Origin of the sequence: Streptomyces lienomycini, assembly GCF_027947595.1 — a bacterium.
Lineage (GTDB): Bacteria > Actinomycetota > Actinomycetes > Streptomycetales > Streptomycetaceae > Streptomyces > Streptomyces lienomycini.
This window is the reverse complement of sequence record NZ_CP116257.1, coordinates 6,376,468-6,837,840: the sequence shown is the minus strand read 5'-3', so window position 1 is coordinate 6,837,840 and position 461,373 is coordinate 6,376,468. Positions and strand designations below refer to the sequence as shown.

396 protein-coding genes, 10 tRNA genes and 11 pseudogenes (2 of these 417 cut by a window edge) are annotated in these 461,373 nt (G+C 72.4%); 230 read left to right on the top strand and 187 right to left on the bottom strand.

From position 1 onward, the window contains the following. On the bottom strand, nt 1-2,437 hold the 5' portion of the coding sequence (locus BJ961_RS31200; RefSeq protein WP_271416117.1) for a sacsin N-terminal ATP-binding-like domain-containing protein. 2,363 nt of this gene lie to the left of the window's left edge; the window shows 2,437 of its 4,800 coding nt (coding positions 1-2,437); its start codon is at nt 2,435-2,437; its stop codon lies beyond the left edge, outside the window. 424 nt (nt 2,438-2,861) lie between these two features. Here BJ961_RS31200 and BJ961_RS31195 point away from each other — a divergent pair. The 7 genes from BJ961_RS31195 (at nt 2,862) to BJ961_RS36255 (ending at nt 9,681) form a co-directional block, all read left to right on the top strand. Beyond that, a protein-coding gene (locus BJ961_RS31195; protein WP_271413942.1) for an IS5 family transposase occupies nt 2,862-3,676 on the top strand; the annotation gives its coding sequence in 2 pieces (ribosomal slippage) (nt 2,862-3,188 and nt 3,191-3,676; 813 coding nt in all). A 100-nt stretch (nt 3,677-3,776) separates the two neighbouring features. Further along, complete coding sequence (locus BJ961_RS31190) at nt 3,777-4,193, top strand: hypothetical protein (RefSeq protein ID WP_271413932.1); 417 nt, start codon at nt 3,777-3,779, stop codon at nt 4,191-4,193. A gap of 186 nt (nt 4,194-4,379) precedes the next feature. Continuing rightward, nucleotides 4,380-6,509: a helix-turn-helix domain-containing protein gene (locus BJ961_RS31185; RefSeq protein ID WP_271417225.1), complete on the top strand. Its 2,130-nt coding sequence runs from the start codon at nt 4,380-4,382 to the stop codon at nt 6,507-6,509. After that, complete coding sequence (locus tag BJ961_RS31180) at nt 6,506-7,498, top strand: hypothetical protein (RefSeq protein WP_271416116.1); 993 nt, start codon at nt 6,506-6,508, stop codon at nt 7,496-7,498. Before BJ961_RS31185 ends, BJ961_RS31180 begins: the two co-directional genes overlap by 4 nt. After that, on the top strand, nt 7,495-8,367 hold the full coding sequence (locus tag BJ961_RS31175) for a DUF6339 family protein (protein ID WP_271416115.1): 873 nt from the start codon (nt 7,495-7,497) through the stop codon (nt 8,365-8,367). The genes BJ961_RS31180 and BJ961_RS31175 overlap by 4 nt, the downstream gene beginning before the upstream one ends. Before the next feature lie 165 nt (nt 8,368-8,532). Beyond that, entirely contained in the window at nt 8,533-9,042 is a 510-nt protein-coding gene (locus BJ961_RS31170) for a hypothetical protein (RefSeq protein WP_271416114.1), read from the top strand. A 102-nt stretch (nt 9,043-9,144) separates the two neighbouring features. Further along, entirely contained in the window at nt 9,145-9,681 is a 537-nt protein-coding gene (locus tag BJ961_RS36255; RefSeq protein ID WP_356623822.1) for a DUF6221 family protein, read from the top strand. A 100-nt stretch (nt 9,682-9,781) separates the two neighbouring features. Here the strand turns inward: BJ961_RS36255 and BJ961_RS31165 are convergent, their stop codons facing one another. The 4 genes from BJ961_RS31165 to BJ961_RS31150 form a co-directional block, all read right to left on the bottom strand. Continuing rightward, a complete protein-coding gene (locus BJ961_RS31165) occupies nt 9,782-10,990 on the bottom strand; it encodes a DNA cytosine methyltransferase (protein WP_271416113.1) in 1,209 nt (402 codons plus the stop codon). 97 nt (nt 10,991-11,087) lie between these two features. Beyond that, nucleotides 11,088-12,059: a DNA cytosine methyltransferase gene (locus BJ961_RS31160; RefSeq protein ID WP_271416112.1), complete on the bottom strand. Its 972-nt coding sequence runs from the start codon at nt 12,057-12,059 to the stop codon at nt 11,088-11,090. A 45-nt stretch (nt 12,060-12,104) separates the two neighbouring features. Continuing rightward, nucleotides 12,105-12,530: a very short patch repair endonuclease gene (locus tag BJ961_RS31155; RefSeq protein ID WP_271416111.1), complete on the bottom strand. Its 426-nt coding sequence runs from the start codon at nt 12,528-12,530 to the stop codon at nt 12,105-12,107. A 115-nt stretch (nt 12,531-12,645) separates the two neighbouring features. Continuing rightward, complete coding sequence (locus BJ961_RS31150) at nt 12,646-13,098, bottom strand: hypothetical protein (RefSeq protein WP_271416110.1); 453 nt, start codon at nt 13,096-13,098, stop codon at nt 12,646-12,648. A 1,161-nt stretch (nt 13,099-14,259) separates the two neighbouring features. On the opposite strand from BJ961_RS31150, the pseudogene BJ961_RS31145 reads away from it, so the two are divergent. Together BJ961_RS31145 and BJ961_RS36250 are read left to right on the top strand one after the other, a co-directional pair. Beyond that, a pseudogene (locus BJ961_RS31145) lies at nt 14,260-15,066 on the top strand (serine/threonine-protein kinase); the annotation flags it as partial. Between the two features lie 261 nt (nt 15,067-15,327). Beyond that, nucleotides 15,328-15,774, top strand: a complete 447-nt coding sequence (locus BJ961_RS36250; RefSeq protein ID WP_381332900.1) for an NADase-type glycan-binding domain-containing protein — start codon at nt 15,328-15,330, stop codon at nt 15,772-15,774. A 134-nt stretch (nt 15,775-15,908) separates the two neighbouring features. Here the strand turns inward: BJ961_RS36250 and BJ961_RS31140 are convergent, their stop codons facing one another. Continuing rightward, complete coding sequence (locus BJ961_RS31140; protein WP_271416109.1) at nt 15,909-16,586, bottom strand: hypothetical protein; 678 nt, start codon at nt 16,584-16,586, stop codon at nt 15,909-15,911. 425 nt (nt 16,587-17,011) lie between these two features. Here BJ961_RS31140 and BJ961_RS31135 point away from each other — a divergent pair, with 425 nt between their 5' ends. Continuing rightward, nucleotides 17,012-17,194, top strand: a complete 183-nt coding sequence (locus BJ961_RS31135; protein ID WP_271416108.1) for a hypothetical protein — start codon at nt 17,012-17,014, stop codon at nt 17,192-17,194. 114 nt (nt 17,195-17,308) lie between these two features. Here the strand turns inward: BJ961_RS31135 and BJ961_RS31130 are convergent, their stop codons facing one another. The 3 genes from BJ961_RS31130 to BJ961_RS31120 form a co-directional block, all read right to left on the bottom strand. Further along, complete coding sequence (locus tag BJ961_RS31130) at nt 17,309-17,764, bottom strand: SRPBCC family protein (protein WP_271416107.1); 456 nt, start codon at nt 17,762-17,764, stop codon at nt 17,309-17,311. Between the two features lie 88 nt (nt 17,765-17,852). Then, on the bottom strand, nt 17,853-18,890 hold the full coding sequence (locus tag BJ961_RS31125) for an SEC-C domain-containing protein (RefSeq protein WP_271416106.1): 1,038 nt from the start codon (nt 18,888-18,890) through the stop codon (nt 17,853-17,855). Nucleotides 18,891-18,978: 88 nt separating this feature from the next. After that, complete coding sequence (locus BJ961_RS31120; protein WP_271416105.1) at nt 18,979-20,421, bottom strand: MFS transporter; 1,443 nt, start codon at nt 20,419-20,421, stop codon at nt 18,979-18,981. Nucleotides 20,422-20,535: 114 nt separating this feature from the next. Here BJ961_RS31120 and BJ961_RS31115 point away from each other — a divergent pair, with 114 nt between their 5' ends. The 4 genes from BJ961_RS31115 (at nt 20,536) to BJ961_RS31100 (ending at nt 23,411) form a co-directional block, all read left to right on the top strand. Beyond that, nucleotides 20,536-21,084, top strand: coding sequence for a winged helix-turn-helix transcriptional regulator (locus tag BJ961_RS31115; RefSeq protein ID WP_271416104.1), 549 nt, complete (start codon nt 20,536-20,538; stop codon nt 21,082-21,084). Between the two features lie 36 nt (nt 21,085-21,120). Further along, complete coding sequence (locus BJ961_RS31110; protein WP_271416103.1) at nt 21,121-21,471, top strand: DUF6412 domain-containing protein; 351 nt, start codon at nt 21,121-21,123, stop codon at nt 21,469-21,471. Between the two features lie 102 nt (nt 21,472-21,573). Then, on the top strand, nt 21,574-22,296 hold the full coding sequence (locus BJ961_RS31105) for a YidC/Oxa1 family membrane protein insertase (protein ID WP_271416102.1): 723 nt from the start codon (nt 21,574-21,576) through the stop codon (nt 22,294-22,296). 257 nt (nt 22,297-22,553) lie between these two features. Next, a complete protein-coding gene (locus BJ961_RS31100) occupies nt 22,554-23,411 on the top strand; it encodes a fumarylacetoacetate hydrolase family protein (protein ID WP_271416101.1) in 858 nt (285 codons plus the stop codon). Between the two features lie 86 nt (nt 23,412-23,497). Here the strand turns inward: BJ961_RS31100 and BJ961_RS31095 are convergent, their stop codons facing one another. From BJ961_RS31095 to BJ961_RS31085, 3 genes are all read right to left on the bottom strand, one after another. Then, nucleotides 23,498-24,370, bottom strand: coding sequence for an LLM class F420-dependent oxidoreductase (locus BJ961_RS31095; RefSeq protein ID WP_271416100.1), 873 nt, complete (start codon nt 24,368-24,370; stop codon nt 23,498-23,500). A gap of 105 nt (nt 24,371-24,475) precedes the next feature. Beyond that, nucleotides 24,476-24,952 carry a heme-degrading domain-containing protein gene (locus BJ961_RS31090; protein ID WP_271416099.1) on the bottom strand — a complete coding sequence of 159 codons (477 nt, stop codon included), beginning with the start codon at nt 24,950-24,952 and terminating at the stop codon, nt 24,476-24,478. Further along, nucleotides 24,949-26,031 carry a Gfo/Idh/MocA family oxidoreductase gene (locus BJ961_RS31085; protein WP_271416098.1) on the bottom strand — a complete coding sequence of 361 codons (1,083 nt, stop codon included), beginning with the start codon at nt 26,029-26,031 and terminating at the stop codon, nt 24,949-24,951. The genes BJ961_RS31090 and BJ961_RS31085 overlap by 4 nt, the downstream gene beginning before the upstream one ends. Before the next feature lie 131 nt (nt 26,032-26,162). Between BJ961_RS31085 and BJ961_RS31080 the strand changes: the two are divergent. The 12 genes and pseudogenes from BJ961_RS31080 (at nt 26,163) to BJ961_RS31025 (ending at nt 38,377) form a co-directional block, all read left to right on the top strand. After that, nucleotides 26,163-27,565 (top strand): annotated as a pseudogene (locus BJ961_RS31080) (ROK family protein). A 699-nt stretch (nt 27,566-28,264) separates the two neighbouring features. Then, complete coding sequence (locus tag BJ961_RS31075; protein WP_271416097.1) at nt 28,265-29,020, top strand: GntR family transcriptional regulator; 756 nt, start codon at nt 28,265-28,267, stop codon at nt 29,018-29,020. Nucleotides 29,021-29,172: 152 nt separating this feature from the next. After that, nucleotides 29,173-30,318, top strand: a complete 1,146-nt coding sequence (locus BJ961_RS31070; RefSeq protein WP_271416096.1) for a TIGR03364 family FAD-dependent oxidoreductase — start codon at nt 29,173-29,175, stop codon at nt 30,316-30,318. Between the two features lie 5 nt (nt 30,319-30,323). Beyond that, the gene (locus tag BJ961_RS31065; RefSeq protein ID WP_271416095.1) at nt 30,324-31,145 is read left to right on the top strand and encodes an HAD family hydrolase; all 822 of its coding nucleotides are present in this window, start codon (nt 30,324-30,326) and stop codon (nt 31,143-31,145) included. Next, nucleotides 31,145-32,221: an ABC transporter ATP-binding protein gene (locus BJ961_RS31060; protein ID WP_271416094.1), complete on the top strand. Its 1,077-nt coding sequence runs from the start codon at nt 31,145-31,147 to the stop codon at nt 32,219-32,221. Before BJ961_RS31065 ends, BJ961_RS31060 begins: the two co-directional genes overlap by 1 nt. Then, nucleotides 32,211-33,035 (top strand): 2-aminoethylphosphonate ABC transporter permease subunit, encoded by an 825-nt coding sequence (locus tag BJ961_RS31055; protein ID WP_271416093.1) that lies wholly within the window; start codon nt 32,211-32,213, stop codon nt 33,033-33,035. Before BJ961_RS31060 ends, BJ961_RS31055 begins: the two co-directional genes overlap by 11 nt. Further along, nucleotides 33,022-33,819: an ABC transporter permease gene (locus BJ961_RS31050; RefSeq protein WP_271416092.1), complete on the top strand. Its 798-nt coding sequence runs from the start codon at nt 33,022-33,024 to the stop codon at nt 33,817-33,819. Before BJ961_RS31055 ends, BJ961_RS31050 begins: the two co-directional genes overlap by 14 nt. A 76-nt stretch (nt 33,820-33,895) precedes the next feature. Beyond that, nucleotides 33,896-34,948, top strand: coding sequence for a 2-aminoethylphosphonate ABC transporter substrate-binding protein (locus BJ961_RS31045; protein ID WP_271416091.1), 1,053 nt, complete (start codon nt 33,896-33,898; stop codon nt 34,946-34,948). 107 nt (nt 34,949-35,055) lie between these two features. After that, nucleotides 35,056-35,835: an HAD-IIA family hydrolase gene (locus BJ961_RS31040; protein WP_271416090.1), complete on the top strand. Its 780-nt coding sequence runs from the start codon at nt 35,056-35,058 to the stop codon at nt 35,833-35,835. A 103-nt stretch (nt 35,836-35,938) separates the two neighbouring features. Next, nucleotides 35,939-36,496, top strand: a complete 558-nt coding sequence (locus BJ961_RS31035) for a hypothetical protein (protein WP_271416089.1) — start codon at nt 35,939-35,941, stop codon at nt 36,494-36,496. Nucleotides 36,497-36,498: 2 nt separating this feature from the next. Further along, a complete protein-coding gene (locus BJ961_RS31030; RefSeq protein WP_271416088.1) occupies nt 36,499-37,260 on the top strand; it encodes a class F sortase in 762 nt (253 codons plus the stop codon). Nucleotides 37,261-37,351: 91 nt separating this feature from the next. Further along, nucleotides 37,352-38,377 carry a glycoside hydrolase family 6 protein gene (locus tag BJ961_RS31025; RefSeq protein WP_271416087.1) on the top strand — a complete coding sequence of 342 codons (1,026 nt, stop codon included), beginning with the start codon at nt 37,352-37,354 and terminating at the stop codon, nt 38,375-38,377. 73 nt (nt 38,378-38,450) lie between these two features. On the opposite strand, the gene glxA is transcribed toward BJ961_RS31025, so the two are convergent. The 3 genes from glxA to BJ961_RS31010 all read right to left on the bottom strand — a co-directional run bounded on the left by glxA (nt 38,451) and on the right by BJ961_RS31010 (nt 42,779). After that, nucleotides 38,451-40,388, bottom strand: a complete 1,938-nt coding sequence (gene glxA, locus BJ961_RS31020) for a radical copper oxidase GlxA (RefSeq protein WP_271416086.1) — start codon at nt 40,386-40,388, stop codon at nt 38,451-38,453. Next, a complete protein-coding gene (locus tag BJ961_RS31015; protein ID WP_271416085.1) occupies nt 40,385-42,412 on the bottom strand; it encodes a glycosyltransferase family 2 protein in 2,028 nt (675 codons plus the stop codon). Before BJ961_RS31015 ends, glxA begins: the two co-directional genes overlap by 4 nt. Before the next feature lie 293 nt (nt 42,413-42,705). Next, nucleotides 42,706-42,779 (bottom strand) — tRNA-Lys (locus BJ961_RS31010). Between the two features lie 209 nt (nt 42,780-42,988). On the opposite strand from BJ961_RS31010, the gene BJ961_RS31005 reads away from it, so the two are divergent. The 3 genes from BJ961_RS31005 to BJ961_RS30995 all read left to right on the top strand — a co-directional run bounded on the left by BJ961_RS31005 (nt 42,989) and on the right by BJ961_RS30995 (nt 46,051). Then, nucleotides 42,989-44,080, top strand: a complete 1,092-nt coding sequence (locus BJ961_RS31005; RefSeq protein ID WP_271416084.1) for a peptidoglycan-binding protein — start codon at nt 42,989-42,991, stop codon at nt 44,078-44,080. A 60-nt stretch (nt 44,081-44,140) separates the two neighbouring features. Further along, a complete protein-coding gene (locus BJ961_RS31000; RefSeq protein WP_271416083.1) occupies nt 44,141-45,292 on the top strand; it encodes an SPFH domain-containing protein in 1,152 nt (383 codons plus the stop codon). A gap of 153 nt (nt 45,293-45,445) precedes the next feature. Next, on the top strand, nt 45,446-46,051 hold the full coding sequence (locus BJ961_RS30995; RefSeq protein WP_271416082.1) for a lytic polysaccharide monooxygenase auxiliary activity family 9 protein: 606 nt from the start codon (nt 45,446-45,448) through the stop codon (nt 46,049-46,051). 44 nt (nt 46,052-46,095) lie between these two features. Here BJ961_RS30995 and BJ961_RS30990 read toward each other — a convergent pair. The 6 genes from BJ961_RS30990 to ehuB all read right to left on the bottom strand — a co-directional run bounded on the left by BJ961_RS30990 (nt 46,096) and on the right by ehuB (nt 50,300). Further along, nucleotides 46,096-46,169: transfer RNA gene (locus BJ961_RS30990), tRNA-Lys, on the bottom strand. A 96-nt stretch (nt 46,170-46,265) separates the two neighbouring features. Then, nucleotides 46,266-47,024: an IclR family transcriptional regulator gene (locus BJ961_RS30985; protein WP_271416081.1), complete on the bottom strand. Its 759-nt coding sequence runs from the start codon at nt 47,022-47,024 to the stop codon at nt 46,266-46,268. 235 nt (nt 47,025-47,259) lie between these two features. Further along, nucleotides 47,260-48,045 (bottom strand): ectoine/hydroxyectoine ABC transporter ATP-binding protein EhuA, encoded by a 786-nt coding sequence (gene ehuA / locus BJ961_RS30980; protein WP_271416080.1) that lies wholly within the window; start codon nt 48,043-48,045, stop codon nt 47,260-47,262. Further along, the gene (gene ehuD, locus BJ961_RS30975; RefSeq protein ID WP_271416079.1) at nt 48,035-48,685 is read right to left on the bottom strand and encodes an ectoine/hydroxyectoine ABC transporter permease subunit EhuD; all 651 of its coding nucleotides are present in this window, start codon (nt 48,683-48,685) and stop codon (nt 48,035-48,037) included. Before ehuD ends, ehuA begins: the two co-directional genes overlap by 11 nt. Further along, nucleotides 48,682-49,383, bottom strand: coding sequence for an ectoine/hydroxyectoine ABC transporter permease subunit EhuC (gene ehuC, locus BJ961_RS30970; protein WP_271416078.1), 702 nt, complete (start codon nt 49,381-49,383; stop codon nt 48,682-48,684). Before ehuC ends, ehuD begins: the two co-directional genes overlap by 4 nt. After that, nucleotides 49,380-50,300, bottom strand: coding sequence for an ectoine/hydroxyectoine ABC transporter substrate-binding protein EhuB (gene ehuB / locus BJ961_RS30965; RefSeq protein ID WP_271416077.1), 921 nt, complete (start codon nt 50,298-50,300; stop codon nt 49,380-49,382). The genes ehuC and ehuB overlap by 4 nt, the downstream gene beginning before the upstream one ends. A gap of 106 nt (nt 50,301-50,406) precedes the next feature. On the opposite strand from ehuB, the gene BJ961_RS30960 reads away from it, so the two are divergent. Beyond that, the gene (locus BJ961_RS30960; protein ID WP_271416076.1) at nt 50,407-50,901 is read left to right on the top strand and encodes a DUF3830 family protein; all 495 of its coding nucleotides are present in this window, start codon (nt 50,407-50,409) and stop codon (nt 50,899-50,901) included. 159 nt (nt 50,902-51,060) lie between these two features. Here the strand turns inward: BJ961_RS30960 and BJ961_RS30955 are convergent, their stop codons facing one another. Both BJ961_RS30955 and BJ961_RS30950 read right to left on the bottom strand, forming a co-directional pair. Beyond that, entirely contained in the window at nt 51,061-52,458 is a 1,398-nt protein-coding gene (locus tag BJ961_RS30955; RefSeq protein ID WP_271416075.1) for an amidase, read from the bottom strand. A gap of 63 nt (nt 52,459-52,521) precedes the next feature. Then, nucleotides 52,522-53,493, bottom strand: coding sequence for a D-2-hydroxyacid dehydrogenase (locus BJ961_RS30950; protein WP_271416074.1), 972 nt, complete (start codon nt 53,491-53,493; stop codon nt 52,522-52,524). Nucleotides 53,494-53,681: 188 nt separating this feature from the next. Between BJ961_RS30950 and BJ961_RS30945 the strand changes: the two genes are divergently transcribed. The 6 genes from BJ961_RS30945 (at nt 53,682) to BJ961_RS30920 (ending at nt 58,663) form a co-directional block, all read left to right on the top strand. Continuing rightward, nucleotides 53,682-54,581 carry a maleate cis-trans isomerase family protein gene (locus tag BJ961_RS30945; RefSeq protein WP_271416073.1) on the top strand — a complete coding sequence of 300 codons (900 nt, stop codon included), beginning with the start codon at nt 53,682-53,684 and terminating at the stop codon, nt 54,579-54,581. After that, the gene (locus BJ961_RS30940) at nt 54,578-55,309 is read left to right on the top strand and encodes a maleate cis-trans isomerase family protein (RefSeq protein WP_271416072.1); all 732 of its coding nucleotides are present in this window, start codon (nt 54,578-54,580) and stop codon (nt 55,307-55,309) included. Before BJ961_RS30945 ends, BJ961_RS30940 begins: the two co-directional genes overlap by 4 nt. A 464-nt stretch (nt 55,310-55,773) precedes the next feature. After that, nucleotides 55,774-57,342 carry a pectate lyase family protein gene (locus BJ961_RS30935; RefSeq protein WP_271416071.1) on the top strand — a complete coding sequence of 523 codons (1,569 nt, stop codon included), beginning with the start codon at nt 55,774-55,776 and terminating at the stop codon, nt 57,340-57,342. A 167-nt stretch (nt 57,343-57,509) separates the two neighbouring features. Then, nucleotides 57,510-57,857 carry a hypothetical protein gene (locus BJ961_RS30930; RefSeq protein WP_271416070.1) on the top strand — a complete coding sequence of 116 codons (348 nt, stop codon included), beginning with the start codon at nt 57,510-57,512 and terminating at the stop codon, nt 57,855-57,857. A 121-nt stretch (nt 57,858-57,978) separates the two neighbouring features. Next, entirely contained in the window at nt 57,979-58,599 is a 621-nt protein-coding gene (locus BJ961_RS30925; protein ID WP_271416069.1) for a bifunctional DNA primase/polymerase, read from the top strand. Further along, nucleotides 58,590-58,663: transfer RNA gene (locus BJ961_RS30920), tRNA-Lys, on the top strand. Before BJ961_RS30925 ends, BJ961_RS30920 begins: the two co-directional genes overlap by 10 nt. Nucleotides 58,664-58,934: 271 nt before the next feature. On the opposite strand, the gene BJ961_RS30915 is transcribed toward BJ961_RS30920, so the two are convergent. Beyond that, nucleotides 58,935-60,314, bottom strand: coding sequence for a M6 family metalloprotease domain-containing protein (locus BJ961_RS30915; RefSeq protein ID WP_271416068.1), 1,380 nt, complete (start codon nt 60,312-60,314; stop codon nt 58,935-58,937). Between the two features lie 284 nt (nt 60,315-60,598). Here BJ961_RS30915 and BJ961_RS30910 point away from each other — a divergent pair, with 284 nt between their 5' ends. Next, nucleotides 60,599-62,464, top strand: coding sequence for a putative bifunctional diguanylate cyclase/phosphodiesterase (locus BJ961_RS30910; RefSeq protein ID WP_271416067.1), 1,866 nt, complete (start codon nt 60,599-60,601; stop codon nt 62,462-62,464). Here BJ961_RS30910 and BJ961_RS30905 read toward each other — a convergent pair. Both BJ961_RS30905 and BJ961_RS30900 read right to left on the bottom strand, forming a co-directional pair. Continuing rightward, nucleotides 62,440-63,540: an LLM class flavin-dependent oxidoreductase gene (locus BJ961_RS30905; protein WP_271416066.1), complete on the bottom strand. Its 1,101-nt coding sequence runs from the start codon at nt 63,538-63,540 to the stop codon at nt 62,440-62,442. The genes BJ961_RS30910 and BJ961_RS30905 overlap by 25 nt on opposite strands. Nucleotides 63,541-63,606: 66 nt before the next feature. After that, on the bottom strand, nt 63,607-64,197 hold the full coding sequence (locus BJ961_RS30900) for a TetR/AcrR family transcriptional regulator (RefSeq protein WP_271416065.1): 591 nt from the start codon (nt 64,195-64,197) through the stop codon (nt 63,607-63,609). Nucleotides 64,198-64,337: 140 nt separating this feature from the next. Here BJ961_RS30900 and BJ961_RS30895 point away from each other — a divergent pair, with 140 nt between their 5' ends. After that, nucleotides 64,338-65,192, top strand: a complete 855-nt coding sequence (locus BJ961_RS30895) for a class I SAM-dependent methyltransferase (protein ID WP_271416064.1) — start codon at nt 64,338-64,340, stop codon at nt 65,190-65,192. A 35-nt stretch (nt 65,193-65,227) separates the two neighbouring features. On the opposite strand, the gene BJ961_RS30890 is transcribed toward BJ961_RS30895, so the two are convergent. The 6 genes from BJ961_RS30890 to BJ961_RS30865 form a co-directional block, all read right to left on the bottom strand. Then, complete coding sequence (locus BJ961_RS30890; protein ID WP_271416063.1) at nt 65,228-65,794, bottom strand: dihydrofolate reductase family protein; 567 nt, start codon at nt 65,792-65,794, stop codon at nt 65,228-65,230. A 59-nt stretch (nt 65,795-65,853) separates the two neighbouring features. Next, complete coding sequence (locus BJ961_RS30885) at nt 65,854-66,882, bottom strand: S66 family peptidase (protein ID WP_271416062.1); 1,029 nt, start codon at nt 66,880-66,882, stop codon at nt 65,854-65,856. A gap of 280 nt (nt 66,883-67,162) precedes the next feature. Continuing rightward, nucleotides 67,163-68,524 carry an AAA domain-containing protein gene (locus BJ961_RS30880; protein ID WP_271416061.1) on the bottom strand — a complete coding sequence of 454 codons (1,362 nt, stop codon included), beginning with the start codon at nt 68,522-68,524 and terminating at the stop codon, nt 67,163-67,165. Then, nucleotides 68,521-70,149 carry a hypothetical protein gene (locus BJ961_RS30875; RefSeq protein WP_271417224.1) on the bottom strand — a complete coding sequence of 543 codons (1,629 nt, stop codon included), beginning with the start codon at nt 70,147-70,149 and terminating at the stop codon, nt 68,521-68,523. The genes BJ961_RS30880 and BJ961_RS30875 overlap by 4 nt, the downstream gene beginning before the upstream one ends. Then, nucleotides 70,055-71,428, bottom strand: coding sequence for a hypothetical protein (locus tag BJ961_RS30870; RefSeq protein ID WP_408648716.1), 1,374 nt, complete (start codon nt 71,426-71,428; stop codon nt 70,055-70,057). Before BJ961_RS30870 ends, BJ961_RS30875 begins: the two co-directional genes overlap by 95 nt. Beyond that, a complete protein-coding gene (locus BJ961_RS30865; RefSeq protein WP_271416060.1) occupies nt 71,325-72,290 on the bottom strand; it encodes a phosphatase PAP2 family protein in 966 nt (321 codons plus the stop codon). The genes BJ961_RS30870 and BJ961_RS30865 overlap by 104 nt, the downstream gene beginning before the upstream one ends. A 216-nt stretch (nt 72,291-72,506) precedes the next feature. Between BJ961_RS30865 and BJ961_RS30860 the strand changes: the two genes are divergently transcribed. Further along, nucleotides 72,507-73,103 (top strand): histidine phosphatase family protein, encoded by a 597-nt coding sequence (locus BJ961_RS30860; protein WP_271416059.1) that lies wholly within the window; start codon nt 72,507-72,509, stop codon nt 73,101-73,103. Between the two features lie 54 nt (nt 73,104-73,157). Here the strand turns inward: BJ961_RS30860 and BJ961_RS30855 are convergent, their stop codons facing one another. Beyond that, a complete protein-coding gene (locus BJ961_RS30855; protein ID WP_271416058.1) occupies nt 73,158-74,561 on the bottom strand; it encodes a hypothetical protein in 1,404 nt (467 codons plus the stop codon). Between the two features lie 274 nt (nt 74,562-74,835). Here BJ961_RS30855 and BJ961_RS30850 point away from each other — a divergent pair, with 274 nt between their 5' ends. Beyond that, nucleotides 74,836-75,231, top strand: a complete 396-nt coding sequence (locus tag BJ961_RS30850; protein ID WP_381159266.1) for a hypothetical protein — start codon at nt 74,836-74,838, stop codon at nt 75,229-75,231. A 137-nt stretch (nt 75,232-75,368) separates the two neighbouring features. Then, nucleotides 75,369-76,238: a spermidine synthase gene (locus BJ961_RS30845; RefSeq protein ID WP_271416057.1), complete on the top strand. Its 870-nt coding sequence runs from the start codon at nt 75,369-75,371 to the stop codon at nt 76,236-76,238. A gap of 9 nt (nt 76,239-76,247) precedes the next feature. On the opposite strand, the gene BJ961_RS30840 is transcribed toward BJ961_RS30845, so the two are convergent. Beyond that, nucleotides 76,248-76,817, bottom strand: coding sequence for a hypothetical protein (locus BJ961_RS30840; RefSeq protein WP_271416056.1), 570 nt, complete (start codon nt 76,815-76,817; stop codon nt 76,248-76,250). Nucleotides 76,818-76,937: 120 nt separating this feature from the next. Here BJ961_RS30840 and BJ961_RS30835 point away from each other — a divergent pair, with 120 nt between their 5' ends. From BJ961_RS30835 to BJ961_RS30825, 3 genes are all read left to right on the top strand, one after another. After that, entirely contained in the window at nt 76,938-77,657 is a 720-nt protein-coding gene (locus BJ961_RS30835; protein WP_271416055.1) for a response regulator transcription factor, read from the top strand. Next, entirely contained in the window at nt 77,654-79,069 is a 1,416-nt protein-coding gene (locus BJ961_RS30830; RefSeq protein WP_271416054.1) for a sensor histidine kinase, read from the top strand. Before BJ961_RS30835 ends, BJ961_RS30830 begins: the two co-directional genes overlap by 4 nt. A gap of 137 nt (nt 79,070-79,206) precedes the next feature. Beyond that, nucleotides 79,207-80,676, top strand: a complete 1,470-nt coding sequence (locus BJ961_RS30825; protein ID WP_271416053.1) for a glycoside hydrolase family 18 protein — start codon at nt 79,207-79,209, stop codon at nt 80,674-80,676. Between the two features lie 118 nt (nt 80,677-80,794). Here BJ961_RS30825 and BJ961_RS30820 read toward each other — a convergent pair whose 3' ends face one another. Both BJ961_RS30820 and BJ961_RS30815 read right to left on the bottom strand, forming a co-directional pair. Next, nucleotides 80,795-82,222 carry a GH1 family beta-glucosidase gene (locus BJ961_RS30820; protein ID WP_271416052.1) on the bottom strand — a complete coding sequence of 476 codons (1,428 nt, stop codon included), beginning with the start codon at nt 82,220-82,222 and terminating at the stop codon, nt 80,795-80,797. Between the two features lie 139 nt (nt 82,223-82,361). Then, complete coding sequence (locus BJ961_RS30815; protein ID WP_271416051.1) at nt 82,362-83,405, bottom strand: LacI family DNA-binding transcriptional regulator; 1,044 nt, start codon at nt 83,403-83,405, stop codon at nt 82,362-82,364. A 494-nt stretch (nt 83,406-83,899) separates the two neighbouring features. On the opposite strand from BJ961_RS30815, the gene BJ961_RS30810 reads away from it, so the two are divergent. From BJ961_RS30810 to BJ961_RS30790, 5 genes are all read left to right on the top strand, one after another. Continuing rightward, entirely contained in the window at nt 83,900-85,225 is a 1,326-nt protein-coding gene (locus tag BJ961_RS30810) for an ABC transporter substrate-binding protein (protein ID WP_271416050.1), read from the top strand. Between the two features lie 458 nt (nt 85,226-85,683). Next, nucleotides 85,684-86,676 (top strand): carbohydrate ABC transporter permease, encoded by a 993-nt coding sequence (locus tag BJ961_RS30805; protein ID WP_271416049.1) that lies wholly within the window; start codon nt 85,684-85,686, stop codon nt 86,674-86,676. Between the two features lie 14 nt (nt 86,677-86,690). Then, the gene (locus BJ961_RS30800; RefSeq protein ID WP_271416048.1) at nt 86,691-87,608 is read left to right on the top strand and encodes a carbohydrate ABC transporter permease; all 918 of its coding nucleotides are present in this window, start codon (nt 86,691-86,693) and stop codon (nt 87,606-87,608) included. 189 nt (nt 87,609-87,797) lie between these two features. Further along, nucleotides 87,798-89,255, top strand: a complete 1,458-nt coding sequence (locus BJ961_RS30795) for a GH1 family beta-glucosidase (RefSeq protein WP_271416047.1) — start codon at nt 87,798-87,800, stop codon at nt 89,253-89,255. Between the two features lie 151 nt (nt 89,256-89,406). Further along, complete coding sequence (locus BJ961_RS30790; RefSeq protein ID WP_271416046.1) at nt 89,407-90,462, top strand: LacI family DNA-binding transcriptional regulator; 1,056 nt, start codon at nt 89,407-89,409, stop codon at nt 90,460-90,462. Between the two features lie 104 nt (nt 90,463-90,566). On the opposite strand, the gene BJ961_RS30785 is transcribed toward BJ961_RS30790, so the two are convergent. The 4 genes from BJ961_RS30785 to BJ961_RS30770 all read right to left on the bottom strand — a co-directional run bounded on the left by BJ961_RS30785 (nt 90,567) and on the right by BJ961_RS30770 (nt 93,585). Then, nucleotides 90,567-90,639, bottom strand: a tRNA-His gene (locus tag BJ961_RS30785). A gap of 122 nt (nt 90,640-90,761) precedes the next feature. After that, entirely contained in the window at nt 90,762-91,364 is a 603-nt protein-coding gene (gene orn / locus BJ961_RS30780) for an oligoribonuclease (RefSeq protein WP_271416045.1), read from the bottom strand. A 341-nt stretch (nt 91,365-91,705) separates the two neighbouring features. Beyond that, complete coding sequence (locus BJ961_RS30775) at nt 91,706-92,902, bottom strand: GlxA family transcriptional regulator (protein WP_271416044.1); 1,197 nt, start codon at nt 92,900-92,902, stop codon at nt 91,706-91,708. Nucleotides 92,903-93,288: 386 nt separating this feature from the next. Further along, complete coding sequence (locus BJ961_RS30770; RefSeq protein WP_271416043.1) at nt 93,289-93,585, bottom strand: hypothetical protein; 297 nt, start codon at nt 93,583-93,585, stop codon at nt 93,289-93,291. A gap of 293 nt (nt 93,586-93,878) precedes the next feature. On the opposite strand from BJ961_RS30770, the gene BJ961_RS30765 reads away from it, so the two are divergent. Next, nucleotides 93,879-94,406, top strand: a complete 528-nt coding sequence (locus tag BJ961_RS30765) for a universal stress protein (protein WP_271416042.1) — start codon at nt 93,879-93,881, stop codon at nt 94,404-94,406. 103 nt (nt 94,407-94,509) lie between these two features. Here BJ961_RS30765 and glmS read toward each other — a convergent pair whose 3' ends face one another. The 3 genes from glmS to BJ961_RS30750 all read right to left on the bottom strand — a co-directional run bounded on the left by glmS (nt 94,510) and on the right by BJ961_RS30750 (nt 97,606). Further along, complete coding sequence (gene glmS, locus BJ961_RS30760; RefSeq protein WP_271416041.1) at nt 94,510-96,327, bottom strand: glutamine--fructose-6-phosphate transaminase (isomerizing); 1,818 nt, start codon at nt 96,325-96,327, stop codon at nt 94,510-94,512. 33 nt (nt 96,328-96,360) lie between these two features. After that, complete coding sequence (locus BJ961_RS30755) at nt 96,361-96,618, bottom strand: hypothetical protein (protein WP_003976012.1); 258 nt, start codon at nt 96,616-96,618, stop codon at nt 96,361-96,363. An 88-nt stretch (nt 96,619-96,706) separates the two neighbouring features. Next, complete coding sequence (locus BJ961_RS30750) at nt 96,707-97,606, bottom strand: DUF4429 domain-containing protein (RefSeq protein WP_271416040.1); 900 nt, start codon at nt 97,604-97,606, stop codon at nt 96,707-96,709. Nucleotides 97,607-97,652: 46 nt separating this feature from the next. Here BJ961_RS30750 and BJ961_RS30745 point away from each other — a divergent pair, with 46 nt between their 5' ends. Further along, nucleotides 97,653-97,856, top strand: a complete 204-nt coding sequence (locus BJ961_RS30745; protein WP_271417290.1) for a hypothetical protein — start codon at nt 97,653-97,655, stop codon at nt 97,854-97,856. Here the strand turns inward: BJ961_RS30745 and BJ961_RS30740 are convergent. From BJ961_RS30740 to BJ961_RS30690, 11 genes are all read right to left on the bottom strand, one after another. After that, nucleotides 97,826-99,103, bottom strand: coding sequence for an MFS transporter (locus BJ961_RS30740; protein WP_381159284.1), 1,278 nt, complete (start codon nt 99,101-99,103; stop codon nt 97,826-97,828). The genes BJ961_RS30745 and BJ961_RS30740 overlap by 31 nt on opposite strands. A 196-nt stretch (nt 99,104-99,299) precedes the next feature. Then, nucleotides 99,300-101,081: an IucA/IucC family protein gene (locus tag BJ961_RS30735; protein WP_271416039.1), complete on the bottom strand. Its 1,782-nt coding sequence runs from the start codon at nt 101,079-101,081 to the stop codon at nt 99,300-99,302. Beyond that, nucleotides 101,078-101,623, bottom strand: coding sequence for a GNAT family N-acetyltransferase (locus BJ961_RS30730; protein ID WP_271416038.1), 546 nt, complete (start codon nt 101,621-101,623; stop codon nt 101,078-101,080). Before BJ961_RS30730 ends, BJ961_RS30735 begins: the two co-directional genes overlap by 4 nt. Beyond that, the gene (locus BJ961_RS30725) at nt 101,620-102,900 is read right to left on the bottom strand and encodes a lysine N(6)-hydroxylase/L-ornithine N(5)-oxygenase family protein (protein ID WP_271416037.1); all 1,281 of its coding nucleotides are present in this window, start codon (nt 102,898-102,900) and stop codon (nt 101,620-101,622) included. Before BJ961_RS30725 ends, BJ961_RS30730 begins: the two co-directional genes overlap by 4 nt. Continuing rightward, on the bottom strand, nt 102,884-104,326 hold the full coding sequence (desA, locus tag BJ961_RS30720; RefSeq protein ID WP_271416036.1) for a lysine decarboxylase DesA: 1,443 nt from the start codon (nt 104,324-104,326) through the stop codon (nt 102,884-102,886). Before desA ends, BJ961_RS30725 begins: the two co-directional genes overlap by 17 nt. Before the next feature lie 147 nt (nt 104,327-104,473). Next, nucleotides 104,474-105,337 (bottom strand): siderophore-interacting protein, encoded by an 864-nt coding sequence (locus BJ961_RS30715; RefSeq protein ID WP_271416035.1) that lies wholly within the window; start codon nt 105,335-105,337, stop codon nt 104,474-104,476. Nucleotides 105,338-105,375: 38 nt separating this feature from the next. Further along, entirely contained in the window at nt 105,376-106,425 is a 1,050-nt protein-coding gene (desE, locus tag BJ961_RS30710) for a siderophore-binding protein DesE (protein WP_271416034.1), read from the bottom strand. Nucleotides 106,426-106,552: 127 nt separating this feature from the next. Further along, on the bottom strand, nt 106,553-107,713 hold the full coding sequence (locus BJ961_RS30705) for an acyl-CoA dehydrogenase family protein (protein ID WP_271417220.1): 1,161 nt from the start codon (nt 107,711-107,713) through the stop codon (nt 106,553-106,555). A 5-nt stretch (nt 107,714-107,718) separates the two neighbouring features. Then, nucleotides 107,719-108,672, bottom strand: coding sequence for a hydroxymethylglutaryl-CoA lyase (locus BJ961_RS30700; protein ID WP_271416033.1), 954 nt, complete (start codon nt 108,670-108,672; stop codon nt 107,719-107,721). Next, nucleotides 108,669-110,693, bottom strand: a complete 2,025-nt coding sequence (locus BJ961_RS30695; RefSeq protein ID WP_271417219.1) for an acetyl/propionyl/methylcrotonyl-CoA carboxylase subunit alpha — start codon at nt 110,691-110,693, stop codon at nt 108,669-108,671. Before BJ961_RS30695 ends, BJ961_RS30700 begins: the two co-directional genes overlap by 4 nt. Before the next feature lie 53 nt (nt 110,694-110,746). Continuing rightward, nucleotides 110,747-112,363, bottom strand: a complete 1,617-nt coding sequence (locus BJ961_RS30690) for a carboxyl transferase domain-containing protein (RefSeq protein WP_271416032.1) — start codon at nt 112,361-112,363, stop codon at nt 110,747-110,749. Between the two features lie 97 nt (nt 112,364-112,460). On the opposite strand from BJ961_RS30690, the gene BJ961_RS30685 reads away from it, so the two are divergent. The 3 genes from BJ961_RS30685 to BJ961_RS30675 all read left to right on the top strand — a co-directional run bounded on the left by BJ961_RS30685 (nt 112,461) and on the right by BJ961_RS30675 (nt 115,267). Then, a complete protein-coding gene (locus tag BJ961_RS30685; protein WP_271416031.1) occupies nt 112,461-113,084 on the top strand; it encodes an SACE_7040 family transcriptional regulator in 624 nt (207 codons plus the stop codon). A 133-nt stretch (nt 113,085-113,217) separates the two neighbouring features. After that, nucleotides 113,218-114,375 carry an acyl-CoA dehydrogenase family protein gene (locus BJ961_RS30680; protein WP_271416030.1) on the top strand — a complete coding sequence of 386 codons (1,158 nt, stop codon included), beginning with the start codon at nt 113,218-113,220 and terminating at the stop codon, nt 114,373-114,375. 19 nt (nt 114,376-114,394) lie between these two features. Beyond that, on the top strand, nt 114,395-115,267 hold the full coding sequence (locus BJ961_RS30675; RefSeq protein ID WP_271416029.1) for an acyl-CoA thioesterase: 873 nt from the start codon (nt 114,395-114,397) through the stop codon (nt 115,265-115,267). Nucleotides 115,268-115,287: 20 nt separating this feature from the next. On the opposite strand, the gene BJ961_RS30670 is transcribed toward BJ961_RS30675, so the two are convergent. From BJ961_RS30670 to BJ961_RS30655, 4 genes are all read right to left on the bottom strand, one after another. Then, complete coding sequence (locus BJ961_RS30670; protein ID WP_271416028.1) at nt 115,288-116,487, bottom strand: lysophospholipid acyltransferase family protein; 1,200 nt, start codon at nt 116,485-116,487, stop codon at nt 115,288-115,290. Beyond that, nucleotides 116,484-117,347 (bottom strand): phosphatidate cytidylyltransferase, encoded by an 864-nt coding sequence (locus tag BJ961_RS30665; protein WP_271416027.1) that lies wholly within the window; start codon nt 117,345-117,347, stop codon nt 116,484-116,486. Before BJ961_RS30665 ends, BJ961_RS30670 begins: the two co-directional genes overlap by 4 nt. Then, a complete protein-coding gene (locus BJ961_RS30660; RefSeq protein ID WP_271416026.1) occupies nt 117,344-117,958 on the bottom strand; it encodes a CDP-alcohol phosphatidyltransferase family protein in 615 nt (204 codons plus the stop codon). The genes BJ961_RS30665 and BJ961_RS30660 overlap by 4 nt, the downstream gene beginning before the upstream one ends. An 89-nt stretch (nt 117,959-118,047) precedes the next feature. After that, on the bottom strand, nt 118,048-118,836 hold the full coding sequence (locus BJ961_RS30655; RefSeq protein ID WP_271416025.1) for a phosphatase: 789 nt from the start codon (nt 118,834-118,836) through the stop codon (nt 118,048-118,050). A gap of 250 nt (nt 118,837-119,086) precedes the next feature. Here BJ961_RS30655 and speB point away from each other — a divergent pair, with 250 nt between their 5' ends. The 4 genes from speB to BJ961_RS30635 all read left to right on the top strand — a co-directional run bounded on the left by speB (nt 119,087) and on the right by BJ961_RS30635 (nt 124,438). After that, nucleotides 119,087-120,055 carry an agmatinase gene (gene speB / locus BJ961_RS30650; RefSeq protein WP_271416024.1) on the top strand — a complete coding sequence of 323 codons (969 nt, stop codon included), beginning with the start codon at nt 119,087-119,089 and terminating at the stop codon, nt 120,053-120,055. Further along, complete coding sequence (locus BJ961_RS30645; protein WP_271416023.1) at nt 120,052-121,740, top strand: thiamine pyrophosphate-binding protein; 1,689 nt, start codon at nt 120,052-120,054, stop codon at nt 121,738-121,740. The genes speB and BJ961_RS30645 overlap by 4 nt, the downstream gene beginning before the upstream one ends. A 62-nt stretch (nt 121,741-121,802) precedes the next feature. Further along, nucleotides 121,803-122,222 (top strand): hypothetical protein, encoded by a 420-nt coding sequence (locus BJ961_RS30640; protein ID WP_271416022.1) that lies wholly within the window; start codon nt 121,803-121,805, stop codon nt 122,220-122,222. Beyond that, complete coding sequence (locus tag BJ961_RS30635) at nt 122,219-124,438, top strand: tetratricopeptide repeat protein (RefSeq protein ID WP_271416021.1); 2,220 nt, start codon at nt 122,219-122,221, stop codon at nt 124,436-124,438. Before BJ961_RS30640 ends, BJ961_RS30635 begins: the two co-directional genes overlap by 4 nt. 14 nt (nt 124,439-124,452) lie before the next feature. On the opposite strand, the gene BJ961_RS30630 is transcribed toward BJ961_RS30635, so the two are convergent. From BJ961_RS30630 to BJ961_RS30615, 4 genes and pseudogenes are all read right to left on the bottom strand, one after another. Further along, the gene (locus BJ961_RS30630) at nt 124,453-125,280 is read right to left on the bottom strand and encodes an endonuclease I family protein (RefSeq protein ID WP_271416020.1); all 828 of its coding nucleotides are present in this window, start codon (nt 125,278-125,280) and stop codon (nt 124,453-124,455) included. A 300-nt stretch (nt 125,281-125,580) separates the two neighbouring features. Then, on the bottom strand, nt 125,581-126,117 hold the full coding sequence (locus BJ961_RS30625; RefSeq protein WP_271416019.1) for a hypothetical protein: 537 nt from the start codon (nt 126,115-126,117) through the stop codon (nt 125,581-125,583). 164 nt (nt 126,118-126,281) lie between these two features. Next, nucleotides 126,282-126,506, bottom strand: a complete 225-nt coding sequence (locus tag BJ961_RS30620; RefSeq protein ID WP_271416018.1) for a DUF397 domain-containing protein — start codon at nt 126,504-126,506, stop codon at nt 126,282-126,284. Continuing rightward, a pseudogene (locus tag BJ961_RS30615) lies at nt 126,499-127,034 on the bottom strand (Scr1 family TA system antitoxin-like transcriptional regulator). Before BJ961_RS30615 ends, BJ961_RS30620 begins: the two are co-directional and overlap by 8 nt. A gap of 54 nt (nt 127,035-127,088) precedes the next feature. On the opposite strand from BJ961_RS30615, the gene BJ961_RS30610 reads away from it, so the two are divergent. Beyond that, nucleotides 127,089-127,256 carry a hypothetical protein gene (locus BJ961_RS30610; RefSeq protein WP_271416017.1) on the top strand — a complete coding sequence of 56 codons (168 nt, stop codon included), beginning with the start codon at nt 127,089-127,091 and terminating at the stop codon, nt 127,254-127,256. After that, a complete protein-coding gene (locus BJ961_RS30605; protein WP_271416016.1) occupies nt 127,253-127,534 on the top strand; it encodes a hypothetical protein in 282 nt (93 codons plus the stop codon). The genes BJ961_RS30610 and BJ961_RS30605 overlap by 4 nt, the downstream gene beginning before the upstream one ends. A 10-nt stretch (nt 127,535-127,544) precedes the next feature. Here BJ961_RS30605 and BJ961_RS30600 read toward each other — a convergent pair whose 3' ends face one another. Then, nucleotides 127,545-127,919, bottom strand: a complete 375-nt coding sequence (locus BJ961_RS30600; protein ID WP_271416015.1) for a hypothetical protein — start codon at nt 127,917-127,919, stop codon at nt 127,545-127,547. Nucleotides 127,920-128,009: 90 nt separating this feature from the next. On the opposite strand from BJ961_RS30600, the gene BJ961_RS30595 reads away from it, so the two are divergent. The 4 genes from BJ961_RS30595 to BJ961_RS30580 all read left to right on the top strand — a co-directional run bounded on the left by BJ961_RS30595 (nt 128,010) and on the right by BJ961_RS30580 (nt 134,807). After that, the gene (locus tag BJ961_RS30595; RefSeq protein ID WP_271416014.1) at nt 128,010-129,005 is read left to right on the top strand and encodes an esterase-like activity of phytase family protein; all 996 of its coding nucleotides are present in this window, start codon (nt 128,010-128,012) and stop codon (nt 129,003-129,005) included. 100 nt (nt 129,006-129,105) lie between these two features. Then, nucleotides 129,106-132,846: an ABC transporter ATP-binding protein gene (locus tag BJ961_RS30590; RefSeq protein WP_271416013.1), complete on the top strand. Its 3,741-nt coding sequence runs from the start codon at nt 129,106-129,108 to the stop codon at nt 132,844-132,846. 79 nt (nt 132,847-132,925) lie between these two features. Next, nucleotides 132,926-133,318: a hypothetical protein gene (locus tag BJ961_RS30585; RefSeq protein WP_271416012.1), complete on the top strand. Its 393-nt coding sequence runs from the start codon at nt 132,926-132,928 to the stop codon at nt 133,316-133,318. 64 nt (nt 133,319-133,382) lie between these two features. Further along, nucleotides 133,383-134,807: a S28 family serine protease gene (locus BJ961_RS30580; protein ID WP_271416011.1), complete on the top strand. Its 1,425-nt coding sequence runs from the start codon at nt 133,383-133,385 to the stop codon at nt 134,805-134,807. A gap of 37 nt (nt 134,808-134,844) precedes the next feature. On the opposite strand, the gene BJ961_RS30575 is transcribed toward BJ961_RS30580, so the two are convergent. Together BJ961_RS30575 and BJ961_RS30570 are read right to left on the bottom strand one after the other, a co-directional pair. Next, the gene (locus BJ961_RS30575) at nt 134,845-135,528 is read right to left on the bottom strand and encodes a hypothetical protein (protein WP_381159307.1); all 684 of its coding nucleotides are present in this window, start codon (nt 135,526-135,528) and stop codon (nt 134,845-134,847) included. Nucleotides 135,529-135,664: 136 nt separating this feature from the next. Continuing rightward, on the bottom strand, nt 135,665-137,512 hold the full coding sequence (locus tag BJ961_RS30570) for a glycoside hydrolase family 3 protein (protein WP_271416009.1): 1,848 nt from the start codon (nt 137,510-137,512) through the stop codon (nt 135,665-135,667). A gap of 217 nt (nt 137,513-137,729) precedes the next feature. Here BJ961_RS30570 and BJ961_RS30565 point away from each other — a divergent pair, with 217 nt between their 5' ends. Continuing rightward, on the top strand, nt 137,730-138,377 hold the full coding sequence (locus BJ961_RS30565; RefSeq protein ID WP_271416008.1) for a GNAT family N-acetyltransferase: 648 nt from the start codon (nt 137,730-137,732) through the stop codon (nt 138,375-138,377). On the opposite strand, the gene BJ961_RS30560 is transcribed toward BJ961_RS30565, so the two are convergent. Both BJ961_RS30560 and BJ961_RS30555 read right to left on the bottom strand, forming a co-directional pair. Continuing rightward, nucleotides 138,361-139,161, bottom strand: a complete 801-nt coding sequence (locus BJ961_RS30560) for a sugar phosphate isomerase/epimerase family protein (protein ID WP_271416007.1) — start codon at nt 139,159-139,161, stop codon at nt 138,361-138,363. The genes BJ961_RS30565 and BJ961_RS30560 overlap by 17 nt on opposite strands. A 155-nt stretch (nt 139,162-139,316) precedes the next feature. Beyond that, nucleotides 139,317-140,363: a LacI family DNA-binding transcriptional regulator gene (locus BJ961_RS30555; RefSeq protein WP_271416006.1), complete on the bottom strand. Its 1,047-nt coding sequence runs from the start codon at nt 140,361-140,363 to the stop codon at nt 139,317-139,319. Between the two features lie 217 nt (nt 140,364-140,580). Between BJ961_RS30555 and BJ961_RS30550 the strand changes: the two genes are divergently transcribed. From BJ961_RS30550 to BJ961_RS30540, 3 genes are read left to right on the top strand one after another with little or no spacing between them, the layout of a single operon-like run. Continuing rightward, nucleotides 140,581-141,732, top strand: coding sequence for a Gfo/Idh/MocA family protein (locus BJ961_RS30550; RefSeq protein ID WP_271416005.1), 1,152 nt, complete (start codon nt 140,581-140,583; stop codon nt 141,730-141,732). After that, nucleotides 141,729-142,898, top strand: a complete 1,170-nt coding sequence (locus BJ961_RS30545) for a dihydrodipicolinate synthase family protein (RefSeq protein WP_271416004.1) — start codon at nt 141,729-141,731, stop codon at nt 142,896-142,898. Before BJ961_RS30550 ends, BJ961_RS30545 begins: the two co-directional genes overlap by 4 nt. Next, on the top strand, nt 142,895-143,731 hold the full coding sequence (locus BJ961_RS30540; RefSeq protein ID WP_271416003.1) for a sugar phosphate isomerase/epimerase family protein: 837 nt from the start codon (nt 142,895-142,897) through the stop codon (nt 143,729-143,731). The genes BJ961_RS30545 and BJ961_RS30540 overlap by 4 nt, the downstream gene beginning before the upstream one ends. A gap of 238 nt (nt 143,732-143,969) precedes the next feature. On the opposite strand, the gene rbsD is transcribed toward BJ961_RS30540, so the two are convergent. The 6 genes from rbsD to BJ961_RS30510 form a co-directional block, all read right to left on the bottom strand. Continuing rightward, nucleotides 143,970-144,359 (bottom strand): D-ribose pyranase, encoded by a 390-nt coding sequence (gene rbsD, locus BJ961_RS30535; protein ID WP_271416002.1) that lies wholly within the window; start codon nt 144,357-144,359, stop codon nt 143,970-143,972. Then, on the bottom strand, nt 144,356-145,306 hold the full coding sequence (locus BJ961_RS30530) for a ribokinase (RefSeq protein WP_271416001.1): 951 nt from the start codon (nt 145,304-145,306) through the stop codon (nt 144,356-144,358). Before BJ961_RS30530 ends, rbsD begins: the two co-directional genes overlap by 4 nt. A gap of 65 nt (nt 145,307-145,371) precedes the next feature. Continuing rightward, a complete protein-coding gene (locus BJ961_RS30525; protein ID WP_271416000.1) occupies nt 145,372-147,327 on the bottom strand; it encodes an ABC transporter permease/substrate-binding protein in 1,956 nt (651 codons plus the stop codon). Then, nucleotides 147,317-148,888: a sugar ABC transporter ATP-binding protein gene (locus BJ961_RS30520; protein ID WP_271415999.1), complete on the bottom strand. Its 1,572-nt coding sequence runs from the start codon at nt 148,886-148,888 to the stop codon at nt 147,317-147,319. Before BJ961_RS30520 ends, BJ961_RS30525 begins: the two co-directional genes overlap by 11 nt. Next, entirely contained in the window at nt 148,885-149,925 is a 1,041-nt protein-coding gene (locus tag BJ961_RS30515; protein ID WP_271415998.1) for a LacI family DNA-binding transcriptional regulator, read from the bottom strand. The genes BJ961_RS30520 and BJ961_RS30515 overlap by 4 nt, the downstream gene beginning before the upstream one ends. Nucleotides 149,926-150,226: 301 nt before the next feature. Beyond that, nucleotides 150,227-151,093, bottom strand: a complete 867-nt coding sequence (locus BJ961_RS30510) for a helix-turn-helix transcriptional regulator (RefSeq protein WP_271415997.1) — start codon at nt 151,091-151,093, stop codon at nt 150,227-150,229. Nucleotides 151,094-151,241: 148 nt separating this feature from the next. Between BJ961_RS30510 and BJ961_RS30505 the strand changes: the two genes are divergently transcribed. Then, the gene (locus BJ961_RS30505) at nt 151,242-152,189 is read left to right on the top strand and encodes an SDR family NAD(P)-dependent oxidoreductase (RefSeq protein ID WP_271415996.1); all 948 of its coding nucleotides are present in this window, start codon (nt 151,242-151,244) and stop codon (nt 152,187-152,189) included. Nucleotides 152,190-152,367: 178 nt separating this feature from the next. On the opposite strand, the gene BJ961_RS30500 is transcribed toward BJ961_RS30505, so the two are convergent. Continuing rightward, nucleotides 152,368-152,853, bottom strand: a complete 486-nt coding sequence (locus BJ961_RS30500) for a carboxymuconolactone decarboxylase family protein (RefSeq protein WP_271415995.1) — start codon at nt 152,851-152,853, stop codon at nt 152,368-152,370. Between the two features lie 134 nt (nt 152,854-152,987). Between BJ961_RS30500 and BJ961_RS30495 the strand changes: the two genes are divergently transcribed. Beyond that, nucleotides 152,988-153,935: an RNA polymerase sigma-70 factor gene (locus tag BJ961_RS30495; protein WP_381159320.1), complete on the top strand. Its 948-nt coding sequence runs from the start codon at nt 152,988-152,990 to the stop codon at nt 153,933-153,935. Between the two features lie 65 nt (nt 153,936-154,000). Here the strand turns inward: BJ961_RS30495 and BJ961_RS30490 are convergent, their stop codons facing one another. After that, nucleotides 154,001-154,411, bottom strand: a complete 411-nt coding sequence (locus BJ961_RS30490; RefSeq protein ID WP_271415993.1) for an ATP-binding protein — start codon at nt 154,409-154,411, stop codon at nt 154,001-154,003. Nucleotides 154,412-154,631: 220 nt separating this feature from the next. On the opposite strand from BJ961_RS30490, the gene BJ961_RS30485 reads away from it, so the two are divergent. Together BJ961_RS30485 and BJ961_RS30480 are read left to right on the top strand one after the other, a co-directional pair. After that, nucleotides 154,632-155,483: a DUF5753 domain-containing protein gene (locus BJ961_RS30485; protein WP_271415992.1), complete on the top strand. Its 852-nt coding sequence runs from the start codon at nt 154,632-154,634 to the stop codon at nt 155,481-155,483. A gap of 6 nt (nt 155,484-155,489) precedes the next feature. Continuing rightward, nucleotides 155,490-155,696 (top strand): DUF397 domain-containing protein, encoded by a 207-nt coding sequence (locus BJ961_RS30480; protein ID WP_271415991.1) that lies wholly within the window; start codon nt 155,490-155,492, stop codon nt 155,694-155,696. Here BJ961_RS30480 and BJ961_RS30475 read toward each other — a convergent pair. Beyond that, nucleotides 155,693-156,265: a Uma2 family endonuclease gene (locus tag BJ961_RS30475; protein WP_271417218.1), complete on the bottom strand. Its 573-nt coding sequence runs from the start codon at nt 156,263-156,265 to the stop codon at nt 155,693-155,695. The genes BJ961_RS30480 and BJ961_RS30475 overlap by 4 nt on opposite strands. Before the next feature lie 120 nt (nt 156,266-156,385). Then, a complete protein-coding gene (locus BJ961_RS30470; RefSeq protein ID WP_381159325.1) occupies nt 156,386-157,213 on the bottom strand; it encodes a helix-turn-helix domain-containing protein in 828 nt (275 codons plus the stop codon). Between the two features lie 114 nt (nt 157,214-157,327). On the opposite strand from BJ961_RS30470, the gene BJ961_RS30465 reads away from it, so the two are divergent. The 4 genes from BJ961_RS30465 to BJ961_RS30450 all read left to right on the top strand — a co-directional run bounded on the left by BJ961_RS30465 (nt 157,328) and on the right by BJ961_RS30450 (nt 163,175). Next, complete coding sequence (locus BJ961_RS30465; RefSeq protein ID WP_271417217.1) at nt 157,328-158,104, top strand: alpha/beta fold hydrolase; 777 nt, start codon at nt 157,328-157,330, stop codon at nt 158,102-158,104. 479 nt (nt 158,105-158,583) lie between these two features. Next, a complete protein-coding gene (locus tag BJ961_RS30460) occupies nt 158,584-159,309 on the top strand; it encodes a transposase (RefSeq protein ID WP_271417216.1) in 726 nt (241 codons plus the stop codon). Between the two features lie 77 nt (nt 159,310-159,386). Continuing rightward, on the top strand, nt 159,387-161,648 hold the full coding sequence (recD2, locus tag BJ961_RS30455; protein ID WP_271415989.1) for an SF1B family DNA helicase RecD2: 2,262 nt from the start codon (nt 159,387-159,389) through the stop codon (nt 161,646-161,648). A gap of 237 nt (nt 161,649-161,885) precedes the next feature. Next, nucleotides 161,886-163,175: a citrate synthase gene (locus BJ961_RS30450; protein ID WP_271415988.1), complete on the top strand. Its 1,290-nt coding sequence runs from the start codon at nt 161,886-161,888 to the stop codon at nt 163,173-163,175. Nucleotides 163,176-163,830: 655 nt separating this feature from the next. Here BJ961_RS30450 and BJ961_RS30445 read toward each other — a convergent pair. Then, complete coding sequence (locus BJ961_RS30445; protein ID WP_271415987.1) at nt 163,831-164,871, bottom strand: LysR family transcriptional regulator; 1,041 nt, start codon at nt 164,869-164,871, stop codon at nt 163,831-163,833. 132 nt (nt 164,872-165,003) lie between these two features. Between BJ961_RS30445 and BJ961_RS30440 the strand changes: the two genes are divergently transcribed. Together BJ961_RS30440 and BJ961_RS30435 are read left to right on the top strand one after the other, a co-directional pair. Then, complete coding sequence (locus BJ961_RS30440) at nt 165,004-165,843, top strand: SDR family oxidoreductase (RefSeq protein WP_271415986.1); 840 nt, start codon at nt 165,004-165,006, stop codon at nt 165,841-165,843. Beyond that, on the top strand, nt 165,840-166,439 hold the full coding sequence (locus BJ961_RS30435) for an anthrone oxygenase family protein (RefSeq protein ID WP_271415985.1): 600 nt from the start codon (nt 165,840-165,842) through the stop codon (nt 166,437-166,439). The genes BJ961_RS30440 and BJ961_RS30435 overlap by 4 nt, the downstream gene beginning before the upstream one ends. 66 nt (nt 166,440-166,505) lie before the next feature. Here BJ961_RS30435 and BJ961_RS30430 read toward each other — a convergent pair whose 3' ends face one another. The 4 genes from BJ961_RS30430 to BJ961_RS30415 form a co-directional block, all read right to left on the bottom strand. Beyond that, nucleotides 166,506-168,800, bottom strand: coding sequence for a heavy metal translocating P-type ATPase (locus tag BJ961_RS30430; protein ID WP_271415984.1), 2,295 nt, complete (start codon nt 168,798-168,800; stop codon nt 166,506-166,508). Nucleotides 168,801-168,838: 38 nt separating this feature from the next. Next, on the bottom strand, nt 168,839-169,081 hold the full coding sequence (locus BJ961_RS30425; protein WP_271415983.1) for a heavy-metal-associated domain-containing protein: 243 nt from the start codon (nt 169,079-169,081) through the stop codon (nt 168,839-168,841). Nucleotides 169,082-169,156: 75 nt separating this feature from the next. Next, complete coding sequence (locus tag BJ961_RS30420) at nt 169,157-169,747, bottom strand: GNAT family N-acetyltransferase (protein ID WP_271415982.1); 591 nt, start codon at nt 169,745-169,747, stop codon at nt 169,157-169,159. A gap of 99 nt (nt 169,748-169,846) precedes the next feature. Next, the gene (locus BJ961_RS30415; RefSeq protein WP_271415981.1) at nt 169,847-170,038 is read right to left on the bottom strand and encodes a helix-turn-helix transcriptional regulator; all 192 of its coding nucleotides are present in this window, start codon (nt 170,036-170,038) and stop codon (nt 169,847-169,849) included. A gap of 693 nt (nt 170,039-170,731) precedes the next feature. Here BJ961_RS30415 and mmsA point away from each other — a divergent pair. Then, the gene (mmsA, locus tag BJ961_RS30410; protein ID WP_271415980.1) at nt 170,732-172,234 is read left to right on the top strand and encodes a CoA-acylating methylmalonate-semialdehyde dehydrogenase; all 1,503 of its coding nucleotides are present in this window, start codon (nt 170,732-170,734) and stop codon (nt 172,232-172,234) included. Between the two features lie 58 nt (nt 172,235-172,292). Here the strand turns inward: mmsA and BJ961_RS30405 are convergent, their stop codons facing one another. Beyond that, entirely contained in the window at nt 172,293-173,150 is an 858-nt protein-coding gene (locus BJ961_RS30405; protein WP_271415979.1) for a hypothetical protein, read from the bottom strand. Between the two features lie 218 nt (nt 173,151-173,368). Here BJ961_RS30405 and BJ961_RS30400 point away from each other — a divergent pair, with 218 nt between their 5' ends. The 3 genes from BJ961_RS30400 to BJ961_RS30390 all read left to right on the top strand — a co-directional run bounded on the left by BJ961_RS30400 (nt 173,369) and on the right by BJ961_RS30390 (nt 178,996). After that, entirely contained in the window at nt 173,369-176,017 is a 2,649-nt protein-coding gene (locus BJ961_RS30400; protein ID WP_271415978.1) for a CocE/NonD family hydrolase, read from the top strand. Beyond that, complete coding sequence (locus BJ961_RS30395) at nt 176,014-176,913, top strand: ABC transporter permease (RefSeq protein WP_271415977.1); 900 nt, start codon at nt 176,014-176,016, stop codon at nt 176,911-176,913. Before BJ961_RS30400 ends, BJ961_RS30395 begins: the two co-directional genes overlap by 4 nt. A gap of 151 nt (nt 176,914-177,064) precedes the next feature. Continuing rightward, nucleotides 177,065-178,996, top strand: a complete 1,932-nt coding sequence (locus BJ961_RS30390) for an AMP-dependent synthetase/ligase (protein WP_271415976.1) — start codon at nt 177,065-177,067, stop codon at nt 178,994-178,996. 62 nt (nt 178,997-179,058) lie between these two features. Here the strand turns inward: BJ961_RS30390 and rdlB are convergent, their stop codons facing one another. Further along, the gene (gene rdlB, locus BJ961_RS30385; RefSeq protein WP_271415975.1) at nt 179,059-179,460 is read right to left on the bottom strand and encodes a rodlin RdlB; all 402 of its coding nucleotides are present in this window, start codon (nt 179,458-179,460) and stop codon (nt 179,059-179,061) included. A 261-nt stretch (nt 179,461-179,721) separates the two neighbouring features. Between rdlB and rdlA the strand changes: the two genes are divergently transcribed. The 3 genes from rdlA (at nt 179,722) to chpA (ending at nt 181,527) form a co-directional block, all read left to right on the top strand. Beyond that, a complete protein-coding gene (gene rdlA / locus BJ961_RS30380; protein ID WP_271415974.1) occupies nt 179,722-180,117 on the top strand; it encodes a rodlin RdlA in 396 nt (131 codons plus the stop codon). A 286-nt stretch (nt 180,118-180,403) separates the two neighbouring features. Next, a complete protein-coding gene (chpD, locus tag BJ961_RS30375) occupies nt 180,404-180,631 on the top strand; it encodes a chaplin ChpD (RefSeq protein WP_271417215.1) in 228 nt (75 codons plus the stop codon). Nucleotides 180,632-180,750: 119 nt separating this feature from the next. Beyond that, on the top strand, nt 180,751-181,527 hold the full coding sequence (gene chpA / locus BJ961_RS30370) for an LAXTG-anchored chaplin ChpA (protein ID WP_271415973.1): 777 nt from the start codon (nt 180,751-180,753) through the stop codon (nt 181,525-181,527). 63 nt (nt 181,528-181,590) lie between these two features. Here chpA and BJ961_RS30365 read toward each other — a convergent pair whose 3' ends face one another. Continuing rightward, nucleotides 181,591-182,916: a carboxylate--amine ligase gene (locus BJ961_RS30365; protein ID WP_271415972.1), complete on the bottom strand. Its 1,326-nt coding sequence runs from the start codon at nt 182,914-182,916 to the stop codon at nt 181,591-181,593. A 222-nt stretch (nt 182,917-183,138) separates the two neighbouring features. Here BJ961_RS30365 and BJ961_RS30360 point away from each other — a divergent pair, with 222 nt between their 5' ends. Continuing rightward, entirely contained in the window at nt 183,139-184,326 is a 1,188-nt protein-coding gene (locus BJ961_RS30360) for a glycoside hydrolase family 26 protein (RefSeq protein ID WP_271415971.1), read from the top strand. Nucleotides 184,327-184,396: 70 nt separating this feature from the next. Here the strand turns inward: BJ961_RS30360 and BJ961_RS30355 are convergent, their stop codons facing one another. The 9 genes from BJ961_RS30355 to BJ961_RS30320 form a co-directional block, all read right to left on the bottom strand. Then, complete coding sequence (locus BJ961_RS30355; protein WP_271415970.1) at nt 184,397-185,545, bottom strand: GNAT family N-acetyltransferase; 1,149 nt, start codon at nt 185,543-185,545, stop codon at nt 184,397-184,399. Continuing rightward, nucleotides 185,542-186,171: a YveK family protein gene (locus BJ961_RS30350; protein ID WP_271417214.1), complete on the bottom strand. Its 630-nt coding sequence runs from the start codon at nt 186,169-186,171 to the stop codon at nt 185,542-185,544. The genes BJ961_RS30355 and BJ961_RS30350 overlap by 4 nt, the downstream gene beginning before the upstream one ends. 85 nt (nt 186,172-186,256) lie before the next feature. Next, nucleotides 186,257-187,423, bottom strand: a complete 1,167-nt coding sequence (locus BJ961_RS30345; RefSeq protein WP_271415969.1) for a glycosyltransferase — start codon at nt 187,421-187,423, stop codon at nt 186,257-186,259. A 33-nt stretch (nt 187,424-187,456) separates the two neighbouring features. Beyond that, a complete protein-coding gene (locus BJ961_RS30340) occupies nt 187,457-188,146 on the bottom strand; it encodes a polysaccharide deacetylase family protein (protein ID WP_333782108.1) in 690 nt (229 codons plus the stop codon). Between the two features lie 49 nt (nt 188,147-188,195). Continuing rightward, on the bottom strand, nt 188,196-190,127 hold the full coding sequence (murJ, locus tag BJ961_RS30335; protein WP_381159347.1) for a murein biosynthesis integral membrane protein MurJ: 1,932 nt from the start codon (nt 190,125-190,127) through the stop codon (nt 188,196-188,198). After that, a complete protein-coding gene (locus tag BJ961_RS30330) occupies nt 190,124-191,443 on the bottom strand; it encodes an O-antigen ligase family protein (protein ID WP_271415967.1) in 1,320 nt (439 codons plus the stop codon). Before BJ961_RS30330 ends, murJ begins: the two co-directional genes overlap by 4 nt. 5 nt (nt 191,444-191,448) lie before the next feature. Then, nucleotides 191,449-192,597, bottom strand: a complete 1,149-nt coding sequence (locus BJ961_RS30325; protein ID WP_408648711.1) for an exopolysaccharide biosynthesis polyprenyl glycosylphosphotransferase — start codon at nt 192,595-192,597, stop codon at nt 191,449-191,451. After that, entirely contained in the window at nt 192,585-192,926 is a 342-nt protein-coding gene (locus tag BJ961_RS36245; protein ID WP_408648710.1) for a hypothetical protein, read from the bottom strand. The genes BJ961_RS30325 and BJ961_RS36245 overlap by 13 nt, the downstream gene beginning before the upstream one ends. Beyond that, entirely contained in the window at nt 192,923-194,308 is a 1,386-nt protein-coding gene (locus tag BJ961_RS30320) for a glycosyltransferase (RefSeq protein WP_271415966.1), read from the bottom strand. The genes BJ961_RS36245 and BJ961_RS30320 overlap by 4 nt, the downstream gene beginning before the upstream one ends. Before the next feature lie 261 nt (nt 194,309-194,569). Here BJ961_RS30320 and chpG point away from each other — a divergent pair, with 261 nt between their 5' ends. The 6 genes from chpG to BJ961_RS30290 all read left to right on the top strand — a co-directional run bounded on the left by chpG (nt 194,570) and on the right by BJ961_RS30290 (nt 198,584). Next, the gene (gene chpG / locus BJ961_RS30315; RefSeq protein ID WP_271415965.1) at nt 194,570-194,809 is read left to right on the top strand and encodes a chaplin ChpG; all 240 of its coding nucleotides are present in this window, start codon (nt 194,570-194,572) and stop codon (nt 194,807-194,809) included. A 274-nt stretch (nt 194,810-195,083) separates the two neighbouring features. Further along, nucleotides 195,084-195,866, top strand: a complete 783-nt coding sequence (locus BJ961_RS30310) for a hypothetical protein (RefSeq protein ID WP_271415964.1) — start codon at nt 195,084-195,086, stop codon at nt 195,864-195,866. A 211-nt stretch (nt 195,867-196,077) separates the two neighbouring features. After that, a complete protein-coding gene (locus tag BJ961_RS30305; protein WP_271415963.1) occupies nt 196,078-196,368 on the top strand; it encodes a hypothetical protein in 291 nt (96 codons plus the stop codon). Nucleotides 196,369-196,452: 84 nt separating this feature from the next. Beyond that, the gene (locus tag BJ961_RS30300; protein ID WP_271415962.1) at nt 196,453-196,968 is read left to right on the top strand and encodes a hypothetical protein; all 516 of its coding nucleotides are present in this window, start codon (nt 196,453-196,455) and stop codon (nt 196,966-196,968) included. Between the two features lie 124 nt (nt 196,969-197,092). Then, nucleotides 197,093-197,734, top strand: a complete 642-nt coding sequence (locus BJ961_RS30295; RefSeq protein WP_271415961.1) for a tyrosinase family oxidase copper chaperone — start codon at nt 197,093-197,095, stop codon at nt 197,732-197,734. Then, a complete protein-coding gene (locus BJ961_RS30290; protein WP_271415960.1) occupies nt 197,718-198,584 on the top strand; it encodes a tyrosinase family protein in 867 nt (288 codons plus the stop codon). The genes BJ961_RS30295 and BJ961_RS30290 overlap by 17 nt, the downstream gene beginning before the upstream one ends. A 62-nt stretch (nt 198,585-198,646) precedes the next feature. On the opposite strand, the gene chpF is transcribed toward BJ961_RS30290, so the two are convergent. Further along, nucleotides 198,647-198,922, bottom strand: coding sequence for a chaplin ChpF (chpF, locus tag BJ961_RS30285; RefSeq protein ID WP_271415959.1), 276 nt, complete (start codon nt 198,920-198,922; stop codon nt 198,647-198,649). A gap of 280 nt (nt 198,923-199,202) precedes the next feature. On the opposite strand from chpF, the pseudogene BJ961_RS30280 reads away from it, so the two are divergent. Continuing rightward, a pseudogene (locus BJ961_RS30280) lies at nt 199,203-199,780 on the top strand (DUF2087 domain-containing protein). Nucleotides 199,781-199,786: 6 nt separating this feature from the next. On the opposite strand, the gene BJ961_RS30275 reads toward BJ961_RS30280, so the two are convergent. Together BJ961_RS30275 and BJ961_RS30270 are read right to left on the bottom strand one after the other, a co-directional pair. Continuing rightward, on the bottom strand, nt 199,787-200,812 hold the full coding sequence (locus BJ961_RS30275; RefSeq protein ID WP_271415958.1) for a D-2-hydroxyacid dehydrogenase family protein: 1,026 nt from the start codon (nt 200,810-200,812) through the stop codon (nt 199,787-199,789). A gap of 30 nt (nt 200,813-200,842) precedes the next feature. After that, nucleotides 200,843-200,918: transfer RNA gene (locus BJ961_RS30270), tRNA-Arg, on the bottom strand. Between the two features lie 330 nt (nt 200,919-201,248). On the opposite strand from BJ961_RS30270, the gene BJ961_RS30265 reads away from it, so the two are divergent. From BJ961_RS30265 to BJ961_RS30245, 5 genes are all read left to right on the top strand, one after another. Further along, nucleotides 201,249-202,856, top strand: a complete 1,608-nt coding sequence (locus tag BJ961_RS30265) for a dynamin family protein (protein WP_271415957.1) — start codon at nt 201,249-201,251, stop codon at nt 202,854-202,856. A 3-nt stretch (nt 202,857-202,859) separates the two neighbouring features. Continuing rightward, the gene (locus tag BJ961_RS30260) at nt 202,860-204,980 is read left to right on the top strand and encodes a GTPase (protein WP_271415956.1); all 2,121 of its coding nucleotides are present in this window, start codon (nt 202,860-202,862) and stop codon (nt 204,978-204,980) included. Nucleotides 204,981-205,183: 203 nt separating this feature from the next. Next, nucleotides 205,184-205,696 carry a single-stranded DNA-binding protein gene (locus tag BJ961_RS30255; protein ID WP_271417212.1) on the top strand — a complete coding sequence of 171 codons (513 nt, stop codon included), beginning with the start codon at nt 205,184-205,186 and terminating at the stop codon, nt 205,694-205,696. A gap of 262 nt (nt 205,697-205,958) precedes the next feature. Then, nucleotides 205,959-207,365, top strand: a complete 1,407-nt coding sequence (locus tag BJ961_RS30250) for a Cys-Gln thioester bond-forming surface protein (RefSeq protein WP_271415955.1) — start codon at nt 205,959-205,961, stop codon at nt 207,363-207,365. 57 nt (nt 207,366-207,422) lie between these two features. Beyond that, nucleotides 207,423-207,632 (top strand): PH domain-containing protein, encoded by a 210-nt coding sequence (locus tag BJ961_RS30245; RefSeq protein WP_271415954.1) that lies wholly within the window; start codon nt 207,423-207,425, stop codon nt 207,630-207,632. A 46-nt stretch (nt 207,633-207,678) separates the two neighbouring features. Here the strand turns inward: BJ961_RS30245 and BJ961_RS30240 are convergent, their stop codons facing one another. Next, entirely contained in the window at nt 207,679-208,194 is a 516-nt protein-coding gene (locus tag BJ961_RS30240; RefSeq protein ID WP_271415953.1) for an HAD domain-containing protein, read from the bottom strand. 238 nt (nt 208,195-208,432) lie between these two features. On the opposite strand from BJ961_RS30240, the gene ettA reads away from it, so the two are divergent. From ettA to BJ961_RS30225, 3 genes are read left to right on the top strand one after another with little or no spacing between them, the layout of a single operon-like run. After that, entirely contained in the window at nt 208,433-210,097 is a 1,665-nt protein-coding gene (ettA, locus tag BJ961_RS30235) for an energy-dependent translational throttle protein EttA (protein ID WP_271415952.1), read from the top strand. 2 nt (nt 210,098-210,099) lie between these two features. Next, a complete protein-coding gene (locus BJ961_RS30230) occupies nt 210,100-210,510 on the top strand; it encodes an acyl-CoA thioesterase (RefSeq protein WP_271415951.1) in 411 nt (136 codons plus the stop codon). Further along, nucleotides 210,507-211,196, top strand: coding sequence for a hypothetical protein (locus BJ961_RS30225; protein ID WP_271415950.1), 690 nt, complete (start codon nt 210,507-210,509; stop codon nt 211,194-211,196). The genes BJ961_RS30230 and BJ961_RS30225 overlap by 4 nt, the downstream gene beginning before the upstream one ends. A gap of 70 nt (nt 211,197-211,266) precedes the next feature. Here BJ961_RS30225 and BJ961_RS30220 read toward each other — a convergent pair whose 3' ends face one another. The 4 genes and pseudogenes from BJ961_RS30220 to BJ961_RS30205 all read right to left on the bottom strand — a co-directional run bounded on the left by BJ961_RS30220 (nt 211,267) and on the right by BJ961_RS30205 (nt 218,900). Continuing rightward, nucleotides 211,267-212,232: an ABC transporter ATP-binding protein gene (locus BJ961_RS30220; protein ID WP_271415949.1), complete on the bottom strand. Its 966-nt coding sequence runs from the start codon at nt 212,230-212,232 to the stop codon at nt 211,267-211,269. A 31-nt stretch (nt 212,233-212,263) separates the two neighbouring features. Next, nucleotides 212,264-214,996, bottom strand: a complete 2,733-nt coding sequence (locus BJ961_RS30215) for an FtsX-like permease family protein (protein WP_271415948.1) — start codon at nt 214,994-214,996, stop codon at nt 212,264-212,266. Next, a pseudogene (locus BJ961_RS30210) lies at nt 214,993-218,311 on the bottom strand (FtsX-like permease family protein). The gene BJ961_RS30215 and the pseudogene BJ961_RS30210 overlap by 4 nt, the downstream one beginning before the upstream one ends. Nucleotides 218,312-218,486: 175 nt before the next feature. Then, nucleotides 218,487-218,900, bottom strand: a complete 414-nt coding sequence (locus tag BJ961_RS30205; RefSeq protein ID WP_109032879.1) for a globin — start codon at nt 218,898-218,900, stop codon at nt 218,487-218,489. An 86-nt stretch (nt 218,901-218,986) separates the two neighbouring features. On the opposite strand from BJ961_RS30205, the gene BJ961_RS30200 reads away from it, so the two are divergent. Next, complete coding sequence (locus tag BJ961_RS30200; RefSeq protein WP_271415947.1) at nt 218,987-219,961, top strand: methyltransferase domain-containing protein; 975 nt, start codon at nt 218,987-218,989, stop codon at nt 219,959-219,961. An 18-nt stretch (nt 219,962-219,979) separates the two neighbouring features. On the opposite strand, the pseudogene BJ961_RS36240 reads toward BJ961_RS30200, so the two are convergent. The 13 genes and pseudogenes from BJ961_RS36240 to BJ961_RS30135 form a co-directional block, all read right to left on the bottom strand. After that, nucleotides 219,980-221,997, bottom strand: a pseudogene (locus BJ961_RS36240) (FHA domain-containing protein). A gap of 49 nt (nt 221,998-222,046) precedes the next feature. After that, nucleotides 222,047-223,393: a vWA domain-containing protein gene (locus BJ961_RS30190; RefSeq protein ID WP_271415946.1), complete on the bottom strand. Its 1,347-nt coding sequence runs from the start codon at nt 223,391-223,393 to the stop codon at nt 222,047-222,049. Between the two features lie 136 nt (nt 223,394-223,529). Then, on the bottom strand, nt 223,530-224,879 hold the full coding sequence (locus BJ961_RS30185; RefSeq protein ID WP_271415945.1) for a PP2C family serine/threonine-protein phosphatase: 1,350 nt from the start codon (nt 224,877-224,879) through the stop codon (nt 223,530-223,532). Between the two features lie 3 nt (nt 224,880-224,882). After that, nucleotides 224,883-227,621: a serine/threonine-protein kinase gene (locus BJ961_RS30180; RefSeq protein WP_271415944.1), complete on the bottom strand. Its 2,739-nt coding sequence runs from the start codon at nt 227,619-227,621 to the stop codon at nt 224,883-224,885. Between the two features lie 76 nt (nt 227,622-227,697). Continuing rightward, a complete protein-coding gene (locus tag BJ961_RS30175; protein ID WP_271415943.1) occupies nt 227,698-229,032 on the bottom strand; it encodes a coiled-coil domain-containing protein in 1,335 nt (444 codons plus the stop codon). 61 nt (nt 229,033-229,093) lie between these two features. Next, complete coding sequence (locus tag BJ961_RS30170; protein ID WP_271417211.1) at nt 229,094-230,143, bottom strand: glutamate ABC transporter substrate-binding protein; 1,050 nt, start codon at nt 230,141-230,143, stop codon at nt 229,094-229,096. 62 nt (nt 230,144-230,205) lie between these two features. Beyond that, a complete protein-coding gene (locus BJ961_RS30165; RefSeq protein ID WP_271415942.1) occupies nt 230,206-231,657 on the bottom strand; it encodes a hypothetical protein in 1,452 nt (483 codons plus the stop codon). Between the two features lie 181 nt (nt 231,658-231,838). Next, a complete protein-coding gene (locus BJ961_RS30160; RefSeq protein ID WP_271415941.1) occupies nt 231,839-232,810 on the bottom strand; it encodes an N-acetylglucosamine kinase in 972 nt (323 codons plus the stop codon). Next, nucleotides 232,801-234,066 carry a 6-phospho-beta-glucosidase gene (locus tag BJ961_RS30155; RefSeq protein ID WP_271415940.1) on the bottom strand — a complete coding sequence of 422 codons (1,266 nt, stop codon included), beginning with the start codon at nt 234,064-234,066 and terminating at the stop codon, nt 232,801-232,803. The genes BJ961_RS30160 and BJ961_RS30155 overlap by 10 nt, the downstream gene beginning before the upstream one ends. Nucleotides 234,067-234,073: 7 nt before the next feature. Then, on the bottom strand, nt 234,074-234,985 hold the full coding sequence (locus BJ961_RS30150) for a carbohydrate ABC transporter permease (protein ID WP_271415939.1): 912 nt from the start codon (nt 234,983-234,985) through the stop codon (nt 234,074-234,076). Continuing rightward, a complete protein-coding gene (locus BJ961_RS30145; RefSeq protein ID WP_271415938.1) occupies nt 234,982-235,926 on the bottom strand; it encodes a carbohydrate ABC transporter permease in 945 nt (314 codons plus the stop codon). Before BJ961_RS30145 ends, BJ961_RS30150 begins: the two co-directional genes overlap by 4 nt. A gap of 6 nt (nt 235,927-235,932) precedes the next feature. Further along, nucleotides 235,933-237,270 carry an ABC transporter substrate-binding protein gene (locus tag BJ961_RS30140; RefSeq protein ID WP_271415937.1) on the bottom strand — a complete coding sequence of 446 codons (1,338 nt, stop codon included), beginning with the start codon at nt 237,268-237,270 and terminating at the stop codon, nt 235,933-235,935. Between the two features lie 88 nt (nt 237,271-237,358). Next, nucleotides 237,359-238,012, bottom strand: a complete 654-nt coding sequence (locus tag BJ961_RS30135; protein WP_271415936.1) for an ROK family protein — start codon at nt 238,010-238,012, stop codon at nt 237,359-237,361. Between the two features lie 57 nt (nt 238,013-238,069). Between BJ961_RS30135 and BJ961_RS30130 the strand changes: the two genes are divergently transcribed. Beyond that, nucleotides 238,070-238,167 (top strand) — tRNA-Ser (locus BJ961_RS30130). 238 nt (nt 238,168-238,405) lie between these two features. Here BJ961_RS30130 and BJ961_RS36235 read toward each other — a convergent pair. Both BJ961_RS36235 and BJ961_RS30125 read right to left on the bottom strand, forming a co-directional pair. Further along, nucleotides 238,406-238,528: pseudogene (locus BJ961_RS36235) on the bottom strand (MarR family transcriptional regulator); the annotation flags it as partial. Between the two features lie 434 nt (nt 238,529-238,962). Then, nucleotides 238,963-240,111, bottom strand: a complete 1,149-nt coding sequence (locus tag BJ961_RS30125) for a mechanosensitive ion channel family protein (protein ID WP_271417210.1) — start codon at nt 240,109-240,111, stop codon at nt 238,963-238,965. Between the two features lie 256 nt (nt 240,112-240,367). On the opposite strand from BJ961_RS30125, the gene BJ961_RS30120 reads away from it, so the two are divergent. Further along, a complete protein-coding gene (locus tag BJ961_RS30120) occupies nt 240,368-240,904 on the top strand; it encodes an HNH endonuclease (protein WP_271415935.1) in 537 nt (178 codons plus the stop codon). A 50-nt stretch (nt 240,905-240,954) separates the two neighbouring features. Here the strand turns inward: BJ961_RS30120 and BJ961_RS30115 are convergent, their stop codons facing one another. Continuing rightward, the gene (locus tag BJ961_RS30115) at nt 240,955-241,611 is read right to left on the bottom strand and encodes a class I SAM-dependent methyltransferase (RefSeq protein WP_271415934.1); all 657 of its coding nucleotides are present in this window, start codon (nt 241,609-241,611) and stop codon (nt 240,955-240,957) included. 427 nt (nt 241,612-242,038) lie between these two features. On the opposite strand from BJ961_RS30115, the gene BJ961_RS30110 reads away from it, so the two are divergent. The 3 genes from BJ961_RS30110 (at nt 242,039) to BJ961_RS30100 (ending at nt 244,822) form a co-directional block, all read left to right on the top strand. Then, on the top strand, nt 242,039-242,344 hold the full coding sequence (locus BJ961_RS30110; RefSeq protein WP_271415933.1) for a hypothetical protein: 306 nt from the start codon (nt 242,039-242,041) through the stop codon (nt 242,342-242,344). A 9-nt stretch (nt 242,345-242,353) separates the two neighbouring features. Further along, on the top strand, nt 242,354-244,468 hold the full coding sequence (malQ, locus tag BJ961_RS30105; RefSeq protein WP_271415932.1) for a 4-alpha-glucanotransferase: 2,115 nt from the start codon (nt 242,354-242,356) through the stop codon (nt 244,466-244,468). A 72-nt stretch (nt 244,469-244,540) separates the two neighbouring features. After that, complete coding sequence (locus tag BJ961_RS30100) at nt 244,541-244,822, top strand: hypothetical protein (protein ID WP_271415931.1); 282 nt, start codon at nt 244,541-244,543, stop codon at nt 244,820-244,822. A gap of 122 nt (nt 244,823-244,944) precedes the next feature. Here BJ961_RS30100 and BJ961_RS30095 read toward each other — a convergent pair whose 3' ends face one another. Then, nucleotides 244,945-245,466: a MarR family winged helix-turn-helix transcriptional regulator gene (locus BJ961_RS30095; RefSeq protein ID WP_271415930.1), complete on the bottom strand. Its 522-nt coding sequence runs from the start codon at nt 245,464-245,466 to the stop codon at nt 244,945-244,947. Nucleotides 245,467-245,596: 130 nt separating this feature from the next. On the opposite strand from BJ961_RS30095, the gene BJ961_RS30090 reads away from it, so the two are divergent. Next, nucleotides 245,597-246,589, top strand: a complete 993-nt coding sequence (locus BJ961_RS30090) for an EamA family transporter (RefSeq protein ID WP_271417209.1) — start codon at nt 245,597-245,599, stop codon at nt 246,587-246,589. Here BJ961_RS30090 and pepN (BJ961_RS30085) read toward each other — a convergent pair whose 3' ends face one another. Next, nucleotides 246,590-249,163, bottom strand: coding sequence for an aminopeptidase N (gene pepN, locus BJ961_RS30085; protein WP_271415929.1), 2,574 nt, complete (start codon nt 249,161-249,163; stop codon nt 246,590-246,592). A gap of 112 nt (nt 249,164-249,275) precedes the next feature. Here pepN (BJ961_RS30085) and BJ961_RS30080 point away from each other — a divergent pair, with 112 nt between their 5' ends. Then, nucleotides 249,276-249,752 carry a DUF1203 domain-containing protein gene (locus BJ961_RS30080; RefSeq protein ID WP_271415928.1) on the top strand — a complete coding sequence of 159 codons (477 nt, stop codon included), beginning with the start codon at nt 249,276-249,278 and terminating at the stop codon, nt 249,750-249,752. 12 nt (nt 249,753-249,764) lie between these two features. On the opposite strand, the gene BJ961_RS30075 is transcribed toward BJ961_RS30080, so the two are convergent. After that, complete coding sequence (locus BJ961_RS30075) at nt 249,765-250,952, bottom strand: TerD family protein (protein ID WP_271415927.1); 1,188 nt, start codon at nt 250,950-250,952, stop codon at nt 249,765-249,767. Between the two features lie 133 nt (nt 250,953-251,085). Then, nucleotides 251,086-252,108, bottom strand: a complete 1,023-nt coding sequence (locus BJ961_RS30070; protein WP_271415926.1) for an aspartate-semialdehyde dehydrogenase — start codon at nt 252,106-252,108, stop codon at nt 251,086-251,088. 354 nt (nt 252,109-252,462) lie between these two features. Between BJ961_RS30070 and BJ961_RS30065 the strand changes: the two genes are divergently transcribed. From BJ961_RS30065 to BJ961_RS30055, 3 genes are read left to right on the top strand one after another with little or no spacing between them, the layout of a single operon-like run. Further along, entirely contained in the window at nt 252,463-252,993 is a 531-nt protein-coding gene (locus BJ961_RS30065) for a sigma-70 family RNA polymerase sigma factor (protein ID WP_271417208.1), read from the top strand. 1 nt (nt 252,994) lies between these two features. Next, entirely contained in the window at nt 252,995-253,453 is a 459-nt protein-coding gene (locus tag BJ961_RS30060) for a hypothetical protein (protein ID WP_271415925.1), read from the top strand. After that, nucleotides 253,450-253,731, top strand: coding sequence for a hypothetical protein (locus BJ961_RS30055; protein ID WP_271415924.1), 282 nt, complete (start codon nt 253,450-253,452; stop codon nt 253,729-253,731). Before BJ961_RS30060 ends, BJ961_RS30055 begins: the two co-directional genes overlap by 4 nt. A 73-nt stretch (nt 253,732-253,804) precedes the next feature. On the opposite strand, the gene BJ961_RS30050 is transcribed toward BJ961_RS30055, so the two are convergent. The 3 genes from BJ961_RS30050 to pepN (BJ961_RS30040) all read right to left on the bottom strand — a co-directional run bounded on the left by BJ961_RS30050 (nt 253,805) and on the right by pepN (BJ961_RS30040) (nt 261,291). Beyond that, nucleotides 253,805-257,098, bottom strand: coding sequence for a S8 family serine peptidase (locus BJ961_RS30050; protein ID WP_271415923.1), 3,294 nt, complete (start codon nt 257,096-257,098; stop codon nt 253,805-253,807). 226 nt (nt 257,099-257,324) lie between these two features. Then, nucleotides 257,325-258,395 carry a hypothetical protein gene (locus BJ961_RS30045; protein ID WP_271415922.1) on the bottom strand — a complete coding sequence of 357 codons (1,071 nt, stop codon included), beginning with the start codon at nt 258,393-258,395 and terminating at the stop codon, nt 257,325-257,327. Between the two features lie 322 nt (nt 258,396-258,717). Continuing rightward, nucleotides 258,718-261,291: an aminopeptidase N gene (gene pepN, locus BJ961_RS30040; RefSeq protein ID WP_271415921.1), complete on the bottom strand. Its 2,574-nt coding sequence runs from the start codon at nt 261,289-261,291 to the stop codon at nt 258,718-258,720. Nucleotides 261,292-261,436: 145 nt separating this feature from the next. On the opposite strand from pepN (BJ961_RS30040), the gene BJ961_RS30035 reads away from it, so the two are divergent. Next, complete coding sequence (locus tag BJ961_RS30035; protein ID WP_271415920.1) at nt 261,437-262,075, top strand: mycothiol-dependent nitroreductase Rv2466c family protein; 639 nt, start codon at nt 261,437-261,439, stop codon at nt 262,073-262,075. Nucleotides 262,076-262,205: 130 nt separating this feature from the next. Here the strand turns inward: BJ961_RS30035 and BJ961_RS30030 are convergent, their stop codons facing one another. Together BJ961_RS30030 and BJ961_RS30025 are read right to left on the bottom strand one after the other, a co-directional pair. Further along, the gene (locus BJ961_RS30030; protein WP_271415919.1) at nt 262,206-262,847 is read right to left on the bottom strand and encodes a superoxide dismutase; all 642 of its coding nucleotides are present in this window, start codon (nt 262,845-262,847) and stop codon (nt 262,206-262,208) included. A gap of 148 nt (nt 262,848-262,995) precedes the next feature. Further along, nucleotides 262,996-264,378 carry an amino acid permease gene (locus BJ961_RS30025; protein WP_271415918.1) on the bottom strand — a complete coding sequence of 461 codons (1,383 nt, stop codon included), beginning with the start codon at nt 264,376-264,378 and terminating at the stop codon, nt 262,996-262,998. Nucleotides 264,379-264,718: 340 nt separating this feature from the next. On the opposite strand from BJ961_RS30025, the gene BJ961_RS30020 reads away from it, so the two are divergent. From BJ961_RS30020 to BJ961_RS30010, 3 genes are all read left to right on the top strand, one after another. Next, a complete protein-coding gene (locus BJ961_RS30020) occupies nt 264,719-265,300 on the top strand; it encodes a biotin transporter BioY (RefSeq protein ID WP_271415917.1) in 582 nt (193 codons plus the stop codon). 115 nt (nt 265,301-265,415) lie between these two features. Beyond that, nucleotides 265,416-265,901, top strand: a complete 486-nt coding sequence (locus BJ961_RS30015) for a ribose-5-phosphate isomerase (RefSeq protein WP_271415916.1) — start codon at nt 265,416-265,418, stop codon at nt 265,899-265,901. Nucleotides 265,902-265,987: 86 nt separating this feature from the next. Continuing rightward, complete coding sequence (locus BJ961_RS30010; protein ID WP_271415915.1) at nt 265,988-266,830, top strand: Fpg/Nei family DNA glycosylase; 843 nt, start codon at nt 265,988-265,990, stop codon at nt 266,828-266,830. A gap of 16 nt (nt 266,831-266,846) precedes the next feature. On the opposite strand, the gene BJ961_RS30005 is transcribed toward BJ961_RS30010, so the two are convergent. Continuing rightward, nucleotides 266,847-268,109, bottom strand: a complete 1,263-nt coding sequence (locus BJ961_RS30005; protein ID WP_271415914.1) for a GNAT family N-acetyltransferase — start codon at nt 268,107-268,109, stop codon at nt 266,847-266,849. 163 nt (nt 268,110-268,272) lie between these two features. On the opposite strand from BJ961_RS30005, the gene BJ961_RS30000 reads away from it, so the two are divergent. Next, complete coding sequence (locus BJ961_RS30000; protein WP_271415913.1) at nt 268,273-269,460, top strand: PP2C family protein-serine/threonine phosphatase; 1,188 nt, start codon at nt 268,273-268,275, stop codon at nt 269,458-269,460. Nucleotides 269,461-269,485: 25 nt separating this feature from the next. Continuing rightward, nucleotides 269,486-270,010 carry an HD domain-containing protein gene (locus BJ961_RS29995; protein WP_271415912.1) on the top strand — a complete coding sequence of 175 codons (525 nt, stop codon included), beginning with the start codon at nt 269,486-269,488 and terminating at the stop codon, nt 270,008-270,010. Between the two features lie 52 nt (nt 270,011-270,062). On the opposite strand, the gene BJ961_RS29990 is transcribed toward BJ961_RS29995, so the two are convergent. Beyond that, on the bottom strand, nt 270,063-271,238 hold the full coding sequence (locus BJ961_RS29990; protein ID WP_271415911.1) for an acyltransferase family protein: 1,176 nt from the start codon (nt 271,236-271,238) through the stop codon (nt 270,063-270,065). Nucleotides 271,239-271,938: 700 nt separating this feature from the next. On the opposite strand from BJ961_RS29990, the gene BJ961_RS29985 reads away from it, so the two are divergent. Together BJ961_RS29985 and BJ961_RS29980 are read left to right on the top strand one after the other, a co-directional pair. Beyond that, on the top strand, nt 271,939-272,133 hold the full coding sequence (locus tag BJ961_RS29985; RefSeq protein WP_007449834.1) for a hypothetical protein: 195 nt from the start codon (nt 271,939-271,941) through the stop codon (nt 272,131-272,133). Nucleotides 272,134-273,310: 1,177 nt separating this feature from the next. Then, nucleotides 273,311-274,105 (top strand): NUDIX domain-containing protein, encoded by a 795-nt coding sequence (locus tag BJ961_RS29980; protein WP_271415910.1) that lies wholly within the window; start codon nt 273,311-273,313, stop codon nt 274,103-274,105. On the opposite strand, the gene BJ961_RS29975 is transcribed toward BJ961_RS29980, so the two are convergent. Then, complete coding sequence (locus BJ961_RS29975; RefSeq protein ID WP_271415909.1) at nt 274,089-275,132, bottom strand: helix-turn-helix domain-containing protein; 1,044 nt, start codon at nt 275,130-275,132, stop codon at nt 274,089-274,091. The genes BJ961_RS29980 and BJ961_RS29975 overlap by 17 nt on opposite strands. 425 nt (nt 275,133-275,557) lie before the next feature. On the opposite strand from BJ961_RS29975, the gene BJ961_RS29970 reads away from it, so the two are divergent. From BJ961_RS29970 to BJ961_RS29915, 12 genes are all read left to right on the top strand, one after another. Then, nucleotides 275,558-275,914 carry an SCO3933 family regulatory protein gene (locus BJ961_RS29970; RefSeq protein ID WP_136208184.1) on the top strand — a complete coding sequence of 119 codons (357 nt, stop codon included), beginning with the start codon at nt 275,558-275,560 and terminating at the stop codon, nt 275,912-275,914. Nucleotides 275,915-275,917: 3 nt separating this feature from the next. After that, nucleotides 275,918-277,273: an FtsK/SpoIIIE domain-containing protein gene (locus BJ961_RS29965; RefSeq protein ID WP_271415908.1), complete on the top strand. Its 1,356-nt coding sequence runs from the start codon at nt 275,918-275,920 to the stop codon at nt 277,271-277,273. Between the two features lie 21 nt (nt 277,274-277,294). After that, nucleotides 277,295-277,492 (top strand): hypothetical protein, encoded by a 198-nt coding sequence (locus BJ961_RS29960; RefSeq protein WP_271415907.1) that lies wholly within the window; start codon nt 277,295-277,297, stop codon nt 277,490-277,492. A 17-nt stretch (nt 277,493-277,509) separates the two neighbouring features. Then, nucleotides 277,510-278,199, top strand: a complete 690-nt coding sequence (locus BJ961_RS29955) for a DUF2637 domain-containing protein (RefSeq protein WP_271415906.1) — start codon at nt 277,510-277,512, stop codon at nt 278,197-278,199. Between the two features lie 13 nt (nt 278,200-278,212). Beyond that, nucleotides 278,213-278,404, top strand: a complete 192-nt coding sequence (locus BJ961_RS29950) for a mobile element transfer protein (RefSeq protein WP_007387681.1) — start codon at nt 278,213-278,215, stop codon at nt 278,402-278,404. 9 nt (nt 278,405-278,413) lie between these two features. Then, nucleotides 278,414-278,569 (top strand): hypothetical protein, encoded by a 156-nt coding sequence (locus BJ961_RS29945; RefSeq protein ID WP_037824408.1) that lies wholly within the window; start codon nt 278,414-278,416, stop codon nt 278,567-278,569. Nucleotides 278,570-278,590: 21 nt separating this feature from the next. Next, nucleotides 278,591-278,914, top strand: coding sequence for a SpdD-like protein (locus BJ961_RS29940; protein WP_271415905.1), 324 nt, complete (start codon nt 278,591-278,593; stop codon nt 278,912-278,914). Nucleotides 278,915-279,005: 91 nt separating this feature from the next. Then, a complete protein-coding gene (locus BJ961_RS29935) occupies nt 279,006-279,185 on the top strand; it encodes a hypothetical protein (protein WP_271417207.1) in 180 nt (59 codons plus the stop codon). Further along, on the top strand, nt 279,182-279,361 hold the full coding sequence (locus BJ961_RS29930; protein WP_271417289.1) for a hypothetical protein: 180 nt from the start codon (nt 279,182-279,184) through the stop codon (nt 279,359-279,361). Before BJ961_RS29935 ends, BJ961_RS29930 begins: the two co-directional genes overlap by 4 nt. Beyond that, a complete protein-coding gene (repSA, locus tag BJ961_RS29925) occupies nt 279,358-280,752 on the top strand; it encodes a replication initiator protein RepSA (protein WP_271415904.1) in 1,395 nt (464 codons plus the stop codon). The genes BJ961_RS29930 and repSA overlap by 4 nt, the downstream gene beginning before the upstream one ends. Continuing rightward, a complete protein-coding gene (locus BJ961_RS29920; protein WP_271415903.1) occupies nt 280,745-280,957 on the top strand; it encodes an excisionase family DNA-binding protein in 213 nt (70 codons plus the stop codon). Before repSA ends, BJ961_RS29920 begins: the two co-directional genes overlap by 8 nt. Continuing rightward, complete coding sequence (locus tag BJ961_RS29915; RefSeq protein ID WP_271415902.1) at nt 280,957-282,126, top strand: tyrosine-type recombinase/integrase; 1,170 nt, start codon at nt 280,957-280,959, stop codon at nt 282,124-282,126. The genes BJ961_RS29920 and BJ961_RS29915 overlap by 1 nt, the downstream gene beginning before the upstream one ends. 66 nt (nt 282,127-282,192) lie before the next feature. Here the strand turns inward: BJ961_RS29915 and BJ961_RS29910 are convergent. Then, nucleotides 282,193-282,266, bottom strand: a tRNA-Gly gene (locus BJ961_RS29910). A gap of 163 nt (nt 282,267-282,429) precedes the next feature. Between BJ961_RS29910 and BJ961_RS29905 the strand changes: the two genes are divergently transcribed. The 5 genes from BJ961_RS29905 (at nt 282,430) to clpX (ending at nt 287,304) form a co-directional block, all read left to right on the top strand. Then, a tRNA-Pro gene (locus BJ961_RS29905) sits at nt 282,430-282,506 on the top strand. A 196-nt stretch (nt 282,507-282,702) separates the two neighbouring features. Further along, nucleotides 282,703-284,103, top strand: coding sequence for a trigger factor (gene tig / locus BJ961_RS29900; RefSeq protein WP_271415901.1), 1,401 nt, complete (start codon nt 282,703-282,705; stop codon nt 284,101-284,103). Nucleotides 284,104-284,489: 386 nt separating this feature from the next. After that, nucleotides 284,490-285,095 (top strand): ATP-dependent Clp protease proteolytic subunit, encoded by a 606-nt coding sequence (locus BJ961_RS29895; protein ID WP_271417206.1) that lies wholly within the window; start codon nt 284,490-284,492, stop codon nt 285,093-285,095. 50 nt (nt 285,096-285,145) lie between these two features. Next, nucleotides 285,146-285,826 (top strand): ATP-dependent Clp protease proteolytic subunit, encoded by a 681-nt coding sequence (locus tag BJ961_RS29890; RefSeq protein WP_271415900.1) that lies wholly within the window; start codon nt 285,146-285,148, stop codon nt 285,824-285,826. A 191-nt stretch (nt 285,827-286,017) separates the two neighbouring features. Next, entirely contained in the window at nt 286,018-287,304 is a 1,287-nt protein-coding gene (clpX, locus tag BJ961_RS29885; RefSeq protein ID WP_271415899.1) for an ATP-dependent Clp protease ATP-binding subunit ClpX, read from the top strand. Between the two features lie 76 nt (nt 287,305-287,380). On the opposite strand, the gene BJ961_RS29880 is transcribed toward clpX, so the two are convergent. Next, on the bottom strand, nt 287,381-288,385 hold the full coding sequence (locus BJ961_RS29880; protein ID WP_271415898.1) for a hypothetical protein: 1,005 nt from the start codon (nt 288,383-288,385) through the stop codon (nt 287,381-287,383). 137 nt (nt 288,386-288,522) lie between these two features. On the opposite strand from BJ961_RS29880, the gene BJ961_RS29875 reads away from it, so the two are divergent. The 17 genes from BJ961_RS29875 to obgE all read left to right on the top strand — a co-directional run bounded on the left by BJ961_RS29875 (nt 288,523) and on the right by obgE (nt 313,928). Continuing rightward, entirely contained in the window at nt 288,523-291,147 is a 2,625-nt protein-coding gene (locus tag BJ961_RS29875) for a valine--tRNA ligase (protein ID WP_271415897.1), read from the top strand. A 293-nt stretch (nt 291,148-291,440) separates the two neighbouring features. Then, nucleotides 291,441-292,955, top strand: coding sequence for a bifunctional tetrahydrofolate synthase/dihydrofolate synthase (folC, locus tag BJ961_RS29870; protein ID WP_271415896.1), 1,515 nt, complete (start codon nt 291,441-291,443; stop codon nt 292,953-292,955). 6 nt (nt 292,956-292,961) lie between these two features. Then, the gene (locus BJ961_RS29865; RefSeq protein WP_271415895.1) at nt 292,962-293,297 is read left to right on the top strand and encodes a DUF4233 domain-containing protein; all 336 of its coding nucleotides are present in this window, start codon (nt 292,962-292,964) and stop codon (nt 293,295-293,297) included. A gap of 218 nt (nt 293,298-293,515) precedes the next feature. Next, complete coding sequence (ndk, locus tag BJ961_RS29860) at nt 293,516-293,929, top strand: nucleoside-diphosphate kinase (protein ID WP_271415894.1); 414 nt, start codon at nt 293,516-293,518, stop codon at nt 293,927-293,929. 318 nt (nt 293,930-294,247) lie between these two features. Continuing rightward, nucleotides 294,248-295,267, top strand: coding sequence for a rod shape-determining protein (locus BJ961_RS29855; RefSeq protein ID WP_007449816.1), 1,020 nt, complete (start codon nt 294,248-294,250; stop codon nt 295,265-295,267). 200 nt (nt 295,268-295,467) lie between these two features. Then, a complete protein-coding gene (gene mreC / locus BJ961_RS29850; RefSeq protein ID WP_271415893.1) occupies nt 295,468-296,493 on the top strand; it encodes a rod shape-determining protein MreC in 1,026 nt (341 codons plus the stop codon). Between the two features lie 13 nt (nt 296,494-296,506). Then, nucleotides 296,507-297,178 carry a rod shape-determining protein MreD gene (gene mreD, locus BJ961_RS29845; RefSeq protein ID WP_271415892.1) on the top strand — a complete coding sequence of 224 codons (672 nt, stop codon included), beginning with the start codon at nt 296,507-296,509 and terminating at the stop codon, nt 297,176-297,178. 107 nt (nt 297,179-297,285) lie between these two features. Next, entirely contained in the window at nt 297,286-299,595 is a 2,310-nt protein-coding gene (mrdA, locus tag BJ961_RS29840; RefSeq protein WP_271415891.1) for a penicillin-binding protein 2, read from the top strand. After that, nucleotides 299,592-300,788 carry a rod shape-determining protein RodA gene (gene rodA / locus BJ961_RS29835; protein ID WP_271415890.1) on the top strand — a complete coding sequence of 399 codons (1,197 nt, stop codon included), beginning with the start codon at nt 299,592-299,594 and terminating at the stop codon, nt 300,786-300,788. The genes mrdA and rodA overlap by 4 nt, the downstream gene beginning before the upstream one ends. 91 nt (nt 300,789-300,879) lie before the next feature. Beyond that, nucleotides 300,880-302,820: a TIGR03960 family B12-binding radical SAM protein gene (locus BJ961_RS29830; RefSeq protein WP_271415889.1), complete on the top strand. Its 1,941-nt coding sequence runs from the start codon at nt 300,880-300,882 to the stop codon at nt 302,818-302,820. 233 nt (nt 302,821-303,053) lie between these two features. Continuing rightward, nucleotides 303,054-305,006 (top strand): trypsin-like serine protease, encoded by a 1,953-nt coding sequence (locus tag BJ961_RS29825; protein ID WP_271415888.1) that lies wholly within the window; start codon nt 303,054-303,056, stop codon nt 305,004-305,006. A gap of 232 nt (nt 305,007-305,238) precedes the next feature. Beyond that, nucleotides 305,239-306,015 carry a TIGR03936 family radical SAM-associated protein gene (locus BJ961_RS29820; RefSeq protein ID WP_271415887.1) on the top strand — a complete coding sequence of 259 codons (777 nt, stop codon included), beginning with the start codon at nt 305,239-305,241 and terminating at the stop codon, nt 306,013-306,015. A 274-nt stretch (nt 306,016-306,289) separates the two neighbouring features. Continuing rightward, nucleotides 306,290-310,387 (top strand): ribonuclease E/G, encoded by a 4,098-nt coding sequence (locus tag BJ961_RS29815; protein WP_271415886.1) that lies wholly within the window; start codon nt 306,290-306,292, stop codon nt 310,385-310,387. 130 nt (nt 310,388-310,517) lie between these two features. Beyond that, nucleotides 310,518-311,579 carry an iron-containing alcohol dehydrogenase family protein gene (locus BJ961_RS29810; RefSeq protein ID WP_271415885.1) on the top strand — a complete coding sequence of 354 codons (1,062 nt, stop codon included), beginning with the start codon at nt 310,518-310,520 and terminating at the stop codon, nt 311,577-311,579. Between the two features lie 211 nt (nt 311,580-311,790). Beyond that, nucleotides 311,791-312,111: a 50S ribosomal protein L21 gene (gene rplU / locus BJ961_RS29805; protein ID WP_007449531.1), complete on the top strand. Its 321-nt coding sequence runs from the start codon at nt 311,791-311,793 to the stop codon at nt 312,109-312,111. 14 nt (nt 312,112-312,125) lie between these two features. Further along, complete coding sequence (gene rpmA, locus BJ961_RS29800; RefSeq protein WP_003976205.1) at nt 312,126-312,380, top strand: 50S ribosomal protein L27; 255 nt, start codon at nt 312,126-312,128, stop codon at nt 312,378-312,380. A gap of 111 nt (nt 312,381-312,491) precedes the next feature. Further along, entirely contained in the window at nt 312,492-313,928 is a 1,437-nt protein-coding gene (gene obgE, locus BJ961_RS29795) for a GTPase ObgE (RefSeq protein ID WP_271415884.1), read from the top strand. Nucleotides 313,929-313,970: 42 nt separating this feature from the next. Here obgE and BJ961_RS29790 read toward each other — a convergent pair whose 3' ends face one another. After that, entirely contained in the window at nt 313,971-316,301 is a 2,331-nt protein-coding gene (locus BJ961_RS29790; protein ID WP_271415883.1) for a bifunctional glycosyltransferase/CDP-glycerol:glycerophosphate glycerophosphotransferase, read from the bottom strand. Nucleotides 316,302-316,516: 215 nt separating this feature from the next. Then, the gene (locus BJ961_RS29785) at nt 316,517-318,559 is read right to left on the bottom strand and encodes a hypothetical protein (RefSeq protein WP_271415882.1); all 2,043 of its coding nucleotides are present in this window, start codon (nt 318,557-318,559) and stop codon (nt 316,517-316,519) included. A gap of 668 nt (nt 318,560-319,227) precedes the next feature. On the opposite strand from BJ961_RS29785, the gene proB reads away from it, so the two are divergent. The 5 genes from proB to BJ961_RS29760 all read left to right on the top strand — a co-directional run bounded on the left by proB (nt 319,228) and on the right by BJ961_RS29760 (nt 324,232). Continuing rightward, nucleotides 319,228-320,331 carry a glutamate 5-kinase gene (gene proB, locus BJ961_RS29780; protein ID WP_271415881.1) on the top strand — a complete coding sequence of 368 codons (1,104 nt, stop codon included), beginning with the start codon at nt 319,228-319,230 and terminating at the stop codon, nt 320,329-320,331. A 135-nt stretch (nt 320,332-320,466) separates the two neighbouring features. After that, on the top strand, nt 320,467-320,994 hold the full coding sequence (locus BJ961_RS29775) for a hypothetical protein (RefSeq protein WP_271415880.1): 528 nt from the start codon (nt 320,467-320,469) through the stop codon (nt 320,992-320,994). 128 nt (nt 320,995-321,122) lie between these two features. Continuing rightward, a complete protein-coding gene (locus BJ961_RS29770) occupies nt 321,123-322,409 on the top strand; it encodes a glutamate-5-semialdehyde dehydrogenase (RefSeq protein WP_271415879.1) in 1,287 nt (428 codons plus the stop codon). 96 nt (nt 322,410-322,505) lie between these two features. Then, a complete protein-coding gene (locus BJ961_RS29765) occupies nt 322,506-323,075 on the top strand; it encodes an SCO2584 family spore wall biosynthesis protein (RefSeq protein WP_271415878.1) in 570 nt (189 codons plus the stop codon). An 86-nt stretch (nt 323,076-323,161) separates the two neighbouring features. Then, the gene (locus BJ961_RS29760; protein WP_271415877.1) at nt 323,162-324,232 is read left to right on the top strand and encodes an SCO2583 family membrane protein; all 1,071 of its coding nucleotides are present in this window, start codon (nt 323,162-323,164) and stop codon (nt 324,230-324,232) included. 18 nt (nt 324,233-324,250) lie between these two features. Here BJ961_RS29760 and BJ961_RS29755 read toward each other — a convergent pair whose 3' ends face one another. Beyond that, nucleotides 324,251-325,420: a M48 family metallopeptidase gene (locus BJ961_RS29755; protein WP_271417205.1), complete on the bottom strand. Its 1,170-nt coding sequence runs from the start codon at nt 325,418-325,420 to the stop codon at nt 324,251-324,253. 141 nt (nt 325,421-325,561) lie between these two features. Between BJ961_RS29755 and BJ961_RS29750 the strand changes: the two genes are divergently transcribed. From BJ961_RS29750 to BJ961_RS29705, 10 genes are all read left to right on the top strand, one after another. Then, nucleotides 325,562-325,723 (top strand): hypothetical protein, encoded by a 162-nt coding sequence (locus tag BJ961_RS29750; RefSeq protein WP_271415876.1) that lies wholly within the window; start codon nt 325,562-325,564, stop codon nt 325,721-325,723. A gap of 142 nt (nt 325,724-325,865) precedes the next feature. Next, a complete protein-coding gene (locus BJ961_RS29745) occupies nt 325,866-326,033 on the top strand; it encodes a hypothetical protein (RefSeq protein WP_271415875.1) in 168 nt (55 codons plus the stop codon). A gap of 59 nt (nt 326,034-326,092) precedes the next feature. Then, nucleotides 326,093-326,782 carry a nicotinate-nucleotide adenylyltransferase gene (gene nadD, locus BJ961_RS29740; protein WP_271415874.1) on the top strand — a complete coding sequence of 230 codons (690 nt, stop codon included), beginning with the start codon at nt 326,093-326,095 and terminating at the stop codon, nt 326,780-326,782. A gap of 16 nt (nt 326,783-326,798) precedes the next feature. Beyond that, nucleotides 326,799-328,619, top strand: a complete 1,821-nt coding sequence (locus BJ961_RS29735) for an LCP family protein (RefSeq protein ID WP_271415873.1) — start codon at nt 326,799-326,801, stop codon at nt 328,617-328,619. Between the two features lie 97 nt (nt 328,620-328,716). Next, nucleotides 328,717-329,163 carry a ribosome silencing factor gene (gene rsfS, locus BJ961_RS29730; RefSeq protein ID WP_271415872.1) on the top strand — a complete coding sequence of 149 codons (447 nt, stop codon included), beginning with the start codon at nt 328,717-328,719 and terminating at the stop codon, nt 329,161-329,163. Next, nucleotides 329,160-329,831: a histidine phosphatase family protein gene (locus BJ961_RS29725; RefSeq protein WP_271415871.1), complete on the top strand. Its 672-nt coding sequence runs from the start codon at nt 329,160-329,162 to the stop codon at nt 329,829-329,831. Before rsfS ends, BJ961_RS29725 begins: the two co-directional genes overlap by 4 nt. Nucleotides 329,832-329,956: 125 nt before the next feature. Next, nucleotides 329,957-330,029 (top strand) — tRNA-Ala (locus BJ961_RS29720). A gap of 200 nt (nt 330,030-330,229) precedes the next feature. Beyond that, nucleotides 330,230-330,403: a hypothetical protein gene (locus BJ961_RS29715; RefSeq protein ID WP_271415870.1), complete on the top strand. Its 174-nt coding sequence runs from the start codon at nt 330,230-330,232 to the stop codon at nt 330,401-330,403. Between the two features lie 3 nt (nt 330,404-330,406). Beyond that, nucleotides 330,407-330,640, top strand: coding sequence for a hypothetical protein (locus tag BJ961_RS29710; RefSeq protein WP_019523121.1), 234 nt, complete (start codon nt 330,407-330,409; stop codon nt 330,638-330,640). A 125-nt stretch (nt 330,641-330,765) separates the two neighbouring features. Further along, nucleotides 330,766-330,838, top strand: a tRNA-Ala gene (locus BJ961_RS29705). Nucleotides 330,839-330,893: 55 nt separating this feature from the next. Here BJ961_RS29705 and BJ961_RS29700 read toward each other — a convergent pair. Both BJ961_RS29700 and BJ961_RS29695 read right to left on the bottom strand, forming a co-directional pair. After that, entirely contained in the window at nt 330,894-332,504 is a 1,611-nt protein-coding gene (locus BJ961_RS29700; protein WP_271415869.1) for an NADH-quinone oxidoreductase subunit NuoF family protein, read from the bottom strand. Beyond that, nucleotides 332,501-333,735: pseudogene (locus BJ961_RS29695) on the bottom strand (cytochrome b/b6 domain-containing protein). Before BJ961_RS29695 ends, BJ961_RS29700 begins: the two are co-directional and overlap by 4 nt. A 527-nt stretch (nt 333,736-334,262) precedes the next feature. Between BJ961_RS29695 and leuS the strand changes: the two are divergent. From leuS to BJ961_RS29670, 5 genes are all read left to right on the top strand, one after another. Beyond that, nucleotides 334,263-337,154, top strand: a complete 2,892-nt coding sequence (gene leuS / locus BJ961_RS29690; protein WP_271415868.1) for a leucine--tRNA ligase — start codon at nt 334,263-334,265, stop codon at nt 337,152-337,154. A 252-nt stretch (nt 337,155-337,406) separates the two neighbouring features. Next, a complete protein-coding gene (locus BJ961_RS29685) occupies nt 337,407-338,171 on the top strand; it encodes a hypothetical protein (RefSeq protein ID WP_271415867.1) in 765 nt (254 codons plus the stop codon). A 125-nt stretch (nt 338,172-338,296) separates the two neighbouring features. Then, nucleotides 338,297-339,142 (top strand): DegV family protein, encoded by an 846-nt coding sequence (locus tag BJ961_RS29680; RefSeq protein ID WP_271415866.1) that lies wholly within the window; start codon nt 338,297-338,299, stop codon nt 339,140-339,142. A 164-nt stretch (nt 339,143-339,306) separates the two neighbouring features. After that, complete coding sequence (locus BJ961_RS29675) at nt 339,307-340,416, top strand: helix-hairpin-helix domain-containing protein (RefSeq protein WP_271415865.1); 1,110 nt, start codon at nt 339,307-339,309, stop codon at nt 340,414-340,416. After that, on the top strand, nt 340,413-343,001 hold the full coding sequence (locus BJ961_RS29670) for a ComEC/Rec2 family competence protein (RefSeq protein ID WP_271415864.1): 2,589 nt from the start codon (nt 340,413-340,415) through the stop codon (nt 342,999-343,001). Before BJ961_RS29675 ends, BJ961_RS29670 begins: the two co-directional genes overlap by 4 nt. A gap of 121 nt (nt 343,002-343,122) precedes the next feature. On the opposite strand, the gene BJ961_RS29665 is transcribed toward BJ961_RS29670, so the two are convergent. Beyond that, a complete protein-coding gene (locus BJ961_RS29665; protein WP_271415863.1) occupies nt 343,123-343,737 on the bottom strand; it encodes a TetR/AcrR family transcriptional regulator in 615 nt (204 codons plus the stop codon). 106 nt (nt 343,738-343,843) lie between these two features. Between BJ961_RS29665 and BJ961_RS29660 the strand changes: the two genes are divergently transcribed. Beyond that, nucleotides 343,844-344,533, top strand: coding sequence for a nitroreductase (locus tag BJ961_RS29660; RefSeq protein ID WP_271415862.1), 690 nt, complete (start codon nt 343,844-343,846; stop codon nt 344,531-344,533). Nucleotides 344,534-344,649: 116 nt separating this feature from the next. Here the strand turns inward: BJ961_RS29660 and BJ961_RS29655 are convergent, their stop codons facing one another. Next, entirely contained in the window at nt 344,650-345,039 is a 390-nt protein-coding gene (locus BJ961_RS29655) for a TIR domain-containing protein (RefSeq protein ID WP_271415861.1), read from the bottom strand. Between the two features lie 394 nt (nt 345,040-345,433). Between BJ961_RS29655 and BJ961_RS29650 the strand changes: the two genes are divergently transcribed. From BJ961_RS29650 to holA, 3 genes are all read left to right on the top strand, one after another. Next, the gene (locus BJ961_RS29650) at nt 345,434-346,315 is read left to right on the top strand and encodes a YceI family protein (RefSeq protein ID WP_271415860.1); all 882 of its coding nucleotides are present in this window, start codon (nt 345,434-345,436) and stop codon (nt 346,313-346,315) included. A gap of 15 nt (nt 346,316-346,330) precedes the next feature. After that, nucleotides 346,331-346,576 carry a hypothetical protein gene (locus tag BJ961_RS29645; RefSeq protein WP_271415859.1) on the top strand — a complete coding sequence of 82 codons (246 nt, stop codon included), beginning with the start codon at nt 346,331-346,333 and terminating at the stop codon, nt 346,574-346,576. Between the two features lie 84 nt (nt 346,577-346,660). Next, nucleotides 346,661-347,650, top strand: a complete 990-nt coding sequence (gene holA / locus BJ961_RS29640) for a DNA polymerase III subunit delta (RefSeq protein ID WP_271415858.1) — start codon at nt 346,661-346,663, stop codon at nt 347,648-347,650. 446 nt (nt 347,651-348,096) lie between these two features. Here holA and rpsT read toward each other — a convergent pair whose 3' ends face one another. Then, entirely contained in the window at nt 348,097-348,363 is a 267-nt protein-coding gene (rpsT, locus tag BJ961_RS29635) for a 30S ribosomal protein S20 (protein WP_271415857.1), read from the bottom strand. Between the two features lie 237 nt (nt 348,364-348,600). On the opposite strand from rpsT, the gene lepA reads away from it, so the two are divergent. From lepA to hemW, 4 genes are all read left to right on the top strand, one after another. Next, nucleotides 348,601-350,469 carry a translation elongation factor 4 gene (lepA, locus tag BJ961_RS29630; protein WP_271415856.1) on the top strand — a complete coding sequence of 623 codons (1,869 nt, stop codon included), beginning with the start codon at nt 348,601-348,603 and terminating at the stop codon, nt 350,467-350,469. Nucleotides 350,470-350,765: 296 nt separating this feature from the next. After that, entirely contained in the window at nt 350,766-352,643 is a 1,878-nt protein-coding gene (locus BJ961_RS29625; protein WP_271415855.1) for an AMP-dependent synthetase/ligase, read from the top strand. Nucleotides 352,644-352,795: 152 nt separating this feature from the next. Continuing rightward, nucleotides 352,796-355,132: a SpoIIE family protein phosphatase gene (locus tag BJ961_RS29620; RefSeq protein WP_271415854.1), complete on the top strand. Its 2,337-nt coding sequence runs from the start codon at nt 352,796-352,798 to the stop codon at nt 355,130-355,132. A 175-nt stretch (nt 355,133-355,307) separates the two neighbouring features. Next, on the top strand, nt 355,308-356,540 hold the full coding sequence (gene hemW / locus BJ961_RS29615) for a radical SAM family heme chaperone HemW (RefSeq protein WP_271415853.1): 1,233 nt from the start codon (nt 355,308-355,310) through the stop codon (nt 356,538-356,540). Nucleotides 356,541-356,665: 125 nt separating this feature from the next. On the opposite strand, the gene BJ961_RS29610 is transcribed toward hemW, so the two are convergent. After that, the gene (locus BJ961_RS29610) at nt 356,666-357,478 is read right to left on the bottom strand and encodes a DUF3097 domain-containing protein (protein WP_271415852.1); all 813 of its coding nucleotides are present in this window, start codon (nt 357,476-357,478) and stop codon (nt 356,666-356,668) included. Between the two features lie 34 nt (nt 357,479-357,512). Continuing rightward, nucleotides 357,513-358,256, bottom strand: coding sequence for an MBL fold metallo-hydrolase (locus BJ961_RS29605; RefSeq protein ID WP_271415851.1), 744 nt, complete (start codon nt 358,254-358,256; stop codon nt 357,513-357,515). 171 nt (nt 358,257-358,427) lie between these two features. Here BJ961_RS29605 and hrcA point away from each other — a divergent pair, with 171 nt between their 5' ends. The 4 genes from hrcA to BJ961_RS29585 all read left to right on the top strand — a co-directional run bounded on the left by hrcA (nt 358,428) and on the right by BJ961_RS29585 (nt 362,687). Next, nucleotides 358,428-359,444 (top strand): heat-inducible transcriptional repressor HrcA, encoded by a 1,017-nt coding sequence (hrcA, locus tag BJ961_RS29600; protein WP_271415850.1) that lies wholly within the window; start codon nt 358,428-358,430, stop codon nt 359,442-359,444. Continuing rightward, the gene (gene dnaJ / locus BJ961_RS29595; RefSeq protein ID WP_271415849.1) at nt 359,445-360,581 is read left to right on the top strand and encodes a molecular chaperone DnaJ; all 1,137 of its coding nucleotides are present in this window, start codon (nt 359,445-359,447) and stop codon (nt 360,579-360,581) included. A 256-nt stretch (nt 360,582-360,837) separates the two neighbouring features. Next, nucleotides 360,838-361,941, top strand: coding sequence for a nitronate monooxygenase (locus tag BJ961_RS29590; protein WP_271415848.1), 1,104 nt, complete (start codon nt 360,838-360,840; stop codon nt 361,939-361,941). Continuing rightward, a complete protein-coding gene (locus BJ961_RS29585; protein WP_271415847.1) occupies nt 361,938-362,687 on the top strand; it encodes a 16S rRNA (uracil(1498)-N(3))-methyltransferase in 750 nt (249 codons plus the stop codon). The genes BJ961_RS29590 and BJ961_RS29585 overlap by 4 nt, the downstream gene beginning before the upstream one ends. A 9-nt stretch (nt 362,688-362,696) precedes the next feature. Here the strand turns inward: BJ961_RS29585 and BJ961_RS29580 are convergent, their stop codons facing one another. Next, the gene (locus tag BJ961_RS29580; protein ID WP_271415846.1) at nt 362,697-363,053 is read right to left on the bottom strand and encodes a hypothetical protein; all 357 of its coding nucleotides are present in this window, start codon (nt 363,051-363,053) and stop codon (nt 362,697-362,699) included. Between the two features lie 98 nt (nt 363,054-363,151). On the opposite strand from BJ961_RS29580, the gene BJ961_RS29575 reads away from it, so the two are divergent. From BJ961_RS29575 to BJ961_RS29555, 5 genes are all read left to right on the top strand, one after another. After that, nucleotides 363,152-363,673 (top strand): hypothetical protein, encoded by a 522-nt coding sequence (locus BJ961_RS29575; protein WP_271415845.1) that lies wholly within the window; start codon nt 363,152-363,154, stop codon nt 363,671-363,673. 89 nt (nt 363,674-363,762) lie between these two features. Beyond that, complete coding sequence (locus tag BJ961_RS29570; protein WP_271415844.1) at nt 363,763-366,960, top strand: S41 family peptidase; 3,198 nt, start codon at nt 363,763-363,765, stop codon at nt 366,958-366,960. 75 nt (nt 366,961-367,035) lie between these two features. Next, the gene (locus BJ961_RS29565; protein ID WP_271415843.1) at nt 367,036-367,389 is read left to right on the top strand and encodes a histidine triad nucleotide-binding protein; all 354 of its coding nucleotides are present in this window, start codon (nt 367,036-367,038) and stop codon (nt 367,387-367,389) included. Nucleotides 367,390-367,430: 41 nt separating this feature from the next. Continuing rightward, a complete protein-coding gene (locus BJ961_RS29560; RefSeq protein ID WP_271415842.1) occupies nt 367,431-368,336 on the top strand; it encodes a ribonuclease Z in 906 nt (301 codons plus the stop codon). 20 nt (nt 368,337-368,356) lie between these two features. Further along, nucleotides 368,357-369,355, top strand: coding sequence for an adenosine deaminase (locus BJ961_RS29555; protein WP_271415841.1), 999 nt, complete (start codon nt 368,357-368,359; stop codon nt 369,353-369,355). A gap of 88 nt (nt 369,356-369,443) precedes the next feature. Here the strand turns inward: BJ961_RS29555 and BJ961_RS29550 are convergent, their stop codons facing one another. Further along, nucleotides 369,444-370,814, bottom strand: a complete 1,371-nt coding sequence (locus BJ961_RS29550; RefSeq protein WP_271415840.1) for an MFS transporter — start codon at nt 370,812-370,814, stop codon at nt 369,444-369,446. Between the two features lie 321 nt (nt 370,815-371,135). Between BJ961_RS29550 and BJ961_RS29545 the strand changes: the two genes are divergently transcribed. Beyond that, nucleotides 371,136-372,431 (top strand): glucarate dehydratase family protein, encoded by a 1,296-nt coding sequence (locus BJ961_RS29545; protein ID WP_271415839.1) that lies wholly within the window; start codon nt 371,136-371,138, stop codon nt 372,429-372,431. A 186-nt stretch (nt 372,432-372,617) separates the two neighbouring features. Then, nucleotides 372,618-373,751 (top strand): carbohydrate kinase family protein, encoded by a 1,134-nt coding sequence (locus BJ961_RS29540; RefSeq protein WP_271417204.1) that lies wholly within the window; start codon nt 372,618-372,620, stop codon nt 373,749-373,751. 188 nt (nt 373,752-373,939) lie between these two features. Here BJ961_RS29540 and BJ961_RS29535 read toward each other — a convergent pair whose 3' ends face one another. Then, nucleotides 373,940-374,320: a hypothetical protein gene (locus BJ961_RS29535; RefSeq protein ID WP_271415838.1), complete on the bottom strand. Its 381-nt coding sequence runs from the start codon at nt 374,318-374,320 to the stop codon at nt 373,940-373,942. Nucleotides 374,321-374,667: 347 nt separating this feature from the next. Here BJ961_RS29535 and BJ961_RS29530 point away from each other — a divergent pair, with 347 nt between their 5' ends. Continuing rightward, entirely contained in the window at nt 374,668-375,885 is a 1,218-nt protein-coding gene (locus BJ961_RS29530) for a hypothetical protein (RefSeq protein ID WP_271415837.1), read from the top strand. A gap of 249 nt (nt 375,886-376,134) precedes the next feature. Here BJ961_RS29530 and era read toward each other — a convergent pair whose 3' ends face one another. The 3 genes from era to BJ961_RS29515 form a co-directional block, all read right to left on the bottom strand. Beyond that, nucleotides 376,135-377,088 (bottom strand): GTPase Era, encoded by a 954-nt coding sequence (gene era / locus BJ961_RS29525; RefSeq protein ID WP_271415836.1) that lies wholly within the window; start codon nt 377,086-377,088, stop codon nt 376,135-376,137. A 358-nt stretch (nt 377,089-377,446) separates the two neighbouring features. After that, nucleotides 377,447-377,692, bottom strand: a complete 246-nt coding sequence (locus BJ961_RS29520; RefSeq protein WP_271415835.1) for a DUF397 domain-containing protein — start codon at nt 377,690-377,692, stop codon at nt 377,447-377,449. Further along, nucleotides 377,689-378,534: a helix-turn-helix domain-containing protein gene (locus tag BJ961_RS29515; RefSeq protein WP_271415834.1), complete on the bottom strand. Its 846-nt coding sequence runs from the start codon at nt 378,532-378,534 to the stop codon at nt 377,689-377,691. The genes BJ961_RS29520 and BJ961_RS29515 overlap by 4 nt, the downstream gene beginning before the upstream one ends. A 112-nt stretch (nt 378,535-378,646) precedes the next feature. Here BJ961_RS29515 and BJ961_RS29510 point away from each other — a divergent pair, with 112 nt between their 5' ends. Next, nucleotides 378,647-379,072: an ATP-binding protein gene (locus BJ961_RS29510; RefSeq protein ID WP_271415833.1), complete on the top strand. Its 426-nt coding sequence runs from the start codon at nt 378,647-378,649 to the stop codon at nt 379,070-379,072. Nucleotides 379,073-379,088: 16 nt separating this feature from the next. On the opposite strand, the gene BJ961_RS29505 is transcribed toward BJ961_RS29510, so the two are convergent. The 8 genes from BJ961_RS29505 to BJ961_RS29470 all read right to left on the bottom strand — a co-directional run bounded on the left by BJ961_RS29505 (nt 379,089) and on the right by BJ961_RS29470 (nt 385,587). Beyond that, a complete protein-coding gene (locus BJ961_RS29505; protein WP_271415832.1) occupies nt 379,089-379,442 on the bottom strand; it encodes a cytidine/deoxycytidylate deaminase family protein in 354 nt (117 codons plus the stop codon). Nucleotides 379,443-379,478: 36 nt separating this feature from the next. Continuing rightward, on the bottom strand, nt 379,479-379,850 hold the full coding sequence (locus tag BJ961_RS29500; protein WP_271415831.1) for an MmcQ/YjbR family DNA-binding protein: 372 nt from the start codon (nt 379,848-379,850) through the stop codon (nt 379,479-379,481). Next, nucleotides 379,847-381,151: a hemolysin family protein gene (locus tag BJ961_RS29495; protein ID WP_271415830.1), complete on the bottom strand. Its 1,305-nt coding sequence runs from the start codon at nt 381,149-381,151 to the stop codon at nt 379,847-379,849. Before BJ961_RS29495 ends, BJ961_RS29500 begins: the two co-directional genes overlap by 4 nt. Continuing rightward, a complete protein-coding gene (gene ybeY, locus BJ961_RS29490) occupies nt 381,148-381,645 on the bottom strand; it encodes an rRNA maturation RNase YbeY (RefSeq protein ID WP_271415829.1) in 498 nt (165 codons plus the stop codon). Before ybeY ends, BJ961_RS29495 begins: the two co-directional genes overlap by 4 nt. A gap of 12 nt (nt 381,646-381,657) precedes the next feature. After that, the gene (locus BJ961_RS29485) at nt 381,658-382,737 is read right to left on the bottom strand and encodes a PhoH family protein (protein ID WP_271415828.1); all 1,080 of its coding nucleotides are present in this window, start codon (nt 382,735-382,737) and stop codon (nt 381,658-381,660) included. A gap of 106 nt (nt 382,738-382,843) precedes the next feature. Next, complete coding sequence (locus tag BJ961_RS29480) at nt 382,844-384,172, bottom strand: GH1 family beta-glucosidase (protein ID WP_271415827.1); 1,329 nt, start codon at nt 384,170-384,172, stop codon at nt 382,844-382,846. Between the two features lie 57 nt (nt 384,173-384,229). Next, nucleotides 384,230-384,496: a protealysin inhibitor emfourin gene (locus BJ961_RS29475; RefSeq protein ID WP_271415826.1), complete on the bottom strand. Its 267-nt coding sequence runs from the start codon at nt 384,494-384,496 to the stop codon at nt 384,230-384,232. Between the two features lie 20 nt (nt 384,497-384,516). Next, entirely contained in the window at nt 384,517-385,587 is a 1,071-nt protein-coding gene (locus BJ961_RS29470; RefSeq protein WP_271415825.1) for a M4 family metallopeptidase, read from the bottom strand. Between the two features lie 373 nt (nt 385,588-385,960). On the opposite strand from BJ961_RS29470, the gene leuA reads away from it, so the two are divergent. Both leuA and BJ961_RS29460 read left to right on the top strand, forming a co-directional pair. Continuing rightward, the gene (gene leuA / locus BJ961_RS29465) at nt 385,961-387,682 is read left to right on the top strand and encodes a 2-isopropylmalate synthase (RefSeq protein ID WP_271415824.1); all 1,722 of its coding nucleotides are present in this window, start codon (nt 385,961-385,963) and stop codon (nt 387,680-387,682) included. Nucleotides 387,683-387,866: 184 nt separating this feature from the next. Continuing rightward, complete coding sequence (locus tag BJ961_RS29460; protein WP_271415823.1) at nt 387,867-388,562, top strand: TerB family tellurite resistance protein; 696 nt, start codon at nt 387,867-387,869, stop codon at nt 388,560-388,562. A 27-nt stretch (nt 388,563-388,589) separates the two neighbouring features. On the opposite strand, the gene BJ961_RS29455 is transcribed toward BJ961_RS29460, so the two are convergent. Continuing rightward, the gene (locus BJ961_RS29455) at nt 388,590-389,141 is read right to left on the bottom strand and encodes a GNAT family N-acetyltransferase (RefSeq protein WP_271415822.1); all 552 of its coding nucleotides are present in this window, start codon (nt 389,139-389,141) and stop codon (nt 388,590-388,592) included. A gap of 253 nt (nt 389,142-389,394) precedes the next feature. On the opposite strand from BJ961_RS29455, the gene BJ961_RS29450 reads away from it, so the two are divergent. From BJ961_RS29450 to BJ961_RS29415, 8 genes are all read left to right on the top strand, one after another. Continuing rightward, nucleotides 389,395-390,168, top strand: coding sequence for an SCO2525 family SAM-dependent methyltransferase (locus BJ961_RS29450; protein ID WP_271415821.1), 774 nt, complete (start codon nt 389,395-389,397; stop codon nt 390,166-390,168). Between the two features lie 54 nt (nt 390,169-390,222). Then, nucleotides 390,223-392,067: an SCO2524 family protein gene (locus BJ961_RS29445; RefSeq protein WP_271415820.1), complete on the top strand. Its 1,845-nt coding sequence runs from the start codon at nt 390,223-390,225 to the stop codon at nt 392,065-392,067. 2 nt (nt 392,068-392,069) lie between these two features. Beyond that, complete coding sequence (locus BJ961_RS29440) at nt 392,070-392,987, top strand: SCO2523 family variant P-loop protein (protein WP_271417203.1); 918 nt, start codon at nt 392,070-392,072, stop codon at nt 392,985-392,987. Further along, the gene (locus tag BJ961_RS29435; protein WP_271415819.1) at nt 392,984-393,949 is read left to right on the top strand and encodes an SCO2522 family protein; all 966 of its coding nucleotides are present in this window, start codon (nt 392,984-392,986) and stop codon (nt 393,947-393,949) included. The genes BJ961_RS29440 and BJ961_RS29435 overlap by 4 nt, the downstream gene beginning before the upstream one ends. A gap of 1 nt (nt 393,950) precedes the next feature. After that, nucleotides 393,951-394,931 (top strand): SCO2521 family protein, encoded by a 981-nt coding sequence (locus BJ961_RS29430; protein WP_271415818.1) that lies wholly within the window; start codon nt 393,951-393,953, stop codon nt 394,929-394,931. A 94-nt stretch (nt 394,932-395,025) separates the two neighbouring features. After that, nucleotides 395,026-396,141 carry a hypothetical protein gene (locus BJ961_RS29425; protein WP_271415817.1) on the top strand — a complete coding sequence of 372 codons (1,116 nt, stop codon included), beginning with the start codon at nt 395,026-395,028 and terminating at the stop codon, nt 396,139-396,141. Nucleotides 396,142-396,224: 83 nt separating this feature from the next. Continuing rightward, on the top strand, nt 396,225-397,511 hold the full coding sequence (locus BJ961_RS29420; protein ID WP_271415816.1) for a sensor histidine kinase: 1,287 nt from the start codon (nt 396,225-396,227) through the stop codon (nt 397,509-397,511). After that, the gene (locus tag BJ961_RS29415; RefSeq protein ID WP_271415815.1) at nt 397,508-398,206 is read left to right on the top strand and encodes a response regulator; all 699 of its coding nucleotides are present in this window, start codon (nt 397,508-397,510) and stop codon (nt 398,204-398,206) included. The genes BJ961_RS29420 and BJ961_RS29415 overlap by 4 nt, the downstream gene beginning before the upstream one ends. A 9-nt stretch (nt 398,207-398,215) precedes the next feature. On the opposite strand, the gene BJ961_RS29410 is transcribed toward BJ961_RS29415, so the two are convergent. The 4 genes and pseudogenes from BJ961_RS29410 to BJ961_RS29395 form a co-directional block, all read right to left on the bottom strand. Beyond that, nucleotides 398,216-399,715, bottom strand: a complete 1,500-nt coding sequence (locus tag BJ961_RS29410) for an alpha/beta hydrolase (RefSeq protein WP_271415814.1) — start codon at nt 399,713-399,715, stop codon at nt 398,216-398,218. A gap of 153 nt (nt 399,716-399,868) precedes the next feature. Then, on the bottom strand, nt 399,869-400,507 hold the full coding sequence (locus BJ961_RS29405; RefSeq protein WP_271415813.1) for an HAD-IA family hydrolase: 639 nt from the start codon (nt 400,505-400,507) through the stop codon (nt 399,869-399,871). Nucleotides 400,508-400,659: 152 nt separating this feature from the next. After that, entirely contained in the window at nt 400,660-401,499 is an 840-nt protein-coding gene (locus BJ961_RS36060; protein WP_333782107.1) for a DUF397 domain-containing protein, read from the bottom strand. A gap of 153 nt (nt 401,500-401,652) precedes the next feature. Beyond that, a pseudogene (locus tag BJ961_RS29395) lies at nt 401,653-401,808 on the bottom strand (transcriptional regulator); the annotation flags it as partial. 365 nt (nt 401,809-402,173) lie between these two features. On the opposite strand from BJ961_RS29395, the gene BJ961_RS29385 reads away from it, so the two are divergent. From BJ961_RS29385 to BJ961_RS29375, 3 genes are read left to right on the top strand one after another with little or no spacing between them, the layout of a single operon-like run. Beyond that, a complete protein-coding gene (locus BJ961_RS29385) occupies nt 402,174-402,395 on the top strand; it encodes a hypothetical protein (RefSeq protein ID WP_271415811.1) in 222 nt (73 codons plus the stop codon). A gap of 22 nt (nt 402,396-402,417) precedes the next feature. Further along, complete coding sequence (gene recO / locus BJ961_RS29380) at nt 402,418-403,167, top strand: DNA repair protein RecO (RefSeq protein ID WP_271415810.1); 750 nt, start codon at nt 402,418-402,420, stop codon at nt 403,165-403,167. 29 nt (nt 403,168-403,196) lie between these two features. Beyond that, a complete protein-coding gene (locus BJ961_RS29375; protein WP_271415809.1) occupies nt 403,197-404,030 on the top strand; it encodes an isoprenyl transferase in 834 nt (277 codons plus the stop codon). A gap of 64 nt (nt 404,031-404,094) precedes the next feature. On the opposite strand, the gene BJ961_RS29370 is transcribed toward BJ961_RS29375, so the two are convergent. From BJ961_RS29370 to BJ961_RS29355, 4 genes are all read right to left on the bottom strand, one after another. Continuing rightward, nucleotides 404,095-404,514, bottom strand: a complete 420-nt coding sequence (locus BJ961_RS29370) for a Fur family transcriptional regulator (protein ID WP_271415808.1) — start codon at nt 404,512-404,514, stop codon at nt 404,095-404,097. Between the two features lie 62 nt (nt 404,515-404,576). After that, complete coding sequence (locus tag BJ961_RS29365) at nt 404,577-405,479, bottom strand: metal ABC transporter permease (RefSeq protein WP_271415807.1); 903 nt, start codon at nt 405,477-405,479, stop codon at nt 404,577-404,579. Beyond that, nucleotides 405,479-406,249, bottom strand: a complete 771-nt coding sequence (locus BJ961_RS29360) for a metal ABC transporter ATP-binding protein (protein ID WP_271415806.1) — start codon at nt 406,247-406,249, stop codon at nt 405,479-405,481. The genes BJ961_RS29365 and BJ961_RS29360 overlap by 1 nt, the downstream gene beginning before the upstream one ends. Nucleotides 406,250-406,291: 42 nt before the next feature. Continuing rightward, complete coding sequence (locus BJ961_RS29355; protein WP_271415805.1) at nt 406,292-407,269, bottom strand: zinc ABC transporter substrate-binding protein; 978 nt, start codon at nt 407,267-407,269, stop codon at nt 406,292-406,294. Nucleotides 407,270-407,429: 160 nt separating this feature from the next. On the opposite strand from BJ961_RS29355, the gene BJ961_RS29350 reads away from it, so the two are divergent. Beyond that, nucleotides 407,430-408,812, top strand: a complete 1,383-nt coding sequence (locus BJ961_RS29350) for a glycine--tRNA ligase (RefSeq protein ID WP_271415804.1) — start codon at nt 407,430-407,432, stop codon at nt 408,810-408,812. 103 nt (nt 408,813-408,915) lie between these two features. Here the strand turns inward: BJ961_RS29350 and BJ961_RS29345 are convergent, their stop codons facing one another. Then, nucleotides 408,916-409,989 (bottom strand): chitinase, encoded by a 1,074-nt coding sequence (locus tag BJ961_RS29345; protein ID WP_271415803.1) that lies wholly within the window; start codon nt 409,987-409,989, stop codon nt 408,916-408,918. Nucleotides 409,990-410,102: 113 nt separating this feature from the next. Further along, on the bottom strand, nt 410,103-411,554 hold the full coding sequence (locus BJ961_RS29340) for an MFS transporter (RefSeq protein WP_271415802.1): 1,452 nt from the start codon (nt 411,552-411,554) through the stop codon (nt 410,103-410,105). Between the two features lie 110 nt (nt 411,555-411,664). Here BJ961_RS29340 and BJ961_RS29335 point away from each other — a divergent pair, with 110 nt between their 5' ends. From BJ961_RS29335 to BJ961_RS29315, 4 genes are all read left to right on the top strand, one after another. Beyond that, entirely contained in the window at nt 411,665-412,561 is an 897-nt protein-coding gene (locus tag BJ961_RS29335; RefSeq protein WP_271417202.1) for an MmyB family transcriptional regulator, read from the top strand. Nucleotides 412,562-412,678: 117 nt separating this feature from the next. Then, nucleotides 412,679-413,704, top strand: coding sequence for a histone H1-like repetitive region-containing protein (locus BJ961_RS29325; RefSeq protein ID WP_328657336.1), 1,026 nt, complete (start codon nt 412,679-412,681; stop codon nt 413,702-413,704). 9 nt (nt 413,705-413,713) lie between these two features. After that, nucleotides 413,714-418,345, top strand: a complete 4,632-nt coding sequence (locus BJ961_RS29320; RefSeq protein ID WP_271415801.1) for a cation-translocating P-type ATPase — start codon at nt 413,714-413,716, stop codon at nt 418,343-418,345. 37 nt (nt 418,346-418,382) lie between these two features. Then, complete coding sequence (locus BJ961_RS29315) at nt 418,383-418,934, top strand: hypothetical protein (protein ID WP_271415800.1); 552 nt, start codon at nt 418,383-418,385, stop codon at nt 418,932-418,934. Between the two features lie 7 nt (nt 418,935-418,941). Here the strand turns inward: BJ961_RS29315 and BJ961_RS29310 are convergent, their stop codons facing one another. Continuing rightward, complete coding sequence (locus BJ961_RS29310) at nt 418,942-420,387, bottom strand: MFS transporter (protein ID WP_271415799.1); 1,446 nt, start codon at nt 420,385-420,387, stop codon at nt 418,942-418,944. Nucleotides 420,388-420,505: 118 nt separating this feature from the next. Here BJ961_RS29310 and dusB point away from each other — a divergent pair, with 118 nt between their 5' ends. Further along, nucleotides 420,506-421,672: a tRNA dihydrouridine synthase DusB gene (dusB, locus tag BJ961_RS29305; RefSeq protein ID WP_271415798.1), complete on the top strand. Its 1,167-nt coding sequence runs from the start codon at nt 420,506-420,508 to the stop codon at nt 421,670-421,672. 9 nt (nt 421,673-421,681) lie between these two features. Here dusB and BJ961_RS29300 read toward each other — a convergent pair whose 3' ends face one another. After that, entirely contained in the window at nt 421,682-423,481 is a 1,800-nt protein-coding gene (locus BJ961_RS29300; RefSeq protein ID WP_271415797.1) for an alkaline phosphatase family protein, read from the bottom strand. A gap of 516 nt (nt 423,482-423,997) precedes the next feature. Here BJ961_RS29300 and ppdK point away from each other — a divergent pair. Next, nucleotides 423,998-426,727: a pyruvate, phosphate dikinase gene (ppdK, locus tag BJ961_RS29295; RefSeq protein ID WP_271415796.1), complete on the top strand. Its 2,730-nt coding sequence runs from the start codon at nt 423,998-424,000 to the stop codon at nt 426,725-426,727. A 122-nt stretch (nt 426,728-426,849) separates the two neighbouring features. Here ppdK and BJ961_RS29290 read toward each other — a convergent pair whose 3' ends face one another. Next, on the bottom strand, nt 426,850-427,320 hold the full coding sequence (locus tag BJ961_RS29290) for an excalibur calcium-binding domain-containing protein (protein ID WP_271415795.1): 471 nt from the start codon (nt 427,318-427,320) through the stop codon (nt 426,850-426,852). Between the two features lie 182 nt (nt 427,321-427,502). Here BJ961_RS29290 and BJ961_RS29285 point away from each other — a divergent pair, with 182 nt between their 5' ends. Then, nucleotides 427,503-428,438 (top strand): oxidoreductase, encoded by a 936-nt coding sequence (locus BJ961_RS29285; RefSeq protein ID WP_271415794.1) that lies wholly within the window; start codon nt 427,503-427,505, stop codon nt 428,436-428,438. Between the two features lie 82 nt (nt 428,439-428,520). Here the strand turns inward: BJ961_RS29285 and BJ961_RS29280 are convergent, their stop codons facing one another. The 5 genes from BJ961_RS29280 to BJ961_RS29260 all read right to left on the bottom strand — a co-directional run bounded on the left by BJ961_RS29280 (nt 428,521) and on the right by BJ961_RS29260 (nt 434,256). Then, nucleotides 428,521-429,288, bottom strand: a complete 768-nt coding sequence (locus BJ961_RS29280; protein WP_271415793.1) for an SDR family NAD(P)-dependent oxidoreductase — start codon at nt 429,286-429,288, stop codon at nt 428,521-428,523. 82 nt (nt 429,289-429,370) lie between these two features. Next, on the bottom strand, nt 429,371-429,955 hold the full coding sequence (locus BJ961_RS29275) for a TetR/AcrR family transcriptional regulator (protein ID WP_271415792.1): 585 nt from the start codon (nt 429,953-429,955) through the stop codon (nt 429,371-429,373). Nucleotides 429,956-430,031: 76 nt separating this feature from the next. Continuing rightward, nucleotides 430,032-430,415, bottom strand: a complete 384-nt coding sequence (gene nirD / locus BJ961_RS29270) for a nitrite reductase small subunit NirD (protein ID WP_271415791.1) — start codon at nt 430,413-430,415, stop codon at nt 430,032-430,034. Next, complete coding sequence (gene nirB, locus BJ961_RS29265) at nt 430,412-433,024, bottom strand: nitrite reductase large subunit NirB (RefSeq protein ID WP_271415790.1); 2,613 nt, start codon at nt 433,022-433,024, stop codon at nt 430,412-430,414. Before nirB ends, nirD begins: the two co-directional genes overlap by 4 nt. After that, entirely contained in the window at nt 433,024-434,256 is a 1,233-nt protein-coding gene (locus tag BJ961_RS29260; protein WP_271415789.1) for an NAD(P)/FAD-dependent oxidoreductase, read from the bottom strand. The genes nirB and BJ961_RS29260 overlap by 1 nt, the downstream gene beginning before the upstream one ends. 176 nt (nt 434,257-434,432) lie before the next feature. Here BJ961_RS29260 and BJ961_RS29255 point away from each other — a divergent pair, with 176 nt between their 5' ends. Continuing rightward, nucleotides 434,433-435,215 (top strand): sulfite exporter TauE/SafE family protein, encoded by a 783-nt coding sequence (locus BJ961_RS29255; RefSeq protein ID WP_271415788.1) that lies wholly within the window; start codon nt 434,433-434,435, stop codon nt 435,213-435,215. Between the two features lie 27 nt (nt 435,216-435,242). On the opposite strand, the gene BJ961_RS29250 is transcribed toward BJ961_RS29255, so the two are convergent. The 3 genes and pseudogenes from BJ961_RS29250 to BJ961_RS29240 all read right to left on the bottom strand — a co-directional run bounded on the left by BJ961_RS29250 (nt 435,243) and on the right by BJ961_RS29240 (nt 436,746). After that, the gene (locus BJ961_RS29250; RefSeq protein ID WP_271415787.1) at nt 435,243-435,440 is read right to left on the bottom strand and encodes a DUF397 domain-containing protein; all 198 of its coding nucleotides are present in this window, start codon (nt 435,438-435,440) and stop codon (nt 435,243-435,245) included. Between the two features lie 7 nt (nt 435,441-435,447). Then, nucleotides 435,448-435,807: pseudogene (locus BJ961_RS29245) on the bottom strand (Scr1 family TA system antitoxin-like transcriptional regulator); the annotation flags it as partial. A gap of 9 nt (nt 435,808-435,816) precedes the next feature. Then, nucleotides 435,817-436,746, bottom strand: a complete 930-nt coding sequence (locus BJ961_RS29240) for an alpha/beta hydrolase (protein ID WP_190194904.1) — start codon at nt 436,744-436,746, stop codon at nt 435,817-435,819. Nucleotides 436,747-436,947: 201 nt separating this feature from the next. Here BJ961_RS29240 and BJ961_RS29235 point away from each other — a divergent pair, with 201 nt between their 5' ends. Both BJ961_RS29235 and BJ961_RS29230 read left to right on the top strand, forming a co-directional pair. Beyond that, nucleotides 436,948-437,358: a MerR family transcriptional regulator gene (locus tag BJ961_RS29235; RefSeq protein ID WP_271415786.1), complete on the top strand. Its 411-nt coding sequence runs from the start codon at nt 436,948-436,950 to the stop codon at nt 437,356-437,358. Between the two features lie 147 nt (nt 437,359-437,505). Continuing rightward, nucleotides 437,506-438,645 (top strand): serine hydrolase domain-containing protein, encoded by a 1,140-nt coding sequence (locus BJ961_RS29230; protein WP_271415785.1) that lies wholly within the window; start codon nt 437,506-437,508, stop codon nt 438,643-438,645. A gap of 260 nt (nt 438,646-438,905) precedes the next feature. Here the strand turns inward: BJ961_RS29230 and BJ961_RS29225 are convergent, their stop codons facing one another. Further along, nucleotides 438,906-439,781, bottom strand: a complete 876-nt coding sequence (locus BJ961_RS29225; RefSeq protein ID WP_271415784.1) for a glycosyltransferase family 2 protein — start codon at nt 439,779-439,781, stop codon at nt 438,906-438,908. A gap of 83 nt (nt 439,782-439,864) precedes the next feature. Between BJ961_RS29225 and BJ961_RS29220 the strand changes: the two genes are divergently transcribed. Continuing rightward, nucleotides 439,865-440,095: a hypothetical protein gene (locus BJ961_RS29220; RefSeq protein WP_271415783.1), complete on the top strand. Its 231-nt coding sequence runs from the start codon at nt 439,865-439,867 to the stop codon at nt 440,093-440,095. Nucleotides 440,096-440,139: 44 nt separating this feature from the next. After that, nucleotides 440,140-440,601 carry a hypothetical protein gene (locus BJ961_RS29215; protein WP_271415782.1) on the top strand — a complete coding sequence of 154 codons (462 nt, stop codon included), beginning with the start codon at nt 440,140-440,142 and terminating at the stop codon, nt 440,599-440,601. A 68-nt stretch (nt 440,602-440,669) separates the two neighbouring features. Here the strand turns inward: BJ961_RS29215 and BJ961_RS29210 are convergent, their stop codons facing one another. Next, complete coding sequence (locus BJ961_RS29210; RefSeq protein WP_271415781.1) at nt 440,670-442,226, bottom strand: alpha/beta hydrolase; 1,557 nt, start codon at nt 442,224-442,226, stop codon at nt 440,670-440,672. Between the two features lie 259 nt (nt 442,227-442,485). Between BJ961_RS29210 and BJ961_RS29205 the strand changes: the two genes are divergently transcribed. Beyond that, complete coding sequence (locus BJ961_RS29205; RefSeq protein ID WP_271415780.1) at nt 442,486-443,220, top strand: translation initiation factor IF-2; 735 nt, start codon at nt 442,486-442,488, stop codon at nt 443,218-443,220. 39 nt (nt 443,221-443,259) lie between these two features. Here BJ961_RS29205 and BJ961_RS29200 read toward each other — a convergent pair whose 3' ends face one another. Together BJ961_RS29200 and BJ961_RS29195 are read right to left on the bottom strand one after the other, a co-directional pair. Further along, nucleotides 443,260-443,889, bottom strand: coding sequence for a class F sortase (locus BJ961_RS29200; RefSeq protein WP_271415779.1), 630 nt, complete (start codon nt 443,887-443,889; stop codon nt 443,260-443,262). Nucleotides 443,890-444,009: 120 nt separating this feature from the next. Next, on the bottom strand, nt 444,010-444,558 hold the full coding sequence (locus tag BJ961_RS29195) for a hypothetical protein (RefSeq protein ID WP_271415778.1): 549 nt from the start codon (nt 444,556-444,558) through the stop codon (nt 444,010-444,012). Between the two features lie 165 nt (nt 444,559-444,723). Here BJ961_RS29195 and BJ961_RS29190 point away from each other — a divergent pair, with 165 nt between their 5' ends. From BJ961_RS29190 to BJ961_RS29180, 3 genes are all read left to right on the top strand, one after another. After that, nucleotides 444,724-445,311, top strand: coding sequence for an NADPH-dependent FMN reductase (locus BJ961_RS29190; protein WP_271415777.1), 588 nt, complete (start codon nt 444,724-444,726; stop codon nt 445,309-445,311). 131 nt (nt 445,312-445,442) lie between these two features. Next, nucleotides 445,443-446,210 (top strand): oxidoreductase, encoded by a 768-nt coding sequence (locus tag BJ961_RS29185; protein ID WP_271415776.1) that lies wholly within the window; start codon nt 445,443-445,445, stop codon nt 446,208-446,210. Between the two features lie 87 nt (nt 446,211-446,297). Continuing rightward, nucleotides 446,298-447,041: an SDR family oxidoreductase gene (locus tag BJ961_RS29180; protein WP_271417200.1), complete on the top strand. Its 744-nt coding sequence runs from the start codon at nt 446,298-446,300 to the stop codon at nt 447,039-447,041. Here the strand turns inward: BJ961_RS29180 and BJ961_RS29175 are convergent. From BJ961_RS29175 to BJ961_RS29165, 3 genes are all read right to left on the bottom strand, one after another. Then, entirely contained in the window at nt 446,990-447,919 is a 930-nt protein-coding gene (locus BJ961_RS29175; protein ID WP_271415775.1) for a LysR family transcriptional regulator, read from the bottom strand. The two genes, BJ961_RS29180 and BJ961_RS29175, sit on opposite strands and share 52 nt — an antisense overlap. 105 nt (nt 447,920-448,024) lie before the next feature. Continuing rightward, nucleotides 448,025-450,268 carry a molybdopterin oxidoreductase family protein gene (locus BJ961_RS29170; protein ID WP_271415774.1) on the bottom strand — a complete coding sequence of 748 codons (2,244 nt, stop codon included), beginning with the start codon at nt 450,266-450,268 and terminating at the stop codon, nt 448,025-448,027. A gap of 102 nt (nt 450,269-450,370) precedes the next feature. Beyond that, nucleotides 450,371-451,057, bottom strand: a complete 687-nt coding sequence (locus tag BJ961_RS29165; protein ID WP_271415773.1) for a SanA/YdcF family protein — start codon at nt 451,055-451,057, stop codon at nt 450,371-450,373. A 165-nt stretch (nt 451,058-451,222) separates the two neighbouring features. Here BJ961_RS29165 and BJ961_RS29160 point away from each other — a divergent pair, with 165 nt between their 5' ends. The 5 genes and pseudogenes from BJ961_RS29160 (at nt 451,223) to BJ961_RS29140 (ending at nt 458,118) form a co-directional block, all read left to right on the top strand. Then, nucleotides 451,223-452,098 carry a sirohydrochlorin chelatase gene (locus tag BJ961_RS29160; RefSeq protein WP_271415772.1) on the top strand — a complete coding sequence of 292 codons (876 nt, stop codon included), beginning with the start codon at nt 451,223-451,225 and terminating at the stop codon, nt 452,096-452,098. 1 nt (nt 452,099) lies between these two features. Then, nucleotides 452,100-453,374 carry a deoxyguanosinetriphosphate triphosphohydrolase gene (locus tag BJ961_RS29155; protein WP_271415771.1) on the top strand — a complete coding sequence of 425 codons (1,275 nt, stop codon included), beginning with the start codon at nt 452,100-452,102 and terminating at the stop codon, nt 453,372-453,374. 169 nt (nt 453,375-453,543) lie between these two features. Further along, nucleotides 453,544-454,809 (top strand): NAD(P)/FAD-dependent oxidoreductase, encoded by a 1,266-nt coding sequence (locus tag BJ961_RS29150; protein WP_271415770.1) that lies wholly within the window; start codon nt 453,544-453,546, stop codon nt 454,807-454,809. 70 nt (nt 454,810-454,879) lie between these two features. Continuing rightward, nucleotides 454,880-456,805, top strand: coding sequence for a DNA primase (gene dnaG / locus BJ961_RS29145; protein WP_271415769.1), 1,926 nt, complete (start codon nt 454,880-454,882; stop codon nt 456,803-456,805). A gap of 81 nt (nt 456,806-456,886) precedes the next feature. Beyond that, nucleotides 456,887-458,118 (top strand): annotated as a pseudogene (locus tag BJ961_RS29140) (RNA polymerase sigma factor). A 49-nt stretch (nt 458,119-458,167) separates the two neighbouring features. Here BJ961_RS29140 and BJ961_RS29135 read toward each other — a convergent pair. Beyond that, on the bottom strand, nt 458,168-460,099 hold the full coding sequence (locus BJ961_RS29135) for an ABC transporter ATP-binding protein (RefSeq protein ID WP_271415768.1): 1,932 nt from the start codon (nt 460,097-460,099) through the stop codon (nt 458,168-458,170). Further along, nucleotides 460,099-461,373, bottom strand: partial view of an ABC transporter ATP-binding protein gene (locus BJ961_RS29130; RefSeq protein ID WP_271415767.1) — the 3' portion only. It continues 459 nt past the right edge of the window; 1,275 of the gene's 1,734 nt are visible here — the last part of the coding sequence; the start codon falls outside the window, past its right edge; it ends in the stop codon at nt 460,099-460,101. The genes BJ961_RS29135 and BJ961_RS29130 overlap by 1 nt, the downstream gene beginning before the upstream one ends.

Here is a 461,373-nt window from a genome sequence, read left to right as displayed (position 1 = left end):
GCTTGAGCATCCAACGCATCGGGGAGGCCACCGCCCGACGGGTAGCGACCTGGGCGCCGACCTGGAGGGTCCAGTTGTCGACGAGAGCCTCCTCGGGCAGTGCTCCGAGGAACTTGGCCCGTGCCTCGTCCGACAGCTCGGGCAGCAGGTGCAGGGGGCCGCCCACCGCGGCACCCTCCAACTTGATGCGGGCGAGAGTGGGGCGGGACGCCTGGTTGGGCAGAGTCCCGCAGTAGGCCTTGTGCAGGGATTCGCGATACTCCTCGAACCACGGCTCGCCCTCGGGGCGGTGGCCTCCCGCGGGGCGGTCGCGCAGTCCTACCTCGCGGAAGAAGGCCATGTCGTCGGAGTGGAACCGGGTGTCCACGGTGATCGCGGGATCCGACTCCGGTGTCACGACGGCACCGGGCAGCATGCAGTCGCGGATCGCCCGGTAGCTGCCGGCAGCCGTGCGCACGTGCGGCGTCACCGACGGGTCGGCCACACGCCGGATCACCTCGTGCGAGAGCTGGCTGCTGCCGGCCTGGTGGAAGAGTTCCCAGAACCGGGTCCATTCCTGGGGGCCGTACGACGCGAAGCCCTGGTCCAGGACGCTGACGAAGCGCCCCCGCACGTCGGCGTCCCGGATGCCGAGAGCGGTGAGGGCACTCGTGAGCGACGGGTCCTCGGACAGAGCCGTGTCGACATACACGAGGGACTCACGCAGACCGTCCTGGTCGGTGCGTCGGAACACCTTGCCGACCACCGGCGCGACCATGCCGTGCTCCTCGGTCAGCACGATCCGTGCGGTCCGGGCCTCGACAGCGTACGGAGACGACGACTGAACCATGTCGGCGACGATGCGGACGGCCGTCGCCGACGCGCCGGCACTGCCATCGGCGACCAGGGCCTCCAACCACTCGCGCACCGAGGCGCGTTCACGCCTGGCCGCCTTGAGGACGTGCTCCATCTTGCCGGAGCGCAACGTGTTGGCCTCCGCGGAGGGGTGGATCCAGTCGGCGGGGCGGCCGGAGTACGAGTTCCACAGGTTCAGCCAACGGAGCAGCGACTGATTGTCCTTCCCGAGCGACGGGTGGATCCTCAGGTCACGAGGGACCCGCAGTATGCCGTCCTGGTCGGGCAGCGACGGACGGTGGGCCGTGGCTTCCCAGATCTGCTCGGTGAGGTAGCGGTCCGCCCAACTGACGGTCTCCGACTCACGCGGGCGCCCGGGGAGCAGAGCGAGGTACGCGGCCGGATCCTCCGTGGGGGCCAGCTTCGGCAGCGACTCGACCACCAGCCGGGCGGCGATCCGAATCATTTCCTGGTTGAAGGGTGAGGAGTCCAGCAGATTCTGCCGGTCCTCGTTGGTCTTCCAGGCCCCGTTGAGGACACCGCTCAACGTCATCTCGTACTTGGTCGGGAAGAACGACCAGAACCGGCCCCGCCCCCGGGGAGACGACAGGAGCCCGGCGGCATCCTTCTCGTACTCCTGCACGGCCCACGAGAGGTCGAGGGAGACGCGGTCGTGCAGCTCACCCGCGCTGGACCGGGCCTCGGCGGTCGGCTCGTGCGTGAGGGTGAACACGCGCCACCGGCCGGCCGAAGGGGTCCTGCCGGTGCGCTCCTCATGGACGACGTGCCGTTCACGCTCCCGCTCGACGGTGAGCGTGCGTCGTACGACGGGGCGCGGACGTCGATCCTCGAGGATCACCTTGGCCACGTGCGGCGAGAAGAGCTGGAACCCGACCGGGAACTCCTCTCGACCACCGGACGACTGTCCGCCGTGCATGTCCTGGCCGAGTCGGTCGGCGGCGCCGTCGAGCAACGGCAGGCGCACGACCGTGGTCGCCCAGTCCAGGAGTTCGTCGAGCACGCGGTCGACAGCTCGCTCCGCGGCCACGTCCAGCGGGCGTGCCATGCGCAGTACCGGGGCCTCGAACTCCTCCCCGAGACGGGCTCGGACCTCGGGAACGGAACGAATCTGGGTACGGGCCCACTCTCGGTCGAACCCGAAGGCTCCGGTCCGGCTGAAGAACTCCGGGGCGTCGGTCACCACGAGTACGGACTTCACGCCGACCCCGAAGCGCCCGATCTGGCCACCGCGTTTCCGCGACATGCTCATCCGGAGAATGGTCTCGGCCCCTTCCGGGGTGACCGGCGTTCCTTCGTTCGCGCAGTAGAGATGGGTGTCCGTCAGGACGACGTGAGTGCGACCACCGGGATCGGCAGCGATCTCGTCCGCGGCGTTCTGCACGAGCTCGAAGAGCTGCCGGTCACCGTATCCCCCCTGGGTGATCCGCCTTTCTCCGTTCGCGTGCTCCGGAATGAGACCGGGGTCGACCGCGTACGTCTGAAGGACGCGTGAGGACTGCTCGACCACAGTCTTGATCACGGGGGTCAGTTCGGGATGCACTGGACTCCGATCCGAGGTGATGTGCCTGGGGGTGAACGTCATGCGGGTGGCAACCCACGCGGTTGATCAAACGGACGCGGTTGCGGTGACGGCGGTTGCGGCGGTGCACACGCCACTTCCGGGGAAACTACTGACTAATTCGAACAGGATGTTCCGAGGCAGCGAGAATCACGAGAACGAGGGACGGGCGGGGAACGCAAGGAATCCTGCGCGCCGCTGCTTGTGATACCGCCGTCGAGCACAAAGGAGAATGGCGGCACACCTCTACCAAAAACGTCGAAGAATGGTTTCTTCCGAGACGGGTGGGGCCGCGGAAATGACGGTACCCGGCTGTTTCGAGGGGGCGCAAGAGGGTTCGACGATGAATTCGATAGTGATAAATCGGGCAGAGTGGACTTAGAACTCCTAACGAAATGATCTACAAGGTGGTTGGATCACTCCGGAGCTGAAAATCCGGGGGTGCGGGGTGGCTCGGGCGAAGCCGTGGGAAGTTGACGACGAGCTGTGGGCGGTGATCGAGCCGCTTGTGCCGAAGATTGAGCGTCGGGCCCAGCATCCGGGGCGCAAGCGGCATCCGGACCGGCTGGTGTTCCAGGGCATCCTGTTTGTGCTGCACACCGGAATCGCCTGGGAGCACCTGCCGCAGGAACTCGGCTTCGGCTCGGGCATGACCTGCTGGCGCCGCCTGGCCGAGTGGACCGAAGCCGGGGTATGGCCCCGGCTGCACGGGGTCCTCCTCGCCAAACTCCGTAGTGTGAACGTCCTGGACTTCTCCCGGGCGGCGGTCGACGGCTCCCACATCCGGGCGTTAAAGGGGGCATCAAGACCGGACGAAGCCCCGTCGACCGGGGCAAGACGGGCAGCAAACATCACCTGATCACCGACGCCACCGGCATCCCGCTTGCCGCCACCCTCACCGGCGGCAATCGCAACGACGTCACCCAGCTCGTCCCGTTGCTGCAGGCCGTGCCGCCGGTGCGGGGCAAGCGCGGCCGGCCCCGGCGCCGACCGGACGTGGTGCTGGGGGACCGCGGCTACGACCACGACAAGTACCGCCGCCTGGTCTGGGATCTCGGCGTGAAGCCGCAAATCGCCCGCCGCGGGACCGAGCACGGCTCCGGGCTCGGCGCTCAACGCTGGGTTGTTGAACGCGCGTTCGCCCACCTGCACTGGTTCCGTCGCCTGCGCATCCGCTGGGAGATCCGTGACGACATCCACGAGGCATTCCTGACCCTCGGATGTGCGCTTATCTGCTGGAGGCGCCTCAGGGCGGCCCGATGAGTCCTGAGTGTGCTCGTCAAATCGATCTAAAGCCATGGAACGCAAGGCGGCGTACCGTAAGAGATCGCGAAGACGGTCGATGAGTAGCGGGGGACGCGGCGTGGCCTATGCGATCGGACTCGTGTGGATGACAGGTGCTGCCTTCATGACGTGGAAGGCGGCCCAGCTCTGGCGCAACGCGCACTTGGTGGACTTCTTCTTGGCTTCCTACACTGTCCTGCCGTTCGGCCAGGAGGTCAGGAGAGGCGAGGTCCGCTCCTTGGGTGTCACCGCCACCTCGCTCTGGGCAATCACTCCTCTTGTCTTTTTGGGACTGCTGGACGCTGAGATGACCGGTGGTCAAGCAGCCGTCGTCCTGATTGCGGTGCTCATCGTGCTGGCATGCATGGCCTGCGAGATCAGCATCATCCTCTTCAACGTGCCCGCGCGTTTCGTGCCGCCACACATGCGCTCTGATCCTGGGACCGTGGTGCTATGGCGTGTGCGCCGGAAGCGCAAGAAGTCCGGTCACCGCTGACACACTCGGCTGTCGCGTACGGCATTTCGTTAGGAGTTCTTAGAGCATTCAATCGACCCGACGAGACCTGGGTTGACGGCGGGTCGTGTCAAAGGTTGTTTGACAGGGTGCCCGCTGTCAAACGGTAGCGGGTAGGGTGTTCCTGCTGTCCGTCGTAAGCGGACCAGGACCCGAGAGCAGGTGACCGTGGACGCAGGTGAGGACTTCGGTCCATGGCTGGCGCGGCAGTTGAAGCTCGCCGACATGACGCAGACCGAACTGGCTCAGGAGGTGGAGGTGACACGCGCGGCGGTCTCCGCGTGGATCACCGGGCGTGCCGCCCCCCGGCCCGAGACCATCGAGCGCATCGCGCGTGCGCTGAACACCGACCTGGCCACGGTGCACACCCGTACGACGGACACCCAGGCCGGCCTCCCCGTGGGTTGGTACCACCGCCCCGGTCACGCCGACGGCGGTCGCGAGCTGGGCAACGCCGCCGCGTTCGCCTTCGACGCCGATGTCGAAGTGCTGGCTCGGGAAACCTGCCAGAACAGCCTGGACGAGCGCATCACCGCGAACGGGCAGCCCGTCCGGGTGCGTTACACCCTGCATGAACTCACCGGTGAGAAGCTCGCGCGGTTCCGAGAGGCACTGCGGTGGGACGACCTCTTCCCGCACTACGAGGTGGCTGCCGCCCAGGACCAGAAGGTCGGCCGGGTCATCGACGCCGGACTGCGCGACATGTACGACCACGACCGTCTCGTGCTGCTGCGGGTGGACGACTACAACGCCGCGGGCCTTACCGGTGACGACTACGAGGACGGTCGCTTCGCGGCTGTGGTGCGACGGCAGCTCGACAGCCACAAGTCCGGTAAGTCGGCGGGTGGTTCGTACGGCTTGGGCAAGGCGACCCTCTGGGCCACCAGTCGACTCGGTCTGGTTCTCATCAACTCCACGTTGTCGGAACCTCACGAGGGCCGCACCGAGCGCCGTCTCGTCGGGCGGCTCGACCTGCCGTGGCGGCGGGTCGGCGGTCAGGTATGGGCGGGGCCGGCGTGGTTGGGGCGGCCCGATCCCGACTCTCCCGGGGCCGCGGTGGCCCGTTCCTGGTGGGCGGACGAGGAGACCGTCGAATCGCTCCACCTCACGCGGGAAAGCGGTGAACCCGGCACGTCGTTCCTCGTCGTGGGGGCGCACGACGTAGCTAGTCTCGTCGATGCGAGTCGGGCGTCCGATGACGACGAGGTCGACGACGCCTTCAGTATCCAGGGGATGCACCGCAGGTTGGTCCAGGCCCTGGGCCGGAACTTCTGGGCCGCGATGACCGGAGGTGGTGACCGGTTGCCCCTGCTGGAAGCCTCGGTGCGCACCCTGCGCAACGGTGAGGTGGTCGTAGCCGAGGAACGTGTGGACCCCACTGTGACCCAACCGTCCCGCACACGGGCGTTGAGGGCGTTCCTGGACGGTACGACAGTCGAGCAGCTCACGGAATCCGGCCAGGTCGCGGCCACCACCGTGCCTCTGAGTGTTCCGACCACCGGAGGCGGGCGGGGTTCTGCGGGAGAGCATCTCGCCGTGCTCCTGGTGACCGACGCCGAGGACATGGACGGGAAGCCCAACCGCGTCGTGGCGATGCGGGGCAACCGCATGACGGTGCGGGATGCCGCCGTTCCCGGGCTCTCGCTGTCCGTCAATCCCTTCCAGGCCGTCCTGCTGGCCGGTGAGGCCGCAGGTTCACGGGCTCCGTACGCGGCCGAGGCGGAAGTCTTCCTGCGGGCGGCCGAGCCTCCTGAGCACAACAAGTGGGGCCAGACGGAGGAACTGACCCTCACCTACTCGCCCTCGGCCTACCGGCGCGTCGCCTCTCTCACCCGAGAGACCAACGCGGCGATCAAACGGCTGGTGGCTCGCCCCAGGAAGAAGTCGCAGGCGGGCGGTGGACGGTTGGCCCCGAAGCTCACCGTCGGCACGAAGGCGCGACGGGCCCGGCTGTCGGCGGCGACGCTGCCGGTGCTGGAGGAGCTGGAGGCCCGGGTGCTGGACGGCGGTGCCTGGCAGGTGACCGGGGAGATCAGGATTCCTGCCGGCGGCCACGCATGGAGGCTCGCCCCGGTGGCCAAGTTCGAAGTGCGTTCGGGCCCTCGGCCCACCATCGCGTGGGCCGAGCTGTTGGGGGTGGAGAACTGCGAGGTCGTGGACGACGTGCTGCGCTTCGCCGAAAGGGCCCGCTCCGCGACGTTCCGTGGGGTGACCGACCCGACGACACATGCCGTGAGGACGAGTCTCAGCGGTCTCGTGGTCGAACTGCGTGCCGCCGAAGGAGAGGTGCCGTCGTGAAGGTCTTCCCGTATCCGCGTCTGCGGGGCACGGTCTCCCTGCGCGTGGACGCCGCCAGGGTCAAGGCGCCCGAACAGCCGCGTGAGCAACTCGACTCGCGCGCCCGGTCCGTGGTCGAGCGAGTCGTCGCCCTCGGCCTGGCGGAGACGGAGGACTGGGAGACCGCCACGCTGACGGTGTCGGCCACGGTCCCCTCCAAGGCAGTGGAACCGGACGGTCCATGGACGGAGGTGGTGGTGGTCGCCGTACTCACGGACAGGACCACCAACACCCGGGTGACCGCCAGGCTCGTCCCGGACGCGGAGGGTGGTCGCGAATGGCGCGGCGACCTGCGGTTGCTTCGTTCCGACGTCTTCGAGCGGGCCACCCTGACGGTCCAGGTGGTCGCGACGGTCGACGGTGTCCCCGGACGCATCATCGCGGAGGCGGCCGACGACTGGGTCGTCGACACGAGAGGCGACGTCCCGACCCGGGAGCAGAGCTTCGACATCAAGGAAGTCGGTTTCGCGAAGGGACCGCAATGGCTGCGGAACTTCGTCGATGCCCCGTGGATCGTGAACGCGTCCGGACGACTGCCCACTGTGCACATCAACACCGACTTCGAGGGCATCACCGACGTCCTGAGTGCCGAGGGACGCGGGCCCGAGGGCCTGGTCAACGAACTCATGGTGTCCCAGATGGCCGCCGACGTGTGGATCGCCGTGTTCCACTCGGCCATCGGCGACCTGGAGATCGAGGACGACGGCACCCCGCTGTTCCCGCACGGCTGGCAGGGCGAGGTACTGCGGGAGATGCTGCCCGACGTGGTTCCGGACCGGTCTCTCGAGGACGCCTTGCGTGAAGTGCATCGCCGGCGCGTGGGGGTGACGGGGTGGACCGAACTGCAGCCGCGCGTTCAGTACGCGGCCATGCGCAGAGCCGAGGTGCCCAGGGCGCTCTCGGAGACCGTACGCGGCCTGAACAAGCTCAAGCGTGAGGACGAGGCGTGACGGAGAGGCCCGACCACCTGCCCGAGTACCTGGCTCGACTCGCGGACGAGAACGCGGCGAGGTTCATCGCCGACGGGCTGCTGTCCGGCAAGGACAACGTCCCCGCGATCACTCTCAACCAGGCGACCGAACCGCTGCCGGAGAGCCCCCGCATGCGACTTGGCGCCGTACGGGACCTGATCGACGACGCGATGTACATCTACCGGGACGACAGGCCCACACAGGCCGACGCCTGGCTCGCCCCACGGTTGCACGCGATTCTTCGACTGACGCGTGAGGAGGCCGCGGATTCCGCGCTGTGGAACTACGTGGCTCTCGGTGTGGCACCCGACTTCGTGGTGTGGCGGCACTTCTCGGAGACGAAGAAGTCGGTCAACGGACGGTACTTCAAGGGCCCTCACCACAAGCAGGCCTTCGCCAGGCTCTGGTGGTCGGCCGAACTGTTCCGGAACGGTTCCGACTACGAACCTGTCGTCGTTGCCTGTGGTAATCAGGACATGCTGAACACGGTTCTACGGCTGGACGTGATCGACCACAGACCCACGGCGCAGGCGCTGGTGCGAATGTTGCGGCGGGATGTCGTTCGCACCGGGCGGGAGGCGAACGCCTTGGGAAAGGCTGTCAACGCGGCCGCCGCCACTTTGATGTACGACGTGATGGCGCCGGACGCGGAGCGGGACGCCGGGGCGGCCCGACGGTGGATCGACGAGGCAGAAGAGGGGCACTCCGTGCATCACCGCCCCCTTCCCTCCGGCCCCTCGGAGGAGCCTGCCCCCGAGGAGTCCGTGGAGCGCCTGACCGCCCTCTTCGTGGATCTCTTCGCCGACGCGCGAGTACGTGGAAGGGAGGAGGCCGCGGAGGCAGAGTGAGTCCGAAGGTCTACCGCGAGTGGGTTGCCCCTGGGCACAGGGCGTGGGCGTTCACGTCTGGGGTGGCAGTCTCCGTATGGGCTCGCAGGGTTTCTGAGACCCGACATGTCCATGTCCATGGTGGTTGGCTTCCCTCGAACCGTACAGCTCCGGTAGAAGTGGTGTATGAACCTGAGCTCCGCGGTGTCGGTCGCATTGATCGCCGCAGTCGTATCCATCCTGGGAACACTGCTGACGGTCCGCGCCACTACCCGGACCAACCGCAACTCGGTGGTTCAGACTCAAATCCAAGAGATCCTCAAGAAGAGGATCGAGTTGTACCCGCAAATTTGGACGATCTGCATCCGCTACGAAGTGAACTGGGATTTCGCCAACCAGGACAAGACTCGTGAGTGGGCCGAGCGGTACGCACAGGAACTTAACGAGTTCAATCTTGAGTGCGGCGTCTTCTTCTCGCAAGCTGTCTACATGAAGTTTTTCGATTTGCGTGAGCTACTCCACAGAGCCATCGATGAAACGCCTCCCGATATCACGGTCTCGCGCCGTCTCGTTGACCGCATACGGGGGTGCTTCTACGGTGACCACGTCGAGAGCCCAGGGTTGTCCACCCTCCTGAAAGATGACCTTGGGAGCTACCAGAACGCGCTCCTCGCACGTCGCAGTGAAGGGCGCTGAGGCTCTTCGAAGTGGTTGAGGCGTGGAGCGGTGGGTAGCGAGTAGCGGAACGCCTGGATCGCCTGTCCGGCTGAACTCCGGGCGGGGTATCGGACTCTGGAGGTGACACACTTGGTCCACCTCGTGGAGTTTCTCCACACACGACTCGACGAGCAAGAAGCACGCGTACGTGCAATGCCCAAGGGCCCGTGGAAGTGGCGGGAAAATGGCCTGGCCGGTGAGGAAGGCTGGGTGTTCCATTCCATCGGCAGTGATGCGCGGATTCACTGCTTGGCCGGTTGGGACGCATACCTTCAGGACATCCAGTGTGCCCGTGTCCTCGCTGACATCCGCTCCAAGCGGCGACTGCTGAAGCTGCACGCTCATAGGGTTGTGGATGCCCCCCGGGGGTCCGCAGACGCTGATAGGGATGTGGATGCCCCCCGAGGGTCCGCAGGCATGGGGCAGCACTACGGGCGACAGCGACGGCGGCGGCGCCGGCCCCTCAGCGCCAGGCGCTCGCAGTCGGGCGCATACGGTGTCCACTGTGCCGTCTGTGGCTGGGCCGGCGACGATCCGACATCTGGCTGCGAGACCCTACGAATCCTCGCGCTGCCGTACGCAACTCACGCCAACTACAGACACGAGTGGAGGCCGTAGCCCGCCACGCCGCCCCCGCGCGCCCCTTCTGCGGGCAGAGTAGCTGGGACACGGCACTGCAAGCGGCCCGCCGGCCGGCACGGTGAGTCGAACAACTGACTTAGTGTTGAGAAGGGCGCCAAGTCCTGAGGCTCTCGATGGCCTGTTCTTTGCGATCCTCGCTCAGTCCCAGTGCTGTGCACAGGATGTGTACGCCCAACAGGGGCGGGATCGCGTTACCGATTTGCTGTGCGACATCCGTGCCGCGCCAGGGGTACTCGGCCGGGAAGGTTTGCAGCAGACCGGCTTCGCGGAAACTGAAACGGTCCTGTTCCGGACCCAACTCCGGTTCGCCGTCCTGGTCGTACCCCTTGAGGTCGAAGACCGTGTTGCGGCGAACCTTGCCGGTGATCGTGGCCGCCGGCGCGTCGGAGACGCGAAGCCCTCGCTTCTTGGGGTCTCCACCCGAGCCGTAGTTGGAGCGTACGACGAAGTCCGAGGCGCGCGATTCCCTGAGCGCGTCTCCCATGGAGACCCATGGTCCGATCGAGGGCGGGGCCTGGGAACCAAAGAGCGAGTTCTGCTGGAGGGCGTTCGTGGAATCCGTGGGCCGCTGAGCGGGGAGGCGCGTCGCACCCTTTCGGTAGCGCTGATGTGTGAGAGGCGGGAACTCCAGGCTCCGACCTCTTCCGCTTCCTCGGTAACGGGCGATCAACACCGCACGGCGACGCGTCTGTGGTACCCCGTATTCCTCGGTGTGCAGCAGTTCGCACTCCGCGTCGTATCCGAGGCCTCGAAGGATCTCGCGGTACTTCTTCCACACCGGAAGAACGGTGGGAACCTGCTCCAACACCACCACTTCGTAGGGATCGGACTTGAGGCCCTTCTCGACGATCCACCGCAGAGGTTGGAGTACGAGGCCTGTACGCTCGTCGGCCCATTCCAGGTCGACGGCTCTCCGTTCCACCTCTGCCCATGACTTCTCCAGCGCTCCCACAGTCCTGCTGCTGCCCACCAGCTCGGCCAGGTCCACAACCTCGTCGAGAGCCTTGTGCCCTTCGCGGTTGCCCGCCACCGAATACGTCTGACAAGGCGGGCCGCCGGCCAGGACGCGAGCTGAGCGCACCTCGGGATCGAGTGGGTTCACCTTCGCCACGTCACCCACCGCGGTGGTGCGAAGGTGGGCGGCGTCCCGCGTCGCGCGGGTCGACTTCTCCCACTCCACGCCGATTGCGGGCACTCCGAGCACCTCGGCGGCGATGTCCAGGCCGCCCGGGCCTGCGAAGAGGTCGACGATCACCGGTGCGTCCGGATGTGGTGCTCGGGTCATGAGGTGGAAGTGTAGCCGGCCGACAGCCTTGTGCGCGGTTTGTACCAGGCACCCGCACGATGGCCAGTGGTTCCTGCCTGACCTGCGGGTTCGCCGGTCAGGAACGCAGCGTGCGGGCGATGGCCAGACCGAGTGCTTCCCCCACCGGCGGAGGAGAGGCGTGGCCGATCTGCCGGTACCGGACCGTTTTCCGGCCGGTGATCTCCCAGTCCTTGGGGAAGGACTGAAGAAGTGCGGCCTGGTCGACAGTGATCTTCTTCAAGGGGGACCCGGAATTGTCCGACTCCTGGGTGCCGTCCGGGCCGGGCACCTCGTCGCTCAGCGAGACGGCGTTGACGCCCATGCGGGCCCATGCCTTCTTGGTGCCGCTCGGGCCCAGGTCGGCGCCGCCGCGATTCTCCGAGCCGCCCACGAGGGTCGGTGCGACGCGGTTCGCTTGCTGTGCCCATGCATCCGCTCCGGTCCATCCGCGTTCTGACATCGACGAGCGCAGGGCTTCACCCACGGTGAGGTGTTTGACCACGGCGGACTCCGGCGGGCGGAATCGGTCGGCGTACGGTTCTTTGAGAGCCACCATCACTCCCTGCCGTCGGTCTTGCGGGACGCCGAAGTCAGTGGCGTTGAGGATGAACCAGTGGAATCCGTAGCCGAGGTGCAGAAGCTCGCCCCGGACGAAGTCGCGCACCTCGTCGAAGGCGGCGCCGTCCACCAGTTCCGGGACGTTCTCGATCAGAAGGGCGCGGGGTCGAACGGCGTGGGCCAGATAGATGGTCGCCTTGAGGAGTTTGAGTTCCTGCCCCGTTTCCACCCTTTTCGTCGTCGCAGACGACCTTACGCGTGGCAGGCCGGCCGAAAGAAGGTCCACGTCGTAGCTCACCTGGTGCTCGAGAGGGTCGAAGTCCAGGAGATCCATTTCGAGCACGTTCCACGACGGTCTGTTGTGCCGCAGGGTCTCGCATGCCTGCCTGTTGCTGTCCAAGAGGAGCACGGGGTCAAAGCCCGCCAGCTCCAGGCCCAGCGCGAGACCTCCCGCGCCGGAGCACACGTCGACCGACGACAGCCTCTTCAACGAGTCCCCTTCCCTCTGTCCCCGAGCCTCGGGACCACTTGGTGATCAATCACGACGTCGGGCCGCGAGAACGGTCGTCCGAACCGTGTTCGCCACGTCGTCCGGAGCTTCGTGCTCCCAGAACCGGAGGACCGTCCACCCCCGGCCCTGCAGGTGTTGTGTCGTCTCGGCGTCGCGGGCCATGTTCTTGGCGAGCTTGGTCCGCCACCACTCCGCGTTGGACTTCGGCTGGGTGGCGTGCTGAGGGCAGCCGTGCCAGAAGCAGCCGTCGAGGAAGATCGCGACCTTGACCGAGGGGAAGACGATGTCGGTCGTGCGGCGAGGCATGCCGGGCACTGGAACGTTGACGCGATAGCGCAAGCCCGATGCGTGGAGCAGCTGCCGCACCGCGATTTCCGGGGCCGTGTCGCGAGAGCCCTGGCGGCTCATGCGGGCGGAGACGGCGGCAGACGAGGGGGCAGGTTCGGGCACGACGTCATTGTGCCGGCGCACGACGTGCGGGGACCAAGTTCTGGCGACACGGCTGGCGCTGGACTCCACGGAATCTGTGGCAACCGAGGCCGATCTTCCAGCAGGCCGGAGTGACTCACTGCAGAGATTGCGGACTGCCTTGCTGCGTGACTGCCCCAAGAGTTCCGCCTGCTGCCTTCAAGTCGGACTTGTCCGCCTTGCGTGTTATGAACAGCTTCATGATGGCGAATACGGTCGGACCCAACATGATTCCAGCCATCCAATAGTCGTGACGTGCTCCGAAATAAATGGCGCTGCCGACTGACGCAACAGAGATCACGAAGGCAGCCATCATGCCCATGACGTCCAGGCGGTGCTGGTTCAGAACTTCCAGCCTCTGAATCTCCTGATCGCGCTCTGTCTTCGCGATCCGGTATTCATGATCTCGCTTCTCGCGCTCACCATAGAATCCGAGCGCGACTTTGAGGTGTGCCGGGGGAAGATCAATCCACGCATGCAGATTCGCAACCACGTGATCCTCCGTCCGCGAACGGGACGAGGGGAGGCTTTCTGCTTCTTGATCAGCCACGGCGCCCACCCCAACCAGCATCTAGTACGGGGTCCGAGACGCCACCTCCGCCTCCGTCGGGCATCTCGCCGGGAGGGAGTACCTGAATTCCAGGTGGGGGCGGTCCAAGCGTGCGAAACACTTCCAGTACACCGTGACTGGCGTAAGTCAGTGCCTTGCGCCTTTCTTCTGGCGTGTGTTCCGGTCCCGAAATGCCCAGCACCTCATTCAAAATCAGAGCTGCCGAGGACTCGCCCTCTCCTGTCCGGATCTCACGATCCGCTTCCTCTACGAGATCTCGATACTCTTCGGGTTGCGTGTCGATGAGTCGAACGTACTCGCGAGCAATATTGCTGACGGATTGTTGCCGTAATCCGTTCAGAGAGCTTGTGGACTCGTTCGTAGCGGGATGGTCACTCTTTGTGTGTTCACTGTTCGGGAGTCTTGATGACGAGTTCGCAGTCGCCGTATCAAATCCCTCCTTCGGAGGGGTGGGCCGCGACCGCGTCAATCGAGCGCTGTTCTGTCTTGAGTGAATGAGTAGCGCCAGCAACAGGAGTAGTGCAGTCCCCGCAGGTAACGAGATGGCATAAATGGGGTATCCATCCCTCACCCCAATCACGACGACGAGTCCTACGTTGGCGGCGACAAAGAGTAGGCACACGGTTGTGTGCACCCTGCCTTCGTCCCGGGCCCACGCTGTGATGAAGGGGAAGCGCCACCCTTTCGTGTCACTCCTCAAAGTTCCCCCTCCGAGTCGATCCCTCCCCGCACCCCCCGCAACAGAGAGTGTTTCCTCTGAGGTTATCTACCATCTCCCCGCTCAGAGCGCGTTTGAGACTGTTCGCGCCGGCGGTGCAAGTCGCTCCGTGAGTGGAGTGCTGACGGGAGCCCTCCGTTGGATCCGACGGGCGAACAGTGTGGGTTGGAGGAGCAGCTGCCGCTCCGCGATCTGCGGGGCCGTGTCGCGGGAGCCCTGGCGGCTCGTGCGGGCGGAGACGGCCGCGGGGGAGGGAGACGGGCGCAGGGCGATTGTGGCGGCCAACGGCTCTTCCGAGGTGTGTCGCGCGTCCGGCGTCCATGCGTGGGTCCTTGCCCGTGCAACTGCAACCACACACCCCCGCGCGATAGCGTGAGGTCATTCTGGGGCCCGTCCTGGAGCACTGCTTGGGGGATCAGAGAATGCCGCTCAGCACGGAGGACCCGGAGTCGATCGGTGGCTACCGGTTGGAGGGGCGGCTTGGGTCAGGGGGCATGGGCGTCGTCTACCACGCCCGGTCGGGCTCGGGGCGCAGGATCGCGGTGAAGGTCGTGTACCAGCAGTTCGCTGACGACGCAGAGTTCCGCGCCCGGTTCCGCAGGGAGGTGACCGCTGCGCGCCGGGTGAGTGGCGCCTTCACAGCGGCGGTTGTCGACGCCGACCCGGACGCCGTACGTCCGTGGATGGCGACCTCGTACATTCCGGGGCCCACGCTGGCTCAACAGGTGGCCGAGAAAGGTCCGCTGGGCAGTCCGGAGTTGCGAAAGCTGGCGGTCGGGTTGGCCGAAGCTCTGCGGGACATCCATCGCGTGGGGGTGGTGCATCGCGATCTGAAGCCGTCGAACGTCATCCTGTCCGAAGACGGTCCCCGCGTCATCGACTTCGGCATCTCCCGCGCGTCCGACCAGCAGCACATGACGACGACGGGACGAGTCATGGGAACTCCGCCGTTCATGTCACCGGAGCAGTTTCGTGCGCCGAAGGACGTCGGGCCCGAAACGGATGTCTTCTCCCTGGCCTCGGTCCTGGTCCACGCGGCATCCGGGCACAGCCCGTTCGAAGCCGAGAACGCTTACATGACGGCGTACCACGTGGTCCATGATCCACCCAGGCTGGATGGCCTGCCGGAGGTGCTGCAAGGCGTCGTCGGGGACTGTCTGGAGAAGGATCCGTCGAAGCGGCCGTCTACGGATGAGCTGCTGGAACGGGTACGGGAGTTCTCCGCCGACGGGCTCTCGCAGTCGACGGTGACGCCGGTCGTGTCCGATCCTGTCCCTCATCGGGTGCGTCGACGGCGACGCATCGTCGTGGGCGCGCTCGCGGTAGGGGTGGCCACGTGTGCCGCGGTGGCCCTGGCCGTGGGGTTGCCGGACGGAGCGCGCGGCAATGCGGAAGGGGAGTCGTCAAAGACCCCGTCGGTGGAGCAGTTGTCGCCGACGGATGACTCGGACAGTTGGCGGGACCTTGTCCGCGCGGTCCGCCCGAATGAAATGAAGGCGTCCCATTCGTATGAGGGGCATGGGCCGGATCTCGCCTTCGACAGGGAAGATGCGACCTGGTGGGGGCCTGGCGTGGCTCACTCCGGTGCTGGTGAGTGGATCGAGGGCCGTTTCGACGTGCCGACTCGGCTGACCGATCTAGTCTTCACATCCGGAGTGAGCACTCGGGTCGGTGCCCTCTCGGAGTCGGCCCTGCCGAACCGGGTGACCGTCACCGTCACCACGGCTGCGGGCAAGACTGTCGAGCGGGACCTCATGCTTGCCCCGGTGGTGGGCGGTCAGCACTTCGCACTCGACGTGGGCAAGGTGTTGGTGGTGCGTTTCACCATCAAGTCGTCCTACTACGCCTCCGAGAACAAGCAGGTCGCCATCAGCGATATCGAGCTTCTCGGCGGCGATGAGGCACGTCCGGTCCCGCAGCCGGAGGCGGGATCCTGACCGACCTCGAAGAATCTCACGCGCCGAGCAGACGCTGGCCGGCGGTTGCCGTGTCGACGATGTCGATCGTGCTGCGGGCCAGGAACCATACCGGAACGTTCACGAGGTGGCGCAGGCCCGACGCGTAAGGATCGTCACCTGGTCAGCGTGCCGTCGGGGGTTTCCCGTACGGAGACCTTCTTCTTCTGTCGGCCCAGGATGCTGGACACGACGTCGCGGATGCCCTCCGGGTCGTTCTTCTGCGGGGGGACCGGGTCGGACTTCTCGATGGCGGTTCTCAGATACGCGGGGTTCCATGCCGAGACGGCGCCGCTGACGTCGATCTTCTCCACCCTGCCCTCACCCACCTGTGACCTGATCGCGGGCAGGATCTGGTCCGAGTACATGCCGCCGGACATCTGGAGCAGGCTGGCATGACCGCCGACCTTGCTGCCGTCCCGGAGGTAGACGGTGATGGTCAGGCAGCTTGTCACCGAGGGGTAGGTGATCGTGCCGCCCGGGCCGACGCTCTTGACCTCGCCCTCGGCGACGGTCTGCGACTGCGCCGTGCCGGCTGGAGCACCTCCGCCGGTGTTGTCGTTCTCCGCGCGTTGGACGGCCAGGTTCGCGCCGCGTGGCGTGTGACGGGGGTCGGCCGCCACCGCGTGCGTCGTCGCCGTGTTGCCCGCCGCGCGCTGCAGGGCCGTCACCGCCGAGGGGCTCAGGGGCCCGGCCGTGGCCCGCAGTTGTTCACCGGCGGGGACGGCCGGGACAACCGGGGCGGCCGACCGCGGTAGCCGGGCGGGTGCCCCGCCGGTCGTTTCCCTGTCCATGCGCTCGTGCTGGTGCAAGGCGCCCCCTCCGGTAGCTCGGCATGATCCGTCTCACCATGTCGCCCCGCCGACGTGGGGCCAGGTGTGCGGGGGCAGACAACGGGGCACTCCGCCGTGCTCTTCTGATCTGCCCCCTCCTCCCCGCCCCTGCTCTCTGCTCCCTGCCGCGGCCGCGGGACTTATGGCGATGGTCGGTGCATATCGGCCATTCTTCTGTGAACTCTCATGCTCGGAGCAAAGGGTGGGCATCGTAGCTTTTGTCGAGAAAGCAACACTCTTCGGTCCTAGGGGGACACATGTCTTCTCGCAGGAAACTCTCCATGGTCGTCGCCACGGCGGCAGCAATCGGCGGAAGCCTCGCTGTCTCCGCGCCGGCCGCTCATGCTGTGGCCGCCGGCACCGCGCCCGCGTGTATCGGTCGGTACGTGACCGGCACGCCCAACGGCTTCGACGTGGACCTCTCCAACAACTGCGGCAAAACGATGCGGGTGAAGGTGGTCGTGAACAACGCCGGCGACAGCCCGTGCTACACGATCGCCAACGGTGCGAGCAAGCTGTACATCTACGAGGGCGTCTTCGGTACGTACGACCGCACAGTCACCTGCTGAGGCGGGCGGGCGGGCGGGCGGGCGGCGGCGGCGGTCTCGCCTGCTCCTGACCGCGCCCGCCCCCGCCCCCGCCCCCGCCCCTGACGCAGGGACGGCGCTCGTGCCGGGCGGAGTTCAGTCCTGTGGCCCGCCCGCCAGGAACCCCGCCAGCCCGTCCAGCAGCATCCCGCTGCCCTGCTCCGCGCCGTCCCGCTCCTCCGCCGTGTCGCAGGTCTGGCTGAGGGTGATCACGGTGTTGCGCGGGCCCTGTTCCGTGAGTTCCAGGGTCATCAGCGCCGGGTCGGGGCGGCCCGGGACGTCCATGCCGATGGTCAGCCGGCGGGGCTCGGCGACCTCGGTGTAGGAGCCCGTCAGGGGGAACTCCGCGCCGTCCGGGGTGCGCATCGTGGCCTTCCAGGTGCCGCCGGGGCGGACGTCCATCTCCACGGAGCCGGGGACGGCGTAGGCCCACCGGGCGTACTGGTCGGGGGTGGTCCACGCCTGCCAGACCCGGGCCGCGGGGGCGTCCAGGGTGCGGGTCAGGGTGTAGGAGAAGCCGTCGGCCGCGGCGGGGGTCTGCTCGGTGCTCATGTCGTCCTGTCTCCTCGGGGAGATCCGGCTGACGCCTCGCGTCGTGCGTCAGGGTGTCGCACTGGTAGACACCTGCCCGCGCCGAATCTCATCGGTCCCCGGCGGCGTCCTCGCCGTGGCACTGCCCGTACGGCCGCTGCGACCCGCACCAGCACGCCGCCCCGCGCTGCGGCGGCCACGCCACCGCCAGTCCCCGGGCGGCCAGCGTCGTCGCGTACTGCGGGAGCAGCGTCGGGTCGGCCGGGGACGCGCCCTCCGACGCGGCGAAGGCCTCGTAGGACGGGACCGTGCCCGGGACCACGCCCAGGTTCGGGGTGCCCGAGGAGGCCAGTTCGCGCAGGGCCGCCTCTATCGACGCCAGGTGGTCGTCGTAGGACGGGTACTCGGAGGCGAGGGACGGGTACGCCTCGACCAGCTCCGCCAGTTCGCCGGCCGGCCAGTGGAGCATGGCCACCGGGAAGGGGCGGGACAGGGCCTCGCGGTAGGCGCCCAGTTCGGCACGGAGGCGGGAGATCTCCGCCTCCAGGTCCGCCGGGTTCTCCGAGCCCAGGGACCAGACGCGCTTCGGGTCGTGCAGCTCGTCCAGGGAGACCGGCATCGAGTGCAGGGTGTCGGCCAGGGTGTCCCAGTCGTCGTGGGCCAGGCCCAGCATCCGGCGGACGCGGTGGCGGCCGTAGAGGACGGGATGCGTCGCGTACGGGGGTTCCGGTACGTCGGTGAGGAGCAGGCGGGCGGCCTCCGTGAACGTCTCGTGCGCCGCCTCCAGTTCGTCGTGGGTCTCCAGGGCCTCGGCCACGATCACCCAGGGGGCGGGGTCGCGCGGCGCCGCCGCACGGACGCCGTCGATGATCGCCCGGGCCTCCGCCTCGTGGTCGTACTCCCAGAGGTTCGACGCCTTCAGGGCGCGGACCAGGGACGGGTTCTCCAGCGACCCGGAGGAGGCGACGGAGGACAGCAGGCGGTCGTAGAGCGCGGTCGCGGCGGGGCGGGCGCCGGACAGCTCCAGGTGGGCCGCGGCGCGCAGCAGCAGGGCCTCGGCGTCCTCGGGGTAGAGGCCTGCGGTGCGTTCCAGGCGGGCTGCTTCGGCGGCGTGGTCGACGTTCTCGGCGGGCGTGTCGGGGCGCATGGGGGACACCGTACTGCGGCGAGGTGACGAGGGTCAGCCATCCGCGGGCCGCGGACCGGGGATCGGGGGCGCCGACGCCCGCCGGGGCTCAGGTCCGTTCCCGCAGCGCTCCCACCAGCACGGCCGCCGCCACCGCCAGCCCCGCCGACACCCACAGCGCCACGTCCGTGCCCGCCCCCGGGCTCCCCGCCGACGTCGCGATCGCGATCGTCAGCGCGACCCCGGCGCACGAGCCGATGTAGCGGAACGTCTGCTGCGCGCCCGAGCCCATCGCCGCGCGGGCCGCCGGTACCGACTCCACCGCGAGCAGGGGCAGCGCGGCGTTCAGCAGGCCGCTGCCGACGCCCGCCAGGACGAGGCCGGGCAGCAGGCGGGCCCAGGAGCCCGCGCCGACCGCGCCGAGCATGGTCAGGACGCCGGCCGCGTGCAGGACGAAACCGACGACCAGTTGGTGGCGGGGCGGGACGCGGTGGACGATGCGGCGGACCTGGAGGGCCACCGCGAAGGCGAGACCGGCCCAGAGCAGGGAGAGCAGGGCCGTGTCCATGGGGGACAGGCCGAGCGCCCGCTGGAGCACCGTCGGCAGGAAGCTGAACAGGCCGAGCACCGACAGGCCCGTGAACAGTCCGCCCGCGGAGGACGCCAGGAAGAGCGGGCGGCGCAGCAGCGACAGGTCGATCATGGGGGTGGCCGCGCGGCGCTCCAGTACGACGAACAGGGCGCCGAGGAGCACGGTCGCCGCCAGCAGCAGCCCCACCGGCGCCCGCAGCCACCCGTCGCGGCCCAGCGTCAGCGCCGCCACCAGCGCGACCAGCGCCGGTCCGAACGTCAGCGCCCCGGCGAAGTCCGGCCGGCCCTCCCGCGGTGAGCGCGACTCCGACAGGGCCCGCGCGCCGAGTCCCCCCACCACCAGTGCGGCGGCGCCGAGGATGCCGTGCGCCACCCGCCAGTCGGGGAACGCCCCGACGAGTACCGGGCCCACGGCTATGCCGCCGCTCACGAAGGCGCCCCACACCCCGGTCGCGCGCAGCCGTCCGGCCGGCGTCGGGAAGGCGTGGACGAGCAGGCCGAGGCTGCTGGCCAGCAACGCCGCGCTCGCCGCGCCCTGGGCGATGCGGGCCAGCGTGAACAGCCAGGTCGTGGACGCGAAGGCGCCGAGGACGGTGGTGACGCCGAGGGCCAGCGTGCCGGAGACGAAGAGGCGGCGGCGCCCGTAGTCGTCGGCCAGGCTGCCGGCCACCAGGAGCAGGGCGGCGAGGCCCAGCGGGGTGCCGTTCAGCAGCCAGGCCTGGGCGGACAGCGGGGTGTGCAGGTCGGCGGCCGTCTCGGGGAGCGTGACCATCGGCGCGGTGAACGCCATCAGGGCGACGGCGGTCGCGGCGCTGGTCAGCGCGAGGGTGCGACCCGGGTGCGGGGGCGGCGAGGCCCGTTCCGGCGGGGCAGCGGCGGCGGCCGTGGACGCCGGGGTCGCGGTGGTCGGGGCGGTCGAAGTCGTCGGGGTCGTCGGGGAGTCCGTGCCGGTCTCGGTCATGGCTGGCCGTCCGCTCTGGGTTGGTTCGGTCAATGAACTGAGTCGGGCGGCCCAACCTAGCACTGCTGGTTCGGTGAATGAACCTAGTGGGAGAAAGTGGCTACAGTGGACGGCATGGCACTGGGCAAGGACTACGCGACGCAGGAGTGCTCGATCGCCCGCGCACTGGAGGTCGTCGGCGAACGGTGGACGCTGCTGGTGATCCGCGACGCGCTCTACGGCGTCCGGCGCTACAACGACTTCCTCGTCCACCTCGGCATCCCGCGCGCCGTCCTGGCCAACCGCCTCCAGGCGCTCACCGCCGAGGGAATCCTGGAGAAGCGCAGGTACCAGGAGTCGCCGCCCCGGGACGAGTACGTCCTCACCGACCGCGGCATCGCCCTGTGGCCCGCCCTGCGCGCGCTCGGCGTCTGGGGGCGCGAGCAGCTCGGCGGCGAGCCGATGCGCACCTTCTGGCACGCCGACTGCGGCACCGAACTCAGTCCCCACGGCGCCTGCCCCACCTGCGGAACCCTCGTCGCCGTGCGCGACATCGACATGCGGCCGGGACCCGGACTCGCCCCCGACCCGGCGGACCCGGTCAGCCGGGCGCTGCTCGGCCCCCGGCGGCTGCTCCAGCCGGTCGAGACCGAGCAGGGGCCCGCGCCCCGGCGTCCTGTATAACTGGGGCAAACACGCGCGCGGGAGGAGGAGTTGCCGATGCCGCCGACGAACCGGAACCGCCGGGCCCTCGCCCCCGTGCTCCGCCCGGTGCTCCGCCCCCGCCCCCTCTTCGTCCTGCTGCTGGTCCTCCTGCCCGTCGCGCTCGTCGACGTCGGCAGCCTCTCCGCCACCGTCGCGCTCGCCGCGACCGCCGCGGCCGGGGCCGCGCTCGCCGTCTGCGCCGTCATCGCCGCACGCTGCGCGCCCGCCGTGCCGCGCACCCGGGTGCGTACGGCCATCAGGGACCGGGACCTGCGTACGGCCTTCCTGCCGCAACGCGACCCCGACGCCCCCGGCCGCCGCCGGCCCCGAGCACCCGGTCACGCCCTCCCGGCGACCACCGCGTAGGGCCCAGCGAACTTCTTCCACACCTGGCCCCGCGCCGGTCGTGTCGTCATGCCGCCCCATCTCCACCCGGCACGACGAGACCCCCGGAGGGCTCACCCACCCATGTCCGTTTTCGCCAGCCTGGTCGAGCGCCTCGCCGACCTGCTCCAGCCCCTGTTCGGCGCCTCGGCCGCGGCCGCCGCCATCGTCCTGTTCACCGCCCTCGTACGGCTGCTGGTGCACCCGCTGTCCCGGGCCGCCGCCCGCGGGCAGAAGGCACGCACCGCGCTCCAGCCGCGGATCGCCGAACTGCGCCGCAAGCACGCGAAGAACCCCGAGAGACTCCAGCGGGCCGTCCTCGAACTGCACGCCGAGGAGAAGGTGTCCCCGCTGTCCGGCTGCCTGCCCAGCCTGTTCCAGCTCCCCGCCTTCTTCCTCCTCTACCACCTCTTCTCCAGCTCCTCCATCGGCGGCGAGGCCAACGCCCTCCTCTCGCACCGGCTCCTCGACGCCCCGCTCGGCGGGCGCTGGGCCGACGCGCTCGGCGGGGCGGGGCCGTTCGGAGGCGCGGGGCTGGTCTACGCCGTGCTGTTCGTGTTCGTCGCCGGGGTGGCCCTCTTCAGCTACCGGCTCACCCGGCGGACGATGGCCGCGAACCCGGTGCCGCCGGGCGCCGGCGGGACGGACGGACAGCAGGCGCCGGGGCTGGGCGCGATCACCAGGGTCATGCCGTTCATGTCCTTCTTCACGCTCGTCACCGTGGCCGTGGTGCCGTTGGCCGCCGCGCTGTACGTCGTCACCAGTACGACGTGGAGCGCCGTCGAGCGGGCCGTGCTCCACCGCTGAACGCGGGCCGCCCCGAGACGAGGCCCACACACGCCGACGCACGACCCACGCACGGCCCACGCGCGTGCCCACGCACGGCTGACGCGCGTGTCCCCGCACGGCCGACGCGCGCGGCTACGGTCCAGTACGTGAACGGGGGATTGCGGAGTGGACCCCGACCTTGGAGGATCGAACAGTCCTCCGATGCTTGTCGCGTCGCTGCCGCACTCAGGTCGCGCTCGTCGGGCGGGCTGCCCGCGATCGAGGAGTTGGGGATCATGAAGCTGTTGCGAGTCGGTACGGCGGGTTCCGAGCGGCCCGCGCTGCTCGACGCCGACGGGACCCTGCGAGACCTGTCCGGCGTCGTGCCGGACATCGACGGAGCACTGCTCGCCGACGACAGCGCGCTCGACCGGGTACGGTCCGCCGCCGATGCCGGTGGGCTGCCCGTCCTCGACGCCACCGGGCTGCGCGTCGGACCGCCGGTGGGACGCATCGGCAAGATCGTGTGCATCGGGCTGAACTACCACGACCACGCCCGCGAGACCGGGGCCGAGCCGCCCGCCGAGCCCGTCGTCTTCTTCAAGGCGCCGGACACGGTGGTCGGGCCGCACGACACGGTGCTCGTGCCGCGCGGGTCCGTCAAGACCGACTGGGAGGTGGAGCTGGCGGTCGTCATCGGGCGCACGGCCCGCTACCTGGAGTCGGCGCAGGAGGGCCTCGCGTGCGTCGCCGGGTACGCCGTCGCGCACGACGTGTCCGAGCGGGAGTTCCAGATCGAGCGGGGCGGGACCTGGGACAAGGGCAAGAACTGCGAGACGTTCAACCCGCTGGGCCCGTGGCTGGTCACCGCGGACGAGGTGCCCGACCCGCAGCGGCTGTCCCTGCGGCTGTGGGTGAACGGCGAGCTGAAGCAGGACGGCACGACCGCGGAGCAGATCTTCCCCGTGGGAGAGGTCGTGCGGTACGTCAGCCGGTTCATGGTGCTGCGCCCCGGTGACGTCATCAACACCGGGACACCGGCGGGGGTGGCCATGGGGCAGCCCGAGCCGAAGCCGTACCTGCGGGCGGGGGACGTGGTCGAGCTGGAGGTCGAGGGGCTGGGGCGGCAGCGGCAGGAGCTGAAGGACGCCTGACGGGGCGGGGGCGGGGGGTGATCGGCGGCTGCGCGTGCGTCGTGGTTGATCGCGCAGTTCCCCGCGCCCCTTCGGGGCGCCTCGACTCAGCCCAGTAGCGAAGCGAGGCGGCGCCAGCCCTCCCTCGGGAGGCGGGTCATGTCGTCCTCCACCAGCTGGAGGGCGACATGGTCGGCGCCCGCGGCGTGGAAGGCGTCGATGCGGGCGCGGATCGTGGCGTCGTCGCCCCAGGCGAACACGGCGTCGATGAGGCGGTCGCTGCCGCCGCCGGTGACGTCCGCGTCGGTGAAGCCGAGGTTCAGGAAGTTCCTGGTGTAGTTCGGCAGCTTCAGGTACATGGCCAGATAGGCGCGGGCCGTCGCGCGGGCGCGGGACGGGTCGGAGTCGAGGACGACCTTGAACTCCGGGGCCAGCAGCGGGCCGTCGCCGAGGCGCTCGCGGGCCTGCGCGGTGTGCTCGGGCGTGACCAGGTACGGGATGGCACCCGCCGCCCGGTCCCGGGACAGGTCCAGCATCTTCGGGCCGAGCGCGGCCAGCACCCGGTGCTCGGACCGCATCCCCGCCCGGTCCAGCTCGTCCAGGTAGCCGACCATCGTCGAGTACGGGCGGCTGTACCCCTTCACACTCGGGCCGTGGCTCACGCCGAGCCCGAGCAGGAAGCGGCCCGGGTGGGACACCTCCAGCTCGGCGAAGCCCGCCGCCGCCTCGGACGCCTTGTGCTCCCAGATGCTCTGGATGCTGGTGCCGACCACGATCCGCGAGGTCGCCCCGATCAGCGGGGCGGCGTGCCGGGCGGCGCTGTTGCCGCCCAGCCACAGGGCACCGAACCCGAGCCGCTCCAACTCGGCCGCCGCCTCGGCGCGTTCACCGGCACCTTCTGGGGCCTCCGCGCGCAGGGCGGCGTTCCAGACGCCGTACCGTCCGATCGAGTCCTTCAGGGAAGCCGTCGTCTCGTTCATCGTCGCGAATCCTCCGGTGAGCACGGTGATCAACCTCGGTAACTGCCTGCCAACCACGGGTACCCACTGCTGATTCCTCGAGTACGCCGGACAGGGCCGTACGGGCTACTCGCCGAGGAACCGCTCCAGCGCCGCCACCACGAGCCGGTGGTCCTCCACCTGCGGCAGGCCCGACACCGTCACCGCGCCGACCACACCGACGTCGGCGACGGTGACCGGGAAGGATCCGCCGTGCGCCGCGTACGTGTCGAGGTCGAGCCGGGAGGACTCCTCGAAGGTCGTGCCCTTGGCCCGGAAACGCGAGCCGACCAGGTACGACGCCGAGCCGTACCGCTCCACGACCCGGCGCTTGCGGGCGATCCAGGCGTCGTTGTCCGGCGTGGCACCCGGCAGGGCGGCGTGGAAGAGCTGCTGGCCGGCCCGGTGGATGTCGATCGCGACCGGCGCCCCGCGCTCACGGGCCAGCTCCACCAGGAGGGAACCCAGCGCCCACGCGTCGTCGTTCGTGAACCGGCGGAAGACCAGGCGGCGCTCCTGCTCCTCCAGCTCCGCCACGGTCGGTGTCGTCCGCGCGCCGCTCACAGGGTCACCACCACGGAGTCGCGGGCGGAGCGGCGGGCCGCCTCCAGCACGTCCAGGGCGGCGGCCGCGTCCCGGGCGTCCACCGGGTTCGGGCCGCCCTCGCGCAGCGCCTTCGCCACCGCCGCGTAGTACGCGGGGTAGTCGCCCGCGACCGTCGCCTCCACCTGCCCGCCGCCGGTCAGCGGGGACTCGCCGGAACCGACGCGGCCCCACAGCGACTCGTCCTCCTCGCCCCAGCCCGGGCCCGGCCGCTTGCCCTCGCGCAGCGCCGCCTCCTGCGGGTCGAGGCCGTGCTTGACGTACCCCGCCTTCGAGCCGAGCACCCGGAAACGCGGGCCGAGCTGCGCGGCGGTGGAGGAGACGTGCAGGTGGGAGCGGACGCCGTTCGCGTGCGTGAGCGCGAGGAACGTGTCGTCGTCCGCCTCCGCGCCCGCCCGCCGGACCACGGACTCGGCGTACACCTGGGTGACCGGGCCGAAGAGGACCAGCGCCTGGTCGACGACGTGGCTGCCGAGGTCGTACAGGAGTCCCCCGATCTCCGCCGGGTCGCCGGACTCGCGCCAGCCGCCCTTCGGCTTCGGCCGCCAGCGCTCGAAGCGGGACTCGAAGCGCCACACGTCGCCCAGCGCGCCCTCGGCGAGCAGGTGGCGCAGGGTGAGGAAGTCGTTGTCCCAGCGGCGGTTCTGGAAGACGGAGAGCAGCAGACCGCGCGCCTCGGCCAGCGCCGCCAGCTCGCGCGCCTCGGCCGCCGTGCCCGCCACCGGCTTGTCCACCACGACCGGCAGACCGGCCTCCAGGGCGCGCGTCGCGAGCGGTACGTGCGTCTTGTTCGGGGACGCGACGACGACCAGGTCCAGCTCGGCGGCCCGGTCGAACAGCTCGTCCGGCGTGGCGACGGTCCGCACGTCCGGGAACTCGGCGCGGGCCTGGCGCTGCCGCTCCTCGTTCGACGTGACGACCGTGTCCAGGGCCAGGCCCTCGGTGGCGGCGATCAGCGGGGCGTGGAAGACGGAACCCGCGAGCCCGTAGCCGACGAGGCCGACGCGCAGCGGGGGAGTGCCGGAAGGAGTACCAGTCATGCGTCCTACTTTCGCAACGGTGTTGCCAAAGTGCAAGCGCCGGGGACAATGGGGGCGTGGACAGGACGAACGGCGGAGGTACGGGGACCGGCGCGGGCGGTGCCGGGGGTGGCGTCGGCGCCGGTGGCGGCATGCGGGGAGCGGCGGGGGGCGCCAACCTCCTCGCCCTGCGCAGCCACAACACCGCCCTCGTGCTCGACCTGCTGCGCACCGCCGGCGCGGAGGGCATCAGCCGGCTGGAACTCGCCGAGCGCACCGGGCTCACCCCGCAGGCCGTCAGCAAGATCACCGCCCGGCTCCGCGGCGAGGGCCTGGCCGCCGAGGCCGGACGCCGCGCGTCCACCGGCGGCAAGCCGCGCACGGTACTGCGCCTGGTCCCCGAGGCGGGCCACGCCCTCGGCGTCCACCTGGACCGGGACGAACTGCGGGCGGTGCTGGTCGACCTCGACGGCACCGTGGTGGCGGAGCGGCGCGCTCCGCTGGACCTGGGCGCGGGCGCGGAGACCGTGCTGGACGAGGTGGCGCGGGCGGCGGAGGAAACCGTGGCGGAGGCGCTGGGACCGCCCGCCCCCGCCGGGTCGCGGCCTGCTGCCGGGGCGCGGTCCGTTGACGGGTTGCGGTCCTCCGCCGGGTCGTGGCCCCCGCCGGGTCGTGGCCTGCGGCCGGGGCGCGGTCCGCTGCCGGGTTGCGGTCCTCCGCCGGGTCGTGGCCCTCCGCCGGGTTGCGGCCCCCTGCCGGGTCGCGGTCCGCTGACGGGTCGCGGCCCCCCGCCGGGTCGCGGCCCCCTGGGGCGGAGGGCGTAGGGCCGCCGGGCGGTGCCCTCGTCGTCGCGCCCACCCTCCTCGGGCTCGGTGTGGCCCTCCCGGGGCCCCTCGACCACGTCCGGGGTGTCCTGCACCGGGTCACCGGCTTCCCGGAGTGGGACGGCTACCCGCTGCGGGACGCGCTGGCGCGGCGGCTGGGCGTGCCGGTCGTCGTCGACAAGGACACCAACGCGGCGGCGCTCGGCCTCGCGGTCGGCGGCGCGGGCGGCGAGCGGGGCGGCGAGCGGGGCGGCGACGGCGGCTCCTTCGCCTACCTGCACCTCGGCACCGGGCTCGGCGCGGGCCTCGTCTTCGGCGGCGGCGTGCACCGCGGCGCCCGGACCGGTGCCGGCGAGTTCGGGCACCAGGTCGTCCAGCTGGACGGGCCGCCCTGCACCTGCGGTGCCCGCGGTTGCATAGAGGCCCTGTGCCTGGCCGCCGTCGCCCGCGGGGACCTCGCGGAGGCGGCGAGGGTGCTCGGCACGGGCGCCGCGAACCTCGCCGGGCTGCTGGACATCGACCTGGTGCTGCTGGGCGGCCGTACCGTCGCCGCCGCCCCCGGGGCCTTCGTGCACGGCGTCGGCGCGGTCCTCGACGCCCGTGCCCGGCGCGAGGGCGGTCAGGACGACGCCGTACCGGTGCGGCTCGCGCCGGGCGGGACCCGCGGGGTGGCGGAGGGCGCGGCCCAACTGCTGCTCGCGCCGCTGTTCGGCCGGGGGGACGGCGGCTGAGCCGACCAGGGCGTCCGGGTGCCGCCCCGGGGCGAGCGGGTCTGACCTGGGCGCTCGGGTGCGGCCCCGGGCCGAGTAGGTCTGCCCCGACCGACCGGGTGCGGCCCCGGGCCGCCGGGGGATCGAGCAGGTCTGTTCCGGGTGACCGGGTGCGGTCCCGGGCTGCCGGGGGATCGAGCAGGTCTGTTCCGGGTGGCCGGGTGCGGTCCCGGGCTGCCGGGGGATCGAGTAGGTCTGTTCCGGGTGGCCGGGTGCGGTCCCGGGCTGCCGGGGGATCGAGCAGGTCTGTTCCGGGTGGCCGGGTGCGGTCCCGGGCTGCCGGGGGATCGAGTAGGTCTGTTCCGGGTGGCCGGGTGCGGTCCCGGGCTGCCGGGGGATCGAGCAGGTTTGCCCCGGATGACCAGGCGCCGCCCCGGGCCTCCCGGGATCGAGCAGGGCCGACCCGGGCGGGCCTGGCCGCCGGGCGGAGCCGGGTGCACCGGTGTCCCGTCCGTCGACGACCTGCCCGCGTGACCCGGCTCGCCCCATGTGGCCCGGCACCGGGACCCTGCGGACGCCACCGCGCCGTCGCCCCCGGGTGAGACCTGACCGAGCCCGGGTCCGCTCCGTCGGCCCGGGTCGGCTCGTCGGCCCGAGTTGGCCGGGTCGGCCGGGTCGGCCCGGTCAGCTCCCGTCTGCCGTGTCTGCGACCATCCCTGCGTGGACTATCCGAACGACCAGGCCCCCGGCGCCCCCGTCCGCTCCGGGATCCCCGAGCACGGCCGCGTGCCGAAGTACTACGCCGTCAAGGCACGGATCGACCGCCTCGTCGGCGCACTCGGGGAGGGCCGCGCCATCCCCACCGAGCGGGACCTGGCCGAGCGCTACGAGGTTGCCCGCGAGACCGTGCGGCAGGCCCTGCGCGAACTCGTGCTGGAGGGCAAACTGCGCCGGCAGGGACGCGGCACCGTGGTCGCGGGCCCCAAGCTGGCGCAGCCGCTGTCCCTGGCCAGCTACACGGAGGGCGTCCGGCGCCAGGGGCGCACCCCCGGTCGTGCGCTCGTCACCCTCGACCGCTTCCCCTGCCCCGACGTGCTCGCCGCCGAGACCGGCCTCACGCGCGGGGAGCCCGTCTGGCACCTGGAGCGCGTACTGCTCGCCGACGACGAGCGGGTCGGGCTCGAGAGCACCTACGTAGCCGTGGCCCGCATCCCCGACCTGGACACCGCCTTCGACCCCGACTCCTCCTTCTACGCCCACCTCGCCGAGCAGGGCATCGCCTTCGGGGACGCCGACGAACGCATCGAGACCGTGCTCGCCACCCCGCGCGAGGCCCTGCTCATCGGCACCCCGCCGGCCCTCCCGATGCTGCTCATCCACCGTGTCTCCCGCGACACCGGGGGACGCCCGCTGGAGCGGGTGCGCACGCTCTACCGGGGCGACCGCTTCTCCTTCACCACCCATCTGCGCGGCTGAAAACCGCCCCTCATCCGCCTCTCGTACGCACTCATTCCGCCTCACATCCCCTCATCCGTCCTCCATATTGATAACGAGTGGATAACGGGTCTAGCCCAAACGTGATGGCCAGTTCACGCTCTCGTCGTCGGCCGGATTCCTCCGGTTCCCCGATGCAAAGGAGCGTGGCGGTCGTGAAAGTCATAGTCGTCGGAGCCGGCGTGGTGGGCACCATGCACGCCTGGCACGCAGTGAACCGCGGCCACGAGGTCGTACAGATCGAGCGCGAGACCGAGGCCCGTGGTGCCTCGCTGCGCAATTTCGGCCAGATCTGGGTCAGTGGCCGAGCAGGCGGGGAGGAGCTGGAGACCGCGCTGCGGGCCCGGGAGCTGTGGGAGGAGCTCGGCGGCCGGATCCCGGCGCTGGGCTTCCGCCCGAACGGCTCCCTGACCCCGCTCCGCGGCGATCTGGAGCGCGCCGTCGCCGAGGCGGCGCTCGCCCGCCCGGACGCCGCCGCCCGCGGCCACAAGCTCCTCACCCCCGGCGAGGCTCGCGCCCTGAACCCGGCCCTGCGCGGCGCGTTCGACGCCGCGCTGTACTGCGAGCGCGACGCCGCCGTCGAACCGCGCACCGCACAGCTCGCCCTGCGCGCGGAACTGGGCAGGTCCCCGCGCTACACCTTCCTGCCCGGCCGCGAGGTCCGCGACGTCGTCGGCGAACACGCCGTCCGCGACGACCACGGCGACACGCACACCGGCGACGCCGTCGTCCTGTGCACCGGCGCCTGGCTCGGCGGCCTCGTCCGCGAGCTGGCCGGCCCCGACCTGCCGGTGCGCCGCGTCCGCCTCCAGATGATGCAGACCGACCCCCTCGGCGAACCGCTCACCACCTCGGTCGCCGACGCCGACAGCTTCCGCTACTACCCCGCCTACGGCTCGCCCGCCCTGGACGAGCTGAACGCCCGGCAGCCGCAGCCCGCCACCGCCGCCGAGCACCGCATGCAGTTGCTGATGGTCCAGCGCGCCGACGGCGGCCTGACCATCGGCGACACCCACGCGTACGACCACCCCTTCGACTTCGACACCGTCGAGGACCCCTACGAGCACCTCACCGGCGTCGTCGAGTCCCTCCTCGGCCGCCCGCTGCCCACGATCCGCCGCCGCTGGGCCGGGGTGTACGCGCAGTGCACCGACAAGAGCCGGGTCGTGCACCGGCAGCGGGTGCGCGACGGCGTGTGGCTGGTCACCGGGCCCGGCGGGCGCGGCATGACCTGCTCGCCCGCGATAGCCGAGACCACCGCGAACGAACTGGGCTGGTGACACCCATGACACCCACGACCGACACGACACCCACGACCGACACGACACCCACGACCGACACGACACCCACGACCGACACGACACCCACGACCGACACGACACCCACGACCGACACGACACCCACGACCGACACGACGCCCGCCCCCGACATCCGCCTCGTCGTCCTCGACATGGCCGGCACCACCGTCGCCGACGGCGGCCTCGTCGAGCGTGCCTTCGACACCGCCGCCCGCGCCCTGGGCGTCGAACCCGGCACCCCGGACCACGCCGAGAAGCTCGCCCACGTCCGCGCCACCATGGGCGAGTCCAAGATCTCCGTCTTCCGGCACCTGTTCGGCGACGAGGACCGCGCCCGGCATGCCAACGCCGCCTTCGAGCAGGCGTACGGCGCCCTCGTCGGCGGCGGCCTGATCGCCCCCGTACCCGGCGCCCGCGAGGCCGTCGAGGAACTGGCCGCCGACGGCCGCACCGTCGTCCTCACCACCGGATTCGCCCGCGTCACCCAGGACGCCATCCTCGACGCGCTCGGCTGGCGCGGCCTGGTGCCGCTCACCCTGTGCCCCGCCGACGCCGGCGGACGCGGACGCCCCCACCCGGACATGGTGCTGACGGCGTTCCTGCGCACCGGCGCCGCCGATGCCGTACGGCAGGTCGCCGTCGTCGGCGACACCTCGTACGACGTGCTCAGCGGGGTACGGGCCGGTGCCGGACTGGTCGCCGGGGTGCGGACCGGGGCCCACGGCGACGACGCCCTCCGTGAGGCGGGCGCGACCCACGTCCTCGACTCCGTCGCCGACCTGCCCGCCCTGCTGCGCGGAGCCGGCTGATGGCCGCCCGCCCCGCCTGCGGCATCCGCTTCGACCGGGTCACCGTCGCCTACGACGGCAACGTCGTCCTCGACGCCCTGGACCTCACCGTGGAACCCGGCGAGGTCATGGCGCTGCTCGGGCCGTCCGGATCCGGCAAGACCACCGCGCTGCGGGCGGTCGCCGGGTTCGTACGGCCCGCCTCGGGGCGGGTGTTCCTCGGCGACCGCGACGTCACCGGCCTGCCCCCGCACCGGCGCGGCATCGGCATGGTCGTCCAGCAGTACGCCCTGTTCCCGCACATGCGGGTCGAGGAGAACGTCGCCTTCGGACTCCGCGCCCGCAAGGTCCCCCGGGCCGAGGTCCGGGCACGGGTCGCCGAAGCGCTGGACATGACCGGCATGGGCGCCTACGCCCGACGCCACCCCCGCGAGCTGTCCGGCGGCCAGCAGCAGCGCGTCGCCATCGCCCGCGCGCTGGCCATCCGGCCCGGCGTCCTGCTCCTGGACGAACCACTGTCCGCGCTCGACGCCCAACTGCGCTCCGGGATGCTCGCCGAACTGGCCCGGCTCCACCGCGAGCTGCCCGACGTGTCGATCCTCTACGTCACCCACGACCAGGTGGAGGCCCTCACCCTCGCCGACCGGATCGCGGTGATGGACAGGGCCCGCCTCCAGGCCTGCGGCACCCCGCGCGAGCTGTACCGGGCGCCGGCCAACGCCTTCACGGCGTCCTTCGTCGGCAACGCGAACCTCCTGCCGGTGACGGTGCGGCCCGGCGGGGCGCTGCTGGGGCGGGCGAAGCTGGAACTCGACAGCCGGGGCGTCGCGCCGGGCGCCTCGGCGACCCTGTGCGTACGCCCGCACCTCGTCGGGATCGGTGAGGGTCCCGGGCCCAACCGGTTCACCGGGACGGTGGGGGAGATCCAGTGGCGGGGCGCGACGCACCGGCTGTACGTCGACGTCGCGGGCCACCGCGTCATGGCCGACGTGCGGGAACTGCGGGACCCGCCCGCCCACGGCGACGAGGTCACCCTGCACTTCGCCCCCGACGACGCGGTGCTGCTGCCCGCGGGGGTGAGCGCCGATGAGGAGTAAAGCGGCGTACCTGTGGGCCCTGCCGCCCGTGGCCCTCCTCGCGCTCTTCTTCCTCTACCCCCTCGCCCTCGTCGTCCAGCAGTCCTTCCAGCCGGACACCGGCGGCACCTCCCTGGAGCCGTACGCCGACGTCCTCGCCTCCACCGCCTTCCGGGAGGCGCTGTGGACCACCGTGTGGCTGGCCCTCGCCGCCACCGCCGGGTGCCTGCTCCTCGGGTTCGTGCTCGCGCTGGTCATCGCGTTCGTGCCGTTCCCGGGGGCGCGGGCGGTGGCCCGGTTCGTCGACGTCTTCCTCTCCTTCCCGTCCTTCCTGATCACCCTCGCCCTGCTCTTCGTCTACGGCACGGTCGGCATGGCCAACGGCGTGTGGACCGACGTGACGGGAGCGGCGGAGGGGCCGTTCCGGTTCCTCACCACGCCGTGGGGCGTACTGCTCGCCGAGATCACGTACTTCACCCCGTTCGTGATGCGTCCGCTGCTCGCCGCCTTCTCCCAGCTGGACACCGCCCAGCTGGAGGCCGCCGGTTCGCTGGGCGCCCGCGCTCCGCGCGTCGTCCGGCGGATCATCCTGCCGGAGGCGCTGCCCGCGCTCGCGGCCGGCGGCAGCCTGGTCCTCGTCCTGTGCCTCAACGAGTTCGGCATCGTCCTGTTCACCGGCGCCAAGGGCGTCACGACCCTGCCGACCCTCGTCTACGGCAAGGCGATCCTGGAGTCCGACTACCCGGGTGCCTGCGTGGTCGCCGTCGTCAACGTCCTGATCTCCGTGGGCCTCTACGGCCTCTACCGGGTGGTGAGCCGCCGTGCTCGTGCATAGCCGCGGGGCGAGGTGGGCCGTGTGGGCCCTCTTCCTCCTCCTCTTCCTGCCCCTGTTCGCCCTGCCCCTGCTGGTCGTCCTCGGTGCCTCCTTCGCCACCCACTGGTCCGGCGTGCTGCCCTCGGGACCGACCACCGCCCACTACGCGGCCGCCACCCGCGGCGAGGCCCTCCAGGCGCTCACCACCAGCCTGGTCACCGCCGTCACCGCCAGCCTGGTCGCGCTGGCGGCCGGCACCTGGGCCGCCCTCGCCGCGGCGGCGCTGGAACAGCGGTACCGCAAGGCGGTCGACGCCCTGTTCGTGCTGCCCCTCGCCGTGCCCTCCGTCGTCGTGGGACTCGCCACCCTGGTCGCCTTCTCCCAGCCGCCGATGCTGCTCAACGGCACCCGCTGGATCGTGATCATCGCCCACACCGTGCTGGTGACCGCCTTCGCCCACCAGTCCGTCTCCGCCGCGCTCACCCGCCTCGACCCGGCCTACGAACAGGCCGCCGCGTCGCTGGGCGCCTCACCGGCACACGTCCTGTGGCGGGTGCGGCTGCCGCTGCTGCTGCCGTCCCTGACCGCGGCCGCCGGTCTCTGCTTCGCCCTGTCCATGGGCGAGCTGAGCGCCACGATGATGCTCTACCCGCCCGACTGGACCCCGCTGCCCGTCCTGATCTACGCGGCCACCGACCGCGGCGCCCTGTTCACCGGCTCCGCCGTCGCCGTGGTCCTCATGACGGCCACCCTGCTGGTGCTGCTCGCGGTCTCCCGGATCCGCACCAGAGCCTCGTACCGCTGAACCAGCCCTCGCCACCGCCACCGCCACCGCCACCGCCCCCACGCCCCGACCCGACCCGCAAGGAGTTCGCCCCGCCATGCCCAGGAACGCCGCCACACCGCTCGCCGCCCTCTGCGTCCTCGCCCTCCCCCTGACCGCCTGCGGCGGCACCTCCGCCGCCTCCGACGAGAACGTCGTCACCGTCTACAGCGCCGACGGCCTCAAGGGTGAGAACGGCGACGGCTGGTACGACCGGGTCTTCGCCGACTTCGAGAAGGAGACCGGTATCGAGGTCGAGTACGTCGAGGGCGGCTCCGGCGAGATGGTGCAGCGAACCGTCCGGGAGAAGCGCAACCCGCAGGCCGACGTCCTCGTCACGCTCCCGCCCTTCATCCAGCAGGCCGACACCAAGGGGCTGCTCCAGAAGTACGCCCCCCAGGGACTCGATCACGTCAACGGCGCCGACAAGGCGGCGAACGGCACCTGGACCGCCGTCGTCAACAACTACTTCGGCTTCGTCCACAACACGAAGGAGCTGAAGCAGGCCCCCACCACCTGGGAGGACCTGCTCGACGCCAGGTACAAGAACAAGCTCCAGTACTCCACCCCCGGCGTCGCCGGCGACGGCACCGCCGTCCTCATCAAGGCGATGCACGACTTCGGCGGCGAGAAGCCCGCCATGGAGTACCTGAAGAAGCTCCAGGCCAACAACGTCGGCCCGTCCGCCTCCACCGGCAAGCTCGCCCCCAAGGTCGACAAGGGTGAACTCCTCGTCGCCAACGGGGACGTCCAGATGAATTACGCCCAGTCCACGTCCCTGCCGAACCTCGGCATCTGGTTCCCGGCCCGCGAGGGCGGCAGGCCCACGACCTTCGCCCTGCCTTACGCGGCCGGTCTGGTCACCGACGCCCCGCACACCGAGAACGGCAGGAAACTCCTCGACTACCTGCTGAGCCGGAAGGCGCAGCAGCAGGTCAGCGAGATCGGCGGCGGCTTCGCGGCCCGCCAGGACGTCAAGGCCACCGACGCCAACGCCGTCGCCCTCACCCGGCTGATGGACGGGGTGGAGGTCTTCGAGCCGGACTGGAGCGACATCGAGGAGAACCTCACCGCCTACATCGACGCCTGGAAGGAGGCGACGGGCGGCTGAGGCGAGGGGCGGCCGGGGCGACCGGGAGCTGAGACGGCCGTTCCCTCAAGATCCTGCTCTGTCTAGGCTGGGGCGCACGCAGGACCGCGCAGGCAGGAGACCCGCACATGGCAGACCGCAAGCCCATCGAGTCGTGGCTCACCGACATGGACGGGGTCCTCATCCACGAAGGCGTGCCGATCCCCGGTGCCGACGCCTTCCTCAAGAGGCTCCGCGAGTCCGGCAAGCCCTTCCTGGTCCTCACCAACAACTCGATCTACACCCCGCGCGACCTGCACGCCCGGCTGCGGCGCATGGGCCTGGAAGTGCCGATCGACTCCATCTGGACCTCGGCGCTGGCCACCGCCCAGTTCCTGGAGGACCAGCGGCCCGGCGGCTCGGCCTACGTCATCGGCGAGGCGGGCCTCACCACGGCCCTGCACGACATCGGCTACATCCTCACCGACCACGACCCCGACTACGTCGTCCTCGGCGAGACCCGCACGTACTCCTTCGAGGCCATGACGAAGGCGGTACGGCTGATCAACGCGGGCGCCCGCTTCATCTGCACCAACCCCGACGAGACCGGCCCCTCCGCCGAGGGGCCGCTCCCGGCGACCGGCGCGGTGGCCGCCCTGATCACCAAGGCGACCGGCAAGCAGCCGTACTTCGCGGGCAAGCCCAACCCGCTGATGATGCGCACCGGGCTCAACGCGATCGGCGCCCACTCCGAGACCAGCGCGATGATCGGCGACCGCATGGACACCGACGTGCTGGCCGGCATGGAGGCCGGGATGCAGACCTTCCTGGTGCTCACCGGCCTCACCCGGCCGGAGCAGGTCGAGGACTTCCCGTACCGCCCGTCCCAGGTGGTCGACTCGATCGCGGACCTCGTCGCGCGGGTCTGAAACCCGGACGTCCCCCGCGTGACCCGATCGGAGCAGCCCGACCCCCGCGCGGGATGCGGGAACCGGGCGCGCGGGGGAGCCTCCAGACAACTGGAGGTACACGATGGGCTCACTGAAGGTCACCCTCTGTGCCGGAGGCGCGCTGGCCGCCGCGTTGTGCGCGCCGGCGGCCACCGCCCACGCGGCGGACGGCGGCGGTGTCTCCGTGACACCGTCCGCGCCCGCCCCCGGCACGGACGTCACACTCCGCGTGCCCGACTGCGCCGAGAAGACGGCCGTCGCCGTGTCCGCGGCCTTCGAGTCGGACGTCCGGCTCGGCCTCACCGCGGAGAACGGCGCCCTGGTCGGCTCCAGCCGGGTCCGCACCAGCGTGCGGGCCGGCGTGTACGCCGTGCAGGTCACGTGCGGCGGGCAGGCGCGCAAGGGCACCATCACCGTCCACGACGAGGGGCGCCCGACCGCCCACGCCTCGCCCGTCGCCCCCGTCGACGCGGGAGGCGGCGGCACCGCCCGGCTGACGGCCGCCTCCGACGGCACGCGGCAGGCCCGTTCCGAGCCGCCCGGCACGGCGCACACCGTGACCGGCCTGGTCCTCGCGGGCATCGCCGCCGTCGCCGTCGCGCTGCGCAGCGTCCGCAGCCGGAGTCGCGGGACGGACTGACCATGTCGGAACAGGACGAGCAGGACGGGCAGGAGGAGCGGGGCAAGCAGGACGAGCGGGGCAAGCGGGATGAGCAGTGCGGACAGGGCGCCGCGCAGAAGACCGGGTCGGAGACCGCTGTCCCCGGCGGGCGCCTGGTCACCGGCATCGCGTGGGTGGTGCTCCTCCTCGGCCTGTGGCTGTGGGGCCGCGAGGCCACCGACGTGCGCGAGGGCGTGTCCCGGCCCGCCATCGGGGACATGGCGGCGGCCGGCCGGCCCCGCGACGTACCCCTGCCGCCCGCCCACGCACCCCTCGACGACGCCCGGCCGCAGCGGCTGGAGATCCCCGGACTCGACATCGACGCGTCCGTCGTGGCCCGCGGCCTCGATGCCAAGGGCGCCATCGAACCACCGCCCTTCGACCGGCCCGGCACCGTCGGCTGGTACGCGGCCGGGGTCGCCCCCGGAGCCGCCGGGACCGCCCTGATGGTCGGCCACGTCGACACCGAGACCCAACCCGCCGTGTTCTACCAGCTCAGCACCCTCGAACCCGGCCAGACGATCCGGGTGGTCCGCGACGACGCGGAGGTCGCCGAGTTCACCGTCGACGACGTCCAGGTCCTCGCCCGCGACGGCTTCGACGCCCAGCAGGCCTACGGACCCCGCGACACGGGCCGCTCCGAGCTCCGCCTCATCACCTGCGGCGGCACCTTCGACCGCACCACCGGCGGCTACACGGCCAACGTCGTCGTCTCCGCCTACCTGACCGGAACCGGCACATAGCACAGCGCTCCTCCGTCTGCCGGGGAACCGGCCGGGCGCAGAAGGCGTATGTCAGGATTGAGCCTCGCAACAGTGCACCCAGGGGGGTTGGATGTACGGCAGCAAGCCGGCCGGAAACATGTCCAGGAGGCGGGCTGCGTCGGCGGCGGCACTCGGGGCGGCGGCCCTGCTCCTCGCGGGCTGCTCCTCGTCCGGTGACGGGGACGGCAAGGGCACGGGCGCCGGGATCACGCAGCAGCCCCGGGAGGCCGACCCGTTCTGGGTCAACCCCGACGGCACCGCGGCCGAGCAGGTGGCCTCCCTCACCGAGGCGGGCGAGAAGGACCAGGCCGCACAGCTCCGCAAGATCGCCCAGCAGCCGACCGGCGAGTGGATCAGCCCGGAGAACCCCGAGGAGCAGGCCCGCGGTTTCACCGAGGCCGCCGACGAGACCGACCGCACCGCGCTGCTCGTCCTCTACAACATCCCGCACCGCGACTGCGGCCAGTACTCGCAGGGCGGTGCCGCCGACGGCGACGCCTACCGCTCCTTCGTCGACGGCGTGGCCAAGGGCATCGGCGACCGCGCCGCCACCGTCGTCCTGGAACCGGACGCCGTGCTCCACCTGGTGGACGGCTGCACCCCGCAGGAGTTCCACGAGGAGCGCTACGACCTGCTCAACGGTGCCGTCGACAAGCTCACCGCCCTGAAGAACACCAAGGTGTACCTGGACGCGGGCAACGCCGGCTGGGGCCACCCCGACCAGATCTTCGACCCCCTGAAGCGGGCCGGCATCGACCGGGCCGACGGCTTCGCCGTCAACGTCTCGAACTTCTACACGACCGAGGAGTCCGTCGCGTACGGCAAGCAGCTCTCCGCCAAGGTGGGCGGCAAGCCGTTCGTCGTCGACACCAGCCGCAACGGCAACGGCCCCTACACCGAGGGCGCCCCCGACGAACGCTGGTGCAACCCGCCCGGCCGGGCCCTCGGCGAGACCCCGACGACGAAGACCGCCGACCCGCTGGTCGACGCCTATCTGTGGGTCAAGCGCCCGGGAGAGTCGGACGGCGAGTGCAAGGGCGGCCCGAAGGCGGGGGAGTGGTATCCCGAGTACGCCTTGGAACTGGCGCGGGGGTAGACCCCCCTGGGGCGCGGGGACTGCGCCATCGACCACCACGCGCCCCGCGCCCGACCACGCACCCGGGGGACCGCTATGGCACCCGCACCCACTCGGCCTTGGACGGCGTCCCCTCTCCGTCCGTCACGAACATCATGTACCACCCCGACTGGACCAGGTTCTCGTTCTCCGGCACCGTCACCGTCAGCTTGTCCCCGGCCGCCTTGAAGTCCAGCGCGATCGAGCGCTGATCGACGTCGGTGACGTGCGTGGACGCGCTCGGCCGGATCAGCCGCACCTTCTTGACCGTCGACGCCACCCGGGACGTGAACGTCCCCGACTCGCCGCGCGCGATGGTCTGCGGGCCGCCCGACAGGTCCGGCCGCGAGTCCCGGTACAGGTACGGCGGCGTGTAGATCTCGATGCGCTGCTCGAACTTGCCCGGCTTGGTGTTGGCCTTGTCGGCGTAGAGCGAGTCCGAGCCGAAGAACATCAGGCGACCGTCGGGCAGCAGGATCGAACCGGAGTGGTAGTTGCGGCCGACCAGCGGATCGGCGACCTGCTCGAAGTCGTTGGTGTCCGGGTGGTACAGCCGCGCCTGGAGGATGTTGGAGTCGCCGCGGCCCCGGTAGTCCTCCGAGCCGCCGGAGACCAGCACGCTGTCGTCGGGCAGCACCGAGGCCTGCGGATAGCGCGTGCCCTTCTCCAGTGACGGCCCGTCGACGAACTTCGGGTCGTCCGCCCTGAGGTCGACGATCCGGGTCTTCTCGCTGGCCAGCTTGGACTCACCGACCCCGCCGCCGCCGATCACCATGAACTTCTCGTCCTGCGCCGGCGGCAGCAGCACCGTGTTCGCCGTCTCCAGCATCTTGTCGTCGCTCATGCCGGGGACCTTGGTGAACTTGTTGGTCTCCACGTCCCAGATGCCCGGGTCGCGGCCCACGTCGTCGGGCCCGTAACCGGCGTTCGCGCCCGAGTAGAAGATCTTGCCGTTCTGCATCAGGAACAGCGCCGGGTACGTCGGGAACTGACGGACCTTGTCGGTGTAGGTCCACTCCTTGGTCTCCGGGTCGTAGATCTCGTTCTTGCCCGGGACCAGCTGGCCGATGTCGTCGAGACCGGAGACGCTGAGGATCTTGCCGTCGCCCAGGGTGGTGAGCGTCGGGTACCAGCGGGCCTCGTGCATCGGGTCGACCTTGATGTACTTCTCGGCGACCGGGTCGAACTCGAAGGCGTCCCGGATGCCCTGGAAGTCCTTCTTGTCGAGGGCGAGCTTCTGCGCGATGCCGTAGGTGTTGCGCGCGTCCGTGCCCGACAGCCCCTGGATCCGGTAGTTGTCCTCCGTACCCGTCTCGTACTCGGCGCCGGTCTTCTGCGCCTCGACGTAGATGCGCCCGAGCCCCGGGTCGTTGCGCAGGAACTCCCCGGTCGCCGGGTCGAAGACCTTCTCGGCGCGGGGTACCAGGACCGGATCCTTGGAGACGAACGTCTTGCCGTTCTCCTTGCCGGTGAACTTGGTGCCCGCCGGCAGGGTGATCGGCTTGTCCGGGTTCTCGTTGTGCACCACCATCAGGCCGCCGGCCTTGGTGACGTCGCCCTTGAGCTTCTCGTACCGCTTGGTGCCGCCCGCGATCAGCAGGTTGCCGTTGGCGAGCTGCGTGTGCCCGGTGCAGAACAGGTCGGTGGGCGTCGGCACCTTCTTGATGGTCCCCTTGACGGGGTCCCAGATCCGGGTGTCGTACTGCTTGGCGTCGGAGTTGTCCTGGTTGTTGCCGGACCCGGCGACCATCAGCACCTTGCCGGTGCGCAGCAGCGCCGCGTGGATGGTGTTCTGCCGGTACTTCTCGGGAAACTCGATGATCTCCCACTTGCCGTTGGCGGCCTTGTACTCCGGCTGGTTGATCTTGTACTGGTGGTATTTCTCGGTGCTGAAGCGGTAGAGCCACGGCCCGTTCATCCCGGCCAGCGCGACTACCACCGCCGTACCTATCGCGAAGCGACGGGCGCGGCGGCGGCCGGCACGGTCTTTCATTCCTTACGTCCCCCAAGTCCACCAAGGGCGATCTGCATGGTCTGGTCGTCGCCCCCGTCGGCGGGGGCGGCCCAGCTGGGTTTCTGCTGCGGCGCGTGCGGCGCGTACGGCGCCTGCTGCTGGTGTGCCGCGTGCGGCGCGTACGGTGCGTACGCCTGCTCGGGCGTCGGCTGCTGGGGCTGCTGCGACGGGACCCGCGGGGCGGGCTCCGCCGCCGCGGCCGGCGGTTGCTTCTTCGCTTTCCGCAGCTCGTGGCGCCAGGCGAACATCGGCGACGCGGTGATCAGCAGGGCGAAGGTCGCCCAGATGATCATCGCGGGGTGCGAGTGGCCGAAGGCGAGACCGGCGGCGATCGAGCCACCGAAGATCACGATGAAGTACCAGTGGTACCGGAAGGTGCCGAACAGCGTGTCGGGGCTGGCCGAGTCGCCCTTCGGAGTCACCACGAACTTGCTCTTGCGCCGCAGCACGGAGTCGATCAGCGCCTTCGCGTACAGCGGCGCCGACAGCGCGGACATGATCATACCGGCCACACCGCCGGAGCCCTCCGGCTCGTGCGGGGAGACGTTGTGGCGGCGGTTCCAGACGTACAGGCCGATCTGGAGCGCGGAGGCGTTGCCGTAGAGCATCAGCCAGACCGCCGGGTCGATGTTGACGCCGGACGCACCCAGGCCCAGGAACAGGCAGCAGCTCAGCGCCGCCAGGATCCAGTTCAGGGCCGACATCGGATAGAAGATGATCATCATCGTGTAGTTGAAGAGCTTGCTCGGCGGGAGCGAGTACCAGCCCTTCCAGTACTGCTTGAGGATCGTCTCGTACGTCCCCCGGGACCAGCGCATCTGCTGGGTGAAGAAGTCCGTCCAGGCGTTCGGGCCCTCGCCGACCGCGAGCACGTCCGGGGTGTAGACCGAGCGCCACTTGCGGCCGGTGACCGGGTTCTTGTGGCGGTGCATCTCGAAGCCGGTCGCCATGTCCTCGGTGATCGAGTCGTACAGACCGCCGATCTGCTTGAGCGCCCGGATGCGCACCGCGTTGGAGGTGCCCACGAACATCGGCCCGCCGTAGCGGTTGCCGGCGCGCTGGATCAGCGCGTGGAAGAGGAACTGCTGCGACTCGGCGGCCTTGGTGATCGGGTTGTCGTAGTTGCCGTAGACCTGCGGGCCGATGACGAAGCCGACGTCCGGGTCGCGGAAGAAGCCGAGCATCCGCTCCAGGTAGTTGGGCAGCGGCACGTGGTCGGTGTCGACGGAGGCGAAGAAGTCGTAGTCGTCGCCGTGCGCCTCCAGCCAGGCGTTGTAGTTGCCGTGCTTGGTCTTGGCGCGGTGCGGGCCCTTCTTCCGGTTCCACTTCGCGACGCCCTTGCGGGAGAAGTGGTGCACGCCCAGGCGCGCGCACACCTCCTTCACCTCCGGGTCGTCGCCCTCGTCGAGGAGCCAGACGTGCATCAGACCGCGGTGGCGGATCTTCACGGCCGCCTCCAGGGTCTTCGTCACCATCTCCAGCGGCTCCTTGCCGGGCACGAAGGAGGTGAGGAAGGCGACCTTGGTGCCGGTCTCGGGCACCACCGGGACCGGGTCGCGGGCGACCAGGGTGGCGTGCGCGTTCGACAGCACGTTCAGGCAGCGGAACAGCTCGATCAGGCCGATCGCGACGAGCATCACGATGTCGAGCGCGGGCAGCCAGTCGAAGGCCACGTAGTCGCGCTCGGTCCAGTGCTCGGGCTGGAGCAGCCACACCAGCAGCACCACCGAGAGCAGCGGCGCGGCGGCCAGCATCAGCGCGACCCGGAAGCGGTGCGGTTCCTGCGAGATCAGCGAGCGGTACTGGACCCGGTACGGCTTGTTCGGGTCCGGCTGGGTGAGGGGGCCCGCGAGGCGGCTGTAGTGCTCGTAGTCGTACTTGGGCAGCGTCTTGCGTATCCGGCGGAACGAACCGGTGTTCCAGTTCCGGTGCCCGGGCACCCTGAGCTGGGTGGTCCGGGACGGGTCGTGGTCCTGCCCGGCGCCCGTCGGCGTCGACGTCATGAGTCATCCCCCCACACGCGGGTCATGCGTGTTTCGTCGCTTCCTTCGCCTGCTCCGGTCCCCCTCGACCTTCACAGACGTCACCGTCGTGGGTCGCTGTCACCACGGCATCCACACCTTATATAGACATGGAACGGCGACCCCCGGTTGCATGATGCCCCCCTCGGCATCCCGTCGGCACCCGGCCCCCCGACCGGACCAGGGTTCTACGGCGTTCGTCATGATCGCAAGACGTCCCGGGACCGGACACGCCGAAGGCCCCCCGTGTGATACGGAGGGCCTTCGACCGTCGGTGCGCCGCCAGGGACTCGAACCCCGGACCCGCTGATTAAGAGTCAGCTGCTCTAACCAACTGAGCTAGCGGCGCCTGCTGACCTGCACAACTCTACCCGATGCCGACCCGTGCTCCGGACCACTCCCGCCGGGGTCCCGCCGGGCTTCCCTCGGGACCTTCCGGGGCCGGTTACATCATTCGGACCGTCAACATGCGTGCCGGAGGGACAGTTGAGAAACTGACCGACATCTACCGAAGTGGACCGACTCGGGCATTTCCGCCGGGAGTGTGAGGGGAATCGCATGGAGGCTCCCGTATTCGAGGAGATCGACCCCGCGGGCGACTGCGGGTGCCCGGGTTGCCGGCACTGGCGGCGCGTCCTGCCGCATGCCCCGGCCGGCCGCGCGCTCGCCCATCCGGCGGCCTGCCGCGCCCTGGTGGTGGCCACCGCCGCCGCTTCCGCGACCGTCGTGTCCGCGCTCGGCGCCGGGCAGGCGGCGGCGGTCCCCGCCGCCGTCCACGCGCCCCACCGGCCGGGCGTTCCCGCCGAGGACGAGCCCGGCACGCCGCAGGGTGCCAGGGGTCCGCTGCACGGTCCGGCCGGCCGGCCCGTGGGGCCCCCGGCCCGCGCGGAACTGGCCGCCCTCACCCGTGCGGAGATCATCGACCGGGCCAGGACGTGGGTCGCCGCGAAGGTCCCGTACAGCCTGACCGCCTACTGGTCCGACGGTTACCGGCAGGACTGCTCGGGCTTCGTGTCCATGGCGTGGAAGCTGCCCGCCAACGAGTGGACCGGGAGCCTCGGCAGCTTCGCCGACCGCATCACCAAGGAGGAACTCCAGCCCGGCGACATGCTGCTGTTCCACAACGCGTCCGACCCCACGAAGGGCTCCCACGTGGTGATCTTCGGCGGCTGGACGGACACGGCGCACACCACGTACACGGCGTACGAGCAGACCCCGCCGCACACCCGCAGGCTGGACACGCCCTACGCCTACTGGAGCGACTCCGCCAAGTACCTGCCGTACCGCTACAAGGGGGTCGCGGCGAGCGAGCAGGCCGAGTCGGGCAAGGCGGCCGCCGAGGGCGCCCCGCCCGCCACCGCCGACCCCGCGGCCGCGTCCCCCGGGGTGGCGGGCCCCGCCTCGCACGGGGTGGCCGGCTACCCGGGACGGGCGATGTTCGGGCCGGGCGCGGACAACCCGTACGTCACCCGGCTCGGCAGGCAGCTGGTGCGCAAGGGGTTCGGCACGCACTACACGAAGGGGCCGGGTCCGCGCTGGGGCGAGGCGGACCGGCGGGGCGTCCAGGCCTTCCAGCGCGCCCAGGGCTGGCGCGGCGGTGCGGCGGACGGCCATCCGGGCCCCGAGACCTGGCGACGGCTCTTCTCGTGACCGTCCGCCCCGAGGTGATCACCCGTTCATGAGGCGTCTGGCGCGGAGGCTGGAGCACGCATGAGTACGAACACGACATCGTCGACGGACCCCCGGGCCGCGGCGCCGGACACCACCGAGAGCGCGGCCGGGGCCGAGGCCGGACCCCGGCCCGCCCGGCTCATCCACAACGAGGCCACCACCGAGATCCCCGTCCACCTGCTGTTCCGCGACGATCCCGATCCGGCGCCGGTCCCCCTGCGCCCCGCGGTCGTCGCCCGCCGGCAGGTCCCCGGGGAGCGGCCCCGCGCACGGCGCCCCGTCGCGGCACGACCGCGCCCGGTGCCGTCGGTCGACCCGGAGCTGACGGAACGTCCGGCCCGGGTGCTGCCCGGCGCCGCGGGCGTGGCCGCCGGTCTCTGCGGCGCGGCCGGCTGCGCCCTCACCTCCTGGTGGGCCGGTCTCGTACCGCCGCTCGCCGCCCAGGCCCTGGGACTGCCGGCGTTCGCGGGCGTCGGGCTCGGGCCCGCGCAGTGGGCGGCGTACGCGGGGGCCGGGGCGCTCGGGATGTTCGGGTTCGGCGGGCTGGCCCGGGGGCGAACCGGGCGGGCCTGGGTGCTCGGCCTGTTCGGCCGCTACCGGGGGACGGTGCGCCGCACCGGTCTGATGTGGGTGAACCCGCTGCTGCTGCGCCGCCGGGTCGACGTGCGGCTGCGGCACTGGCGCAGCGAACCGATGCCCGCGGCCGACGGCAACGGGGTCGCGCTGCGCGCGGTGACGCTGGTGGTGTGGCGGGTGCGGGACACCGCGCGGGCCACGCTGGGCGTCGAGGACCACGAGACGTATCTGCGCGAGTGCGTCGAGGCCGCGCTGGCCCGGGTCCCGGTGGAGCCGCTCGGCACGGTGCGCAGCTCGGCGGACGTGGCCGGGGACACGCTGACCCGGCTGGTGGCGGCGGACGCGGCGCCGGTCGGTCTGGAGGTGTTCTCGGTGCGGCCGGTCCGGGTGGAGTACGCCCCCGAGGTGGCCGCCGCGATGCACCGGCGCCGGATCGCCGCCCTGGACGCGGCGCAGCGCGCGAGCGTGCTCACCTCGGTCGTGGACTCGGTGGAGGACACGGTGACCCGGCTGACCATGCGCGGCCTGGTCGAACTGGACGACTACGAGCGCAAGGTGCTGGTGAAGGACCTGACGGTCGCCTTCTGCGCGGGTCGGGGCGACACGGGGGCCTGACCCGCCGACGGGGACCGGCGTCCGGGGCCGCCGCCCGGCGGACAGCGCGTTCCGCTATTGGTATGGACATGTTCAACTACCGGCCATAATCTGAACTTGGTCTAGACCTGCACGGCTCACTGAACTTCCCCACACGTCACAGGGAGCAGCAGTATGCGCACAAGGACCAAGCTGTACGCGGCCGCGCTGGGCATGGCGACCACCGGAGCCCTCGTGCTCTCGTCCGGCGGTGCCAGCGGGCACGGCTACACCGACCTGCCCGTCAGCCGGCAGAAGGTGTGCCAGAACGGCACGGTGAGCGGGTGCGGCTCCATCCAGTGGGAGCCGCAGAGCGTCGAGGGACCCAAGGGCTTCCCGGCCTCCGGTCCGGCCGACGGAAAGATCTGTTCCGCGGGCCACGGGACGTTCGCCGCGCTCGACAGCCCCAAGCAGCCGAACGGCCAGGCGTGGCCGACCACCCGGGTGAACGGCGGGCAGAGCTACACCTTCCGCTGGCAGTTCACCGCCCGGCACGCCACGACCGACTTCAAGTACTACGTCACCAAGCCGGGCTGGAACCAGAACCACAACCTCGCCCGGTCCGACCTCAACCTCACCCCGTTCTTCACGGTGCCCTACGGCGGCAAGCAGCCCCCGGCCACGCTCTCCCACAGCGGCACGCTGCCCTCCGGGCTGAGCGGACACCACGTGATCGTGGCGGTCTGGACGGTCGCCGACACGGCCAACGCGTTCTACGCGTGCTCGGACGTGACCTTCTGAACGAGTGAAGGGCCCCCTCGCCGAGCGAGGGGGCCCTTCCGTTGTGCGCCGCCAGGGACTCGAACCCCGGACCCGCTGATTAAGAGTCAGCTGCTCTAACCAACTGAGCTAGCGGCGCATGACTCCCGCCGTCCGCTTCCGCGGTCGGCGACGGAGAAAATACTACCCGGTCCCGAGCAGTGCTCCCGACCGGCCCGGCCCGCACGCGTACGTCCTAGATCGCCATCGACAGCAGCACCGGTGCCGCGCCGCGGTTCAGCTCGTCGGCGGCCCGGCGCAGCCGGTGCGCGTGCTCGACCGGGAGCGACAGCGCCAGGCAGCCCACGGCGGAACCGGCGGTGATCGGAACGGCCGCGCAGACCGTGCCCACCGCGTACTCCTGGAGGTCCAGGACGGGCACCGTGGGCGGCTGGGACTCCAGCCGGGACAGCAGCAGCTTGTCGCTGGTGATGGTGCGCGAGGTCAGCCGGGCCATCCGGTGCCGGGCCAGGTGGTCGCGGCGGCCCGCGTGGTCCAGCTGCGTCAGCAGGGACTTGCCCACCGCGGTCGCGTGCGCCGAGACGCGGAAGTCCACCCACTCGTTCACCCTGGGCGTGCCCGGACCGTCCGCGTACTGGGTGACGCTGACCTCGCCGTCGACGTACCGGCTGATGTAGACGGCCGCGCCCACCGAGTCGCGCAGCCGGTCCAGGGTGTGCTGGAGCTTCTCGCGCAGGGCCACCTCGCGGCCCTCGGCCGAGCCGAGGCGGGCCAGCGCCTCCCCGGTGACGTACGCGCCGTCGGCGGTCTGCTCGACGTAGCCCTCGCGGCGCAGCATGCGCAGGAGCGGGGCCAGACGGTCCCGGTCGAGGCCGCTTTGGCGAGCTATCTCGGTGTCGGTGACACCGGAGGTGTGCCGCGTCACCGTCTCCAGGACGCGCAGGGCGTCCTGGGCCGAGTGGTACGGCGCGGTCGGCCTGTGCTGCAGCGCCACTGTGGTCTCCCCCTGCGGGTCGGTACAGCCAGCTCCTCGGCCCCTGCCCCTGCATGCGCCCCCGGTCCGGACAGCGGACGCCCTCCACGATAGCCGCCAAAGCGCCCGGTGTGAGGGGGTGTTGGCACAATCCCGGCGCCCCCAACTGGGACGCTGATCCTCTGGCATATGCCAAGGGAATGCCCCAACGTCCCGACCTCGGACGTTGGGGCAGTCACGCCGTGTGCCTGTGCGTTCACAGCACCGCGCTGAGGAACTCCCTCGTCCGGTCGTGCTCCGGCTCGCTGAAGATCTTCTCCGGCGGACCGGCCTCGATGACCCGGCCCGAGTCGAACATCAGGACCTGGTCCGAGATGTCCCGGGCGAAGTTCATCTCGTGGGTCACGCAGAGCATGGTGATGTCCGTGGTGCGGGCGATGTCCCGCAGCAGGTCCAGGACGCCCGCGACCAGCTCCGGGTCGAGCGCCGACGTCACCTCGTCCAGGAGCAGCACCTTCGGCCGCATCGCCAGCGCCCGGGCTATCGCCACCCGCTGCTGCTGCCCGCCGGACAGCTGGGCGGGGTGGGCGTCGCACTTGTCGGCCAGGCCCACCAGGTCCAGCAGCCCCTTGGCCCGCTCCACCGCCTCGTCCTTGGACATGCCGAGCACGGTGACCGGCGCCTCGGTGATGTTGCGCAGCACCGTCATGTTCGGGAACAGGTTGAACTGCTGGAACACCATCCCGATCTGCTTGCGCACCTCCCGCCGCTCCTTCTCGGTCGCCGGGAACAGCTTCTGCCCGTCCACGGTGATCGTGCCCTCGTCGGGCTTGAGCAGCGTCATCAGCAGGCGCAGGATCGTCGTCTTGCCCGAGCCGGACGGCCCGATCAGGGTGACGTGCTTGCCCGCGTCCACGGCGAAGTCCAGGTGGTCGAGGACGGTGTTGTCCCCGAACCGCTTGGTGACCTGCTCCAGTCGGATCAGCTCACCGCCACCGCGCTCGGGGCTTTTCTCGGGGTTGGGAAGAGTGTCAGTGGACAAGGCGTCGCTCCAGGGCTCGCAGGGCAAGGGAGGCCAGGTAGGAGATGATGATGAAGGCCACACCGATCACCGTGAGGGGCTCGGTGAACTGGAAGTTCTGCTGCGAGAACAGCCGCGCCTCGCCGAGCATCTCCAGCACCGTGATCGCCATCAGCAGCGGCGTGTCCTTCAGCATGGAGATCACGTAGTTGCCGAGGGCGGGCACCACGCGGCGGATGGCCTGCGGCAGGATGACCGCCGTCCAGGTCTTGCCGAGCGGCAGGTTCAGCGCCGTCGCGGCCTCCCACTGGCCGACCGGCACCGCCTCGATGCCGGCCCGGTAGACCTGCATCGTGTACGTCGAGTAGTGCAGGCCGATGGCGACCACACCGGTGGTGAGCGCCGAGAACGTGATGTTCCACTCGGGCAGCACGTAGAAGAGGAAGAACAGCTGCACCAGCAGCGGCGTGTTCCGGACGAACTCGGTGACCACGCCGACCGGCCAGGTCACCCAGCGGCTCGGCACCCGCATCAGCAGCGCCCACACCAGGCCGAGGCCGAAGGAGACCAGCGAGCCGAGGACCAGGATCTGCAGGGTGACCAGCAGACCGTCCCAGAAGTGCGGCATGAAGTCGGAGACCGCGCTCCAGTCCCATTTCACGACACACCACTTCCCTCAGGCACGCGCACGGCCGCCGTCTTCTTCTTCGGCGCCTTCCCGACGCCCGCCTTCAGCTTCTTCTCCAGGCCGCGCATCACCCGCGTGAGCAGGAACGCGATCACGAAGTAGATCAGCAGGATGTACGTGTAGATCTCCGCGCTCTCCTGGAGCGCCAGGCGCACCAGGTTGCCGCTGAAGGCCAGGTCGCCCATGCCCATGACCGACACCAGGGCGGTGCCCTTGAGCAGCTCGATCAGCAGGTTGGAGAAGGGCGGGATCATCTCCGGCACCGCCTGCGGCAGCAGGATCAGCTTCATCCGCTGCCAGGGCGTGAAGCTGAGGGCGATGCCGCCCTCCTTCTGCGCCGGGTCGACCGCGCCGAGCGCGCCGCGCACGATCTCGGAGCCGTACGCCCCGTAGGTCAGGCCGAGCGCGAGCGTGCCCGCCCACATCGGCACCAGCTGCCAGCCGAAGGCCGGGGGCAGCACGAAGAACACCCAGAAGATCATCACCAGCGCGGAGGTCCCGCGGAACACCTCGGTGTAGAAGCCCGCGAGGAAGCGGACGATCCACAGCCGGTGGGTGCGCGCGACGCCGACCACGAAGGAGACGGCCGTCGCCAGCAGCGAGCTGAAGAAGAGCAGCTGGACGGTGACCCAGACGCCCTGGAGTACGAGTTCCCACAGTCCCGAGGTCATCCGCCGCAGAGCTCCTTCGCGGTCAGATCGGTCATCTCGTTCTGGGTGAAACCGAAGGGCTTGAGGATGCGCAGCAGTTCGCCGCTCTTCTTGAGCTTCTGCAGCTCGACGTTGAAGGCGTCCCGCAGGTTGGTCTCGTCCGGACGGAAGGCGAAACCGCCGCCGTCGACGTGGGGCTTGCCGTCCACGAGCGGCGCGAACGCCTCGGTCGCCTCGGCCTTGCTGGACTTCTTCACCACTTCACGGACGGTCAGCGCGGTCCCCGCGAAGACGTCCACGCGCCCGGCCTCGACGGCGTTGAGGCCGGCCACCTGGTCGGGGACGATCAGGATGTCGTCCTCCTTGTACCCGTGCTCCACCGCGTAGGCGATCTCCGCGTACCCGGTGCCGGTGGCGAACTTCGCCTTCTTCTCGACGACGTCGCGGTAGTTGTGCAGCCCGAGCGGGTTGCCCTTGCGCACGATGTACGCGTCGAGCATCTGGTAGTCGGGGTCGGAGAAGATGACCTGCTGACAGCGGTCGGCGTTGATGTACATCCCGGCCGCCACGACGTCGAACTGCTGCGACGCGAGACCCGGGATGAGGGAGCCGAACTCCGTCGGCACCGGCTGCACCCGGTCCACTCCGAGCCGCTTGAAGACGACCTTCGCCAGCTCCGGCGCCTCGCCGGTCAGCTCGCCGTTCTTGTCGATGTACCCGAAGGGGATCTCGCCGGCGATGCCGAGCCGGGCGACGCCCTGTGCCCGGAGCCGCCCGAGCAGATCTCCCCCCTTGACGTCGGACGCGGTGGCCACCCGCGAGCAGCCGGCCGCCCCCAACGCGCCGAGCGCCGCGACCCCCGCGAGCAGCGTCCGGCGTGTGGGCCCGGATGTGTGGACGGATATACCCCTTGTCGGGGTTCTGTGTGGTGGAGCCATGGGCGCGCAGCTACCCGAAGGCGCGGAGGTTATGCCGATCTTTTTCAGTCCGATACATCGGCCCGGCGCCCTTGACCGCGGGGCCGCGGGGCACTGCCATGGAGGCATGGCTGATCGCTACATCGAAGTCTCGCTGGTCAAGCGCGGAATCACCTGCACGGCCCAACTGCTGGACGAACGGGCCCCGATCACCTGCGCGGCCGTCTGGGACGCGCTCCCCCTCGGCGGCGACGTCTACCACGCCAAATACGCCCGAAACGAGATCTACGCCCTCTTCCCGCCCTTCGCGACATCCGAACCCCCGCTGGAGAACCCGACGGTAACGCCGATTCCGGGCGATCTGTGCTATTTCGCCTTCGCGGGTGCCGAGTTGGGCACCAAGGCGTACGGCTACGACCGCGAGGTCCGCCCGGGCACCACCCTCGTCGACCTCGCCCTCTTCTACGAGCGCAACAACCTGCTCCTCAACGGCGACGTCGGCTGGGTCCCCGGCACCGTCTGGGGCCGGATCACCGAGGGCCTGGACGCCATGGCCGAGGCCTGCAACGACCTGTGGCGCACGGGGGCGGCGGGGGAGACGCTCAGCTTCCGCCGGGCGTAGCCGGCACACCACCGCTGCGAGGGGTCGTGCCGCTCCCGCTCGCCCCGGCTGCGGGCAGTCTTGCCGCCGGGGCGGCACGGGCGGGCCGTTCGGGCACCGGGGGAGGCACCCCGCCGGCGCCGGGCCGCGCGACCCGCCCCCGGCCCTCACCGACGCCGGTCACGCCCAAGCCGACGTACCCGCCGCCCCCGCCTCGTACAGCGCGTGCGCCGCGCGCAGCACCAGGTCGTCCCGGTGCCGCGCCGCGACGACCTGCACCCCGATGGGCAGCCCGTCCCCGTCCGCCCCCACCGGCACGGTGCACGCCGGCTGCTGCGTCAGGTTGAACGGGTACGTGAACGGCGTCCACCCCGTCCACCGCCGGTACCGTGACCCCTTCGGCACCTCCACCCCCGCCTCGAACGCCGTGACCGGCAGCGTCGGCGTCACCAGCAGGTCGTACTCCTGGTGGAAGACGCCCATCCGCCGGCCCAGCTCCATCCGGACGTCCACCGCCGCCAGGTACTCCAGCGCCGAGTACCGCGCCCCCGCCCCGACGATCTCCCGCAGCCCCGGGTCCAGCAGCTCCCGCTGCCCCGCCCGCAGGTGCTGCACCACGCGCGCCGCCCCGCTGAACCACAGGGTGTGGAAGGCGTCCACCGGGTCCGTGAAGTCGGGGTCGGCCTCCGTCACGTACGCGCCCAGCTCCGCCAGCCGCTCCACCGCCCGCCGCACCGCCCCCGCCACCGCCGGACGCACCGCCACCTGCCCGCCCAGCGAGGGCGAGTACGCCACCCGCAGCCCGCGCACCCCGCCCGACAGCGCCTCGGTGTACGACCCCGGCGCCGGACCCAGCGCCGACCAGTCCCGGGCGTCCGGGGTGCCGACGACGTCCAGCATCAGCGCCGCGTCCGCCGCGTCCCGGGTGATCGGACCCACGTGCGCGAGGGTGCCGAACGCGCTCGCCGGGTACAGCGGCACCCGGCCGTACGTCGGTTTCAGGCCGAAGACGCCGCAGAAGGACGCCGGGATGCGCACACTGCCGCCGCCGTCGGTGCCCAGCGCCAGCGGCCCCGCCCCGAGCGCCACGGCCGCCGCCGCGCCCCCGCTGGAACCGCCCGCGGTACGGGACGGGTCGTGCGGGTTGCGGGTGACGCCGGACAGCGGAGAGTCGGTCACGCCCTTCCAGCCGTACTCGGGCGTCGTGGTCTTGCCGACGAACACCGCGCCGTGCTCGCGCAGCCGGGCGACGGACGGCGCGTCCTCGTCCCAGGGGCCGTCGGGGGAGACGGCCCGGGAGCCGCGCAGGGTGGGCCGACCGCGGGTCAGCAGGATGTCCTTCACCGTGACCGGCACCCCGTCGAGACGCCCGCACGGCTCCCCGCGGCGCCACCGCTCCTCGGCCCGCGCGGCCTCGCCGAGCGCGTCCTCGCCGGTCAGCCGGACGAAGGCGTTCACCTCCGGCTGGATCCGCTCGGCCCGCTCCAGGACCGCCCGCGTCACCTCCACGGGGCTGAACGCGCCCTTGCGATACCCGTCGACGAGCTGTACCGCGGTCAGCTCCGTGAGGTCGGTCATGCAGCACCCTCCCGCGTTGGTGTGACGCCGGTGTCGGCGGTGTCGGTGTCGGTGTCGGTGTCGTCAGTGTCCGGGCACGTATCCGCGCTTCTTGTCGACCACGTTGGCCAGCGGGCCGCCCGCCGCCCAGCTCTCGAACAACTCCACGAACTGCGCCCCCAGTTCGTCCCGCCAGCCGATCGTGTCCCCGCTCATGTGCGGCGAGAGGATCAGCTCCGGGACCGTCCACAGCGCACTGTCCGACGCGAGCGGCTCGTGGTTCAGGACGTCCAGGGCGGCGCCCGCGATCCGGCGCCCGGTCAGCGCCTCGACGAGGTCCTCCTCGACGACCAGCTGTCCCCGCCCCACGTTCACGAACCGGGCGGAGGGCCGCATCAGCCCGAACCGCCGGGCGTCGAACATGCCGCGCGTGGCGTCGGTGAGCGGTGCCGCCGCGACCACCCAGTCGGCCCCCGCCAGCAGCCGGTCCAGCTCCTCGGGCCCGTGGACACCGGGGCGCGCGGTGCGGCCGACGAGCGCGGTGGTGATGCCGAGCGCCGTCAGCGTCCGCTCGATCGCCCGGCCGATCGGCCCGGACCCCACCACGCAGGCGCGTGTTCCGGCCACCCGCGTCGACTCGCGGTGGCGCCAGGTCCGCTCGCCCTGCAACCGCAGCGTCGCGGGCAGGTCCTTGGCCATCGCCAGCACGAGCGCGGCGACGTACTCGGCGATCGGCTGGTCGAAGACGCCGCGGGCGTTGGTCACCACCGTGTCCGACGCGGCCAGCTCGGGACACATCAGGTGGTCCACGCCGGCGCTGGCCGTGTGCACCCAGCGCGGCCGGGGCCCGCCGCCGGGCCACGCCTCGCGCACCGCGCGGGAGGCGAAGTCCCACACGAGCAGGACGTCGGCGCCCGGCAGCCGCTCGGCCAGCGTCGACGCGTCGGCGTGCTCGACCCGGGCCCGGCCGGTGAGCCGGCCCAGGCGGGGGAGCGGCTCGGTGTCCAGGACGAGGAGCGTGGGCAGGGGCGTGGGGGTGCGCGCGGGGGCGGACATCGGCTGGCCTGTCTCCGGTCGGTGGAAGCGGGGGCGGTTCAGGAGTTGACGGGGGCCTCGGCCGGCTGCTGACCTGGGAGTGAAGCGGGTGGATTGACCACGCTCGCACCGGAACCTACCTTCGTCAACACGGCCGTGCGTAACGGTGCGTTGTCCTCCCCTTTCTCAGTGTGAGGCCGGTGCGTGCCATGGACATCTCCTTTCTCGGCGGACCAGCTCCGCAACGCGGGGTCGGCGTGGTCGCCCCGTTCGACTTCGCACTCGATCGCGAGCTGTGGCGATGGGTGCCCGACGACGTGTCACTCCACATGACCCGGACACCGTTCGTGCCCGTCGAGGTCAGTCTGGACCTCGCCCGGCTGGTCAGTGAGCACGAAACCCTCGGCGAGGCGGTGCGCACCCTCAACGCCATCGCACCCGAGGTCGTCGCCTACGCCTGCACCTCCGGCAGCTTCGTCGGCGGCATCGCCGGGGAGCGCGCCATGTGCGAGGCGATGACCTGGGCGGGCGCGGTCCCGTCCGTCACCACCTCGGGCGCCCTGCTGGACGCGCTGGCCGAGCTGGGCGTACGCCGGGTCGCGCTGGTGACGCCGTACACCGTGTCCGTGACCCGGGCGCTGGAGGCGTACGTCGCCGAAGCCGGCGTCACGATCACCGGCTGCGCCTTCATGGGGCTGACCCGGCACATCTGGCGGGTCCCGTACCGCGACGTGGCCGACATGGCACGCCAGGCCGTGCCGGTCCAGGGGGCCGCGGACGCCCTCTTCATCTCCTGCACCAACCTCCCCACCTACGACGTCATCCCGCAGCTGGAGGCCGAGCTGCGGATCCCGGTGATCTCGGCCAACCAAGTGACGATGTGGGCGGCGCTGCGCCGACTGGGTACTCCTGCGGTGGGGCCGTACCAGGCGCTGACCGATCCGGCCGCGCGCCTGGGCCCCGCGGCCACGGGTCCGGGCGGTCCCGCGGTGGTGGGCCCCGTCGGCCCGGTCGGCCCCGCGGTGGCGGGCCCGGTCGGACCCGCGGTGGCGGACATGCCGGGCGTCGGTGACGGCCCGGACACGGAACAGCAGGAAGGGTGGACATGACAGCACTGGGATTCCTGTACCCGGGCCACTCCGGCGAGGACGACTATCCACGCATCGAGCAGCTCCTGGGCAGCGACATCCGGGTGGACCTGGTGCACACGGACATCGGCGAGGACGCGCACCGCGTGGACGCCCTGCGCGAGATGGGCTCGCCGCGGCGGCTGGAGTCGGGCGTGGCGCAACTGCGGCTCTCCGGTGCCGACGCCGTGGTCTGGGCCTGCACCAGCGGCAGCTTCGTGCACGGCTGGGAGGGCGCGCAGGAGCAGGTGCGCGCCCTGGCCCAGTCGGCGGGCCTGCCCGCCTCCTCCACCTCCTTCGCCTTCGTGCGGGCGGCGGAGGAGCTCGGGGTGCGGCGGGTCTCGATCGGGGCCACCTATCCGGACGACGTGGCGGGGCTCTTCGCGGAGTTCCTCGGCGCCGCCGGCATCGAGGTCGTCGACGTGGTCGGCTCGGGCGTCATCACGGCGGCGGAGGTCGGCACCTGGACCGAGTCGCAGGTGCTGGCGCTGGCCCGCGCGGCCGACCGCCCGGACGCCCAGGCGGTGCTCCTGCCGGACACGGCCCTGCACACGGCGGCCCACATCCCCACCCTGGAGAAGGAACTGGGCAAACCGGTCCTCACCGCCAACCAGGTCACCGTCTGGGAGGGCCTGCGCCTGGCGGACCGCAGGGTCAACGCCCCCGACCTGGGCGCGCTGTTCACCCGGGAGCCGCTGGTGCAGGCCTGAGGAAGGGGTACGACACAAGAGAACCCCGGTCCCGCGTGAGCGGGGCCGGGGTTCTCGTCGAGCGCTGGGCAGGCCTTGCACCTGCATTTCCCCACGGGAAGTGGGGCGTCTTTCCTTGGACCACCAACGCACTGCCTGCTGCTGGGGGTTGGGCCCCCGTGATCAGGCAAGATGATCGTACCGCAGCTCGGCCCGGGGTGCACATCGGCCGCGCGGCGCGTCGGCCCTCTCTCGGGCTCTCCCCGCGTCGTCCCCGCATCGTCCTCGCATCGTCCTCGCGCTCTCCCCGCACGGTCGTTCATGTAGAGAGACACTGATTCGCATTCTGAACTTGTCTGGAGTCTTGTCAGCTCCGGGGATGGACCCTATTCTCACGGCGAGAAAGCGCTTTCCCGTCGTGTCGTCTTGACATGATCACGACATGACGATCGTTCCGGCATGTGAAGGCGAAGGGGAGACCGAGGATGAGACGACCAGTCGCGCTGCGACTCCAAGCGGCGCTGGGCACGCTGGCCCTCGCGGCCGCGGCCGGTGTGGTGCTGACGATGCCCGAGGCGGCGGCGGCGGCCGGCGGCGCCACCGGGTACGCGACCCAGAACGGCGGCACGACCGGCGGCGCGGGCGGGCAGACCGTCCGGGCCACCACCGGCACCGCCATCCACCAGGCCCTGTGCGGCCGGGCCAGCAGCAGCACCCCGATCACCATCGAGGTCGAGGGCACCATCAACCACGGCAACACCAGCAAGGTGTCGGGCGACAGCTGCAACACCGCCGCCGACAAGATCGAGCTGAAGCAGGTCAGCAACATCACGATCGTCGGGGTCGGCAGCGGCGCCGTCTTCGACCAACTGGGCATCCACATCCGGGATTCCAGCAACATCGTCATCCAGAACGTGACCGTCCGGAACGTCAAGAAGTCCGGCTCGCCCACCTCCAACGGCGGCGACGCCATCGGCATGGAGAGCGACGTCCGCAACGTCTGGGTCGACCACTCCACCCTGGAGGCCTCGGGCGGCGAGTCGGAGGGCTACGACGGCCTCTTCGACATGAAGGACAACACCCAGTACGTGACCCTGTCCTACAGCGTCCTGCGCAACTCCGGCCGCGGCGGACTCATCGGCTCCAGCGAGAGCGACCGCTCCAACGGCTACGTCACCTTCCACCACAACCTGTACGAGAACATCGACTCCCGCGCGCCCCTGCTGCGCGGCGGCATCGCGCACATGTACAACAACCACTACGTCGGCCTGAACAAGTCCGGGATCAACTCCCGGGCGGGCGCCAAGGCCAAGGTCGACAACAACTACTTCGAGGACTCCAAGGACGTCCTCGGCACCTTCTACACCGACGAGGCCGGCTCCTGGCAGGTCGGCGGCAACATCTTCGACAACGTGACCTGGTCCGAGCGCAGCGGGGACAACAACCCGGCCGGCCCCGACCCGCAGTCCAACACCACGGTGTCCATCCCGTACTCCTACACCCTCGACGACGCCTCCTGCGTGCCCTCCGTGGTGAGCGGCACGGCGGGCGCCAACAAGGGCCTGAGGGTGTCGGACGGCAGCTGCACGCCGCAGAACCCGGACCCGACCGACCCCACCGACCCGGACCCGACCGATCCGACCGACCCCACGGACCCGACCGACCCGGACCCGACCGACCCGCCGAGCGGGACCAACCTCAGCCTCGGGGCGGGCTCCGACGGCTCGTCCAAGGCGAGCGGCACCAGCTACGGCAACGTGCGCGACGGTGACCCGGGCACGTTCTGGTCCCCGGCCGGGGCGACCGGCTCCATCTCCGTCAAGTGGTCCTCCGCCACCACCGTGTCCAAGATCAACATCAGGGAGGCGGCGGGCTCCGGCGGCACCATCGGCTCCTACCGGGTCGTGAACCACGACACCGGCGCCGTCCTGGCCTCCGGCAGCGGAGCGGGCGTGATCGGCTTCTCCCCGGTCTCGCTGGAGAAGATCACCTTCGAGATCACCGGTGCCTCGGGCACCCCGAAGGTCGCCGAGTTCGAGACGTACGCCGGCTGACACGGCCGGGAGGGCGGGGCGGGTCCGGGCGGCGGCACCGGACGCGCCCCGCCCTCTTGCGCGGGCGCGGGACAATGGACGGTGGCCCACTCCACCGGGGTGCCCCCGCACGCGGTGCTCCCGCACCCGGGGAGGGCCGTTGTCGTGACGTACGAGGAGGAGAAGACATGGCGGAGCCCACGCCGCGTCGGAACGAACCGCGGCTACGCCCCGCGCCCCTGCTCTTCGAGCCGGCGGAGGCGGCCGCCGATCCCGAGCACTTCTTCGATCTCGAGTCGATCGACGACCCCGGGGCGCTGCTGGAGCGGGCCACCGAGCTGGCGCACGCGTTCCGTGCGGCGGCGGACCGGGCGATGGAGTTCCAGGCGATCGCGGCGGCGCAGCTGGCCGACCCGCGGCGGTTCGACCGGCTCACCACCGCCGACATCGCGCGGCGGGCCGAGTGGACGGAGGACTACGCCAAGAAGATGGTGGAGTTCGGCCGGGACCTGATGAGCGGCGAGCCGGCCGAGTAGCCCGAACGTCCCGAACGCATATGCCAGGAGGGTGGGCAAGATACTCCCTCCCCGGCGGCCCTGTCCCGGCTTCCCGCAACTCGGCGGAGCGGCTTCCTCACGACCGGTAGATGTATGCGGTATGAGCAGCACACGCAACGCCGCGCCCGACGCCCCGCTCGATGCCTCGCCCCACGTCTCGGACGTCACCTCGGACGGCGCCGCCTGGCTGGCCTCGGCGGGCGCGTATCCGCGCAGCACGCTCGCACACTGGGAGGAGCGGCCCGAGGCCCCCGTCGTGCTGCCCTGCGGCTCCGCCTTCGACGTGGTGAGCGCACCCGCGATCTTCGGACGCCGGATGCTGGACCGGATGTGGGACGACGGACCCGGCTCCGGCCCCGTGGCGGAGTACCGCGGCCGGATGCTGCTGTTCGCCGCCCCGGGCACCGCCCAGCGGCTGCCGTCGCTGCTCGCCTGGGAGGAGTGGGGCGCCCGCGGCCGCGCGGGCGGTCGTACGGGCGCGGTGCCGCCGCTGCTGTGCCACGGCGCCGGGGACGCGGTGACCGTCCCGGCCCCCGCGGGCGCGGCCCGGCGTTCCGCGTCCCGCTGGCTGGTGGCCCCGGACACCCGCCTGCCGTGGCTGCCCGGCCCGGAAATCATGCTCTGGGCAGCCGTCCGCGCGGCCCGTGCGGCGGTGCGGATTTCGATTTTTCCTCCCGCCGACCAGGATGCTAAGGTCTACGACGTCAGCAGGCGCCGCTAGCTCAGTTGGTTAGAGCAGCTGACTCTTAATCAGCGGGTCCGGGGTTCGAGTCCCTGGCGGCGCACGTTGGCGATGGCGAGGCATGTTCGCGGAAGGCGCGAACCGGTCTCGCCATCGTTGTTTTTGCGCGGCTTCGCCGCGCGTTGTGGGGGCTTCGCCACCCACACCCCCCATGGCTGGGCCGGGGATGCGTGGCTCGGCTCGGTGGCTGGTGGGCCGGGGACGCGTGGCTCGGCGGGGTGTCCGGTGGGCCGGGGATGCGTAGGTCGGCCGGGTGTCCGGTGGGCCGGGGATGCGAGGGCCGGCCCGGTGTTCGGTGGGTCGGGGTGTATGGGTCACCCGGGGGTGATGCGTACCGTCCACGCCCCCGAGTCCGTGCGGCCCTCCACCTCCACCCGGACGCCGTCGCCCGGCACCGTGAAGCTCTCGCCCAGGCCGACCGGGGCGTCGGCGAGCGGCGGATAGACCGAGTCGGCCCAGCATGCCTCGGTGCCCGGATGGGCGTCGACCACCTCGATCGGCCCGCCCCCCGACCGCGTCCCACTGCGCACCCGGTACACCAGCACCCCCGCCCGGCAGGCGGTGGCGTCGTTGCCGACCGGCGTGCGCACCTCGAAGGCCAGCACACTGTCCGCCCCCGTGCGCAGCACCGCCAGCTTCGTGCCCTGCCCGAGGCCGAAGGCCGGCGCCCCGGCGGCGTCGGCCACCTCCACCCCCGGCCCCGCCGCCAGCGGCTCCAGCGTCAGCCGGCTCGGCCCGCCGCCCCGCACGCAGGCCACCTGCCGGGGCTGCAGCCAGCCCAGCTTCCACTTGTGCCAGGCGAAGAGGTCGGGAGCGAGTCCGAACTGGCTGCCCATCAGGTCCCAGTCGCCGACATGCGTGTCCCAGTCGCCCTTGCCGTCGACCGGCCGGTGGTACAGGTCGGGCAGATCGAAGACGTGCCCCGTCTCGTGGGCCAGGACCAGCCGGTCCGGCGGATGGTTCTCGAAGACCGTGACGACCCGCCGGATGTCCGTGCCGTCCGCCCGCAGCGGGGTGTCCAGGTTGACGACCTTCGTCGCGTCGGAGTCCACTCCGGGCGCGTCCGGGTCCGCGACGAAGTAGACGACGTCGTACGCGGAGAAGTCGACGTACCGGTCCGCGGCGGCCAGCGCGTCGTGCAGGTAGGCCGCCCGGTGCTCGGGGCTCCAGTCGCGCCGTATGGCGTACGACGTCGACGGGCTCGGCATCGGGATCCAGTTCCGCAGCGGATGCGGGCGGATCGTGAACGCGCCGTACGAGGCACGCCGGAAGAAGCGCGCGGTGGCCGGGAAGTGGTCGGCGGCGAGTTCGGACGGTCGCGTCAGCGGCTGGGAGTCGGGGAAGGACAGGAACACCATCACCGCGTCCAGGGTGCGGGCGGGCCTCGGGTAGGCGGCGTTCCAGGTGTCCAGGCCCTCGGAGTGGTGCGCCGCGGTGCGCTCCAGCGCGCAGGGCTCCGGGGAGAAGGGCTCGGCGACGGAGGGCGCGGTGATCAGGGACGTCGCGGCGAGCGCCGACATCGTGGTGCACACGGCCGCGGTGCTGCGCAGCCTGGGCCGGGCGGCCCTCCCCGCCGTCCGGCGGCCCCCGCCCAGCGCCTCGAAGTCCTCCCGGGAAAGTCGCCTCAGGGGGAGCTGGCGCGGCACATGGACCTCCGGGCGCGGTTGACGGGACACCGCACCCAGCTTGTGCATGATTGTCGTATTACGCCTTGTTCGCCTGCACCGGATGGGTGAGCCGGGCGGGATTCCCCCGGAGTTCTCCGGGTCGACTCTTCGGAGACACTCACAGAACGTCACAACTGGTCGGAGGCGTGCCGGACCCGGCCAGGTGTGAGCGGAAACGATCTGTCGGAGGGGTTGTTCGGTCCTGAACACGGGACGGCGGCTGGAAGGGCCCCGTGTCAGCCTCTATGATCGGCACACTTTCCTGCACGAACAGAGCACGAACAGAGATCGAGGCACTGCGGGAGCGAGCGGTGAACGGAACCTCCGAAGGGCCGGCGCCCGCGGCAGACCTCGGCCGGTCGGTCATCACAGAGAGTGACAGCGGTCTGGCTCCTCGTACCGTGCGTACGGGACCCCCGGCCTACCGGTCGGTGTTCACCGCGGCCCCTCTCGCCATGGCCGTCGTCGACGCCGAGGGCCTGGTCGTCAGCGCCAACGACACACTGGGCACCCTGCTCGGCACCGACCCGAAAGCGCTGGCCGGCTGTGTGGCGGCCGACCTCGTCGACCTCGCCTCCGACGCCGGCACCTGGCACGCGTACCGCGAGGTGCTGCGCGGCCACCGGCCCCGGCTGCGCTGCACCCGGCGGCTGAAGCGGGGCGACGGGCACTCCCTGTGGGCGCAGGTGACGGTCGAGCCGCTGGCCGACTCCGGGGACACCCCGGGCCTGCTGCTCTCCGTCGCGGACGTCAGCGCCCGGCGCGAACTCCAGTCCCGGCTGCGCCACCTCCAGATGCACGACCCGGTGACCCGGCTGCCCAACCGCGCCCTGTTCTTCGAACGGCTGACGGGAGCGCTGGAGGCGGAGTCCTACGAGAACGGCGGCACCGGCCGGATCGGCGTGTGCTACCTGGACCTGGACGGCTTCAAGGCCGTCAACGACACCCACGGCCACCGCGTCGGCGACCGGCTGCTCGCCGCCGTGGCCGAACGGCTGACCCGGTGCGCGGAGGAGGCCGCCCACGCCCGGTCCGGCGCCCCGCTGGTGGCCCGGCTCGGCGGCGACGAGTTCGCCCTCCTGGTGGAGGACTCCACCGGCACCGACCAGCTCGCCGAGCTGGCCGCGGCCGTCCTGACGGCCCTCCAGCCGCCCTTCGAACTCTGCGACCGCCGACTGTCGGTCACCGCCTCCGTCGGTGTCGTCGAACGCCACACCGCCGGCACCACCCCCACCGCCCTGATGCAGGCCGCCGACACCACCCTGTACTGGGCCAAGGCCGACGGACGCGCCCGCTGGACGCTCTTCGACCCCGAACGCAACGCCAACCGCATGACCCGCCAGGCCCTCGCCGCCACGCTCCGTCCCGCCATCGAACGCGGCGAGTTCGCCCTGGAGTACCAGCCGCTGGTCGGTATGGAGGACGGCCGGGTGCGGGGCGTCGAGGCGCTCATCCGCTGGAATCATCCTCAGTTCGGCGTACTGGCGCCGAATCGGTTCATCGCACTGGCGGAGGAGGATGGCTCGATCGTTCCCCTCGGCCGCTGGATCCTGCGCACCGCCTGCCACCAGGCCCGCCGCTGGCAGCTGGCCCACCCGGACGAGCCGCCGATCTTCGTCAGCGTCAACGTCGCCGTCCGCCAGGTCTGGGACTCCGACCTGGTCGCGGACGTGGCCCGCACCCTGGAGGAGACGGGCCTCGCCCCGCACCTGCTCCAGCTGGAGCTGACGGAGTCGGCGGTGATGGGCTCGGCGGGCCGCCCGCTCCAGGTCCTCAAGGCGCTCAGCGACATGGGTGTCCACATCGCCATCGACGACTTCGGCACCGGCTACTCGAACCTCGCCTACCTCAGCCGCCTGCCGGTCTCCGTCCTCAAACTCGACGGCGCGTTCGTCCGGGGCTTCCAGTACGACGCCGCCGCCGGGGCGCCCGCGGCCAACCCGGCGGACGAGGTCATCGTCGAGGCGATGGTCCAGCTCGCCCACCGGCTCGGCCTGACCGTCACCGCCGAGTGCGTGGAGACCTCGGACCAGGCGACCCGCCTGCGCCGCATCGGCTGCGACACCGGTCAGGGCTGGCTCTACTCCCGACCGGTGGCGCCGGACCGCATCTCCGCGCTGCTGGGCCCCGCCGGGCCCGGACCGGCCGGGGTTCAGGCCGGCGTCGGCAACCCGTAGGCGTCGGCGATCAGCTCGTAGGAACGCAGCCGCACGTCGCCGCCGTGGGCGTTGGCGGTGATCATCAGCTCGTCGGCGCCGGTGCGCTTGCGCAGGTCGTCCAGGCCGGTCCGCACCTCGTCGGCGGTCCCGTGGATGACGTTGGCGTTCCAGGACTGCACGAACTCCGACTCCATCGGGCTGAAGTCGTACGCCTCCGCCTCCTCCGGCGTCGGCACGAGCCCCGGGCGCCCGGTGCGCAGCCGGACCATGTTCAGCGCCGCCGCCAGCACCTGCCGGCGGGCCTCCTTCTCGTCGTCGGTCGCGAGCGCGGAGACGCCGATGAGGGCGTACGGGGCGTCCAGGACGGCGGACGGGCGGAAGGAGTCGCGGTACAGCTCCAGCGCCGGGACCGTGTTCTGCGCCGAGAAGTGGTGCGCGAAGGCGAAGGGCAGCCCGAGGGTGCCGGCCAGCCGCGCGCTGAAACCGGACGAGCCCAGCAGCCACACCGGCGGCCGGTGGGCCGACTGCACACCTCCGGGCGAGGTGGCCTGCACGGGGCCGGGCACGGCGTGGATACGGCCGTAGGGGTGCCCGTCCGGGAAGTCGTCGTCCAGGAACCGGATCAGCTCGGCGAGCTGCTGGGGGAAGTCGTCGGCGCCCTCGTTGAGGCGTTCGCTGCGGCGCAGGGCGGCGGCGGTGGCCCCGTCCGTGCCGGGCGCCCGGCCGAGGCCGAGGTCCACCCGCCCCGGCGCCATGGCCTCCAGCGTCCCGAACTGCTCCGCGATGACGAGCGGCGCGTGGTTGGGCAGCATGACGCCGCCCGACCCGAGCCGGATGCGGTCGGTGTAGGCGGCCAGGTGGGCCAGGATCACCGCGGGGGAGGAGGAGGCGACGCCGGGCATCGAGTGGTGCTCGGCTACCCAGTACCGGTGGAATCCGCGGGCCTCGGCGAGCCGCGCGATGTCCACGCTGGTCCGCAGGGCGTCGGTGGCGCTCCGGCCCGCCCCGACGGTCACCAGGTCCAGTACGGAGAGGGGGACGGGAGCGGTGCCGTGGGCGGTGCCCCGGATCTCCTCTGCGGCGTCTGCGGCCATGGTGGGATGCCTCCTGTGTCGTGACGTGCGGGGTCGCTCCGCGACGTAACAGGAGGGAGTCTCCGGTTATTCCCCGGCGGGGACCAGCGCGGCGATCAGACGCAGCATGCCGGGGCGCGGGTCGGTGTCGCCCGGCCGGCTCGTCATCAGGAGGTGGTGGGTGGTGCCCACGACGGCGAGGGCGACCGTGGGCGGGTCGACGGTCCGCGCGACGCGGTGGAGCTTCCGCTCGGCCTCCAGGTAGTCGGCTATGGCCTCCTGGATCGCGGTGAAGCCGGGCGCCCCGCCCTCCAGGGCCTCGCGGATGCTCAGTGCGGCGGCCGGGCGGGTCATGGCGAGGCCGGACAGGGCGAGGCCGCCCGAGTCGAACAGGGCGAGAGCGACGTCGTTCAGGTTCCGCTCCACCGTGCCCTGCCCGGCGATCCGGGACAGGGCCCGCGCCTTCACCGCCGTCTTCGCGAACCGGTCGAGGCAGAGTTCGGCCACGAACGCGTCGAACCCCGCGAAGTGGGCGTGCAGCAGCCCTTTGGCGCAGCCCGCCTCGGTGGTGACGGCCCGGCTGGTGAGGGCACCGGGGCCGTCCCGCTCCACGATGCGCTCGGCGGCCCCGAACAGCCGCTCGCGTACGTCGGGCGTCGCCACTCCACGCGGTGACATGGGCCTCCCATCCGTTCGAAGTCCGCCGCCCTCCAGGGGCTCGTGTCCTGTGAAGGGTAACGGGGATTGCGGGTTTGGGCGTGCGCCCATACTGTTTGGGCACACGCCCAGACCCAGATGCTTCACCACAGGAGGCCCCCGTGCCGGACATCGTCAACACCGAGCAGGCCCAGGCGTGGAACGGCCCCGAAGGAGCCCACTGGGCACGCAACCAGGACCGCTGGAACGCCGTGAACGAGGGCTTCGACGAGCCGCTCCTCGACGCCGCCGCGATCACCGGGACCCACCGGACCCTCGACCTCGGTTGCGGCTCGGGGCAGACCACGCGCCTGGCCGCGCTCCGGGCACCGCGCGGACACGCACTCGGTCTCGACCTGTCCGGCCCGATGCTGACCGAGGCGCGGGCCCGCGCCGAGCGGGAAGGCGTCGCCAACGCCTCCTTCATGCGGGGCGACGCGCAGGCGCACCCCTTCGAGGCGGGCGCGTTCGACGTGGCGATCAGTCGCTACGGGGTGATGTTCTTCGCCGACCCCGTGGCCGCCTTCGGCAACGTCGGCCGTGCGCTGCGACCCGGCGGGCGCCTGGCATTCGTCTGCCCCGCCGACGCGACGCTCAACGACTGGGTGACGGCGATGGCGTCGCTTCGCGACTTCCTGCCGGTCGGCGGCTTCGGACAGCCGGGGCTGCCCGGCATGTTCTCCCTCGCCGACCCGGACCGCATCAGCGACGTCCTCACCGCCGCGGGATTCGCCGGCGTCACCGTCAACCGCGCCCAGGCCTACGGGACCTGGGGCCACGGAGCCGAGGACGCGGCGGACTTCGTCCTGGGCACCGGGCCCGGCCGCCACCTGATGGAACAGGCCGATCCGCCCGCACGGGCCCGCGCCCGCCGCGCCCTGGCGGACCACCTGCGCGCGTACGAGGCGGCGGACGGTGCCGTCCGGCTCCGCAGCACGTCATGGCTGGTCACGGCGGACCGGCCGACCGGCGGGTGAACGGGTGACGGCGTCACACGGTGCGACTGGGCAGGTCAGCGGGTCACGCGGTGGCGGAGGTAGGCGACGCGTGAGGTGAAGGTGCGGGTCTCGACGAGTTCGAGGTGCACCCGGCGTCCGTGCCGCGGGAAGAACGGGGTGCCACCGCCGACCAGCACCGGGTGGACCGTGGCCCGGTACTCGTCGATCAGGTCCGCCGCGGCGGCCTCGGCGGCGAGCGTCGCGCCGCCGATCGCGATGTCGCTGTCGCCGGGCTCGGCCCGCAGGCGCTCGATCTCTTCCGCCGGGGTGCCGGAGGCCAGGCGGGTGTTGCTGCCCCGCACCGACGTCAGCGTCCTGGAGAACACCACCTTCGGCAGCGCCTTCCACAGCGCGGCCCACTCCAACTCCGCGGCGCCGAGCGACTCGTCACGATCGGCGGTGTCCCAGTACAGCATCGTCTCGTACAGCCGCCGCCCCAGCAGGTGCGTGCTGGTCTGCCGCAGCTCGTCGATGAAGTGGCGGAAGACCTCCTCGTCCGGGACCGACCAGTCGAAGGCTCCGTCCGCGTCGACGACATAGCCGTCGAGGGACACGTTCATCGAATAGGTCACCCTGCGCATCAGCAGACCTCCTCGCCGGTATCGGTACGACCGTACGACGCGGGCGGCGCGTCCGCGTGTCAGATCAGGGACTGGGTCAGTTCGCTCCGCGTCGAGGTGTGGACCAGACGGCCGTGCGCGCCGTTGACGATCGGCATGTACGGCGGGACGTGGCCGCACTCCACGTCGGCGACGATCGGTACGTTCAACGGGCCGAGCGCGTCCAGTACGGCCTGGTGCTGGGTCAGTGACGGGGTGTCCGGGGCCGAGGTCCGGCCGACCAGCACCGCGTTCGCGGCGTCGAAGAACCCGGCCAGCCGCATGCCGTGCAGGTTCCGGCAGATGGCGAAGGCGTCGTCGCCGCACGCCTCCACGTACACCAGCAGCCCCTCCGGAGCCTCGGCCCGCGCGAAGGCGGACGTGTCGAGGAAGCCGCTCCCGGTGAGGCTGCACAGTGTCTCGACGCAGCCGCCGATCAGACGGCCCCCGACCTCCAGGTCGCCGCTCGCGTCCAGCCGGGTCCACGTGCCGGGAGCGTCGAGCGTGCACTCCCGCACCTCCGGGTGGAGCGCGTAGTCGTCCCAGCCGGTGGACCTGTGGCGGCCCGGCGGGACCTGGGTGAACCGGTGCCCGCGCGGGGCGCTCACGATGTCGAGCCAGGAGACCAGCCCGGCCGGGGTCCGGTACGGGGTGTCCATGAGGTTGTTGCCGTGGAGCGTCGCCGTCCCGGTGAGCAGGGTCAGCGGGGTCATGAGGGTCGACATGTCGGAGAAGCCCACGAGCCACGTCGGTTCGGCGTCGCGCAGCCGGTCCCAGTCGAGCAGCGGGACGAGGTCGACGGCCAACTCGCCGCCCCACGGCGGCACCACCGCCGCGATGCCGGGATCGGTCAGCATCCGCGTCAGTTCCTCGGCACGCGCGGCGGCGGGAGCGCTGATGTGGCCCGAGCCGTCCATGCACTCCCCGAGCACCACCTCGTAGCCGAGCGCCTCGACGTCGCGCACGGCCACGTGCAGGCGTTCACGGAGCCGGTCCGGCACCCCGCTGGACGGCGAGGTGACGGCGACGCGGTCTCCTGGGCGCAAGGGGCGCGGGTATCGAACAGACATGCGTCGGATTCTGGCACGTCGGCCCGCCGGCGGGCAGCGGATTTGTCGGCGAGGTGTGCCAGTACCGCGTGGTTGGCCTCCCAGCCGTCCGGGCTGTATCCATCGGCCGCCTGCGGCGGCGTGCCGGACTCCGTCCGGTGGAGGGGGCGGTCAGGGGCGCCAGGCCACCCGGTGCTCGGCGAGGTGTGCCAGTACCGCGTGGTTGGCCTCCCAGCCGTCCGGGCTGTATCCATCGGCCGCCTGCGGCGGCGTGCCGGACTCCGTCCGGTGGAGGGGGCGGTCAGGGGCGCCAGGCCACCCGGTGCTCGGCGAGGTGCGCCAGTACCGCGTGATTGGCCTCCCAACCGTCCGGGAACTTCACCAGCGTGCCCAACTGGACGGGTTCCGTGGACGGGTAGTCGTCCAGCAGATCACCGACGCCCTCCCGGCAGACCACGATGCAGGCGTGCCGGTGCCGGGAGGCCAGGACGCACAGGCGGCCGGTCTCCAGGTGGAAGGCGGTGGCGTCGGGGCGGCCGGAGAGCGGGTGCAGGACGACCGTGACGTCGTACTCGCGGCCCTGGAGGCGGTTGGCCGTGTCCACGGTCACGTCGTGCACCCCGAGGTCGGCGAGCGCGGAACGGACCGCCGCCGCCTGGTCGCGGTGCGCGGTGCCGACGGCGATACGGGCCGCGGTCAGGGGCGCGGGCACGGGGGAGCGCTCCGAAGTGGCGCTGCCCTCGCGGTCCAGCAGGCGCCGGACCACCGCCGCCACCGCCCGCACCGCCTCCGGGTCGGTGCGCGGGGTGTGCCGGGCCGGAAGCTCCAGCAGGCCCCAGCCCGAGGCGGCGGCCTCGTCGATCACCCGGTCGGGGCCCGAACCGTCCGACGGCACCGCGAAGGCCAGGCTCCGGTCGCCGTGGTCCGTGCCGCTGCGGAACGGCGTGTACGGGTAGAACGCGTCGGAGACCAGACGGGCCGCCGACGCCGGCAGGCGCCAGGAGACCGGGAGACGGTGCTGGGGAAGGGTCGGGTTGTGGGCGAGGAGCGTCGTCACGGCGGACGTCGACGGGTCGTAGGCCAGCCCCGCCCACTGCTCGCTGCCCACCGTCGCGAACGGGTCCAGCTGGCCCGGATCGCCCACGAACAGCGCCCGCTCGAAGAGCCCGGCGACGGCCAGGAGGGAGTCGGAGCGCATCTGGTACGCCTCGTCGACGATCGCGTGCCGCCACTGCTCGTCCACCGTGACGTGCGCCCACTTCGCGGCCGTCGACAGGACCACGGCCTGCCCCGCCAGGTCGGCGGCCTTCGCCGACTTGCGTACGCCCGCCAGCGCGTCGAGCGCCTTGTCGTACGGGTCGGCGTCGCTGCTGTGCAGGCGGCCCACCGGGAGGTCCGGGTTCTTCTCGGCCAGGCGCAGGACCAGGTCGTCCACCTGCGCGTTGGTCTGCGCGACCACCATCAGGGGCCGGCCGGCCTCGGCCAGCTCCAGCGCCGCGCGCACCACCAGCGTGGACTTCCCCGCACCGGGCGGGGAGTCGACGACGACACCGCGCTCCGTGCCGTGCAGGGTGTCGTCCAGGATCGCCGCGGTGGCACGCGCGGCCTCCGCGCCCGGGTCGAAGGCGGGGGCGGCGGGCGCGGCGGGGGCTTCGGCGGTCACAGCACGTCCTCCTCGGTCTGGGCGTCGGCGGCCTCCGGTACGGCGGCCCCCTCACCGGGCGGGCCGCCGTGCGTCCACGGGGTCTGCTCCGGGTCGGGGAGCTTCGCGCCGCCCCGCTGCTCGTGCTCGAAGAGGGTGAAGCAGACGAGGTCGCCCTTCTCCGGCACCGACCCCGGTTCGGGCTCCTTGCCGCGGCCCATCTTGTCCACGATCCGCAGGACCAGCGTCCCGTCGTCGCCCCCGTCGCCGTCGCCCCCGTCGCCGCGGGCGTCGTGGCGCTTGCCGTCGGGCTCGTCCGTGGGCGCCGGGCCGACGTACTCCGCCGCCTGGGGCTTGCCGCCCAGCGAGCGGTAGACCTTCACCCGCTCGCCCAGGTGCGGGCGGTCGTCCGTGCGGACCGTGACCAGCGGGCGCGGACTGGGCCGCCTGCTCTCGCTGTACGCCATCACCACGTCGACGACCTCGCCCGCGAACGCCTCCCCGGACAGTCGCCGCCCGGCCATCACCAGCGGGTCGTCCAGCGCCTCCTGCGCCTCCAGCCGGGCCTGTTCGCGCTCGCGCGTGGCCAGCTTGTTCGCCGCCGTCACCGCGTCGTCGCGACGCGGCTGCGGGGGCTCGCCGGCCAGGATGCGGTCGCGGTGGGAGGTGAACGACCAGCGGTCGCGGGTCCAGCGCTCCTCGGCGTGCGCCCCCTCGGGCAGCGCCCGCAGCAAATCCAGGCCCCGCCACACCGCGTCCCAGGTCGGCCGCGTACGGCTCTCGACCAGGGTCCGGATCTCCCGCTCGGCGGCCGTGAGCGCGCCGAGCCGTTCGTCGGCCTCCAGACCGTCCTCGGCGGCGGCCAGCGCGGTGCGGGCGCGGTCGTAGCGCTCGATGGCGGGGGCGAGCAGCTTGTTGTCGAAGGCCGGGTCGGTCGCCGGGCCCGCGGGCGGGCACAGCAACTGGCCGTCGTCGCCCCGGGCCAGTTCGGCGCGGCGCGCGGCCCGCGCTCCGGACGACTCCCCGTCGCCCGGAGCGATCCACGCGAGCAGGGCCCCGAGGTGCTGGTCCTCCAGCGTGGACTGCCCGGTGGCCCAGTGCCGGCCCAGCAGGTCGGTCATCGCCAGGAGGAGCGAGGAGCCGGGGACACGGGCCCGCTCGCCGTAGTGGGTCAGCCACCGGCCGAGCAGCGGCACCCGCGGCGGCGCGGGGTGCGGGGTCTCCGGGTCCTGCTCCGCCGTACGCCGAAAGCGCATGGAGCGGCCCAGCAGCCGTACGAAGTCGATGCCCGCGCGGCTCGGCACGACCAGCTGCGCGGCGTCCGCGCACAGGTCGACCTCGACCTTGACCCGCTTGCCCGTCTCCGGGTCGGTCTCGGTGCGCTCGGCGGCCTCGACGCTCTCCGCGTACGCCTCGACGTGCGGCAGCACGATGCCGGCCAGCTCGGCCAGGAAGGCGAAGCGCAGGTCGCGGTCGCGGGGCTGCGGCACCACCAGCAGATGCGGCGCGTCCCGGTCGGTGCCGACCAGCGCGCCGAGCGGGGCGCCCGCCTCACCGGCGGTGATCAGCGGTACGAAGACCAGCGGCCGGTCGGACAGGTGCCGGTGGCGGACGGTGGCGGCGGGCTGGGCGCGGCCGGAGCGCACGGCCTCCAGCCGGGCGAGCGTGGTGATCAGCGACACCCGGACACCTCACCGGTGACGGCGGTCGCGGACCCGGTCGCCCCGCCGGACCCGCCGGACCCGGCGGCCCCGCGGCCGCGAGGGCCTCGGAACGCAGGTGGGCCGCCCTGCGCAGCGCGGCCACCGCCGGATCGTCCGGGTCGCCCGCCTCCCCGCGGGCCGCGGCCAGCACGTCCCGCACCGTCGAGAGACCGCCCAGCTCGGCCCGCACCGGGCGGCCCAGGCTGGTCACCGCACCGGCCTCGCGGGACCGGGCACGGCAGTGGAAGGCCAGTTCGCAGGCGGACAGGCACTCGGGCGCGTACGTCGCCGGGACGGACTCGACCGCCGCCGCCAGCTCCTCGGCCGGCAGCTCGGGGGAGAAGCAGACGCCCTCGGGGAGCGCGTCGGCGATGTCCTCGATGCGGGTCAGACGGGCCAGCTGGCGGTCGGTGACGGCGCGCTGCTTGCGCACGTCGACGGCGGAGGCGGTGGGCAGGTTGGAGAAGTCCCTGGGGCAGACCAGCAGCACACGGTGGCGTACGCGCGGCGCCGGGTCGAGGCGGGCGGCGACCCGCTCCAGGGCCAGCACGTACACCGCGGCCTGCCGGGCGGCGGCGCCGACCTTCGCCGGGTCGGCGGAGCCGTCCAGCAGGGGGAAGGACTTGATCTCGACGACCGTCCAGCTGCCGTCCGGATGCACCACCACGGCGTCCGGCTCCAGGAAGGCGGGGGAACCGGCGACGTCCAGGGCGAGCATCGGATGGTCGAGCAGCGTCCACGCACCGGGCGTCCCGGTGGCCTCGCGCAGGGCCAGTGACGTCCGCGCCGCGCGTCCCTCGGGGCCGGTCGCGGACAGGTCGGGCGTCTCCACCCGGGCCTCGGCGGGCGGCTCGGCGCCCCGGTCGAGCCGCTCGTGCACGAGCCGCAGCAACTCGGCGCCGCCGTCCGCCTTGACCCTTGCCTCGAAGGCATTGCCCCGGGTGAAGGCGAACTGCGACTGACCGAAGACCGACGGCGAGCCCAGGGCGCTCGCCAGCGACGCCTTGTCCACCCCGGCGCCGTCGAGGATCGCCCGTCGGCGGCACCCCGGGTTGGCGGCGAGGGCGGCCAGGGCACGCGCGTCCAGCGCCTTGGCCGGTACGTCGGGACCGCGCAGCTCAGCGAGCCGGTGCCGGAGTCTCGTCCCCCGCGTCCGAGGGGGCGGGGTCCGGCTCGGCTCCTGGTCCGAACCGCTGCTCGCGCTGCCGTGGAAATCGCTCACCCGCGGAAGTCTGGCATCCACCACTGACAATCGGGGAACCCGCGCCGTCCGGGGCGGGCGTGGAGGCCGTGGCGGCCGTGGCGAAACGGGCCACGAGCCGGGTCCGCACCCGGTCCGCGGTCCGCAGCACGAACGGCGTCAGCAGCAGCCCCGCGCCCATCACGGCCGCGCCCGCGACCGCGTCGAGGAAGTAGTGGTTCGCGGTGCCCATCACCACGATCGTGGTCACCAGCGGGTAGACGACGGCGGCGACCTTCGTGACGCGCGTGCCGCCGTAGCGCCACAGCATGACCCCGCACCACAGCGCCCAGCCGACGTGCAGACTCGGCATCGCCGCGTACTGGTTGGTCATCCCGCCCATGCCGCGCGGCGCGCTCGCCTCGCCGCCCCACCAGCCGTACGAGCTGTACTGGGCCATCGTGTCGACGAAGCCGTGACTCGCGTCCAGCAGCCGGGGCGGGCAGGTCGGCAGGAGGGTGAAGCCGATGAGGCCGATGAACGTGGACGTCATCAGCCAGGTCCGGGCGGCCCGGTAACGCACCGCGCGGGAGCGGAAGATCCAGATCAGGACCGCCGGGGTGACCAGGTAGTGCAGCGACGCGTACCAGAAGTCGGCCGGTACGCCGATCCAGGGCTCACTGGTGAAGAGGCGGTTGAGCGGGTGCTCCGCGTTGAGGTGGAGCGCCTTCTCGATGTCCAGGAGGGCCAGGCCGTGGTCGACGGCGTCGGAGACGTCCCCGCGCACGAGCAGGCGCCCTGCGCTGTAACAGGCGTACACGAGGACGATGAGCGGCAGCTCGGTCCACCAGCGCAGCCGAGTCTTCGGGGCCGCCTCGGTGCCCGGTGCCTCGGTGTGCGGCAATCCGATCGCCCTCCCCCTTCTCACTTCTGCTACTCGTCTCTGCTATGCGCGCGCCTGAACGGACACGGGCGAGCCACTCTACGGCCTTCCCGCCTCCGCCACTCGAGGCGCCCTCGGACCCGGATAGACGCCGGTAACGCCCCCCGGGTTGCCCGCACGGACCGTACGGGATGATGGAGACGCCCCCTCAGACATATCTCCCGGAAAGGCCCCTTCATGGCACCGCGCATCCTGCTGGCCCGGCACGGACAGACGGAGTGGTCGCTGTCCGGCAGACACACCGGCAGGACCGACGTGCCGCTCCTGGAGGAGGGCCGGCGCGGCGCGAAGCTGCTCGGCGAGCGGCTGCACCGGGCGCCGCTGGACGGGCTGCCCGGCGTCGAGGTGCGCACCAGTCCGCTGGTCCGCGCGCGCGAGACCTGCGAACTCGCGGGCTTCGGCGAGCGCGCCCGCACGTGGGACACGCTGATGGAGTGGGACTACGGGACGTACGAGGGCATGACGCCGGAGCAGATCCAGGCCGTCCGGCCGGGGTGGCTGGTCTGGCGGGACGGGGTCCCGGAGGGGGAGAGCCCGGCGGACGTCACCGCGCGCGCCGACGAGGTGGTGGCGTGGGCGCGGGAGGCGGACCGGGACGTGCTGGTCTTCGCCCACGGACACGTCCTGCGGGCGATCGGGGCACGGTGGCTGGGGCTGCCGCTGTCGTTCGGGGCGCGGATACGGCTGAACCCGACGTCGCTGTCGGTGCTGGGCTGGGCCTACGGGGAGCCGGCGGTGGAGAGCTGGAACGACGTGGGCCACCTCGCCGGCTGACCGGGCACCCGCCGGACGCGGAGGACGCCTCCCCGGGCCGCGGGGTGACGCATGTCATGCCGGTCGCGGCAGCGCCCCGTGGCGGTCCAGGAAGGCCGAGACGCCCGACGCGCGACGGTGCGGGAGAAGCACGCGGGCCGTTCCGGCGAGCATCGTGTGGATGCGGGAGGACTGGACCTCGACCAGCAGGTCCAGGACGCGCATGCCCGCGTCCGCCGCTTCGTCGGGGCGGCCGCCGCGGGCCAGGTCGTCGGCCAGCTCCGCCGAGTACAGCGCGAGGTTCCGGGTGAAGTGCGGATCCTGGAGGTCCGCCGCCCGCCGCGCGTGCCGGGCGGCCCGGGGCCAGTCGCCCAGCGTGGACCAGCACTGCGCCTCCAGACCCTCCAGTTCGGCCTCGCCGTAGAAGCTCATCCACGCGGGGTCGGCGTCCGAGGGGCCCCGCTCGAAGAAGGTCTGCGCGCGGACCAGCGCCTGCTCGCACCCGACGCGGTCGGCGAGCCCCGCCCAGCCGCCCGCCTCGCGCAGCGCGAGCAGGGACATCAGCCGGGCCGAGCCCAGCGGCCCGGCGGCACGCAGCGCGGCCTGCGCCGCCCGCACCGCCTCGCGCGGACGCCCGGCGTCGCGGGCCAGGAACGCCGTGTTGCAGAAGGCGTGCGCCTCCAGGCCCGCGTCCCCGTTCATCCGGGCGGTGGCGAGGGCCTCGGCGTAGTGGGAGCGCGCGTCGTCGAAGCGCCCCGAGTCGTGGGCCAGCCAGCCCACGGAGATCGCCAGTTCACCGGCGCCCGAGTAGATCCGGTCCGCGGTCGCCTGCCGGGACGCGCCCGCGTCCAGGAGGGCGTAGGCGGTGCGCAGCGGGGCCGCCGCGCGCCGGTACAGGCCGTCCGCGCCGTGCCGGTCGTCGAGCAGCCGGATCCGGCGGACGGCTTCTTCGAGGGCGCCCGCCTCACCCGCCCCGGACCGGCGCGCGGGGCGGCCGGCCGCCGCGGCGTCGAGGGCGAGCCCCAGGGGCCCCAGCGAGGCGGCGGCCACCGTGGCGCCGCTCGTCATGAATGCGCGACGCAGCACGTCGCTCTCCTCGTTGTCGTCGTGCGTCTCGTACAGGTCCTGCGTGTCATACGTCTCATACGGCTCACCCGCCCCTCGCGACTCACCCGTGGTGCGCGTCGGGCGTCCGCGTACCGACGAGCGGGACGCGAACCCCAGGTCGGTCAGCGTGCGACCGGGGAACATGTGCAGGAACACCCGCTCGTAGGCGTAGTTGGGGCAGCGGATCTCGCCCGCCTCGACCCGGCCGACGTAGCGCGCGTCGCAGCTGACCCGCTCGCCGATCTCGAGGGCGGCCCGGCGGACCGCCGCCGCGAACTCCGCCGGGGAGCGCTTGCCGCGCAACCGCCGGAAGGCGAGGTTCGGCCGCGGGGGCCGTTCGGGCTGGGCGGAGGTCACCGTTGACGACGCCATGGCCGGGTCCTCTCGTGCGAACCGTCGAACCATGCCGGGAAGGGACACGCGGACACGCCCTGCGCGCCCCTGTCTCCGGCGAGCAAGAACGTACCGGCTGTGACGGAGCCACCACGCGCCGTTTGGCTACAAACCGGATATCTCCTCCGCGATCTGCCATGAAGTGCCATCCTTTGCGGTCGGCTCCGGCCGTAGCCGTTGACGTCCCGCCGCGTTGAACCGGGTGGACCGGGAGGCCCCCGACTCCCGATCCGCTCGTCCAAGGAGGAGTTCCGTGGTGGAGGCCGGGATGGACACCAGCGTCAGTGATCCCCCCTGCGACGCCTGTGACGTCGTGACCGTGCCGACCCGGCAGGGTCTGGAGGCGGTCGACATCCTCAGGCGGGGAGTCGGTGAGGGGGTCGGTTCCGTGATGCACGACGACGGCCGCCGCACCCTCGGATTCCTGGTGCCGCCGGGCACCGCCGCCGCCTGGGACGTGCCGGGCAGCACCTGCACGGAGACGGACGGCCGCGGAATGAGCCTCGACCTGGAGTCCGAGCCGCCCGTGGAGGGCTCCGACTGGCTCCTGCCGCCCGGCGAGACGGACCTGGCGACCGACCCCGCCGTACTGCGCGCCGCGCTCGGCGAGGCCGCCCGGCTGATCAGGGCCGCGGACAGCTGCCGCTGAGGGGCCGGTCCCGATCCGGTCCGGAGCCGGTCCGGAGCCGGTCCGAGGCCGGTCCGAGGCCGGTCCCGGGCCGTTCCGGTCGCTGTCAGCCCGGAGGCCCGACCGTCGCCGTCCCGACGTGGTCCGATAATGGGCCGATGGGAAAGTCCAGGAACGCCCGCCGCGGGCGCGCTGCCGCCGAAGCCGTCGTCGAGGACGTCGACCAAGGACGCGCCGAACTGGTCCCCGACCGGGACCGGCCCCGCGCCTGGACCCTGCTCGTCGACGGCGCCCCGCAGTCGCACGTCGACCTCGACGACCCGGCGTACCTGTCCTTCGAGTACCAGCGCCGCATCGGCCACGTCATCGACCTGGCCGCCCCGCCGGGCAGACCGCTCCGGGCCGTGCACCTGGGCGGTGGCGCCCTCACCCTCGCCCGCTACGTCGCCGCCACCCGCCCCCGCTCCACCCAGCAGGTCGTCGAGCGCGACGCCGCCCTCGTCCAGCTGGTCCGCCGGGAGCTTCCCCTGGACCCCGGCGCGCGGATCCGGGTGCGATCCACCGACGCCCGCGCGGGGCTGGCCAAGGTGCCCGACGGCTGGGCGGATGTCGTCGTCGCGGACGTCTTCGGCGGGGCCCGCACCCCGGCCCACCTGACCTCCACCGAGTTCCTCGACGAGGTACGGCGCGCGCTCGCGCCCGGCGGGGTCTACGCCGCCAACCTCGCCGACGGCCCGCCGCTCGCCCATCTGCGCGGCCAGATCGCCACCGCCGCCGCCCGCTTCGCCGAACTCGCCCTCGTCGCCGACCCGGCGGTGCTGCGCGGCAAACGCTTCGGCAACGCGATCCTCGTCGCCCGCGACCACCCGCTGCCGCTCGCCGAACTCACCCGCCGCGCCGCCTCCGACCCGCACCCGGCGCGGGTGGAACACGGGCGCGCGCTCACCGACTTCACCGGCGGCGCCGTCCCCGTGACGGACGCGGCGGCGGTGGACTCGCCCGCGCCGCCGGAATCCGTCTTCAAGTGACGCGGCGGCTCAGTAGCTGCCGATCTCCACCCTCGGCGGTCCGTCGTGCCAGGTGCAGAACACCGACACCCGGTCCGCGCCCGAGGTGAACTCCACCCGGATCCACGACTCCGTCTTCCACACCTGCATCGACCAGCCCGCGCCCGGTGTCGCCGACACCAGCGACGCCGACGACGTACCGAGGTCGAAGACCGCGCGGCCCCCGTCGGTGTCGTAACTCCTGACCCGGCCGGACGACGCGGGCGAAGGGCTCGACGGGCCCTCGGACGGCGTGGTGGACGGCGCGGTCCGCGACGGGGCGGGCGCGGGCGCGCGGGTCGTCCCGCTCGGCGTCGGCGACGGACTGCCCGGCGGGGACGGAGACGGAGAGGGACGGCTGGTGGACGACGCCAGGGACTCCCCGCCGTCGGCCCCGTCCTCGCCGCCGCGCACGTTCGCGTCGACCGCCGTGATGGGCAGGGCGCGGGGCGCGTCGTAGGCGGTGCCCGCCATCACCGTGTGGACGCCCCACCACGACAGCGTGACCGCCGCGCCGGTGGCGAGCAGCCAGGCGATCAGGTGGACGAGTCCTCTGCGCATCGCCGCCATACTGCCCCACCCGCCCCACCCGTGTCGCCCGAACGCGGTGCGGCGGTGGCCCGGGACGGAGTTGTCCACAGGCTCGGACCGGGTCGGTCCGCATGGCGTACGGTGCCGCCCATGGCAAGTGTGCTCGTGGTCGAGGACGACCAGTTCGTCCGCTCGGCGCTCATCCGGCATCTGACCGACGCCTCGCACACCGTGCGCAGCGTCGGCACCGCCCTGGAGGCGCTGCGCGAGGTCGCCCACCTCCGGTTCGACGTGGTAATCCTCGACCTCGGGCTGCCCGACCTGGACGGCTCCGAGGCGCTGAAGATGCTGCGCGGCATCACCGACGTACCGGTGATCGTCGCCACCGCCCGGGACGACGAGGCGGAGGTCGTACGGCTGTTGAACGCGGGCGCGGACGACTACCTCACCAAACCCTTCTCCGTCGAGCACCTGTCGGCCCGGATGGCGGCCGTGCTGCGCCGCGCGCGCGGCGGCCCCGCGGAGGCGGCACCGTCCAGTGTCGTCCGGGTCGGCGGCCTCACCGTCGACCCCCTGCGCCGCCAGGCCGAGTTGGACGGCGCGGCCCTCGACCTGACCCGCCGCGAGTTCGACCTGCTCGCCTTCCTGGCCGGCCGGCCAGGCGTCGTCGTCGCCCGCAAGGAGCTGCTCGCCGAGGTCTGGCAGCAGTCGTACGGCGACGACCAGACCATCGACGTCCACCTGTCCTGGCTGCGGCGCAAGCTGGGCGAGACCGCGGCCCGGCCCCGCTACCTGCACACCCTGCGCGGCGTCGGCGTGAAGCTGGAGCCGCCGGCCGCCGCACCTCCCGGAGCGGAGCCGCCACGATGAGATGGGCCCTGGTCAAGGTGTCGCTGGCGGTCACCGCGATGGTCGTGGTCGCCTTCGCCGTGCCCCTCGGACTCGTCATCCGCGAGATGGCCCGCGACCGCGCCTTCTCCAACGCCGAACGGGAGGCCGCCGCCGTCGCCCCGGCCCTGTCCATCACCACCGACCGCGAGCAACTGGAACGCGTCGTGGCCTCCGCCGGTTCGGACACCGGGATGGCCGTGCACATCCCGGCGCCCGCCGACGGGGGCGGCGACGCCACCGACATCGGGCGGCAGCGCGCCACCGACGAGGACATCGCCGCCGTACGGGAGATGGGGCGGGCCTCCACCACCGAGGTGGGCGGCGGTTCCACCCTGCTCCAGCCGGTCGCGCTCAGCTCCGGCGAGATCGCAGTCGTCGAGGTGTACGTGCCCGAGTCCGCGGTGACCAACGGCGTCGGCACGGCCTGGGCGGTCCTCGCCGGGGTCGGCGCCGCGCTGATCGTCGGGTCGGTCGCGGTCGCCGACCGGCTGGGCGTGCGGATGGTGCAGCCCGCGCGGCGCCTGGTCGAGGGGGCGCACGAGCTGGGGGAGGGCAGGCTCGGCGCCCGGGTGCCGGTGGAGGGCCCGAGCGAACTGCGGCGCGCGGCCGTCGCGTTCAACTCCATGGCCGACCAGGTCGTCCAGCTCCTCGCCAACGAGCGGGAGCTGGCCGCCGACCTGTCGCACCGGCTGCGTACCCCGCTGACCGTGCTGCGGCTCAACGCCGCCTCGCTCGGCGACGGACCGGTCGCCGAGCAGACCCGGTCCGCCGTCGAGCAGTTGGAGCGCGAGGTCGACACGATCATCCGCACCGCCCGGGACGCCAAGCCGCAGACGGCCGCCGCCGGTCCCGGCGCCGGGTGCGACGCGGCCGAGGTGGTGCGGGAGCGGATGGGCTTCTGGTCGGCGCTCGCCGAGGACGAGGGCCGCAAGTGGCGGGTGGCAGGCGCCGACCGGCCGGTGCGCATCCCCGTGGCCCGCACCGACCTGGCCGCCTGTCTCGACGCCCTGCTCGGCAACGTCTTCCGGCACACCCCCGAGGGCACCGCCTTCGCGGTCGACCTGCACAACGGCGAGGACGCGGTGATCGTGCTCGTCTCCGACGCGGGCACCGGCATACCCGACCCCGAGGCGGCGATGGCCCGCGGCCGGGGCTCGGGCACCGACGGGTCGACCGGCCTCGGCCTGGACATCGTGCGCAGGATGGCGGAGTCGACCGGCGGCGACGTCCGCATCGGCTCCTCCGTACTGGGCGGCACCGAGGTGCGGATCTGGATCCAGCTGGACGGGCGGGCGGCACCGGTGCGGCAGCGCGGGCACCGGGGCGCCGTACGCCGCCGCAGGCACCCCCGCACGGCCGCCACCATCAATCGGCCCCGATCCCTTCCTTAAGCCCACCCTAAGATCGTCAACCCCCGCCCGGATCAGGGTCTTTGCCCGTTTGCGGATCGCTAGCGTGCTGCCGCACCCCCACCCCGCCCCCGCACGTCTCCCGCGGGGGCACCGTGAACAGCGAAGGCAGGCACGTCATGCGCACGCACCGACGCAAGGTCAGTGGCAGGAACAAGGCGATCGGCGCCCTCGTCGCGGCGGCCGTGGCCGGCGGCGGCGCGCTGCTGTTCACCAGCACCGCCCAGGCGGCCCCGGTCGGCGCCGCCTACACGAAGACCAGCGAGTGGTCCACGGGCTACACCGCGCAGTACGTCGTCACCAACAACAGCGGACAGGCGAAGGCGGACTGGACGCTGGAGTTCGACCTGCCCTCCGGCGCGAAGCTGGGCTCCCTGTGGAACGCCGAGTCGACGACCGACGGGCAGCACGTCACCGTGACCGGGCCGAAGTGGGACACGGACGGGCTGAAGGCGGGCGAGTCCGTCACGGTCGGCTTCGTCGTCGACGGCACCGCCGACCCGACCGGTTGCCTCGTCGACGGCGCCGCCTGCTCGGCGGACGACGGCGCCACCCCCGAGCCCAGCGGCCGCCCCACCGAACCCCCGGTGCCCACCCCGACCCCCAGCCCCACGGCCACCGACACCACCGGGCCGGCCCCGACCGGCACCCCCAACACCCCGGCCCCCACCGGCACTCCCGGAAACGGCACCGCGGCCGGTTCCGGCTTCGCCCCGTACGTCGACACGTCCCTCTACCCGGCCTTCGACCTGCTCGCGCACGCCGAGGCGACCGGCGTGCGGGAGTACACCCTCGCCTTCGTCACCGACGGCGGCGGCTGCACCCCCAAGTGGGGCGGCGTCACCGACCTCGCGAGCGACGCCGTGGCCGCCCAGATCGGCGCCCTGCGCGCGAAGGGCGGCGACGTCCGCGTCTCCTTCGGCGGCGCCTCCGGCTCCGAACTGGGCACGACCTGCACGTCGGCCGACGCGCTCGCCGCGGCGTACGGCAAGGTCGTCGACGCCTACCGGCTCACCAAGGTCGACTTCGACGTCGAGGGCGGCGCGCTGCCCGACACGGCCGCCAACACCCGCCGCGCCCAGGCGATCACCGCCCTCCAGAAGCAGCACCCCGGCCTGGACGTCTCCTTCACCCTCCCGGTGATGCCCGAGGGACTCACCCAGGCGGGCGTCGACCTCCTCGCCGACGCGAAGAGGAACGGCGTGGCCGTCGACACCGTCAACATCATGGCGATGGACTACGGCCCCGCGTACAGCGCCGACATGGGCACCTACGCCGAGCAGGCCGCCACCGCCACCCAGGCCCAGCTCAAGGGCGTCCTCGGCCGGTCCGACGCCGACGCCTGGAAGACGGTCGCCGTCACCCCGATGATCGGCGTCAACGACGTCGCCTCCGAGGTCTTCCGGGTCGAGGACGCCGCCCAGCTGGTGGAGTTCGCGAAGACCAAGGGCCTCGGCGGACTGTCGATGTGGTCCGCGACCCGCGACAAGGCGTGCCCCGGCGGCCCGAAGCCCTCGGCCGACGCCACCTGCAGCTCCGTGGACCAGGAGGCGAACGCCTTCGCCAAGGCGTTCGCCGCCTACCGGTAGGGCCGGGCTCTCCCCCCACACCGGCCCTACGAGCGGGGCGCGGCATCCCCCCGTGGAATGCCGCGCCCCGCTTCAGCCGTCCTCCCGGCCCCCTCGCCCCCGGGCTCCCGCGAGGGGCCTACCCGGCGAGGTCCACCGGCGGCAGCGTCCCGGTGCGGGCCGCCCGCCCGTACCAGAGGGCACTCGACTTCGGGGTGCGCTCCTGGGAGGCGTAGTCGACGTACACCGCGCCGAAGCGCTTCTCGTAGCCGTACGCCCACTCGAAGTTGTCCAGCAGGGACCACAGGTAGTAGCCGCGGACGTCGGCGCCGTCGGCGATGGCCTGCCGGACCGCCGCGAGGTGGCCGTTCAGGTAGGCGACCCGCTCGGGGTCGTGCACCGTGCCGTCCGCGCCGGGCTTGTCGTCGTAGGCCGCGCCGTTCTCGCTGATGTACAGCGCGGTGCCGGGGGCCTCGCGGTGGTAGCGCATGATCAGCTCGTGCAGGCCGGACGGGTCGACGCTCCAGCCCATCTCCGTGCGCTCGCCCGGCGGCTGGTGGAACGCCACGTCGTCCGCGGCGGGCCACGGCGAGTGGTCGCTCGTGCCGTGCCCGTCGGCGCGCGGGACACGCGAGTCGGCGTCGGCCGCCGACACCACGGTCGGCGTGTAGTAGTTGAGGCAGATCGCGTCGATCGGCTGGCGGACCCGCCCCAGGTCGCCGTCCTGGACGTACGACCAGTCCGTCACCGGGGCGGTCGCCTCCAGCAGGGACTGCGGGTAGGCGCCGTGCAGGATCGGGCCGTGGAAGACGCCGCCGGACAGGTCGTCGATCCGCCGGGCCGCCGCCAGGTCCGCCGGGGTCTGCGACAGCGGCCGCACGACGGAGGTGTTGAGGCTGATCGCCACCGAGTTGCGGGCCGGCATCACCGAACGCAGCGCCACCGTGCCCAGGCCGTGCGCCAGGTTCAGGTGGTGCGCGGCCCGCAGCGCCGCCGCCGGGTCGGTACGGCCGGGCGCGTGCACACCGGAGGCGTAGCCCAGGAAGGCGGCGCACCACGGCTCGTTCAGCGTGATCCACTGCTCCACCCGGTCGCCGAGCGCCTCGCCGACCATCTGCGCGTACTCGGCGAACCGGTACGCCGTGTCCCGCTCGGGCCAGCCGCCCGCGTCCTCCAGCTCCTGCGGCAGGTCCCAGTGGTAGAGGGTGACGGCCGGCTTGATCCCGGCGGCCAGCAGCTCGTCCACCAGGCGGCGGTAGAAGTCCAGGCCGCGCTGGACGGCGGGACCGCGTCCGGTCGGCTGCACCCGGGGCCAGGAGACCGAGAAGCGGTAGGCGCCGAGGCCCAGGTCCTTCATCAGCGCCACGTCGTCGCGGTAGCGGTGGTAGTGGTCGACAGCGATGTCACCGGTTTCCCCGCCGGCCGTCTTCCCGGGCGTGTGGCTGAAGGTGTCCCAGATCGAGGGTGTACGGCCGTCCTCCCGCACCGCGCCCTCGATCTGGTACGCCGAGGTGGCGGCGCCCCACAGGAAGGCAGGGGGGAAGGACACGGGGTTCGGTGATGTCATGGAATCGCTCCCACGGGGTCGGGGTGCACCATTATGCATGGGAGCGCTCCCATGAGGAAGCGGAAACCCGGGCCGCGTCCGAGTCCGGTCAGGCGGTCGGGCACCGCGGCAGGGCGGGGCGCCTCGGGTCCGGTCGGACTCACGCCGACCCGCGCACCACGAGTTCCGTCGGCAGGACCACCGCCCGGCGTCCGCTGCCCGGGTCCGCGATCTCGTCCAGCAGCAGTCGGGCCATGGTGCGGCCCATCTCCTCCAGCGGCTGGCGGACACTGGTCAGCGGGGGATCGGTGTGCCGGGCCACGATCGAGTCGTCGAACCCGACGACGGCCACGTCGTCCGGCACCCGCCGGCCCGAGGCGCGCAGTTCCAGCACCGCACCGGAGGCCATCACGTCCGAGGCGGCGAAGACCGCGTCCAGGCCGGGGCGGCGGCGCAGCAGTTCGCGCATGGCCGCGCGTCCGCCCTCCTCGGTGAAGTCGCCGTCCGTGATCAGCTCCTCGTCGACGGCGACACCGGCGTCCCGGAGCGCCTCGCGGTAGCCGTCGACGCGGTCCTGGGCGGCGTCCATGTCCAGCGACCCGGTGATGGTGCCGACGGTCCGGCGGCCGGTCGCCAGCAGATGCCCGACCGCGCTCCTGGCGCCGCCGACGTTGTCCGCGCGGACGTATCCGAGGGGCTCCCGGTCGCCGCGCCGGCCCGCCAGCACGGTGGGGACGGCGAGTTCGTCCAGCCGGTCGGGCAGCGTGTCGTCGCGGTGGACGGCGATCATCAGCACCCCGTCGACCCGCTGCGCGGACAGGTAGCCGGCGAGCCGGTCGTACTCCTGCTGGTCGCGCACCAGGACGAGCAGCAACTGCATCCCGGCGCTGGCCAGTCCGGCGGACACGCCCCGGATGATCCCCGAGAAGTACGGCTCGGAGAACAGCCGCGTCTGGGCGTCCGGGACGACCAGCGCCACGGACTCGGTGCGCCGGGTGACCAGGGAGCGGGCGGCCCGGTTGGGGACGTAGCCGAGTTCGGCGATCGCCTGTTCCACGGCCGCGCGGGAGCGGTCGCTCACCTTGGGCGAACCGTTGATGACCCGGGAGACCGTGCCGCGGCCCACGCCGGCGCGGGCGGCCACGGCGTTCAGGGTCGGGCGCCGGACGACCGCGGTCGTGGACGGTTGGTCGGCAGGGCTCATCGTTCACCTTCCGGCATGGGTGGGGGGACGCGCTTCATTCTGGCCCAGAAATCCCCGACCCGGCCCAGGAGGACCCCCTCGGCGTCCCCCTCCACCGGCCGAACCGTGGTGACCTGCGGATATCCGGCCCAAGTCCGGCTGATGTCCGGGGGGTTACGGGTCACGACGCGACACATTCCTGTGACGCACAGAACACGCTTGGGCAACAACGCCGTTTTCAAGTCTTGACACCGGGGACCGGCACCAACCAGTCTTCGGGGCAAGCCGCGTGGGAGCGGTCCCACGGAGTGTGGGGGCCGCCTCCCGTGCGGACCGCAGCACCATCGGCCCTTCCCTCCACCTCGCATGGCACACCGTTGACCAGCATCTTCGCATCGCACGTCGCGTTGCCCTGGGTTGGCCGCTGCTCGAACCGAGAGGGCAGGTCCGGACCGTCGAACCCGGCGGTCTGATTCCTGAGGTCCCCGTTCCCCCCTGGAACAAGGAGTAGTGGAATGCGCATCACCCGTACCGGCGGCGGTCGTGGCCGCAGAGCAGCGGCCCTGACCACCTCGGTCCTGACGGCCTCGGCTCTGCTGCTCACCGGCTGCAGCAGCGACAGCGACGGCGACTCGGACGCGTCGGACTCCGACGGGAAGATCACCCTCAAGGTGGCCGACTACGGACAGTTCGGCTACAAGGAAGCGGGCCTGTTCGAGAAGTACCAGCAGCTTCACCCGAACATCGAGGTGAAGGAGGAGACGACCGCCAACGAGCAGGACTACTACCCGAAGCTCCTTCAGCAGCTGAACACGGGCAGTGGTCTCGGGGACGTCGTCGGTGTCGAGGTCGCCCGCATCAAGGAGGTCGTCGACACCCAGGCGGACAAGTTCACCGACCTCAAGGACTCGATCGACGTCAGCCAGTGGCTGGACTGGAAGGCCAAGCAGGCCACCACGAAGGACGGCGCGGTCATAGGCGCCGGTACCGACATCGGTCCGATGTCGCTCTGCTACCGCAGGGACCTCTTCGAGAAGGCCGGTCTGCCGACCGACCGCACCGAGGTCGCCAAGAAGGTCGCGGGCGGCTGGGAGGACTACATCAAGCTCGGTGAGCAGTACAAGGCGAAGGCGCCCGACGGCACCTTCTTCATGGACTCCGCCAGCGCCATGTTCAACGGTGTCGTCAGCTCCTCCGAGAAGCAGTACTACGACGCCGACGGCAAGCCGATCTACAAGGACAGCCCCGCGGTGCAGAAGGGCTGGGACCTGGCCGCCGACGCCGCGGAGAAGAAGCTGAGCCAGGGCCTGCCCCAGTTCCAGGACCCCTGGAAGGCGGCGCTGCGCAAGGGCAGCGTGGCCACCGTGGTGTGCCCGGCCTGGATGTCCCTGCAGATCGAGAACTACTCCGGCGAGGAGTTCAAGGGCAAGTGGGACATCACCAGCGCGCCCGGTGACACCGCGGCCAACTGGGGCGGTTCCTTCCTGACCGTGCCCAAGAGCGGCAAGCACGTCAAGGAGGCCACCGAGCTGGTCAAGTGGCTGACCGCGCCCGAGCAGCAGGCGGCCGTCTTCAAGGCCGTCGGTGTCTTCCCGTCCAACCAGGGCGCCTACGAGCTTCCCGACGTGAAGAACGGGAAGCTCCCGTACTTCAACGACGCCCCGGTCGGCCAGCTCTACGCCGAAGAGGCCAAGTCCATCCCGGTGGCCGTGCTCGGCCCGAAGGACGGCGTGATCAAGGACTCGATCTCCACGCAGATCAACAACATGGAGCAGCGCGGCACCGACCCGGACAAGGCCTGGGACGCCGCCAGCGAGGCGATCGACAAGGCCATCGGCTGACCTCCGGCGGTGCGGGCGGCCCCGTCGGCCGCCCGCACCGCGCGCCCGCGGGCAGGCCGCCGCACGCCGGTGGCCGCCCGCGGGCGCGGGGCGTCCGCCACCGGGCCCGGCCGTAGCGGCGGGCCTGCTCCGCGGTGTCCGGCGGCACTCTCGCCAGACGGACACCGGGCCTCGTACCTTGCTGTCCGACGAGGGCCGGTGCCCGGCGGGTCCGCGGGACCGGTCGACGCAGCGGCCCGACCGCACTGATCCACCCGACCGCACTGATCCGCCCCCGCCCGATCCCGACCGACGGCACCCGGCGCGGGGGTCCCGCGCCACACGCACCTCGGGCCGCCGCGCGGGCCACTCGACATCGTGCCGATCCGCGCAGGGAGGGAACGGCGGGACGGGCGTCCGGCCCGGCCGCCCGCCTCCCGCCCCTACCCGGCCAGACCTCCCAGGGAAGGACTCCCTCCGTGGCAACGACAACCCCCGTACGGGGTGCCCACAAGCCGCCCGCCGGCGGCTCGGGCGCCGCGTCCAAGACACCCAGTCCGTGGCGAACGCGGCTGTGGCGCCTCGACGACAAGGCGTCGCCGTACGCGTACATCGCCCCCTTCTTCCTCATCTTCGGTGCGTTCGGGCTCTACCCGCTCCTCTACACCGGCTGGATCGCCCTGCACCGGGTGGAGATGACGAGCCTCGACCAGTCCGAGTGGGTCGGCTGGGAGAACTTCGCCAAGATCCTCCAGGACTCCGAGTTCTGGACGGCCGTCTCCAACACCTTCATCATCGGTGTCATCTCGACCGTGCCGCAGCTGCTGGTCGCGCTGGGACTGGCCCACCTGCTCAACTACAAGCTGCGCGCCAGCACCTTCTGGCGCACGGTGATCCTCACCCCGTACGCCACCTCGGTGGCGACCGCGGCGCTCGTCTTCGCCCTGGTCTTCCGGGCCGACGGCGGCATCCTCAACTGGGTGCTGAGCTTCGTCGGCATCGAGAACGTCGACTGGGGCAGCGGCGAGTGGACGTCCAAGATCGCGATCTCGGTCATGGTGATCTGGCGCTGGACCGGCTACAACGCCCTGATCTACCTGGCGGCCATGCAGGCGGTGCCGAGCGACCTGTACGAGGCGGCCTCGATCGACGGCGCCTCGCGCTGGCAGCAGTTCCGCAAGGTGACCATCCCCTCGCTCCGGCCGACGATCCTGTTCACCATCGTCATCTCGACGATCGGTTCCATGCAGCTGTTCGGTGAGCCGCTGCTGCTGGAGGGCGGCACGCTCGGCTCCGTCGGCGGCAGCGAGCACCAGTACGAGACGCTCAGCATCTACCTCTACAACTACGGCTGGAAGCTCGGGCACCTCGGTCCGGCCGCGGCCGTGGCCTGGGCCATGCTCGTCCTGCTGCTGCTCATCGCCCTGATCAACTGGATCGTCAGCCGGTTCGTGCGCAAGAGCGCGGCCTGACGGGAGCGACTTAGATGACCACGACAAGTCCCACCAAGACAGTGCCGGACATGACTCCGACCGTGCTCAGCTCCCCCGAGCGCAGGGGCCCCCGCCTCAAGCTCGGTGCCGGCCAGCAGCTCAAGGGCGGCCCGTTCACCTACGTCGCCCTGATCGTCGTCGGCCTGGGGTCCCTCTTCCCCCTGTACTGGACGCTGGTGGCCGCCTCGCACGACCAGCAGCGGGTGCTCGACACCCCGCCGCCGTTCATTCCGGGCGGCAGGCTGTGGACCAACCTGGAGGCGGCCTGGGAACAGGCCAACCTCGGCAAGGCCATCGTCAACAGCCTCATCGTGTCCAGCTGCATCACCCTCGCCACGCTGTTCTTCTGCACCCTGGCGGGCTACGCCTTCGCCAAGATGCGCTTCCGCGGCCGCGGCGTGCTGATGACCGCGGTCATCGCCACGCTGACGATCCCGCCGCAGCTCAGCGTCGTGCCGCTGTTCATGATGATGTCCGACATCGGCTGGGGCGGACAGCTGGAGTCGGTGATCTTCCCGACCCTGGTCGGCGCCTTCGGCGTGTTCTTCATGCGCCAGTACCTGATCGAGGCCCTGCCCTACGAACTCATCGAGGCGGGCCGGGTCGACGGGGCGAGCAACTTCCGCATCGTGTGGAGCATCGTCCTGCCCGTGGCGCGGCCCGCGATGATGGTGCTCGGCATGCTCACCTTCGTCCAGGCCTGGAACGACTTCTTCTGGCCCTTCCTCGCCCTGACCCAGGAGAACCCGACCCTCCAGGTCGCACTCGGCCAGCTCAGCGCCTCCTACACCCCCGACCAGAGCATCGTCATGGCCGGAGCGCTGATCAGCACCCTGCCGCTGCTGCTGGTCTTCGTGATCTTCGGCAAGCAGATCGTCGGAGGCATCATGGCGGGCGCCGTCAAGGGCTGACCCGGCCGCCAGGTCCGGCTCCGGCCGTCACGTCCGGCTCCGGCCGTCACCGGCAGGGCCCGCCTCGCGCGCGGGCCCTGCCGGTGACGGTGCCCGGGGTGCGCCGTCCGCCGCCCCGGGCCACCGCCGTCCCACCCCGCCGGACCCTCCGTCCGGCCCTTCCCCACGTCCTTTGGGAGCGTTCTCACCATGACCGCCGTACGACCCGAGACCACTGCCCGCCCGGCCTTCGACACCTCGTTCCCGACGGGCTTCGTCTGGGGCACCGCCACCGCCGCCTACCAGGTGGAGGGCGCCGCCGCCGAGGACGGCCGCACGCCGTCCATCTGGGACACCTTCAGCCACACCCCCGGCAAGGTGCGCAACGGCGACACCGGTGACATCGCCGCCGACCACTACCACCGGTACCGCGACGACGTGGCCCTGATGAAGGACCTCGGCCTCAAGGCGTACCGTTTCTCCGTCTCCTGGTCCCGCGTCCAGCCGACCGGTCGGGGGCCCGCCGTGGAGCGCGGTCTGGACTTCTACCGCCGGCTGGTCGACGAGCTCCTCGAAGCCGGCATCACCCCGGTCGCCACCCTCTACCACTGGGACCTGCCCCAGGAGTTGGAGGACGCCGGCGGCTGGCCGCACCGCGACACCGCCGACCGGTTCGCCGAGTACGCCGACATCATGGGCCGCGCCCTCGGCGACCGGGTCGGCGTGTGGACCACCCTCAACGAGCCGTGGTGCAGCGCCTTCCTGGGCTACGGCTCCGGTGTCCACGCCCCCGGCCGCACCGACCCGGCCGCCACGCTGCGCGCCGCCCACCACCTCAACCTGGCCCACGGCAAGGGGATCGGCGCGCTCCGCGCGGTGCTGCCGGCGACCGCGCAGACCTCCATCACCCTCAACCTCCACCAGGTGCGCCCCCGCACCGACAGCCCCGAGGACGCCGACGCGGCCCGCCGGATCGACGCGGTCGGCAACCGGATCTTCACCGGTCCGATCCTGGACGGCGCCTACCCCGAGGACCTGCTCGCCGACACCGGGCACCTCGTGGACTGGAACACGCTGGTGCGCGACGGCGACCTGGCGGAGATCTCCCGCCCCGTCGACGTGCTCGGCGTCAACTACTACGCGCCGACCGTGGTCTCGCTGCCCGCCGACGGTTCCGGCAGCACCGGCGACGACGGCCACGGAGCGAGCGACCACTCCCCGTGGACGGGCTCCGACGACGTCGCCTTCCACCTCGCCAACGACAACCTCACGGCGATGAACTGGGCCATCGACGCCGACGGGCTGCACACCCTGCTCACCGACCTGGCGAAGTCCCACCCGGGCCTGCCGCTGATGGTCACCGAGAACGGTGCCGCCTTCGACGACTACGTCTCCCCGGAGGGCCTGGTGAACGACCCGCAGCGGATCGCCTACCTGCACTCCCACCTGGACGCCGTGCGCCGGGCGATCGCCGACGGCGCGGACGTGCGCGGCTACTTCCTGTGGTCGCTGCTGGACAACTTCGAGTGGTCGTACGGCTATTCGAAGCGGTTCGGCGCCGTCTACGTCGACTACTCCACCCAGCGCCGCATCCCCAAGGCCAGCGCCCACTGGTACGCCGACGTGGTCCGGCACAACGCGCTGCCGGCCGCCGACGGCACGCGGTAGGACCTCCCCGGGGTCCGTCCGCCCCGCCCGCCGCACCGCCGTTCTCCTTCCGCCGCCGTGCCGCCTGGCTCCTGCGGGCGGCGGCGCGGGGCGGACCCGCCCGTGGCTGTTACATTCCTGACCAGACAGCTGCGAGGGGAAGGCGGCGACCATGGTGGTCAGCGGTGGGCGGGGCCGAGGCGCCGGGCGTCCGACCCTGGAGGAGGTCGCCGCCCGCGCGGGGGTCGGCCGCGGTACGGTCTCCCGCGTGATCAACGGCTCCCCCCGGGTGAGCGACGCGACCCGGGCGGCCGTCGAGGCGGCGGTCGCGGAACTCGGCTACGTCCCGAACACGGCGGCCCGCGCGCTGGCGGCCAACCGCACGGACGCGATCGCGCTGGTGGTGCCCGAGCCGGAGACCCGGTTCTTCGCCGAGCCGTACTTCTCGGACATGCTGAAGGGCGTCGGCGCCGAGCTGTCCGACACCGAGATGCAGCTCCTGTTGATATTCGCGGGCAGTGACCGGGAGCGGGAGCGGCTCGCCCAGTACCTGGCGGCGCACCGGGTGGACGGCGTCCTGCTGGTCTCCGTGCACGCCGACGATCCGCTGCCCGACCTGCTGAGCGAGCTGGAGATCCCCGCGGTGATCAGCGGCCCGCGTTCGGCGGCGGAGCCGCTCGCCTCGGTGGACTCCGACAACTACGGCGGTGCCCGCTCGGCCGTCGAGCACCTGCTGGGCCGGGGGCGCCGCCGGGTGGCCCACATCACCGGCCACCTCGACGTCTACGGCGCCCAGCGACGCGTCGACGGCTACCGCGAGGCGCTGCGCGACGCCGGTCAGGAACCGGACGAGGGCCTGATCGAGGCGGGCGACTTCACCGAGGAGGGCGGGCACCGGGCGATGACGGAGCTGCTGCGCCGCCGCCCCGACCTGGACGCGGTCTTCGCCGCCTCGGACGTCACCGCGGCGGGTGCCCGCCAGGCCCTGCGCGAGGCGGGCCTGCGCATCCCGGACGACGTGGCGCTGGTCGGCTACGACGACTCGGCGATCGCCCGCCACCTCGATCCGCCGCTGACCAGTGTGCGGCAGCCCATCGAGGAGATGGGCCGCGCGATGATCGACCTCCTGCTGACCGAGATCGCCGAGCGCCGCCCGGCGTCCGCGCGGCGGCCGGTGCGGTACCAGGTGGTGCTGGCCACGGAGCTGGTGGAGCGCGCGTCGTCGTGAGGCCGGGGCCGGCGGCGCCGCGCACCCGGGGTCGCGGCCCCACCGGCGCATCCAACGCAATCAGCCGGTGACTCTCTCGCGAGAGTCACCGGCTGATTCCTCAGGGTGAGTGACGGGACTTGAACCCGCGGCATCCTGGACCACAACCAGGTGCTCTACCAGCTGAGCTACACCCACCAAGGCCGGTGCTCGAATCCCGCGTGGCGGGGTTTCCCGACCGGCTGAGAAAAAGTGTACAGGGTCCGAAGGGGTGCTCGCGCCCGGCTTTCCGGAGGCCGCAGCCCGGCGGGCCCGCGCCGCTAACCGGCGGATACGACGTGCTTGGCGGCGATCGCCTTGGCCGTGTCGGAGTCGGGGCCGGGCTGCGGGACGAAGACCGCCTCGCGGTAGTAGCGCAGTTCGGCGATGGACTCGCGGATGTCGGCGAGCGCGCGGTGGTTGCCGTTCTTCTCCGGGCTGTTGAAGTAGGCCCGCGGATACCAGCGGCGGGCCAGCTCCTTGATCGAGGAGACGTCGACGATCCGGTAGTGGAGGTAGTCCTCCAGCGTCGGCATGTCCCGCAGCAGGAAGCCGCGGTCGGTGCCGACGGAGTTGCCGCACAGGGGGGCCTTGCCGGGCTCCTTCACGTGCTCCCGCACGTACGCCAGGACCTGGGCCTCGGCGTCGGCGAGGGTCGTGCCGCCGTCCAGCTCGGCGAGCAGGCCGGACTTGGTGTGCATCTCGCGCACCACCTCCGGCATCGTCTCCAGGGCCCGGTCCGGCGGGCGGACGACGATGTCGACGCCCTCGCCGAGGATGTTCAGCTCGGAGTCGGTGACGAGGGCGGCAACCTCGATGAGCGCGTCGTCGGACAGCGAGAGGCCGGTCATCTCGCAGTCGATCCACACCATGCGATCGTTCATGCGGGCCACTTTACGGTGGGCGCGTGTTCCTCGGGCCCCCGGTGTCGGTGCGGGCGTCACGGGGGCTGCCGCCCCCGAACCCCCGCTTCGGCCCTGAACGGGCCTCGTTCTCAAGCGCCGGACGGGCTGGGATGCCCTTGCGCGGCGTCGGGCGTGAACGCCGGACGGGCTGGGATGCTCTTGCGCGGCGTCGGGCGTGAACGTCGGACGGGCTGGGATGCTCTTGCGCGGCGTCGGGCGTGAACGTCGGACGGGCTGGGATGCCCTTGCGCGGCGTCGGGCGTGAACGTCGGACGGGCTGGGATGCCCGTCCGACGTTTCGAGGCTCACGTCGCCTCACCTCACGGTGCGCTGCGCTGGCCCGGGACGCTGGCCGCGCCCGCCGGCATCGGGGGTGCCGTGCGGCGGGTCTGGAACGGGACCGCGTTCTCCGGGGGGAGAGCGGTCGGCGGGTCGGACGGGTGCAGGGGCCGGACGGCACCCGCGGTGGCGGCGTCCGGGTCCGGCTGTCGGTCGCCCTGGGGGCGGCGGGCCCGGTAGGCCCCCCGGTAGGCGGCCGGGGACGAACCCAGCTGACGGCGGAAGTGCCCGCGCAGCGCCACCGGTGAGCGGAAGCCGCAGCGGCCCGCGACCTCGTCCACCGAGTAGTCCGACGTCTCCAGCAGCCGCTGCGCCTGAAGGACCCGCTGGGTGATCAGCCACTGGAGCGGGGCGCTGCCCGTCAGCGAGCGGAAGCGGCGGTCGAAGGTGCGGCGGCTCATGTAGGCGCGCGCGGCCAGCGTCTCCACGTCGAACTGCTCGTGGAGGTGCTCCAGCGCCCAGGCGACGACCTCGGCCAGCGGGTCGGCGCCGATCTCCTCGGGTAAAGACCTGTCCAGGTAGCGCTCCTGGCCGCCGGTCCGGCGCGGGGGCACGACCAGGCGGCGGGCCAGCGCACCGGCCGCCTCGTTGCCGTGGTCCGTGCGCACGATGTGCAGGCACAGGTCGATCCCGGCGGCGGTGCCCGCGGACGTCAGCACGTCGCCGTCGTCCACGAACAGCTCGCGCGGGTCCACGTGCACCGACGGATAGCGCTTGGCCAGCGTCGGCGCGTACATCCAGTGCGTGGTGGCGGGGCGGCCGTCCAGCAGGCCCGCCGCCGCCAGTACGAAGGCGCCGGTGCACAGGCCGACGATGCGGGCACCCTCCTCGTGCGCCCGGCGCAGTGCGTCGAGCGCTTCCTCCGGCGGCGGCGAGGTGATCGACCGCCAGGCCGGCACGACGACCGTGCCGGCGCGCGAGATCGCCTCCAGGCCCTGCGGCGCGGTGAGTTCCAGGCCGCCCGTGGTGCGCAGCGGGCCCTCCTCGCCGGCGCACACCAGCAGCCGGTAGCGCGGCACCCCGGCGTCCTGGCGGTCGATCCCGAACACCGACAGCGGTATGGAACTCTCGAAGATGGGGCCGCCGCTGAACAGCAGCACCGCGACGATCTCCTTGCGGCGGCGCCCGGAGAGCTTCCGGGTCGCGGCTTCAGGCGCGGCAGCGGAGTCGTGGCTCATCCTGCTAAGCCCCCCTCGGTGGTCGCGGCACCCTCTACCCTTCGGGTCTGTCGCTCCAACACGTTTCCCCTCGGTCCTGCACGAGTCCCCCGCCGTAGACGGTCAAGATCGAATCTACTGTGTCCCGCCGTACCGGGGTGGCCGGTTCGGCATCCGGGACATTGTCGACATGGCAACTTGGCGTGAAGCAGTCGATCACGAAGCGTTGCACTCCGGGGCGCCGCAGGGAAGTGCGCCTTGTGTCAGTGGCCAATCCCCGTAGGGTGCGGAGGGTCCCCGAGACCCTTTTCGTGCAGGTGGAACGGGGGTTGGGGGGTGGCGGGGGGTGGTGTTGCGCCACCTGCGGAAGTTGGCTGAAAAGAAACGGAACGGTGCGCGGAAACCGGTCAGTCGACCGGTGTGTTTTCCCCACTGCGCCGTCCGCCTCCGCGCGTCCGCGGCCGGGCCGCGCTTCGCTCGGAACGCCGCAGCAGCAGACGGCACACGGCGGTGACGGCGGCCAGGCCGAGCGCCGTTCCGGCGGTGCCGGCGAACGAGGCGCCGTACCAGAGGAGCGCGACCGGGACGAGGAAGCAACTGAACGCCGCCCAGCGGACGAGGTCGCCGACGCCGGCCCGGGCGGGCGCGGCCGGACGGTCGGGTGGGCCGGACGTCGGCTCGGCGGGACGGTGCGGTCCGGACACGGGGGCTCCCTGGGGCTGGTGGCACGGGGATCAACGTCCGGGCGGCGCGTCGGTCACGACCGGTCACGGACAGTTGAATCCCGTGCAAAGCGCCTGTACAGAGCAGCAACCATTGCGTTACGGGCACCCTCTCGGGCATGCTCCGGGGAATCCCGCGGCGGACGTTCGCGGGATCTCAGCGAAGGAGGCGTGCCGCCGTACCCTTGGGGGTATGGGGTTGGGAAGACCATTCCTGGACACAGCTCTGCCGCTCACTGTTGGCCCCCATAGAGGATTAAAACGCCGAGACAGCCATGGCCGGTCACGAATTCTTCGAACCCGCGGACCGCAAGCGGCCCGTCGCCGAACCTACGGCGGCCGAGCCCCTGGCGGCCGAAGAGCCACGCCAGTCGTGCGACCCAGCCTTCAAGCACGGTGTCGTCGTCGGCTTCGACGGCTCCACCTCCAGCGAGCGCGCCCTCGCCTACGCCATCGGCATGGCCTCCCGGCTGGGTTCCGGCCTGGTCATCGTGCATGTCGCCAACCGGCTGCCCACCACCGTGTGGGCCGGCTGCGAACCCCCGGTCTTCGTCGACGTGCCCGACCACCGCACCGAGGTGCTCGGTCTGGAACTGGCGTGCGCGGACTACCTCGCGGAGGTGCCCTGGATCCTGGTCGAGCGCGGCGGCGACATCTGCCACGAACTGGAAGAGGTGGGGCGGGAGTACGAGGCGGACGCCATCGTCGTCGGTTCCACCCACGGCCTGGTGGGCCGCCTCTTCGGCTCGGTCGCCGGCCGGCTCGCCAAGCGGGCGAAGCGGCCCGTGGTGGTCATCCCCTGACGGGCCGACGGCCCCCCGCCCGTGCGACGACACGGGCGGGGGGCCGTTCCGGTCCTGAGGTGCCGCGGTCTCGCGGCCTCGCGGTCCTGCGGTCCGGTGGGGGCTACTCCACCGTGACCGACTTGGCGAGGTTGCGGGGCTTGTCGATGTCCCGGCCCAGGGCCAGCGCCGTGTGGTAGGCGAGGAGCTGGAGCGGGATGCCCATGAGGATCGGGTCCAGCTCGTCCTCGTTCTTCGGCACGACGATGGTGTGGTCGGCCTTCTCCTGCTCCCGGTGCGCGACGGCGAGGATCTGGCCGCTGCGGGCCTTGATCTCCTCCATGGCCGCGCGGTTCTTCTCCAGCAGGTCGTCGTCGGGCACGATCGCGACCGTCGGCAGGGCGGGCTCGATCAGGGCGAGCGGACCGTGCTTCAGCTCGGAGGCCGGGTAGGCCTCGGCGTGGATGTAGGAGACCTCCTTGAGCTTCAGGGAGGCCTCGCGGGCGACCGGGTAACCGCGGACACGGCCGATGAAGAGCATCGAGCGGGCGTCGGCGTACTGCGCGGCCAGCTTCTTGACGTCCTCCTCCTGCTCCAGCATCTCGGCGATCTGCGCGGGCAGCCTGCGCAGACCCTCGATGATCCGCTTGCCGTCGCGGACGGACAGGTCGCGGGTGCGGCCCAGGTGCAGGGCGAGCAGCGCGAAGGCGACGCAGGTGTTGGTGAAGCACTTGGTGGAGACGACGCAGACCTCGGGACCGGCGTGCACGTACATGCCGCCGTCGGCCTCGCGGGCGATCGCCGAGCCGACCACGTTGACGACGCCGAGGACGCGGGCGCCCTTGCGCTTCAGCTCCTGGACGGCGGCGAGGACGTCGTACGTCTCACCGGACTGGGAGACGGCGATGTACAGGGTGTCGGGGTCGACGACCGCGTTGCGGTAGCGGAACTCGGAGGCGGGCTCGGCGTCGGCGGGGATGCGGGCCAGCTCCTCGATCATCTGGGCGCCGATCTGGCCCGCGTGGTACGAGGTGCCGCAGCCGAGGATCTTCACGCGGCGCACGGCGCGCGCGTCGCGGGCGTCCAGGTTGAGGCCGCCGAGGTGCACGGTGGAGAAGCGGTCGTCGATCCGGCCGCGCAGCACGCGGTCCACGGCCTCGGCCTGCTCGTGGATCTCCTTGTGCATGTAGGTGTCGTGGCCGCCCATGTCGTAGGAGGCGGCCTCCCACTCGACGGTGGTGGGCTCGGACGTGGTGCGGGTGCCCTCGGTGGTGTAGGTGCGGAAGTCGTCGGCCTTGAGGGTGGCCATCTCGCCGTCGTCGAGCGTGACTATCTGCCGGGTGTGGGCGACCAGCGCGGCGATGTCCGAGGCGACGAACATCTCCTTCTCGCCGATGCCGAGGACGACCGGCGAGCCGTTGCGGGCGACGACGATGCGCTCGGGGAAGTCGGCGTGCATCACGGCGATGCCGTACGTGCCCTCGATGACCCGGAGGGTCTCGCGGACCTTGTCCTCCAGCTTGACGGCCTCGGAGCGGGCGATGAGGTGGACGAGGACCTCGGTGTCGGTCTCGGAGAGGAACTCGACGCCGTCCGCCTCCAGTTTGCGGCGCAGGTCGGCGGCGTTGTCGATGATGCCGTTGTGGACGACGGCGACCTTGTGGTCGGCCGACATGTGCGGGTGGGCGTTCACGTCGGAGGGGGCGCCGTGGGTGGCCCAGCGGGTGTGGGCGATGCCGGTGGTGCCCTTGAAGCGCGCCGGGACCTTGGCCTCCAGGTCGCGCACCCGGCCCTTGGCCTTGACCATCCTGAGGCCGGCCGCCTTCGGGGAGGTGACGACGATGCCCGCCGAGTCGTAGCCGCGGTACTCCAGGCGCTGGAGCCCTTCCAGGAGCAGGGGCGCGACGTCACGCTTGCCGATGTATCCGACGATTCCGCACATGTATACGTATCCCTCGTGTCCCTCTCGGCCTGCTCAGCCGTAGACGATGCGGCGCAGCTGGCGGAGCGACAGCTCCGGCGGCGCGACCGCCCGGTATTTCAGTTCCGCCTCGATCCGCTCGAAGATCGTCGCGTTCACCAGGCCCTGCGCCTGGAGCTCGCGGTGGCGGCGACGGACGTACTCCTCGGTCGTCTCGTCGAAGTAGGCGAGCACGTCCTGGACCACGCGCAGCGCCTCGCCCCGGCTCAGCGGGGTGGACCGCGTCAGATGATCAACGAGTTCGTCGTGCACCCGGTAGATCCTGGGGTAAGGGAGACGCTTGTGCAAGAATCCTGCCCGATATCGGGCAGGCGTGGCGGTTCCTGTGCTGCTCCCGGGTCTACATCCGCTTCAGTACGGCCTGCTTCGCCAGGGTGAACTCCTCGTCCGTCAGCACTCCGGACCGGTGCAGCTCACCCAGTTCCCGCAGCCGGCGCAGCAGCGCGTCGTGGTCGTCCTCGGCGGCGGGCGCGGGCGCCGGGGCAGGGGCCGGGGCAGGGATCTCCTCGGCGGGGCCGGCGTCCTCCAGGGCCGCACGGGCTGCCGGGTGCGGGAGCCTGGCCTGCACGGCCGCGGCCACCAGGGCCATCAGCGGGTCCCGCTTGAAACCCCACAGCTCCACGGCGTTGGGGTCGTACTTCGGCGGCACCTTGCTCGGCGCCGCCCGCACGGTGAAGCGGAGGTGGCCGTTCTCCAGGCCGACCGTCGGCTGCCACTCCACGGCGACGATGTCGGCCAGGGGCAGGGTGCGCGGACCGGCGGCCGACTTGGCGTCCTCCGCCTGCCACTTCCACTCCAGCCGCACCCGCTCCCCGTCGAAGCTCGCGACCCCGTCCCCGGCCGACACCGACAGCGGCACCGAGGGCCCCGGCAGCAGGTACGCGTCCACCGGGCCGGAGGGGACCTGGTCGAGGAGCAGCGCGTTGCGCACCTCGTCCACGAAGTACTCGGCGACCCCGTACCGGTCGGACTCCACCAGGAGCTGGTACGGGTCGTGCGGCTCGGTCAGCCGGCCGCCCGACGCGTGCAGCAGGGGATCGGCCCCGTCGCGCAGGCGCAGCCGCAGCCGGCCCGACTTCTTGCCCTGCTCGAACGATATGCCCGCCAACGCGGCCAGCGGCACGAGCAGTTCACCCAGTTCCCTGCGGAGCAGACCGACGTTCTTGTCCCGTCCTGGTGTCAGCCGCAGGGCGTCGCCGTCGAAGACCCACGTTCCGTCCTTCTGGATGATTTCCGCCATGCGGCGATTGTTCCACCGCTTCCGTGGGCGGTGATGGTGCGGGAGAGTGGTCCGAGCCCGTCCTCAACGCCCAAGCCCGACCCCTCGATCGCACGCCTTCCCCAGGCTGCCGGGCGTCGCCGAGCTGGGCTGGTCCCCGGCGTCGACGCACGACTGGGACACCTACAAGGTGCGGCTCGCCGCGCAGGCCCCGTACGGGGAGGCGGCGGGCATCGACTACTACCGCTCGCCGCAGGTGCCGTGGTCGTGAGACGCCGGCGCCGGTGACACGACGCTAGCCGGTGCCGCCGTTCCCGCCGGCTCGGTCCGGCGGGACGCGGCACCTACTGCCAAGACCATGAGCGCTGCGGTGCAACCGCCCAGCAGCATGACCACGGACGGAGAGGTGCGGTCCAGGACCACTCCCCCTACGAGGGCACCAACCGAGATCGTTGCCTGAAAGGAGGCGGTGAACAGGACGGATGCCGCTTCCGGCGTATGCGGTGCCGCCTTGGAGAACCACGTCTGCGACGCGACTGGTACGGCACCGTACGCCAGGCCCCACACGACCAGCAGCACTACCGCGCCGGTCTCCCAGCGGCCCAGCGCCGGGAGCAGGAAGGTCACCGCGGCGATCAGGGCGGCCGCGAGTCCGAACACGGTCCGCGGACGCCGGGCCGCCCAGGCACCGCCCAGAAGGTTGCCGAGGATGCCGGCGGCTCCGTAGAGCAGCAGGAACGCAGTGATCACACCATCGCCGGCGTGGGTGACCTGTTCCAAAAACGGTGTCACATAGGTGTAGGTGCCGAAGTGAGCCAGCACGACAAGAAACGTCAACAGGAGTGCGAAGCGGGTATTGACGCTGCGGAGCATGCCGTTGAGCACGCTCAGCCGGGTGGCCCGGACCGGAGGAAGCGGCGGCACGAACAAGAGCAGCATGACCAGGACGCCGAACGTCAGGACTCCCATGACGGTGAAGGCCGTTCTCCATCCGAAGAGATCTCCGACGAGGGTGCCCGTCGGTACGCCGAGGACGGATCCCAGCGGGATGGCGGAGAAGATCACAGCAGTTGCCCTGCCGACCGAGGCCGGCGGCACCAGCCGTTCCGCCAACCCCGCTCCGATCGACCAGAAGCCGCCAATCGTGATCCCGACCATGATGCGGGAGCTCAGTACGAGCCAGTAGACGGGTGCCGCGGCGGCAAGGAAGTTCGCCAGTGCCAGCAGGAGCATGAGGAGGCACAGCATCAGTCGGCGGTCGAAGCGTGCCGTGGCCACGGTGACCATGGGTGCGGCGATCGCCGCCACGAGGCCCGGCATGGTCATCATCAGACCGGCCATGCCGTCCGAGACGACGAAACTGGTTCCGATCGAGGTCAGCAGACCGATGGGAAGGATTTCGGTGGTGACGATGACGAAGATTCCCAGCATCACCGAGACCACGGCCGGCCACCCCGTCAGAGGGGACCGAGGGGGTAAGGGTTCGCCGCCGGCTGAAGCGGTAGTGGTTGCCTGCATGACCTTCCGTCCCGTGGGCGTCAGCGCGTTTCGGGAGCAGTCCAGCAGGTCTCATCGGGAGGTGGCTGGCAGATCCGCGACGGCACCCTTGCCCTCACGGGTGACGTCGTATTCCGGCCAGCCACGGTCAGGGCGGTACGGTCAGCGCCGACGGGCCTCCCCGAGCCGTGCTCGGTCAGGCCCGTCCGTTCGTGGGTCAGAGTCCCGCGATGGGGTTCTTCAGGGTCCCGATCAGCTGGAGTGCGCCGGACGGGTCGGACAGGTCCACCATCTGCCGGTTGTCGCGCAGCTGGAGCCGGTTGAGGCAGGACAGGGCGAACTCGGGCGCGAACATGTCGTACCGCTCGAACTTGTCGGCCAGCTCCGGCACCGACTTCTGGTACTCCCGGGTGACCTCCGCGACCGTCCGCCAGAAGGCGTCCTCCGTGACGATGCCCTCGCCCGCGAGGTTCGCGGCGAGGAAGCGGAAGAAGCAGTCGAAGACGTCCGTGAAGATCGACAGGAGCTTCTTGTCGTCCGGCACGTCCACCGCGATGCGGGAGACCTCCGGCGGCAGCACGGCGTCCGGGTCCATCACCGCGATCTCCTCGGCGATGTCCTTGTAGATTGCCCGCCGCACCACCCCGTCCTCCAGGACCAGGATGACGTTCTCGCCGTGCGGCATGTACACCAGGTCGTAGGCGTAGAAGCTGTGCAGCAGCGGGACGTAGTAGGCGCGCAGGTAGTGCCGCAGCCACTCGGTGGGCGCGAGCCCGGACCGCTCGATCAGCGCGCCCGCGAAGGAGGCGCCCTCGTGGTCGACGTGGACGAGGGAGGCCATGGTGGCGAGGGTCTCCCCGCCCCGGAGGGACGGCACGGGGCTCTCCCGCCACAGCGCCGCCAGCATCTTGCGGTACGGCGAGTAGCGGTCGGTGGCCTGCTCGTACTCCAGGTGCCGGTAGCCGACGGCCGCCCGCTCCCGGATGATGCTCAGCCCGGTCCCCTTCAGCACCGGGTCGCCCTCGATCAGCCGGGCGAGCCAGTCGTTGATGGCCGGGGTCGCCTCCATGTAGGCGGCCGACAGACCGCGCATGAAGCCCATGTTGAGGACGGACAGGGCCGTCTTCACGTAGTGCTTCTCGGGGTGCGAGGCGTTGAAGAAGGTGCGGATGGACTGCTGGGCCAGGTACTCGTCGTCGCCCTCGCCCAGGCACACCAGGTGGCCGCGGGCGACCTCGGCGGCGAAGGTGACGGTGAGCTTGTTCCACCACTGCCAGGGGTGCACCGGGATGAGCAGGTACTCGGCCGGGTCCAGGCCGCGTTCGCGCAGCACGCCGTGGAAGCGGTCGACGGTCCCCTCGCCCAGCTCGTCCCGGACGAAGGACTCGTACTCGATGCCCACGCCCGCCGTGAACGCCGCCCGCGAGCGGTGCGCGGCCAGCCACACCAGGCGCACCGGGCTCGCGGTCTCCGGGGCGTACGACAGGTACTCGTGGACGCCGAAGCCGAGCCGGCCGTTGTTGGCGACGAAGCAGGGGTGGCCCTCGGTCATGCCGGTCTCGACGGCCTGGAAGCCGCTCCGCGCCAGCTCGGCGGAGGTGACCTGCGGCTTGGTCAGCTTGTAGCAGGTGCCGGAGAGGGTGGAGGAGATCTCCTCCAGGTAGACGGGCAGGATCTCCGCGCTCAGGCCCAGCGACTCCTTCAGCTCGACGAAGAAGTCCAGTGCGGCGAGCGGGAGGTCGGTGCCGTCGCGGTGGCGGGTGATCGAGGCGGCGTCGACCTGCCAGTGGTCCAGGGCGCGGACGGTGGCGGTGAAGCGGTAGGCGGTCTTGCCGTCGTCGCTGCGGACGGCGTACGTGTCCGGGTCCCCGTCCGGAACCGGTTCGGGGGTCAGCAGCCGCTCGTGCGTGAACTCGGCCAGCGCCTTGCGGATCAGCAGGCGGTTGGCCTGCTCCCAGCGTTCGGGGGAGAGGTGGGCGACGGCGTCGGCGAGGCTCATGCGGACACCGCCCGCTCGAACTGCTCACGGGTGCAGAAGCTCAGCAGGGCCTTCTTCTCCGGCTTCTGGATCTCGCGCTCGGGCACGAATCCGACGGCTGCGTTCAGGGCGTGGACGGCGGTGTTGGCGACGTCCGGCTCGACGACGACGCGCCGGGTCGCCGGGTCGGCGAACAGCTCGGCCATCACCGCGGTGATCACGGCGCGGGTGAAGCCGTGCACGGGCCGGTCGGTCGGCGCGACCAGGAAGTGCATGCCGACGTCGCCCGGCTCGGGCTCGTACAGCCCGACCAGCTCGCGGTGGGCCGGGTCGTAGCGCTCCATCAGGAAGGCGGGCGCCCCGTCGTGCAGGCCGAGGTGGGCCTGCTGGTGCTCGTCGGCGGCCACTTCCATGTACGCCCGCTCGACGTCCACCAGCCTGGCGTCCTGCATCATCCAGAACGCGGACTTGGGGTGCGTGAGCCAGCCGTGCAGCAGTACGGCGTCGGTCAGCGGGTCGACGGGGCGCAGGGTCAGCGCCCCGACCGCGGTGGCGGTGCTCATACGGTGAACTCCTGGAACGCGATCGACTTCTCGACCGGGTAGTACTCGCGTCCGAGCAGCTCCCGGACGATGACGCTGTTGCGGTAGGCGCCCATGCCCAGGTCGGGACTGGTGACGCTGTGCGCGTGGACCCCCGCGTTCTGCAGGAACACACCGCCTCCCGTGACGTCGACGGCGTAGTTGCGGCCGATGTCGAAGTTGCCCCGGGAGTCGTGGCGCAGCCGGTCGCGGACGGGCTTGAGGAACTCCGGCTCGGTGTACCGGTAGCCGGTGGCGAGCACCAGGCCCTCGGTCTCGATCTCGAAATCGCTGCCCTGCTCCTCCTGCCGGAAGCCGAGCGTGTACGTGCCGTCCGCGTACCGGGCGCCGGTCAGCGCCGAGTTGGTGAGCAGCCGGGTGGCGACGGGACCGCCGAGCCTCTTCTGGTAGAGCAGGTCGAAGATCTCGTTGATCAGGTCGCCGTCGATCCCCTTGAACAGGCCCTTCTGCTCGTCCGCGAGGCGGTAGCGGGTGTCCTCGGGCAGCGCGTGGTAGTAGTCCACGTACTCCGGGGAGGTCATCTCCAGCGTCAGCTTGGTGTATTCGAGGGGGAAGAAGCGCGGGGAGCGGGTCACCCAGTTGAGCTGGTAGCCGTGGACGTCGATCTCGCCCAGCAGGTCCTGGTAGATCTCGGCGGCGGACTGGCCGCTGCCGACCAGCGTGATCGACCTCTTCTTCACCAGCTCCGCCCGGTGCTGGACGTAGCGGGAGTTGTGCAGGAAGTCGCCGGCCAGGCCGCGGCAGGCGTCCGGGATGTGCGGCGGGGTGCCGGTGCCGAGGACGAGGCGCCGGGCGCGGTAGGTGTCGCCGGAGGTGGTGGCGACGGCGTACAGCTCCTCCCGCTCGTCGTACGTCACCTCGGTGACCGTGGTGGAGAAGCGGACGCTGCCCAGCTTGTGCGCGGCCCAGCGGCAGTAGTCGTCGTACTCGACGCGCAGCGGGTAGAAGTTCTCCCGGATGTAGAACGAGTAGAGCCTGCCCTTCTCCTTCAGGTAGTTGAGGAAGGAGTACGGGGAGGTCGGGTCGGCGAGCGTGACCAGGTCCGACATGAACGGGGTCTGGAGGTGCGCGCCGTCCAGGAACATGCCGGCGTGCCACTCGAAGTCCGGCTTGGACTCCAGGAAGACGCCGTTCAGCCCGGCGATCGGCTCGGTGAGGCAGGCGAGGCCGAGGTTGAAGGGGCCGAGGCCGATCCCCACGAAGTCGTACGCGGTGGAGGCTTCAGGAAGCGCGGTCAAGGGAGTCTCCCAGGTACTGCTCGGCGTGGCCGGCGATCAGGTCGAGGACGGCGGCGATGTCGGCCGTCGTCGTCTCGGGGTTGAGCAGGGTGAACTTCAGGTAGTGGTGTCCGGCGACCTTGGTGCCCGCGACCACGGCGTCACCGGAGGCGAACAGGGCCTTGCGGGCGTAGAGGTTGGCGCGGTCGGTCTCGGCGGGGTCGGTGACGGCCGCCGGGACGTAGCGGAAGACCAGGGTGGACAGCGACGGCTCGACCACCACGTCGAAGCGGGGATCGGCGGCGAGCAGTTTCCAGCCCTCGACGGCCAGGTCGCACACCTCGTCGAAGAGCTGCCCGATGCCGTCGGCGCCCATCACGCGCAGCGTCATCCACAGCTTGAGCGCGTCGAAGCGGCGGGTGGTCTGCAGGGACTTGTCCACCTGGTTGGGGATACGTTCCTGCACCATGCGGCGCGGGTTGAGGTACTCCGCGTGGTAGGTGGCGTGGCGCAGCGTGGCCACGTCCCGCACCAGCACGGCCGACGAACTCACCGGCTGGAAGAAGGACTTGTGGTAGTCCACGGTGACCGAGTCGGCCCGCTCGATGCCGGTCAGCCGGTCCCGGTACTTCAGGGAGGCGAGCAGTCCGCAGCCGTAGGCGGCGTCCACGTGCATCCACACGCCGTACTGCTCGCACAGCCCGGCGATCTCGGGCAGCGGGTCGATGGAGCCGAAGTCGGTGGTGCCGCCGGTGGCGACGACGGCCATGGGGACGAGCCCCTCGCCCACGCAGCGCTCCAGCTCGCGGGCGAGGGCGACGGTCTGCAGGCGCTTGTCGTGGTCGACGGGGATCGGGACGACGGCTTCGGGGCCGAGGCCGAGCAGCTTCGCCGACTTCTTCACGCTGAAGTGGCTGACCTCGGAGGCGAAGATCCGCAGATCGGCGAGGGATTCGGCCTTGGCCTCCTCGCGGGCCAGCAGCAGCGCCTGGAGGTTGGACTGCGTGCCGCCGGAGGTGAACACGCCGTCGGCCGCCGGGCCGAGGCCGATCCGGGCGGTGGTCCAGTCGATGAGTTTGCGCTCGATGAGGGTGCCGCCGGCCGACTGGTCCCAGGTGTCCAGGGAGGAGTTGACGGCGGACAGGACCGCTTCGCCGACCAACGCCGGTATGACGACCGGGCAGTTGAGGTGGGCGAGGTAGCGGGGGTGGTGGAAGTAGACGGCGTCGCGGAGGTAGACGTCCGCCAGCTCGTCGAGGACCGCGGCCGTGTCGTGCAGCGGCCGGTCGAGGTCGATCTCGTCGATGCGGGGGGAGAGGGCGTCGACCGTGACACCGGTGAACGGGCGGTCGGTGGTGGCGACGGTGGCGGCCACCCGCTCGACTCCCTCGGTCACGGAGCGGCGGTACTGCTCCGCGGTGGCGTCGTTGAGCAGGTGCGAACGCATGTGGGGGTCCTCCGGTGGGGACGGTCCGAGAGGGATGGGGAGGGCGCGGCCCTCATTTCAACTTAGGTGAGCCTAACCTAATCAGTCTGGATCACACCCGCATCGGTGCGTGACTGCCGTCACTGCGGCCTCCACGGGGCGCGAACGTCAGCCCTGTGCGCGGAGTTGTTCCTCCGTCAGGCCCCGGCGCCAGTAGCCGACGAAGGTCACGCGGCGACGGTCGACGCCGCGCTCGCCCACGAAGTGCCGCCGCAACCGCTTGACGCGGCCGGACTCGCCCGCGAGCCAGACGTAGGGGTGCTCGGCGGGCGGAAGCCGCGCGTCGCGGAGAGTGGCGAGGGTCGCCTCGGGGCCGCCACCGGTGTCCCGGACGAGCCAGGTGACCTCGGCGTCGGCCGCGGTCACGAGGTCGCGCTGCACGTCCTCGGCGTGCGGCACCTCCAGCCAGACCCGGGCGCGGGTGCCGGGCGGAAGTGCCTCCAGGGCGGCGCAGGCGGCCGGCACGGCGGTCTCGTCGCCCCAGATCACCACCAGGTCGGTGTCCCCGGGCGGCCGGAAGCGGATCGCCCGGTTGTCGGCGACCGCCGGGCCGAGCACCAGCACACGGTCGCCGGGGGCGGCGTCGGCGGCCCAGCGGGCGGCGGGCCCCGGCCGGATCCCCGACTCCGGGTCGACGCCGTGCAGGACGAAGTCGACGACGATTTCGGCGGTGTGCCCGTCGTCGTCCCGGCGCAGCGCCCGCAGCGTGTACGAGCGCATCACCGCCCGTACGTCCTCCGGCAGTTCGCGCCAGCCCTGCCACCAGCCCTCGCCCAGCTCGACGGGGACCGCGGGCTCCGCCTGCCCCGGGTGCGGCAGGAACAGCGACAGCGACTGGTCGAGGCCGTCGGAGTGGAAGGCGCGCAGGTCGGGTCCCGCGAAGGTGACGCGGGCCAGGGACGGGCCGAGCCGCCTCGTCCGTACGACCTGGAGGGAGAAGAAGCGGAACGGGGCGGCCACGGCCGTCGTCATGGAGTGCTCCGGAGGGAGAGGGGGCACGGGGCGGAAGGTCAGCCGACCTTCTTGGCGTTCTCGATCGCCTCGGCCAGGTTGTCGAGGAGCGGCGTGCACTTGTCGTAGGACAGGATCGGCTCGGGGGAACGGGCGATGACCTGGCCCGCCTTGACCGCGGGGAGCTTCTTCCAGGTGCCCTCGGTGATGTCCGCGGGCTGGATGGTCGAGGCGCGGTCGTCCATGATGATCACGTCGGCCGGGTACTTGTCGACGTTCTCCCAGCTCAGGGACTCGAACCAGCCGCCGGTCGCCTTCTTGGCCTCCTCCGGGGGCTCCACGAAGTTCACGCCGAGGGCCTTGAAGTACTCCAGGTCCACCGAGAGGTTGGTGCCGGAGACGTAGAACAGGTCGGGGCTCGCGGAGCCGGCCAGCACCCGGATCTCCGGCCTGGCCTTGGCGGCCGCGCGCAGCCGGGCGGCGGCCTTGTCGAAGGCGGCCTTGGCGTCGGTGGCCTTCTTGGCCTTCATGTCGGCGCCGAGCGACTCGGCCAGCTCCCACATGCGCTGGAGCGGCTGGGTGAGCTGGCGGTCGAAGACCGAGATCGCGACGCTCGGGGCGAGCTTGGCGATCTTGTCCTTGGACTCCTCCGGGACGGACCACAGGGTGCCCGCGGTGTCGAACGTCGTGGTGATGAGCACCTCGGGGGCGAGGGAGGCGTACTTCTCGACGTTGAGCTTGCCCCACTCGTTGCCGAGGACGGTGACCTTGTCGACGTCGAGGTCGCCGGCCTGGACGTCGGGCTTGCCGTCCTTGGTGGTGGTCGGGCCGAAGACGCCCTTGACCTGGACGCCGTAGTCGAAGAGCGCGGCGGCGACACCGGTGAAGGCGACGATGTCCGTCGGCACCTTGTCCAGCTTCACCGTGGTGCCGCGGTCGTCCTTGAAGGACCAGGGGCCCGACTTGGCGGCGCCGCCCGTCCCGTCGCCCGAGCCACCGCTCTTCGCGTCGTCGTCCCCGCAGGCCGCGAGCACGGCACCGAGGCCGAGGGCGCCGCCTGCGGCGAGGATTCCGCGGCGGGTCGGGTGGGTAGCGCTGGCGTTGGACATGGTGGTGGCTGCCTTCGAACGGTGCGGAGCGTCGCGCCCGCGGGGACAATTCGAAGGTAGGTTAGCCTAACCTCAGATCTTGTCCAGGGGTGGGGCCCGTGAGACCCCGCCCCCGGCCGTCCGGATCTCAGTCCGTGAGCCCCAACTCCCGCGCGATCAGCATCCGCTGGACCTCGCTGGTGCCCTCGCCGATCTCCAGGATCTTCGAGTCCCGCCACATGCGGGCCACCGGGTACTCGTTCATGAAGCCGTAGCCGCCGTGGACCTGGGTGGCATCCCGGGCGTTGTCCACCGCGACCGTCGACGAGTACAGCTTCGCCAGCGCCGCCTCCTTCTTGAACGGCTCGCCCGCCACCAGCCGCGAGGCCGCGTCCCGCCAGGCGAGGCGGGCCGTGTGGGCCTTCATCTCCATGTCGGCGATCTTGAACTGGATGGCCTGGTTGGCGCCGATCGGCCGGCCGAAGGCGTGACGTTCCTTCGCGTAGGCGACCGACTCGTCCACGCAACCCTGCGCGAGCCCCGTGCCCAGCGCGGCGATCGCCACCCGGCCCTCGTCCAGGATGCGCAGGAACTGCGCGTAGCCGCGCCCCAGCTCGCCCAGCAGGTTCGCCGCCGGGACCCGGACGTCGGCGAAGGACAGCTCACGGGTGTCCGACGCGTTCCAGCCGACCTTCGAGTACGGGGCGGCCACCGTGAAGCCCGGGGTGCCCGACGGCACGATGATCGACGAGATCAGGGGCCGTCCGTCCGGCTTGCGGCCGGTCACCGCGGTGACCGTGACCAGGCCCGTGATGTCGGTGCCGGAATTGGTGATGAAGCACTTGGTGCCGTTGATCACCCACTCGTTCGTCGCCTCGTCCAGGCGGGCCGTCGTACGGGTCGCGCCCGCGTCGCTGCCGCCGTCCGGCTCGGTGAGGCCGAACGCGCCCAGGATCTCGCCCGAGCAGAGCCGGGGCAGCCACGCGCGCTTCTGCTCCTCGGTGCCGAACAGGTGGAGCGGCATCGCGCCCAGCGAGACGCCCGCTTCCAGCGTGATCGCCACCGACGAGTCGACCCGGGCCAGCTCCTCCAGGGCGATGCCGAGCGCGAAGTAGTCGCCGCCCATGCCGCCGTACTCCTCCGGGAACGGCAGCCCGAACAGACCCATGCGCCCCATCTCGCGGACGATCTCGTACGGGAACTCGTGCCGCTCGTAGAAGTCGCCGATCTTCGGCGCCACCACGTCGTGGGCGAACTCCTCGACCGTGCGGCGCAGTTCTTCCAGTTCGGGGGAGAGCTTGTGGTCCATGGTGTTCACGACTCCTGGTGGGAGAGGGCTCGAACGGTGCGGGACGGGCTGGGCCGCCCCAGGTGGGCGGCCATCCAGACGCTTGTGGCGACGAGACGGCCGAGGTCGACCCCGGTGTCGATGCCGAGGCCCCGCAGCATCCACACGAGGTCTTCGGTGGCGAGGTTGCCGGTGGCGGACTTCGCGAAGGGGCAGCCTCCCAGGCCGCCGGCGGAGGCGTCGACCGTGGTGACGCCCCGCTGGAGCGCTGCCAGCGTGTTGGCCAGGGCCTGGCCGTAGGTGTCGTGGAAGTGGACGCCCAGCGCGGACACGGGCACGTCCGCCTCGGCCAGCGCGGTGAGCAGGGCCGTCACATGGCCCGGGGTGGCCACGCCGATGGTGTCGCCGAGGCTCAGCTCGTCGCATCCCATGTCCAGCAGGGCCTTGCAGACCCGCACCACCTGGGGGACCGGGACCGGACCCTCCCACGGGTCGCCGAAGCACATCGAGAGGTAGCCCCGCACGTGGACGTCGGCGCCCTGCGCCTTCGCCCGGGTCACCACCGGCTCGAACATGGCCAGCGCCTCGTCCACCGTGCGGTTGAGGTTGGCCCGGGCGAAGGACTCCGTGGCGCTGGCGAACACCGCGACGCGGCGTGCGCCGAGCGCCAGGGCCCGGTCCAGGCCGCGTTCGTTGGGCACCAGCACCGGCAGCGACACCGGCAGGTCCAGGACCTGCGGGTACAGGTCCTCGGCGTCGGCCAGCTGGGGGACCCACTTGGGGTGGACGAAGCTCGTCGCCTCGATCGTGGTCAGGCCCGTGCCGGCCAGGCGGCGGATGAACTCCGCCTTGACGACCGTCGGCACGGTCGCCTTCTCGTTCTGCAGCCCGTCGCGCGCGCCGACCTCGTGGACGCGGACGCGGGCGGGCAGGCCTTCGGCCGGTACGGCCATGGGGAGGCCCAGCTCCGGGGCGTTCACGCCGTCTCCTCTGCCTCGTCGGTGGGGGCGATGACCGCCAGCACCTGGTCCATGGCGACCGTCGTGCCCGGTGCCACGTCCAGCTCGGCGACGGTGCCCGCGTGCGGGGCGGAGATGACGTGCTCCATCTTCATCGCCTCCACCACCAGCAGGCTCTGCCCGGCGCTCACCTCGTCGCCGACGGCGACCTTCACCACCGTCACCGTGCCCGGCATCGGCGCGGTCAGCGAGTCGGCGCCCGCGTGGGCGGCCCGGTCGAGCAAGGCGGCGACCGGGTCGTGGTCGCGCACATGCCAGGCGTCGCCGTCGCGGCCCAGCCAGGTGCCGTCCGGCAGAGCGGTGAAGGTGTGGGCGACGCCGTCGAGGAGGAAGGCGAACCGGTGCCCGTCCTCGGGCCGCGGGGGCGTGCCCCCGGACCCCCGCAGGGGCGTGGCGGATCCCGGCAGCAGCAGCTCCACTCCTCCGGCCGGTGTGCGGCGCACGCGCACGGTCACCGGGTCGTGGCCCGCCGCCCGCAGGTGGTGCGCCGTCCAGGCGTGCTCCCCGCCCATGCGCCAGCCGTCCGCGGCGGCGAACGGGTCGGCCCAGCCGGCGGTGCCGACGGGCGTGAGGGAGGCCTGGCGCAGCAGTGCGGCCGCCGCGTACGTCGCCGCCGGCACCTCGTCCGGTACGAGCCCGTCGACCTCGCGCTCCACCAGCCCCGTGTCCAGCTCGCCCGCCACCACCGCCGGGTGCGCGAGCAGCCGCCGCAGGAACCCGGCGTTGGTCTGCACGCCCAGGGTGACCGTCCCGGCCAGCGCCGCCCGGAGCCTGCGCAGCGCGGTCTCCCGGTCGGGGCCGTAGGCGATCACCTTGGACAGCATCGGGTCGTACAGGCTGCCGACCTCGGTGCCCTCGCTGAGCCCCGAGTCGGTGCGCACGCCGTCGCCCTCGGGCTCGCGCAGCCGCAGCACCGTGCCGCCGGAGGGCAGGAAGCCGCGCGCCGGGTCCTCGGCGCACAGCCGGGCCTCGATCGCGTGCCCGGTCAGCCGTACGTCCTCCTGCCCGAACCCGAGCGGCTCGCCCGCAGCCACCCGCAGCTGCCACTCCACCAGGTCCAGGCCGGTCACCAGCTCGGTCACCGGGTGCTCGACCTGGAGACGGGTGTTCATCTCCATGAAGTAGTACTGGGAGGGGTCGCTCCCGGGCACGATGAACTCCACTGTGCCCGCGCCCCGGTAGCCGCAGGAGCGGGCCGCCTGCACGGCCGCCTCGCCCATCGCCGCCCGCGTCGCCTCGTCGAGGAGGACGCTGGGCGCCTCCTCGATCACCTTCTGGTGGCGGCGCTGGAGCGAGCACTCGCGCTCGCCCAGGTGCACGACGTTCCCGTGGCCGTCGGCGAGCACCTGGATCTCGATGTGCCGGGGACGGTCGACCCACCGCTCCACCAGCAGCGTGTCGTCGCCGAAGGAGGCGCGGGCCTCGCGGCGGGCGGCGGCGATCTCGTCGGCCAGCACCGCCTCGTCGCGCACCAGCCGCATGCCCTTGCCGCCGCCGCCCGCGGAGGGCTTCAGCAGCACCGGGGTGCCGATCTCGCGGGCCGCGTCGGCGAGCTGCTCGTCGGTGAGCCCGCTGCCGCTGGAGCCGGGGACGACCGGCACCCCGGCCGCCCGCACCGTCTCCTTGGCGCGGATCTTGTCGCCCATCAGGGCGATCGCGTCGGCGGACGGTCCGATGAAGACCAGCCCCGCCTCCTCGCAGGCCCGCGCGAAACCCGCGTTCTCGGCGAGGAAGCCGTACCCGGGGTGGACGGCCTGCGCGCCCGTCCGGGCCGCCGCCTCCAGCAGCCGCTCGACGGACAGATAGCTCTCCGTCGAGGGCGCCGGGCCGATCCGCACCGCCTCGTCGGCCTCCCGCACGTGCCGCGCGTCCGCGTCGGCGTCGGAGAAGACCGCCACCGAGCGCACGCCCATCGAGCGCAGCGTCCGGATGACGCGGACGGCGATCTCACCGCGGTTGGCGACGAGCACGGTGTCGAACATGCGTGGCATCTCGTCGCGCGGCGTCTCGTTCGTGTTCTGCATGGGTCCCCTCCTCACATCCGGAAGACGCCGAACTGGGGCTCGCCCAGCGGCGCGTTGGCACACGCGGTCAGGGCCAGGCCCAGCACCTGCCGGGTGTCGGCCGGCTCGATCACGCCGTCGTCCCACAGGCGGGCGGTCGCGTAGTAGGCGCTGCCCTGGTGCTCGTACTGCGCCCGGATCGGCGCCTTGAAGGACTCCTCCTCCTGGGCCGGCCACTCCTCCCCGCGCCCCTCCATCTGGTCCCGCTTGACCGTGGCCAGCACGGACGCGGCCTGCTCGCCGCCCATCACGGAGATCTTGGCGTTGGGCCACATCCACAGGAAGCGCGGCGAGTACGCCCGTCCGCACATCGAGTAGTTCCCCGCGCCGTACGACCCGCCGACGACCACCGTCAGCTTCGGCACGCGGGTGCACGCCACCGCCGTCACCATCTTGGCGCCGTGCTTGGCGATGCCACCGGCCTCGTAGTCCCGGCCCACCATGAACCCGGAGATGTTCTGCAGGAACACCAGTGGGATGCCGCGCTGGTCGCACAGCTCGATGAAGTGGGCGCCCTTCTGGGCCGACTCGGAGAACAGGATGCCGTTGTTGGCGACGATGCCGACCGGATGGCCGTGGATCCGGGCGAAGCCGGTGACCAGGGTCTGCCCGTACTCGGACTTGAACTCGGCGAAGCGGGAGCCGTCCACGACGCGCGCGATGACCTCGCGGACGTCGTAGGGGGTGCGCGAGTCGACCGGCACCGTCCCGTACAGCTGCTGCGGGTCCGCCTTCGGCTCGACGGCCGCCTCCACGCCCCAGGGGAGGGTGGAGCGCTCCGGCAGGGTGGAGACGATCTGCCGGACGATGCGCAGGGCGTGCGGGTCGTCCTCGGCGAGATGGTCGGTCACGCCGGACACGCGGGAGTGGACCTCGCCGCCGCCCAGCTCCTCCGCCGTGACCACCTCGCCCGTGGCCGCCTTCACCAGCGGCGGGCCGCCCAGGAAGATCGTGCCCTGATTGCGGACGATCACCGCCTCGTCGCTCATCGCCGGGACGTACGCCCCGCCCGCCGTGCAGGAGCCGAGGACGGCGGCGATCTGCGGGATGCCCGCGCCGGACATCCGGGCCTGGTTGTAGAAGATCCGGCCGAAGTGCTCGCGGTCCGGGAAGACCTCGTCCTGCATGGGCAGGAAGGCACCCCCCGAGTCGACGAGGTACAGGCACGGCAGCCGGTTCTCCAGCGCCACCTCCTGCGCCCGCAGGTGCTTCTTCACGGTCATCGGGTAGTACGTGCCGCCCTTGACGGTGGCGTCGTTCGCCACGATCACGCACTCCCGGCCGCTCACCCGGCCGATCCCGGCGATGACGCCGGCCGCCGGGGCCGCGCCGTCGTAGAGCCCGTCGGCCGCGAGCGGCGCCAGCTCCAGGAACGGCGAGCCGGGATCGAGCAGCGTGTCCACGCGGTCGCGCGGCAGCAGCTTGCCGCGCGCGGTGTGCCGGGCCCGCGCCCGCTCGCCGCCGCCCAGCCGGGCCGCCGCGAGCTTGGCGCGCAGTTCCTGAACGAGGGCGGCGTGCGCCTCCTCGTTGGCCCGAAAGGCCTCCGACGCGGGATCTGCCGCCGTCGTCAGCTCCGGTGCCTCGTGCATCCTGCGGTCCCCTCACCCAGTGGTCGACCAGTTAATGAGCGTTAACGCGTTTCCTTCAGGTTAACGACCGCTAACCTCCCTGTCTAGAATCGACTCCATGGCCACCAGAACCGACGCCCCCACCCGCCGCGAGCAGATCCTCAAGGAGGCCGCCCGGCTCTTCGCCGAGCGCGGCTTCCACGGGGTCGGCGTCGACGAGATAGGCGCCGCCGTCGGCATCAGCGGCCCCGGCCTCTACCGGCACTTCCCCGGCAAGGACGCGATGCTCGCCGAGCTGCTGGTCGGCATCAGCGACTCGCTGCTGACCGGCGCGAAGCGGCGGCTGGCGGAGGCGGACGGGGCGTCCGGCTCCCGGGCGGGCGCTGCGACGGGACCCGAGGCGGTCCTCGACTCGCTCATCGAGGGGCACATCGACTTCGCGCTCGACGACCGCCCGCTCATCACCCTGCACGACCGCGAGCTGGACCGCCTGCGGGACGCCGACCGCAAGATGGTGCGGCAGTTGCAGCGGCAGTACGTCGAGCTGTGGGTCGGCGTGCTCCGGGAGGTCTACCCGGCCCTCGCCGAGCCCGCCGCCCGCTCCGCGGTCCACTCGGTCTTCGGCCTCCTGAACTCCACCCCGCACCTGGGCCGCCCCGGCTCCCTGCCCGGCCGCGCGGTGACGGCGTCGCTGCTGCACCGGATGGCGCGGGGGGCGTTCGCGGCGGTGGGGGAGGGGTAGGGGCGCCCCCGGGGCCGCGGAGGGCGCGGGGAGTGACGAGGGTTACCCGCGTCCCGGTCTGGACGCGTCTCGCTACCCGCCGGTACGGTTGGGTCTGAGCAAGCGCTTAGATACGTACCCTGGAGGTGGCGCGGTGCGCCGTACGGTGTTCAACGAGGACCACGAGGCGTTCCGGGAGACCCTCCGCGCCTTCATCGAGGCCGAGGTCGTCCCCGTCTACGACGACTGGTTCGCCGCGGGCCAGGCGCCGCGCGAGTTCTACTACAAGCTCGGCGAGCTGGGCATCTTCGGCATCAACGTGCCCGAGGAGTTCGGCGGCGCCGGCATGGACAGCCACAAGTTCGAGGCCGTCCTCTACGAGGAGACCGCCCGCGCCGGCGTCCAGTTCGGCGGTTCCGGCGTCCACGTGCTGCTCGCCCTGCCCTACATCAACATGCTGGCCACCGACGAGCAGAAGAAGCGCTACCTGCCGAAGTTCGTCACCGGCGAGGAGATGTGGGCCATCGCGATGACGGAGCCCGGCACCGGCTCCGACCTCGCGGGCATGAAGTCCACCGCCAAGCTCTCCGAGGACGGCACCCACTACGTCCTCAACGGCGCCAAGACCTTCATCACCGGCGGCGTCCACGCCGACAAGGTCATCGTCTGCGCCCGCACCGCCGCGCCCACGGCCGAGGACCGCCGCCACGGCATCTCCCTGTTCGCCGTGGACACCAAGTCCGAGGGCTACTCGGTCGGCCGCAAGCTCGACAAGCTGGGCCTGCGCACCTCCGACACCGCCGAGCTGGCCTTCGTCGACGTCAAGGTCCCCGTCGAGGACCTGCTCGGCGAGGAGAACAAGGGCTTCTCCTACCTCGGCCACAACCTGGCCTCCGAGCGCTGGGGCATCGCCTACGGCGCCTACGCGCAGGCCGCCGCCGCCGTCCGCTTCGCCACCCAGTACGTGCGGGAGCGCACCGTCTTCGGCAAGCCGGTCGCCCACTTCCAGAACACCAAGTTCGAGCTGGCCGCCTGCCAGGCCGAGGTGGACGCCGCCGAGGCCGTCGCCGACCGCGCCACCGAGGCCCTGGACGCCGGTGAACTCACCCCCGCCGAGGCCGCCAGCGCCAAGCTGTTCTGCACCGAGGTCGCCCACCGCGTCATCGACCGCTGCCTCCAGCTGCACGGCGGCTACGGCTACATGAACGAGTACCCCATCGCCCGCCTGTACGCGGACAACCGCGTCAACCGCATCTACGGCGGCACCAGCGAGGTCATGAAGATGATCATCGCGAAGAACATGGGCCTGTAGACCGCGGAATCACCCGGCCATGAGCGAAGCACTCCAGTCCCTCCTCGATCTGCTCGACCTCGAGCGGATCGAGGAGGACATCTACCGCGGCCACTCCCGGTCCGCCGTCGTCCCCCGCGTCTTCGGCGGGCAGGTCGCGGCGCAGGCCATGGTCGCCGCGGGCCGCACCGTCCCCGAGGACCGGCACGCGCACTCCCTGCACGCCTACTTCCTGCGCCCCGGCGACCCGGGCGCCCCCATCGTCTACAACGTCGACCGGCTGCGCGACGGCCGCTCCTTCACGACCCGCCGCGTCGTCGCCGTCCAGCACGGCAAGCCGATCTTCACGCTGTCGGCGTCGTTCCAGACGTACGAGGAGGGCCTCGACCACCAGGCGCCGATGCCGCCCGCACCGGACCCGGCGACCCTCCCCACCGGCGAGGAGCGGCTGCGGAGCTACCCGCACCTGCCCGCCGACACCGTCGAACGCTTCCTGGAGACCCGGGCCGCCGTCGACCTGCGCTACGTCGAGGACCCGCCCTTCGGCGACTTCGGCAGCCCGCGCGATCCGCACTCCCAGGTGTGGTTCCGCACCAACGGCAAGCTCGCGGACGACCCCCTGCTGCACGTCGTCCTCGCCACGTACGTCTCCGACATGACGCTGCTCGACTCGGTTCTGCTCGCGCACGGCCGGGGCGGCTGGGCCGTCGGCGACGTCGTCGGGGCCTCGCTGGACCACGCCATGTGGTTCCACCGGCCCTTCCGCGCCGACGAGTGGCTGCTGTACGACCAGCAGTCCCCGTCCGCGTCCGGCGGCCGGGGACTCGGCCAGGCCCGCATCCACACCCAGGACGGGCACCTCGCCGTGTCGGTCGTCCAGGAAGGCGTGGTGCGCGTCCCCCGGGAACACTGAGGGGGCGGCGGCTCCGTGGATCAGCTCCAGGTCCTGATCACCCCCGCCAGGGACCACGCGAACACGCCGGCGAACACCACGAGATACCCGACGTACCAGCGGCGGAAGCGCTGCAGCAGCAGCCCGAGGACGGCGAAGAGCGCCGTGAGCATCGCCGTGCGCGAACCGCGGGCCTTCGCGGACTCGACGACCCAGTCCACCGGGGGGACGTCGGCCTTGCCCGCCTCGGCGACGTACACCTTGTAGGGCAGGCCCTTCCACGGCTGGTGACGCACGGCGTCCGCGCCTTCGACCGCGATCTCGTGCCGTGCCTGGGCACGCATCCGGTCGGTGGTGAGCGGTGCGGGCAACTGCGCGCCGGCCGCGGCGAGCTGGAGGCCGAGCAGCCCGCCGGCGAGCGTTCCCGCGACGATGGACAGCGACACCTTCACGGCCGAGCGAGGCACCGCGATGACGATCGTGGCCACCAGCAGCTCGGGGATCAGGGGCCAGCTGAGCGCCTCGGCGACGGCCCACAGGAAGACGAGGACCGCCCCCCACCGCGAGTTGATCACGGACGAGACCCGGCGCCTGAGACCCGAGTCCCGCTTCCGCTCCGCCTCGGCACGGGCGTGCAGCGCGGCGACCGAGGCACGGGCGTCCTCGGGCGTCGCGGCCGCGGGCAACGGCGCCCCGATCCGCACCCGGACCACGCCGGAGCGCAGCCGTCCGTGCTTGGGCAGCACCTTGTCCGTGCCGGCGATGCCGACCGGGACGAGGGGGACGCCCGCCTCCTCGGCGAGGACCAGGGCGCCCCGGTGGAAGGTGCCGAACTCGCCGTCCGCCCGGCGGGTGCCCTCGGGGAAGAGGACCACGGTGCGTCCGGCGCGCAACTCGTCGGCCATGGCGAGGAGATCGTCGACTCCGCCGCCGTCCCGGCGCACGGGGAACCCGCCCGCGAGCCGGCTGCAGATCCGGCGGCGCCACGGAGAGGCGAACCAGTAGTCGGCGGCGGCGCCGATCACCGGCGCGTGGCGGGCGTCGAGCGCGGCGAGCAGCGCGGCGGTGTCGGCGTGCGAGGAGTGGTTGGCGATGACGACGCAGCCGCCGCGGGGCAGTCGGCCACGGCGCTGGAAACCGCCGGTGAGGGTGAGGGTGACCCACCACAGGAGGCGGCGCAGGGCCGAGGCGAGCCAGTGACGCGGGGGCGCGGAGGCGCGTGCGGGAGCGAGGGTCGTCACGAGGCCACCACCATGGTGAGGAGAAGAGCGAGGACGAGGGAGTCGATACGGTCGAGGAGCCCGCCGAAGCCGGGCAGCCAGGTGCCCGCGTCCTTCACCCCGGCCTCGCGCTTGACCATGGACTCGAGCAGGTCGCCGAGCACGCAGCCGGCCAGGATCGCGAGCCAGAGCAGCACCGAGAACGCGCCGATCACGGCCAGCACGGCCGCGGTCACGGCGGCGGTGCCGAGCACCCCCGCCCAGGTCTTGCTGGGGGAGAGCGGGGACAGCGGCCGGGCGAGCGGGCCGCGCCGCCCCAACGCCATGCCTCCGCACCACGCCCCGACGTCGCCGAAGGCCACGCCGAGGCCGACGGCGACAGCGGTGTCGCCGAGCACCACGAGTCCCGTCAGGGAGACGGGAATCCACACCAGCGCCACGAGTGTGCGCGCGGTGCGGGTGAATCCGGACGCGTGGTCGCCGGTGAGCAGCGAGGGCAGCGCGGCGCCGACGAGCAGCAGCGCGGCGGACCGTACGTCGAGCAGCTCGGGCGCCCGCCAGGCGAGGCCCGGCAGCACCACCGACGCGGCGACCAGGACCAGGTGCTCGGCCCGGGGCAGCCCGGCGATCCGCACGTACTCGCTCACCGCGATCACGCCGAGCGCCGCCGCGAGGGCGAAGGCGCCGCCCGCGCCGAAGAACAGCGCCCCCTGGAAGACCGGGGCGGCGACGGCCCAACTGCGCCAGCGTTTGCGCAGTTCGGTGCGCATCCGCACCTTCGACGGCAGTACGGCGACCGCCGCACCGCTGACTCCGAGGGCGCCCGCGACGAGCGGCAGGGCCCGGCCGACGGCCTCCTCGGTGATGAGTACGGCGCTCATCGGTGGCCCCCCGAGGTTCTCGCGCCGACGGTGGTGGCGCCGCCGAGGGCCTGCCAGAGCCGGCCGAGCCGCAGCACGGCGGTGAGCGCGGACCCGGCAGCGATCACCGCCAGCACGGGCACCGCCCAGCCCGTGGCCGCCGCGACGACGGTCAGCAGGCAGCGCTCGGTCTTGCCGACGGGACCGCCGTTGAGGCGCTCCGCCCCGGCGGCCGACCCCGCGAGCGAGACCCAGGAGGGGAGGGTGGCGGCCAGGCCGGTGAGCGCCACCAGCCACAGCGGGGCCAGCGCCAGGAACCCGGCGAGCACCACCAGATCGGCGCACCGGTCGCCGAGTTCGTTGAGGACGGAGCCGCGCCGTGTGGTCCGCCCGGTGTCGCGGGCGAGCGCGCCGTCGAGATTGGCGAACGCGAGACGGGCGGCGAGCAGCAGGGCGACGGGCAGACAGGCCCAGGGTGCGGGCAGCGTGGCGAGCGCCCCCGCGGCGCCCGCAGCGCAGACCACACCCGCCGCCGTGAGCGTGTCGGGTGACACCTCACGGCGTACGAGCGCGGCACGAACACCGGACAACTGCTCCGTGTACCAGGGTTTAAATGCGTAGAGACCGTTCATGGGCCAGAACTTTGTTCGGCCCGGGAGGGGCTGGACACCCCTCGGACACCCCTAAGACACCCCGGTGCCGGCCCGCCGGGCGCGGGTGATCACCGCAGTCCCGCCTCCGTCAGCAGATACGCCGTCATCGGGTCGTAGTGGCGCGGGCTGACCACGTGGTCGTCCAGCGGCACCGCCACCTGGAGGGTGCCCTCGGACTCGGCGAGGAAGAGGGCCGGGTCGTTGCAGTCCGCGTAGCCGACGGAGTCCACGCCGTGCTGGGCGGCGTAACCGGCCCAGCCGTGGTCGGCGACCACCAGGTCGGGCAGCGGACGGCCCTCGCGCTCCAGACCGGTCAGGATCGCCTTCATCGGCTCGCCCGAGTGGGTGTGCCACAGCGACGCCCCGTGCTCGAGGACCGAGACGTCCGCGAACTGCTGGACGTACCCCTCCTCCGTGGTCAGGCCCTCCGGGATCACGACGATCTCGCAGCCCGCGGCGCGCAGCGCGGCGGCCGTGGCGCGGTGCACGTCGAGCAGCCCGCCCGGGTGGCCGGTCGCGAACAGCACCCGCTGCCCGCCGTCCGCCGCCTTGCGCAGCCGTCCCGCCATCCGCTCCAGCGCGGAGACGGTCAGCTCGGGATCGATGGTGTCCTGGCCGTACCGGTGCTCGGGGTCGTCGTTGACACCGACGCGCTCCGCCATCACCGCGAGCACGTCCTGCTCGTCGCTCCAGCGGTCGCCCAGCTCCAGACCGAGCCAGAAGCCCCGGTCGCCGTTGGCCAGCTTCCGGTAGTGGGAGAGGTTGTTCTCGCGGGGCGTGGCGACGTCGCCCGCGATACGCGTGGTGACGAGGTGCTCGGCGAGTTCGGCGCGGCTGGGTGTCCCGGGTATCGGCATGGCTCCATTGTGTAGCAGCCGCCTGTGTCCGTCTCCGGCATGCCGCCCGCTGGGACGCGGGTCACGACCGGGAGCGGCCGGCCCCGGCCCGATGGCCGTTTCCTCCAGCCCCGAGGGCCCTTATGGACGGAACGTACATGTCGCAGGCTCATTTCGGCCCTCTAGTCTGCGGCGACCGGCTGCCCCGCCCGCCAGTACAGTCGGACAGCAGCAGCACATACGCGACGAAGCGTAAGAAGGAAGGCAGTGCATGAGCAGCAACGAGACGCCCCGAGGTCCCGTCGACTCCTCCCGGATCCCGCGCTACGCCGGACCCGCGACCTTCGCCCGGCTGCCCCGGCTCGACGAGGTCGGCACCGCCGACGTCGCCGTCGTGGGGGTGCCGTTCGACTCCGGCGTCTCGTACCGGCCCGGCGCCCGCTTCGGCGGCAACGCCATCCGGGAGGCCTCCCGCCTCCTGCGCCCCTACAACCCGGCGCAGGACGCCTCGCCCTTCGCCCTCGCCCAGGTCGCGGACGGCGGCGACATCGCCGTGAACCCCTTCAACATCCACGAGGCCGTCGAGACGATCGAGGCCGCCGCCGACGACCTCCTCGGTACCGGCGCCCGCCTGATGACGCTGGGCGGCGACCACACCATCGCCCTGCCGCTGCTGCGCTCGGTCGCCCGGAAGCACGGCCCGGTCGCCCTGCTCCACTTCGACGCCCACCTGGACACCTGGGACACCTACTTCGGCGCCGAGTACACGCACGGCACCCCGTTCCGCCGCGCCGTCGAGGAGGGCGTCCTCGACACCTCCGCCCTCTCCCACGTCGGCACCCGCGGCCCCCTGTACGGCAAGAAGGACCTCACCGACGACGAGCGGATGGGCTTCGGCATCGTGACGTCGGCGGACGTCTACCGCCGCGGCGCCGACGAGGTCGCCGACCAGCTGAGGCAGCGCATCGGGGACCGCCCCCTGTACGTCTCCATCGACATCGACTGCCTCGACCCCGCCCACGCCCCCGGCACCGGCACCCCCGAGGCGGGCGGCATGACCTCCCGCGAACTGCTGGAGATCCTGCGCGGCCTGGCATCCTGCAACCTGGTGTCGGCGGACGTCGTCGAGGTGGCGCCCGCGTACGACCACGCGGAGATCACCTCGGTCGCGGCCTCCCACACCGCGTACGAACTGACCACCCTCATGTCCCGCCAGATCGCCGAGGCCCGTTCACAGTGACCCACGACCACGACCTCGTGCTCCGTCCGACCGCCTCCCAGACGGAGGCCGCGCTGCACCCTCCCGGCGGCCGCACCGGCTCGGACCTGGTCGTGGAGACCCTGGCCGGGCTCGGCGCGACCACCGTCTTCGGCCTGCCCGGCCAGCACACCCTCGGCCTGTTCGACGCGCTGCGCCGCTCCGACCTGCGCTACATCGGCCTGCGGGTGGAGAACAACGCCGGTTTCGCGGCGGACGCCTACGGCCGCGTCACCGGCGAGGCGGCCCCGCTGCTGCTGTCGACCGGCCCCGGCGCGCTCACCGCCCTGCCCGCACTCCAGGAGGCGCGGGCCGCCTCCGCCCCCGTCCTGGCGATCGCCGGCCAGGTCCCCGCGGCGGGCCTCGGCGGCGGCCGCCACGGCTACCTGCACGAACTCCCCGACCAGGCCGCCTCCTTCCGGGGCGTGGTCAAGTCCGTCCACACCGCCCGCACCCAGTCCCAGATCCCGTCCGCGATCGCCGAGGCGTGGACGTCGGCGCTGACCGTCCCGCACGGCCCGGTGTGGGTGGAGATCCCCCAGGACGTCCTCCGGGCCGAGACGCTGATCCCCGTCGTGACGGGCGGCGACACCCTCCCCGAGGAGCTGCCCCCGCGCCCCGAACTGACGGCGGTGGCGGCCGACCTGCTCGCACACGCCGAACGCCCGGTGGTCGTCGCGGGCGGCGGGGTGGTCCGCGCGGACGCGTCGAAGAAGCTGCGGCAGCTGGCCGAGCGGCTCCAGGCCCCCGTCGTCACCACCTTCGGCGGCAAGGGCGCCTTCCCCTGGACGCACCCCCTCTCCCTCCAGTCCTGGCTGGAGGACCGCCACACGACGGACTTCCTGGAGGACGCCGACGTCCTCCTCGTGGTCGGCTCCGGACTCGGCGAACTCTCCTCGAACTACCACACGTTCGAGCCCCGCGGCCGGGTGATCCAGATCGAGGCCGACCTCGGCAAGCTGGAGTCCAACCACCCGGCCCTCGGTATCCACGCCGACGCCCGCCTCGCCCTCCAGGCCCTGCTGGAGACGGTGGAGGAGCGGCGCACCGACCCGACCGCCCCGGAACGCGTACGCGAGGTCCTGGACAAGGTCCGCGCACGCGTCGCCGCCCAGGAACTCACCCTGGAACAGGACGTCCTGGCCGCAGTCCGCAAGGCCCTTCCGCCCCGCGCCCCCTCCTTCTGGGACATGACCATCCTGGCCTACTGGGCGTGGTCGGCCTTCGACCCCAAGGCCCCGAACACCATGCACTCCGCCCAGGGCGCCGGCGGCCTCGGCTACGCCCTCCCGGCGGCCCTCGGCGCCGCGGCGGCCGACCCCACCCACCCGGTGCTGGCGGTCTCGGGCGACGGCGGCGCGCTGTACTCCGTCGCCGAACTCGCCACCGCCCGCCAGTACGACCTGAACGTCACCTGGCTCATCGTCGACGACGGCGGCTACGGCATCCTGCGCGAGTACATGACCGACGCCTTCGGGCAGCCCACGGCGACGGACCTGCCCGGCCCCGACTTCGTCGCCCTGGCCGAGTCCTTCGGCGTGCCCGGCGTCCGCACCGGCCCCGACACCCTGGAACAGGACCTCGCGAAGGCCCTGACGACACCGGGCCCGGCCGTCGTCGTACTCCCCGCCGTGCTGCGGATGTTCGCGCCGACGCACACGGAATGAAACCCTGTGCCGCGAGCCGCCCGGAGCCCTAGGATCGGGAGCCGGCCGTAGGGGGGGGAACCGTGGATCCGGAGATCGCAGCACTCGCGGGGACGGCAGGCACGACCGTCGTCACGCTGATGGTCACGAACGCCTGGGAATCGGCGAGGGACGGTGTGGTCGCCCTGTGGCGCCGCTTCCAGCCCGCCCGGGCCGAGGGCGTCGGCGAGGAACTGGAGGCGGGCCGCGAGGAGCTGCTCCTCGCCCGCCGGGCGGGTGACGCCGACGCCGAGGCCGAGCTGACCGCCGAATGGCAGGGACGCGTACGACGCCTGCTCCTCGCCCGACCGGACGTCGCCGACGAACTGCGCGCACTGCTGGACGGGTTGGCCCCGTCGCTGCCGGAGCAGCCGGACGCGCCCCGCGTCGAGCTGCGGGCCCACGCGTCGGGCAGCGCTCGGATCTACCAGGCCGGGCGCGACCAGCACATCACCGAACGATGAGCACCCCGGCGCCCATGGAGGGCCGCGCCTCGGGCAGCGCCCGGATCTACCAGACCGGTGGCGACCAGTACATCGAGGAACACGTCCACCACTACGCCCCGGGCTCGGCCCCTCTGTTCGGGCCCCCGGGGGCGGGCCCCGCCGAACCCCGGGCCACCGCTCCCGACTCCGTCCGCATGCCCCTGGTCGGCCGCGCGCCCGGCGTCCTGCGCGACCGCACCGACCTCATGCGCAGCCTCCGGGCCGCCGTGGCCGGACCGGGCGGCGACATCCAGGTCCTGCACGGAATGGGCGGCTGCGGCAAGACGGCCGTCGCCCAGTCCCTGTTCAACGAGGCCGTACGGGACCACGGCCGCGTCGGCCTGTGGGTCAACGCCTCCGAACGGGTGTCGCTGCGGGCCGGCATGCTCGCCGTCGCCGGCGACCGCGGTGCCACCGACAGCGAACTCGTCGCCGCGGCCGGCGGCCAGCGCGCCGCGGCCGACCTGGTCTGGCACCATCTGAACCACTCGGCGCAGCCCTGGCTGCTGGTCCTCGACAACGCCGACGACCCCGGCATCCTGGAGGAAGGCGCCTGGCTGCGCCCGAGCCCCGCGGGGACGGTGCTGGTGACCACCCGCCACGCGACCTCCCCGCTGTGGCGCGTCCCGGGGGCGAGCAGCCACCGGCTCGGTGTGCTCCCGCTGGAGGACGCGACCCTGGTGCTGCGGGACCTGGCCCCGGACGCGGGCACGCGGGAGTCCGCGCGGAAGGTCGCCCGGCGCCTGGGCTGCCTCCCCCTGGCTCTGACCCTGGCCGGGGCGCATCTGGCCCACCAACTGCTGGAATCGTGGTCGATGGACGAGTACGACCGCAAGCTGACCGAGGAGTCGACGGCCCTGGTCGACCGGGGGGCGTCGGCGACCGGCGGCGGACAGTCCCGCCACCTCGTGGGCCGTACGTGGCAGCTGTCGCTGGACAGCCTGGCGCAGGGCGGCCTGCCGGAGGCGACGACCCTGCTGCGGCTGCTGTCCTGCTGGGCGGCGGACCCCGTACCGCTGGCGCTGCTGATGCCGGCGGCACAGGGCGGGGCCGGCCTCGAACACCTCGACCCGCCGCTGACCGCCGCCCGCGTCGAACCGGCCCTGCGGGCGCTTCTCGACCACTCGCTGATCGACATGGTCGAGACGGACGGGCACCGCTGCGTGAAGGCCCACGGGGTCCTGCTGGACAGCGTCGCCGCGGGCGTGCCCGACACGGAGCGCGAACTCCTGGCGGACGCGGCGGGCCGACTGCTGCGGGCGGCACTGCCGCAGGAGGGCGCCGCGTCGGCACGGGCCCGTTCCCAGGTGCGGCTCCTGGCCCCGCACGCGACCGGCCTGCTGCACCGGGTCCACCGCCACGGCCCGGTGACGCAGGAGACGGCGCGGATCGCGGTCCGGCTCGCGCGGCTGGTGTACGAGGCGGGGGACTGGACCGCCGCGCTGGCCCTGGCCGCCACCGCCGCGCGGACGGCCGCCGAGCACCTGGGGGACGAGCACCCGGCGACCATCGAGGCCCGCTCCGGCCAGGGCCCCGTCCTGTTCCGCCTCGGCCGGTACGCCGAAGCCGCCGAACTGCTGCGGCCGGTCCACCGGGACGCGCTGCGCACCCTCGGCCCCCATGACGCGCGCACCCTGGACGCCGCCTACGAACTGCAACGGGTGCTGCACCGCCTCGGCGACCTGACGCAAGCCCGTACGCTGCTGGAAACCGTCCTGGACGGCCGCCGCCACGTGCTCGGCGAGGACCACGTCGCCACCCTCAAGACCCGCTGCGAGATGCTGGAACTGCGCCTCGCGCTGGACGAGTTCGACGGCTACACGGCGGCGGCCGAGGAGCTGGCGGGGGACTGCGAACGCCGCCTCGGCCCCGACCACCTGGTGACCGTGTGGGCGCGCGACGCGCTGGCGCGGGGGCTGCTGCGCTCCGGCCGGGGCGCGGAGGCCGAGGAGCTCTTCGGCCGGGTGCTCGCCGGGCAGCGGGCCGGGTACGGGGACGGCCATCCGCTGGTCCTCGGGGTGCTGATCCAGCTCAGCCGGGCCCAGTACGCCCAGGGCAAGCGGGAGCAGGCCGCCGAGAGCGCGCGCGAGGTGGCCGAGGGGCGGGCCGAGGTCCTGGGCGAGGACCACCCCGAGACCGTCGCGGCCCGCGCCTGGTACACCGAGGTCCGCACGGCGCCGCCCGCGACCGGGTGACGCCGTGGGCCCGTCTACCAGATCGACTCCACCCACTCCGGGTGGTCGACGAACGGGTTGCGGTTGTGCTGGTAGTCGTCGTAGATGACCTGGTTGCGGTGCTCCTCGAAGGCGTCCGGCGGGTCCTCGTCGCTCCACGCCTTCAGCACGGAGAGCTTGCCGATGTACGGGTTGCTGCCGTTGCCGACCTGGCCGTTGACCTCCAGGTCGGCGAATCCGTCGCCGCCCTCGTAGCGGACCGCCATGTAGAAGATCATGCGGGCCACGTCGCCCTTGACGGCGTCGCGGGGTTCGAAGGAGTCGGAGTCGGTGAGGCTGCCGCCGCCGTCGTCGACGGCGCTGCCCCCGTTGTCGAAGTCCTTGTTGCCGCGCACGCTGTTGACCCGGACGTCCGACGGACGCAGGTGGTGCAGGTCCGTGCCGGGGCCGGTCGCGGTGCCGAAGTCGCCGTGGGACTTGGCCCATGTGTGCTCGCGGTTCCAGTCGCCGGTGTCGCCGCCGTTGAGTGACTTGCTGCGGGAGACGCCCGAGTAGAGCAGGATCACGTTGCCGCTGTCGGCCGGGTCCTCGTCGGTGGACTTGAGCGCGTCCCAGACCGCCGAGTACGAGAGCTTCGTCTGGTCGCTGATGATCGTGTGCAGCGAGGACTTGAGGCTCGTGCCCGTCTTGCCGATCGCGTCCTTGTAGTACGTCGCGTCGTAGTCCGTGTTCGTCGTGTTCGTCGTGGTCGCCGTCGTCGCCGTTGCCGGGGTCGCCGTCAGTGAGGGGGCGGCGAGGCCGGCGAGTACGGCGGCCGTGGCGAGGGCCGCCGCCTTCCGGCGCCGGGTGCGTATCGCGAGCATGTGGGGTGTCCGATCTACGCGTGTGGAATGGAGTTGTAGGACGAGCGTGACATGGACATGTGGGAGGTGGGGTGTACGGAGAGTGTCGATTGCGTGACGGTGGCCCCCGGCCGTGGGAGGCGGGGGGCCACGGGGGCGGATGTGCCGTGAGTCAGCCCGCGTCCGCGGGATTTGGCCGGTGGACGGCCGTCGTGCCGGCGGAGGGGGCGCAGCCGTCGTCGCTCTCCGTCACGGCGGTGCCGTGCTCCGTCGGCACCGGCTGTGCTCGGTCCGGGCGCGGGCTGTGCATCCCGCGCGGGCTCACTCGTGGGCGGCCCACGGGGCGAGCAGGTCGTGCAGCAGGTGAGTGAAGCCCCCGTCCAGTTGGGCCTCCCAGTCGTGGTCGCCGACGGCCTCGGGGCACAGGGCCGCGGGACGGGCGATCCACAGGATCTTCCACGGCCGGGAGTACAGCACCGGGTTGCCGTGGATCCCGCCGCACGGCGAGAGCGGGTGCAGCAGATCGCCGACGTGCTCCGTCGCGACGCGCACCAGAGGTCCTTCGGTCACGGTGTGCGCCGTGGCCATCGCCGCGCGCGAGCTACGGGCGACGGCCGCCGTGGTCGGGTGGCGCCGGACGAGACGTACGACCTGCGTCAAGTGCTCGGTGATGCCTTGGACCGTGCCGTCGCTCGGGTGGGTGCGGTTCGCGGCGACGAAGGTCTGCGCGAGTTCGACGGTCAGCGCGCGCAGATGCAGTGCGGAGACGGTCTTCCAGTTCGCGTAGAGGAAGTTGCGTGAGGTTCCGCAGGCGCGGGCGATGGCGGCCACGGAGACGTCCAGGCCGTCGGCGCGCATGAGAGTGCGGACTGTGCCGATCACATGGCCGGTGCTGAGGGGGTCGGGGTCGTGCCAGGGGGCGGGGGCATGGACCCTATGGTCGAAAAAGCGTGAGCACTTGGGGGGATTTTGTCATCGGGTCACTCGGATGAGCGGGGGGAGGACAAGGGTGGGGGGAGTGTTCACGGGTTTTGAGGGGGGTGGGGGGTCTTGAGGGCGGTGATGAACGACGTCCACCCGCCCACCGAGAACACCACCACCGCCCCACCCGGCACCTTCGAGTCCCGGACCGGTATCCCCCCGGGATGCCCGTCCACGACCTCCACGCAGCTACCGGCCTCATTGCCGCTGTACGTAGACCTGCGCCAGCCCACGAGGTCGGTCTCGGTCGCGATGTGGTCAGGCATCGTCTTCGTAGTCCTTCGCCGTCGACTTGAGCAGGGCGAGCGATTCACGTAGGGACAGTGCGTCGCTCAACGCGTGATAGTAGGCGCCCTGCAACCGTTCGACGACGGTCGGACTGTCGTGGATCTTGGCGACGTTGATGCCCTCCGAGTACGCCACCGGGGGCTGGTCCTCGAACCACAGCAGGCTCAGCATGCTCTGCATGACCGGGTACGCGCCTTGGTGGCGAGGCATGACATGCACCCGGACCCGACCGTTCTCCACGCCACCGCCTGTTGCTCCAGCAGCCGCGCCGCCTCGAAGTAGTCCGCGACCGCCGCCTCCTCCGGAGGAAGGAAGCTGGTCAGCACTTCCCCCGTGTTCAGCGCCCGGTCCAGTCGCCGCGCGTCCTCCTTCGACGGCACCCGCCGTCCCGCCTCGACGTGCGCGATGTGCGACCGCGTCATGATGGCCATGTCGGCGAGCCGCTGCTGCGTCAGGCCGGCCGCTTCCCGCTGCTGCTTGAGCCAGTCGCCGTAGATGGTGCTCATCCGTTCGACTCCCCTGTGACAGAGGCGCTGTCACCTGCGCACGGAGTCGACGACATGCGTCACCGTATCGCCCGCCTCGCCGGGCCGCCCCTGCTTCCGCTGCTCGAACTCCTGCTGCCCGCCTCGGGGCGACGGCGCCGACGACGCCGTCCGGCGACGAAACCGGCGCACGGCGTCGACCGGGGACCGCGGGTGGTCCACGGCATGGAGACGGCACGGTGAACGACGGCAACCGCCCCGCCCGGTTGCTGCCGTGGACGGGCGAGGAGGGCAAGCCCTGCTACCTCCTGTCCGACGGCGACGGACCGCTGTCCCGGATGGCCGACGTCGTGGAGCGCACCCAACTCGACATGGCCCAGGATCTGCTGGGCCACGCGGCCGACCTGCTCGCCGACGCGCGGGCGACGCCCGAGCAGCTCCGCTTCCTGCTCGGCCGGATGCGGGAGGCGCTGACGGACGTGCACCGCGTCGCGGAGAGCCGGGGCGCGCGCTCGCGCTGAACGCGGAAGGTCAGCCGAGCAGTTCCGGCAGGGCCTCCTTGAGGGTCCCGAGCTGGGCCCGGTACCCGGCGTTGAACTCGGCGAGTTCGCGCTCGCCGAGGTTGTCCTGGAGGGCGCTGTGCCGCAGCGGAACCACGGAGGGCATCGCGCGGAACACCTCGGCCATCGCCTCCGCGTGCCGGCCCTTCTGCACGGCGGTCACCAGGTCCTCGAAGAGGTCGAGCTTCAGGGCCTGGATCCGCCTGCGCGGACTGTCCTTGTCCTTGAACCGGTCCTCCGCCGTCGGCCTGGTGCCGCTGCGGGGGTTCGCGACGAACTTCAGCACCCGCAGCGTCGCGTACAGCCGCCCGGCCAGCTTCTCGCCGCTTTCCTTCTGCTCTGGCATGCAGCATTACTTGCCGCCCCGGCGCCCCCGCATCCCAGCTTTCGTAAAACAGCCAACTTCCGTCCATTTCCCCGCCCTAGGGTGACCGGCATGCGCCCGAGAACCCTCCGTACCGCCCTCGCCTCCCTCACCGCGGGACTCGCGGCGGCCGGCTGCCTGACCGCGGCCGGGCCTGCCGTCGCACACGCGGGCCACCAGGCGAACGCGTGCTCGCCCTCCGTCTCCCTCGCCGGCTTCTCCGACGCCCTCGACAAGACGACGTACGACGGCGCGTACGTCGGCAACCTCTCCGCCCTCGCCCCCGACCGGCGCGGCTCCGTGGCCGCCCTCTCCGACCGCTCGTCCCTCTTCCGGCTGGACGCGCGCACCCTGCAACCGCGCGCCGTGATCACGCTCGCCGACGAGAAGGGCGCCGCGCTCGACTCGGAGGGACTGGTCGCGGATCCGGACGGCACCTACCTCGTCTCCTCCGAGACCGAGCCGTCCATCCGCCGCTACTCCCGCACCGGCGAGCTGCTCGGCCGTCTGCCGGTGCCGGACGACCTGCGGACCGCCCCCGAGGGCCGCGCGCGGGCCAACGGCAGCTTCGAGGGGCTGACGCTCCTGCCGGGCGGCCGGACCCTGGTCGCCTCGATGGAGTACCCGCTCGACGGCGACCCCGCCGATCTGGTCCGCTTCCAGACCTGGCAGCGGACGCGGCACGGCGACTTCCGGCTCGGGGACCGGTACGGCTACCGGACCGACCCCGGTCTCGGCGTCTCCGAGGTCACCGCGACCCCCGACGGGCGCCTTCTCGTCCTGGAGCGCGGCTTCGTCTCCGGTGTCGGCAACACCGTCCGCCTCCACCTGGCCGACCGGCCCGGCCGCGGCACCACGCCGCACAAGCGGCTCCTCGCCGACCTCGCCGACTGCCCCTCCCTCGGCGCCCTCGCCAAGCAGCCCCAGCCCAGCCCGCTGCTCGACAACTTCGAGGGGATGACCGTGACGGGCCGGAGCAAGGGCCGTCTCGACGTCCTGGTCGTGAGCGACGACAACCAGAACGACGTGCAGACCACCCGCTTCCTCAGGCTCCGCGTACGCGCCTGAGACAGCCCCCGATTGTTGCGGCGGGATGAAATCCCCGCTCGCCCGTGTTGGTGCCTTCCGGTAGATCAGGTGAGCAGGACGACCGACCGGAGGGCACGGCGTGGACGCGCAACGGGGATGGGTGCGACGACTGGCGGGGTACGCCTGGCGCAACCCCAAGGACGTCGTCCTCGCCCTGGGGGCCTCGCTGGGCGGCATGGCCGTCATGGCCTTCGTCCCGTTGATCACCAAGGTGATCATCGACGACGTGATCGGCGACAAGACCAGGGACATGGCCGTGTGGGCCGGTCTCCTGATCGCCGCCGCGGTCGTCGTGTACGTCCTCACCTACATCCGCCGCTACTACGGCGGCCGGCTCGCCCTCGACGTCCAGCACGACCTGCGGACCGACATGTACGGGACGATCACCCGGCTCGACGGGCGGCGCCAGGACGAGCTGTCCACGGGGCAGGTCGTCGGGCGGGCGACCAGCGACCTCCAGCTGATCCAGGGCCTGCTGTTCATGCTCCCGATGACCATCGGGAACGTCCTGCTCTTCCTGATCTCCCTGGTGATCATGGCGTGGCTGTCGCTGCCGCTCACCCTGGTCGCGCTGGCCGTCGCGCCCGCCCTGTGGTTCATCGCCCGCCGCAGCCGCACCCGGCTGCACCCCGCCACCTGGTACGCGCAGGCGCAGGCCGCCGCCGTCGCCGGAGTGGTCGACGGCTCGGTGAGCGGCGTACGCGTGGTGAAGGGCTTCGGGCAGGAGGAGCAGGAGACCGGGAAGCTCCGGGAGGTCGGACGCAAGCTGTTCGCCGGGCGGCTGCGCACGATCAGGCTGAACGCCGCCTACACCCCGGCCCTCCAGGCGGTGCCCGCGCTCGGGCAGGTCGCCATGCTCGCCCTCGGCGGCTGGCTGGCCGTACGCGGGCACATCACCCTCGGCACCTTCGTCGCCTTCTCCACCTACCTCGCCCAGCTGGTCGGCCCGGTCCGGATGCTCGCCATGGTGCTCACCGTCGGCCAGCAGGCCCGGGCCGGCACCGAACGCGTCCTGGAGCTGATCGACACCGAGCCGGCCATCGAGGACGGCACCAGGACGCTGCCCGCCGACGCGCCCGCGACCGTCGAGTTCGACGACGTCGCCTTCGGCTACGACACGGGCGACGGGGAGCCGCGGCCCGTCCTGGACGGGCTCTCCTTCGAGATCCGCGCCGGTGAGACCCTCGCCGTCGTCGGTTCCTCCGGTTCCGGCAAGTCCACCGTCTCGCTGCTCCTGCCGCGCTTCTACGACGTGACGCGCGGCGCCGTCCTCGTCGGCGGGCACGACGTGCGCGAGCTGACCCTCGACTCGCTGCGGGCCGCCGTCGGACTGGTGCCCGAGGACTCCTTCCTCTTCTCCGACACCGTGCGCGCCAACATCGCGTACGGCCGCCCGGACGCCACCGACGAGGAGATCGAGGCCGCCGCGCGGGCCGCGCAGGCCCACGGGTTCATCACGGAGCTGCCCGACGGGTACGGCACGACCGTCGGCGAGCACGGGCTGACCCTCTCCGGCGGCCAGCGCCAGCGCGTCGCGCTCGCCCGGGCGATCCTCACCGACCCCAGGCTGCTGGTCCTGGACGACGCCACGTCCGCCGTGGACGCCCGCGTGGAGCACGAGATCCACGAGGCGCTCAGGGAGGTCATGCGAGGCCGCACCACGCTCCTCATCGCCCACCGCCGCTCCACCCTCGGCCTCGCCGACCGCATCGCCGTCCTCGACCGGGGCCGCCTCGCCGACCTCGGTACGCACGAGGAGCTCCAGAAGCGCTCCGCCCTCTACCGGCGCCTGCTGACCGACCCCGACGAGCTGGGCGGCGTCTCGCCCGGCCACACCCGCCCCGCCGAGAAGGCGCAGGACACCTCCGACACCTCCGTCCGCGACGAGGTGGACGCCGAGTTCGACGCCGAGCGCGGGGTCACGCCCCGGCTGTGGACCGGCGACCGCGCGCCCAAGGACGCCGCGCTCGCCGGCACCCCGGCCACCCCGGAGCTGCTCGCCCAGGTCGACGCGCTGCCCCCGGCGAACGGCACTCCGGACATCGACGAGGAGCAGGCGGTGCGGCCCGAGGCGTCGTACGGTCTGCGCCGCCTGCTGCGCGGTTTCCGCGCGCCGCTGCTGATCAGCCTCGCCCTGGTGGCCGTGGACGCGGGCATGGGCCTGCTGCTGCCGGTGCTGATCCGGCACGGCATCGACGACGGCGTCACCCGGGCCGCCCTCGGCGCGGTCTGGGCGTCCGCGCTGCTCGGCCTGGTCGCCGTACTCGCCCAGTGGACGGCGCAGACCGGCGAGATCCGCATGACCGGCCGGACCGGGGAGCGGATCCTGTACTCGCTCCGGCTGAAGATCTTCGCCCAGCTCCAGCGGCTCGGCCTCGACTACTACGAGCGCGAGCTGACCGGCCGGATCATGACCCGGATGACGACGGACGTGGACGCGCTGTCGACGTTCCTGCAGACCGGACTCGTCACCGCGTTCGTCTCGGTCGTCACCTTCTTCGGCATCATGGTCGCCCTGCTGGTGATCGACGTGCAGCTCGCGCTGATCGTCTTCGCGACGCTGCCGCCGCTGATCATCGCCACGTACTTCTTCCGCAAGGCCAGCGTCAAGGCGTACGAACTGGCCCGCGAGCGGGTGTCCACGGTCAACGCCGACCTCCAGGAGTCGGTGGCGGGCCTCAGGATCGTGCAGGCCTTCCGGCGCGAGCGGGACGGCGGGCGGCGCTTCGCCGAGCGCAGCGACAGCTACCGGCAGGCCCGCATCCGCGGACAGTGGCTGATCTCGGTCTACTTCCCGTTCGTGCAGCTGCTGTCGTCGGCCGCCGCCGTGGCGGTGCTGGTCGTGGGCGGCGCGCGGATCGACGACGCGACGCTGACGACCGGCGCGCTGGTGGCGTACCTGCTCTACATCGACCTGTTCTTCGCACCGGTCCAGCAGCTCTCCCAGGTCTTCGACGGCTACCAGCAGGCGTCCGTGTCGCTGGGCCGCATCCAGGAACTGCTGCGCGAGCCGACCTCGACCAAGGCCCCCGAGAAGCCGCGCGACGTGGCGTCCCTGCGCGGCGAGATCGCGTTCGAGGACGTGCACTTCAAGTACGGGGACGATGAGGAAGCCCTCACCGGCATCGACCTGCGCGTCCCGGCCGGGCAGACCGTCGCGTTCGTCGGCGAGACCGGCGCGGGCAAGTCGACCCTGGTGAAGCTGGTGGCCCGGTTCTACGACCCGACCGGCGGCCGGGTCACCGTCGACGGGCAGGACCTGCGCGCCCTCGACCTCACCTCCTACCGGCACCGGCTGGGCGTCGTCCCGCAGGAGGCGTACCTCTTCCCCGGCACCGTCCGCGACGCCATCGCCTACGGCCGTCCGGACGCCACCGACGCCCAGGTGGAGGCGGCGGCACGGGCGGTCGGCGCGCACGAGATGATCGCCACGCTCACCGGCGGCTACCTCCACGAGGTCGCCGAGCGGGGCCGCAACCTCTCCGCCGGGCAGCGGCAGCTGATCGCGCTGGCCCGCGCCGAACTGGTCGACCCCGACGTCCTGCTCCTCGACGAGGCCACGGCGGCCCTGGACCTGGCCACCGAGGCCCAGGTCAACCAGGCCACCGACCGCATAGCCGGACGCCGTACGACGCTCGTCGTCGCCCACCGGCTGACCACGGCCGCCCGCGCGGACCGGGTCGTCGTCATGGACGGCGGGCGGGTCGCCGAGGACGGCACGCACGACGAACTGCTGGCCCTCGACGGGCGGTACGCGCGGCTGTGGCGGACCTTCGTCGGCGCGGCCGAACCGGAGGAGCCGGTCGGCGCACTGCACTGACGCGCTCGCGCAACCGTGCGACACCTGTCGTGCGTCCGTACACCTGTACGTCAGTGATCGTCCGACGGAGGGGACCGCAGTGGGCCTGGCCGGTGCCGCAACTCGCCGTCGGCTGGCGCTCGGCACGGCCGTGCTGAGCGCCGCCGCGCTGCTCGCCGTCGCGCCGCCGCAGGAGGCGCGGGCCGCCACGGGGTGCCCCGGCAGCAAGGTCCGCACCCTCCACTTCGCCACCGGTTCCGTCCTCGTCCACCGGCGCGGCGGCTCCGTCTGCGCCGTCACCGTCCCCAAGAAGCCGGGCACCAAGCGGCAGATGTCCGTCAGCGTGCAGGCCCGGGGCGGCCGGGCGGTCGTGGACTCGGGCCGGTTCGCCTACCGGGCCGGACCGGTGACCGTGCACGCCGGGAAACGCTGCGTGCGGGTGACCGGCAAGGTGTCCGGGAGTTCCGTCGGCTCCGGGTGGATCCTCTGCTGACCCTGGTGTTCCCGGGACTTGCTCCGATAGCTTCCGGCGGACATCCGTTTCACTGGGAGGGTGCATGCGCAAGGCGCTCAGATGGCTGCTGGCGCTCGTGGTGCTCATCGGCACCGTCAGCACGGCGGGCGCGGCCACCGCCGCCGAGCCGAAGGCCGTCGACATCAAGGACCGGCTGCTGTCCATACCGGGCATGAGCCTGATCGAGGAGAAGCCGTACACCGGCTACCGCTTCTTCGTCCTCAACTACACCCAGCCGGTGGACCACCGGCACCCGTCCAAGGGCACGTTCCAGCAGCGGATCACCGTGCTGCACAAGGACGTGAACCGGCCGACGGTGTTCTACACCGGCGGCTACAACGTCTCCACGAACCCCAGCCGGCGCGAGCCGACCCAGATCGTGGACGGCAACCAGATCTCCATGGAGTACCGCTACTTCACGCCGTCCCGGCCCGCTCCGGCCGACTGGTCCAAGCTGGACATCTGGCAGGCCGCCAGCGACCAGCACCGCATCTTCAAGGCGCTGAAGCCGCTCTACGAGAAGAACTGGATCTCCACCGGCGGCTCCAAGGGCGGCATGACCGCCACCTACTACGAGCGCTTCTACCCGCGGGACATGGACGGCGTCGTCGCCTACGTCGCCCCCAACGACGTGGTGAACAAGGAGGACTCGGCCTACGACCGCTTCTTCGCCCGCGTCGGCACCGAGGAGTGCCGCGACAAGCTGAACGGCGTGCAGCGCGAGGCGCTGGTGCGCCGGGCGCCGCTGGAGAAGAAGTACGCGGCGTACGCGGCCGAGAACGGCTACACCTTCGACACCATCGGCAACCTCGACCGCGCCTACGAGGCCGTCGTCCTCGACTACGTCTGGGGCTTCTGGCAGTACAGCACCCTCGCCGACTGCGCGGACATCCCCGCCGACGCGAAGAACGCCACCGACGAGGCGATCTGGGACTCCGTCGACACGATCTCCGGCTTCTCCGCCTACACCGACCAGGGCCTGGAGACCTACACGCCGTACTACTACCAGGCGGGCACCCAGATGGGCGCCCCCACCATCCACTTCCCGCACATCGAGAAGAAGTACATCCGCTACGGCTACCAGCCGCCGCGCAACTTCGTGCCCCGCTCGATCCCGATGAAGTTCGAGCCGTGGGCGATGCGGGACGTCGACACGTGGGTGAAGCACCACGCCCGTCAGATGCTGTTCGTCTACGGCGAGAACGACCCGTGGGGCGCCGAGCGCTTCCGCCTCGGTCACGGCGCACGCGACTCCTACGTCATGACCGCGCCCGGCATGAACCACGGCGCGAACGTGGCCGGTCTGGTGCCCGACCAGAAGGCCTACGCCACCGCCCGCATCCTGGACTGGGCGGGCGTCGCCTCCGCCAAGGTCCAGGAGAACCCGTCGGCGGCCAGGCCGCTGGCGACGTTCGACGCCCGGCTGGACAAGCGGGACGTCGAACGCGAGCCGGCGCTGCGCCCGTAGGGGATCCCCGTCCGGCACGGTGACTGTGCCCGGTCGCTCACAGCGGCCGGGCGCAGCCCACCGGGAGTTCACCGCCGAGCCGGACGTACAGGCCGGTCGAGGCGGGGCAGTCCGCCCGGACGGCGACCGCCTCGACCACCTCGAACTGCGGGGTGCGCTCGCCCCCGCCGTCGCAGGCGGTCTCGCGCACCCGGCCGCCGCCGACGTCGTGGACGCAGTCGCCGACGATGGTGCGTGGTCCGCCCCCGCCGCCCGGGTCGCCGGGATGCGGCGGCCGGAGCTTACGCATACAGGCGTACCCCCGGGGCACGGTCCCGTCGCCGTCCTCGTCCGCGGAGGGCCGCCGCTCGCTGATGTGCAGGACGAAGTCGGTGGTGGCGGGGCACGGAGGTCCGCTGCTCGCCCGGCCGTCCTCCCGGGCCACCACACGGGCCGCCGCCCGCTGGCCGCCGCAGGGCACCTCGGTGAAGCCGACCGTGCCGAACGAACTGCACTCGTCGACCGCCAGGAACACCGCCCCGTACCCGGTCGCCCGGTCCCCGGCCGCCGAGCCCGCCGCGGATTTCGCCGCCGGGCCCCGGCCCCCCGGCCCCCGGCAGCCGGTCATCAGCACGCCGCACAGCAGCCCGCACAGCACGGCGCCCAGGAGGGCGTACAGCAGGGCCTGCGACGTTGGCGCCGCAGGCATCCGCCGCACCCCCGCAGCCCGTCGCTCACGCATCGCAGCCCCCCGGATTCCCCGGTCCAGCGTGACCCGCCGGGGCGGGCGCACGCCAGACGCGCGTGGGGCTTCGGGCCCGGGCGCCGGGGCGCCCCCGGCGCGTGTCGCGGGCCGCGCTACGACCGGCCGAGACGGGCTACGACCGGTACGACAGCCCGTGCCCGAGCGGCAGGAGCACCGTGTCCGGGTCGTCCGCGCGCACCACCGACACCGGCAGCTTCCCGCGCGGCCGCACCCGCCCGGCGATCACCCGGGCCGCCGCCCGTACCTCCACGTCGGTCCAGGAGTAGGCGGCGAGGAAGGCGGGGACGCCGGGGAGTTGGGCGACGTCGTACGGGTTGCGGACGGCGACCGCGACGACCGGCTTCCCGGTCTCCAGCAGCCGCGTGACCAGGGTGCGCTGGCTGCTGCCCGCGCTCACGTTGTACGTGGCGACGACCACAGCGTCGGCGTCCCGGGCCGCCGCGACGGCGCTGTCGACGACGGCGGCGGAGGGCGCGGTGCCGGTGGACAGGGCGGTGGCCGTGAAGCCCAGTTCCGTCAGCGCGCCCGCGAGCACACCGGTGGGCGGCCCGGTCGTGCCCGACGGCGAGGCCGGGTCGGCGCCCACCACCAGCAGCCTGCGGTGCTCGCGGCGCGACAGCGGCAGCAGCCGCCCCTCGTTGACGAGCAGCGTGGTGCTCCGCTCGGCGATCCGGTCGGCCGCGGCCAGGTGCGCCCGGGTGCCGACGGTCCGGTCGACGTCCCGGCGGCTGGTGTACGCGTCCCGGAACAGCCCCAGCTTCGCCTTCAGCCGCAGCACGCGCAGGATCGATTCGTCGAGCCGCGCCTCGGTGAGTTCGCCGTCCTGCACGGCCGTCAGGACGGCGTTCCAGGCGAGCGGCAGGTCCGGCGGGTTGAGCAGCTGGTCGACGCCCGCCTTCAGCGCCAGCACCGGCACCCGCGCGTCGCCGTACTTCGTCCGTACGCCCTGCATGCCGAGGGAGTCAGTGACCACGACCCCGTCGAAGCCCAGCTCCTCGCGCAGGATGCCGGTGAGGATGGGGCGGGAGAGGGTGGCCGGGTCGCCGGAGTCGTCGAGCGCCGGGACCATCAGGTGGGCGGTCATGATGGCGTCGATACCGGCCGCGATCGCCGCGCGGAAGGGCGGCGCGTCCAGCTCCTCCCACTGCTCGCGGCTGTGCGTGATGACCGGGAAGCCGGTGTGGCTGTCGGTGGCGGTGTCGCCGTGCCCGGGGAAGTGCTTGGCGCACGCGGCGACGCCGGACCGCTGGTACCCCGTCACCTCGGCGGCCACCAGCCCCGCCACCGCGTCCGGGTCGGCCCCGAAGGACCGTACGCCGATCACGGGGTTGGCCGGGTTGACGTTGACGTCGGCGACGGGGGAGTAGTCCTGGCGGATGCCCAGCGCGTTCAGCTCGGCGCCCGCGATCCGGCCCAGGGTGCGGGCGTCGGACCGCGAACCGCCCGCCCCGACGGCCATCGCGCCCGGGAAGAGGGTGGCGGGCTCGCCCACGCGGGCCACTATGCCGTGCTCCTGGTCGGTGGAGATGAGCACGGGCAGACCGCGAGGCTGCTCCAGGGACGCCTTCTGGATGCCGTTGGACAGGTCGGCGATCTGGTGGGGGTCGCGGGTGTTGTGCGCCCAGGCGAAGTAGATGATGCCGCCGACCCGGTACTCGGAGACCAGCTCGGCCGCCGTGCGGACGCCGATCTCCTTCAGGTTGGCGTCGATGTCGGCCTGGTCGGGGTCGGTGGCGGAGTGTCCGTAGACCCGCATCACGAAGAGCTGCCCGACCTTCTCCTCCAGCGTCATGCGGGAGATGAGGGCGCGGAGCTTGGCGTCGTCGGGCTTGCGGGCGTCGGCGTACGCCGTGCCGCCCCCGGCCGCGAGGGCCGCGGTGACGACGGCGGTGGCGGTGAGGACGGTGCGTCTGGAGGGCTGTGCGGTGCTTCCCGTGCCGGCCGTGCTGCTGTGGTGCACGTGCGCTCCTTCCGGAGAGCTGGTGAAGGAAACTGCCAAGGAGTCACCAATATCCGGGAAGTTTCTGCCAGTCAAGGGACCGCACGCGAGTCGTCCGAAGCGGTGAACGGGGTCCGGTGGGGCTGACGCGGGCGCGCGGGAGGGCTGCGCCGCCGACGGGCGCGGCCCGCCCGGAATTCGCTGGACGGCCTCCCGCCCCGGCTGAAGAATCCGTCGGGTGACATTCACACTGAAGGGCCCGGTCCTCGAAGGCACGCTGGTACGACTGGAGCCGCTGGACCACCGGCACGCGGCCGACCTGGCGGTGGCGGCGGAGGAGGACCGCGGCACCTACGGCTTCACGACGGTGCCGAGGACCGACGAGGTCGGCGCCTACATCGACGCCCAGCTGGCCAGGGCGGCCACCGGACGGCTCGCGCCCTACGCGCAGGTCTCCCGTGCCACCGGCCGGGCGGTCGGCACCACCGCCTACTGGGAACCCCGCTCCTGGCTCACCGACGACGCGCTCGACGCCGTCGAGGTCGGCTTCACCTGGCTGGCCCGTTCCACCCAGGGCACGGGCGTGAACGCCGAGGCCAAGCTGCTCCTGTTCCGGCACGCCTTCGAGGGGTGGGGCGTCTCCCGCGTCGACCTCAAGACCGACGCCCGCAACCGGCGTTCCCGCGCCGCGATCGAGCGGACCGGCGCCCGCTTCGAGGGCGTCCTGCGCAACTGGTCCCGCTCCTGGGCGCCGGGCGAGGAAGGACGGCTGCGGGACTCCGCGATCTACTCGATTACGGCGGCGGAGTGGCCGGGGTGCCGGGAGCGGCTGGAGGAGAGGGTCCGGTCGGCGGTGGAGCCTTCCGCGCTCACGCCGCGTCCGTGAGCAGCCGGGCGAGGTGTTCGCGGCCCCGCTCCAGCAGTTCGGGCAGCGGGGCGGCCGACTCGTACCACCGCTTCTCGTACTCCCAGCACAGCCAGCCGTCCCAGCCGTGCCGAGACAGCACGTCCACCACCTCGGTGAGCGGGAGCACCCCGGCGCCCAGCGCCAGCGGGGTGGTGTCCTCGGCGGAGGCGATGTCCTTGACCTGCACGTAGCCCAGGTGCGGGGAGAGCGCCGCGTAGGTGTCCGAGGGCTGCTCCCCGCCCAGCCAGGTGTGCATCACGTCCCACAGGGCGCCCGCCTGCCGGTGCCCGACCAGCCCGAGGACGCGCATCGCGTCGGCGCCGGTGCGGTGCGAGTCGTGGGTCTCCAGCAGGATGCGTACGCCGACCTCGGCGGCGTACTCGGCGGCCGTGCCCAGCCGCCGCGCGGCCACCGCGTCGGCCTCCTGCGGGCTCTGCTCGGTGCCGCCGCCGGGGAAGACCCGGATGGAGGGGGCGCCCAGGTCGCGGGCGAGGTCGAGCAGGTCGCGCATCTCTGCGATCACGGCGTCGTCGTCACCGGGCGCGGCGACGCGCGCGTACCCCGCCACCCCCAGCGGTTCGATCCCCGCCGCCCTGAACTCCTCGGCCACCGCGGCCCGTTCCCCGGCGGACAGGCCCGGGTGGACCGGTTCCTCCGGGTGGGCGCGCAACTCGACCCCGTGATAACCGTGCGAGGTCGCGAGCCCCAGCACGTCGTTCAGGGGCAGTCCGGGAACACCGAGAGTGGAGAACGCCAGCTTCATGCCCACGGAGCGTACCCGCGATCACACCCTTTACCTCGCGACGCAGGCCGCGAATTCAGCCCGTCCGGCGTTTGAGGACGAGGCCGTCCAGGCCGAAAGGGGGGTCTGGGGGCGCAGCCCCCAGGGCGGCCCAACCGCGTCACCAACGGTCCGTTTCAACCCCGCGGCCGTCCGGAGGACCCCCGTACCATCAACTCCCCCCGCACCGTCGCCACCCCGCCCACCGGCGCGTCCTCCCGCCCCATCGCGACCCGCCCGGCCCGTGCCCCCGCCTCCGCCAGCGGCAGCCGGACCGTCGTCAGCGCGGGCACCGCGTCGATGCTGAACGGCAGGTCGTCGAAGCCCGCCACGGACACGTCGTCCGGGATCCGCAGCCCCGAGTCCCGCAGCGCCGCGCACGCGCCCAGCGCGACGGTGTCGTTCGCGGCGACGACCGCGGTCAGCGTCGGGTCCCTGCGCAGCAGCTCCAGCGTCGCCTCGTACCCGGCCTGCCGGTCGTAGCGGCCGTGGACCGTCCAGCGCGGGTCCTCCTCGATGCCGTGCGCGGCGAGCGCGGTGCGGTGCCCCTCCAGCCGGTGCCGCGTCGTGGTGCGTTCCTCCGGGCCCGCGATGTAGCCCAGCCGTCGGTGCCCGAGCCCGATGAGGTGCTCGGTCAACAGCCGCCCGCCGCCCCGGTTGTCGAAGGTGAGCGCGATCGCCCCGGTGTCCGGCGCAGGCGGCCGCCCGCACAGCACCACGCGCGTCCCGGCCTCCGTGAGCTTGCGCAGCTTCGCCGCCACGGCCGCCTGATGCGGACCGTCCTCCATCGCGCCGCCGGTCAGCACGACCGCCGCCGCCCGCTGCCGCTGGAGCAGCGTGAGGTAGGTCAGCTCCCGTTCCGGGGCGCCCCCGGTGTTGCAGACCACGGCGAGTCTCTCGCCGCCCGCTCTGCCGCCGGGCCCGCCGATCTCGGACTGGACGGCGCCGGCCATGACGCCGAAGAAGGGGTCGGCGATGTCGTTGACGAGGATGCCCACCAGGTCGGAGGTGGCCGCGGCCAGCGCGCTCGCGGGACCGTTGAGCACGTAGTCCAGCTCGTCGACGGCCTTGAGCACCCGCTCCCGGGTGGAGGCGGCCACGGGGTAGTTCCCGTTCAGCACGCGCGACACCGTCGCGGGGGAGACCTGGGCGCGGGCCGCCACGTCCGCCAGTGTCACCGTCATGTCCTCGTCCTCCGCATCGCGCGTGTGAGCCGAACGCCGTACCGGCTGACCTTACGGCCCCCGCCCGCCGTCGTTCGCCCCCTCGAACAACTCACCCGAACCGCGGTCTTGTCCAGACCACCGTTCACAGGCTAGCTTCGTTCTACATAGAAAGCGCTTGCTGTACGGCTCGGGGTCGAACCGGGGCTCGCGGCACGGCTCGTACGAAGGGAATGACGTGACACGCAAGACGGTGCGTATCGCCATGAACGGTGTGACCGGGCGCATGGGCTACCGCCAGCACCTGGTCCGCTCCATCCTGGCGCTGCGCGAACAGGGCGGCCTCGACCTCGGCGACGGCACCGTGCTGTGGCCGGAGCCGGTCCTGGTCGGCCGCCGCGAGCACGCGCTGAGGGCGCTGGCCGAACGGCACGGACTCGACCACGTCTCCACCGACCTGGACGCGGTGCTGGCCGACGACTCCATCGACATCTACTTCGACGCCCAGGTGACGTCGGCCCGCGAGGAGGCGATCAGGAAGGCGATCGCCGCGGGCAAGCACGTCTACACCGAGAAGCCCACGGCCACCGGCCTCGACGGCGCCCTCGAACTCGCCCGCCTGGCGAACGCGGCCGGCATCAAGCACGGCGTCGTGCAGGACAAGCTCTTCCTCCCGGGCCTGCTCAAGCTCAAGCGCCTCATCGACGGCGGCTTCTTCGGCCGGATCCTGTCCGTGCGCGGCGAGTTCGGCTACTGGGTCTTCGAGGGCGACTGGCAGGAGGCGCAGCGCCCGTCCTGGAACTACCGCGCGCAGGATGGCGGCGGCATCGTCGTCGACATGTTCCCGCACTGGGAGTACGTCCTGCACGAGCTGTTCGGCCGGGTGAGGTCCGTCCAGGCCCTCACCGCCACCCACATCCCCGAGCGCTGGGACGAGAAGGGCAAGCCCTACGACGCCACCGCCGACGACGCCGCGTACGGCGTCTTCGAGCTGGACGGCGGCGCGATCGCGCAGATCAACTCCTCCTGGGCGGTCCGCGTCCACCGCGACGAGCTGGTCGAGTTCCAGGTCGACGGCACCGAGGGCTCCGCCGTCGCGGGCCTGCGGGGCTGCCGCGTCCAGCACCGCTCCGCCACCCCCAAGCCGGTCTGGAACCCGGACATCCCCGCCACCGAGGACTTCCGCGACCAGTGGCAGGAGGTCCCCGACAACGGCGACTTCGACAACGGCTTCAAGGCCCAGTGGGAACTGTTCCTGCGCCACGTCTACGCCGACGCCCCCTACCACTGGGACCTGCTGGCCGGCGCCCGCGGCGTCCAGCTCGCCGAACTGGGCCTGAGGTCCTCCGCGGAGGGCCGCCGCCTCGACGTACCGGAGATCGGCCTGTGACCCTCCACCTGCCGAACCCCGACGGCACCCTGCGCGCCCACGAACCCCGTACCGCGCCCCCGGCCGCTTCGGGAGGCGGCCGGGGAAGCGCTTTCACCTCCCGTACGGTCTTCTCCGCCGCGCACGTCGTCGCCGACCCGTACGCCGACACCACCCCCGACGGGCCCGCCGCCGTCGACTGGGACGCCACCCTCGCCTTCCGCCGCCACCTGTGGTCCCACGGTCTCGGCGTCGCCGAGGCGATGGACACCGCGCAGCGCGGCATGGGCCTGGACTGGCCCACGGCGGCCGAACTGATCCGCCGCTCCGCCGCCGAGGCGAGGTCGGCCGGCGGCCGCATCGCCTGCGGCGTGGGCACGGACCAGCTGACCGCGACGGCCACCACCACCCTCGCGGAGGTCCGGACGGCGTACGAGGAGCAACTGGCCGTCGCGGAGGAGTCGGGCGCCCAGGCCATCCTGATGGCCTCACGCGCCCTCGCCGCGACCGCGAAGACCCCGGACGACTACCTGGAGGTCTACGGCCACCTCCTGCGCCAGGCCGCCGAACCGGTGATCCTGCACTGGCTGGGCCCGATGTTCGACCCGGCCCTGGACGGCTACTGGGGCTCGTCCGACCTCGACGCGGCGACGGACACCTTCCTGGAGGTCATCGCCGCCCACCCCGACAAGGTCGACGGCATCAAGGTCTCCCTGCTGGACGCCCGGCGCGAGATCGACCTGCGCCGCCGCCTGCCCCAGGGCGTGCGCTGCTACACCGGCGACGACTTCAACTACCCCGAGCTGATCGCGGGCGACGACCAGGGCTTCAGCCACGCCCTGCTCGGCATCTTCGACCCGCTGGGCCCGCTGGCCGCGGAGGCGGTGCGGGTGCTGGACACGGGGGACACGGACGGCTTCCGGGCCCTGCTCGACCCCACCGTCGAACTCTCCCGCCACCTCTTCCGGGCCCCCACCCGCTTCTACAAGACGGGTGTGGTCTTCCTGGCCTGGCTGTCCGGCCACCAGAGCCACTTCACGATGGTCGGCGGCCTCCAGTCGGCCCGCTCCCTGCCGCACCTCGTCCGCGCCTACGAACTCGCCGACGGCCTCGGCCTGTTCCCGGACCCGCGGCTCGCGCAGGAGCGCATGCGCAACCTGCTGAGCCTGTACGGAGTGAACCAGTGAGCGATCCCGACCTGACCCGCTTCAGCATCAACCAGATGACGGTCAAGCAGCTCTCGCTGCCCGAACTGACCGCCGCCTGCCGCGAGACGGGCATCGGCAACGTCGGCCTGTGGCGCGAGCCGGTCCAGGCGTACGGCGTCGAGGCGGCGGCGAAGCTGGTCCGCGAGGCGGGCCTGCGGGTCACCACCCTGTGCCGGGGCGGCTTCCTCACCGCCGTCGACCCCGGCGAACGCGCCCGCGCCCTCGCCGACAACCGCCGCGCCGTCGACGAGGCCGCCACCCTCGGCACCGACACCCTGGTCCTCGTCTCCGGCGGCCTGCCGCCCGGCGACAAGGACCTGCGCGCCGCCCGCGAACGCATCGCCGACGCGCTGGCGGAGCTGGGCCCCTACGCCGAACGGCACGGCGTACGCCTCGCCATCGAACCGCTGCACCCCATGTACGCCTCCGACCGCTGCGTGGTCTCCACCCTCACCCAGGCCCTGGACCTCGCCGAACGCTTCCCGGCCCACCAGGTCGGCGTCACCGTCGACACGTACCACATCTGGTGGGACGACCAGGCGCCGGCGCAGATCGCCCGGGCCGGCGCGGGCGGCCGCATCCACACCTTCCAGCTCGCCGACTGGACCACCCCCCTGCCCGAGGGCGTCCTCAACGGCCGCGGCCAGATCGGCGACGGCGCGATCGACATGCGCGAGTGGACGGCGTACGTCGAGACGGCCGGATACACCGGCCCGATCGAGGTCGAACTCTTCAACGAGGGGCTGTGGGCGCGCGACGGCCGCGAGGTACTGGCGGAAACGGCGGCCCGGTTCGCGGAGCACGCGGCGTAGAGCGCCCCCCTCCGACTTCGGTCACGTGGACGGTCCTGCCGGTGCCGCCCCTGCCCCCAGGCGCTCGAAAGATCTTGGGTGACCCGTACAACCCCTGCGCGGTGTCCCGGGTCGTACCTGGCATCGGAACTCCCGTGGGGGTACCCGGGGGGGGGAGATCCACGGAGTTCTGAAGGGGAGGGGAACCCGAGAGGGCCCGGTCGACGGACCGGGCCCTCTCGAAGTACGTCCGGGGCTGTCAGAAGAAGACCCCGCACCGCAGCAGGACGTTCGCGTACGGCCGGGCCTCCCCGGTGCGGACGATCAGGCGGGCGTCCGCCGACAGTTCCTTCAGCCGCTCGTGCGGGACGAGTTCGAGCGCGGGGAAGTGCCCGTCGAGCAGCGCCGTGGCCTGCGGGTTGGCGGTGCGGACCTCCGTCGCCGCCGTCGCGCCCTCGACGACCAGCTCGGCGAGCAGGCCGTCCACCACCTCCGCGAAGGTCGGCACCCCCGCGCGGAAGGCCAGGTCGACGACGCGCGGGCCGTCCGGGATGGGCATGCCCGCGTCGCAGACCAGGACGCCGTCGCCGTGGCCCAGTTCGGCGAGGGCACCGGCGAGGTGGCGGTTGAGTATTCCGGCCTTCTTCACAGCGCCCCGCCCTCCAGTGCCCCGCCCTCCGGCGCCTTGGCCTCCAGTGCCCCGGCCTCCGCAGCCGTCGGGTACGACGCCTGCGCTCCCGCCTTCGTGACCGCCGCCGCGCCGACCCGGGCGGCGTACGCCGCGGCCCCGGCGAGCGACTCGCCCGTGCCGAGCCGCCAGGCCAGCGCCGCGGTGAACGCGTCTCCCGCGCCCGTCGTGTCCACGGCGTCGACCTTCACGGACGGCACCCGGGTCACACCCGTGGCCGCCGACGCCACCAGCGCGCCCTCCGCGCCCAGCGTCACGACCACCGAGCGGGGCCCCTTGGCCAGCAGCAGCGCGGCCCAGTCCTCGGGGCGCTCGCTCACGCACGCGTCGCCGAGGATCACCTTCGCCTCGTGCTCGTTGACGATCAGCGGGTCGCAGGCGGCCAGCACCTCCCGCGGGAGGGGCCGCGGCGGTGACGGGTTGAGCACGAAGCGGCTGTCCGGCGCCAGGCTCCGGACCACCTCCACGACCGTCTCCAGCGGGATCTCCAACTGCGTGGAGACGACCCGGGAGGCGTGGAAGAGGCTGGCCGCCGCGCGCACGTCCCCCGGGGCCAGACGACCGTTGGCGCCCGGCGAGACCACGATGCTGTTGTCCCCCGACGGGTCGACGGTGATCAGCGCGACGCCCGTCGGGGCGCCGCCCACCAGGACACCGACCGTGTCGACGCCGGCCGTCCGCTGCGAGTGGAGCAGCAGCCGCCCGTAGTCGTCGTCGCCGACCCGGGCCAGCAGGGCCGTACGGGCGCCGAGCCGGGCGGCGGCCACCGCCTGGTTCGCGCCCTTGCCGCCCGGGTGGACGGCCAGGTCGGAGCCGAGCACCGTCTCGCCCGCCCCCGGCCGCCGTTCGACGCCGATCACCAGGTCGGCGTTGGCCGACCCCACGACCAGGAGGTTGTAGTCGTACATCAGTCGTTCTCCGATCGAGTCAATCCAGCGAGCGCGCACTGTCCGTGCGCTCCCGCGGTCCGGTCTCAGCCCTCGAAGCCGGCCACGTTCTCCTTGGTGACGACCTTCACCGGCACCTTCACCGTCTGCTCCACCTTCTTGTCCTCGGCCGCCCGCAGCGCGTTCTGTACGGCGATCCTGCCCAGTTCCTTCGGCTGCTGCGCCACCGACGCGAACAACGTGCCGTCCTGGACCGCCTTCAGCCCGTCCGGCGTGCCGTCGAAGCCGACGACCTGGACCGACGTGCCGGCCTTGGAACCCAGCGCCTTGATCGCGCCCAGCGCCATCTCGTCGTTCTCCGCGAAGACGCCGTCGACGTCCGGGTGCGCCTGGAGCAGGTTGGTCATCACGTCCAGGCCCTTGGTGCGGTCGAAGTCCGCGGGCTGCTTGGCGACGACCTTGATGCCCGGGTACTGCTTGAGCCCGGCCGCGAAGCCCGCCCCGCGCTCCCGGCTGGCGGAGGTGCCGGCCTGGCCCTGGAGGATGACGATGGTGCCCTTGCCGCCGAGCTTCTCGGCGAGCGCCTTGGCGCCCAACTGCCCGCCCTCGACGTTGTCGGAGGCGACCAGCGCGGACGTCTCCGCCTTGTTGACGCCGCGGTCCACGGCGACGACGGGGATGTCGTCCTTGTTCGCCGAGCGCACCGAGGGACCGGCCGCGTCGGAGTCCACCGGGTTGACGACGATCGCGGACAGGCCGCCGCTGACGAAGTTCTGCAACTGGTTGGCCTGCTGGGAGGCGTCGTTCTGGGCGTCCGTGACCGTCAGGTCCACACCCAGCTTCTTCGCCTCCTCCTCCGCGCCGTTCCTGATCTGCACGAAGAACGGGTTGTTCAGCGTGGACAGCGACAGCCCTATCTTCTGGCTCTTGCCGTCCGAGGAGCCGCTGTGCAGCAGCGAGGTCGCGCCGACCACGGCGACGGCCACGACCGCCGCGATCACGTACGTCAACGCCTGCTTGCCCTTGCCGCCCCCGCCGGCCCCGGCGGCCGGGGTGACGGCGCCCGCCTTGCGGCGCAGCGTGTCGAAGAGCACCGCCAGCGCGATGACGACACCGATGACGACCTGCTGCCAGAACGCGGAGACGGACAGCAGGTTCAGGCCGTTGCGCAGCACCGCGAGGATCAGCGCGCCGATCAGCGTGCCCGACGCCTTGCCGGTGCCGCCCGCCAGCGAGGCACCGCCGATGACGACGGCGGCGATGGCGTCCAGCTCGTAGCCCTGCGCGGCCTGCGGCTGCGCGGAGGAGAGCCGGGAGGCGAGCACGATGCCCGCGGCGGCGGCGAACAGGCCGGAGAAGGCGTAGATGGCGAGCTTCTGGCGCTTCACCCGCAGCCCGGACAGCCGCGCGGCCTCCTCGTTGCCGCCGATGGCGTACATGGAGCGGCCGATGTAGGTCCGTCCGAGGACGAACGCCGTGATCAGACCCATCACGATCATCACGAGCACCGGCACCGGCAGCCATCCGCCGAGCGTGTCGCCGAGGTGGGAGACCGAGTCCGGGAAGGCGATCGGCGAACCCTGCGAGATGACCAGCGACAGACCGCGCCCCACCGACAGCATGGCCAGCGTCGCGATGAACGGCGGCAGCTTCCCGTACGAGATCAGGAAGCCGTTGACCAGGCCGCAGGCGATGCCCGTCGCGATGGACAGCAGGACCGCCAGCACGACCGGAATCCCGGCCTCGGTGGCGCTCCACGCCAGCACGGTGGCCGACAGCGCGGCGACCGAACCGACCGAGAGGTCGATGCCCGCCGAGACGATGACGAAGGTGACGCCGAACGCGAGGATCGCGGTGACGGCGGCCTGGACGCCGACGTTGAGGAGGTTGTCCGCGGTCAGGAAGTCCCCGGACAGCGCCGACATGGCGATGACGAGGACGATCAGCGCGGTCAGCGCGCCGTTGTCGAGCAGCAGGCGGCGCAGACCGCCCGTGGCGCCGCCCCGCGCGCCCGGCTTGCCCTTGAGCGTGTCAGTGGCCACGGGAGGCCTCCGTTCCGTCCGTTCCGTTGGTGTGCGAGGTGTCGCTGGGGTGTGAGGAGTCGCTGGGGTGCGTGCTGACGGCGAGCGCCATCACGGCGTCCTGGGTGGCCTCGTCGGCGGGGAGTTCACCCGCGACGCGCCCCTGCGCCATGACGACGACGCGGTCGCTCATGCCGAGGACCTCCGGCAGATCGCTGGAGATCATGAGCACGGCGGCGCCCGCGGCGGTCAGTTCGTTGATGAGCTGGTAGATCTCGACCTTGGCGCCGACGTCGATGCCGCGCGTCGGCTCGTCGAGGATCAGCACCTTGGTGTTCGCCAGCAGCCACTTGCCGATGACGACCTTCTGCTGGTTGCCGCCGGACAGGGTGCGCACGTGCTGCCCGAGCCCGGCCATCCGCACGCCGAGCTGCCCGGCGATCCGCTCGGCCGCCGTGTGCTGCCCCTTGAGGTCGACGAGCCCGGCGCGGGCACTGGACCGGAGCGTGACGAGCCCGAGGTTCTCCTCCACGGAGGCGTCGAGGACGAGCCCCTGCCCCTTGCGGTCCTCGGGCACGAGCCCGATCCCGGCCGCCATGGCGGCGTTCACGTCGTGCCGCCGCAGCGGGGCTCCCGCGACGTGCACGGTCCCGGCGTCGTACGGATCGGCGCCGAACACCGCCCGCACCACCTCCGTACGCCCGGCCCCGACCAGCCCCGCGATGCCGACGACCTCACCGGCCCGCACCTCGAAGCCGACGTCGTGGAAGACCCCGTCCCTGGTCAGCCCCTCCACCTTGAGCAGGGGCTCACCGGCGTCGGTGCGCTCGCGCGGGTACTGCTGCTCGATCGACCGTCCGACCATGAGCCGGACCAGCTCGTCCTCCGGCGTGGCGGCGGGCACCTGCCCGACGCTCCTGCCGTCCCGGATCACGGTGACCCGGTCGCCGAGCGCGGCGATCTCCTCCAGGTGGTGGGTGATGAAGACGATTCCGACGCCGTCCTCGCGCAGCCGCCGCACGATGGCGAACAGCTTCTCGACCTCCTCGGAGGTCAGCACGGCGGTCGGCTCGTCCATGATGAGCACGCGCGCGTTCAGGCTGAGGGCCTTGGCGATCTCGACCATCTGGAGCCGGGCGATGCCGAGTTCACGCACCCGCGCGCGGGGGGACACGTGGACCCCGACCCGCTTCAGCAGCACCTCGGCGTCGGCTTCCATCCTCTTCCGGTCGATCATGCCGAGCCGGCGCGGCTGGCGGCCCAGGAAGATGTTCTCGGCCACCGTCAGATCGGGGACGAGGTTGAACTCCTGGTAGATCGTGGCGATCCCGAGGCGCTCGGAGTCCTGCGCACCGTGGATGCGCACCTCCTCGCCGCCGGCCAGGATCCGCCCGGCGTCGGGCGTGTAGGCGCCGGAGAGCATCTTGATGAGGGTGCTCTTGCCCGCGCCGTTCTCACCGAGGAGCACGTGGACCTCGCCCCGGCGCAGGTCGAAGTCGACGCTGTCGAGCGCGACCACGCCGGGGAAGGTCTTGCGGATGCCCTCGATGCGCAGCAACTCGTCCGGACTGCGGCTGCTCACGGCGTACTCCTTTGTACGGGGGAGGGGGACTGTGCGAAGTCGGCGGGGGCCTCGCCGCACGAGCGGCGTACGACGAGTCGCGCCGGAAGGGTGACGGACTCGCCGGTCCGCCCGGCGATCCGCTCGACCAGGGCGCGCACGGCGGCCCGCCCGAGGTCCCGGGTGGGCTGGGCGATCGCGGTGACCGGCGGATCGGTGTGGACGAACCAGGGGATGTCGTCGAACGCGGCGAGCGCGATGTCCTCGGGGACCCGCAGCCCGCGTGCCCGTACGGCGTCCAGCGCGCCGAGCGCCATCAGGTTGTCGGCGGCGAAGACCACCTCGGGCGGCTCGGGCAGGTCGAGGAAGCCCTCGGTGACCCGGCGTCCGCTGTCGGCCTGGAAGTCGCCCTGGCCGATGTAGGCGTCGGGGAGGGGGAGCCCGTACGCGCCCAGCGCCTCGCGGAAGGCGTCGACGCGCTCGCGTCCGGTGGTCGTGGCGGCGGGCCCGGCGATGATCGCGAGCCTGCGGTGCCCGAGCCCGTGCAGGTGCGCGACGAGATCCCGTACGGCCGCCCGCCCGTCCGACCTGACGACGGGCACGTCCACGCCGGGGATCCACCGGTCGACGAAGACCATCGGCGTCCCGGCCCGCGCGGCGTCCAGCATGCGCGGGGAACCGCCGTCGGTGGGGGAGACGAGGAGCCCGTCGATCCGCCGGTCGAGCAGCGTGGTGACGTGGTGGTCCTGGAGATCGGGGCGTTCGTCGGCGTTGCCGATGATGACGCTGTAGCCGAGCGCGCGGGCCTCCTCCTCCACGGAGCGGGCCAGCTCGGTGAAGTACGGGTTCATGACGTCGCTGATGACCAGGCCGAGGGTGCGGGTCTGGTCGGTGCGCAGTGACCGGGCGACGGCGTTCGGGCGGTAGCCCAGCGTCTCCACCGCGGCCAGCACACGGGTGCGTGCGGCGGGGCTGACCGACGGGTGGCCGTTGAGCGCCCGCGAGACCGTCGCGACGGACACGCCCGCCTCGGCGGCAACGTCCTTGATGCTCGCCATCGCCGTTCCACCTCCTCGTGGAATCGATTACACGGAGGATTGGAAACGATTACACGGGTGGGAATCAAGGGGTGGGGCGACGCCGAGACCCAATCGTGACTGTTGGGGCGGAGGCCGGGGTCGGGGGTCGGAGCCGGGACGCTTCTCCGACTCGCCGGGGCCGTCTCGCAGGTCCGGAGGCACGCGAGGGTTCGGCCGGCCGCCACGACGGCGGGCGTCCGCCACCACGGCGGGCGTCCGCCACCACGGCGGGCGTCCCCCACCACGGCGGGCGGCCGCCTCGGCCCGCGACCTCCGCCGGTCAGGGGAGCGCGGTGGCGGTACGGCCACCTGTGACGCGGAGGAGTTCCAGCTTCCCCGCGTCGCTGCTCCCGCTTGCCGCCGTGTAGGTGACCATGCGCAGGTCCGCGCCGGGGACGACGAGTACGTCGCAGTCGAGCAGGATGTCGCCGATCTCCGGATGCCGGATCGTCTTGCGGTCCGTCGCGTGCTGGGTGGCGGCCGTCCGTGTGGACCAGAGACGGGCGAAGGCATCGGACACGTCCCGCAGTTCCCGCACGAGGCGATCGAGCCGGGCGTCCCCGGGATAGCGGGACAGGGCGTCCTTGAGGTCGGCGACGATCGACTCCGCGAAGGCGTCCTGTCCGCGCTCGGACCGGACGGGACGCATCGAGGCATGGGCGGGGCCGTCACCGAAGAGCGCGCGGGCGAGGTTCCGTTCGGCGGCAGGGAGGACGGCGGGGTCGCCGTGCAGGGCGCTCCACATGGTGTTCCACCACACCAGGCTCCAGTCGGCGGTGAACACTCCGATCGGCAGGTCGCCCAGGCGCGCGGCGAGCCGTTGGACGCCCGGGGGCACATGGGTGCTGACCGTCCCGTCCTGAGGCGGAAGGAGCCCGGCGCTCCGGTACAACTGGTCGCGCTCGGCGCGGGAGACCTGGAGGGCCCGGGCGAGGGAGCCGACGACCTGGGCCGAGGGGTTCCTCGCACGTCCCTGTTCCAGGCGCAGGACGTAGTCGACGGAGAGCCCGGCCAGCTGTGCGAGTTCCTCGCGGCGCAGTCCGGGGGCGCGACGGCCGCCCGTCGTCGTGAAGCCGGCGTCGGCCGGGGACAGCCGGTCGCGCCAGGCGCGCAGGAGTGCGGCGAAACCGGAGCGGGAGGAAGCCATGGGTCCATTCTCGCCGCCCGGCACCGGATCAGCCTGGGTACTGCCAGTCCTGGGGCCGGGGACGGCACTGGCCGGCGACGGCGCCACCGGCGACGGTGGAACCGCGCCCGAGCCGGGCGCCGTCGTTCGACCAGTCGGGGAGCCTTCCATGAAGCACACCATCGTGATGACGGGCGCGAGCCGCGGGATCGGCCGCGTCGCCGCGGAGAGCATCCTGCGCAGGTCGCCGGACACGCACCTCCTGGTCGTGGCCCGTGGCTCCTCCGGCGCACAGCTCGCCGCGGAGCTCGGCGCGGGCGGGCACACGGTCTCGCCCGTCTCGGCGGACCTCGCCTCCCTGGCCACCGTCCGCTCGGCCGCCGACGAGATCCGCGACCGGCTGGAGCGCGGTGATGTGCCGCCACTGCGCGGCTTCGTGGGCAACGCGGGCATTCAGTACGTGAACGCGTTGACCGAGGCACCCGACGGGTTCGAGGCCACCTTCGCCGTCAACGTGCTCGCCAACCACCTGTTCGTCCGCCTGCTCCAGGACCGGTTCGTCGCTCCCGCCCGGATCGTCATCACCGCCAGCGACACCCACTTCGGCGACTTCAAGCACAACATGGGCATGGTGCCCGGCCCGGCCTGGAAGTCCCCGGACGTCCTCGTCCGCACGGGCGCCTTCCCGAAGCCGGACACCCAAGCCGCCGGCCGCACCGCGTACTCGACGAGCAAGCTGGCCGCGATCTACCTGGTGCACGAGTACGCGCGCCGGCTGCCCGCCGGGATCGACGCCGTCGCCTACAACCCGGGGTTCGTCCCCGGCACCGGTCTCACCCGCGACGCGGGACCCGTCTCCCGGTTCGCGATGCGCCGCGTCATGCCGGCGCTGGCCCTCACCCCGTTTGCCACCGGCCGCGGCGTGGCGGGCCGCTGCCTCGCTGACGTCGTCCTCGGCACGACCGAGGCGCCGACCGGCTCGTACGTCGACCGCGGCCGTGTGGACCGCTCGTCGCAGGAGTCCTACGATCCGCGGCGCGAAGGCGAACTGTGGGAGGCCGTCGAGCGGTTCACCTCGGTGTACGCGGCCGGGGCGGCCCCTGCCTCCCGGAACTGATCGGGACCGGCGGCGGGGCGGACGGGGAACCCATGTCGAGAACCGAGGACAGATCGGCGATTCTGTCCTCGGTTTCGAGGGGGTTCCCATGGGGGGGGCGCCCCGCACCATCACGCCGGCGCACCAACGCCCGCCGTCCCCCCGCGACGTCCGCCTCCTTCGACGTCCGCCCCCGGTGTCAGCCGGACACCGCCGCGAACCTCCCCACCTCGTACGAGCCGCCCTTCTGGTGCGTGATCACGGCGAGCCGATTCGCCGCGTTGATCAGCGCGACCAGGCAGACCAGCGCGGCGACCTGGTCGTCGTCGTAGTGCTTGCGCACCAGCGCCCACGTCTCGTCGGACACGCCCTCGTGCGCGTCGGCGAGCCGGGTGCCCTCCTCGGCGAGGGCCAGCGCCGCCTGCTCGGCCTCGGTGAAGACCGTGGACTCGCGCCAGGCGGCGAGCAGGTGCAGCCGGACCGCGCTCTCCCCGGCGGCCGCGGCCTCCTTGGTGTGCATGTCGATGCAGTGGCCGCAGCCGTTGATCTGGCTGGCCCGCAGCGACACCAGCTCCTGCGTGGCCTTCGGCAGCGCCGACTGGTTCACCAGCATCCCGGCGCCCGCGAACCGCTTCGCGAACCTGGCGGCGAACTCGTTCTCGAACAGATTGAATCGGGTGTCCATGGTCTCGTCCTCGCTTGCTCTCGGTGCCTCGGTGACGAACACAAGACGCCGCCGCCCCGCACCCTGTGACAGGACGCGGACGTGACCCGGGCCACCGTGGAGGGGCGTCACAGAATCGGGGCGAGCGGTGTCCCTTGCGCGAGACACCGTCTGAACCGAACGAACGGGAGAAGCTGGTGACCAGCGAGAACAACGGCCGCGAACAGGACGGTGCCACGGAAGCCTTCGTCGCCCACCGCAACCTGCTCTTCACCGTCGCCTACGAGATGCTCGGCTCGGCCGCCGACGCGGAGGACGTGCTCCAGGAGACCTGGCTGAAGTGGGCGGGGGTCGACGTCGGCACGGTGCGGGACCGACGCGCCTACCTCGTCCGCATCACCACCCGCCAGTCCCTGAACCGACTGCGCACGCTCGGCCGCCGCAGGGAGTCCTACGTGGGCTCCTGGCTGCCCGAGCCGCTGCTGACCACACCCGACGTGGCCGAGGACGTCGAGCTGGCCGACAGTGTGTCGATGGCGATGATGCTGGTCCTGGAGACGCTGACGCCGGTCGAGCGGGCGGTGTTCGTCCTGCGCGAGGTGTTCGACCTCGCCTACGACGAGATCGCCGAGGCGGTCGAGAAGAGCCCGGCCGCCGTTCGGCAGATCGCGCACCGCGCCCGCGCACACGTCGCGGCCCGCCGCCCGCGCGGGGAGGTCACGGCGACCGAGTCCCGCAAGGCGCTCGCCGCGTTCCAGCGGGCCGTGGAGACGGGCGACCTCCAGGGCCTGCTGGACATCCTCTCCCCGGACGTCGTCCTGCTCGGCGACGGCGGCGGCATCAAGCAGGCCGTGCTGCGGCCCGTCACCGGGGCCGACAAGGTGGCCCGCCTGATGCTGGGCGGCCTGAGCAAGCTGCCCGTCGTGATGACGATGGACCGGGCCCAGGTCAACGGACACCCGGCCCTGGTCGTCCGGCTCGACGGCGAACTCGACACCGTGGTGGCGGTGCGCTTCGACGAGGGCCGCATCACCGGGCTCTACGCGGTGCGCAACCCGGAGAAGCTGTCGCACATGCGTGAGGAGGCGACCCTGAGCCGGTGATTGCCCGGCTCACCGGGGTTCCGGGAGCGCCTCTTGAGGCTGGACGCCAGGGCCGGCCAGCGTGCTCAGGACGCCGCCAGCTCGCACCACACGTACTTCCCCCGGTTGCCGTGCCTGGCCAGCGGATGCCACCCCCACACGTCCGCGCAGGCCCGCACCAGCGCCAGCCCCCGCCCCTGCTCCAGCTCCGTCACCCCCTCGAACCGGGCGGGCGGCTCGGGCGGTTCGGGGTCCGCGTCCCACGCCCCGATCCGCAGCGTGCCCGGCGGCGACCGGCGGACGCGGAGGGCGGCGGGGCCCTTGGTGTGCCGTACGGCGTTGGAGACCAGCTCGGTGGCCAGTAGTTCGGCGACGTCGACGAGGCGGATCAGCCCGTGCATGGTGAGGATCAGACGGAGGGTGCGGCGGCTGATGGTGACGGCGCGCAGGTCGTTGGGGATGTAGAGGGAGTACTCCCACGGTTCGTTTTCAGGCATGCGGAGCTCCTCGCGGAGGGTGGTGGGGTGAGGGTGGGCCCGGTGTCATTGCCGCAGCCGTCGTGGCAGGACGGGGCGGTGCGCTTCCGGTGGCCCGGTGTCGCATGGTGTGCGTCGCGTCACCGACGGTAGGGCTAACATGTCATACGGGGCAAGTGGATCGCCCAATCTGAATCCGAACGAGTCGCCCCAACGGGTGCGTTGAGCCGAGGAGCCGTCGATGGTCTTGAGGCGTGAACCCACTGCACGCCAGATGCGGTTGGCGACTGAACTGCGCAGGCTTCGCGATGCGGCGGGACTCGCGGCGACCGAGGCGGCGGCGCTCCTCGGGACGAATCGAGTACAGATCAGCCACATCGAATCCGGGCTCGCGGGTGTCAGTGAAGAGAGGTTGCGCCGTCTCGCGGCTCACTACTCGTGCACGGACGAGGACTTCGTCGATGCCCTCGTTGTCATGGCGACCGACCGGGCGCGCGGGTGGTGGGAGGAGTACCGGGGCTTCCTGCCCACGCCGTTTCTAGATCTCGCGGAGTTGGAGCACTACTCCACATACCGGTGCGACCTCGAGTTTCTGTTCGTACCCGGCCTGCTGCAGACCGAGGACTACTCCCGCGCTGCCTTCTCCTCCAGAGTCCCCGAATTGCCTCACGAGGAACTGGACCTGCGAGTCCGGCACCGGATGCAGCGCAAGACAGTCCTCAACGGCCCAACGCCTGCACCGTACGTAGCCGTTGTCCATGAAGCGGCGTTGCGTATCAGGGTGGGGAATCGTGCCACTGCGCGGGCACAGTTGGCCCGGCTGCTGGAACTCTCCGAGGCCGACCACGTCACAGTGCGCGTCATCCCTTTCGACCTGGACGGCTTCGGTGGGACCTGGAGCCCCATGATGCTGGCCGGCGGGGGCGTGCCGAAACTGGACACAGCCGTTCGCGACGCGCCGCACGGCACCGGTTTCATCGATTCCGAGGCCCAACTCGGTGTTCTTAGAACGGTCTTCCGTACAGTGAAGGACGTGTCGCTCGACCGCAGCCGGTCGCGTGACTTCATCCAGAGACTGGCCAAGGAACTGTGATTCTCTGTGACCACCCCTGACAACTGGTTCAAGTCGTCCTACTCCGGTGGTGGCGACGGCAACAACTGCGTGGAGATAGCGACGTCGACGTCCCACGTCGCCGTCCGCGACTCCAAGGCCCCCGCCCGGGCCACCCTCGCCTTCCCCCGCGCCGCCTTCACCCGCCTCCTCACGGTGCTGAAGGAGCAGGAGCCGGAGGACAACTGGCCCTAGCCGTCCCTGCCGTACCTGCGGAACTCCGACGTCTCCACCGTCCACGGCCCGAACGGCACCTCGTCGCCGAAGATGTACGGCTCCTTGCTGCCGTAGCGACCCTTGCACGGCTCGGAGTGCACCTCGATGGTTCCGGTGCGCGGGTCCACGATCATGTAGTGCGGGATGCCCATGGCCGGATAGTCGGCCAACTTCTCGTCGTAGTCGTTGCTCGGATTGGGCGGCGAGACGATCTCGACGGCGGCCAGTACCCGGGTCGCGTCGACGGCCAGGCCCTCTTCGCCGAGGGTGGCCTCGGGGATCACGACGGCGTCGGGGCGGCGCATGCGGCCGATGGCCGGATGCTCGATCTCGGGGCCGTTCGCGCAGATGTAGCCGGGGTGGGTGCGGGGCAGTTGCGCGTCCAACTGCTTGCAGACGCGGCGGACCGCGCCCTCGTGCCGCTTCGGCGGGCACATCATCGCCAGTATCGGACCGGACGGCCCGATCTCGACGCTCCACGACCCCTCGAGCTGCTCCGAGTAGGCCCCGAGCTCCGCGGCGATGGCGCGCATCTTGGCGTAGTCCATGAGCCCGGAGTACTGAGAGGTCTCGCAGATGGGCACGGTGGTACCCAAGCACCCGAGGCAGGGACAGGGACCTCGCGATCACGGAGTTGCGACGCTCCGTGATCATGGATGAGTACCCCCTCACTCGACGGCCGCCCTCGCCTGCCACGCGCCCGGGCGCACGCCTGTCGCCTTCCGGAAGAACACCGAGAAGTTGGACGCGTCGGGGAAGCCGAGCGTGTTGGCGCAGGCGGTCGCGGTGAGGCGGTCGTGTGCGAGGAGCCGTTTGGCTTCCAGGACGATCCGATCGACGATGTACGCCTTCGCGCTGCGGCCGGTGACCTGCTGCACCGCTCTTGAGAGGGTGCGGGGAGCGTATCCCAGCGTCCGGGCGTAATAGCCGGCGTCATGATGTTCCCGGAAGTGCGCCTCGACGCTGGACCGGAACAGTCGGAACACCGGATTGATCGACCGTGCATCGGCGTGCGGGGGCCGGAGCCGGGCGATAAGCGCGGACAGCAGGATCTCGGGCAGCTCCGTCGAGATATCCCCGGGTGGGGCGGATGCTTCGAGCAGGAGATGGTTGCGCGCGGTGTCGACGAACGGCCAGTCGGCGTCGGGAATGCTCCAGTGAGCGACCAGGTCCGGGGAAGCGACGAGCTCCCGGGTGGCGTGGGTGACCGGCGCGGTCGGCACGAACAGCACGACGTGCCCAGCCACGCCAGTGATGTCGTCCCATCGGTGCACAGCTCCAGGAGCGACCCACACCGCGGACCGCTCCTGGAGCGGGTGTCGGAGGAAGTCCACGGTGACGGATCCGTGCCCGGCATCGACGACGGCGAGGACGTGGAAGTCGGCGCGCTGTGTCCCGCCGTCGTTCAGCTCGCGAAGGCGGTCGAACGTCATGGTTTCGACAGTGGCGGCACGGCGCCCGACGGGCTGGTAGGTCATCTGCCGGATCACGGTCATCTGTCCAGTTTCTACCATCAGGCGACCAGTCATGCCGATGCCCCGACACAGCGGAAGGAATTCAATGAACACACAGAGAACAACTGCCCCAGAACACTGATCGAGAGGGTCACGATGAACACGACGCAGCAGCCGCTACTGCCCGCTTATGACCACCGGCCGGGGAGCGGACCGACCCTGGTGTTTCTGCACTACTGGGGTGGATCCGCCCGCGCCTGGGACCTCGTCGTCGACCGCCTCGCGGGACGCGACATGCTCACTGTCGACTTCCGCGGGTGGAGCCGCTCGAGCAACCTGGCCGGCCCTTACACCCTCCGGCAACTCGCCGACGACACGCTCGCCGTGATCGCCGACGCGGGCGTCACCGACTACGTCCTCGTCGGACATTCCATGGGTGGCAAGGTCGCGCAGCTCATAGCGGCGACCCGGCCCACCGGCCTCCGCGGGATCATCCTCGTCGGTTCCGCTCCGGCGAAGCCCGCCGCAGGGATCACTCCCGAGTACCGGGAACGCCTTTCCCACGCCTACGACTCCAACGAGTCCGTCGCTGGCGCACGGGATCACATCCTCACCGCGACGGAGCTGCCCGAATCGATCAAGTCGCAGATCGCGACCGACTCGCGGGCCAGTACCGAGGCCGCCCGCACGGAGTGGCCGCTGCGCGGCATCGCGGAGGACGTCAGCGAGTACACCCGCATGATCAGCGTCCCTGCCCTCGTCGTCGCCGGAGAGAACGACCATGTCGAGCCCGTCGACGTGCTCGTCAACAACCTGATGCCCTACCTCTCCGGAGCTGACTTCACGGTGATTCCGAACACGGGTCACCTGATCCCACTGGAAGCTCCGGCCGACCTCATCGACGCAATCACGGCCTTCGCGCAAGCAGCCTGACCATCTGCGCGGCCTGACAATCCACAGTGATGACGGCTGTGTGATCGCTTCGAGCCTGACCCAAATACGCACCGACGCTGTTGAGTTGTCCTGGCGAGGATGCGTCGGTCCGGGGCGATCATGCGCGTGGCCACATCCCCGTCAGATCTGCTTGCCGCGGCCGACCGGGGCGACAAGTATGTCGGCCTCACCGCCCGACGCCGCGCCGTCAGGCGGGGCCCTTGTTCATGGACTACCTGTAGGCCGGTGACGTCGAGGGTCTGCCTACCGCCCGGGGCCCAGAGGGATGTGGTGAGCGGCGCCGCCACGAACCAGAGCGAGCCCGCGGCATGGCCACGAGACCTCTGACCCGATCGTCGTGGGCACCAGCCGACGACCAGCGCGAGTAGTTCTCCTGCCCCTCACACCAGAGCCGTGACCAGCAACTTCACCACGCACACTACTCATTGGGGAGACCTGTGCCTGTGCTGCCGTCATGACTGACCGAACCCCTCTGGGGCCGATTCGCGGCCCTGCCGCCCGAACGGCCGGAGTACCACCCGGACCATCCGCTGGGCTGCCATCGACGGCGCATCAGCGATCGGATCGTCTTCGACAAGATGCTGCAACTCCTGCGTTCCGGCTGCTCCTACCAGGCGATCGCAGACACGACCTGCTCGGCCACCACTATCCGCAACCGCCGCGACGAGTGGATCGCCCTGGGCGTCTTCGCGCGGCTCAGGCGGATCGCGCTGGAGTCCTACGACCGGATCGTCGGGCTGGAGCTCGACCAGATCGCCGTCGACGGCTCGATCACCAAGGCCCCCGGAGGCGGCGAGGTAGCCGGGCGTTCCCCAGTCGACCGCGGCAAACAGGGCCTGAAACGCTCGGGCATGACGGGCGGTTACGGACTTCCGCTGGGCCGCGTCCTGGCCGGGCCCAACCGACACGACTCCCCGCTGCTCGCCTCGACCCTGGACCGCCTGGACGACCTCGGACCGCTGCCCGACGACATCACCGTCCACCTGGACGCCGGCTACGACTCCGACAAGACTCGCGCCCTGCTCGACAACGCCTTCCACCGCCTCGCCCGCTGCCACGAGCGCCGGGCCATGGTCGTCAACGCCTTCTTCGATCTCGCCGACACGATCATCACCGTCCGTAACCTGATCCGCCAGGCATGGAAGACCCACCGCTGGGACGAACGCCCGCACCGCCGACCATGAGTACACGCCTATCTGCGCGACCTCTGAGAAGGCGACTCCCCGACCGTCCTGTCACACCTCACCGGTACCGTCGCACCATGCCCAACCAGCCCCCCGCGGCCCCCGGCGAACGCCGGCTCGCCACCCTCGAAGGCGTTCTGGAGAGGATCACGTACGCCAATGAGGAGAACGGCTACACGGTCGCCCGCGTCGACATCGGCAGAGGCGCCGGCGACCTGCTGACCGTCGTCGGCGCGCTGCTGGGGGCGCAGGCGGGGGAGTCGCTGCGGATGGAGGGACGCTGGGGGTCGCATCCCCAGTACGGCAAGCAGTTCCACGTGGAGAACTACACGACGCTGCTGCCCGCCACCGTGCAGGGCATCCGGCGTTACCTCGGGTCCGGGCTGGTCAAGGGCATCGGGCCGGTCTTCGCGGACCGGATCACGCGGCACTTCGGGCTCGACACCCTCACGATCATCGAGGAGGAGCCCAAGCGGCTCATCGAGGTACCCGGCCTCGGGCCCAAGCGGACCAAGAAGATCGCCGACGCCTGGGAGGAGCAGAAGGCGATCAAGGAGGTCATGCTCTTCCTCCAGACCGTCGAGGTGTCCACCTCCATCGCGGTGCGGATCTACAAGAAGTACGGGGACGCCTCCATCTCCGTGGTGAAGAACCAGCCCTACCGCCTCGCCGCCGACGTCTGGGGCATCGGCTTCCTCACCGCCGACAAGATCGCCCAGTCGGTCGGGATCCCGCACGACAGCCCCGAGCGGGTGAAGGCCGGGCTGCAGTACGCCCTGTCGCAGGCCACCGACCAGGGCCACTGCTACCTCCCGGAGGAGAGGCTGATCGCCGACGCGGTGAAGCTGCTCCAGGTGGACACCGGGCTCGTCATCGAGTGTCTCGCCGAGCTGGCCGCCGAGCCGGAGGACCCGGACGGCGACCCCGGTGTCGTACGGGAGAAGGTGCCCCACTCCGAGGGCGGCGAGCCCGTCACCGCCGTCTACCTCGTCCCCTTCCACCGCGCCGAGCAGGCCCTCGCCGGACAGCTGCGCCGCCTCCTGCACACCGGCGAGGACCGGATGCCCGGCTTCCAGGACGTGGCCTGGGACAAGGCGCTCGGCTGGCTGAAGCAGCGCACCCGCGCCGACCTCGCCCCCGAGCAGGAGGCGGCGGTCAGGCTCGCGCTCACCGAGAAGGTCGCCGTCCTCACCGGCGGTCCCGGCTGCGGCAAGTCCTTCACCGTTCGCTCGATCGTGGAGCTGGCGCGGGCCAGGAAGGCGAAGGTCGTGCTCGCCGCGCCGACCGGCCGGGCCGCCAAGCGCCTCGCCGAGCTGACCGGCGCCGAGGCGTCCACCGTGCACCGGCTGCTGGAGCTGAAGCCCGGCGGCGACGCGGCGTACGACCGGGAGCGGCCGCTCGACGCCGACCTGGTCGTGGTGGACGAGGCGTCCATGCTGGACCTCCTCCTCGCCAACAAGCTCGCCAAGGCCGTACCACCGGGGGCCCACCTGCTGCTCGTCGGCGACGTCGACCAGTTGCCCAGCGTGGGGGCCGGGGAGGTGCTCCGGGACGTGCTGGCGCCCGGCAGCCCCGTGCCCGCCGTCCGCCTCACCCGCGTCTTCCGCCAGGCCCAGCAGTCGGGCGTCGTCACCAACGCGCACCGGATCAACGCCGGGCAGCACCCCGTCACCGACGGCATGAAGGACTTCTTCCTCTTCGTCGAGGACGACACCGAGGAGGCGGGGCGGCTCACCGTCGACGTCGCCGCGCGACGCATCCCCGCGAAGTTCGGGCTCGACCCGCGCCGGGACGTGCAGGTGCTGGCCCCCATGCACCGGGGACCGGCCGGCGCCGGGACGCTGAACGGGCTGCTCCAGCAGGCCGTCACCCCGGGCCGCCCGGACGTACCGGAGAAGCGCTTCGGCGGCCGGGTCTTCCGGGTCGGCGACAAGGTCACCCAGATCCGCAACAACTACGACAAGGGCGAGAACGGCGTCTTCAACGGCACCGTCGGCGTCGTCACCTCGCTCGACCCCGTGGACCAGCGCCTCACCGTGCTGACCGACGAGGACGAGGAGGTGCCGTACGACTTCGACGAGCTGGACGAACTGGCGCACGCCTACGCGGTGACCATCCACCGCTCGCAGGGGAGCGAGTACCCGGCGGTGGTGATCCCCGTGACGACCGGCGCCTGGATGATGCTCCAGCGGAACCTGCTGTACACGGCGGTCACCCGGGCGAAGCGGCTGGTCGTGCTCGTCGGGTCGCGCAGGGCGATCGGGCAGGCGGTGCGGACGGTGTCGGCCGGGCGGCGGTGCACGGCGCTCGACTTCCGGTTGGCGGGCCCTCGCCCTTGAAACCTTGCGGTAAACCCTCTGACCTGTGTGAAATAAATGATCGATCAAACGAGTCGGAAACGTCACACAGCACTTCCGGATGGGCGCGGAAGCGGGCAGGATGAGCAAGTTGGCGGCACTGAGTGCCGCCAATAGGCCCGATGGTCGACCCCGAGTGCACTCTCCTGAGCCAAGTGGGGGATGGTAGAGACAGTCAGGGCACCTCGAAGATGAGGCACTACGTCGGTGAGGGAAGACGTGAGCGACAACTCTGTAGTACTGCGGTTCGGCGATGGCGAGTACACCTACCCGGTGATCGACAGCACCGTCGGCGACAAGGGCTTCGACATCGGGAAGCTCCGCGCCCAGACCGGTCTGGTGACGCTGGACAGCGGTTACGGCAACACCGCCGCCTACAAATCCGCCATTACCTATCTGGACGGCGAAGCCGGCATCCTCCGGTACCGCGGCTACCCGATCGAGCAGCTGGCCGAGCGCTCCTCCTTCGTGGAGGTCGCCTACCTGCTGATCAACGGCGAGCTGCCGACCGTCGACGAGCTGTCCTCGTTCAAGGACGAGATCACGCAGCACACCCTGCTGCACGAGGACGTCAAGAACTTCTACAAGGGCTTCCCGCGCGACGCCCACCCGATGGCCATGCTGTCGTCGGTGGTCTCGGCGCTGTCCACCTTCTACCAGGACAGCCACAACCCGTTCGACGAGCGTCAGCGCAACCTCTCGACGATCCGGCTGCTCGCGAAGCTTCCGACGATCGCGGCCTACGCGTACAAGAAGTCGATCGGCCACCCGTTCGTCTACCCGGCGAACAACCTCGGCTACGTCGAGAACTTCCTGCGCATGACCTTCTCGGTGCCGGCGCAGGAGTACGAGCTGGACCCGACGGTCGTCGCGGCGCTCGACAAGCTGCTGATCCTGCACGCGGACCACGAGCAGAACTGCTCGACGTCCACGGTCCGCCTGGTCGGCTCCTCGCAGGCGAACATGTTCGCCTCGATCTCCGCCGGCATCAACGCCCTCTGGGGCCCGCTGCACGGCGGCGCCAACCAGTCGGTGCTGGAGATGCTGGAGGGCATCCGCGACGCGGGCGGCGACGTCGACTCCTTCATCCGCAAGGTGAAGAACAAGGAGGACGGCGTCCGCCTGATGGGCTTCGGCCACCGGGTCTACAAGAACTTCGACCCGCGCGCCAAGATCATCAAGGCCGCCGCGCACGACGTCCTCTCCGCCCTGGGCAAGTCCGACGAGCTGCTGGACATCGCCCTGAAGCTGGAGGAGCACGCGCTCTCCGACGACTACTTCGTCTCGCGCAGCCTCTACCCGAACGTCGACTTCTACACCGGCCTGATCTACCGGGCCATGGGCTTCCCGACCGAGATGTTCACGGTCCTGTTCGCCCTCGGCCGGCTGCCGGGCTGGATCGCCCAGTGGCACGAGATGATCAAGGAGCCGGGTTCCCGCATCGGCCGCCCGCGCCAGATCTACACGGGCGTCGTCGAGCGCGACTTCGTCCCGGTCGAGGAGCGCTGAGCCGACAGGCACCCCCGCAGCGCACCCGGTCGCCGCGCACCTGGTGAGTCCCGTACCGCCCCGAGTGGTACGGGACTTCTCCGTGCCCGGAATCGTTCGGAACGGGTCGGGAACAGCAGAAGGCGCCCTGGCGCCGGTCCCCCCACGGGCCGACGATCCAGGGCGCCTTCCCATGCCCCGGTGCGGATTCCCCCCACGGGATCCGGCCGGGCGTCTGTGAGGACAGCGCCTGAATTCGCTGTGTCGTGCTGGTGATGCTCGCCGCGGTCTGCCGGGACAGCGCACGCCCGGGAGGGCCGCTCAAAGCTTCCCGGTGTACGTGTCCCGGCAACGCAGCTCTGGGAAAGTCCCCCAAGACATCCCCAGATGCCAGGTGGCGCCCCCCAAGACGCTGCCTGACATCGCCAACTTAGACCTTCGAACCCCTTCGATGGTTACGTTCGCATCACTGTGATCTGCGTCTCTTGCATATGTCCGTTAGGTGCGCAAGAGCCCCGTACGTCGCACGGGACTCAAGCGTAAGGAAGATGCGCGAGCCTTGTGAAGAGCTTATGTGAGGCGAGTGCCGGACTCCAGAGGCGCAGCCCCACGACCTGCGTGAAATGCGGACCAGTCGTCGCGGCTCGTCCGCCCCCCTGTCACGGCGCGGCGGCGCCTACGCGGTCGCGGTCAGTGGCTCGGGGTGCGCCGCCACGTAGTCGCAGGCCGCTTCGGAGAAGGCGCGTATGCGGTTGTTGTCCGCGGCGGAGAGCCAGACCAGGCGCCACTCGTATGCCGGGGCGCCCTCGACCGGGACGAACGCCACGTCGGGGCGGGCGTCGTACACACGCGCGTGGGTCGGGACGGGGAAGACCCCGTGGCCCGCGCCGACCAGCGCCCACATCTCCTGGACACTGCCGAATTCCGTGCTCCTGCCGGCGGCCCGGCCCCCCGGCGCTCCGGCCAGGGGGAACGACGGCGCATCCGCCTGTCGCCCGGCGAACAACTGCTCCGCGCCCTCGGGAGCGCGCCACCGGGCCGTCTGCCCGGGGGCGGTCCTCCCGGCCGTCTGCCCGGGAGCGGAGGCCCCCACCGCCCCTTCCGGAGACGCCCGCGGCCGCAGCACCTCGTACCGCGCGAGCTCCGCCACGTCCACCGCCTCCCGCCGCGCCAGTGGATGCCGTGCCGAGACGGCGAGCATCGGCGCCTCCCGGAACAGCACCGGGCCCGCGCTGTGCTCCGGTGCGAGCGCCGACACCGGAGCCGCGAAGTTGTCGATGAGCAGGACGTCGATCACGTCGTCGCGCAGTGGCGCCGTCCCGTCCGTGAAACGGCTCTCGCGCAGCCGTACCTCGCATCCCGGATGCCGGGTCCGCAGCAGCTCCGCCGCGCGCACCACGAACTCCGCGGTGGCCGTCCCCAGGAACCCGACCCGCAGCACTCCGTCCACGCCCCGGCCCGAGGCCATGGCGCGCGCGAAGGCGTCCAGGACGGCCTGGTGCGCGGGCTTCAGATCCTCGAAGAGGCGCCGCCCGATCGCGGTGAAGGCCACCCGCCGGCTGGTCCGCTCGAAGAGGGCCGCGCCGACCGACCGCTCCAGCTTCTGGACCGTCTTGCTGACCATGGCCACCGAGACGTGCAGCCGCTCGGCACTGCGCCCGAAGTGGAGTTCCTCGCCGACCGTCAGAAAGATCTCGATCTCACGCCGCTCCACCACGCCCCCAACCGTCAACCCACGGGTCAACGATCCTTGCACGATTGCCCATTGATGGTGATCCCCGGGCGGCCGAAGCTGGGAGCACACCGCAGGAAAGCGGTCCCGAAGCGCCACCCACGAAAGGCGATCACCATGACGTCCCCCGCACTCACCCTGGTCCTGGGCGGAACCGGAAAGACCGGACGCCGTGTCGTGCGTCGGCTGACCGGTGGCGGCCACGTGGTCCGGATCGGCTCACGGACCGGCGGAATCCCCTTCGACTGGAACGACTCCACGACCTGGCAGCCCGCCCTGACCGGCGTGGACGCCGTCTACGTCTCCTACCAGCCGGACCTCGCCGTGCCCGGCGCCCCCGAGGCGATCGGCGCCTTCGCCGAGCTGGCCGTACGGACCGGAGCACGCCGCCTCGTGCTGCTCTCCGGGCGCGGCGAGCCGGAGGCCGAGGCGTGCGAGAAGGCGCTGGCGGCTTCGGGTGCGGAATGGACGGTCCTGCGTGCCTCGTTCTTCGCCCAGAACTTCAGCGAGGGCGACTTCCTCGGTCCGGTCCTCGACGGGGAACTCGCGCTGCCGGTCGGGGACGTCGAGGAGCCGTTCGTCGATGCCGACGACATCGCCGAGGTCGCCGCCACCGTCCTGGCCGAAGGCGGCCACACCGGCCGCACCTACGACCTGACCGGGCCCAGGCTGCTCACCTTCGCGCAGGCCACAGCCGCGATCGGCGCGGCGACCGGCCGCGAGATCGGCTACGTCACCGTCCCCGCGGAGGCCTACGCGGCCGAACTCGCCGCGCACGGAGTCCCGGCCGCCGTCACCGACCTGCTGACCTACCTGTTCACGAGCGTCCTCGACGGCCGCAACGCCTGTCTCGGAGACGGCGTCCGGCAGGTCCTCGGCCGGCCGGCCCGCGACTTCACCGACCACGTCGCCGAGGCCGCGGCCACCGGCGTCTGGACCCCGGGGGCCGCCTCGTGAAGACCACGCAGACCGGTACCCTGCTCGCCGCCGTCATCTCCTCCGGCCTGATGGCGGGACTCTTCGCAGCCTTCGCCTACTCCGTGATGCCGGGGCTGCGCGGTACCTCCGACCACACGTTCGTCGCGGCGATGCAGGGCATCAACAAGGCGATCCTCAACCCCGTGTTCATGCTTCCGTTCATGGGGACGATCCCGCTGATCGCGCTGGCGGTGTTCCTCGCCCGGCGCGGCCACGGGCGGCCCGCGCTGCCCTGGCTCGTCGCCGCGCTCGTGCTGTACCTGGTCGCGTTCGCGGTGACCGTCGCGGCCAACGTCCCGCTCAACGACCAGCTGGAGCGGGACGGCACGCCGGGCTCCATCGGCGACCTGGCCGCCGTCCGCGAACGGTTCGAGGCGGCCTGGGTCACCTGGAACATCGTGCGCGCGCTGCTGCACACGGCGGCCTTCGCCTGCCTGGCCTGGGCCCTGGTCCTGTACGGCGCGGACCGGTTCCGCACCGACCGGGCAGCGGCGCCCACCTCCGGCATCTCGCCGGCGTACGGGTACGGCGCCGGTCACGAGCGGCCCTTCACGACCGGCGCGAGCAGCATGTGAACGCGAGCAGCATGTGAACAGGAGTGCGACGGCCCGGCCGCGGCCGGTTCGGGGACCGGTGCGGGGCTATCGGAAAGCGCGCAGCCGGAGGCTGTTGGTGACCACGAAGACCGAGGAGAAGGCCATCGCCGCGCCCGCGATCATCGGATTCAGGAGCCCGGCGGCGGCCAGCGGCAGCGCGGCCACGTTGTAGCCGAAGGCCCACACGAGATTGCCCTTGATCGTGGCCAGGGTGCGCCGTGACAGCCTGATCGCGTCCGCCGCGACCCTGAGGTCCCCGCGCACCAGCGTCAGGTCGCCCGCCTCGATCGCCGCGTCCGTCCCCGTGCCCATCGCCAGACCCAGGTCCGCGGTGGCGAGCGCCGCCGCGTCGTTGACGCCGTCCCCGACCATGGCGACCGTACGGCCCTCGCCGCGCAGCCGCTCCACCACCGCGACCTTGTCCTCGGGCAGCACCTCGGCGATCACCTCGTCGATGCCGACGGCCGCCGCGACCGACTCGGCCACCCGGCGGTTGTCGCCGGTCAGCAGGACGGGGGTCAGGCCCAGCCGGCGCAGCTCGGCCACCGCCTCGGCGCTGGTCTCCTTCACCGCGTCGGCCACGGCCACGACCCCGCGCGCCTCCCCGTCCCAGCCGACGACGACGGCCGTACGGCCCCGCTGCTCGGCCTCGTCGCGGGCGGCGGACACCGCGGGCGGGAGGACGTCGTACAGGCGCCCCACGGCCACCTCGCGGCCCTCCACGCGGGCGCGTACGCCGCGCCCGGGGACGTTCTCGAAGTCCTCGACGTCCGGCAGCGTGCCGAGCCGCTCCTCCGCGCCGGCGGCGACCGCGCGGGCCACGGGGTGCTCGGAGGCGTGCTCCACGGCGCCCGCGAGCCGCAGCAGTTCGTCCGCGTCGGCGCCCTCGGCGGCGTACACCTCGTGCAGGGTCATGCGGCCCGTGGTGACGGTGCCGGTCTTGTCCAGGACGACCGTGTCGACGCGCCGCGTGGACTCCAGCACCTCCGGGCCCTTGATGAGGATGCCGAGCTGGGCGCCGCGGCCGGTGCCGACCAGCAGCGCGGTCGGCGTCGCGAGGCCCAGCGCACACGGGCAGGCGATGATCAGGACGGCGACGGCCGCGGTGAACGCGGCGACCGTGTCACCGGTGGTACCGAGCCAGCCGCCGAAGGTGGCGAACGCGATCAGCAGCACGACGGGGACGAAGATCCCCGAGATGCGGTCGGCGAGCCGCTGCACCCGCGCCTTGCCGCTCTGCGCGTCCTCCACCAGCTTCGCCATCCGCGCCAGCTGCGTGTCCGCGCCCACCCGGGTCGCCTCGACCACCAGCCGGCCCCCGGCGTTGACCGTGGCGCCGGTGACGGTGTCGCCGACGGCGACGTCCACCGGCACGGACTCGCCGGTCAGCAGCGAGGCGTCCACGGCCGAGGCGCCCTCGGCCACCGTGCCGTCGGTGGCGATCTTCTCGCCGGGGCGTACGACGAACCGGTCGCCCACCGCCAGCCGGGCCACGGGTATCCGCACCTCGCGCCCCTCCCGCAGGACGGCCACGTCCTTGGCGCCCAGCTCCAGCAGGGCCCGCAGCGCGGCGCCGGCGCGGCGCTTGGAGCGGGCCTCCAGCCAGCGGCCGAGGAGGAGGAACGCGGTGACCCCGGCGGCCGCCTCCAGGTAGATCGAGGAGGCGCCGTCGGCGCGGGAGACGGTGAGGTCGAAGCCGTGCCGCATGCCCGGCATGCCCGCGTCGCCGAGGAACAGCGCCCACAGGGACCAGCCGAACGCCGCCAGCGTGCCGAGCGAGACCAGCGTGTCCATGGTGGCCGCGCCGTGCCGCACGCCCGTCCAGGCGGCGCGGTGGAAGGGCAGCCCGCCCCAGACCACGACGGGCGCGGCCAGGGTGAGCGAGAGCCACTGCCAGTTGTCGAACTGCAGCGCCGGGACCATCGCCAGCAGGACCACGGGGGCGGCGAGGAGGGCCGAGACGACCAGACGCCGGCGCAGGGCCGACATCTCGGGGTCGTCGTCGCCGGACGCCTCGGGGCCGGGACCGTCGGCGGGCTCCGGCGGCGGCGCGGGCTCCTCGGCGGTGTACCCGGTCTTCACGACGGTCGCGATCAGGTCGGCGACCTCGGTGGTCGCCGGGTAGGCGACCCGGGCCTTCTCCGTCGCGTAGTTCACCGTGGCGGTGACGCCGTCCATGCGGTTGAGCTTCTTCTCGACGCGGGCCGCGCAGGAGGCGCAGGTCATGCCGCCGATGAGCAGCTCGACCTCGGCGAGGCCGGGATCGGGGCCCGGGTCTGGGCCGGGGCCGGGAGCGTCGGTCGTCGCGGCGGTAGGGGTGTCCGCGGTGGTGCTGGTCATGGTCCGGACTCCAGGACGGGGGCGGGGTGCGCCGGGGCTCAGACCCGGCCGACGAGCTCGAAGCCCGCCTCGTCCACGGCGGCACGCACGGCCGCGTCGTCGAGAGGGGTCTCGGAGACGACGGTGACCTCGCCGGTGGAGGCGACGGCCCGCACCGAGCCCACGCCCGCGATCTCGGAGATCTCGCCGGAGACGGCGCCCTCGCAGTGGCCGCAGCTCATTCCGCTCACCTTGTAGACGGTGGTGACGGAGCCCTGGGTGGTGTCGGTCTGGGCGGTCATGTGGTTGCTCCTCGTCGGTAGGTGCAGGGGCGGGTACGAGTGGTCCGGCCCGGACCACTCACTGCCACCTTACCCCTAGGGGGTATGAAGGCGGGGCTCACCCGTCCCCTGCGTCGCCTCCGTACGCCGCCACTCGTGATCGAGGACCGCCATCAGCACCTCGTCCACCCACACGCCGTCGCGCAGGGCCGCCTCCCGCCGTACCCCCTCCACCACGAAACCGGCCTTCTCGTACACCCGCCGGGCCCGGGGGTTGTCCGCGTAGACCTCCAACTCGACGCGATGCAGGCCCACCTGCTCGAAGGCGTGCCCGACGACGAGCCGGGTCGCCTCGCTGCCCAGCCCGCGGCCGCGGCCCCGGGGCCCGAGCAGGGTGCGGAAGGTGCAGCTGCGGGCCGACGGGTCCCACGCGTACAGGACGACCTCGCCGACGAGTTCGCCGGTGGCGCGGTCGGTGACGGCGAGGTCGAGCCGGTCGGGATCGGCGGTGCGCACGCCGTACCAGGAACGCAGCCGGTCGAGGGAGAGTTCGGTGGTCGGCTCGAAGGTGAAGCGGACGACCTCCGGATCGTTGACGATCTCCCACATCACGTCGGCGTCCTCGACGGTGAACGGCCGCAGGACGGTCTTGTCGCCGGTGAGCACGGGTTTCTCGGAGAAGTCCATGCACGGCACTGTGCCCCACCCGGCGGCGGGGCACAGAACGGTTTTCCCTCCGTCCCTCAGTCCCCCCCCCGTGCGCTCCGTTGTCCCTCTGTCCCGTCGCTACCGGTCCCGGTTGCGGGGGCGGGACGCCACCCAGGCCCGGACCGTGTCCGCGTACCAGTAGGGCTTGCCGCCCTCCACATGGTCGGGCGGAGGCAGCAGCCCGTGCTTGCGGTACGACCGCACGGTGTCCGGCCGGACCCGGATGTGGGCCGCGATGTCCTTGTAGGACCAGAGCCTTCGGTCGGTCACTAGTCGCACCTCCCCGCGCGCACCACGGCGGCGACCGGGGACGGCCGCGGGGGGAGCCGGGTGCTGCGCTGGCGATCACCAAGCCTGTTCCGGGTGAACGACGCGGAGTGACGGGCGGTCAGGGGCCGTTCCTGGATGTGACGGAAGACCCGCGCAGGCGTGACATGTGTGACCCGGACGGGGCATTCGTGACAGGAGTGACACAAAGGCGTACGCCGTCGACGGGCGTGGCGCGGCGGTCGCGGTGGTCGGCCGCTCCGCCGACCGGACCATGTCGTCCGAATGTCCGGACAAAACATTGACAGGCCGCACGCGCGGGGCTAGAAACCGGGGAGACGCAAGGGCGGGCAAGAAGGGAACGCGATGGCGCACGACCCGATGGCACACGGTCCGGTCGCCGGTTCCCCCACCGAACGCCTCCGGCGCGGGAAGGCCGCCTCGCCCTGGCAGGAGCGAGGCACGAGCGCCAACTCCCCGCTCGCAGCTCCTCCGCGCCGGAGGTTCCCGCGTCCCGCCCCGACCCGCCCCGCCGTGGCGCGGGCCGCCCACACTGCCCCACGTGTCTACGTGGACGCCCGAACCGCAGACACAGTGTCGGGCGCGTCCGGCGTGCCCGGCTGCTGGGATGGAGTCACGGCAGCACCCACGGCACGTCTCGACCCGTCGCCGCCCTCTGTGAAGGAGTTCTCGGTCATGACGAACATCGTCAACCACTGGATCGGCGGCAAGACCGCCGAAGGCGTCTCGGGCAGCTACGGGCCGGTGACGGACCCGGCGACCGGCGAGGTCACCACCAAGGTCGCCTTCGCCTCCGTCGACGAGGTGGACGCCGCGGTAGCCGCCGCCAAGGAGGCCTACCTGACCTGGGGGCAGTCCTCCCTGGCCCAGCGGACCTCGATCCTCTTCCGCTTCCGGGCGCTGCTGGACGCGCACCGCGACGAGATCGCCGAGCTGATCACCGCCGAGCACGGCAAGGTGCACTCCGACGCCCTCGGCGAGGTCGCGCGCGGCCTGGAGATCGTCGACCTGGCCTGCGGCATCACCGTGCAGCTCAAGGGCGAGCTGTCGACGCAGGTCGCCACCCGCGTCGACGTGTCCTCCATCCGGCAGCCGCTCGGCGTGGTCGCGGGCATCACGCCGTTCAACTTCCCGGCGATGGTGCCGCTGTGGATGTTCCCCATCGCCATCGCCTGCGGCAACACCTTCGTGCTCAAGCCCAGCGAGAAGGACCCCTCGGCCGCCGTGAAGGTCGCCGAGCTGCTCTCCGAGGCCGGTCTGCCGGACGGCGTCTTCAACGTCGTGCACGGCGACAAGGTGGCCGTGGACCGCCTCCTGGAGCACCCGGACGTCAAGGCCGTCTCCTTCGTCGGCTCGACCCCGATCGCCCGCTACATCCACACCACCGCCTCCGCCCACGGCAAGCGCGTGCAGGCGCTCGGCGGCGCCAAGAACCACATGCTGGTGCTGCCCGACGCCGACCTCGACGCGGCGGCCGACGCGGCGGTCAGCGCGGCCTACGGCTCGGCCGGCGAGCGCTGCATGGCGATCTCCGCGGTCGTCGCGGTCGGTGCCGTCGGCGACGAGCTGGTGGAGAAGATCCGCGAGCGCGCCGAGAAGATCAAGATCGGCCCCGGCACCGACCCGTCCTCCGAGATGGGCCCGCTCATCACCAAGGCGCACCGCGACAAGGTCGCGTCCTACGTCGAGGGCGCGGCGGCCGAGGGCTGCGAGGTCGTCCTGGACGGCACCGGCTACACGGTCGACGGCCACGAGGACGGCCACTGGATCGGCATCTCCCTGCTGGACCGGGTACCGACCACGGCGAAGGCGTACCGGGACGAGATCTTCGGCCCCGTCCTGTGCGTGCTGCGTGCCGAGACGTACGAGGAGGGCGTGGCCCTCATCAACGCCTCGCCGTTCGGCAACGGCACCGCGATCTTCACCCGGGACGGCGGCGCGGCCCGCCGCTTCCAACTGGAGATCGAGGCCGGCATGGTCGGCGTCAACGTGCCGATCCCGGTCCCCGTCGGCTACCACTCCTTCGGCGGCTGGAAGGACTCCCTCTTCGGCGACCACCACATCTACGGCAACGACGGCACGCACTTCTACACCCGCGGCAAGGTCGTCACCACCCGCTGGCCCGACCCGGCCGACGCCCCGGCGGGCGTGGACCTGGGCTTCCCGCGCAACCACTGAGACGGCGCGGACGCCCCCGGCCCGCCGAGCGACACGGGCGGACCGGGGGCGTCGGCGGTCACTGGCCGATCGCCGCGTCCCGCTGCTCCCTGACCTGTTCGGTGAGGTCGCCGGTCTGGGCGGCGGGCGGAGCCGTGATCTTCTCGGTGGCGCCGAACTTCACGAAGTCCATGCGCACGGTCATCCCGGCGCCGGACTGCGAGATCCGCACCGGCAGGTCCTTGCCGTCGACCCAGATGTCGCAGGTCAGCTTCCCGCCGCTCGCCTCCAGGGCGGCGATGGCGGCCTTCTTCTCGGCGCCGGTGAGCTTGGACTTCTCGACATGCTCCGCGCCGACGCTGCCCCGGTAGTGCGTGGCCTTCTTGCCGAGGACGGTCTCCTCGCCGAGGTCCTTCACCTCCGTGGAGGCCGTCATGTAGCGCAGCGCCGCCGTCGGGTCGGCGTTGGCCGCCATGTTGTCGGCGCCCGCCTCGCCGGTCACGGCGGCGACGTCCACGCGCATCCACTCCTTGCCCGCGAGCGGGCCGCTCGGCTGGGGATCGACGTCGTAGAAGTAGGCGCCGTCGACCATGACGACCCGCGTCGTCGGATCGTCCTGGACGGCGCTCATCTGCGCGGCGGCGGTGTCCATCTCGACGTCCATGGCCGCCCCGTCCCCCCAGGAGTACGTGCCGTCCATGGAGACCGGCTCGCCGCCGGCGGCGTCCAGCGTGGTCGTCGTCCTGACCTCGGCGGAGCCCAGCTCCTCGGTCCGGTCGGAGGCCCGGGTGAGGGCCGCCACGACCGTGTTCCCCTTGTCCACGGCCCGGTCGGCGGTCTCCGCCGCCGACTTCGCGCCGTCCGAGCCGCACGCGGTGGCCGTGACCAGCGCGACCGCCGTGAGCCCCACCCAGGCCGCGGTGTAATTCAGCTTCATGAGTCCCCACCCGTTGCCGTGTCCCTGTGATTCACCTGTGCGAAAGACACTACCGGGGCCCACCGACAGCGTCCGGACGACGGACGGCGGCGGCCGCCGGCCCCGACCGGTCTACCGCGCCCGTGGTACGCGCGAGCGGCACCGTACGTCCGTGGGAGGGCCCCCGGTTCACCCCCGGGAGGGCCTCCGTTGTCGGCGGCGGCCCGTACCGTTGACGCATGGATCTTCGACTGCCCCGCGTGCGAGGGCTGCTACGGGGGCCGCGGCGGATGCTCTCCGCCGCGGCCGCCGTCGTCGTGCTCGCCGGCGCCGGGACGTGGACGGCCGCCGCCGGTGACGACCCGGCCCCGGTGCGCCGCGCCGACCGGGTCGCGGCGGTGGGCGACGGAGTGCGCCTGGACACCTCGTACTTCACGTCCGGATCCGGCGGCCGCCGCCCGGCCGTCCTGCTCGCCCACGGCTTCGGCGGCAGCAAGGACGACGTACGCGAGCAGGCCGAGGACCTCGCCCGGGACGGGTACGCGGTCCTCACCTGGTCGGCGCGCGGCTTCGGGAAGTCCACGGGGAAGATCGGGCTGAACGCGCCGGACGGCGAGGTCGCCGACGTGTCCCGGCTGATCGACTGGCTCGCGGAGCAGCCCCAGGTCGAGCTGGACAAGGACGGCGACCCCCGCGTGGGCATCGCGGGCGGCTCCTACGGCGGCGCGGTCGCGCTGCTCGCCGCCGGGCACGACACCCGCGTGGACGCCGTCGCCCCGGCGATCACCTACTGGAACCTGGCGGACGCGCTGTTCCCGAACGGCGTCTTCAAGAAGCTGTGGGCCGGCATCTTCGTCAACTCCGGCGGCGGCTGCGACCGGTTCGAGGCCGACCTGTGCCGCATGTACCAGCGGGTCGCCGAGTCCGGCACGCCCGACGCCGCGGCCGTGAAGCTCCTGGAGCAGCGCAGCCCGCAGGCGGTGGGCGAGCGGATCAAGGTGCCCACCCTGCTCGTGCAGGGGCAGACCGACTCCCTCTTCCCGCTCGGCCAGGCCGACGCCGCGGCGAAGACGATCCGGGCGAACGGCGCCCCCGTGGACGTCGACTGGATCGCGGGCGGACACGACGGCGGCGACCTGGAGAACGACCGCGTCCAGGCACGCATCGACGGCTGGTTCGACCGCTACCTGAAGGACGACAAGGGCGCCGACACCGGCCCCGGCTTCCGCGTCACCCGCACCGGAGGCGTCGACTCCACCGACGGACAGGCCCAGTTGCGCGGCGCGAGCGCCGACCACTACCCGGGTCTGGCGAACGGACAGCGGTCCGTGCCCCTGGGCGGCCGCGAGCAGAGCGTCGACAACCCGGCCGGCGCCAACCCGCCCGCCGTCTCCGCCCTCCCCGGCATCGGCGGCGGAGGGCTCTCCCAGCTCTCCTCGCTCGGCGTCGGGATCTCCCTGGACTTCCCCGGCCAGTACGCCGCCTTCCAGTCCGCCCCCATGACCGACGACCTGCGGATCACCGGCTCGCCGACCGCCACCGTCCACGTCCGCTCCACCGCCGAGGACGCCGTCCTGTTCGCCAAGGTGTACGACGTCGGCCCCGGCGGCACCTCGCCCGTGCTCCCCTCCCAGCTGGTCGCCCCCGTCCGCGTGGAGGACGCCGAGGCGGGCAAGGACGTCACGGTCACCCTCCCGGCGATCGACCACGAGGTGGAGAAGGGCCACCGACTCCGCCTGGTCCTCGCCTCCACCGACCTCGGCTACGCCTCCCCGGCCGCCCCGGCCACGTACACCGTCTCCCTGAAGGGCGACCTGTCGGTACCCACCGCGCCCGGCGTGACGACCGCAGCCGCCCCGCTGCCCGCCTGGGTGTGGTGGCTGCCCCTGGCCGGTGCCGCCGTCGCGGTGATCCTGCTGTGGACGGGCCGCCGCCGCACCACCGCGCCCGCGCCCGCCCCCGCGCTCGCCGACGTGCCCCTGCAGATCACCGGTCTGAGCAAGCGCTACGCCGGGTCCGCCGAGCGGTACGCGGTGCGGGAGCTGTCGTTCCGGGTCGAGAAGGGGCAGGTGCTCGGCCTGCTCGGACCCAACGGCGCGGGCAAGACCACCACCCTGCGGATGCTGATGGGCCTGATCAAGCCGGACGACGGCGAGATCCGGGTCTTCGGCCACGCCATCCGGCCCGGCGCCCCGGTGCTGTCCCGGGTCGGCGCCTTCGTCGAGGGCGCCGGTTTCCTGCCGCACCTGTCGGGGCGGGAGAACCTGGAGCTGTACTGGCGGGCCACCGGCCGTCCGCCCGAGGACGCCCATCTGGACGAGGCCCTGGAGATCGCCGGGCTCGGCGACGCGCTCGCCCGCGCCGTGCGCACCTACTCGCAGGGCATGCGCCAGCGGCTCGCCATCGCCCAGGCGATGCTCGGCCTGCCCGACCTGCTCATCCTCGACGAACCGACCAACGGCCTGGACCCGCCCCAGATCCGCGAGATGCGCGAGGTGATGATCCGCTACGCGGCGGCCGGCCGCACCGTCATCGTCTCCAGCCACCTGCTGGCCGAGGTCGAGCAGTCCTGCACGCACCTCGTGGTCATGGACCGGGGCCGGCTGGTCCAGGCGGGCCCGGTCGCCGAGATCATCGGCTCCGGCGACACCCTCCTCGTCGGCACCGACCTGCCCGTGGACGAACCGCTCGTGGACAAGGTCGCCGCCCTGCCCGGCGTCGCCTCGGTCGTCCACACCGACGACGGGCTCCTGGTCCGCCTCGACACCACCGGCACCGCACCCGCCCTGGTCGCCGAACTCGTCCGGCTGGAGGTGCCCGTGGCGTCGGTCGGCCCGCACCGCCGCCTGGAGGACGCCTTCCTCACCCTGATCGGAGGTTCCGCATGAGCACGCCCACCAGGCCGGCCACGACCGGGCCCGCGCCCGACCCGGCGTCCGTGTCCGAGTCCGCGTACGGCTACCGGGCGGGCCGCACCCTCCCCCTGCGGGTGGAGCTGGTGCGCCAGCTCAAGCGGCGCCGCACCCTGGCCATGGGCGCGATCCTCGCCGCGCTGCCGTTCGTCCTCGTCGCCGCCTTCGCGATCGGCGGCGAGCCGGACGGCCCCGGCGACCGCATCACCCTCATGGACACCGCGACCGCCTCCGGCGCCAACTTCGCCGCCGTCAACCTCTTCGTCTCGGCCGGCTTCCTGCTGGTCGTCCCGGTCGCCCTGTTCTGCGGGGACACCGTGGCCTCCGAGGCGAGCTGGTCCTCCCTGCGCTACCTGCTCGCCGCGCCCGTGCCGCGCGCCCGGCTGCTCGCGTCCAAGCTGGCGGTCGGGCTCGGGCTGAGCCTGGCCGCGATGGTGCTGCTGCCCCTGGTGGCGCTGGCCGTGGGCACCGTCGCCTACGGCTGGGGGCCGCTGGCCATCCCCACGGGCGGTTCGCTCGCCCCGGGCACGGCCGCCACGCGCCTGGTGGTGGTCGTGGCGTACATCTTCGTCTCCCAACTGGTCACCGCGGGGCTCGCGTTCTGGCTGTCCACCCGGACCGACGCCCCGCTCGGCGCGGTCGGCGGCGCCGTCGGCCTCACCATCGTCGGCAACGTCCTGGACGCCGTGACCGCGCTCGGCCACTGGCGCGACTTCCTGCCCGCGCACTGGCAGTTCGCCTGGGCGGACGCCGTCCAGCCGAACCCGGAGTGGTCCGGCATGATCCAGGGCGCCGCCGTCTCGGTCACCTACGCGCTCGTGCTGTTCGCCCTGGCCTTCAGGGGGTTTGCCCGCAAGGACGTGGTGTCCTAGCCGACGCGGGACCAGGCCGACCGGCCGGCCCGGCACCGTGTCCGGTCCGCCCATTGACGTTTCCTTACGCGTGAGTAAGTTTACTCCCAAGTAAGTTCATGGGTCAGTTGCACGCGACACCGCAGCAGTCCAACCGCGACCGGGAGCCGTCATGGGCGTACGCAGGGACCTGAAACGGGCGAAACGGCGCGGCGGCCCGGCCTCCCGCGCCAGGACCGAGACCGTCAGGGACGCTCGCGGCACCGTCCGCGAGGCCCGCACCGCCCCCCTCGCACCCCGGCCCACCACGGGCAGCACCGCCGACATCCCGTTCACCAACGCGGCCGAGGCCCCCGACGCGGTGGTCCTGCGCCGCGAGGTGAACGGCGTCTGGCGGCCCGTCACCGCCGCCGGGTTCGCCGACGAGGTGACCGCCGTGGCCAAGGGCCTGATCGCCGCCGGTCTGGAACCCGGCGGCCGGGTCGCCGTCATGTCCCGCACCCGCTACGAGTGGACGGTCCTGGACTTCGCGATCTGGGCGGCCGGCGGCCAGTCCGTCCCCGTCTACGCCACCTCCTCCGCCGAGCAGGTCGAGTGGATCGTCCGCGACTCCGGCGCCCGGTACGCCGTCACCGAGACCGCCGCCCACACCGCCACCGTCCGGGCCGGCACGGCCGACCACTCCGAGCGCCCGCGCGTCTGGGAACTCGACGCCGGCGCGCTCGCCGACCTCACGGCCCTGGGCCTCGGCGTGAGCGACGAGGAGGTCACCAAGCGCCGCGGCGCCCTCGCCCCGGACTCGGTCGCCACCGTCTGCTACACCTCCGGCACCACCGGCCGCCCCAAGGGCTGCGTCCTCACCCACGCCAACCTGCACGCCGAGGCCGCCAACACGGTCGAGCTGCTGCACCCGATCTTCAAGGAGGTCACCGGCCAGACCGCCTCGACCCTCCTCTTCCTGCCACTGGCCCACATCCTGGGCCGCACCATCCAGATCTCCTGCCTGCTGGCCCGCATCGAGATCGGCCACTTCCCGAGCATCAGGCCCGACGAACTGCGCCCCGCGCTCAAGTCGTTCCGCCCGACCTTCCTGGTCGGCGTCCCCTACCTGTTCGAGAAGATCCACGACACCGGACGGGCGACCGCCGAGAGGATCGGCCGCGGCGCCTCCTTCGAACGCGCCCACCGCCTCGCCGTCCGCTTCGGCGGAGCACACCTGGCACGCTTCCTCGGCCGCGGCAAGGGCCCCACCCCCGGCCTGTGGGCGGGCTGGGCCCTGTACGACCTGCTGGTCTACCGCCGGGTCCGGGGCGAGCTGGGCGGCCGGCTGCGCTACGCCATCAGCGGCGGCTCCCCGCTGGAGAGCGACCTCAACCTGTTCTTCTACGCCGCCGGAATCATGGTCTACGAGGGCTACGGCCTGACCGAGACCACCGCCGCCGCCACCATCGTCCCGCCGCTCGGCCCCCGTCCCGGCACCGTCGGTCCGCCGGTCCCCGGCACCGCCGTGCGCATCGCGGACGACGGCGAGGTCCTCGTCAGGGGCGGCATCGTCTTCGGCGCCTACCGCGGCAACCCCGAGGCCACCGAGGAGGCCCTCACCGACGGCTGGTTCGCCACCGGTGACCTCGGCTCCCTCGACTCCGACGGCTACCTCACCATCACCGGCCGCAAGAAGGACCTCCTGGTCACCTCCGGCGGCAAGAACGTCTCCCCGGCCGTCCTGGAGGACCGTCTGCGCAGCCGCCCGCCCGTCGCCCAGTGCCTCGTCGTCGGCGACAACCGGCCCTTCGTCGCCGCCCTGATCACCCTCGACCCGGACGCCGTCGCCCACTGGCTGGCGGTGCGCGGGCTGCCCGCCGACACCCCCCTGTCCGCGATCGTGCGCGACGAGCGGATGCGCGCCGACGTCCAGAAGGCCGTGGACCACGCCAACGCGGCCGTCTCCCGGGCGGAGTCGATCCGCGCCTTCCGCCTGGTCGAGGGCGAGTTCACCGAGGAGAACGGACTGCTGACCCCGTCCCTGAAGGTCAAGCGGCACGCGGCCGTCGCCGCGTACGCGGACGACATCGAGGCGCTGTACACGGCCCCGAAGCGCGACTGACGGCACGCGAAAGGGGCGGGCCGCCGATGTGCTCGGCGACCCGCCCCCGGTCGGGGCCGTTGTCAGCGCCCGCCGCCCTCCCCGTTGGCGGACAGGATCGAGACGTCCTCCAGGAGGTGGGCCAGCGCACCGTCGCGCTTGGCCTGCGTCGAGTTCTCGGCGCACTGCTGGTTCATGTCGTCGCCCAGGACGTTCAGGTCCTGGATCGGCACGAGACCGATGACGCTGACCGGGACGTCGCTGACCGCGATGCAGGGCTTGTTGAACGAACCCTGGATGAGCGCCATCTGCGGGCTCATGTTGCCCGTGGTCATCGAGTTGCCGAAGTACTGCGAGGCGCCGTTCCCGTTGGCCGAGACGGGCCCGCTGTCGTCGCCGATCGCCATCGCCTGCGGGGCAGCGGCAGCGGAGGCGCCCATGACGGAGGCGGCGATCGCCGCGTAGGCAACTACCTTCTTGATCACTGGCAAGTCCTTTCTGAGGAAACCCCGTCCACCGGAGCGCACTGGTCAACTCCGCGACTCCGGTCGGGTTTCTCCCGTTCACTCCGTCGGCGGACAACGGGAAATGTGTACGGGTCCGCCGTCCCTCCGGGGTTCCGGCGGTTTTTGCGGCGTTTTTGAGATCCCGTGCGGGCCAACCGGGTGAACGCCCGCAACCAATCATCGCGCATCGGGTTGATGAGGCCGTAGGACAGTGCGTCGCTACGACGAAAGGAACGCGAAGTGCTCAAGAAGGCAATGGTCGCCGCGGCGGCTGCCGCTTCTGTGATCGGCATGTCGGCTGCCGCCGCTCCCCAGGCCCTGGCCATCGGGGACGACAACGGGCCGGCCGTGGCCAACGGCAACGGCGCCGAGTCGGCGTTCGGCAACTCGGCGACCAAGGGCGACATGAGCCCCCAGCTGTCGCTGGTCGAGGGCACGCTGAACAAGCCGTGCGTCGGCCTCGAGGACATCAACGTCGCCGTCATCAACCTCGTGCCGATCCAGGACGTCAACGTCCTGGCGGACGACCTGAACCAGCAGTGCGCGGACAACTCCACGCAGGCCAAGCGGGACGGCGCCCTGTCGCACGTCCTCGAGGACCTGTCGGTGCTGTCGGCCAACGGCGAGGGCCGCTGAACCCTGCCCCGCCCGGCGCGGGCGGCCCGCTGACTTCCGCGTGGGCCGCCCGGCCGTGAACGGTCGGGAACTCGTCGGGGAGCGGATGGACGTCGTCGCTCTCCTGGGGGAACGGCCGGACCGAGTTGTGGGGCATCCGAGTGAATTCCGGGGTGTCCCACGTTCGGTAGTTTCTCCGGCCGTCAATTCCTCGTTTGCAGGCTGCAGGTCATGGTGCGAGCCGTCAATGCTGTGCTCGCGCGGTTTCGGCCGTCATTCAGGCATGACCGCAGAGAAGGGAAAGTTCATGAAGAAGAGCGCTGCTGTTGTCGCGGGCGCGATCATGGCCCTCGGCATGGCCGCCCCGGCCTTCGCCGACGCCGGTGCCGAGGGTGCCGCCATCGGCTCCCCGGGCGTCCTGTCCGGCAACGTCATCCAGGTTCCCGTGCACGTTCCCGTCAACGTGTGCGGCAACAGCATCAACGTGGTTGGTCTGCTGAACCCGGCGTTCGGCAACGAGTGCGAGAACGACTGACGTCGTACCGCACCGACCGGCTGCGTCATGGCCGGCCTTGGCCAACTCGTTTGGTTCGGGGCCGGCTTTTCCCCTTTCTGCAGCCATCTCTCATCTCTACAAGCAGGAAGACAACCAGAGTGCGACAGACCCTGAGCAGGGGGATGGTCGCGGCTGCCGCCGCGACGGGCATCCTTTCCCTGTGCGGCAGCCCCGCCCTTGCCGACTCGCATGCGGACGGGGCCGCCACGAACTCGCCGGGCGCCGTGTCCGGCAACGCCGTCCAGGTCCCCGTGCACGTGCCGGTGAACCTGTGCGGCAACAGCATCGACATCGTCGGTGCGCTCAACCCGGCCTTCGGCAACGAGTGCGAGAACAGCTCGGACGAGGAGACCGGCGGCTACGGCGGCGGGTACGGCGGCGGGTACGGCGAGGACACCTCCTCCTCGGCCTCGTCCTCGTCCGGCGCCGACGCGGAGGGTGTGGCCGAGGGCTCGCCCGGCGTCGGTTCGGGCAACAACGCGCAGGTCCCGGTCGACGTGCCGGTGAACCTGTGCGGCAACACGGTCGACGTGATCGCCGCGCTGAACCCGGTCTTCGGCAACGAGTGCGAGAACGCCTCGGAGGAGCCCCCCGGCTACGGCGAGGAGGAGCCGCCGCCCCCGACCACGCCCCCCGGCGAGGAGGAGAAGCCCCCGCCGCCCACCCACGAGGAGCCGCCGCCGCCCACCGGCGAGGAGGAGCCCCCGCCGCCCTCCGAGGAGGAGCACACCCCGCCGGCTCCCCGGACGGAGCAGCCGCCCGTCCTGGCCGAGACCGGCAGTGAGGGCACGCTCGGTGCCGCTGCCGCCGGTGCCGTGCTGATCGCGGGCGGAGCGATCCTCTACCGCCGGGGCAGGGCCGCCGCCGGCCGCTGACCCGCCCGCCCGCCCCGACGCCCCCGGCCGGCCCACACGGGCCGCCGGGGGCGTCGGGGTGCGTCAGCGGCTGCCCGCCCGGTCCTCGTCCGGACGGTCGGAGCGGGCGGTGCCGCCCCGGTGGTCCGGGCGGCCGGTGCGGTCCGCCGTCGGCGCGGAGGCCTGGCGTACGACGCGGGCGCGGGCCGGGGTTCCGGCGCCCGGGCGGGCGTCGCTCCGGCGGGCGCGCTCCCGCAGGCGGGCGCCGACGTGGCGTCCCCACAGCGCCCACAGGGCCCGCCCCGGCGCCCGGTCGTCCCGGGCGTGCCACGCCAGCTCGCGCCCCTCGCGCGCCGGGCGCAAAGCGCTCAGCGGCGCGTGGTTCTCCACCACGAACGCACGCCCCGGCCGCGGCACCCCCTCGGGCAGCGGACGATGGGTCAGGTCCAGGTGCAGGGCCCGTACGACGTCCAGGCCCGCACTGTCGGTGAAGAGCCGGAACTGGGCGCCCGGACGCGGATTGAAGTCGAGCAGGTGATAGCGGCCGGTCGCGCCGCAGCGGCGGAAGTCGAGGTCGAAGACGCCGCGGTAGCCCAGCTCCGCCGTGACCCGCTCGGCGAGCGCCCGCACCCGCGGGTTCGGCGTCCAGCGGCCCACCGCCGTCGAACCGGCGCCGCGCGGCCTGGCCCGCGTCTTGCGGCCGGGGCCGCCCGCCCGGATCACGCCCGAGCGGTCGGCGTACCCGTGGAAGAACCAGTCCCGGTCGGGTCCCGGCGGCAGGAACGCCTGGAGCAGCAGCCGGCTGCCCGCCTCCTCGGCCCGCCGGTACAGTTCCCCGGCCTCCCGCGCCGAGCGCACCACCGCGGTGCTGCGCAGTCCGCTGCCCGGCGGCACCAGCCAGGGCCGGCTCCACTTCGCCACCACCGGCAGGCCCAGCCGCCACGCCGCACGCGCCGCCTCGGCCGCGCCCTCCGGGACCAGGGTCTCGGGGTGCGGGACGTCCAGGGACGCGCACACGGCGGCCAGTTCCGCCTTGTCGGCCACACGTTCGGCGAGCGCGCCCGGCTGGTCGGGCAGCAGGAACGCGGGCGCCAGTTCCGCCCGTGCCCGGCCCACCGCAATGGCACACGCGTCGTCCATCGGGATCAGTACGGCGGGCCGGGCGAGCCGGGCGGCCACTTGACGCAGGACCGCCGCGATCTCGGCGGGGGAGGCACCGGGCGGCGGCGGGGTGTGCAGCCGGCTCAGGTAGCGGGAGGCGCGGACCGGGCTCCGCTCGCAGTCGGCGACCACGTGCACGTCCACCCCCGCGCGGCCGAGCGAACGCACGGCGCCCAGCGTTCCGTGGTGGAAGGGGTTCCGGTCGATCCGCAGCAGAACGGCGGGGACACGGGTGTCGAGCAGCGACACGTGACACTTCTTTCGTATTCGAGCCCGACCGAGCCCGACCGAGCCGGTCCGAACTGGTCCGAGCCGGTCCGATCTTGTTCGAGAGGTCTGCCGATTCGGTTCACCGATGTGGGCGATCAACGCACTCGAAAGCCGTAGCGGCGGTGGCGTGATGGCATTTCATATGACTGGGTGTCAGTCAGGGGGATCCATTCACGGAGATGAAGGACGAAAGGGGCCGGCATGGTCGTACGGCAGTCACGGACCCGGACCGGGCGGCGACCGGCGTACGCCGCGGCGGCGGCGATCGCGGCGGCGGCGTTCCTGGCCGCGGGCCCCGGTGTCGCCGTCGGCGAACCGGCCGCACCCGAACCCACCCCGGCGTTCGGCGCGTACCTCGACTACGGCCCGCGCGGCGTGGCCCGGATGGCCGCGCTCAGCCACTGGCTGGGCGACGCCGAACTGCGCGTCGGCCACACCTACCTGCCCGGTGACCGCTGGAGCAACATCGAGGGCGCCCCCGGCTTCCTCGACGTGTGGGCCGACTGGCGCACCCGCGAGGCCGACCGGATGCTCGTCCTCAACGTGCCCATGATGGAGCGCAACGAGGAGCACGTGGGCGACGACGAGGTGCGCGAACTGCTGCGCCAGGGCGCCGCCGGACGCTTCGACCACCACTTCCGCGCCCTCGCCGAACGCCTCGTCGCCCTCAAGGTGCCGGACACCGTCCTGGTGCTGGGCTGGGAGATGAACGGCACCACCTACACGCACCGCTGCGGACCCGACCCCGAGGCGTGGAAGACGTACTGGAACAGGATCGTCACCACCATGCGCGCGGTGCCCGGTCAGAAGTTCCGGTTCGACTTCGCGCCGAGCCGGGGCCGGGACGCGGTGCCGTGGACGCAGTGCTACCCGGGGGACGACACCGTCGACATCGTCGGCATGGACTCCTACGACCAGCCGCGCGGCATGTCCTTCGACGAACAGGTGAAGGAACCCTACGGACTCCAGGCGCACGTGGACTTCGCGAAGGCGCACGGCAAGCCCGTCTCCTACCCGGAGTGGGGGCTGTTCCGCAACGGCGACAACGCCGCGTACATGCGGCGCATGCTCGCCTGGATGGACGAGCACAAACCCGTGTACAACACGGTCACCGACTACTGCCCGCACGGTGTGTGGCAGTGCGACGACAACCCGCGGTCCACCGCCGTCTACCGGTCCGTGCTCTTCGGACGCACCGAGGAACCCGTCCCGACGGCCCCGGAGACCGGCGCACCCGTCACCCCGACCGCGCCGCCCGTGCCGTCGGTGCCCTCCACCGCGCCCGAGCCCGGCGCCGACTGCTCGCCGCTGGAACTGGGCGACTGGGTGGAGCACTGGCTCGGCGGGAAGCTGTGCATGCGGCTCGACTGGTACTCGCGCGCCGAGTAGCCGTGCACGGCGGACGCTGACCCGGCGGCGATCGCCGTGGTGGCGGCGGACGCGGCGGAGGCGGGGCCGGTCAGGTGCCTGCGCCGCCACCGCGCTCCCTCCGCTCCGCGCGCCGCCGCAGCAGCTCCTTGCCGCTCCGGCGCGCGGCGGCGTCGCACAGGGCCGCCGCGAGCAGCGGGGCCGTGCGACGCCGGGCAAGGAGCAGCCGCTGGTTCGGCACCCGCTCCGGACGCCAGTGGTGCTTGTACGGCTCGTCGCCCCGCAGCAGGCTCAGCGTGCCGCGCCCCGGGGCGCGGGCGTGCTCGGCGCACGCCTCCAGCAGCATCACCGCCACGTCGGCCCTCCGCTCCCGCAGCCGGGGATGGGCGCCGTACAGGTAGCCGCCGGCCAGCCCGCGGGACAGCAGGGTCACGTCCACGGCCACCACCTCGTCGTCCATCCGGAACTCGGTGACCACCGCGTCCCCGGCCCGCACCATCGGTGCCACCGCCCGCACCAGGTGCTCGCGGAACCGGGGGCGCAGGTGCTCGCCGGTCACCCTCCGGCCCTGCCACTGCAGACGGTGCAGGTCGAGGAGGCGCCGCAGTGCCGCGTCCGCCTCGTCGGGGAGGACGGGGCGGCTCTTGACGCCGAGCGCGTCCAGCCGGCGCAGCTGGGCGCGGATCCGCTGCCTGGCCTTGGCCGAGGGCAGCCGGGCGACCAGCTCGTCCATCGGGAGGGCGGGAAGTTCCAGGCAGGGCGAGTCGGGCAGGCGTCGGCGGGGCCCGCGCCAGCGTTCCCAGACCCGTTCGGCGGCGGCGCCCGGCCGTACCTCGCGCAGGTCGACCAGCGCCGTGCGGGCCGCCGCGGCGAGCGCCCCGGTGAGCGCGGTCGCCGCGTCCGGGCCGCGCTCGTCGTCCAGCAGGACGTCCCCGTAGTCCGAGATCGCACCGCCCAGCGGCACCAGCGCGGGCACCGGGCGCGGTACGAGCGTCAGCGGCGCGGCGGCGGCCAGTTCGCGGCCGTCGTGGACCAGCACCAGCCGCAGCCGGCCGGCCGAGCCGTACGAACGCCACCAGGAGAGCAGCCAGGCATGGCTCTGGAACGGGGTGGCGGCGGCGCACCGCTCGTGCAGCCGCCGCCACCGCGGGGCCAGCGCCGCGAAGACGCGTTCGTCGGTGACCAGTTCGGTCGTGTATCCGGGCGGGAGCGCCCCGGGGCGCGGTCCGGCGTACGTCACAGCCGGCCGTGGACGTCGGCCGCCGGGGCGGGTCCGGGTACGGCGGCCGACGTGCGGCCGGGCTCCGGCGCCGTGCGGCGCGGCCGGACCAGCAGGGCCAGCCCGCCCAGCAGGCCCCCGGCGCTCGCGCCGACGAGCCCCGTCACCGCGGCGGACGCCGAGGACGCCCCGGTGGGCTCGGTGGCGCGGGCGAACTGCCGCAGCTCCACGTGGGTGTCGTCGGCGGAGGCCTCGGCGTGCCGGGTCAGGGCGCGGGCGACCGCGTTGGCCATGTCGGCGGCCTGCTCCGGGTCGGCTGAGGTGGCCGTCACCGAGACCATCGGCGCGTCCGGCGAGGTCGCGGTGCGGACGCTCTCCTCCAGGGTCGCCACCGGCACGTGGGCCCACATCTGCGCGTCGCCGAGGACCGCGAGCTGGGTGGCGACCCGGCCGTAGGCCTGAGCGAAGCCCAGCGCGGACGCCGGGTCGGACCGGTCGGTGGGCACGGCGACGACGTAACTGGTCGCCGTGTACTGGGCGGTGGCGGCCAGGCCGTACCCGGCGCCGACCAGCCCGCCCGCGAAGACGCCCGCCGCGAGGGCGGACCAGCGCGGGAGGGGACGCGGGCGGCGCAGGGCCCGGCGCAGGACGGCCCGGACGCGGCGCGGGCGGGCGGGGGCTCGGGCCCGGGCTCCGTCGCGGGCTCGGACGGGGACTGGGTGAGGGGCTCGGTCATGCGGAACTGACTCCCTGGGATGCCGGGGGCGGGGACAACGGATGCGTGAGGGTGCTCGCGTACACGTCCATCAGCCGGGCGGCGCTGCGGGTGACGCAGTAGTGGCGGGCCGCCCCGGGCACGGTGCGCGGGCCGGGGACGGTGCCGCCGGACGCGCGGACCTCGGCGACGGCTCGGGCGAACTCCGCGGCGCCGCCGCCGACCCGCCGTGCGGTGGGCGCGGACCCGGGGGGCAGGTCATCGATCGCCGGGCAGGACGCGTAGAGCACCGGCAGCCCGGACGCGAGCCCCTCCACGGCGGCCAGGCCGAAGGCCTCCTCCGGCGACGGCGACGCGAGGACGTCCATCGCGGCGGCGAGGGCGGGCAGGTCGGGGCCCGGGGAGCCGTCGGGCAGGTAGGGGCGTTCACCGGTGAGCAGGACGCGGTCGGCGACCCCGGCCTCGCGGGCGGTGCGGCGCAGCAGGTGCTCCTCGGGGCCGCCGCCGACCAGCAGCAGCCAGCAGTCGGCGGGGAGCAGGGCCAGGGCGCGGACCAGGACGTCGAAGCGTTTGCCCGCCGCCAGCCGGCCGACGCCGCCGACGACGTACGCGCCCTCGGGCAGGCCCAGGCGGCGCCGGGTGCGCAGGCGCCGGACCGGGTCGAAGCGGAAGCGGGCCACGTCGATGCCGTTGGGGACGACCTCGATGCGGGGCGCGGGCACGCCCCAGCGCCGCAGCCGCTCGGCGACGGTGGGGGAGACGGCGACCGTGGCGCTGCCGAGGCGCTCCCCGGCCAGGTACAGGGCGCGCACGCCCGGGGTGAGCGGGCGGCCCTCCATCTGGGAGTCGCCGAGGGAGTGCTCGGTGGCGACGACCGCGCGTACTCCGGCGAGGCGGGCGGCGACACGCCCGTAGAGGCAGGCGCGGTAGAGGTGGGTGTGGACGAGGTCGTAGCCGCCGGTGCGGATGAGGCGGGCGAGGCGGGGCAGCGCGGCCAGGTCGCGGTTGCCGGTCATACCGAGGTGGACGACGTTCACGCCGTCGGCGAGCAGCCCCTCGGCGACCGGGCCGGGGTTGGTGAGCGTCACGACGTCGCAGTCGACGGGGAGATGCCGCAGGAGCAGCCGCAGCTGCTGCTCGGCGCCGCCGACGCCGAGACCGGTGATGATGTGCAGTGCCTTCACGTCGGTCGCCTCCGGCGGATCGGATCCGTCATGTCAGACCCCCGCCGCGGCTCGGCGGCGCAGGCGGTGCAGCCGCGTCTTGAGCAGCAGCCGTACGGGAGTGTCGTTCTGCCCGACATGCACGCGGGGCAGGGCGTACGGGCCGGTCAGCGGGCCGGGGTCGATGGCGCAGGCGTAGCCGTACCCGGCGGCGCGCACGGCGTCGGCGGCGCGGGCGTCGACCGTGCCGTACGGGTAGCAGAACCCGGTGACCGCGCCGCCGGTCAACTCCGCGAGCAGGGTCCTGCTTCCGGTGGTCTCGGCGGTCAGCGTGGCGTCGTCCGCCGTGGTGAGGTCGACGTGGGTGAGACCGTGCGAGCCGATCTCGACGCCCTCGGCGGCGGCGCGGCGGATGCCGTCCGCGCTCAGCAGCGGCTTGCGCGGGCCCAGCGGGTCCCAGGCGTTCTCGCCGCCGAGCCGGCCCGGCAGGACGAAGAGGGTCGCCCCGCAGCCCCAGCGGCGCAGGCACGGCAGTGCGTGCTCGACGAAGTCGGCGTACCCGTCGTCGAAGGTCAGACCCACCAGGTCCCGGCCGCCGCCCCGGGCGCGGGCCGCCAGCAGCTCGGCGACCCCCACGCCGCGCAGTCCGCGCCGCCGCAGCCAGCCCAGCTGCGCGTCCAGCCGGTCGGGCGCGACCGTGACGCGGTAGGGGTCGTCCGCGCAGTCGCCGACGGAGTGGTACATCGCCACCCAGGGGACGGCGCCGGTGCCCGGGCGGCGCGGGCGGCGGGTGTCAGCGGTCGCGGCGGAAGGGGGACCGGAAGCGGAAACGGCCATGCGGATGCCTTCGTGTGACGGGGCGGACGGAGTCGGGGCGGGGGGAGTCGCGGCGGAGGAAGCGGACGGCGGACCGGGTGGGGCGGACCGGGGCGGGACCGGGGACCGGGACGCCCAGGGCCAGGCCGAGGAGGACGAAGACACCGCCGACGGTGGCGGCGCCGACGGCCAGCGAGACGCCGGGGCCGGCGACCCGGTCCGCGGCCAGCGCGCCCGCGCCGGTCGCCACCGCGGCCGCCAGCACCGGCCGGCCCAGGCTGCCCAGGACACGCCGGACCCGTACCGGCACGCTGCGCGGCCCCATCCCGGCGAGCAGCAGCGCGGCGGCGACGGTGATGCCGGCGGCGTTGGCGGCGGCGATGCCGCTCACGCCCCACGGGCCGACGGCCCCGGCACCGACGGCGGCGGTGACGGCGACGCCCGCGGCCATCGCGGCGAACGGGTACCAGGAGGCGCGGCCCGCCGAGAAGTAGGAGCGGGCCAGCGCGCCGACGACGGTCTGGCCGAGCAGCCCGAGGGCATACACCCGCATGACGCCCGCGGTCGCCGCCGTGTCCGCCGCCGTGAACGCGCCGCGCTGGAAGAGCAGGTGGACGATCAGCGGCGCACAGGCGACGACGACGGCCGCGCCCAGCAGCACCAGGCAGGCGGCCAGCGCCACGTCTCGCTCGACCCGGTCGCGCGCCCGTTCGGTGTCGCCGTCGGCCAGCGCGCGGGCGACCACCGGGAAGGTGACCGTGCACAGCATCAGGGACAGCGTCATCGGGATCTGGGCGACCTTCTGCGCGTAGTTCAGGTGCGAGATCGCCCCGGAGGGCAGCCCGGAGGCCAGGAAGCGCTCGATGAGGACCTGGGACTGGCGGCACAGGGCGAACAGCAGGACGGTGGCGAACAGGGCCGGCGCGAGGGACTGCTCGCGGCTCCTCGCGCTCGCCCGGTCGTCCGCGTTCGTCCGGTCGTCCGTGACCGTCTGGTTCTGCGGGTTCGTCCGGTCGTCCGTGAGCGTCTGGTTCCGCGTGTATCTCCGGTCGCCCGTGTGCGTCAGGTCGGCCACGGCCGTCCCGGCCTCAGCGGTCGCCCGGTCCTCGGCGGCCGTCCGGTCCTCGGGGCCCGGGGACCGCTCGCCGTCCGGCGTCGGGCGCCGCAACCGCCCGAGCAGCGAGGGCAACTGGGCCGCCACCATCAGGACCCCGCCCACCGCCACCCCGACCGCCGCCGAGCGCACCCCCCAGCGTCCGCCGAGCACGAACATCGCCGTGATGATGCCGGTGTTGTACGCCACGTAGATCGCCGCCGGTGCCAGGAACCGCCGGTGCGCGCGCAGTGCGGCGCTGCAGTACCCGGCGAGCCCGAAGCTGACGACGCAGGTGGCGGTGAGCCGGGTGCAGTCCACGGCGAGGGCGTGGTCGGGCAGCCCCGGCGCCAGGGCCCGCACCAGCACCGGCGCGGCGACGGCGACCAGCGCACCGGTCGCCGCGAAGGCCAGGGCCAGCCGGGGCAGGGTCGAGGCGACCAGCGCGCGGACCGGGTCTCGCGGGGCGCCCCGGGCGCGGCGGGCCAGGGCCAGGCTGAACATCGGGACCAGCGCGAAGGCCAGCCCGTCCTCGATCAGCAACGTCGCCGCGAACTCCGGCACCGTCCACGCCACCAGGAAGGCGTCCGTCTCGCTGCCCGCGCCGAACAGCGTGGCCAGCGCCTGGTCCCGGGCCAGCCCGAGCACCGACCCGGCCACCGACAGCACGGCCGTCACGAAGGCGGCGCGGGCCAGGAAACCCCGCGACGAACGACCCTCGGACGCCGGGACGACCGCGTCCGGCGCGGCCTCCCGGGCCGGGGGCACGGTCGTACCGCCCGCCCCTGGCGCCGTGCGCGGCTCGGCCGTCGTCACCGCTCCGCCACCCCCCGCGCGCCGGACCCCAGCGCCCACCAGGCCGCCAGCCCGAAGCAGACCGCCGTCAGCACGGTCGAGGGCCCGCCGATGTCCGCGTACGCGAAGTCGGTCAGCTGCCACACCAGCAGCCCGCAGGCGACCAGCGCGCAGTCCGGCACCGCTCCCCGCGCCCGGCGCACGCCACGGAGCCGGCGCAGGGCCAGTACCAGCAGCGCCAGCCAGCTCCCGGCGAGCGCGAGCAGCCCGATCAGCCCCTGCTCGGCCAGCACCAGCAGGTACATGTTGTGCGGGGACAGCAGCGGCTGCCTGCGGTACCCGGCACCTGCGCCGTCGGTCTCGCTGCCCGAGGACAGTGCCAGCGAGGCGTGCGCGTCGCGGTGCTCGGGGAACCCCTTCAGGCCCACGCCGGTCAACGGCCGCTCCCGCCACATGTCGCAGGCCGCCGCCCACATCGTGTACCGGTCGGTCACCGACTGGTCGGGGGCGGCGGTGACCTCGGTGATGCTGGCGACCCGTTCCTGGAGCATCGCCGTACCGACCCCGAACCCGCCCACCAGCACCACCGCGGCCGCGACCACGGCCGCCCCGACCGCCAGCGCCCGGCGCACCCCGGCCAGGAGCAACTGCACCGCGCACGTCACCGCCGTCGCGATCCACGCCCCGCGGCTGAACGACAGGGCGAGCGGCAGCAGCAGACCGAGCGCGCACCCGGCGGCGACCAGCCGGTGCCGCACCGGTGTCCGGCCCAGCGCCAGCCCGACCGCGCAGACCAGCCCCAAGGAGACCACGGTCGCCATGCCCATCACGTCCTGCGCCCCGAAGGTCCCCACCGCCCGGATCCGCTCGCCCTGGTAGGAGGCGCCGGTCCCGGTGACGTACTGGTGCACGCCGACCGCCCCCTGCCACACCGCGAGCCCCACCGTCGACCAGGTGAGCAGCCGCACGTCGGCCCGGTCGCGGACCAGGAGCAGCACGGCGGCCGGGACCAGGACGAAGACCTGGAGGTAGCGGCCCAGGCCGGTCAGCGCGGCCCCCGGCGAGACGGCGCCCACCGCGGCGACGGCCAGCCCGAGGACGGGCAGCCCGAGGACCACGGCGGCCGTACGGGTCAGGGGGCGCCGCCGGTCCCGCACCAGCCGCAGGGCGCAGTACAGCACCATCAGCGCGGAGACCGCGTCGGCCGGATGCGCGCCGCCCCCGGCGTCCGGGCCCAGCGGCAGGGCGAGCAGGGCGACGACCGCGACCACGGCCAGCACGGGCGGCAGCCGCCGCGGGTGCCCGGCGGTCCCCAGGGTCAGGGCGTGGCCGCTCACCGCGCTCAGCTCCCCGTGGGACGCACGAGCGCGACGGCCGTGCGCAGCAGGATGCAGACGTCCTGCCACAGCGACCAGTCGTCGATGTACGCGTTGTCGAAGCGGGCCCGGTCCTCGATCGAGGTGTCGCCCCGCAGCCCGTTGATCTGCGCCAGGCCCGTGATCCCGGCCGGCATCCGGTGGCGGGCCGCGTAACCGGGGTGGGAGCGGCTGAACTGGGCCACGAAGTACGGGCGTTCGGGGCGGGGGCCGACCAGGCTCATGTCGCCCCGGAAGACGTTCCACAGCTGGAGCAGTTCGTCCAGCGAGGTGCGCCGCAGGAAGCGGCAGAACCACGGCATCCGGCGTTCGTCCGCCACGCTCCACCGGGTCGCCGACTCGTGCTCGTCGGCCGGGCGGTGGGTGCGGAACTTCAGCAGCGTGAACGGCACGCCGTCCTTGCCGACGCGCTCCTGCCGGAACAGCACACCCGGACCGCCCACCACCCTCAGCACCGTCGCGCAGGCCAGCAGCAGGGGGCTCAGCAGCAGCAACAGCACCCCGGACAGCGTCAGGTCCAGCACCCGCTTGCCCGCGCCGCCCGGCCGCCGGGGGCCCGGGCCCAGACGCCGGCAGGGGAACCCGGCGACGCGGTGCCGTCCTCCCGCGGGGGAGGGGGTCTCCGCGTCCACCTCCCACACCGCGCAGCCCGCCCCGGCCAGCGCCCGCAGCAGCGCCGCCTGCCGGGTCCGAACGGCGGGGTCCACGGAGGGAGGCACGGAGGGGGCAGCGGACGGGGCGGCAGAGGGGGCGACGATCAGGACGTCCCGTACGCCGTTCTGCACGACCGCCCGCCGCGCCTCCTCGCCCGTGGAGAGCACGGGCAGGCCCGCGGCGCCGCCCGGTTCGTCGGTGACGACCCCGACCGGGCGGAGTCCGCAGCGCGGGTGGCGCAGCAGCGCCGAGGCCACGCGCTGCGCCGTCGCCGCCGGACCGACGACGAGGGCCGCGCGGGGGCGGCTCAGCAGCGCCGTACGGTGCCTGCGGTGCACGGCGGCCCGGCCGGCGCAGCCCGCCGCCGTGTGCAGCAGGAAGCCGAGGACCAGGGTGCGCACGGACAGCGCCTGCGGCGGGGAGTACGCCGCGACGAGCGCCGCCAGCGTCAGCCAGACCACCGCGACCCGGCCGCACAGGGCGGGCAGGTCGTCCAGCGCGCCGCACGGCCGCCGGGCCGGGTGCGGCCGGGGCGCAGCAGCAGCGAGGCCGCGACCAGCAGGGCCGCGAGCAGCGGCTGGTGGGGGCGCCGGTGAGGGCCAGTGAGCCCGGCAGGGCCGCCGTGCCGTCCGCGACGAGCAGCGGCAGCGGGGAGTCCGGCCGCGGCGCGGACGCCCGGCGGGCAGCCGGGGGTGCCGGTGCCGTCGCGCTGCGGCAGCACGGAGACGGGGGACGGGCCGAGTTCGCGCGACTGGCCGGCGGGGGAGGGGACGGTGCTTTCCGCGCTCACGGCTGGATGGACTCCCTGCACTCGATGGGCACGACGGCCGGCCGCCCCACACCTGCGGGCCTGTCGCCGGGGGAGGGACGAGGCGCGGCGGGCGCCTCGGTGGACGGAGCGCCGTGCGCGAGGGGCGTGGCCCCGGGGGCGGGACCGGCGGCCGGTGCGCGGTGTACGCCGCCGAGGAGGTCGCCGTACAGGGCCGTGACCGCCGCGGACGTGTGCCGCACGTCGTGTCCGGACCGGACGTGTGCGCGCCCCCGGCGGCCGAGCGACGCGCGCAGCGGCGTGTCGAGCAGCAGCGCGCTCACGGCGTCGGCCAGTGCCGCGGGATCCTCGGGCGGTACCAGGCAGTGCGGCACGAGAGCGGGCGGCAGGCCCTCGCGGGCACCGTCCACGTCGGTCACCACCACGGGCCGCCCGCACGCCATCGCCTCCAACGGGGCCAGCGCCATGCCCTCCCAGCGCGACGGCAGGACGACCAGGTCGGCGGCCCGGTACCAGACGGCGGCGTCCGCGACGGCGCCCGCGAACAGCACGGACGCCGGGGCCCGCGCGGCCAGCCGGGCACGGTCGGGGCCGTCGCCGACCAGGACCAGCCGGGCGCCGGGCACCCGCGCGAGGACCGGCTCCCACGCGTCCAGCAGGACGTCCTGCCCCTTCTGCCGGCACAGCCGCCCCACGCACACCACCAACGGGGCGTGCGGGGCGACGCCGTGGCGCTGCCGTACGCGGGCCGGGCCGGGGGAGGCACCGGGGCCTTCGGGGACGTCGGGCGCGTCGGGGAGGCCGGGGGCGTCCGGGGTGTTCGGGGCGTTGGGGACGTCCGGTGTGCCGGGGGCGTCGGTGTGGAAGCGGTCCAGGTCGACGCCGTTCGGGATGACCGTCGCGGGCCCGCGGATGCCGGCCCGCACGCCCCGCAGCCGCTCCGCCTCGCTCACGCACACCGTCCGCGCCGCCCACCGCGCCGCCCACCGCTCCCAGCCGAGGGCGAGGACCGCGGCGGGCCCGCCGACCGCCTCGAACGACCAGGCGTGCGGCTGGAACACGGTCGGGATCCGGCCCCGTACGGCGAGCCGCCCCGCGAGACCGGCCTTAGCGCTGTGGGCGTGCACCAGGTCGGGCCGTACGTCCTCGACCACGCGGGCGAGCCGGCGGACCTCCGGCACCAGGGCCGGGCCCGGCGAGCGCGTCGCGGACCAGTGCCGCACGTCGGCGCCCAGCGCACGCAGCCGCTCGGCCAGGCTCCCGTCCGGACAGGCGACCACGACGCCCAGCCCCGCGGTGAGCTGAGCCCGCGTCAGCTCCGTCACCACCCGGGCGACCCCGCCGTCCGCCGGCTGGGTGATGTGCAGAACCCGCGGCCGTAATCCGGTCGGTGGCAGGTGCATGCGCGTTTCCTCGCTCACGGAGAAGGCTCGGGACGGGAAATGCTGGTGCGAAGCGGCCCAAAAGGGATGTCTTGACCGGTGTGGGACTCTAACCGCTATCCCTACTGGTGCGGTGAAACCGGGTAAGTGTGTTGACTTTGTGAATGCCGGTTTCCGGGGAGATCACCCCTTTGGCGGCACAACTCGCGCGGGCGCCACGCGTTGACACTGCGCCGGGCAGCCGCCCGGATGTGTGTGACAACCCCCAAGGAGCACTTCTCCATGTCGCGTATCGCGAAGGGCCTGGCCCTGACCTCCGTCGCCGCCGCCGCGGTGGCGGGCACCGCCGGTGTCGCCGCCGCCGACGCCGGCGCGCAGGCCGCCGCCGCCCACTCCCCGGGCGTCCTGTCCGGCAACGTGGTGCAGGTCCCGGTCCACATCCCGGTCAACGTCTGCGGTAACACCATCGACATCATCGGCCTGCTGAACCCGGCGTTCGGCAACGAGTGCGAGAACGACTGACGTCGACCGGCAACTCCCCGCACCGGCCGTCCGTACCGCGGTTTCCTCCGCGAGCGGGCGGCCGGTTCGCGTTGCCGCACGGACGGCGGTGTGCTGCCCCGAATGGGGGGACCTGGCGCCGACACGGCGGACGCGTCTTGACAGGGTGTCCCACCAGGCAGGACGCGGGCCGGGTGAGAGGCGGGCGAGCATGCCGGGTCACCGCTCGGTTGCAGAGCGTCGGGGGCGCTTCCACGGTGGGCGAAAGATCCACGCACCACCGAAAGGAACCCCCATGCGTCTGCCCGCACGGCGAATCGCCACCACCGCACTCTGCGCCGGCCTCCTGACCGGCCTCTCCGGTCCGGCGGTGATGGCGGCCGACGGCGGCCCGGCCCGGGAACGCACCCACGCGGCGTCCCGCGCGCCGCTGCCCGACGCGGAGGAACTGCAGAGCCAGGTCGCCGACCTGGCCGGCCTGGGCGGGATGCTCACGCCGGTCACCGACATGCTCACCGCCGTCCTCAAGGCCGACAACGGCCAGCTCTCCGCCACGGACGCGGACAAGCTCTCCGCCGCCGTCAAGGACGCCCTCGCCAAGGCGGACGCGGCGAACCCGGCGGACACCGCGGACCCGGACGCCGACGACGCGGCGACCGCCCCGGGCACGACCACCCCGGCCCAGCCGCCGGCCGTGACCGCGCCGGAGGCCGGGACCGGCACCCCCGTCACCCTGCCGGCGCCCGTCACGGCGCAGGAGACCGACGGGACGGCGGCGGCGTCCGACCTGTCCGCGACCGCCCAGACCGCGCTGCAGAAGCAGATCGACGCCCTGGTCAAGGCCACCACCTCCGGCTCCGCCGAGCAGGTGAGCCCGGCCGTCGAGGACGTCATGACCGGCATCGTCAACGTCGTCGCCGCCACGCTCGTCGGCAACGGCCTGCCCGCCGCGGACCTGGCCGGCCTGCCCGGCGTACCGACCGCGCCGGAGGCCACCACCCCGGAGGCCACCGCGCCCGAGGCGGCCGCGCCGGAAGCCGCCGTACCGGCGAACCCGCTGCCGGCCGATCCCTCCTGACGCCCCGGGGCGTTCCGGGCCGTCGTACCTCCCCTCCCGGAGGCGCGGCGGCCCGTTCCTCGTTCTCGCGAGGCACCCTTCCGGCGGACAGGCTGCGCGGCCGGAGATCTCATATGTCTTCCGGACGGCGGAGTTTCCGGGTCCGGCGCAGGTCGTTAGGGAGGGCGTCAGCAATTCCTCCGGTGACACGCTCGCCGAAGAAAGGAACACGATGAAGTCCCTCAAGGCCGCCGCCGTCGTCGCCGGTTCCCTGGTAGCCGCCGGCTCCGCCGTGCCCGCGTTCGCCTACGACGCCGCCGACACCGCCGCTCTCACGCCCACCAGCCTCAACGGTGCCGTGAACGCGCTGACCGCGGAGCCCATCGACATCATGCCGCTCAAGCACCAGTCGGACGCGCTGGACACCGAGAACAAGGATTCCGTGCTGCACACGGTGAAGGGCGCGACCACCGAACTGAATTCCGCGAGCGGCCTGCTGGGCGGACTTCCGCTGGGCGGCTGAACAACCCCGCACCTCGTCGTCGTTCTCGTCGTTCTCGTCGTTCTCGTCGTTCTTCCAGCATTCTCGAAAGGGACCGTGCCTGTCATGAAGCCGACCACCAGACGAACCCTGGCCGCCGTCGTCACCGGTGTGGCCGCCGCTGTGGGCGGGTCCGCGACCCCGGCCGCCGCGGCCGGCGCGATCCCCGTGCCGGTGCCGCTGGGCGGCGCGGAGACGGCCCTCGGCATGGAGCTGCCCGAGGTGGCGGGCGAGCTGCCCGTGCCGACGGCCGGCGCCCCCGAGGGACCGCGGTACGTCGAGGGCCGGCTGCTGCCGGAGCGGACCCTGCCGCAGTTGCCGGTGCACGGCGGGCTGCCCGGCGCCGACCTGCGCCAGCCGCTGCCGCACCTGCTCGGCGACGACTTCGACCACGCCGGTGTCGACGCCCCCGCCGCCGGGCTGCGGACCCTGACGCCCGGCCTTTCCCTGGACGCCCCGCTCACCGCGCCGGACCCCGCGGCCCTCGGCCTGCCGGCACCCAAGCTCCCACAGGCCGGGGTACTGGCGCCGGTGGTCCGGACGGTTCCGGTGGCCGACCTGGGCGTCGGACCGGGGCTGTAGTCCGGCGCGACGACCCCGCCCGGCGAGACGGCCGTGCTCCGACTGGCCCTGCGAGCGGTGACCGTGGGGCCCGTCGTGCGGTTAGCGGTGCGGACCACCACCGGAACCGGACAAGGAGCGAGCCATGGTCGTCGACGCGGACAGGAACGCGGGCGCGCACGCGGCAACGAGAGACGCGGAGCACGAGCGCGGACGCGAGGTGGAGCGGGAGGGCGCGGCGGCGGGCGGGCCGGTGCCCGGTACCCGGCGGCAGCTGATGCGGGGGCTGCTCGCCCCGGCCCTCGCCGTCGGCCTGGCGCCCCTGGTCGCCGCCTCCGGGCCCACCCGGGCCGCGGAGGCCGCCGCCGGCAGGCCGGGGGCGGGGCGCGCACACCCCGGACCGCACACCGCCGAATCCATCGAATCCAGCGATTCCGCCGCAGCCGTCGATTCTCCTGGTTCCGCCGGGAGCGCCGCCGGCACTCGCGAGAGCACCACCTTCGACGAGACCTACCGCGGCCGGCGCATCCGCGGCATCCGTTCCGCCGCGGGACGGGCCGTCGGCGCCGGTACCTGGCACGTCACCGTGGACGGCCGACCGCTGCACCTGATGCGCCGGGCCGACGGCAGCTGGCTGAGCATGGTCGACCACTACCGCTCGTACGCCACCCCGCTGGACGCGGCCCGCGGCGCCGTCGACGAACTCGGCCCCGGCGAGCACCTGCGCGACACGCCGTCCACCGGCCACGACCAGCACTCCGGGGGGCGGCATGGCGTACACGCGTAAGGACGTCAGCACGCTGACCCGTACCGAGAAGCGACGGTTCGTGGGCGCGCTGCTGGAGATCAAACGGCGCGGCGAGTACGACGAGTTCGTGCGCACCCACATCGAGTACTACGTCTCCGACGGCGAGGACGGCCTGCGTACGGCGCACATGGCGCCGTCCTTCCTGCCCTGGCACCGCAGGTTCCTGCTGGACCTGGAGGAGGCGCTGCGCCGGGTCGACTCGTCGGTGACCGTGCCGTACTGGGACTGGACGAAGGACCGCACCGCCAGGTCGGTGCCCTGGACCGCCGACCTCCTCGGCGGCACCGGGCGGCGCTCCGACCACCGGGTCACCACCGGCCCCTTCGCCCACGCCGAGGGCAACTGGACCATCAAGGAGAACGTCACCGACACCGAGTACCTCACCCGGGACCTCGGACGCGCCGGCGACCCCGTCGACCTGCCCTCCAGGAGCGACCTGGAAGGGGCGCTGGACGACCCGGAGTACGACACGTCGCCCTACGACTCCACGGTCCGCAAGGGATTCCGCAACAAGCTGGAGGGGTGGGGCGCCGGCCGCGGCAGCGTCTCCTGGCGCAACCACAACCGCGTGCACCGCTGGGTCGGCGGGGCCATGGTCGGCGGCGCCTCCGTCAACGACCCGGTGTTCTGGCTGCACCACGCCTTCATCGACCTCCAGTGGTCCCGCTGGCAGGCCCGCCACCGCGGCGCCCGCTACCTGCCCGCCGAGCCGCCCGGCCGGGGCAGCGCGCAGCGCGGGCGGATCGTGGCACGGCACGAGAAGCTGCCGCCGTGGGACGTGACGCCGGACGAACTGGAGGACGTCGGCCGGATCTACCGGTACGCCTGAGCGGGGCGGGTACGGGAGGAGCCCCGGCCTGGAAGGCCGGGGCTCCTCGGGCGCCTGGGGGCTCAGCCGCCGTAGCCACCGCTCTTGTCGTCGTGGTCGTCGCCGTTTTCGCAGGCGTTGCCGAAGGCCGGGTTCAGCAGGCCGATCACGTCGATGGTGTTGCCGCAGACGTTGACCGGCACGTTCACCGGGACCTGGACGACGTTGCCGGACAGGACACCGGGCGAGCCGACGGCCGCACCCTGCGCGCCCGCGTCCGCCATGGCCAGGCCGGCGCCGCTGAGCGCCACGGCACCGGCGCCGAGGGCGACTCCGGCGGCCTTCGCGATGCGAGACATCACGTTCTCCTTCTGACTCGGGGAGCACGGTGGCAGGACGCGCCACCGCACTGCCGGTTCAACGCACTCGGTCGCGGCGGGACACGGGGGGAATGTGTGGATCACCCGTTTTGAACGGGGAGGGCCGGCAGCGGAAAACCATTCCCGTGCGCACCGGTGCGTCCACTAGCCTCCCGGCATGCCGAATGACCGATCCGACTCGTCCGCCGAGGCTCCCGAGCCGTCGTCCGAGCCGTCCGAGCCGTCCGAGCCGTCGTCCGAGCCGTCGTCCGGGCCCGCCGTGCCGTCCGCGCTGGCCGCGCTGCCCGCTCTCTTCGCCGAGGAGAGCCGCGTGCGGGCCTTCGCGGCCGTGGCCCTGGGCGCGGGCGACGCCGCGGGGTGGCCCTGGCGGCCGGCCTCTCCGCGAAGGAGACGGCCGGTGCGCTGCGCCGGCTGCGGGAGCAGGGCGTGGTGTCGTCCGGGGACGACGGCGGACTCGTCGTCGCACACGACCGTTTCCGGGAGCTGGCCCGCACCGGCCGGTCGGTGCGCGGGGCGGCCCCGGAACCCGCCGGGGGGAGCGGGGACGGCCCGGCCGACATGATCGTGCGGACCTTCGTCAGGGACGGGCGGCTGGTGCGCCTGCCCGCGCGCTGGACGCGCAAGAAGGTGGTGCTGCGGCACATCGCCGAACAGACCTTCGCGCCCGGCGTGGAGTATCCGGAGCGCACCGTCGACGAGAAGCTGCGGGCGTGGTGCGAGGACGGCGAGGTCGACCATGTGACGCTCCGGCGCCACCTGGTGGACTTCGGTCACCTGCGTCGGAGCGACGGCATCTACGCGCGCCCCGCGGACACCGCCCGCACGGGCACCGCCTGAGCGTCCCTACGACATGGTCGGTGCCGGTGACCCGGCCGGTCCCGGCACCGGGCCCTGGGAAGGGGCCGCCGGCACGGGCAGGCGCCGTACGGGGGAGCCCGCCAGGTAGGCCGCGATCGCCTCGACGGCCTGGCCGTAGTACGTGGCGTAGTTGGCGCGCGAGACATAGCCGAGGTGGGGCGTCGCGAGCAGCCGCGGGGCGCTGCGCATCGGATGACCGGCGGGCAGCGGCTCGATGTCGAAGACGTCCACGCCCGCGCCGGCGATACGGCCCTCGTGCAGCGCGGCGAGCAGCGCCCCCTGGTCGACGATCGCCGCGCGCGAGGTGTTGACCAGGTAGGCGGTCGGCTTGAGCAGGGCCAGTTCGGCGGGGCCCAGCAGCCCACGGGTGCGCTCGCCCAGTGCCAGGTGGACGGAGACGAAGTCGGCGGTCCTCAGCAGCTCTTCCTTGGACGGGGCCCGTTCGACACCGACCTCCTCGGCACGCTCCCGGGTGAGGTTCTGGCTCCAGGCGCTCACCCGCATGCCGAAGGCGAGGCCGACCCGCGCCACCCGGCCGCCGATCCTGCCCAGCCCCAGCAGTCCGAGTGTGCGGCCGTGCAGATCGGCGCCCACCGTCTGCTGCCAGGGCCCCGACCCGCGCAGTCCGTTGCCCTCCTGGACGATGCCGCGCGCCAGGCCGAGCAGCAGGGCCCAGGTCAGTTCGACGGGCGGGGTCGAGGAGGAGGCCGTACCGCAGACGGTGACGCCGTGCGCCTCGGCGGCGGCGTAGTCGATCACGCCGTTGCGCATGCCCGAGGCGACGATCAGCCGCAGCCGCGGCAACCGGGCGATCAGCGAGCCGGGGAAGGACACGCGCTCGCGCAGGGTGACCACGATGTCGACGTCGGCGAGCGCCGCGGCGAGGGTGTCCTCGTCGGCGAAATGCGTGTCGAAGGACACGACGTCCACCTCGCCCGCGACCGGGGACCAGTCGGCGATCTCGGTCGCCACCCGCTGGAAGTCGTCGAGCACCGCGCAGCGCAGTCGCACGTCGTCCGTTCCCTCCCACCAAACGGGCAGTGGCGCCCCCGGCAGGACTCGAACCTGCGGCCAAGCGCTTAGAAGGCGCCTGCTCTATCCACTGAGCTACGGGGGCCTGGTGTGGTGGCCTCGGTCGTACGGCCCGGGTGCGGGCCGGTCCGTGACGTCGCCGGGGACAAGGATAGGGCTCCCGGCTCCATGTCCCTGATGCTTCCCCTCCGTGGCTCGATGTGGAGGTTCGGTGAAGCGGTCCTGATAATCGCAGGCAGGTACGAATCGTGCATCGCTTTTGGCCTCCAGCGCATCGGGTGTTGTCCACTCGTTATGCCTGGCCCGTCCTCGCGCCCCAGTAGTCCCTTCCGTCCGGAGTGTCCGGTCGGCGCGCAGACATGCTCATCATGCTCATATGCTTCAGAATTCCCCTAAAATTGGGCATTCTTCCCATGTGGTGACCTTGGACGTACGGCCTCAGCTGCTCGACGCACTCTCCGCCCTGCGCGACCGTGTCGCGGCCGCACGCTTCCCGCTGCCCCTGGCGGGGGCGCCACGCGCGCGTGCCAACCGCGACGAACTGCTCGCACAGCTCGACGACTACCTGGTGCCCCGCCTGAAAGAGCCCGAAGCGCCGTTGCTTGCCGTGGTGGGCGGATCCACCGGCGCCGGGAAGTCGACCCTGGTGAACTCCCTCGTGGGCCGCCGGGTCAGCGAGGCGGGTGTGCTGCGGCCCACGACCCGTACGCCGGTCCTGGTCTGCCATCCGGAGGACCACCACTGGTTCAGCGGCATGCGGGTGCTGCCCGACCTCACGCGCGTGTGGGTGCCCCACCGGGACCCGGACGACGACCTGCTGCTGCCCGGCGAGAACCCCGCGCGCGTGCTGCGGGTCGAGACCGCCGACACCCTGCCGCCCGGCATCGCCCTGCTGGACGCACCCGACATCGACTCCCTCGTCGCCGACAACCGCGTCCTGGCCGCCGAACTGCTCTGCGCCGCCGACATCTGGGTGATGGTCACCACGGCCGCCCGGTACGCCGACGCGGTGCCCTGGCACCTGCTGCGCACCGCCAAGGAGTACGACGCCACCCTGGTCACCGTGCTCGACCGGGTGCCCCACCAGGTGGTGTCCGAGGTGTCGCGGCAGTACGGGGCACTGCTCACCAAGGCCGGGCTCGGCGACGTCCCCCGCTTCACGGTCCCCGAACTGCCCGAGTCGGCCTGGGGCGGTGGTCTGCTGCCGGCCAGCGCCGTGGCGCCGCTGCGGTCCTGGCTCGTCCACCGGGCCCAGGAACTCGAGGCCCGGCACCACGCCATGGCCCGCACCGCGCACGGCATCCTCGACTCGCTCAAGTCCCGGATGCCCGAGCTGGCCGGTGCCACCGCCGCGCAGTACGCCGCCGCGCTGCGGCTCACCGCCGCCGTCGAGGGCGCCTACGACGGCGAGCACGCGCGCGTGCGGGGGCGGTTGCAGGCGGGCGCCGTACTCGCCGGGGACGCGCTGAAGCGCTGGCGGGCCTTCCCCCTCGACTGCTCCCCGGAGGAACTGCTCGACTCGCTGGTGGAGAGCCTGAGCGCGCTGCTGCTGTGCGCCGTCACCGCCGCCGACGAACACGTCGACGAGGCCTGGCGGCGCGAACCGGCGGCGGCCGCCCCCGAACTCGCGGAGCGCGCTCCCGCGCCGGAGAGCGCCGAGCACCGCATCGGGATGGCCGTACGGCGGTGGCGGCGCGAGTTGGAGGAGTACGCCGAGGAGGAGGTGCGCGAGCTGGACCGCAACCTCGCGCCGGACCCCGGGGTGGTGGCCGGCCTGGTCGCCACCGTGCTCCTGGGCGGCCGGCGTGCCCGCGTCGCCGGGGAGCGGCTCGCCGAGCGGCTCGGCGCCCACGGCGCGCTGCGGCTGCGCGACCGGGGCGGGCGGCTGCTCGACGAGCACGTCGACCGGGTCCTGCACGTCGAGCGCGAGCGCAGACTCGCCCCGCTCGACGGGCTTGAGGTCCACCCCGAACCGCAGGCCGAGCTGATCGCCGCGCTGTCCGTACTGCAGAAGGAGAGGTGACCGGTGACCGCCGTCACTGACCAGGACCCCACCGAGCACACCGACCGCACGACGAAGGAGGCGGAACGCGCGGGCCGGGCCGACGAGTCGGCCCCACGGGACGAGCGGGGCGGCCCCGACGACCGGGAGGGGCGGGACGGCAGGGGGCCGGAGCGCTCCGCCGGGAAGGAGACCGACCGCGAGGACGCCGCGCACGCGCGCGTGCGGCGCTCGAAGCGGGCGGCGGACGGGGAGGCGCCGCCCCGCCGCGGCGACCGCGGGGGCAGGCGTGAGGGCCGGGCCGAGGACCAGCGGGAAGGCGGGCGGGAGGACAGGCGGGAAGGCGCGCGTGAGGGTCGGCGTATGCACCGTACCGAGGGCACGGCCGGTGGTTCGTCCGGTGCCGGTGCCGGTGCCGGAGCTGAGGCCGGGGGCGGCGAGGGTGCCTGGGGCGACGGGCTGATCGCGCGGCGGGTGGACGAGAACGGCGGGCCCGAGCAGTACGCCGTCCTGCCGAGCAGGCCCCCCGCCTCCTCGGCCGCCCTGATGCCGCTCGCCTACGACGGGAACCTCAGGTCCCGGCTGGACGCCCTGCGCGAACTGGTCGGGCTCTCCAGGACCCGGCTCGACAGCGGGACCCTCGCCGAGGCGGGCCGGGTCCTCGACGAGGCCGCCGCGCGCCGCAGACTCTCCGGGCAGCACACCGTCGTCGCCATCGCGGGCGCGACCGGCAGCGGCAAGTCGCAGCTGTTCAACACCCTCGCCGGGGTCACGATCTCCGAGACCGGCGTCCGCCGGCCGACCACCGCCGCCCCCATCGCGTGCAGTTGGAGCGACGGCGCGGCCAGCCTCCTCGACCGGCTCGGCATCCCGGGCCGGCTGCGCCGCCGTCCGCTCCAGCACCCGGACTCCGAGTCGCCGCTGCGCGGGCTGGTCCTGATCGACCTGCCCGACCACGACTCGGCTGCCGTGCAGCACCGCGAGCAGGTGGACCGCATCCTCGCGCTGGTCGATGCCGTCGTCTGGGTCGTCGACCCGGAGAAGTACGCCGACGCCGTACTCCACGAGCGCTACCTGCGGCCGATGGCGGGCCACGCCGAGATCACCTTCGTCGTCCTCAACCAGGTCGACCGGCTGCCCGGGGAAGCCGCCGAGCAGGTCCTCGACGACCTGCGGCGCCTGCTCGACGAGGACGGCATCGCGCTCGGCGAGCACGGCGAACCCGGCGCCACCGTGCTCGCCCTGTCCGCCCTCACCGGCGAAGGCGTCGGCGAACTGCGCGAGACACTCGGCCAGTTCGTCGCCGAGCGGCAGGCCCCGGCCCGCCGCATCGCCGCCGACGTGGACGCCGCCGCCCAGCGCCTGCGGCCGGTGTACGTCACCGGGCGGCGCACCGGGCTCAGCGAGGAGGCGCGGGAGGAGTTCGCGGACCGGCTCGCCGACGCGGTGGGCGCCACCGCGGCGGGCGAGGCCGCCGAAAGGGCCTGGCTGCGCAACGCCAACCGGGCCTGCGGCACCCCCTGGTTGCGGCTGTGGCGCTGGTACCACGACCGGCGTGACCCCGTCACCGGACGGCTGTCGTCGCGCGCCCAGGCGGACGAGGAGGCCACGGCCCGCCAGCGCGTGGAACAGGCGGTCCGTACGGTCTCGGACCGGGCGTCGGCCGGACTGCCCGCGCCGTGGGCGCAGGCGATGCGCGAGGCGGCCGTCCGCGGCGCGCACGGGCTGCCCGAGGCCCTCGACGAACTGACGGTGCGCACGGGGCTGCCGCCGGGCCGCCCGCCGCGCCCCGGCTGGTGGCCGGTGGCCGTCCTCGCCCAGGCGACCATGACGCTGCTCCAGGTGGTGGGCGGGCTGTGGCTGCTGGGCCAGATCATCGGCATCGTGCCGCCGAACCTGGGCGTGCCGGTGCTGCTGATGGTGGCGGGTATCGTCGGCGGCCCCCTCATCGAGTGGGGCTGCCGCCTGGCGGCGCGCGGACCCGCCAGACGCTACGGCCACGAGGCGGAACGCCTGCTGCGGGAGGCGGCCGCGGGGTGCGGCCGGGCCAGGGTGCTGGATCCGCTGGCGGCGGAGCTGCTGCGCTACCGGGAAGTGCGGGAGCAGTACGGGCGGGTCACGGGAACGGTGGTCACCGCGAGGTAGGGGGCGTCGGACGGCGACGCGGGCGCTCCGCGCGACGGCGGCCGCCCGTGCGGGTGACGCGGTTCTCCACAGGCGACGGGCCGGTCTACAGCCCCCGGCAGGCCGGCCCGAAGGCGGGCAGTCTGGCCTTCGCGGCGATCGCGAGCAACGCGGGCGCCGCGGACGCCGTACGGGAGGTGCCCGTACGGGAGGGAGGACTCGCGATGAACGAGACGATGATCTGCACCGTGGGCAACGTGGCCACCCAGCCGGTGTTCCGGGACCTGGCGAACGGGCCGTCGGCGCGCTTCCGGCTCGCCGTCACCGCGCGCTACTGGGACCGCGAGAAGAGCGCCTGGACCGACGGCCACACCAACTTCTTCACGGTGTGGGCCAACCGGCAGCTCGCCACCAACGCCTCGGCGTCGCTCGCGGTGGGCGACCCCGTCGTCGTCCAGGGCCGGCTGAAGGTGCGCACCGACGTGCGCGAGGGGCAGAGCAGGACGTCGGCCGACATCGACGCGGTGGCGATCGGCCACGATCTCGCGCGCGGCACGGCGGCGTTCCGGCGCACCGGCAGGGCGGAGACGTCGGCGTCCCCGCCCCAGCCGGAACCCAACTGGGAGACCCCGGCCGGGGAAGCGACGACCGGGGAGTCGGAGGCTGCGGAGTCGGAGGCCGGGGAGTCGCGGGCCCCGGCTCAGGAGCATCGGCCGGAGGTCGTCGCGGTGGCCTGACGTCGCTGATCCGCCGGAACCGGCCGAAGCGCGGCTTATCGCCGCATCCGCCCGGACGAACCCGGGTGGATTTGTCGATAAGCCCTGCTCAATGGCCCTCTCGGCGATAACGATTCCGATTCGGATCACCGTGCGGGCGACGATCACCGGCAAGCCCGGACCCGTACGTCCTTAGGATGCCGAACGAGCCCTGTGGGGCTGCTGATTTCGCTGGTGGGACCGTGCCCCCCACGCCAACGGGTCCTGCTCGAAGGGGAATTTGGTGTTTTCTTCGCTCGCTGAGCCGTCTCTGCCCGGTCGAGGGGCGGCGCGTCTCGCCGCCGCGGCGCTGGCGTCCGCGCTCGCCGTCGCCGGTGTGATGACCGGCGCGGCCCCGGCCGCCGCCCAGGACGGGGCACGCGGTCAGGGCGGGGCGACGGCCACCATAGGCGGCCTGAAGACACACGGCACCGCCGTCATCCACGGGGAGGACGGCGACCAGCAGGTCCCGGCCGGCCTGTTCGAGATGTCCGTCGAGGGCGGCGGCATGCTGCAGACGTACTGCGTCGACATCCAGAACCCGACGCAGAAGGACGCCAAGTACCAGGAGACGCCCTGGAGCGGGACGTCCCTGGGCACCAACAAGGACGCCGGACGCGTCCGCTGGATCCTGGCGAACAGCTACCCGCAGGTCAACGACCTCGCCGCGCTCGCCAAGAAGGCGGGAGTCCGCGGCGGGCTCACCGAGGAGGAGGCGGCGGCCGGCACGCAGGTCGCCATCTGGCGCTACTCGGACGACACGGACGTCGAGGCGGTCGACCCGCAGGCCGAGCGGCTCGCCGACTACCTGGAGAAGAACGCGCGCGGCCTTCTCGAGCCCGCGCCGTCCCTGGCCCTGGACCCGCCCGCCGTCTCGGGCCACCCCGGTGAGCGGATCGGCCCGGTGACGGTCCACACCAACGCCGGTGGCGCGACGGTCACGCCCCCGGTGGACGCCACCACCAACGGCGCCATACGGATCGTCGACAAGAAGGGTGAACCCGTCGCCCGGGTCACCGACGGCGCCCAGATCTTCTTCGACGTGCCCGAGGACGCGGAGGCCGGTACCGCCGAGCTGTCCGTCCAGGCGTCGACGACCGTGCCGGTCGGCCGCGCCTTCGCCTCCGAGAGCCGCAGCCAGACCCAGATCCTGGCCGGCTCCAGCGAGTCGACGGTCGCGGCGACGGCCACCGCCACCTGGGCCGCCGAGGGCGCGATACCCGCCCTGTCCGCGCAGAAGAACTGCGCCGAGGGCACCCTGGACATCACCGCGCTCAACAACGGCGACGAGCCCTTCACCTTCGAACTCCTGGACACCGAGTACACCATCGCGCCGGGCGAGACCCGGACGGTGCCGGTCCCGCTGCCGGAGGACCGGCCCTACGACTTCACCATCCGCGGCCCGGCCGGCTTCGAACAGCGCTTCACCGGCGTCCTCGACTGCCGCACCCAGAGCGCCGCCCTGGCGGACACCACCCACCCCCTCAGCGAACCGGCACCCACCCCGCCCGTCACCGCCCCCACCCACAACCCCGACCTCGCCGAAACCGGCAGCTCCGACGCCACCCCCCTGATCGGCGGCACGGCCATCGGCCTGGTGGTGATCGGCGGCGCGGTGCTGCTGTTCGTCCGCAGGAGGAACGAGTCGTAGCGGGACGACGGGACGACGAGACCCCGGTCAACCGACGGCACGCCCAGGGTTCGCCGTATGGCCGACGACGCCGACGACGCCCCGCTCTGTCCCGAGTGCGGGCAGCTACTGAAGTCGGGCGGTCTCGTGCTGGTCAAGAAGGACGACGACAGCCGGAGGGCTTGCCGATCCCTGTGGCGGTGCGCTGAGCGGCACACCTGGTGGCGGTGGGCGGACCGGCCGGAGGAGCCACTGGAAGTCTGCCCGGTTCCGGAGGCGTTCCGTTGACATCGACGGCGCCGAAGGCGGGCGTGGATCGCACTCTGAGGTGTGCTCAACTCGGCGCGACGGCATCGAGCCATCCGGCGAGCGCGCGGAAGTCGGCGCCACTGAGCCCCTTCGCAGGGTCGACCTGGTACAGCAGTGCAGGCCCAGGGTGGCCGGCCTCGACCCAGAGGCGGTCCATGGCGCTGATCTCGTCGTCGACCCAGATGAAGGGGCGGCCCGCGGCCCACTCGACCATGGGGGGAGTCTTCCAGTGGAGACCCCGCGCGGTTCCTTCCGCACCGGCGTCCGGCCACTCCAGCACCGGCAGCCTCGGCAGGCCGATGCGCGGGGCGACTACTTCGTTCGCCTCCTCCATCCAGGTCGTCGCCCACACGAGCTGGCAACCCAGAGCAATGAGGCGTGCTCCGATCCCGGGGTCGAGCCGGGCCAGCAACGGGTTCCCCCGAGCGACGGGCATCGAGGCGGCGGCATCGGCATCCGGCTGACCGGCCGACGACCCGAAAGGGATCAGGGGGCCGTCCACGTCGAGGAAGAGGAGGGGGCGCTCCGATGTGCTGGTCACGGCCGCACCGTAGCCCGGCGTGGTGGGGGCGCCGCACCAGCGGGCTGGGCGCCCCTGGGCCGCACGAGGGGGCCCGCGGCCGGCCCGCGGCGGCCGACGGTGGCGGGCGGGGTTGCGGGGACCCCCGGAAAGGCCAGGTCAGAGCCCCCGCAGGGAACGCGTTTCCGCCCAGGGCTGGCCGTGCGGCAAGATGGGGTGTATCTGCCCACTGCCTGATCAAGCTGCCGGACGGTTTCTCTTGGCTGAGTACATTTACACCATGCGCAAGGCGCGCAAGGCGCACGGCGACAAGGTGATCCTTGACGACGTCACCCTGAGCTTCCTGCCCGGCGCGAAGATCGGTGTGGTCGGTCCGAACGGTGCCGGTAAGTCGACCGTTCTGAAGATCATGGCGGGGCTCGAGCAGCCCTCGAACGGGGACGCCTTCCTGTCCCCGGGCTACACCGTGGGCATCCTGCTGCAGGAGCCCCCGCTGAACGAGGAGAAGACCGTCCTGGAGAACGTCCAGGAGGGTGTCGCCGAGGTCAAGGGCAAGCTCGACCGGTTCAACGAGATCGCCGAGCAGATGGCGACCGACTACTCGGACGCGCTGCTCGAGGAGATGGGCAAGCTCCAGGAGGAGCTGGACCACGCCAACGCGTGGGACCTCGACGCCCAGCTCGAGCAGGCCATGGACGCGCTGGGCTGCCCGCCCGGCGACTGGGCCGTGGTGAACCTCTCCGGTGGTGAGAAGCGGCGCGTGGCGCTGTGCAAGCTGCTGCTCGAGGCCCCGGACCTGCTGCTCCTCGACGAGCCGACCAACCACCTCGACGCCGAGTCCGTCAACTGGCTGGAGCAGCACCTCGCCAAGTACGAGGGCACCGTCGTGGCCGTGACCCACGACCGGTACTTCCTGGACAACGTCGCGGGCTGGATCTGCGAGGTCGACCGCGGCCGCCTGCACGGCTACGAGGGCAACTACTCCAAGTACCTGGAGACCAAGGCCACCCGCCTCAAGGTCGAGGGCCAGAAGGACGCCAAGCGGCAGAAGCGCCTCAAGGACGAGCTGGACTGGGTGCGCTCCAACGCCAAGGGCCGCCAGGCCAAGTCCAAGGCCCGCCTCGCGCGCTACGAGGAGATGGCGGCCGAGGCCGACAAGATGCGCAAGCTGGACTTCGAGGAGATCCAGATCCCGCCGGGCCCGCGCCTGGGCAACGTCGTCGTCGAGGTGAACAACCTCAGCAAGGCGTTCGGGGACAAGGTCCTCATCGACGACCTCTCCTTCACGCTGCCGCGCAACGGGATCGTCGGGGTCATCGGCCCCAACGGTGCGGGCAAGACCACCCTGTTCAAGATGATCCAGGGCTTCGAGGAGCCGGACTCCGGCACCATCAAGGTCGGCGACACCGTCAAGATCTCCTACGTCGACCAGAGCCGCGAGAACATCGACCCCAAGAAGTCGCTGTGGGCCGTGGTGAGCGACGAGCTGGACTACATCAACGTCGGGCAGGTCGAGATGCCCTCCCGCGCCTACGTCTCCGCCTTCGGGTTCAAGGGGCCGGACCAGCAGAAGGCCGCCGGCGTCCTCTCCGGCGGCGAGCGCAACCGGCTGAACCTGGCGCTCACCCTCAAGCAGGGCGGCAACCTGCTGCTCCTCGACGAGCCGACCAACGACCTCGACGTCGAGACCCTCTCCAGCCTGGAGAACGCGCTGCTCGAGTTCCCCGGGTGCGCCGTGGTCGTCTCCCACGACCGGTGGTTCCTGGACCGGGTCGCCACCCACATCCTCGCCTACGAGGGCGAGTCCAAGTGGTTCTGGTTCGAGGGCAACTTCGAGTCCTACGAGAAGAACAAGGTCGAGCGGCTCGGCGCGGACGCCGCCCGTCCGCACCGCGCCACCTACAAGAAGCTGACCCGGGGCTGATCTTGCGGCACATCTACCGCTGCCCACTGCGCTGGGCGGACATGGACGCGTACGGCCACGTCAACAACGTGGTCTTCCTCCGCTACCTGGAGGAGGCCCGTATCGACTTCCTGTTCCGCCCGGAGAAGGACTTCAAGCAGGGGTCCGTGGTGGCACGCCATGAGATCGACTACAAGCGGCAGCTCGTCCACCGGCACCACCCGGTCGACGTCGAGCTGTGGGTCACGGAGATCAGGGCCGCCTCCTTCACCCTCACCTACGAGGTCAGGGACGGGGACGTCGTCTACGTCCGGGCCTCCACGGTGATCGTGCCGTTCGACTTCGAGGCGCAGCGGCCCCGGCGGCTCACCGCCGAGGAGCGGGAGTTCCTCCAGGAGTACACGGACGCCAAGGAGGGGGCCGTCGCCGCATGACGGTGCTCCATCTCGCCGACGAGGGGGAGGCCGCGGACCTCGCGGCCTTCCTCTCCCGGCTGCTGCACTACGACCGCTCGGCCGCGGTGCGCCTCCAGGCGGCCGGCACCGCCCTCGCCGTGTTCGGACGGCCGCCCTCCTTCGAGGTGCTGGCCGTGCGCGCGGTGCGGCTGGCCAAGCCGTACGAGAACGGGCTCGACGTCACCCTGGACGTGACCGTCTCCGCCGGTGAGCTGCTCGAGGCCGTGGACGAGCGGGCGGTGACCGCCGGGGTCCCGGGCGCCGTCACCGGGCCGCCGTGGGCCGGGGTGCTGCCGCCGCGCGGCGGCTGGCGGGCCGAGCCGGGGCTGCCCGCCCCGGACGCCCTGGGCGCGCTGGTCGCCGCCGCGGTCGCGGAGTTCCGTACCCGCACGGAGGAGTTGGCGCCCGACGCCCGTACGCGGGCCGAACTGGACCGGATCGGCCGGGACATCTGGTCCCGGACGGTCGGGGGCACCGGGCTGCCGGTGCGTGCCGTGCACGCGGCCCAGTCGCTCGGCTTCCTGCGGCCGCCCGGCGCTTCGGGCACCCGCGAGGACGCGGCGAAGCTGTTCTCCTCCGGTGCGTGGCTGCGGCTGCGCACGCCCTTCGGGTCCGTCGCCCTGCGGCGGGCGGGGACCGGAGCCCTGGGCCTCAGCATGCGCTGAGCCCGACCGGCCTGGGCCCGACCGGCCTGGGTCCGTTCGGCCTGGGCCCGACCGGCCTGGGGCCGGCCGGTCAGTCGCGGGTGTGGGTGTCGCTGTCGTCCGGGCGTACGGCGATGTGGTCCGACTCCAGTTCCAGGGCGACGCGGTCGCGCATGCCCAGGGCCGCGGTGTAGTCGGCGGGCAGCTGGAGCCGGCCGGCCCGGTCGAGCATGGCGTACTCGCGGGCCACCACCGTCTCGTGGCCGGTCTCGGCGTCCACCTCGCTGCGCCGCAGCACCTCCGTGGAGGTGCGGCCGTCGCGGATGGCGACGGTGCGGCGGACCTCACCGGCCACCGCCTGGTCGTGGGTGACGATGACGATGGTGGTGCCCAACTGCTCGTTCGCCGTGCGGAAGGCGGCGAAGATCTGTTCCGCGGTGTGGGAGTCCAGTTCGCCCGTCGGCTCGTCGGCGAGCAGCACCGAGGGGCCGCCCGCCAGGGCCACGGCGATGGCGACCCGCTGCTGCTGCCCGCCGGACAACTGCTGCGGGCGCCGGTCGCGGCAGTCGGCGACGTCCATCAGGTCCAGCAGCTCCAGCGCGCGTTCGGCGCGTGCCGCCCGGCGCCCACCGGTCCCGGCCAACTGCATGGGCAGGGCCACGTTCTGGGCGGCCGTCAGATACGGCATGAGGTTGCGGGACGTCTGCTGCCACACGAAGCCAACCACCGTGCGGCGGTAGGCCAGGCGGTCCTTCGCCGTCATCGCCAGCAGGTCGCGCCCCGCGACCCGGGCCGCTCCGGCGGTCGGGGTGTCCAGGCCGGCCAGGATGTTCATCAGCGTCGACTTGCCGCTGCCCGAGGCGCCGACCAGAGCCATCAGCTCGCCCTCGCGGACCAGCAGGTCGAGCCCCTGGAGGGCCTGCACCTCCACGCCGTCCGCGCTGAAGATCCGGACCAGGCGGTCGCAGGTGATCAGGGCGTCGTGGCCGTAGGCGGGCCGGTCCCGGGACGCGGTGGCGCGGTCGGCCAGTTCGGCGAGGGTGGGGTCGGTCGTCATCGGGATCTCCTCCGTGTCTCCGGTCGGGCCTTCACCGCGCGTCGCCCGCCCGGAGCTCCGCGACCGCCCCGCGCCGGCCCGACCACCACGCCTGGAGCGCCGCCACCCCCACCGCCAGCACCAGCACCGCCACCGCCGGAACGGCCAGCGACCACGGGTCGGCGCGCAGTTCGGCACGCCCCACCGGGGACGCCGTCGTCGACAGCGCGATGGTCGTCAGGTCGACGCCGGGGGCGAGGAGCCGTACGGCCGCCCAGCCGGTCAGGATGCCGCCCAGCGCGGCGGGCAGCGCCTGCGGGAGGGACTCCAGGACGAGCAGACGGCGGCCCTGGGCGCGGGTGAGGCCCATGGTGCGCAGCCGGGCGAGGAGCGCGGCGCGTTCCGCGGCGGTGCCCGCCAGCGACAGCAGCAGGGCCAGGGCGGCGTAACCGGCGCCGGCGGCCACGGCGGCCGTGTAGATCCGCTCGGCGCCGGTCTGCAGCGGCGAGTCCACGTACGTGCCGCGTTCCTCGGCCCGCAGGTGGACGGTGCCGGCGTCGTCCACCGCCCGGCGCAGCGCGCCCCCGTCCAGGTCGTCGCCGCTCAGCAGCAGCACGTTGGGCGGCGCGGCCCCGGCGGACAGCCCGGCCCGGTCCACGACGAGGAAGTCGTCGCCGTACACGGCCGGGGTGTCCTCGCGGACCAGCACGATCCGCAGCGTGGCGACGCTGCCGTCGGCCAGGCGCATCCCGAACGGCTCGTCGCCGAACCGTTCGGCGACCGCGGGGGAGGCCAGCGCCGGCAGTACGGCGTCCTCGGAGCCGCCCTCGGCGCCGTCCGGCCGGGTCAGCCGCCCACCGGGGAACGCGCCGAGACCCGTCCGCGCGGCCAGCGCCGCGTAGGCGTCCGGGTCCACGCCCGCGACCGGCAGCGACTGGCGGCCGTTCGGTGTCCCGGCCTGGTAGTCGATGCCGACCTCGGTGACCTCCCGCGCCCCGGACGCCCCGCGGAGCCGGTCGGACAGGCCGGAGGGCAGCGCGTCGTCCGCCTCCACCCGGGCGTCGGCGCCGACGGCGAGCAGCGCGGCACGGTCGCGGGCGTCGGCCACGCCGCTGAGGACCGACCCGCCGAACGCCGCCACGGTGAACGCGGTCAGCAGCGCGAGCAGGGGCAGTACGGCGGAGGCGGAGGTACGGCCGGCCCGGGCCAGCGCGAGATGCCCGACGGCGCCCCGCAGCCGCCGGGCCGGACGGGCCAGCGCGCGCAGCGGCAGCGGGTACAGGCGCACCAGCACCAGCGCGGCGATCACCCCCACCAGGACCGGGGCCAGCGCCACCAGGTCGCCGGCGCCCTCCGTCGCCCCGCGCCGGCGCAGCGTCTCCACGGCGCCCAGCGCGAGGACCACGACCGTCAGCTCGGCGACCGTACGGCGCCGGGAGGCCCGCGCCGACGCCACGTCCCGCCGTCCGCCGTGGACGCGTACGGTGCGGTGCGCGGCGGCCGCGCGCAGCGGCAGCGCGAGGCAGGCGACGGCGGTGACCGCGGCGGCGGCCCAGAGCGCGGGCCACAGCCGGGCGCCGGGCAGCGCGAGCAGGGCCGCGCCGAACCCGAGCGCGCCCGCGGGCACGGCCACCACCGCCGTCTCGGCCAGCAGCCGTCCCGTCAGACCCCGTACGGAGGCGCCGCGGGCCCGCAGCAGGGCCAGTTCGGTGCGGCGCCGGCCGGCGGCCAGGCCGCCCGCCATCAGCAGGACCACCGCGGCGACGGTGCCCGCCCCGGACGCGGCGACGACGACCAGCGGGCCGATGTCGCCGCGCAGTCGCCCGTACGCGGTGAAGACGTCGTCGAGACCGGTCGTGACCTCCGCCATGGGGTCGATCGCCGTGCGCAGCCGCTCCAGGCCGGGCCCGGACTCCAGGGAGGCCACGGCGGAACCGAGTCCGTCGAGGTCGCGGCTGCGCACCGAGCCGGTGTCGGTCGCCAGGTGCCAGTAGCGGCCCACCTGGGCGGTGCCGAGCAGTGCGGGGCCCGCCTCGGGCGCGAGCAGCAGGCCGCCGACCCAGTAGGTGGGGCTCGGGGCGCCGGGCGGGGCGGGCGTGCGCCGCAAGGAGGGGGTGCGCAGCACGGAGTCGACGGACCAGTAGGCGCTGTCGGGCCGCTCGGGCGTGACGATGCCGGTGACGTGGACGGTCAGGGCGCGCTGGGCCGGCAGGTGGAGGACCGAACCCACCTCGATGTGCAGCGCGCGGGCCGTCTCCTCGGTCACCGCGGCCTCCACGTCGGCGGTCGTGAAGTCCGTCCGCCCGCCCGCGACCCGGGGCAGCCGGCCGGACGTCGGCCGGGCATGGTCGGCGAGCCCCTCCTGGGCCGCGAGGACCATCTCCGCGGGCAGCCCGTCGGGCCGCGGCAGCCACTTCTCCGGCGCGGGCAGGCTGTCGGTGACGCGGACGCCGTACGACGACTGCCTCTCGTCGACGACGAGGGGGCGTTCGACGCTGCCGAGGACGGACCGGTAGGCGTCGGCGAGGCTCTCGGGTCGGACGCTGTCCTCGGCCTCGGCGACGCTCCCCCCGAGGACGGGGTCGGCGTCCACCCGCACGCTGCGTTCGCCGGTCGACGCCCGCTCGACGGCCCGGCGCAGACCGGCGTCCGTGTACCGGTCCAGTGCCCGGGGGAACGCGGCGGCCAGACACGCGGTCAGCGCCACCAGTACCGCCAGCGCGACGGCGGCGCTGGGTGCGGCGCGCAGCCGGGTGCGTACCCAGGGGGCGGTCACGCGGTTCACCGTCCGGCACCTCCGTGCTCCTTGAGGGTCACCGTCGTGTCCGTGCGGCGCAGCGCCAGCGCCGCCGTGACCAGCAGCGGAACGATGGCCATACCGGCCACCAGCAGGGCGGTCCGGTCGACCGGCAGCACCACGTGGACGTCCGGGACGGGCCGGGCGGCCTGCGGGGTCAGGACGGTCAGCGGGATCACCGCCCGGGTCAGGACCGCCCCCAGGGCGGCGCCGGTCAGCAGCGCCAGGCAGGTCAGCACGCCCTGCTCGACGGCGACCGTGCGGGCCAGCCGGCGGCGCGAGGCGCCCAGCGCGCGCAGGACGGAGAACTCGGCGCCGCGCTCGCGCAGCGACCCCGCCGCGCTCACCGTGAAGCCGACCGCCGCCAGCGCCGCCGCCACCAGCGTCGCCGCCGCGAACGCCGCCCCGGGACCAGCGCCGAACGGGTCGTCACGCAGCCGCTCGGCGACCTCGTCGCGGACCAGGACCTGGGCGGGCGCGGTGTCCGGGAACGCCCGCAGACCCGCCGCGGCCTCGTCGGTCCTCCCCGGCCCGGGCCGCAGCCACCACTCGGTGGGCGCCAGGGCGGTGCCGTACTCGCTCTGCAACATCCCGTTCACCGCCCGCAGGTCCACCAGCAGCGCCCCGCCGGACCGCGCGGGGGCGCTCTCGGGCGCGGTGCCCGGCAGTTCGCGCACGGCGCGCACGATCCGCACCGGCACGTCGTGGGCGCCGATCGCCACCGTGACGCGCTGCCCGGCGCGGGCGCCCACGGAGTCCAGGAACCGGTCGGTGGCGACGGCGGTCACCTCGGCCGGCGCGGGCCGCGCGACCCGCAGCCGCACGGTCAGCGTGGTGATCTGCGGGTTGAGCGAGACGCCCGTGCGGTACTGGACGGCGAGCGGCCGCGAGCCCAGCACACGCGGAGCGGACGGGGCACCGTCCGCCTCCGGCGCGGTCGACGCGGGCGACAGTTCCGTCGCGGCGGCCCAGGCGTCGGGCAGCGGCACCCGCCGCGCGGTCCCGTCGGCGGACGTCGCCGTCACCTGCCGTACGGTCAGGCGCTGTTCCTCGCTGCGGCCCGTGGGCTGGATCACCGTGAACTCGACGCCGGTCAGGGTGAACGGGCCGCCGGAGACGTCCGCGCCGAGGGTGTGCTCCCGGCCGTCGGCGGCCAGTGAACCGGCCCGCAGCCGGTAGGGCGTGCCCCAGCGGTCCTCGACGGTGACCGTCACGTCCGCCGACCGGTAGTCGGCGGAGGCGGAGGCCGAGGTGGCGTCGCGGTTCGCGGAGTCGCGGTCCGCGGAGCCCGGGTCGGTGTCCGGGACGGTGAGGGTGGCCGTCAGCGCGAGCCCGACCGTGCCGGCCGGGATCTGCGTGCCCTTCGACGCCTGCTCGGGCGCCATGCCGGCCAGCAGCTCCCGCGGGGACGCGTCGGCCAGGTCCGGCCGCATCAGCATCATGCCCGCCGCCCGCGAGGTGTCCAGCGCGAGCACCGTCGCCGTCCGGTCCCCGGACAACGACACCTCGGACCGGGCCGCGGGTGCGACCTCCCGCACGCCCTCGACGCCCGCGATCCGGTCGGTACGGCCCGCCTCCACCGTGCCGGACGCCTGCACCCGGATCGGCGCTCCCGTACGGAAGTCGGCCTGGTCGTCCTGCGAACGGGACCAGGACGCGCCCTGCCCGACCGCCATCGTGCCGAGCGCCACCGCGAGCACCAGCAGCAGCACGGGGCCCGCCCCGCGCATCGGACGCCGGCTCAGCTGCCAGCCCGCCAGCGCCGCGCCAGCCCGCGTCCGCTCGCCGCCCGGCGCTCCGCGAGCCGCGCCACCAGCGGCAGCAACCGCAGCGCCAGGACCGTACCGGCCAGCAGGGCCAGCGTGGGTGTCGCCACGAACAGCGGATCGATCCCCAGGGTGCCCGCGTCCCGGGCCCCGCCCGTCGCGTCGGCGGAGGTCTGCCGGTCCAGCTGCCAGTAGGCGATGCCCGCGACCACCAGCAGGCCCACGTCCGCACCGGCGCGCAACCAGCCGGGCAGTGCCCGGGTCCGGCCGCGGGCCTCGGACGCCGGGGCCAGCGCGGGCAGTGCCACGGCCAGCGTGCAGCCGAGGGCCGCCAGTGCCGTCACCAGCCACACCGTGCCGCTGCCGCCGGCCGACGGCTCCCAGCCGAGCCCGATCCGGGCAGGCGCCCCCGCCCGGCCAGCAGCCGGATCAGCGGCCCCGCGAGGAGCGGCGCGCAGACCACCGCGGGCACCGCCAGCAGCAGCGCCTCCAGCGCGGACCCCGCCGCCAGCCGGGCCCGGGAGGCACCGCGCGCCCGCAGCAGCCGCAGCTCGCCCGCGCGCTCCACGCTCAGCAGCCGTGCCACCAGCAGCAGCGCGCCGCCCGCGAGCAGGGCGAGTTGCAGCGCGATGACCAGAAGGGTGGAGCGGGAGACCACCAGCGAGCGGTCGAGGCGGTCCAGGATCGCCGGCAGCTCGGTCGTCGCCGCCGTGGAACCGCTGAGGACCCGCTGCTCGCGCAGCCAGGCCAGGCCGTCCCGCGCCGCCTCGGCCAGGGCGTCCGTCCGCCCGGTCGTCAGCGACGCGTAGTCCGCCGTCACCAGCCACCCGGACGACCCCGCGCTGACCCGGCCCCCGGACAGCGCGCCGGGCGGGGCGAGCAGCGGCCCGTACGTCGTGAAGCCGCCCTCCTCGAGGCCGCGCCCGTCCAGGTCGTCGAGGCGCCAGTACGGTGCCCCGGCGTCGGCCGGCCGGTACAGGCCGCTCACCACGACGCGGACGGCCGGGCCGTCGAGCCGGTCGGTGAGCGTGAGGCGGTCGCCCGGCCGGACGCCGACGCGCTCGGCGGCGGCCACCGGCACCGCCACCTCCACCGTCCCGCCCGCCGAGCCGTCGCCCCCGGTCGGCAAGCGTCCCTCGTCGACGCGGACCTGCGAGGGGTCGAGCGCCGCGAAGTACGTCAGATCGGGGTCGTCGGACCGCTCGGTCGCGGAACGCAGCGAGCCGGGCAGCGCGTACGGGCCCGACCGCATCAGGGTCCGCACCGTGCGCGGCAGCCCGTCGAAGGTCTTCGCGGCGCCCTCGCGCACGGTGGCGTCGGCGGCCGACCGCTGTTCGGCCGGCACGTCCGCCTTCACGATCAGCGCGGCGTCCGCCCCGGTGCGCGAGTCGGCGAGGGCGTGGCGCAGGGCCGCGTCGCCGACGGCGCCCGAGTAGGCGGTCAGCGTGGCCAGGACCGTCGTGGTCAGCAGGACGGTGAGCAGGGCCGCGGCCAGCAGCAGGCGGTGCGCCCGCGCACGCAGCAGCACGAACCCCATGAGCCCCCCGTACCCCGCCACCCGGCCCCCCGCCGCTGTTGTCCAGACCTCTCCGGGATGTTGTCAGAGGAGGAGGTACGGAAGTAACCGCCCGGGGCTCGGGCTTGACCGGATTGTGACCGGAATCCGGCGTCGGCTGACCGGAATCCGTGCGTCGGCGGGGGTTATGTCCGGGTCAGCCAGGCGTGTTGATCATCGAGGCCGCCGCGTACGTGAGGTACTTCCACAGCGTCTGCTCGTGCTCCTCGGACAGCCCCAGCTCGTCGAGCGCGACCCGCATGTGCTTCAGCCAGGCGTCGTGCGCGGCCCGGTCGACGACGAAGGGGGCGTGCCGCATCCGCAGCCGCGGGTGGCCCCGGTTGTCGCTGTACGTCGTCGGGCCGCCCCAGTACTGCATGAGGAACAGCGCGAACCGGTCCTCGGCCGGGCCCAGGTCCTCCTCCGGGTACATCGGCCGCAGGATCGGATCCTCGGCGACCCCCTCGTAGAAGCGGTGGACGAGCCGGCGGAAGGTCTCCTCCCCGCCGACCTGCTCGTAGAAGGTCTGCTCCTGAAGCGTGCCGCGCCGAATCTCGTTCACGCCGTCCATGGTCTCAGACACGGGGGCATAGGACTCAAGACCTAGGACCGCCCCGGAAGCCTGCCCGTCCGCCGCCCGGACCGTACTGTGGAGACATGGGCGGGCACCAGGACCTGGACGGCCTCGCCGCCTCCGCTCGGGCGGAGCTGGTGCGGGAGATCGAGCTGAGCGGCGCCTGGACGGCCGACCCGGTGTGGCGGGAGGCGTTCCGGGCGGTCCCGCGCCACCTCTTCGTGCCGTACTACTACGTCGGCGTCCGGGGCGGCTACGAACGCCGCTGGGGCGAGGACCCCGACCGGGGCGCCCGCGAGCGCTGGGTGCGCGGCGCGTACGCCGACGCCCCGCTGGCGACCAGGATCCGCGACGGCGAACTGCTCTCCTCCAGCAGCCAGCCCTCGCTGATGGCGATGATGCTGGTGGAGCTGGACGTGCGGGAGGGCGACCGGGTCCTGGAGATCGGCGCCGGCACCGGCTACAACGCCGCCCTGCTCGCCCACCGGCTCGGCGACGACGCCCTGGTCACCACCGTCGACCTGGACCCCGAGATCACCGAGTCGGCGCGGAGGCACCTGGACACCGCCGGGTACCACCCGGCCGTCGTCACCGGCGACGGCGCCCGCGGCGTGCCCGAGCGCGCCCCCTACGACCGGATCCTCGCCACCTGCGCGCTGCCCTCGGTGCCGCGCGCCTGGCTGACGCAGTGCCGCCCCGGCGGGCGGATCCTCACCCCGCTCGCCACCGGCCTCGCCGTCCTCACCGTCCGCGACGCCACGCACGCCGAGGGGCGCTTCCTGCCCACGCCCGCCTACTTCGTGCCGCTGCGCGGCGCGGACGGCCCGGAGCCCGAGACCCCGGGCCTGGGCGGGGTGCCGCGCCGGGCCCGGCAGGACGACCTGTTCCGTTTCCTGCTCGCGCTGAGCCGGGGCGGCCTCGATCCGCAGGAGGCGTACGCGCTGTGGGAGCGCGAGGAGGCCCCGCGCCGCGAGCGCTACGGCATCACCGTCAGCGGCGAACGGGCCTGGGCGTGGCTGGACGACCCCGAGGGCCCGTACGCCTGGCCGCTCGCCTGACGGAGACCGCCTCCCGCGCTATCCGCGGCGGATCGTGATCGTCGTCCAGGCGCCCACGTGCACCCGGTCGCCGTCCTGGAGCGGCACCGGCACGAAGGGCTGGATCGGCTCCTCGCCGCCGTTGACGGTCGTGCCGTTCGTCGAGTTCTGGTCGACGACCGCCCAGCCGCCGTCCGGCTGCTGCACCAGCATCGCGTGCTGGTGCGAGACGCCGGGATCCTCCGGCGGGACGGCCAGATCGATGTCCGGGGTGTCACCGGTGGAGTGCCGGCGCCGGCCGATGGTGATCTGGTTGCCGGTGAGCGTGCGCTGCTGCTCGGGCGAGTACGCGGGCAGGTTCAGGCCCGCGGCCTCGGGACCGGAGCGGTGCATCATCGCCATGAAGTACTCGCGGTCCGGACCGATCGTCGCCGACCAGGTCGCGGGCTGCGCCGACTGGTGCGGGAAGCCCTGGCCGGGCGGGGCCTGGGTGGCGCCGGGCTGCGGGTAGCCGTAACCGCCGCCGCCCTGGGCCTGGCCCGGGCGGTTCGGGCCGCCGGGGCCGCCCTGTCCACCCGGTCCGGTGGACGACGGCGGGGAGATCATCCAGTCGTCGTCACCGCCGCCGAAGGCCGGGCCGCCCTGCTGCGGGCGGTTGGTCTCCTGCGGGAAGGCGGGCGGGGCCGACGGACCGGCCTGGTACCCCTGCGGAGCGCCACCGGGCGCACCGGGCGGGGGCGGAACGGGCCCGGGCGGAGGCGGAACCGGACGCGACGGATCGCCGCCGAACGCGGGCGGGGCCGGGGGCCGGACGGACCGCCCGGACCACCCGGGCCCTGGGGTCCGCCTGGGCCACCGGGGCCGCCCGGACCACCCGGGCCCTGGGGTCCACCCGGGCCACCGAAGCCGCCGGGACCGCCAGGGGCGGCGGGGTTGCCGGGTCCGCTGGGGCCACCGGGGCCACCGAAGCCGCCGGGGCCGCCAGGGCCGTTGGGCCCGTCCTGGCCACCGAAGCCGCCGGGGCGGCCGGGCCCACCAGGCCCGTCAGGGCCCCCGAAACCACTGGGTCCCTCGGGGCCGCCGGGTCGGCCGGGTCCGTTGGGACCACCAGGACCGCCGAAGCCACCGGGTCCGTTGGGACCCCCAGCACTACCGGGACCCCCGGGACCGCCGAATCCACCGGGGCCGCCAGGGCTGTCGGGTCCGTCCTGGCCGCCGAAGCCGCCGGGACCGCCCGGGCCACCGCGTCCGTCAGGCCCCCCGGGGCCGCCCGGGCCGCCGGGTCGGCCGGGTCCGTTGGGACCACCAGGATTGCCGAAACCACCGGGTCCGTTGGGGCCCCCGGGACCGCCGAATCCACCGGGGCCGCCAGGGCTGTCGGGTCCGTCCTGGCCGCCGAAGCCGCCGGGACCGCCCGGGCCGCGGGAGCCGCCGGGACCCTCGGGGCCGCCCGGGCCGCCGGGGCCGCCAGGTCCGCCGAAACCGCCAGGTCCGCCGGGTCCGTCAGGACCTCCGGGGCTACCGAAGCCACCGGGGCCGTTGGGCCCGCCGGGACCGTCCTGGCCGCCGAAGCCGCCGCCCGGTCCGCCCCGGCCCGACGGGTCGCCGCCGAAGGGCGGGCCCGGGGGGATCGGTTCGGCGGGGCGGTTCATCTGGGACGGGCGCGAGCCCTGGTAGTCGTACGAGTCGCCGCCGCCGTACGACGGACCGCCCGGCGGCTGCTGGAAGTGCGGTGCCGGACCCCCGGACGCCGGTGGGCGCGGGGCGGCCGGGGTGTACGAGGTGGCCGTGTTGGTCAGGAAGTTCCACCGGCACTCCTCGCAGAACGGCGCACCGCCCTCACGCGGCGTGCGGCACTGCGGGCACAACTGCGGCTCGGCGCCCGGACCACCGGGACCGCCGCCGGGGCCACCCGGGCCGGCGGGCGGCGGGAAACCGTAGCCGCCGCCGGGGGGCGGGGGCGGCGGAGGGGGCGGCACGGCACCGGCCATGCGGTGACCACAGACCTCGCACCAGTCGTCGGAACCCGACTGGTGTCCGTTCGGGCAGGTCGGCATGTCGGGGCTTCCCTCTCTTGCGGGCGTGTCGCGCGGTTGGCGTGCTGCGTCACTTCTTCACACGAACGGTCTTCGTCGACCGGGTCTCGAGAGTCATCTCGTCGGCCTCCTCGACCTTCGCTTTCAGTCGCACAGTACCTGCCGCCGCGTCCACCACGTCCACCACCTTGGCGAGCAGTTTCGCGGTATCGGCGTTTCCGGAGACTCCGGCGAGCTGAACCGCACGACCCAGTTTGGCCGTTGCTCCGTCGATGTCCCCCGCTTTGCGAAGATCCATACCCTGTTGGATGACTTGTGCCAGTTCGGCCTGCCCGGTGTAGTGGGCCACTTGCGGGTTGATGGACGTGGACGCGGTCATGTCGTCGGTCCACACGGCCCGTACGAGACCCTGCGCGCCGAGGTTGCGGACGCCGTCCCCGGGTTCCGGCACGACCAGGGAGACGCGGGCGGCCAGCATCTCCTGGCCGAGGCCGGCCGCCGGTACCTCCACGCACACGTGGTAGTCGCGGGACTCGTCGCCCCAGGAACCGAGGGGGTAGTCACCGGCCCGCGGCCCCGCCTCCGTGCGGCGGCCGGTCAACTCCTCGACCGTCGGGGCGACCTGCTTGACGAACCTCACCGTCGTGCCGACCGGGGTCCACAGGCGCAGCGCGACGTCCGCGACCTCCTTGCCCATGGCCTCCTCCATCATCCGCGTGAAGTCGTCGGCCAGGCCCGCCGGATCGGCGACGATGTCCGCGGTGCCGAGCAGGGCGGAGGCGATCCCTGTGACTTCTTTCACTTCCCAGTCGGTGCCCACGCCGCGGGCGTCGCAGGTGAAACGCCCGGCGCAGGCGTCGAGTGCGGCCCCGAGGTCCTCGGGCGACTCGTGCTCGTTGCGGCCGTCGGTGAGCAGGATGCCGTGCCGGATGGCGACGTCCGCGGTGGCCAGCAGCCGGTCGGCCAGCCGCAGCCAGGTGCCGATGGCGGTGCCGCCACCCGCGCTCAGCCGGCGCAGTGCCTGCTTGGCCTGCTCGCGGGTGGCGGGGTCGGCGATCGCCAGCCCGCCGCCGCCCGGGTAGACCTCCTTGGCCACATGGGTGCCCGCCACGACCGTGAAGTGCACGCCGTCGCGCAGGGTGTCGATCGCCGCGGCCGTGGCGTCGCGGGCGTTGCGCATCTTGGTCGGCGGGTAGTCCATCGAGCCCGAGCAGTCGACCAGCAGCGCGACGGCCGCGGACGGACCCCGGCCGGGCGCGTACAGGTGGGGCGCGGCGACCGCGCTCCCGATCGTGCCGCCGCCGGTCGCGGTGACCGTGACGACGGCGTTGACCTCACGGCCGCCCTCGGGCAGGTACTCGTTCTGGTAGACGTCCACCGCGAACTGCGGCACGTTCGACTTCGAGAAATTGGCCATGCCGGATCGCATCCCCCTCTACGTCCCCACAGCGGTGGGGTGTCGGCTGTGCTGGCGCGCACCGCCCCCTGCGGTCCGCGAGGCCGCCCCTCGCCCGTACCCGTGTTCGTGCCGTGCCCGTACCCGTGCGGGGCCCTCAGGCCGATCCTGCCCCCTGCGGAGGGGCCGGGAACGGCAGGAGGGCCACTGTTACGTTGTCGTGGCCCCCGCCGTCCAGGGCGTGGCCGACCAGAACACGGGCACCGTGCAACGGCCGTTCGGCGGCGTCCAGGGGGACGGCCTCGGCCATCTCGTGGGCGGACTCGGCGTAGTTCCACAGGCCGTCCGTGCAGACCACGACCACGCCGGGGCGGTCCGGCTTGAACGACGCGGTGTGCGGCTCCAGTTCGTAGGCGTCGGCGCCGAGCCACCCGGTGATGGCGTGGGCGCGCTCGTCGGCGTAGGCCTCGGCCTCGTTCATCAGGCCCGCTGCGACCATCTGCGCGGCCCACGAGTCGTCCTCGGTGAGCCGGGCGGGCGGGGTGGCGCGGTCGGACGGCACCCAGTAGACGCGGCTGTCGCCGACCCAGCCGACGACCAGCAGCCCGGCGGTGACCACCGCGCCGACCAGGGTGCAGGCGGGCGCGTTCTGGTGCGGGGCCTGCTCGCGGACGGTCGCGGGTTCGTCGGCCAGCGCGTTGACCGCGTGCGAGGCGGCGAGGATGGCGTCGTGCATGGCCTGCTGGGGGTGCGTGCCGCGCGGCAGGGCACCGAGCAGCGACTGGCCGGCCGCCCGGGACGCGGCGAGGGACGCGTCGTCGGGGCGCGTCGCGGAGGACACACCGTCGCAGACGATCGCCACGCTCGCGGGCACGCCGTCGGGCAGCGCCGTGCAGGCGACGGAGAACGCGTCCTCGTTGCGGTGGTGGCGCAGACCCCGGTCGCTGACGGCGGCCACCGGCCCCGACTCCTGCTCCATGTGGTCGCGTTCGCGGGGCTGGGCGTGCCCGCAGTTCTCGCAGTAGCCGTCGTCGTCGACGCGGCCCGCGCGGCAGGCCACGCACACCTTCTCGACCGCGGCCGTCGCGTCCTGCTCGGCGGCCGGTCGCGGGTCGGGCGCCTGCAACGGGTACTCCTCGGGTTCGCCGGGCCGGTCGAACCGCACACCGGGAGCGGGCTCCCCGGATGCGGCGGGCTCCCCGGGCGCGGCAGCGGGGGGCGGCGGCAGCGGGGAGCCGCCCGAGTCGGTGCCCGGCAGTTCGGCCGCCGCGTGTACCGGGGCGGGATGGCCGCGGCCGTCCGAGTCCCGGGCCGCGGGCCAGTCCGCGCCGTCCGGCGGGGGCGCCGGCGCCACGCCGTTCAAGGCGATGGTCGGGCTGTCCTCGGGCCGCGCGGGCACGACGGACAGGTCGTATCCGCACGCACCGCAGTACCGGTCTCCCGGCTCGAGGGGCTCCTCGCAGCTCGGGCACCTCGACACAGCGGCCTGCTGGGGCTTTTGCGACATCAACTACACCCACGTCCGGGGGCGGTAACGATTGGCACGTTCCACCAGGTCGATCCTCTCCTCGCCGTCCCGCGCCAGCCGGGCCAGCGTGCGGTACGAACGCTCCAGGCCGAAGCGCAGGCCGCGTTCGTCCAGGTCCCTGCCGAGCAGCGTCCGTCCTCCGGCGGCGGGAGGGACGGAACCCCGGCCTCCGGAGAGTACCCAGTCCAGCGCGCAACCGAGGACCTCGGCCGACAGTCGCTCACGCCGTGCCGGATCCAGACCGTACACGTCCAGCGCCTCGACCTGCCCCGCGGCGGCGACCAGATCGTCCAGGAACGCCAGATCGCCCGCGGCCGCGCTGCGCCGCCGCAACCGCGCCCGCACCGCCGCCACGCGCGCGGCCGTGCAGTGCACCGACGACTCCGGCACCGACTCCAGCGTCCGAACGGCACCGGCCCGGTCCCCGCCCGCCAGCTGGACCCTGGCCAGCCCGAACGCGGCGCTCACATGGCTCGGGTCCGACGACCACACCAGCCCGTAGTACTCGGCGGCGTTGTCGAGCTGCCCCAGGACCTCCGCGCACAGGCCGAGCGCCAGCTTGGCCGCGATCTCGCCCGGGAAGGCGTCGTAGATCGCGTCGAAGGCCAGCGCGGCGTCCTCGTGGGAGCCGGTCACCAGCGCCGCCAGCCCGCGGTACCAGACCACCCGCCAGTCGTCGGGCCGTTCCTCCTCCAGCGTCGCCAGGGCCCCCAGAGCGCCGGACGCGTCGCCGTTCTCCAGCCGGGCCCTGATCTGCCGCAGCCGCGTCTCGGCCGACGGCGCGGGCGCGGCGGCCAGCGCGGTCAGCAGCTCGCCCGGCGCGGACGCCACGAGACCCGCCAGGAAGCCCGCGTTGGGGTCGCCTGCGTCCACCCGGGGGACCGGCAGCGCCAGCGCGGCGGTCGGCGCGTCGGCGGACTTGACCAGGCCCGAGGTCCCGGCGCCGAGAGCACCGACCGTGCTCACCGCCCCGGGCAGCGAGACGCTCGCACCCCCGACCGCTCCGCCGGGAGTCCCCGCCGCACCGGCGCCTCCGTCCGGCCCGCCGCCCGCGACGGTCCCGCCCGGCGCCCCCACGGCCGGCCCCGCCCCACCCGGCGGGCCCGCGCCCGCGGGCAGCGCGCCCGCGCCCCGACCCGTGCCGCGCCCCGCGCCGCCTCCGCCCCTCCGGGCCGCTCTGGCGCCCAGCGGGGACACCTCGCCGTCGAGGCGCGGGAACAACTCCGTGTCCGTCACCCGGACCTCGGGCCCGAACAGCGTGGAGACGGCGGGCCGGGCGCGGCCCGTCTGGAGCGAGACCACCTCGCGCAGCACACCCGTCAGCTGCTCCGCCATCTCCTGCGCGGAGCCGAACCTGCGGGCCGGATCGGGGTCGGTGGCCCGCACCAGCAGCCGGTAGTACGACTCGTACCGCCGGAAGACGTCGATGTGGTCGGGATCGGGCAGCGAGTCCGCGTAGACGGTGGTGTAGCCCTGGAAGTCGAACGACAGCACGGCGAGGGTGCGCCCGACGGTGTACAGGTCGGACGCCACCGACGGGCCGACGTCGGCGACCTCCGGGGCCTGGTAGCCCACCGTGCCGTAGATGGCCGACTCGTCGTCGTCCATGCGGCGGACCGCGCCCATGTCGATGAGCTTGAGCTGGTCCTCGGTCTGGATGGCGTTGTCGACCTTGAAGTCGCAGTACAGCAGCTTGCGGCTGTGCAGATGGGCGAGCGCCTCCAGCGCCTCGATGCCGTAGGCGCAGGCCTGTTCGACCGGCAGCGGGTCGCGCCGTCCCTCCGGGGAACGCCGGGCGTTGGCGATCTCCTTGAGCGACTTGCCGCCGACGTACTCCATCACTATGTAGCCGTCGAGGGAGCCGGTGCGCTGGTCGAGGTGCTCGACGAAGTTGTAGATCCGCACGATGTTGGCGTGCTCGATCTCGGCGAGGAACCGCCGCTCGGAGATCGCCGCCGCCATCGCGTCCTGGTCGCCCGTGTCCAGCAGACCCTTGAGGACCACCCAGCGGTCGGAGACCGCCCTGTCGACGGCGAGGTAGATCCAGCCGAGCCCGCCGTGCGCGAGACAGCCCACCACCTCGTACTGGCCGTGCACGACGTCCCCGGCCTTCAGCTTGGGCACGAACGAGTACGGGTGGCCGCACTTGGTGCAGAAACCCTCCGTGCGGCCCGGCCGCTCCCCGCGCGCCCGCCCGACCGGCGCCGAGCAGTCCGAGCGCGAGCAGAACCGCTTGCGCTCCGGCACCTCGGGGCGGTCCATGACCATCTCGTGCGGGTCCGGCCGCGGCACCGCCGGCACCTCGACGAGACCGACGCCGAGACGCCCGCGCCCCGTGGAACCGGCACCCGAACCGGAGCTGCGCACCGACACCGAACGCCCCGTGGCGCGGCCCGACACGGCCCGGGAGAGCCGGCCCGACACCGAGCGCCGGGACCTCGACGAACGCGACGAACGCGACGACTGCGAGGACGCACGCGAGCCGCGGGCACTGGAACGGGAACCGCCGCCGCCCGAACCGCCGCCGCCCGAACCGCCGCGTGAACCGCGGGAGCCCCGGCCGCCGCTCCCGGTGACGCCGGTCGGCGTCGAGCCCAGCGCGCCGCCGGCCGCGACGACCGGCGCGAGACCGCAGGTGTCGCAGTACAGTTCGCCGCCGCCCATGTCCTCGTAGGCCCCGCCGCAGCCGGGACGCTGACACGTCCGTCCTGCCTCACTCATGACGCTGCCTCCCCCTCCTCGCTCCCGCGCCGGTCCTCGCTCCCGCGCTGGTCCTCGCTCCCGCGCCGGTGGGTGCTCATGTGCCGGGCCCCGTCCGGTCCACCGGCCCGCCCTGGCCGGGCACGCGCGGTGCGGCGCCCAGCAGTTCGGCGGCCGCCCGCTGGTAGCGCAGGACGGCCTGCTCGGCGACGCGCAGGTCGCAGGGCGCGCTCCACAGCATGCGGCGTGCCTTCTCGTACTTCTCGGCCAGCTCCGGGTCCTCGGCGTGGCCCAGCCGGGCCATCTTCGCCTTGTACGCGTCGAGCCGGCCACGCAGCTCGGCCCGGACCGCGAGCGGCGCGGTGACCGCCGTCAACGACTCGCGGGCACGCAGCAGTTCGTCCTCCGCCTTCTCCTCCAGGGACTCCAGGAGCGGCGACAGCCGGTGCCACTGCGCGTGCCTGCGGTACTCGGCGGCCGCCGCGAGCTGCTCCTGGAGCACGATCGGCGGTCCGCCGACGACCGGCACCTCCGTCGCGGCGATCTTCGCCAGCACCTCGCCGCGCGCGGTGCGTGCCTCGGCGAGCGTGCGGTCCGCGCGCGAGAGCACGTCCCGCAGCCGGACGATCCGCTGCTCGGCGTCCTGGCGCACGGCCAGCACCGCGTCGATCTCGCGGCGCACCTCCTCCAGGGCGCGCGCCTCCCGGTCGTACACCGTGGTGTCGGGACGGCCGCCGCCCGGAGCCGAACTGCCCCGGGCCGGCGACCAGAACGCCAGCGGGTCGGACACCACGCGCTCGCGCAGCCTCGTCAGGGTGCGCGTGATCCGCTCCAGGTCGTCCCCGGACGGGTGCTCGCCGGGGCGCACGCCCACGGAGTGCGCGAGCCTGCGGGTGCGCTGGAGCTCGGCGGCGAGTAAATCGATGCGGGCGGGCAGCGCCGACCACACCGCGTCGGCGGCGACCACCATGTCCAGGGAGGTCGCGTAGAGCTGGTTCATCCGCTCCACCAGCGTCGCCAGCGTGTACCGCTCGCTGAGCCGGCCCGGACCGCCGTGCGCCGTCGGGGCGTTGGCCGTGGCGACGGTGCTCCCGGCCAGCGTGACGGCGTCGCCGCGCAGCAGCTCCGTCAGCTCGGCCAGGTCCTCGCGGCTGGACCAGCGGCGCCGGGAGCGGATCTCCCGGGCGGTGCGCAGGGCGCCCGTGTACGCGTCGAAGCAGGTCCACAGCAGCGTGATGGACGCCTCGGCGGCGGCCCAGCGTTCGACGGTGACGCCGGTCAGCTCGGCGCCCTCGAGGAGTCTGCGGCCCGCGTGGTCCTGGAGGGCGAGGAGCGAGGTCTCGATCGCCTCGTGCTCCGCGCCGAGCCGCGCCAGCGCACGGTCCACCTCGTCCCGGTCCATCACCGGCCCGGTGGGTCCCGTGTCGCCCATCGATCACCTCTCGCTGTCGCGGACTTGCGTGTGTGCTCTTCGCCTGCGGTGCGGCCGTCGGTCAGCTCTCGCGCAGATACCGCGCCGGTGTCGGCGGCTGCGACCTCCCCGCGTCGCCGCCCATGGTCTGCGACAGCCACTCGTCGTACGAGTGCTGCCACCCCCCGGCCCGGTCCGCGCGCCACTCCTCGATGATCCGGTTGACCCGGCGTACCAGATCGTCGGCGTCCTTCTTCATCGCCACGCCGTAGTACTCGGTCGTGAAGTCGTCGCCCTTCAGCTCGACCGTCGGGTCCTGCGCGGCCTGGCTCGCGGCGAGGGCGCCGTCGGTGACGACCGCGTCGACCTCGCCGAGCTGGAGCCGCACCAGGCAGTCCAGTTGGTTGGGCACGGTGGTGCCGAGGTCCGCGTCGGCGGCGAGCCTGCCGTCCTTCTGGTCCCGCTCCAGCGTGCTCAGCGCCGTGGAGCCCGCCGCCGTGCAGATCCTCCGGCCCGCCAGCGAGCCGTCGTACCCGGTGATGTCCGAGGACTTGGGGGCCAGCAGTTGCTGGCCGGTCCTGAAGTACGGGGCGGAGAACGCCACGTCCTCCACCCGCTCGCAGGTGATGGTCATCGTGCGCACCACCATGTCGACCCGGCCGTCCCGGATCGCGGGGATGCGCTGGTCGGTGGGGATCGCCTTGAACTGCACGGCCTTCTCGTCGCCGAGTATGTCCTTGGCGATCCGGCGCACCAGGTCGATGTCGAAGCCCTCCAGTTGGGCGCCCCCGCCGCTGTTCGGGTCGCGGTAGCCCCAGTGGTAGCTGTTCTGGTCGACGCCGACGATCAGTTTGCGCTTCTCGCCCGCGCGGGCCCGGATCGCGTCGATGGTGGGGCCGTCGGCCCCGGACGGGGTCAGCGTCTGCGCCTCGGGCGCGGTGCACTCCCGCGCGGCCCGTGTCTGGCTGCCGTGGGCGACGCCTGGGCCGCCGCCGTCCGTGCCGCCGCCCTCGCCGTGCGAGCGGACCACGGGCAGGAGCAGGGCGGACAGCACCGCGAGGACGCAGGCGAAGGCCATCGCCCCCACCCCGCCCCAGCCCTTCAGGCCGGTCCGCAGCCCTCGCGCCCGCATCCTCGCGCCCTCTTCCACGGGTACCCCTTCCCACCTGCGGCCCGCCGGGCCCGCGCCCCGTCTCACCGGTACTCCGAGAGCCTGCGGCCGATGCCCAGCAGCGCGCCGGCCACGCCCAGCCCGGCGAGCACTCCGGCACCCTGCGGCAGGTACCCCATGGCGTCCAGGCCGTCGCCCGCCGCCTGCTCGAACTCGCCCCGCTCGTGTTCGAGGGCGGTGGCGAGAGCGGCGTCGACGCCGTCGAAGCACTCGACCGTGGCGCCGTCACCGCCGATCACCAGGTCCAGCGCCTGCTGGTAGTTGCCGTTCTCGTCCTGCTCACGGGCTGAGGTGTGACGCTTCTTCCACTCCTCCATGTCGCCGTTCGCCGTGTCGACGGGCCGTGCGCCGGTCCGGTCGTCGGCGAGCCGCTCCGCCTCGGCCAGGGCCTTGCCGAGGACGTCCATGTTCTTCCCGTACGCCACGTCGTAGGCGTCGTACGTCCTGCCGTCGACCTCGGTGGTCTCCGCGCCGCGGGAGACCAGGGTCAGGTTCTCGTTGCCCCGGGCCTTGAGGGAGGCGATGCGGGCCTCGTTCAGCGTGTTGAGGGAGCGCACGCCGTGCTCGTAGGAGTCGGCGAGGTTCGACCGGGCGACGCCGTGGCCGACGACCAGCCACAGCAGCACGATCGCGGCGGCGGCCGTGGTGGCGACCAGGCCGCGGTTCAGGACCCGGTTGGTGCGCCGGTAGTCGCGGTGCTGGGCCCAGGCCAGCGCGGCGAGCAGGACGACGCCCAGGGCGATCGCCGCCCACGGGTAGGGCTTGGCGTCGCCGTAGTCGGCGCTCAGCCGCTGGTTCTCCTTCTTGTACAGGTCCTCCGCCGCCGGGAGCATCTCCTGCTGCATCTTCTCGTTGGCGTAGCGCAGATAGGCGCCGCCGACCGGGAAGCCCTGCCGGTTGTAGGTGCGGGCGCGCTCGACGAGGCCCTTGTACTCGGGCAGCAGGCGGTTGAGGTGGGCGATGGTCGTCGCGGCCGGGGACTTCGGGTCGGAGTTGGCGGCGGCCGTCACGAGCCCCTCGGCGGCGGCGCCCATCCCGTTCTCGTACCGCTCACGGGAGTCCTTCGTCTCCTGGCCGCCGGCGAGGAAGCCGCTGGAGGCAGCGGTGTTGGCCTCGGCGAGGGAGCGGTAGATACCGGCCGCGGCCGAGCTGAGGGGCTGGCTCCGGTTCAGTACGTCGTCGGCCGCCGCGGACCGCTCGTTCATCTGCCAGGCGGTGACGGTGCCGAAGGCGACGACGAGGACGGCGAGCAGCGCGCCGATGATGCGCAGCCGCCCCGGTTCGGTGACCGCCGCCGCGCGCAGCCGGTCCACGCCCTCGGCGAAGGCGGTGCGGCGGGGCTCCGCCGGTGCGGGAGGCGGGGACTGCGGCGGCACGGCGAGCGCGCCGCCCGGCCGCTGCGGCGGCACGGCGGGCGGGGCGGGCACGCGGGTGCCGGGCGGCTTCGCCGCGCCGCCCCTGTGCGGTTGAGTCACTGCCGACCTCCCCCATGGTCATCCGTCGCCGCAAGTATCGCTGCCCGCACCGACATCCGCACCGGCCTTCACCCGATCTTGATGCGCTCCCGGTGCAACGCACCACCCCTGCCCATGAATACGCCACGGGAACCGGTTCGGTTCCCCGGACCGGGTCCGGGGAACCGGCATCCCTTGCGGTTCAGGCGGTGAAGTGCGCCCGTACCCGCGCGTCGGCCCCGGGGGCCGCGTCCACGTGGTCGAGACCCAGCAGCACCGCGCCCAGCACCGGCCGGGCGGTCACCACCCGGGGTACGGCCTTGGGCGCGCGGGCGGCCAGCAGCTCCCGTATCCGGTCGTCGAGTCGCGGATGCCGTGCCGCCAGCACACTGCCGCCCAGCAGGACCGGCGCGGGTTCGGCCAGCAGGTCGAGGCGGGTCAGCGCGACCGTGGCCATGGCCACCACCTCGTCGGCCTGCCGGTCCACGATCGACCGGGCCAGCGGGTCGCCGCCGGCCGCCGTGGCGAACAGCACCGGGGCCAGCTCGTGGCGCCGGACGGGCTCGATGTGCCGCAGGTGCAGGGCCTCGATCAGGGCGTACATCGTGCCGAGTCCGAAGTGCGCCGGCAGCGTGCGGGCCAGTTCCGTCGGCCCGCCGCGGCCGTCCTCCGCGCGCGCGGCGTGCCACAGCGCCTCCTCGGCCAGCCCCCAGCCGCCGCCCCAGTCGCCGGAGATGCGGCCGATGGCGGGGAAGCGGGCGGTGCGGCCGTCCGGGCGCATGCCCACGCAGTTGACGCCGGCCCCGCACACGACGGCGACGCCGAGGGGCTCGGAGACACCGGCCCGCAGGATCGCGAAGGTGTCGTTGCGCACGTCGACCCGCGCGCCCCACGCGCGCGCGTGCAGCGCGGCGGCCAACTGCTCCTCCTCCACGGGCAGGTCGGCGTTGGCCAGGCACGCCGACACGTGGTCGACGGAGGTGACCCCGGCCGCGTCGAAGGCCCGCGTCACCGCCTCCGCGAGGGCGTCCACGGCCCGCTCGACCCCCACGGCGGGCGGCCGGAAGGCCCCGCCGCGCGCCGTGGCGAGGACCTCCCCGTCGGCCGCCACCACGGCCACGTCGGTCTTGCTGTTGCCCGCGTCGACGGCGAGGACGCTTGCGCTCAGGCCCACGCCAGGTGCTCCCGGTTGTGCGCGATCAGCCGGTCGGTGAGCTGCTCGGCGTAGGCGTACTGGCCGACGAGCGGGTGGGCGAGCAGTGCCCGGAAGACCCGGTCCCGCCCGCCGCGCAGGGCCGCGTCCAGCGCGAGGTCCTCGTACGCGGTGACGTTCGCCATCAGCCCCGCGTACAGCGGGTCGACGTCCGCCACCGGCAGCGGGGAGGCGCCCTTGGCGCCCACCGCCGCCGGGACCTCGATCACCGCGTCGTCGGGGAGGAAGGGCAGCGTGCCCCGGTTGTGGGTGTTCACCACCTGGTACGGGGAGCCCGTGCCGCCGAGCAGGGCGGACGCGAGGTCCACGGCAGCCTCGGAGTAGTAGGCGCCGCCGCGCTTGGCGAGCAGCGCGGGCTTCTCGTCCAGGGCCGGGTCGCCGTACATCTCGAGGAGCTGCCGTTCCATCTCCGCGACCTCGGCGGCCCGGGACGGCTTGGTGCGCAGCTCGTCGACGACCTCGTCGTGGGCGTAGTAGTAGCGCAGGTAGTAGGAGGGGACGACGCCCAGGCGGTCCAGCAGCGGCCGGGGCAGGCGCAGGTCGGCGGCGACCGCGTCCCCGTGCTCGGCCAGCAGCCGGGGCAGCACGTCCTCGCCCTCGGGGCCGCCGAGCCGTACGGCGGTCTCCCAGGTGAGGTGGTTGAGGCCGACGTGGTCCAGGTGGACGTCGGCGGGGGCCACCCGCAGCAGCGCGGCGAACTTGCGCTGCAGCCCGATCGCCACGTTGCACAGCCCGATCGCCCGGTGCCCGGCCTGGAGCAGGGCGCGGGTGACGATGCCGACCGGGTTGGTGAAGTCGATGATCCAGGCGTCCGGGTTGGCCCGGCGCACCCGCTCGGCGATGTCCAGGACCACCGGCACGGTGCGCAGCGCCTTGGCGAGCCCGCCCGCGCCGGTCGTCTCCTGGCCGACGCAGCCGCACTCCAGCGGCCAGGTCTCGTCCTGCTGCCTGGCGGCCTGGCCGCCGACCCGCAGCTGGAGCAGGACGGCGTCGGCGCCGTCGACGGCCGCGTCCAGGTCGGAGGTGGTGACCACGCGGCCACCGTGCCCCTGCCGGGCGAAGATGCGGCGGGCGAGGCCGCCCACCAGCTCCAGCCGGTCCGCCGCCGGGTCGACCAGGATCAGCTCCTCGACGGGCAGCGTGTCCCGCAACCGGGCGAAGCCGTCGATCAGTTCGGGTGTGTAGGTCGAACCGCCGCCGACCACGGTGAGTTTCATGAAGTCATCAACCCTTTACTCCGGTCAGTGTGACGCCCTCGACGAACGCCTTCTGCGCGAAGAAGAACACGAGGATCACGGGGGCCATGACCAGCACGGTCGCGGCCATGGTGAGGTTCCAGTCGGTGTGGTGGGCGCCCTTGAAGGACTCCAGGCCGTAGGAGAGCGTCCAGGCGCCGGGGTTCTCGGAGGCGTAGATCTGGGGGCCGAAGTAGTCGTTCCAGGCGTAGAAGAACTGGAAGAGGGCCACGGCGGCGATCCCCGGCTTGGCCATCGGCAGGACGACTTTCAGCAGGGTGCGCAGCTCCCCGCAGCCGTCGACCTTCGCCGCGTCGAGGTACTCGTCCGGGATGGTCAGCAGGAACTGGCGCAGCAGGAAGATGGAGAAGGCGTCGCCGAAGGCCATCGGGATGATCAGCGGCCACAGGGTGCCGGACAGGTCGAGCTGCTTCGCCCAGAACAGGTACATCGGGATGATGATCACCTGCGGGGGCAGCATCATCGTCGAGATCACCAGCATCAGCGACAGGTGCCGGCCCCGGAAGCGGAACTTGGCGAGCGCGTACGCCACCGGGACCGACGACGCCACCGTCAGGACGGTGCCGAGACCCGCGTACAGCAGCGTGTTCTTCCACCAGGTGAGGAAGCCGGGCGTGTCCAGGACGGCGCGGTAGTTGCCCCACTCCCAGGTGTGCGGCCACAGATCCCGGGTGAGGGCCTGCTGGTCGCTCATCAGCGAGGTGAGGACCACGAAGACGAACGGCAGGGTGAAGAAGAGGGCGGCGGCCACGCCGAGGGAGTGGACGGCGATCCAGTGCAGCAGGACGCGCCGGCGGGCGGTGCGCTCCTCGGCGGGCGGCGGACTGCCGGCCGCGACGGGCCGGGCCGGCACCTGGGCCGTCGGTACCTGGGTGGTCATCGGTCACCTGCCTGGAGAAGTCCGCCCCGGCGGCGCATCAGCAGCGCCGTGAACGCCATGGCCAGCGCGAACAGCACGAGCGCGACCACACAGGCGGAGCCGTAGTCGAAGCGCTGGAAGCCGAGGTTGTAGACGAGCTGGGGGAGGGTGAGGGTCGACTTGTCGGGATAGCCGGGTTCGAAGGACTGGCCGGAGCCGCCGATGATCCCGGAGGCGACCTTCCCGGCGACCAGCGGCTGCGTGTAGTACTGCATGGTCTGGATGACGCCCGTGACCACGGCGAACAGCACGATCGGCGAGATGTTCGGCAGCGTCACGAACCGGAACCGCTGCCATGCGGACGCCCCGTCCAGCTCGGCCGCCTCGTACTGCTCCTTCGGCACGTCGAGCAGCGCCGCCATGAAGATCACCATGAGGTCGCCCACGCCCCACACGGCGAGCGCGGTCAGCGCCGGCTTGGACCAGGCGGAGTCCGTGAACCAGCCGGGCGCCGGTACCCCGAGCCCCTCCAGGACCGAGTTGACCGGTCCCGTACCGGGGTTGAGGAGGAAGACGAAGGCCAGCGTCGCGGCGACGGGCGGGGCGAGGTAGGGCAGGTAGAAGAGGGTCCGGAAGACCCCGGCCCCCGTCCTGATCCTCGTGATGAGCAGCCCGACCCCGAGCCCGAACACCACCCGGCAGGTCACCATCACCAGGACCAGCCAGAGGGTGTTGCGCAGGGCCGGCCAGAACAGCGGGTAGTCCTGGAAGACGTACGCCCAGTTCTCCAGGCCCCGGAACTCCGGGACGCCGAAGCCGTCGTACTTCATCAGCGAGAAGTACACGGTGGACACCAGGGGGTAGGCGAAGAAGACGCCGAAACCGACGAGCCAGGGCGACATGAAGGCCGCCGTCCGAAGCGCCGAGGAACGTCGCTTCGCGCGGAGCGTGTTGGTGGCCATGGACCGCTACTTCGTCTGCTCGATGTCGCGGTCGATCTGCGCGGCGGCCTTCTCCAGTCCCGCCTTGAGGTCCGTCACCTTGCCGGACTCGTACTGGTAGCCGAAGTCCTGGAGCGTCAGCTGGTAGGTGGCGCCGTTGACGGAGGCCGGCGGGGAGTTCGACCCGGGGTGCTGGGCGATGTCCAGGAAGGTCTTGAACTCCGGGTCGGTCTCGAGGTCGGGCGACTTCAGGGCCGGGAAGGTGGAGGGCACGTTGCGGATGGCGTTGGCGAAGGCGACGACGGCCCCGGTGTCGGTCGTCATGTACTTCACCAGCTCCCACGCGGCGTTCTGCTTCTCGCTGTGCGGGGCGATGCCCATGACGGTCCCGGAGAGGAAGCCCTTGCCGTACTCGGCCACCTCGTCGTCGGCGACGGGCATCGGCGCGGTGCCGATCCGGAAGTCGACCCCGGCGTCCTTCGCCATGCCGAGCCGCCACTCGCCGTCGAGCTGCATGGCGACCTGGCCGGTCTGGAAGGGGTGCTTGGCGCCCCACTCGTCGCCGAAGGTGTTGCGGTACTTCTCCAGCTTCCCGAAGCCGCCGAGGTCGTCGACGAGCTTCTTCTGGTAGGTGAACATCTCGGCGAACGCCGGGTCCTCGGCGACGCTGGACGTGCCGTCCTCACCGAAGTAGGCGTGGTCCCACTGGGACATGTAGTGGTCGACGACGGTCTCGTAGCCGTGGTAGTTCGGCATGAAGCCGAGTTGCTCGTACGAGTCGCCCTTGGACTTCGTCAGCTTCTTCGCCACCTCGGCGAACTCGGACCAGGTCTTCGGCGGAGCCTTGATCCCGGCCGCCTCGAAGGCGTCCTTGTTGTAGTAGAGGCCGTAGGCGTCGCCGAGCAGGGGCAGGGCGCAGCGCGTCCCCTCGAACTGCGTGTACTCCAGCATCGGCTTCGGGATGAGCGCTTCCAGGTCGAGCTTCGACTTCTCGACGAACGGCTTCAGGTCGAGGAAGGCGCCCGACGAGCAGAACTTGCCGATGTTGGAGGTGGTGAACGAGGACACCACGTCCGGTCCGTTCGAACCGCCCGCGCGCAGCGCCTGGTTGAGCTTGTCGTCATTGATGTTGCCGACGACCTTCACCTTGATGTTGGGGTGCGCCTTCTCGAAGCGGTCCACGTTCGCCTGTACGGCCTTCACCTCGGCGGGCGCGCTCCAGCCGTGCCAGAAGGTGATGGTCGTCTCGGCGTTCGGGTCGTCGGAGGCGCCGGTGTCGGACTGGCCCGTGCAGGCGGTGGCGAGCAGGGCGAGGGACGCGGAGGCGGCGACCGCGAAGGTCGCTTTTCTGGGTATTCCGGGCATGGCGAAGCTCCCAGGGGCAGGACGGGGCAGGGCAGGGGCAGGACGGGGCAGGGCAGGGACAGGACGGGGTGGGGCCGGGGGCGCGGGGTCAGCGCGAGGTGTCGAAGACCTCGTCGCGGGTGGTGGCGAGCGCGCTCTCCAGCGCGCCGCGCAGGACGGGGTGTTCGGTCACGTCACCGACGACGAGCCGGGGCCGGGAGGCGGCCAGCTCCTCCAGCTCGTCGCGGACCAGGTCGCGCAGCGCCTCGCCGCCGGCGGTGAGCGAGGTGCCGCTGAGGACCACCAGTTCGGGGTCGAGCACGGAGACGAGGGAGGCGAGGCCGGTGGCCAGGCGGGTGGCGTAGGTCCGGAGCAGCCGGCGGTGCGGGTCGTCCTCGGCGTCGGCCCGCGCGGCGCGGGCCACCAGGGCGGCGGCGATCTCGGGATACGGCCCCGAGGGCACTTCGGCGACGCCCGACTCCCGGGCCAGTCCCGGCAGCGCCTGGGATCCGGCCAGTTCCTGGAAGCCGCCGCTGCCGGTGCGGCTGACCTTGCGGACCAGCGGGGCGCCCGGCACGGGCAGGAACCCGACCTCACCGGCACCGCCGGTCCAGCCGCGGTGCAGCCGGCCGCCGAGGACCAGGGCGGCGCCCAGGCCCTCCTGGTTCCACAGCAGCACGAAGTCCTCGTGGCCCCGGGCCGCACCGAGGCGCTGCTCGGCCACGGCGGCGAGGTTCACGTCGTTCTCGTACTCCACCGGCATCGGCAGGGCGGCGGCGAGTTCGTCGAGGAGGGTCGGGGCGTGCCAGCCGGGCAGGTGGGAGGCGTAGCGCAGCCGCCCGGTGCCCGGGTCGAAGGCGCCCGGCGTGCCGATGACGAGGCGGTGGACGTCGGTCCGGTCGAGTCCGGCCGCCTTCACCGCCCCGTCGAGGGCGTCGGTGACCTGCTGGACGACGGGGGTGGCGGGACGCCTGCCCGGCGTGGGCAGCTCGTACCGGCCGACGGTGCGTCCGGTCACGTCGGCGACCGCGGCCAGGACCCGGTCCGGGGTGACGTCCAGTCCGGCGGCGTACGCGGCGGCCGGGTTCACCTCGTAGAGCTGGGCGCCGGGCCCGGGCCGCCCCTCGGTCGTCCCCCCGGCCAGTACCAGCCCCGCCGCCTCCAGTCGGGCCAGCAACTGGGAGGCGGTCGGTTTCGACAGTCCCGTCAGCTTGCCGATCCGGGTCCGGGACAGCGGCCCGTGCTCCAGGAGGAGGTCGAGTGCGGCCCGGTCGTTCATGGCGCGCAGGACGCGCGGCGTGCCCGGCGTACCGGCGGTTCCTGCCATGCGTGTCCACACCTGCCTCTCGACCGCTCAGCTTTTCAGGGCGCGGCGGGGGAAGTCCACCGCGACGACCATGGAAAGCGTTTGTTAGGAAAGTTTCCTGTTGGCCGAGAAACGTAGGCCCGCCCGGAGGAGCCGTCAAGAGACCGTTCCGGAGCGGCGCGGCCTGACCTCGCACCGTGGCCGCCTCACGGTCGTCCAGGGGGCGCGATCCGCACATGGTAGGAATGTTCGAGGTGTTCGAGGACGGAGAAGGGGCCTGCCGGGCCCACACAACGTGGCGTACGACCTGCTCGCGGGTGTCGACGAACGGCGACCTCGCGCGGGGCCGAGTACCTTCACAAGACCGTGGTGGGACGACCACTGTGGGCGGGCCGCCCGAGGCCTCGCTACTTGGCCGTGCTCGGGGGTGGGATCGGGGACGCCGCGACGGACTGCGGGGACACCGTGCTGGCGTAGGCCGAGGGGGCCGCGACGCCCGCCGTCGGGTCGGTGGTCTGGGCGTGCTCCAGCGGGACCGTGGCGCCGCCGACGATCGCGATGCCGGCCGCGTCGAAGGCGCGCTTGATGCGCCAGCGCAGCTCGCGTTCCACGGTGAGGGCCTTGCCGGGCATGGTCTTCGCGGAGACCCGGACCACCATGGAGTCGAGCAGTACGGAGTCCAGGCCGAGGGTCTCGATGGGGCCCCAGAGCATCTCGTTCCAGGGCTCCTCCTTGCTCATCCGCTCGCCGACCGCGGCGAGGGTCTCCTTCACCTTGTCCAGGTTCTCGTCCGAGCGGACGGTGACGTCCACGCCGGCCGTGGACCAGCCCTGGGAGAGGTTGCCGATGCGCTTGACCTCGCCGTTGCGGACGTACCAGATCTCGCCGTCGGCGCCGCGCAGCTTGGTGACCCGCAGCCCGACCTCGATGACCTCGCCGGAGGCCACGCCGGCGTCGATGCTGTCGCCGACGCCGTACTGGTCCTCCAGGATCATGAAGACACCGGACAGGAAGTCGGTGACCAGGTTGCGGGCGCCGAAGCCGATCGCCACACCGGCGACACCGGCGGAGGCCAGCAGTGGGGCCAGGTTGATCTGGAAGGTGCCCAGCACCATCAGGGCCGCGGTGCCGAGGATGAGGAAGCTGGCCACCGAGCGCAGTACGGATCCGATGGCCTCCGACCGCTGCCGGCGCCGCTCGGCGTTGACCAGCAGCCCGCTCAGCGCGGTGCCGCCGGACGTACCCGTCCTGCGGTTCATCCGCTCTATCAGCTTGGTGATCGCCCGCCGCACCACCGCGCGCAGCACCACCGCTATCACCACGATCAGCAGCACCCGCAGCCCGATCGCCAGCCATGTCGACCAGTTCTCCTCGACCCAGCCGGCGGCGTTCGTCGCGCTCTCGTGGGCGTCCCGGAGCGAGGGCACCGTGGGCGCCGTCGGTGACGGCGACGGAGACGGATCGGCGGCCCGTAGGACGGCGGCGGACAGGGACACGGCGGATACCTCCAGGTGCGGCGACCCGTCCTGCGCGGTCCGGTCCGAGGTCCGGTCCAAGGTCACGGAAAGGTCACCGGACGGGCAGATGCACCACACTAACGGGGCACCGGACGCGGTTCGGCCCGAAAAGGGCGGGAGAGACGGTGCTCACCCGCGCTTGAACTGGTCACGCCCGCGGCCCCGCGCCCCGTGTGTTCGAAAACACTCCCAGCCCGTTACCGGGACATGGTGGCGCTACGACCAGGCAGGAGGGGAGACTGAACCAGATCGTCCCGGCGCGAGCCACGCGCCGCCGACGCCCAAGGAGGCACCCGTGCCGCATGTCCTGGTCCTCAACGCGTCGTACGAGCCACTCGGCGTCGTACCGCTCCGCCGCGCGCTCGTCCTCGTCCTGGAGAACAAGGCCGTGTGCCTCGAGGAGTCCGGCGCCCATCTGCACAGCGCGACCGTCACCGTGCCCGCACCCAGCGTGGTCCGGCTCAAGCGATTCGTGCGGGTGCCCTACCGGGGCCCCGTCCCGCTGACTCGGCGGGCGCTGTTCGCCCGCGACGGAGGCCGCTGCATGTACTGCGGCGCCGTCGCCACCAGCGTCGACCACGTCGTCCCGCGCAGCCGCGGGGGCCTGCACGCGTGGGACAACGTGGTGGCGTCCTGCCGCCGCTGCAACCACGTCAAGGCCGACCGCCACCTGGTCGAGCTGGGCTGGCGCCTGCGCCACAAACCGGCCCCGCCCACCGGACTGGCCTGGCGCATCATCGGCACGGGCCACCGGGACCCGCGCTGGATGCCGTACCTGCAGCCGTACGGCGCGGAGGACGCCATGGCCCGGATCGACGGCATCTCCGCCTGACGCCCCGGCCCCCTGCGGCGCCGGTCCCGGAGAAGCCGGGCGGTCGCCGATCAGGGGCGGCGCCACGTGAGGGTGTAGCGCCAGAAGAGGCGGCGGCGCAGCCGGGCGCCCGGCAGGATCGTGCGGGCCGCTGCGACGATGTCGCAGAAGGGCATGTCGGCCGGTCGCGTGAGGGCGGTCATCGAGGCGGGGCGGCGTGCTTCGCGGCCCCTGTTCCTGAGCCACCCGGTCGCGGCGTTCAGGGGGACGGCGGCCGCGCCGAGCAGGTGGTCCGTGGCGGTCAGCGGCCGGTAGAGGCCGACGACGACCAGGGTGCCGCCGGGCGCCAGATGCCCGCGGAAGGCGTCGAGGGCCTCGGTGAACGGCAGATGGTGGAGGGTGGCGACACAGGTGATGACGTCGTGGGGCCCGGCGGGGAGTCCCGTCGGCGCGTCCGCGACCGTGAAGGACGCCGTCGTCGCCCCGGGGGTCAGCGCCCGCGCCCGCGAGGTGATCGCGGGGTCGGAGTCGACGCCGTGGACCTCGGCGGCGCGGGCGGCGAGGAGGCGGGCCAGGTCGCCGGTGCCGGAACCGACGTCGAGTGCGCTGCCGAACCGGTGGGGGAGTTGCCGCAGGATCCAGCGGTGGTAGTGGGCGTTGTGGTCCCAGGGGTGAGCGGCGTTGAACCGGTCGAGCGCCTGGAGGAGCCGATGCGGCGGTGACGTCATGTGATTCCTTTGCCCATGCGCGTCGGATCGGAAGTCCGTGGACGGCCTACGGCCTCCACAGTCCGCACACCTTTCCAAAAGCGCGAGCACTCGGGCCCTTCTTGTCCTCAGGCCGCTCATCTGAGCGGCCTGAGGACAATTGCCCGCCGACTGCTCACGCTTTTCAGGACACCCCCCGATGCGCGAGGCCACCTCGGTGGGACCGGTTTGGGCGTTCCTTGAGCGGGTTAGGTGAATTTTTGTTCCTGTATGGACCTGTTCGGAAGCGGGCGGGTGTGACCAGGGCCACGTTGTCGGCATGAGGGCGTCTGTCCTCGCGCGGACTGGGTAGGGGCTGCCACAACTCGCCAAAAGCGTGCGCGACACAACGCCCGAACCCGAGCCCGATCCAGAGTCCTACCCAGAGCCTGACCCAAAGGAGACCCCCGTGGCTGCACTGGCGCCCCTTCTGCTGCCGGCCCCCTCCAAACCCGTGGCGGAGCCGTCCACCCCCTGGGCGGAGCCCTCCGCCGCCTCCGAGACCCCGCACTACTGCGTCTTCGGCGCCACCGGCAGCTGCGCCGAGACGCCGCTGACCAGCGAACCGCCGCTGCCCGACGCCGAACCCCTCACCAGCGAGTCGCCGTTCGCCGACGCCGTACCGCTGACCAGCGAGTCCTCGCCCGAGCTGACGGCCGACGTGCCGGACCAGGGCGGCCCCTCCTTCGCCGTCCCGGAACCCACGAGGTCGTAGAGGAAGCAGATGCCCGCAGCGCAGTCGGCCGAGCCCCCCACCGAGGACCTTCCCGAGGATCTGACCAGGCTCGCCGCCCTGCACGGCGTCGCCACCTCCTACCGGCCGTCCCCCGACCGCACCGTCCCGGCCTCGGCCACCGCCGTCACCCTCGCGCTGGCCGCCCTCGGCGTGGACGCGGATGCTCCCGGTGCCGTACGGGCGGCCCTCACCGCCCGCCAGAGCGCGCTGCGCGAACGGCTGCTGCCGCCCACCGTCGTCCGCTGGGCCGGCGGCGGCACACCGGCCGCCCTGGACGCCCTGCCGCCGGGCACCCGGCTGCGCGTCGACACCGAGCAGGGCGAGCGCCGCGACGGGGCCGGGCCGCTCCCGTCCGGCGTCCACCGGCTGACCGCCACCGCGCCCGACGGCCGGACCGCCGTCGCCCACCTGATCGTCGCGCCCGACCGGCTGCCCGCCCCCGCCGCGCGCTCCCACGGACTCCTCGTCCAGCTCTACTCCCTCCTCTCCCGCCGCTCCTGGGGCATGGGCGACCTCGGCGACCTCGGCGAACTCGCCGCGTGGGCCGCACGCGTCCACGGCGCCGGATTCGTCCAGGTCAACCCACTGCACGCGGCCGTGCCCGGTGCCCCCACCGACCCGTCCCCCTACCGCCCCTCCTCCCGGCGCTTCCCCGACCCGGTCCACCTGCGGATCGAGGAGGTGCCGGAGTTCGCGTACGTCGCCGACCCCGAGCACGCCCGCGCCCTGCGGGAACGCGCCGGGCGGCTGCGCGAGGGCGTGCTGGAGAAGGGGGCGCTCATCGACCGGGACGCCGTGTGGGAGCTGAAGCGCGAAGCCCTCGAACTGCTCCACCAGGTCCCCCTCGGCCCCGGCCGCCGCGCCGCCTACCGCGACTACCTCGCCGAACAGGGCACCGCCCTGGCGGACCACGCGACATGGTGCGCGCTCGCCGAGGTCCACGGCTCCGACTGGCACCGCTGGCCCGAGGGCCTGCGCGACCCCCGCTCCGCCGAGACCGACCGCGCCCGCACCGAGCTGCGGGACCGCGTCGACTTCCACTCCCGGCTCGCCTGGCTCACCGACACCCAGCTCACCGCGGCCCAGCGCACCGCCCGCGAGGCGGGCATGCCGGTCGGGATCGTCCACGACCTCGCCGTCGGCGTGCACCCGCGCGGTGCCGACTCCTGGGCCCAGCGGCAGTACTTCGCCGCCGGCATGTCGGTGGGTGCGCCGCCGGACGCCTTCAACTCCCGGGGCCAGGACTGGGGGCTGCCGCCCTGGCGCCCCGACCGCCTGGCCGAGTGCGGGTACGCGCCCTTCCGGGAGCTGCTGCGCGGCCTGTTCCGGCACGCCGGGGCCCTGCGCATCGACCACGTCATGGGCCTGTTCCGGCTCTGGTGGGTGCCCGAGGGCCGTCCGCCCACCGAGGGCACCTACGTCCACTACGACGCCGAGGCCATGCTCGCCGTCCTCGTCCTGGAGGCCGCCCGGGCCGGGGCCGTGGTCATCGGCGAGGACCTGGGCACCGTGGAACCCGGCGTGCGCGAGACGCTGCGCGCACGCGGGGTGCTGGGGACCTCGGTGCTGTGGTTCGAGCGGGACTGGACCGGCGACGGCCGTCCGCTGCCGCCCGAACGCTGGCGTGCCGACTGCCTGGCGACCGCCACCACGCACGACCTGCCGTCCACCGCCGCCCGCCTCACCGGCGAACACGTCGAACTCCGCGACCGGCTCGGCCTGCTCACCCGCCCCCTGGAGGAGGAACGCGCGGAGGCGGCCGCGGACATCTCGGAGTGGCTCGGCGTACTGTCCCGGCTCGGCCTGCTGCGCGGCACGGGCGGCGACCCCGGGACACCGCCCGCCGAGGAGGCGGAGATCCAGGCCGTGCACCGGTTCCTGCTGCGCACCCCCGCCCGCATGGTCGGCATCTGGCTCCCGGACGCCGTCGGCGACCGCCGCCCGCAGAACCTCCCCGGCACCTGGGACCAGTACCCGAACTGGCGGCTGCCCCTGGCCGACGCGGAGGGCCGCCCCGTGACCCTGGAGGACCTGGCCGCCGCACCCCGGACGCACGCCCTGATCGACGTCGTACGGGAGCGCGGCGGCGAGCGGGACGGCTGAGCGGGGAGCCCGCGGGCCCCGTACGGGCACCCCGGGCGCGCGGGCGCCGGGACCGTTCGCTAACTTTGCACCGTGGACAAGAAGAACGCCCTGCGCGCCGGCGCCCTGGCAGCCGGTACGACGCTGATGATGCTGCTCATGTCGTCCCCCGCGCTCGCGCTGACCCGCGACGACGGCGACGACCCCGGCACCGGCCTGAGCGTGATCGAGACGGTCGGCCTCTACGTCCTGATCCCGATCGCGCTGTTCGTGGTCATCGCGGGCCTGGTCCTGGTCCTCGACCGCTCCAAGGAGGAGCACCGGGTGACCTCCCGCAACATCAGGACCCGGTCCAAGGCCGACGCCAAGGCCTGACGGTCCGACCCGGCAGTCCCAAGGGCGCCGGTTCCCCCGCGCACACCCGCGTCAGCGGTGAGCGGTGAGCGGGGGAACCGGCGCCCTTCGCCGTCCGGACCGCCGCGGGACGACCTCCTCGCCTACTTCTCGGTGCCGGCGAGGAGGTCCCGCAGCAGTCCCGCCAGCTGGCCGGCCCGCTCCGGGTCGAGGGCGGCCAGGGCCTGGGTCTGGACGTCGAGGCCCGCGCCGACCGCCTCGTCGATGAGTTCGAGACCCCGGTCGGTGAGCGTGACCTGCAGGGCCCGGCGGTCGTGCGGGTCGGGGGAGCGGCGCAGCAGCCCCGCCCGTTCCAGTTTGTCCAGCCGGCCGGTCATCCCGCCGGTGGTGAGCATCAGCGTGGCCGAGAGCTGCCGCGGCGAGAGCGTGTAGGGCTCGCCCGAGCGGCGCAGGGTGGCCAGGGCGTCGAACTCCCCGCGCGAGATGCCGAAGCGCGTGTACGCCTTCTCCATCCGGTCGCCCATCGCGCGCGACAGCCGGAAGACCCGGCCGAACACCTCCATGGCGGCCGTGTCCAGGTCGGGCCGTACCGCCGCCCACTGGTCGATGATCACGTCGACGGGGTCCTCGCGCGGCTCGGACCGCTGCTGGGGGCGTTCAGTCATGGCACGAGTATCGGGTCCGTTCCGTTCGCCCGCAAGAAAGTAGCTTGACGGCAACTAGCTCAGTAGTAAGCTACTTATGTCCGAGCTTCCCGGGTTCGCGTCTCCCTGGTCCGAGTCGAAGGGCGTCCTCATGGCCGTCACCCGCCCCGCCCTCATCGCCCTCACGGCCCTCGCCCCCGTCTCCTGGGGCACCACCTACGCCGTGACCACCGAGTTCCTGCCGGCCGACCGGCCCCTGTTCACCGGGCTGCTGCGCGCCCTGCCCGCCGGTCTGCTGCTGCTGGCCCTCGCCCGGGTACTGCCGCGCGGCGCCTGGTGGTGGAGGTCGGCGGTGCTCGGCGCGCTGAACATCGGGGCCTTCTTCCCGCTGCTGTTCCTCTCCGCCTACCGGATGCCCGGCGGCATGGCCGCCGTCGTCGGCTCGCTCGGCCCGCTGCTCGTCGTCGGACTCTCGGCGCCGCTGCTCGGCCGGCGGCCCACCGCGCGGTCCGTGCTCACCGGCGTCGTCGCCGCGTCCGGCGTCAGCCTGGTGGTGCTGGAGGCGGCCGGGGGACTGGACGCACTCGGGGTGCTCGCGGCCGTCGCCGCCACCGTGTCCATGTCCACCGGCACCGTGCTCACCCAACGCTGGGGCCGCCCCGACGGTGTCGGTCCGCTCGCTCTCACCGGCTGGCAGCTCACCGCCGGGGGCCTGCTGATCGCGCCGCTCGCCCTTCTGGCCGAGGGCGCCCCGCCCGCCCTGGACGGCCCCGCGCTCGGCGGCTACCTCTACCTGGCGCTGGCCAACACGGCGCTGGCGTACTGGCTCTGGTTCCGCGGCATCGGCCGGCTCTCCGCCACCCAGGTCACCTTCCTGGGCCCGCTCTCGCCGCTGACCGCGGCCGTGATCGGCTGGGCGGCGCTCGACGAGACGCTCGGACCGGTGCAACTGGCGGGCATGGCGCTGGCGCTCGGCGCCACGCTCGTGGGGCAGCGGGCGCCGCGCACGCGGACCGTCACCGCGACCCCCGCACCGGTGGTCCCGCGCCGCACCCCGGCCGAAGCGGCCACCGCCCGGCCCGCGGGGACGGAGAAGGGCGCCCGGCGCGACACGCGACCGGGCGCCCCCTCGGGCGTGCGGTGACTACTCGGCCGCCGCCGCGTCCGCGGCCTGGGCCCTCAGTGCGCGCTCGATGCCCGAGCGGGACTCCGAGACCAGCCGGCGCAGGGCCGAGCTCGGCTCGGCGGAGGCCAGCCACGCGTCCGTGCGGTCCAGGGTCTCCTGGGAGACCTGCACCGCCGGGTACAGGCCGACCGCGATCTGCTGGGCCATCTCGTGCGAACGGGACCCCCAGACGTCCTTCAGCGCCTCGAAGTACCGCTCCGTGTACGCCGCCAGCAGCTCGCGCTGGTCGGTCTGGACGAAGCCGGCGATGACCGCCTCCTGCACGGCGTTCGGCAGCTTGTCGGACTCCACGACCGACTCCCAGGCCTCCGCCTTGGCCGCCTCGGTCGGACGGGCCGCCCGCGCGGTGGCCGCGTGGCGCTCACCCGCGGCGGTCTTGTCCCGTTCGTACTCGGCCGCGATCTCCGACCCGCCGAACCGGCCCACGGCCGCGAGGCGCTGCACGAACGCCCAGCGCAGCTCGGTGTCGACGGCCAGGCCCTCGATCGTCTGCGTGCCGTCCAGCAGCGCGTCGAGCAGGTCCAGCTGCTCCGGCGTCCTGGCCGTCGCCGCGAACGCCCGCGCCCACGCCAGCTGGTGGTCGCTGCCCGCCTCCGCGGCCCGCAGATGGGCCAGCGTCGCCTCGGTCCAGCGGGTCAGCAGCGCCTCGCGGGCGGTCGGGGCGGCGTACTGGTCGACGGCCAGCTTCACCTGGCGGTGCAGCGACTGCACGACACCGATGTCGGACTCCTTGCCGATGCCCGACAGGACCAGGGAGAGGTAGTCGCGGGTCGCCAGCTCCGCGTCCCGGGTCATGTCCCACGCCGACGCCCAGCACAGGGCGCGGGGGAGGGACTCCGTGAAGTCGCCCAGGTGCTCGGTGACCACGGCGAGCGACTGCTCGTCCAGGCGGACCTTCGCGTACGAGAGGTCGTCGTCGTTCAGGAGCAGCACCGCCGGGCGGGGCTTGCCGACCAGCTGCGGCACGGCCGTCAGCTCGCCGTCCACGTCCAGCTCCACCCGGTCGCCGCGCACCAGCTTGCCGGCGCCGTCGAGGTCGTAGGCGCCGATCGCGATGCGGTGGGGGCGCAGGGTGGGCTCGCCCTTGGCACCCGTCGGGAGCGCCGGGGCCGCCTGGCGGACGGCGAAGGAGGTGATGACACCGTCGGCGTCGGTCTCGATCTCCGGGCGCAGCACGTTGATGCCGGCCGTCTCCAGCCACGCCTTCGACCACGTCTTCAGGTCGCGGCCGGAGGTCTCCTCCAGCGCGCCCAGCAGGTCGGACAGGCGCGTGTTGCCGAACGCGTGCCGCTTGAAGTACGCCTGCACGCCCTTGAAGAAGGCCTCTTCACCGACGTACGCGACGAGCTGCTTGAGGACGCTCGCGCCCTTGGCGTACGTGATGCCGTCGAAGTTGACGAGCACGTCGTCCAGGTCGCTGATGTCCGCCATGATCGGGTGCGTGGAGGGCAGCTGGTCCTGCCGGTACGCCCAGGTCTTCATCTGGTTGGCGAACGTCGTCCACGAGTGCGGCCACTTCGAGCCCGGCGCGGCGGCCTGGCAGGCGGCCTCGGCGTAGGTGGCGAACGACTCGTTCAGCCACAGGTCGTTCCACCACTCCATGGTGACCAGGTCGCCGAACCACATGTGCGCCAGCTCGTGCAGGATCGTCGCCGCCCGCACCTCGTACGCGGCGTCCGTCACCTTGGAGCGGAACACGTACTGGTCGCGGATGGTCACCGCGCCCGCGTTCTCCATCGCGCCCGCGTTGAACTCCGGCACGAAGAGCTGGTCGTACTTCTTGAACGGGTACGGGTAGTCGAACTTCTCCTGGAACCAGTCGAAGCCCTGCCGGGTGACCTCGAAGATCGCGTCCGCGTCGAGGTGCTCGGCCAGCGAGGGACGGCAGTAGATGCCGAGCGGCACGGACTGGCCGTCCTTCTCGTACACGCTGTGCACCGCGTGGTACGGGCCGACGATCAGCGCCGTGATGTACGACGAGATGCGCGGGGTCGGCTCGAACTCCCAGACGTTGTCCTTCGGCTCGGGCGTCGGCGAGTTGGAGATGACCGTCCAGCCCTCCGGGGCCTTCACGGTGAACTGGAACGTCGCCTTCAGGTCCGGCTGCTCGAAGCTCGCGAAGACGCGGCGCGCGTCCGGCACCTCGAACTGCGTGTACAGGTAGGCCTGGTCGTCCACCGGGTCGACGAACCGGTGCAGGCCCTCACCGGTGTTGGTGTACGCGCAGTCGGCGGCCACGCGCAGGATGTTGCGCCCCGGCAGCAGCCCCGGCAGGGCGATGCGGGAGTCCTGGAACACCTCGGCCGCGTCGAGGGCGTCGCCGTTCAGCGTCACCTCGTGGACCGTCGGCGCGACCAGGTCGATGAAGGACTCGCCGCCGCCCTCGGCGACGTCGAAGCGCACCGTGGTCACGGACCGGTAGGTGCCGCCCTCCTGCGCGCCGCTGAGGTCGAGATCGATCTCGTACGAGTCAACGCTCAGCAGTGTCGCCCGCTGCCGCGCCTCTTCGCGAGTCAGGTTTGTGCCAGGCACGCGGTCATCTCCTCGTTATGTGTGGGTTGCGCCATCCTTCCACGTGGCCCGCACCGAACGCGATGTCCGTTTACCGCCGGTGCGCGGACCCCGCGCGCGTGAGTCTGGACGCATGAACACCCACACGGCACGACCCATCCCCGCGGCCACCCTCGAGGAACTGCGCGCCGCCGACGACGCGGGCCGCGTCCCCGCGCCCGTGACCGACGACAAGGGCGGCGCACCCCTGCGCTGCTGCCTGCGCCGCAGCCGTGCGGGGGAGCGCATCGCCCTCGTCTCCTACGCCCCGCTGCGCCGCTGGGCGGCGGAGACGGGCGCCGACCCGGGCGCCTACGACGAGCAGGGCCCCGTCTTCATCCACGCCGAGGCGTGCGCGGGACCGGACGGCGACGGCCTCGCGTTCACCAACGCGCACCGCACCGTCCGCCGCTACTCCGCCGAGGGACGCATCCTGGGCGGACGCCTGGTCGGTTCCGGCGACGGCTTCGCGCCCGCCCTCCGGGAAGCGCTCGACGACCCGGCCGTGGCGTTCGTCCACGTCCGGGCCGTCGAGTACGGCTGCTTCCTGTACGAGGTGCGCCGCGGCTGAGCCCCGCCCGGCTCAGCCGCCCACCCCGAGCCGCCAGGGGCCGTCGGCCTCGATGCGCAGGAGGCCGGGCGCCCGGACGGGGGCCAGGACGTCGAGGCGGCCGACCTCGTTGACGAGGAGGTCCTCCTCGTCCTCCTGCCACTCGGGGTCCTCCGAGGCGAAGTAGTGCCAGACGACGAAGTTGCTCTGGCCCTGGTGGACGAAGGACAGCACGCCCGGGGGACCCTCGTACACCAGCAGGTCCGGACCCCTCCCGTTGAGGCTGTGCACCAGGCGCCGGGCCTGGGCGAGCGGCAGCACCCGCAGCGTCCAGGGCGTGTCGGCGCGCACCACCAGGGACAGCGGGCGGTCCCGGGGGACGGTGGCGAACGTACGGGCGTGCACCTCGTCCTCGTACGTGGACAGCAGGTCCTGGTCGGCGCGGCCGTACGCGTCGCAGGAGTCGATGTTCACCGAGATGCTGTCCCTGCACTCGATCTCGACGACCACGCGGGCGCCGGGCGGCAGGTTCGGCGGGCAGGTGACGCGCTCCTTGCCCGTGGCGTGGTGCGTGAACGGCGGGAAGGAGAGCGCCAGTTCCGACGCCAGGCGGTCGGCGGGCGGGGCCACCGGGGCGAGCGGCGGGGGAGGAGGGGGCGGAGGGGCCGGGGCCGCGGGCACCGGCTGCGGGTCCTCGGCGACCGAGATGCCGAAGTCCGTGGCGAGCCCGGCCAGACCCGAGGCGTACCCCTGCCCCACCGCGCGGAACTTCCAGCCGCCGTCGCGGCGGTAGAACTCGCCGAAGACGAAGGCGGTCTCCGTCGAGGCGTCCCCGATCGTGAAGGACGCGACCTGCTGCCCGTCCGGCAGCGCGACCCGGACGTCCAGGGAGGGCACCTGCCCGAACGTTCCCCCGTCGGCGGACGCGGCCACCACGACCCGGTCCGTGCCGGGCTCGACGGCCGCGAGGTCCAGCCACAGCCAGTCGGCGCCCGTGCCGTCGCCCCCCTGGCCCTTGCCCAGGTGGCGCACGGCGCCCGACGGATGGGCCGGCTGGTTGTAGAAGACGAGGTCGGCGTCCGAACGGACCCGGCCCGTCGCGTCGAGCAGCAGGGCCGAAACGTCCACGTCCGGTACGTGGACGCCCTGCCGCCAGGTCACCGCCACCTGGAGGGCGGCCGCGGGAACGGGCAGGTTGCCGCCCTTCGTCATCTGCGTCATGGCGTGATCTTCACACGATCGGCACGACCGGTGGGGCGGATTGTCATACTCCGCATCGAGCGGGCGGGACACGGCGAGGGGCGGCCACCCCGTACCGGGTGACCGCCCCTGGAAAGCGGTGGAAAGCGGTGGACTACTTGGCGGCGGACAGCTCCGCCGCCACCAGCTCCGCGATCTGCACCGCGTTCAGGGCCGCGCCCTTGCGCAGGTTGTCGTTGGAGACGAACAGGGCGAGGCCGTTGTCCACGGTCTCGTCCCGGCGGATGCGGCCCACGTACGACGGGTCCTGACCGGCCGCCTCCAGCGGCGTCGGCACCTCGGTGAGCGCGACGCCGGGGGCGCCGGCGAGCAGCTCCTTGGCGCGCTCCACGCTGACCGGGCGGGCGAAACGGGCGTTGATCTGGAGGGAGTGGCCGCTGAAGACGGGCACGCGCACACAGGTGCCGGAGACCTTCAGCTCCGGGATCTCCAGGATCTTGCGGGACTCGTGGCGCAGCTTCTGCTCCTCGTCCGTCTCGTGCAGACCGTCGTCGACGAGGGAGCCGGCCAGCGGCAGCACGTTGTACGCGATGGGCGCCACGTACTTGTCCGGCTTCGGGAACTCGACCGCCGAGCCGTCGTGGGTGAGCTTGGGGGCGTCCGCGCCGACCTTCTGGACCTGCTCGAACAGCTCGTCCACACCGGCCAGGCCGGAGCCGGACACCGCCTGGTAGGTGGCGACGACGACGGCCTCCAGGCCCGCCTCCGCGTGCAGCGGACGCAGGACCGGCATGGCGGCCATCGTGGTGCAGTTCGGGTTGGCGATGATGCCCTTGGGGCGGTCGGTGATCGCGTGCGGGTTCACCTCGGACACCACCAGCGGGACCTCGGGGTCGCGGCGCCAGGCGGAGGAGTTGTCGATCACGACGGGGCCCTGCGCGGCGACCTTCTCGGCCAGCGCCTTGGAGGTGGCGCCGCCCGCCGAGAACAGCACGATGTCCAGCCCGGAGTAGTCGGCGGTGGCCGCGTCCTCCACCGTCACGCCGTCCAGCTCCTTGCCGGCGCTGCGCGCAGAGGCGAACAGGCGCAGCTCGGTGACGGGGAAGTCGCGCTCCGTGAGGATCCTGCGCATGACCGTGCCCACCTGACCGGTGGCTCCGACGATTCCGACCCTCACGCTGACTCCTTCTCCGTTTGTGCGCGTGTCTTCACGCGCGCTTTGCTCGGCCGAGACTTTTCCATCATGGGGCGAAGTCCGGCCCGCCTGTCCAATCCTTTGCGCGGTGTGCCCGCACACTGGGACGCGGCGCCGCGGACAGTGGGTGTGGTCCTTGCGCACGAACCCCGGCCGAACTGCAGGAATTCCGTCGCCCGGCCCCCGCGCCGCAAGCTGTGCTGTTCCGCCCCTGCCCATCCCTTCCCACCCCACACGACGATGTGACGTACGCCTCGCGCACCGGGACGACCGCGGGGCGAACGTTCCGGGCGCCTCGCGCGTCGTAGGGGAGACCCGGCCGGGGGAGGGGTGGCTTTGCTGCGCGGGAGGACCCGCCGCGGCCAGGAGGACGCCGTACGCGACGACCCCCTGGACGCGGCACAGGAACGCCGGGTGCGGGCGGTGCTCGCGCTCGGCGGGGTGCCGCAGGCGGACCTGCCGGACGGGGTGCAGCAGGTCCGCCTGCGGCTGCTGGAGCGGACGGCCGGCGGCCGCGAGGCGCCGCGCGACGTGTCGGCCTGGGCGGCGGTCGTCGCCTCCCATCTGGCCATGGACTGGCACCGGGCCAGGCGCCGCCAGGACCGGCTCGGCGAACGCCTGGCCGCGTTGCGCCAGGCGGAGCACCCCGGCGACGAGGACGCCAGCGTCCTGTCCCTGGCCGTCGCGCAGGGCCTGGACGAACTGCCCGACGCCCAGCGCCAGGTCCTCGTCCTGCGCTTCTACGCCGACCTGCCGGTGCGCGGCATCGCGGAGGAGCTGGGCATCCCCGAGGGCACGGTCAAGAGCCGGCTGCACACGGCGGTACGGGCCCTGCGCGCCCGTCTGCACGAGGACGAGGTGGTGTGAGATGGCCGCCGGACAGCACCCGGAGGGGTACGACGCGCTGATGGCCGCGATCACGGGCGAGGCGCTGCCGTCCGACGCGGGTGCCGACGCCCGCGGTGCGTACCGGTCGGCGACGGCCGACGTGGCGCTGCTGCGGGAGCAGCTGAACCTGCTCGGCGACGCCCTGGGCGACGCCGCCCCGACGGAGCGCCCGGCTCCGGTCCCGGTACCGCGCCGCCGTCGTCCCTTCCGCCTCGCCCTCGGTGTCCTCGCGGCGGCCTGCGCGGGGGTGGTGGTCACGGGCCTGGGCTGGCTGGTCGTGCAGAGCGGCAGCGGTGCCTCCGAGGACGCGGCGAGCGGCAGCGCGGCCGAGGGCCCGCGGTGCGGCCGGAGAGCCCGACCGCGGGCCGGGAGGCGGCCCTCGTCTTCGGCACCCCCCGCTACCTGGCCTGCGCCCGGCTGGTCGCCGAGGGCACGGTGACCGCCGCCGAACCCGTGCCGGGCATCGGCGCCGCACGGCACCGGATCACGCTCCGGGTGACCCGCGCCTACGCGCCCGGGGCCGGCACCGGCCCGACGACGACGTTCGTCCTGGACGACGGCCTCGCCCGCCTCGCCCCCGGCGACCGGGCGCTGGTCGGCGCCGCGCGGGGCCGGCCCACCGCGGACACGGTGATCACCGGCGACCGGAACATCGACACCGCCCGCACCCGGATCACCGCCTCCCTCCCCGGATCCCGCACCCTCACCTGCGACTGACCCACCCCGGAACAGGCGAGAGGGGCGGGCGCCCGACACGGCACGCGCCCGCCCCTGCCCGTACCGCACCGGACTACGGCACGACCGTCCCGATCCGCACGCTGCCGAGGCCCGCGACCGTGCCGTGGGCGTTGACCAGCTGGACCCGGCCGAAGAACTCACGGCCCTCCGGGGCGGCGGCCAGGGCGGTGACGCTGCCGGTGACCGTCGCCGAGGCGCCGGTGCCGAGCTTCACCGCGGCCGAGCCGTCCACGGTGACGGAACCGAGGGTGCTCGCGAAGTACACGTCCCGGTAGTCGTACTCCGTGCTGCCCGACGGCACCGAGTAGCCCGCGACCCGGACGGTGTACGTACCGGCGGCCGGCTTCGGCACGGAGACCGACTCCTCCGAGTCGCCGTCGGCGGACTGGGCGACGAGGACGCCGTCCTTGTAGACCGTCAGGTCCAGGTCCGCGGCCGCGTCGGAGACGCCCCCGATGGCGACGTCCAGCGACTCGGCGCCCTCGGGCACCTCGACCGTGGAGGTGGCCGTCTCACCCTGCTCGATCGTCGGGCGGGACGTCTCGGACGAGCCGAGCGGGCCGCCGACCAGCTTGCCCTCCAGCGCGGCGTACTCGTTGGTCACCGTCCAGGAGGCCTCGGCCGGGGTGCCGGCCTTCGCCTCGGGCACGGTGACGACCTCCGGGTCGAAGACCGCGCCGAGCACGGTGACGTCCAGCTCGTACGGGTTGTCCAGCAGCGGCGAGGTGCGCCGTGCCTCGACCTCGACCTCCCAGACGCCGGGCTGCGGGTCGGCGTACGCCCGCACGTCGGGGCGGCAGCCGTTGCCGTCGAGGTAGTTGTTGTAGCAGTACGGCGTCGAGGTGTTGTCGGACGGGACGCCGTACGGGTGGAGGGAGATGAACCGGGTCTGGCTCTTGCCCTTGAGCCCGCCGATCGCCACCTCCAGCGACTTCGCGCCCTCGGGGACGGTCACGAAGTACGACATGGTGCTGTTGCGCTGCACCGAGCCCTTCGCGGAGAAGTCGTACTTCAGCGGGGCGGAGACCACGACCGTGGTCAGGACCTGCTGGTCGACGCCCTCGGTGCGCGGGTCGTCGACCTCGAGGATCGCGCTCTTGAGACCGGCGGAGCCGGGCCGCGCCTCGACCTTGACGGTCACCGGCTCGTTCAGCGGCAGCCGCACCTCGTCCCGGCCCACGATCCGGAAGGTGCGGCCCGCGTTGTTCTCGAAGTGCAGCTCGTGCCGGATCGCCTTGTCGGCGCCGGAGGTACGGGTCAGCGTGATCTCGTACGTCTTCTTCTGCCCGGCCTTCAGACCGCCCTCGCGGTCGTAGAGGCCGGTGCCGTAGCCCGGGGTCTGGAGGAACTGGTCGATCGCGGTGTCGACCGGTGCCTTCACCGTGTACTCGTGCGCGGTGGCCCCGCGCCGGATCGACTTCCAGGCGTCGGGGATGTTGATCAGACCCGCGCCCTCCTCGTACGCCTGCACGCCCTTGATGTGGTCGGCGGTGGAGGTCAGCGCGGTGCGCAGCTTCGCCGGGGTGAGGTCGATGCGGGCCTGCTTGGCCGCCGACAGGAGCAGCGCGGAGGCGCCGGCGGCCTGCGGGGACGCCATCGAGGTGCCCTGGAGCATGCCGTAGCCGGCGGGCAGGTCGTAGCCCGCCTCGGGGACCGGGGCGCCGGGCATCCAGGTCTGGATGGAGTTGACCGCCGCGCCGGGCGCGGTCAGCGTCGGCGTGAAGCCGCCATCCTCACGCGGGCCGCGCGAGGAGAACGGCATCATCTGGTACTTGGTCCTCACCGCGGAGCCGTAGTTCGATGCCCAGGTCTCGCGGGAGATGGACGCGCCGACCGAGATCACCTTGTCGGCGAGGCCGGGGTCGCCGATGGTGTTGGCGCCGGGACCGGAGTTGCCCGCGGAGATGACGAGCTGGACGCCGTAGGTGTCGATGAGCCGCGTGTACAGCAGGGCGCGCGCGTTGGCGCCGTCGTTGAGGGCGGGCAGTCCGCCGATCGACATGTTGACGATGTCGACGCCCCGGTTGACGACGAGGTCGATCATGCCCTCGGTGAGCGCGACGTTGGTGCAGCCGCCGCTCCAGGTGCACGCCCGGGAGGAGACGATCTTCGCGCCGGGCGCGGCGCCGTCCATCCGGCCGCCGAACAGGCCGTTGGCGGCGGCGAGTCCGGCGACGTGCGTGCCGTGCTCGGACTCGATGACGCCGATGTTGACGAAGTCCGCCTTGGCGCCGGCCGCGTCGACGACGACGTCCTTGCGGATCTCGACCACGAAGGGCTGGCGCTCGGCCACGTCCGTCTTCGGGTCGTCGGTGCCGAAGTACCCGACCTGGAAGCCGTCCTTGTACGGCTTCATCGGGGTGTCGTCGGAGAAGTCGTGGTTGTTGTTCAGGTCGACGCGGACCGTGCCGGCCTTCGCGTCGTACAGGACGCCCCAGGAGTCGGTGGTGTCGCCGTCCCGGTTGGCGTCGCCCGCCGCGTCACCGCCGGTGGTGTACGACTCCAGGAAGGTGCTGACCCGGTACGAGCCCGCGGGCGCGGTCCAGGTCCTGCCGCCGTAGGTGAAGGTGGGGCCGGAGACCGAGGTGGTCATCGGGCGCCAGGTGCGGTCGCCGTCGACGACCGGGTCGGTGGCGGTGACCCAGTCGACGATCTTGCGTTCGCCGGTGGTGGTCCGCTGCAGCGCCGGGTGGCCGAGGTCGACGCCGGAGTCGAGGATGCCGATGGTGACGCCGCGGCCGTCCGACTTCGGGTTCTTCTTCACGAAGTCGACGGCGCCCGTCTCGAAGGACGGGTTGTACGGGTTCTCGGCCGGGGTCCAGCGGTTCGGCGCCGGATAGGAGCGGCCCTTGTGCGAGGCGCCCTCGGCCATGTCCGCGCCGGGCGTCGGGTCGTCCAGCTCGATCTCGGCGCGCAGGTCGATGCCGTCCACGGAGGAGAGCTTCGCGGCGGCGGCGATGACCGCGTCCGCCTTGGCGGTCGGGACGGTGGCGCGGACGTAGCCCAGCTCGTCGTAGGTGCGGCCGACGGTGCCGCCGGCGACCGCGTCCAGCTCCTTCGCCACCTGCTCGGTGCGGCCCGGCGTCGTGGCGACCATCATCGTGACGTTCTTCTCGCCGCCGGCCTTCGCCTCGGCGAGCAGGTCCGCGTCGTCGGAACCCAGCTTGTCGTGCGCGGACCTGGGGGAGGCGTCGACGGGAGGCGCGGTCGCGGCCGGGCCGTCGGCGGCGAGGGCCGCGGGTATCGGTCCGACCGCGGCGAGCGCGGCGGCGAGGCCCGTGGCGACGGCGATGCGGGCCGCGCGTCTCGCGCCCGGTACGGGTGCACCCTGGGGGCTGTGGGTCATCGGCATCCCTTGGAGGTGAAGGAACGTGCGGAACGACCAAGGCCGATCGACCCTGGCCGAAGAAGTCCGGAATCCGATCCCGGACGACCGCTCAGCCTTACTCAAGGGATCACTGTTTGGGGAGAGTTGTCCGGGACGGGATGGAGCCATGGCGTACTTCCGCCATACGCCACCGCGGACACAAGGGGCGGGCCATGACAATCCCGGTCCCGGGTCCTCCCTCCCGCTAACGGGGCAGCACCACGACGTACGCGGCGGGCTCCCGGTCCCCGGCCGCCATCAGCGCCGTGCGCACGACGGCCGCCTGGTGCTCCAGGCCGTCCCGCAGCTTGCGCGGGGTGAGGTGGACGACCGTGATCCCCAGCCGCTCCAGGTGTTCGCGCTTGCGGGCGTGCTCCGCCCACCGGGCGTCGTCCTCCTGCTGCCGGTGGGCCCGGGTGTCCAGCTCCAGCGCCACCGCCTGGTCGGGCCAGAAGGCGTCCACCCCGCCCAGGTGGGGGCCGCCGGGCAGGCGCAGGTCGACGTTCCAGACCGGCTCCGGCAGGGCGTGCTCGCGCACCATCCGGTACAGCCGCTGCTCGGCCAGCGCCCGTCCCTCGGCGACCAGCGAGTCCACGGCGTCCACCACGTGCGGGCGGCTGAGCAGCCGGGCCCGGTTCAGCTCCCGCACCACCGCGGCCGGCTCGCAGTGCCCGCCGCGCACCGCCTCCGTCAGCAGCCTGCCGACGAGGCCCGGGTCGGCCGACTGGGCCACCGCGTCCGCCAGGGCCCGCGCCACCGGGGCCACCGGGACCCCGGTCCGTTCCACGGGCGTGGGCAGCGCCGTGGTGCGGACGATGCGCGCGCAGCCCGTCGTACGCAGCCTGCGCAGCCGCGGCACCAGGACGTCGATGGCGTCCAGCGACGGCAGCGGGGGAGCGGCGGAGAAGCCGTGCAGCGTCAGCGCGGCCAGGCCCGTGATCATCGCCTCCGCGTAGGCGGGGACCGGCGGATGCTCCCCGCCCGGCTGTACCGGCACCGAGGCGCTCACGCCGGGCACCGTGCCCGGGGTGCGCTCCCGTGCCGCGTAGAGCAGCACCGCGTGCAGGCGCTCCTCGCTGGTCGGCGGACCGGCGTGCAGCAGGACGACGTTCGGGAGGAGCTGCTGCCAGGGACCACCGGGCCGGCACTGCTCGTTGGTCTCCGCGGCGGAGACCCCGTGCGCCCGCAGCTGGGCGGCCGTCATCAGTCGTCGCCGTCCCCCGGCCAGTGGGCGGAGCGGGCGGGGGCGGGGGGAGAGCGGGGCGTTGTGCGTCATGACCAGCAATTTCCCGCGCCCGATCCGCCCCTTAACCGCTGTTACACGCCCATCGCCGAACCGGGACAGACCTGCCCTAAAGGACGGGTGTTCGGATGCCGAAAACCCCTGGTCCGCCGCAGTGCGGCCCAGGGGTTACGGCTGCCATTGACCAAATTCCGTAACGACGACGGAACGTCAGATCAATGGCCAGGGCTTATCGGCGCGGGGCGGGGCAACGCCCAAGGGGCGCGGGATGTGTCGATTTGCGGCTCCGCCGCGTGGGCGCGACAAGCCACAACGCGCCCGCGCCCGCACCCGCCCCGGCGAAACGACAGATCCTCTACGCACCCCCGTCGCAGGCCTGCGCCCGCAGCGCCCGCGCCAGATCGTCCCGCGCCTCCAGCACCAGCCTCCGCAGCGCCGGCGCCGCCTCCTCGTGCGCGGACAGCCACGCGTCGGTCGCGTCCAGCGTCTCCCCTGAGTCCCGCAGCGACGGGAACAGGCCCCGGACCACGTCCATCCCGATCTGGATGGACCGCTCGGCCCACACCCGCTCGATCGCCGCGAAGTACTTCTCGGTGTACGGCGCGAGCAGCTCCCGCTGCGAGTCCTGCGCGAATCCCGCGATGGTCGCCTCCACCAGGGCGTTGGACAGCGCGTCGGACTCCACGACCTGCGCCCAGGCCTGCGCCTTCACCGCGGCCGAGGGACGCGAGGCGAGGCAGCGCACCTGGTGGCGCTTGCCGGAGGCCGTGTCGTCCCGGGCCAGCTCGGCGGCCAGGGCGCCCTCGTCGGCGGCGCCGTGGGCCGCGAGCGGGGAGAGGAACGCCCAGCGCAGCTCCTGGTCCACGTCCAGCCCGTCGATCTTCTCGGTGCCCTCCAGCAGCCCCCGCAGCAGCAGCAGTTCCGGCTCGTCGGACGCCACCGCCGCGAAGAACCGCGCCCACGCCAGCTGCTGCTCGCTGCCCGGCGCGGCGTCCCGCAGCTCGCGCAGCGCACCCTCGGCGAGCAGCCGGCCGCCGGTCTCCCGCCAGTCGGGGGACGCGTAGTGCACCAGCGCCGAGTTGGTCCAGGCGTGCAGCATCTGCAGGACGCCGATGTCCGACTCGCGCCCCGCGAACCGCAGCACCAGCGCCGCGAAGTCCCGGGCCGGCAGCAGCGCGTCCCGCGTCATGTTCCACAGCGCCGACCAGCACAGGGCGCGGGCCAGCGGGTCGGTCAGCGCGCCCAGGTGCTCGCGCAGCGTCGCCAGCGAGGCGTCGTCGAAGCGCGTCTTGCAGTACGTCAGGTCGTCGTCGTTGACCAGGACCAGCTCGGGCGCCTCGGCACCGGCCAGCTCCGCCACCACGGTCCGCGGCCCCTCCACGTCCACCTCGGCACGCGCGTACCGCTCCAGGGCGCCCTCGGCCGTACGCCGGTACAGGCCCACCGCGACCCGGTGCGGGCGCAGTTCGGGGTGGGACTCCGCGGCCTCCTGGACCACGGCCAGCTCGTCGACCGTGCCCGCCGCGCTCAGCAGCACCTGCGGGGTCAGCGAGTTGACGCCGGCCGTCTGGAGCCACGAGCGGGCCCAGGCCGCCATGTCCCGTCCACTGGTCTCCTCGAGGACCGACAGCAGGTCGCCGAGCCGGGTGTTGCCGTACGCGTGGCGCTTGAAGTAGCGGCGCGCGCCCTCCAGGAACGCGTCCTGCCCGGCGTACGCCACCAGCTGCTTCAGCACGGAGGCGCCCTTGGCGTAGGTGATGCCGTCGAAGTTGAGCTTGGCGTCCTCCAGGTCACGGATGTCGGCCGTGATCGGGTGCGTGGAGGGCAGCTGGTCGGCGCGGTAGGCCCACGCCTTGCGACGGTTGGCGAAGGTGATCCAGGCGTCCTTGAAGCGGGTCGCGCCGACGTTGGCGAACGCGCCCATGAAGTCGGCGAAGGACTCCTTCAGCCACAGGTCGTCCCACCACTCCATGGTGACCAGGTCGCCGAACCACATGTGCGCCATCTCGTGCAGGATCGTGTTGGCGCGGCCCTCGTACGACGCCCGCGTCACATTCCCGCGGAAGATGTACTCCTCCCGGAAGGTCACCATCCCCGGGTTCTCCATCGCGCCGAGGTTGTACTCGGGCACGAACGCCTGGTCGTACTTCCCGAACGGGTACGGGTAGTCGAAGTGGTCGTGGAAGAAGTCCAGGCCCTGCTTGGTGATCAGGAAGACGTCGTCGGCGTCGAAGTGCGGGGCGAGGCCCTTGCGGCACAGGGCGCCGAGCGGGATCTCCAGCCGCGTGCCGTCCTCCAGCACGCGCTCGTAGGAGTCCGTCACGTAGTGGTACGGCCCCGCGACCACGCACGTGATGTACGTCGAGATCGGCTTCGTCTCCGCGAACCGCCACACCCCGTCGGCGCGTTCACCCGCGCCGTTGGACCACACCGTCCACTCCTCGGGCGCCCGTACCTCGAAGCGGAAGGGCGCCTTGAGGTCCGGCTGCTCGAAGTTGGCGAAGACCCGGCGCGAGTCGGCCGGCTCGTACTGCGTGTACAGGTACACCTCGCCGTCCTGGGGGTCGACGAAGCGGTGCAGACCCTCGCCGGTGCGCGAGTAGGCGCACTGGGCGTCGACCACCAGCTCGTTGTCGGCGGCCAGGTCCTCCAGGGCGATCCGGGAGCCGTCGAAGACCTCGCTCGGGTCGAGGTCGCGGCCGTTGAGGGAGACGGCGGTGACGCCCGGTGCGACGAGGTCGGCGAAGCTGCTCGCGCCGGGCTCGTTGCAGCGGAAGCGGATCGTGGTGACGGACCGGAACGTGCGCGGACCCTCGCCCTGCGCGTCGCCCACGGCCGAGCGCACGTCGAGGGACACCTCGTACCCGTCGACGGACAGCAGTGCGGCCCGCTCCCGGGCCTCGTCGCGGGACAGATTCTCACCGGGCACGGGCGGCACTCCCTCGGATGGTGTTCAGTATGCGGACAGCACCGATCCTGCCATGCGCCCCTGACGCGCGGCAGCCGGGAATGGCCGCAGCGGCCGGTGGGTTGCCCGGTATGACGCTCGGCCCCGTTGCCTCATGAGGAGAGACATGTCGGAGAAGACGCCCGTCGACTTCTGGTTCGACCCGCTGTGCCCCTGGGCCTGGATGACCTCCCGCTGGGTCCTGGAGGTGGAGAAGGTCCGGGACATCGAGGTCCGCTGGCACGTGATGAGCCTCGCCGTCCTCAACGAGGACAAGCTCGACGAGCTGCCCGAGGAGTACCGCGAGATGCTCTCGACCAAGGCGTGGGGGCCGGTCCGGGTCGTCGCCGCCGCCCAGGAGGAGCACGGCGCCGAGGTGCTCGGCCGCCTCTACACGGCGCTCGGCACCCGCATCCACAACCAGGAGGAGGGCCCGGGCAGGGAGACGGTCGCCGCAGCCCTGAAGGACGCCGGGCTGCCCGAGTCCCTCATGGACCACTGGGACGGCACCCCGTACGAGCCCCAGCTGCGCGCCTCCCACAAGGAGGGCATCGACAAGGTCGGCCAGGAGGTCGGCACCCCGGTCATCGCCGTGCCCGGCGCCGACGGCGGGCAGCTCGCCTTCTTCGGCCCGGTCGTCACCCCCGCACCCAAGGGCGAGGACGCCGCCAGGCTCTGGGACGGCACCCTCGCCGTGGCGTCCGTGCCGGGCTTCTACGAGATCAAGCGGACCCGCACCAAGGGCCCGGACTTCAGCAACCTCTAGGCGACCGGCCCGGCGGCCGCCCGGACGCACAGGAAGCCCCCGCGAGTCACGTCCTCGCGGGGGCTTCCCTCATTCCGCCCGCCCGGTGAAGGTTGAGAAGACGATCACGAGGCAGGACGACTCGAAGGGCTCAGGGCGCCAGCAGCAGCGCGTCGGTGCGGGACTTGGCGGCCTCGTAGCGCCGGGCCACGTCCTGCCAGTTGACGACGGCCCACATGGCGTCGATGAAGTCGACCTTCTGGTTCTTGTACTGCAGGTAGAAGGCGTGCTCCCAGGCGTCGAAGACCAGGATCGGCACCGACCCCTGGCCGACGTTGCCCTGGTGGTCGTAGACCTGCTCGACGATCAGCCGGCCGCTCAGCGGCTCGTACGCCAGCACGCCCCAGCCCGAGCCCTGGGTGGTCGCGGCGGCCTTGGTGAGCTGCCCCTTGAAACCGGCGAAGGAGCCGAACGACTCGGCGATCGCGTCGGCCAGGTCGCCCACGCCGTCCGCCGACAGGGGCTCGCCGCCGCCGTCACCGGTCATGTTGTGCCAGTAGATCGAGTGCAGGATGTGGCCGGAGAGGTGGAAGGCCAGGTTCTTCTCCAGCCCGTTGATCGAGCCCCACTGCTCCTTGTCCCGCGCCTCCGCGAGCTGCTCCAGCGTGTCGTTGGCGCCCTTGACGTACGCCGCGTGGTGCTTGTCGTGGTGCAGCTCGACGATCTGCGGGTTGATGACCGGCTCGAGCTCCGAGTAGTCGTACGGCAGTTCAGGAAGCGTGTAGACGGACATGGCGGATCCCCTCCGGCCTTATTGCAAAGTACTTGCAAGTGCACGCTAGCAGCAAGTGTCCTCGCGGGCGCGGAGGGACGCCCCGCGGCGCGCGAAAGGGCCCCCGCACCGATGCGCGGGGGCCCTCTCGTGAGGTGCGGGGCGGCGGCTAGCCGAGGGAGCGCCGCCGCTGCCGGGCGTAGCCGACGGCCGCCAGGGCCAGCGTCATCCCGCCCGTCGAGTACAGCTGCACGCGCGTGTCCGGCTCGCGGGCCATCAGGACGAACACCGCGGCCATGCCCGCCAGCGCCACCCAGGTCAGCCACGGGAAGCCCCACATGCGCACGACCAGCTGCCCGGGCGCCTCCCGCTCCAGCCGGCGGCGCAGCCGCAACTGCGAGACGGCGATGAAGATCCAGACGACCAGGATGACCGCGCCGATCATGTTCAGCAGCCAGGAGAAGACGTCGTCCGGCCGCCAGTAGCTGAGCAGCACGCAGCCGAAGCCGAACAGGGAGGAGACCAGCACCGCGACCCGCGGCACCCCGCCCGACACCCGGCCCAGCGCCTTCGGGCCCTGGCCGCGCTCGACCAGCGAGTAGCCGATGCGCGAGGCGCCGTAGATGTTGGCGTTCATCGCGCTGAGCAGCGCGACCAGGACCACGATGTTCATGAGCTGACCCGCGCCCGGGATGCCCAGCTCGTCGAGGGCGGCGACGTACGGGCCCTTCTCGACGACCTCGGGGGAGTCCCAGGGGACCAGGGTCACGATGACCGCCATCGAGCCGATGTAGAACAGCGCGATCCGCCACATCGCCGTCCGCACGGCGCTCGCCACGCCCTTGACCGGGTTCTCCGACTCGGCCGCCGCGATGGTCACCGTCTCCAGGCCGCCGTAGGCGAACACCGAGGCGAGCAGGCCGATGATCAGGCCGTTGCCGCCGTTCGGCAGGAAGTCGCCCAGGTGGGAGGAGCCGGGCGAGTCGGTGCCCGGCAGGACCCCGCAGATCGCCAGGACGCCCAGCACCAGGAACAGCGAGATCGCGCCGACCTTGAGCGCGGCGAACCAGAACTCGAACTCGCCGAAGTTCTTCACCGCGGCCAGGTTCGTCCCGCAGAACACCACCATGAACAGCGCCACCCACGCCCACTCGGGCGTGCCCGGCAGCCAGCCGTGCACGATCTGCGCCGCGCCGATGCCCTCCAGGCCGACGGCCGTGCACAGCAGCACCCAGAACGCCCAGCCCGCGGTGAAACCGGCCCACGGGCCGATCGCCCGCTCGGCGTGCGCGGAGAAGGAACCAGACGAGGGGTACGCGGCGGACATCTCGCCCAGCATCCGCATCACCAGCATCACGAGGAGACCGGAGAGCGTGTAGGCGACGACGATCGAGGGCCCGGCGGCGGCGATACCGGCCCCGGAACCGACGAACAGCCCGGCGCCGATCACCCCGCCGAGGGCGATCATCGACAGGTGGCGCTGCTTGAGGCCGTGGGAGAGGGAGGCGTCCGCCGGCTGCTGCGGCGCCTTGGCGGTGGTGCTGTGGGACATGGAGCGGCTCGACCAATGCGTGGGGGGAGCGGGCGGGCTGGGGCGGAGCAAAAACGCCCACAGTCTCCGGGGTCGCGCCGGTCGGCGACACCGCTTGCCCACGATACGGACGGCACCGATGCGGAACGTGACCGTCCGAATGCAGCCTTCCGCTTACGGGTGACGCGCGCCTCCCCCGCCCGGTGACCGGTGTCACGCGAGAACACGTGTAGCCCGCGTCTTTGTCGGGAGCCCACCAACTTGCCGATCGAGCCTTTGTCGACCGCTGCTCGTGATCGACCCCGAGCGGCTGGGATAGCGTCGCGGTGTCCCGACATGTCCACACCACCGCGGAGTCCCCATGAGCACCGCTGCCGTCCCCGCCCGATCCGGGCAGGTCCTCGCCGACCTCCTCCCCTCCTCCCGTGTCCGGGACGCCGCCCTCGTCGCCGGCGGTGCCGTGCTCACCGGCGTCGCCGCCCAGATCGCGGTGCCCGTACCCGGCTCCCCGGTGCCGGTGACCGGCCAGACCTTCGCGGCGCTCCTCGTCGGCACCTCGCTCGGCGCCCGCCGCGGCCTCCTCTCCCTCGCGCTGTACGCCCTGGTCGGCATGGCGGGCGTGCCCTGGTTCGCGGAGGGCGGCTCCGGTACCGGCGCCCCGTCCCTCGGCTACGTCTTCGGCATGCTGCTCGCCGTCACGGTGGTGGGCGCCCTGGCCCGCCGCGGCGCCGACCGCTCGATGCTCCGCACGGCCGGCACCATGCTGCTCGGCGAGGCGATCATCTACGCCGTCGGCGTGCCGTACCTGGCCCTCGCCGCCGACATGTCCCTCACCGCCGCGATCGCGGCCGGTCTCACCCCGTTCCTGATCGGCGACGCGCTGAAGGCCGCGCTGGCGATGGGCGTGCTGCCCACCGCGTGGAAGCTGGTCGACAAGCGGTAGCAGGTCACGGGCCCGCGAAGAGGCCCGCCGGAGCGCGGACAGCGCCCCGGCGGGCCTCTTCCCATGGCGGTCACCCGAAGCGCCCGCCTCCCGGCCCCCGTGTCACACTCGACGCATGCGCGTGTATCTCGGCTCGGACCATGCGGGCTTCGAACTCAAGAACCACCTCGTCGAGTGGCTCAAGGAAGCGGGCCACGAGCCCGTCGACTGCGGCCCGCACCTCTACGACGCCCAGGACGACTACCCGCCCTTCTGCCTGCGCGCCGCCGAGCGCACGGCCGCGGACCAGGGCGCCCTCGGCATCGTGATCGGCGGCTCCGGCAACGGCGAGCAGATCGCGGCGAACAAGGTCAAGGGCGTGCGCGCGGCGCTGGCCTGGAGCGAGGAGACGGCGTCGCTGGGCCGTCGGCACAACGACGCCAACGTCGTGGCGGTCGGCGCCCGCATGCACACGCGGGACGAGGCGACGAAGTTCGTCGAGACCTTCCTCGCCACCCCGTTCTCCGGCGACGAACGCCACATCCGCCGCATCGACATGCTCACGTCCTACGAGACCACGGGCGACCTCCCCCCGGTCCCGGCCCACCACCCGCAGCAGTAGCGGACCCGGTACGCCCTGCCGCCCCCGTCGCCCGAGCGCCGGGGGCGAAGCCGCGGAACGGGCCGGGGCGAGGAAAGGACACCACCGTGCCAGAGGGGCACACGATCCACCGGCTGGCCCAGGACCACACCGCCGCCTTCGCCCGGACGGCGGTCCACGTCACCAGCCCCCAGGGCAAGTTCACCGACTCCGCCGCCCTCCTCGACGGCACCGTCCTGACCACCGCCGACGCCCACGGCAAACACCTCTTCCTCGGCTTCGGCACGGCAGGGGACACGGACCAGGACGCCGCCGAGAACGCCGGCTGGGTCCACATCCACCTCGGCCTCTTCGGCAAGGTCACGCTCGGCCCCGCCCCCGCGCCCCCGCCCACGGACACCGTCCGCCTGCGCCTCGTGAACGACACGGCGTACGTCGACCTCCGCGGCCCCACCACCTGCGCCCTGATCACGGCCCCGGAGAAGCAGGCGATACACGACCGCCTCGGCCCCGACCCGCTGCGCCCCGACGCCGACCCCGAGGCCGCCCGGCGCCGGATCTCCCGCAGCCGCACCACCATCGCCGCCCTGCTCATGGACCAGAAGGTCATCGCCGGCGTCGGCAACGTCTACCGCGCCGAGGTCCTCTTCCGCCACGGCATCGACCCGTACCGCCCCGGCAAGGACATCACCCGCGCCGAGTGGGACGCGATCTGGCAGGACCTCACCGGCCTCATGCGCGAGGGCGTACGGAACAACCGCATCGACACCGTCCGCCCCGAACACACCCCCGAGGCCATGGGCCGCCCGCCCCGCGTCGACGACCACGGCGGCGAGGTCTACGTCTACCGCCGGGCGAACCAGCCCTGCCACCTCTGCGGCGGCCCGGTCCGCACCGCCGACCTCGCCGCCCGCAACCTCTTCTGGTGCCCCGCCTGCCAGCGGCGCTAGCGGCCCGCGCCCGCGGTCAGAAGCCGTGCGGCAGCCACGGCGCGATGTCCGACCCGAAACCCACCGACGCCTCCGCCAGCGCCCCGGCCCGCACCTCACGCACCCGCCCGGCCGCACCGAGCGCACCGAGGCTCACACCTCCGAGGTACGCCGCCCCCAACTCCCGTACGGACAGGGCGAGGTCGGCCGCATCGGACGTACGCTCGCAGGACGCGCCCTTCGCGTCGCCGCTCAGCCGCCAACGCCCCGCGTTCCAGGGGCAGAAGGCGTCCTCGACCTCGAACACCACGTCCACCGGCGCCTGGTAGGTCCGCGCCGCGAGCGCGGCCCCCACGTCCACCAGCCGTACGTACAACGCGTCCCGCAGCCCCGGCCGGCACCGCCGGACGTCCGAGACCCGGTACTGCCACGCCTCGTCGACCGGCCGCCCCCGCACCGCCAGCGTGGAGGTCAGGTCGATGTCGAAGAGGAAGCGCCACAGCGCGGCCCCGGTCGCCGGATCGAGCCCGGCCAGGTCGTCCAGGACCACCGTGCCCCCGGCCCCCTCGGGCCCCCAGGCCGGCCGCACCCGGAACCGCGCGTACCCGGTGACCTCGCCGTCGCGCCGGGCGACCACGCACTGCAGGGGAGAGGCGCCCTCCCGCCCGCTCTCCGGGTCCAGCAGCGCCACCCGCTCCCAGCCGGGCCGCCGGGCCAGCATCCCGGGCCGCCCCGGCACCAGCCGCGCGTACACCGCCTCGCACGCGTCGAGGACGTCGGCGGGCGCCGCGTACCGCAGCCGTACGTCATCCGTGCCCGGCGGCACCGACAGCCGGACCCGGCTCGTGTCGATCTCCGCGCCGAGCTCGAACGTCGCGGCGCCGTACCCGAACCGGCCGTAGATCGCCGGCTCGGAGGCCGTCAGTACCGCCAGCGGCTCGCCCCAGGACCGTACGTCGTCCAGTTGCCGCCGCATCATCGACGTCAGTACGCCCCGGCGGCGGTGGGTGGCGGCGACGCTCACCATCGTCACGCCCGCCGCGGGCACCGCCGCCCCGCCGGGCACGGTCATCCGGAAGGCGAACGCGCCCGCCGTCCCGACGCACGCGTCGCCCTCCCACACCCCGAGGGACCGGTCGACCTGCGTCAGCTCCCGGAACAGCTCCAGTTCCTCGGCCGGTTCCGGCACCCCGCCGAAGGCACGGACCAGCGTCCCGTACCAGATGTCCCACTCGTCGCGCCGCAGTACCCGCGGCTCCGTCGTCGGTACGCCGCCGTCATCACCCGTGGACCGTTCCATGCACCATGCGTACCAGGGCGGGCCGAAGACGGGCGAGGGAATTTCCGCAGGGGTGCGGCGCGAGCGCCGTTCGTGAAGTTCACTGTGAAGTCCGGCCCCGGACGGGGGACAAGTGGGACCTCCCGTGCCAAGCGACCGGTCCGATGGATAGGGTCCCGAACTAATGGCAGCAGGACGAGAGCGGCGCGCGGAAGCCGAGACGTTCACGGCCCGGTGGAAGAAGCAGTGGCACCGGGTCCGCGTCGGCGTGCGCAGATCCGCCGTGGACTACTTCCGCGGCGACGGTTCGGACTGGATCGCGCTCGCCGGACTGCTGCTGACGATCCCCGTCATCGCCGCCACCACGATGGCCAACTCCGTGTGGTGCTCGCCCTCCGCACTGGTCATCCCGATCGTCGCGGGCGGCCTGCTGCTGCGCCCGGCGAGCCTGCTCGGGCTGTACGCGGCGGCGGCCACCGCGCTGATCGTGGAGTCCGTGCAACTGGGCCCGTACACCGAGGGACCCTCCCGGGTCACCCCCGGCGTGGTCCTCGTCGTCGCGGCCTGCGGCTTCTTCGGGCTCCTCGTCGCCCAGTTCCGCAGCAGGGTCGGCGTGCCCTGGCGACGCGGCGGCACCATGCTCTTCGACCTGCGCGAACGCATCCGCGTCCAGAGCAAGCTGCCCCAACTGCCCCCGGGCTGGCACCGGGAGATGGCGCTGCGCCCGGCCGGCGGCCAGTCCTTCTCCGGCGACTTCGTCGTCGCGGCACGCACCAACGGCGGCCGGACGCTGGAGGTCGTCCTCACCGACGTCTCCGGCAAGGGCATGGACGCGGCCTCGCGCGCGCTGCTGCTGTCGGGCGCCTTCGGCGGACTGCTGGGCAGCCTGCCCCCGCACGCCTTCCTGCCGGCCGCCAACGGCTATCTGCTCCGCCAGGACTGGGACGAGGGCTTCGCCACCTCCATCCACCTCGTCCTGGACCTCGACTCCGGCGACTACGAGCTGTACTCCGCTGGACACCCCCCGGGCCTCCAGCTCAGCGCGGGCACCGGCCGCTGGGAGGAGAAGTCGGCCGACGGGCCGCTCCTCGGCGTGTACGACGGCGCGCAGTTCGACCAGGTGAAGGGATCACTGCGCCCCGGCGACGTGTTGATGCTGTTCACGGACGGACTGGTGGAGACCTCCGAACGGGACATCGCCGAGGGCATCGACCGTCTCACCGGCGAGGCCGACCGCTACGTCGCCGGCGGTTTCCACGGTGCCGCCTGGCACCTGATCGAGGCGGTGGCCAAGGACGTCAACGACGACCGGGCGCTGCTGCTGATCTGCCGGGAGGGGCCCACGGCCCACTCCGCGACGCTGGCGGACTGAACCCCTCCGCCGACACACTGGGGCCATGCCCCACGACCCCGGCCCCCACGACTCCGGCGCCCCCGCACCGTCCCCCTCCCCCTCCCACTCCTTCTCCCTCTCCCTCTCCCTCTCCCTCTCCCTCGCCGAGGTCGAGGCCGTCGCCCGCGCCGCGCACGCCGGACAGACCGACAAGGCGGGCCGGCCGTACGCCGAACACCTGCGGGCCGTCGCCGAGGGTGTGCGGCGGCGCGGCGGGGACGACGAGCAGATCGCGGCGGCCTGGCTGCACGACGCCGTCGAGGACGAGGCCCTGACCGAGCGGTGGCTGCGCGAGGCGGCGCTGACCCGCCGTACCAGGGACATCGTCCTCGCCCTCACCAAGCGGCCGGGGGAGCCGCCCGAGGCGTACGCGGCGCGGATCCTCGCCACCCCCGGCGCTCCGCTGGTCAAACAGGCGGACCTGGCCCACAACGCGGACCCCGCACGGCTCGCCGTCCTCGACGAGGCCACCCGCACACGACTGGCCGAGAAGTACACGCGGATGCGCGCACTTCTCGGCCAGTCGTGACGGCGGTACGGCCGGACGCCCGAGGGGTCCGCCGGGAGGCGGTCGGCGGGACCTAGACGGAGACCTTCTCGCCACTGTCCCGAGTGGCAGCGGCGGGGTCGCGGGCCGCGTCCCGGCCCCCTTCCCGTGTCTCACGGCCGCGGGCCGCCGCGCCCGGATCGCGCTTGAACGCCCAGTCCATCCTCGGCTCCACCACGTACCGCATGACGCGCCGGACCGGGCTGGTGCACAGCAGGGTGATGACGGTGGCCGCGGCGACGGTCAGTCCCAGACCGGCGAGCGGCGTGTCCCACACGGGGTCGTGGAACCAGCCCGAGAAGGTGCCCTGCTTCACCACGAAGCCGTGCAGCAGATAGCCGTAGATCGTGCCCGCGCCGAGCGCCGTGAACCACATGCGCCGGCCCGGCACCCAGGCGAAGAAGCAGGCGGTCAGCACCAGCGAGCAGCCGAAGAGGGCGAGCGTCACGACGGGGCCCGACCACCAGGGGGCGCCGGTGGCCTGCACGGCGGCGTTGCGGTAGAACCAGCCGGTCTCCATGCGCGGGACCGACCACCAGCCGATCACCAGCGCCGCCGCGACCACGGGCACGGACAGGATCCGCACCGAGCGGCGGCGCACCAGCTGGAAGTGCTCCGGGCGCAGCAGCAGGCCCAGCACGAAGCACGGCAGGAACTGCAGCACGCGCTGCATGTTCAGGTCGTTGCCGATCGAGGGCGTCACGGACGCCAGGGCGGCGATGGCCAGGGAGATCGGGAGCGGCCAGCGCACCGTCTGCCAGATGGGGGTGGTCAGCCGCCAGACGAACAGCGCGCACAGGAACCACAGCAGGTAGGTGGGGTCCAGCAGGCTGATGTCGTTAGACGGGTCCTCGCTGAGGCGGCGGTGCAGCGCGTAGCCGATCTCGAAGACGACGTACGGGACGACGACACCGGTGACCAGCCGTTTGACGCGCTTGGGGCTCAGGTCGAAACTGCGCGAGAAGTAGCCGGAGATGATGATGAACGCCGGCATGTGGAACGTGTACAGGACCCGGTAGAGGGTCTCCACGGTCCGGTTCCCGTCCAGGATCTGGCCCCAGGCGTGGCCCACGCCGACCAGCACGATCGCCAGGTACTTGGCGTTGTCGAAGAACGCGTCGCGCTGCCGGCTCGGCGGACTCGGCCGGGTCTGCTGGTCCGGTGGGGACGGCGACTTCCGGTCGCCGTGCGGTCGCAGCGAGCTAGTCATGCAACCCCCCGCCGAAAACTCGGCGAGTGGTCACAGGACCTCGCTGCTCTGGTGGGGGACGAGGCAGCGTAGAACATCTGAGGCACCCTAGCGTTCTCCGTGTGTTTCCGTAAAACCCTCGACGTCATTCCTGTATTCGGGTCCCGGGTACCTTGCGAGTACCCGGTATTTCGGGAACTCGGCCTCTTCGGTCGCGTGACGGGACCCACACCCCGGATGCGACAGGTCCCCGAAACCCCGTGCTGAGCACCCCACTTGTCACGACTCATCACGACTAAACAGCGCATAAGACCGGCGGGCGACTCCACTCGAATGTCCCCTTCAATGCGCTTGCGCGGTACGCGAGCGCGCCTGTGATCTCCCTGTGATGGACCTGTGGGCAAACCTCGCGGGGTAAGCGCGGATGCGGCTGCCGATGTGGTCGCCGCGACAATTCGAAATGGCTGCGAACGCGTTGTGTGGGCATGGAAACGAAGTGGCCGGAATTCCCCGTACGGGTGATCTGTCGAATTTCTGTACGGGGTGAGATGGTGGGGTACGCCCGCGTGCGCGGGGGAGCGTGCCGTCCAGGAAACCGGCCGGACGATGTGTCACCTGCCGCATGACGAGGGCCGGTTGGTGGCACGATGGTTCTGGCGGAGGTGTGCGCAGTCGCACCTCCGGGCCGGGAGAGCGGGACCGACCAAGGGTGTGATCAGTTGTGGCCATTTCACTGTCAGTGGTGCTGCTGTTGGCGATCATCCTGGTGGTGCTGCTGCGGGGAGGCTCCATCAAGGCGGGGCCGGCGATCGTCGCGGTCCTCTTCGGCTTCTTCCTGGCCTCCACCGGCATGGCCGACGACATCCAGCGCTTCCTGGACTCGATAGCCGACATGGTCAACTCGATCCAGTTCTAGGGCCCTGTCCCGGTCCCCCCAGGGGGCGGACCGCACAAAGGCCTCCGGCCCGATCCCCTGGGGGGACCGGGCCGGAGGCCTCTCGGAGCGGGCGACGGGAATCGAACCCGCGTAGCTAGTTTGGAAGATCGCGTACGCGGATGCGGTCTGACCTGCGCCCCTCCTGACCTGCTGCTACGCCGGGAGTTCCCCGGGGCTCCCCGCTCGGTGCCGTGACGTGCTGTCCAGTCGGGCACGCGGGGGGCACATCACAGCACCTTGATCAACAGCACAGAGACGATGGCGCTGATCACGGTAGCCGCCGCGCTGATGAGTGCAGCCTGGATGCTGGGATGACGCCAACCTCCTGGATGGTTGGGTGTCGGCTCCTGGCTTCCAACCCTCCTATACACATTGCATTGCCATGCCTGCGGGGGTACGGTGGGCGCATCTCGGGATGCCCTAGGGTGGGGTTGTTCGCTACTCATCCTTGGTTCCTAGGTTGATAGGCGACATTAAATGTTGTCCCGGGACGCCGTAGCTGTGCGACGCGTACCGCCAAGTTCGACGCGCACGGCCCTTCGGTGTGCCCAAAAGCAACTGACGGGCAGACTACAGGACTTGCGCATGCTCCGCCGTCCCAGCACCTTGAAGCGCGGTTGGCGGAGCGGCTTTGGGCTGGAGCTGCTTTGGGGCGAGTGATCTTGGCCCCGTAAGCTTCCGGCGAGTCGGGCAGTCTGTTGACCTGCCCGTTAAAGCACGACGTTGGGGCCAAGATCTTAGAGGCTCGCCCCAAAGTGGCTGCCTAAAGCCGTGGAGCCGACCGCCCCAGCCACGACGGGTTCTGACCCTGGCATCGCCCTCTCACCCTCGCCCCGGCCTGGTCTTCGCCCCCTTGTGGGCGCGGGCGGGCGACGGCGCGCTGCCCCGGTGACGAAGGCAAGGAGGGGCGGCGCGGCGGCGACCGACCGGCGCCGCCGCGCTGTGCGCGGCACCTCCGATCTTCCGATCGGACTGCTTGCAGTTCCAGGAGGCCGGGAGCGACGCGAGCGAAGCGAGCCTTGATGAAGTAGGGAAAGTTCTACCGCGCTCCCTCTGGCTGCTGGTGATCCCCGGTTGATCTGCCTACTCACGTGAGTAGGTCCCGGCTACAGTTGTGTGGTCGACATAACCGGACTACAGGGAGTGTGCTCACCGGATGGGACCGAAGTCGGAGCGGGTCTACCGCGCGATTCGCGAGTGGATCACGACGGGCGAGTATCCGCCCGGGGCCAAGCTTCCGTCCGAGCGAACCCTGTCCGAAGATCTGAGCATCGGCCGCACCGCGCTGCGACAGGTCTTGGCCAAGCTGGTCTCTGAGGGCGTCGTCGAGGTGCATGGTCGCAGCTCGTACCGCGTGCCTGACCGGTCTGCAATTACTGAGGCTCCGACTGATGTTGAGCCGTGGAAGATCCATGGTGAGCGGACTCTGTACGACAACCGTTGGGTGAAGCTCGCCCTCGTGGATGTCGAGCCGCCCGGCGTGAAGCGATTCGAGCACCACGTCGTGCATCTGCACCACGTGGCCATCGCCGCCGTCATTGATGATCAGGACAGGGTCTTGATGATGTGGCGGTACCGCTTCGTCCCGCAGTCCTTCGGCTGGGAGCTCCCCGGCGGGATCGTCGACGAGGGGGAAGACCCCTTGCAGACGGCCATGCGTGAGTTCGAGGAAGAGACCGGCTGGCGCCCCGACTCCTTGGAACATGTGGTCACCTATCAGCCCATGGTCGGCATGGTCGACTCACCGCACGAGATCTACGTGGGCAAGGGCGCGAAGCTGGTCGGCGAACCGACCGACCTCGAAGAAGCCGGACACATCGCCTGGGTGCCCCTTGCGGACATTCCCGGTTTGATGGCGCGCGGTGAACTCATGGGGTCGGGCACCCTGGTCGCTCTGCTGCACGTGCTTGCCTCTCGGGGCACTGGCGCTTCGCCTACAGCTGCTGCGTGATCTGCTCGATCCGCCGCCGATGACGCACAGACCCTGTCCGGCTCGCCACAAGGCGGGCCTGCCGCAGGTGCTCCTGCGCCTGGTCGTACTCGCCCCGTGCGACATGGGCCTGGGCGAGATCGCAGCGCAGCCCGGCTGACGCTCGAATGAACGTCGGGTCGGCTGTCTCCAGCGCGTCATACAGGTTGCTCACTGCATCGTCGTTGCCGATCAGCGCCAGGGCGTTGCCGTGCCACCTGGCAAGGTGCCCCGCGTTCAGGAAGATGCTCAGCATGTCCGGGTCTCGGACTTCTTCCCCTGGTGGCAGGTGTCGCGCTGCCTTCTCCAGTGCTTGCCGGCACTCGTCATGGAGCCCAGCTCGGGCACAGATCTCGGCTTCGGCCGCGTACAACCAGGCGGTGAGACGAGGTGACATGGCCTTGCCTCCGAGCCGCTGAGCGTCCCGTATCAGCTCGACCGCCATGGAAGGGCGCCCGGCGTCGCAGAGTACGTACGCCTGCTCTGCCGTGGCGTGCGCCAGGTACATCGGCTCCTCGGCTTCCTGGGCTGCCCTCTTGCCCAGCTCGTAGTTCCGCCACGCACGTTCCACGGCGCCAACGTCGAGTGCCTGCCACGCCGCCAGAGTCGCCGCCCCGGCCAGCGCTCGGGCGACTGGTCGTCGAGTCTCGGGGAGTACCGCGAACGTGAGGGCATCCTCAAGGGTCGATAAGTGCGCGGACATCTGATCGACGAGACTCGCAGCGCCGAGCTGCCGATCCATGGTTCGCAGAAGTTCCGTTTGATCCATGAAGGTATCGACCATGGTCAGGCTGACGCTGCGGGCCGCATCGATGCGCCCCATGAGCTCGTCGTATCCGTCGGCCGTGGGAACGACGGATGACTCCTCTGTCCTGCCGGTGAGCTCGTCGTCCGTGACGCCGAGCAGAGCACGAAGGATCTTCGCGTACCGCGCTGAGATGGGACGGCGGCCGTTCTCCCACTCCGAGACGTACACCCGCAGGCTGGCGGTCGACGCAACGGTGAGCATGTGTCGGTATGCGTGGCGCTCGATTTCGTGAACAAGGCGCTCTTGTGACCACTCCCGCGCGCTTCTTGCTGCCCTGAGTCCGTTCATCACCTAGTGCCGTCCTGCGTATGGGTGTTGAGCCGTAACAGCAGGATGCCTCACATCAATGCAGGTCGGCAGGGGTTAACCAGCCCCGTGTTAACCCCTGTTGGCTACCGGGGCATTGGCGCGAGCGCTTCCCTAGAACTGTCGCAGTGAAGGGGAGTTGGGATACCGGATCGGCGACGGTGCTTGACATCTGGTGCGCACCAGATGCAACCTACTGGTGCGCACCAGTTGGAAGCGCAAGGCCCGCGGTTGAGCTGCGGGCTTCCGCCAACACGCAGGAGCGGCGACCCACCGCCAAGCAAGTACGCCGCTCCCGTCCCCGGAAAGGGAGTTCCATCATGCGTCAGATTCCCGTCGACACGTCCACCGCCACCGTGATGGTGGCCCAGTCCCCGCAGCCGAAGGTGAAGGACCGCCGTACCGGCGAGCGGGCGATGGACGCCGAGACCGGCGCCGCGCTGTCGACCGTGGACGTGATGTTCGCGGCCAACGGTGACGTCGAGATCCTGTCCGTGACCGTCCCGGAGACCGGCATCTCCGGTGACCTGATGATGGGCACCCCGGTCGCGCTCACCGGTCTGATCGCCCGGCCGTGGGAGAACGAGTTCAACGGCCAGAAGCGCCACGGCATCGCCTTCCGCGCGGTCGCCGTGACCTCCCTCGCCGCGGGTGCCTCGTCCTCGAAGGCGGCCTGAGCCATGACGTGGCTGACCGTCGCCCTGGTGCTGATCGCTGCTGCTGCGGGGCTCCTGCGGTGGCGGCGCCCCGCCTGGTACTGGATGACCTTCGGGGTCACCCTCGCCGCGCTGCGGGTCCTGGTCCGCTACGGCTCGGTCATGGACGCCTGCGGGCTCACGGTCCCGGCCCCGCGCTGGCGCCTGACCCTGGCCCGGATGACCAACCGGCCGATCCCCGGCCCCCGCGCCCCGCGCATCCTGCGGCTACGGGTCACCCGTACCGGCCTGGTCCTGCGGCTCAAGCTCCGGCCCGGTCAGGACGCCTTCGACGTGGCGGCCTCGTGTGACCGGCTGCGGCACTCCTTCGCCCTCTACGGCGTCACCTCGCGTGAGGTGCGCTCGGGTGTGGTCGAGCTGCGGATGACCGGTTACGACGTGCTCAAACGGGTGCAGATGCCCGCCCGTGTCGACACCCGGCCGATGCGGGTCCCGGTCGCCCTGCGCGAGGACGGAGCCGTGCACTACCGCGACTACCGCACGGTCCCGCACGGGCTCACCCTCGGCGCCACGGAGTCCGGCAAGTCGGTCTATCAGCGCACCCTCGTCGCCGCGCTCGCGCCGCAACGGGTCGCCCTGGTCGGCATCGACTGCAAGCAAGGTGTCGAGCTGTTCCCGCTGGCCCGCCGGTTCTCCGCGCTCGCAGACAACCCCGACACCGCCGCCGAACTCCTCGCCGCCCTCGTGTCCCACATGCAGGACGTGTATCAGCTCATCCGCGCTGAGCAGCGGATCACCGCGGACGTGCCGGATGCCGACATCGCCGCTGACATCTGGGACCTGCCTGAAGACCTGCGCCCGGTGCCGATCGTGGTCATGGTCGATGAGGTCGCCGAACTTGCCCTCTTCGCAACGAAGGAGGACGAGAAGCGCCGGGACCGGATCATCACCGCGCTGGCCCGGCTGGCTCAGCTCGGCCGCGCTGCCGGCATCTATCTGGAGATCTGTGGGCAGCGCTTCGGCTCGGAACTCGGCAAGGGCATCACGATGCTTCGTGCCCAGCTCACCGGCCGGACCGCACACCGGGTCAACGACGAATCGTCGGCGAACATGGCCTTCGGCGACATCGCCCCGGATGCTGTGCTGGCCGCGATCCAGATCCCCACCGACACGCCCGGCGTCGCCGTCACCGGCGATTCGTCCGGCGGCTGGGCCCGCATCCGCGCCCCGCACACCTCGCTGCGGCAGGCCGTGAACGTGTGCAACCGGCACGCCGACCTGACCCCGGACCTTCCCGCGCTCGCCCCGTTCCGGCCCGCCCTCGGCAACCTCGCCCCGGTCCCGGCCCCGGCTGTCGAGTCGGCCCCGGCCGCCGCCTGACCCCGCCCTGGAGGCCCCGTCATGGCTACCGCGAAGAAGCCCGCCGCCCGCCGCAAGACCCGGGCCGCCACGCCCGAACCGGCGAGCTGCCCCGACTGCAACGGCACCGGCGAGCACACCGAAACCGTCCGCGTCGGCGCCCGCAAAGGCCGTGTGACCGCCGACCGTCAGACCGTCCTCTGCCTCACCTGCTGGGGCACCGGCCACGCCACCGACTGACCAGGAAGGAGGACACCATGGCACGCACTGCCCTTCGCGTCGATGCCGTCCTGGTCCAAGCCGTCATCGCAGGCGTCCTGTCCTTCGCCCACCTCCACGACCTCGCCGCCGCTGCCGGACAGGACGGGTGGAAAGCCTGGGCCTACCCCGTCTCCGTCGACCTCCTCTTGGTCGCCGCCTGGCGCCGACTGCGCTCCGACGGACCGTCCCGGCTGGCCTGGTGCTGGTTCCTGATCGCCCTGGTGGCCTCGCTCGGCGCGAATGTGGCCACCGCCGGGTTCCTCGACCTGGAACACCCGCCCGCCCTGCTCCGCCTCGGCGTCGCCGGATGGCCCGCCCTCGCCTTCCTCGGCGGCACCCTCCTCGCCCACTCACCCACCGCCCGCACCTCGATCCCGGACACGCCCCCCGCTCCGGACCCGGCCCCGGCCCCCGTGCCCGAGGTGGAGCCCGAACCGGTCCCCGCCGTCGCGCCGGACCCGGCCCCGGTCGACACGGCCGACGACGCCCCGGCTCTCCCGCCCGCCGACACGGCCCCGGCAGCGCCGCCCGCGGTTGCGGTTCCGGCCGCGCTGGTCGACCACGCCCGCAAGGTCGCCGCCGACCACGAGCACCGCACCGGCGCCCGGATCGACACCGACACCCTTCGTGCACGTCTCGGCGTCCCGCCGCACATGGCCGACGCCATCGCCGCCCAACTCGCCTGAGGAGATCACCGTCATGCCTGCCCGCGACTTCTTCCACTCCGTGATGCGGATCGGACCGGTGCAGATCGGCACCCACCGCGACCGCCACGGCCAGACCAAGCACGCCGCCGTGTGCAGCTCGGACGGCTGCGGCTGGTCCGCCGACTACACCAGCCAGTCCGCCGCCCAGCTCGCCGCCCGCACCCACCGCTGCAAGGTCCGCTAGGAGGCCGTGATGGACGTCCCGCTCTGGTTCGCCCTGCTCTGCGTCGGAGTCCTCGGCGTCAAGCTCATCCGCCCGCCCTGGTGGCTGATCGGCGTGCTCCTGCTCGGCGGGTTCCTCCTCGCTGACAGCGTCCTCGCCCCGGTCATCGACACCGCGATCAAGTAACCCACGGAAGGAGGAACGTTCATGTTCCGGCCCAAGCTCCCGACCATGCCCCAGCCCACCGGCATCGTCACCCCGCCCGCCGTCATCGAACCGACCACGATCACTCCCAGCACCCCGACCACGCCCACGGCACCGACCGTCCCGGCTCCGGTCCCGGCTCGGTCCACGATCCAGCTCACCCCGGGGACCGCGATCGCCCTCGTCGGAGGCGGCACCGCCGTCGTCCTGGTCGTCGGCGCGGTCCTGGTCTCCATGCTCCTGGCAGTCGCCATCACCGGCGCCTCGGTCGCCGTCTGTGCCGTCGTCCTGCGCTCCCTGCTCGCCTCCGGCAACCGACGCCGCTAACGGCCCCCGGGGCGGCTCTCTCGCCAAAGAACCGCCGCCCCGGGCGCCTTCCCACCTTCCAGACCCAACGGACCCGAAAGGCACGCCCATGATGCCCCAGCACGCCTCGACCGCGCGCATCTGCCGCGACTGCGACGGCTTCCCGATGGTCGCCATCACCACCGGCACCCGCCACACCGACGGCACCCGCGCCACCCTCCGGATCACCTGCCCGACCTGCAAGGGCACCGGCCACACCGCCCCCGCCAGCCTCGCCCGGACGGGGCGGTGATCGCAGTGGCTCTCCTCGACTGGCGCTCTCCCGAGCACTTCGACCATTCCGGCGACAAGCCGTGCGTGATCTGCACCAAGCCCACCCCGCTGCGCTCCGACCGCGGCAAGCCCGTGCACAAGGTCTGCGCGGAGGACTGGATCGACCGCCACACCGTCAAGGAGGACGACGCGTGACCAACGCCGTCACCCCGGCGGGCCTGGACCCGGTCACCCTCGGCGATCTGCTGCGGGTGGCCGGGTCCCCCGGCTTCGACCGCTGGCAAGACCAGATCAAGCGCACCGGCGGCTGCTCCGACCCGATCCACCTCACCGGCTGGACCCTCCACAAGGACAAGACCACCGGCGCCACCCTGCACCACTACTCGACCGCCGATGAGCCGGGCGGACGGCTGCGCGTCGCCTGCGGCAACCGCCGCGCCTCCCGCTGCCCGGCCTGCGCCTGGACCTACGCGGGCGACACGTACCACCTGATCCGTGCCGGGCTCGCCGGTGACGACCGCCGCGACATCCCCGCCACCGTCCGGGACCACCCGCGGGTCTTCGCCACCCTCACCGCCCCCTCCTTCGGCCCGGTCCACAACCGGCCCGACCGCGGCGCCTGCCGCTGCGGCACCCACCACTCCCCGGACGCCCCGGAACTGGGCACCGCCCTCGACCCGGCGACGTACGACTACGCGGCCGCGGTGCTGTTCAACAACCACGCCGGGCAGCTCTGGCAACGCTTCACCAACCGGCTCCGCCGGGAGATCGCCGCCCGTGCCGGCATCACCCAACGTGAACTGAAGGAGTGCGCCCGGCTGTCGTACGGCAAGGTCGCCGAGTTCCAAAAGCGCGGTGCCGTGCACTTTCACGCCGTGATCCGCATCGACGGACCCGACGGCCCGGACGCCCCGCCGCCGTCCTGGGCCACGGTCGATCTCCTCACCGATGCGATCCGCGCCGCCGCCGCCCACTCGTACACGTCGGTCTCGGTCCCGGCCGCCGCGGACCAACCGGCCCGTACCTTCCGGTGGGGCACCCAGCTCGACGTCCGGCCCGTGAAGGCGTTCGGGGACGGCTCCGACATCACCGAACAGGCCGTTGCCTCCTACGTCGCCAAGTACGCGACCAAGGCGGCCGAGAACACGGGCACGCTTGACCGCCGGGTGGGGGAGCTGTCCGAACTCGACCGCCACGGCGTCCCCGACCACGCCCGCCGACTCATCGCCGCGTGCAAGACGCTCGATCCGCTCTACCCCGACCGGCGCTTGTGGGCGTGGGCTCACATGCTTGGCTTCCGCGGCCACTTCTCCAGCAAGAGCCGCCGCTACTCGATCACCCTCGGCGCCCTCCGCCAGGCACGCGCCGACTACCGCGCCGCCCAAGAGGCCGCCGCACTCGGCATCGACGACCGCGAGCCGGACACCGTGCTCGTCCTCACTGACTGGCAGTACGCCGGACACGGCCACACCCCCGGGGAATCCGTCCTCGCCGCCACCATCGCCCGGGACCTCCAGCTCAACCGCGAAACCGCCCGCGAGGAACTCGCAGCCCTGCGTCAGGAAGGACAGCAAACCCATGAATGAGCGATACCTCAACGTGGATCAGGTCGCCGAACTGCTCGGCACGACCGTGCGCTTCCCGCGCCGCCTGATCGAGGAGCGCCGCATCACGTACGTGAAGGTCGGTCGGCACGTGCGCATCCCCGAGAGCGCTGTCCGGGAATTTATAGCCGCCAACACGGTGCGGCCTCGCCGCCGTGGTGTTGCTCTGCGGGGGGTGGCTGCCTGATGGCAGGGAAGCGCCGACAGTTCGGTCGGGTCCGCAAGCTTCCGTCCGGCCGCTATCAGGCCCGGTACGTTGGCCCTGACGGCATGCTCCGCCCGGCCCCGGAAACGTTCCGCACGAAGAAGGACGCGGACGCCTGGCTCGCCGACAAACAGACTGAAATGCGGCGTGGCGACTGGCACGACCCTGACGCCGGGAAAGTGGCGTTCGGCCCATACGCCGTTGCCTGGATCGAGGAGCGGGAGCTGACCGCCACCACGCGACAGCTCTACGGCTCGCTGCTGCGGCACCACCTTGAACCCACGTTCGGTGTGGTCAACGTCGCGGATATCTCGCCCCCGCTCGTGCGCCGTTGGCGTGCCGACAAACTCGCCGCTGGTGCTGGCCCGACGACCGTCGCGAAGGCATACGCCCTGCTGCGCGCCATCCTGCACACCGCTGTTGCCGACCAGATGATTCGGCGCAACCCGTGCACGATCAAGGGCGCGAGCGTGGTCCACACCCCGGAGCGGCCGACCGCGACCGTGCAGGAGGTGTACGACATCGCCGACGCCATCCAGCCCCGCTACCGGGCACTCGTCCTCATGGCGGGCTTCCTCGGACTTCGCTGGGGCGAACTGATTGGCTTGCACTGCCGGGATGTCGACCTGGACCACGGCGCCGTGCGCGTCCGCCGATCCGTCGCCGAACTCAACAATGGTCAGCGAGAGATCAAGGCGCCTAAGAGTGCGGCGGGAAAGCGCACGGTGTCCATCCCCGCCGCGATCATCCCGGACGTCCGCGAGCACCTGAAGCAGTACGCCGAGCCGGGCGCCGACGGTCGAGTGTTCATCGGTGCAAAGGGCGCGACTCCTCGGAGGAACCACTTCAATCGGCTGTGGCGCAGCGCGTGCACCCTTGCCGGCATCAAGGGCCTGCACTTTCATGATCTCCGGCACACCGGCAACACCCTCGCCGCCTCGACCGGGGCGAGCACGCGGGAGCTGATGGCGCGCATGGGCCACAGCACCGCCCGGGCCGCGCTGATCTATCAGCACGCCAGTGCCGAGCGTGACCGGCTGATCGCTAATGCCGTGTCCGGGCTCGTCGACAAGGGCCGGAAGAAGCCCCGGAAGGTCAAGAAGAAGAAAGACCGAAAGGCCAAGGGGCACGCCGGGGACACGACCGACTGATCGAGACCCCGGAAAGCGATCAGGGCCAGGCGGAGGAATGATCCTCTGACCTGGCCCTGAGTCGTCTGGAGCGGGCGACGGGAATCGAACCCGCGTAGCTAGTTTGGAAGACTAGGGCTCTACCATTGAGCTACGCCCGCACAGCGTGCGCCGCAGGTCGCTGACCGCGGCACTGGAGGCATCCTAGCGGGTCACCACCCCTCGCCGCACACCCCTTCCGGTCCGCGCCGGACCTCCGCGGACGCTCGGGAAATCCTGCGGTCCCCGGTGGCCGGGGGCATGTACCCTACGTGTCGCACCAGACGGGGTGTGGCGCAGCTTGGTAGCGCGTCCGCTTTGGGAGCGGAAGGCCGTGGGTTCAAATCCCGCCACCCCGACCACCGTCCGACCCTCATCGGCCGATCTCCTCGACGAGCACGAGTGATCGCCTTTTGGGCCGTGTAGTCGCTGCCGTTACTATGCAAGCTGCACGCCCGTGTGTCTCAGCGTATGAAGTCTCCGGGCGGCGAAGTTTGCCGGACATCCTCTCTGGCGTCCGGCAGAACCCAAGAAGTCAGCCACCAAGGAGACCGAACCGTGAAGAGCGCCGTGGAGACCCTGAACCCGACCCGGGTTCGGCTCACTGTCGAGGTGCCCTTCGAGGAGCTCAAGGACAGCCTCGACGCGGCGTACAAGAAGATCAACCAGCAGGTCACGGTGAAGGGCTTCCGCAAGGGCAAGATCCCGGCCCGGGTCATCGACCAGCGGTTCGGCCGCGGTGCGGTTCTGGAGGAGGCGGTCAACGACGCGCTTCCCAAGTTCTACACCGACGCGGTCAACGAGGCCGAGCTGAACCCGCTCGGCCAGCCCGAGGTCGACATCACGGAGCTGAAGGACGGCGAGACGCTGAACTTCACCGCCGAGGTCGACATCCGCCCCTCCATCGAGATCCCGGACTACTCCGGCATCGAGGTCGAGGTCGACGCCGTCGAGATCAGCGACGAGGACGTCGAGAAGTCGGTGGAGCAGCTGCGCGAGCGCTTCGCCTCCACCACGCCGGTCGAGCGGGCCGCCGAGGACGGCGACGTCCTCACCCTGGACCTGCAGGCCAAGGTCGACGGCGAGGTCCTCGAGGACGGCGTCGCCGACGGTGTGTCCTACACCATCGGCTCCGGCGAGCTGCTCGACGGCATCGACGACGCCGTCAAGGGCCTTCAGGCCGGTGGCGAGGCCACCTTCGCCTCCGAGCTCAAGGGCGGCTCGGCGGCCGGCAAGGAGGCCGAGGTCACCGTCAAGGTCACCCAGGTCGCCGCGCGCGAGCTGCCCGAGCTGGACGACGAGTTCGCCCAGCTCGCGTCGGAGTTCGACACGCTGGAGGAGCTGCAGGCCGACAGCCGCAAGCGCCTCGCCAACATGAAGCAGTACGACCAGGCCACGCAGGCCCAGGAGCGCGTCCTGGACAAGCTGCTCGAGCTGGTCGAGGTCCCGGTCCCCGAGAAGCTCCTCGAGGACGAGGTCAACACCCGCAAGCACAACCTCGAGCACCACCAGCTCGGCCAGATGGGCCTCGACCTCGAGAAGTACCTCGAGCTCCAGGGCAAGACCGCCGAGGAGTTCGAGACCGAGACCCGCGAGGCCGCGGTCAAGGGCATCAAGACCCAGTTCGTCCTCGACGAGCTGGTCAAGCAGGAGAAGCTCAACGTCAGCCAGGAAGAGCTGACCGAGCACCTCATGCGCCGCGCCGCCTCCTCCGGCATGTCCCCCGACCAGTTCGCCCAGGCCGTCGTCGAGCAGGGCCAGGTCCCGCTCCTCGTCGGCGAGGTCGCCCGCGGCAAGGCCCTGGCCGCCGTGGTCGAGAAGGCCACGGTCAAGGACACCAACGGCGAGGTCGTCGACCTGGACGACGAGGAGGACGAGGAGACGGAGGCCACCGAGGCCGCCACCACCGAGTCCGACGCCCCCGAGGCCGACAAGGCCGAGGAGAAGACCGAGGGCTGACCCCCCTCGCGTCTCCCCAGACGGACGCGGAACGGGCCCCGGACGACCAACGCCGGGGCCCGTTCCGCATACGGCAGGACGGCCCCGCCAGGGGCGCGGGGCTGTATCACTGTGCGGCTCCGCCGCGTGGGCGCGACCAGTCACAGACGGCCCGCACCCGGCGACGCACACACACCGCAACGGTGAGACGCCGCCAAGCGCACCGCCGCGTACCGCTACGCCCGAGGCGAACACCCGCAGAACCGGGATGGCACCGGAGGGTCACCGCGTTAGGGTCCATGAATACGAGGGCAGGGGAGTCCCCGAAAGCGGCTCCAGCCCCGCAGGGAAACGTGAGACGGCCCGGCGCCGTCGTAAGACGAGCAGGTGGATACGTGACGAATCTGATGCCCTCAGCCGCCGGCGAGCCCTCCATCGGTGGCGGCCTCGGCGACCAGGTCTACAACCGACTGCTCGGCGAGCGGATCATCTTCCTCGGCCAGCCGGTCGACGACGACATCGCCAACAAGATCACCGCACAGCTGCTGCTCCTTGCCTCCGACCCGGAGAAGGACATCTTCCTGTACATCAACAGCCCGGGCGGTTCGATCACGGCCGGCATGGCGATCTACGACACCATGCAGTACATCAAGAACGACGTGGTGACGATCGCCATGGGCCTCGCGGCCTCCATGGGGCAGTTCCTGCTCAGCGCGGGCACCCCCGGCAAGCGCTTCGCGCTGCCGAACGCCGAGATCCTGATCCACCAGCCCTCCGCCGGCCTCGCCGGCTCGGCCTCGGACATCAAGATCCACGCCGAGCGGCTGCTGCACACCAAGAAGCGCATGGCCGAGCTCACCTCGCAGCACACCGGCCAGACGATCGAGCAGATCACCCGCGACTCGGACCGCGACCGCTGGTTCGACGCCTTCGAGGCCAAGGAGTACGGCCTCATCGACGACGTCATCGCCACGGCCGCCGGTATGCCGGGCGGCGGCGGTACGGGCGCCTGAGCCATCCCCCGCCCCGGACCGACCGCCTCAGCCCCTTTACAGGAGACACTGTGAACGACTTCCCCGGCAGCGGCCTGTACGACCGCACGCGTGCCGAGTACACCGGCCCGTCCGCCGAGTCCCGCTACGTGATCCCGCGCTTCGTCGAGCGCACCTCGCAGGGCGTGCGCGAGTACGACCCGTACGCGAAGCTCTTCGAGGAGCGCGTGATCTTCCTCGGCGTCCAGATCGACGACGCCTCCGCCAACGACGTCATGGCGCAGCTGCTGTGCCTGGAGTCGATGGACCCCGACCGGGACATCTCGGTCTACATCAACAGCCCCGGCGGCTCCTTCACCGCGCTCACGGCCATCTACGACACGATGCAGTACGTGAAGCCGGACATCCAGACCGTCTGCATGGGCCAGGCCGCCTCCGCCGCCGCCGTCCTGCTGGCCGCCGGTACGCCGGGCAAGCGCATGGCGCTGCCGAACGCCCGCGTGCTGATCCACCAGCCGTACAGCGAGACCGGCCGCGGCCAGGTCTCCGACCTGGAGATCGCCGCCAACGAGATCCTCCGGATGCGCTCGCAGCTGGAGGAGATGCTGGCCAAGCACTCCACCACGCCGGTCGAGAAGATCCGCGAGGACATCGAGCGCGACAAGATCCTCACGGCCGAGGACGCGCTGGCCTACGGCCTGATCGACCAGATCATCACCACCCGGAAGATGGACAACTCCTCTCTCCGCTAGGCGGGAGGCTGTATCGTCTGCCGCTCCTTGGCACGGTTTGACGCGGTTCACGTCAAAGGGAACCGTGCCAAGGGGGGCCCGGACGAGGGGCCCGGCAAGGTACCGTCGGACATAAGGCAGCACCAGGAGTCCGCCCGCCGTCGACGTGACGTCGACGTCGGGGAGTCTCCCAGGCGAAGGGGAAGCACACCGTGGCACGCATCGGTGACGGCGGCGATCTGCTCAAGTGCTCGTTCTGCGGCAAGAGCCAGAAGCAGGTCAAGAAGCTCATCGCAGGGCCCGGTGTGTACATCTGCGACGAGTGCATCGACCTCTGCAACGAGATCATCGAGGAAGAGCTGGCCGAGACCAGCGAGGTGCGCTGGGAGGAGCTCCCGAAGCCCCGCGAGATCTACGAGTTCCTCGAGGGCTACGTGGTCGGCCAGGAGGCGGCCAAGAAGGCCCTCTCCGTCGCGGTGTACAACCACTACAAGCGGGTCCAGGCCGGTGAGAACGGCGGCGCCCAAGGCCGCGAGGACGCCATCGAGTTGGCGAAGTCCAACATCCTCCTGCTGGGCCCCACGGGCTCCGGCAAGACCCTCCTCGCCCAGACCCTGGCCCGCATGCTGAACGTCCCGTTCGCGATCGCCGACGCCACGGCGCTCACCGAGGCGGGGTACGTCGGCGAGGACGTCGAGAACATCCTGCTGAAGCTGATCCAGGCGGCGGACTACGACGTCAAGAAGGCCGAGACCGGGATCATCTACATCGACGAGATCGACAAGGTCGCGCGGAAGAGCGAGAACCCCTCCATCACGCGTGACGTGTCGGGCGAGGGCGTCCAGCAGGCCCTGCTGAAGATCCTGGAGGGCACCACCGCCTCCGTCCCGCCGCAGGGCGGCCGCAAGCACCCGCACCAGGAGTTCATCCAGATCGACACGACGAACGTCCTGTTCATCGTGGGCGGTGCCTTCGCGGGCCTGGAGAAGATCATCGAGGGCCGGGCCGGCGCCAAGGGCATCGGTTTCGGCGCGACGATCCGCTCCAAGCGGGAGATCGAGTCCAAGGACCAGTTCGAGCAGGTCATGCCGGAGGACCTGGTCAAGTTCGGCATGATCCCCGAGTTCATCGGCCGGCTCCCGGTCATCACCTCGGTGCACAACCTCGACCGCGAGGCGCTCCTCCAGATCCTGGTCGAGCCGCGCAACGCGCTCGTCAAGCAGTACGAGCGCCTCTTCGAACTCGACGGTGTGGAGCTGGACTTCGAGCGCGAGGCCCTGGAGGCCATCGCCGACCAGGCCATCCTCCGCCAGACCGGCGCCCGCGGCCTGCGCGCCATCATGGAGGAAGTCCTCCAGGGCGTCATGTACGAGGTCCCCTCCCGCAAGGACGTCGCCCGCGTCGTCATCACCGCCGACGTGGTCCTCTCCAACGTCAACCCGACGCTGATCCCCCGGGATTCGCGCGGGCGCGGCCCGGGCGAGCAGAAGACGGCGTAGCCGGTCACGCGCCACCGACGAGGGAGGGGCCCGGTCGAATCGACCGGGCCCCTCCCTCGTTCGCGTCGCACGCGCGTCAGGACTTGACGCGGACCTCGTCCCGCAGCTTCGTCGTGATGTCGATCGCGGTCTTCTTGTCCACCCCGGTACCGGAGTTGTCACCCGGGGAGACCATGGCGACCGTGCTGTAGTCGGCCCAGGCGCAGAACCAGTCGGTCGACACCTTCTTGGTCAGCGCGTTGGTGGCCTTGGTCGACTGGCACTTGGCGACGGTGCCGTCGATCTCGACCTCCTCGGGCTCGCCGACCAGCTCGGCGTTCTGCATGCCGCCGGTGTCGCTGGTGGAGCTCTCCCTGACTTCCTTCTGGATGTTGGCGAAGAACTTGTCCAGGACTGCCTCGGGTTCGGCGATCGTGCCGTACGCGCCCAGCAACGTGAAGCCCTTGGCGGTCAGCAGCTCCGACTTGTCGGGGATGGTGGAGGGGTCCTGGGGGTCGTAGCCGCTGAAGTCGGCGGTCGACCACTGCCCGACGACGGCGGTGCCGTCCTTGACGCCGCTCTTCTCCATGTCCTTGGCGGTGTCCGAGTCACCGCTCTCCTGGCCCTGGACCTTGGTGTACTCGCCGAGCGCCTTCGCGGGCGTCGTCAGCTTGTGCGCGCCGTCGTCCTCCAGGCCGCCGGCGCCACCGCCCCCGCCGATCACGAAGTACGCACCCACGCCGATCGCCGCCACGACCGCCACCGCGCCGATGATCAGACCGGCCTTCTTCTTGCCACCGCCCGACGCCGGGGGCTGCGGCATGCCGTAGGGCTGCTGCCCGTACGGCGGCTGCTGACCGTACGGGGGCTGCTGGCCGTAGCCGGGCTGCTGCTGGCCGTACGGGGGAGTCTGCGGCGGGACGCCGCCCTGCTGGGGCTGGGACGGGTAGCCGTAGCCCGGCTGCGGGGGAGGCGCCTGCTGGGGGTAGCCGTAGCCGGGCTGGGGGGCCTGCGGCGGCTGCTGGCCGTACGGTCCCGGCTGGCCGTACGGCCCGGGCTGCTGGGGCTGCCCGCCGTACGGGCCCGGCTGGTTGTGGCTCATTCCTGGGTTCCCCTCCAGATGTTTACGTGGCTCCGACATCCTCACCCAGACCTGGCGTGCGCAGGTCACCGGGGGCCGCACCGTTACAAACGAAACGCGTTTCGGGACAGGGCCGTGACGCCCGTAAACTGACCCCCGTGACCGAGAACTCTCAGCAGCCGCAGCCCGCGCCCACCACCGATCTGCCGACCCAGTACACGCCGGCCGACGTAGAGGCGCAGCTGTACGAGCGCTGGGTGGAACGGGGTTACTTCGAGGCCGACGCGAAGAGCGACAAGCCGCCGTACACCGTCGTCATCCCGCCGCCGAACGTCACCGGAAGCCTGCACCTCGGGCACGCCTTCGAGCACACGCTCATCGACGCCCTGACCCGCCGCAAGCGCATGCAGGGCTTCGAGACGCTGTGGCAGCCCGGCATGGACCACGCCGGCATCGCCACGCAGAACGTCGTCGAACGCGAACTGGCCAAGGAGGGCAAGTCCCGGCACGACCTCGGCCGGGAGGCGTTCGTCGAGCGCGTCTGGCAGTGGAAGTCGGAGTCCGGCGGGCAGATCAGCGGCCAGATGCGCCGCCTCGGCGACGCCGTTGCCTGGTCCCGTGAGCGCTTCACGATGGACGAGGGCCTCTCGCAGGCCGTCCAGACCATCTTCAAGCGGCTCTACGACGACGAGCTGATCTACCGCGCCGAGCGCATCATCAACTGGTGCCCGCGCTGTCTGACCGCGATCTCCGACATCGAGGTCGAGTACCAGGACGACGACGGCGAGCTGGTCTCCATGAAGTACGGGGAGGGCGACGAGACCATCGTCGTCGCCACCACCCGCGCGGAGACGATGCTCGGCGACACCGCCGTCGCCGTCCACCCCGACGACGAGCGCTACCGGCACCTGGTCGGCAAGCTCATCAAGCTCCCGCTGACCGACCGCTCCATCCCGGTCGTCGCCGACGAGCACGTCGACCCCGAGTTCGGCACCGGCGCCGTCAAGGTGACGCCCGCCCACGACCCGAACGACTTCGAGATCGGCCAGCGGCACGGCCTGCCCTCCATCGCCGTGATGGACGAGCACGCCGTCATCACCGCCCACGGCCCCTTCCAGGGCCAGGACCGCCTCGAGGCCCGCTCCGCCATCGTCGCCGCGCTGCGCGCCGAGGGCCGGATCGTCGCCGAGAAGCGGCCCTACGTCCACTCCGTCGGCCACTGCTCGCGCTGCAAGACCACCATCGAGCCGCGCCTGTCCATGCAGTGGTGGGTCAAGGTCGGCCCGCTGGCCAAGGCCGCCGGTGACGCCGTCCGCGACGGCAAGGTCAAGATCCACCCGCAGGAGATGGAGAAGCGGTACTTCGACTGGGTCGACAACCTCCACGACTGGTGCATCTCGCGCCAGCTGTGGTGGGGCCACCGCATCCCCGTCTGGTACGGCCCCGAGGGCGAGGTCGTCTGCGTCGGCCCCGGCGAGGAGCCGCCGAGCGGCGAGGGCTGGTACCAGGACTCCGACGTCCTGGACACCTGGTTCTCCTCCGGCCTGTGGCCGTTCTCCACCCTCGGCTGGCCCGAGCAGACCGAGTCGCTCGCGAAGTTCTACCCGAACTCCGTCCTGGTCACCGGCTACGACATCCTCTTCTTCTGGGTCGCCCGGATGATGATGTTCGGCCTCTACGCCATGGACGGCACCCCGCCGTTCCACACCATCGCCCTGCACGGCATGGTCCGTGACCAGAACGGCAAGAAGATGTCCAAGTCCTTCGGGAACGTGGTCAACCCGCTGGACTGGATGGACAAGTACGGCTCCGACGCCCTGCGCTTCACCCTCGCGCGCGGCGCCAACCCGGGCGTCGACGTCCCGATCGGCGAGGACTGGGTCCAGGGCTCCCGGAACTTCGCCAACAAGATCTGGAACGCCACCCGCTTCGCGCTGATGAACGGCGCGACGGTCGAGGGCCCGCTGCCCGACGCCTCGCGGATGTCGTCCACGGACCGCTGGATCCTCTCCCGCCTGAACTCGGTGGTCGCCGAGGTCGACGCGTACTACGAGGACTACCAGTTCGCGAAGCTCTCCGACGCCCTGTTCCACTTCGCCTGGGACGAGGTCTTCGACTGGTACGTCGAGCTGTCCAAGACCACCTTCCAGGCGGGCGGCGAGGCCGCCGAGGTCTCCCAGCGCGTCCTCGGCGAGGTCCTGGACGTCACGCTGCGCCTCCTGCACCCGATCGTCCCCTTCGTCACCGAGACGCTGTGGACGACGCTCACGGGCGGCGAGTCGGTCGTCATCGCCGCGTGGCCCACCGACTCGGGCTTCCGGGACGCGGCCGCCGAGCGGGAGATCGAGACCGTCCAGTCCGTCATCACCGAGGTGCGCCGCTTCCGCGCCGACCAGGGGCTCCAGCCCGGCCAGCGGGTCCCGGCCCGGCTGACCCTCGCGGGCAGCGCGCTCGCGGCCCACGAGGCGGCCGTCCGGCAGCTGCTGCGGCTCCAGCCGGAGGGCGACGGATTCGCCGCGACGGCCACGCTGCCGGTCGCGGGTGTCGAGGTGGCCCTCGACCTCTCCGGGGTCATCGACTTCGCCGCCGAGCGCAAGCGGCTGGCCAAGGACCTCGCCGCCGCCGAGAAGGAGAAGGCCCAGGCGGGCGCCAAGCTCGGCAACGAGGCGTTCCTGGCGAAGGCCCCGGACCACGTCGTGGACAAGATCCGCGGCCGCCTGACCAAGGCGGACGAGGACATCGCCCGCATCGCCGCCCAGCTGGAGAAGCTGCCGGAGGCGTGACGCCCCTACGTCAGTGAAGGCTCCCGGTGCCATGGTGGCGCCGGGGGCCTTCGTTACTCAGGGGCGCGGGGAACTGCGCGACCAGCCACGACGGCGCCGCACTCGCCGCGAGACCCAAGCCACCCCACTCCGTTCTGCGCGCCGCAGGGCACCGCGCAGCCCGGCGCTCACGGGGTGCTGCCCGCGCCCACCCTCCCCCCGCTCTCGGCTACGCTCAAGCGGGGGGATCCCCATCGCCCCCAGCGGCACGACTGCCCGCGGATACGGGGCACGGGGTACGTAGACTGGTCCCCGTGAGCGACATCCCCGGCGAGAACGACCAGCCCGACCCCCTCGACCCCTTCGACGAGATCATCGACGCGGAGACCACCCGCGACCCCGACCTCGCCGTCATCGAGGCCGGCAGCCGCACCCTGCGCACCCAGGGCGGCCCTCCGCAGGCCGACGTCCCCGGGCGCCCCGAGGACCCCGAGGTGGACGCGGCCCTGCGCGCCGTCGAGACGGAGCTGGCGACCCGCTGGGGCGAGACCAAGCTGGAGCCGTCCGTCACCCGGATCGCCGCGCTGATGGACGTACTGGGCGAGCCGCAGCGCTCGTACCCCTCCATCCACATCACCGGCACCAACGGCAAGACCTCCACCGCCCGCATGATCGAGGCCCTGCTCGGCGCCTTCGAGCTGCGCACCGGGCGGTACACCTCGCCGCACGTGCAGTCGATCACCGAGCGCATCAGCCTGGACGGCGCGGCGATCCCCGCCGAGCGGTTCATCGAGACGTACGAGGACGTCAAGCCGTACGTCGAGATGGTCGACGCGCGGCAGGAGTACCGGCTGTCGTTCTTCGAGGTGCTCACCGGCATGGCGTACGCGGCCTTCGCCGACGCGCCCGTGGACGTGGCCGTCGTCGAGGTCGGCATGGGCGGCTCCTGGGACGCCACCAACGTCATCGACGGGGACGTCGCCGTCGTCACCCCCATCGACCTGGACCACACCGACCGGCTCGGCGAGACGCCCGGCGAGATCGCGGTCGAGAAGTCCGGCATCGTGAAGCAGGACGCCACCGTCATCCTGGCCCAGCAGCCGGTGGACGCGGCGCAGGTCATGCTGAAGAAGGCCGTGGACGTCAACGCCACCGTGGCCCGCGAGGGGCTGGAGTTCGGCGTCGTCGCCCGCGAGGTCGCCGTCGGCGGGCAGCTGATGACCCTGCGCGGACTCGGTGGCGAGTACACCGAGGTCTACCTGCCGCTGCACGGCGCCCACCAGGCACACAACGCGGCGGTCGCGCTGGCCGCCGTCGAGGCGTTCTTCGGCGTCGGTGCGCAGCGCCCCGAGCCACTGGACGTCGACACCGTCCGCAAGGCCTTCGCCTCCGTCGCCTCGCCGGGCCGGATGGAGGTGGTGCGGCGCTCGCCGACCGTGGTCCTTGACGCCGCGCACAACCCGGCGGGCGCCCGGGTCACCGCCGAGGCGGTCGGGGAGGCCTTCCAGTTCAGCCGGCTCGTCGGAGTGGTCGGCGTCAGCGGCGACAAGGACGCGCGGGGACTGCTCGAGGCGTTCGAGCCGGTCTTCGCCGAGATCGTCGTCACCCAGAACACCGGCCCGCGGGCGATGGACGCCGACGCGCTCGCCGCGGTCGCCGTCGAGGTCTTCGGCGAGGACCGCGTCCAGGTCGAGCCGCGGCTGCCGGACGCCCTGGAGGCCGCGATCACGCTGGCCGAGGAAGAGGGCGAGTTCGCGGGCGGCGGTGTCCTCGTCACCGGTTCCGTCTTCACCGTCGGCGAGGCCCGACTGCTCCTCGGGAAGGGCTGAGTAACCGTGCGTACGCTCTGTGCTTCGACTCTGATCGGCGAGGTCTTCGTGATCGGCTTCGCCGGACTGGTCGCCATGAAGGACCCCGACCTGTCCATGGGGACCGTGTGGACGGTCAGCGGCATCGCGATGTTCCTGTGCGTCGCACTGTGCGGCTTCGTGACCCGTCCCGGCGGGGTCGCCTTCGGGTGGGCCCTGCAGATCGCCCTGATCGCCTCCGGCTTCGTCGTGCCGACCATGTTCTTCCTGGGCGCGATCTTCGGCGCCCTGTGGTGGGCGTCCGTGCACTACGGGCGGAAGATCGACGAGGCGAAGGCGAGGTTCGCCGCGCAGCAGGCGTAGCAGGGTTTTGTCGGTGCCGGGTGCTTTACTGCTTGTGGCACCCGGGCCCTCTCCGCACACGCGGAGATGTTCCCGGCTTACCCTTGTGCTCGGCGTACTGCTGATCCTGCTCCCCGCACATAGCGGGGCCTACTGGGAGCGGTCCGGGTGCCAGTCGCAGAGCCCGACCCGGTAGCCTCAGGCCATTCGTCTTTCTGGCCTGCAAGGAGCCGCACATCATGACCCAGCGCACTCTCGTCCTCCTGAAGCCGGATGCCGTCCGCCGCTCACTGGTCGGCGAGATCATCAGCCGTATCGAGCGCAAGGCCGGCTGGCAGATCACCGCGTTGGAACAGCGGACGCTGGACCGTGCCCTCCTGGAGCAACACTACGCCGAGCACGTCGGCCGGCCTTTCTACGAGCCGCTGGTCGAGTTCATGGCGTCCGGCCCGGTCGTCGCCCTGGTCGTCGAGGGCGAGCGGGTCATCGAGGGCGTACGCGCGCTGGCCGGCCCGACCGACCCGATCGCCGCCGCGCCCGGCTCCATCCGCGGCGACTACGGCGTGATCGTCCGGGAGAACCTGATCCACGCCTCCGACTCCGAGGAGTCCGCCGAGCGCGAGCTGAAGATCTTCTTCCCGGGCCGGGTCTGAGCCCCCTTCGCAACACGCCGGAGAGGCTTTTTTCTGACGTCACGTCAGCCGAATGGCTCAGGCGGAGCCGGGGCGGTCGCGCAAAAGCGACCGCCCTGTGGCATATGCGCGCCTGATCGGGGGAACGGATCCCACCGTTGGCCCGTCTCCAGGAGCGAGGCGGCCCGCCATCTGCTGACAATGGCGAAGACCCTCGCGCAGTGTTCGCGAAAGCGCGTCTACGATAGAAGCCTCCACGCGTCACTGCACCCACTTCGCCTACCTGAAAAGCCCTCAAAAGCTCCTGGGAAGGCCAGTCGAATCCTGATGGGGAACTCAATGTCGTTCATCGGCCGTGACATGGCTGTCGACCTCGGGACCGCCAACACGCTGGTGTACGTCAGGGGTCGCGGGATCGTACTCAACGAGCCGTCCGTCGTCGCGATCAACACCAACACCGGTGGCATCCTCGCGGTCGGCGCCGAAGCGAAGAAGATGATCGGGCGCACGCCCGGCAACATCGTTGCCGTGCGCCCGCTGAAGGACGGCGTCATCGCCGACTTCGAGATCACCGAGCGGATGCTCCGCTACTTCATCCTGAAGATCCACAAGCGGCGGTATCTGGCTCGTCCGCGGGTCGTCGTCTGTGTGCCCTCGGGCATCACCGGCGTCGAGCGCCGTGCCGTCATCGAGGCGTCGTCCCAGGCCGGCGCCCGGCAGGTGCACATCATCGAGGAGCCCATGGCCGCGGCCATCGGCTCCGGCCTGCCGGTCCACGAGGCCACGGGCAACATGGTGGTGGACATCGGCGGCGGCACCACGGAGGTCGCGGTCATCTCGCTCGGCGGCATCGTCACCGCCCAGTCCATCCGCGTCGCGGGTGACGAGCTGGACAACGCGATCATCCAGCACGTGAAGAAGGAGTACAGCCTTCTGCTGGGTGAGCGCACGGCCGAACAGATCAAGATCACGATCGGTTCCGCGTACGACCTCGACTCCGACGAGCACACCGAAATCCGCGGCCGGGACCTCGTCTCCGGGCTGCCCAAGACCGTCGTCATCTCCGCCGCCGAAGTGCGCAAGGCGATCGAGGAGCCGGTCAACGCCATCGTCGACGCCGTGAAGACGACCCTCGACAAGTGCCCGCCGGAGCTGTCCGGCGACATCATGGACCGGGGCATCGTCCTGACCGGTGGCGGTGCGCTGCTGCGCGGGCTCGACGAACGGCTGCGCCGGGAGACCGGAATGCCGATCCACATCGCCGAGGACCCGCTCGACAGCGTCGCGCTCGGCAGCGGCAAGTGCGTCGAGGAGTTCGAGGCGCTCCAGCAGGTGCTGGACGCCTCGCCGCGCAGATGACGTAACACTTCGGTTCCGCCGTACGAGACGATCTCCTCTCGTGCGGCGGATCGTTGATATAGAGGGTTCCAGTACCGGATGCGTGCGAAGTGCCCGATGCGTCGCACGCGCCCGACGTACCGAATCAGCTGAATTCCTGAACACCGCCACGTACATTCCGAGATTCCCGAATTTCGACGAGGAAGGCACGGCCGCCGCACGTGAGGGACACGAAAGAGAGCCGGCTGCTCCTGGTGCTGCTGATCGCCATCGCGTTCGCGCTGATCACGGTGGACATCCGCGGTGGGGAGGACTCACCGGTCGACGGTGCCCGGCAGGCCGCGGCCACCGTCTTCGGTCCGATCGAGAACGGGGTGTCCTCCGCGGTCGACCCGGTCGGCAACGCGGTCTCCGCGGTCCGCGACTCCGGCGACCGGCACGACCGGCTCGCCGAACTGGAAACGCAGAACGCGACCCTGAAGGCGAAGCTCGGCAGCGACGAGCGCGGCCGCAGCCGGCTCAAGCAGTTCGACAAGATGCTCGGGCTCGCCGGAGCCGGCCAGTACGGCATCAAGGGCGCCCAGGTCATCGCCATAGGAGCCGCACAGGGCTTCTCCTGGACGATCACGATCGACGTCGGCGCCGACGACGGCATCAAGCGCGACATGACCGTCCTCAACGGCGACGGCCTCGTCGGACGCGTGACCACTGTCGGCCCGAACACCGCCACCGTGCTGCTCGCCAACGACCCGGACTTCACCGTCGGCACCCGGATGGAGGCCGGTGACGAACTCGGCTTCGCCGCCGGACAGGGCGGCCGCCCCCTGCGCGTCGAACTCCTCAACGGCAAGGCCGACGTGAAGAAGGGCGACCGCCTCGTCACCTTCGGCTCCCAGGCCGACAGGCCGTTCGTGCCCGGCGTGCCCGTCGGCACCGTCACCCGCGTCGACCCCAACGGCGGCGACCTGACCCGCATCCTCGAGGTCACCCCGTTCGTCAGCTTCACCAAGCTCGACATCGTCGGCGTCGTCGTCCAGGCCCCGCAGAAGGACCCGCGCGACACGGTGCTCCCGGAGAAGGACAAGCCGAAGCCCACGCCGACCGTGACGGTCACCGTCACCCCGGGCGCCGACCCCGAGGGCCAGGACCGCAACGACGAGGCCGGGCAGAACGACGCGACCGGTCAGAACGACGCGACCGGCCAGAACGACCAGACCGACCAGCAGAACGAGCAGACCGAGCCGTAGGAGCCTTCACCCCATGCGCGTCAACCGGATCCTGCTGTCCGTCGCCCTGGTCGTCGTCGCCCTGGTGGTCCAGGTGAGCGTCCTCGCCCGCCTCCACCTGCCCGGCGCCGTCCCCGACCTGCTGCTGCTCACCGTCCTCGGCCTCGCCCTGGTCTACGGCCACGTCGGCGGCGCCCTCGTCGGCTTCGGCGCCGGACTCCTCGCCGACCTCGCCCCACCCGCCGACCACGCCGCCGGCCGCTACGCCCTGGTGCTCTGCGTCATCGGCTACCTCGCCGGCCTCGCCAAACCGGAGAACGGACGGCTCCGGTCGGCCACCGGCCCCATGGTCGTGGTCGTCGGCGCCGCCATCGGCACCACCCTGCTCTACGCCGGTGTCGGCGCCCTCGTCGGCGACACCGCCGCCCGCCATGTCGGCCTGCCCAGCCTGCTGTTCACGGCCTCCCTGTACGACCTGCTGCTCGCGCCCTTCGTCGTCCCCGGCGTCATGGCCCTCGCCCGCCGCGCCGACAACGACCCGCTGGCCGACACCAACTCCGCGGCCCAGAGCCCCGACATCTCCTCCGGCTGGCTCTCCTCAGGCACCGGCCTGCGCATCGGCAGACAGCGCAACGCGCTGCGGATGAAGACGGCCCGCGCCCGGGTGGCCCGCGCCGGACGCATCAAGGGGGTCAAGCGGCTGTGACCGGGCGGCACCACTCCAACAGCACATACTTCGTGAGGGGGAGCCAGAACCAGTGACCGATCCCCACCCGTCGCCCACCACCACCCTCAACCGGATGGGCTGCGCCCATGACTAACATTCCGGAGACCGGCCGCAGTACCCGCGTCCAGACCCGGCTCGTCGTCATCCAGATCCTCGTCCTCTCCCTCCTCGCCACCCTCGGCGGCCGCCTCTGGTACCTCCAGATCCGCCAGGGCGACGAGTACGCCGAGAAGGCCTCCGGCAACCACGTCCAGCAGGTCGTCCAGCCCGCCACCCGCGGCTCGATCCTGGACGCCCGCGGCGTGGCCCTCGCCGACAACGAGACCCGGCTCGTGGTCTCCGCCTCCCGCACCGACCTGCTGAAGATGAGGGACGACGGCAAGGCGGTCCTCACCAAGCTCGCCGGCGTCCTCGGCATGAAGCCCCAGGACGTCATCGACAAGGTCCGCCTCTGCGACGCCGAGACCCCGCAGCCCTGCTGGAACGGTTCGCCCTACCAGCCGATCCCCGTCACCGACGAGGCCACGGTCAAGCAGGCCCTGCAGATCCGCGAACGCGCCGAGGACTTCCCCGGCATCACCGCCGAACCCATGGCCGTACGCCGCTACGCCGCCCCCGGCGAGTCCAACACCGCCCAGGTCCTCGGCTACCTCTCGCCGGTCACCGACGAGGAGCTGCAGAAGGCCCAGGACACCGACTCGCCCTTCCTGCGCTCCGACCAGGTCGGCCGCTCCGGCCTGGAGCGCCAGTACGACAAGGCGCTGCGCGGCAAGGCCGGTGTCACCCGCTACGAGGTCGACAACCTCGGCCGCGTCATCGGCGAGGCCGAGTCCGACCCCGGCACCCCCGGCTCCAACCTCGTCACCAGCATCGACGCCCGCGTCCAGCGGGTCGCCGAGTACGAGCTGAACGAGGCGATGAAGGCCGCCCGCAAGGAGATGGACCGCAACACCAACCGGCTCTACGAGGCCGACGCGGGCGCGGTCGTGGTGATGGAGGCCAAGACCGGCCGCGTCGTCGCCATGGCCTCCAACCCGGACTACGACCCCAACGCCTGGGTCGGCGGCATCTCCGCCAAGGACTACAAGAAGCTCACCGGCAAGGACTCCAACTACCCGCTGCTCAACCGCGCCACCCAGGGCCAGGCCGCCCCCGGCTCCATCTTCAAGGTCGTCTCCTCGGCCGGCGCGGTCGAGGCCGGCTACGACTTCGACGGCAACTACGACTGCTCCAGCGCCTACGACGTCGGCGGTCAGATCTTCAAGAACTTCGAGTCGGCCAACGAGGGCATGATCACCATCGGCCGCGCCCTGGAACTCTCCTGCGACACCGTCTTCTACCGCCTGGCCCACCAGGAGTGGAAGAAGGACGGCGGGATGAACCCCAAGGACCCCAACGACTACTTCTACAAGGCCGCCCACCAGTTCGGCCTCGGCGCCAAGACCGGCATCGACCTCCCCAACGAGGTCAGCGGCCGCGTCCCCGACCGCGAGTGGAAGCAGGAGTACTGGGAGGCCAACAAGGACGCCTGGTGCAAGTCCGGCAAGAAGGACGGCTCCTACGTCGAGAAGATCGCGTACGAGAACTGCCACAGCGGCAACAAGATGCGCGCCGGTGACTCCATCAACTACTCCATCGGCCAGGGCGACACCCTCGTCACCCCCATCCAGATGGCCACCATCTACGCCGCCATCTCCAACGGCGGCACCCTCTACGACCCGAGCATCGGCAAGGCCGTCGTCAGCCCCGACGGCAAGTCGGTCCGCGAGATCGCGCCCACGGCGCACGGCAAGCTGCCGATAAGCAAGACCACGCTCGCCAAGATGGACGAGGCCCTCGCCGGCGTCGCCAGCCGCGGCACCGCCGCCTGGCGGTTCGCCCAGGTCGGCTGGCCGCAGGACAAGATCCCGATGCACGCCAAGACCGGCACGGCCGAGGTGTACGGCAAGCAGACCACGTCCTGGTTCGCGACGTACACCAAGGACTACTCGATCGTCATGACGATCTCCCAGGGCGGCACCGGCTCCGGCGCCTCGGGACCCGCCGTCCGCAACATCTACGACGCGCTGTACGGCGTCTCCGACGACGGCGACATCGACCCGAAGAAGGCCCTGCTGCCCAAGCCGCAGGCCCAGCTCCCGAAGATCAGGTCCGACGGCACGATCCTCTCGCCGAAGATGCCCGAGGACGTCGTCAAGGAACTTCAGCCCGACGAGAAGGCCTCCCCGGACGAGGAGTACGCCCCCGTCGAGGAGGGCGACCAGCCGGCGACCACCCCCAACCAGAACGGGGGCAACCGCGACACCCGCCGCCGGCGGCGGCGCGGCGGCGCACGCGGCGCCGGGCGCGGCGCCCGGCCGGGCGCCAGGGGAAGAAGCCGGAGGGCACGCACATGACCGGCAACAGCTTCCACGTCTCCGGATACGGCCCCGACAAGGGAGGCTGGACCCGCCTCTTCGCCCGGGACTCCATGGCCCGGCGGCTCGACTGGCCGATACTGCTGGCCGCCGTCGCGCTGTCCCTGATGGGTTCGCTGCTCGTCTACTCCGCGACGCGCAACCGCACCGAACTCAACCAGGGCGACCAGTACTACTTCCTCACCCGCCACCTGCTGAACACCGGCATCGGGCTCGCCCTGATGGTCGCCACCGTCTGGCTCGGCCACCGCGCCCTGCGCACCGCCGTGCCCGTCCTCTACGGCGCGTCCGTGGCCCTGATCCTGCTGGTGCTCACCCCGCTCGGCTCGACGATCAACGGCGCCCACTCCTGGATCAAGCTCCCCGGCGGCTTCTCGCTGCAGCCCTCGGAGTTCGTGAAGATCACGATCATCCTGGGCATGGCGATGCTGCTGGCCGCACGCGTCGACGCGGGGGACCGGCCCCACCCCGACCACCGCACCGTGCTCCAGGCCCTGGGCCTGGCCACCGTGCCGATGCTGATCGTGATGCTCATGCCCGACCTCGGGTCGGTCATGGTCATGGTCATCATCGTGCTCGGCGTCCTGCTCGCCTCCGGCGCCAGCAACCGCTGGATCTTCGGGCTGCTCGGCGCGGGCACCGCCGGGGCGCTCGCCGTGTGGCAGCTCGGCATCCTGGACGACTACCAGATCGCCCGCTTCGCCGCCTTCGCCAACCCGGCCCTCGACCCCGCGGGCGTCGGCTACAACACCAACCAGGCCCGCATCGCCATCGGTTCCGGCGGACTCACCGGCTCCGGCCTCTTCCACGGCTCGCAGACCACCGGCCGGTTCGTGCCCGAGCAGCAGACCGACTTCGTCTTCACCGTCGCCGGCGAGGAACTGGGCTTCCTCGGCGCGGGCCTCATCATCGCCCTGCTCGGCGTGGTCCTCTGGCGCGCGTGCCGGATCGCCCGCGGCACCCCGGACCTGTACGGGACGGTCGTCGCCGCCGGGATCGCCGCGTGGTTCGCCTTCCAGGCGTTCGAGAACGTCGGCATGACCCTCGGCATCATGCCGGTCACCGGTCTGCCCCTGCCCTTCGTCTCCTACGGCGGCTCCTCCATGTTCGCCGTGTGGATAGCGGTGGGGCTGCTCCAGTCGATCACCGTGCAGAGACCGATGTCGGCGTAGCCCGGCACCCGCGGGGTGAGCGGTAAGGGGGACCTGTCCGGTCGGGTTAGGCTGGATGGTCCCCCTTGTCAGCACACGAAGGTCCCGTGAGATGCCTGCCGAAGCCTCCCCGGCCGCCGAGTCCGTGTTTCCGCAGCTCGAAGCGCTGCTCCCGCATGTGCAGAAGCCGATCCAGTACGTCGGCGGAGAGCTCAACTCCACGGTCAAGGACTGGGAATCCTGCGACGTCCGCTGGGCCCTGATGTACCCCGACGCCTACGAGGTCGGCCTGCCCAACCAGGGCGTCATGATCCTCTACGAGGTGCTCAACGAGCAGCAGGGCGTCCTCGCCGAGCGCACCTACAGCGTGTGGCCGGACCTCGAGGAGCTGATGCGGGAGCACTCCGTCCCGCAGTTCACGGTCGACAGCCACCGCCCGGTCGGCGCCTTCGACGTGTTCGGCCTCTCCTTCTCCACGGAGCTGGGCTACACCAACATGCTCACCGCCCTCGACCTGGCGGGCATCCCGCTGGAGGCGGCGGACCGCGGCATCGACGACCCGATCGTCCTGGCCGGCGGCCACGCGGCGTTCAATCCCGAGCCGATCGCGGACTTCATCGACTGCGCGGTCATCGGCGACGGCGAACAGGCCGTCCTGGAGGTCACCGCGATCATCCGCGCCTGGAAGGCCGAGGGCCGTCCGGGAGGCCGCGAGGAGCTCCTGCTCCGCCTGTCCAGGACCGGCGGCGTCTACGTCCCCGCCTTCTACGACGTCGAGTACCTCCCCGACGGCCGCATCGCCCGCGTCGTGCCCAACCGCTCCGGCGTCCCGTGGCGCGTCTCCAAGCACACCGTCATGGACCTCGACGAGTGGCCCTACCCCAAGCAGCCCCTCGTCCCGCTCGCCGAGACCGTCCACGAGCGCATGTCGGTGGAGATCTTCCGCGGCTGCACCCGCGGCTGCCGCTTCTGCCAGGCCGGCATGATCACCCGCCCGGTGCGCGAGCGCTCCATCACCGGCATCGGCGAGATGGTCGACAAGGGCCTCAAGGCGACCGGCTTCGAGGAGGTCGGCCTGCTCTCCCTCTCCTCCGCCGACCACACGGAGATCGCCGACGTGGCCAAGGGCCTCGCCGACCGGTACGAGGAGGACAAGATCGGCCTGTCCCTCCCGTCCACCCGCGTCGACGCCTTCAACATCGACCTGGCCAACGAGCTGACCCGCAACGGCCGCCGCTCCGGCCTCACCTTCGCCCCCGAGGGCGGCTCCGAGCGGATCCGCAAGGTCATCAACAAGATGGTCTCGGAGGACGACCTCATCCGGACCGTCGCGACGGCCTACGGCAACGGCTGGCGCCAGGTGAAGCTGTACTTCATGTGCGGCCTGCCCACCGAGACCGACGACGACGTCCTCCAGATCGCCGACATGGCCACCCGCGTCATCGCCAAGGGCCGCGAGGTCTCCGGCTCCGGCGACATCCGCTGCACGGTCTCCATCGGCGGCTTCGTCCCCAAGCCCCACACCCCCTTCCAGTGGGCGCCGCAGCTGTCGGCCGAGGAGACGGACGCCCGCCTCCAGAAGCTCCGCGACAAGATCCGCGGCGACAAGAAGTACGGCCGCTCCATCGGCTTCCGCTACCACGACGGCAAGCCCGGCATCGTCGAGGGCCTCCTCTCCCGCGGCGACCGCCGCCTCGGCGCCGTCATCCGCGCCGTCTACGACGACGGCGGCCGCTTCGACGGCTGGCGCGAGCACTTCTCCTACGACCGCTGGATGGCCTGCGCCGACAAGGCCCTGGAGCCGACCGGCGTGGACGTCGACTGGTACACCACCCGCGAGCGCGGCTACGAGGAGGTCCTGCCCTGGGACCACCTCGACTCCGGACTCGACAAGGAGTGGCTGTGGGAGGACTGGCAGGACGCCCTCGACGAGACCGAGGTCGACGACTGCCGCTGGACGCCGTGCTTCGACTGCGGCGTGTGCCCCGCCATGGACACGTCCATTCAGGTCGGCCCGACCGGCAAGAAGCTGCTGCCGCTGACCGTCAAGTGACGTACGTCACGGCCTGTTCGTGACGTACGGTCAGTTTGCCTCGTTTCGAACCGTGGACGGGATCACGAAGCGTCGTCTTGGATGACCGAGGGGTGCGGGTACGGGGTTCTTCTTGTGAACCAGGGGTGGAGGGGCCGTGTGCGTGGGCGGGTCCCGGTGCTCTTCGACCGGTGGGAAACAGTCGGCGGACCGCAGCCCTCAGCCAGCACGGCCGGACGATCCCTAGGACTGCGATGAACGCACGTGTCAAGACCGTTTCACCTCCGAGACGGCTCCGGCGGGGCGGCGCCCTGCGGGCCGCCGGAGTCAGGGCCGCGGCGCTGCTCGGCGCGGCACCGCTGCTGTTCCTGGCCGCCGCTCCGACGCACGCGGTGGTCGGCCAACCCGCGGGTGAGGCCGACTACGGCTTCACCGCCCGGCTGCTCGTCGGCGATCACCAGCGGGGCTGCTCGGGCTCGCTGATCTCCCCCGAGTGGCTGCTGACGGCGGCCAGTTGCTTCGTCGACGACCCCGCCGCCGATTCCTCGGTCCCGGCCGGGCCGCCCCCGCTGAAGACCGTCGCGACCGTGGGCGGCGACCAGGTCCGCAACGTCGTGGAGCTCCGCCCGCACGGCGAGCGCGACCTCGTGCTGGCCCGTCTCGCGCAGCCCGTGCCGGGCGTGACGCCCGTCCCCGTCGCCGCCGCGGCTCCCGCCGCCGGGCAGGAGCTGACGGTCGTCGGACACGGCCGTACGGCGAGCGCATGGGTGCCGCTCGACCGGCACACCGGGACGTTCTCCGTCACCGCGGTCGGCGGCGGCGACGTCACCCTCGGCGGGCAGGACGGCGCCTCGGTCTGCCAGGGCGACGCCGGCGGCCCCGCGGTGCGCACCGTCGACGGCAGGCCGGCACTCGTCGCGGTCAGCAGCCGCTCCAACCAGGTCGGCTGCCTCGGCAACGAGGCCCCCGCGGGCACCGCCCCCGCCGCGATCAGCACCCGCGTCGACGACGTCCGGGACTGGATCACCGCCAACGCCCGGCCCACCCCCAGGGCCGACTTCGACGGCGACGGCCGCAGCGACGTCGGTGTGCTCTACGACAACGGCGCCCTCGAGGGAGGCGGCTTCCACACCACGCTCTGGTCGCTGACCAGCGGGGCGTCCGGCTTCGCCGCGCCGCGGCGCACGTGGGACAGCGAGGACTTCGGGAGCTGGAACGCCGCCCGCTCGAAGACGTTCGCCGGTGACTTCGACGGCGACGGCCGCAGCGACGTCGGCGTGCTCTACGACGGCGGGACCCGGACTGACGGCGGCGGCAACCGCACCGCGCTGTGGACCTTCACCAACACCGGCTCCGGGTTCGGCGAGCCGGTGAAGGTCTGGGACAGCGAGGACGGCGGCAGCTGGACCTGGAGCCGCTCCGCGGTGGTCGCCGGTGACTTCGACGGCGACGGCCGCGACGACGTCGGCGTGCTGTACGACAACGGTGTCCGGACGGACGGCGGCGGCAACCGCACCACGCTGTGGACGCTCACGAGTACCGGTTCCGGGTTCGGCAAGCCGGTCATGGTGTGGGACAGCGCGGTCAGCGGCAGCTGGACGTGGGGCAACTCCAAGCCGGTCGCGGGTGACTTCAACGGTGACGGCCGCGGTGACGTCGGTGTGCTGTACGACTACGGCACGCGGGCGGACGGCAGCGGCAACCGGATGGGCCTGTGGACGCTGACCAGCACGGGTTCCGGCTTCGCCCGGCCGGCGAAGGTCTGGGACAGCGGGGACGGCGCGAGCAGCTGGACCTGGAGCCGCTCCGCGCCGATCGCGGGCGACTTCGACGGCGACGGCCGCGGTGACGTCGGCGTGCTGTACGACAACGGTGTCCGGACGGACGGCGGCGGCAACCGCACCACGCTGTGGACCCTGACGAGCACGGGCGCCGGATTCGGCAAGCCGGTGAGCGTGTGGGACAGCGCGGTCAGCGGCAGCTGGACCTGGGGCAACTCCAAGCCGGTCACGGGTGACTTCGACGGCGACGGCCGCAGTGACGTCGGCATGCTCTACGACTACGGCACGCGGGCGGACGGCAGCGGCAACCGCACCGGTCTGTGGACGCTGACCAGCACGGGTTCCGGCTTCACCCGGCCCGTGAAGGTATGGGACAGCGGGGACGGCGCCGGAAGCTGGACCTGGGCGCGGAGCGACCTCACCTGACCCGCGCACGCCCCGGACGAACCGCCACGCCGGTCACGCCGCAAGGCGTCCCGTCGTGGCGGTTCGCGTACCGGCGGGAACCCGCGGCGGCGGGAACGCGTACCCTGGGGGAGAGGACCGGGGCGCGACTGCCCCCGCCGCGGCGAGGACGGTGCCCCGTCCCGACCGCCGTACACAAGGAGAAGTTCCCCTGGGCAAGCGACAGCCCGAAGGCCCGCCGCCCGTACCCGCGGTGCAGCGCATCCGACTGCGCTACACCAAGCGCGGCCGCCTCCGGTTCACCAGCCACCGTGACTTCCAGCGCGCCTTCGAGCGCGCGCTGCGCCGCGCCGAGGTGCCGATGGCGTACTCGGCGGGGTTCACCCCGCACCCGAAGGTGTCCTACGCCAATGCCGCACCCACCGGCACGGGCAGCGAGGCGGAGTACCTGGAGATCGCGCTCACCCAGCCCCGGGACCCGGAGCGGCTGCGGCTGCTCCTCGACGCGTCGCTGCCCGCCGGGCTCGACGTCGTCGACGCGGTCGAGGCCCGTACCTCCGGGCTCGCCGACCGGCTGACGGCCTCCGTCTGGGAGCTGCGGCTGGACGGGGTGGAGCCCGCGGTGGCCGAGGCCGCCGTCGCGGCCTTCGACGCGGCCCCCGTGGTGGAGGTGCAGCGCCGCACCAAGAACGGTGTCCGCACCTTCGACACCCGCTCCGCCGTCGCGCACCTGGAGACCCTCACCACGCACGGTGCACCGGCTGATAGGCCGACCGACCGGCCCTGTGCGATACTGCGGCTGGTTGTTCGGCACGTGACGCCTGCCGTACGACCCGACGACGTCCTGTCCGGTCTTCGCGCCGTGGCCGACCTGGCGCCGCCGGTCCCCGCAGCGGTGACCAGGCTGGCGCAGGGGCTGTTCGATGAAGAGACCGGTGCGGTGACCGACCCGCTCGCGCCCGACCGCGAGGCAGAAGCGCCCGAGCCGCAACCGGCCGCCGCTCCCGCCGCCGCGAAGGCGCCGGCGTAAGGAAGGTTCCGCGTAGGGACGGACGTCGTAGCGCCGCCCTCGAACTCGGGAGCCACCTGGGTCGGGCAGCGCACCGACCACAAGACTTTCGCCAGGCCGTGCACGACAAGGGGTACGGAACCGGCGAGACAAGACACGGATGAGCTTCCGAGCGGCGCCCGCGCCCCGGACGGCGGCGACCGCGCATCGCGCGAGCCGCGGACGTCACCGGCGGTCGACATGTCGATGCCGGACCAGGCGCGGCGCCCGGGAGCCTGACGGGAGAAACCCCCGCATGCTCGAACCGACCGAACCCACCGAGTCGTCGACCACCTCGACGAACTCCGGATCGAACACCCCCAGCGACACCCTGCCGCCGCGCCGTCGGCGCAGGGCCGCGTCCCGCCCGGCGGGCCCGCCGTCCGGTGCGCCGCAGGCGGCGGCGGAGACCGTCGCGCCCGTGACCGACGAGGCGGACGAGGCGGAGGCCGAAGAGACCACCGCCCAGGTGGCCGAGGCCCCCGAGGCGGCTCCGGAGCCCGCCCCCGCCGCCCGGCCGCGCCGCCGTGCGGTACGCCGCGCCTCCGCGCCCGCCGGAGCCCCGACGTCGGCGGAGACGGCCGAGACCGTCGTCCCCGCGTCGCCCGTCGCCGAGACCCCGGCACCGTCGCGGGCCGTCGCGCCCGAGCCGGCCTCCGCGGCCGGTGAGACCACCGAGGACGCCGCGCCCAAGGGCCGTACCCGCCGTCGCGCCACCCGCAGCGTGACCACGGCCACCGAGCCGTCCGCCGCCTCCGCCACCGCGGCGGCGTCGGACGCCGAGCCCGCCGCCGTGGCCCAGGAGCCCGCCGCCGCGCCCGCCGAGGCCGAGACCGAGGACGCCGCGCCCAAGGGCCGCGGCCGCCGTCGCGCCACGCGCCGGGTGACCGCCCCGAGCGAGCCCGCGCCCGCCACCGAGCCCGAGGCCGCCGAAGCCCCCGAGGCCGCGAAGAGCACCGAGGCCGCGAAGAGCACCGAGGCCGCGAAGACGACCGAGGAAGCCGCGAAGACCGCCGAGCCGGCCGAGGACGCCGCTCCGCGTCGTGCGCGCCGCCGGTCCACCCGGAAGGCCGCCTCCGGGTTCGCCGCCCCGCCGCAGACCGCCGCGGGGTCCGACGAGGGGGATTCCCCCAAGCGCCCCTCGCGCCCCTCCGTCGCCGTGTTCCAGGCGCCCGTGTTCGCCGAGCCCCAGTTCCAGACGCCCGAGCGTGCCGCCGCCGAGGCCGCCGCCGAGGCGGCCGGTACCGAGTCCGCGAAGCCGGCCAAGCAGGCCGAGCCCGCCGGGGAGAGCGCGGAGTCCCCGGAGGAGCAGTCCGCCGGTTCGCGCCGACGCCGCAAGCGCCGGGGCGCGGCGGCCGAGGAGGCCGCCGAGGAACGGGCTACGGCCGCGGTCACCCGGGACGAGCCGGAGACCGACACCGACACCGACTCCGAGGCCGACACCGACGGGTCCGGCGAGGACCACGACGACGCCGACGGCTTCGAGGAGTCCGGCTCGCGCCGCCGCCGTCGCCGGGGCGGCCGTCGCCGCCGCCGGGGCGACTCCGCCGACGGCGACCTGGCGGACGGCGAGGCCGAGCACACCGACGAGCCGGCCGACCGGGCCGATCAGGACACCGCGGACTCCGCCGAGCAGGCGGAGGAGGACGACGACGAGGAGAGCGAGGCGGCCTCCGGCGAGGGCGGGGGCTCCAGCAGCAGCCGTCGCCGCCGTCGCCGTCGCCGCCGGGCCGGGGACGGTTCGGGCGACCCCGACGCCTCCGCCGACGACCCCGAGCGCACCGTCGTCAAGGTGCGCGAGCCGCGACCCGCGCGGGAGAAGGGCGAGCCGTCCGACGAGGTGCAGTCCATCAAGGGCTCGACCCGTCTGGAGGCCAAGAAGCAGCGCCGCCGCGAGGGCCGCGAGCAGGGCCGCCGGCGTGTGCCGATCATCACCGAGGCCGAGTTCCTGGCCCGCCGCGAGGCCGTCGAGCGCGTCATGGTCGTCCGCCAGTACGGCGAGCGCACCCAGATCGGAGTCCTGGAGGACGGGGTGCTCGTCGAGCACTACGTCAACAAGGAGCAGGCCACCTCGTACGTCGGCAACGTCTACCTCGGCAAGGTGCAGAACGTGCTGCCGTCGATGGAGGCCGCCTTCATCGACATCGGCAAGGGCCGCAACGCCGTCCTGTACGCCGGTGAGGTCAACTTCGAGGCGCTGGGCATGGCGGGCGGCCCGCGTCGCATCGAGGCCGCCCTCAAGTCCGGCCAGTCGGTCCTCGTGCAGGTCACCAAGGACCCGATCGGCCACAAGGGCGCCCGCCTGACCAGCCAGGTCTCGCTGCCCGGCCGCTACCTGGTCTACGTGCCCGAGGGCTCGATGACCGGCATCAGCCGCAAGCTGCCCGACACCGAGCGGTCCCGGCTGAAGAGCATCCTCAAGAAGATCGTCCCCGAGGACGCGGGCGTCATCGTGCGCACCGCCGCCGAGGGCGCCAGCGAGGACGAGCTGCGCCGCGACGTCGAGCGGCTCCAGGCGCAGTGGGAGGACATCCAGAAGAAGGCCAAGGGCGGCAGCTCCAGCGCGCCCACGCTGCTGTACGGCGAGCCGGACATGACCGTCCGGGTCGTGCGCGACATCTTCAACGAGGACTTCTCCAAGGTCGTCGTCAGCGGCGACGACGCCTGGCAGACCATCCACGGCTACGTGTCCCACGTGGCGCCGGACCTCGCCGAGCGGCTGTCCAAGTGGACCAGCGAGGTCGACGTCTTCGCCACGTACCGGATCGACGAGCAGCTCGCCAAGGCGCTGGACCGCAAGGTGTGGCTGCCCAGCGGCGGTTCGCTGGTGATCGACCGGACCGAGGCGATGATCGTCGTCGACGTCAACACCGGCAAGTTCACCGGTCAGGGCGGCAACCTCGAGGAGACGGTCACCAGGAACAACCTGGAGGCGGCCGAGGAGATCGTGCGCCAGCTGAGGCTGCGCGACCTCGGCGGCATCATCGTCATCGACTTCATCGACATGGTGCTCGAGTCCAACCGGGACCTGGTGCTGCGGCGCCTGCTGGAGTGCCTGGGCCGGGACCGGACCAAGCACCAGGTCGCCGAGGTGACCTCGCTGGGGCTGGTCCAGATGACCCGCAAGCGGGTCGGCCAGGGCCTGCTGGAGTCGTTCTCGGAGACCTGCGTCCACTGCAACGGCCGCGGTGTCATCGTCCACCTCGACCAGCCGTCCGCGGCCGGTGGCGGTGGCGGGGGCAAGCGCCGCAAGCGGGCGCGGGCCGGTGCCGAGCAGCCGCACGAGCACGAGACCGCCGGGGTCGAGACCGGGCCGACGGCGGAGCAGGAGGCGGACACCGAGTCCGAGGCCGAGGTGGCCGCCGAGGCGGCCGAGCCGGTCGCCCTGCCCGCCCCCGACTTCAGCGCGGACGAGGAGCTGTACAGCAGCGCCGCCGAGGCCGAGGCCGCCGCCACCCGCGGTCGCGGCCGGCGTCGGGCGAGCCGCCGGGCGTCGGCACCGCGCGGGGCGCCCAAGGGCGCCAAGGGCGAGGCCGCGCGCGGCGGGGCCCCGACCGCGCAGGACGTCACCGTGTCGGACGAGGTCGAGCGTCCCGTGCGGCGCGAGCCCGCCGCCGAGGTGCTGGCCGAGCCCGCCGCCGTCGAGGACGCGGTCTCCGGCGCCCCGGCCCCGGCCGCCGGTGAGGCGGCCGCGCCCGTGACCGACGAGGCCGCGCCCAAGGGCCGTACCCGCCGTCGGGCCACTCGCAAGGTGTCCGCACCGGCCGGTTCGCCCACCGGAGCCGAGGCCGCCGTACTGACGGTCCCCGAGACCACGGCGGCCGAGCAGCCCGAGCAGGCGCCCGAGGCCCCGGCCGTCGCCGAGCCGGCCGAGAGCGCGGTCCCGGCGGCCGAGAGCGCGGCCCCGGCCCGTCCGCGGCGCCGTGCGGTGCGCAAGCCCACCACGTCCACCGCGTCCGAGGAGGCGGCCGTCACGGTCGTCCCGTCGGCCGCCGCGGAGGACACGGCCGGGCAGGCCGCGACGGTGGACGCCCCGGACGCGGTGGACACGCCGGCCGACGCCGAGGAGGCCACCCCGGCCAAGAAGGCGGCGGCCCGCAAGACCGCCAAGAAGGCGACGGCGAAGAAGGCCGCCACCAAGAAGACCGCGGCCACGAAGACGACGGCCGCCAAGAAGGCCACGGCCAAGAAGGCGGCCAAGACGACGACCGCCAAGAAGGCCGCCGCCAAGTCGACGACCGCCAAGTCGACGGCCGCCAAGAAGGCCACGGCCAAGAAGACGGCGTCGAAGAAGACCGCGGCGGCCGCCCAGCAGGGCCCGTTCTCGGTCACGGCCGCCACCGACGAGGGCTGATCCGGCACCTGTCGCAAAACGTGTGGTCCCGTCCGGACGGAATCCGTTCGCACGGGACCACACGTTTCCCCGGACCTCCCCGGGCGCATCATCAACGACAGCGCCCCGCCCCGCGAGGAGAGAAGATCACGTGCCGGTACTGACGAGGCTCATCCCCTCGCCGCTCGTCGTGGACGTCCGGCCGGGCGCCCTGGACGACCTGGCGAGCGTCCTTGCGGACCAGCGGATCTCGGACTCCGGGAAACTGGCCGTGGCGATCAGCGACGGCTCGGGGGCACGGCTGCGCAGGCGGCTGGAGCCGTCCCTGCCCGGCGCCGACTGGTTCGAGGTCGGCGGCGGCACCATCGACGACGCGGTGCGTCTCGCCGACGGCATGAAGTCCGGCCGCTACGACGCGGTCGTCGGCCTCGGCGGCGGCAAGGTCATCGACTGCGCCAAGTTCGCCGCGGCCCGAGTGGGCCTGCCCATGGTCGCGGTGGCCACCAACCTCTCCCACGACGGCATCTGCTCGCCGGTCTCGATACTCGACAACGACGCGGGCCGCGGCTCGTACGGCGTGCCGACGCCCATCGCGCTCGTCGTCGACCTCGCGGTGATCCGCGAGGCGCCGATCCGCTACGTGCGCTCCGGGGTCGGTGACGCCGTCTCCAACATCTCCGCGGTGGCCGACTGGGAGCTGTCCCACCGGGTCAACGGCGAGAAGGTCGACGGCCTCGCCGCCGCGCTGGCCCGGCAGGCAGGCGAGGCCGTGCTGCGCCACCCCGGCGGCTGCGGCGACGACGGGTTCCTGACCGTGCTCACCGAGGGCCTGGTGCTGTCCGGCATCGCCATGACGATCGCCGGGCACACCCGTCCCTCGTCCGGCGCCTGCCACGAGATCAGCCACGCGCTCGACCTGCTGTACCCCGGGCGCGCGGCCAGCCACGGCGAGCAGGTGGGCATCGGCGCCGCCTTCGCGACGTACCTGCGGGGCGACCGGGAGGGCTCCCTGCTGATGGCGGACACGCTGCGCAGGCACGGGCTGCCCGTGGTGGCGCGGGAGATCGGCTTCGGCGACGACGAGTTCGCGCGGGCCGTGGAGTTCGCGCCGCAGACCCGGCCCGGCCGGTACACGATCCTGGAGCACCTCGACCTGCCGCCCGCCCGGGTGAAGGAGGCGTACGCCGAGTACGTCGCGGCGGTCGGCGGCTGAGGCGCCGTACGGGGCACGGGCCCGGTTTGACCCCTGTCGTGCGGCCCCGTAATCTTGAGCGTCGGCGTGTCGACTGACGCGTCACATCCCCGTAAACCTCTTTCCTTCCGGGTGCGTGCCCTCGCGGGCTCCCGCCGGGAGAGGCCGTCCGTGTGTCACCGGGTGGCTGGACTGCGGGGGTGCCGTTCCATAGCGAGAGAGTGAGATCCGCGTGTACGCCATCGTGCGCAGCGGTGGTCGCCAGCACAAGGTTGCTGTCGGCGACATCGTTGAGGTTGACAAGATTTCCACCGCCCAGGTCGGCGACACGGTCGAGCTCTCGACCCTGCTCGTCGTCGACGGCGACGCTGTGACCAGCGACCCGTGGGTGCTGGCCGGCATCAAGGTCCAGGCCGAGGTCGTGGACCACCACAAGGGCCAGAAGATCGACATTCTGCGCTACAAGAACAAGACCGGCTACCGCCGTCGTCAGGGCCACCGCCAGCAGTACACGGCGATCAAGGTCACTGAGATCCCCGCGGCTGCGAAGTAAGGGACTGAGGAGACATGGCACACAAGAAGGGCGCATCGTCCACCCGGAACGGTCGCGACTCGAATGCCCAGCGGCTCGGCGTGAAGCGCTTCGGCGGTCAGGCCGTCAACGCGGGTGAGATCCTGGTCCGCCAGCGTGGCACCCACTTCCACCCGGGCGCCGGTGTCGGCCGCGGTGGCGACGACACGCTGTTCGCCCTGCAGGCCGGCGCGGTGCAGTTCGGCACCCACCGCGGCCGCAAGGTCGTGAACATCGTCCCGGTCGCCTGATCGGACACTTTCGCGAGGCGGGCCTCACTTCCCCGAGGGGAAGCGGGTCCGCCTTTCGCGTGTTGACCCAAGAGACATTCGCGCAGTAGGCAGTAACTGGAGGCACATCCCATGACCACCTTCGTGGACCGCGTCGAGCTGCACGTCGCCGCGGGTAACGGAGGCCACGGCTGTGCCTCCGTCCACCGTGAGAAGTTCAAGCCGCTCGGCGGCCCGGACGGCGGCAACGGCGGCCGGGGCGGCGACGTGATCCTCACCGTGGACCAGTCGGTGACCACGCTCCTCGACTACCACCACTCCCCGCACCGCAAGGCCACGGGCGGCAAGCCCGGCGAGGGCGGCAACCGCTCCGGCAAGGACGGCCAGGACCTGGTGCTGCCCGTGCCCGACGGCACCGTCGTCCTGGACGGTGCGGGCAACGTGCTCGCCGACCTCGTCGGCCACGGCACCTCCTACGTCGCCGCGCAGGGCGGCCGGGGCGGCCTCGGCAACGCGGCGCTGGCCTCCGCGCGGCGCAAGGCACCCGGCTTCGCGCTGCTCGGCGTCCCCGGCGACCTCCAGGACATCCACCTGGAGCTGAAGACCGTCGCCGACGTCGCGCTGGTCGGCTACCCGAGCGCCGGCAAGTCCTCGCTGATCTCCGTGCTCAGCGCGGCCAAGCCGAAGATCGCCGACTACCCCTTCACGACGCTCGTCCCCAACCTGGGCGTGGTGACGGCGGGCGAGACCGTGTACACGGTCGCGGACGTCCCCGGTCTCATCCCCGGCGCCAGCCAGGGCAAGGGCCTGGGCCTGGAGTTCCTGCGGCACGTGGAGCGGTGCAGCGTGCTGGTGCACGTCCTGGACACGGCGACGCTGGAGTCCGAGCGCGACCCGCTCTCCGACCTCGACGTCATCGAGGCCGAGCTGAGCGAGTACGGCGGCCTGGGTAACCGGCCCCGGATCGTCGTCCTCAACAAGATCGACGTACCCGACGGCAAGGACCTCGCCGAGATGGTCCGGCCCGACCTGGAGGCGCGCGGCTACCAGGTCTTCGAGGTGTCGGCCGTGGCCCACATGGGCCTCAGGGAGCTGTCCTTCGCGCTGGCCGAACTGGTCGCCGCGGCCCGTGCCGCCCGCCCGAAGGAGGAGGCCACGCGTATCGTCATCCGGCCCAAGGCCGTGGACGACGCGGGCTTCACCGTCACCCGCGAGGAGGACGGCCTCTTCCGGGTGCGCGGCGAGAAGCCCGAACGCTGGGTGCGCCAGACCGACTTCAACAACGACGAGGCCGTCGGCTACCTCTCCGACCGGCTCAACCGCCTCGGCGTCGAGGAGAAGCTGATGAAGGCGGGCGCCCGCAACGGCGACGGCGTCGCCATCGGCCCCGAGGACAACGCCGTCGTCTTCGACTGGGAGCCCACGGTCACGGCCGGTGCCGAGATGCTCGGCCGCCGCGGCGAGGACCACCGCTTCGAGGCGCCCCGCCCGGCCGCCCAGCGGCGCCGCGACCGGGACGCCGAACGCGACGAGGCCCAGCAGGAGTTCGACGGCTTCGAGCCGTTCTGACGCCACCGCGACCCCGACACCCCGCCGCCCCGCCGGCCTCCGTCACGGAGGCCGGCGGGGCGGCGTCGTCAGCGGTGCCTCACGACGTGGCGGCCGGTTCCTCCGCCTCCCGCACCGCGCGCGCCCGGGGGCGGGCTCGCCCGCCCCGTCCAGCGCGCGCACCTCGGCGGGCGTCGGGACGTGCCCGCGCTCGTCGAGCGGGATCACGGGCGGCAGCGACTCCTCACCGAGGAAGACCCGGCGAACGACGCGCTCGGCGGCGTGGCCGTCGTCGAAGTCACAGAACCGCCGGCGGAAGCGCTGCCGTGCCTCGGCCGCCGGCTCCGCCCGCCACGCACCGGAGCCGAGGATCCGGGTCAGCTCCTCCTGCGTCGTGGCGACGGCACCGGGCGGTTCCCGCAGCACGTCGAAGTACGTGCCGCGGACGGCGGAGTACGTGTCCCAGTCGTCGGCGAAGATCACGACGGGGCGGTCGAGATTGACGTAGTCGAACATGGCCGACGAGTAGTCCGTGATCAGACCGTCCGAGGCGAGGTAGAGGCGTTCGACCACGGGGTGCTCCGACACGTCCACGATCCGCCCGGCGGACTGCAGCCGCGCCAGCCGGGACGGGTCGGACCCGTAGAAGTAGTGGCCGCGCACCAGGAGCGTGACGTCCGGCCCCAGCCGCTCGGCGAGCCGCTCCAGGTCGAGGCGCGGCACGAACCCGCGCTGGTACTCCCGGTGCGTCGGCATGTAGAGGAAGACCGTCGAACCCTCGGCCAGGCCCAGTTCCTCGCGTGCCGCGCGCACCTCGTCGGCCGTCGCGTTGACCAGGGCGTCGTTGCGGGGGTAACCGGTCTCCAGGGCCGTGAACGAGGCCGGGTACACCCGCTCCCACACGGCGGTGGAGAACCTGTTGGAGGAGACGCTGAAGTCCCAGCGGTCACAGCGCCTCAGCAGCGCGCCGAATTTCATGCTGGTGGAGGCCGGGTAGTTCTGCTGGTCCAGGCCCATGGTCTTCAGGGGAGTGCCGTGGTGGGTCTGCAGATGCACCTGCCCCTTCCGCTTCACCACTCCGTCCGGGAAGTTCACGTTGTTGACCAGGTACTTCGCGCGGGCCACGGCGGTCCAGTACTCCTTCGAGCCCAGACGTACGTACTCCACCCCGGCCGGCACCTGGTCCACCGCGTCCGCACGGATCGCCCACACCCGGCGGATGTGCGGCGCCAGGGAGGCCAGGGCGCCGTCGATGGCCGCCGGGTTGCAGGCGACGCTGCGGCTCCAGTAGGCCGAGAACACCGCCAGGTTCGCGTCCAGCGGCCGCCGCAACTGCGAACGGTAGAGGAGACCCATCGCACGCCGCTTGGACTGGTTGACGCCCCGGCGGGCGCTCTTCACGGCCTTCTGCCGGAGTCTCAGCACACGCGTCGCGCCCGTCATGGTCGTGTACGCGTCGCGCTCCAGCAACCGGTACTTGTGGCCCCGGCCGCCGCCCGGCCGCTGGAAGCCCTGCGGCAGGCGGGCGCGGTAGTCGGCGGAGGCACGGTGGAAGAACTCCGCCCTGGCGTTCTGCGGCAGGCGCTCGGGACGCTCCAGCACGGTCAGGTAGTGGTCGGTCATCTTGCGGAACAGCGGGCCGCGCCACCGGGACAGCTCCTCGTGCGCGTCGAGGTAGTCGAAGACGCGCCGGTACTGGTCGAAGACGTCGAAGTGCTTGCGGCTGACCGTCTTGAGGATGTTCCCGCCCTCGCGGCGCTGCCGGTAGAGCACGCAGACGCGGTCCAGCACGGCGATCCGTTCGGCACTGATCATGGAGCAGAACGTCCAGGGGGCGTCCTCGTAGTACCCGGGCGGGAAGGTCAGCCCCGCCCGCTCGACGAAGTCCCGCCGGTAGGCCTTGTTCCACACGATCTGCAGCAGGTCGAGCAGTTCCGGCCGGTCGGCCAGGGGGAACGCGGCGGGCCCGGCGTCCTGCGCGAGAAGGTGGGCGCGCTGATTGCGTTTGATCGCGCCGTTCCAATAGGTGCGGGCGTAGTCGTAGACCAGTATCTCGGGATTTCCCGTGGTCTCGATGCGATCGCATATCGCCGTCAACGCGCCCTCGGACAACGTGTCGTCACTGTCCAGGAACAACACGTAGTCGCCCCGGGCGCTTTCCAGTCCGGCGTTCCGCGCGCGGCCCAGCCCCACGTTTTCCGTGAGGTGAATCACTCGAATTCGCGCGTCGCGTTCCGCGTACTCGTCGAGAATGGCCCCCGAGCCGTCCGGTGAGCAGTCGTCGACCGCGATCACCTCGAAGTCCGTGCAGTCCTGTCCCAGTACGGAGTCGAGACACTCGTGCAGATACCCCTGCACGTTGTACACGGGAACGACGAGAGAGAGCTTGGGCATCCTTACAACCTGTTCCGAGTCTGACCATGAGACCGCGTTCTGGGGGTTTTCGGGGTGCGCTACGGGCGTCGTCGGCCCGAAGGGCGCCGCCGGATCAGCGTAAAGGATTTACATGAAGTTTCCGTGTGGAGGTGGAACCTGTCGTGTTCCCTGAGCATCCCCACTCGGCGCCTTTTCTGTGCTTCACCCGACATTCCGGACTCGGTTCTTCCGGTTCAGGCATGATCCCGCTGTTCCGGCGCCGCGGTCGCGGCCCGGGGCGCCGGACGGCGCCGCGGACCCGGGAGCGGGTGCTCCGCTGCGAGCCGCTCGGCCATCCGGGCCCGGTGCGCGCCCGCCGTAGCGCACAGGTCCCGCACGGCACCGGCGAAGCGCTCCAGGGACGTCGGCTCGACCGGACCCAGCAGACGCAGGGCCAGCGCGGCGCGCTCCCCGGCCCACTCGTCCCGCTCCGGGTGCCGCACCGCGTCCAGCAGCCCGGGCACCCCGGCCGCGTCCGGCGTCAGCACGGTCGCCGCCGCCACCGTCGGGAAGGACTTGCGGAACCCGTCCTCGGCCAGCCCGCCGGTGTTCACCACCGCGTACGGCTTGCCGCTCGCCAGGAAGTCGCTGATCACACTCGACACGTCGCTGATCAGCAGGTCGGTGCGGTTGAAGCAGGCGTAGAGCGGCGGCCGGGCGTCCGTGACGACCTGGTGCTCCCACGCGGGCAGTGAGGCCCAGTACGCCTCCTCCCACGCGGCCGTCGCCCGCCGTACCGCCCCGGCCCGCCCCGGTTCCGGCGCCGGCTGCCGCAGCATCCGCTCCAGCTGGTCCGCCGCCGACCGGAAACCGGCCGCGGTGAGCCGGTCCAGCTCCGCCGTCCGCCGGGCCAGGCACGTGGCCGCGGACGCGTCCGGGCGGGGCCCGCTCCGTCGCCGGTTCGCCGCCCGCACCAGTTCGCGGACGCGCAGATCGGCGGCCCGCGCCCGCGGGTCCACCGACCCGGTCAGCGGATGCGGCTTGTACAGCAGCCGTACCCCCGGGTCCGCGAGCAGCGCCCGCACCAGGTTCTCGCCCGCCTCGACCACCGACGTGTTGCCGGGATTGCCGTCCCACCCCTCCCAGGTCGGCGCGTACAGGACGGTCGTGAAGCCGCCGGGCGCGGGCGGCCCCGCGTACGGCCGTACGGCGTCCAGCTGCGGGCGGCCGACCTCCACCACGTCCTTGTCCTCGACGCCGACCTCCGCCAGCGCGTACCGCTCGCGCGCCGCAGGGCCCGCCACCCACACCTCGTCGTAGGCCTTCGCGTACGGGTTGCACGAGGACAGCTTGTCGCTCTCCCCGTGGTTGACGAAGGCGTGCTTGATCGTGGGGATGCGCAGCACCTGCGAGGTCTTGCCCGAGTTGGACGGATGCAGGAGGACACGGAGCGTCGAGTGCTCCAGGCGCATCAGCGTGGACACCTTCGGCAGGCACACCACCGGGATGTCCGTCGCCGCGATCCGCTGCACCATGTGCCGCTCCCGCAGCACGATCACCGGCCGCTCCTCCAGCCGCGCCAGCGGCTCCAGCCACATGTTCGCCTGGTACGCCGAGGACGCCCCGCCCGAGAAGTACAGGCCCACCGTCGGCCGGTACCGGGCCAGCCACGCCTCGAACCAGGCCAGCACCTCCTGCTCACCGGCGGGCCGTCGCCCCGGCAGCAGCCGCACCAGCAGCGCGCCCAGACCCGCCAGCGCCGCCGTCAGGGACAGTGCGAGCCCGGCCGCCCCGTACCCCGGCGCGTCCGTCGCCGCCGTCGCTAGCAGCCCGGCCGTCGCCGGCAGCCCGAACGCCGCCAGCCGATGCCCGGGGCGGCGCAGCAGCACCGGGGGAGCGGGGGTCGGCCGCAGCGCGGAGACGTCGATGTTCCGGGTCAGCACGGGCGGCGTCCGGGTGCGCCGGACCAGGACGGACACCGCCTGGATCGCCCAGTGCAGCGCGTAGAAGACGAGGAGACCGGCGACGAGCGGGGCGTACACCCCCTCGCGGTGCTGCTCGCCGAGCCGCAGCAGGCCCACCACGAGCAGCAGGTCCCGCAGCACGTGCCGCACCGCGACATCGACGTGCGACTTGGCGAACAGTGACACCATGCCCCGCTGCCAGCGGTGCAGCACCCCCTCGGCTGCCAGCGAACCGACGGTCCCCGCGAGCAGCAGCGGCACGTGCGGCAGCAGCGCGCCCACCGCCTGCGCGGCGAACGCGGTCGCCAGCACGCCCAGGACCAGCAACCGCACGACGGTCCGCCGCCCGGGCAGGCCCAATCGGGGGGACCGGGTCAGGTGGGGCGGACGGGGCGGACGGGGAGACCCGGGCAGCCGGGGGAGACGGCGGCGGGGCGGGGTAAGGGGCACTGCGGTCGCTCCAGGCTCGTCGCGCTTCGGACGAACGGGTTAACGCCCGGTGACCGTCCGACGACACGCGGGTGCCGAGACGGCTCCTTGACGCGGTGGGAACGCGGCGGAGAGCACGGCGGCGACGGGAGGGCGAGTACGGCTTCGAAGGGGCGGGAGAACATGGCGGGCGAAGCGGCGGCGGAGGAGTGGCGAATCCGCGTTCCAAGGGGCGACGGAGCGGCAGCGAGCGCGGCTTCCACGTGGCGGTGAAGGGGGGAGAGCCACGGCGGCGAAGCGGGTCGCGAAGGGGGCGGAGTGCACGGCGGCGAAGCAGCGGAGCAGGAGCAGGAGCAGAGAAGCAACGGAGCAGGAGCGGAGAAGGAGCGGAGAAGGCGCGGCGAAGCGGCCGGGGCCCGCCGGATTTCGCGCCCCCTGTCCGCCGCTTGAACTCTGGTGCGGCGCGCGGTCCCCGTCGCGTAGATTGCCGGGCGAGCGCAGGGATCGGCGCGTGTCGAACGGGAGAGGCGGACGGAGCCGTGGCAGGGGCAACGCCAGGGGCAAGGCGGGCCGTGGGCGAGGCCCGCAGGATCGTCGTCAAGGTCGGTTCGTCCTCGCTGACCACCGCGGCGGGCGGCCTGGACGCCGACCGGGTCGACGCGCTCGTCGATGTGCTGGCCAAGGTCCGCGGCGCGGACAAGGAGATCGTCCTCGTCTCCTCGGGCGCCATCGCCGCCGGACTGTCCCCGCTGGGCCTGCGCCGCCGTCCGAGGGACCTGGCCCGCCAGCAGGCCGCCGCCAGCGTCGGCCAGGGGCTGCTGGTCGCCCGCTACACCGCCTCCTTCGCCCGCTACGGCGTCCGCGTCGGCCAGGTGCTGCTGACCAGCGACGACATGAGCCGCCGCGCCCACCACCGCAACGCCTCCCGCACCCTGGACAAGCTGCTGGCGATGGGCGCCTTCCCGATCGTCAACGAGAACGACACCGTCGCCACCGACGAGATCCGCTTCGGCGACAACGACCGCCTCGCCGCCCTCGTCGCCCACCTGGTCCGCGCCGACCTGCTCGTGCTGCTGTCCGACGTGGACGGCGTGTACGACGGCGACCCGAGCAGGCCCGGCACCTCCCGGCTGGCCGAGGTGCGGGACATGACCGACCTCGCGGGCGTCGACATCGGCAGCGCGGGCAAGGCCGGGGTCGGCACCGGCGGTATGGCCACCAAGGTCGAGGCGGCCCGGATCGCCGCCGCCGCGGGCATCCCCGTGGTGCTGACCAGCGCCGTCCACGCGGCCGACGCCCTGGCCGGCGGCGACACCGGCACGTACTTCCACGCCACCGGCAGGCGCTTCGCCGACCGGCTGCTCTGGCTCCAGCACGCCTCCGCCCCGCAGGGGGCGATCGTCCTCGACGACGGCGCCGTACGCGCGGTCGTCGACGGCCGCAAGTCGCTGCTGCCGGCCGGGATCGCCGGCGTCGAGGGCGAGTTCGCCGCGGGGGACCCCGTCGAACTGCGGGACGGCACCGGCCGGGCGGTGGCCCGGGGACTGGTCAACTTCGACGCCAAGGAGATGCCCCGGCTGATCGGCCGCTCCACGCGGGAACTGGCGCGCGAACTCGGACCCGCGTACGAACGCGAGGTCGTACACAGGGACGATCTGGTGATCCTGCACCCGTAATCGGTCGAAACGTCCCCGAATCGGTGGTGGACGTTCCGCAAAACCGCCCCGCGATCCCGCGCGGCCTGCTCAACTTTCCTCAGGGACAAGCCCGGCCGACCACCGGGCCGAGCCGTGTGCGTGAAGGAGGCCGTCGTGAGCGGAGTACGCCCTGGGCCCCCGGCGTCCCGCGGTGGCACCGCGTCCCGCGGCTCCGGGACCCGCGGCGGCACCGGCGCGCGCCCCGGCGGCGCCCGGGGCGCGAACCGCGCGCCGGGCGAGGAGCGCGCCCTCACCAGCGTCGCGGCCGGCGACCGCTTCCGGGGCGAGGAGCCCGAGCACACCCCGCGCCTGTGGCACGTCACCCTCAGCGTCTCCGGCGCACGCGCCCCGCTCACCGAGGTGCGCCGGGCGCTCGAACAACTCGCGCACGACCACCCCTTCCTGCTGACCAGCAGATACGCCGACGACCACGCGGAGATCCGGTACTGGGAGGAGGCGCGCGACCTCCACGACGCCGCCGCCGTCGCCCTGCGCCTGTGGGGCGAGCACCGCCAGACCGCGGGGCTCCCACCCTGGGAGATCGTCGGCCTGGAGGTCATCGACCGGGCCACCTACCACCAGCGCATCGCCGCCGGATACGGCCCGGCACCCGCGACCCCGGTCGGCGTCCACCCGTTCTAGTCCCGGGGCAGGCCCCACCGGCCGCCGGCGCCGAGCCCGGCCCCCAGAACCGGCGCGCGCGGAAGGCGTGTGTCTCGGGCTTCGGAACACCCCCCGGGCGGCCCCGCCCGGCCCATTACGCTTCCCCCATGACCACGCTCTCGCCGTACGACTCGATGTCACCCGTCACCCGGGCCGCCTACCGGGCCAAGTCCGCCGCGGCCGACCTCGCGCCGCTGCCGCGGGCGGCGAAGGACGACGCGCTGCTCGCCGTCGCCGACGCGCTGGAGGTCCGTACGAGCGAGATCGTCGAGGCCAACGCCCAGGACGTGGCCAAGGTCCGCGCCGCCGGGACCAGCGAGGCCATCGTCGACCGGCTCACCTTGACCCCGGAGCGGGTCCGCGCCATCGCGTCCGACGTGCGCGACGTCGTCGCGCTGCCCGACCCGGTCGGGGAGGTCGTGCGCGGCTCCACCCTCCCCAACGGCATCGACCTGCGCCAGGTCCGCGTGCCGCTCGGCGTGGTCGGCATCATCTACGAGGGCCGGCCCAACGTCACCGTCGACGCCGCCGCCCTGTGCCTGAAGTCCGGCAACGCGGTCCTGCTGCGCGGCTCCTCCTCCGCCTACCAGTCCAACACCGCCCTGGTCCGGGTGGTCCGCGACGCCGTGGGCGGGGCCGGGCTGCCCGCCGACGCCGTGCAGCTGGTGCCCGGCGAGAGCCGCGAGAGCGTGCGCGAGCTGATGCGGGCCCGCGGCCTGGTCGACGTGCTCATCCCGCGCGGCGGCGCCTCGCTGATCAACACGGTCGTCCAGGAGTCCACCGTCCCCGTCATCGAGACCGGCACCGGCAACTGCCACGTCTACGTCGACGCGCAGGCCGACCTCGACATGGCCGTCGACATCCTGGTCAACTCCAAGGCCCAGCGCGTCAGCGTCTGCAACGCCGCCGAGACCCTCCTGGTCCACCAGGACATCGCCGCCGACTTCCTGCCCCGCGCGCTGGACGCCCTCGCCGAGGCCGGGGTCACCGTGCACGCCGACGAGCGCGTGATGGCGTACGCCAAGGACTCCCGGGCGACCGTCGTCGAGGCGACCCCCGAGGACTGGGAGACCGAGTACCTGTCGTACGACATCGCCGCGGCCGTCGTCGACTCCCTGGACCGGGCCGTCGAGCACATCCGGCTGTGGACCTCCGGCCACACCGAGGCCATCGTCACCACCTCGCAGCAGGCCGCCCGCCGCTTCACCCAACTGGTCGACTCCACCACCGTCGCGGTGAACACCTCCACCCGCTTCACCGACGGCGGCCAGTTCGGCTTCGGCGCCGAGATCGGCATCTCCACACAGAAGCTGCACGCCAGGGGCCCCATGGGGCTGCCGGAGCTGACCAGCACCAAGTACATCGTCACCGGCGACGGACACGTACGCCGCTGACCGCGGACGGCAGACGCACCGAACGGGGCATCTCACCCACCGGATGAATTTCCCCGCCGTCTGCCCAAAACGACCCCCCAGGTCTACTCTGGAGCCGTGCCGGAGGACGTGGGGGGTAGGCCGTTCCCTGATGGCTGGGAGCCCGACGACGAACACGACCGCGGGGTGTCGGACGAAGAGTTCGCCTCCGTGGTCTTCGACGAGGCCTTCGTACGGGCGGCCGCGGTGCACGAGCCGACCGCCGTCGAACGCCTCCTGGCCGCCGCGGAGGCCCGAGCCGAGGCCACCGAGGCGGAAGCGGCCCGTCGAGGCCGCAGGAGAGCCGACCGCTACGACGACGGGTACGGTGATTTCGGCCATGATCCCGACCTCGACGACCCGGACGACGACCGCGACCCCCTCGACCGCCCGTACGGCGCTCCCGCGGCCTACGGCCGGCAGGTCCGCTGGCACCGGCCCGTGGCCTGGATACTCGCCCTCGCCATGGGCATCGGCATGGTCGCGCTGGCCTTCGTGGCCGTCTACCGGGGCGCCTCCTCGGGCAGCGGCCCGCAGCAGGTGCCCCCACCCGCCTCCACCGGCCCCGAACAGAGCGGCGCCGTGACGCCCTCGGCCTCCGCCGACTACTCCCAGCCCGCCGTCTCGGTGCTGCCGCGCAGCCCCTGACCTGCCCGTCCAACGCACGGCAAGCTGTCCCAACTTGACCTGTAGCGGCGCGTTTACCCGACCTTCCGCAGACCCACTCTGAAGGTATGGCAGGGCTTGGCGGTCCGCCCGGAGGAACGCCCGACGGCGCCCCCGGAGGCGGCGAGGACGAGTACCGATCCGTCGTCTTCGACGAGTCGTTCGTCCGCGCTGCCCGCCTCCAGGAGTTCTCCGCCCAGGAGCGCATCACCGACCACGCCCCGGCCGTACGCCGACGCCCGCCCCTGCGCCGGGCCGGACTGTCCCGGCAGGCGCTGATCCTCGTCGTACTGATCGCCGTGGCCTTCGGCACCGCCATCTTCATGGGCGTACGGCACCCCTACCAGAGCTCCGCCGGGCAGCGGGCGGCGGAACCGGTGCGGATGACCGTCGTCCCGCTCGCACCCCGGGACCGGGTGCCCGGCGCCGACGACACCGCGTTCCTGTACGCGCACAGTCCCGCCGCGCACTTCAGAACGGCGGCCCAGGGCATCCCCCTGCCCGGGGCCCGGCGCACGGAGCACTTCTCCGAGGACCAGGTGATGAGCGCCCTCACCATCGCCAAGGACTACATCCGCCGCTCGGCGCTCGACCCGGACGTCCTCGGCGGCGGGGAGGTCCGGTCGGTGCGGGTGCTGCTGGACCCGGACCAGCTCCACCAGTTCGACGACAGCTTCGCGAGACCCGCGCCGGACGGCCGGCACGAGCCCACCGGGTGGCTGATCCGCTTCGACCCGGCCCGCACCGAGCTGGCCGACCCCGGGATCCGGGTGGACGGCAGCATGCGGGCCGTGGAGGGCGACGCCTCCTCGCTGGAGATCACCACCGACCACACCATGGTGTACGCGCTGCGACCGGCCGGCGACGCCCGGGCCCGGACGTCGCTGTTCACCGTCCGGCGCGAGCTGCACTTCCGCTTCGACCGGGACAACCTGCGGCTGCGCCAGACGCAGCTCATCGCCTCCTACGTCCAGGCCGGGCCGCTCTCCTGCACCGGGGACTCGGCCAACCACCTCCGCCCGCTGCTGGCCGGGCAGACGGCCGGGTCCGGGACACCCGCCGGCACCGACCCGTACACCTCCGGCCACCCCTCCGCCCTGTGCGGCAGCCTCGCGGCGAGCGCCCAGCCGAAGGTGTGAGCGGGCGGCGGGCCGGGATCAGGCGCCGTCGCGCGGTGAGCCGTCCCGCGGAGACTCCGGACCGCCGCCGGGACCCTCAGGTCCCTCGGAGCCCCTGGAGCCCTCGGGGCCGTCCGCCGGCCCGCCCCCGTCCTTGGGCGGCCTCGGCTGGGAGGACGTGAAGCCGCCGAAGCCCCGCCGCATCCGGTCGCCGAGGTCGCCGGCGCCGCCCGCGATGTCGTTGACCAGCTTCATCAGCGGGTCCTTGGAGCCGCGCACATGCGTGGCGTAGCTGGACGCCGACTCCCGGAAGGAGTCGCGGACCGAGGTGTCCCCGTCCTCGTCACGGCGCGGGTAGTGGCCGTCCATGATCCGCTGGTACTCCCGGGAGGCCGCCCACTTCTTCAGCTCGGCGGCCCGCACCGTGGTGAACGGATGGGTGCGCGGCAGCACGTTCAGGATCTTCAGCACGGAGTCGCGCAGGTCGCCCCCCGCCTCGTACTCCTCGGCCTGCTCCAGGAACGCGTCCACGTTCATCTCGTGCAGGTGGTTGCCGCCCGCGATCTTCATCAGGCCCCGCATGGAGGCCTGGATGTCCTGGCCCACCAGCAGGCCCGCACGGTCGGCGGACAGCTCGGACTTGCGGAACCACTCGCGCAGCGCGGTCACGATCGCCATGATCGCCACGTTGCCCAGCGGAATCCAGGCGACCCGGACCGCGAGGGAGGTCAGGAAGAGCAGGATCGTCCGGTAGACCGCGTGCCCGGACAGCGCGTGCCCGACCTCGTGCCCGACGACCGCGCGCATCTCCTCCTCGTCGAGCAGCTCGACCAGACCCGTGGTCACGACGATGATCGGCTCGTCCAGGCCGATGCACATCGCGTTCGGCTTCGGGTCCTGGTTGACGTACATCGCCGGGACCTTCTCCAGGTCCAGGATGTAGCAGGCGTCGCGCAGCATGACGTTCAGATGGGCGAACTGCCGGTCCGAGACGCGCACCGAGTCGGACAGGAACAGCAGCCGAAGGCTCCGCTCGGGCAGCAGGCCGCTGAGCGCCTTGAAGACCGTGTCGAAGCCGCTCAGCTTGCGCAGCGCCACCAGGGCACTGCGGTCGGCCGGATGCTCGTACGCACGCGAGGAGATTCCGGGGAAGCGCCTGCGCTGCCTGCTCGGCACGTTCTCGTGCCCGTTGTGGTGGCCGTCGGACATGTCTTCCCCCATGTGCGTGTGTGTGGCCTGTGCGTATGTCTGGCCTTTGCGAACCCTTGTGCGGCCCTTTGCGCCCCCGGAGCCGCGCTCAGCCTAGGCGGAGATACCGTGGACGGGCAGTACGTCGAAGGAGTCCACGCCATGCAGCACACCCCCCACGCCGACTGGCTCGCCGGGGCCGCGACCGCCGCCGAGCAGCAGGGGGCGGGAAATCTGCTCCGGATCGTCCTGATCGTCATGGTGGTGGGCTGCGTGCTGACCGCGTGGTTCCTGCTGCGGGGGTACAAGCAGAAGGACGACTGAGGCGATCCGAAGGTTCCCCGGCACCGCGTACCGGGGGCCGCGATCCGTCCCCAACGGCGGAGTCGGCGTGATCGCCCGCGAGACGCCCGCATACGATGAGCGGACGTCTTGTCCCGCCCACACCGGATAGGTCCTGTCGAAGATGAGCCTTCCCCTCAGCGCCGCCCAGTTCGTCACCCTCGCCGCCGAGGGCGGCGAGGAGCACGGCGGCAACCACGAGAGCCTCAGCCCCTACGTCACCGGCTTCGGTGCGTTCATCATCCTGCTGCTCCTGCTGTGGATCACCACCCGGTTCAACCGCGACCGCTGAGCACCCGGCGCCGTGGGCGCGGCCGGGCCGACCCGGCGGGGCCGGTAGGGTCTGCTCGCATGGGAGAGCAGGACACGCCTGTCGGCCCGGCGCACGCGCCGGCGCGTGGCACGCAGAACGCGGTGCCCGCCCGCGCCACCGGTCCGGGCAACGGCCCGTCGGGCAAGCGCCGACTGGGCGTCATGGGCGGCACCTTCGACCCGATCCACCACGGACACCTGGTGGCGGCCAGTGAGGTCGCCGCGCAGTTCCAGCTCGACGAGGTGGTGTTCGTGCCGACCGGGCAGCCGTGGCAGAAGAGCCACCGCGCGGTGTCCGCGGCCGAGGACCGCTACCTGATGACGGTCGTCGCGACCGTCGAGAACCCGCAGTTCTCGGTCAGCCGCATCGACATCGACCGCGGCGGCCCCACCTACACCGCCGACACCCTGCGCGACCTGCGGGCACTCAACCCGGACGCCGACCTCTTCTTCATCACCGGCGCCGACGCCCTCGCCCAGATCCTCACCTGGCGCGACAGCGAGGAGCTCTTCTCCCTCGCCCACTTCATCGGCGTCACCCGGCCCGGCCACACCCTCACGGACGCCGGACTCCCCAAGGGCGGTGTCTCGCTCGTCGAGGTCCCCGCCCTCGCCATCTCCTCCACGGACTGCCGTGCGAGAGTCGCCAAGGGCGATCCCGTCTGGTACCTGGTGCCCGACGGAGTCGTGCGCTATATCGACAAACGCCAGCTGTACCGCGGCGAGTGAGCCGAGAGGGGCACCGGTGAACGACGGATACGACGCGGGATACGGCGACGACCAGTACGAGCTCGTCGGCTACGACGAGTACGGGCGGCCCGTCTACCGCCAGGCCCAGGGGCAGGGGCAGGGGCAGGTCCCGGCCCAGCCCGGCGGGCAGCAGTACGACCCGTACGGGCAGCAGCAGGGGCACCAGGGGCAGCAGTACGGGCAGCAGGGCTACGGCTACGACCCGTACACCGCGGGCGGACAGCAGCCCGCCGCCCAGCAGCCCTACGACCCCTACGGCTCCCAGGGCGGCTACGACACCGGTCAGCAGCAGCCCGTCCCCGGCGGCTACGACACCGGTCAGCAGCAGCCCGTCCCCGACTACGGCGTCTACGACGCCCACGCCCCCGGCGGGCACGGCGGCGGAACCGCGGCGGAGCAGCCGTACGACCCGTACGGCCGGGCCGCGACGAGCGGCCCGCAGCCCCGGGTCGCCGAGCAGAGCGCCCACATCCCGCAGCAGGCGGGCCCGCCCGAGGAACGGGAGGCGACCGGTCCCGCCGACGCCGCCGAACCCGGCGGGGACTACCGGACCGAGCAGTTCGCCTTCGTCGAGGAGCCGGCCGGCGACTCCGAGGACGTCATCGACTGGATGAAGTTCACGGAGAACCGCACCGAACGCCGCGAGGAGGCCCGACGCCGGGCACGCACGCGTGTCGTCGCCCTGGTCGTCGTCCTGGCGCTGGTCGCGGTCGGCGGCGTCGGCTACCTCTGGTACGCCGGGAAGCTGCCGGGGCTGTCCTCCTCCGACGACAAGAGCGGCGGTACCGAGGCGGCCGGCGCCCAGAAGCGCGACGTGATCGCCGTCCACCTGCACGACACCAACGGCGGCGGCACCTCCACCGCGCTGCTCGTGAACAACACCACCACCAAGCGGGGCACCGCCGTGCTGGTGCCCAACGCGCTCGCGCTGACCGGCGACGACGGCAGCACCACCACGCTCGCCAAGTCCGTCGACGACGGGGGCCCCGACGCGACCCGCACCGCCCTCGACTCCGCCCTCGGCACCGACATCGAGGGCACCTGGCGCCTGGACACGCCCTACCTCCAGATCCTCGTCGACCTCGTCGGCAACATCGACGTCGACACCGACGCCGACGTGCCCGACCCGGAGTCCAAGGACAAGGACGCCGCGCCCCTCGTGCACAAGGGTGAGGGCCAGACCCTCAGCGGCAAGATGGCCGTCGCCTACGCCACCTACAGCGCCAAGGGCGAGGACGCGAACGCGCAACTGCAGCGGTTCGGGCAGGTCGTGCAGGGGGTGCTGCGCAAGCTGTCCTCCGATCCGCAGGCCGCGACGACCACCGTCCAGACCCTGGGCATGATCCTCGACCCGCCGCTGACCGAGAAGGACCTCGGCACCTTCCTCGCCGGGCTCTCCGACCGCGCCAAGGGCGGCGACTTCAAGACCGCGCTGCTGCCGGTCCAGGACGACGGCGGGCTCAGCGCCGAGGCCAGTGACAGCGTCGTCAAGGACGTCCTCGGCGGCACCGCCAAGAGCCCCGACAAGGACGCCGCCGTCAGCGTCTGGGTCCGCAACGCCACCGGCGAGGAGGACCGCACCGGCAAGGCCCGCGTCGTCCTCCTCAACGGCGGCTTCACCTTCGTGTCGGGCGGCACCGCCTCCGGCACCGAGGCCACCTCGGAGGTCGTCTACGCGGAGGCCGCCGACAAGGAGAACGCCGTCCAGGTCGCCAAGACCCTCGGCCTGTCCGCCGACTCCGTCTCCCAGGGGAAGGTCTCCTCGAACGCGCGGGTCTCGGTGGTCCTCGGCCAGGACTACAAGCCGGCGTCGTAGCGGCGGGCGATCGTCGCCTGGGCGATCGTCGCGTGGGCCGCCGTCGGCGGTCGTGAGACCCTTGAGGTCAACCGACCGCCGACCCGAAAGCCAGGCAGTGACCGCGACCGACCGCTCCATCGAACTCATCAACGCCGCCGCCCAGGCGGCGGCCGACAAGCTCGCGCACGACATCATCGCCTACGACGTCAGCGACGTGCTGTCGATCACGGACGCCTTCCTGCTGGCCTCCGCGCCCAACGACCGCCAGGTCAAGTCGATCGTCGACGAGATCGAGGAGCGGCTGAACAAGGAGCTGGGCGCCAAGCCGGTGCGCCGCGAGGGCGACCGCGAGGCCCGCTGGGTCCTGCTCGACTACGTCGACATCGTCGTCCACGTCCAGCACAGCGAGGAGCGCGTCTTCTACGCCCTGGAGCGGCTGTGGAAGGACTGCCCCGAGCTGGAGCTGCCCACCGACGCCAAGGAGACCCGCGGCAAGGCGGAGGAGCACGCCAAGCTCCAGGCCGCCGAGGAGGCGACGCGGACCGACGAGGACTGGCGATGAGCGCCACCGGTGAGGTGACGGCCCAGAAGCCGGGTCGCGGCCGGCGGATCATCCTCTGGCGGCACGGCCAGACCGCGTGGAACGTGGAGCGCCGCTTCCAGGGCAGCACGGACGTCGAGCTGACCGGGACCGGCGTCGCCCAGGCCCGCCGCGCGGCCCAGCTGCTGGTGCACCTGGGGCCCGACGCGATCGTGGCCTCCGACCTCGCACGCGCCGCGAACACGGCCGCCGAGCTGGCCGTGCTCACCGGCCTCCAGGTCACCCTGGAGGAGGGCCTGCGGGAGACCTACGCGGGCGCCTGGCAGGGCCTGACCCACGAGGAGATCATCGCCCGGTACGGCGACGAGTACGCGGCCTGGAAGCGCGGCGAGCCCGTGCGTCGCGGCGGCGGCGAGCTGGAGACCGAGGTCGCCGACCGTGCCGCCCCGGTGGTCCTCCGGCACGCCGAGAAGCTCGCCGAGGACGGCACCCTCGTCGTGGTCAGCCACGGTGGCACGATCCGCACCACCATCGGCCGCCTGCTCGGCCTGGAGCCGCACAGCTGGGAGAGCCTCGGCGGCCTCACCAACTGCTGCTGGTCCGTCCTCGGCGAGGGCGCCCGCGGCTGGCGGCTGCTCGAGCACAACGCCGGCACGCTGCCGGAACCGGTGCTCGGCGACGACGACTGAGCCGCCCCGGCGGGCCCGGGACCCGGATTTCACTTTCCGGCAGGTCGCAGGCTAAAGTTCTTCTTGTTCGCCCCGCCGAGCGGAACGAACGAAGAGGACCATGCGGCCCGGGTCGCGTGGCACCAGGGGCTATAGCTCAGTTGGTAGAGCGCCTGCATGGCATGCAGGAGGTCAGGAGTTCAATTCTCCTTAGCTCCACAGCCCACGGACGAATCCCGTCCCCTTCGGGGGGCGGGATTTTTCGTCTGCGTCCACTTGAGCAACAGGCGTTCCACAGGCGTATAGACCGGTGGAACTCCGTGTCCGGAACGGTACTGAGGCGTCGCTGACCGTATTGGCCCGGTCGTGGCAGAATCAAACGGCCGGAAGGGACCGCGACCCGACGGGAGGGAGTGGCGATGCCTGGGAGCATCCTCGAGGAGGTCGGCCACCTCCTCGGCGGAGCGGTGGCGAGGAACACGGCCACCCGTCTCAGCTGCCCCTCCTGCGGTTCCGGGCACGTGGCCCAGGTCCTCGGCGACAACGGCGGAATCTCTTACGTGTGCACGGCCTGCGGCCACAGCTGGAGCTGATCGATGGGTGCACACAGGCGAAAGTGCGACTGGTGCGGCAGCGGCACGCCCATCGTGCGCGACATGGAACCCCTGAACCCCGACTACCAGTACTGGTGCGAGGAGTGCGCGCGGGCGCTGATCATAAAGGGCGACCCCATCGAGACGTACCGCGAACTCGAGGGCGAGCCGATCTACGGCCGGCTCCTGGAGGAGCACTGCACGCTCAAGCGGTTCTACTCCTTCGTGACGGCGTGACGGCGTGACGGCGTGACGAGCCCGCAAGAGGGCGAAGCGGGCGAAGCGGAAACGATTTGGTGTTGTGCCCGGTCGACCGTGTAATGTTGGCGTCGCCGCCGGGGAGACCGGGCGGCGGACAACAAGGGGCTATAGCTCAGTTGGTAGAGCGCCTGCATGGCATGCAGGAGGTCAGGAGTTCAATTCTCCTTAGCTCCACAGTTCAATGAAACCCCCCGGATCCCTGATCCGGGGGGTTTCGGCGTCCGTGGCCTCAGCGGCCGAGCGCCCGGCGTCCGCGGCCCTGGGACAGCACCGGCAGGTGGGCGCGCGAGGACGGCGCCTGCGCGCGGGTGTCCTCCTCGATGCGCAGCGCCAGCGCCGGGCAGCGGCGCACCGCCCGCACCGCCTTGGCCTCCGCGAAACGCGGCACCTCGGCCTGCGCGACGGTCGGGAAGCCGTCGGCGCCGAGCTGGAAGACCTCCGGCAGGATGTCCGCGCACAGCCCGTGGCCCCGGCACAGCGTCCAGTCGACGAAGATCTTCTGGCGGCTGGGGCCGTTCTCCTCTCCGCCTCCCGGGATGCCGGTGGGGCCCCCGCCCCCCTCGAAGAGCGGCAGGACGCCCTCCACGGGCCGTCCGCAGCCGTTGCCGAGGACATGTGCGGCCAGGTCGTCCGTGAACGCCTCGACGGTCGACTCCAGGAACATCGCCGAGCCGTCCGGGTGCGAGCAGGCGCCGCGCCGCTTCACGTTCCTCGCGACCTGCCTGACCGCCTCCAGGGCGGCCGGACCACCGCCGTTCAGGATGTCCTCCAGGCCCCGCGCGGCGGCCGGCAGTCCCAGGTAGCAGGGGCCGCACTGGCCCGCGCTCTCCTCGGCCAGCCACTGCGCCACCCGCAGCGACTCGCCCAGCGGGCAGGTGTCCTGACCGATCGGCAGGATCGCGCCCGCGCCGAGCGAGCCGCCCACCTGCTGCAGGGAGTTGCGGGAGACGATCGCCTCGTCGACGGTCGCCGCGTCGATCCACTTGCCGTGGTAGCCGCCCGTCAGCACGCCCTGCGGCACCGGCGGGGCGCCCGCCAACTGGAGGACGTAGCGCAGCGGCACACCCGTCGGGACCTCGATCACCATCGGGCGGGCCACCGCGCCGGAGACCGTGAGCATCACGGTGCCCGGCTCGTCGTACAGCCCGGTGTGGCCGTAGCGCTCCGGGCCGATGCGGGCGGCGATCGCCAGCTGGGCGAAGGTCTCGGCGTTGGACAGCAGGGTCGGTGCGCCGCCGACGCCGCTGCGGGAGGCGCTGACCTTGCGGCCGGGCGGGATCGCCGGGCCGCCGTCGATGGAGCGGACCAGCGACGCCGCCGCGCCGGTGACCATGCGCACCGGGTTGCGCTGCACGCGCGCGCGGAGGGCGGACCGGCGCCCGTTGCTCAGACCGCGCTCGGCGAGGGCCGCCTCCATGGAGCGCTGCGTGGACTCGCGGGTGACCCCGATGACCAGCGTGCGGGCGCCCATCGCCTCGGCGCACAGCAGCGCGCCGTCCAGGATCAGGTGCGGGGCACGGTTGATCAGCACCGTGTCCTTGCGGCAGGCCGGCTCGTCCTCGCTGCCGTTGACGACCACGACCGGCCGCACACCGCGCTTGATCGCCGCCTCGGCGACCGAGCGCAGCTTCTTGTGGAAGGGGAAGCCCGCGCCGCCGCGGCCCTTCAGGTTGATGCGTTCGGAGAGCTGCGCGAGCTGCTCCCCGCCCAGCGGTTCGAGCGGACCGTGCACCTTGAGGTGCATCGGCAGATCCAGCCGCTCGACAAGGTCGAAGCCCGACGTGAGCTGGGGAAGCCCGACCACGCGGACCTCCGGGACGTCGGGCAGGGCCTCGTTCAATTAAAGCCTCCGGAAGGCGTGTTCCAGGGTTCACCGGAACCCGGTGCGTCGAAGTCGTGGGACGACGACGGCGCACCGGGGGTTGGTTCGGGGGTGGGACCGCTGTTGTACCTGTCGTCGGGGTAATACGCGTCGTACACCGCGTTCGTCTCACGTGTGTCGTACACGTCACTCGAGCCGTAGCCCGAGGAGTGCGCCGAGGTGTCCGGGGCGCCGTGGACGGGGATGGTGTGCCCCGTGTCGCCCAGCGGGTCGTAGACCGACCGGGGGGCCTCTCCGACCGGCGGCGGCGAGGGTATGGGCCAGCTGCCCGAGGTGCTGCCGCCGCCGTCCACGAGGGGCATCGCCTCGGTGGGCCACCTGTCCGGGGACGGCGGGGCCGACGCGGCCGGGTCGGCCGTCAGCGGCGGCCGGGGGCGCCCGAGGGGCCGGACACCGCACGGTAGGCCGCCGCGAAGCCGCCCGCGGGCTCCGGGGAGGTGAGGCGCTCCGCCGGTTCGTACAGCGGGGCGGACGGGGACGCGCCGCGCGAGCGCGGGGCCCCGGCCCGCTCGTGGCCCGGCAGGGCGGAGGTGTCTCTCCTCTCCGCCCACTCCTCGCGAACCGGCCGCTCCCCGGTTCCGAGGAGCCCCGTGATCCGGTCGGCGACCTTGCGCTTGACCGGGCGGGGCGCCGCGCGCAGCGCCAGAGCCCCCATGACGCCGAGCACCGACAGGGCGTACAGGACGGTGAAGAGCGGCTTCGCCGCGCGACCCGCGTAGAGCCCGTGCAGCAGGGCCAGGCACCACGCCGGGTAGGCCAGCATGTGCATGGCCCGCCAGCGGGCGGCCACGGGAGCCGGGGAGGCGAAGCGGTTACGCAGGGCGCCGGTGACGCCCACGAAGATCATGAGCATGCTGGCCAGGGTGCCGAAGCCGATGAGGACGGCCCGGCCGCCGAACTCCTCGTCGTCCGTGGCCAGGAGCCCGAACGGGAGGATCGCGGCGACCCAGGTGGTGTGGTCGAGCACCAGCTTCACCACGATGTGGACCAGCAGGAACACGACCGAGGCGACCGCGGTGGTCCGGTGCACCGCCTGGGCCAGGATCCGCTGCCGGGTGTCGAGGACGATCCGGTCCTGGGCGAGCAGACCCCAGATCACCGAGCAGCTGAGGAGGACGAGGGAGAGGACGCCGGCGCCGAAGTCCAGGAACTGGGCGAACGTGTCGTCCACCGTGCTGTCGTTCGTCATGCCGACAGACCTCCCCGCGTCAGGGACGTGAGGGACGGCGGTGAGCTGTCGTCGCGGGGGTGGATCGGGGGAGGGTTCATGGGGGCGACTCCGGAGCGGTTCGGGAAAGCGGTCCCGCTGCCGCACTCTAAGTGGCGCCATACCCGCGAGTACGAGGTTTGAGTTATTGCGTTGTTATCAAACGACAGTCTGCTCGTGATGATGTCCTTTAGCAGTCGTTACGCGAAGTAACCTTTGACCTTCGTTCAGACGTGGCTCCGGGTTCCGGGTTCCGCGCCCCGCATTCCGGTGGGCGGAAGCCCGTCGCGGCCCGATCGACGACTGCGGTACCCTGACGCCATGCGTGCCGTACGCCTTCTGCTTAGCGAGCCGCGCTGATCAGTCCCGACCCCGGTCGTAGTCCGGTGGCCGGAATCGGCGCGGCGTCCCCTCCTGTGCGAGGGGATTTTTCATTTCCCGGCAATCGCAGCCGCTGGTCATGAATGTCGCAGCCGCTGGCAGAGACGATCGATGGAGCTTTGAGGATCATGAGCGAGACGAACCCCGCGGCGACCGCCCCCGTGACGGCGGACGCCGCGCCGCACCGCTACACGGCCGCCGTGGCCGCCGAGATCGAGGCACGCTGGCAGGACTTCTGGGACGCCGAGGGGACGTACGCCGCACCGAACCCCAAGGGTGACCTGGCGGGCGACCCGGAGCTGGTCGCCAAGCCCAAGAAGTTCATCATGGACATGTTCCCGTACCCCTCCGGTGCGGGCCTGCACGTCGGCCACCCGCTGGGCTACATCGCCACCGACGTCTCCGCCCGCTTCCAGCGGATGACCGGCCACAACGTCCTGCACACCCTGGGCTTCGACGCCTTCGGCCTGCCCGCCGAGCAGTACGCCGTGCAGACCGGCACGCACCCGCGCGCGTCCACCGAGGCCAACATGGAGAACATGAAGGCCCAGCTGCGCCGGCTGGGCCTGGGCCACGACAAGCGCAGGTCGTTCGCCACGATCGACCCCGAGTACTACAAGTGGACCCAGTGGATCTTCCTGCAGATCTTCAACTCCTGGTACGACGACGAGGCGGGGAAGGCCCGCCCGATCACCGAGCTGGTCGCGCAGTTCGAATCCGGTGAGCGGGAGGTCCCGGGCCACGCCGGGCGCGCGTGGAGCACCCTGAGCGAGGCCGAGCGCGCCGACGCCCTGGGAGAGTTCCGCCTGGCCTACGCCTCCGACGCGCCCGTCAACTGGTGCCCCGGACTGGGCACCGTGCTGGCCAACGAGGAGGTCACCGCCGACGGCCGCTCCGAGCGCGGCAACTTCCCCGTCTTCAAGTCCAAGCTGCGCCAGTGGAACATGCGCATCACCGCCTACGCCGACCGGCTGCTGGACGACCTGGACGCGCTGGACTGGCCCGAGGCGATCAAGCTGCAGCAGCGCAACTGGATCGGCCGCTCCGAGGGCGCCCGCGTCGACTTCCCCGTCGACGGCGAGCGCATCACCGTCTTCACCACCCGCCCCGACACCCTGTTCGGCGCCACCTACATGGTGCTGGCGCCCGAGCACCCGCTGGTTGAGAAGTTCACCCCGGACGCCTGGCCCGAGGGCACGCACGACGCCTGGACCGGCGGCAGCGCCACCCCGACCGAGGCCGTCGCCGCGTACCGCGCGCAGGCCGCCTCGAAGTCCGACGTCGAGCGGCAGGCCGAGGCCAAGGACAAGACCGGTGTCTTCATCGGCGCGTACGCGACCAACCCGGTCAACGGCGAGCAGGTCCCGGTCTTCATCGCCGACTACGTGCTGATGGGCTACGGCACCGGCGCGATCATGGCCGTCCCGGCGCACGACACCCGCGACTTCGCGTTCGCGCGCGCCTTCGAACTGCCGATCCGCTGCGTCGTCGAGCCGACCGACGGCCGCTCCACCGACACGTCGACGTGGGACGAGGCGTTCGCCTCCTACGACGCGAAGATCGTGAACTCCGCCGGCGCCGACGTCTCCCTGGACGGCCTGGGCGTCATCGAGGCCAAGGAGCGCGTCACCGAGTGGCTGGAGCGCACCGGCGCCGGCGAGGGCACCGTCAACTTCCGCCTGCGGGACTGGCTGTTCAGCCGGCAGCGCTACTGGGGCGAGCCCTTCCCGATCGTCTACGACGAGGACGGCATCGCCCACCCCCTGCCCGCCTCGATGCTGCCGCTGGAGCTGCCCGAGGTCGAGGACTACTCCCCGCGCACCTTCGACCCGGACGACGCCGACACCCGGCCCGAGACCCCGCTGTCCCGCAACGAGGACTGGGTCCACGTCACCCTGGACCTGGGCGACGGCCGCGGCCCGCGCAAGTACCGCCGCGAGACCAACACCATGCCCAACTGGGCCGGCTCCTGCTGGTACGAGCTGCGCTACCTGGACCCGCACAACAGCGAGCGACTGGTCGACCCCGAGATCGAGCGGTACTGGATGGGCCCGCGCGAGGGCCTGCCGCACGGCGGCGTCGACCTGTACGTCGGCGGCGCCGAGCACGCCGTGCTGCACCTGCTGTACGCGCGCTTCTGGTCCAAGGTCCTGTTCGACCTGGGGCACGTCTCCTCGGCCGAGCCGTTCCACAAGCTGTTCAACCAGGGCATGATCCAGGCCTACGTCTACCGCGACAGCCGCGGCATCGCGGTGCCCGCCGCCGAGGTCGAGGAGCGCGACGGCGCGTACTTCTACCAGGGCGAGAAGGTCTCCCGGCTGCTGGGCAAGATGGGCAAGTCCCTGAAGAACGCGGTCACCCCCGACGAGATCTGCGCCGAGTACGGAGCCGACACCCTGCGCCTGTACGAGATGGCGATGGGCCCGCTGGACGTGTCCCGGCCGTGGGACACGCGCGCGGTGGTGGGCCAGTTCCGGCTGCTGCAGCGGCTGTGGCGCAACGTCGTCGACGAGGCGACGGGCGAGGTGACCGTCGTCGACACCGAGGCCGACGAGGACACCCTGCGCGCCCTGCACAAGGCCGTCGACGGCGTACGGCAGGACCTGGAGGGCATGCGGTTCAACACCGCCATCGCCAAGGTCACCGAGTTGAACAACCACCTGACCAAGGTTGGGGGCCCGGTCCCGCGGTCCGTCGCCGAGCGCCTGGTGCTGCTGGTCGCTCCGCTGGCCCCGCACGTCGCCGAGGAGCTGTGGCGCAAGCTGGGGCACACCGACTCGGTGGTCCACCAGGACTTCCCGGTCGCCGACCCGGCCTACGTCGTCGACGAGACCGTGACCTGCGTCGTGCAGATCAAGGGCAAGGTCAAGGCGCGGCTGGAGGTCGCACCGTCCATCTCCGAGGACGACCTGGAGAAGGCGGCGCTGGCCGACGAGAAGGTCGTGGCCGCACTGGGCGGCGCCGGGGTCCGCAAGGTGATCGTGCGGGCGCCGAAGCTGGTGAACATCGTCCCGGCGTAGGCGGTTGAGGGCGGGGCCGAGCGGGGTGCCCAGGGCGTTCGGCTCGCTCGGCGTGCTGTCCTCAGGGTGTTCGGCTCACTGAGCGTGCTCGGGGGCGTCCCCTACGGGTCGGTTCAGGGTCCGGTACGGGCAGGTTCGGGGTTCTTGCGGAACCCTGGGCCTGCCCGTTGCGTTTACCGTGGAAGAGCGGCACGACGGGTGCCGCGCCGTGGCCTGCCGGCCCGCGGGCCGGACGCTCGGAGGAGGAGCCCCGTGGAAGCAGCGCTCACCGTCTTCGCCCTGCTTTTCCTGCTCGCCGTAGTGCTGGGCGTCTATGCCACGGTGAAGGCGGTCGGCGCCGCCAAGCGCAGCGTGGACCGCGGCATCACCCAGGCCCGCCGGACCGTCGAGGACCACACCCTCCGCGCCAAGTCCCTGGTCCAGGTGGGTCCGGCGGCGGAGCTGGCCCAACTGCGGCTGACGCTGCGCACGTCCATGCGGGCCACGCAGGACGCGCTCCACGCGCGCGTGGCCGAGGACGAGTCCCTCAAGGAGTCCCTCGCCCTCTTCGAGCGGCTCAGCGCCCACGGCTTCGAACTGGACGGCGAGCTGCGGCGGCTGGAGTCCGAGCCGGACCGTGCCACGCTCGCCGAGCGCCTCCCCGGGCTGCGGGAGCGCACCGAGCGCATCGCCCGGTCGGCGGAGGCGCTGCGCTGGGCGGCCCGCGACCGTGCCCGCCGCTTCGCGGACGACGACCTGGACTCGCTGAGCGCGCAGATCGACGTGGAAGCCGGTGCCCTGCGGCACTGGATGACGACGGAGGCGGAGCCCGGGACCGGAGCGGGGGAGGGTCCGGCCGCCGCGCCGCCGTCCTGGCCCGAGGCCCCGCCCGCCGACGCCCCGTCCACCCGGCAGACCTGGCCGGACGCCCCGGCGCAGGGCCCGGCGCGGGAGCCTGCCCGCCCCGCCATCACCCCGCCCGCCGCGAACCCCGTGTACCCCTGGCAGAAGAAGGCCCGCCCGGAGAGCACGACCTGACCTCACCGGCCCGCACGCGACCGGAACGGCCGGGACCGGCCCGGTCACCCGATCACGGCCCGGTGGACGCCCGGCCCCCGGGGTCGGACTGCCGTACGGGCACTACGCCAGGTAACCTCCAGCTCATGTCCCGCCATGTCGCTATCGTCACGGATTCAACGGCCTACCTCCCGGCCCGGACGATGGAGCGGCACGACATCACCGCGGTGCCCCTGACCGTCGTTCTCGGCGACCGGGCCCTGGAAGAGGGCACCGAGATCTCGACCCGCTCACTGGCCCAGGCCCTGCAGAAACGCCGGCCGGTCACCACCTCCCGCCCCAGCCCCGAACTCTTCGCCGAGACCTACCGCCGGATCGCCGACTCCGGCGCCGACGGCATCGTCTCCCTCCACCTCTCCGCCGAACTCTCGGGCACGCACGACGCGGCCGTCGTCGCGGCGCGTGACGCCGCCGTCCCCGTGCGCGTCGTGGACACCGGCATGATCGCGATGGCCCTCGGCTTCTGCGCGCTCGCCGCCGCGGAGACGGCGGAGACGGGCGGCACGGTGGACGAGGCCGTCACGGCCGCCGAGAAACGGGCCGCGGGCACCTCGGCGTACTTCTACGTCGACACCCTGGACTACCTGCGCCGCGGCGGCCGGATCGGGGCGGCCCAGGCGCTGTTCGGTTCCGCCCTCGCCGTGAAGCCGCTGCTTCAGCTGGAGGGCGGCCGCATCGAGCCCCTGGAGAAGGTCCGGACGGCATCGAAGGCCATCGCGCGGCTCGAGGAGATCGTCGCGGACCGGGCGGGCGGGGCGCCCGTCGACATCGCCGTCCACCACCTCGCCGCCCCGGACCGCGCGTCGGCGCTCGCGGACCGCCTTCGGGACCGGGTGCCCGGGCTGGCCGACCTGCACGTGAGCGAGGTCGGCGCGGTGATCGGGGCACATACGGGGCCCGGGCTGCTGGGGGTTGTGGTTTCGTCGCGGTGACGGTGGCCCGGGCGGCTACGTGTGTGCCGGGGCGGTGTGCGAGGGGCGCGGTGGGCGCTGCCGTGCCACCCGTGGGGGTGGGGGAGTTCTCCACAACCCGTGGGTAGTCCCCGGAAACCGACCATGATCATCGCGACTGTGCCGAGGTGCCCGATCCTCGTCGCATGGCTCTTCGATCACGCTCACGCACCGCGTCCGCGACCAGCGGCCCCGGCCGCGCGCCGGCCTCCGACGGCCGCCTCGGCCACCGTCGCGCACCCGGCTCCCGCACCTACGCCCGTCCCCGGTCCCACGCCCGGCACGGCCGTCGGCACCCGCCGCCGGAGGAACTGCGACGGAGGGCGCAGGCACTGTTCGCCGGGCGCACCGAGGAGCCCGACCGGGCCGGACCCGGGGGCGCGCAGGGGGAGTCGGGGAAGGGCCCACCGCCACCCGGCCCCGATGCTCCGCCCGGCACCGGCACCGGCACCGGCACCGGCATCAACACCAACAGCAACACTCACACCGTCGTCGCTCTCTCCGAAGGCGCCGGGACGACCTGGCGGGAGCGGACCGGGCAGGCGCTGCGGGAGCGGATGCCCCTGTGGCTGCAGACGCGGTGCGGGCTGGAGCGGCGCAGCGTGGCCGCGCTCTCGGTGCTGCTCGTCGTGGCGGCGGTCTTCGCGGTGCAGCACTTCTGGTCCGGCCGCACCCAGCCGGTGGCGGCACCCGAGGTGGTGCGGGAGGCGGCGGCATACGGAGCGGGCAAACCGGGCCCGCCGACCGGAGACCGCGCCACGGCCGGCGGGGCGAAGCCCAAGGCCGCGCCCACCACCACGGCCGGACCCGAGATCGTGGTGGACGTCGGCGGCAAGGTCCGCGACCCCGGCGTGCACAGCCTTCCGGCCGGTTCCCGCGTCGCGGACGCCCTGCGAGCCGCCGGAGGCGTGCGGCCCGGCACGAAGACCGACGGACTGAACCGGGCCCGTTTCCTGGTGGACGGCGAACAGGTGATCGTCGGGGCACCCGCGCCGCCACCGGGCGCGGGGGCCCCACCCGGAGCGGGGGCGGCGCCCGGCGGGCCGGCGGGCGCGGCGCCCGCCACACCGGTCTCCCTCAGCACCGCGACCCTCGACCAGCTCGACACCCTCCCGGGCGTCGGCCCGGTCCTCGCCCAGCACATCGTCGACTACCGCACCCAGCACGGCGGCTTCCGTTCCGTGGACGAACTGCGCGAGGTCAACGGCATCGGCGAGCGCCGCTTCGCCGACCTCCGGGATCTCGTGCGGCCATGAGCACCGACCTGACGGGCGTGAACCGGCTGGACCGGCCGGCCGCGCTCGACGGCCCGGAAGCGCCGCGCACGACGCCACCGAGGGCGGCCGTGCACGCCGCCTCCGGTCACCGGCTGGGCGCGGCCCACCCCCGGCAGGAGGGCCCCGCGGACCTGCGCCTGGTCCCACCCGCCCTCGCGGCCTGGGCGACGGCGGCACTGATGCCGGACGTGCCGGACGGCTGGGCGGCGGGCGTGGTGACGGGCGCCCTGCTCCTGGCCGGGGCCCTGCTGCTGGTGCCGCCGCGCGGGCGGTCCCGCGTGCCGGTCGCCGCCCTGCTCCTCTGTGTCGCCGCGTCCGCCACCTCGGCCGCACTGCACGGCGCGGACCTGGAGCGAGGGCCCGTGCCCGAGCTGGCGCGGCGGTACGCCACCGTCACCGCCGAGGTGGAGGTCACGGCCGACCCCCGCCTCGCCCGCCCCCGCGTCCGCGGCGACCGCGCCGTGCCGCCGTCGGTGCTGATCGAGGCCGAGGTGCGGCAGGTGACCGAGCCGGGCGGGACGGCGGTGACGACCCGAACGCCGGTCCTCGTACTCGTGGACGTCGGCGAGGAGGGCGGGCAGCGGTCCCGTACCCCACCCGCGCCCTCCCGCTGGCTGAACCTGCTGCCGACCACACGGCTCCGCGTCACCGCCCGCCTGTCGCCCCCGAGGAACCGCGGCGACCGGATCGCCGCGGTGCTGCGCGTACAGGCGGGCCGGCAGGCACCGATGTCGGTGTCGAGGCCTTCGGCGGCACAGCGGCTGGCGGGCCGGTTGCGGACCGGCCTGCGCGAGGCGACCGAGGACCTGCCGACCGACGCGAGGGCGCTGCTGCCGGGCCTGGTCGTCGGCGACACCTCACGCGTCACACCGGACCTGGAGGAGGCGTTCAAGGAGACCGACCTGACGCACACCCTGGCCGTGTCCGGGGCCAACTTCACGATCGTGCTGGCCCTGTTGCTGGGGCCCCCGGGGCTGGCCCAGCGCAGCGAGCGCCGGGGCCTGGCGCCCCGCCTCGGCCTGCACCTGCGGACGACCGCGCTGCTCGGCGCAGTGCTCGCGCTCGCCTTCGTCGTCGTGTGCCGACCCGACCCGAGCGTGCTGCGGGCGGCCGCCTGCGGCTCCGTCGCCCTGCTCGCCCTGGCCACCGGACGCCGCAGATCACTGCTCCCGGCGCTGGCCACGGCGGTACTGCTGCTGGTGCTGTACGACCCCTGGCTGGCCCGCAGTTACGGCTTCCTGCTCTCCGTGCTGGCCACCGGGGCGCTGCTCACGCTCGCCCCACGGTGGAGCGCGGCCCTGGTCCGGCGCCGGGTACCGCCCCGGCTCGCGGAGGCGCTGGCCGCCGCGGGCGCCGCACAGGCCGTGTGCGCGCCGGTCGTCGTCGTGCTGTCGGAGCGGGTGAGCCTGGTCGGAGTGCCGTGCAACCTGCTGGCGGAGTTCGCGGTGGCCCCCGCCACGGTGCTGGGGTTCGCGGCGCTGGCGACGGCGCCGGTGGCGATGCCGCTGGCCAAGTCCCTGGCCTGGTGCGGAGGCTGGCCTGCCGGGTGGATCGCGCGGATCGCCCGTACCGGGGCCGCGCTGCCCGGCGCGGGAGTGGACTGGCCGGGCAGTTGGGCCGGGGCGGCGCTGCTCGCCCTCGTCACGGTGGGCTTGCTGCTCGTCGGCCGACGTCTGCTGCGGCACCCGTGGTGGTGCGGCCTCTGTGCCCTGCTGCTGATCCTCGTGGTGGTGCAGCCGCCCCCGCTGGCCAGGGTGATCAAGGGCTGGCCCCCACCGGGCTGGCGGATGGTGATGTGCGACGTGGGCCAGGGCGACGCGCTGGTCCTCGCGGCGGGGGAGGGGACGGCCGTGGTCGTGGACGCGGGCCCGGACCCCACCCTGATCGACCACTGCCTGCGCTCACTCGGCATCACCCGCGTCCCCCTCGTGCTGCTGACCCACTTCCACGCCGATCACGTGGCCGGACTGCCCGGGGTGCTGCGGGGCCGTACGGTGGGCGCGATCGAGACGACGGCGCTGGAGGAGCCCGCGGACCAGGCCGAGTCCGTCCGCGAGCAGGCGGCCTCCCGGGGCATCCCTCTGCGGCAGGCGGCAGCCGGAGAGCAGCGACGCTCCGGCCCGCTGTCCTGGCAGGTGGTCTGGCCCCCGCCCAGCCCACCGAGCGCCCCGACGACCACCGCACCGGGCACGGAGGGCGGCGCCAACGACGCCAGCGTCACCCTCCTGGTCCGGACGGCGGGCATACGCCTGCTCCTCCTCGGCGACCTGGAACCCCCGGCCCAGCGGGAACTGGCACGCTCCCCGGCGGCAGCGGGGCTGACGGGCGTCGACGTCCTGAAGGTGGCCCACCACGGCTCCGCCCACCAGGACTTCGCGTTCCTGCGGGAAGTCGCCCCACGCCTGGCACTCGTCAGCTGCGGCGAGGACAACACCTACGGCCACCCCGCACCCGGCACGGTCACGGCCCTGCGCGCCCAGGGGGCGAGGGTGCTGCGCACGGACCGGGACGGGGCGGTGGCGGTCGCCGGTACGGGAAGGGCGTTGCGGGTGGCGGACAACTGAGAGCGGAGGGCGGGGCGGTCGGCCGTACCGGGTCGGTCGCCCGGCGGGCCGTGGGGGCCGGAGACCGGCCGGGACCCACGGTGCGTCGGGCGACGACGGATGCGGACCAACGAGCAGCTCGTCAGCACTTCCCGGGCGGTCCCGGCAAAGCCCGATCGAGGAGGATCTCCGCCGCCGCCCGTGCGTGTCGGCCGTAGTCCGCTTCGTCCAGCACCATGGCACGGCTGGCCGCCCCGTCGGCGAGGGTGGCCAGTTGCTCGGCGAGTGGAAGGGGTTCCTGGCAGCCCAGCTCCGTCACCACCGCGGCGATCAGTCGCACCATGCGCAGCTTCTGCTCCCGGGCGTAGGAGTGCACCGCACTGTCCGGGTCGGGGAACTCCGCGGCGGCATCGATGAACGGGCACCCCCGCACCGGAGCCGCCTCCGTCACCGGCTGGTCGAACAACCTGCGGATCCGCTCACGCGGAGGGAGGTCCTCGCGGGTCAGCACGCCTTCCAAGGTCGCCCCCGACCGTGCCAGGCCCTGCAAGTGGGCGATGACCAGGTCGTTCTTGGTGCGAAAGTGCGCGTAGAGCGTCCGCTTGGACACTGGCGCCTCCTCGGCGACCTGTTCCATGCCGGTCGCGCCGATGCCCTGGGTCGCGAAGAGCCGAGCGGCGGCGGACAGGATGCGTTCCCGCCCGCCGCGCCCTCGCCCCCGGGGTGCCGTGGCCGTCGTACTCACGGTCGAGTCCATGAGGCAAGTATACGCGATCGTTTACTTCGGTCGCCGTGTCGCGCTATGGTGACTCCGCATGTAAACGTGACCGTTTACATGAGTTCTTTCGTCATCAAGGAGTCCCATGAGCAGGTCCTTCCCCACAGAGCTGAGCGGCTGCGCGGAGAAGCTGATACGCGGCCGTCACGCGACCCGCGCGTTCCGTCCGGAACCCGTTCCCGAGGACGCGATGCGCGGGATCTTCTCGCTGGCGGGCGCGGCACCGTCCAACTCCAACGCGCAGCCGTGGCAGGTGGAGGTGGTGAGCGGGGCGGCACTCCAGCGCCTGGCCGGTGCCTTGCAGAATGCCCACGCCGAACAGCGCACCTCGGTGGACTTCCCGTACTCCGAGGGGATGTACACGCAGGTGCACCAGACCCGTCGGGCGGCGTTCGGCGCCGAACTGTACGGGGCGCTGGGCATCGGCCCCGACGATCACGCGGCACGTGCGGCCTACGACTCGGAGAGCCTGCGCTTCTACGGCGCCCCGCACGCGGCCTTCCTCTTCGTCCACGGTGACGGAGAGGCCCGGCTGGCCGCGGATGTCGGCGGCTACATGCAGACGCTGCTCCTGGCGATGACCGCGTACGGCGTGGACAGTTGCCCGCAGGGGCTGCTGAGCTTCTACGCCGACACCGTCCGCGCCGAACTCGGCATCGCCGGAGGAAAGCTGCTCGTCGGCATCTCCTTCGGGTACGCCGACGAGAGGGCGCCGGTGAATCGGGTGCGGGCCGAGCGGGCTCCACTCGAGTCGACCACGGCCTTCCACGGCTAGCCGGTCAAGCCCAAGGGGCGCCTGCACCGGTACGTGGGGCGCGGGCGCCGGCCGAAGCCACCGCGAGAGGTCGGGCGGGGGGTTGCGGGCCCTGGTCTCCAGGTGGCAGCGGCCGGTCAGGCGTCGGGGTCGACTTCGGGGTGCGTGAACCGCACGGGTCTGCCCAGCGACCGGGCGTAGGCGATCTCGGCTCGGGTGCTGTCTCCGATGTAGTCGCCGACCACGAGCACCTCGTCAGCGAGCCGGATCTTCGCCCGGTGCAGATCGTCGAGGCGGACCTTCAGCGCCTCGGCCTCGACGGGATCGGCCCGAAGCGCGTGCGGCGACTTCAGGTCGCAGCCCGGCTTGACGACGATCCTTCCGGCCTTGGTCTCCCGCAGATCGGCCTCGGCCATCTCGGGCATGAAGCGGGTGGAGCCACAGATCACGACGATGTGAGGGAGGCTCAGCTGCTTCTTCGCGTCGGCGAGCTTCGCCTCGGGGGTGCACGGTCGCGGGTATGACACGGGTCCTCCCGGTGGAGTGCTCCGAGGGGTGCCTGCGGAGAGGGGAACGAGGGTGCCAGAGATCGTCTGGTGACGGGTGGGACGGCGACCCGGCCGGGGCGGCCGACCCCTCCGGCCCCGACGAGTCACCGCGTGCCCCGCCCGCCTACTGCCCGCACCCGTACCGCCCGTACTCCCGTACTGCCTGCGCTGCCTGCCCCTGTCCTGCTGTGCCCCGGCTGTGAGAAACCCCGCCCGGTGCGGTGAAACCGGATCACACGGGTCCACTCCTGCCCACTCCCAGCACATGCGACGGTTTCCCGCGATGTGGTCCCGTGTTGCCTCGAAAGCCACATCGGTGATCGAATGTTTCTCCGTCAACTAGTTTTCTCATGTCGTACAGAGGGTGTCGCAGATGATCGGCCGCTTGCTGGGGAACCGAACGAAGCGAACGCAACGGACGGGCCCCCTGGCGGCCGTACGCACCCCGCCGGACGCGGGAGTGCTCAGCTGCCGCGTGCTCGACCCCGTCAACGCCCCCGTGCCGAACGCGGAGTTCACGGTCAGCGACGCGATGGGGCGCAAGGTGGTCGGCGGCGGTACGGACCCCTTCGGGTCGTTCGTGGCGACGGTGCCCGCCGGGGAGTACCGGCTCGCGGTGTCCGCCGAGGGCTACACGCCCTACCGGGCCTCCGCGACGGTCACCGAGGACACGCTGGCCTCGCTCGGCGACGTGACGCTGCAGGTGGCCCAGCCGCCGGAGCTGCCCGCGGCGGGTGACTGGGAGATCGAGCCGGCGCACTCCTCGATCGCGTTCACGGCGCGGCACATCGGGCTCGCCCGGATCCACGGCCGGTTCAACTCCTTCGCGGGCGCGGTGCGGATCGCCGACGACATGGAGCAGTCCGCGATGCACGTCGTGATCGGCGCGGCGTCCATCGACACCAACGTCAAGATGCGCGACGACCACCTGCGGTCGGCCGACTTCCTGGACGTGGAGCGCTTCCCGACCCTGGAGTTCTACAGCGACCGGTTCACGCACCGCGGCGGCAACCGGTGGGCCGTCACCGGGGCGCTGTCCCTGCACGGTGTCACGCGCACGGTCACGCTGGACGCCGAGTACCTCGGACTCGGCAACGGCATGGAGGGCGAGACGCGGGCGGCGTGCCGGGCCACCACCGAGCTGCACCGCGACGACTTCACGGTGAGCTGGCAGACGATGCTCGCCCGCGGCATCGCCGTCGTCGGTCCCAGCATCCGCATCGACCTCGACGTGCAGATCGTTCCCAAGGGCTGACCGACAATGGCTCCCGTGAGCGACGTGAGACATGTCCTGGTGCTGCCCGACCGCGACGCCGCCGAGGAGGCGGCCCAGGCGCTCGGGGAGCGGTTCGGGACCGACGAGGAACCACAGCTCGTACGGGACGCCCTGGCCGGTGAGGACGACGCCGAGGACGCCCAGTGGCTCCTCGTCCTGCGGGACGAGCGGGAGCTGCTGGACCCCGGTGCGCTGGACGCCTTCGCGGCGGAGTGGGAGGGCTGGCGCGAGGAGCCGTAGCCCTCGCCCGGCGGCGTCCTCCCGCGGTGCTCGGCCGACGGCGCCCGTCCGGCGTTGTCAGTGGTGCGTGCGATGCTTGTCGCGATGGCCAGGAAGACTGCGAACGACGACCCTCTCGCCCCGGTGACCCTTGCCGTGGGCCAGGAGGACCTCCTGCTCGACCGTGCCGTGCAGGAGGTGGTGGCCGCCGCGAGGGCCGCCGACGCCGACACGGACGTACGCGACCTCACCCCCGACCAGCTGCAGCCCGGCACCCTCGCCGAGCTGACCAGCCCCTCGCTCTTCGCCGAGCGCAAAGTCGTGGTCGTACGCAACGCGCAGGACCTGTCCGCCGACACGGTCAAGGACGTCAAGGCCTACATCGGTGCCCCCGCCGAGGAGATCACCCTGGTCCTGCTGCACGCGGGCGGCGCCAAGGGCAAGGGCGTGCTCGACGCCGGGCGCAAGGCGGGCGCGCGCGAGGTGGCGTGCCCGAAGATGACCAAGCCCGCCGACCGGCTGGCCTTCGTGCGCGCGGAGTTCCGTACGGCGGGGCGGTCGGCCACCCCCGAGGCGTGCCAGGTGCTGGTCGACGCGATCGGCAGCGACCTGCGGGAGCTGGCCTCGGCGGTGTCCCAGCTGACCGCCGACGTCGAGGGGACCATCGACGAGGCGGTCGTCGGCCGCTACTACACCGGACGTGCCGAGGCCTCCAGCTTCACGGTCGCCGACCGGGCGGTCGAGGGACGCGCCGCGGAGGCGTTGGAGGCCCTGCGCTGGTCGCTGGCGACCGGAGTGGCGCCGGTGCTGATCACCAGCGCGCTGGCCCAGGGCGTGCGGGCCATCGGCAAGCTGTCCTCCGCCCGCGGTGGGCGCCCCGCCGACCTCGCCCGCGAGCTGGGGATGCCGCCGTGGAAGATCGACCGCGTCCGGCAGCAGATGCGCGGCTGGACCCCGGACGGCGTCTCCGTCGCCCTGCGCGCGGTGGCCGAGGCCGACGCGGGAGTCAAGGGCGGCGGGGATGATCCCGAGTACGCCCTGGAGAAGGCCGTGGTGACCGTCGCCCGGGCGGCGCGCTCGCGGGGACGGTCGTAAACCACCCCTCCGACCCGAGCCGCCCCTCCAACCCGAGCCACCCCTCCGACCCGAGCCGCCCCTCCGACCCGAGCCGCCCCTCCGACCCGAGCCACCCCCCCCGGCTCAAGCCGCCCCCGGGGCACAACCCTCCGACCCGGAGCCGCCCCTCCGGGCTCAAACCGCCCTCCGGCTCAAGCCGCCCCTCCGGGCTCAAGCCCCCGGGCCCAGGCCGCCACCTCGGGCTCAGGCCGCCCCCCGGGCTCAGGCCGCCACCCGGCCCAGGACAGACCGAAGGCCCCGTCGGCCGTCCTGGGGAAGGACGGCCGGCGGGGCCTTCGGATCAAGCTCGCGGATCCATGCCCGCGTGGCGAACGCAGGCCGCGCATGGATCCTGGGTGCCGGACGGGAGCGGATGAGAGAGGGCCCGCTCTGGGTCCCTCCGGCGATCAGACCAGATAAGGGGTTCAGCCCTTGAGAGCGCCGACCTTCTGCGCCAGCGCCGACTTCTTGTTGGCGGCCTGGTTCTTGTGGATGACGCCCTTGGAGACGGCCTTGTCGAGCTGACGCGCGGCGACGCGCTGGTACTCGGTGGCCTTCTCGGTGTCACCCGCGGCAGCGGCCTCGCGGGCCTTGCGGATCGCGGTCTTCAGAGAGGACTTGACGGCCTTGTTGCGCAGCCGCGCCTTCTCGTTGGTCTTGTTCCGCTTGATCTGGGACTTGATGTTCGCCACGAATGAGCCTTTGCAGGTTCAGGCACGAGGCCGCGAGGGTCCCGTGCCGGTGATTTCTTGAAGGAGTGCCTCGTGCTGAGAGGGCATGAGACACAGCCACCCACACTACCAGCGGGCCATCGAGGGTCCCAAACCCATCCCGGCTCCCCAACCGTGGGACGATGGAAGCTACGTATCGATCCGACCCGAGACCCGAGACCGCAGACACTGCGGACGCCTCAAGAATCAGGACCCTGCGTGCCCGCGATCCCCAGCCATGTGCCCGAGCCGAGCCGTACCGACCCCGCGCTGATCCGCAACTTCTGCATCATCGCGCACATCGACCACGGCAAGTCCACGCTCGCCGACCGGATGCTCCAGCTGACCGGTGTGGTCGAGCAGCGGCAGATGCGCGCCCAGTACCTCGACCGCATGGACATCGAGCGCGAGCGCGGCATCACGATCAAGTCCCAGGCGGTGCGGTTGCCGTGGGCCCCCACCCACGACAAGGGCACCCCGCACATCCTCAACATGATCGACACCCCGGGGCACGTCGACTTCACCTACGAGGTGTCGCGCTCGCTGGCCGCCTGCGAGGGCACGATCCTCCTCGTCGACGCCGCCCAGGGCATCGAGGCCCAGACCCTCGCCAACCTGTACCTGGCGATGGAGAACGACCTCACGATCATCCCCGTGCTGAACAAGATCGACCTGCCGGCCGCGCAGCCCGAGAAGTTCGCCGAGGAGCTGGCCAACCTGGTCGGCTGCGACCCCGACGACGTGCTCAAGGTCTCCGCCAAGACTGGCCTCGGCGTCGACGCCCTGCTGGACAAGGTCGTCGCCGAGATCCCGGCCCCGGTCGGTGTCAAGGACGCCCCGGCCCGTGCGATGATCTTCGACTCGGTCTACGACTCCTACCGCGGTGTCGTGACGTACGTCCGGGTCATCGACGGCCAGCTCAGCAAGCGCGAGCGGATCCGGATGATGTCCACCGGCGCCACGCACGAGCTGCTGGAGATCGGCACCAACTCGCCGGAGATGCTCTCCGCCGACGGCCTCGGCGTCGGCGAGGTGGGCTACCTGATCACCGGCGTGAAGGACGTCCGCCAGTCCAAGGTCGGCGACACCGTCACCAGCCAGCACAAGGGCGCCGAGGAGGCGCTCGGCGGCTACAAGGACCCCAGGCCGATGGTCTTCTCCGGCCTGTACCCGCTGGACGGCTCCGACTACCCGGAGCTGCGTGAGGCGCTGGACAAGCTCCAGCTCAACGACGCCGCCCTGGTCTACGAGCCGGAGACCTCCGCCGCCCTCGGCTTCGGCTTCCGCGTCGGCTTCCTCGGCCTGCTCCACCTGGACGTGATCCGGGAGCGCCTCGAGCGCGAGTTCGGCCTCGACCTCATCGCCACCGCGCCCAACGTGGTCTACCGCGTGGTGCTGGAGGACGGCACCGAGGTCGAGGTCACCAACCCGAGCGAGTTCCCCGAGGGGAAGATCAACGAGGTCTACGAGCCGGTCGTACGCGCCACGATCCTCGCCCCGACCGAGTTCATCGGCTCGATCATGGAGCTGTGCCAGACCCGGCGCGGCACCCTGCTCGGCATGGACTACCTCTCCGAGGACCGGGTGGAGATCCGCTACACCCTCCCCCTCGCGGAGATCGTCTTCGACTTCTTCGACCAGCTGAAGTCCAAGACGCGCGGCTACGCCTCCCTCGACTACGAGCCCACCGGCGAGCAGACCTCCAGCCTGGTCAAGGTCGACATCCTGCTGCACGGCGACAAGGTGGACGCCTTCTCGGCGATCACCCACAAGGACGCGGCGTACGCGTACGGCGTGCGGCTGGTCGCCAAGCTGCGCGAGCTGATCCCGCGCCAGGCCTTCGAGGTGCCCATCCAGGCCGCCATCGGCTCCCGGGTGATCGCCCGCGAGACCATCCGCGCCATCCGCAAGGACGTCCTCGCCAAGTGCTACGGCGGTGACATCTCCCGGAAGCGGAAGCTGCTGGAGAAGCAGAAGGAGGGCAAGAAGCGGATGAAGATGGTGGGTTCCGTGGAGGTCCCGCAGGAAGCCTTCATCGCGGTCCTGTCCAGCGACGACAACGCGGGGTCGGGCAAGGGCAAGAAGTAACCGCCGCGCCCCACGCCGAATCCGGCCGAAACGGACACCGAAGGGCCCGTCGTACGAAAGTGCGGCGGGTCTCTTCGCATGTCACGGGCAGGCGTCTGTAGGAAATGACAGGGCGCGGGCTCTTACGCGGGGGCCGGTCGCCCCTTACGCTGATGCCTGCCCCTTAGTTACTCGTGAGTTAAACAAGTGATCGGGCAACAGTCCGACTCACCACTTGACCACGGCCTGAACAACCGCCCGAGAGTGAATCCAGCCGCACCTGAGCCAGCCGCACCGTCGCGGGCCCGGAGGATGTCGTGAGCGACACACAGACACTGATCGAGAACCGTCCGCCCTCCGTGGCGGGACTCTTCCTGGAGCGGGTGGCGGCCACGCCGGACGCCGAGGCGTACCGCTACCCGGTGCCGCCGGCCTCGGGCGAGGGCCCCGACGACTGGAAGTCGCTCACCTGGGCGCAGGCCGCCGAGCGGGTCTACGCGATCGCGGCCGGCCTGATCGAGCTGGGCGTGCGGCCCGAGCAGCGCGTCGCGCTGGCCTCCTCCACCCGCCTGGAGTGGATCCTCGCCGACCTCGGCATCATGTGCGCGGGCGCCGCGACGACCACCGTCTACCCGCAGACCAACGCCGAGGAGTCGGCGTACATCCTCTCCGACTCCGAGAGCCGGGTGCTGATCGCGGAGGACGCCGCGCAGCTGGCCAAGGCGAAGGAGAAGCGGGCCGAGCTGCCCGAACTCACCCACGTGGTCGTGATCGACGCGGCGGGCGCGGACACCGCCGAGGACTGGATCCTCACCCTCGACGAGCTGGAGCGCAGGGGCGCGGCACGCCTGGAGAAGGAACCGCAGCTGATCAAGGAGCGGGTCGGCGCGCTCACCAAGGACCAGCTCGCCACCCTCATCTACACCTCCGGCACCACCGGCCGGCCCAAGGGCGTGCGCCTCCCGCACGACTGCTGGTCGTACATGGCCAAGGCGATCGCCGCGACCGGCCTGGTCACCGGGGACGACGTCCAGTACCTGTGGCTGCCGCTCGCCCACGTCTTCGGCAAGGTGCTCACCTCCGGCCAGATCGAGGCCGGGCACGTCACCGCCGTCGACGGCCGCGTCGACAAGATCATCGAGAACCTGCCGGTCGTGCAGCCGACCTACATGGCGGCCGTGCCCCGCATCTTCGAGAAGGTCTACAACGGCGTCGCCGCCAAGGCCCGCGCGGGCGGCGGGGCCAAGTACAAGATCTTCCAGTGGGCCGCCGGGATCGCCCGCGAGTACGCCAAGGTCACCCAGGACAACTTCAAGCGCACCGGCACCGCGAGCGCCCCCACCGGCCTGCGCACCAAGCACGCCGTCGCCGACCGGCTCGTCTACGCCAAGATCCGCGAGGCCTTCGGCGGCCGCCTGCGCGCCTGCGTGTCCGGCTCGGCGGCCCTCGCCCCGGAGATCGGCTACTTCTTCGCCGGCGCGGGCATCCACATCCTGGAGGGCTACGGCCTCACCGAGTCCTCCGCCGCGTCCTTCGTCAACCCCGGCGAGGCCTACCGCACCGGCACGGTCGGCAAGCCGCTGCCCGGCACCGAGGTGCGCATCGCGGACGACGGCGAGATCCTGCTGCGCGGCCCCGGCATCATGGAGGGCTACCACAAGCTGCCCGAGAAGACCGCCGAGGTCCTCGAGTCGGACGGCTGGTTCCACACCGGCGACATCGGCGAACTGTCGCCCGACGGCTACCTGCGGATCACCGACCGCAAGAAGGACCTCATCAAGACGTCCGGCGGCAAGTACATCGCGCCGGCCGAGGTCGAGGGCCAGTTCAAGGCCGTCTGCCCCTACGTCTCCAACATCCTCGTCCACGGCGCCGACCGGAACTTCTGCACCGCGCTCATCGCCCTCGACGAGATCGCGCTCACCGAGTGGGCCAAGGAGAACGGCCTGGACGGCAAGCCGTACGCCGAGATCGTCGCGGCGCCCGCCACCGTCGAGATGGTCGACGGCTACGTCAAGGAACTCAACGAGGGCCTCCAGCGCTGGCAGACCATCAAGAAGTTCCGCCTGCTGCCCCGCGACCTCGACGTCGAGCACGGCGAGATCACGCCGAGCCTGAAGCTGAAGCGGCCGGTGGTGGAGCGGGAGTACAAGAACCTGATCGAGGAGATGTACGAGGGCTCGCGCGAGGCGTGACGGGCGGCGCGCGACGCTCGAACGTTCGCCTAGCACGGTTCTCACCCGATGGCGGCCGATTTCGGTAACTCCGCGCTTATGGGCGGGGTCGGTCTGTCACTCTGTCGGCATCGACTGCGAGCAATTCGCACGAACTGCCCGGGGAGACGTCCATGGGGGCCATTCCGACGCAGCGGGAGACCGCCTTCCGCGCCAGCGTGGCGGGCGCGTACGCCGTTGAGGCGCCCGCGGACGGCTTCGAGGAGTGCGCGCGGGCGCGCGTGACCCTGCTCGGCAGCTCCCTCGCGCCGGGCGCCGCCCGCGCGATGGTGCGGGCCGCGCTCGCCGACTGGTCCGCGCTCGGCCTGCCCGGCACGGAGCAGCTGACCGAGCACCTCGCGGGCGACGCCCTGGTCGTCGTCAGCGAACTGGTCACCAACGCCGTGGTGCACGCCGGTACCGACGTCGAGGTGGGCCTCCAGGTGGAGGAGAGCGGCACCCTCGTCGTCGAGGTCGCCGACCAGCACCCGTCCCGCGCGCCGAGGGGCGGCGACCACGAGACACCGCACGAGCCCGCCGAGTACGGGCGCGGCCTGCGCCTGGTCGCCGCGCTCGCGGAGGCCTGGGGCGTCACCTACCGACCCGGCACCAAGACGGTGTGGGCACGCCTGTCGGCCGCCGGCGCGGACGCCGCCGCACGGACCGAGGCGTACGCCGGAGGGCGCGGGGCGCGACACCCCGGTGCGCCGGGCGGGTGGCACCCGGGCGACGGCGCGGACGGACCGGACGGCAGGGACGGCACGGACGGCCAGTACGGCGCGGATGGCGGCTGGTACGACGTCGACGGCGTCCGGTACGAGGCCGATGGCGTCCGGTACGAGGCTGACGGCGGCCGGTACGGCGCGGACGGCGGCCAGGGCGGCCCCGGGGTGTCGGACGCCCCGACGCCGGACCCGGACCGTCCGGCGGCGGACCCCAGCCCTGGTCCGGGCCCGGAGTCGGCCCCGGACCGGGGCCCGGACTCGGACGCGGACCCGGCCCGGAACGCGCGCCCCGCTCGACGGCAGCCCCCCGGCCGGTCCGAGCCTCCCCGCCGATCCGAGCCTCCCCGCCGGTTCGAGCCCCCGCAGTGGCCGGACCTGCGGGACGACGCCACCGGGGTCGCCCGACGCGGTGTCCGCGACCGGGAGTGGCTGGGACGCGGCGCCCTGTCCTTCCTCGCCGAGGCCTCCGACCTCCTGGCCGGGCAGCTCGACGAGGACCTGGTCGCCTCCCTCGCCGGCCAGCTGATCGTGCCCCGCCTCGCCGACTGGTGCGGCGTGTGGCTGGAGGACGAGTCCCTCGGCCGGGGCGCCTGGAGCGACGATCCCGGCGCGGCCGTCGGCGCACGGCTGGCCCGCGTGTGGCACGCCGGAGAGGGGCACCTGGACGAGTTGCGCGCGGCCCTGGAGAAGGAGCCTCCCCGCCTCCGCGACCCGTGGCGCTCCGGTCCCGTCGGGCACCCCTGGCCCGGCGACGCGCTCGGCCCGGACGGCACGCACGGCGCCGCGCTCGCCTACCGCCTGGTCGCCGGCGGCAGGCCCCTGGGCACCCTGGTCATCGGACGGGCCGGCGCCCCCGGCACCTCCGTCTTCCCCGACGAGATCACCGGTCTGGTCGAGGACCTCAGCCGCCGGGTGGCGCTCGCCATCGGCGCCGCCCGCCAGTACGCGCGGCAGGCCACCATCAGCGCCGTACTCCAGCGCGGTCTGCTGCCCGGCGCCGTCGCGGAGATCCCCGGCGTGCGCAGCGCCCTCGTCTACGAACCGCGCGACAAGGGCGGCCCCAGCGGCGACTTCTACGACCTGTTCCCGGCCGGTGACGGCCGCTGGTGCTTCGCCGTGGGCGACGTCCAGGGCAAGGGCCCCGAGGCCGCCGTCGTCATCGGCCTCGCCCGGCCCTGGCTGCGGCTGCTGGCCCGCGAGCAGTACGACGTCCCCGACGTCCTCGACCGCCTCAACCAGCTCCTCCTCGACGACGCCACCGAGGCCGCCGACGCCGCGGCCCGCGCGCTGGTCGCCGCCGGAGGCCCACCGGTTGCCCCGGGCGACGGACCGCAGACCCGTTTCCTCTCCCTCCTCTACGGCGAGCTGGTCCCCTTCGACGGCGGCGTCCGCTGCACCCTCGCGTCCGCCGGGCACCCGCTGCCGCTGCTCCTCGGCCCCGACGGCGCGGTCTCCGCGGTCGCGCGCCCGCAGACCCTGCTCGGCGTCGTCGAGGACGCGACGTACGTCAGTGAAACCTTCGAGCTGCGGTCCGGCGACACGCTGCTGTGCGTCACGGACGGGATCACCGAGCGGCGCAGCGGCTCCCGCCAGTTCGACGACGGCGACGGGCTCGCCGCGGCACTGGCCGGGTGCGCGGGCCTGGACGCCGAGCTGGTCGCGGAGCGCATCAGGCGGCTGGTGCACGAGTTCGGGCCCCGGCCCCCGGAGGACGACCTGGCCCTGCTGGTGCTCCAGGCGGAGTGAGCGGGCGGGCAGGTTCCGGGCGGGGTGGGGTTCCGGACGGCAGGGGATCCGGGCGGGCGGGGTTCCAGCTGGGCGGGGGCCATGCGGGGCGGGGACGGGGGCCGGGCAGGGGGCCGGTCGGGGCGGGAACTCGACCGGGCAGGGGGTTCCTGGCGGGTGCGGGACAATGGAACGCATGCCCTCCGCACTCCCCGACGGCGAGCCCGTCCCCGCCGACGGCGCCCTGCCCGCGTCCGCGCTCGCCGGGGCCGCCGACCGCCCCCTCGGTTTCTACCTGCACGTGCCGTACTGCGCGACCCGCTGCGGCTACTGCGACTTCAACACCTACACCGCGACCGAGCTGCGCGGCACCGGCGGTGTCCTCGCCTCCCGCGACAACTACGCCGACACCCTCGTCGACGAGGTCCGCCTGGCCCGCAAGGTGCTCGGCGACGACCCCCGCGAGGTCCGCACGGTCTTCGTCGGCGGCGGCACGCCCACCCTGCTGGCCGCCGCGGACCTGGTACGGATGCTGGACGCCGTCCGCGAGGAGTTCGGCCTGGCGCCGGACGCGGAGGTCACGACGGAGGCCAACCCGGAGTCGGTCGACCCGGCGTACCTCGCCGCCCTCCGCGAGGGCGGGTTCAACCGGATCTCCTTCGGCATGCAGAGCGCGAAGCAGCACGTCCTGAAGATCCTGGACCGCACCCACACCCCCGGCCGCCCCGAGGCCTGCGTCGCCGAGGCCCGCGCGGCCGGCTTCGACCACGTCAACCTCGACCTGATCTACGGCACCCCCGGCGAGTCCGACGACGACTGGCGGGCCTCGCTGGACGCCGCGCTCGGCGCCGGACCCGACCATGTCTCGGCGTACGCCCTGATCGTCGAGGAGGGCACCCAGCTCGCCCGGCGCATCCGGCGCGGCGAGGTCCCGATGACCGACGACGACGTCCACGCCGACCGCTACCTGATCGCCGAGGAGGCCCTCTCGGCGGCGGGCTTCGACTGGTACGAGGTGTCGAACTGGGCCACCTCCGACGCCGGGCGCTGCCTGCACAACGAGCTGTACTGGCGCGGCGCCGACTGGTGGGGCGCGGGACCGGGCGCGCACTCCCACGTGGGGGGCGTGCGGTGGTGGAACGTGAAGCACCCGGGGGCGTACGCGGGAGCGCTGGCGGCGGGGAAGTCACCGGGCGCCGGGCGCGAGATCCTCACGGACGAGGACCGGCGCGTGGAGCGCATCCTGCTGGAGCTGCGCCTGCGGGAGGGCGTCCCGCTGTCGCTGCTGCGGGAGGCGGGACTCGCGGCGTCGCGGCGGGCGCTGTCGGAGGGGCTGCTCCAGGAGGGGCCGTACGAGGCCGGGAGCGCGGTGCTGACGCTGCGCGGGCGCCTGCTGGCGGACGCGGTGGTGCGGGACCTGGTGGACTGACCGGGTCGTTCATCGCCCCCGCCGCCCCTTCCCGTCCCGTCCCCGGGGGCGCTGCCCCCGGACCCCCGCTCCTCAAACGCCGGAGGGGCTGAGGAGAGCGGGGGCCCGGCTGAAAAGATCAGGTCCTACGCCGTCACGAAATCGATCAGCTCCTCCACCCGCCCCAGCAACTCCGGCTCCAGGTCCTTGTACGAGCCCACCCGCGCCAGGATCGCCTGCCACACCGCCCCGGTGTTCTCCGACGGCCAGCCCAGCGCCCGGCACACCCCCGTCTTCCAGTCCTGACCGCGCGGCACCCGGGGCCAGCCCTCGATCCCCACCGACGACGGCTTCACCGCCTCCCAGATGTCGATGTACGGGTGGCCCACGACCAGCGCGTGCTCGTTCGTCACCGCCTCCGCGATGCGCCACTCCTTCGAACCCGGCACCAGGTGGTCCACCAGGACGCCCAGCCGCGCGTCCGGGCCCGGGGCGAAGTCGGCGACGATCGACGGGAGGTCGTCCACGCCGCCCAGGTACTCCACGACGACGCCCTCGACACGCAGGTCGTCGCCCCAGACCTTCTCGACCAGCTCGGCGTCGTGCCGCCCCTCGACGTAGATGCGCCCGGCGCGCGCCACCCGAGCGCGGGCACCGGGGACGGCGACCGAACCGGACGCCGTGCGGGATGGGGCGGACCGCGCGGGACCGGAGGAGGAGGGCGGGCGGACCAGCGTCACCACCCGCCCCTCCAGCAGGAAGCCGCGCGGTTCCATCGGGAACACCCGGTGCTTGCCGAAGCGGTCCTCCAGGGTCACCGTGCCCGCCTCGCAGCCGATCACCGCGCCGCAGAACCCGGTGCCGGGCTCCTCGACCACCAGGCCGGGATCGGCCGGTACCTCGGGAACGGGCTGCGGCTTCTTCCACGGAGGGGTCAGGTCGGCGGAGTACTGGCGCATTCTGCCGACGATACGAGGAACACCCCCGCGATGATCAGCACGACACGCCGAACCGGGCGGCCAGCGCGTCCCGTTGGGCCCGTACGAACCCCGCGTCCACCACCGCACCGTGACCGGGCACGTACAGCGCGTCCGCGCCACCCAGCTCCAGCAGCCGGTCCAGGGCCGCGGGCCAGCGGGACGGTACGGCGTCGGGGCCCGCCTGCGGTTCGCCGGACTCCTCGACCAGGTCGCCGCAGAACACGACGTCCGGTGAGCCCGGCACCAGCACCGCGAGGTCGTGTCCGGTGTGCCCCGGGCCCACGTCGGCCAGCCGCACCCGCCGGCCGCCGCCCAGGTCGAGCACGCACGCGCCGCTGACCTCGTGCGCGACGGGGACGAGCGCGTCGGCCGCCTCCCGCGCCGCCCGCGCGTCCAGCCCCTCCGCCACCGCGTCCGCGCGCAGCGCGTCCCGGCCCTGTCCGCCCGGCGCGAACAGCGCCCCCGCGCCCGTCGCGCCGTACGCGCCGTACACCTCCGCGCCCGCGAACGCCGCGGCGCCGAAGACGTGGTCGAAATGCGGGTGGGTCAGCGCGAGATGTGTCACACGGCGACCGGCGAGCCGCCGCGCCGCCCCGTGCAACCGGGCGCCCTCCGCCAGGCTCGACCCCGCGTCCACCACCAGCGCCGCGTCCTCGCCGACGACCAGCCCCGCCGTACAGTCCCACCGGGGCAGCCGGCACCGCCCCACCCCGTCCGCCAGCCGCTCCCAGCCCAGCTCTTCCCAAGTCACCGTCACGGCGACGACGCTAACGGCTTGGCCCCGGCCTTGCCGGGGGCGTACCCCACGGCCGTACACTGGGCCGGGGAAGTCTGGCACTCGCGAGCCATGAGTGCCAGGGCAGGCAGTGGGGCAGACAAAGCGGGACCGGCAGGACGCCGGGCGGACGACATCTGGAGGTGCGCGCCCATGCTCAGTGAACGCAGGCTGAAGGTGCTGCGCGCCATCGTCCAGGACTACGTCGGCACCGAGGAGCCCGTCGGCTCCAAGGCCCTCACCGAACGGCACAGCCTCGGCGTCTCCCCGGCCACCGTGCGCAACGACATGGCGGCCCTGGAGGACGAGGGGTTCATCGCCCAGCCGCACACCAGCGCCGGGCGCATCCCCACCGACAAGGGCTACCGGCTGTTCGTCGACAAGCTGGCCGGCGTCAAGCCGATGACCGCGCCCGAGCGGCGTGCCATCCAGAACTTCCTGGAGGGCGCCGTCGACCTCGACGACGTCGTGGCCCGCACGGTGCGGCTGCTCGCGCAGCTCACCCGGCAGGTCGCCGTCGTGCAGTACCCGTCGCTGACCCGTTCGACGGTGCGGCACGTGGAACTGCTCGCGCTCGCGCCCGCGCGCCTGATGCTCGTGCTGATCACGGACACCGGCCGGGTCGAGCAGCGGATGGTCGACTGCCCGGCGCCGTTCGGCGAGGCGTCGCTGGCCGACCTGCGGGCGCGGCTCAACAGCCGGGTCGCGGGGCGCCGTTTCACGGACGTGCCCGGTCTGGTCGAGGAACTGCCGGAGGCCTTCGAGGCCGAGGATCGCGGTACGGTCTCCACCGTGCTCTCCACTCTCCTGGAGACGCTGGTCGAGGAGAACGAGGAGCGGCTGATGATCGGCGGCACCGCCAATCTGACCCGCTTCGGGCACGACTTCCCCTTGGTGATCCGGCCGGTGCTGGAGGCGCTGGAGGAGCAGGTCGTGCTCCTCAAGCTGCTCGGCGAGGCGAAGGATCCGGGCGTGACCGTCCGAATCGGTCACGAGAACGCCCACGAGGGACTCAACTCAACGTCCGTCGTGTCGGTCGGCTACGGTTCGGGCGGCGAGGCGGTTGCCAAGCTCGGCGTGGTCGGACCGACCCGCATGGATTACCCGGGAACGATGGGAGCGGTACGCGCAGTGGCACGGTACGTCGGACAGATCCTGGCGGAGTCGTAAGTGGCCACGGACTACTACGCCGTACTCGGCGTGCGCCGCGACGCTTCCCAGGACGAGATCAAGAAGGCGTTCCGGAGGCTCGCCCGCGAGCTGCACCCGGACGTCAACCCCGATCCGAAGACCCAGGAGCGGTTCAAGGAGATCAACGCCGCCTACGAGGTGCTGTCGGACCCGCAGAAGAAGCAGGTCTACGACCTCGGCGGCGACCCCCTCTCGCAGGCCGCCGGTGGTGGCGCGGGCGGCTTCGGCGCGGGTGGCTTCGGGAACTTCTCGGACATCATGGACGCGTTCTTCGGTACGGCGTCGCAGCGCGGGCCGCGCTCGCGCACCCGCCGCGGCCAGGACGCGATGATCCGTATCGAGGTCGAGCTGGACGAGGCCGCCTTCGGCACGACCAAGGACATCCAGGTCGACACGGCCGTGGTCTGCAACACCTGCAACGGCGAGGGTGCCGCGCCCGGCACGTCGGCCCAGACGTGCGACATGTGCCGCGGCCGCGGTGAGGTCTCGCAGGTCACCCGGTCCTTCCTGGGCCAGGTCATGACCTCGCGTCCCTGCCCGCAGTGCCAGGGCTTCGGCACCGTGGTCCCGACCCCGTGCCCCGAGTGCGCGGGCGACGGCCGGGTCCGCTCCCGGCGCACCCTGACCGTGAAGATCCCGGCCGGTGTCGACAACGGCACCCGGATCCAGCTCGCGGGCGAGGGCGAGGTCGGCCCCGGCGGCGGCCCCGCCGGCGACCTGTACGTCGAGATCCACGAGCTGCCCCACTCGACCTTCCAGCGCCGCGGCGACGACCTGCACTGCACGGTCACCATCCCGATGACGGCGGCGGCCCTCGGCACGAAGGTGCCGCTGGAGACCCTCGATGGCATGGAGGAGGTCGACATCCGCCCGGGCACCCAGTCCGGCCAGTCGATCCCGAAGCACGGCCGGGGCGTCACCCACCTGCGCGGCGGCGGCCGGGGCGACCTCATCGTCCACGTCGAGGTCATGACCCCGGGCAAGCTCGACCCCGAACAGGAACGCCTCCTGCGCGAACTGGCCAAGCTCCGCGGCGAGGAACGCCCGACGGGGCAGTTCCAGCCGGGGCAGCAGGGATTGTTCTCGCGGCTGAAGGACGCGTTCAACGGGCGCTGACGCTCTGTGGCGGGCCGGTGTCCGTGCCGGTGCGGACGGCCCCCGGTTCCTGCCGGGGGTCCGGGGGTCGCCCCCGGGCAGGCACGGTCAGCCGGGGCAGCAGGGATTGTTCTCGCGGCTGAAGGACGCGTTCAACGGGCGGTGAGGTGACGCCTTCGCCGGGCGTTGAGGCCCCTCCGGGGATGCGGATGCTCCTGGCGTATGCCAACGGAAGCCCGGATTCGGACTTGTGTGGAGGACGTGACAACATGCCGTCATGTCCTCCGCACTGACCGATCTCTTCCCCTACCCGATCGTGCAGGCGCCCATGGCGGGCGGCGTCTCCGTGCCGCGGCTCGCGGCCGCGGTGTCCGAGGCGGGCGGCCTCGGTTTCCTGGCCGCCGGGTACAAGACCGCGGACGGGATGTACCAGGAGATCAAGCAGCTGCGGGGACTGACCGGCCACCCCTTCGGGGTCAACCTCTTCCTCCCGCAGCCCGAGGCGGCCGACCCCGCCGCCGTCGGCGTCTACGCCCACCAGCTGGCCGGTGAGGCCGCCTGGTACGAGACGGAACTCGGCGACCCCGACTGCGGCCGGGACGACGGCTACGACACCAAGCTCGCCGTCCTGCTGGACAACCCCGTGCCGGTGGTGTCCTTCCACTTCGGCGTCCCCAGCCGCGAGGTCGTCGACTCCCTGCACCGCGTGGGCACCTTCGCCCTGGTCACCGCGACCACCGCGGACGAGGCCCGGGCCGTCGAGCAGTCCGGCGCCGACGCGGTGATCGCGCAGGGCACCGAGGCCGGCGGCCACCAGGGCACCCACCGCGACAACCCGGAGACCGGCGGCGCCGGGACCGGACTGCTGTCGCTGGTCGCCCAGGTCCGGGAGGCGGTGAGCCTGCCGATCGTCGCCGCCGGCGGCATCATGCGCGGCGGGCAGATCGCCGCGGTCCTCGCGGCCGGAGCGAGCGCGGCCCAGCTCGGCACCGCCTTCCTCGCCACCCCCGAGTCCGGCGCGCACGACCTGCACAAGCAGGCGCTGACCAACCCGCTGTTCGTCCGCACCGAACCCACCCGCGCCTTCTCCGGCCGCCCCGCCCGCGCCCTGGTCAACCGCTTCCTGCGCGAGCACGGCCCCTACGCCCCCGCCGCCTACCCCGAGGTCCACCACCTCACCTCGCCGGTGCGCAGGGCGGCGGCCAAGGCGGGCGACGCGCAGGGCATGGCCCTGTGGGCGGGACAGGGGCACCGGATGGCCCGCGAGCTGCCCGCCGGACAGCTGGTGGAGGTGCTGGTGGCCGAACTCGCCGCGGCCGGGACAGCGTTGTCGGGGTTGTCGGGGTTGTCGCACTACGGGACGGGAGGTGGCGCCCGATGACGGCACCGGTGTTCGTGGTCGACTCCCTGCGGCCGCGGGACCTGCCCGCGGGGGAGTACGTCCTCGACGGCCCCGAGGGACGCCACGCCGTCTCCGTGAAGCGGCTGCGGGCGGGCGAGGAGGTCGTCCTCACCGACGGGCGCGGACACTGGGCCGAGGGCGTGGTCAAGACCGCGGAGGGCAAGGACCGGCTCGTCGTCACCGTCCCGGACGGCGTGCGTGAGGAGCCCGCCGAGCGGCCCCGCATCACCGTCGTCCAGGCCCTGCCCAAGGGCGACCGCGGTGAGCTGGCCGTCGAGACGATGACCGAGGTCGGGGTCGACGCGATCGTGCCCTGGGCGGCGTCCCGGTGCATCACCCAGTGGAAGGGCGAGCGCGGCCTGAAGGCGCTCGGCAAGTGGCGGGCGACCGCCCGGGAGGCGGGCAAGCAGTCCCGCCGGGTCCGCTTCCCCGACGTCGCGGACGCGGCGACGAGCAAGCAGGTTGCCTCACTTCTGGCCGACGCCGACTTCGCCGCCGTACTCCACGAGAGCGGCGACGCACCCCTGTCCGACGCCGAACTCCCCACCACCGGCGGCATCGTGCTCGTCGTCGGCCCCGAAGGCGGCGTGTCGCCGGAGGAGTTGGCCCTGTTCGCCGAGGCCGGTGCCCGACCCTACCGGCTGGGCCGCAGCGTCCTGCGCACCTCCACCGCCGGTACCGCCGCCACCGCCGTACTCCTCGCTCGCACCGGCCGCTGGTCCTGACGGGCCCGGTCAGCCCCCGGCGGCCCGGGCGGCTGCCACCGCCCGGTACAGCTCCCAGCCGTCCAGGTCGGCGGACCGCTCCAGCAGCCCGCGCCGGGCCGCCTCGTCGACGAAGGCCCGTACGACACCCGGTTCGTGCAGGTTGAGCCCGGCATCCCCGAGCGCCACCCGGCCGGAGGGCGGGAAACCGTCGGGGACGGCCCGCCCCGCGCCGCCCCGGAAGAGCGGCCGGATCCGCGTCCCGTCCCGGGACAGGGTGAGCACCTCCTGGCAGGGCTCCGTGACGCTGTGCCGGTGACGCACCGACCACAGGAAGGTGACCGTCCCGTCCAGCACGAGCCGTCCGAGCCGACGTACGTCGCGCATGCCCCCACGGTAGTGAGGAGTGGCCGTAAGCGCCCTACCGTCGGTGCCGCGGCGGTGGCAGGCTGCCCTCCATGGGGGCATTGAGGCGGATTTGGCGCATGGCTCCGGTGGTCGTCGGCTCGGCCGTCGCCGTCGGCGGTCTCGTCGCGTGCGAACCGGGCGGCGGGCTCAGCTCCGCGTCGGTCGCCTACACCACCGACCAGACCATGACCCGCGAACTGGAGCGGCAGAAGGCGGAGGTGCGCTGGCTCACCTGCACCGCCTCCTTGGGCGACAGGGCCGCCACCGCCTCGGCGGCCGAGCGCACCGCCGCCTCCGTCCACTGCGAGGGCAGGACCGACGCGGGCCAGGACATCACCGTCGACGGCGAGGTCACCCGTGTCGTCAACGGGGCCTGCGTGCGCGGAAACCTGACCGCGAAGGTGGACGGCAAGGAGTGGTTCCGCGTCAAGGGGGTGGGCAACTGCGACGCCACGAGCGCCCCGCCCGTGAACCGGCCCTCCCACAACGGGCCCTCCCACAACGGGCCCTCCCACAACGGGCCCGGGCCCACCGTGACCGTCACCAGGACCATCTGGTGCCCCGACGACCCGCACTGCGGACCGGTGCGGGGCAAGTAGCCGGGGCCGGTCGCGGTCACCGGCCGTCCGCGGCCGGGAAGTGATCCAAACCTCTGTCGGCGGGCCGCACCCCTGCATAGGCTAGGGGGGTGACACAGCCCGCAGCGCCTGCCTACCTCCGTTTTCCGCACCCGCACGGCGAGTTGGTCGCCTTCACCGCCGAGGACGACGTGTGGCTCGCCCCGCTCGACGGCGGCCGCGCCTGGCGGGTCAGCGCCGACAACGTGCCGGTGAACCACCCGCGCATCTCGCCCGACGGCACCACGGTCGCCTGGACCTCCACCCGCGACGGTGCCCCCGAGGTGCACGTCGCCCCCGTCGACGGCGGTCCCGCCAAGCGCCTCACCCACTGGGGCAGCATCAGGACCCAGGTGCGCGGCTGGACCGCCGAGGGCCGCGTCCTCGCCCTGAGCACCCACGGCCAGGCCAGCCTGCGCCGCAGCTGGGCCCGCGCCGTCCCGCTCGACGGGGGACCGGCCACCACCCTGCCGTACGGGCCCGTGGGTGACGTCGCCCACGGCCCGCACACCGTGCTCCTCTCCGCGCCGATGGGCCGCGAGGCCGCCTGGTGGAAGCGCTACCGGGGCGGCACCGCGGGCAAGCTGTGGATCGACGGCGAGGACGACGGCGAGTTCGTCCGCCTGCACGCCGACCTCGACGGCAACGTCGAGTACCCCTTCTGGGTCGGCGACCGGATCGCGTTCCTCTCCGACCACGAGGGCACCGGCGCCCTCTACTCGTCCCTCGCCGACGGCTCCGACCTGCGCCGGCACACACCGGTCGACGGGTTCTACGCCCGGCACGCCGCCACCGACGGCAGCCGCGTCGTCTACGCGTCCGCGGGTGAGCTGTGGACCCTGGACGACCTCGACGGCGCCGAACCGCGCCGCCTGGACATCCGGCTCGGCGGCGCCCGTGTCGACCTCCAGTCGTACCCGGTCAACGCCGCCCGCTGGTTCGGCTCCGCGTCCCCCGACCACACCGCGCGCGGCAGCGCCGTCGCCGTACGCGGCGGCGTGCACTGGGTCACCCACCGCTCCGGACCCGCCCGCGCGCTGGCGGCCACCCCGGGCGTACGCACCCGGCTGCCGCGCACCTTCCGCGCCGACGGCGAGGAATGGGTGGTGTGGGTGACGGACGCCGAGGGCGACGACGCCCTGGAGTTCGCGCCCGCCACCGGACTCGCCCCCGGCGCCACCGCACGCCGCCTGGCCGCCGGGCAGCTCGGCCGCGTGCTGCACCTCGCCGTGGCCCCCGACGGCAGCCGCGTCGCCGTCGCCTCGCACGACGGGCGGGTCCTGCTCGTCGAGCGGGAGAGCGGCGAGGTCCGCGAGGTCGACCGCAGCGAGGACGGCGACGCGTCCGGCCTGGTCTTCTCGCCCGACTCCTCCTGGCTCGCCTGGTCCCACCCCGGCCCGGACCCGCTGCGCCAGCTCAAGCTCGCCAACACCACCGACCTGTCGGTGAGCGAGGCGACGCCGCTGCGTTTCAAGGACTACTCCCCGGCCTTCACCCTGGACGGCAAGCACCTCGCCTTCCTCTCCACCCGCTCCTTCGACCCGGTCTACGACGAGCACGTCTTCGACCTCGCCTTCGTCGAGGGCGCCCGGCCCTACCTGATCACCCTCGCCGCGACCACCCCCTCGCCCTTCGGCCCGCAGCGCCACGGCCGCCCGTTCGAGACGCCGGACCGCGAGGAGACCCCCGACAGCGAGGGCACCCCCACCACCCGGATCGACATCGAGGGCCTCGCCGACCGCATCGTGCCCTTCCCGGTCGAGGCCGCCCGCTACTCCCGGCTGCGCGCCGCCAAGGACGGCGTCCTGTGGCTGCGCCACCCCCTCACCGGCGTCCTCGGCGCCTCCCGCGCCAACCCGGAGGACCCGGACCCCAACACCGAGCTGGAGCGGTACGACCTCGCCCAGCAGCGCGTCGAGCACCTCGCGGGCGACGCCGACCACTTCGAGGTCAGCGGCGACGGCAAGCGGGTCCTGCTGTGGACCGACGGGCGGCTCAAGGTCGTACCCAGCGACCGGCGGGCCTCCGGCGACGAGGACAGCGACACCAACATCAGTGTCGACCTGGGCCGGGTCCGGCAGACCGTCGAACCGGCCGCCGAGTGGCGGCAGATGTTCGACGAGACCGGCCGCATCATGCGCGACCACTACTGGCGGGCCGACATGAACGGCGTCGACTGGGACGGCGTCCTGGACCGCTACCGGCCCGTCCTGGACCGCGTCGCCACCCACGACGACCTGGTCGACCTGCTGTGGGAGGTGCACGGCGAACTCGGCACCTCGCACGCCTACGTCACCCCGCGCGGCGGCCACGGCTCCGGCGCCCGGCAGGGCCTGCTCGGCGCCGACCTCTCCCGCCACGAGGACGGCGCCTGGCGCATCGACCGGGTGCTGCCCTCGGAGACCTCCGACCCCGACGCCCGCTCCCCGCTCGCCGCGCCCGGTGTCGCCGTGCGCTCCGGGGACGCGATCGTCGCGGTGGCGGGACAGGCCGTGGACCCGGTCACCGGTCCCGGCCCGCTGCTCGTCGGCACGGCGGGCAAGCCGGTCGAGCTGACCGTCTCCCCGTCCGGCGGCGGCGAGGTGCGGCACGCCGTCGTCGTCCCGCTCGCCGACGAGGAGCCGCTGCGCTACCACGCCTGGGTCGCCGACCGCCGCGCCTACGTCCACGAGAAGTCCGGCGGCCGGCTCGGCTACCTCCACGTCCCGGACATGCAGGCCCCGGGCTGGGCCCAGATCCACCGCGACCTGCGCGTCGAGGTCGCCGGGGAGGGCCTGGTCGTCGACGTCCGCGAGAACCGCGGCGGCCACACCTCCCAACTGGTCGTGGAGAAGCTGGCCCGGCGCATCGTCGGCTGGGACCTGCCGCGCGGCATGCGGCCGACCAGCTATCCGCTGGACGCGCCCCGCGGGCCGGTCGTCGCCGTCGCCAACGAGTTCTCCGGCTCGGACGGCGACATCGTCAACGCTGCGATCAAGGCGCTGGGTATCGGCCCGGTCGTCGGCGTCCGCACCTGGGGCGGAGTCATCGGCATCGACAGCCGCTACCGACTGGTGGACGGCACCCTGATCACGCAGCCGAAGTACGCGTTCTGGCTGGAGGGGTACGGCTGGGGCGTGGAGAACCACGGCGTCGACCCGGACGTGGAGGTGCCGCAGCGCCCGCAGGACCACGCGGCGGGCCGCGACCCCCAGTTGGACGAGGCGATCGCGCTCGCGCTGGCGGCACTGGAGGAGACCCCGGCGAAGACACCGCCCACGCTGCCCTGACCGCGCAGCGGCCGCCTGCCGCGGGGCGGCGGATACGATGCCCGGAGAAGATCACCACCGTAAGGAGCCGCCCCCATGACAGGCGAGCCACAGGACGACTGCCTGTTCTGCAAGATCGTCGCGGGCCAGATCCCGGCGACGATCGTCCGCGAGACCGACACCACCGTCGCGTTCCGGGACATAAACCCCCAGGCGCCCACCCACGTCCTGGTGATCCCCAAGGCCCACCACCAGGACGCCGCAGCCCTGGCCGCCGACGCCCCGCAGCTCGCCGCCGACGTCCTGCGCGAGACCCGGGCCGTCGCCGACGAGGAGAAGCTGGACAGCTACCGCACCGTCTTCAACACCGGCACCGGCGCGGGACAGACCGTCTGGCACGCGCACGCCCACGTGCTCGGCGGCCGCGGCCTCGAATGGCCCCCCGGATAGCCTGACCGGACCACAGACCCGACCAGACCGGACCACCCACGATGTCCGCACGCGAACTCGTCGTCCTCGGCACCGCCAGCCAGGTCCCCACCCGGCACCGCAACCACAACGGCTACCTGCTCCGCTGGGACGGCGAGGGCATCCTGTTCGACCCCGGCGAGGGCACGCAGCGGCAGATGCTGCGCGCCGGGGCCGCCGCCCACGACCTGAACCGGATCTGCGTCACACACTTCCACGGCGACCACAGCCTGGGCCTCGCCGGTGTCATCCAGCGCATCAACCTCGACCGGGTCCCGCACGAGATCACCGCCCACTACCCGCGCTCCGGGCATCGCTTCTTCGAACGCCTGCGGTACGCCACCGCCTACCGCGAGACCGTCGCCCTCACCGAGGCCCCGGTCGACTCGGACGGCCCCCTCGCCGTCACCCCCGCCTACACCCTGGACGCCCGCAGGCTGTCCCACCCCGTCGAGTCGTACGGCTACCGGCTCACCGAGCCCGACGGCCGCCGCATGCTGCCCGACCGCCTCGCCGCGCACGGCATCAAGGGCCCCGACGTGGGCCGCATCCAGCGGGAGGGCTCGCTGCACGGCGTCCCGCTCGACGAGGTCAGCGAGGTCCGCCGAGGCCAGCGGTTCGCGTTCGTCATGGACACCCGGCTCTGCGAGGGCGTGCACGCGCTCGCCGAGGGCTCGGACCTGCTCGTCATCGAGTCGACCTTCCTCGACGAGGACGAGACCCTCGCCACCGACCACGGCCACCTCACCGCCGGGCAGGCCGCCCGCGTGGCCCGGGACGCTGGCGTACGGCACCTGGTGCTCACCCACTTCAGCCAGCGCTACCCGGACCCCGAGGAGTTCGAACGGCAGGCACGCGCGGCCGGTTACGCGGGCGAGCTGACCGTCGCCCGCGACCTCACCCGCGTCCCGGTTCCGAAACGCCGGTAGAACGGCCGTACGATGCTCTGATGCCCCTGCCCAAAGCTGAACTGCACCTCCACATCGAAGGCACCCTGGAACCGGAGCTGGCCTTCGCGCTCGCCGCCCGCAACGGCGTGTCCCTGCCGTACGCGGACGAGGACGCCCTGCGCGAGGCGTACCGCTTCGCGGACCTCCAGTCCTTCCTGAACCTGTACTACGAACTGATGGCCGTCCTGCGGACCGAGCGGGACTTCGAGGACCTGGCCAACGCCTACCTCGCCCGCGCCGCGGCCCAGGGCGTCCGGCACGCCGAGATCTTCTTCGACCCGCAGGCCCACCTCGCCCGGGGCGTGGAGATGGGCACGGTCGTGGAGGGGCTGTGGCGGGCGCTCGGCAGCAGCCGCGAGAACCACGGCGTCTCCACCCGGCTGATCCTCTGCTTCCTGCGCGACGAGTCCGCCGAGTCGGCGCGGGAGACCCTGGACGCCGCGAAGCCCTACCTGGACCGCATCACCGGCGTCGGCCTGGACTCCGCCGAGGTCGGCCACCCGCCGGTCAAGTTCCGCGAGGTCTACGAGGCCGCCGCCGCCCTCGGACTGCGCCGGGTCGCGCACGCGGGCGAGGAGGGGCCGCCGGAGTACGTCGTCGAGGCCCTCGACGTCCTCGGCGTCGAGCGGATCGACCACGGGCTGCGCTCGGTGGAGGACCCGGCGCTGGTCGAGCGGCTGGTGCGCGAGCGCGTCCCGCTCACCCTGTGCCCGCTGTCCAACGTGCGGCTGCGCACGGTCGACACCCTCGCCGACCACCCGCTGCCCGCGATGCTCGACGCCGGCCTCGTGTGCACGGTCAACTCCGACGACCCCGCCTACTTCGGCGGCTACGCCGGCGACAACTTCGACGCCGTGCGCCAGGCCCTCGGACTGACCGAGGAGCGGCTGCGGGACCTGGCCCGCAACTCCTTCCTCGCCTCCTTCCTGGAGGACGACGAGGAACTGCGGGCCCGGTACCTCGCGGACGTCGAGGCGTACGAGTTCCCGACGGCGTAGGACGCCGCACGGCGCGGTCCAAGGCACGGCGTCGGACTCGCCACGCCATGGGACTCGCCACGCCGGAGGACTCGCCACGCCGTGCGACTCAGCCCGTCCCGGGCCCCGGCGCGGCCGCCGCCTGCCGGGGTCCCGCCGTGTCGTAGGCGCCCTGGACGGCCAGGGCGGGAGCCGCCACGTCGATCTCCACGACCGGCTGCTCCACGGCGCCGACCTCCGGCACCGCACCGCTCGGCGTGCCCGTGGCGGCGGCGACCAGCGCGGCCGGGGTGCCTCCGCGGCGGCGGATCGCGCCGGGCAGCAGCGGACGCCCGCCGGTGTGCAGGGCGACGGCGGTCATCGGCGCGGCGACCAGCAGCAGCCCGGCGGCCAGGACCAGCCCCATGCCCGCGTAACCGGCCTGCGCCGACAGCACACTGCCGGTCAGCGGCCCGGCCGCCGTGCCCAGCGAGGACGCCGAGCCGACGAGCACCGCCCACCGGCCGCGCGGGTCCAGCGAGGCGGCGAGGCCGATCAGGTACGACAGCACGACCGGGTAGAAGGTGTTCCAGGCGATCTCGCCGGCCGCGAAGGCCGTCGGGGTGGTCGCGGACGCGCTCACCGCGATGCAGCCCGCGATGAGCACCGTGCCGGCGCCGACAGGCATCGCCCGCCCCAGCCGCGGCCCGAGCGCACCCGCCACCAGCACACCCACCAGGCCCGCGCCCAGCGCGACGGCGAACACGACGCCGAGGGCGGCGTCGCCCAGACCGGCCTGCGTCAGTCCGATCCGGCCGCTGACGCCCCACAGGGAGTTCTGCGCGAGGGACCAGCACAGCACGGTGACGGCGAGGACCAGCCCCGAGCGGCGGCGGGGGAGCGGGACGCCGGTTCCGTCGGCGCCCGCGATGCCGTCGGCCCCGGGCTCGGCGGGGCAGTCGGTCGCCGCGCCCGGCAGGCGGCCGGCCAGCGGCCACACCGCCAACGCGGTCAGGGCGATCGCGGCCAGCGGCAGCCCGTGCCCCCGGCCGAGGTGCGGCACCGTCAGATACACCACGCCGGCCAGCGCGGAGACGCTCAGCAGGCCCAGCGTGGAGGCCCGGTGCGGATCCCTCTCCGCGGCGATCCGGGTCGCGGCGACCGTCGTGGCCGTCCCCGACCCGAAACCGCCCACCACCGCGCCGACGACGACGGCCGGAACGGCGGTGGTCAGCGCGGCGGCGCCGTAGCCGAGGACGGCCAGCGCGAGCCCGAACCGGGCCAGCGTCCGGGCGCCGGCCCGCTGCACCCGGGAGGCCAGCAGGAAGCCCGCGGACGCCGAACTCAGCAGCAGCGCGCTGCCGACGGCGCCCGCCTGTGTGGTGGACAACGGAAGGCTGGTGTCGAGTCTGCCGACGGTGGTGGGCAGCAGATACGGAGGCAGGTACCCGGCCGTGAAAAGGGCGACGAGGGGCCAGGGGGTGGTGCGGGGGGCGAACACGGGCGTTCCCAGGGCATGCGAAAGGGACAGTGGGAGGAGAGGGGGGCGACGACCGTCGACCGAGAGGGCCGCGCGGGCAATTTGTATCAAGCGCGGGGAGGCGGGAAACACGCGGGCTGGTGTGATCTAGATCACATTGCCGTTTGGGTGCTTCGAGGCTGGGTAGCTGCGATGGCCGATCTCGGTGCAGGCGAGCCGCTCCGTCGTCCCGGACAGCGGGAACGGGGCGGCGATTCCTCGGTGCACGCCACCGAACCATTGACGTCACGGATTCACTTACCTAGCCTCCATTCCCCTACATGGACGAAGGAAAGGTGCCCCGTGCCCGCCGATCTCACCGTCACGGCCGTCCACCTCACACCGATCCTGGTCGCGGACCCGCCGCTGCTGAACACGCAAGGTGTGCACCAGCCGTACACTCCACGCCTGATCGTCGAGGTCGAGACGGCCGACGGGACCCGGGGCGTCGGCGAGACCTACGGCGACACCAAGTACCTCGAACTGGCCCGCCCCCTCGCCGACCTACTGGTGGGCCGTCAGGTCAGTGACGTGAACGGCCTGTTCGCGCTCGCCGACGAGGTCGCCGTCCACGCCTCCCGGGTCTCCGGCCGGGTCGACGTCGGCGGGCTGCGCGGCGTCCAGACCGCCGACAAACTGCGCCTGTCCGTCGTCTCCGCCTTCGAGGTCGCCTGCCTCGACGCCCTCGGCAGGACACTCGGCCTGCCCGTGCACGCGCTGCTCGGCGGCAAGGTCCGCGACGCCGTCGAGTACAGCGCCTACCTCTTCTACAAGTGGGCCGACCACCCCGAGGGCGTGGCCTCGGAGAAGGACGACTGGGGTGCCGCCGTCGACCCGGCCGGCGTGGTCGAGCAGGCCCGCGCCTTCACCGAGCGGTACGGCTTCACCTCCTTCAAGCTCAAGGGCGGCGTCTTCCCGCCCGACGAGGAGACCGCCGCCGTCAGGGCCCTCGCCGACGCCTTCCCCGGCCACCCGCTGCGCCTGGACCCCAACGGCGCCTGGTCCGTGGAGACCTCGCTGAAGGTCGCCGCCGAACTCGGGGACGTCCTGGAGTACCTGGAGGACCCCGCCCTCGGCACCCCGGCCATGGCCGAGGTCGCCGCGCGGACCGGGGTGCCCCTCGCGACCAACATGTGCGTGACGACGTTCGCCGAGATACCGGAGGCGTTCGGCACGGGCGCCGTCCAGGTCGTGCTCTGCGACCACCACTACTGGGGCGGGCTGCACAACACCCGGCGACTCGCCGCCGTCTGCCAGACCTTCGGCGTCGGGGTGTCCATGCACTCCAACACCCACCTGGGCATCAGCCTCGCCGCCATGACCCACGTCGCGGCCACCGTCCCGAACCTCCACCACGCCTGCGACTCCCACTACCCCTGGCAGTCCGAGGACGTGCTCACCGAACGGCTCACCTTCGACGGCGGCAAGGTCGCCGTCTCCGACGCCCCCGGCCTCGGCGTCGAACTCGACCGCGACCGGCTGGCGTTCCTCCACCGGCGATGGCTCGACGACGACGGCACCCTGCGCGACCGCGACGACGCCGCCGCGATGCGGGTCGCCGACCCGCACTGGGCCACCCCGCCCGTACCGCGCTGGTGACCGACGGTCCCGGATCCTGCGCAGCGTTGTCGGCGGCTTGGTGCACACTGGCCTGATCCGCACCATGCCAGGGAGCGCACCGTGACAGCGTTCACCGTGTCCACTGTGTCCACCACGTCCGACGTGCCCGCCACGTCCGACCTGCCCGACGTCTCCGACGCCTCCGACGTGCCCGCCATGCCCGTCATGCCGGCCGACGAGAGAACACACCGCCACGCCCAGGGCCAGGGATCGCACCGCAGACCCGAGGTCGACCCCCTCGCCGCCCTGCGCGCCCCGCAGGACCCGCCCTGGGACGTGTACCTGACGGGCACCGTCTTCCTCGACGTCGTCTTCACCGGGCTCGACTCCGCCCCGGTGCGCGGAACCGAGTCCTGGGCCCGCGGCATGGGGTCCAGCCCGGGCGGCGTGGCGAACATGGCGACCGCGCTGGCCCGCCTCGGCCTGCGCACCTCGCTGGCCGCCGCGTTCGGCGACGACCACTACGGCGACTACTGCTGGGACGCGCTCGCCCAGGGCGAGGGCATCGACCTGTCCCCGTCCCGCACCGTCCCCGGCTGGCACTCCCCGGTGACGGTCTCCATGGCGTACGAGGGGGAACGCACGATGGTCTCCCACGGCCACGAGCCACCGCCGGAGGAGCCGTCCCCCGACTGCCCGCCCCGCGCGCGTGCCGCCGTCGCCTCCCTCACGCCCGGCGTCCGCGCCCCCTGGATCGCCCAGGCCGCCTCCCGCGGCACCCGCGTCTTCGCCGACGTCGGCTGGGACGACACCGGCGCCTGGGACCTGGCCGGGCTGCCCGACCTCGCGCACTGCGAGGCGTTCCTGCCCAACGCGGAGGAAGCCATGCGCTACACCGGCGCCACCTGCCCGCGCGCCGCCGCGCACGCCCTGACCGAGCACGTGCCGCTCGCCGTGGTCACCCTCGGCGCGGACGGCGCCTACGCGGTGGACCGGCGCACAGGGGAGAGCGCCGAGGTCCCGGCCATCGAGGTGGCGGCCCTCGACCCGACCGGCGCGGGCGACGTCTTCGTCGCGGGCTTCGTCACCGGCACCCTGGCCGGCTGGCCGCTCGCCGACCGGCTCGCCTTCGCCGGCCTGACCGCGGCCCTGTCCGTCCAGGAGTTCGGCGGCTCGCTGTCGGCGCCCGGCTGGGGCGAGATCGCCACCTGGTGGCGCAAGGTCCAGTCCGTCGAGAGCCAGGACCCCACGGCCCTGCGCCGCTACGCCTTCCTGGCCGACCTCGTCCCCGACGACCTGCCCGGCTCCTGGCCCCTGCGCCGGGCCGTCCCGACCATCGGCTTCCGCCGCCCGGCCTGACCGTCGGCATGGCCCAGTGGCCGGGTCAGAGGGGCCGGCCCGTGCAGGCGTCGGTGCGGCCCGGCGGCACTGCACACAGAACCGGCATCACTGCTACCACTCCATCTTCACCAGCGCCCACTGCACGGGGCCTGGCGGTGGAACCTCGGCCACGTCAAGGACACCCACGGAAACGTCCTGTCGTACTTCTACTTGTGAAAGACGTTGTGCTGTGTGACGCCGTTCCCGACCGCCACCCCTTGTGAGTTATGTACATCTACGTGGTACTTCTCCTTGGCGGGCCTGTCAGAGGCCACCGAGGCCAGCAGGTCCCGAGCTGCTGAAAGTACTTCATCATCGCGCGCCGCGTCAGCACGCACCAGCATCAATCGCAGCGGCTCCTGATACTGCCCCGGATCTCCCTCATGACGCTCCAACACCTCGACAGCGTGCTCATCATCCCCGAAGAGCTGTCGCAGCCGAGCACGAAGGGCCCCGTAAGCGTCCGTCACCGCTGAGGACGCGGACGTGGTCAACCCACCCGCAGTCCCGGCGGCCAACGCGGTCATCACCAAACTGATCGAATCCACGCAGCCCCCACATGTCGACCTGTCACGTAACACCAAGATACGTCGTCACGATACGGTAGTCGGTGTTCGAATATGTGCGCAATGCAGCAAACTGACCTTGTCAGGGTGCCAGACCTCGCATGCCTTCGGACTGCAAGCCGAGTCGAACGTGATCTCCATCAAATGGAAACCCGGTACGAGTAGACGCCAAACAGTGCATAGTGCAACACATGACAGGTCACCGGGATGAGGGTTCATCCGCGCACGAGCAGGGACAGGCCGACGAGGGCGCCCGTGGTGCCGCGAGTGAAGCGCTCGGCCAACCAGCACCGGAGCGTCAGGCTCCGCCGCGCGGATGTAGCCCCGAATTGGAAATTCATAATTCCTCGGCTGTATCGATTGACGGCACCCAGTACAACTTCAACTATTCCTCCCAGCCCCCAATCGGGATCGATAACACTCCCCCCAGGGTCGAGCTCAGGAAAGTAGTCAGTCCGCCCAGAGGATCAAAGAAGCAAAAATCGACCGTATGGTTGGGGGCTGTCGGCGATATCGACTACATCTTCGACAGTGTCACCGTGGTGCATCATCCAGGCATGACACGGTCGGCCGGTAGCGGGGCGGCTCCACCTGACGCAGATTATGCCTTCTCATTCAGGGAAGGTTCAAGGAGGACCCGCGCCCTTAATCCAGCCCTCGTGTTGGACCACCTATGCCGGCGAGAGGTTTCATTTACGCTCGGTCTCGGTCCCAAGGGGCACTTTTCCTCCGGTGGCGGGTCGGTTCAGGTCATTCTCCACTACCACGCCAGTGATGGACGTCAAGGCTATCTACCGATTCACGAACCATCACCGGATGCAGCGAAGCTGTCAAGGATTCTTGACTCAGACGTTCAGTACGATGGGGCTATCGTTACTCCTGCCGGGCTCCTTCGAGGCGTGGACGAGCGCGAGCACGGGGAGGTCGCGACTTGGGATCCCATTTGTTTCGAGTCAAAGTTTTTCCGGGCTGGAGATGGCATAGACGACTTGCCGTCCCTCGCGTTGACGCCGGAACGAGCACGCCTGAACAGGCTCATCGAAGACCTGGACTCACTGGATCCACTAGCCCAGTCCCTGAAAGCGGAAGAACGCTTGGGATTCGATATTTTCGCTGGACTTGTAGGGGGTGAATATGAAAAAGTCCTACTCGATAATTACCGGACGAGTGGCACGGGTAGATCTTTGACGAAAACGCTCCAGTCGCTTTCCATCCGCCACATGCTGAACCCGAACGGTACGCTTGCCGATTTCGTCTCAGGTGCCACGAGAACGTCACCTTCGGATGAATGGTATTTAGCCGGTAGCGATGAAGCAGTTACAGCCCTGGTTTGCCACCCCGTAGGGAAGTGGGTACAGGCGGTAGTCGCGATAGCGGAGCGCTCGCTGTACGGGATGTCAGCGCTTCGCCTGGTGAGGGAGAGGATCGGCGAAACCGAACTCGCAATAGTCGATGAGTTCGCATGGGGGAGGCTCGATGGGTGGGACGCTGATGAGTGGGTGGAATATCTTAGGTGGCGTGGCCATCAAATCGAAGGGAATGGGTAAATCCTGGCGCTTGCCCTTCTCTCGGTAGTTCTTACACGCAGGCTGACCGCCAGGGTGCTGCGCGACAATCAGGGCTGCGGCGACCATGAAATTCGCGGGGTTGGCGGCGCGTTTGAGGATGGTGTCGATGTTGTTGGGCGCAACCATCAGCCCATCGCCTCGCAGACCTGACGGGGCCCGCGGCCGGTAGCGGGCCGTGGTGCACACCGTCATGGTCTGCCGATGGACTGGCGGAGCCGGAAGCCGGGGTCAGAACCCGAGCCGCCGCAGCTGCTTCGGGTCGCGCTGCCAGTCCTTCGCCACCTTCACGTGCAGGTCCAGGAAGACCGGCGTACCGAGCAGCGCCTCGATCTGCTTGCGGGACTTGATGCCGACGTCCTTCAGGCGCTTGCCCTTGGGGCCGATGATGATGCCCTTCTGGCTGGGGCGCTCGATGTAGACGTTGGCGTGGATGTCCAGGAGGGGCTTGTCGGCGGGGCGGTCCTCGCGCGGGAGCATCTCCTCGACGACCACCGCGATGGAGTGCGGCAGCTCGTCCCGTACGCCCTCCAGCGCGGCCTCGCGGATCAGCTCCGCGACCATGACCTGCTCGGGCTCGTCCGTCAGGTCGCCCTCGGGGTAGAGCGCGGGGCTCTCGGGCAGCATCGGGGCCAGCAGATCGGCGAGCAGGTCCACCTGCTGGTTGCCGGTGGCCGACACCGGGACGATCTCCGCCCAGGCGATCCCCAGCTCCTGGCCGAGCTGGTCGATCGCGATGAGCTGCTCGGCCAGCGTCTTGGAGTCCACCAGGTCGGTCTTGGTGACGATCGCGACCTTCGGGGTCTTCCTGATCCCCGCCAGCTCCTTGGCGATAAAGCGGTCGCCGGGGCCCAGCTTCTCGTTCGCCGGCAGGCAGAAGCCGATGACGTCCACCTCGGCCCACGTGGTGCGCACCACGTCGTTGAGCCGCTCGCCCAGCAGCGTGCGCGGCTTGTGCAGCCCCGGGGTGTCCACCAGGATCAGCTGCGCGTCCTCCCGGTGCACGATGCCCCGCACGGTGTGCCGGGTGGTCTGCGGGCGGTTGGAGGTGATCGCCACCTTCTGCCCGACCAGAGCGTTCGTGAGGGTGGACTTGCCCGCGTTGGGGCGGCCCACGAAGCAGGCGAAGCCGGCCCGGTGAACAGTCTCGGCCGGTTCTTCGGATGACTGGGTACGAACGCTCATGGCGCCCATTGTCCCTGATCCACGGAGCCCCGCCGACCGGCCTCGGTCCGCACCCGGCACAGTCCGCCTTCCGGTCCATGGTTAGCGGGTACATGACAGGGCCGGCGGCGGGCGCAGGCGCACTCGGATCCCCACGCCGGGAGGTGCGCCGCAGACGCCGGGACGTTCGGTGAGCTCAGCACGCTGCCAGTCGCACGCGGTCTGTGACAGCACTCCGTGCGCCTGCCAGTAAGCGGCCTCCCGAAATTCCTCCGCACCCGTATCCGGGGCGTCCACGGGATCGTCTTCACGTCGCGGGCGTGCCGCACACGCCCGATGTGCGTGGCACTGTCTGGAGCCCTGCCGCCCCCTCCGGGTGCTACCCGACGAACGTCGTGAAGGCGGCCCAGGCGTCGCTGGTGACCTGGAAGGTGGGGCCGTCGGCGGCCGGGTTCTTGGAGTCGCGGACGTGGACGGTGTGGGGGCAGGCGGCCACCTCCACGCACTGCCCGCCCTCGTCGCTGCTGTAGCTGGACTTGTGCCAGGCGTAGGCGACTTCGAGGCAGGCGCCGCCCTCGCTGCCGCTGTAGGTCGACTTGAACCACTGAAGTGCTTTGGCGTTCATCGCTCTCCTAGCAGACGGTCGAGCAGGCCCAGGGAGTCCTGAACGGTCAGGGCCTGTGTCCGCAGCATCGCATACTTGCGCGCCAGGATGGACACCTCGTCCGGGCCGGAGACCCACTGGCTGCCGCGCTGCGACTCCGTGTAGGCGAGATGCTGGTGGTCCGGGGTCTCCAGGAGGATGAACGGGCCGTCCAGGCCCGCGTGGTGCGGGCTGTCCAGGGGGAGGAACTGGAGGGCCAGGCCGGGGAGTTCGGCGAGCGTGCGCAGGTGGCGCAGTTGCTCGGTGTGGACGTCCGGGCCGCCGAGCGCCAGGCGCAGCACCGGCTCCCACACCACGAAGCTCAGCGTGGGCGGGCAGGCGCGGTGCAGGATCTCCTGGCGCTCGACGCGGGCGGCGGTGCGGGACTCGACCTCGGCCTCGTCGTAGGCGGGGACGCGGTTGCGCAGGACGGCACGCGCGTACGCCTCCGTCTGGAGCAGGCCGGGCAGGACCGCGTTGTCGTACCAGGACAGCGCTACGGCCTCCCGCTCGTGCTGGATGTACAGCTCCGCCCACATCGGGAACTGGTCGACCTCCGGGAGATTGGCCACCCCCGCCGCCAGCAGGCCCCTCGTCTCCAGCAGCTCGTCCAGCAGCTCCGCCAAATCTGGCTTGAGCGGGCGGCGGCCCTGCTCGATCGACGCGACCGTCTCCTCGTCCAGCATCAGCCGCTCACCCAGCTCGCGTTGGGTGAGCCCCGCCGCGCGCCGGGCGGTGCCGAGCTGGCCGCCCAGCATCCGCATGGCCGAAAGGTTCTTCTTGCGCGCACTGCGTGCGGTGCGCGAAGGATTCCTGGAGTTCATGCCGACTCACCTCCCCACATGGGCCCGTGCGTGACCACCGCGAACCCGTACAAAAAATCCGTACGTGCTCACCCGGTGATAAACGGTAGTCACCCCACGTGACTCTTGTCCCGTGAACGAGACGCTCCGCATCCCGCCGCTGCGGGAGAAGTTCTTCCGCCGTGAACGCCGCGCCGTGCCCGACGCCAGGCGGTACGCCCACGAGACCCTGGCCGGCTGGGGGCTCGCCGACACCGAACGCGGCGACGACGTGCTGCTGTGCGTGAGTGAGCTGGTCACCAACGCGCTGCTGCACGGCGTACCGCCCGGACGGCTGTTCCTGCTCTTCCTGCGCTACGACGGCAGGGTGCTGCGGGTCGAGGTGCACGACAGCGGGGGCGGGGTACCGCGCATCACCGGCGGGCGGGACGGGCGGGACGAGGGCGGCCGGGGGCTGCTGCTGGTGGCCGCGCTGTCCGACGGGTGGGGTGTGCGGGAGCGGGCGCCCGGCAAGGCGGTCTGGTGCGAGTTCACGCTCCGGCCGCGGACGGAATCCTGAGGGCCGCTGTCCGTCGTCAGCCCGCGCCGACCGTCTCCCGTACGGTCCCGTCCGGCCCGGCCACCAGCACCGGCGTCTCCGGGCCGCCCAGGTCCCGGACCGCCGCCAGGTCCTCCGCCGCCGCCGACTCCGCCTCCGTCACCACGGCCGCCGCCTCCAGCGACTTCGCACCGGACGCCACCGCCATCGCCACCGCCGTGCGCAGCGCGCTGAGATGGAGGGAATCCAGGGCGACGGTCCCGGCGACGTACGTACGGCCGGTCTCGTCGCGTACCGCCGCGCCCTCGGGCACGCCGTTGCGGGCGCGGGCCGAGCGGGCCAGGGTGACGATCTTGCGGTCCTCGGGCTGGAGGTCGGGAGTCTCGGTCATGGGGGCAGCATACGGAGCGCTGCCACGGGCCCCGGTTCAGGGGCGGTCGAGGCGGAGCCGCTCCGCGCGCGGTAGACCGGCGACCACCAGGTCGTACGAGTCCTCCACGAGCTCCCGGACGACACGGTCCGGGAGCCCGCCGCCGGGACCGCCGCCCACCGTCACCGTGTTCCAGTGCCGCTTGTTCATGTGCCAGCCCGGGACGATCAGCTCCGGGTGCTCGCGCCGCAGCCGGAGGGCGTCGTCCGGGTCGCACTTGAGGTTGACGGTGAGCGGGCGCCCGTCCAGCGAGGTGAGCGCGAACATCTTCCCCAGCACCTTGAAGACCGAGGTCTCCGGGTTGAAGGGGAAGTCCTCCTCCGCCGCGTTGAAGGAGAGGCAGAAGTCGCGCAGCTTGGCCGGGGTCATTCGGAGCCGGCCTCCTCGGCCGGCTTCGCCGCGGCGACCGGCTCCACCAGCACCGTCACGATCTTGTTCCGGCGGCCCGCGGCGGCCTCCGCGGTCAGCCGCAGTTCCCGGCCGTCCGGCAGCTCCACGATCGACGAGGCCCCGGCGATCGGAACCCGGCCCAGCGCCTTGGCCAGCAGACCGCCGACCGTCTCCACGTCCTCGTCGTCGTACTCGTCCAGGCCGTACAGGTCGCCCAGGTCGGTGATGTCCAGGCGGGCGGTCACCCGGAAGCGGTCCTCGCCCAGCTCCTCCACCGGCGGCAGCTCCCGGTCGTACTCGTCGGTGATCTCGCCGACGATCTCCTCCAGGATGTCCTCGATGGTGACGATGCCGGCCGTGCCGCCGTACTCGTCGATGACGACGGCGACGTGGTTGCGTTCCTTCTGCATCTCGCGCAGCAGGTCACCGGCGTTCTTCGTGTCGGGCACGAAGGACGCGGGCCGCATCGCGGTGGAGACGAGGTCGCTCTCCGCGTCCCGGCTGATGTGCGTCCTGCGGACCAGGTCCTTCAGGTACACGATGCCGACGATGTCGTCCTCGCTGTCCCCGGTGACCGGTATCCGGGAGAAACCGGAGCGCAGGGCGAGGGTGAGGGCCTGCCGGATGGTCTTGTACCGCTCGATGACGACGAGGTCGGTGCGCGGCACCATGACCTCCCGCACGAGCGTGTCGCCCAGCTCGAACACCGAGTGCACCATGCGGCGCTCGTCGGCCTCGATCAGCGACTCCGCCTCCGCGTAGTCCACCAGCGCCCGCAACTCCGCCTCCGAGGCGAAGGGGCCCCGGCGGAAGCCCTTGCCGGGCGTGAGCGCGTTGCCGATGAGGATGAGCAGCGACGGGATCGGGCCCATCACCCGGGCCAGCGGCACCAGCACGTACGCCGCGGCCGTCGCCGTGTTCAGCGGATGCTGGCGCCCGATCGTGCGCGGCGACACCCCGACGGCCACGTAGGAGAGCAGCACCATCACCGCGATGGCGATCACCAGCGCCTCGGCGGTGCCGTCGAACTGCCGCAGGCAGGCGTACGTGACCAGCGCGGCGGCCGCCATCTCGCAGGCGACGCGGACCAGCAGCGCCACGTTGAGGTAGCGCGTCGGGTCGGCGGCGACCTGGGCGAGCTTCTCGCCGCCCCGGCGCCCGGACCGTACCGCCTCCTCGGCGCGGAAGCTGGAGACCCTCGCGAGTCCCGCCTCCGCGCACGCGGCCAGCCAGGCGACCACCACCAGGGCGACGGCACCGGCGACGAGCGGGAGGCTCATGAGACCGTCGGGGCCGGGGACGGGCCGGTCAGGCCCCTCTCCGCACGCCAGCCGTCGACGATGGCGGCCTGCAGACCGAACATCTCGGCCTTCTCGTCCGGCTCCTCGTGGTCGTACCCGAGCAGGTGCAGCACCCCGTGCACGGTCAGGAGCTGGAGCTCCTCGTCCATGGAGTGCCGCGTCGCCGCCTCGGTGCCCTGCCGGGCGGCGACCTCCGGACACAGGACGATGTCGCCGAGCAGCCCCTGCGGGGCCTCCTCCTCGTCCTTCGACGGCGGCCGCAGCTCGTCCATCGGGAAGGACATCACGTCGGTGGGCCCCGGCAGGTCCATCCACTGGATGTGCAGCTGCTCCATGGCGTCGGCGTCCACGACGATCACCGACAGTTCGGAGAGCGGGTGGATGCGCATCCGCGCGAGCGCGTAGCGGGCGATGTCGAGGATCGCCTGCTCGTCGACCTCGGTTCCGGACTCGTTGTTGACGTCGATCGACATGGTCGTGCTGGTCTACTTCCCCTTGGCCTTGGCACCGTGTCTCGGTGTCCGGCCGCCGTTGTGGCCGCCGTTCTCGGTGCCGTTCCTGCTGTCGTACTGCTCGTAGGCGTCGACGATACGGCCCACCAGCTTGTGCCGGACGACGTCCTGCGACGTGAGCCGGGAGAAGTGGACGTCCTCGACGCCCTCCAGGATCTCCTGCACCTGCCGCAGCCCCGACTTCGTGCCGCCGGGCAGGTCGACCTGCGTCACGTCACCCGTGATCACGATCTTCGACTCGAAGCCGAGCCGGGTGAGGAACATCTTCATCTGCTCGGGGCTGGTGTTCTGGGCCTCGTCCAGGATGATGAACGCGTCGTTCAGCGTGCGGCCGCGCATGTACGCCAGCGGCGCGACCTCGATCGTCCCGGCCGCCATCAGCCGCGGGATCGAGTCCGGGTCGAGCATGTCGTGCAGCGCGTCGTACAGCGGGCGCAGATACGGGTCGATCTTCTCGTACAGCGTGCCCGGCAGGAAGCCGAGCCGCTCACCGGCCTCGACCGCCGGGCGGGTCAGGATGATGCGGTTGACCTGCTTGGACTGCAGGGCCTGCACCGCCTTGGCCATCGCCAGGTAGGTCTTGCCGGTGCCCGCGGGGCCGATGCCGAAGACGATGGTGTGCTTGTCGATCGCGTCGACGTACCGCTTCTGGTTCAGCGTCTTGGGGCGGATCGTGCGGCCGCGCGAGGACAGGATGTTCTGCGTGAGCACCTCGGCCGGGGTCTCCTGGCCGTCGCTCTCCCCGTTCTCGCTCGCCTTGAGCATGGCGATCGAGCGTTCCACTGCGTCCTCCGTCATCGGCTGCCCGGTGCGGAGCACCAGCATCATCTCGTCGAACACGCGCTGTACGAGGGCGACCTCATGGGTGTCGCCGACGGCGCTGATCTCATTGCCCCGGACATGGATGTCGGCCGCCGGGAAGGCCTTCTCGATCACACGCAGGAGGGAGTCTCCGGAACCCAGCACGGTCACCATGGGGTGCTGGGCGGGGACCGTGATCTGTGCTCTCGCCTGCCCCTGCGCGGGGGTGGGGGCTGAGGGTGTCTGAGTCATGGGCCGGCGCTCTAGGCCTGCTCGTCCTCCTCTGCGGCGCGCGCCGCGTGACGGGTGTGTCTGCTGTCTCCCAGCGTACGACTCCCCGCCGACAGCACCGAGGGGTTTATCCGACCGGTACCCGTCGCTGCCCGGCGAGCAGGTCCCGGAACCACCCGTACGACTCCTTGGGCGTGCGCGCCAGCGTCGTGAAGTCCACGTGTACCAGTCCGAAGCGGCGGGCGTACCCCTCGGCCCACTCGAAGTTGTCCAGGAGCGACCACACGAAGTAGCCGCGCACGTCCACACCCGCCTCGATCGCCCGATGCAGGGCGCGCACGTGCCCGTCCAGGTAGGCGATGCGGTCCCGGTCGTCGAGGCCCTCGTAGGAGCAGCCGTTCTCCGTGATCACGACCGGCGGAAGGCGGTCGCCGTAGCGGTCGCGGAAGCCGGTGAGCAGCTCCGTCAGCCCCTCCGGGACGACGGGCCAGCCGAAGTCCGTCAGTGGCCGGCCCTCGATCTGCCGCACCGAGAAGGGCAGTCCGGCCGGGAGCGTCACCCCGCCGGACTCGATCTCCGCACCCTGCGGGGCGCCCACCCGCGTCGGCGCGTAGTAGTTCACGCCGTACCAGTCCAGCGGCTCCGAGATGACCTCCAGGTCGGCCTCGACCCTTTCGGCGGAACCGGGCATGAGGTCCCCGACGCCCTCCGGGTACCGCCCGGTCAGGAGCGGATCGGCGAACATCCGGTTCAGCAGGAGGTCGTAGAAGTCCGCGGCCTCCCGGTCCGCCGGGTCGTCCGAGGCGGGCCAGGTCGGACCGTGCGAGTTGGCGATCCCGACGTCCGCGGCGCCGGACGCGCGCAGGGCCCGCACCGCCAGGCCGTGCGCGAGCAGCTGGTGGTGGGCGGCCGGAAGGGCGTCGAACAGCAGCGTACGGCCGGGGGCGTGGGTGCCCAGCGCGTGGCCCAGCAGGGTGTGCTCGGCGGGCTCGTTCAGGGTGATCCACTTGCCGACCCGGTCGCCGAGGCGGTCCGCGACCACCGAGACGTACTCGGCGAACCGCGACGCCGTGTCCCGCTCCAGCCAGTCGAGGCCCGCCGGCAGGTCCCAGTGGAAGAGCGTCGGCACCGGCCGCACGCCCGCCGCGCACAGCGCGTCCACCAGCCGGTCGTAGAAGTCGAGGCCGCCGGGGGAGTCCACCCGCGGCCAGGAGACCGAGAAGCGGTACGCGTCCACGCCGAGGCCGGCGAGCAGCGCCACGTCCTCGCGGTAGCGGTGGTAGTGGTCGCAGGCCACCGCCGCCGTCGAGCCGTCCTTCACCCGCCCCGGTTCGGCGGTGAAGGCGTCCCACACGGACGGCCCCCGCAGCCCGGCCGCCCCCTCGATCTGGTGCGCGGACGTGGACACGCCCCAGAGGAAGCCGTCCGGGAACCGGGGCATCGCGTCAGTCGCCATGCGCGGATCATCCGTACCCGCGGTAAGGGAAGTCAACGCCCGTGCACCCGACCGGCGTTACGCGCCCTCCTTCAGTACCCGCGAGATCAGCGTGCGCTGCTCGTCCGTCAGCCGGGGATCGGCGGCGTACACCGTCTTCCCGTCCACGGTGAGCTGGTAGCTGAACCCGTCCGGTACCCCGACCGGCGGCGTGCCCCGACCGTCGGCGACCGCCCGCTCGGCCAGGGCGTGCCACTCGGCGGCGTCGGGGCGTCCCGCGGTCTCGACCTCCGCGTGGCGTTCGATGCCCGCGAAGCCTCCTGTGCGCCTCACCTGAATCCGCATGGACCCTGTCTAGTACGAAACTACGCCGTGGGCACCCCGACCTGCTCCCAGGCCTTGCCCACCGCCTCCAGCTCCGCCGCGTCGCCGTAGCGCTCCCGGGCGGCCTTCACCGTCAGGGTCGCGAAGTCCGTGAACGACGCGTCCTGGGCCAGCTCGCCGCCGGTCAGCACGTCGTACCAGAGCTGCCCGGCACGCTCCCAGGCGTGCCCGCCGAGTTCGGTGGCGAGGAGGTAGAAGGCGTGGTTGGGGATGCCGGAGTTGATGTGCACGCCGCCGTTGTCGCGGCCGGTGCGCACGTAGTCGTCCATCGTCGCGGGCTGCGGGTCCTTGCCGAGCACGTCGTCGTCGTACGCCGTGCCCGGGGCCTTCATGGAGCGCAGCGCCTCGCCCGTCACGCGCGGGGCGAGCAGCCCGGCGCCGATCAGCCAGTCGGCCTCGGTGGCGCTCTGGCCCTGCGCGTACTGCTTGATGAGGGAGCCGAAGACGTCGGACAGCGACTCGTTGAGGGCGCCGGGCTGGCCGTAGTAGGTCAGGTTGGCGGTGTGCTGGGTGACGCCGTGGGTCAGCTCGTGGCCGATCACGTCCAGGGCGAGGGTGAAGTCGAGGAAGATCTCCCCGTCCCCGTCGCCGAAGACCATCTGCTCGCCGTTCCAGAACGCGTTGTTGTACTCGCGGTCGTAGTGCACGGTCGCGTCCAGCGGCAGCCCGGCGCCGTCGATGGAGTCGCGCCGGTACACCTTGAGGTAGTGCTCGAAGGTGGCGCCCAGGCCCGCGTAGGCCCGGTTCACGGTGGCGTCCTGGCCGGGTTCGTCGCCCTCGCCGCGCACCTTGCGGCCCGGCAGGTCGGTGCCGTGCCGGGCGTCGTAGATCGTGCGCTGCGGCTTCCCGGGCTCGGCGCCGGCGAGCGGGGCCACGGCGGGGGCGCCGACGACCGTGGTCAGTCCGCGGCGGGTGCGTTCGAGGGCGTCGCGCTGCAGGGTGCGGCGGGCGGGCCCGGCGAGCACGGGGTCGGCGTGCTGGGCGAGCCGGTCGAGGACGTGGGGCGGGACGATCGTGCAGAAGACGGGCTGGAAGCCCCCGTATGTCGTCATGTCCGGCACTTTCGCACTGTGTGACCGTGCTGTCACTAGCGGCAACCATGATTGATGAAATGCGGCGGCAAGAGCCGCCCGTGACCGGCCACGAGTGGTATACGGCACTTTTTGTCCCGGTTGCCTCCGTGGTCCCGCATACTGATACGGACCCGCGTGACCCGCGTGACTCGGCTAGGGTGCTGGGCATCATGCGATTCGGGCTGCTTCTCCTTAGCTGCCGCGGCGAGGGCCTGTAGAGGCCGACTCCCTCCCCGCGGAGCTTGGTGGTGCCGTCGGCCGTCCTTCCGGACACGCGGACGTCACACGCTGAGGTCGGTGACACCGCCGTCACCCGCTGACACCGCGGACATCACGAGGAGCCCACGCCATCATGGCCAACCGCCAGCAGCCCAGCCCCATGCCGACCGGCAAGTACCGCGGCTACGAGCAGGTCGACATCGCCGACCGCACCTGGCCCCAGCAGCGGATCACCACCGCCCCCCGCTGGCTCTCCACCGACCTGCGCGACGGCAACCAGGCCCTGATCGACCCCATGTCGCCGGTCCGCAAGCGCGCCATGTTCGACCTGCTGGTCAGGATGGGCTACAAGGAGATCGAGGTCGGCTTCCCGGCCTCCGGCCAGACCGACTTCGACTTCGTGCGGTCCATCATCGAGGACCCGGACGCCATCCCGGACGACGTCACCATCTCCGTACTGACCCAGGCCCGCGAGGACCTGATCGAGCGCACGGTGGAGTCCCTGAAGGGCGCCCGGCGGGCCACCGTCCACCTGTACAACGCGACCGCGCCGGTCTTCCGCCGGGTCGTCTTCCGCGGCTCGCGCGATGACATCAAGCAGATCGCGGTCGACGGCACCCGCCTGGTGATGGAGTACGCCGAGAAACTGCTGGGCCCGGAGACGGAGTTCGGCTACCAGTACAGCCCCGAGATCTTCACCGACACCGAGCTGGACTTCGCCCTGGAGGTCTGCGAGGCGGTGATGGACACCTACCAGCCCGGCCCCGGCCGCGAGATCATCCTCAACCTGCCCGCCACCGTGGAGCGTTCCACCCCGTCCACGCACGCCGACCGCTTCGAGTGGATGGGCCGCAACCTGTCCCGCCGCGAGCACGTCTGCCTGTCCGTCCACCCGCACAACGACCGCGGTACGGCGGTGGCGGCGGCCGAGCTGGCGCTGATGGCCGGCGCCGACCGCATCGAGGGCTGCCTGTTCGGGCAGGGCGAGCGCACCGGCAACGTCGACCTGGTCACCCTGGGCATGAACCTGTTCTCCCAGGGCGTCGACCCGCAGATCGACTTCTCCGACATCGACGAGATCCGTCGCACGTGGGAGTACTGCAACCAGATGGAGGTCCACCCGCGCCACCCGTACGTGGGCGACCTGGTCTACACGTCCTTCTCCGGCTCCCACCAGGACGCCATCAAGAAGGGCTTCGACGCGATGGAGGCCGACGCGGCGGCCAGGGGCGTCACCGTCGACGACATCGAGTGGGCCGTCCCGTACCTGCCGATCGACCCGAAGGACGTCGGCCGCTCCTACGAGGCGGTCATCCGCGTCAACTCGCAGTCCGGCAAGGGCGGCATCGCCTACGTCCTGAAGAACGACCACAGCCTGGACCTGCCGCGCCGGATGCAGATCGAGTTCTCGAAGCTCATCCAGGCCAAGACGGACGCCGAGGGCGGCGAGATCACGCCGACGGCGATCTGGGACGTCTTCCAGGACGAGTACCTGCCCAACCCGGACAACCCCTGGGGCCGCCTCCAGGTCGCCAACGGGCAGACCACGACCGACCGCGACGGCGTCGACACCCTCACCGTGGACGCCACGGTCGACGGCGCGGAGACCACCCTGGTCGGCACCGGCAACGGTCCGATCTCGGCGTTCTTCCACGCGCTGCAGGGCGTCGGCATCGACGTACGGCTGCTGGACTACCAGGAGCACACGATGAGCGAGGGCGCCTCCGCGCAGGCCGCCTCCTACATCGAGTGCGCGATCGGCGACAAGGTGCTGTGGGGGATCGGAATCGACGCGAACACCACGCGCGCCTCGCTGAAGGCCGTCGTCTCCGCCGTCAACCGCGCGACCCGCTGACCAGCCGAATCAGCGGTTTGAGGTCCCGCCCGCCGGAAACCGGCGGGCGGGACCCCGTCATATACCGGCCATATATCCGTGATGGTCACGGAAAGGTCTCGTCCTGGGTACTGACTCCACGTCGGTGATGTGGCTAACATCACGCCAGCGCGACGATGCTGTCGCGCCGTTACGGAGGTGCGACGTGCTGCCTGGACGGGGACGAACCAGCCGAGCTGCCCGGCTGCCACGCATCCTGGGCACCCGCACCGCGTGGACGCCCGTGGGCGACGGCGAGTTCTTCTGCCCCGGCTGCGGCGGCGACCGCAACTACACGCGGCTCACCGGCCGTCGCCGCTTCGTCCTCCTCGGCGTGCCCGTGCTGCCGCGCGGCGAGTCCGCGCCCACCGTGGAGTGCGCGGCCTGCCGCCACCACTACGGCACCGACGCCCTGGACCACCCCACCACCACCCGCTTCTCCGTGATGCTCCGCGACGCCGTCCACACCGTCGCCCTGGCGGTCCTGACCGCGGGCGGCACCTGCTCCCGCACGTCGCTGGAGACGGCGGCCGTCGCCGTGCGCGCGGCAGGCTTCGAGGACTGCACCGAGGACCGGCTGAACGCGCTCGTCGAGGCGCTGGAGGCGGACACCGGCCGGGTCCGGGGCGAGCCCTGCGTGCCGGGCCTGGCGATAGAACTGCACGAGGCGCTCGACCCGCTGGCCCCGCACCTCGCCGCCGTAGGCCGCGAGTCCATCCTGCTCCAGGGTGCCCGCATCGCCCTGGCCGACGGCCCCTACACCCCCGCCGAACGCGACGCCCTGGCCACGGTCGGCGCGGCCCTGACCCTCCACTCCGACGACGTGGACCGCCTCCTGGAGTCGGCCGGCACGCGGTCCTGACGCGGTCCGCCCCCGGCCCGGCGCGGATCAGAGGCTGCCGGGAAGATCCAGCCGCATGATCTGGCGGTGCATGCCCGGACCGAAGTAGTCGGGACGCAGGCCGCCGTCGGGTTCCTCCGGCCGGAAGCCCAGGGAGCGGTAGAGGAAGATGGCCGCGAGGTTGGCGGGTTCCACGGTGAGGCGGACCACGCCGATGCCGTCCCGGCGCAGCCGTGACAGGACCTCCGTCATCAGCTCCCGGCCCAGCCCGTGGCGGCGCCGGTCCTGCGTCACGCACAGGCCGAGTATCCAGCTGTCCGCGCCCAGCGCCCGGGTGGCGGCCAGTACGTAGCCGCGCAGCCGGCCCGTGCCGTCGTCGAGGACCAGGAAGTGCTCCTCGTACATGTCGAAGAGCTGACGCAGCAGGAACCCGGGATAGGCGAACTCCCGGAAGACCTCCTCGTCGAGTCGTCGCAACTCCGGCAGGTCGCCCTCGTGTGCCGTGCGCAGGACCAGTGGCCGGTCGTCGTCCGGGCGGGCGTCGGGTCGCGTGAGCTGGTCGGGGCGGTCGAGGGATCGTTCCAGCGGTTCGGCGGTCATGCAGCCCCCAGTCAGACGTGCGTCAACTCGTCGGCGTCGCCGCCGTCCACCCGAAGGGATGAGGTCCCGTGTGGCGGCAGGCGCCTGCTTCTGGCTAGAGTGAGCGCCCAACTTCCCTCACGCAAGGGAGAGTTAGGGAGTGCGACCATGCGCCCGACGTGCGCCGGTCGGACGCGGATGGCGTAATCCCCCGCTGTCCCGATGTGTCAGGGTCACCTACCGTGCGAAGTACTGGGGATTTGTTCAAAATCGAATGGAATGCGGCAGGGTGACTATGGATCGCAACGCCGACGCACCCTGGTCGCAGTTCGATCCAGAGGTGTACGTCGACAACAACTACCGGACGCCGCTGGAAGTCGACGTGCTCATCGTCCGGTTGCTGCGCGACTACTTCACCCGCGCCTTCGCGGGGGTCGCCCCCCGGTCGGTGCGCGGCGTCGACGTCGGCGCGGGCGCCAACCTGTACCCCGCGTTCTCCATGCTGCCCTGGTGCGAGAAGGTGCTCCTGCTGGAGTACGCCCACCCGAACGTCGAGTACCTGGAGAAGCAGGTCTCCCCGGGCGGGTACGACACGGCGTGGGACGCGTTCTGGGAGGTGCTGCGCGAGGCACCCGCCTACCGCGCCGTCCAGCCGAGGACCCTGGTCAGCGAGATCGTCCGGGTGGAGCGCGGCAACCTGTTCGACCTCGAGGACGGCCACCGGCGCTGGGACCTCGGCACGATGTTCTTCGTCGCCGACTCGATGTCCGAGTGCCCCGAGGAGTTCCACCGCGGCGTCCGGTGCTTCATGAACGCGCTCCGCGAGGGAGCGCCGTTCGCCGCCGCGTTCATGAAGGAGTCCGTCGGCTACCGCGTCGGCGAACACCACTACCCGGCCTACCGGGTGAACGAGGACCGGGTCAGGGAGAGCCTGGAACCCTTCACCGGAGAGCTGGAGATCCACGATCTGCACCACATGGTGCGGCCGGGGCACGAGGGAATGCTCCTCGCCCTGGGACGGCGCAATTCGGAGATTGCCACCCCGTAGGAACGGGGACCATGCTGAACACAGCGCAACGAGATCTGTACGAGGGGTGCGGGGATGCAGATCAAGCCACGCCAGCACCTGCTGGACATCTGGCAGGCCATGGCCCGTCACTCGTTCGACGACGGGAAGCTCGTCCGGGGGGACACCGACGGGCTGAGCAGCGTCGCCGACGCCGAACGCCTGCTCTGCCTGCTCTATCCGGCCACCGAGGTCCCCGCCTTCCGGCTCGACCAGCCGGACACCACCGAACGTGACGTCCTGCGCGCCCTGGACCGGGTCGGCAGCCGGCTCGAGATCCCGCCCAATCTGATCACCGCGCTGACCCAGTTCATGCGCACCCACACCGGGACGGACGACAGCCCCACCTTCGCCGGCGGCCACTACTTCCGCCCCTCCCAGCCCGACGGCGAGATCACCCACGCCCAGAGCCAGTTGGGCGTGGTGGACTCCTACTCCATGTCCGTCACGCTCTGCCTCGCCACCCTCGGTTTCCTCAAGGTCTACGAGGGCACCACGACCCGCCCCGAGGTGCGCAAGGCCATCGTCGAGCTGAGGGAGGCCACCAACGCCCGGCTGACCGCCGCGATGATCAGCCTGCTGCGCTCCTTCACCGTCAACGTCTTCGACTCGGAGTCCGAGCAGGGCCAGCGGCTGATCCAGGTCATCGGCCAGGGCGGCCAGTCCGACCGGCTCGTCCTCCAGCAGTTCTCCCGAAGGCTGCGCCCGCTGCGCGCCACCATCATCGAGAGCCTCACCCGCGGCATCCAGGTCGACGAGGGCATCCGCGACGAGAGCCAGCTCTTCGAATGCGGCTGGGCCTGGGGCATCGTCAAGGACGCACCGGAGATCACCGACCTGCGCCTCCAGGCCCCCGGCCAGCCCGAGGGCATCGCCGACCGGCTGCCCTACGTGTACTTCACCGTCGTCGCCCTCGACGGCATCCAGGACCTGTTCTCCGACCGCACCCTCACCCTGGGCCTGCTCGACGAGGACCAGCAGAAACTCGCCGAGATGCTGCGCCTGCGCTGGGAGCTGAGCCAGCAGTACTGGTCCGCGATCGCCCGCTTCGGCACCGAGCGCTGGCCCCTGGAGGACCTGCCCTGGCAGACCACCGGCCTGCGCCTGGAGTCCGAGTACTTCTCCCTGACCGTCGCGGCCATCGTCGTCCACGACCTCATCCGCCGGAAGGCGACCGACGACGACCTCACCCGCACCGTCGCCGTCATGGAACGCCTCGCCGACCGGGGCCGGATCACCAGCCGCATGACCAGACGGGACCCCACCATCCGGCTGCACAACCCCGGCGTCACCATGCCCCTCGCCGGGTCCGAGCGCTCCGGCGGGCAACTGCTGTGGCGGATGCCCGACTTCTCGGCGCAGCTCCTCAAGCGCAGCATCCAGCTCGCCGAACTCTCCCGGAACATCGGTGCGCAGGACCGGCTGCTGCGCCTGTCCGAGCAGACCTTCGAACACCTGTGGTCACGGCGCCTGGACGACGAGACCGGCACCGGCCTGTGGGACAACGTCCAGGCCGTCTTCCCGGACGCGCACGACGTCGGCTCGCGCCTGTCCTGGAGCATCACCGAACGCGTCACCGAATGCCTCGTCGCCGCCCGCAACCTGTACGAGCAACAGCCCATCCGCAGCCCCGAACTGGCCGAACTGGCACGCGAACTGCTCAGTGAGGCCACCCACCTGTTCGGCAAGGAGCAGCTGGAGGCGTCGGCCGCCCCCGACGGAAGCAGGGCCCGCGCCATGCGGAGCATCGAAAGCCGCCTCGACCACGCCCGCAGCCTGGTCGACGACCGGCCCGCGACCGCCTTCGCACTGGCCCTGCCCGTGCTCCAGGAACTCGACACCCTGGCCCAGGCCAGGGGCGCCGCCGCCCAGGAGGTGTGAGCGTGCTCGTCTTCGCCGCCTCCGACAAAGGAGGCACGGGACGCTCGGTGACCAGCGCGAACCTGGCCTACCAGCGTGCTCTCGCCGGCGACCACGTCGCCTACGTGGACTTCGACTTCGGCTCGCCCACCGCCCCCGCCGTCTTCGACGTGCCCGGCGCCGTGCGCGGCACCGAGGAACGCGGCCTGCACTCCTACCTGGAGGGCGAGACGGCCGAGCCGGCCAGGGTCGACGTCTGGCGGCAGACCGAGCACCCCCTGCTGCGCTCCCGCCCCAACCAGTCCGGCCGCCTGGTGCTCTTCCCCGGCGACCAGGGCGGCGGCGAGTTCGCCATCGGCGACGAGGCCCTGGAACGCTGCATCGACCTGCTGCTCCGGCTCAACGCCGAGTTCGACGTCACCTTCGTCGACCTCAGCGCCGGGCGCAGTTACGCCGTCGACATGGTCCTCGCGGCGACCGCCCACCCCCGGATGCGCAACGTCCCCTTCCGCTGGCTGGTCTTCCACCGCTGGACCCGCCAGCACGTGATCGCCGCCTCGGGCCTCGTCCACAAGGCCCACGGCATCATCGGCGGCGGTGTCGAGCGCGGCCACGACGAGGACGCGCTGAGGGCCGCCATCCGCTTCGTCCGGGCCGCCGTACCCGACCCCGAGTCCCCGCTGTGGTCCCAGGGTTCGCCCGCGCAGGCCGCCTGGATGCAGGCCTGCGACGAGTCACTGCGGCGGCTCGCCGCCGAGCACCGCATCGGCGACAGCGTCGTCCTCGGCGTCGTACCGCTGGAGCCCATACTCCAGTGGCGCGAGCAGTTGATCACCGAGGACGACGTGCTCTCCACCCAGATCGCCAACAAGGAGACCCTGGAGGCGCTGGAGGAGATCGCCCGGCGCCTGACCGACGACTCGCACTGGGGGCGGCCGTGACCGACGGAGTGTTCCGCGAGACGGCCGCCGAGCCGCGCACCCAGTCGGTGCCGCTGGCCCACCTCTCCCTGGAACTGGGCCACCTCTACATGGAGGACTTCGAGGCCGGGCCCGAACGGCTGCGCGCGCACTTCGCCGAGGTACGCCCCTGGGTGGAGGCGGCCCGCACCGCCGCCACCGCCCGGGCCGGCGGCAAACGCGCCCGGATCAGCACCTGCTTCCTCATCGACGACTACTTCAGCCGCTTCTCCACACCCGCCGAGGTCGTCCCCATGCTGCTCGCGGAGGCCGAGCGGGCCGGGCTGAGCGTCGACTACCTGGCCCGCGAGTCCGGCTGCGCCGTCAACGGCAAGGTGCCCGTCGCCGAGGCGGTCGCCGGACGCATCGTCGAGTCACCGCCGCCCGGGAGCTACGGCCTGCGCCCGCCGGCCGCCCAGACCGGCTGGCTCGCCAACGGCGAACGCAGCCCCGTCGCCCGCGCCCCGCAGGCCATGAAGCGGGCCGTCGCCTGGCAGCCGCCGACGGAGACCGCGGCCCGCCGCCACTCCGTGTTCCTCGACGTCGAACTGTGGAGCGACGACGCCGACGGGCAGCGCACCTGGTCCTGCCCCTTCCTCGCCGCCGTCTGGCAGCTCGCCCGTCTCGGAGCGCTGCGCAACGGGGGCGAGGCCGTTCTCGTCCCCCAGCCGCACACCGCCGCCCGGTTCCCGGACGACTGGGACGAGTTGCCGTCCCTGCTGCGGCTCAACGACCGCGCCGACCCCTTCTCCGCCTACCGCACCTGTTCGGTCCTGCCCACCCGCTTCCTGCCCGTCGAACACGCCGTGCGCGTGATCCTCGACCAGATCGAGGTCGACCCCGGAGCGCTGGCCCAGGTCGTCGAACGCTCCGGTCGCGAACGCGTCCCCGTCCCCGACTCGGTCGCCGACCGCGTCTCCTACGTCTACTACTCGGGGCCCTGACATGGCGCAGCGGCAGAGCACCCCGCCCGCTGTACTCGCCTGCGGTGAGATCCGCACCTGCCTGCTGCCCGCCCGGCAGGCCCTCGACATCCGCTCCGCCGCCCAGCTCATCGGGCTGCGCGCCGACGAACGCGTCCTGCTCTCCGAACGCCCCGGTCTCTACGCGCGTTCCCCCGACACCCTCACCGGCGTCGACTGCCCCCTGCCGAGCGCCAACGGCGCCCGGATCCGCGCCGTCGGCACCGTCGCCGCGCACGCGGCGCTCACCGAGGGCCGCGTCCTGCAGACCTCGGCGCACTGCCGGCTGCCCGCCACCGGCCCCGACCAGCGACGGCCGTGGGGCGAGTACCTGGTGCGGCCCGGGGTCGTCGAACCGCTCGGGAAGCTCCCGTACGAAGCGGTCGCGCAGGGTGTGCTCGCCGGCCCGCGCCACGGCGACCTCGACGTCGGCCTGATCGCCGACGGACTGCTCACCCGTCTGCTGCGCCACCCGCTGCTCGACCAGCGCCCGCCCTTCCGGTCCCGCCCCACCCGGCTGCGCTGGGCGGCCCTGCCCGCCGGGGCGGGGGAGGGGCCCTCCATCGAGCGGTTCACCCTGGCCGAGGACGAACTGCGCACCGTACGCCTGCGCGTGCCCGAGGGCACCGCGGACGCCGACCTCGCCGCGCTCTGCGACGACCTCGCCCTGCACGACTGGCTGCTCACCACCGTCGTCCACATGCTCGACGGCCTCCGCCTGGGCGCCGGGGCGGCGCAGGACACGGGCGCCGTCGTGCGGACGCTGCGCCCGGCCGTCGACCACCTGCTGCACCTGTGGATGCCGCGGGCCCGGGTGGCCGCCGAACTGGCGGCGCTGTGGGACCCGCTGGAGGAGCGGCCGGGATTCACCCGGCAGTGGCAGGCGCTGGTGCAGCGCATCCGCGACCAGCTCACCCTGCACGCCATACCGGCACCTCACCGGGAGGTGGAACCAGCGCCCTGACCGCGGCCCCTGATCCCCGGGGGCCAGGCATCCGACCCGCAGGCACATCCCCGCACCCCGATCCGACGCGTATCCCAACGGGGGGAGAAGCGAGATGAGCACGGCACAGTCACCCCGACCCGACGACAGCGCACGCACGACGAACCCGTTCGACCCGAGGGGGGAGTCCCCCTGGGCCCGCAGGCTGCTGGTGGCCGTGGTCGCCGGTGGTCTCTTCTGGAGCGTCACGGCGCTCCTGGACCCGGACGCCGGCGTACTGCGGCAGTTCGCGGCCGCCGTGCTCTGCGCCGGCGCCGTACTGGCCGTCCAGTACGTCCTCGGCCTGGCCCCGCGGCCGGGACAGCGGCGGCTGGACCAGCACACCCGGCGGGTGGAGAGCGCCCTCGCCGAGAACACCGCCGCCGTACGCGACGGCCTGAACCGGTACGACGACGAGCTGAAGTCGGGCCTGACCCGGCACACCGAGGACGTCAAGCAGCTGGTCGAGACCCACGTCACCCAGGTCGACCACCGGACCGCCGAGTCCGGGCACCCGCTGGTGCCGGTCCGCATCGACAGCGTGCCCGACCTGGCCAAGGGCTTCGCCGACGTCCTGCTGCCGGGCCCCTCCCTCCTCCACACCTTCGTCCACCTGGAGATGTCCCGGGTGGTCGGCCACATGGCGGACCTCACCAACCTGAGCGCGGAGTGCCCCGGCGAGAACCACGACTGGATGCTCACCCTCACCCGGGCCGCCGAGCAGTCCATCCTCGCCACCAGTACCTCCGTCGACCGGCAGTTCTGGAACAGCGAGCCCGCCGGCCGCTACCTCGACGCCCAGCAGGCGGCGATCGACGAACAGGGCGTCGCCGTGCGCCGGCTGTTCCTGCTGGAGAGCGCCCGCGAACTCGACGACCGGCTGCTGCGGCTGTGCGAGGAGCAGGAACTGCGCCGCATCGACGTACGCGCGGCGGTCCTGCCCGAACTGCCTCCGCACCTCCAGCGCGGGACCACCAACGACTTCATCCTCTACGACGAGGAGGTGTCGTTCGAGATCGAGCAGGACCTGCGCGACGTCAACGTCCGCACCCGGCTCACCGCACGCCAGGACTACGTACGCGACCGGCTCAAACGCTTCCGGGAACTGTGGGACGCGGGCATGGGGCTGCGGGAACTGGAGGTGCGCGTCGACGACGAGGAGGACGGCAACTGGATGGTCGACCGGGCCTGAGCGCCCTGCCGGGGACCGGCCCCCCACGGCCCGGTCCGCGTACCGATTACCCTTCGACCGCACAGTTGCTCGATCATGGATCGATGAGGGAAGGCCAAGCAGTTCGTGTACCAGCGGGTCCGGCGGCACCGACCGGGGCGGGCCCCGGCTCCCGCGCGAGCCTGCCGGCCGCCGCGACCGCGCGGCTGCGTCTGCTGTGGCGGTGGTGGGAGGCACGCCCCGCCGTCGTCAGGGACCGTGAGTTCGCGCTCGTCTTCACGGTCCTGTCGTTCACGCCCCCGTTGTCGCTGATCGGGGCGCAGTTCGGGGATCTGCCCGTCCAGGAGGCCTCCGTCGCGAGCGTGCTGCTGACTCTGGGGCAGACCCTGCCGGTCGCGGTGCGCACCCGGTGGCCGGCCGCGTGCCTCGCCATGACGGGCGCGTCGTTCGCGGTCCACCAGTCCCTCGGCGCCCCCACGACCTTCGGCAGCCTGGGCCTGTACATCGCGCTGTACTCCGTGGGCGCCCACCAGGAACGCTTCCGGCAGACCGTGCCGCTGACGGCCACGGGCGGATGCGTGCTGTTCTGTGTCGTCCTGCACCTGCTGGGCTCGCCCACCGGCCCGATCGACTTCCTGCTCATCTACCTGGTCCTGGTGACGGTGTGGGGCCTGGGCGCCCTGGCCCGCAGGCAGCGGAGACAGGAGGCCGCGCGTCGACGCCTGACCGCGCAGGTGGCCATCGCCGAGGAACGCAGTCGTATGGCAAGGGAGTTGCACGACGTGGTGACCCATCATGTGACCGCCATGGTCGTGCAGTCCGGCGCGGCCCAGTACCTCACACAGTCGCCGGACCGGCTCAACGACGCACTCCACGCCATCAACGGCAGCGGCCGCCGCGCACTGGCCGAACTCCGCTTCCTCCTCGGCGTGCTGGAGGCGACCGGTGAGTCGCGGCCCGAGGGGTCGGCGCCGCCGGTGCCCGGCCTGGTGCCCGATCTGGTGGAGCAGATTCGGGCGGGCGGCCAGCCCGTCGAACTGATCGAGGAGGGCCGGCAGCCCGACACGGCGGTGGGCGCCCGGCTCGCCGCCTACCGCATCGTGCAGGAATCCCTCACGAACGCCGTGAAGTACGCCCCGGGCCGCCGGACGCTGGTACGGCTCGCGCACACGCCGGACTGGACGGAGGTCGAGGTCACCACCGCCGGGGCGGGCGACGGCACCGCCGAGTCCGTCGCCCTCCGCGACGGCGGCCCGCACGTCTCGGGAGGCCGGGGCCTGACCGGGCTGCGGGAACGGGTGGAGGCGCTGGGCGGCGAGTTCGCGGCGGGCTTCCGCCCGGAGGGCGGGTTCCGCGTGCACGCGCGCATCCCCGCGGGAGGTACCGCGTGAGTGTTCCACCCGCTCCCATCAGGGTGCTGATCTGCGAGGACCAGGCCCTCGTGCGCACCGGCTTCGTCACGATCCTCTCCTCCCAGCCCGACATGGAGGTCGTGGGCGAGGCCACGGACGGCCGGGCCGCGATCCGCTGCACGCGGGAACTGGAACCGGACGTCGTCGTCATGGACATCCGCATGCCCCTCGTCGACGGCATAGAGGCCACGCGCCAGCTCGCCGGCCCCGCGTCCCCCAGCCCCGCGAAGATCCTCATCGTCACCACGTTCAACGTCGACACGTACGTGTACGAGGCCCTGCGGGCCGGAGCCAGCGGCTTCCTGCTGAAGGACGCCGCACCGCCCGAACTGATCAACGCGGTCCGCACCGTCGCCCGCGGCGAGTCCCTGCTGTCCCCCGCGGTCACCCGCGCCCTCATCGGCCGCCACGCCGAACACCTGCGTCCCCCCGCCGCCCCCGCGTCCCCCGAACTCGAACGCCTCAAGGTCCTCACCGGCCGCGAGCGCGAAGTCCTCCTCCTGGTCAGCGAGGGTCTGTCGAACGCGGAGATCGCCGCCGAGATGTTCATCAGCCCGGAGACCGTGAAGACCTACGTCTCCCGCATCCTCACCAAGCTGGACCTTCGCGATCGCGTCCAGGCGGTGGTCCTGGCGTACCGGGCCGGCCTGGCCGGGGGCGGCGACCAGACCTGAGCGGGCCGGTCAGCGGCAGTAGGCGTCCGCGTCCGGCCGCTGCCCCGTCGCGAGGAACCGGGAGACCGCGGCGTCCCCGCAGGCGTTGCCGTTGGCCAGGTAGGCGTCGTGGCCGGTGGAGTTCACGGTGACCATGACCGCACGCCGACCGAGCGCCTCCCGCATGAGTGCCGCCCCGGCGAGCGGGGTGTTGACGTCCCGTTCGTTCTGCACCAGGAGGACGTTGGACGGACCGCGGTCCGTGATGCGCACCGGCGCCTCACGCGGCACGGTGGGCCAGGCCGCGCAGAGCATGGCGTTGCGGGGCATACCGGCGGTGAGCGGGTACTTGGCGCGGCTCTCGGCGACGCCCTTCTCGTACACGCCCGGGGACGAGGGCCACGCCACGTCGTTGCAGAGCGTCCCGGCGCCCACGGCGGTGACGTTCTGCAGCACGGCCGCGGGCGGTGCCTCGGGCGCGGGCGGCACGGTGCCCTGCTCCGCGGCCCGCATCAGCCGGGCGAGAGTCGGGTAGCGGCTGGGGGAGGCGAAGGTCTCCAGCATGGTCTGGCGCAGCACGTTGCCGTTCAGCTCCTCCGGATTGGCACCGGGCCACGGGATGGGCTCCCGGTCCAGCCGGGCGGCCAGCCGCAGGAACAACGGCCGCACATCGGCGGCCCGGCGGGCCACACGGTCCGGGTTGCCGGGCTTCGACGCCCAGGCGGCGAAGTGCGGGAAGGTGTCCTCGACCCCCTGCTCGTGGGCCGCGAGCCAGGCGCGGTTGACCCGGGCCGGGTCGGGGTTGTCGACGCTGTCCAGCACGATCCGGTCGGTGCGGTGCGGGAACAACTGCCCGTACACGGCGCCGACGTACGTCCCGTACGACACGCCCCACGCGGAGATCCTCCGCTCCCCGAGCGCGGCCCGGAGGCGGTCGATGTCACGGGCCTCGTTGGCGGTGCTGAGGTGATTGATCAGCTCACCGCCGTTGCGCGCACACGCGTCGGCCATCCGCCGGGCGGTGACGAGGTTCCCGTCGACCGAGCCGTCGGGGGCGGGCCAGGGGCGGAGCTTCGAGGTGGCGAGGTCGCCGTGCTCCAGCCCGCAGTCGACGGGGGTGGACGGGGCGAGCCCGCGCGGTGCGAACCCGACGAGGTCGTAGGCGTCGCGGACCTCCTCGGGCAGCTTCTGCCCCTTCCCCGAGGGGTCGTTGAGGCTCGAGCCGCCCGGCCCGCCGGCGATGAGGAGCAGGGTCCCGCGCCGGACGCCCGGCCTTTCGGCGGGTATGCGCGAGACGGCCATCTCGACGCGGGGGCCGTCCGGATCGGCGTAGTCCATCGGTACGTCCAGGGTGGCGCACTCCTGCCGGGGGTCGAGACCGGTGCCCTCACAGGCGGACCAGGTGAGGGCTTCGGGCGCACTCCCGCCCGCCGCGGAGGCGGTCACCGGTGCGGTGACGCCGAGGAGGGCGGTGGACACGCCGACGATGGCGGCGTTGCGGATGCTTCTGCTTCGCTTGCGCTGTGTCATGCGACGAGCCTCACGCACGCCCGGGGGCCGCTCCATCCGGGCAACTACCTGAAAACCACGGGGGTTTGCCCCACGTACGCGTCTCAGGGTCATCCCCGACCAGTGTGTTGTCGAGGTCCGGCGACCGCGGTGGCGTACCTGGCAGGACATTGATCACGGCGTGTTCAAAAACCCTCGGGCAAGCAGTAGTTCGCGCACCTCGTCGAGAGACACCGCGCACATGTGGGCCCGGCTGAGTGCCACTGCCGTGTGGGTCGTCGTCAGACCGATCACGGTGCACCCCGCCGCCACCGCCGCACATATGCCCGCCGGTGCGTCCTCCACGACCACGCACGCCGACGGGTCCACACCGAGGCGGGAGGCGGCCAGCGCGAAACAGTCCGGGGCGGGCTTCGCCTGTTCGACGTCGCTGCCGTAGACCCGTACGGCGGGCAGAGGGAGCCCGGTCGCCGCGAAACGGGCCTCCACGAAGGCCCGGTCGCCAGAGGTCACGATCGCCCAGGCTCGCCCGGACAGGGCCCGCAGCAGCCTCACGGCTCCGCCGACCGGCAAGATGCCGTCCCTCTCCTTGGCCAACAGCTCGTCGAGCGACTGCCGTTCGGCTGCCGGGTCGAGGTGGGCCGCGGCATCCTTCACGGTGTCCTCCGGGCGCCGGCCGAAGGTGAGCCGCCACACCTTCTCGGCGTCCAGCCCCCGCGACAGCGCCCAGGAGTTCCACACCCTGCGGTGAGCTGCCGCCGAGTCCAGCAGGACGCCGTCGACGTCGAAGAGTACGGCGGAGATCATGCGCATGGGGGGCCTCGTCGTGAGTCGTGGTGGGTGCTCAGGGAGTTGGAGGAGTGGCTGTGGGGCCGCCCGCTTCTTGGTCAGTGTCGTGCTTCCGCGATCCGCGTCAAGGGCGCTCCGCTGTCGCTGCGCGTCGCCTTCGGCGATGACCCTTCGGGTCACCCTTGACTCGGCTCGCTCCAGCACGGGTGAGAAGCGTGCGGGCGGCCGGGGGAGGGTGGGTGTCCCGGGTACGTCGGTCCCCGACGTCGGTTTGCCGGTCGCCCGGTGTGAGGGGCGCGTCCGCGTCTCGCCAGCACGCCGGGCGGGCTTAGCGTCTGCCACCCGGTGGGTGGGCGTCTGCCGCCCGGTGGGTGGGTGGGTGGGTAGGTGGGTGCCGCTGCTGGTGGGTGGGTGGGTGGGTGGTGCGTGGTGGGTTCAGCGTCTGCCGCCCGGTGGGGGTGATTGGTCGTATGGGGGGGCGGGGGGCCTGTCGAAAACCGAGGACAGAATCGCGATTTTGTCCTCGGTTTTTGGGAGGGGTCCCGGGGGGGGCGGTGTTCTCGCGCTTCGCAGGACGCAACCGCTCGCGGCCGCCCGGCTACAGTCGGTCGACTGTCCGTGGCCGCCTGCCTGCCCGCGGACGGCCGCCTCGTCTTGGCAGGCTGCCCACTGGCCGTTGGCCGCTGAGGCGGCGTGGCGTGCATGCGAGGTGCTGGTGCGTTCCTCGTGCCGGGGACTGGGTGGCCGGCCCGGGGGACCGGCGTGCGTCGGTCACCCGTTTTCCGGGCCGCTCGCTCGCTTCTCCCTCGTGCTGGAGCGAGCCGAGTCAAGGGTGGCCCGCAGGGCCATCGGCGGAGCCGACGCGGAGCGTCAGCGGAGCGCCCTTTACTCGGGTCGTGGAGGCACGACACTGGCAAGGAAGCGAGTGGCCCCACGGTGCGTACGAACTCCGTCCAGGCCGCCGACCCGACGACGATCACGGGTCCACCGTTCACTCTGCTGTCCCGGACGGGCACGCCGCCGGTGACCGTCGGTGACTTCGAGGCACTCCTCGCCGCCGCTCCCGCCGCTGTAGCTGTTCTTGCGCCAGCATGCGTTGGCCAAGTCGCATCCGCGCGCTTGCCCGTCTGCGGGTGTGCGCCGGCAGCGAACGGATTGCTCGCGAGTGCGCCACCGGTTTGCGGTGAGTCGTCAATCCGCTGTGCCACATCCAGTTGCGGTTTCCGAATTGCCTGTTCGAACTGGCCGATGTAGCCCCTGAGGGCGAATGCCCTTTTGCGCAGCCCGACTTGGGTGATTCCGGTGTCTTCCCGCCGCCGTTTCAGTTCTGTTCAGAAGAACTCCCACGCAGCCTGCCGTGAACCATTGGCCATAACCAACCCCCATGTGCTGAACCGCACTTGTCGTGCGCATACTCCGGCCGAGTGTAGGCACGTCGCGGCATTCTGGGGACACGAAGAGTGAAACCGTAAAGGGAAGGGAACACGGTGGAAGCACGGCACTCGGCGCTCTGCGTCGAAGGAGCGGAGGACACGGTGAAAGAATTGCGCGCGGCGCTCGCGGAGACGGGAATTATTCTTCCCCCACTCGGGCTCGACCCGGTGAGTCTCGCGCGGGAGGCGCCCTGCCCGCTCGTCGAATGGGGGCGGTGTTCCGTCGAGACCGCGCGGCGACTCGCGGCGGCGCTTCGATGATGACGACGCCGCCCGTCGGCACCTACGCCGTGGACCTCCGCAGCGGGCGCGTCGGCGTCGTCATAGGGCACGAGGGGCCGTACGTGCAGATGCGGCCGTACGGAGGCGGCCGGGAGTGGGACGCCGAGCCGGGTGACGTACGTCACGCCACCCCGTCCGAGCGGCTGAGCGCGGCGATGGCGTACACGAACGCCCGGAGCCGGGGCGAGGTGCCTTGAAGCATGCGCGAGAATGGGCGGCATGAGTCTGTTCCGCGACGACGGCATCGTGCTGCGCACCCAGAAGCTGGGTGAGGCGGACCGGATCATCACGTTGCTCACACGCGGTCACGGGCGGGTACGCGCCGTGGCGCGCGGGGTGCGGCGCACGAAGTCGAAGTTCGGGGCGCGGCTGGAGCCGTTCTCGCACGTGGACGTGCAGTTCTTCTCGAAAAGCAGCGAGCTGGTCGGGCGCGGGCTGCCGCTGTGCACGCAGAGCGAGACGATCGCGCCGTACGGCGGCGGGATCGTCACCGACTATCCCCGCTACACCGCGGGGACCGCCATGCTGGAGACGGCCGAGCGGTTCACCGACCACGAGGGGGAGCCGGCGGTGCAGCAGTACCTGCTGCTGGTCGGCGCGCTCCGGACCCTCGCCCGGGGCGAGCACGCGCCCACCCTCGTTCTCGACGCGTTCCTGCTGCGCTCGCTGGCCGTCAACGGGTACGCCCCGACCTTCGGGGACTGCGCGAAGTGCGGCATGCCCGGTCCGAACCGGTTCTTCTCGGTCGGCTCGGGCGGCTCCGTCTGCGTCGACTGCCGGGTGCCCGGCAGCGTCGTACCCTCGCCGCAGGCCCTGGACCTGCTCGGCGCGCTGCTCGCGGGGGACTGGGGGACGGCGGACGCGTGCGAGTCGCGGTACGTCCGGGAGGGGAGCGGGCTGGTGTCCGCGTACCTGCACTGGCACCTGGAGCGCGGGCTGCGCTCCCTGCGGTACGTCGAGAAGTCCTAGAAAGCACAGTACGAGGAGACGAGAGACACATGGCCGTACGCGGGATCCTGGGGCGGCAGCGCCGGGAGTACAGGACGCCGGAGCCGCACCCGTCCGGCGCGCGTCCGCCGAAGCTCGGTGAGCTGGTTCCGGAGCATGTGGCGATCGTCATGGACGGCAACGGGCGCTGGGCCAAGGAGCGCGGGCTGCCGCGCACCGAGGGGCACAAGGTCGGTGCCGAGCAGGTCATGGACGTGCTTCAGGGCGGGATCGAGATGGGCGTAGGGAACATCTCCCTGTACGCCTTCTCCACCGAGAACTGGAAGCGCTCGCCGGACGAGGTGCGCTTCCTGATGAACTTCAACCGCGACTTCATCCGCAAGTCCCGCGACACCCTCGACGACCTCGGGGTGCGGGTGCGCTGGGCGGGGCGGATGCCCAAGCTGTGGAAGTCGGTGGCCAAGGAGCTGCAGGTCGCTCAGGAGCAGACCAAGGACAACGACAGGCTCACGCTGTACTTCTGCATGAACTACGGCGGGCGGGCCGAGATCGCCGACGCGGCGCAGGCCCTCGCCGAGGACGTGCGGGCCGGGAGGCTCGACCCGTCGAAGGTGAACGAGAAGACGCTCGCGAAGTACCTGTACTACCCGGACATGCCGGACGTGGACCTGTTCCTGCGGCCGAGCGGGGAGCAGCGGACGTCCAACTACCTGCTCTGGCAGAGCGCGTACGCCGAGATGGTCTTCCAGGACGTCCTGTGGCCGGACTTCGACCGGCGCGACCTGTGGCGGGCCTGCCTGGAGTTCGCCTCCCGGGACCGCCGCTTCGGCGGCGCCATCCCCAACGAGGAGCTTCTGGCCATGGAGGGCCGCAGTACCCAGTGAGTTGAGGACGAGGCCGTTCAGGCCGATACAGGGGCCCGGGGCGGCAGCCCCGGCCCCACCCCGCTCAACCGCCGGAGGCCCCCGCGCAGTCCGCGCAGGTGCCGAAGATCTCCACGGTGTGGGCGACGTTGACGTAGCCGTGCTCCGCGGCGATGGCCTCGGCCCACTTCTCCACCGCGGGGCCCTCCACCTCGACCGCCTTGCCGCAGGCGCGGCAGACCAGGTGGTGGTGGTGGTCTCCGGTGGAGCAGCGGCGGTAGACGGACTCGCCGTCGGCGGTGCGCAGGACGTCGACCTCGCCGGCGTCGGCGAGGGACTGCAGGGTGCGGTAGACCGTGGTGAGCCCGACCGAGTCGCCCTTGTGCTTGAGCATGTCGTGGAGCTCCTGCGCGCTGCGGAACTCCTCGACCTCCTGGAGGGCAGCCGACACGGCGGCCCGCTGCCGGGTGCTGCGGCCCTTCACGGGCGGTCCAGCGGTCGTCACCGGATTCCTCCTCACGTCTTCGCGGCTTGCCGGGCCATTGTGCCAGCCCGGTTCGCCCGCGGTCAGACGCCGACCTCGTCGGCGGCCCCCCGGGCGGCCGGAATCTTGCACTCCGCCGGATCCGCGGCGGGCCGGGCGGCGGCGAGTGCCCGCGCGCGTCGCCGGGCCAGCGGGGCGGCCAGCACGCTCAGCACGATGAACGCGCCGATGGTGAACAGCACGATCGTCGCGCCGGGCGGCACGTCCTGGTAGTACGAGGTGACCGTGCCGCCGATCGTCACGCTCACGCCGATCGCGACGGCGATCGCGAAGGTGGCGGCGAAGCTGCGGGTGAGCTGCTGCGCGGCGGCCACCGGGACCACCATCAGCGCCGACACGAGGAGCAGCCCGACCACGCGCATCGCGACGGTCACCGTGACCGCCGCCGTGACGGCCGTCAGCAGGTTCAGCGCGCGCACCGGCAGGCCGGTGACCCGGGCGAACTCCTCGTCCTGGCTGACGGCGAACAGCTGGCGGCGCAGGCCGACGGTGACGAGGACCACGAACGCGGCCAGCAGGCAGATCGCGCTGACGTCGGACTCGGAGACCGTCGAGAGGGAGCCGAAGAGGTACGAGGTGAGGTTGGCGTTGGAGCCTCCCGGCGCGAGGTTGATGAACATCACGCCGCCGGCCATGCCGCCGTAGAAGAGCATGGCGAGGGCGATGTCGCCGCGGGTCTTGCCGTACCAGCGGATCAGCTCCATGAGGACCGCGCCGAGGACGGAGACCAGGGTCGCCATCCACACCGGGGACCAGGAGAGCAGGAAGCCGAGGCCGACGCCGGTCATCGCCACGTGGCCGATGCCGTCGCCCATGAGGGCCTGGCGGCGCTGGACCAGGTAGATGCCGATGGCGGGGGCGGTGATGCCGACCAGGACGGCGGCGAGCAGCGCCCGCTGCATGAAGGCGTAGTTCAGGATTTCCATCAGCTCAGCAGTCCCGTACGGATCGGTTCGGCGCCCGCGGGTGCGTGCGGGTGGACGTGGTCGTGGCCGGGCAGGGCGTGTTGGCCGACGGCCTCGGGCGGTGGGCCGTCGTGCAGGACGCAGCCGTCGCGGAGCACCACGGCCCGGTCGATCAGCGGCTCCAGGGGGCCAAGCTCGTGCAGGACGAGGAGGACGGTGGCGCCTTCCGCGACCTGCCCCCGCAGGGTCGCCGCCAGCACCTCCTGGCTGGCCAGGTCGACGCCCGCCATCGGCTCGTCCATGATCAGCAGTTCGGGTTCGGCGGCGAGCGCGCGGGCGATCAGCACGCGCTGGTGCTGGCCGCCGGAGAGGGCGTCCACCGAGTCCTTGGCGCGGTCGGCCATGCCGACCAGGTCGAGGGCGCGGCGTACGGCCTCGTGGTCGGCCCGGCGCAGGACGCCGAAGCGGGCCCGGGAGAGCCGGCCCGAGGAGACCACCTCGGTCACCGTGGCGGGGACGCCGCCCGCGGCCGTGGTGCGCTGCGGGACGTAGCCCAGGCGCCCCCAGTCGCGGAAGCGGCGCCTGGGGGTGCCGAACAGCTCGATCTCCCCGTCCGTCACCGGCACCTGGCCGATGATCGTGCGCACGGCCGTGGACTTGCCCGAGCCGTTGGCGCCGAGCAGCGCGACGACCTGGCCGCGCCGCACGGTGAGGTCGATGCCGCGCAGGACGGGGCGTGAGCCCAGCTCGGCGCGGACGCCGCGCAGGGATATGACGGACTCGTCGCTCACGATGTCCTCCGTAACGGTCGAGCTGTTGGGTGAGGCTGTCTACTACTTGGCGCCGAGGGCGGTTTCGAGCGCCTTGAGGTTGGACCGCATGACCGCGACGTAGTCGTCGCCCTTGGACTTGTCGGTGATGCCCTCCAGCGGATCGAGTACGTCCGTCTTCAGGCCCGCGTCCTTGGCGAGGGTCTTCGCGGTCTTGCCGGAGACCAGTGTCTCGTAGAAGACGGTGGTGACGCCGTCGGCCTTGGCCTCCTCCTGGAGTTCCCTGATCCGGGCGGGGCTGGGCTCGCTCTCCGGGTCGAGGCCGTTGATGGCCTCCTGGGTGAGCCCGTAGCGCTCGGCGAGGTAGCCGAAGGCGGCGTGGTTGGTGAAGAAGACCTTGGAGGCGGTGTCCTTCAGGCCGTTCCTGTAGGCCGTGTCCAGGTCGCCCAGCTTCTTCGCCAGGGCCTCGGCGTTCTTGCGGTAGTCGGCGGCGTGGTCCGGGTCGGCCTTCTCGAAGGCCTTCGCGACGCCCTCGGCGATCTCGGCGTACTTCACCGGGTCCAGCCAGACGTGCGGGTCGAGCGCGTGCTCCCCGCCCTCGGAGTGCTCCTCCTCGGCGTGCTCCTCGCCCCCGTGGTCGTGCTCGACGCTCCCGTGGTCCTCGAGCTTCGTCAGCGTGGCCGCGTCGATCTTGGTCTTCACGTCGGACTGGGCGATGGCCTCGTCCACGGCGGGCTGGAGGGACTTGAGATGGAGCACCGCGTCGGCCTCGCCCATCTGCGCGGTCTGCTTGGCGCTCAGCTCCAGGTCGTGCGGTTCCTGGCCGGGTTCGGTGAGCGTGGTGACGTTCACGTGGTCCCCGCCGATCTGCTCGGCGAGGAACTCCATGGGGTAGAACGACGCGACGACGTCGAACTTGTCCGTATGGCCCGCGGTACCCGCCGCCGAGCTGTCGCTGGAGCAGGCGGAGAGGGTCCCGAGGCCGATCGCGGTGGCCGCGGTGACTGCTATGCCGGATATGCGGCGTCGTCGTACGTTCATGACACTCATTTTCAACAAATATGGAAACGGTTGTCAACAAGCGGCCGATTCCGCAGCTGGGAGGCCCCGATTTGGCCGTGGGGCGACCCACGCCGGTAACCTGAAGCATTCTCTGGAAGCATCTCGCTTCGTCGCCCGTCGTCGTAATGAAGAGAGCACCGTGGCCGCCGACAAGATCGACACCATCGTCAGCCTGAGCAAGCGCCGTGGCTTCGTATTCCCCTGCAGTGAGATCTACGGCGGTCAGCGCGCCGCCTGGGACTACGGGCCGCTGGGTGTCGAGCTCAAGGAGAACCTGAAGCGCCAGTGGTGGCGCTACATGGTCACCTCGCGCGAGGACGTCGTCGGTCTCGACTCCTCCGTGATCCTGGCCCCCGAGGTCTGGGTGGCCTCCGGTCACGTCGCCACCTTCACGGACCCGCTGACCGAGTGCACCTCCTGCCACAAGCGGTTCCGCGCGGACCACCTGGAGGAGGCGTACGAGGAGAAGAAGGGCAAGGCTCCGGAGAACGGCCTCGCCGACCTCAACTGCCCCAACTGCGGCAACAAGGGCACCTTCACCGAGCCCAAGCAGTTCTCCGGCCTGCTCTCCACCCACCTCGGCCCGACCCAGGACAGCGGCTCCGTCGCCTACCTGCGGCCCGAGACCGCCCAGGGCATCTTCACCAACTTCGCCCAGGTGCAGACCACTTCGCGGCGCAAGCCGCCGTTCGGCATCGCCCAGATGGGCAAGTCCTTCCGCAACGAGATCACGCCCGGCAACTTCATCTTCCGCACCCGCGAGTTCGAGCAGATGGAGATGGAGTTCTTCGTCAAGCCGGGCGAGGACGAGAAGTGGCAGGAGTACTGGATGGAGCAGCGCTGGAACTGGTACACCGGCCTGGGCCTGCGCGAGGAGAACATGCGGTGGTACGACCACCCGGCCGAGAAGCTCTCCCACTACTCCAAGCGCACCGCCGACATCGAGTACCGCTTCTCCTTCGGCGGCAGTGAGTGGGGCGAGCTGGAGGGTGTCGCCAACCGGACCGACTACGACCTCTCCTCGCACGCCAAGGCCTCCGGCCAGGACCTCTCCTACTACGACCAGGAGGCCCAGGAGCGCTGGACGCCGTACGTCATCGAGCCGGCGGCCGGTGTCGGGCGCGCGATGCTCGCGTTCCTGCTCGACGCGTACATCGAGGACGAGGCGCCGAACGCCAAGGGCAAGCTGGAGAAGCGCACCGTGCTGCGCCTCGACCCGCGGCTGTCCCCGGTGAAGGTCGCGGTGCTGCCGCTGTCCCGCAACCCGGAGCTGTCGCCGAAGGCGAAGGGGCTCGCGCAGGCGCTGCGGCAGAACTGGAACATCGAGTTCGACGACGCCGGGGCGATCGGGCGCCGGTACCGGCGTCAGGACGAGATCGGGACGCCGTTCTGCGTGACGGTGGACTTCGACACGCTCGACGACAACGCGGTGACCGTGCGGGAGCGGGACACGATGAAGCAGGAGCGCGTGTCGCTGGACCAGATCGAGGGGTACCTCGCTTCGAGGCTCGTCGGCTGCTGAACTCCGTTTCGGTGAGGTGCCAGGGGGCTCTGCCCCCTGGACCCCCGGGACCTACGCCCACCCTCCACCCGACTCGGTCGGCTGGAGGGTGGGCGTTCTCGTGTCAGCGGCCCTGGAGGGACTTCACGTTGTCGCCGAAGGTCCAGTTCTTCGAGCCGTCCCAGTTGAGGGACCAGGTCATCAGGCCCTTGAGGGAGCCGTTGTAGTGGTTCCAGGCCTGGGAGACCAGGGACGGTGGCATGTGGCCGCCGCCCGCGCCGGGCTGGGCGGGCAGGCCCGGGACCTGCTTGTCGTAGGGCACCCGGACCGTCGTGCCCTGGATGACCAGGCCCTTGTTCAGGCAGTCGGTCTGGGCGGTGAAGCCCTGCACGGTGCCGGCCGAGTAGGAGTCGCCGGAACAGCCGTACATGCTGCCGTTGTAGTACTGCATGTTCAGCCACCACAGGCGGCCGTTGTCGGCGTACTTCTTGATGATCGGCAGGTACGCGCCCCAGATCGAGCCGTAGACGATGCTGCCGCCGGTGACGTACGCCGTCTCCGGGGCCATCGTGAGGCCGAACTCGGACGGCATGCGGGCCAGGACGCCGTCGATGATGCGGATCAGGTTGGACTGGGACGCGGAGAGCTGGTTGATGCTGCCGCTGCCGGTCAGGCCGGTCTCGATGTCGATGTCGATACCGTCGAAGTTGTACTTCTTGAGGATCGGCACGATCGTGTCGACGAAACGGTCGGCGACGGTGGTCGAGTTGAGGTCGATGCCGGCCGTCGCGCCGCCGATGGAGAGCAGGATCGTCTGCCCGGACGCCTTGGCCGCGCACATCTCCGCGGGCGTCGCGACCTTCACGCCCGTGTCCATGCCGTCCTCCCACAGGGCCGTCCCGTCGGAACGGATCACCGGGAAGGCCGCGTTGAGGACGTTGTAGCCGTGGGCGCCGATCTGGGGGTTGGTGATGGGGGTCCAACCGAAGGGCGGGTGGACGCCGTTGGCGGCGCCGTCCCAGTTCTCCCAGTAGCCCTGGAGGACCTTGCCGGCGGGCTTCGACTTCACGGCACAGGTGTCGGCTGCCGGGGCGGGGGCCGCGCCGGTGGGAGCGGCGGACGCCGTGGCGACTCCCAGGGGGGTGAGGACAGCGGCCGCCAGTGCGGCGGCCAGTAGACGGATCTTGCGGCGGATCATGCCGGGCCTCCCGGTGGGGGTTCGGTGAGGGAGAGTCGTCTTGTGTCGTAGGCATGACAGTGCATTGGTCCAGACCTGTCGTCAAGAGGTCTGGACCAAGTGGCGGGTGTGGTTCAGTCGATCGTCCGCGGCAGGCGCAGGCTCAGCAGGCCGGTCAGCGCCACCGCCGCCAACTGGACCAGCAGCGTCGTCACCAGCGCGTCCCGCATGCCCATGCCCGGGCTCAGCGACAGGAACAGCGTGCCCAGGGTGGCCACTCCCAGGGCGAGCGAGGACTGCTGGGTGGTGATCATGACGCCGCTGCCGACGCCCGCGCGGACGGCCGGCACCTCCGACAGGACGACCCGGAAGATGACGGGGAGCTGGAGCGCCTGGCCCGCACCGGTAATCGCCGCGCCCGGCAGGAGTTCGACCAGGCCGAGGTCGGGCCAGGAGCGCCACGCGGCCAGCGTCATCAGGGCCAGACCGACCCCCTGGAGGGCGGCGCCGGTGGGGACGACGCGCGTGCCGAAGCGGGCGACCAGCCTCGGGCCCGCGAGGGAGAAGAGGAAGAACACCACCGCGAGCGGGGCCAGCGCCAGGCCCGCGGCCACCGGCCCCAGACCCGCGCCCTGCTGCAACGCCACCGCGATGACGAACATGAAGCCGCTGAAGCCGATCGAGAACGGCACGATGAGCAGGAGGCCGCGGCGCAGCGAGACGATCTCGAACAGGCTCGGCGGGACGAGGGGCGTACGGCCCGCTCGGTCCGCCCGGCGCTCCACCGCGTAGAACGCCGCCGCCGAGAACGGGAACGCCGCCAGCGACAGCCACGTCCACAGCGGCCAGCCCGCCGCCCGGCCCTCGGTGAGCGGGACCAGCAGGGTCAGGATCGAGGCGGCCAGCAGGAGGGTGCCGGGGACGTCGACCGGCTCCGGGCGCGCGGAGCGGGTCTCCGGGACCGCGCGGGCGGCCAGGAACAGGCCGACGAGGACGACCGGGACGTTGACGAGGAAGACGGAACGCCAGCCGGTGCCCGCGCCGAACAGAAAAGACAGAGGTGCGGCGGCCACCAGGACGCCGCCAAGGATCTGGCCGGCCACCATCGACAGGCCGGCCGTCGCGCCGTACAGGCTCATGGCCTTCGCGCGCCGGGGACCGGCCGTGGTCGCCTGGATGGTCGCCAGCACCTGCGGCAGCATCGCGGCGGCCGACGCGCCCTGCGCCGCCCGCGCCGCCACCAGCGACCAGGCGTCCGGTGCGAGACCGCAGGCCAGCGAGGTCAGCCCGAAGGCCGCCATGCCGCCCAGGAACAGGCGACGCCGGCCGAAGAGGTCGCCGAGCCGGCCGCCGAGGACCAGCAGAACGGCGTAGGCCACCCCGTATCCGGCGACGACGAGTTCCAGGACCGCCTCGCTCGCGGACAGGTCCGCGCCGATGGTGGGCAGGGCGACGTTGACGATGAAGAAGTCGACGAGCGGGAGTGCCGCGCCCAGCAGCACGGTGAAGAGTCCGAGGCCGCCGAGCGCGGGCGGCGCGTCCGGGGTGCCCGTACGGACGGGGCGTGAAGTGATGGTTTCGGTCACGTGGTCGAGCCTGCGACCGTTTGCAGCGTGGTACCAGAGTCTCCTTATGCTGGTAGTAGGAGTACCTGGCAACAGGGTTCCGGACGGGGCACCCTGGGAGCATGACGACGATGACGGGTCAGGAGACGGCGGCGCAGTCCCCGCCCCGGGACACCGGCTCGGAGATCCGGCGGCACGAGCTGGCCGCCTTCCTGCGCAGCCGCCGCGAACGCCTCGCCCCCGAGCGGGTCGGGCTGCCCCGCGGACGCCGCCGCCGGACACCGGGGCTGCGACGCGAGGAGGTCGCCCAGCTCTCGGCCGTCGGCGTCACCTGGTACACCTGGCTGGAGCAGGCCCGCGACATCCAGGTCTCCGTGCAGGTCCTCGACGCCCTCGCCCGCGCCCTGCTGCTCGACCCCACCGAGCGCGCCCACCTCTTCCAGCTGGCGGGCGCCGTCGACCCGACGCCCGCGACGGTCTGCCCGGCCATCACACCGGCGGTGCGCGCCCTGCTGGAGCGGTTCGAGCCGTACCCCGCCTGTGTGCAGAACAGCCGCTACGACATCCTCGCCCACAACCGGACGTACGGGCTGCTGCTGTGCGACCTGGAGGCCGTGCCGCCCGAGGACCGCAACTGCATGATCCTGTCCTTCACCAACGAGGAGTGGCGGTCCTCGATCGTGCACCTGGAGGAGACGCAGCGGCTGATGGCGGCGCGGTTCCGCGCGACGATGGCCGGCCATCTCGCCGAGCCCGCCTGGAAGATGCTGCTCAAGCGGCTGCGCACCCAGTCACCGGACTTCCGCGAGGCCTGGGAGCGGCACGAGGTCGTCGCGCACCGCGGCAAGCGCAAGGAGTTCCTCAACCGGCACGTCGGGCGGATCCGCGTCGACCACACCGACCTGTGGCTCGGACCGGAAGCCGGGCCCCGCATGGTGACGTACGCCCCGGCCGACGAGGTCTCCCGGGAACGGCTGGAGAAGCTGCACGCCATCGCTCGCGGGCGCGGACCGACGCCGTCGGGGTGAGAGCCCGAGGTGCGGGAACCCGGAGAAATACGGAAGGTGAGGTTCCCGGGGTTTTCCCAGGGTTTCCACGGCCCGGGGTTCCCACAGCACGGACAGGGCGAGGACGGACGAACAGTCATGGCTGAGCAGAAGTCGGCGCGGACGCTCCCGCGCCCGTTGCACGCGGCCGCTTCGGTGGTGCGGAAGGTGCCGGGCGCCGAGACGGTCGGCAGGGCCGCCGAGGGTGCGCTGGACAGGATCGGGGCGGTGTCGCCGCGCGGGCGACGGGTGATCGTCTACACGGGTGCGGGGGCGTTGGGCATCGCGGGGCTGGTCGAGTGGCCGGTGGCGGTCACCGGAGCGGCGGTGGCGTGGCTGACGCAGCCGCGACGGCGGCAGCAGGACGGCGGCGCCGGTTCCGCGGGCACCGGGACGCGGGTCGTCAGGGGCACCGCGGCCGGGAACGGCGACGCGGCCGGGTCCGCCGCCAGGAAGACCACCGCCAGGACGACCGCGGCGAAGACGGCGAGGTCCACGCCGAGCAGGTCGGCGAGGACGGCCTCGGCGACGAGGACCACCGCCGGGAAGACGGCCGCCGCGACCAGGTCAGCGGCGAACGAGGCCCTCGCGAACCGGACAGCGCCAAACGAGGCCACCGCGGACGAGTCGCCCGGGGACAAGGCCGCCGCGAAGAAGACGACCGCGAACAGGGCCACCGCCAAGAAGGCCGCGGCGAAGAAGGCCGCGGCGAAGAAGACCCCCGCCAAGGCGACCGGCGCCAAGACGGCCACCGCGAGCAAGGCCGCAGCGAAGAGGGCAACCGCGAGCAAGGCCGCGGGGAAGACGGCCACCGTAAGCAAGGCCGCGGGGAAGAAGGCCACCGCGAACAAGGCCGCGGAGAAGAAGACCTCGGCGGGCAAGACCTCGGCGAGCAGGACCTCGGCGAGCAGGACCTCGGGGAGCAAGACCACGGCGAAGAAGGCCGCCGCTAAGAAGGCCCCCGCTAAGAAGGCCCCCGCCAGGAAGTCCGCGTCACCCGCCCGGGCCAAGAGCCGGTCCGGAACCAAGGCGTCGTCGAGCCGCCCCTCCTCCGCCTCCTCGTCCTCGGGCGGGGGCCGGAGCCGCAGGACGGCCGCCGCGTCGCGCACCCGCACGTCCGGCTGAGGGACCGCGATGGTGGGTGGACTGCTGACGCGTTCCCAGGGCGCCGTCACCGGACTCGTGCTGGCCGGCCCCCGGCTGCTCGCCCGCGGCACCGCGCCCGCGATGGGCGCCGCGGCCGGGGCGGCGGCGGGCACCGCACGGGCCGGTGTGCGCGGCGCCGACTTCGCGGCGCGGGCGGCGCGGGTGGCCCGCGCGGCACTGCCGGGCGGCACCCGGGACTGGCGGGCCGGGCCCCGGGCCCACCTCGCGCTCCGGCCCGCCGCGACGGACGAGGTGCACCGGGCGGGCGGCACCGAGCGGGTGGCGCGGCGGGTGGCGGCGGCACTGGCCGAGCACCCGGACGTCCTGCGCGCCTACTGGGACACCGGTCTCGCCAGACTGGTGATCACCGCGACCGAGGACACGCTCACCGACCGCGTCGTGGACCGTGCCACCGAACTCGCCGAGCGCCACGGACTCACCCGGGTGGAGCAGGCCGGCCCCGCCGGTCCGGACGACCTGCCGGACGAGCCGGACCATCCCGGCGACCCGGCCCGGGTACGGGTCGCCGCGGCCGCGCTCGGCGCCGACGTGCTGGGCATCGCCGCCGCCGTGACCGGCGCGCGCCTGCGGCTGCCGGCCTCGCCGCGCCTGGTGACCGCCGTCGCGACCCTGCTGCGGGAGAACCCGGCCTTCCGCGCCTGGCTGCGCGAGCGGCTCGGCGACCACCGCATGGACGTGGCGCTGGCCGCCGCCAACGCGGCCGTCCACGGCGCCGGACAGAGCCCCACCTCGCTGGTGCTCGACGGAGCGCTGCGCGTCTGCCAGTTGACGGAGGCGGTGGCGCGGGCAGCGGCCTTCGAGGTCGTGCACGACCAGTTGTGCGATCCCGGCCGGGGCAGCCTCTCCACCGGGGGCGCCCTGCGTCCGCCGCCGCGCACCTCCCCGGCGCAGGACTACGCCGCCCACGCCTCGGCGGGCAGTGTGGCGGGCGCCGCCGCGACCCTGCTGGTCAAGCACGACGTGGCCGAGGCGGCGGAGGCGGTGCTCGCCGGCTCGCCCAAGGCCGCGCGCTACGGGCCCGCCGCCTTCCACGCCGTACTGAGCGCCGCGCTGTCCCGCACCGGTGTCCTCGTGCGCGACCCCGGACGGCTGCGGCAGTTGGAGATGGCCCGCACGGTCGTACTGCACCCCAGCGCGCTGCGGCTGCCGGACGCGGGCGCGGACCCGTGGACGGAGGACGTGCTGGACGCGGCGCGGCGCGCGGGACTGCGCGTGGTCATGGTCGAGGACCCGGCGCTGGCCGACTTCACCGGCCTCGCCGACCAGGTCGTCGCCGCCCGCCGCCCCCTCGCGGACGTCGTCGCCGAACTGCGCGCCGAGGGCGGGGTCATCACCGTCGCACGGCCCCTTCCCGGCGACGGCGACGGCGACTCGGTGACGGCCGGGCTGCTCGCCGGGGACGTGGCCGTCGCGCTGGCCGACGCGGACTGCCCGGTGGCCTGGGGCGCGGACGTGCTCGCGCCGCAGGGGCTCGCCGACGTGTGGCGGTTGCTGCGGGCGGTGCCGGTGTCCCGCGCGGTCGGGCGCCGGTCGCAGACGCTGGCCCGGTCCGGGGCCGCGCTGTCCGGGCTGCTGGTCGCGGTCGGCGAGGCGCGCGGCAGGCGAAGGGGCGGCGTGTCGTCGCTGCTGGGGATGCGGCACGCGCCCGTGGACGCGGGAGCGGCGATGGCCCTGGCGTCCGGGACGCGTGCCGCGATCGGCGTGGCGATGGCCCGCGCCCCGCATCCCCGGCCCCGGGTGGCGTGGCACGCGCTGGACCCGGACGACGTACGGGACCGCCTCGACCGGCAGCGCTCACCCGAGCCGACCGCCGTGGAACAGGCCGCCGCCCGGCTGCGTGCGGCCGCGGACCGGGCGGGCCGGGTGCCCGTGCTGGCCCCGGTCCGCTGGTCGTGGCAGCTGGCCCGCGCCGTACGCGGGGAGCTGGACGACCCGCTCACCCCCGTGCTGGCGGTCGGCTCGGCCGCCTCCGCGATCCTCGGGTCGGTCGTGGACGCGCTGCTCGTCGTCGGCGCCCTCGACCTGAACGCGCTGGTCGGCGGCTTCCAGCGGCTGCGCGCCGAACGGGCGCTGTCGGGGCTGCTGGCGGAGCAGAAGCAGAAGGCCCGCCTCGCGCAGAGCCCCGCGCGGACGGACGGGCCGACCGGATCCGACGGAGCGGCGGACGAGCACGCCGGGACGGGACGGCCCGGCGTCGTCGGCTCCCCGGCACGTGGCCGGGGGAACGGACGGGACGGCGCGAGCCGCTCGGTTCCGGCCGCGGAAGCCCCGCCGCAGGCCGCCGGGACCGTCCGGGCCGAGGTGCCGGGCGGGGAGCGGCGGGAGGAGGCGGACGGGGAGCGGAGCGAGGACGCCGACGGGGAGCCGTCCGCGGAGGCCGAGCCGCGGATCGTGGACGCGGCCAAGCTGCACCCGGGCCACGTGATCGAGCTGAAGGCGGACGACGTGGTGCCCGCCGACGCGCGGCTGCTGTGGGAGGACGGTCTGGAGGTGGACGAGTCCGCGCTGACCGGTGAGTCGCTGCCGGTGGACAAGTGCGTGGACCCGGCGCCCCGTGCCCCCGTCGCGGAGCGGTACTGCATGGTCTTCGAGGGCACGACCGTGGTGGCCGGGCGGGCCCGCGCCGTCGTCGTCGACACCGGCGACCACACCGAGGCGGCGCGCGCGGTCGCGCTGGCGGCCCGTACGCCGTCCGCGGCCGGAGTACAGGCCCGGCTCCAGGAGCTGACCCGCAAGGCGCTGCCGCTCACCCTGGCGGGCGGCGCCGCGGTGACCGGTCTGTCGCTGCTGCGCGGGGCGCCGATCCGGCAGGCCGTCGCCGGTGGCGTGTCGGTGGCGGTGGCCGCCGTGCCCGAGGGGCTGCCGCTGGTGGCGACGGTCGCGCAGCTCGCGGCGGCCCGCCGGCTGAGCCGCCGGGGCGTCCTCGTGCGCACCCCGCGCACGCTGGAGGCGCTCGGCCGGATGGACACCGTCTGCTTCGACAAGACGGGCACCCTCACCGAGAACAGGCTGCGGCTGTCCCGCGTCGCGGCCCCCGACGGCACGGTCCGCCGGGCGGGCGACCCGGACGCCGTCGAGGCCGTACGGATCGCCGCGCGCGCCTGCCCCCGGCTGAACGGTGACGGGGCCCGGCCCACCCACGCCACCGACGAGGCGATCCTGGACGCGGCCGGGGACGACCCCGGGTGGGCACAGGAGGAGGGCCTGCCCTTCGAGACCTCCCGGGGTTACGCCGCCGCCGTCGGCCGCGAGGGCGGGAGCGGCCCCGCGGTGCTGGTGGTCAAGGGCGCCCCGGAGACGGTGCTGCCCGCCTGCGCGGACCTGCCCGCGGACACCGCCGAGGTGGCGCAGCGCCTCGCCCGCGACGGACTGCGCATCATCGCGGTGGCGAGGCGGGCCCTGGCGAAGGGCGAGAAGGCGTCCGACGTCCTCGAACGGCGGCCCTCCGAGCTGGAGTTCACCGGACTGCTGGCCCTCGCCGACGTGGCCCGCGAGACGTCTCCGGCGCTGGTGCGCGGGCTGCGCGAGGCGGGCGTGCGGCCCGTGGTGCTGACCGGCGACCATCCGCAGACCGCCCGCGCCATCGCCGTCGACCTGGGCTGGCCCGAGGACGCGGTCGTCGTCACCGGCGACGAACTCGCCGCCGCCGACCGCACGTCGCGCTCCCGGATGCTGCGCGACGCGGACGTGGTGGCCCGGGTGGCGCCCGAGCAGAAACTCCAGGTCGTCGAGTCGCTGCGGGACGCCGGTCGGGTCGTCGGCATGGTCGGCGACGGCGCCAACGACGCCGCCGCGATCCGGGCCGCCGACATCGGCGTCGGCATCAGCGCCCGCGGCTCGGCCGCCGCCCGCAACGCCGCCGACCTGGTGGTGACGGGCGACGACCTGCTGGTGCTCGTGGAGGCGGTGCGGGAGGGCCGGGCCCTGTGGCACAGCGTCGCCGACGCCATCGCCATCCTGATCGGCGGCAACGCGGGCGAGGTCGGCTTCGGCATCCTCGGCACGGTGCTGGGCGGCGCCGCCCCGCTGTCCACCCGCCAGATGCTGCTGGTCAACCTCTTCACCGACCTGTTCCCGGCGATGGCGGTCGCCGTGACGAAGACGGGGGATCCGGAGCAGGAGGCCGCCGACGCGGGCACGCCGCTCGGCACGGCGGTGCTGGGCGAGCCCCTCATCCGGCAGATCCGGCACCGGGCCCTGACCACCGCGCTCGGGGCGACCGCGGCCTGGCTGCTGGGCCGCTTCACGCCGGGCACGGAGCGGCGCGCGACGACCATGGCGCTGTGCGCGGTCGTCGGCACCCAGCTCGCCCAGACCCTCGCCGACCGCCGCGACAGCCGCCTGGTCCAGGTCACGTCCCTCGGCTCGGCCGCCGCCCTGGTCGCCCTCGTCCAGACCCCCGGCGTCAGCCGCCTCTTCGGCTGCACCCCGCTCGGCCCGCTCGCCTGGACGGGCGTGGCCGCGGCGATCGCCCTCGCACTGGCGGGGCAACGGGCGCTGCCGGCGGTGGAGGACGCGATCGCGAGGTACTGGCCGAAGGTGGCCGAGCGGTTGCCGGTGGAGAAATCCGGTGCGGTGTCGCAGGGCGCGGGGGGATGATGCGCGGGTCCGTCGTCGTTGACCGAAAGGTGTGTGCGTGCTTCCCCTGGACGAGATCCGGACCCTGCTGAAGGAACACGACGACCCGCTGCACCTGGAGCGGTCCGGGGACTTCGACAAGGAGGCCTCCGCGCGCCGCTTCGGGCACCTCACGGCCGCGCTGGAGCGGCGTTTCGGGCCGTCCGGCGGCGCCGGTCTGTATCAGGACGCCAGTGTGTACGGGAGGTTCTCGGTCGCGGACGGCGCCGGGCCCGCCGGGAGCCTGTGGGTCGAGCTGAGCAACTTCGGCGGCTTCGTCACCGCGGGGACGGGCACCGACTGGTCCGCCGACTCCGCGGCGGACCTGAGCGCGGAGTTCGTGACGTGGCTGGACGAGGTCTGTACGACGGCGGGATGCGTCTTCGTCCCGCTCGAGCTGCTGTTGGAGCCGTACGACGGCCCCACCCCGACCCTCGTGGACGACGACCGGTTCTTCCTGGAGACGCTGGCGGCGCTCGGACCCGCCGGCCCGGAGGGCACCGAAGACGAGGACGACGAGGAGGAGGACCTGCAAGCGGTCTGGTGCCACAGGTACTTCGACTACGTCTGAGACGCCGTCACGCCCCCGTCCGTGCGGTCTCCCGTACCTCGGGCGCCCGGAGGCGTTCCGCGGTCCGTTCCGCCGTGCGGTGGGCCCAGCGGCCGCTCGTGACGGCACCCAGGACGAGGACCGCGAGGCCGCAGGCGGCGAGGATCCACCAGCCTGGGCGGGCGGCGGAGACGAAGGTGTCGCGGTACGACGACGCGCCCACGCCCGCCGCCAGCACGGCGCCGATCACGGCCACGCCCAGCGTCTGGCCCAGCTGTCGGCTGGTGGAGGCGACGGCCGCCGCGACCCCGGCCTGGGCGCGGGGCATTCCGGAGACCGCGGTGTTGGTGATGGGCGCGTTGACGAAGCCGAAGCCGATGCCGAACAGGACGTAGCCGATGAAGAGCGTGACGTCGGAGGTCTCCGCCTCGAAGGCGGCGAACAGCGTGCCGCTCACGGTCAGCGCGCCGCCCGCGATCAGCAGGGGCAGCCGCGGCCCCCGACTGCCGACCAGCCGCCCGGACAGCGGCGCGCACAGGAAGGTCGGCACGGCCATCGGCAGCATCCACAGACCGGCCTCCAGGGCGCTCAGCCCGCGCACGTTCTGGAGATACAGCGTGGACAGGAACAGGAAGCCGCCCAGCGCGGCGAAGGCGCTGACCGCGATGACGGTGGCCCCGCTGAACGGCGCCGATCGGAAGAAGCGCAGCTCGATGAGGGGTTCGGCGCGACGGGGCTCGTAGCGGAGCAGGCCGAGCAGCGCGGCGAGGGCCAGGACGGCGAAGGGCAGGACCGTCGTGAGCCCGGCGTTCGGCGCCTCGATGATCGCGTACGTCAGGGAGGCGAACAGCACGATCACCATCAGCTGGCCCAGCGGGTCGGGGCGGCGGGCCTTCGGCGCGCTGGACTCGGGGACGAAGCGCAGGGTGAGCAGGAGGGCGGCCAGGCCCACCGGCAGGTTGACCCAGAAGATCGAGCGCCAGCCGACCGACTCCACGAGCACGCCGCCCACCAGCGGACCGGCGGCCATGGATATGCCGACCACCGCGCCCCAGACGCCGATCGCGCGGGCGCGCTCGCGCGGGTCCGTGAAGGTGTTGGTGATGATCGACATCGCGACCGGGTTGAGCATCGAACCGCCCACCGCCTGCATCATCCGGAAGACGACCAGCGAGGACAGGTCGGGGGCCAGCGAGCACAGCAGCGAGCCCAGGGTGAAGATCACCAGGCCGGTCATGAAGACCCGCTTGCGGCCGATCCGGTCGGCGGTGGACCCGGACAGCATCAGCAGCGCGGCCAGCACCAGCGTGTACGCGTCGATCGCCCACTGCAGGCCCGAGGTGCTCGCGTGCAGGTCACGCTGCATGGAGGGCAGGGCCACGTTGAGGATCGTGTTGTCGATGCTCACGATCAGCAGGCTCATGCAGCAGATGGCGAGCACCAGCATGCGGCGGCGATGGGTCAGCTCGGGCATGAACTCCAGCCTACGCCTACTTCGATAGTGCGTCTAACTAATGACCGATGCATGATGTTTGCCGATGCTCGTCCACAGGGCGCGGCGGGCACCGCCCCGCGTGCGTGACAATGGGGGAATGTCCACGCTCACCACGCCCGCCCCCGACACCACCGCCGCGCCCCTGCGGATCGGCCCGCACACCGTCGCGCCGCCCGTCGTGCTGGCCCCGATGGCCGGGATCACCAACGCGCCCTTCCGCACGCTGTGCCGTGAGTTCAGTGGCGGCAAGGGCCTGTTCGTGAGCGAGATGATCACCACGCGTGCGCTGGTCGAGCGCAACGAGAAGACCATGCAGCTGATCCACTTCGACGCGACCGAGACCCCGCGCTCGATCCAGCTGTACGGCGTCGACCCGGTGACCGTCGGCAAGGCCGTCCGCATGATCGCGGAGGAGGACCTCGCCGACCACATCGACCTGAACTTCGGCTGCCCGGTCCCGAAGGTGACCCGCAAGGGCGGCGGCTCGGCGCTGCCGTACAAGCGGCACCTGCTGCGCGCCATCGTCCGCGAGGCCGTCACCGGCGCCGGCGACCTGCCCGTCACCATGAAGATGCGCAAGGGCCTCGACGACGACCACCTCACCTACCTCGACGCCGGCCGCATCGCCGTCGAGGAGGGCGTCAGCGCCATCGCCCTGCACGGCCGCACCACCGCCCAGCACTACGGCGGCACCGCCGACTGGGACGCCATCGCCCGCCTCAAGGAGCACGTCCCCGAGATCCCCGTCCTCGGCAACGGCGACATCTGGTCCGCCGAGGACGCGCTGCGCATGGTGCGGGAGACCGGCTGCGACGGGGTCGTGGTCGGGCGCGGGTGCCTCGGGCGGCCCTGGCTCTTCGCCGACCTGGTCGCCGCCTTCGAGGGCCGCACCGACTCCTTCGTACGGCCCACGCTGCGCGAGGTCGCCGACGTGATGGTCCGGCACGCCACGCTGCTGGGGGAGTGGATCGGGGACGAGGCGCGCGGCGTCATCGACTTCCGCAAGCACGTCGCCTGGTACCTCAAGGGCTTCGCCGTCGGCTCCGAGATGCGCAAGCGGCTCGCGATCACCTCCTCCCTGGAGGCGCTGCGCGCCGGCCTGGACGAACTCGACCTCGACCAGCCCTGGCCCACCGGCGCCGACGGCCCCCGCGGCCGCACCTCCGGCAACAACCGGGTGGTCCTGCCCGACGGCTGGCTCAAGGACCCGTACGACTGCGCGGGCGTCGGCGCGGACGCCGAGCTGGACACCTCCGGCGGCTGACCGGCGGCTTCAGTCCCCGGCCCCGGTGGGGTGCGGCGTCGAGCCGTACGCCGTCAGGAAGCGGTCCCGGAAGGAACTCATCCTCCACACCGGGGCGTCCTTCGCCGGTTCGAGCCCCTCCGTCCAGTTCCAGTCGTCGATCGCGTCGAGCACCTTCGGGTCCTTGGCGACGATCGACACCGGGACGTCCCGGCTCGCCCTGTCCCCGCTCACGCGGGCGAGCGGCTGGTGGTCGCCGAGGAAGACCAGGACCGTGTCGTCGGTGCCGTAGCGCTCCAGCCACTGGGTGAGGCTGGTGACCGAGTACTGGATCGACTTGCCGTACTCCTCCTTCGAACGGGCGGAGTCGGTGATGATGTCGGGCGCCTTCACGCCCGCCGCGTCGATGCCGTCGTAGACCGACCCGTCGCCGACCTCGTCCCAGCCGACCATCCGGGGTATCGGCGCCCAGGGCTGGTGGCTGGAGGTGAGGACGACCTCCGCCATCAGCGGCCTGTCGCGCTCGCGGCCGTGCTCCAGGCGCTGGAAGGCCTCCAGCGCGTACTGGTCCGGCATCGTCGACCAGCTGAACTTCGGACCCTCGTAGCCCACGTCGAACGCGTCGTACACCTTGTCGAGGCCGTACCACTTCGCCTCCGGCCAGGCCTTCTGCACGCCCGGCATGACCCCGACGGTGTCCCAGTCGCCGGTCTTCTCGAACGCCTTGGTGAGGGTGAGGCGGTCGCCCGCGGTGACCGTGCGGTAGCGCTGCTGGTCGTCCACCCACAGGCCGGACAGGAAGGTGGAGTGGCCGAGCCAGCTGCTGCCCCCGTACGTCGCCGAGGTGAGCCAGCCGCTGCGGGCGTGGAAGCCCGCCTCCGCCAGCGCCTCGGTGCTCGCGTCCAGCGTCCGGCCGACACCCGGTGCCATCACCGGATCCTCGATGGCGCTGCGGCCGTAGCTCTCGATGAACGTGAAGATCACGTCCTTGCCGCGCAGGTCGGGCACCAGCTGCGCGCCGGGCGTGGCGCCGAAACGGTCCGCCTTCGCCTCCTGCGCGAAGGCCGCCTCGTCCCGCAGCGTGTCCACCACCCGGTGCGCCTGCGCCTCGGCGGCCCCGGAGGCGCTGGTGGTGGCGATCGGCACGCCGAAGGTCTGCACGCCCAGCGCCGCGCAGGTCATCCACACGGTGGCCGCCATCAGCGCGCCCCGTGCCGCGCGCTCCCGGTGCGCGGCCAGCAGCTCGCCGAGCCGGATCGCCGCCAGCGCCATGAGCACCAGCAGCAGCAGGGCCAGCGCGGCGGCGCCCACGGCGGCCCAGGTCGCCGCCGCCCCGCCCATCGAGTCCGCCACGTACGACTGGGCGTCGTCGAGCAGGCCCCAGTCCAGGACGAGGTTGAAACCCCGGCCCAGGTACTCGGTGAAGCCCATGTCCAGCAGGTTGAGCACGGTCAGCGCGCCGAGACCGGCCCCGAACAGCGCCGCCGCCACCAGCCGCGGCACCCGGGGCAGGCAGAGCAGCAGCACCGTCGCGACGACCGCCTCCCCGGGGATCCGCGCGAAGCGGCTGGGCTCCAGGGCGACCAGGCTGTTCGGCAGCAGCAGCGCCCCCAGCACCAGAATGGCCGAAAACATCGTCATGACCCGGCGGACGGCCAGGGCGGTGCGCGGGCGCCGGGTGCGCCACGCGCGCCAGTGGGCGAGACGGGTGCCGAGGGCCCGGAACGGGGCGGGACGGGGCGTGCCGCGCGTGCCGGAGGAGCCGGGGGCGTCGGCCTCCTCGTCGGCGTCGGCCTGCTGCGACCGGCGGAAAGGCGTGATGACGGGCACCCGGGGGTCCTTCCTGCGAAACGCGGTGGGCGGCGGGCCCCGGCGAGGGGGCCGGGACCCGCCGCCCTCTCGTACGTCCGCGGGGCGCCGCCCGTTCAGCGGCCCGTCCCTCGGTCCCGCACCGGTCCGTCCACCGGTCCGCATGGTGAAAACCGGCGGGCTGTGACAGCGTGATTCTCGCCACCTCTGATAAGGGCTGCGCTCAGATGAGCGGATCATGAGCGATTCCACTTCTCCAAGCGGTGGCACTGAGTGCCACGCCTTGATCGTTCATCGATCGAACTCAAACGTGGAGAATGGCGCTCAGGTGAGCGAGAGGCGGGGTGTCCGTGCGTCGGTGCGTTCAAGAAGTGAAAACGTGGGCGGTCGCTCGCTTGCCAAGCCTTGACTTTCAATCCACTGGCGGACGGGTGGTTACAGGCGCATGACGCACAAGTGGACGTACCCAGAGGCCTTTGATCTGGGTACATTCCTCGCCGTCAGGGCAGCCACCGCGTCCTCGAGGAGTCGAGACCCGTGTCGGAAAACAAAGATCCCCAGGTAACGAACGCGGCGAAGTTCGTTTACGACTTCACCGAGGGCAACAAGGACCTCAAGGACCTCCTCGGCGGCAAGGGTGCCAACCTCGCCGAGATGACCAACCTGGGTCTCCCGGTCCCGCCCGGCTTCACGATCACCACCGAGGCCTGCAAGACCTACCTCGACAGCGGCGAGGAGCCGGCGGCACTGCGTGACGAGGTGAGTGCGCACCTCGACGCCCTCGAAGCGAAGATGGGCAAGAAGCTCGGTCAGGCCGACGACCCGCTCCTCGTGTCGGTGCGGTCCGGGGCCAAGTTCTCCATGCCCGGCATGATGGACACCGTCCTCAACATCGGCCTCTCCGACAAGTCGGTGCAGGGCCTGGCCAAGCAGGCCGGCGACGACCGGTTCGCCTGGGACTCCTACCGCCGCCTGATCCAGATGTTCGGCAAGACCGTCCTCGGCGTCGACGGCGACCTCTTCGAGGAGGCACTGGAGGCGGCGAAGTCGGCCAAGAAGGTCGCCGTCGACACCGAGCTGGAGGCCGCCGACCTCAAGAAGCTCGTCACCAGGTTCAAGAAGATCGTCAAGGCCGAGGCAGGCCGGGACTTCCCGCAGGACCCGCGCGAGCAGATGGATCTCGCCATCATGGCGGTCTTCGAGTCCTGGAACGGCGAGCGCGCCAAGCTCTACCGCCGCCAGGAGCGCATCCCGCACGACCTCGGCACCGCAGTCAACGTGTGCTCCATGGTCTTCGGCAACCTCGGCCCCGACTCCGGCACCGGCGTCGCCTTCACCCGCGACCCCGCCTCCGGCCACCAGGGTGTGTACGGCGACTACCTCCAGAACGCCCAGGGCGAGGACGTCGTCGCGGGCATCCGCAACACCGTCGCGCTGGCGGACCTGGAGCGGATCGACAAGAAGTCGTACGACCAGCTGATGCAGATCATGGAGACGCTGGAGAACCACTACCTGGACCTGTGCGACATCGAGTTCACCATCGAGCGCGGCCAGCTGTGGATGCTCCAGACGCGCGTCGGCAAGCGCACCGCGGGCGCCGCCTTCCGCATCGCCACCCAGCTCGTCGACCAGGGCCTGATCGACGAGGCCGAGGCCCTCCAGCGGGTCAACGGCGCCCAGCTCGCCCAGCTGATGTTCCCCCGCTTCGACGACGAGGCGAAGGTCGAGAAGGTCGGCCGGGGCATCGCCGCCTCGCCGGGCGCGGCGGTGGGCAAGGCCGTCTTCGACTCGTACACCGCCGTCAAGTGGTCCCGTTCCGGCGAGAAGGTCATCCTGGTCCGCCGCGAGACCAACCCCGACGACCTGGACGGCATGATCGCCGCCGAGGGCATCCTGACCTCGCGCGGCGGCAAGACCTCCCACGCGGCCGTGGTCGCGCGCGGCATGGGCAAGACCTGTGTCTGCGGTGCCGAGGAGCTGGAGGTCGACACCAAGCGCCGCCGGATGACCGTGCCCGGCGGGCACGTCGTCGAGGAGGGCGACGTGATCTCCATCGACGGCTCCTCCGGCAAGGTCTACCTCGGCGAGGTGCCGGTCGTGCCGTCGCCGGTCGTCGAGTACTTCGAGGGCCGCATGCACGCGGGCGCCGAGGACGCCGACGAGCTGGTCGAGGCCGTGCACCGCATCATGGCCTTCGCCGACCGCAAGCGCCGGCTGCGGGTACGCGCCAACGCCGACAACGCCGAGGACGCGCTGCGCGCCCGCCGCTTCGGCGCCCAGGGCATCGGCCTGTGCCGCACCGAGCACATGTTCCTCGGCGACCGGCGCGAGCTGGTCGAGCGGCTGATCCTGGCCGACACCGAGGCCGTGCGCGAGGAGTCCCTCAAGGAGCTGCTGCCGCTGCAGAAACAGGACTTCGTCCAGCTCTTCGAGTCGATGGACGGACTGCCGGTCACCGTCCGCCTCCTCGACCCGCCGCTGCACGAGTTCCTGCCCGACATCACCGAGCTGTCGGTGCGCGTCGCGCTCGCCGAGTCCCGCCAGGAGCCGCACGAGAACGAACTGCGCCTGCTCCAGGCCGTGCACCGCCTCCACGAGCAGAACCCGATGCTGGGCCTGCGCGGCGTCCGGCTCGGCCTCGTCATCCCGGGCCTGTTCACCATGCAGGTCCGCGCCATCGCCGAGGCCGCCGCCGAGCGCAAGGCCGCCAAGGGCGACCCGCGCGCCGAGATCATGATCCCGCTGGTCGGCACCGTCCAGGAACTGGAGATCGTCCGCGACGAGGCCGACCAGGTCATCGCCGAGGTCGAGGCCGCCACCGGCGCCAAGCTGAAGCTGTCGATCGGCACCATGATCGAACTGCCGCGCGCCGCGCTGACCGCCGGGCAGATCGCCGAGGCCGCGGAGTTCTTCTCCTTCGGCACCAACGACCTGACCCAGACCGTGTGGGGCTTCAGCCGCGACGACGTCGAGGCCAGCTTCTTCACGGCCTACCTGGAGAAGGGCATCTTCGGCGTCTCCCCGTTCGAGACCATCGACAAGGACGGCGTGGGCTCCCTGGTCGCCGCCGCCGCCAAGGCCGGCCGCGCCACGCGCCCCGACCTGAAGCTCGGCGTCTGCGGCGAGCACGGCGGCGACCCGGAGTCCGTCCACTTCTTCCACGAGGTGGGACTGGACTACGTCTCCTGCTCCCCGTTCCGCATCCCGGTGGCCCGCCTGGAGGCCGGCCGGGCGGCGTCGCGGTCGAAGGGCAGCGACCACCGGTAACCCCGGAGAGGGGTCAAAGGCCCCGGAGCCGTCGTCTGTCACCCGACCACCCTCACCGATCGGCGGCGGCTCCGGTCCACGAGAAGCGGCGGCACCCGTGCGGGGGTGCCGCCCTTCGTGCGTCAGCCCGCGCCGTTGCTCCGGCGGCGGCGCGTGACCAGCAGCAGACCGCCGCCGGCGAGCACGACGGCGCCGCCCGCGGCCGCGATGTACGGCGTGTTGTCGTCGCCGCCGGTCTCCGCCAGGTCGGTGCCCTGCTGCCCGGCGGCCTCCCCCGCGCCGCCCTGGTCGCCGGCGGAGTCCTTCCCGGCGTCCTCGCCGCCGCCGGTGCCCGCCCCGTCGTCGGTGTCCTTGTCCCCGGCGGGCACGAAGTCGGCGGGCGGCCGGTCGCAGCCGACACCGTCGTTGTCGCGGTCGAGGTGCTTGCCGTAGTGCTCGTCGCCCTTCGGGATCTCCTTGTATCCGGCGTTGTACGCCTCGGTGCAGTTCTTGAACGGGTGGGCCCCGTCGTGCGCCTGGGCGGCGGCGGTCGGCAGGGCGGCGAGGGCGAGCGCGGCCACGGCCACGGCGGCGGGCTTGCGGAGCAGGTTCATCGAGAGTCCCGGGAATGGTGTGAAGGGGCGGATATGAGGTGACGAAGCTATTGAGGTGGCGAAGATGTGGTGGAGATATGAAGGACTCGTGATGAGAACGTGACGTGACCGGACGGTAGCTCTCCGCTCCCGGGCGCGGGGCGCGTACGGTGAGACGGTCCGGACCAGGGAAGGAGCCGCCGATGACCGGCTGGGGCACGGGTGACATCCCCGACCTGGAGGGGCGCGTCGCCGTCGTCACCGGGGCCAACGGCGGCCTCGGCCACGTGATCGCCCGGGAACTGGCGCGCAAGGGCGCGTCCGTCGTGCTCGCCTGCCGCAGTGAGGCGCGGGGGAGCGCGGCCGTGGAGCGCCTCCTGGGCGAGGTGCCCGGCGCCGCCGCGGAATCGGCACGGCTGGACCTCGGGGACCTGGCCTCGGTGCGGGAGTTCGCCTACGGACTGCCGTACGAGCGGGTCGATCTCCTCGTCAACAACGCCGGGGTGATGGCTCTGCCCCACGGGACGACGACGGACGGCTTCGAGACCCAGTTCGGCGTCAACCACCTGGGCCACTTCGCCCTCACCGGGCTGCTGCTGCCCACCCTGCTCGCCACCCCCGGCGCCCGGATCGTGACCGTCTCCAGCTTCCTGCACGCGCTGGCCAACGTCGATCCGCGCGACCTCAACAACGTACGCCGGTACGGGCGCTGGACCGCCTACGCCCGCTCGAAGTCCGCCAACCTGCTCTTCACCCACGAGCTGGCACGCCGGCTCGCGGCACGCGAGGGCGCCGCGGACGTGCGCGCGGTCGCCGCCCACCCCGGGTACGCCGACACGGGGCTGCAGACCGCCGGACCCCGCGCCGAGGGGCGCCGGTTCGCCGAGCGGCTGGCGCGGCTCGGGAACCGGGTCGTCGCCCAGCCCCCGGAGGCGGGCGCGCTGCCCGTCCTGTACGCGGCGACCGCGCCCGGCGTCCCCTCCGACTCGTTCACCGGCCCGTCCTTCGCGATGTGGCGCGGGTCGCCCGCACCGTCCTGGCGGGCGCCCTGGACCACCGACGACGCGATGGGGGAGCGGCTGTGGGCGGCCTCCGAACGCCTGACGGGCGTCACCTACGAGGCGCTGCGCCCGTCCTGAGAGCGTCCGGATCAAGGCGTCCTGAAGGCGCTGAAGGCGTCCTGAAGGCGTCCTGAAGGCGCTCTGAAGGCGGCCTGGGGGCTCAGGCCGTCTGGCCGCCGTCGACCACCAGGTCCGTGCCCACCACCGACGCCGAGTCGTCCGACGCCAGGTACAGCACGGCCGCCGCGACCTCCGCCACCGCCGACACCCGGCCGAGCGGCGTCTCCTCGCGCATCCGCTCGGCCCGCCCCGCCTCCGTCTCGCCCGGCCGCAGGGACATGGAGGTCGCCGTGGCGCCGGGGCTGACGGCGTTGACGCGGACGCCTTCCCCGATGTGGTCCAGGGCGGCGCCCCGGGTGAGCGCCGAGACCGCCGCCTTGGACGCCGCGTAGGCCGTGGCGCCCGGACTGCGCTTGTGGGCGCCGAAGGTGGAGGCGATGTTCACGATCGTGCCGCCGCCCGGCTGGGCGCGCATGTGCCGGACCTCGGCGCGCAGGGCGAGGAACATCCCGGTGACGTTGATGTCGAGCTGCGTGTGCCAGTCCTCGACGGACAGCTCGGCGAGGGGCACCCCGCCCCGGAAGACGCCCGCGTTGTTCACGGCCACGTCGAGGGAGCCGAAGTGCTCTGCCGCGGCGGTCACGAGGGCCTCCACGTCGGCGGGCCGGGTGACGTCCGCGGCGACGGCCAGCGCCTTGCCGCCCGCCTCCTCGATCAGGGCGGCGGTCGCGTCGAGCGGCTCCCGTGCGCGCCCGGCGACGACGACGTGCGCGCCCTCGGCGGCGAGCGCGAGGGCGACAGCCCGCCCGATGCCGGAGCCGGCGCCGGTGACGAGCGCGGTCCTGTCGGTGAAGCGCTGAGTGGTCATGAAACTCCCCTTTTTCTTGACCGATCGATTCAATATGAGGTCGTGTGAAACCGCCCCTGCGGAGAGGCGGTTCCGGTGTGCCTCAGTCGAGCAGGGCCAGCGCCTGTTCCGCCGCGTCCCGCACCCTGGCCGGGTCCGACGTCGCCTTCCCGACCACCCGCATGCCCTGGAGCAGGACCAGCAGCATGCGGGCGAGGGCCTGCGGATCGCGCCCGGCGGGCAGTTCGCCCTCGGCGCGGGCCCGGGCCAGCGCCGAGTGCAGCACGGTCTCCAACTGGTCCCAGTTGCGCTCCACCCGCCGGGCGGCGACCGCGTCGTGCGGGGCCAGCTCGGCGGCGGTGTTGGTGACGAAACAGCCCCGCAGGCGCGCGTCGTCGGCGCTCGCCTCGGCGGCGTAGCGCCGCACCAGGGACCGCACGCCCGGCAGGGCGGGGCCCGGCCGGGACAGGTCCTCCAGCAGGTCCGGAAGCAGCCCCTGCTCGTAGCGCGCCAGCGCCTTCAGGTACAGCTCGCGCTTGTTGCCGAAGGTCGCGTAGATGCTGGCCCGCCCGACGCCGAGGTGCTCGACGAGGTCGGACATCGACGTCGCCTCGTAGCCGCGCCGCCAGAACAGCTCCAGGGCTGCCCGCAGCGCGGCGTCCGGATCGAACTCCTTGGTCCTGGCCACGATCGGTAGCCTAGAGCTGTCTGAAACGATCGGTCAAGAAATGGTCGGTCAAGAAATGCTGTCTCGAAAGCCTGGCTCAGGCTGCCTTCACCTCGTACGTCTCCACCTCGTACGTCCCCACCCGTGTCGCGTCGTCGTCCAGGCACTCCCCGGTCGTGAGGTCGAAGCGCTGCTTGAGGAGCGGGGAGGCGACGAACGGGCGGCCCCGGTGGCTGCCGGTCAGGCCGCGGGAGAGGACGGCCGCGCCGGTGAAGGGGTCCCGGTTGTCGATGGCGTACAGGCCGCCGTCCCGGTCGCGGAACAGGGCGACCTGGCCGCCGTCCGGCAGCAGGGCCGCGACGCCCCGGCCCGGGAGCAGGGCGCCGAGGTCGCAGGCGGTGAACCAGTCGTCGGTGAGCCGCAGTCGGACCTTCAGGTCGGTCGTGTCGGCGGGGGCGAGGGTCTCGGGGGCCAGGGTCATCGCCGGGGGCTTCCTTCCAGGAGGTCGTCTCGAGAGGGGCGCCGCAGGCCGATGTCCAGCAGCGGCAGGTCGGGCTTCATCTGGTCGCGCTCGGGCACGAAGCCCACGACCGGGTCGGGGGTGTCGGGCGCGTTCACGAACGACACGAAGCGGGCCAGCTTCTCCGGGTCGTTGATCGTCTCGGCCCACTCGTCGCGGTAGTGCGAGACGTGGGCCCGCATCAGGGACTCCAGCTCGTCGCAGATGCCGAGCGAGTCGTGCACCACCACGTCCCGTACGTGGTCCAGGCCGCCCGGGATCCGCTCCAGCCAGGTGGAGGTGCGCTCCAGCCGGTCGGCGGTGCGGATGTAGAACATCAGGAACCGGTCGATCAGGCGGACCAGTTCGGTGTCGGAGAGGTCCTGCGCGAGGAGGTCCGCGTGGCGCGGGGTGGCGCCGCCGTTGCCGCCCACGTACAGGTTCCAGCCGTGGGAGGTGGCGATCACGCCGAAGTCCTTCGACTGGGCCTCGGCGCACTCGCGGGCGCACCCGGAGACCGCCGACTTCAGCTTGTGCGGGGAGCGCAGGCCCCGATAGCGCAGCTCCAGGTCGATCGCCATGCGCACCGAGTCCTGGACCCCGTAGCGGCACCAGGTCTGCCCCACGCAGGACTTCACCGTGCGCAGCGACTTGCCGTACGCGTGCCCGGACTCGAAGCCAGCGTCCACCAGCCGCGCCCAGATCAGCGGCAACTGCTCGACGCGGGCGCCGAACATGTCGATGCGCTGACCGCCGGTGATCTTCGTGTAGAGCCCGAAGTCCCGGGCGATCTCGCCGATGACGATGAGCTTCTCCGGGGCGATCTCACCGCCGGGGATGCGGGGCACGACGGAGTAGGAGCCGTTGCGCTGGAGGTTGGCGAGGAAGTGGTCGTTGGTGTCCTGGAGCGCGGCCTGCTCGCCCTCCAGGACGTAGCCGCTCGCGCCGATCGCCGGGGCCAGCGAGGCGATGACCGAGCCGACCGCCGGCTTGCACACCTCGCAGCCCTCGCCGCCCCGCGCGCCCTCCCGGCCGTGCCGGTCGAGCAGCTCGCGGTAGGAGGTGATCCGCAGGGCGCGGACGATCTCGTACAGCTCCTCGCGGGTCTGCGCGAAGCAGCCGCACAGGCCCTTGTCGACCTCGACGCCGCTCGCCTCCAGTTCGGCGGTGACCAGCCGGCCGAGCACCTTCACGCAGGAACCGCAGCCGGTGCCGGCCCTGGTGCACTTGCTCACCTCGGGCACCGTCGTGCAGGAGTGCTCCGTCACCGCGCCGCGGATGGTGCCCTTGGTGACGTTGTGGCAGGAGCAGATCACCGCGTCGTCGGGCAGCGCCGACGGGCCCAGCTGGACCGGGGCCCCGGCGCCGGCGGGCAGTACGAGCGACTCGGGGGAGACCGGCGGGACCGAGCCGGTGAAGGCGCGCAGGGTGCCGTACGCCTCCGCGTCGCCGACCAGGATGCCGCCGAGCAGCGTGCCGTCGCGGCCGACGACCAGCTTCTTGTACAGGCCCGCGCGGGAGTCGGAGTAGACGACGTCCAGGCAGCCGTCGGTGGCTCCGTGCGCGTCGCCGAAGGACGCCACGTCCACGCCGAGCAGCTTCAGCTTGGTGGACAGGTCGGCGCCCGTGAAGGACGCCTCGTCGGCGGCGATCGTCGCGGCGGCCGTCTCGGCCTGCTCGTACCCGGGCGCCACCAGCCCGTACACCCGGCCGTCGGCGGCCAGCGCGCACTCGCCGATCGCGAACACGTGCGGGTCGGCGACCGTGCGGCACTGCTCGTCGACGCTGATGCCGCCGCGCTCGCCGACCGCCAGCCCGCAGTCCCGGGCCAACTGGTCGCGGGGGCGGACACCGGCGCTGAACACGACGAGGTCGGTGGCGAGTTCGGAGCCGTCGGACAGCTTCATGCCGGTGACGGCACCGTCCTCGCCGGTCACGATCTCCTGGGTGCCGACGCCCGTGTGGACGGACAGCCCCATGTCCTCGATGGTGCGCAGCAGCGCCGCACCGCCGCCGTCGTCGACCTGGACCGGCATCAGGCGCGGCGCGAACTCCACGATGTGCGAGGTCAGCCCGAGCCCCTTGAGCGCCCCGGCCGCCTCCAGACCGAGCAGCCCGCCGCCGACCACGGCACCGGTCGTCGCGCTCTTCGCGTACTCCTCGATGGCGAGGAGGTCCTCGATCGTGCGGTAGACGAAGCAGCCCTCGGCGTCCCTGCCGGGCACCGGCGGGACGAACGGGTAGGAGCCGGTGGCCAGCACGAGTACGTCGTAGCCGACGACGAGCCCCGAGCGGGCGGTCACCTCGCGCGCCTCCCGGTCGATCGTCTCGGCCGGGTCGCCGACGCGCAGCTCGATGCCGTGCTCCTCGACGAAGGCGAGATCGGTCAGCGACAGGTCCTCGGGGGTCTTCCCGGAGAAGTACGAGGTGAGCCGGACGCGGTCGTAGGCGGGGCGCGGCTCCTCGCACAGGACGACCACGCGGTGCGTGCCGGTCAGGCCGCGCTCGGCGAGCGCCTCCAGGAAGCGCTGGCCCACCATGCCGTGGCCGACCAGCACGATCGTCGGAGCGGTGGGCGGGGTGGCGGTCATCAGGAGCCTCCGTCATGGGTGAGCAGGTGGAGCAGGGGGCCGCCGTCGGAGGGGAGCGGCTCTGCTCCCTCCCAGGCGCGCGCCAGCGCGCCGACGGTGCCGAGTTCGCCGACCAGGACCCCGCCGACCAGCCGGTCGCCGCGGACGACGACCTTGCGGTAGGTGCCCCGGGTGGCGTCGGCGAGCTGCACGACGTCGTCGCCGGGGCGGGGGTCGGTCTCGCCGAACGCGGCGAGGTCGAAGGGGTGCACCGGGCCGTCCGCCCCGGTGAGGGTGAGCCGGGTCAGGGAGCGGGTGCCGGTGTAGTTCCGGGGAGCGGCCCCGCCCTCCGCGAGCAGCTCGGCGAGGACACCGGCCTGTTCGAGGGCGGGCGCGGCCAGCCCGTACACGCGCCCCGCGTGCTCGGCGCAGTCGCCGACGGCGCGGATGTGCGGGTCCGAGGTGCGCAGCTCGTCGTCGACGAGGACGCCCCTGCCGACGTCCAGCCCGGCCTCCCGCGCGAGCCCGACCCGGGGCCGGACGCCGCAGGCGAGCACCACCAGGTCGGCGCCGAGGGCGTACCCGTCGCCCAGCTCCACCGATCGCACCGCCCCGCCTGCACTGCGCACGTCCCGCACCCGGCACTCGGTGTGCACCTCGACGCCGAGACCCTCCAGGTGCCGTCGCACGAGCGCGGAGGCCGCCGGGTCGAGCTGCCGCTCCATGAGCCGCTCGGACTGCTGGGCGAGGACGACCTGGGCGCCGCGCACGGCCAGCGCGCGGGCGGCCGACACCCCGAGGAGCCCGCCCCCGATCACGACGGCCCGCACCCCGGGCCGTACCGCCTTCGACAACCCGAGACAGTCGTCCATCGTCCGGAACGCGTGCACGCCCTCGGGCAGCTCGTGGTCCTGGGTGAACAGCCCGCGCAGGGGAGGCAGCACGGCGTTGGAGCCGGTGGCCAGGACCAGCGTGTCGTACGCGATCACGGACCCGTCGGCGCACCGCACGGTCCGCCCGGCCCGGTCGACGCCGGTGACCCGGCCGCGCAGCAGCCCGGCGGGCGCGGGCAGGGCGATCACCTCGGGGCCGTACCGCCCGGCCAGCACCTCGGCGAGCAGCACCCGGTTGTACGGCCCGTGCTCCTCGTCGCCGACGACCAGCGCGGGCGTGCCCAGCTCACCGAGCCGCCGGGCGAGCGCCACGCCCGCCAGGCCGGCGCCGATCACCACCACACGCGATTTCGAGGTCATGACACCGACAGTGCGGTGCCGGTGTTACCCGGTGGCATCCCTGCTGTTTCCCGCGGGGAACGCTGCCCTCAGCGGGTGCGGGCGCGGGATGTGAGGGGGCACACCGGTCGCGGGGAACCTCAGAAGTCCCTCATCTCGATGGACGGCACATCCATCCCGTCCATAAGGTCGCGATCATGCCCGACATATCACTGACCACGGTCGTCCTGCTCTGCCTCGCCGCACTCGCGGCCGGCTGGATCGACGCCGTGGTCGGCGGGGGCGGCCTGCTGCTCCTGCCCGCCCTGCTGCTCGGCCTGCCCGCCGGAACCCCGGCCGCGCACGCGCTGGGCACCAACAAGGCGGTCGCCATCGTCGGCACCACGGGCGCGGCGGTGACGTACGCCCGCAAGGCCACGGTGGACGTGCGCACCGCCGTACGCATCGGCCTGGCGGCGCTCGCCGGATCGTCGGGCGGGGCGTTCTTCGCGGCCGGGATGAGCACCGAGGTCCTCAAACCGGTGATCATGGTGGTGCTGCTCGCGGTCGCCGCCTTCGTGATCTTCCGCCCCGCCTTCGGCACCGCGCCCGCCACCGGCCCGGCCACCCGCCGCCAGATCCTCGCCGCGATCGGTCTCGCGGGCCTCGGCATCGGCTTCTACGACGGCCTCGTCGGCCCCGGCACCGGCACGTTCCTGGTCCTGGCCCTCACCGCCCTGCTCCACCTGGACCTGGTCACCGCCTCCGCGACCGCCAAGATCGTCAACTGCTGCACCAACGCGGGCGCCCTCGCCACGTTCGCCTGGCAGGGCGCGGTGCTGTGGCAACTGGCCGCCCTGATGGCCGTCTTCAACCTGGCCGGCGGCATGTTCGGCGCCCACACCGCCCTGAAGAAGGGTGCCGGTTTCGTCCGCGTCGTCCTGCTGACGGTGGTGTTCGCCCTGGTGGCGAACCTGGCGTGGGAGCAGTGGGGGGCGTAGCCGGTCGCCCGGGCGTTCCGGAACGCTTCAGGACGTGCTCGTTGAGCTCTTCAGCGCTTCGACGAAGGCGGTGAAGGCAGTGGCGGGGACGGTGATGGCTGCCCTGCCGGGTGCTTTGGAATCGCGGACCCTGATGTCGGTGTGACCCGACGCGATCTCGACGCAGGCGTTCCCGTCGCCGCCGCCGGAGTAGGAGGACTTGAGCCAGCGGACACGCTCGGTCATGAGTGCCTCACAGTCCCTTCGACAGCTTGTGGATGAACTCGCGCGATCGCTCGGGATCCAGCGACACCGCCTCCTCTCTACGGAAGTGTGTTCTGAACACCGCCAGTTGCGCTTCTGAGCCGACGAAGACGGTGCCATGGGGGCCGTCGCGCACGACTGTGTCCAACTTCGAAACGGCACTGCCCGCATACACCATGGCGGCGCCGACGTCTACGAAGTGCTCCAAGCCGAAAGGGATCACACGAACCGTGATGTGCTCTGCTTCGGAGAGTTCCAGTACGCGCAGCATTTGAGCCTGGGCGTCGGCACGGCTGCCGACCATCATGCGCAGCGCCGCCTCGTGGACGAGGGCCTCGTATCGGGTGGGGGTGCCGGCTCAGCGCGCTCGCTCGTACTCCCGGGTGATGAAGGAAACGGCGTTATCGAGGGCCTCGTCGGACTCGGCCATGTGGCCGGCCAGCAGGTGCCAGACGTGGAACATGTGGGGCCATACCTCGAGGGTGGTACGCACGCGCTGTTCGGCGAGCCGGTCGGCGAGCGTGACACCGCCGCTGAGCATCACCTCGTTCTCCCCCATCTGGATCAGTGTCGGGGCCAGGCCGCGCACGTCGGCGAAGATGGGGGAGGCGTCCGGATTGGTCGGCAGCGCGTCGCCCAGGAAGGAACGGGCGAGCGCTTCCAGGAAGTCCACGCCGCACAGGGGGTCAGTGTGGGCGCGGCTGCGTGCCGAGGGGCCGGAGTGCGTCAGGTCGGCCCAGGGCGAGATGGCCACGCCCGCCACGGGCAGCGGCAGGCCCGCGGCGCGTGCCTTGCGCATGATGGTGATCACCATCGCGCCCCCGGCGGAGTCGCCCGAGATCGCGATCTTCTCGGGAGCGGTCCCCGCCGCGAGGAGCGCCCGGTAGGCGGTGAACACGTCCTCGATGGGGGTGGGGAAGGGATGCTCGGGTGCCTGGCGGTAGTCGGGCACGTAGACCCGGGCCCGCAGGCGCTTGGCGTAGTGGCCGGTCAGCCCGACGTAGCCCTCGACCGCCCCGTGTACGTAGCCTCCGCCGTGGATGTAGAGCAGGTTCCGGTCATCGGTCACTTCCTCCGGCACCACCAGCATGGCCGGCACGCCGTCGAGCGCGGTCTGCTCGAAGGTTACGCCTTGCGGTGCCGGGAGGGCGGCGGCGAGCTGCTTGCCGTAGGACTCCCGCACCTCCGCCCAGGAGAGGTCGCCTTCCCCCGCAAGCGCGGGAGCGATGCTGCTGGCCGCCTGCGTCCAGCGTCCCAGCAGTGCTGTGGCCTCTGGTGTCAAGTTCATGGTGCTCACGTCCTTCGTCGATGTCGCTGATCGCGCGGCCCCGGTGCGCCACACGGACAAGACACATGTCCTGTGGGTGGTCGTCGCCGAAACGGTTCCGGTGGCCTCGCCAACGTCGTCAGTGTCCGTCCCTGACACTGATGTCAAGGTCAAACCGTGCAGGTCACAGCCCTATGGAGACGGTCTTCTAAGATCGAGGACATGCACATCGGAGAGGCGGCGCAGCACACGGGAACGACTCCGCGACTGCTGCGGTACTACGAACAACAGGGATTGCTCGTGCCCGGTCGCTCCGAGAACGGCTACCGGGAGTACGACGAAAACGCCCTGGGGCGGATTGCGCAGATCCGGGACCTGCTGCAAGCCGGTCTGCCGACCCGCCTGATCCAGCAGATCCTGCCGTGCATCTCCACCCCGCACAGCAGCATCCGCTTCTCCGGCCTGACACCGGAGATGGTCGCGCTCCTGGAAGCCGAGCAGGATCGCCTGACGACACGCATCGACTGTCTGACCCGCAACAGGGACGCGATCGCCGACTACCTCGCGGCCCTGCGCGAGACGAACGGGCAGCAGGAACACACACCAGGCCGCACCGAAGAGGCCAGCGTCTGAAAGCGCGTGACCTGCACCGCTTGACCTTCACACAAGTGTCAGCCCCGGACACTGACGGCGTCGGCCATCCATACCGGAGCCGCCACGGTGGCGTACCCCCGGCACACCGGGGCCGCGGCCAGCAACATCGACGAAGGACAGCGCGCCATGACCACACTCCACGGAACGTCCGAGCCCCGCTTCGCGGGCCTGCGGGAGACACTGCGGCGGAACCTCGTATCCGGTGAGGAGATCGGCGCCTCGCTGGTCGTGGACATCGACGGTGAGCGCGTCGTGGACCTGTGGGGCGGGCACCGCGACGTCGCCCGTACCGCCGCCTGGGAGGAGGACACCCTCACCAACGTGTGGTCGATCACGAAGACCGTCACCAGTCTCGCTGCGCTCATGCTGGTGGACCGGGGAGAACTCGACGTGTACGCGCCGGTGGCCCGGTACTGGCCCGAGTTCGCCGCGGGCGGCAAGCGGGACGTCGAAGTCCGCCATCTGCTCTCCCACACCTCCGGCGTCTCCGGGCTTGAGCAGCCGGCGACCGTGGAGGACCTGTACGACACGACCGGCGCGGCGGCCCGGATGGCCGCGCAGACACCGTGGTGGAAGCCGGGCACGGCCTCCGGCTACCACGTGATGAACTACGGGCACCTCATCGGGGAACTCGTGCACAGGATCACCGGCCGGTCCCTGCGGCAGTTCGTCGCCGAGGAGGTCGCTCGCCCGCTGGGAGCGGACTTCCAGATAGGCGCAGCCGAAGCGGACTGGACGCGGGTCGCGGACATCGTGCCGCCGCCCCCGCCGCCGTCCGATCCGGCCGCCCTCACGACTGCCAGTCCCGCCTACAAGACCCTGACGGGCCCGGCGGTGGCGGCGGCAACCGCGAACACCCCGGCCTGGCGGGCCGCGGACATCGGTGCGGCAAACGGCCACGGCAACGCCCGATCCGTCGCACGCATCCTGTCCGCGCTCGCCCGCGGCGGCCAGGTCGACGGCATCCGGCTGCTCAGCGAGAAGACGATCGACCTCATCTTCGACGTGCAGGCGGACGGAGTCGACCTCGTCAACGGCCTGCCGTCTCGCTGGGGTGTCGGCTTCGCATTGCCGAGGAAGGACACCCTGTCCTGGATTCCGGAGGGCAGGATCGCGTTCTGGGGCGGCTGGGGCGGCTCGATGATCATCGTGGATCTCGACCGGCGCATGACCATCTCCTACGTCATGAACAAGATGGGACCGGGCATCCTCGGCTCCGACCGCAGCGCCGCCTACGTCCGAACCGTCTACGACCAGCTGCCCTGAGCGGCCCTGCTCTCGTTCAGCACGAGCTGGTCGATGGAGTTCATCAGCGACCACCCACAAGAGCGAATCGCGATGCGAGACCGCGAGGCCTGACAACCGCGACACGGACCCCCTGCAACGGGAGACCGGTGCCACTGCGCGAGCGCCACGGGACCGAGACACTTCGCATGGTGGACACGGCCTTTGCCGCGTTGACCCAGAAGCCCCCCGAGGCGATCCCCGCGTGGTTGCGGGCCGAGTCCAAAGCAGTGACTGCCTGATCAGACGACCGGCGGTCGGCCCAGGCGGGGCATCCGCCATACCGTCGACCACCGAATCGGCCGCCGTGGCGGGCACGGGGTGCGCAGGCCCTCGGCGAATCCGCCGAACCAGGCGCGGAGCCCTGCCGCCGACCGCGTACGTGCCACGGTCGTCGCGGTCCAGATACCCAGGTACAGAGGGACGAGTACGGCGGGGAGACGCCTCTTGGCGAGCCAGACCCGGTTGCGGGCGACCATGCGGTGGAAGACGGCGTGGCGGGTCGGTGAGGTCCATGGATGCTGGAGTACCAGTTTCGGCTCGTAGAGCACCTTCCAGTCCGCGTCCAGCGCACGCCACGCCAGGTCGGTCTCCTCGTGCGCGTAGAAGAAGGGCTCGGGCCACCCACCGATCTGGTCAAGCATGCGCATGGACAGCCCGTGCCCGCCACCGAGGAACGTCGTCACCAGCCCGCCCCGCATCGGATCTGCCGCGCGCAAGCGCGGGACGTGCCGGCGCTGGGTGCGGCCCTGCTCGTCGGCGATGCGGAAACCGACGACACCCAGTCGCTCGTCCGCCGCGTACAGCTCCGTAAGCCGCCTGAAGACGTCTGAGCTGATCAGCAGACCGTCGTCGTCCAGGTCCACCACCACAGCGACATCCTCGAACTCCCGCAACCGGGCCAGGGCGGCATTCCGGCCACCAGAGATCCCCAGGTTCTCCGTCAGCTCGACACCGGTCACCCAGTCCGGCAGTACGGGCAGCGGCGAGCCGTTGCCAACCACCACCACCCGTGCCGCAGGCGTGTCCTGCGCGGCGACCGACGCAAGGAGGTCGGTCAGCTCGGCGGGCCGCGTGCCCATGGTCAAGATGGCGACGCCAACGCGCGGATGACTCACGGATGAACTCTCCGTTCCTCGGTCTGGTCCGGGTGATGCTAGCTGTCCCGGGGCCGACCGCCGACGACACAGGAAGGGCACCGATGCCCAGAATCCGCCTCGGCGACTACCTCACCGCCCCTACCAGCGGAATGCTGGACACCACTCCGTACGAACAGATGGAGGAGACCGATCTCGCCGAGTTTCTGTCACTCTGGGGGGACTGGCACCGCCGGGCACTTGCTCGGCTCCCGTACCGCATCCACCCCACGGCGCAGATCCACCCGACCGCGATCGTCGGCGACGACGTGATCACCGAGGTTCGCCGGGGCTGACGGACCATGCGCGATCATGGCGGGCACCACGGGCGAGGTGAGCGATGAGTGACAACTACCTGACGGTGATCCCAGTCGATCCCTACTGGCAGCCCAGTAAGGATGCGGCGGGTCGTGCCGCCGCCGTGCTGTCCGGGATGCTTCCCGACGATGACGCCCGCCGTGGTCTGGAAGCCAAGTGGCACGACAGCGTTGAGGTGGTCGACTGTGGTGCCAATCTGGAGAGGATCTCCTGCCCGCACTGCGCCGCGGAACTCACCACCGACTGGTGGGCGGCGGCCGTGTCGGAGCGCTACGACGCGGGCTTTCCGACGCTCCTGGGGAGGGTCCCCTGCTGTGGTGTCGAGATGTCACTCAACGCACTGGTCTACGACTGGCCGATGGGGTTCGCGCGATTCAGGATCGAGGTCCCTTGTCCCGACCGGGCATGGCTGACCGACGAGGAACTGGCCTCCCTCGCTGACGCGCTCGGACATCCCCTGCGACAGATCCTCGTCCATACCTAGTAGTGCCCTGGCCGGGAAGGTTCGCCGGGTTGGCAACCGACGGCCGCCCGGCGGGATCCGTACGGGCCTCAGGACATGCTGCCCCGGCACACCGTCCCCACGGCCGGGGTGCGGCCCGTGCGGAGGTAGGTGTCGACCGCCTCCGTGACGCAGCGGTTGTACGGGTAGGTGCCGTGGCCCTCCTCCTCGGCCGTCAGGAGCACGCCGACACCGTCGCCCAGAGCGCGGGCCATGTGGCGGGCGCCGGGAAACGGGGTGTTCGGATCGCCGGTGCCGCCGACCACGAGGACGGGGGCCGCGCCGTCGGCGCTCACCTGGGGCGTGGCGTGCTCGCCGGCGAACGGCCAGTCGTAGCAGAGGTAGACGCCGGTGGACCAGGCCTCGCCGAAGACGGGTGAGGCGGCTTCGACGCGGGCCGCGTCCTTGTCCAGGCGTTCGAAGCCGGGGCGCGGGCTGGAGTCCGCGCAGGTGATCGCGATCTGGGCGGCGCGGCTGCTGTCGTCGTGCGGAGTCGCCGCGCTCTCGGCGGAGCCGGCGTCGTCCGCGCCCTCGCTCAGCGGACCGGCGTCGTTGTGGTCGATCAGCGCGGTGAGGGCCTCGGCGAGCGGCGACCAGCCGTCCGTGCCGAGGTCGAGATAGTCGCTGACGGCGTACGCGAGGTCGTCGGCGTCGAGGCTCCTCCCGCCGCCTGCCGGGGCGGGCTCCTTCTCCAAGCGGTCGGACAGGTGCGCCATGCGTCGCGCGGCTTCCTCGGGCCCCTCGCCGGTCGGGCAGTGGCTGATACGTGCCGCGCAGTGCGCGGCGAACCGGTCGAACGCCGCCTGGACCGCCTTGACCTGCGACAGCTGCTCCTCGCTGAGGTCCTCGGTCGGATCGACGGACGCTTCGAGGACGAGCCGTCCGACGTGCGACGGGTACAGGTGGGCGTAGACCGCGCCGAGCGCTGTTCCGTACGAGACGCCGAAGTAGTGCAGCCGCTCGTCGCCGAGGAGGTAGCGCATCAGGTCCAGGTCGCGCGCGGTGTGCGAGGTGCCGATGTACGGGAGGAGGGCCCCGGAGTACTCGGCGCAGGCGTCGGCCCCTTCGTAGCCGGTGTCGCCCGCGGTCTTCGCGCAGCGCACGGGGATGGTCGCGCCGACGCCGCGCGGGTCGAAGGAGACCAGGTCGTAGCGGTCGAGCAGCGACTTGTACTGGTCGAGGTACGCGGGCAGCGCGCTCACGCCGGACACGCCGGGACCGCCGAAGTTGAGAACGAGCGAGCCGATGCGCCGGGCGTTCGGGCCGGTGGCCTTGTGGCGGATCAGGGCGACGTCGATCGTCCTGCCGTCCGGTTTCCGGTAGTCGAGGGGGGTCTTCATGACGGCGCAGTCGTAGCCCCTGCGCGCGGCGGGCGGCGAGGTGCAGCGGGACCAGCGCAGGTGCTGGCCGGTGGTGAGCGCGGTGGGCAGACCTGCGGGCGGATTGTTCGCGGTGAACTCCGTACGCGGCTGCGCACTCCGGGCGGGAGCGTCGTGCCGGAGCCAGGCGCCGACGGCCCCGATCGCGACGAGGAGGACCCCGGCGATGATCAGCGCACCAGCCGGGAGACCCGGTCTGCGGCTTCGTATCGCATGCGCGTCACTCATCGAAATCCCCGCCCTCCCGCCCCTGGACGCCCGCCCCCGTGCCCGCAGGCCCGTGTTCGTGATCGGAATCGTGTTCGTGATCGTCCGATCGTCGAATGAGTGCAGAGTACAAGCCGCCTCGGACAGCGGCTCAGCTCCTGGCGTCACGGGTCCCCGCCGGGTCCCCGCCGGGTTCGTCCACCGGCTGAGTACGATCGCCCACGCCGGTCCGAGTACGCGTGCGGTCGTCCGCCGCGCCCGGCGCCGGGAGGGTGGACGGATGCGTCGACTGCTGCTGCTCGCACCGCTGTTGCTGCTCACCGTCGGCTGCGGGGTGACGCAGTCGTCCGAGGACCGGGCGACGGACGACGCACGGGAGGTCGCCAGGGAGGCGGGCGAACGGCTCTACGGGCAGCGCCCGCGCACGGCGGAGGAGGTGGGGCGCACCGCCGCCGGCGTCGACGGGGTGGAGGTGCTGCGGGTGACGGGCACCTCGACGCACGAGGGGGACGGCGTCGAGGTGGTCGTCCGCACCACCGGACGGGCGTACAGCCGGTGGCGCGACGCCAACGAGGCCGTTGTGCGGCGCTGTTTCGCGGTGCGGGTGTCGCCCCGCTCCCAGTGGCGTGAGGTGCCCCGCGACGTGGACTGCCCGAAGGGCCCCGCGCTCGCCTTCGCCCCGCCGCCCGAACCGCCCCGGCTGCCCGCCCGGGAACTCCGCGCGGAACTTCCCCGGGTCCCGGAGGGCGGCCGGGTGGACGAGGCGGAGGTACGCCGGACGCTGGCCGCCCTGGACCTGGATCCGGCGGTCCTCACCGAGGTGAAGGCGGACGGCGGCCGGGTCGGCGTCCTGCTGTCGGTGAAGGGCGCCCCCTTCGACCCCCAGGACTGCCTGCTCGCCCGCGTCGGCCCCGGCGCCACCGAGGTGTGGGTGCCGCCGCGGATCCAGCGGATGCCCGGCGAGGGCGGCTGCACGATCGACAACGCCCTGCACCCGCTGCCGCACCCGCACTGAGGCGGAGGAGCCGAGGTGCGGGCCCGCGCCGCGCCCACCTCACCGGCTGCCGGTGAGGTGGGCGAAGACGACCACGTTGCCCTGGTAGCCGGTACTGCGTGAGTAGGGGCCGCCGCAGGTGATGACCCGCAGTTCGGGGCGGTCGGCGGCGCCGTAGACCTTCTCGTCGGGGAAGGCGTCGGTGGCGTAGACCTCCACCGCGTCCACGGTGAAGACCGCGACACCGCCGTCGCGCCGGTCGACCTCGACCGTCGAGCCCTTGGCCAGGGCGCCGAGGCGGTAGAAGACGGCGGGGCCCTCGGCGTTGTCGACGTGACCGGCGACGATCGCGGTGCCCGTCTCGCCGGGGGTGGTACCGGCCTCGTACCAGCCGGCGAGGTTCTTCTTCTCGGCGGGCGGCACGTCCAGGCTGCCCGAACCGGTCAGACCCAGGCCCGTCAGCGGGGCGTCCACGCCGATCGCCGGGATGCGCACGCGGTCCGGCGGGGAGGGCGGCAGCGCGGCAGCGGCGGCCGCCCCTCCGGTCCGGTCCGCCCGCCCGGTGCCGGACTGCGCGGCCGACGGCTGCGGCGGTGACCCGGTGCGGCCGCCGCCGAGCAGCAGCCCCGCCCCCGAGCAGAGGGCGACCACGGTGACGGCCGCTATCGCGGTGTCCTTGACCCTGCGCATGACGTCCCCTCTCCCTCGGGTCCCTGAAGGGTGCCCTGCCCCCTCCGGGCCGCGAGGGGCGTCGGACCCGGAGGGGGCGGGGAAGTGCGGTACCGGCGGACGGGCAGCGGAGGGTGCCCGTCAGATCCCGTCGCCTCTCGCCCGGCGATGCAGGAGCCAGGTACCGCCCGCGGCGGCGACGGCGAGAGCCGCCACACCGGCCGCGGTCTGCACGGGATCGGGGCCAAGAGCGCCGCCGACCCCCGTCTTCACGCTTCCTCTGGGATACACCTGCCCGGCGGCCGAGGTGAGCGTGACCACCAGATCGCCCGTCACCCGCCGTTCGTCGTCCCCGCAGGTCGCGACGATCTCGTACGTCCCCGGCTGCGCGCTCGGCGGCACCTCGAAGTGGCCCGCCGCGCCGTCGCCCGCACCCTCGGCCCCGTCTCCGCCGGGCGCCAGCGGGAACGCGCCCGCGCCCACCGCACTGGCGTCTCCCGCCGCCGAGCCGCCCTTCCCGCACAGCGTCGTCGTCACCAGCGCCCGCTCGCCCGGCACGACCGAGGACGGATACACCGTCAGGCCGCCGGTGGCGACGTCCTCCCCGGCATACACGGGGGCCGCGGTGGTCAGACCGACGGCCGCGGCGGCGAGCGCGGTACCGGTCAGCAGGCGGGCGGTACGTCGCATCGGTGCTCCTTTGAGCTCTTCGGTGGCCCCTGCCCTACCGAGGAAAGTCGCACCGGGCCCGGGGCGCCCCCCGAGCGGGTGTGAACGGGTGACCGGCGCCTCCGGACGGGCCCGCCGGCCACACCGCTTGACCTCGAGCAAACTTGAGGTACCAGGCTCTCCCGTATGGACACAACGACCGCACCGCTGCGTGTGACCCTGCTCGTCGGCAGCAACCGCCACGGCCGCTTCGGCCCCGTCGTCGCCGACTGGCTGATGAGCCACCTCCGGGCCCACGACGACCTGGTCCCGGACCTCGTGGACGTCGCCGGGACCGACCTGCCCACCACCTTCGCCCGGACCCCGCAGGCCACCGCCGCGCTGGCGGAGATCACCCCGAAACTGGCGGACGCCGACGCGTTCGTCGTCCTCACCCCCGAGTACAACCACTCGTTTCCGGCGGGCCTGAAGAACGTCATCGACTGGCACTTCGGCGAGTGGCGTGCCAAGCCCGTCGGCCTGGTCTCCTACGGCGGTCTGTCCGGCGGCCTGCGCGCCGCCGAGCACCTGCGCCAGGTCTTCGCCGAACTGCACGCCGTCACCGTCCGCGACACCGTCTCCTTCCACAACGCCGGCGCCTCCTTCGACGACGCGGGCGTCCTCAGGGATCCGTCGGGGCCGGACGCCGCGGCCAAGACGATGCTCGACCAGGTGGTGTGGTGGGGGCGGGCCCTGCGGGAGGCGAAGGAGAAGCGGCCCTACGACGGCGCGTAGGACGGCGCGGCGAGGCGACAAGGCGCCATAGGAACTTCCTATGGCGCCCGCTGCATATTCGTCTTTGCTCCTTGTTCTTTCCCGGATCTACCGTGAGCGGGTCATCACGAGAGATTCCGAAAGGCAAGGACATGACCGTGCACGAGAACGGGTCGGAAAATGGGGAACTCGCGGGAAAGCGGGCCCTGGTCACCGGCGGAACGCGCGGAATCGGAGCGGCCGTCGTACGCCGGCTCCTGGACGCGGGCGCCGAGGTGGTCACCACCGCCAGGTCGGCGACGGGCACGGCGCCCGAGGGGGCCGCCTTCGTGCAGGCGGACGTGCGGACCCTCGCCGGAGCGGAGGCGCTCGCCGCGGCCGCCCGGGACACGCTCGGCGGGGTGGACGTCCTGGTCCACAACGCGGGCGGGGCACGCCCCCACAAGGACGGCCCGACCATCCCCGACGAGGAGTGGCTGGACGCGCTGGACCTGAACCTCCTCGCGGCGGTCCGGCTGAACTCGCTGCTGGTACCGGGCATGCGGGAACGGCGCTCGGGGGCGATCGTGCACGTCTCCTCGGCCGCGGTCGCCCCTCCGGCGCCCCCGTTCCTGCACTACCAGGCGGCGAAGGCGGCGCTGGAGAACTACAGCCGGGGACTGGCCTCGGCGCTGGCCCCCTCCGGCGTCCGGGTCAACACCGTGAGCCCCGGCCGGACCGCCACCCCCGGCGGCGAGGAGACCCGGGAGAACTGGGCGAGCCTCGACGCGGGACCCGCCCCGACCGGCACCGCACCGCTGGGCCGCGACGGCCGGCCCGACGACATCGCCGAAGCGGTGCTGTTCCTCGCGTCCGACCGGGCGGGCTGGGTGACCGGAACCAACATCGCCGTGGACGGCGGGGAATTCCCCAGGGGCTGACGGCTGCGGATTTGCGAAACGTCGCGGGACGTCGCGGAGCAGGGAAATTCGAAAATGGAAGCAGTAAGTGAAATGGGAAACCTGGAAATGGGCGAGTACAACGGCAGGACCGCCGTGATCACGGGCGGCGGCAGCGGCGTGGGTTTCGCGGTGGCGAAGAAGCTGGTGGACGGCGGAGCCCGCGTGGCGATCACCGGCCGTTCCCGGGCCACCCTCGACGCCGCCCGTGAGCGGCTCGGCGAGAACGCGGTGGCGGTGCCCGGCGACGTGGCCTCGCTGCGCGACCTGGACGCCCTCGCCGACCGGGTGCAGTCCGAACTGGGCACGATCGACGCCCTGTTCGTCAACGCCGGCGTCGCCGCGCTCACGCCCTTCGACTCGACGACCGAGGAGGCGTACGACGAACTGTTCGCCATCAACGTCAAGGGCGCCTGGTTCACCGTGCAGAAGCTCGCCCCGCTGCTGAACCCGGGCGCCGGCATCGTCCTGACCACCTCCGCCGCGAACGTCGTCGGCATGGCGGACACCAGCGTCTACGCGGCCGGGAAGGCGGCCCTGCGCTCCATGGCCCGCAGCTTCTCCCGCGAGCTGCTGCCCCGCGGCATCCGGGTCAACGCGATCAGCCCCGGCCCCGTCGACACGGGTGCCCTGGACGCGACGATGACCCCCGAGGAAGCCGAACGGTTCAAGGCGGAGCGGGTCGCGGACAATCCGATGCGCCGCTTCGGCACCCCCGAGGAGATCGCCCGGGCCGCCCTCTTCCTCGCCTTCGACGCCACCTACACGACCGGCGCCGAACTGGTCGCGGACGGCGGTGCCACCCAGCTCTGACCGAACTTGTACCAGGTCTCCTGCCGCAGGAACTCCAGCAGCGCCGTCTCCGCCGGACCCGCGCCCGGCCGGACCGCGGCCACCACGGGCTGGGAGACGGCCGGGGACACCGGGCGCACCAGGTGCTCGTGCCCGGGCGGCACCGCGGAGGCCGGGACGAACGTCACCCCCAGGCCGTGGACGGCCCAGCGCACGGCCGTCGCCGTCTGGGAGACGCGGGCGACCGTGGTCGGGGCGAGCCCGTTGTCCCGCAGCACGTCCACCAGTACGCCGTCGAGTGCGCTGGCGGTGTCGAACCGCACCCACGGCTCCCGCTCCAGGTCCCGCAGCTCGACGCGGTCCGCGGCGAGCGCCGGATGCCCGGCGGCCAGCACCACCACGAACTCCTCGTCGCCGAGGTGGTGGCCGTCGTACAGGCCCTCCTCGCACGGCCCGGCCATCAGGGCGACGTCGAGGACACCGCCGCGGGCCAGCCGCTCCAGCTCGGTGGGGTTCGGCTCCTCGAAGACGGTGACCTCCAGACGCGGGAAGCGGCGGCGCAGCGCGCTCAGGGCGCCCGGCAGCTGCCGGGCGCCCAGGCCCATCTGCACCGCGACCACCAGCTCGCCCACCAGCTCGTCGGCGCCGGCCCGCGCCGTCGCCCGCGCCCGGCGTGCCGCGTTCACGGCGACCTCCGCCTCCCGCAGGAAGGCGCGTCCGGCCACGGTGGGCACCAGACCGGTCGGCGTGCGGGAGAACAGCTCCACGCCGAGGTCCCGCTCGAGACCGCGGATCTGCTGGGACACCGAGGGCTGGGCGACGTGCAGGACCTCCGCCGCCGCCGTCACCGAGCCCTCCTCGGCGACGGCCAGCGCGTACTCGAACTGCCTCAGGCTCATCGGCTCCCGTCCCCTCGCCCGTACTCTCCCGGCAAGCGTAAGCGAGCGGGGGAGCGCCCCGCCGCCGGTCCGATGCCCGGGCCCGCCCCAGGTCCGCCCGACGCGCTACACGGCCTCCGCCCCCCGCACGACCTCCACCCGTACCGCGCACACCTTGAACTCCGGCATCCGCGAGACCGGGTCCAGCGCCGGGTTGGTCAGTGTGTTGGCGCGGCCCTCGCCCGGCCAGTGGAAGGGCATGAAGACGGTGTCGGGCCGGATGCCGGGGGTGATGCGGGCCGGTGCCACCGCACGCCCCCGCCGGGACACCACCGCCAGCGGGTCCCCCTCGGCCGCCCCCAGCCGCGCCGCCAGCCGCGGGTGCAGCTGCACGAAGGGGCCCGGCGCCGCCGCGTTCAGCTCGGCGACCCGCCGGGTCTGCGCGCCGGACTGGTACTGCGCCACCACCCTGCCCGTGGTCAGCAGCACCGGGTACGCGTCGTCCGGCTCCTCGGCGCTCGGACGGTGCGCGACCGGCACGAAGCGCGCCCGGCCGTCGTCGGTGGCGAAGCGGTCCAGGAAGAGGCGGGGCGTGCCCGGATGGGGCGCGGTCTCCTGGTCCGCGGGCCGGGGCGGGGTGCCGGGGCGGGCCGTGGTCTCGTCGTCCGCGGGTGGTGCCGGGGTGCCGGGTCGTGGCGGGGTGCCGTCGTCCGCGGGTGGTGCCGGGGTGCCGGGTCGGGGCGGGGTGCCGTCGTCCGCGGGTGGTGCCGGGCACGGCCAGAACACGCCGTCCTCCCGCGCCAGCCGCCGGTAGTCGATCCCGGAGTAGTCCGCCGGGCCGCCCGCGCTCGCCCGCCGCAGTTCCTCGAAGACCTCCTCGGGGTCGACCGGGAAGCCCTTCTCCACGCCGAGCCGCCCGGCCAGCCCGTGCAGCACCTCCAGGTCGCCGCGCACCCCGTCCGGCGGGGTGATCGCGCGCCGCCGCAGCAGCACCCGGCCCTCCAGGTTCGTCGTGGTGCCCGTCTCCTCGGCCCACTGCGTCACCGGCAGCACCACGTCCGCCAGTTCCGCCGTCTCGGAGAGCACCACGTCGCACACGGCCAGGAAGTCCAGCGAACGCAGCCGCCCCTCCACGTGCGCGGCGCGCGGCGCCGACACCACCGGGTTGGATCCCATCACCAGCAGGGACCTGACGTCCGTGCCCAGCGCGTCCAGCAACTCGTACGCGCTGCGCCCCGGCCCCGGCAGCGAGTCCGGGTCGACGCCCCACACCTCGGCGACGTGCCGCCGGGCCGCCGGATCGGTCAGCCTGCGGTACCCCGGCAACTGGTCGGCCTTCTGCCCGTGTTCGCGCCCGCCCTGCCCGTTGCCCTGCCCGGTCAGGCAGCCGTACCCCGACCGGGGCCGCCCCGCCCGCCCGGTCGCCAGGCACAGGTTGATCCACGCGCCCACCGTGTCCGTGCCCTTGGCCTGCTGCTCCGGCCCGCGCGCCGTCAGCACCATCGCCGCCTCGGGGGCGCAGAACAGCCGTACCGCCTCCCGCAGTTCGGGCACCGACACCCCGGTGATCCGCTCCACATGCTCCGGCCAGTGCGCCATCGCCGCCGCCCGCGCCTCCTCCCAGCCGGACGTGCGCTCCTCGACGTACGCCTCGTCGACCCGACCCTCGGCGACGACCAGGTGCAGCATGCCCAGCGCGAGCGCCAGGTCGGTGCCGGGCCGGGGCGCGAGGTGCAGGTCGGCCAGCTCGGCGGTCCGCGTCCGGCGCGGGTCGACGACGATCAGCGTGCCGCCGTTGTCCCGCAGTTCGGTGAAGTACCGCAGGGACGGCGGCATCGTCTCCGCCGGGTTCGACCCGACGAGGATCACGCAGCCGGTCCTCGGGACGTCCTCCAGCGGGAACGGCAGCCCCCGGTCGAGCCCGAAGGCCCGCGTCCCGGCCGCCGCCGCCGACGACATGCAGAACCGGCCGTTGTAGTCGATCTGCGAGGTGCCGAGGACCACCCGCGCGAACTTGCCCAGCGCGTACGCCTTCTCGTTGGTCAGCCCGCCCCCGCCGAACACGCCGAGCGCGTCCGCGCCGTACTCCGCCCGCGTCCGCTCCAGGTTCCCGGCGATCCGGTCCAGCGCCTCGTCCCACCCGGCCGGCACCAGAGCCCCGTCGGCCGCGCGCACCAGCGGCGAGGTCAGCCGCGCCCCCGGCGCGAGCACCTGCGGCGCCGTACGCCCCTTGCCGCACAGCGCGCCCCGGTTCACCGGGAAGTCCGCCCGCTCGGACACCGCGACGCTCCCGCCGTCGACGGGCGTCAGGTTCATCCCGCACTGCAGGGCGCAGTACGGGCAGTGCGTGGGGATGGTGGTGTTCCGCATGCCGCCAGCGTGCGACGCGCGTGTTACACCCCCGGTCGGTGCTCTGTTACACCGCCGGGACGGCGGCCTCCCCGCAGCGGTGCGGCCCTGGTGAGGAACGCGTCACCCGGCACCGGCCAGGGCCCGCGCCACCCCCGGCTCCTTCGGCCCCAGGAAGTGCGGATCCGGCTCGAAGACCGCGTCCAGCGCCGCCTTGCCCGCCGCCAGGACCTCCCGCGCGCCCCCGTAGTACCAGGTCACGTCGTGCTCGGCGTCGACCCCGACGCCGTACGACTCCACCCCCGCCTGCTGGCACAGGGCCACCGCACGCCGGATGTGGAAGCCCTGGCTGATCAGCACGGCCCGGTCCACGCCGAAGATCTTCTTCGCGCGGACGCAGGAGTCCCAGGTGTCGAAGCCCGCGTAGTCGCCGACGATCCGCCCGTCGGGAACGCCGTGCCGGACCAGGTAGGCGCGCATCGCGTCCGGCTCGTCGTACTCCTCGCGGCTGTTGTCCCCGGTCACCAGCACCACCTCGATCCGCCCCGCCCGGTACAGCTCCGCCGCCGCGTCCAGCCGGTGCGCGAGGTACGGCGACGGCTCCCCGTCCCACAGCCCGGCCCCGAAGACGACCGCGACCTCGGTGCGCGGCACGTCGGCCACGGTACGCAGCCGGTCGTCGGTGACCAGGCGCAGCCACGTCATCGGCAGCAGTGCCAGCACGCACCCGGCCACCACCACCTGGACCAGCCTCCGCCGCCCCCGGCGGGTACGCGGCAGGCGCGGTCTGCGAAATCTCGGGCGGCGCATCGGACGGTTCCCTCCCCGGTCGGTCTCCTGCCCCCAGGGACGCCCGGGCGGGCCGTCCGGTTCGCCGCCCGCTCACACCGACGTCCCGGCGCCGTGTGAACCGGCGGAAAATCCCCGTGACATCCGCGCAACGGGAAGGCAACGTCCGGCCGCCACCCTCGACCCATGACGGCGACGACACCGACCGGCGGCACGACGAGCACGGCGACCCGCGGCGGCACCCCCGCACTGGTCGTCGTCGCCCACGGCAGCCGCGACCCGCGCGCCCTGCGCACCGTACGGGCCCTCCTCGACCGGGTCCGCGCCCTGCGCCCCGCCCTGCCGGTGCACCTCGGCCACATCGAGCTGAACGAACCCCTGCTGCCCGACACGCTCACCGCCCTCGGGAGCGGGGCGGCGGTCGTCGTCCCGCTCCTGCTGAGCCGCGGCCACCACGTCAAACGGGACATCCCCCAGATGGCGGACGCCGCCCCGGCCCGCACCCGCGTGGCCGCCCCGCTCGGCCCGCACCCCCTCCTGGCGGACGCCCTGCACGCCCGCCTCACGGAGGCCGGCTGGCCCGCCCACGGGGGCCCGGACCACGCCGTCGTCCTCGCCTCCGCGGGTTCCCGGGACCCGGAGTCGCGCGCCGACTCGGCCCGCACGGCAGCACTCCTCGCCACCCGCCTCGGCGTCCCGGTCCTCCCCGCGTACGCCTCGGCGTCGGCCCCGACGGTCCCCGAGGCGATCCGCACCCTGACGTCCCGGGGGCACCGCCGCGTGGCCGTCGCCTCCTGCTTCACCGCCCCGGGCCGCTTCGCGGCACAGTGCGCCGCGCAGGCCCCCTGGATCGCCTCCGCCCCCCTGGGTACCCATCCGGCCATGGCCCGCCTGCTCCTGCACCGCTACGACACGGCACGTGAAGGAGGCGACGAGGACAGTGCCCCGAAGGGGAGCGGGGAACGGCGCGACCGGCCCCGGACGGCCCGCAGCCGCACGAGCGCGGAACCCCGCGGACGAGTAGGCCCCCCGACTGTCACACCTTCCGCATACTGTTCATGACATGGAAGGCACCGCACCCCCACCCCCGTACGACCCCACGTCAGTGGCCCGCTACGCCCCCGAACCCGACAAACGCCCCGGCCGCACCGCCTTCCAGCGCGACCGCGCCCGCATCCTGCACTCCGCCGCCCTGCGCCGCCTCGCCGGGAAGACGCAGGTCGTCGCGCCGGGGGAGGGCAGCCCCGTCTGGGATGCCAGCCCCCGCACCCGCCTCACGCACTCCCTGGAGTGCGCCCAGGTCGGCCGCGAGCTGGGCGCCGCCCTCGGCTGCGACCCGGACCTCGTCGAGGCCGCCTGCCTCGCCCACGACCTGGGCCACCCGCCCTTCGGGCACAACGGCGAACAGGCGCTCAACGCGTTCGCCGAGGACTGCGGCGGCTTCGAGGGCAACGCCCAGTCGCTCAGGCTCCTCACCCGCATCGAGCCCAAACGGTTCACCGAGGACGGCTCCGTCGGCCTCAACCTCACCCGCGCCACCCTCGACGCCGCGACCAAGTACCCCTGGCCGCGCGGCGCCCACCCCACCGACCCGCTCTCCCGCAAGTTCGGCGTCTACGACGACGACCGGCCCGTCTTCGAGTGGCTCCGCGAGGACGCCCCCGGCGCCCGTACCTGCTTCGAGGCCCAGGTCATGGACTGGGCCGACGACGTGGCGTACTCGGTGCACGACGTCGAGGACGGCCTGCACGCCGGTCACATCGACCCGAACTGCCTGCTCGCCGACCCCGAGCGCGAGGCCGTCTTCGACGCCGCCGTCGGACGCTACGTCCCCGCCGGCACCGACCGCGCGGAGCTGGCCGACGCCCTCGACCGGCTCCTCGCCCAGGACTGGTGGCCGCACGGCTACGACGGCTCGGCCGGCGCCCAGGCCCGGCTGAAGGACGCCACCAGCCAGCTCATCGGCCGCTTCTGCCTGGCCGCCGAGACGGCCACCCGGGCCGCGTACGGGGACGGCCGGCTCACCCGGTACACCGCCGAGCTGGTCGTGCCCCGCGAGACCCGCCTGGAGTGCGCCGTCCTCAAGGCGGTCGCCGTCCGGTACGTCATGCAGCGCACCGAGCAGGAGCGGCTCCGCGCCGACCAGCGGATCGTCGTCGCCGAACTGGCCGAGGCGCTCACGGCCCGCGCGCCGGACGGGCTCGACCCCCAGTTCCGCTCCCTGTTCGACACGGCCGACGGCGACCGGGCCCGCAAACGGGTGATCGTCGACCAGATCGCCTCCCTCACCGACGCCTCGGCCCGCTCGCTTCACGCCCGTCTGACGGGGCATCCGTGACACTGGCGGCGGGACGGGTGCGACCCGGCGCCGCCCGCGTGCCCGAAACGCGGCACTCGGGCGACCGGAACACGGCAGGCCGTGGCCTGATCGGGTCACTCCCCCTTCCCGCATTACGCCGCGTGCGGGACGCTCGCATGTGGCGGCACCCGGACGAGGAGGCAGACAAGTGGTCGACGCGGATCAGACATTCGTCATCGTCGGAGGCGGCCTGGCGGGCGCGAAGGCGGCCGAGACGCTCCGCACGGAGGGGTTCACCGGCCGGGTGATCCTCATCAGTGACGAACGCGACCACCCCTACGAGCGCCCGCCGCTGTCCAAGGGCTACCTCCTCGGCAAGGAGGAGCGCGACAGCGTCTTCGTGCACGAGCCCGCCTGGTACGCGCGCCACGACATCGAGCTGCACCTCGGCCAGACCGTCGTCGCGATCGACCGCGCCGCCAGGACCGTCCATTACGGCGACGACGGCACCCACGTCAGGTACGACAAGCTGCTCGTCGCCACCGGCTCAGAACCCCGCCGCCTCGACGTCCCCGGCACCGACCTGGCGGGCGTCCACCACCTGCGCCGCCTCGCCCACGCCGAGCGCCTCAAGGGCGTCCTCGCCTCCCTCGGCAGGGACAACGGCCACCTCGTGATCGCCGGCGCCGGCTGGATCGGCCTGGAGGTCGCCGCGGCGGCCCGCGAGTACGGGGCGGAGGTCACCGTCATCGAGCCGGGACCGACCCCGCTGCACGGCGCCCTCGGCCCCGAGCTGGGCGCCGTCTTCGCCGCGCTGCACGAGTCGCACGGCGTCCGCTTCCGCTTCGGCGTGAAGCTGACCGAGATCGTCGGCCAGGACGGCATGGTGCTCGCCGCCCGCACCGACGACGGCGACGAACACCCCGCGCACGACGTGCTCGCCGCGATCGGCGCCGCCCCGCGCACCGCGCTCGCCCAGGCCGCCGGACTGGAGATCGCCGACCGCGCCCACGGCGGCGGCATCGTCGTCGACGAGCAGCTGCGCACCTCCGACCCCGACATCTACGCCGCCGGTGACGTGGCCTCCTTCCACCACGCCCTCTTCGGCACCAGCCTGCGCGTGGAGCACTGGGCCAACGCACTCAACGGCGGCCCGGCCGCCGCCCGAGCGATGCTCGGCAGGGGCCTCGCCCACGACCGCGTGCCCTACTTCTTCACCGACCAGTACGACCTGGGCATGGAGTACTCCGGCTGGGCGCCCGCCGGCACGTACGACCAGGTGGTGATCCGCGGGGACGCGGCGAAGCGCGAGTTCATCGCCTTCTGGCTGAAGGACGGCCGGGTGCTGGCCGGGATGAACGTCAACGTGTGGGACGTCACGGAACCGATCCAGCGGCTGATCCGCTCGAAGACACCGGTGGACACGGAGGCGCTGGCCGACCCGCGGGTACCGCTGGAGAGCCTCGTCGCCTAGCTGCCGGTCCACGGCCGGGGGCCGATCACCGCGGCGCAGGAGTGCCGGCGCCGCACCGTAGACTTCACGCGTGGCAGGACGGATCAACGACGAGGACGTGAAGGCGGTACGGGACGCGGTCCCGATCGACGCCGTCGTCTCGGAGTACCTCCAGCTGCGCAACGCGGGCGGCGGCAACCTGAAGGGGCTGTGCCCGTTCCACGACGAGAAGTCGCCGTCCTTCCAGGTCAGTCCGAGCAAGGGGTTCTTCCACTGCTTCGGCTGCCAGGAGGGCGGCGACACCATCACGTTCGTGATGAAGATCGACCACCTCACCTTCTCGGAGGCGGTCGAGCGCCTGGCCGGACAGGCCGGCATCACGCTGCGCTACGAGGAGGGCGGGTACAACCCCTCCCACCAGCGCGGTGAGCGCATCCGCCTGGTCGAGGCCCACCAGGTCGCCGCCCGGTGGTACGCGGAGCAGCTCGCGAGCAGCCCCGAGGCGGACACCGGCCGCGCCTTCCTCGCCGACCGGGGGTTCGACCAGGGGGCCGCCGAGCACTTCTCCATCGGCTACAGCCCCCAGGGCTGGGACCACCTCACCCGCTTCCTGCGCGGCAAGGGCTTCAGCGACAAGGAGCTGCTCCTGTCCGGCCTCGCCCAGGAGGGCCGCCGCGGCCCCATCGACCGCTTCCGCGGCCGGCTGATGTGGCCCATCCGCGACATCGGCGGCGACGTCGTCGGCTTCGGCGCCCGCAAGCTCCACGAGTCGGACAACGGCCCGAAGTACCTGAACACCCCCGACACGGCGATCTACAAGAAGTCCCAGGTCCTCTACGGCATCGACCTCGCCAAGAAGGACATCGCGAAGGCCTCCCGCGCCGTGGTCGTCGAGGGCTACACCGACGTCATGGCCTGCCACCTCGCCGGAGTCACCACCGCCATCGCGACCTGCGGCACCGCCTTCGGCGGCGACCACATCAAGATCCTGCGCCGCCTCCTCATGGACAACGGCTCGGCCCGCGTGATCTTCACCTTCGACGGCGACGCGGCCGGCCAGAAGGCGGCCCTGCGCGCCTTCGAGGACGACCAGAAGTTCGCCGCCGAGACCTACATCGCCGTCGCCCCCGACGGCATGGACCCCTGCGACCTGCGCCTGGCCAAGGGCGACGAGGCGGTCGCCGACCTGGTCGAGCCGCGCACCCCGCTCTTCGAGTTCGCGCTGCGCCAGATCGTCTCCCGCTACGACCTGGACACCCCGGCCGGCCGGGCCTCCGCGCTGGACGAGGCCGCCCCGGTCGTCGCCCGGATCAAGAACAGCGGCGCCCAGCACGAGGTCGCCGTGCAGCTCGCCGGGATGCTCGGCATCCTCGACACCCAGTTCGTGGTCAAGCGGATCTCCCAGCTCGCCCGCTGGGCCCGCGACCGCGGCGGCAAGGGTCCCGCCCCCGACCAGCACCGGCGCGGCAGCGGCCCGCAGCAGCAGGCCGGACCCGCCCGGCCGCACCCCCGGGGCCCCGCCCTCAACCTCCGCAACCCGGTCTTCGCCACCGAACGCGAGCTGCTCAAGCTCGCCCTCCAGCGCCCCGAGCTGGTCTCCCCGGCCTTCGACGCGTACGGCGTCGACGAGTTCACCGCCGCGCCCTACGCCGCCGTACGCGAGGCGATCATGGAGGCGGGCGGCGCCGAGCTCGGCGTCCAGGACCCGCAGGACTACCTGGTCCGGGTCCGCGAGGCCGCCCCCGACGACACCGTCCGCGCCACGGTCACCGAACTCGCGGTCGAGGCGATCATGCTGCACCGGGGAGTGAAGGGCGTCGACGACGTCTACGCCGGCGCCCAGCTCGTCACCGTCCGCCGCCGCGCCGTCGAACGCCGCATCCGCGACATCACCGGCCGCCTCACCCGCCTCTCCGGCCACGGCGACCCCGCCGAACTGGTGGCCGTGCAGAACGAGCTGTGGGTCCTCCAGCAGTACGACCAGACCCTGCGCGAACACGGCGCCGCGGCCCTCTAGCACCGGCGTCGGAACACCCGCGGACAACCCGTCGGTCACGGACCGGACGCAAAAAGTCACCGCACGCCCCTCGTGGCGGCGATGTGTCGTACCCCACACTGGGGGCGGTGCCTGAGCGCCCGCGTACGGGGCGGACCACGGCGAGTGAGCCGGCTCCGCCCCCGAAGTACCGCCGCCGGTCCCCGCCGGCCGCGTCCATCCTGGAGGTCGCCCCCGTGCAGACCCAGACCCTCACCCCGTCCGACACCGCTACCGGCGGCGCGGAGCCGGACGCCGAGCGCGGCCTGCTCGTCGCGATGCCCGCGCAGCCCGGTGCCGGACCGGCCCCGCACCACCCAGGCGGCCCCGTGGACGCCCCCGAGCCCGCAGAACCGCCGCCACCCACCCGTACCGAGACCGGCGGCCCCTCCTCCGACCTGTTCCGGCAGTACCTGCGCGAGATCGGACGGATCCCGCTGCTCACCGCGGCCGAGGAGGTCGACCTCGCCCGGCGCGTGGAGGCCGGGCTGTTCGCCGAGGACAAGCTGCGGCGCACCCCCGACCTGGACAGCCGCCTCGCCCTCGACCTCGACCGGCTGGTCGTCATCGGCCGCCTCGCCAAGCGCCGCCTGATCGAGGCCAACCTGCGGCTCGTGGTGTCGGTGGCCAAGCGGTACGTCGGGCGCGGGCTGACCATGCTCGACCTGGTCCAGGAGGGGAACCTGGGGCTGATCCGCGCGGTCGAGAAGTTCGACTACGCCCGGGGCTACAAGTTCTCCACCTACGCCACCTGGTGGATCCGCCAGGCCATGTCCCGCGCCCTGGCCGACCAGGCCCGCACCATCCGCGTCCCCGTCCACGTCGTGGAACTGATCAACCGGGTCGTCCGCGTCCAGCGCCGCATGCTCCAGGAACGCGGCTACGAGCCGACCCCGCAGGAGGTCGCCGCCCACCTGGAGCTGCCGCCCGAGCGCGTCGGCGAGGTGCTGCGCCTGGCCCAGGAACCGGTGTCGCTGCACGCGCCGGTCGGCGAGGAGGACGACGTCGCCCTCGGCGACCTGATCGAGGACGGCGACGCCGCCAGCCCCGTCGAGTCGGCCGCGTTCCTGCTGCTGCGCCAGCACCTGGACGCGGTGCTCTCCACCCTCGGCGAACGCGAGCGCAAGGTCGTCCAGCTCCGCTACGGCCTGGTCGACGGCCGCCCCCGCACCCTGGAGGAGATAGGCCGCCTCTTCGGCGTCACCCGCGAACGCATCCGCCAGATCGAGTCCAAGACCCTCGGCAAACTCCGCGACCACGCCTACGCGGACCAGCTGAGGGGCTACCTGGACTGAGCCGGAGGTGCCGCCCGCCGCGGCGGCACCCCCGACGCCGTACGGCCCGTCAGTCCACCTCGGCCACGGCCTGCGCGAACTGCGCCTGGTACAGCCGGGCGTACGCGCCGTCGGCCGCGAGCAGCTCGGAGTGCGCTCCCTGCTCGACGATCGACCCGTTCTCCATCACCAGGATCGTGTCCGCGTCCCGGATCGTCGACAGCCGGTGCGCGATCACGAACGACGTCCGCCCGTGCGCCAGCTTCGCCATCGCCTTCTGGATCAGCACCTCGGTGCGCGTGTCCACGGACGACGTCGCCTCGTCCAGCACCAGGATCACCGGGTCGGACAGGAACGCCCGCGCGATGGTGATGAGCTGCTTCTCGCCCGCGCTCACCCCCGTGCCCTCGTCGTCGATCACCGTGTCGTAGCCGTCGGGCAGCGTCCGTACGAACCGGTCGACGTGCGCGGCCCGCGCGGCCTCCTCGATCTCCCCGCGGGTGACCTCCCGCGACGCCCCGTACGCGATGTTCTCCGCGATGGTGCCGCCGAACAGCCAGGTGTCCTGGAGCACCATGCCGATGCCGGCCCGCAGCTCGTCCCGGGACATCTTCGCTATGTCGACGCCGTCCAGGGCGATCCGCCCGCCGGACACCTCGTAGAACCGCATCAGCAGATTGACCAGGGTCGTCTTGCCGGCCCCCGTCGGGCCGACGATGGCGACCGTGTGGCCGGGCTCCACCTTCAGCGACAGGTCCTCGATCAGCGGCTTCTCCGGGTCGTACCGGAAGGAGACGTGCTCCAGCTCCACCCGCCCGCGCAGGTCCTCCGGCCGGGCGCCCGGGATCGGGTCCGCCGACTGCTCCTCGGCGTCGAGCAGCTCGAAGATCCGCTCCGCCGACGCCACGCCCGACTGCACCAGGTTCGCCATCGACGCGACCTGCGTCAGCGGCATCGAGAACTGCCGGGAGTACTGGATGAAGGCCTGCACGTCGCCGATGGACAGCGTGCCCGAGGCGACCCGCAGACCGCCGACCACCGCGACCAGCACGTAGTTCAGATTGGACACGAACATCATCAGCGGCTGCATGATCCCGCTGTTGAACTGCGCCTTGAACCCGGCCTCGTACAGTGCGTCGTTCTGCTCGGCGAACTGCTTCGCCGACTCCTCCTGCCGCCCGAACACCTTCACCAGCGCGTGCCCGGTGTACATCTCCTCGATGTGCGCGTTCAGCTGCCCCGTGGAGCGCCACTGCTGCACGAACTGCGGCTGCGACCGCTTGCCCACCCGCGTCGCCACCACGAACGACAGCGGCACGGTCACCAGCGCTACCAGCGCCAGGATCCAGGACACGTAGAACATCATCGCCAGCACGCCGATGATGGTGAGCAGCGAGTTGATCAGCTGGCCCATCGACTGCTGGAGGGTCTGCTGGATGTTGTCGATGTCGTTGGTGGCGCGGCTGAGCACCTCGCCGCGCTGGCGGGTGTCGAAGTACGACAGCGGCAGCCGGGACAGCTTCGTCTGCACGTCCTCGCGCAGCCGGAACATCGTCCGGTTCACCGCCCGGTTCACCAGCCGGGTGGCCACCGCCATCAGCAGCCCGGCCACGGCGAACGTCGCCAGCGCGAGGAGCAGCACCTCGCCGACCGCACCGAAGTCGATGCCCCGGCCCGGCGTGAAGTCCGTGCTGCGGAGCATGTCGGCGACGTTGCCGTCACCGCGCTCCCGCATGGAGTCCAGGACCTGCTCCTTCGTGGCGCCGGACGGCATGTCCCGCCCGACGATGCCCGCGAAGACCAGGTCGGTGGCCCGGCCGAGGATCTTCGGCCCGACCACGTTGAGGCCGACGCTGACCACCACGCACGCCAGCAGCGTGAACAGCGTGGCCCGTTCCGGCCGGAACTGGGCGACGAGCCGTTTGCTCGACCCCTTGAAGTCCATGGAACGCTGGTCGGGGCGGCCCGCCCCGGCCATCATGCGACCCGCAGGCCCGGCCATCAGGCGGCCTCCGCTTCCGTCAGCTGGGAGAGCACGATCTCCCGGTAGGTCTCGTTGTCCGCCATCAGCTCGTGGTGCCGGCCCACACCGACCACCCGCCCCTCGTCCAGCACGATGATCCGGTCCGCGTCCCGGATGGTCGCCACCCGCTGCGCGACGATCACCACGGTCGCCTCGGCCGTCTCCCGGCCCAGCGCGGCCCGCAGCGCCGCGTCGGTGGCGTAGTCGAGGGCGGAGAAGGAGTCGTCGAAGAGGTAGATCTCCGGGCGCTGGACCAGCGTCCGGGCGATGGCGATCCGCTGGCGCTGACCGCCCGACACGTTCGTGCCGCCCTGCGCGATCGGCGCGTCGAGCCCGCCCTCCAGCTCGGCGACGAACTCCTTGGCCTGCGCCACCTCCAGCGCGTGCCACAGCTCCTCGTCGGTGGCGGCCGGATTGCCGTAGCGCAGATTCGTCGCGACGGTGCCCGCGAACAGGTACGGCTTCTGCGGGACCAGGCTCACCACCTCGGCCAGCGTCTTCGGGGCCACGGTCCGCACGTCCACCCCGTTGACCAGGACCTCCCCGTCGGTGGCGTCGAAGAGCCGGGGGACCAGGCCCAGCAGGGTCGACTTGCCGCTGCCGGTCGAGCCGATGACGGCGGTCGTCTCGCCCGGCTTGGCCACCAGCTCGATGTTGCGCAGCACCGGCTCCTCCGCGCCGGGATAGCGGAAGCCCGCGCCCCGGATCTCCAGATGCCCGTGCCGGCGCAACCGGGTGACCGGTGCCACCGGCGGCACCACACTGCTCTCGGTCTCCAGGACCTCCTGGATGCGCTCGGCGCACACCTCCGCACGCGGCACCATCATGAACATGAAGGTGGCCATCATCACGGACATGACGATCTGCATCAGGTAGGCGAGGAACGCCGTCAGGTCGCCGATCTGCATCCCGCCGCTGTCGATCCGGTGGGCGCCGAACCACACCACCGCGATCGACGACAGGTTCACCACCGTCATGACCACCGGGAACATCAGCGCCAGCAGGTTGCCGGTGCCCAGCGCCACCTCGGTGAGGTCGGCGTTGGCCTTCCTGAAGCGCTGCTGCTCGTACTCGTCGCGCACGAAGGCGCGGATGACGCGGTTGCCGGTGATCTGCTCGCGCAGCACCCGGTTCACCGTGTCCAGCCGCACCTGCATGGCCCGGAACAGCGGGCGCAGCTTCCGCACGATCAGCGTGACGCAGACCGCCAGCACCGGCACCACCCCGACGAGCACCCCGGACAGCGGCACGTC

Coding starts and splice junctions, on each gene's coding strand:
- BJ961_RS29970 (WP_136208184.1), top strand. CDS start 275,558: ATGCGTCAGATTCCCGTCGACACGTCCACCGCCACCGTGATGGTGGCC.
- glmS (WP_271416041.1), bottom strand. CDS start 96,327: ATGTGCGGAATCGTCGGATACATCGGCAAGCGTGACGTCGCGCCCCTG.
- BJ961_RS30855 (WP_271416058.1), bottom strand. CDS start 74,561: ATGGCGTCGTCAACGGTGACCTCCGCCCAGCCCGAACGGCCCCCGCGG.
- BJ961_RS30815 (WP_271416051.1), bottom strand. CDS start 83,405: ATGAGCCCTGCCGACCAACCGTCCACGACCGCGGTCGTCCGGCGCCCG.
- BJ961_RS30225 (WP_271415950.1), top strand. CDS start 210,507: ATGACGGTGCTCCATCTCGCCGACGAGGGGGAGGCCGCGGACCTCGCG.
- BJ961_RS29155 (WP_271415771.1), top strand. CDS start 452,100: ATGGAAGGCACCGCACCCCCACCCCCGTACGACCCCACGTCAGTGGCC.
- BJ961_RS29830 (WP_271415889.1), top strand. CDS start 300,880: ATGCCTGCCGAAGCCTCCCCGGCCGCCGAGTCCGTGTTTCCGCAGCTC.
- BJ961_RS30515 (WP_271415998.1), bottom strand. CDS start 149,925: ATGGCGAGCATCAAGGACGTTGCCGCCGAGGCGGGCGTGTCCGTCGCG.
- BJ961_RS31095 (WP_271416100.1), bottom strand. CDS start 24,370: ATGAACGAGACGACGGCTTCCCTGAAGGACTCGATCGGACGGTACGGC.
- BJ961_RS29755 (WP_271417205.1), bottom strand. CDS start 325,420: ATGTCCGACGGCCACCACAACGGGCACGAGAACGTGCCGAGCAGGCAG.
- ehuB (WP_271416077.1), bottom strand. CDS start 50,300: ATGGCTCCACCACACAGAACCCCGACAAGGGGTATATCCGTCCACACA.
- rpmA (WP_003976205.1), top strand. CDS start 312,126: ATGGCACACAAGAAGGGCGCATCGTCCACCCGGAACGGTCGCGACTCG.
- BJ961_RS30080 (WP_271415928.1), top strand. CDS start 249,276: ATGAACACCCACACGGCACGACCCATCCCCGCGGCCACCCTCGAGGAA.
- nadD (WP_271415874.1), top strand. CDS start 326,093: ATGGGAGAGCAGGACACGCCTGTCGGCCCGGCGCACGCGCCGGCGCGT.
- BJ961_RS30490 (WP_271415993.1), bottom strand. CDS start 154,411: ATGCCTGAAAACGAACCGTGGGAGTACTCCCTCTACATCCCCAACGAC.
- BJ961_RS29375 (WP_271415809.1), top strand. CDS start 403,197: ATGGCCGTACGCGGGATCCTGGGGCGGCAGCGCCGGGAGTACAGGACG.
- BJ961_RS31130 (WP_271416107.1), bottom strand. CDS start 17,764: ATGAGCACCGAGCAGACCCCCGCCGCGGCCGACGGCTTCTCCTACACC.
- BJ961_RS30730 (WP_271416038.1), bottom strand. CDS start 101,623: ATGAGCACCGCCACCGCGGTCGGGGCGCTGACCCTGCGCCCCGTCGAC.
- BJ961_RS29450 (WP_271415821.1), top strand. CDS start 389,395: ATGGAATGCGGCAGGGTGACTATGGATCGCAACGCCGACGCACCCTGG.
- BJ961_RS29585 (WP_271415847.1), top strand. CDS start 361,938: ATGACGGCACCGGTGTTCGTGGTCGACTCCCTGCGGCCGCGGGACCTG.
- BJ961_RS31085 (WP_271416098.1), bottom strand. CDS start 26,031: ATGACTGGTACTCCTTCCGGCACTCCCCCGCTGCGCGTCGGCCTCGTC.
- BJ961_RS31170 (WP_271416114.1), top strand. CDS start 8,533: ATGAACCTGAGCTCCGCGGTGTCGGTCGCATTGATCGCCGCAGTCGTA.
- BJ961_RS30295 (WP_271415961.1), top strand. CDS start 197,093: ATGGTCGTCGACGCGGACAGGAACGCGGGCGCGCACGCGGCAACGAGA.
- BJ961_RS30930 (WP_271416070.1), top strand. CDS start 57,510: ATGGCGGAGCCCACGCCGCGTCGGAACGAACCGCGGCTACGCCCCGCG.
- BJ961_RS29495 (WP_271415830.1), bottom strand. CDS start 381,151: ATGAGCCTCCCGCTCGTCGCCGGTGCCGTCGCCCTGGTGGTGGTCGCC.
- leuA (WP_271415824.1), top strand. CDS start 385,961: ATGGCCAACCGCCAGCAGCCCAGCCCCATGCCGACCGGCAAGTACCGC.
- recO (WP_271415810.1), top strand. CDS start 402,418: ATGAGTCTGTTCCGCGACGACGGCATCGTGCTGCGCACCCAGAAGCTG.
- hrcA (WP_271415850.1), top strand. CDS start 358,428: ATGCTCAGTGAACGCAGGCTGAAGGTGCTGCGCGCCATCGTCCAGGAC.
- BJ961_RS30030 (WP_271415919.1), bottom strand. CDS start 262,847: ATGTCCGTCTACACGCTTCCTGAACTGCCGTACGACTACTCGGAGCTC.
- BJ961_RS30020 (WP_271415917.1), top strand. CDS start 264,719: ATGAGCACCGCTGCCGTCCCCGCCCGATCCGGGCAGGTCCTCGCCGAC.
- BJ961_RS29965 (WP_271415908.1), top strand. CDS start 275,918: ATGACGTGGCTGACCGTCGCCCTGGTGCTGATCGCTGCTGCTGCGGGG.
- BJ961_RS29325 (WP_328657336.1), top strand. CDS start 412,679: ATGGCTGAGCAGAAGTCGGCGCGGACGCTCCCGCGCCCGTTGCACGCG.
- BJ961_RS29410 (WP_271415814.1), bottom strand. CDS start 399,715: ATGACACAGCGCAAGCGAAGCAGAAGCATCCGCAACGCCGCCATCGTC.
- BJ961_RS30810 (WP_271416050.1), top strand. CDS start 83,900: ATGCGCATCACCCGTACCGGCGGCGGTCGTGGCCGCAGAGCAGCGGCC.
- BJ961_RS29220 (WP_271415783.1), top strand. CDS start 439,865: ATGCCCAGAATCCGCCTCGGCGACTACCTCACCGCCCCTACCAGCGGA.
- BJ961_RS30995 (WP_271416082.1), top strand. CDS start 45,446: ATGCGCACAAGGACCAAGCTGTACGCGGCCGCGCTGGGCATGGCGACC.
- BJ961_RS30530 (WP_271416001.1), bottom strand. CDS start 145,306: ATGTACGACTACAACCTCCTGGTCGTGGGGTCGGCCAACGCCGACCTG.
- BJ961_RS30795 (WP_271416047.1), top strand. CDS start 87,798: ATGACCGCCGTACGACCCGAGACCACTGCCCGCCCGGCCTTCGACACC.
- BJ961_RS30820 (WP_271416052.1), bottom strand. CDS start 82,222: ATGACATCACCGAACCCCGTGTCCTTCCCCCCTGCCTTCCTGTGGGGC.
- holA (WP_271415858.1), top strand. CDS start 346,661: ATGGCCAGGAAGACTGCGAACGACGACCCTCTCGCCCCGGTGACCCTT.
- BJ961_RS29365 (WP_271415807.1), bottom strand. CDS start 405,479: ATGGAAATCCTGAACTACGCCTTCATGCAGCGGGCGCTGCTCGCCGCC.
- BJ961_RS30685 (WP_271416031.1), top strand. CDS start 112,461: ATGGCCACCAGAACCGACGCCCCCACCCGCCGCGAGCAGATCCTCAAG.
- BJ961_RS30075 (WP_271415927.1), bottom strand. CDS start 250,952: ATGACGCAGATGACGAAGGGCGGCAACCTGCCCGTTCCCGCGGCCGCC.
- BJ961_RS30915 (WP_271416068.1), bottom strand. CDS start 60,314: ATGCACAAGCTGGGTGCGGTGTCCCGTCAACCGCGCCCGGAGGTCCAT.
- BJ961_RS31030 (WP_271416088.1), top strand. CDS start 36,499: ATGTCGGAACAGGACGAGCAGGACGGGCAGGAGGAGCGGGGCAAGCAG.
- BJ961_RS29385 (WP_271415811.1), top strand. CDS start 402,174: ATGATGACGACGCCGCCCGTCGGCACCTACGCCGTGGACCTCCGCAGC.
- speB (WP_271416024.1), top strand. CDS start 119,087: ATGAGCAGCAACGAGACGCCCCGAGGTCCCGTCGACTCCTCCCGGATC.
- BJ961_RS29660 (WP_271415862.1), top strand. CDS start 343,844: ATGAGCAGGTCCTTCCCCACAGAGCTGAGCGGCTGCGCGGAGAAGCTG.
- BJ961_RS30580 (WP_271416011.1), top strand. CDS start 133,383: ATGCGCAAGGCGCTCAGATGGCTGCTGGCGCTCGTGGTGCTCATCGGC.
- BJ961_RS30905 (WP_271416066.1), bottom strand. CDS start 63,540: ATGGCCGCAGACGCCGCAGAGGAGATCCGGGGCACCGCCCACGGCACC.
- BJ961_RS31000 (WP_271416083.1), top strand. CDS start 44,141: ATGAGTACGAACACGACATCGTCGACGGACCCCCGGGCCGCGGCGCCG.
- BJ961_RS29560 (WP_271415842.1), top strand. CDS start 367,431: ATGTCCGCACGCGAACTCGTCGTCCTCGGCACCGCCAGCCAGGTCCCC.
- BJ961_RS31060 (WP_271416094.1), top strand. CDS start 31,145: ATGGCCGCCCGCCCCGCCTGCGGCATCCGCTTCGACCGGGTCACCGTC.
- BJ961_RS30900 (WP_271416065.1), bottom strand. CDS start 64,197: ATGTCACCGCGTGGAGTGGCGACGCCCGACGTACGCGAGCGGCTGTTC.
- BJ961_RS29940 (WP_271415905.1), top strand. CDS start 278,591: ATGTTCCGGCCCAAGCTCCCGACCATGCCCCAGCCCACCGGCATCGTC.
- BJ961_RS30630 (WP_271416020.1), bottom strand. CDS start 125,280: ATGCTCGCGATACGCACCCGGCGCCGGAAGGCGGCGGCCCTCGCCACG.
- BJ961_RS30390 (WP_271415976.1), top strand. CDS start 177,065: ATGGGCGTACGCAGGGACCTGAAACGGGCGAAACGGCGCGGCGGCCCG.
- BJ961_RS29135 (WP_271415768.1), bottom strand. CDS start 460,099: ATGGCCGGGCCTGCGGGTCGCATGATGGCCGGGGCGGGCCGCCCCGAC.
- BJ961_RS29175 (WP_271415775.1), bottom strand. CDS start 447,919: ATGAGCCTGAGGCAGTTCGAGTACGCGCTGGCCGTCGCCGAGGAGGGC.
- BJ961_RS30170 (WP_271417211.1), bottom strand. CDS start 230,143: ATGCGGGCGCGAGGGCTGCGGACCGGCCTGAAGGGCTGGGGCGGGGTG.
- BJ961_RS30135 (WP_271415936.1), bottom strand. CDS start 238,012: ATGCCGGTGGAGTACGAGAACGACGTGAACCTCGCCGCCGTGGCCGAG.
- BJ961_RS30255 (WP_271417212.1), top strand. CDS start 205,184: ATGAACGAGACGATGATCTGCACCGTGGGCAACGTGGCCACCCAGCCG.
- BJ961_RS30735 (WP_271416039.1), bottom strand. CDS start 101,081: ATGAGCCTCGCCGACGCCGTCGCCCACCTCTCCCCCGAACGCTGGGAG.
- BJ961_RS29555 (WP_271415841.1), top strand. CDS start 368,357: ATGCCCCTGCCCAAAGCTGAACTGCACCTCCACATCGAAGGCACCCTG.
- BJ961_RS30310 (WP_271415964.1), top strand. CDS start 195,084: ATGCGTCTGCCCGCACGGCGAATCGCCACCACCGCACTCTGCGCCGGC.
- BJ961_RS29665 (WP_271415863.1), bottom strand. CDS start 343,737: ATGGACTCGACCGTGAGTACGACGGCCACGGCACCCCGGGGGCGAGGG.
- BJ961_RS30800 (WP_271416048.1), top strand. CDS start 86,691: ATGACCACGACAAGTCCCACCAAGACAGTGCCGGACATGACTCCGACC.
- BJ961_RS29815 (WP_271415886.1), top strand. CDS start 306,290: ATGCTCGAACCGACCGAACCCACCGAGTCGTCGACCACCTCGACGAAC.
- BJ961_RS29230 (WP_271415785.1), top strand. CDS start 437,506: ATGACCACACTCCACGGAACGTCCGAGCCCCGCTTCGCGGGCCTGCGG.
- BJ961_RS30600 (WP_271416015.1), bottom strand. CDS start 127,919: ATGCCAGAGCAGAAGGAAAGCGGCGAGAAGCTGGCCGGGCGGCTGTAC.
- BJ961_RS30945 (WP_271416073.1), top strand. CDS start 53,682: ATGGACATCTCCTTTCTCGGCGGACCAGCTCCGCAACGCGGGGTCGGC.
- BJ961_RS30115 (WP_271415934.1), bottom strand. CDS start 241,611: ATGACGTCACCGCCGCATCGGCTCCTCCAGGCGCTCGACCGGTTCAAC.
- glxA (WP_271416086.1), bottom strand. CDS start 40,388: ATGAAAGACCGTGCCGGCCGCCGCCGCGCCCGTCGCTTCGCGATAGGT.
- BJ961_RS30400 (WP_271415978.1), top strand. CDS start 173,369: ATGGATCTTCGACTGCCCCGCGTGCGAGGGCTGCTACGGGGGCCGCGG.
- BJ961_RS30175 (WP_271415943.1), bottom strand. CDS start 229,032: ATGGGCGACACGGGACCCACCGGGCCGGTGATGGACCGGGACGAGGTG.
- BJ961_RS30830 (WP_271416054.1), top strand. CDS start 77,654: ATGAGATGGGCCCTGGTCAAGGTGTCGCTGGCGGTCACCGCGATGGTC.
- BJ961_RS29190 (WP_271415777.1), top strand. CDS start 444,724: ATGGACACAACGACCGCACCGCTGCGTGTGACCCTGCTCGTCGGCAGC.
- BJ961_RS29310 (WP_271415799.1), bottom strand. CDS start 420,387: ATGCCCGAGCTGACCCATCGCCGCCGCATGCTGGTGCTCGCCATCTGC.
- BJ961_RS29955 (WP_271415906.1), top strand. CDS start 277,510: ATGGCACGCACTGCCCTTCGCGTCGATGCCGTCCTGGTCCAAGCCGTC.
- BJ961_RS30305 (WP_271415963.1), top strand. CDS start 196,078: ATGAAGTCCCTCAAGGCCGCCGCCGTCGTCGCCGGTTCCCTGGTAGCC.
- BJ961_RS30740 (WP_381159284.1), bottom strand. CDS start 99,103: ATGCAGGCAACCACTACCGCTTCAGCCGGCGGCGAACCCTTACCCCCT.
- BJ961_RS30485 (WP_271415992.1), top strand. CDS start 154,632: ATGGTCTTGAGGCGTGAACCCACTGCACGCCAGATGCGGTTGGCGACT.
- BJ961_RS30060 (WP_271415925.1), top strand. CDS start 252,995: ATGGCCGCCGGACAGCACCCGGAGGGGTACGACGCGCTGATGGCCGCG.
- BJ961_RS30665 (WP_271416027.1), bottom strand. CDS start 117,347: ATGAGCGCCGTACTCATCACCGAGGAGGCCGTCGGCCGGGCCCTGCCG.
- BJ961_RS29975 (WP_271415909.1), bottom strand. CDS start 275,132: ATGCTCACCGTTGCGTCGACCGCCAGCCTGCGGGTGTACGTCTCGGAG.
- BJ961_RS29725 (WP_271415871.1), top strand. CDS start 329,160: ATGAGCGCCACCGGTGAGGTGACGGCCCAGAAGCCGGGTCGCGGCCGG.
- BJ961_RS30205 (WP_109032879.1), bottom strand. CDS start 218,900: ATGGACGGCGTGAACGAGATTCGGCGCGGCACGCTTCAGGAGCAGACC.
- BJ961_RS30715 (WP_271416035.1), bottom strand. CDS start 105,337: ATGACGACGGCCGTGGCCGCCCCGTTCCGCTTCTTCTCCCTCCAGGTC.
- desA (WP_271416036.1), bottom strand. CDS start 104,326: ATGCGTTCGCACCTGCTCAACGACGCCACCGCGGAGCAGTACCGCCGC.
- BJ961_RS29915 (WP_271415902.1), top strand. CDS start 280,957: ATGGCAGGGAAGCGCCGACAGTTCGGTCGGGTCCGCAAGCTTCCGTCC.
- BJ961_RS30560 (WP_271416007.1), bottom strand. CDS start 139,161: ATGAAGCTGGCGTTCTCCACTCTCGGTGTTCCCGGACTGCCCCTGAAC.
- BJ961_RS30890 (WP_271416063.1), bottom strand. CDS start 65,794: ATGCGCAGGGTGACCTATTCGATGAACGTGTCCCTCGACGGCTATGTC.
- BJ961_RS30675 (WP_271416029.1), top strand. CDS start 114,395: ATGAGCGAAGCACTCCAGTCCCTCCTCGATCTGCTCGACCTCGAGCGG.
- BJ961_RS29945 (WP_037824408.1), top strand. CDS start 278,414: ATGGACGTCCCGCTCTGGTTCGCCCTGCTCTGCGTCGGAGTCCTCGGC.
- BJ961_RS29825 (WP_271415888.1), top strand. CDS start 303,054: ATGAACGCACGTGTCAAGACCGTTTCACCTCCGAGACGGCTCCGGCGG.
- BJ961_RS29335 (WP_271417202.1), top strand. CDS start 411,665: ATGACGGGTCAGGAGACGGCGGCGCAGTCCCCGCCCCGGGACACCGGC.
- BJ961_RS29180 (WP_271417200.1), top strand. CDS start 446,298: ATGGGCGAGTACAACGGCAGGACCGCCGTGATCACGGGCGGCGGCAGC.
- BJ961_RS29880 (WP_271415898.1), bottom strand. CDS start 288,385: ATGAGCCACAACCAGCCGGGCCCGTACGGCGGGCAGCCCCAGCAGCCC.
- BJ961_RS30635 (WP_271416021.1), top strand. CDS start 122,219: ATGAGCACCCCGGCGCCCATGGAGGGCCGCGCCTCGGGCAGCGCCCGG.
- nirB (WP_271415790.1), bottom strand. CDS start 433,024: ATGACCGCCACCCCGCCCACCGCTCCGACGATCGTGCTGGTCGGCCAC.
- chpD (WP_271417215.1), top strand. CDS start 180,404: ATGAAGAAGAGCGCTGCTGTTGTCGCGGGCGCGATCATGGCCCTCGGC.
- BJ961_RS31040 (WP_271416090.1), top strand. CDS start 35,056: ATGGCAGACCGCAAGCCCATCGAGTCGTGGCTCACCGACATGGACGGG.
- BJ961_RS29160 (WP_271415772.1), top strand. CDS start 451,223: ATGACGGCGACGACACCGACCGGCGGCACGACGAGCACGGCGACCCGC.
- BJ961_RS30000 (WP_271415913.1), top strand. CDS start 268,273: ATGGCAGCAGGACGAGAGCGGCGCGCGGAAGCCGAGACGTTCACGGCC.
- ndk (WP_271415894.1), top strand. CDS start 293,516: ATGACCCAGCGCACTCTCGTCCTCCTGAAGCCGGATGCCGTCCGCCGC.
- BJ961_RS31070 (WP_271416096.1), top strand. CDS start 29,173: ATGCAAAGGAGCGTGGCGGTCGTGAAAGTCATAGTCGTCGGAGCCGGC.
- BJ961_RS29280 (WP_271415793.1), bottom strand. CDS start 429,288: ATGACCACTCAGCGCTTCACCGACAGGACCGCGCTCGTCACCGGCGCC.
- BJ961_RS29255 (WP_271415788.1), top strand. CDS start 434,433: ATGCCCGACATATCACTGACCACGGTCGTCCTGCTCTGCCTCGCCGCA.
- BJ961_RS30955 (WP_271416075.1), bottom strand. CDS start 52,458: ATGACCGACCTCACGGAGCTGACCGCGGTACAGCTCGTCGACGGGTAT.
- BJ961_RS30835 (WP_271416055.1), top strand. CDS start 76,938: ATGGCAAGTGTGCTCGTGGTCGAGGACGACCAGTTCGTCCGCTCGGCG.
- BJ961_RS30845 (WP_271416057.1), top strand. CDS start 75,369: ATGGGAAAGTCCAGGAACGCCCGCCGCGGGCGCGCTGCCGCCGAAGCC.
- rodA (WP_271415890.1), top strand. CDS start 299,592: ATGACCGGCAACAGCTTCCACGTCTCCGGATACGGCCCCGACAAGGGA.
- BJ961_RS29575 (WP_271415845.1), top strand. CDS start 363,152: ATGGCTCCGGTGGTCGTCGGCTCGGCCGTCGCCGTCGGCGGTCTCGTC.
- BJ961_RS30430 (WP_271415984.1), bottom strand. CDS start 168,800: ATGACCAGCACCACCGCGGACACCCCTACCGCCGCGACGACCGACGCT.
- malQ (WP_271415932.1), top strand. CDS start 242,354: ATGCCCGCAGCGCAGTCGGCCGAGCCCCCCACCGAGGACCTTCCCGAG.
- chpG (WP_271415965.1), top strand. CDS start 194,570: ATGTCGCGTATCGCGAAGGGCCTGGCCCTGACCTCCGTCGCCGCCGCC.
- BJ961_RS29355 (WP_271415805.1), bottom strand. CDS start 407,269: ATGAACGTACGACGACGCCGCATATCCGGCATAGCAGTCACCGCGGCC.
- BJ961_RS30045 (WP_271415922.1), bottom strand. CDS start 258,395: ATGACGCACAACGCCCCGCTCTCCCCCCGCCCCCGCCCGCTCCGCCCA.
- BJ961_RS29620 (WP_271415854.1), top strand. CDS start 352,796: ATGGGGGCCATTCCGACGCAGCGGGAGACCGCCTTCCGCGCCAGCGTG.
- BJ961_RS30475 (WP_271417218.1), bottom strand. CDS start 156,265: ATGGACTACGCCAAGATGCGCGCCATCGCCGCGGAGCTCGGGGCCTAC.
- BJ961_RS29430 (WP_271415818.1), top strand. CDS start 393,951: ATGGCGCAGCGGCAGAGCACCCCGCCCGCTGTACTCGCCTGCGGTGAG.
- ybeY (WP_271415829.1), bottom strand. CDS start 381,645: ATGTCGATCGACGTCAACAACGAGTCCGGAACCGAGGTCGACGAGCAG.
- BJ961_RS30690 (WP_271416032.1), bottom strand. CDS start 112,363: ATGCACGAGGCACCGGAGCTGACGACGGCGGCAGATCCCGCGTCGGAG.
- BJ961_RS31105 (WP_271416102.1), top strand. CDS start 21,574: ATGTCCGTTTTCGCCAGCCTGGTCGAGCGCCTCGCCGACCTGCTCCAG.
- orn (WP_271416045.1), bottom strand. CDS start 91,364: ATGAACGATCGCATGGTGTGGATCGACTGCGAGATGACCGGCCTCTCG.
- BJ961_RS29455 (WP_271415822.1), bottom strand. CDS start 389,141: ATGACCGCCGAACCGCTGGAACGATCCCTCGACCGCCCCGACCAGCTC.
- BJ961_RS30145 (WP_271415938.1), bottom strand. CDS start 235,926: ATGGCCACCAACACGCTCCGCGCGAAGCGACGTTCCTCGGCGCTTCGG.
- BJ961_RS30885 (WP_271416062.1), bottom strand. CDS start 66,882: ATGTCTGTTCGATACCCGCGCCCCTTGCGCCCAGGAGACCGCGTCGCC.
- era (WP_271415836.1), bottom strand. CDS start 377,088: ATGAGCGTTCGTACCCAGTCATCCGAAGAACCGGCCGAGACTGTTCAC.
- BJ961_RS31065 (WP_271416095.1), top strand. CDS start 30,324: ATGACACCCACGACCGACACGACACCCACGACCGACACGACACCCACG.
- BJ961_RS29565 (WP_271415843.1), top strand. CDS start 367,036: ATGACAGGCGAGCCACAGGACGACTGCCTGTTCTGCAAGATCGTCGCG.
- BJ961_RS31125 (WP_271416106.1), bottom strand. CDS start 18,890: ATGCGCCCCGACACGCCCGCCGAGAACGTCGACCACGCCGCCGAAGCA.
- BJ961_RS30190 (WP_271415946.1), bottom strand. CDS start 223,393: ATGGCCAATTTCTCGAAGTCGAACGTGCCGCAGTTCGCGGTGGACGTC.
- BJ961_RS29680 (WP_271415866.1), top strand. CDS start 338,297: ATGTCCCGCCATGTCGCTATCGTCACGGATTCAACGGCCTACCTCCCG.
- BJ961_RS30220 (WP_271415949.1), bottom strand. CDS start 212,232: ATGACGACCGACCCCACCCTCGCCGAACTGGCCGACCGCGCCACCGCG.
- obgE (WP_271415884.1), top strand. CDS start 312,492: ATGACCACCTTCGTGGACCGCGTCGAGCTGCACGTCGCCGCGGGTAAC.
- BJ961_RS30960 (WP_271416076.1), top strand. CDS start 50,407: ATGGCTGATCGCTACATCGAAGTCTCGCTGGTCAAGCGCGGAATCACC.
- BJ961_RS31015 (WP_271416085.1), bottom strand. CDS start 42,412: ATGACGTCGACGCCGACGGGCGCCGGGCAGGACCACGACCCGTCCCGG.
- BJ961_RS31035 (WP_271416089.1), top strand. CDS start 35,939: ATGGGCTCACTGAAGGTCACCCTCTGTGCCGGAGGCGCGCTGGCCGCC.
- BJ961_RS30695 (WP_271417219.1), bottom strand. CDS start 110,693: ATGTTCGACACCGTGCTCGTCGCCAACCGCGGTGAGATCGCCGTCCGC.
- ehuC (WP_271416078.1), bottom strand. CDS start 49,383: ATGACCTCGGGACTGTGGGAACTCGTACTCCAGGGCGTCTGGGTCACC.
- BJ961_RS29475 (WP_271415826.1), bottom strand. CDS start 384,496: ATGCGGATTCAGGTGAGGCGCACAGGAGGCTTCGCGGGCATCGAACGC.
- BJ961_RS30290 (WP_271415960.1), top strand. CDS start 197,718: ATGGCGTACACGCGTAAGGACGTCAGCACGCTGACCCGTACCGAGAAG.
- BJ961_RS30090 (WP_271417209.1), top strand. CDS start 245,597: ATGGCCGTCACCCGCCCCGCCCTCATCGCCCTCACGGCCCTCGCCCCC.
- BJ961_RS30440 (WP_271415986.1), top strand. CDS start 165,004: ATGACGTCCCCCGCACTCACCCTGGTCCTGGGCGGAACCGGAAAGACC.
- BJ961_RS29500 (WP_271415831.1), bottom strand. CDS start 379,850: ATGACCCCGGCCAAGCTGCGCGACTTCTGCCTCTCCTTCAACGCGGCG.
- BJ961_RS30405 (WP_271415979.1), bottom strand. CDS start 173,150: ATGAAGCTGAATTACACCGCGGCCTGGGTGGGGCTCACGGCGGTCGCG.
- BJ961_RS31120 (WP_271416105.1), bottom strand. CDS start 20,421: ATGACCGAGACCGGCACGGACTCCCCGACGACCCCGACGACTTCGACC.
- BJ961_RS29445 (WP_271415820.1), top strand. CDS start 390,223: ATGCAGATCAAGCCACGCCAGCACCTGCTGGACATCTGGCAGGCCATG.
- BJ961_RS29235 (WP_271415786.1), top strand. CDS start 436,948: ATGCACATCGGAGAGGCGGCGCAGCACACGGGAACGACTCCGCGACTG.
- BJ961_RS29285 (WP_271415794.1), top strand. CDS start 427,503: ATGACCGGCTGGGGCACGGGTGACATCCCCGACCTGGAGGGGCGCGTC.
- BJ961_RS30625 (WP_271416019.1), bottom strand. CDS start 126,117: ATGCGCGCCGACGGCCTGGACGTCTCCGTGGCCGCCATCGCCCGCGCC.
- BJ961_RS30095 (WP_271415930.1), bottom strand. CDS start 245,466: ATGACTGAACGCCCCCAGCAGCGGTCCGAGCCGCGCGAGGACCCCGTC.
- BJ961_RS30360 (WP_271415971.1), top strand. CDS start 183,139: ATGGTCGTACGGCAGTCACGGACCCGGACCGGGCGGCGACCGGCGTAC.
- BJ961_RS29405 (WP_271415813.1), bottom strand. CDS start 400,507: ATGCGCATGATCTCCGCCGTACTCTTCGACGTCGACGGCGTCCTGCTG.
- BJ961_RS29505 (WP_271415832.1), bottom strand. CDS start 379,442: ATGACCGAGACTCCCGACCTCCAGCCCGAGGACCGCAAGATCGTCACC.
- BJ961_RS29470 (WP_271415825.1), bottom strand. CDS start 385,587: ATGACGACATACGGGGGCTTCCAGCCCGTCTTCTGCACGATCGTCCCG.
- BJ961_RS30790 (WP_271416046.1), top strand. CDS start 89,407: ATGGTGGTCAGCGGTGGGCGGGGCCGAGGCGCCGGGCGTCCGACCCTG.
- BJ961_RS29250 (WP_271415787.1), bottom strand. CDS start 435,440: ATGACCGAGCGTGTCCGCTGGCTCAAGTCCTCCTACTCCGGCGGCGGC.
- BJ961_RS29210 (WP_271415781.1), bottom strand. CDS start 442,226: ATGAGTGACGCGCATGCGATACGAAGCCGCAGACCGGGTCTCCCGGCT.
- BJ961_RS30555 (WP_271416006.1), bottom strand. CDS start 140,363: ATGACGGTGACACTGGCGGACGTGGCGGCCCGCGCCCAGGTCTCCCCC.
- BJ961_RS29520 (WP_271415835.1), bottom strand. CDS start 377,692: ATGAACGCCAAAGCACTTCAGTGGTTCAAGTCGACCTACAGCGGCAGC.
- BJ961_RS30925 (WP_271416069.1), top strand. CDS start 57,979: ATGAGCAGCACACGCAACGCCGCGCCCGACGCCCCGCTCGATGCCTCG.
- desE (WP_271416034.1), bottom strand. CDS start 106,425: ATGTCCAACGCCAGCGCTACCCACCCGACCCGCCGCGGAATCCTCGCC.
- BJ961_RS31110 (WP_271416103.1), top strand. CDS start 21,121: ATGCCGCCGACGAACCGGAACCGCCGGGCCCTCGCCCCCGTGCTCCGC.
- BJ961_RS29240 (WP_190194904.1), bottom strand. CDS start 436,746: ATGAACTTGACACCAGAGGCCACAGCACTGCTGGGACGCTGGACGCAG.
- BJ961_RS30050 (WP_271415923.1), bottom strand. CDS start 257,098: ATGACCCACAGCCCCCAGGGTGCACCCGTACCGGGCGCGAGACGCGCG.
- BJ961_RS30505 (WP_271415996.1), top strand. CDS start 151,242: ATGAAGCACACCATCGTGATGACGGGCGCGAGCCGCGGGATCGGCCGC.
- BJ961_RS29205 (WP_271415780.1), top strand. CDS start 442,486: ATGCGTCGACTGCTGCTGCTCGCACCGCTGTTGCTGCTCACCGTCGGC.
- BJ961_RS29920 (WP_271415903.1), top strand. CDS start 280,745: ATGAATGAGCGATACCTCAACGTGGATCAGGTCGCCGAACTGCTCGGC.
- BJ961_RS29540 (WP_271417204.1), top strand. CDS start 372,618: ATGCCGGCCGACGAGAGAACACACCGCCACGCCCAGGGCCAGGGATCG.
- BJ961_RS30860 (WP_271416059.1), top strand. CDS start 72,507: ATGGCACCGCGCATCCTGCTGGCCCGGCACGGACAGACGGAGTGGTCG.
- BJ961_RS29580 (WP_271415846.1), bottom strand. CDS start 363,053: ATGCGCGACGTACGTCGGCTCGGACGGCTCGTGCTGGACGGGACGGTC.
- BJ961_RS29195 (WP_271415778.1), bottom strand. CDS start 444,558: ATGCGACGTACCGCCCGCCTGCTGACCGGTACCGCGCTCGCCGCCGCG.
- BJ961_RS30180 (WP_271415944.1), bottom strand. CDS start 227,621: ATGAGTGAGGCAGGACGGACGTGTCAGCGTCCCGGCTGCGGCGGGGCC.
- BJ961_RS29260 (WP_271415789.1), bottom strand. CDS start 434,256: ATGACCTCGAAATCGCGTGTGGTGGTGATCGGCGCCGGCCTGGCGGGC.
- BJ961_RS30395 (WP_271415977.1), top strand. CDS start 176,014: ATGAGCACGCCCACCAGGCCGGCCACGACCGGGCCCGCGCCCGACCCG.
- BJ961_RS29715 (WP_271415870.1), top strand. CDS start 330,230: ATGCCTGGGAGCATCCTCGAGGAGGTCGGCCACCTCCTCGGCGGAGCG.
- BJ961_RS29770 (WP_271415879.1), top strand. CDS start 321,123: ATGACCACGCTCTCGCCGTACGACTCGATGTCACCCGTCACCCGGGCC.
- BJ961_RS30025 (WP_271415918.1), bottom strand. CDS start 264,378: ATGTCCCACAGCACCACCGCCAAGGCGCCGCAGCAGCCGGCGGACGCC.
- BJ961_RS31165 (WP_271416113.1), bottom strand. CDS start 10,990: ATGACCCGAGCACCACATCCGGACGCACCGGTGATCGTCGACCTCTTC.
- BJ961_RS29745 (WP_271415875.1), top strand. CDS start 325,866: ATGAGCCTTCCCCTCAGCGCCGCCCAGTTCGTCACCCTCGCCGCCGAG.
- BJ961_RS30620 (WP_271416018.1), bottom strand. CDS start 126,506: ATGCCTGACCACATCGCGACCGAGACCGACCTCGTGGGCTGGCGCAGG.
- BJ961_RS29670 (WP_271415864.1), top strand. CDS start 340,413: ATGAGCACCGACCTGACGGGCGTGAACCGGCTGGACCGGCCGGCCGCG.
- BJ961_RS30705 (WP_271417220.1), bottom strand. CDS start 107,713: ATGGACCACAAGCTCTCCCCCGAACTGGAAGAACTGCGCCGCACGGTC.
- BJ961_RS30775 (WP_271416044.1), bottom strand. CDS start 92,902: ATGAGCCACGACTCCGCTGCCGCGCCTGAAGCCGCGACCCGGAAGCTC.
- BJ961_RS30155 (WP_271415940.1), bottom strand. CDS start 234,066: ATGAAACTCACCGTGGTCGGCGGCGGTTCGACCTACACACCCGAACTG.
- BJ961_RS31055 (WP_271416093.1), top strand. CDS start 32,211: ATGAGGAGTAAAGCGGCGTACCTGTGGGCCCTGCCGCCCGTGGCCCTC.
- BJ961_RS29290 (WP_271415795.1), bottom strand. CDS start 427,320: ATGAACCTGCTCCGCAAGCCCGCCGCCGTGGCCGTGGCCGCGCTCGCC.
- BJ961_RS31100 (WP_271416101.1), top strand. CDS start 22,554: ATGAAGCTGTTGCGAGTCGGTACGGCGGGTTCCGAGCGGCCCGCGCTG.
- BJ961_RS29990 (WP_271415911.1), bottom strand. CDS start 271,238: ATGACTAGCTCGCTGCGACCGCACGGCGACCGGAAGTCGCCGTCCCCA.
- chpF (WP_271415959.1), bottom strand. CDS start 198,922: ATGTCTCGCATCGCGAAGGCCGCCGGAGTCGCCCTCGGCGCCGGTGCC.
- BJ961_RS30245 (WP_271415954.1), top strand. CDS start 207,423: ATGGCCGACGACGCCGACGACGCCCCGCTCTGTCCCGAGTGCGGGCAG.
- BJ961_RS31005 (WP_271416084.1), top strand. CDS start 42,989: ATGGAGGCTCCCGTATTCGAGGAGATCGACCCCGCGGGCGACTGCGGG.
- BJ961_RS29345 (WP_271415803.1), bottom strand. CDS start 409,989: ATGATCCGCCGCAAGATCCGTCTACTGGCCGCCGCACTGGCGGCCGCT.
- BJ961_RS30575 (WP_381159307.1), bottom strand. CDS start 135,528: ATGCGTGAGCGACGGGCTGCGGGGGTGCGGCGGATGCCTGCGGCGCCA.
- BJ961_RS29935 (WP_271417207.1), top strand. CDS start 279,006: ATGCCCCAGCACGCCTCGACCGCGCGCATCTGCCGCGACTGCGACGGC.
- BJ961_RS29165 (WP_271415773.1), bottom strand. CDS start 451,057: ATGCGCCGCCCGAGATTTCGCAGACCGCGCCTGCCGCGTACCCGCCGG.
- BJ961_RS30825 (WP_271416053.1), top strand. CDS start 79,207: ATGCGCACGCACCGACGCAAGGTCAGTGGCAGGAACAAGGCGATCGGC.
- BJ961_RS30500 (WP_271415995.1), bottom strand. CDS start 152,853: ATGGACACCCGATTCAATCTGTTCGAGAACGAGTTCGCCGCCAGGTTC.
- BJ961_RS29170 (WP_271415774.1), bottom strand. CDS start 450,268: ATGCGGAACACCACCATCCCCACGCACTGCCCGTACTGCGCCCTGCAG.
- leuS (WP_271415868.1), top strand. CDS start 334,263: ATGAGCGAGACGAACCCCGCGGCGACCGCCCCCGTGACGGCGGACGCC.
- BJ961_RS29710 (WP_019523121.1), top strand. CDS start 330,407: ATGGGTGCACACAGGCGAAAGTGCGACTGGTGCGGCAGCGGCACGCCC.
- BJ961_RS30425 (WP_271415983.1), bottom strand. CDS start 169,081: ATGACCGCCCAGACCGACACCACCCAGGGCTCCGTCACCACCGTCTAC.
- mrdA (WP_271415891.1), top strand. CDS start 297,286: ATGACTAACATTCCGGAGACCGGCCGCAGTACCCGCGTCCAGACCCGG.
- nirD (WP_271415791.1), bottom strand. CDS start 430,415: ATGACCCTGGCCCCCGAGACCCTCGCCCCCGCCGACACGACCGACCTG.
- BJ961_RS30185 (WP_271415945.1), bottom strand. CDS start 224,879: ATGTCGCAAAAGCCCCAGCAGGCCGCTGTGTCGAGGTGCCCGAGCTGC.
- recD2 (WP_271415989.1), top strand. CDS start 159,387: ATGCCCAACCAGCCCCCCGCGGCCCCCGGCGAACGCCGGCTCGCCACC.
- BJ961_RS29675 (WP_271415865.1), top strand. CDS start 339,307: ATGGCTCTTCGATCACGCTCACGCACCGCGTCCGCGACCAGCGGCCCC.
- BJ961_RS30200 (WP_271415947.1), top strand. CDS start 218,987: ATGGGCGGGCACCAGGACCTGGACGGCCTCGCCGCCTCCGCTCGGGCG.
- BJ961_RS30840 (WP_271416056.1), bottom strand. CDS start 76,817: ATGCGCAGAGGACTCGTCCACCTGATCGCCTGGCTGCTCGCCACCGGC.
- BJ961_RS29995 (WP_271415912.1), top strand. CDS start 269,486: ATGCCCCACGACCCCGGCCCCCACGACTCCGGCGCCCCCGCACCGTCC.
- BJ961_RS30035 (WP_271415920.1), top strand. CDS start 261,437: ATGTCGGAGAAGACGCCCGTCGACTTCTGGTTCGACCCGCTGTGCCCC.
- BJ961_RS30940 (WP_271416072.1), top strand. CDS start 54,578: ATGACAGCACTGGGATTCCTGTACCCGGGCCACTCCGGCGAGGACGAC.
- BJ961_RS30470 (WP_381159325.1), bottom strand. CDS start 157,213: ATGACCGTGATCCGGCAGATGACCTACCAGCCCGTCGGGCGCCGTGCC.
- BJ961_RS29760 (WP_271415877.1), top strand. CDS start 323,162: ATGGCAGGGCTTGGCGGTCCGCCCGGAGGAACGCCCGACGGCGCCCCC.
- BJ961_RS30140 (WP_271415937.1), bottom strand. CDS start 237,270: ATGCCCGGAATACCCAGAAAAGCGACCTTCGCGGTCGCCGCCTCCGCG.
- BJ961_RS29980 (WP_271415910.1), top strand. CDS start 273,311: ATGGGACCGAAGTCGGAGCGGGTCTACCGCGCGATTCGCGAGTGGATC.
- BJ961_RS29895 (WP_271417206.1), top strand. CDS start 284,490: ATGCCCTCAGCCGCCGGCGAGCCCTCCATCGGTGGCGGCCTCGGCGAC.
- BJ961_RS30935 (WP_271416071.1), top strand. CDS start 55,774: ATGAGACGACCAGTCGCGCTGCGACTCCAAGCGGCGCTGGGCACGCTG.
- BJ961_RS29480 (WP_271415827.1), bottom strand. CDS start 384,172: ATGGCGACTGACGCGATGCCCCGGTTCCCGGACGGCTTCCTCTGGGGC.
- BJ961_RS30420 (WP_271415982.1), bottom strand. CDS start 169,747: ATGGACTTCTCCGAGAAACCCGTGCTCACCGGCGACAAGACCGTCCTG.
- BJ961_RS30150 (WP_271415939.1), bottom strand. CDS start 234,985: ATGACCACCCAGGTACCGACGGCCCAGGTGCCGGCCCGGCCCGTCGCG.
- BJ961_RS30660 (WP_271416026.1), bottom strand. CDS start 117,958: ATGAACGGTCTCTACGCATTTAAACCCTGGTACACGGAGCAGTTGTCC.
- BJ961_RS30320 (WP_271415966.1), bottom strand. CDS start 194,308: ATGCACCTGCCACCGACCGGATTACGGCCGCGGGTTCTGCACATCACC.
- BJ961_RS30465 (WP_271417217.1), top strand. CDS start 157,328: ATGAACACGACGCAGCAGCCGCTACTGCCCGCTTATGACCACCGGCCG.
- BJ961_RS29950 (WP_007387681.1), top strand. CDS start 278,213: ATGCCTGCCCGCGACTTCTTCCACTCCGTGATGCGGATCGGACCGGTG.
- BJ961_RS29200 (WP_271415779.1), bottom strand. CDS start 443,889: ATGCGCAGGGTCAAGGACACCGCGATAGCGGCCGTCACCGTGGTCGCC.
- BJ961_RS29425 (WP_271415817.1), top strand. CDS start 395,026: ATGAGCACGGCACAGTCACCCCGACCCGACGACAGCGCACGCACGACG.
- BJ961_RS30765 (WP_271416042.1), top strand. CDS start 93,879: ATGGCCGGTCACGAATTCTTCGAACCCGCGGACCGCAAGCGGCCCGTC.
- BJ961_RS29515 (WP_271415834.1), bottom strand. CDS start 378,534: ATGAACTCCAGGAATCCTTCGCGCACCGCACGCAGTGCGCGCAAGAAG.
- BJ961_RS30005 (WP_271415914.1), bottom strand. CDS start 268,109: ATGGAACGGTCCACGGGTGATGACGGCGGCGTACCGACGACGGAGCCG.
- BJ961_RS29855 (WP_007449816.1), top strand. CDS start 294,248: ATGTCGTTCATCGGCCGTGACATGGCTGTCGACCTCGGGACCGCCAAC.
- BJ961_RS30750 (WP_271416040.1), bottom strand. CDS start 97,606: ATGGCGGAAATCATCCAGAAGGACGGAACGTGGGTCTTCGACGGCGAC.
- BJ961_RS29790 (WP_271415883.1), bottom strand. CDS start 316,301: ATGCCCAAGCTCTCTCTCGTCGTTCCCGTGTACAACGTGCAGGGGTAT.
- BJ961_RS29610 (WP_271415852.1), bottom strand. CDS start 357,478: ATGCGCCAGTACTCCGCCGACCTGACCCCTCCGTGGAAGAAGCCGCAG.
- BJ961_RS31025 (WP_271416087.1), top strand. CDS start 37,352: ATGTACGGCAGCAAGCCGGCCGGAAACATGTCCAGGAGGCGGGCTGCG.
- BJ961_RS30300 (WP_271415962.1), top strand. CDS start 196,453: ATGAAGCCGACCACCAGACGAACCCTGGCCGCCGTCGTCACCGGTGTG.
- BJ961_RS29750 (WP_271415876.1), top strand. CDS start 325,562: ATGCAGCACACCCCCCACGCCGACTGGCTCGCCGGGGCCGCGACCGCC.
- BJ961_RS29215 (WP_271415782.1), top strand. CDS start 440,140: ATGAGTGACAACTACCTGACGGTGATCCCAGTCGATCCCTACTGGCAG.
- BJ961_RS29960 (WP_271415907.1), top strand. CDS start 277,295: ATGGCTACCGCGAAGAAGCCCGCCGCCCGCCGCAAGACCCGGGCCGCC.
- BJ961_RS30595 (WP_271416014.1), top strand. CDS start 128,010: ATGCGCCCGAGAACCCTCCGTACCGCCCTCGCCTCCCTCACCGCGGGA.
- BJ961_RS29650 (WP_271415860.1), top strand. CDS start 345,434: ATGATCGGCCGCTTGCTGGGGAACCGAACGAAGCGAACGCAACGGACG.
- BJ961_RS30950 (WP_271416074.1), bottom strand. CDS start 53,493: ATGTCCGCCCCCGCGCGCACCCCCACGCCCCTGCCCACGCTCCTCGTC.
- mreD (WP_271415892.1), top strand. CDS start 296,507: ATGCGCGTCAACCGGATCCTGCTGTCCGTCGCCCTGGTCGTCGTCGCC.
- BJ961_RS29485 (WP_271415828.1), bottom strand. CDS start 382,737: ATGACTCAGACACCCTCAGCCCCCACCCCCGCGCAGGGGCAGGCGAGA.
- BJ961_RS29185 (WP_271415776.1), top strand. CDS start 445,443: ATGACCGTGCACGAGAACGGGTCGGAAAATGGGGAACTCGCGGGAAAG.
- mmsA (WP_271415980.1), top strand. CDS start 170,732: ATGACGAACATCGTCAACCACTGGATCGGCGGCAAGACCGCCGAAGGC.
- BJ961_RS31140 (WP_271416109.1), bottom strand. CDS start 16,586: ATGGACAGGGAAACGACCGGCGGGGCACCCGCCCGGCTACCGCGGTCG.
- BJ961_RS31115 (WP_271416104.1), top strand. CDS start 20,536: ATGGCACTGGGCAAGGACTACGCGACGCAGGAGTGCTCGATCGCCCGC.
- BJ961_RS30655 (WP_271416025.1), bottom strand. CDS start 118,836: ATGCCGATACCCGGGACACCCAGCCGCGCCGAACTCGCCGAGCACCTC.
- BJ961_RS30015 (WP_271415916.1), top strand. CDS start 265,416: ATGCGCGTGTATCTCGGCTCGGACCATGCGGGCTTCGAACTCAAGAAC.
- BJ961_RS29590 (WP_271415848.1), top strand. CDS start 360,838: ATGTCCTCCGCACTGACCGATCTCTTCCCCTACCCGATCGTGCAGGCG.
- hemW (WP_271415853.1), top strand. CDS start 355,308: ATGCCCTCCGCACTCCCCGACGGCGAGCCCGTCCCCGCCGACGGCGCC.
- BJ961_RS29320 (WP_271415801.1), top strand. CDS start 413,714: ATGGTGGGTGGACTGCTGACGCGTTCCCAGGGCGCCGTCACCGGACTC.
- BJ961_RS29420 (WP_271415816.1), top strand. CDS start 396,225: ATGAGGGAAGGCCAAGCAGTTCGTGTACCAGCGGGTCCGGCGGCACCG.
- BJ961_RS31045 (WP_271416091.1), top strand. CDS start 33,896: ATGCCCAGGAACGCCGCCACACCGCTCGCCGCCCTCTGCGTCCTCGCC.
- BJ961_RS30340 (WP_333782108.1), bottom strand. CDS start 188,146: ATGTACCACTCCGTCGGCGACTGCGCGGACGACCCCTACCGCGTCACG.
- BJ961_RS30510 (WP_271415997.1), bottom strand. CDS start 151,093: ATGGCTTCCTCCCGCTCCGGTTTCGCCGCACTCCTGCGCGCCTGGCGC.
- BJ961_RS30610 (WP_271416017.1), top strand. CDS start 127,089: ATGCGTCACCGTATCGCCCGCCTCGCCGGGCCGCCCCTGCTTCCGCTG.
- dusB (WP_271415798.1), top strand. CDS start 420,506: ATGTCCACGCTCACCACGCCCGCCCCCGACACCACCGCCGCGCCCCTG.
- BJ961_RS36250 (WP_381332900.1), top strand. CDS start 15,328: ATGAAGGCGTCCCATTCGTATGAGGGGCATGGGCCGGATCTCGCCTTC.